The sequence below is a fragment of the Pseudomonas sp. LBUM1673 genome (assembly GCF_059695645.1).
Genome location: NZ_CP166780.1, coordinates 2,170,441 through 2,631,813 on the forward strand (window position 1 = coordinate 2,170,441; position 461,373 = coordinate 2,631,813).

388 protein-coding genes, 12 tRNA genes and 16 pseudogenes (1 of these 416 only partly in view) are annotated in these 461,373 nt (G+C 59.1%); 217 read left to right on the forward strand and 199 right to left on the reverse strand.

Annotated features, from left to right (window positions below; translation table 11 throughout):
* Both mrdA and ACA044_RS09925 read left to right on the forward strand, forming a co-directional pair.
* Positions 1–1,540 carry the 3' portion of a penicillin-binding protein 2 gene (mrdA, locus tag ACA044_RS09920; RefSeq protein ID WP_497446194.1) on the forward strand. The gene continues 353 nt to the left of window position 1, outside the view, so only the last 1,540 of its 1,893 coding nucleotides appear in the window; the start codon falls outside the window, past its left edge; the stop codon is at positions 1,538–1,540.
* A 261-nt stretch (positions 1,541–1,801) separates the two neighbouring features.
* Positions 1,802–2,056, forward strand: coding sequence for a DUF1652 domain-containing protein (locus ACA044_RS09925; protein ID WP_030131459.1), 255 nt, complete (start codon positions 1,802–1,804; stop codon positions 2,054–2,056).
* Between the two features lie 293 nt (positions 2,057–2,349).
* Here ACA044_RS09925 and ACA044_RS09930 read toward each other — a convergent pair whose 3' ends face one another.
* The 3 genes from ACA044_RS09930 to ACA044_RS09940 form a co-directional block, all read right to left on the reverse strand.
* Positions 2,350–2,751 carry a lysozyme inhibitor LprI family protein gene (locus ACA044_RS09930; protein ID WP_497446195.1) on the reverse strand — a complete coding sequence of 134 codons (402 nt, stop codon included), beginning with the start codon at positions 2,749–2,751 and terminating at the stop codon, positions 2,350–2,352.
* Between the two features lie 95 nt (positions 2,752–2,846).
* Entirely contained in the window at positions 2,847–3,245 is a 399-nt protein-coding gene (locus tag ACA044_RS09935) for a GFA family protein (RefSeq protein WP_497446196.1), read from the reverse strand.
* Complete coding sequence (locus ACA044_RS09940; RefSeq protein ID WP_497446197.1) at positions 3,238–4,185, reverse strand: ADP-ribosylglycohydrolase family protein; 948 nt, start codon at positions 4,183–4,185, stop codon at positions 3,238–3,240. The genes ACA044_RS09935 and ACA044_RS09940 overlap by 8 nt, the downstream gene beginning before the upstream one ends.
* Positions 4,186–4,381: 196 nt before the next feature.
* On the opposite strand from ACA044_RS09940, the gene ACA044_RS09945 reads away from it, so the two are divergent.
* Positions 4,382–4,867, forward strand: a complete 486-nt coding sequence (locus ACA044_RS09945) for an SRPBCC family protein (RefSeq protein WP_497446198.1) — start codon at positions 4,382–4,384, stop codon at positions 4,865–4,867.
* 873 nt (positions 4,868–5,740) lie between these two features.
* On the opposite strand, the gene inhA is transcribed toward ACA044_RS09945, so the two are convergent.
* Entirely contained in the window at positions 5,741–6,427 is a 687-nt protein-coding gene (gene inhA, locus ACA044_RS09950) for an isonitrile hydratase (protein ID WP_497446199.1), read from the reverse strand.
* 91 nt (positions 6,428–6,518) lie between these two features.
* Between inhA and ACA044_RS09955 the strand changes: the two genes are divergently transcribed.
* A complete protein-coding gene (locus ACA044_RS09955; RefSeq protein ID WP_497446200.1) occupies positions 6,519–7,511 on the forward strand; it encodes a GlxA family transcriptional regulator in 993 nt (330 codons plus the stop codon).
* On the opposite strand, the gene ACA044_RS09960 is transcribed toward ACA044_RS09955, so the two are convergent.
* The 3 genes from ACA044_RS09960 to ACA044_RS09970 form a co-directional block, all read right to left on the reverse strand.
* Positions 7,480–8,382 carry an alpha/beta fold hydrolase gene (locus tag ACA044_RS09960; RefSeq protein ID WP_497446201.1) on the reverse strand — a complete coding sequence of 301 codons (903 nt, stop codon included), beginning with the start codon at positions 8,380–8,382 and terminating at the stop codon, positions 7,480–7,482. The genes ACA044_RS09955 and ACA044_RS09960 overlap by 32 nt on opposite strands.
* Before the next feature lie 59 nt (positions 8,383–8,441).
* Entirely contained in the window at positions 8,442–8,831 is a 390-nt protein-coding gene (locus ACA044_RS09965; protein ID WP_123497975.1) for a hypothetical protein, read from the reverse strand.
* 521 nt (positions 8,832–9,352) lie between these two features.
* Positions 9,353–11,176, reverse strand: a complete 1,824-nt coding sequence (locus ACA044_RS09970; protein WP_497446202.1) for a glycoside hydrolase family 15 protein — start codon at positions 11,174–11,176, stop codon at positions 9,353–9,355.
* A 164-nt stretch (positions 11,177–11,340) separates the two neighbouring features.
* On the opposite strand from ACA044_RS09970, the gene ACA044_RS09975 reads away from it, so the two are divergent.
* Complete coding sequence (locus ACA044_RS09975; RefSeq protein WP_497446203.1) at positions 11,341–12,513, forward strand: MFS transporter; 1,173 nt, start codon at positions 11,341–11,343, stop codon at positions 12,511–12,513.
* Positions 12,514–12,694: 181 nt separating this feature from the next.
* Here ACA044_RS09975 and ACA044_RS09980 read toward each other — a convergent pair.
* A pseudogene (locus ACA044_RS09980) lies at positions 12,695–13,825 on the reverse strand (cupin-like domain-containing protein).
* 141 nt (positions 13,826–13,966) lie between these two features.
* Between ACA044_RS09980 and ACA044_RS09985 the strand changes: the two are divergent.
* From ACA044_RS09985 to ACA044_RS10005, 5 genes are all read left to right on the forward strand, one after another.
* The gene (locus tag ACA044_RS09985) at positions 13,967–14,704 is read left to right on the forward strand and encodes a thioesterase II family protein (RefSeq protein ID WP_497447196.1); all 738 of its coding nucleotides are present in this window, start codon (positions 13,967–13,969) and stop codon (positions 14,702–14,704) included.
* Between the two features lie 297 nt (positions 14,705–15,001).
* The gene (locus ACA044_RS09990; protein WP_497446204.1) at positions 15,002–27,394 is read left to right on the forward strand and encodes a non-ribosomal peptide synthase/polyketide synthase; all 12,393 of its coding nucleotides are present in this window, start codon (positions 15,002–15,004) and stop codon (positions 27,392–27,394) included.
* Positions 27,394–40,923: a non-ribosomal peptide synthase/polyketide synthase gene (locus tag ACA044_RS09995; protein ID WP_497446205.1), complete on the forward strand. Its 13,530-nt coding sequence runs from the start codon at positions 27,394–27,396 to the stop codon at positions 40,921–40,923. The genes ACA044_RS09990 and ACA044_RS09995 overlap by 1 nt, the downstream gene beginning before the upstream one ends.
* The gene (locus ACA044_RS10000; protein ID WP_497446206.1) at positions 40,920–44,150 is read left to right on the forward strand and encodes a non-ribosomal peptide synthetase; all 3,231 of its coding nucleotides are present in this window, start codon (positions 40,920–40,922) and stop codon (positions 44,148–44,150) included. The genes ACA044_RS09995 and ACA044_RS10000 overlap by 4 nt, the downstream gene beginning before the upstream one ends.
* A 343-nt stretch (positions 44,151–44,493) precedes the next feature.
* On the forward strand, positions 44,494–46,980 hold the full coding sequence (locus tag ACA044_RS10005) for a TonB-dependent siderophore receptor (protein ID WP_497446207.1): 2,487 nt from the start codon (positions 44,494–44,496) through the stop codon (positions 46,978–46,980).
* Between the two features lie 442 nt (positions 46,981–47,422).
* Here ACA044_RS10005 and ACA044_RS10010 read toward each other — a convergent pair whose 3' ends face one another.
* The 5 genes from ACA044_RS10010 to pvdM all read right to left on the reverse strand — a co-directional run bounded on the left by ACA044_RS10010 (position 47,423) and on the right by pvdM (position 57,023).
* On the reverse strand, positions 47,423–51,568 hold the full coding sequence (locus tag ACA044_RS10010; protein ID WP_497446208.1) for an amino acid adenylation domain-containing protein: 4,146 nt from the start codon (positions 51,566–51,568) through the stop codon (positions 47,423–47,425).
* A 38-nt stretch (positions 51,569–51,606) separates the two neighbouring features.
* A complete protein-coding gene (locus ACA044_RS10015; protein ID WP_497446209.1) occupies positions 51,607–53,265 on the reverse strand; it encodes a cyclic peptide export ABC transporter in 1,659 nt (552 codons plus the stop codon).
* Positions 53,266–53,331: 66 nt separating this feature from the next.
* A complete protein-coding gene (gene pvdO, locus ACA044_RS10020; RefSeq protein WP_497447197.1) occupies positions 53,332–54,219 on the reverse strand; it encodes a dihydropyoverdine dehydrogenase in 888 nt (295 codons plus the stop codon).
* 156 nt (positions 54,220–54,375) lie between these two features.
* Positions 54,376–55,656 carry a pyoverdine-tailoring periplasmic protein PvdN gene (pvdN, locus tag ACA044_RS10025; protein WP_497446210.1) on the reverse strand — a complete coding sequence of 427 codons (1,281 nt, stop codon included), beginning with the start codon at positions 55,654–55,656 and terminating at the stop codon, positions 54,376–54,378.
* On the reverse strand, positions 55,653–57,023 hold the full coding sequence (gene pvdM, locus ACA044_RS10030; RefSeq protein ID WP_497446211.1) for a pyoverdine-tailoring dipeptidase-like protein PvdM: 1,371 nt from the start codon (positions 57,021–57,023) through the stop codon (positions 55,653–55,655). The genes pvdN and pvdM overlap by 4 nt, the downstream gene beginning before the upstream one ends.
* A 326-nt stretch (positions 57,024–57,349) precedes the next feature.
* On the opposite strand from pvdM, the gene pvdP reads away from it, so the two are divergent.
* A complete protein-coding gene (pvdP, locus tag ACA044_RS10035; protein ID WP_497446212.1) occupies positions 57,350–58,978 on the forward strand; it encodes a pyoverdine maturation tyrosinase PvdP in 1,629 nt (542 codons plus the stop codon).
* 187 nt (positions 58,979–59,165) lie between these two features.
* Here pvdP and ACA044_RS10040 read toward each other — a convergent pair whose 3' ends face one another.
* The 3 genes from ACA044_RS10040 to ACA044_RS10050 are packed head-to-tail and all read right to left on the reverse strand — an operon-like array spanning position 59,166 to position 63,714.
* The gene (locus ACA044_RS10040; RefSeq protein WP_497446213.1) at positions 59,166–60,560 is read right to left on the reverse strand and encodes an efflux transporter outer membrane subunit; all 1,395 of its coding nucleotides are present in this window, start codon (positions 60,558–60,560) and stop codon (positions 59,166–59,168) included.
* A 7-nt stretch (positions 60,561–60,567) separates the two neighbouring features.
* On the reverse strand, positions 60,568–62,541 hold the full coding sequence (locus ACA044_RS10045) for a MacB family efflux pump subunit (protein ID WP_497446214.1): 1,974 nt from the start codon (positions 62,539–62,541) through the stop codon (positions 60,568–60,570).
* Entirely contained in the window at positions 62,542–63,714 is a 1,173-nt protein-coding gene (locus ACA044_RS10050) for an efflux RND transporter periplasmic adaptor subunit (protein WP_497446215.1), read from the reverse strand.
* A 333-nt stretch (positions 63,715–64,047) separates the two neighbouring features.
* Here ACA044_RS10050 and ACA044_RS10055 point away from each other — a divergent pair, with 333 nt between their 5' ends.
* The 4 genes from ACA044_RS10055 (at position 64,048) to ACA044_RS10070 (ending at position 69,764) form a co-directional block, all read left to right on the forward strand.
* Positions 64,048–64,530 (forward strand): sigma-70 family RNA polymerase sigma factor, encoded by a 483-nt coding sequence (locus ACA044_RS10055; protein ID WP_497446216.1) that lies wholly within the window; start codon positions 64,048–64,050, stop codon positions 64,528–64,530.
* A 146-nt stretch (positions 64,531–64,676) separates the two neighbouring features.
* Positions 64,677–66,014, forward strand: coding sequence for a lysine N(6)-hydroxylase/L-ornithine N(5)-oxygenase family protein (locus ACA044_RS10060; protein WP_497446217.1), 1,338 nt, complete (start codon positions 64,677–64,679; stop codon positions 66,012–66,014).
* A 499-nt stretch (positions 66,015–66,513) separates the two neighbouring features.
* Positions 66,514–69,231: a magnesium-translocating P-type ATPase gene (gene mgtA / locus ACA044_RS10065; RefSeq protein ID WP_497446218.1), complete on the forward strand. Its 2,718-nt coding sequence runs from the start codon at positions 66,514–66,516 to the stop codon at positions 69,229–69,231.
* 155 nt (positions 69,232–69,386) lie between these two features.
* A complete protein-coding gene (locus ACA044_RS10070) occupies positions 69,387–69,764 on the forward strand; it encodes a response regulator (protein WP_497446219.1) in 378 nt (125 codons plus the stop codon).
* Between the two features lie 629 nt (positions 69,765–70,393).
* Here the strand turns inward: ACA044_RS10070 and ACA044_RS10075 are convergent.
* The gene (locus ACA044_RS10075; RefSeq protein WP_497446220.1) at positions 70,394–70,942 is read right to left on the reverse strand and encodes a recombinase family protein; all 549 of its coding nucleotides are present in this window, start codon (positions 70,940–70,942) and stop codon (positions 70,394–70,396) included.
* A 676-nt stretch (positions 70,943–71,618) separates the two neighbouring features.
* Between ACA044_RS10075 and ACA044_RS10080 the strand changes: the two genes are divergently transcribed.
* The 8 genes from ACA044_RS10080 to ACA044_RS10115 all read left to right on the forward strand — a co-directional run bounded on the left by ACA044_RS10080 (position 71,619) and on the right by ACA044_RS10115 (position 78,844).
* On the forward strand, positions 71,619–72,071 hold the full coding sequence (locus ACA044_RS10080) for a hypothetical protein (protein WP_497446135.1): 453 nt from the start codon (positions 71,619–71,621) through the stop codon (positions 72,069–72,071).
* Entirely contained in the window at positions 72,068–72,310 is a 243-nt protein-coding gene (locus tag ACA044_RS10085) for a hypothetical protein (protein WP_497446221.1), read from the forward strand. Before ACA044_RS10080 ends, ACA044_RS10085 begins: the two co-directional genes overlap by 4 nt.
* A 31-nt stretch (positions 72,311–72,341) precedes the next feature.
* The gene (locus tag ACA044_RS10090) at positions 72,342–73,265 is read left to right on the forward strand and encodes a hypothetical protein (RefSeq protein ID WP_497446222.1); all 924 of its coding nucleotides are present in this window, start codon (positions 72,342–72,344) and stop codon (positions 73,263–73,265) included.
* A 72-nt stretch (positions 73,266–73,337) separates the two neighbouring features.
* Positions 73,338–76,751 carry a hypothetical protein gene (locus ACA044_RS10095; protein ID WP_497446223.1) on the forward strand — a complete coding sequence of 1,138 codons (3,414 nt, stop codon included), beginning with the start codon at positions 73,338–73,340 and terminating at the stop codon, positions 76,749–76,751.
* The gene (locus tag ACA044_RS10100) at positions 76,748–76,996 is read left to right on the forward strand and encodes a hypothetical protein (RefSeq protein WP_497446131.1); all 249 of its coding nucleotides are present in this window, start codon (positions 76,748–76,750) and stop codon (positions 76,994–76,996) included. Before ACA044_RS10095 ends, ACA044_RS10100 begins: the two co-directional genes overlap by 4 nt.
* Entirely contained in the window at positions 76,989–77,558 is a 570-nt protein-coding gene (locus tag ACA044_RS10105) for a hypothetical protein (RefSeq protein ID WP_497446130.1), read from the forward strand. The genes ACA044_RS10100 and ACA044_RS10105 overlap by 8 nt, the downstream gene beginning before the upstream one ends.
* Complete coding sequence (locus tag ACA044_RS10110; protein WP_497446224.1) at positions 77,558–78,514, forward strand: hypothetical protein; 957 nt, start codon at positions 77,558–77,560, stop codon at positions 78,512–78,514. Before ACA044_RS10105 ends, ACA044_RS10110 begins: the two co-directional genes overlap by 1 nt.
* 12 nt (positions 78,515–78,526) lie before the next feature.
* Entirely contained in the window at positions 78,527–78,844 is a 318-nt protein-coding gene (locus tag ACA044_RS10115; protein ID WP_497446225.1) for a hypothetical protein, read from the forward strand.
* A gap of 175 nt (positions 78,845–79,019) precedes the next feature.
* Here ACA044_RS10115 and ACA044_RS10120 read toward each other — a convergent pair whose 3' ends face one another.
* The 6 genes from ACA044_RS10120 to ACA044_RS10145 all read right to left on the reverse strand — a co-directional run bounded on the left by ACA044_RS10120 (position 79,020) and on the right by ACA044_RS10145 (position 83,999).
* Positions 79,020–79,238: a hypothetical protein gene (locus ACA044_RS10120; protein WP_497446127.1), complete on the reverse strand. Its 219-nt coding sequence runs from the start codon at positions 79,236–79,238 to the stop codon at positions 79,020–79,022.
* A gap of 436 nt (positions 79,239–79,674) precedes the next feature.
* Positions 79,675–79,908 carry a hypothetical protein gene (locus tag ACA044_RS10125; RefSeq protein ID WP_497446226.1) on the reverse strand — a complete coding sequence of 78 codons (234 nt, stop codon included), beginning with the start codon at positions 79,906–79,908 and terminating at the stop codon, positions 79,675–79,677.
* A gap of 21 nt (positions 79,909–79,929) precedes the next feature.
* The gene (locus tag ACA044_RS10130; protein WP_497446227.1) at positions 79,930–80,166 is read right to left on the reverse strand and encodes a hypothetical protein; all 237 of its coding nucleotides are present in this window, start codon (positions 80,164–80,166) and stop codon (positions 79,930–79,932) included.
* A gap of 210 nt (positions 80,167–80,376) precedes the next feature.
* The gene (locus ACA044_RS10135) at positions 80,377–82,332 is read right to left on the reverse strand and encodes a primase-helicase family protein (protein WP_497446228.1); all 1,956 of its coding nucleotides are present in this window, start codon (positions 82,330–82,332) and stop codon (positions 80,377–80,379) included.
* Between the two features lie 64 nt (positions 82,333–82,396).
* Entirely contained in the window at positions 82,397–82,681 is a 285-nt protein-coding gene (locus ACA044_RS10140; RefSeq protein WP_497446229.1) for a helix-turn-helix transcriptional regulator, read from the reverse strand.
* 109 nt (positions 82,682–82,790) lie between these two features.
* Complete coding sequence (locus ACA044_RS10145) at positions 82,791–83,999, reverse strand: tyrosine-type recombinase/integrase (protein WP_497446230.1); 1,209 nt, start codon at positions 83,997–83,999, stop codon at positions 82,791–82,793.
* A 181-nt stretch (positions 84,000–84,180) separates the two neighbouring features.
* Here ACA044_RS10145 and ACA044_RS10150 point away from each other — a divergent pair, with 181 nt between their 5' ends.
* Both ACA044_RS10150 and ACA044_RS10155 read left to right on the forward strand, forming a co-directional pair.
* Positions 84,181–84,783 carry a response regulator gene (locus tag ACA044_RS10150; protein ID WP_497446231.1) on the forward strand — a complete coding sequence of 201 codons (603 nt, stop codon included), beginning with the start codon at positions 84,181–84,183 and terminating at the stop codon, positions 84,781–84,783.
* A complete protein-coding gene (locus tag ACA044_RS10155; RefSeq protein ID WP_497446232.1) occupies positions 84,784–88,014 on the forward strand; it encodes a transporter substrate-binding domain-containing protein in 3,231 nt (1,076 codons plus the stop codon).
* A 159-nt stretch (positions 88,015–88,173) separates the two neighbouring features.
* Here the strand turns inward: ACA044_RS10155 and ACA044_RS10160 are convergent, their stop codons facing one another.
* The gene (locus ACA044_RS10160) at positions 88,174–89,082 is read right to left on the reverse strand and encodes a LysR substrate-binding domain-containing protein (protein WP_497446233.1); all 909 of its coding nucleotides are present in this window, start codon (positions 89,080–89,082) and stop codon (positions 88,174–88,176) included.
* A 105-nt stretch (positions 89,083–89,187) separates the two neighbouring features.
* Between ACA044_RS10160 and ACA044_RS10165 the strand changes: the two genes are divergently transcribed.
* The 7 genes from ACA044_RS10165 (at position 89,188) to ACA044_RS10195 (ending at position 99,142) form a co-directional block, all read left to right on the forward strand.
* Positions 89,188–90,054: a pirin family protein gene (locus ACA044_RS10165; protein ID WP_497446234.1), complete on the forward strand. Its 867-nt coding sequence runs from the start codon at positions 89,188–89,190 to the stop codon at positions 90,052–90,054.
* A gap of 127 nt (positions 90,055–90,181) precedes the next feature.
* Positions 90,182–90,808, forward strand: coding sequence for an isochorismate family cysteine hydrolase YcaC (gene ycaC, locus ACA044_RS10170; RefSeq protein WP_052963111.1), 627 nt, complete (start codon positions 90,182–90,184; stop codon positions 90,806–90,808).
* 192 nt (positions 90,809–91,000) lie between these two features.
* On the forward strand, positions 91,001–92,446 hold the full coding sequence (locus tag ACA044_RS10175) for a mechanosensitive ion channel domain-containing protein (RefSeq protein WP_497446235.1): 1,446 nt from the start codon (positions 91,001–91,003) through the stop codon (positions 92,444–92,446).
* A 244-nt stretch (positions 92,447–92,690) separates the two neighbouring features.
* Positions 92,691–93,131: a carboxymuconolactone decarboxylase family protein gene (locus tag ACA044_RS10180; RefSeq protein ID WP_497446236.1), complete on the forward strand. Its 441-nt coding sequence runs from the start codon at positions 92,691–92,693 to the stop codon at positions 93,129–93,131.
* Between the two features lie 299 nt (positions 93,132–93,430).
* Positions 93,431–98,098 (forward strand): RHS repeat-associated core domain-containing protein, encoded by a 4,668-nt coding sequence (locus tag ACA044_RS10185; RefSeq protein ID WP_497446237.1) that lies wholly within the window; start codon positions 93,431–93,433, stop codon positions 98,096–98,098.
* Positions 98,091–98,465, forward strand: coding sequence for a UCP019853 family protein (locus tag ACA044_RS10190; protein ID WP_497446238.1), 375 nt, complete (start codon positions 98,091–98,093; stop codon positions 98,463–98,465). Before ACA044_RS10185 ends, ACA044_RS10190 begins: the two co-directional genes overlap by 8 nt.
* A gap of 347 nt (positions 98,466–98,812) precedes the next feature.
* Positions 98,813–99,142 (forward strand): hypothetical protein, encoded by a 330-nt coding sequence (locus ACA044_RS10195; protein ID WP_497446239.1) that lies wholly within the window; start codon positions 98,813–98,815, stop codon positions 99,140–99,142.
* A 157-nt stretch (positions 99,143–99,299) separates the two neighbouring features.
* On the opposite strand, the gene ACA044_RS10200 is transcribed toward ACA044_RS10195, so the two are convergent.
* The 3 genes from ACA044_RS10200 to ACA044_RS10210 all read right to left on the reverse strand — a co-directional run bounded on the left by ACA044_RS10200 (position 99,300) and on the right by ACA044_RS10210 (position 103,753).
* Entirely contained in the window at positions 99,300–100,892 is a 1,593-nt protein-coding gene (locus tag ACA044_RS10200) for a DHA2 family efflux MFS transporter permease subunit (protein ID WP_497446240.1), read from the reverse strand.
* Positions 100,889–102,010, reverse strand: a complete 1,122-nt coding sequence (locus ACA044_RS10205; protein ID WP_497446241.1) for an HlyD family secretion protein — start codon at positions 102,008–102,010, stop codon at positions 100,889–100,891. Before ACA044_RS10205 ends, ACA044_RS10200 begins: the two co-directional genes overlap by 4 nt.
* 591 nt (positions 102,011–102,601) lie before the next feature.
* A complete protein-coding gene (locus ACA044_RS10210; protein ID WP_497446242.1) occupies positions 102,602–103,753 on the reverse strand; it encodes an MFS transporter in 1,152 nt (383 codons plus the stop codon).
* A gap of 169 nt (positions 103,754–103,922) precedes the next feature.
* On the opposite strand from ACA044_RS10210, the gene ACA044_RS10215 reads away from it, so the two are divergent.
* Positions 103,923–104,915, forward strand: a complete 993-nt coding sequence (locus ACA044_RS10215; protein ID WP_497446243.1) for a diaminopimelate epimerase — start codon at positions 103,923–103,925, stop codon at positions 104,913–104,915.
* 127 nt (positions 104,916–105,042) lie between these two features.
* Here the strand turns inward: ACA044_RS10215 and codA are convergent, their stop codons facing one another.
* The 5 genes from codA to ACA044_RS10240 form a co-directional block, all read right to left on the reverse strand.
* On the reverse strand, positions 105,043–106,287 hold the full coding sequence (gene codA, locus ACA044_RS10220; RefSeq protein WP_497446244.1) for a cytosine deaminase: 1,245 nt from the start codon (positions 106,285–106,287) through the stop codon (positions 105,043–105,045).
* Between the two features lie 13 nt (positions 106,288–106,300).
* Positions 106,301–107,572 carry a cytosine permease gene (gene codB, locus ACA044_RS10225; protein ID WP_497446245.1) on the reverse strand — a complete coding sequence of 424 codons (1,272 nt, stop codon included), beginning with the start codon at positions 107,570–107,572 and terminating at the stop codon, positions 106,301–106,303.
* Between the two features lie 249 nt (positions 107,573–107,821).
* Positions 107,822–108,652 carry an alpha/beta fold hydrolase gene (locus tag ACA044_RS10230; protein WP_497446246.1) on the reverse strand — a complete coding sequence of 277 codons (831 nt, stop codon included), beginning with the start codon at positions 108,650–108,652 and terminating at the stop codon, positions 107,822–107,824.
* A 235-nt stretch (positions 108,653–108,887) separates the two neighbouring features.
* A complete protein-coding gene (gene queD, locus ACA044_RS10235; protein WP_003173033.1) occupies positions 108,888–109,244 on the reverse strand; it encodes a 6-carboxytetrahydropterin synthase QueD in 357 nt (118 codons plus the stop codon).
* A 255-nt stretch (positions 109,245–109,499) separates the two neighbouring features.
* Complete coding sequence (locus ACA044_RS10240; protein ID WP_497446247.1) at positions 109,500–110,579, reverse strand: patatin-like phospholipase family protein; 1,080 nt, start codon at positions 110,577–110,579, stop codon at positions 109,500–109,502.
* Positions 110,580–110,829: 250 nt separating this feature from the next.
* Here ACA044_RS10240 and ACA044_RS10245 point away from each other — a divergent pair, with 250 nt between their 5' ends.
* The 7 genes from ACA044_RS10245 (at position 110,830) to ACA044_RS10275 (ending at position 117,580) form a co-directional block, all read left to right on the forward strand.
* Positions 110,830–111,138, forward strand: coding sequence for a PepSY domain-containing protein (locus ACA044_RS10245; RefSeq protein ID WP_497446248.1), 309 nt, complete (start codon positions 110,830–110,832; stop codon positions 111,136–111,138).
* Positions 111,138–111,458: a PepSY domain-containing protein gene (locus ACA044_RS10250; RefSeq protein ID WP_497446249.1), complete on the forward strand. Its 321-nt coding sequence runs from the start codon at positions 111,138–111,140 to the stop codon at positions 111,456–111,458. Before ACA044_RS10245 ends, ACA044_RS10250 begins: the two co-directional genes overlap by 1 nt.
* Before the next feature lie 3 nt (positions 111,459–111,461).
* Entirely contained in the window at positions 111,462–112,130 is a 669-nt protein-coding gene (locus ACA044_RS10255) for a response regulator transcription factor (RefSeq protein ID WP_253544753.1), read from the forward strand.
* Positions 112,127–113,440: a sensor histidine kinase gene (locus ACA044_RS10260; protein WP_497446250.1), complete on the forward strand. Its 1,314-nt coding sequence runs from the start codon at positions 112,127–112,129 to the stop codon at positions 113,438–113,440. The genes ACA044_RS10255 and ACA044_RS10260 overlap by 4 nt, the downstream gene beginning before the upstream one ends.
* Before the next feature lie 469 nt (positions 113,441–113,909).
* Positions 113,910–115,226, forward strand: a complete 1,317-nt coding sequence (locus ACA044_RS10265; protein ID WP_497447198.1) for a Na+/H+ antiporter family protein — start codon at positions 113,910–113,912, stop codon at positions 115,224–115,226.
* Positions 115,227–115,372: 146 nt separating this feature from the next.
* Positions 115,373–117,049, forward strand: a complete 1,677-nt coding sequence (gene ctpM, locus ACA044_RS10270; RefSeq protein ID WP_497447199.1) for a methyl-accepting chemotaxis protein CtpM — start codon at positions 115,373–115,375, stop codon at positions 117,047–117,049.
* Between the two features lie 366 nt (positions 117,050–117,415).
* Positions 117,416–117,580, forward strand: coding sequence for a metallothionein (locus ACA044_RS10275; protein WP_129437072.1), 165 nt, complete (start codon positions 117,416–117,418; stop codon positions 117,578–117,580).
* Between the two features lie 47 nt (positions 117,581–117,627).
* Here ACA044_RS10275 and ACA044_RS10280 read toward each other — a convergent pair whose 3' ends face one another.
* The 3 genes from ACA044_RS10280 to ACA044_RS10290 form a co-directional block, all read right to left on the reverse strand.
* Positions 117,628–117,855, reverse strand: coding sequence for a DUF6555 family protein (locus ACA044_RS10280; RefSeq protein WP_497446251.1), 228 nt, complete (start codon positions 117,853–117,855; stop codon positions 117,628–117,630).
* Between the two features lie 300 nt (positions 117,856–118,155).
* Positions 118,156–119,202 carry a purine-nucleoside phosphorylase gene (locus ACA044_RS10285; RefSeq protein WP_497446252.1) on the reverse strand — a complete coding sequence of 349 codons (1,047 nt, stop codon included), beginning with the start codon at positions 119,200–119,202 and terminating at the stop codon, positions 118,156–118,158.
* Positions 119,203–119,226: 24 nt separating this feature from the next.
* The gene (locus ACA044_RS10290; RefSeq protein ID WP_497446253.1) at positions 119,227–120,183 is read right to left on the reverse strand and encodes a nucleoside-specific channel-forming protein Tsx; all 957 of its coding nucleotides are present in this window, start codon (positions 120,181–120,183) and stop codon (positions 119,227–119,229) included.
* A 477-nt stretch (positions 120,184–120,660) separates the two neighbouring features.
* Between ACA044_RS10290 and selD the strand changes: the two genes are divergently transcribed.
* Positions 120,661–121,695, forward strand: a complete 1,035-nt coding sequence (gene selD / locus ACA044_RS10295; protein ID WP_497446254.1) for a selenide, water dikinase SelD — start codon at positions 120,661–120,663, stop codon at positions 121,693–121,695.
* On the forward strand, positions 121,695–122,798 hold the full coding sequence (gene mnmH / locus ACA044_RS10300; protein ID WP_497446255.1) for a tRNA 2-selenouridine(34) synthase MnmH: 1,104 nt from the start codon (positions 121,695–121,697) through the stop codon (positions 122,796–122,798). The genes selD and mnmH overlap by 1 nt, the downstream gene beginning before the upstream one ends.
* A 138-nt stretch (positions 122,799–122,936) precedes the next feature.
* Here the strand turns inward: mnmH and ACA044_RS10305 are convergent, their stop codons facing one another.
* The gene (locus ACA044_RS10305; protein WP_497447200.1) at positions 122,937–123,608 is read right to left on the reverse strand and encodes a histidine phosphatase family protein; all 672 of its coding nucleotides are present in this window, start codon (positions 123,606–123,608) and stop codon (positions 122,937–122,939) included.
* Between the two features lie 319 nt (positions 123,609–123,927).
* Here ACA044_RS10305 and ACA044_RS10310 point away from each other — a divergent pair, with 319 nt between their 5' ends.
* The 3 genes from ACA044_RS10310 (at position 123,928) to hemB (ending at position 126,708) form a co-directional block, all read left to right on the forward strand.
* Entirely contained in the window at positions 123,928–124,635 is a 708-nt protein-coding gene (locus tag ACA044_RS10310; RefSeq protein WP_497446256.1) for a glutathione binding-like protein, read from the forward strand.
* Between the two features lie 23 nt (positions 124,636–124,658).
* A complete protein-coding gene (locus ACA044_RS10315; RefSeq protein ID WP_497446257.1) occupies positions 124,659–125,501 on the forward strand; it encodes a PhzF family phenazine biosynthesis protein in 843 nt (280 codons plus the stop codon).
* Positions 125,502–125,733: 232 nt separating this feature from the next.
* On the forward strand, positions 125,734–126,708 hold the full coding sequence (gene hemB / locus ACA044_RS10320) for a porphobilinogen synthase (RefSeq protein WP_497446258.1): 975 nt from the start codon (positions 125,734–125,736) through the stop codon (positions 126,706–126,708).
* Between the two features lie 72 nt (positions 126,709–126,780).
* Here the strand turns inward: hemB and ACA044_RS10325 are convergent, their stop codons facing one another.
* Positions 126,781–128,310, reverse strand: coding sequence for an FAD-dependent oxidoreductase (locus ACA044_RS10325; RefSeq protein WP_497446259.1), 1,530 nt, complete (start codon positions 128,308–128,310; stop codon positions 126,781–126,783).
* 114 nt (positions 128,311–128,424) lie between these two features.
* A complete protein-coding gene (locus ACA044_RS10330; protein WP_497446260.1) occupies positions 128,425–129,300 on the reverse strand; it encodes a LysR family transcriptional regulator in 876 nt (291 codons plus the stop codon).
* A gap of 203 nt (positions 129,301–129,503) precedes the next feature.
* Between ACA044_RS10330 and ACA044_RS10335 the strand changes: the two genes are divergently transcribed.
* The 4 genes from ACA044_RS10335 (at position 129,504) to ACA044_RS10350 (ending at position 132,829) form a co-directional block, all read left to right on the forward strand.
* The gene (locus tag ACA044_RS10335) at positions 129,504–130,421 is read left to right on the forward strand and encodes an NAD-dependent epimerase/dehydratase family protein (protein WP_497446261.1); all 918 of its coding nucleotides are present in this window, start codon (positions 129,504–129,506) and stop codon (positions 130,419–130,421) included.
* Positions 130,422–130,447: 26 nt separating this feature from the next.
* On the forward strand, positions 130,448–131,638 hold the full coding sequence (locus tag ACA044_RS10340; RefSeq protein WP_497446262.1) for an MFS transporter: 1,191 nt from the start codon (positions 130,448–130,450) through the stop codon (positions 131,636–131,638).
* Between the two features lie 160 nt (positions 131,639–131,798).
* Entirely contained in the window at positions 131,799–132,422 is a 624-nt protein-coding gene (locus ACA044_RS10345; RefSeq protein ID WP_497446263.1) for an NUDIX hydrolase, read from the forward strand.
* A complete protein-coding gene (locus tag ACA044_RS10350) occupies positions 132,419–132,829 on the forward strand; it encodes a MerR family transcriptional regulator (RefSeq protein WP_305422374.1) in 411 nt (136 codons plus the stop codon). Before ACA044_RS10345 ends, ACA044_RS10350 begins: the two co-directional genes overlap by 4 nt.
* 2 nt (positions 132,830–132,831) lie before the next feature.
* Here ACA044_RS10350 and ACA044_RS10355 read toward each other — a convergent pair whose 3' ends face one another.
* The gene (locus ACA044_RS10355) at positions 132,832–133,218 is read right to left on the reverse strand and encodes an acyltransferase family protein (RefSeq protein ID WP_497447344.1); all 387 of its coding nucleotides are present in this window, start codon (positions 133,216–133,218) and stop codon (positions 132,832–132,834) included.
* Positions 133,219–133,240: 22 nt separating this feature from the next.
* A pseudogene (locus ACA044_RS10360) lies at positions 133,241–133,792 on the reverse strand (Gfo/Idh/MocA family oxidoreductase); the annotation flags it as partial.
* Positions 133,793–133,993: 201 nt separating this feature from the next.
* Between ACA044_RS10360 and ACA044_RS10365 the strand changes: the two are divergent.
* Positions 133,994–135,088, forward strand: coding sequence for a DUF1615 domain-containing protein (locus ACA044_RS10365; protein ID WP_497446264.1), 1,095 nt, complete (start codon positions 133,994–133,996; stop codon positions 135,086–135,088).
* Positions 135,089–135,301: 213 nt separating this feature from the next.
* Here ACA044_RS10365 and ACA044_RS10370 read toward each other — a convergent pair.
* Positions 135,302–135,763, reverse strand: a pseudogene (locus ACA044_RS10370) (phage infection protein); the annotation flags it as partial.
* Positions 135,764–136,126: 363 nt separating this feature from the next.
* Between ACA044_RS10370 and ACA044_RS10375 the strand changes: the two are divergent.
* Positions 136,127–136,747: a glutathione S-transferase gene (locus ACA044_RS10375; protein WP_497446265.1), complete on the forward strand. Its 621-nt coding sequence runs from the start codon at positions 136,127–136,129 to the stop codon at positions 136,745–136,747.
* Between the two features lie 128 nt (positions 136,748–136,875).
* Here the strand turns inward: ACA044_RS10375 and ACA044_RS10380 are convergent, their stop codons facing one another.
* Positions 136,876–137,316 (reverse strand): CBS domain-containing protein, encoded by a 441-nt coding sequence (locus tag ACA044_RS10380; protein WP_305502617.1) that lies wholly within the window; start codon positions 137,314–137,316, stop codon positions 136,876–136,878.
* 358 nt (positions 137,317–137,674) lie between these two features.
* Here ACA044_RS10380 and ACA044_RS10385 point away from each other — a divergent pair, with 358 nt between their 5' ends.
* The gene (locus ACA044_RS10385; RefSeq protein ID WP_497447201.1) at positions 137,675–140,035 is read left to right on the forward strand and encodes a DNA polymerase II; all 2,361 of its coding nucleotides are present in this window, start codon (positions 137,675–137,677) and stop codon (positions 140,033–140,035) included.
* Here ACA044_RS10385 and ACA044_RS10390 read toward each other — a convergent pair.
* The 3 genes from ACA044_RS10390 to ACA044_RS10400 all read right to left on the reverse strand — a co-directional run bounded on the left by ACA044_RS10390 (position 140,000) and on the right by ACA044_RS10400 (position 142,581).
* Positions 140,000–140,470 carry a DUF1810 domain-containing protein gene (locus tag ACA044_RS10390; protein ID WP_497446266.1) on the reverse strand — a complete coding sequence of 157 codons (471 nt, stop codon included), beginning with the start codon at positions 140,468–140,470 and terminating at the stop codon, positions 140,000–140,002. The two genes, ACA044_RS10385 and ACA044_RS10390, sit on opposite strands and share 36 nt — an antisense overlap.
* Positions 140,471–140,500: 30 nt before the next feature.
* Entirely contained in the window at positions 140,501–141,322 is an 822-nt protein-coding gene (locus tag ACA044_RS10395; protein WP_497446267.1) for an aldo/keto reductase, read from the reverse strand.
* 110 nt (positions 141,323–141,432) lie between these two features.
* Positions 141,433–142,581, reverse strand: coding sequence for an aldose epimerase family protein (locus ACA044_RS10400; RefSeq protein WP_497446268.1), 1,149 nt, complete (start codon positions 142,579–142,581; stop codon positions 141,433–141,435).
* Positions 142,582–142,830: 249 nt separating this feature from the next.
* Between ACA044_RS10400 and ACA044_RS10405 the strand changes: the two genes are divergently transcribed.
* The 3 genes from ACA044_RS10405 (at position 142,831) to ACA044_RS10415 (ending at position 145,979) form a co-directional block, all read left to right on the forward strand.
* Positions 142,831–143,580 carry a hypothetical protein gene (locus ACA044_RS10405; RefSeq protein WP_497446269.1) on the forward strand — a complete coding sequence of 250 codons (750 nt, stop codon included), beginning with the start codon at positions 142,831–142,833 and terminating at the stop codon, positions 143,578–143,580.
* 161 nt (positions 143,581–143,741) lie between these two features.
* Positions 143,742–144,527, forward strand: coding sequence for a sulfite exporter TauE/SafE family protein (locus ACA044_RS10410; protein WP_497446270.1), 786 nt, complete (start codon positions 143,742–143,744; stop codon positions 144,525–144,527).
* A 93-nt stretch (positions 144,528–144,620) separates the two neighbouring features.
* Complete coding sequence (locus ACA044_RS10415) at positions 144,621–145,979, forward strand: erythromycin esterase family protein (protein WP_497446271.1); 1,359 nt, start codon at positions 144,621–144,623, stop codon at positions 145,977–145,979.
* Between the two features lie 7 nt (positions 145,980–145,986).
* On the opposite strand, the gene ACA044_RS10420 is transcribed toward ACA044_RS10415, so the two are convergent.
* Positions 145,987–146,355 (reverse strand): VOC family protein, encoded by a 369-nt coding sequence (locus ACA044_RS10420; RefSeq protein ID WP_497446272.1) that lies wholly within the window; start codon positions 146,353–146,355, stop codon positions 145,987–145,989.
* A 180-nt stretch (positions 146,356–146,535) separates the two neighbouring features.
* Between ACA044_RS10420 and ACA044_RS10425 the strand changes: the two genes are divergently transcribed.
* Complete coding sequence (locus ACA044_RS10425) at positions 146,536–147,072, forward strand: DUF4174 domain-containing protein (protein ID WP_497446273.1); 537 nt, start codon at positions 146,536–146,538, stop codon at positions 147,070–147,072.
* 396 nt (positions 147,073–147,468) lie between these two features.
* Here the strand turns inward: ACA044_RS10425 and ampC are convergent, their stop codons facing one another.
* Positions 147,469–148,623: a class C beta-lactamase gene (gene ampC, locus ACA044_RS10430; protein WP_497446274.1), complete on the reverse strand. Its 1,155-nt coding sequence runs from the start codon at positions 148,621–148,623 to the stop codon at positions 147,469–147,471.
* 160 nt (positions 148,624–148,783) lie between these two features.
* Here ampC and ACA044_RS10435 point away from each other — a divergent pair, with 160 nt between their 5' ends.
* The gene (locus ACA044_RS10435; protein ID WP_497446275.1) at positions 148,784–149,656 is read left to right on the forward strand and encodes a LysR family transcriptional regulator; all 873 of its coding nucleotides are present in this window, start codon (positions 148,784–148,786) and stop codon (positions 149,654–149,656) included.
* Between the two features lie 195 nt (positions 149,657–149,851).
* Here ACA044_RS10435 and gudD read toward each other — a convergent pair whose 3' ends face one another.
* Positions 149,852–151,195, reverse strand: coding sequence for a glucarate dehydratase (gudD, locus tag ACA044_RS10440; RefSeq protein ID WP_497446276.1), 1,344 nt, complete (start codon positions 151,193–151,195; stop codon positions 149,852–149,854).
* Between the two features lie 24 nt (positions 151,196–151,219).
* Positions 151,220–152,566, reverse strand: coding sequence for an MFS transporter (locus ACA044_RS10445; RefSeq protein WP_497446277.1), 1,347 nt, complete (start codon positions 152,564–152,566; stop codon positions 151,220–151,222).
* 366 nt (positions 152,567–152,932) lie between these two features.
* Here ACA044_RS10445 and ACA044_RS10450 point away from each other — a divergent pair, with 366 nt between their 5' ends.
* The 3 genes from ACA044_RS10450 (at position 152,933) to ACA044_RS10460 (ending at position 155,325) form a co-directional block, all read left to right on the forward strand.
* Positions 152,933–153,646 carry a FadR/GntR family transcriptional regulator gene (locus ACA044_RS10450; protein WP_497446278.1) on the forward strand — a complete coding sequence of 238 codons (714 nt, stop codon included), beginning with the start codon at positions 152,933–152,935 and terminating at the stop codon, positions 153,644–153,646.
* A gap of 92 nt (positions 153,647–153,738) precedes the next feature.
* Positions 153,739–153,945, forward strand: coding sequence for a hypothetical protein (locus tag ACA044_RS10455; protein WP_497446279.1), 207 nt, complete (start codon positions 153,739–153,741; stop codon positions 153,943–153,945).
* A gap of 318 nt (positions 153,946–154,263) precedes the next feature.
* Positions 154,264–155,325, forward strand: a complete 1,062-nt coding sequence (locus ACA044_RS10460; protein WP_497446280.1) for an AI-2E family transporter — start codon at positions 154,264–154,266, stop codon at positions 155,323–155,325.
* On the opposite strand, the gene ACA044_RS10465 is transcribed toward ACA044_RS10460, so the two are convergent.
* From ACA044_RS10465 to ACA044_RS10475, 3 genes are all read right to left on the reverse strand, one after another.
* Complete coding sequence (locus tag ACA044_RS10465; RefSeq protein ID WP_497446281.1) at positions 155,322–155,504, reverse strand: hypothetical protein; 183 nt, start codon at positions 155,502–155,504, stop codon at positions 155,322–155,324. The genes ACA044_RS10460 and ACA044_RS10465 overlap by 4 nt on opposite strands.
* A 100-nt stretch (positions 155,505–155,604) precedes the next feature.
* Entirely contained in the window at positions 155,605–155,799 is a 195-nt protein-coding gene (locus ACA044_RS10470; protein ID WP_018925407.1) for a hypothetical protein, read from the reverse strand.
* Between the two features lie 246 nt (positions 155,800–156,045).
* Positions 156,046–156,414 carry a hypothetical protein gene (locus tag ACA044_RS10475; RefSeq protein WP_497446282.1) on the reverse strand — a complete coding sequence of 123 codons (369 nt, stop codon included), beginning with the start codon at positions 156,412–156,414 and terminating at the stop codon, positions 156,046–156,048.
* A 240-nt stretch (positions 156,415–156,654) separates the two neighbouring features.
* Here ACA044_RS10475 and ACA044_RS10480 point away from each other — a divergent pair, with 240 nt between their 5' ends.
* Together ACA044_RS10480 and ACA044_RS10485 are read left to right on the forward strand one after the other, a co-directional pair.
* Positions 156,655–157,473, forward strand: a complete 819-nt coding sequence (locus tag ACA044_RS10480; protein ID WP_497446283.1) for a shikimate 5-dehydrogenase — start codon at positions 156,655–156,657, stop codon at positions 157,471–157,473.
* Positions 157,474–157,680: 207 nt separating this feature from the next.
* Positions 157,681–158,199, forward strand: coding sequence for a cupin domain-containing protein (locus ACA044_RS10485; RefSeq protein ID WP_497446284.1), 519 nt, complete (start codon positions 157,681–157,683; stop codon positions 158,197–158,199).
* Between the two features lie 83 nt (positions 158,200–158,282).
* Here ACA044_RS10485 and ACA044_RS10490 read toward each other — a convergent pair whose 3' ends face one another.
* Positions 158,283–158,930, reverse strand: a complete 648-nt coding sequence (locus tag ACA044_RS10490) for a YceH family protein (protein ID WP_223488110.1) — start codon at positions 158,928–158,930, stop codon at positions 158,283–158,285.
* A gap of 140 nt (positions 158,931–159,070) precedes the next feature.
* Between ACA044_RS10490 and ACA044_RS10495 the strand changes: the two genes are divergently transcribed.
* Positions 159,071–159,580 carry a DUF1993 domain-containing protein gene (locus ACA044_RS10495; RefSeq protein WP_497446285.1) on the forward strand — a complete coding sequence of 170 codons (510 nt, stop codon included), beginning with the start codon at positions 159,071–159,073 and terminating at the stop codon, positions 159,578–159,580.
* A gap of 189 nt (positions 159,581–159,769) precedes the next feature.
* Here ACA044_RS10495 and sstT read toward each other — a convergent pair whose 3' ends face one another.
* The gene (sstT, locus tag ACA044_RS10500; protein WP_497446286.1) at positions 159,770–161,020 is read right to left on the reverse strand and encodes a serine/threonine transporter SstT; all 1,251 of its coding nucleotides are present in this window, start codon (positions 161,018–161,020) and stop codon (positions 159,770–159,772) included.
* Positions 161,021–161,353: 333 nt separating this feature from the next.
* Here sstT and ACA044_RS10505 point away from each other — a divergent pair, with 333 nt between their 5' ends.
* Positions 161,354–162,508, forward strand: a complete 1,155-nt coding sequence (locus tag ACA044_RS10505; RefSeq protein WP_497446287.1) for an MFS transporter — start codon at positions 161,354–161,356, stop codon at positions 162,506–162,508.
* A 4-nt stretch (positions 162,509–162,512) separates the two neighbouring features.
* Here the strand turns inward: ACA044_RS10505 and nhaR are convergent, their stop codons facing one another.
* The gene (gene nhaR, locus ACA044_RS10510; protein ID WP_497446288.1) at positions 162,513–163,412 is read right to left on the reverse strand and encodes a transcriptional activator NhaR; all 900 of its coding nucleotides are present in this window, start codon (positions 163,410–163,412) and stop codon (positions 162,513–162,515) included.
* 272 nt (positions 163,413–163,684) lie between these two features.
* Between nhaR and ACA044_RS10515 the strand changes: the two genes are divergently transcribed.
* Both ACA044_RS10515 and ACA044_RS10520 read left to right on the forward strand, forming a co-directional pair.
* Complete coding sequence (locus tag ACA044_RS10515) at positions 163,685–163,927, forward strand: hypothetical protein (RefSeq protein WP_497446289.1); 243 nt, start codon at positions 163,685–163,687, stop codon at positions 163,925–163,927.
* A gap of 28 nt (positions 163,928–163,955) precedes the next feature.
* Positions 163,956–164,705, forward strand: a complete 750-nt coding sequence (locus ACA044_RS10520; RefSeq protein WP_497446290.1) for a TerC family protein — start codon at positions 163,956–163,958, stop codon at positions 164,703–164,705.
* Between the two features lie 138 nt (positions 164,706–164,843).
* On the opposite strand, the gene ACA044_RS10525 is transcribed toward ACA044_RS10520, so the two are convergent.
* The gene (locus tag ACA044_RS10525; protein ID WP_497446291.1) at positions 164,844–165,014 is read right to left on the reverse strand and encodes a hypothetical protein; all 171 of its coding nucleotides are present in this window, start codon (positions 165,012–165,014) and stop codon (positions 164,844–164,846) included.
* Between the two features lie 171 nt (positions 165,015–165,185).
* On the opposite strand from ACA044_RS10525, the gene ACA044_RS10530 reads away from it, so the two are divergent.
* The 3 genes from ACA044_RS10530 to ACA044_RS10540 all read left to right on the forward strand — a co-directional run bounded on the left by ACA044_RS10530 (position 165,186) and on the right by ACA044_RS10540 (position 166,460).
* Positions 165,186–165,914 carry a cysteine peptidase family C39 domain-containing protein gene (locus ACA044_RS10530; protein WP_497446292.1) on the forward strand — a complete coding sequence of 243 codons (729 nt, stop codon included), beginning with the start codon at positions 165,186–165,188 and terminating at the stop codon, positions 165,912–165,914.
* Between the two features lie 93 nt (positions 165,915–166,007).
* Positions 166,008–166,223, forward strand: a complete 216-nt coding sequence (locus ACA044_RS10535) for a DUF6021 family protein (protein WP_497446293.1) — start codon at positions 166,008–166,010, stop codon at positions 166,221–166,223.
* Between the two features lie 12 nt (positions 166,224–166,235).
* A complete protein-coding gene (locus tag ACA044_RS10540; RefSeq protein WP_497446294.1) occupies positions 166,236–166,460 on the forward strand; it encodes a hypothetical protein in 225 nt (74 codons plus the stop codon).
* Positions 166,461–166,516: 56 nt separating this feature from the next.
* Here the strand turns inward: ACA044_RS10540 and pbpG are convergent, their stop codons facing one another.
* Complete coding sequence (gene pbpG, locus ACA044_RS10545; protein ID WP_497446295.1) at positions 166,517–167,455, reverse strand: D-alanyl-D-alanine endopeptidase; 939 nt, start codon at positions 167,453–167,455, stop codon at positions 166,517–166,519.
* 228 nt (positions 167,456–167,683) lie between these two features.
* Entirely contained in the window at positions 167,684–168,538 is an 855-nt protein-coding gene (gene folD, locus ACA044_RS10550) for a bifunctional methylenetetrahydrofolate dehydrogenase/methenyltetrahydrofolate cyclohydrolase FolD (RefSeq protein WP_497446296.1), read from the reverse strand.
* A gap of 279 nt (positions 168,539–168,817) precedes the next feature.
* Between folD and ACA044_RS10555 the strand changes: the two genes are divergently transcribed.
* The 3 genes from ACA044_RS10555 to ACA044_RS10565 all read left to right on the forward strand — a co-directional run bounded on the left by ACA044_RS10555 (position 168,818) and on the right by ACA044_RS10565 (position 169,152).
* Positions 168,818–168,894: transfer RNA gene (locus tag ACA044_RS10555), tRNA-Arg, on the forward strand.
* 41 nt (positions 168,895–168,935) lie between these two features.
* A tRNA-His gene (locus ACA044_RS10560) sits at positions 168,936–169,011 on the forward strand.
* Between the two features lie 56 nt (positions 169,012–169,067).
* A tRNA-Leu gene (locus ACA044_RS10565) sits at positions 169,068–169,152 on the forward strand.
* A gap of 9 nt (positions 169,153–169,161) precedes the next feature.
* Here ACA044_RS10565 and ACA044_RS10570 read toward each other — a convergent pair.
* Positions 169,162–169,314, reverse strand: a complete 153-nt coding sequence (locus ACA044_RS10570; protein ID WP_497446297.1) for a hypothetical protein — start codon at positions 169,312–169,314, stop codon at positions 169,162–169,164.
* Positions 169,315–169,575: 261 nt separating this feature from the next.
* Between ACA044_RS10570 and tig the strand changes: the two genes are divergently transcribed.
* The 8 genes from tig (at position 169,576) to ACA044_RS10610 (ending at position 179,288) form a co-directional block, all read left to right on the forward strand.
* Complete coding sequence (gene tig / locus ACA044_RS10575) at positions 169,576–170,886, forward strand: trigger factor (RefSeq protein WP_052967287.1); 1,311 nt, start codon at positions 169,576–169,578, stop codon at positions 170,884–170,886.
* A 93-nt stretch (positions 170,887–170,979) separates the two neighbouring features.
* Positions 170,980–171,615 carry an ATP-dependent Clp endopeptidase proteolytic subunit ClpP gene (gene clpP / locus ACA044_RS10580; RefSeq protein WP_008062468.1) on the forward strand — a complete coding sequence of 212 codons (636 nt, stop codon included), beginning with the start codon at positions 170,980–170,982 and terminating at the stop codon, positions 171,613–171,615.
* Between the two features lie 112 nt (positions 171,616–171,727).
* Positions 171,728–173,011, forward strand: coding sequence for an ATP-dependent Clp protease ATP-binding subunit ClpX (gene clpX, locus ACA044_RS10585; protein WP_007901798.1), 1,284 nt, complete (start codon positions 171,728–171,730; stop codon positions 173,009–173,011).
* A gap of 263 nt (positions 173,012–173,274) precedes the next feature.
* Positions 173,275–175,671: an endopeptidase La gene (lon, locus tag ACA044_RS10590; RefSeq protein WP_497446298.1), complete on the forward strand. Its 2,397-nt coding sequence runs from the start codon at positions 173,275–173,277 to the stop codon at positions 175,669–175,671.
* 149 nt (positions 175,672–175,820) lie between these two features.
* Positions 175,821–176,093, forward strand: coding sequence for an HU family DNA-binding protein (locus ACA044_RS10595; protein ID WP_002552737.1), 273 nt, complete (start codon positions 175,821–175,823; stop codon positions 176,091–176,093).
* Between the two features lie 53 nt (positions 176,094–176,146).
* Positions 176,147–176,223: transfer RNA gene (locus tag ACA044_RS10600), tRNA-Asp, on the forward strand.
* 102 nt (positions 176,224–176,325) lie between these two features.
* Positions 176,326–178,197 (forward strand): SurA N-terminal domain-containing protein, encoded by a 1,872-nt coding sequence (locus tag ACA044_RS10605; protein ID WP_497446299.1) that lies wholly within the window; start codon positions 176,326–176,328, stop codon positions 178,195–178,197.
* Positions 178,198–178,427: 230 nt separating this feature from the next.
* Positions 178,428–179,288: a DUF2242 domain-containing protein gene (locus tag ACA044_RS10610; protein ID WP_497446300.1), complete on the forward strand. Its 861-nt coding sequence runs from the start codon at positions 178,428–178,430 to the stop codon at positions 179,286–179,288.
* 347 nt (positions 179,289–179,635) lie between these two features.
* Here ACA044_RS10610 and ACA044_RS10615 read toward each other — a convergent pair whose 3' ends face one another.
* Positions 179,636–180,676 carry an AraC family transcriptional regulator gene (locus ACA044_RS10615; protein WP_497446301.1) on the reverse strand — a complete coding sequence of 347 codons (1,041 nt, stop codon included), beginning with the start codon at positions 180,674–180,676 and terminating at the stop codon, positions 179,636–179,638.
* 3 nt (positions 180,677–180,679) lie between these two features.
* Entirely contained in the window at positions 180,680–181,810 is a 1,131-nt protein-coding gene (locus ACA044_RS10620) for a carbon-nitrogen hydrolase family protein (protein ID WP_497446302.1), read from the reverse strand.
* Between the two features lie 209 nt (positions 181,811–182,019).
* On the opposite strand from ACA044_RS10620, the gene ACA044_RS10625 reads away from it, so the two are divergent.
* Together ACA044_RS10625 and ACA044_RS10630 are read left to right on the forward strand one after the other, a co-directional pair.
* On the forward strand, positions 182,020–184,059 hold the full coding sequence (locus ACA044_RS10625; RefSeq protein WP_497446303.1) for an oxidoreductase: 2,040 nt from the start codon (positions 182,020–182,022) through the stop codon (positions 184,057–184,059).
* A gap of 202 nt (positions 184,060–184,261) precedes the next feature.
* A complete protein-coding gene (locus tag ACA044_RS10630) occupies positions 184,262–185,239 on the forward strand; it encodes a 1-aminocyclopropane-1-carboxylate deaminase/D-cysteine desulfhydrase (RefSeq protein ID WP_497446304.1) in 978 nt (325 codons plus the stop codon).
* A 108-nt stretch (positions 185,240–185,347) separates the two neighbouring features.
* Here ACA044_RS10630 and ACA044_RS10635 read toward each other — a convergent pair whose 3' ends face one another.
* Positions 185,348–185,896, reverse strand: coding sequence for a cytochrome b (locus tag ACA044_RS10635; RefSeq protein WP_497446305.1), 549 nt, complete (start codon positions 185,894–185,896; stop codon positions 185,348–185,350).
* A gap of 274 nt (positions 185,897–186,170) precedes the next feature.
* Complete coding sequence (locus ACA044_RS10640) at positions 186,171–187,595, reverse strand: type VI secretion system Vgr family protein (RefSeq protein WP_497446306.1); 1,425 nt, start codon at positions 187,593–187,595, stop codon at positions 186,171–186,173.
* A 231-nt stretch (positions 187,596–187,826) separates the two neighbouring features.
* Here ACA044_RS10640 and ACA044_RS10645 point away from each other — a divergent pair, with 231 nt between their 5' ends.
* A complete protein-coding gene (locus tag ACA044_RS10645) occupies positions 187,827–188,531 on the forward strand; it encodes a YebC/PmpR family DNA-binding transcriptional regulator (protein WP_497446307.1) in 705 nt (234 codons plus the stop codon).
* 136 nt (positions 188,532–188,667) lie between these two features.
* On the opposite strand, the gene ACA044_RS10650 is transcribed toward ACA044_RS10645, so the two are convergent.
* From ACA044_RS10650 to ACA044_RS10665, 4 genes and pseudogenes are all read right to left on the reverse strand, one after another.
* Complete coding sequence (locus ACA044_RS10650; RefSeq protein WP_497446308.1) at positions 188,668–189,972, reverse strand: leucine-rich repeat-containing protein kinase family protein; 1,305 nt, start codon at positions 189,970–189,972, stop codon at positions 188,668–188,670.
* 197 nt (positions 189,973–190,169) lie between these two features.
* The gene (gene zapE, locus ACA044_RS10655) at positions 190,170–191,306 is read right to left on the reverse strand and encodes a cell division protein ZapE (RefSeq protein ID WP_497446309.1); all 1,137 of its coding nucleotides are present in this window, start codon (positions 191,304–191,306) and stop codon (positions 190,170–190,172) included.
* 267 nt (positions 191,307–191,573) lie between these two features.
* Positions 191,574–191,717, reverse strand: a pseudogene (locus ACA044_RS10660) (anti-sigma factor); the annotation flags it as partial.
* Positions 191,692–191,883 (reverse strand): annotated as a pseudogene (locus ACA044_RS10665) (hypothetical protein); the annotation flags it as partial. The pseudogenes ACA044_RS10660 and ACA044_RS10665, both read right to left, overlap by 26 nt.
* Positions 191,884–192,009: 126 nt before the next feature.
* Between ACA044_RS10665 and ACA044_RS10670 the strand changes: the two are divergent.
* From ACA044_RS10670 to ACA044_RS10690, 5 genes are all read left to right on the forward strand, one after another.
* Positions 192,010–193,611: an amino acid adenylation domain-containing protein gene (locus tag ACA044_RS10670; RefSeq protein WP_497446310.1), complete on the forward strand. Its 1,602-nt coding sequence runs from the start codon at positions 192,010–192,012 to the stop codon at positions 193,609–193,611.
* Complete coding sequence (locus ACA044_RS10675; protein ID WP_497446311.1) at positions 193,608–194,942, forward strand: FNR domain-containing protein; 1,335 nt, start codon at positions 193,608–193,610, stop codon at positions 194,940–194,942. The genes ACA044_RS10670 and ACA044_RS10675 overlap by 4 nt, the downstream gene beginning before the upstream one ends.
* A 57-nt stretch (positions 194,943–194,999) precedes the next feature.
* Positions 195,000–195,764, forward strand: a complete 765-nt coding sequence (locus ACA044_RS10680; RefSeq protein ID WP_497446312.1) for an enoyl-CoA hydratase-related protein — start codon at positions 195,000–195,002, stop codon at positions 195,762–195,764.
* Positions 195,765–195,886: 122 nt separating this feature from the next.
* A complete protein-coding gene (locus ACA044_RS10685) occupies positions 195,887–196,978 on the forward strand; it encodes a catalase family peroxidase (RefSeq protein WP_497446313.1) in 1,092 nt (363 codons plus the stop codon).
* Positions 196,975–197,523 (forward strand): cytochrome b, encoded by a 549-nt coding sequence (locus tag ACA044_RS10690; protein ID WP_497446314.1) that lies wholly within the window; start codon positions 196,975–196,977, stop codon positions 197,521–197,523. The genes ACA044_RS10685 and ACA044_RS10690 overlap by 4 nt, the downstream gene beginning before the upstream one ends.
* A gap of 189 nt (positions 197,524–197,712) precedes the next feature.
* Here ACA044_RS10690 and ACA044_RS10695 read toward each other — a convergent pair whose 3' ends face one another.
* The gene (locus tag ACA044_RS10695; RefSeq protein ID WP_497446315.1) at positions 197,713–198,864 is read right to left on the reverse strand and encodes a M14 family metallopeptidase; all 1,152 of its coding nucleotides are present in this window, start codon (positions 198,862–198,864) and stop codon (positions 197,713–197,715) included.
* A gap of 483 nt (positions 198,865–199,347) precedes the next feature.
* Positions 199,348–199,689: a DUF6124 family protein gene (locus ACA044_RS10700; RefSeq protein WP_497446316.1), complete on the reverse strand. Its 342-nt coding sequence runs from the start codon at positions 199,687–199,689 to the stop codon at positions 199,348–199,350.
* Between the two features lie 129 nt (positions 199,690–199,818).
* Between ACA044_RS10700 and ACA044_RS10705 the strand changes: the two genes are divergently transcribed.
* Positions 199,819–200,484, forward strand: a complete 666-nt coding sequence (locus ACA044_RS10705) for a LexA family protein (RefSeq protein WP_497446317.1) — start codon at positions 199,819–199,821, stop codon at positions 200,482–200,484.
* A 39-nt stretch (positions 200,485–200,523) separates the two neighbouring features.
* Here the strand turns inward: ACA044_RS10705 and ACA044_RS10710 are convergent, their stop codons facing one another.
* The 4 genes from ACA044_RS10710 to ACA044_RS10725 form a co-directional block, all read right to left on the reverse strand.
* A complete protein-coding gene (locus ACA044_RS10710) occupies positions 200,524–202,479 on the reverse strand; it encodes an acetyl/propionyl/methylcrotonyl-CoA carboxylase subunit alpha (protein WP_497446318.1) in 1,956 nt (651 codons plus the stop codon).
* The gene (locus tag ACA044_RS10715) at positions 202,479–203,294 is read right to left on the reverse strand and encodes a gamma-carboxygeranoyl-CoA hydratase (protein WP_497446319.1); all 816 of its coding nucleotides are present in this window, start codon (positions 203,292–203,294) and stop codon (positions 202,479–202,481) included. Before ACA044_RS10715 ends, ACA044_RS10710 begins: the two co-directional genes overlap by 1 nt.
* Before the next feature lie 138 nt (positions 203,295–203,432).
* Complete coding sequence (locus tag ACA044_RS10720) at positions 203,433–205,040, reverse strand: carboxyl transferase domain-containing protein (RefSeq protein ID WP_497446320.1); 1,608 nt, start codon at positions 205,038–205,040, stop codon at positions 203,433–203,435.
* A gap of 12 nt (positions 205,041–205,052) precedes the next feature.
* A complete protein-coding gene (locus ACA044_RS10725) occupies positions 205,053–206,216 on the reverse strand; it encodes an isovaleryl-CoA dehydrogenase (RefSeq protein WP_497446321.1) in 1,164 nt (387 codons plus the stop codon).
* Positions 206,217–206,527: 311 nt separating this feature from the next.
* Here ACA044_RS10725 and ACA044_RS10730 point away from each other — a divergent pair, with 311 nt between their 5' ends.
* The 3 genes from ACA044_RS10730 to ACA044_RS10740 all read left to right on the forward strand — a co-directional run bounded on the left by ACA044_RS10730 (position 206,528) and on the right by ACA044_RS10740 (position 211,452).
* Positions 206,528–208,234, forward strand: coding sequence for an AMP-binding protein (locus ACA044_RS10730; protein WP_497446322.1), 1,707 nt, complete (start codon positions 206,528–206,530; stop codon positions 208,232–208,234).
* A gap of 172 nt (positions 208,235–208,406) precedes the next feature.
* On the forward strand, positions 208,407–209,336 hold the full coding sequence (locus tag ACA044_RS10735; protein ID WP_497446323.1) for a LysR family transcriptional regulator: 930 nt from the start codon (positions 208,407–208,409) through the stop codon (positions 209,334–209,336).
* Between the two features lie 226 nt (positions 209,337–209,562).
* A complete protein-coding gene (locus ACA044_RS10740; RefSeq protein WP_497446324.1) occupies positions 209,563–211,452 on the forward strand; it encodes a methyl-accepting chemotaxis protein in 1,890 nt (629 codons plus the stop codon).
* 624 nt (positions 211,453–212,076) lie between these two features.
* Here ACA044_RS10740 and ACA044_RS10745 read toward each other — a convergent pair.
* The 3 genes from ACA044_RS10745 to ACA044_RS10755 form a co-directional block, all read right to left on the reverse strand.
* A complete protein-coding gene (locus tag ACA044_RS10745; protein ID WP_497446325.1) occupies positions 212,077–212,976 on the reverse strand; it encodes a hydroxymethylglutaryl-CoA lyase in 900 nt (299 codons plus the stop codon).
* Between the two features lie 147 nt (positions 212,977–213,123).
* Positions 213,124–213,525, reverse strand: a complete 402-nt coding sequence (locus ACA044_RS10750; RefSeq protein WP_497446326.1) for a MerR family transcriptional regulator — start codon at positions 213,523–213,525, stop codon at positions 213,124–213,126.
* A 220-nt stretch (positions 213,526–213,745) separates the two neighbouring features.
* Positions 213,746–214,675, reverse strand: coding sequence for a LysR family transcriptional regulator (locus ACA044_RS10755; protein WP_497446327.1), 930 nt, complete (start codon positions 214,673–214,675; stop codon positions 213,746–213,748).
* 175 nt (positions 214,676–214,850) lie between these two features.
* Between ACA044_RS10755 and ACA044_RS10760 the strand changes: the two genes are divergently transcribed.
* Positions 214,851–216,080 carry an acyl-CoA dehydrogenase gene (locus ACA044_RS10760; protein ID WP_030130892.1) on the forward strand — a complete coding sequence of 410 codons (1,230 nt, stop codon included), beginning with the start codon at positions 214,851–214,853 and terminating at the stop codon, positions 216,078–216,080.
* Positions 216,081–216,244: 164 nt separating this feature from the next.
* Here the strand turns inward: ACA044_RS10760 and ACA044_RS10765 are convergent, their stop codons facing one another.
* Both ACA044_RS10765 and xthA read right to left on the reverse strand, forming a co-directional pair.
* Positions 216,245–217,585, reverse strand: coding sequence for a substrate-binding domain-containing protein (locus ACA044_RS10765; RefSeq protein WP_497446328.1), 1,341 nt, complete (start codon positions 217,583–217,585; stop codon positions 216,245–216,247).
* A gap of 190 nt (positions 217,586–217,775) precedes the next feature.
* The gene (xthA, locus tag ACA044_RS10770) at positions 217,776–218,588 is read right to left on the reverse strand and encodes an exodeoxyribonuclease III (protein ID WP_497446329.1); all 813 of its coding nucleotides are present in this window, start codon (positions 218,586–218,588) and stop codon (positions 217,776–217,778) included.
* Between the two features lie 287 nt (positions 218,589–218,875).
* Here xthA and ACA044_RS10775 point away from each other — a divergent pair, with 287 nt between their 5' ends.
* The 12 genes from ACA044_RS10775 (at position 218,876) to ACA044_RS10830 (ending at position 234,310) form a co-directional block, all read left to right on the forward strand.
* Positions 218,876–219,526 carry a GNAT family N-acetyltransferase gene (locus tag ACA044_RS10775; protein ID WP_497446330.1) on the forward strand — a complete coding sequence of 217 codons (651 nt, stop codon included), beginning with the start codon at positions 218,876–218,878 and terminating at the stop codon, positions 219,524–219,526.
* Between the two features lie 65 nt (positions 219,527–219,591).
* Complete coding sequence (locus ACA044_RS10780; RefSeq protein WP_497446331.1) at positions 219,592–221,319, forward strand: autotransporter assembly complex protein TamA; 1,728 nt, start codon at positions 219,592–219,594, stop codon at positions 221,317–221,319.
* On the forward strand, positions 221,316–224,990 hold the full coding sequence (locus ACA044_RS10785; protein WP_497446332.1) for a translocation/assembly module TamB domain-containing protein: 3,675 nt from the start codon (positions 221,316–221,318) through the stop codon (positions 224,988–224,990). Before ACA044_RS10780 ends, ACA044_RS10785 begins: the two co-directional genes overlap by 4 nt.
* Before the next feature lie 442 nt (positions 224,991–225,432).
* Positions 225,433–225,603 (forward strand): hypothetical protein, encoded by a 171-nt coding sequence (locus ACA044_RS10790; protein WP_497446333.1) that lies wholly within the window; start codon positions 225,433–225,435, stop codon positions 225,601–225,603.
* Positions 225,604–225,694: 91 nt separating this feature from the next.
* Positions 225,695–226,948 (forward strand): JmjC domain-containing protein, encoded by a 1,254-nt coding sequence (locus ACA044_RS10795; protein ID WP_497446334.1) that lies wholly within the window; start codon positions 225,695–225,697, stop codon positions 226,946–226,948.
* 25 nt (positions 226,949–226,973) lie between these two features.
* Complete coding sequence (locus tag ACA044_RS10800; RefSeq protein ID WP_497446335.1) at positions 226,974–227,834, forward strand: DUF3865 domain-containing protein; 861 nt, start codon at positions 226,974–226,976, stop codon at positions 227,832–227,834.
* A 21-nt stretch (positions 227,835–227,855) separates the two neighbouring features.
* Positions 227,856–228,260 (forward strand): GFA family protein, encoded by a 405-nt coding sequence (locus ACA044_RS10805; RefSeq protein ID WP_497446336.1) that lies wholly within the window; start codon positions 227,856–227,858, stop codon positions 228,258–228,260.
* A gap of 174 nt (positions 228,261–228,434) precedes the next feature.
* Positions 228,435–229,322, forward strand: a complete 888-nt coding sequence (locus ACA044_RS10810; RefSeq protein ID WP_497446337.1) for an amino acid--tRNA ligase-related protein — start codon at positions 228,435–228,437, stop codon at positions 229,320–229,322.
* A gap of 68 nt (positions 229,323–229,390) precedes the next feature.
* The gene (locus ACA044_RS10815) at positions 229,391–230,047 is read left to right on the forward strand and encodes a LysE family translocator (RefSeq protein WP_497446338.1); all 657 of its coding nucleotides are present in this window, start codon (positions 229,391–229,393) and stop codon (positions 230,045–230,047) included.
* Between the two features lie 88 nt (positions 230,048–230,135).
* On the forward strand, positions 230,136–231,170 hold the full coding sequence (locus ACA044_RS10820; protein ID WP_497446339.1) for an extracellular solute-binding protein: 1,035 nt from the start codon (positions 230,136–230,138) through the stop codon (positions 231,168–231,170).
* Between the two features lie 109 nt (positions 231,171–231,279).
* Entirely contained in the window at positions 231,280–232,779 is a 1,500-nt protein-coding gene (locus tag ACA044_RS10825) for an MFS transporter (RefSeq protein ID WP_497446340.1), read from the forward strand.
* Between the two features lie 25 nt (positions 232,780–232,804).
* Positions 232,805–234,310, forward strand: a complete 1,506-nt coding sequence (locus ACA044_RS10830) for a pyridoxal phosphate-dependent decarboxylase family protein (protein ID WP_497446341.1) — start codon at positions 232,805–232,807, stop codon at positions 234,308–234,310.
* 52 nt (positions 234,311–234,362) lie between these two features.
* Here ACA044_RS10830 and ACA044_RS10835 read toward each other — a convergent pair whose 3' ends face one another.
* A complete protein-coding gene (locus ACA044_RS10835; protein ID WP_497446342.1) occupies positions 234,363–235,091 on the reverse strand; it encodes a UDP-2,3-diacylglucosamine diphosphatase in 729 nt (242 codons plus the stop codon).
* Positions 235,088–235,591 carry a peptidylprolyl isomerase gene (locus ACA044_RS10840; protein ID WP_038982475.1) on the reverse strand — a complete coding sequence of 168 codons (504 nt, stop codon included), beginning with the start codon at positions 235,589–235,591 and terminating at the stop codon, positions 235,088–235,090. The genes ACA044_RS10835 and ACA044_RS10840 overlap by 4 nt, the downstream gene beginning before the upstream one ends.
* Positions 235,592–235,853: 262 nt before the next feature.
* Here ACA044_RS10840 and ACA044_RS10845 point away from each other — a divergent pair, with 262 nt between their 5' ends.
* Together ACA044_RS10845 and cysS are read left to right on the forward strand one after the other, a co-directional pair.
* A complete protein-coding gene (locus ACA044_RS10845) occupies positions 235,854–237,551 on the forward strand; it encodes a glutamine--tRNA ligase/YqeY domain fusion protein (RefSeq protein WP_497446343.1) in 1,698 nt (565 codons plus the stop codon).
* Between the two features lie 24 nt (positions 237,552–237,575).
* Complete coding sequence (cysS, locus tag ACA044_RS10850) at positions 237,576–238,958, forward strand: cysteine--tRNA ligase (protein WP_497446344.1); 1,383 nt, start codon at positions 237,576–237,578, stop codon at positions 238,956–238,958.
* 216 nt (positions 238,959–239,174) lie between these two features.
* Here the strand turns inward: cysS and ACA044_RS10855 are convergent, their stop codons facing one another.
* Positions 239,175–241,052, reverse strand: a complete 1,878-nt coding sequence (locus ACA044_RS10855; protein WP_497446345.1) for a sigma-54-dependent Fis family transcriptional regulator — start codon at positions 241,050–241,052, stop codon at positions 239,175–239,177.
* 366 nt (positions 241,053–241,418) lie between these two features.
* On the opposite strand from ACA044_RS10855, the gene ACA044_RS10860 reads away from it, so the two are divergent.
* From ACA044_RS10860 to ACA044_RS10885, 6 genes are all read left to right on the forward strand, one after another.
* The gene (locus tag ACA044_RS10860; protein ID WP_497446346.1) at positions 241,419–242,513 is read left to right on the forward strand and encodes an ABC transporter ATP-binding protein; all 1,095 of its coding nucleotides are present in this window, start codon (positions 241,419–241,421) and stop codon (positions 242,511–242,513) included.
* On the forward strand, positions 242,513–243,610 hold the full coding sequence (locus tag ACA044_RS10865; protein WP_497446347.1) for an ABC transporter ATP-binding protein: 1,098 nt from the start codon (positions 242,513–242,515) through the stop codon (positions 243,608–243,610). The genes ACA044_RS10860 and ACA044_RS10865 overlap by 1 nt, the downstream gene beginning before the upstream one ends.
* On the forward strand, positions 243,607–244,473 hold the full coding sequence (locus ACA044_RS10870; protein ID WP_074878246.1) for a carbohydrate ABC transporter permease: 867 nt from the start codon (positions 243,607–243,609) through the stop codon (positions 244,471–244,473). The genes ACA044_RS10865 and ACA044_RS10870 overlap by 4 nt, the downstream gene beginning before the upstream one ends.
* A gap of 8 nt (positions 244,474–244,481) precedes the next feature.
* The gene (locus tag ACA044_RS10875) at positions 244,482–245,282 is read left to right on the forward strand and encodes a carbohydrate ABC transporter permease (protein WP_007896138.1); all 801 of its coding nucleotides are present in this window, start codon (positions 244,482–244,484) and stop codon (positions 245,280–245,282) included.
* A 10-nt stretch (positions 245,283–245,292) separates the two neighbouring features.
* Positions 245,293–245,565, forward strand: a complete 273-nt coding sequence (locus ACA044_RS10880; RefSeq protein ID WP_497447202.1) for a DUF2160 domain-containing protein — start codon at positions 245,293–245,295, stop codon at positions 245,563–245,565.
* A 72-nt stretch (positions 245,566–245,637) separates the two neighbouring features.
* Positions 245,638–247,380, forward strand: coding sequence for an ABC transporter substrate-binding protein (locus ACA044_RS10885; RefSeq protein WP_497446348.1), 1,743 nt, complete (start codon positions 245,638–245,640; stop codon positions 247,378–247,380).
* A gap of 187 nt (positions 247,381–247,567) precedes the next feature.
* On the opposite strand, the gene ACA044_RS10890 is transcribed toward ACA044_RS10885, so the two are convergent.
* Together ACA044_RS10890 and ACA044_RS10895 are read right to left on the reverse strand one after the other, a co-directional pair.
* A complete protein-coding gene (locus ACA044_RS10890; RefSeq protein ID WP_429547330.1) occupies positions 247,568–247,882 on the reverse strand; it encodes a helix-turn-helix domain-containing protein in 315 nt (104 codons plus the stop codon).
* The gene (locus ACA044_RS10895) at positions 247,872–248,222 is read right to left on the reverse strand and encodes a toxin (RefSeq protein WP_497447203.1); all 351 of its coding nucleotides are present in this window, start codon (positions 248,220–248,222) and stop codon (positions 247,872–247,874) included. The genes ACA044_RS10890 and ACA044_RS10895 overlap by 11 nt, the downstream gene beginning before the upstream one ends.
* A 653-nt stretch (positions 248,223–248,875) precedes the next feature.
* Between ACA044_RS10895 and ACA044_RS10900 the strand changes: the two genes are divergently transcribed.
* Entirely contained in the window at positions 248,876–249,250 is a 375-nt protein-coding gene (locus tag ACA044_RS10900; protein ID WP_497446349.1) for a DUF6124 family protein, read from the forward strand.
* Positions 249,251–249,455: 205 nt separating this feature from the next.
* Here the strand turns inward: ACA044_RS10900 and ACA044_RS10905 are convergent, their stop codons facing one another.
* The gene (locus tag ACA044_RS10905; RefSeq protein ID WP_497446350.1) at positions 249,456–249,938 is read right to left on the reverse strand and encodes a type VI secretion system amidase immunity protein Tai4; all 483 of its coding nucleotides are present in this window, start codon (positions 249,936–249,938) and stop codon (positions 249,456–249,458) included.
* A 452-nt stretch (positions 249,939–250,390) separates the two neighbouring features.
* Here ACA044_RS10905 and ACA044_RS10910 point away from each other — a divergent pair, with 452 nt between their 5' ends.
* Positions 250,391–250,858 carry a GNAT family N-acetyltransferase gene (locus ACA044_RS10910; protein ID WP_310658799.1) on the forward strand — a complete coding sequence of 156 codons (468 nt, stop codon included), beginning with the start codon at positions 250,391–250,393 and terminating at the stop codon, positions 250,856–250,858.
* A 141-nt stretch (positions 250,859–250,999) separates the two neighbouring features.
* Here the strand turns inward: ACA044_RS10910 and nuoN are convergent, their stop codons facing one another.
* The 21 genes from nuoN to ACA044_RS11015 all read right to left on the reverse strand — a co-directional run bounded on the left by nuoN (position 251,000) and on the right by ACA044_RS11015 (position 274,737).
* Positions 251,000–252,463: an NADH-quinone oxidoreductase subunit NuoN gene (nuoN, locus tag ACA044_RS10915; protein ID WP_008014910.1), complete on the reverse strand. Its 1,464-nt coding sequence runs from the start codon at positions 252,461–252,463 to the stop codon at positions 251,000–251,002.
* Between the two features lie 7 nt (positions 252,464–252,470).
* The gene (gene nuoM / locus ACA044_RS10920; RefSeq protein ID WP_497446351.1) at positions 252,471–254,003 is read right to left on the reverse strand and encodes an NADH-quinone oxidoreductase subunit M; all 1,533 of its coding nucleotides are present in this window, start codon (positions 254,001–254,003) and stop codon (positions 252,471–252,473) included.
* A 39-nt stretch (positions 254,004–254,042) separates the two neighbouring features.
* On the reverse strand, positions 254,043–255,896 hold the full coding sequence (gene nuoL / locus ACA044_RS10925; protein WP_497446352.1) for an NADH-quinone oxidoreductase subunit L: 1,854 nt from the start codon (positions 255,894–255,896) through the stop codon (positions 254,043–254,045).
* On the reverse strand, positions 255,893–256,201 hold the full coding sequence (gene nuoK, locus ACA044_RS10930; RefSeq protein WP_007946416.1) for an NADH-quinone oxidoreductase subunit NuoK: 309 nt from the start codon (positions 256,199–256,201) through the stop codon (positions 255,893–255,895). Before nuoK ends, nuoL begins: the two co-directional genes overlap by 4 nt.
* A gap of 2 nt (positions 256,202–256,203) precedes the next feature.
* The gene (nuoJ, locus tag ACA044_RS10935; RefSeq protein WP_027925107.1) at positions 256,204–256,707 is read right to left on the reverse strand and encodes an NADH-quinone oxidoreductase subunit J; all 504 of its coding nucleotides are present in this window, start codon (positions 256,705–256,707) and stop codon (positions 256,204–256,206) included.
* Between the two features lie 9 nt (positions 256,708–256,716).
* Positions 256,717–257,262 (reverse strand): NADH-quinone oxidoreductase subunit NuoI, encoded by a 546-nt coding sequence (gene nuoI, locus ACA044_RS10940; protein ID WP_262117291.1) that lies wholly within the window; start codon positions 257,260–257,262, stop codon positions 256,717–256,719.
* Positions 257,263–257,274: 12 nt separating this feature from the next.
* Positions 257,275–258,282: an NADH-quinone oxidoreductase subunit NuoH gene (gene nuoH / locus ACA044_RS10945; RefSeq protein ID WP_497446353.1), complete on the reverse strand. Its 1,008-nt coding sequence runs from the start codon at positions 258,280–258,282 to the stop codon at positions 257,275–257,277.
* Complete coding sequence (gene nuoG / locus ACA044_RS10950) at positions 258,279–260,993, reverse strand: NADH-quinone oxidoreductase subunit NuoG (RefSeq protein WP_497446354.1); 2,715 nt, start codon at positions 260,991–260,993, stop codon at positions 258,279–258,281. Before nuoG ends, nuoH begins: the two co-directional genes overlap by 4 nt.
* A gap of 137 nt (positions 260,994–261,130) precedes the next feature.
* Positions 261,131–262,486, reverse strand: coding sequence for an NADH-quinone oxidoreductase subunit NuoF (nuoF, locus tag ACA044_RS10955; RefSeq protein WP_497446355.1), 1,356 nt, complete (start codon positions 262,484–262,486; stop codon positions 261,131–261,133).
* Entirely contained in the window at positions 262,483–262,980 is a 498-nt protein-coding gene (nuoE, locus tag ACA044_RS10960) for an NADH-quinone oxidoreductase subunit NuoE (protein WP_007940871.1), read from the reverse strand. Before nuoE ends, nuoF begins: the two co-directional genes overlap by 4 nt.
* 2 nt (positions 262,981–262,982) lie before the next feature.
* A complete protein-coding gene (gene nuoC / locus ACA044_RS10965) occupies positions 262,983–264,767 on the reverse strand; it encodes an NADH-quinone oxidoreductase subunit C/D (protein ID WP_497446356.1) in 1,785 nt (594 codons plus the stop codon).
* Positions 264,768–264,839: 72 nt separating this feature from the next.
* Positions 264,840–265,514, reverse strand: coding sequence for a NuoB/complex I 20 kDa subunit family protein (locus ACA044_RS10970; RefSeq protein ID WP_007940869.1), 675 nt, complete (start codon positions 265,512–265,514; stop codon positions 264,840–264,842).
* Positions 265,515–265,524: 10 nt separating this feature from the next.
* The gene (locus tag ACA044_RS10975; protein WP_007905050.1) at positions 265,525–265,938 is read right to left on the reverse strand and encodes an NADH-quinone oxidoreductase subunit A; all 414 of its coding nucleotides are present in this window, start codon (positions 265,936–265,938) and stop codon (positions 265,525–265,527) included.
* Between the two features lie 624 nt (positions 265,939–266,562).
* A complete protein-coding gene (gene aceA / locus ACA044_RS10980; protein WP_007905048.1) occupies positions 266,563–267,888 on the reverse strand; it encodes an isocitrate lyase in 1,326 nt (441 codons plus the stop codon).
* Between the two features lie 512 nt (positions 267,889–268,400).
* Entirely contained in the window at positions 268,401–269,162 is a 762-nt protein-coding gene (locus tag ACA044_RS10985; RefSeq protein WP_497446357.1) for a secretin N-terminal domain-containing protein, read from the reverse strand.
* Between the two features lie 143 nt (positions 269,163–269,305).
* The gene (locus ACA044_RS10990) at positions 269,306–269,731 is read right to left on the reverse strand and encodes a GNAT family N-acetyltransferase (protein WP_497446358.1); all 426 of its coding nucleotides are present in this window, start codon (positions 269,729–269,731) and stop codon (positions 269,306–269,308) included.
* Positions 269,724–270,893 (reverse strand): ribosomal protein uL16 3-hydroxylase, encoded by a 1,170-nt coding sequence (locus ACA044_RS10995; protein ID WP_497446359.1) that lies wholly within the window; start codon positions 270,891–270,893, stop codon positions 269,724–269,726. Before ACA044_RS10995 ends, ACA044_RS10990 begins: the two co-directional genes overlap by 8 nt.
* 86 nt (positions 270,894–270,979) lie before the next feature.
* On the reverse strand, positions 270,980–272,350 hold the full coding sequence (purB, locus tag ACA044_RS11000) for an adenylosuccinate lyase (protein ID WP_497446360.1): 1,371 nt from the start codon (positions 272,348–272,350) through the stop codon (positions 270,980–270,982).
* 127 nt (positions 272,351–272,477) lie between these two features.
* Entirely contained in the window at positions 272,478–273,101 is a 624-nt protein-coding gene (hflD, locus tag ACA044_RS11005; RefSeq protein WP_008014886.1) for a high frequency lysogenization protein HflD, read from the reverse strand.
* Positions 273,098–274,231 carry a tRNA 2-thiouridine(34) synthase MnmA gene (gene mnmA, locus ACA044_RS11010; RefSeq protein ID WP_201060924.1) on the reverse strand — a complete coding sequence of 378 codons (1,134 nt, stop codon included), beginning with the start codon at positions 274,229–274,231 and terminating at the stop codon, positions 273,098–273,100. The genes hflD and mnmA overlap by 4 nt, the downstream gene beginning before the upstream one ends.
* A 59-nt stretch (positions 274,232–274,290) precedes the next feature.
* Positions 274,291–274,737, reverse strand: a complete 447-nt coding sequence (locus tag ACA044_RS11015) for an NUDIX hydrolase (protein WP_497446361.1) — start codon at positions 274,735–274,737, stop codon at positions 274,291–274,293.
* A 186-nt stretch (positions 274,738–274,923) separates the two neighbouring features.
* Between ACA044_RS11015 and gltX the strand changes: the two genes are divergently transcribed.
* From gltX to ACA044_RS11065, 10 genes are all read left to right on the forward strand, one after another.
* Entirely contained in the window at positions 274,924–276,405 is a 1,482-nt protein-coding gene (gltX, locus tag ACA044_RS11020) for a glutamate--tRNA ligase (protein ID WP_497446362.1), read from the forward strand.
* A gap of 284 nt (positions 276,406–276,689) precedes the next feature.
* Positions 276,690–276,765, forward strand: a tRNA-Ala gene (locus ACA044_RS11025).
* A 79-nt stretch (positions 276,766–276,844) separates the two neighbouring features.
* Positions 276,845–276,920: transfer RNA gene (locus tag ACA044_RS11030), tRNA-Glu, on the forward strand.
* Positions 276,921–276,973: 53 nt separating this feature from the next.
* Positions 276,974–277,049: transfer RNA gene (locus ACA044_RS11035), tRNA-Ala, on the forward strand.
* An 80-nt stretch (positions 277,050–277,129) separates the two neighbouring features.
* Positions 277,130–277,205: transfer RNA gene (locus tag ACA044_RS11040), tRNA-Glu, on the forward strand.
* A gap of 183 nt (positions 277,206–277,388) precedes the next feature.
* The gene (locus ACA044_RS11045; protein WP_490134887.1) at positions 277,389–277,928 is read left to right on the forward strand and encodes a TetR family transcriptional regulator; all 540 of its coding nucleotides are present in this window, start codon (positions 277,389–277,391) and stop codon (positions 277,926–277,928) included.
* Between the two features lie 30 nt (positions 277,929–277,958).
* The gene (locus ACA044_RS11050) at positions 277,959–278,792 is read left to right on the forward strand and encodes an alpha/beta fold hydrolase (RefSeq protein ID WP_497446363.1); all 834 of its coding nucleotides are present in this window, start codon (positions 277,959–277,961) and stop codon (positions 278,790–278,792) included.
* A gap of 47 nt (positions 278,793–278,839) precedes the next feature.
* Positions 278,840–279,277 (forward strand): acyl-CoA thioesterase, encoded by a 438-nt coding sequence (locus ACA044_RS11055; RefSeq protein WP_497446364.1) that lies wholly within the window; start codon positions 278,840–278,842, stop codon positions 279,275–279,277.
* A 183-nt stretch (positions 279,278–279,460) separates the two neighbouring features.
* Positions 279,461–280,420 (forward strand): tRNA dihydrouridine synthase, encoded by a 960-nt coding sequence (locus ACA044_RS11060; protein WP_497446365.1) that lies wholly within the window; start codon positions 279,461–279,463, stop codon positions 280,418–280,420.
* A gap of 130 nt (positions 280,421–280,550) precedes the next feature.
* On the forward strand, positions 280,551–280,997 hold the full coding sequence (locus ACA044_RS11065) for an Hsp20 family protein (protein ID WP_497446366.1): 447 nt from the start codon (positions 280,551–280,553) through the stop codon (positions 280,995–280,997).
* Between the two features lie 203 nt (positions 280,998–281,200).
* Here the strand turns inward: ACA044_RS11065 and ACA044_RS11070 are convergent, their stop codons facing one another.
* Positions 281,201–284,479, reverse strand: coding sequence for a PAS domain S-box protein (locus ACA044_RS11070; protein WP_497446367.1), 3,279 nt, complete (start codon positions 284,477–284,479; stop codon positions 281,201–281,203).
* A gap of 83 nt (positions 284,480–284,562) precedes the next feature.
* Positions 284,563–285,453 carry a LysR family transcriptional regulator gene (locus ACA044_RS11075; protein ID WP_497446368.1) on the reverse strand — a complete coding sequence of 297 codons (891 nt, stop codon included), beginning with the start codon at positions 285,451–285,453 and terminating at the stop codon, positions 284,563–284,565.
* Between the two features lie 157 nt (positions 285,454–285,610).
* Between ACA044_RS11075 and leuC the strand changes: the two genes are divergently transcribed.
* From leuC to ACA044_RS11185, 22 genes are all read left to right on the forward strand, one after another.
* Positions 285,611–287,029 carry a 3-isopropylmalate dehydratase large subunit gene (gene leuC, locus ACA044_RS11080; RefSeq protein ID WP_497446369.1) on the forward strand — a complete coding sequence of 473 codons (1,419 nt, stop codon included), beginning with the start codon at positions 285,611–285,613 and terminating at the stop codon, positions 287,027–287,029.
* An 11-nt stretch (positions 287,030–287,040) separates the two neighbouring features.
* Positions 287,041–287,685: a 3-isopropylmalate dehydratase small subunit gene (gene leuD, locus ACA044_RS11085; RefSeq protein ID WP_497446370.1), complete on the forward strand. Its 645-nt coding sequence runs from the start codon at positions 287,041–287,043 to the stop codon at positions 287,683–287,685.
* Positions 287,686–287,842: 157 nt separating this feature from the next.
* Entirely contained in the window at positions 287,843–288,610 is a 768-nt protein-coding gene (locus tag ACA044_RS11090) for a class I SAM-dependent methyltransferase (protein WP_497446371.1), read from the forward strand.
* A gap of 79 nt (positions 288,611–288,689) precedes the next feature.
* Positions 288,690–289,772, forward strand: coding sequence for a 3-isopropylmalate dehydrogenase (gene leuB / locus ACA044_RS11095; RefSeq protein WP_497446372.1), 1,083 nt, complete (start codon positions 288,690–288,692; stop codon positions 289,770–289,772).
* 69 nt (positions 289,773–289,841) lie between these two features.
* Complete coding sequence (gene asd, locus ACA044_RS11100; protein ID WP_497446373.1) at positions 289,842–290,954, forward strand: aspartate-semialdehyde dehydrogenase; 1,113 nt, start codon at positions 289,842–289,844, stop codon at positions 290,952–290,954.
* Between the two features lie 265 nt (positions 290,955–291,219).
* Positions 291,220–292,230, forward strand: coding sequence for an aspartate-semialdehyde dehydrogenase (locus tag ACA044_RS11105; protein WP_497446374.1), 1,011 nt, complete (start codon positions 291,220–291,222; stop codon positions 292,228–292,230).
* Between the two features lie 208 nt (positions 292,231–292,438).
* The gene (locus ACA044_RS11110) at positions 292,439–295,048 is read left to right on the forward strand and encodes a FimV/HubP family polar landmark protein (protein ID WP_497446375.1); all 2,610 of its coding nucleotides are present in this window, start codon (positions 292,439–292,441) and stop codon (positions 295,046–295,048) included.
* 338 nt (positions 295,049–295,386) lie between these two features.
* Positions 295,387–296,211 (forward strand): tRNA pseudouridine(38-40) synthase TruA, encoded by an 825-nt coding sequence (gene truA, locus ACA044_RS11115; RefSeq protein ID WP_497447204.1) that lies wholly within the window; start codon positions 295,387–295,389, stop codon positions 296,209–296,211.
* 63 nt (positions 296,212–296,274) lie between these two features.
* On the forward strand, positions 296,275–296,895 hold the full coding sequence (locus ACA044_RS11120; RefSeq protein ID WP_497446376.1) for a phosphoribosylanthranilate isomerase: 621 nt from the start codon (positions 296,275–296,277) through the stop codon (positions 296,893–296,895).
* A gap of 177 nt (positions 296,896–297,072) precedes the next feature.
* Positions 297,073–297,993, forward strand: a complete 921-nt coding sequence (gene accD / locus ACA044_RS11125) for an acetyl-CoA carboxylase, carboxyltransferase subunit beta (protein WP_497446377.1) — start codon at positions 297,073–297,075, stop codon at positions 297,991–297,993.
* On the forward strand, positions 297,990–299,297 hold the full coding sequence (gene folC, locus ACA044_RS11130; protein WP_497446378.1) for a bifunctional tetrahydrofolate synthase/dihydrofolate synthase: 1,308 nt from the start codon (positions 297,990–297,992) through the stop codon (positions 299,295–299,297). Before accD ends, folC begins: the two co-directional genes overlap by 4 nt.
* The gene (locus ACA044_RS11135) at positions 299,281–299,943 is read left to right on the forward strand and encodes an SPOR domain-containing protein (RefSeq protein WP_497446379.1); all 663 of its coding nucleotides are present in this window, start codon (positions 299,281–299,283) and stop codon (positions 299,941–299,943) included. The genes folC and ACA044_RS11135 overlap by 17 nt, the downstream gene beginning before the upstream one ends.
* Positions 299,944–300,215: 272 nt before the next feature.
* On the forward strand, positions 300,216–300,776 hold the full coding sequence (locus tag ACA044_RS11140) for a CvpA family protein (RefSeq protein ID WP_497446380.1): 561 nt from the start codon (positions 300,216–300,218) through the stop codon (positions 300,774–300,776).
* A gap of 41 nt (positions 300,777–300,817) precedes the next feature.
* Positions 300,818–302,323, forward strand: coding sequence for an amidophosphoribosyltransferase (gene purF, locus ACA044_RS11145; RefSeq protein WP_497446381.1), 1,506 nt, complete (start codon positions 300,818–300,820; stop codon positions 302,321–302,323).
* 63 nt (positions 302,324–302,386) lie between these two features.
* Positions 302,387–303,598 carry an O-succinylhomoserine sulfhydrylase gene (locus tag ACA044_RS11150; protein WP_497446382.1) on the forward strand — a complete coding sequence of 404 codons (1,212 nt, stop codon included), beginning with the start codon at positions 302,387–302,389 and terminating at the stop codon, positions 303,596–303,598.
* Between the two features lie 11 nt (positions 303,599–303,609).
* Positions 303,610–304,371, forward strand: a complete 762-nt coding sequence (locus ACA044_RS11155; RefSeq protein ID WP_497446383.1) for an SDR family oxidoreductase — start codon at positions 303,610–303,612, stop codon at positions 304,369–304,371.
* Positions 304,372–304,615: 244 nt separating this feature from the next.
* Positions 304,616–304,691: transfer RNA gene (locus tag ACA044_RS11160), tRNA-Val, on the forward strand.
* Between the two features lie 54 nt (positions 304,692–304,745).
* Positions 304,746–304,822 (forward strand) — tRNA-Asp (locus tag ACA044_RS11165).
* A gap of 92 nt (positions 304,823–304,914) precedes the next feature.
* Positions 304,915–304,991: transfer RNA gene (locus tag ACA044_RS11170), tRNA-Asp, on the forward strand.
* 259 nt (positions 304,992–305,250) lie between these two features.
* The gene (locus ACA044_RS11175; RefSeq protein WP_497446384.1) at positions 305,251–305,760 is read left to right on the forward strand and encodes a sigma-70 family RNA polymerase sigma factor; all 510 of its coding nucleotides are present in this window, start codon (positions 305,251–305,253) and stop codon (positions 305,758–305,760) included.
* Positions 305,757–306,701 (forward strand): FecR domain-containing protein, encoded by a 945-nt coding sequence (locus tag ACA044_RS11180; protein ID WP_497446385.1) that lies wholly within the window; start codon positions 305,757–305,759, stop codon positions 306,699–306,701. The genes ACA044_RS11175 and ACA044_RS11180 overlap by 4 nt, the downstream gene beginning before the upstream one ends.
* Before the next feature lie 67 nt (positions 306,702–306,768).
* On the forward strand, positions 306,769–309,192 hold the full coding sequence (locus ACA044_RS11185; RefSeq protein WP_497446386.1) for a TonB-dependent siderophore receptor: 2,424 nt from the start codon (positions 306,769–306,771) through the stop codon (positions 309,190–309,192).
* 249 nt (positions 309,193–309,441) lie between these two features.
* Here ACA044_RS11185 and ACA044_RS11190 read toward each other — a convergent pair whose 3' ends face one another.
* Entirely contained in the window at positions 309,442–310,725 is a 1,284-nt protein-coding gene (locus ACA044_RS11190; protein ID WP_497446387.1) for an NAD(P)/FAD-dependent oxidoreductase, read from the reverse strand.
* A gap of 183 nt (positions 310,726–310,908) precedes the next feature.
* Between ACA044_RS11190 and ACA044_RS11195 the strand changes: the two genes are divergently transcribed.
* Positions 310,909–310,985: transfer RNA gene (locus ACA044_RS11195), tRNA-Val, on the forward strand.
* Positions 310,986–311,097: 112 nt separating this feature from the next.
* On the opposite strand, the gene ACA044_RS11200 is transcribed toward ACA044_RS11195, so the two are convergent.
* On the reverse strand, positions 311,098–312,312 hold the full coding sequence (locus ACA044_RS11200; RefSeq protein ID WP_497446388.1) for a DUF1367 family protein: 1,215 nt from the start codon (positions 312,310–312,312) through the stop codon (positions 311,098–311,100).
* Here ACA044_RS11200 and ACA044_RS11205 point away from each other — a divergent pair.
* From ACA044_RS11205 to ACA044_RS11215, 3 genes and pseudogenes are all read left to right on the forward strand, one after another.
* Complete coding sequence (locus ACA044_RS11205; RefSeq protein ID WP_497446389.1) at positions 312,312–312,752, forward strand: hypothetical protein; 441 nt, start codon at positions 312,312–312,314, stop codon at positions 312,750–312,752. The genes ACA044_RS11200 and ACA044_RS11205 overlap by 1 nt on opposite strands.
* Before the next feature lie 59 nt (positions 312,753–312,811).
* Positions 312,812–313,237, forward strand: coding sequence for a cell wall hydrolase (locus ACA044_RS11210; RefSeq protein WP_497446390.1), 426 nt, complete (start codon positions 312,812–312,814; stop codon positions 313,235–313,237).
* Positions 313,234–313,750, forward strand: a pseudogene (locus tag ACA044_RS11215) (lysis system spanin subunit). Before ACA044_RS11210 ends, ACA044_RS11215 begins: the two are co-directional and overlap by 4 nt.
* A gap of 131 nt (positions 313,751–313,881) precedes the next feature.
* Here ACA044_RS11215 and ACA044_RS11220 read toward each other — a convergent pair.
* The gene (locus ACA044_RS11220; protein ID WP_497446391.1) at positions 313,882–314,295 is read right to left on the reverse strand and encodes an aegerolysin family protein; all 414 of its coding nucleotides are present in this window, start codon (positions 314,293–314,295) and stop codon (positions 313,882–313,884) included.
* 288 nt (positions 314,296–314,583) lie between these two features.
* Complete coding sequence (locus ACA044_RS11225) at positions 314,584–314,859, reverse strand: hypothetical protein (RefSeq protein WP_497446392.1); 276 nt, start codon at positions 314,857–314,859, stop codon at positions 314,584–314,586.
* Positions 314,860–315,695: 836 nt separating this feature from the next.
* Here ACA044_RS11225 and ACA044_RS11230 point away from each other — a divergent pair.
* Positions 315,696–315,992, forward strand: coding sequence for a cupin domain-containing protein (locus ACA044_RS11230; RefSeq protein WP_497446393.1), 297 nt, complete (start codon positions 315,696–315,698; stop codon positions 315,990–315,992).
* Positions 315,993–316,205: 213 nt separating this feature from the next.
* Here the strand turns inward: ACA044_RS11230 and ACA044_RS11235 are convergent, their stop codons facing one another.
* Positions 316,206–316,430, reverse strand: a complete 225-nt coding sequence (locus ACA044_RS11235) for a hypothetical protein (RefSeq protein ID WP_497446394.1) — start codon at positions 316,428–316,430, stop codon at positions 316,206–316,208.
* Positions 316,431–317,375: 945 nt separating this feature from the next.
* Here ACA044_RS11235 and dapF point away from each other — a divergent pair.
* From dapF to ACA044_RS11255, 4 genes are all read left to right on the forward strand, one after another.
* Positions 317,376–318,185, forward strand: coding sequence for a diaminopimelate epimerase (gene dapF, locus ACA044_RS11240; protein WP_497446395.1), 810 nt, complete (start codon positions 317,376–317,378; stop codon positions 318,183–318,185).
* 238 nt (positions 318,186–318,423) lie between these two features.
* Positions 318,424–318,741 carry a hypothetical protein gene (locus ACA044_RS11245; protein ID WP_497447205.1) on the forward strand — a complete coding sequence of 106 codons (318 nt, stop codon included), beginning with the start codon at positions 318,424–318,426 and terminating at the stop codon, positions 318,739–318,741.
* Positions 318,742–318,912: 171 nt separating this feature from the next.
* On the forward strand, positions 318,913–319,380 hold the full coding sequence (locus ACA044_RS11250) for an anti-virulence regulator CigR family protein (RefSeq protein ID WP_497446396.1): 468 nt from the start codon (positions 318,913–318,915) through the stop codon (positions 319,378–319,380).
* Between the two features lie 144 nt (positions 319,381–319,524).
* Complete coding sequence (locus tag ACA044_RS11255; protein ID WP_497446397.1) at positions 319,525–319,998, forward strand: hypothetical protein; 474 nt, start codon at positions 319,525–319,527, stop codon at positions 319,996–319,998.
* Between the two features lie 54 nt (positions 319,999–320,052).
* On the opposite strand, the gene ACA044_RS11260 is transcribed toward ACA044_RS11255, so the two are convergent.
* Positions 320,053–321,270 (reverse strand): MFS transporter, encoded by a 1,218-nt coding sequence (locus ACA044_RS11260; RefSeq protein ID WP_497446398.1) that lies wholly within the window; start codon positions 321,268–321,270, stop codon positions 320,053–320,055.
* 126 nt (positions 321,271–321,396) lie between these two features.
* On the opposite strand from ACA044_RS11260, the gene ACA044_RS11265 reads away from it, so the two are divergent.
* On the forward strand, positions 321,397–321,852 hold the full coding sequence (locus ACA044_RS11265) for a DUF2214 family protein (protein WP_497446399.1): 456 nt from the start codon (positions 321,397–321,399) through the stop codon (positions 321,850–321,852).
* A gap of 195 nt (positions 321,853–322,047) precedes the next feature.
* Here ACA044_RS11265 and csrA read toward each other — a convergent pair whose 3' ends face one another.
* On the reverse strand, positions 322,048–322,242 hold the full coding sequence (gene csrA, locus ACA044_RS11270; protein ID WP_007938114.1) for a carbon storage regulator CsrA: 195 nt from the start codon (positions 322,240–322,242) through the stop codon (positions 322,048–322,050).
* Positions 322,243–322,491: 249 nt separating this feature from the next.
* Here csrA and ACA044_RS11275 point away from each other — a divergent pair, with 249 nt between their 5' ends.
* Positions 322,492–322,857: an SPOR domain-containing protein gene (locus tag ACA044_RS11275; RefSeq protein WP_497446400.1), complete on the forward strand. Its 366-nt coding sequence runs from the start codon at positions 322,492–322,494 to the stop codon at positions 322,855–322,857.
* A gap of 82 nt (positions 322,858–322,939) precedes the next feature.
* Here the strand turns inward: ACA044_RS11275 and ACA044_RS11280 are convergent, their stop codons facing one another.
* From ACA044_RS11280 to ftrA, 5 genes are all read right to left on the reverse strand, one after another.
* Positions 322,940–324,403, reverse strand: coding sequence for a GDL motif peptide-associated radical SAM/SPASM maturase (locus tag ACA044_RS11280; protein WP_497446401.1), 1,464 nt, complete (start codon positions 324,401–324,403; stop codon positions 322,940–322,942).
* 257 nt (positions 324,404–324,660) lie between these two features.
* Entirely contained in the window at positions 324,661–325,242 is a 582-nt protein-coding gene (locus ACA044_RS11285) for a DUF1842 domain-containing protein (RefSeq protein WP_497446402.1), read from the reverse strand.
* 54 nt (positions 325,243–325,296) lie between these two features.
* A complete protein-coding gene (locus ACA044_RS11290; protein WP_497446403.1) occupies positions 325,297–325,941 on the reverse strand; it encodes a DUF1842 domain-containing protein in 645 nt (214 codons plus the stop codon).
* Between the two features lie 36 nt (positions 325,942–325,977).
* Positions 325,978–326,166, reverse strand: coding sequence for a DUF1843 domain-containing protein (locus ACA044_RS11295; RefSeq protein WP_497446404.1), 189 nt, complete (start codon positions 326,164–326,166; stop codon positions 325,978–325,980).
* A 313-nt stretch (positions 326,167–326,479) separates the two neighbouring features.
* Positions 326,480–327,448, reverse strand: coding sequence for a transcriptional regulator FtrA (ftrA, locus tag ACA044_RS11300; RefSeq protein ID WP_497446405.1), 969 nt, complete (start codon positions 327,446–327,448; stop codon positions 326,480–326,482).
* A 101-nt stretch (positions 327,449–327,549) separates the two neighbouring features.
* Here ftrA and ACA044_RS11305 point away from each other — a divergent pair, with 101 nt between their 5' ends.
* The gene (locus ACA044_RS11305; protein WP_497446406.1) at positions 327,550–327,984 is read left to right on the forward strand and encodes a rhodanese-like domain-containing protein; all 435 of its coding nucleotides are present in this window, start codon (positions 327,550–327,552) and stop codon (positions 327,982–327,984) included.
* A 122-nt stretch (positions 327,985–328,106) separates the two neighbouring features.
* Here the strand turns inward: ACA044_RS11305 and ACA044_RS11310 are convergent, their stop codons facing one another.
* The gene (locus tag ACA044_RS11310) at positions 328,107–328,751 is read right to left on the reverse strand and encodes a type 1 glutamine amidotransferase (RefSeq protein ID WP_497446407.1); all 645 of its coding nucleotides are present in this window, start codon (positions 328,749–328,751) and stop codon (positions 328,107–328,109) included.
* Between the two features lie 229 nt (positions 328,752–328,980).
* Between ACA044_RS11310 and ACA044_RS11315 the strand changes: the two genes are divergently transcribed.
* Positions 328,981–329,697: an alpha/beta hydrolase gene (locus ACA044_RS11315; protein ID WP_497446408.1), complete on the forward strand. Its 717-nt coding sequence runs from the start codon at positions 328,981–328,983 to the stop codon at positions 329,695–329,697.
* An 11-nt stretch (positions 329,698–329,708) separates the two neighbouring features.
* Here the strand turns inward: ACA044_RS11315 and ACA044_RS11320 are convergent, their stop codons facing one another.
* From ACA044_RS11320 to ACA044_RS11340, 5 genes are all read right to left on the reverse strand, one after another.
* Positions 329,709–330,296, reverse strand: coding sequence for a DcrB/PsbP domain-containing protein (locus tag ACA044_RS11320; RefSeq protein WP_497446409.1), 588 nt, complete (start codon positions 330,294–330,296; stop codon positions 329,709–329,711).
* Between the two features lie 265 nt (positions 330,297–330,561).
* Positions 330,562–331,344: a hypothetical protein gene (locus tag ACA044_RS11325; RefSeq protein WP_497446410.1), complete on the reverse strand. Its 783-nt coding sequence runs from the start codon at positions 331,342–331,344 to the stop codon at positions 330,562–330,564.
* Between the two features lie 274 nt (positions 331,345–331,618).
* On the reverse strand, positions 331,619–332,800 hold the full coding sequence (locus ACA044_RS11330; RefSeq protein ID WP_497446411.1) for an acetyl-CoA C-acetyltransferase: 1,182 nt from the start codon (positions 332,798–332,800) through the stop codon (positions 331,619–331,621).
* 11 nt (positions 332,801–332,811) lie between these two features.
* Positions 332,812–333,477, reverse strand: a complete 666-nt coding sequence (locus tag ACA044_RS11335; RefSeq protein ID WP_497446412.1) for a CoA transferase subunit B — start codon at positions 333,475–333,477, stop codon at positions 332,812–332,814.
* A gap of 36 nt (positions 333,478–333,513) precedes the next feature.
* On the reverse strand, positions 333,514–334,212 hold the full coding sequence (locus tag ACA044_RS11340; protein WP_497446413.1) for a CoA transferase subunit A: 699 nt from the start codon (positions 334,210–334,212) through the stop codon (positions 333,514–333,516).
* A 152-nt stretch (positions 334,213–334,364) separates the two neighbouring features.
* On the opposite strand from ACA044_RS11340, the gene ACA044_RS11345 reads away from it, so the two are divergent.
* On the forward strand, positions 334,365–335,258 hold the full coding sequence (locus ACA044_RS11345) for a LysR family transcriptional regulator (protein ID WP_497446414.1): 894 nt from the start codon (positions 334,365–334,367) through the stop codon (positions 335,256–335,258).
* 218 nt (positions 335,259–335,476) lie between these two features.
* Here ACA044_RS11345 and ACA044_RS11350 read toward each other — a convergent pair whose 3' ends face one another.
* Positions 335,477–336,523 carry a class I SAM-dependent methyltransferase gene (locus tag ACA044_RS11350; protein ID WP_497447206.1) on the reverse strand — a complete coding sequence of 349 codons (1,047 nt, stop codon included), beginning with the start codon at positions 336,521–336,523 and terminating at the stop codon, positions 335,477–335,479.
* 787 nt (positions 336,524–337,310) lie between these two features.
* On the opposite strand from ACA044_RS11350, the gene ACA044_RS11355 reads away from it, so the two are divergent.
* Both ACA044_RS11355 and ACA044_RS11360 read left to right on the forward strand, forming a co-directional pair.
* On the forward strand, positions 337,311–337,583 hold the full coding sequence (locus ACA044_RS11355) for a DUF4242 domain-containing protein (protein WP_497446415.1): 273 nt from the start codon (positions 337,311–337,313) through the stop codon (positions 337,581–337,583).
* A gap of 37 nt (positions 337,584–337,620) precedes the next feature.
* Positions 337,621–338,433 (forward strand): class I SAM-dependent methyltransferase, encoded by an 813-nt coding sequence (locus ACA044_RS11360; protein WP_497446416.1) that lies wholly within the window; start codon positions 337,621–337,623, stop codon positions 338,431–338,433.
* Between the two features lie 196 nt (positions 338,434–338,629).
* Here ACA044_RS11360 and ACA044_RS11365 read toward each other — a convergent pair whose 3' ends face one another.
* Together ACA044_RS11365 and ACA044_RS11370 are read right to left on the reverse strand one after the other, a co-directional pair.
* A complete protein-coding gene (locus tag ACA044_RS11365) occupies positions 338,630–339,556 on the reverse strand; it encodes a universal stress protein (RefSeq protein ID WP_497446417.1) in 927 nt (308 codons plus the stop codon).
* A gap of 330 nt (positions 339,557–339,886) precedes the next feature.
* Positions 339,887–340,810, reverse strand: a complete 924-nt coding sequence (locus ACA044_RS11370) for a LysR substrate-binding domain-containing protein (RefSeq protein WP_497446418.1) — start codon at positions 340,808–340,810, stop codon at positions 339,887–339,889.
* A gap of 234 nt (positions 340,811–341,044) precedes the next feature.
* Between ACA044_RS11370 and ACA044_RS11375 the strand changes: the two genes are divergently transcribed.
* Entirely contained in the window at positions 341,045–342,337 is a 1,293-nt protein-coding gene (locus tag ACA044_RS11375; RefSeq protein WP_497446419.1) for a dicarboxylate/amino acid:cation symporter, read from the forward strand.
* 11 nt (positions 342,338–342,348) lie between these two features.
* On the forward strand, positions 342,349–343,926 hold the full coding sequence (gene cuyB, locus ACA044_RS11380) for a cysteate racemase (protein ID WP_497446420.1): 1,578 nt from the start codon (positions 342,349–342,351) through the stop codon (positions 343,924–343,926).
* Positions 343,927–344,115: 189 nt separating this feature from the next.
* Here cuyB and ACA044_RS11385 read toward each other — a convergent pair whose 3' ends face one another.
* The 3 genes from ACA044_RS11385 to ACA044_RS11395 all read right to left on the reverse strand — a co-directional run bounded on the left by ACA044_RS11385 (position 344,116) and on the right by ACA044_RS11395 (position 345,806).
* Positions 344,116–344,502 (reverse strand): DUF488 domain-containing protein, encoded by a 387-nt coding sequence (locus ACA044_RS11385; RefSeq protein ID WP_497446421.1) that lies wholly within the window; start codon positions 344,500–344,502, stop codon positions 344,116–344,118.
* Between the two features lie 11 nt (positions 344,503–344,513).
* Complete coding sequence (pcsA, locus tag ACA044_RS11390) at positions 344,514–345,236, reverse strand: phosphatidylcholine synthase (protein ID WP_497447207.1); 723 nt, start codon at positions 345,234–345,236, stop codon at positions 344,514–344,516.
* Positions 345,237–345,434: 198 nt separating this feature from the next.
* A complete protein-coding gene (locus ACA044_RS11395; RefSeq protein WP_497446422.1) occupies positions 345,435–345,806 on the reverse strand; it encodes a VOC family protein in 372 nt (123 codons plus the stop codon).
* Between the two features lie 264 nt (positions 345,807–346,070).
* Here ACA044_RS11395 and ACA044_RS11400 point away from each other — a divergent pair, with 264 nt between their 5' ends.
* Together ACA044_RS11400 and ACA044_RS11405 are read left to right on the forward strand one after the other, a co-directional pair.
* Entirely contained in the window at positions 346,071–347,012 is a 942-nt protein-coding gene (locus tag ACA044_RS11400) for a class I SAM-dependent methyltransferase (protein ID WP_497446423.1), read from the forward strand.
* A 248-nt stretch (positions 347,013–347,260) separates the two neighbouring features.
* A complete protein-coding gene (locus ACA044_RS11405; RefSeq protein ID WP_497446424.1) occupies positions 347,261–347,983 on the forward strand; it encodes a tellurite resistance TerB family protein in 723 nt (240 codons plus the stop codon).
* A gap of 8 nt (positions 347,984–347,991) precedes the next feature.
* Here the strand turns inward: ACA044_RS11405 and ACA044_RS11410 are convergent, their stop codons facing one another.
* Positions 347,992–348,444: a cupin domain-containing protein gene (locus ACA044_RS11410; protein WP_497446425.1), complete on the reverse strand. Its 453-nt coding sequence runs from the start codon at positions 348,442–348,444 to the stop codon at positions 347,992–347,994.
* A gap of 627 nt (positions 348,445–349,071) precedes the next feature.
* Between ACA044_RS11410 and ACA044_RS11415 the strand changes: the two genes are divergently transcribed.
* The 9 genes from ACA044_RS11415 (at position 349,072) to ligD (ending at position 362,216) form a co-directional block, all read left to right on the forward strand.
* A complete protein-coding gene (locus ACA044_RS11415; RefSeq protein WP_497446426.1) occupies positions 349,072–350,121 on the forward strand; it encodes a hypothetical protein in 1,050 nt (349 codons plus the stop codon).
* Between the two features lie 177 nt (positions 350,122–350,298).
* Positions 350,299–352,344, forward strand: a complete 2,046-nt coding sequence (locus tag ACA044_RS11420) for an iron-containing redox enzyme family protein (RefSeq protein WP_497446427.1) — start codon at positions 350,299–350,301, stop codon at positions 352,342–352,344.
* Complete coding sequence (locus ACA044_RS11425; protein ID WP_497446428.1) at positions 352,341–354,182, forward strand: carbamoyltransferase family protein; 1,842 nt, start codon at positions 352,341–352,343, stop codon at positions 354,180–354,182. The genes ACA044_RS11420 and ACA044_RS11425 overlap by 4 nt, the downstream gene beginning before the upstream one ends.
* Before the next feature lie 141 nt (positions 354,183–354,323).
* A complete protein-coding gene (locus tag ACA044_RS11430; protein WP_497446429.1) occupies positions 354,324–355,280 on the forward strand; it encodes a TauD/TfdA family dioxygenase in 957 nt (318 codons plus the stop codon).
* 43 nt (positions 355,281–355,323) lie between these two features.
* Positions 355,324–356,580 carry an ATP-grasp domain-containing protein gene (locus ACA044_RS11435; RefSeq protein WP_497446430.1) on the forward strand — a complete coding sequence of 419 codons (1,257 nt, stop codon included), beginning with the start codon at positions 355,324–355,326 and terminating at the stop codon, positions 356,578–356,580.
* Complete coding sequence (locus ACA044_RS11440) at positions 356,577–357,773, forward strand: ATP-grasp domain-containing protein (protein ID WP_497446431.1); 1,197 nt, start codon at positions 356,577–356,579, stop codon at positions 357,771–357,773. The genes ACA044_RS11435 and ACA044_RS11440 overlap by 4 nt, the downstream gene beginning before the upstream one ends.
* Complete coding sequence (locus ACA044_RS11445; protein ID WP_497446432.1) at positions 357,770–358,552, forward strand: SDR family NAD(P)-dependent oxidoreductase; 783 nt, start codon at positions 357,770–357,772, stop codon at positions 358,550–358,552. The genes ACA044_RS11440 and ACA044_RS11445 overlap by 4 nt, the downstream gene beginning before the upstream one ends.
* A complete protein-coding gene (locus ACA044_RS11450; protein ID WP_497446433.1) occupies positions 358,552–359,187 on the forward strand; it encodes a LysE family translocator in 636 nt (211 codons plus the stop codon). Before ACA044_RS11445 ends, ACA044_RS11450 begins: the two co-directional genes overlap by 1 nt.
* A gap of 461 nt (positions 359,188–359,648) precedes the next feature.
* A complete protein-coding gene (gene ligD / locus ACA044_RS11455) occupies positions 359,649–362,216 on the forward strand; it encodes a DNA ligase D (protein WP_497446434.1) in 2,568 nt (855 codons plus the stop codon).
* A 145-nt stretch (positions 362,217–362,361) separates the two neighbouring features.
* Here the strand turns inward: ligD and ACA044_RS11460 are convergent, their stop codons facing one another.
* The 4 genes from ACA044_RS11460 to ACA044_RS11475 all read right to left on the reverse strand — a co-directional run bounded on the left by ACA044_RS11460 (position 362,362) and on the right by ACA044_RS11475 (position 365,020).
* Positions 362,362–362,643, reverse strand: a complete 282-nt coding sequence (locus ACA044_RS11460) for a DUF3303 domain-containing protein (protein WP_497446435.1) — start codon at positions 362,641–362,643, stop codon at positions 362,362–362,364.
* 212 nt (positions 362,644–362,855) lie between these two features.
* Entirely contained in the window at positions 362,856–363,257 is a 402-nt protein-coding gene (locus ACA044_RS11465; RefSeq protein ID WP_497446436.1) for a hypothetical protein, read from the reverse strand.
* Between the two features lie 91 nt (positions 363,258–363,348).
* The gene (locus ACA044_RS11470) at positions 363,349–364,089 is read right to left on the reverse strand and encodes a Mut7-C RNAse domain-containing protein (RefSeq protein ID WP_497446437.1); all 741 of its coding nucleotides are present in this window, start codon (positions 364,087–364,089) and stop codon (positions 363,349–363,351) included.
* A gap of 115 nt (positions 364,090–364,204) precedes the next feature.
* A complete protein-coding gene (locus ACA044_RS11475; protein ID WP_497446438.1) occupies positions 364,205–365,020 on the reverse strand; it encodes an AraC family transcriptional regulator in 816 nt (271 codons plus the stop codon).
* Between the two features lie 44 nt (positions 365,021–365,064).
* Between ACA044_RS11475 and ACA044_RS11480 the strand changes: the two genes are divergently transcribed.
* Both ACA044_RS11480 and yiaY read left to right on the forward strand, forming a co-directional pair.
* A complete protein-coding gene (locus tag ACA044_RS11480) occupies positions 365,065–366,222 on the forward strand; it encodes a trans-sulfuration enzyme family protein (RefSeq protein ID WP_497446439.1) in 1,158 nt (385 codons plus the stop codon).
* A 535-nt stretch (positions 366,223–366,757) separates the two neighbouring features.
* Positions 366,758–367,906 carry an L-threonine dehydrogenase gene (gene yiaY / locus ACA044_RS11485; protein WP_497446440.1) on the forward strand — a complete coding sequence of 383 codons (1,149 nt, stop codon included), beginning with the start codon at positions 366,758–366,760 and terminating at the stop codon, positions 367,904–367,906.
* A gap of 213 nt (positions 367,907–368,119) precedes the next feature.
* On the opposite strand, the gene ACA044_RS11490 is transcribed toward yiaY, so the two are convergent.
* From ACA044_RS11490 to ACA044_RS11500, 3 genes are all read right to left on the reverse strand, one after another.
* A complete protein-coding gene (locus ACA044_RS11490) occupies positions 368,120–368,623 on the reverse strand; it encodes an SPOR domain-containing protein (protein WP_497446441.1) in 504 nt (167 codons plus the stop codon).
* A gap of 130 nt (positions 368,624–368,753) precedes the next feature.
* Positions 368,754–369,197, reverse strand: a complete 444-nt coding sequence (locus ACA044_RS11495; protein ID WP_497446442.1) for a GNAT family acetyltransferase — start codon at positions 369,195–369,197, stop codon at positions 368,754–368,756.
* A gap of 177 nt (positions 369,198–369,374) precedes the next feature.
* On the reverse strand, positions 369,375–369,956 hold the full coding sequence (locus ACA044_RS11500) for a TetR/AcrR family transcriptional regulator (protein WP_497446443.1): 582 nt from the start codon (positions 369,954–369,956) through the stop codon (positions 369,375–369,377).
* A gap of 147 nt (positions 369,957–370,103) precedes the next feature.
* On the opposite strand from ACA044_RS11500, the gene ACA044_RS11505 reads away from it, so the two are divergent.
* From ACA044_RS11505 to ACA044_RS11520, 4 genes are all read left to right on the forward strand, one after another.
* On the forward strand, positions 370,104–371,204 hold the full coding sequence (locus tag ACA044_RS11505) for an alkene reductase (protein WP_497446444.1): 1,101 nt from the start codon (positions 370,104–370,106) through the stop codon (positions 371,202–371,204).
* 66 nt (positions 371,205–371,270) lie between these two features.
* The gene (locus ACA044_RS11510) at positions 371,271–372,059 is read left to right on the forward strand and encodes an SDR family NAD(P)-dependent oxidoreductase (protein WP_497446445.1); all 789 of its coding nucleotides are present in this window, start codon (positions 371,271–371,273) and stop codon (positions 372,057–372,059) included.
* Between the two features lie 45 nt (positions 372,060–372,104).
* Positions 372,105–372,974 carry an alpha/beta fold hydrolase gene (locus ACA044_RS11515; protein WP_497446446.1) on the forward strand — a complete coding sequence of 290 codons (870 nt, stop codon included), beginning with the start codon at positions 372,105–372,107 and terminating at the stop codon, positions 372,972–372,974.
* Positions 372,975–373,052: 78 nt separating this feature from the next.
* Entirely contained in the window at positions 373,053–374,051 is a 999-nt protein-coding gene (locus ACA044_RS11520) for an NADP-dependent oxidoreductase (RefSeq protein WP_497446447.1), read from the forward strand.
* A 447-nt stretch (positions 374,052–374,498) separates the two neighbouring features.
* Here the strand turns inward: ACA044_RS11520 and ACA044_RS11525 are convergent, their stop codons facing one another.
* Positions 374,499–375,929 carry an IS1182 family transposase gene (locus ACA044_RS11525; protein ID WP_497446448.1) on the reverse strand — a complete coding sequence of 477 codons (1,431 nt, stop codon included), beginning with the start codon at positions 375,927–375,929 and terminating at the stop codon, positions 374,499–374,501.
* A gap of 308 nt (positions 375,930–376,237) precedes the next feature.
* Between ACA044_RS11525 and ACA044_RS11530 the strand changes: the two genes are divergently transcribed.
* Positions 376,238–376,936 (forward strand): tRNA (adenine(22)-N(1))-methyltransferase, encoded by a 699-nt coding sequence (locus ACA044_RS11530; RefSeq protein ID WP_497447208.1) that lies wholly within the window; start codon positions 376,238–376,240, stop codon positions 376,934–376,936.
* Between the two features lie 19 nt (positions 376,937–376,955).
* Here ACA044_RS11530 and ACA044_RS11535 read toward each other — a convergent pair whose 3' ends face one another.
* On the reverse strand, positions 376,956–377,675 hold the full coding sequence (locus ACA044_RS11535; RefSeq protein WP_497446449.1) for a LysR substrate-binding domain-containing protein: 720 nt from the start codon (positions 377,673–377,675) through the stop codon (positions 376,956–376,958).
* Here ACA044_RS11535 and ACA044_RS11540 point away from each other — a divergent pair.
* The 3 pseudogenes from ACA044_RS11540 to ACA044_RS11550 form a co-directional block, all read left to right on the forward strand.
* Positions 377,590–377,868: pseudogene (locus ACA044_RS11540) on the forward strand (AzlC family ABC transporter permease); the annotation flags it as partial. The gene ACA044_RS11535 and the pseudogene ACA044_RS11540 sit on opposite strands and share 86 nt — an antisense overlap.
* Positions 377,865–378,190, forward strand: a pseudogene (locus ACA044_RS11545) (AzlD domain-containing protein). The pseudogenes ACA044_RS11540 and ACA044_RS11545, both read left to right, overlap by 4 nt.
* Positions 378,147–378,452, forward strand: a pseudogene (locus tag ACA044_RS11550) (KUP/HAK/KT family potassium transporter); the annotation flags it as partial. The pseudogenes ACA044_RS11545 and ACA044_RS11550, both read left to right, overlap by 44 nt.
* Before the next feature lie 70 nt (positions 378,453–378,522).
* On the opposite strand, the gene ACA044_RS11555 reads toward ACA044_RS11550, so the two are convergent.
* Together ACA044_RS11555 and ACA044_RS11560 are read right to left on the reverse strand one after the other, a co-directional pair.
* Positions 378,523–379,473, reverse strand: coding sequence for a magnesium transporter CorA family protein (locus ACA044_RS11555; RefSeq protein ID WP_497446450.1), 951 nt, complete (start codon positions 379,471–379,473; stop codon positions 378,523–378,525).
* A 66-nt stretch (positions 379,474–379,539) separates the two neighbouring features.
* On the reverse strand, positions 379,540–381,126 hold the full coding sequence (locus ACA044_RS11560; protein ID WP_497447209.1) for a RimK family ATP-grasp domain-containing protein: 1,587 nt from the start codon (positions 381,124–381,126) through the stop codon (positions 379,540–379,542).
* A 92-nt stretch (positions 381,127–381,218) separates the two neighbouring features.
* Here ACA044_RS11560 and ACA044_RS11565 point away from each other — a divergent pair, with 92 nt between their 5' ends.
* Positions 381,219–382,382, forward strand: coding sequence for a peptidase C39 family protein (locus ACA044_RS11565; protein WP_497446451.1), 1,164 nt, complete (start codon positions 381,219–381,221; stop codon positions 382,380–382,382).
* A gap of 32 nt (positions 382,383–382,414) precedes the next feature.
* Here ACA044_RS11565 and kdpE read toward each other — a convergent pair whose 3' ends face one another.
* The 4 genes and pseudogenes from kdpE to kdpF all read right to left on the reverse strand — a co-directional run bounded on the left by kdpE (position 382,415) and on the right by kdpF (position 384,712).
* Entirely contained in the window at positions 382,415–383,104 is a 690-nt protein-coding gene (gene kdpE, locus ACA044_RS11570) for a two-component system response regulator KdpE (protein WP_497446452.1), read from the reverse strand.
* Positions 383,101–383,511 (reverse strand): ATP-binding protein, encoded by a 411-nt coding sequence (locus ACA044_RS11575; protein ID WP_497446453.1) that lies wholly within the window; start codon positions 383,509–383,511, stop codon positions 383,101–383,103. The genes kdpE and ACA044_RS11575 overlap by 4 nt, the downstream gene beginning before the upstream one ends.
* A gap of 23 nt (positions 383,512–383,534) precedes the next feature.
* Positions 383,535–384,548 (reverse strand): annotated as a pseudogene (locus ACA044_RS11580) (potassium-transporting ATPase subunit KdpA); the annotation flags it as partial.
* Positions 384,549–384,619: 71 nt separating this feature from the next.
* A complete protein-coding gene (gene kdpF, locus ACA044_RS11585) occupies positions 384,620–384,712 on the reverse strand; it encodes a K(+)-transporting ATPase subunit F (protein ID WP_349294113.1) in 93 nt (30 codons plus the stop codon).
* Between the two features lie 1,186 nt (positions 384,713–385,898).
* Between kdpF and ACA044_RS11590 the strand changes: the two genes are divergently transcribed.
* Entirely contained in the window at positions 385,899–386,465 is a 567-nt protein-coding gene (locus tag ACA044_RS11590; protein ID WP_497446454.1) for a hypothetical protein, read from the forward strand.
* A 58-nt stretch (positions 386,466–386,523) separates the two neighbouring features.
* Here the strand turns inward: ACA044_RS11590 and ACA044_RS11595 are convergent, their stop codons facing one another.
* The 8 genes from ACA044_RS11595 to ACA044_RS11630 form a co-directional block, all read right to left on the reverse strand.
* Positions 386,524–386,823, reverse strand: coding sequence for a hypothetical protein (locus tag ACA044_RS11595; RefSeq protein WP_497446455.1), 300 nt, complete (start codon positions 386,821–386,823; stop codon positions 386,524–386,526).
* A gap of 234 nt (positions 386,824–387,057) precedes the next feature.
* Complete coding sequence (locus ACA044_RS11600) at positions 387,058–387,708, reverse strand: LysE family translocator (RefSeq protein WP_497446456.1); 651 nt, start codon at positions 387,706–387,708, stop codon at positions 387,058–387,060.
* A gap of 50 nt (positions 387,709–387,758) precedes the next feature.
* Positions 387,759–388,682, reverse strand: coding sequence for a phytanoyl-CoA dioxygenase family protein (locus ACA044_RS11605; RefSeq protein WP_497446457.1), 924 nt, complete (start codon positions 388,680–388,682; stop codon positions 387,759–387,761).
* 522 nt (positions 388,683–389,204) lie between these two features.
* Positions 389,205–389,864 (reverse strand): aspartate/glutamate racemase family protein, encoded by a 660-nt coding sequence (locus ACA044_RS11610; RefSeq protein WP_497446458.1) that lies wholly within the window; start codon positions 389,862–389,864, stop codon positions 389,205–389,207.
* Between the two features lie 138 nt (positions 389,865–390,002).
* On the reverse strand, positions 390,003–390,770 hold the full coding sequence (phnE, locus tag ACA044_RS11615; RefSeq protein ID WP_497446459.1) for a phosphonate ABC transporter, permease protein PhnE: 768 nt from the start codon (positions 390,768–390,770) through the stop codon (positions 390,003–390,005).
* Positions 390,767–391,594 (reverse strand): PhnE/PtxC family ABC transporter permease, encoded by an 828-nt coding sequence (locus ACA044_RS11620; protein ID WP_497446460.1) that lies wholly within the window; start codon positions 391,592–391,594, stop codon positions 390,767–390,769. Before ACA044_RS11620 ends, phnE begins: the two co-directional genes overlap by 4 nt.
* Positions 391,588–392,385 carry a phosphonate ABC transporter ATP-binding protein gene (locus ACA044_RS11625; RefSeq protein ID WP_497446461.1) on the reverse strand — a complete coding sequence of 266 codons (798 nt, stop codon included), beginning with the start codon at positions 392,383–392,385 and terminating at the stop codon, positions 391,588–391,590. Before ACA044_RS11625 ends, ACA044_RS11620 begins: the two co-directional genes overlap by 7 nt.
* Positions 392,382–393,233 (reverse strand): putative selenate ABC transporter substrate-binding protein, encoded by an 852-nt coding sequence (locus tag ACA044_RS11630; RefSeq protein WP_497446462.1) that lies wholly within the window; start codon positions 393,231–393,233, stop codon positions 392,382–392,384. The genes ACA044_RS11625 and ACA044_RS11630 overlap by 4 nt, the downstream gene beginning before the upstream one ends.
* Positions 393,234–393,664: 431 nt before the next feature.
* Between ACA044_RS11630 and ACA044_RS11635 the strand changes: the two genes are divergently transcribed.
* From ACA044_RS11635 to ACA044_RS11655, 5 genes and pseudogenes are all read left to right on the forward strand, one after another.
* Positions 393,665–393,943, forward strand: a complete 279-nt coding sequence (locus ACA044_RS11635) for a PA2433 domain-containing protein (protein WP_497446463.1) — start codon at positions 393,665–393,667, stop codon at positions 393,941–393,943.
* Positions 393,944–394,207: 264 nt separating this feature from the next.
* Complete coding sequence (locus ACA044_RS11640) at positions 394,208–394,537, forward strand: DHCW motif cupin fold protein (RefSeq protein ID WP_497446464.1); 330 nt, start codon at positions 394,208–394,210, stop codon at positions 394,535–394,537.
* Positions 394,538–394,600: 63 nt separating this feature from the next.
* Positions 394,601–395,095, forward strand: coding sequence for a VOC family protein (locus tag ACA044_RS11645; RefSeq protein ID WP_497446465.1), 495 nt, complete (start codon positions 394,601–394,603; stop codon positions 395,093–395,095).
* A 110-nt stretch (positions 395,096–395,205) separates the two neighbouring features.
* Positions 395,206–395,547 (forward strand): annotated as a pseudogene (locus tag ACA044_RS11650) (CadC-family transcriptional regulator); the annotation flags it as partial.
* Between the two features lie 44 nt (positions 395,548–395,591).
* A complete protein-coding gene (locus ACA044_RS11655; RefSeq protein ID WP_497446466.1) occupies positions 395,592–395,984 on the forward strand; it encodes a GFA family protein in 393 nt (130 codons plus the stop codon).
* Positions 395,985–396,132: 148 nt separating this feature from the next.
* On the opposite strand, the gene ACA044_RS11660 is transcribed toward ACA044_RS11655, so the two are convergent.
* From ACA044_RS11660 to ACA044_RS11685, 6 genes are all read right to left on the reverse strand, one after another.
* A complete protein-coding gene (locus ACA044_RS11660; protein ID WP_497446467.1) occupies positions 396,133–396,720 on the reverse strand; it encodes a hypothetical protein in 588 nt (195 codons plus the stop codon).
* Between the two features lie 16 nt (positions 396,721–396,736).
* Positions 396,737–397,300: a hypothetical protein gene (locus tag ACA044_RS11665; RefSeq protein ID WP_497447210.1), complete on the reverse strand. Its 564-nt coding sequence runs from the start codon at positions 397,298–397,300 to the stop codon at positions 396,737–396,739.
* A 399-nt stretch (positions 397,301–397,699) separates the two neighbouring features.
* Positions 397,700–398,260, reverse strand: a complete 561-nt coding sequence (locus tag ACA044_RS11670) for a lipid-binding SYLF domain-containing protein (protein ID WP_497446468.1) — start codon at positions 398,258–398,260, stop codon at positions 397,700–397,702.
* A gap of 220 nt (positions 398,261–398,480) precedes the next feature.
* Entirely contained in the window at positions 398,481–399,020 is a 540-nt protein-coding gene (locus ACA044_RS11675; protein ID WP_497446469.1) for a histidine phosphatase family protein, read from the reverse strand.
* A 13-nt stretch (positions 399,021–399,033) separates the two neighbouring features.
* Positions 399,034–400,122 carry an SDR family oxidoreductase gene (locus ACA044_RS11680; protein ID WP_497446470.1) on the reverse strand — a complete coding sequence of 363 codons (1,089 nt, stop codon included), beginning with the start codon at positions 400,120–400,122 and terminating at the stop codon, positions 399,034–399,036.
* A gap of 10 nt (positions 400,123–400,132) precedes the next feature.
* Positions 400,133–400,549 (reverse strand): ester cyclase, encoded by a 417-nt coding sequence (locus ACA044_RS11685; RefSeq protein ID WP_497446471.1) that lies wholly within the window; start codon positions 400,547–400,549, stop codon positions 400,133–400,135.
* Between the two features lie 121 nt (positions 400,550–400,670).
* Between ACA044_RS11685 and ACA044_RS11690 the strand changes: the two genes are divergently transcribed.
* A complete protein-coding gene (locus ACA044_RS11690) occupies positions 400,671–401,576 on the forward strand; it encodes a LysR family transcriptional regulator (protein WP_497446472.1) in 906 nt (301 codons plus the stop codon).
* On the opposite strand, the gene ACA044_RS11695 is transcribed toward ACA044_RS11690, so the two are convergent.
* Positions 401,542–402,342, reverse strand: a complete 801-nt coding sequence (locus tag ACA044_RS11695) for a DUF6630 family protein (protein WP_497446473.1) — start codon at positions 402,340–402,342, stop codon at positions 401,542–401,544. The genes ACA044_RS11690 and ACA044_RS11695 overlap by 35 nt on opposite strands.
* A gap of 160 nt (positions 402,343–402,502) precedes the next feature.
* The gene (locus ACA044_RS11700) at positions 402,503–403,174 is read right to left on the reverse strand and encodes a class I SAM-dependent methyltransferase (RefSeq protein ID WP_497446474.1); all 672 of its coding nucleotides are present in this window, start codon (positions 403,172–403,174) and stop codon (positions 402,503–402,505) included.
* A gap of 212 nt (positions 403,175–403,386) precedes the next feature.
* Between ACA044_RS11700 and ACA044_RS11705 the strand changes: the two genes are divergently transcribed.
* Positions 403,387–403,983 carry an eCIS core domain-containing protein gene (locus ACA044_RS11705; RefSeq protein WP_497446475.1) on the forward strand — a complete coding sequence of 199 codons (597 nt, stop codon included), beginning with the start codon at positions 403,387–403,389 and terminating at the stop codon, positions 403,981–403,983.
* Positions 403,984–404,106: 123 nt separating this feature from the next.
* Here ACA044_RS11705 and ACA044_RS11710 read toward each other — a convergent pair whose 3' ends face one another.
* The 4 genes from ACA044_RS11710 to ACA044_RS11725 form a co-directional block, all read right to left on the reverse strand.
* The gene (locus tag ACA044_RS11710) at positions 404,107–404,511 is read right to left on the reverse strand and encodes a nuclear transport factor 2 family protein (protein WP_497446476.1); all 405 of its coding nucleotides are present in this window, start codon (positions 404,509–404,511) and stop codon (positions 404,107–404,109) included.
* Positions 404,501–404,872: a Rid family hydrolase gene (locus tag ACA044_RS11715; protein WP_497446477.1), complete on the reverse strand. Its 372-nt coding sequence runs from the start codon at positions 404,870–404,872 to the stop codon at positions 404,501–404,503. Before ACA044_RS11715 ends, ACA044_RS11710 begins: the two co-directional genes overlap by 11 nt.
* A gap of 64 nt (positions 404,873–404,936) precedes the next feature.
* On the reverse strand, positions 404,937–405,548 hold the full coding sequence (gstA, locus tag ACA044_RS11720; protein ID WP_497446478.1) for a glutathione transferase GstA: 612 nt from the start codon (positions 405,546–405,548) through the stop codon (positions 404,937–404,939).
* A gap of 155 nt (positions 405,549–405,703) precedes the next feature.
* Positions 405,704–405,874 carry a hypothetical protein gene (locus tag ACA044_RS11725; protein ID WP_497446479.1) on the reverse strand — a complete coding sequence of 57 codons (171 nt, stop codon included), beginning with the start codon at positions 405,872–405,874 and terminating at the stop codon, positions 405,704–405,706.
* Positions 405,875–406,150: 276 nt separating this feature from the next.
* Here ACA044_RS11725 and ACA044_RS11730 point away from each other — a divergent pair, with 276 nt between their 5' ends.
* Complete coding sequence (locus tag ACA044_RS11730; protein ID WP_497446480.1) at positions 406,151–407,077, forward strand: transcriptional regulator GcvA; 927 nt, start codon at positions 406,151–406,153, stop codon at positions 407,075–407,077.
* A 15-nt stretch (positions 407,078–407,092) separates the two neighbouring features.
* On the opposite strand, the gene ACA044_RS11735 is transcribed toward ACA044_RS11730, so the two are convergent.
* A complete protein-coding gene (locus tag ACA044_RS11735) occupies positions 407,093–408,310 on the reverse strand; it encodes a patatin-like phospholipase family protein (protein ID WP_497446481.1) in 1,218 nt (405 codons plus the stop codon).
* 401 nt (positions 408,311–408,711) lie between these two features.
* On the opposite strand from ACA044_RS11735, the gene ACA044_RS11740 reads away from it, so the two are divergent.
* Entirely contained in the window at positions 408,712–409,872 is a 1,161-nt protein-coding gene (locus ACA044_RS11740) for a PDZ domain-containing protein (protein WP_497446482.1), read from the forward strand.
* 228 nt (positions 409,873–410,100) lie between these two features.
* Here the strand turns inward: ACA044_RS11740 and ACA044_RS11745 are convergent, their stop codons facing one another.
* Positions 410,101–410,478, reverse strand: coding sequence for a c-type cytochrome (locus ACA044_RS11745; protein ID WP_497446483.1), 378 nt, complete (start codon positions 410,476–410,478; stop codon positions 410,101–410,103).
* A 252-nt stretch (positions 410,479–410,730) separates the two neighbouring features.
* Between ACA044_RS11745 and ACA044_RS11750 the strand changes: the two are divergent.
* Positions 410,731–410,895 (forward strand): annotated as a pseudogene (locus ACA044_RS11750) (TolC family protein); the annotation flags it as partial.
* A gap of 29 nt (positions 410,896–410,924) precedes the next feature.
* On the opposite strand, the gene ACA044_RS11755 reads toward ACA044_RS11750, so the two are convergent.
* From ACA044_RS11755 to ACA044_RS11795, 9 genes are all read right to left on the reverse strand, one after another.
* Positions 410,925–411,944: a helix-turn-helix domain-containing protein gene (locus ACA044_RS11755; RefSeq protein WP_497446484.1), complete on the reverse strand. Its 1,020-nt coding sequence runs from the start codon at positions 411,942–411,944 to the stop codon at positions 410,925–410,927.
* A gap of 87 nt (positions 411,945–412,031) precedes the next feature.
* Positions 412,032–413,510: an aldehyde dehydrogenase family protein gene (locus ACA044_RS11760; protein ID WP_497446485.1), complete on the reverse strand. Its 1,479-nt coding sequence runs from the start codon at positions 413,508–413,510 to the stop codon at positions 412,032–412,034.
* A gap of 51 nt (positions 413,511–413,561) precedes the next feature.
* Positions 413,562–414,410, reverse strand: coding sequence for a VOC family protein (locus ACA044_RS11765; protein WP_497446486.1), 849 nt, complete (start codon positions 414,408–414,410; stop codon positions 413,562–413,564).
* Between the two features lie 24 nt (positions 414,411–414,434).
* Complete coding sequence (locus ACA044_RS11770; RefSeq protein WP_497446487.1) at positions 414,435–416,081, reverse strand: bifunctional 3-(3-hydroxy-phenyl)propionate/3-hydroxycinnamic acid hydroxylase; 1,647 nt, start codon at positions 416,079–416,081, stop codon at positions 414,435–414,437.
* 21 nt (positions 416,082–416,102) lie between these two features.
* Positions 416,103–416,924 carry an IclR family transcriptional regulator gene (locus ACA044_RS11775; RefSeq protein WP_497446488.1) on the reverse strand — a complete coding sequence of 274 codons (822 nt, stop codon included), beginning with the start codon at positions 416,922–416,924 and terminating at the stop codon, positions 416,103–416,105.
* Between the two features lie 3 nt (positions 416,925–416,927).
* Positions 416,928–417,779 (reverse strand): fumarylacetoacetate hydrolase family protein, encoded by an 852-nt coding sequence (locus ACA044_RS11780; RefSeq protein WP_497446489.1) that lies wholly within the window; start codon positions 417,777–417,779, stop codon positions 416,928–416,930.
* Between the two features lie 309 nt (positions 417,780–418,088).
* Complete coding sequence (locus tag ACA044_RS11785) at positions 418,089–419,534, reverse strand: carotenoid oxygenase family protein (RefSeq protein WP_497446490.1); 1,446 nt, start codon at positions 419,532–419,534, stop codon at positions 418,089–418,091.
* A 47-nt stretch (positions 419,535–419,581) separates the two neighbouring features.
* Entirely contained in the window at positions 419,582–420,763 is a 1,182-nt protein-coding gene (locus ACA044_RS11790; protein ID WP_497446491.1) for an MFS transporter, read from the reverse strand.
* A gap of 59 nt (positions 420,764–420,822) precedes the next feature.
* Positions 420,823–421,815, reverse strand: coding sequence for a SphA family protein (locus ACA044_RS11795; protein WP_497446492.1), 993 nt, complete (start codon positions 421,813–421,815; stop codon positions 420,823–420,825).
* 270 nt (positions 421,816–422,085) lie between these two features.
* Here ACA044_RS11795 and ACA044_RS11800 point away from each other — a divergent pair, with 270 nt between their 5' ends.
* Complete coding sequence (locus ACA044_RS11800; RefSeq protein ID WP_497446493.1) at positions 422,086–422,712, forward strand: LysE family translocator; 627 nt, start codon at positions 422,086–422,088, stop codon at positions 422,710–422,712.
* 52 nt (positions 422,713–422,764) lie between these two features.
* Here the strand turns inward: ACA044_RS11800 and ACA044_RS11805 are convergent, their stop codons facing one another.
* Positions 422,765–423,064 (reverse strand): chorismate mutase, encoded by a 300-nt coding sequence (locus ACA044_RS11805; RefSeq protein ID WP_497446494.1) that lies wholly within the window; start codon positions 423,062–423,064, stop codon positions 422,765–422,767.
* 187 nt (positions 423,065–423,251) lie between these two features.
* Between ACA044_RS11805 and ACA044_RS11810 the strand changes: the two genes are divergently transcribed.
* Positions 423,252–423,479, forward strand: coding sequence for a hypothetical protein (locus ACA044_RS11810; protein ID WP_497446495.1), 228 nt, complete (start codon positions 423,252–423,254; stop codon positions 423,477–423,479).
* Positions 423,480–423,623: 144 nt separating this feature from the next.
* Here the strand turns inward: ACA044_RS11810 and ACA044_RS11815 are convergent, their stop codons facing one another.
* From ACA044_RS11815 to ACA044_RS11825, 3 genes are all read right to left on the reverse strand, one after another.
* On the reverse strand, positions 423,624–424,256 hold the full coding sequence (locus tag ACA044_RS11815; RefSeq protein WP_497446496.1) for an SPFH domain-containing protein: 633 nt from the start codon (positions 424,254–424,256) through the stop codon (positions 423,624–423,626).
* Between the two features lie 87 nt (positions 424,257–424,343).
* Complete coding sequence (locus ACA044_RS11820; RefSeq protein ID WP_497446497.1) at positions 424,344–424,886, reverse strand: SPFH domain-containing protein; 543 nt, start codon at positions 424,884–424,886, stop codon at positions 424,344–424,346.
* 75 nt (positions 424,887–424,961) lie between these two features.
* Positions 424,962–425,855 carry a LysR family transcriptional regulator gene (locus ACA044_RS11825; RefSeq protein WP_497446498.1) on the reverse strand — a complete coding sequence of 298 codons (894 nt, stop codon included), beginning with the start codon at positions 425,853–425,855 and terminating at the stop codon, positions 424,962–424,964.
* A 139-nt stretch (positions 425,856–425,994) separates the two neighbouring features.
* Between ACA044_RS11825 and ACA044_RS11830 the strand changes: the two genes are divergently transcribed.
* Together ACA044_RS11830 and fabV are read left to right on the forward strand one after the other, a co-directional pair.
* Entirely contained in the window at positions 425,995–426,375 is a 381-nt protein-coding gene (locus ACA044_RS11830; RefSeq protein WP_497446499.1) for a YybH family protein, read from the forward strand.
* Positions 426,376–426,602: 227 nt separating this feature from the next.
* Positions 426,603–427,799 carry an enoyl-ACP reductase FabV gene (gene fabV / locus ACA044_RS11835; RefSeq protein WP_497446500.1) on the forward strand — a complete coding sequence of 399 codons (1,197 nt, stop codon included), beginning with the start codon at positions 426,603–426,605 and terminating at the stop codon, positions 427,797–427,799.
* 140 nt (positions 427,800–427,939) lie between these two features.
* Here fabV and ACA044_RS11840 read toward each other — a convergent pair whose 3' ends face one another.
* From ACA044_RS11840 to ACA044_RS11850, 3 genes are all read right to left on the reverse strand, one after another.
* Complete coding sequence (locus ACA044_RS11840) at positions 427,940–428,866, reverse strand: sugar ABC transporter substrate-binding protein (protein ID WP_497446501.1); 927 nt, start codon at positions 428,864–428,866, stop codon at positions 427,940–427,942.
* A gap of 101 nt (positions 428,867–428,967) precedes the next feature.
* Complete coding sequence (locus tag ACA044_RS11845; protein WP_497446502.1) at positions 428,968–429,756, reverse strand: TIM barrel protein; 789 nt, start codon at positions 429,754–429,756, stop codon at positions 428,968–428,970.
* Positions 429,753–430,775 carry a Gfo/Idh/MocA family oxidoreductase gene (locus ACA044_RS11850; RefSeq protein WP_497446503.1) on the reverse strand — a complete coding sequence of 341 codons (1,023 nt, stop codon included), beginning with the start codon at positions 430,773–430,775 and terminating at the stop codon, positions 429,753–429,755. The genes ACA044_RS11845 and ACA044_RS11850 overlap by 4 nt, the downstream gene beginning before the upstream one ends.
* Positions 430,776–430,973: 198 nt before the next feature.
* Here ACA044_RS11850 and ACA044_RS11855 point away from each other — a divergent pair, with 198 nt between their 5' ends.
* Positions 430,974–432,995 carry a sigma-54 interaction domain-containing protein gene (locus ACA044_RS11855; RefSeq protein WP_497447211.1) on the forward strand — a complete coding sequence of 674 codons (2,022 nt, stop codon included), beginning with the start codon at positions 430,974–430,976 and terminating at the stop codon, positions 432,993–432,995.
* Between the two features lie 202 nt (positions 432,996–433,197).
* On the opposite strand, the gene ACA044_RS11860 is transcribed toward ACA044_RS11855, so the two are convergent.
* Entirely contained in the window at positions 433,198–434,247 is a 1,050-nt protein-coding gene (locus ACA044_RS11860) for a LacI family DNA-binding transcriptional regulator (RefSeq protein ID WP_497446504.1), read from the reverse strand.
* 182 nt (positions 434,248–434,429) lie between these two features.
* On the opposite strand from ACA044_RS11860, the gene ACA044_RS11865 reads away from it, so the two are divergent.
* From ACA044_RS11865 to ACA044_RS11880, 4 genes are read left to right on the forward strand one after another with little or no spacing between them, the layout of a single operon-like run.
* Complete coding sequence (locus ACA044_RS11865; protein ID WP_497446505.1) at positions 434,430–435,542, forward strand: fatty acid desaturase family protein; 1,113 nt, start codon at positions 434,430–434,432, stop codon at positions 435,540–435,542.
* Positions 435,543–435,578: 36 nt separating this feature from the next.
* Positions 435,579–435,899 carry a MocE family 2Fe-2S type ferredoxin gene (locus ACA044_RS11870; protein ID WP_497446506.1) on the forward strand — a complete coding sequence of 107 codons (321 nt, stop codon included), beginning with the start codon at positions 435,579–435,581 and terminating at the stop codon, positions 435,897–435,899.
* An 18-nt stretch (positions 435,900–435,917) separates the two neighbouring features.
* Entirely contained in the window at positions 435,918–437,159 is a 1,242-nt protein-coding gene (locus ACA044_RS11875; RefSeq protein WP_497446507.1) for an NAD(P)/FAD-dependent oxidoreductase, read from the forward strand.
* A 1-nt stretch (position 437,160) separates the two neighbouring features.
* Complete coding sequence (locus ACA044_RS11880; protein WP_497446508.1) at positions 437,161–438,006, forward strand: sugar phosphate isomerase/epimerase family protein; 846 nt, start codon at positions 437,161–437,163, stop codon at positions 438,004–438,006.
* A gap of 102 nt (positions 438,007–438,108) precedes the next feature.
* On the opposite strand, the gene ACA044_RS11885 is transcribed toward ACA044_RS11880, so the two are convergent.
* Positions 438,109–438,279, reverse strand: coding sequence for a hypothetical protein (locus tag ACA044_RS11885; protein WP_497446509.1), 171 nt, complete (start codon positions 438,277–438,279; stop codon positions 438,109–438,111).
* A gap of 232 nt (positions 438,280–438,511) precedes the next feature.
* Between ACA044_RS11885 and ACA044_RS11890 the strand changes: the two genes are divergently transcribed.
* Both ACA044_RS11890 and ACA044_RS11895 read left to right on the forward strand, forming a co-directional pair.
* Positions 438,512–439,495 (forward strand): GlxA family transcriptional regulator, encoded by a 984-nt coding sequence (locus tag ACA044_RS11890; RefSeq protein WP_497446510.1) that lies wholly within the window; start codon positions 438,512–438,514, stop codon positions 439,493–439,495.
* Between the two features lie 71 nt (positions 439,496–439,566).
* Complete coding sequence (locus ACA044_RS11895) at positions 439,567–440,532, forward strand: bifunctional helix-turn-helix transcriptional regulator/GNAT family N-acetyltransferase (RefSeq protein ID WP_497446511.1); 966 nt, start codon at positions 439,567–439,569, stop codon at positions 440,530–440,532.
* Positions 440,533–440,583: 51 nt separating this feature from the next.
* On the opposite strand, the gene ACA044_RS11900 is transcribed toward ACA044_RS11895, so the two are convergent.
* From ACA044_RS11900 to ACA044_RS11930, 7 genes are all read right to left on the reverse strand, one after another.
* Positions 440,584–440,904, reverse strand: coding sequence for an isochorismate lyase (locus tag ACA044_RS11900; protein WP_497446512.1), 321 nt, complete (start codon positions 440,902–440,904; stop codon positions 440,584–440,586).
* Between the two features lie 88 nt (positions 440,905–440,992).
* Positions 440,993–442,507, reverse strand: coding sequence for an ABC transporter substrate-binding protein (locus ACA044_RS11905; protein WP_497446513.1), 1,515 nt, complete (start codon positions 442,505–442,507; stop codon positions 440,993–440,995).
* A gap of 31 nt (positions 442,508–442,538) precedes the next feature.
* Entirely contained in the window at positions 442,539–443,510 is a 972-nt protein-coding gene (locus tag ACA044_RS11910; RefSeq protein ID WP_497446514.1) for an ABC transporter ATP-binding protein, read from the reverse strand.
* Positions 443,507–444,493: an ABC transporter ATP-binding protein gene (locus ACA044_RS11915; RefSeq protein WP_497446515.1), complete on the reverse strand. Its 987-nt coding sequence runs from the start codon at positions 444,491–444,493 to the stop codon at positions 443,507–443,509. Before ACA044_RS11915 ends, ACA044_RS11910 begins: the two co-directional genes overlap by 4 nt.
* The gene (locus ACA044_RS11920; RefSeq protein ID WP_497446516.1) at positions 444,490–445,344 is read right to left on the reverse strand and encodes an ABC transporter permease; all 855 of its coding nucleotides are present in this window, start codon (positions 445,342–445,344) and stop codon (positions 444,490–444,492) included. Before ACA044_RS11920 ends, ACA044_RS11915 begins: the two co-directional genes overlap by 4 nt.
* A complete protein-coding gene (locus ACA044_RS11925) occupies positions 445,341–446,288 on the reverse strand; it encodes an ABC transporter permease (protein WP_497446517.1) in 948 nt (315 codons plus the stop codon). Before ACA044_RS11925 ends, ACA044_RS11920 begins: the two co-directional genes overlap by 4 nt.
* A 3-nt stretch (positions 446,289–446,291) precedes the next feature.
* Entirely contained in the window at positions 446,292–447,179 is an 888-nt protein-coding gene (locus ACA044_RS11930) for a proline iminopeptidase-family hydrolase (protein WP_497446518.1), read from the reverse strand.
* A gap of 181 nt (positions 447,180–447,360) precedes the next feature.
* On the opposite strand from ACA044_RS11930, the gene ACA044_RS11935 reads away from it, so the two are divergent.
* Complete coding sequence (locus ACA044_RS11935; protein WP_497446519.1) at positions 447,361–448,122, forward strand: LuxR family transcriptional regulator; 762 nt, start codon at positions 447,361–447,363, stop codon at positions 448,120–448,122.
* A 93-nt stretch (positions 448,123–448,215) separates the two neighbouring features.
* Positions 448,216–449,157 carry a proline iminopeptidase-family hydrolase gene (locus tag ACA044_RS11940; RefSeq protein ID WP_497446520.1) on the forward strand — a complete coding sequence of 314 codons (942 nt, stop codon included), beginning with the start codon at positions 448,216–448,218 and terminating at the stop codon, positions 449,155–449,157.
* A 52-nt stretch (positions 449,158–449,209) separates the two neighbouring features.
* Here the strand turns inward: ACA044_RS11940 and ACA044_RS11945 are convergent, their stop codons facing one another.
* Both ACA044_RS11945 and ACA044_RS11950 read right to left on the reverse strand, forming a co-directional pair.
* Complete coding sequence (locus ACA044_RS11945; protein WP_497446521.1) at positions 449,210–450,925, reverse strand: amidase; 1,716 nt, start codon at positions 450,923–450,925, stop codon at positions 449,210–449,212.
* Between the two features lie 204 nt (positions 450,926–451,129).
* Positions 451,130–451,489 (reverse strand): GrpB family protein, encoded by a 360-nt coding sequence (locus ACA044_RS11950; protein WP_497446522.1) that lies wholly within the window; start codon positions 451,487–451,489, stop codon positions 451,130–451,132.
* Between the two features lie 410 nt (positions 451,490–451,899).
* On the opposite strand from ACA044_RS11950, the gene lgt reads away from it, so the two are divergent.
* Complete coding sequence (lgt, locus tag ACA044_RS11955) at positions 451,900–452,706, forward strand: prolipoprotein diacylglyceryl transferase (protein WP_497446523.1); 807 nt, start codon at positions 451,900–451,902, stop codon at positions 452,704–452,706.
* 49 nt (positions 452,707–452,755) lie between these two features.
* A pseudogene (locus tag ACA044_RS11960) lies at positions 452,756–453,208 on the forward strand (thymidylate synthase); the annotation flags it as partial.
* A gap of 491 nt (positions 453,209–453,699) precedes the next feature.
* Here ACA044_RS11960 and ACA044_RS11965 read toward each other — a convergent pair.
* Positions 453,700–454,497: an alpha/beta fold hydrolase gene (locus ACA044_RS11965; protein ID WP_497446524.1), complete on the reverse strand. Its 798-nt coding sequence runs from the start codon at positions 454,495–454,497 to the stop codon at positions 453,700–453,702.
* A 341-nt stretch (positions 454,498–454,838) separates the two neighbouring features.
* Between ACA044_RS11965 and tnpC the strand changes: the two are divergent.
* A pseudogene (tnpC, locus tag ACA044_RS11970) lies at positions 454,839–455,543 on the forward strand (IS66 family transposase); the annotation flags it as partial.
* Between the two features lie 32 nt (positions 455,544–455,575).
* A pseudogene (locus ACA044_RS11975) lies at positions 455,576–456,010 on the forward strand (IS30 family transposase); the annotation flags it as partial.
* A 75-nt stretch (positions 456,011–456,085) separates the two neighbouring features.
* Here ACA044_RS11975 and ACA044_RS11980 read toward each other — a convergent pair.
* Positions 456,086–457,831, reverse strand: coding sequence for a carboxylesterase/lipase family protein (locus ACA044_RS11980; protein WP_497446525.1), 1,746 nt, complete (start codon positions 457,829–457,831; stop codon positions 456,086–456,088).
* A 113-nt stretch (positions 457,832–457,944) separates the two neighbouring features.
* Between ACA044_RS11980 and ACA044_RS11985 the strand changes: the two genes are divergently transcribed.
* Positions 457,945–459,106 (forward strand): IS3 family transposase gene (locus ACA044_RS11985; RefSeq protein WP_497446526.1). Its coding sequence is split into 2 segments (ribosomal slippage): positions 457,945–458,204 and positions 458,203–459,106, totalling 1,164 coding nucleotides; the frame shifts between segments, so codons are not numbered across the junction.
* A 9-nt stretch (positions 459,107–459,115) separates the two neighbouring features.
* Here ACA044_RS11985 and ACA044_RS11990 read toward each other — a convergent pair.
* A pseudogene (locus ACA044_RS11990) lies at positions 459,116–460,168 on the reverse strand (IS30 family transposase); the annotation flags it as partial.
* A gap of 236 nt (positions 460,169–460,404) precedes the next feature.
* Between ACA044_RS11990 and ACA044_RS11995 the strand changes: the two are divergent.
* Positions 460,405–460,860 carry an SMI1/KNR4 family protein gene (locus ACA044_RS11995; RefSeq protein ID WP_497446527.1) on the forward strand — a complete coding sequence of 152 codons (456 nt, stop codon included), beginning with the start codon at positions 460,405–460,407 and terminating at the stop codon, positions 460,858–460,860.
* Positions 460,861–461,373: the final 513 nt, after the last annotated feature.

A 461,373-nucleotide genomic window follows, 5' to 3' on the forward strand; every position in this document is an offset into this window, starting at 1 on the left:
GTTCGACAAGGCGATGAAGCAGGCTCGACACCCCTTCGTGCCAGTCACCTTGTTCTATGAACTCAGCGAAGAACAGATCGCGGTGTTGGCAGTCAACGAGTTTCGTTTGCCAGGGATCGACGTAGAGCCACAGTTCGTTCGCCATTACCCGATGGGCGCACACTTTGCGCATTCGATCGGTTACGTCGGCCGCATCAACGAGAAAGAATCCAAAGCCCTGGATACGGTGGAATACCGTGGAACCCAATCCATCGGCAAGACCGGCATCGAGAAATTCTACGAGTCCGAGTTGCACGGCCATGTGGGTTATGAAGAAGTCGAAACCAACGCCCAGGGCCGCGTGCTGCGGGTGCTCAAGCACACCGATCCGGTTCCTGGTAAAAATATTGTACTGAGCCTCGACGTCAAACTTCAGGAGGCTGCAGAAGCCGCGCTGAGCGATCGCCGCGGTTCAGTGGTCGCTCTCGACCCGTCGACCGGCGAAGTGCTGGCCATGGTCAGTAAGCCAAGCTTCGACCCGAACATGTTCGTGACGGGCATCAGCTTCAAGGAATACGCGGCACTGCACGATTCCATCGACCGGCCACTGTTCAATCGTGTGCTGCGCGGACTCTACGCGCCGGGCTCGACCATCAAGCCGGAAGTGGCGATTGCCGGCCTCGACGCCGGAGTGGTTACCCCGCAGACCCGCGTCTTCGATCCGGGTTATTACCAGCTACCGGATTTTGATCATAAATACCGCAACTGGAACCACAGTGGCGATGGCTGGGTGGACATGGACGCGGCGATCATGCGCTCCAACGACACCTACTTCTACGATCTGGCCCACAAGCTGGGCATCGACCGTTTGCACGACTACATGGCGATGTTCGGCCTTGGCGAGAAGGTCTCGCTGGACATGTTCGAAGAGTCTCCCGGCTTGATGCCGTCTCAGACCTGGAAACGCGCTACGCGCCGGCAGCCGTGGTTCCCCGGTGAGACCGTGATCCTCGGCATCGGCCAGGGCTACATGCAGGTTACCCCGCTGCAACTGGCCCAGGCCACCGCACTGATTGCCAACAAAGGTGTATGGAACCGGCCGCACCTGGCCAAAACGGTGGATGGCGTAGCGCCGGTGGACGAGCACCCGATGCCGAACATCCTGCTCAAGGATCCGCGTGACTGGGAACAGGTCAACCACGGTATGCAGATGGTGATGCACGACGCCCGCGGGATTGCCCGGGCGGCAGCGGCGGGGGCTCAGTACCGCATCGCCGGCAAAAGTGGTACCGCGCAAGTGGTGGCGATCAAACAGGGTGAGCGCTACAACCGGGCGAAAACTCTGGAGCGCAACCGCGACAACGCTTTGTTCGTCGGTTTTGCCCCGGCCGAACATCCGAAGATTGTCATCTCGGTGATGATCGAAAACGGCGAGGCCGGTGGTCGCGTCGCCGGCCCTGTGGTGCGGCAGATCATGGATGCCTGGTTGCTCGATCGGGACGGTCACCTGAAGCCGCAGTACGCGGCGCCGAGCAAAGCTCCGGGCGACCCTCACGTCTAAGGATCAAGGCTTCACAGTTGCCCGCAGGGCGACAATCTCGGGCGCGGCCTGTGGCTCACGGACAGCCCTTTGTCGGCGGGTTTTGTATGATGCAAGGGGAAGGGCACCCCCAGATTTTGTCGCAAATCGCGACAGCCAATGAGACGACGAGCAACTTGTTACGGTCTTGAGACACTTGCTATTGAGGATTAGAATTTTCGGGCTAATGGGTGAATGAGGGTGCATTTGCCCGGCCACACATCTGGCGTGAGGGAGGTAGCGATGTTCCTTTCAACCCTGGAAATTCAAAACATCATTGAACATAGTTTTTTGCCCGCCGTGTGCACTTGCAGCATGGAGGCGGACCAGTCCCTGACGATTCGGGTCTGCGATTGCATGACCGGGAAAGTGGATCTGGTGGCCACCCATGTTCCGGTATGGACACTGGATAGCCCCCACGCGATCGCGTCGCTAGTGGCTGATATGCGGCAAGAAATCGAGGCGCACAAAGGCATTCACCCTCCGTTTTACCGCTGAACCTGCGTCACGCCGCACCACGTTGGCGGTGCGGCGTGCACCCCGAAGCCAATAGCATCCGGCCACCGCCGAGTACCTCTACGGGCTGTTCAGCATCGATCTGAAAACCGGCAGACACATGGCGATTACCACGGCGCAGATATTTGTTCGGTAATCGCGGCGCCTGAGCGGACGCTTTCGCGAGCAAGCCCGCTCCCACATTGGTTCTCGGTCGTACACAAGATATGTGTTCACTGAAAATCTAATGTGGGAGCGGGCTTGCCCGCGAAGAGGCCCTCAGGAACACCGCAGCATCAAGCCCCAGGCACCGGACAACTCAAATCCCCTTCCTGACACTTCAAGTAGTTCTTGAACGCTTCGACCCGCGCCTTGGTCAGCTCGGTGGTGCAATTGCTATAGATCAGCGGATACACACTGCCACCCTCCACCCCGGACGCCGAGAACTTGCACTCGGTATCGCGAAACGCAATCCATGAGCGCTGCGCGCCGACCAGCAGCTTTTTGGTGTCAGGGCTGTCCTTCAACCGCGCGGTGATCTGCTGATAAAGCGCATTCAGCTCCTTGTCGGCCGCCTTGTTCTGCTGCGCCGCGCATTGATTCATCGTCCCCTGGTCGGTGGCATTGTCGCAGTCGATGGCCTGCGCAAGGGGGGTGAACAGTAGCGGCGTCAACGCAAGGAGAAAACGTGGGGGCATGGGGGGCTCACTGTGATGATGGAAAGTAGGTGCAGTGTAGCGGGGCGTCGCCAGCCTACAAATCAGCAGACTGATGCAGCCGCATGTCCGGGAAACTATGTGGACCACTCAGGACATTCTTCTATCGATTCATATTCAAGCCAGGACACGTCATGGGAGGTCCATATGTGAGTCTGAGGTGTCATTTTCGGATCATCATCGAGAGTCGCCACACGAACGATTACATGGGGTTGGGCCAAGCGCTCCGCCATCAGATGCGATCCGCAGATCGAACAGAAATGCCGAAGCTTGCCCGGCGACGACTCAAAGGTGCTTAGCCGGTCCTGTCCTTTTATCCAGCGAAAATGCTCACGCATGACCCCTGCCGTCGAAGCGAACGCCGCTGCGTGTGCCTTGCGGCAGGTGTGGCAGTGGCAGTGACTGATGGGCATGTCGAGGCTATCAAGTTGGTATTCGATGGTTTTGCACAAGCAGCTGCCATGCAAGTTATTCATAGGGTTTCCCTGGTTGTGTGGCTGAGATGGCGGCAGCGGTGGCTGCCCGAAGCAGGGCGTCAGCCGTGGCTTCGATGTCTTCGCGCTGATGCAATTTCGCAAGCCAGCCATCAGGGATGGCCTGCACACCGTAGTGGGCTCCGGCCAACTGGCCGACGATGGCGGCAGTGGTATCGGCGTCATCGCCCAGGTTCGCCGCTTCGAGGATGGGGGCTTCAAAACTGTCAGTGTGGTGAAAGCACCACAAGGCTGCTTCCAGTGATGCAACGCAGTAACCGCTACCGCGAATATCGTCTTTGGATTTTTCGAGGTAATCGCCTCGGGCGATGCTCGCTACCTTTGGTTCCAGAAGCGTCGTCTCTGGCAGGCTCTGCAAATCCGGCTTGGGCGCTCCTTGCAATGCCTTGCGGATCAGCTCAGCAAGCAACTGACAGCATTCAAGTGCCTCCGGCGCCGCATGGGTAGTGCGCGAGCTTTCTGCGGAAAACGTCCTGATCCGGTCGGGGTCGGGAAAGTAGTACAACACTATTGGCGCTAACCGCATCAGCGAGCCGTTACCGGCTGTGTAGGGATCGGTGGATCCCGAGAATGGCTGACCGGTTTCCTGATAACGAGCCAACGCTTCACGTACGGTCATGCCGATGTCGAAGCATTCGCCGGTCGAACTCAGGTAACCCCATTGCCACCAGTTGAGGTAACGGCCCATTTGGTCGGCCGCGTCAAAACCTTTTTTGTTCAGCAAGCTTTCTGCCAGGCAAAGTGCCATGGAAGTGTCATCGGTCCATTGCCCTGGCTTCAGATTGAACGGGCCGCCCCCAACCATATCGGTCAGAGGGGCGAACGAGCCGCGCGGCTGGAATTCGGCACGGGTGCCAACGGCATCCCCACAAGCAAGCCCCAGTAGGGTTGCGCGATAACGTTCCGTGAGTGAAGGCTGCATGAATCTTCCTTGTAAGGTTCCACGTCGCCGCAAACGTTAGCAGTTTCTGCCCGCTGACTCCCCCTCAAACCAGAACTTATGGCCAAAACCGAGGCCGAATATTTCAGGCACGCTTGATCGCGGCACTCGTTTGATACAACTTTTAGGGTGGTCTTATGGTCTTTACGGGCCTACTGTTCAATACAGGAGGTGACTTATGAACCCAGCATCAGATCGCATCGAAAGGAAGATCCTGCTCAAGGTGCCGCGCTCGCAGGTCTGGCGCGTGCTGGCCAATGCCGAAGCCTTCGGGCAATGGTTCGGCGTGGCGCTCGAAGGTAAGCGCTTTGTCGCCGGCGAGTGGACCCAGGGGCAGATTACTTACCCTGGTTATGAGCACTTGTTGTGGAATGTCCTGGTGGAGCGGGTCGAGCCGGAGCGGGTGTTTTCGTTTCGCTGGCACCCGTATGCAGTGGAACCGGAAGTCGATTACTCCCAGGAGCCCACCACTCTGGTGAAGTTCGAACTCCAGGACATGGACGAAGGCACGTTGTTGACGGTCGTCGAGTCCGGTTTCGATCACATCCCTCAGTCGCGCAGGCTCAAGGCATTCCGCATGGACAGCCGTGGCTGGGATGAGCAGATGAACAACATCGAACAATTTCTGGCAAACACCAAGGCCCACGAGCGTCAGGGCGGCTGATAGCTGCAGGCCGTGAAATTCGTGGCCTCAGCGTTTGATGGCTGACACACCTAAGGGTTTTCGGAAGGGCGGCTATGGCGAATGTCTTACGCGCGGTAGTAGCTATGTCGTCTATTGCAGATTGGATCCCAAGCGTAATCTAGCCTCATCAACTGAAGCACAGGAAGTGCTTCAGGGTCACGGATGATCGACCATAGCAAGGATCGCTGCCGACAGGGAGTCGATATGGTCTTGGGAAAAACCCGCTTCGGCGGGTTTTTTTTCGTCTTCAGAAAACTGCAGCCCGGTTCCTTGTAGCAGCTGCCGAAGGCTGCGTTCGACTGCAAAGCAGTCGCAGAATCAGACGCCGCGGTTTTCGGTTTTACCGTGCTTGTAGGGTTTACGACTGCTGCGCAGCCGAACGCAGCCTTCGGCAGCTGCTACAAGGGCAGGCTTTCAGGCGCTGAATGGTCAATGGCTTACACGTAGTCGATGGTATGTCGTCTTTTGATGCTTCACCGATGCGTCTAATCTGGATCCATCAACTGAAGCACAGGATGTGCTCAGGATCATGGATGATCGACCATACGCCAGGATGGCTGCCGACAGGATGTCGCAATGGTCTTGAGAAACCCGCTTCGGCGGGTTTTTTTTCGTCTTCAGAAAACTGAAACCCGATCCCCCGTAGCAGCTGCCGAAGGCTGCGTTCGACTGCAAAGCAGTCGCAGAATCAGACGCCGCGGTTTTTCAGTTTTACCGTGTTTGTAGGGTTTACGACTGCTGCGCAGCCGAACGCTGCCTCGCTGGGGCTCGACAGCTGCTACAGCTGAACGCAGCCTTCGGCAGCTGCTACAAGGGCAGGTTTTCAGTCGTTGGGTGGTCAATGGCTTACTTTCACTGGCGGGCGAGTTTCGCCGCTGCGCGTTCGGTGATTTCCGAGCGCAATTTCAACGACGCGGCAGCGCGTTTGCGGGCGTCCTCCAGCACGCTGACCGGCGCAGTCTCGGGACTGCCCGAAGCAAACGGCGGCGTCGGAGCGTATTCCAACTGCAACTGCACCAGTTGCGCCGTGTCCTTATCGAACAACTCAGCAGCCAACGTCAGGGCAAAATCGATCCCCGCGGTGATCCCGCCACCGGTCAGCAGATTGCCGTCGCGCACCACCCGATCGTTCACCGGGATCGCCCCCAAACGCCCAAGCAATTCGTGATACGCCCAATGCGTGGTGGCACGTTTTCCCTTGAGCAACCCCGCCGCCCCGAGCACCAGCGCGCCGGTGCAAACCGAGGTGACATACCGCGCCTCGGCGGCCTGTGCCTTGATAAAGGCCAGGGTTTCCTCATCCTCCATCAACGGCCCGACGCCGCTGCCGCCAGGAATACAGATCACATCCAGTGGCGGGCAATCGTCGAAGGTGATGGTCGGTTTCAGCACCAGCCCGGTACTCGCGGTGATCGGGAGCAGGTCCTTCCAGATCAGATGCACCTTCACGTCCGGCAGCGAGGCCAGCACGTCATAAGGGCCGGTCAGGTCCAGTTGTTGAAGCTGTGGAAACAACAGAAAACCGATCTGCAAAGTCATGGCGTTTTTTCTCCTGGTTGGGGTGGACGACTTCACTGTAGGCTCGTAGGATCTGGCGTATACGCCAATAACCCCACGAATTACGCCAAACATGCCGAACAACCCGAAAACCATTCATGTGCTGGCCTTTGCCAACGTGCAACTGCTCGACGTCACCGGACCGTTGCAGGTGTTTGCCTCGGCCAACGACATTGCTCGCCAGCAAGGTCTGCCGCCGCCCTATGCACCGTCGGTGATTGCCAGCGGTGGCGGGGCGGTGATGTCGTCGGCGGGGTTGGCGCTGTTGGCGGAGCCGCTGCCGGATCAGGGCAGTGACACCTTGATCATTGCCGGTGGCTGGGGCGTTTACGCGGCGGCGCAAGACGAGTCGCTGGTGGCTTGGGTGCGTGAGCACGCGACGGGGTGTCGGCGGGTGTCGTCGGTGTGCACCGGGGCGTTTTTGCTGGCGGCCAGCGGTTGGCTCGATGGCAGGCGGGTGGTGACGCACTGGACCCGTTGCGAGCAATTGGCGCACCAGCATCCCAAACTACAGGTCGAACCCAACCCGATCTTCATCAACGACGGCCCGGTCTGGACCTCGGCCGGGGTCACCGCGGGCATTGACCTGGCCCTGGCGATGGTCGAGGAAGATCTCGGCCGAACCATGGCTCTGGACGTCGCCCGGCAACTGGTGGTGTTTCTCAAGCGTCCGGGGGGCCAGTCACAATTCAGCGTGACCCTGTCCCTGCAAAAGGAAGGCAACCGCTTCGACGACCTTCACGCCTGGATCAGCGAAAACCTCACCAAGGACCTCGGCATCCCGACCCTGGCCTTGCAGGCCGGCATGAGCGAGCGCAGCTTCGTCCGTCACTACCGCGCCGACACCGGCCAGACCCCGGCGCGAGCCATCGAACTGATTCGGGTCGAGACCGCGCGACGGCTACTCAGCGACACCGGTGTGCCGATCAAACGGGTCGCGGTGCAATGCGGGTTTGGCAGCGAAGAAACCTTGCGCCGCAGTTTTCTGCGGGCCATGGGCGTGACGCCGCAGGCGTATCGCGAGCGGTTTTCCGTCAGCGCTCCAGCAGATCCAGTAATGCCTTGAGGATCGCCTCGGGCGCTTCTTCGGCAATGTTATGCCCGACGCCTGCCAATACCCGGCGTTCGTAAGGGCCGGTAAAACGCTCGGCGTCTTCGTCGATGTCAGGTGCGGGGCCCACACCGTCATCGGCACCGCACAGGGAAATCGTCGGCACGCTGATCACCGGTTGTTGGGTCAGCGCTTCTTCCATCCACTCCAGCGCCGGATCGCCGGGCGCGTACATGAACCGGTGCCGGTACGAGTGAATCACCACTTCGACGAAATCCGGGTTATCGAAGGCTGGCGCACTCAAGGGATAACGTTCGGCATTTTTGGCCCAGGTCGGCGACCACAAATTCCAGAGCAGTTCGCACAGTGCCCGGCGGTTTTGGGTCAAGCCTTCAACACCACGCGGGGTGTGGAAGTAGTACTGGTACCAGAGACGATGTTCGGTCTGCGGATCCAGAGGCTGGGTGGAGTGGGGAATGTTCTGAAGGTTGTACCCGTCCCCGGTCACCAGGCAGCGCACCCGCTCCGGCCACAGCGCCGCGACAATGCACGCCGCCCGACCGCCCCAGTCGTAACCGCACAGGGCGGCTTGTTGAATGGAGAGGGCGTCCATCAGCTCCAGCAAGTCCTGGGCGAGGGCCGCTTGCTGGCCGGAGCGTAGAGTGTCGGGAGAATTGAAGCGGGTCGGGCCGTAGCCGCGCAGGTAGGGGACGATCACGCTATAGCCCTTGGCGGCGAGGGTCGGGGCGATTTCGTCGTAGGCTCGGGGGGAATAGGGAAAGCCGTGGAGCAGAATGACCGGGTCGCCGCTGCTAGGGCCGTGTGCTTCATAGGCAAGAGTGAGGCTGGGCGTCAGTGCAAAGTGGATCAGCGCGTCATTGTTCATTCGACATTCCAGAGTGGCTGTTTTGAGCTGGCTGATACAAATCGACCCGGGTCTTCTCCTCAGGCTTCCACGTCCGCCACCTGATTGAAGTACTTCGACCGATCCGGCGTAAACGTCACCACCATTTTGGTCCTGGAACAGGTCAACGCCCGTTCTGCGCTCAGATCAATATCCAGGTCCTCCCCGCGCAACCCCTGCCATTGGGCGAGGTATTTGAGGGATCCGTACTTTTCGAGTTTCTTCAGGCTGCGGCTGACGCCACCTTTCCAGCCCAGCACCGGGAGTTCGCCGGTAAGGCATTGTCGGGCGAGGTCGGGGAAGCGGGCGGCGCGCTGGCGGCCGATTTCCCAGCATTTGATCAGGCCTTTGTCGTGGCCTTCCCACAGTTCATCCCGGTTCAGGCCTGATCGGAGTGGGGTGTCGATGCTGCGATGGATACGCTGGGTCATTCTGGTTCCTTGAATTCGGGTTTTGTTGGACAGCTCCGCTGTGCCCGTTGAGCGTGGATGGTAGGGATGGATGTAAGCGCTGGCAACAAGGTATTTCCGGATGTAGGAATGAGTGACAGCGTGTTGATTGGGCTGGTTTGTTTAGTATTTGTAGGTGTGTGGCCTACACGATCCTGTGGTGAGGGGGCTGCCCCCGTTCGGCTGCGCAACGGCCGCAAAGCCAGCAAATGCGGTGTTTCTGGAGGGGTGTGGTTGCAGATTTCAGGGGCGGTGAGCGCCCCAACGGGGGCAAACCCCCGCGCCACGGGAGGTCTGTCGTGTCAGAGGGAGCGAGTTTTTGTTTGTTGCGGGCAAGCCTTGTTCCTACAAAAAATGCGGTGAAAGCGGACATTTCCGACGGGGTTTGACGGCAGTAAGCCTTGTGTCGGGGCTGATGGCTCTTTCGCGGGCAAGCCTCGCTCCTACAAATTCACGCTGAATCTGTAGGAGCGAGGCTTGCCCGCGAAGAAGGCGACGCGGTCTCAAGGCTGCCAGAAATTCTTCTCCCCACTCAACTTCCGATCCAGAAAACTCGCCGCACTGATCAGCGCCAGATGCGTCAGCGCTTGCGGTGTGTTGCCCAGATGCCGGGCATGGCTGTCGAACTCTTCGGCGTACAGCCCCAGCGGGTTGGCATACTTCAGAAGTTGTTCGAACTCCAGATGCGCCTTTTCCACCTGGCCGGCCCGGGCCAGGCATTCGACGTACCAGAACGAGCACGCGGCGAAGGCGCCTTCGGTGCCGGGCAGGCCGTCGATCTGGCTGTCGTCGTTGCGGTAGCGGTAGACCATGCCCGCGCGCACCAGGGTTTTCTCGATGGCTTGGAGGGTCGCGATCCAGCGCGGATCCTTGGCGCTGACGAAGCGCACCAGTGGCATCAGCAGCATCGAGCCGTCGAGGTCAGTGCCGCCGATGTGCTGGACGAAATGTCCGCGTTCTTCATTCCAGAAGTTGCTCCAGATGTCAGCGTAGATCGCTTGACGGGTCTGGTCCCAGCGTGCGAACGGGGCGGGCAGCGAGCGTTTGGAGGCCAGTCGGATGGCCCGGTCCAGGGCCACCCAGCACATCAGTCGCGAGTGCAGGAAATGATACTGCTCGCCGCGCATTTCCCAAATGCCAACGTCCTTTTGCTGCCAGGTTTCGCAGACCTGATCGACCACTTCCACGGTGTGTTTCCAGCCTTCGTGGGAGATGGCATCACCGTACTTGTTGACCAGGTACACCGCGTCCATCAGCTCGCCGAAGATGTCGAGCTGGATTTGATCCCAAGCCTGATTGCCTATGCGTACCGGTGTCGCGCCGCCGTGGCCGGACAAGTGTGCAAGTTCGACTTCCGGCAGTTCCTGACGGCCATCGATGGCATAGAGGATGTTGAGCTTCATCGGTTTGCCGCGACAATCGCTGACCCTGCCGCGCAGCCAGCGCATGTAGGCGTTGGCTTCCTCGGCGAAGCCCAGACGCATGAAGGCGTAGACGGTGAACGAGGCGTCGCGGATCCAGGTGTAGCGGTAGTCCCAGTTGCGTTCGCCGCCGGGCGTTTCCGGCAGGCCGAAGGTGGCGGCAGCGAGGATGGCGCCGTGTTTGCGCGAGGTCAGCAGCTTCAGGGTCAGGGCCGAGCGGCTGACCATTTCCCGCCAGCGACCGTGATAATTGGACTGGCCGATCCAGTCGCGCCAGAACTTCAGGGTACGCTCCAGGCACAGTGCGGCGGCCCCTTCCTTAAAGCGCGGATCGTCAACGCCGCCGAGCAAAAATTCGGCGCTCTGGCCCTGTTCGAGGGTGAACTCGGCAACCGCTGCATTGCCCTCGACACGCAAGGACTGATCCGAACACAGCTGCATGGGCGGCTGACCGGGCGCCTCGAAGCACACACTCCGCTCGCGTATCCGGGCCTTGGTGCGAGCCCGGGCATAGTCATGACGCAGGTTGCAGAGCATATGTATCGTCGCTTGACCGCTGACCACCCGCACCCGGCGCATCAACATCGGCAAATCATCTTCGCTGTCGCCGATGGGCAGCAGGTCGGTGACTTCGACCACTGTGTGATCGTTGAGCCAGCGGGTTTGCAGGACGTTGGTGTCGGGCAGGTAAATCTGCTCGCGACGGGCGTCGGGCAGGTTCGGGGCCAGTTGGAAAATGCCGGCTTCGGGGCTGTCCAGCAGTGAACAGAAAATCGACGGACTGTCGAATTCCGGCCAGCAGAAAAAGTCCACGCTGCCCTTATCGTTGACCAGCGCGGCGCTGCGCATGTCGCCAATGATGCCGTGGGCGTCGATGGCGCTTTGTCGTTCGGAATGATCAGCCATTGCTTGCAGAGCTCCGGGAACCGAGGGTCTAACCAGCTGACCGGTTTGAACCGCAGAGAGTTCATTTGCCGGCAAACCGCCGTTCACACTCAACCAACCATTCGACGCTTTCCCCGGGGCAGACGTTTGTGGCAAGTTGCAAGCCCTTGTTGAGGCCCGATCCCATGGCAAATCCCTACCGCGAGCTGTTCCACGCCCCAGGCGCACGTGCCTTTGTGCTGGCCGGCATGGTCGCGCGCATGCCGATTTCCATGACCGGCATCGGCCTGATCACCATGCTCTCGCAGCTCAAGGGCGGTTACGGATTGGCCGGCTCCATCGCGGCAACCTTTGCCCTGGCCACGGCGTTTTGTGCGCCGCAGGTTTCGCGGTGGGTGGACCGTTTTGGTCAACGCCGGGTCTTGCCGGTGTCGGCACTGGTCGGTGGCGGGGCGCTGTTGATGCTGTTGCTCTGTACCCGCTTGCAGGCGCCGCACTGGACGTTGTTTGCGTTTGCCGCGCTGGCCGGTTGCATGCCGAGCATGTCGGCGATGGTGCGGGCGCGCTGGACCGAGTTGTATCGCGGCCGCCCCGAGTTGCAAACCGCTTATGCACTGGAATCGGTGCTGGACGAGGTCAGCTTTATCGTCGGGCCGCCGCTGTCGGTGGGGTTATGCGTGGTGGCGTTCCCCGAGGCGGGGCCGTTGGCGGCGTTGCTGATGCTGGCGATCGGGGTTACGGCGTTTGTGTTGCAGCGCGGCACCGAACCGCCGGTACATCCTCATGAAGCACACCATCAGGGCTCGATCATCCGCTCGAGCGAAATTCAGTTGTTGATGCTGTTGATGGTCGCCATGGGCGCCATCGTTGGTGTGGTGGAGGTGGTCAGCGTCGCCTTCGCCGAGCAGCAGGGCCAACCGGCGGCGGCGAGCATTGTGTTGTCGGTGTATGCCATCGGCTCATGCCTGGCCGGTTTGGTGTTCGGGGCGTTGCGCTCGAAACTGCCCCTGCCTCTCTTGTTCCTCTACGGCGGGATGGCGACCGCGGTGACCACGTTGCCGTTGCTGCTGGCGACCAACATTTTCGGGATGTCGTTGGCGGTGTTCGTCGCCGGGTTGTTCTTTGCTCCGACTCTGATTGTGGCCATGGCGCTGGTGGAGCGCATCGTGCCGCCGGCCAAGCTCACCGAAGGCCTGACCTGGCTGGTCACCGGTGTGAGCATCGGCGTGGCGATCGGCGCGGCCAGTTCGGGCTGGCTGGTGGATGCGTTCGGTGCGCGCAGCGGGTTCTGGGTGGCGATTGCCGCCGGTGTCGTGGTGTTGGGCTCGGCAGTGCAGGGTTTCCGCCTTTTGAAATAGCCCGGCGCAATGCAATTCAAAATGTGGGAGCGAGCCTGCTCGCGATAGCGGTCAGACAGGCGGTATTGATGTTGAAGGTGATGGCCTCATCGCGAGCAGGCTCGCTCCCACAGTGGGGTTATGTGTCGGGCTAAATAACCGGGGCAATGCAAATCCAGGTGCAAGCAAGCCTGCTCCTGGATTACCAGCCTCTTCCTGAGTTCACCCAGAAATTCACCGACAACGATGTCGACACCGATTCCACCTGATGGAACCAGCCTTCGGGCAGAAACAGCAGGTCGCCGGCCTCCAGGGTCACTCGCAGAAACGTCACGGCCTGCGCGCCGGGAAAGCGTTGATAATCCGGCGCATCCGGATTGAAATCACAACCGTCGAGCCCGCCCTGAGGCGCCGTGGACCAGGTTCCAAGGGCTTCGCGGTGATGAGGCGCGGCGAGGGTGAAGGTTTTCTGGCCCCAGACTTGAGCGAACAGATTATCGGTGTCATCGCGATGCAGCGGTGTCAGCGTGCCTTTGGGGCCGATCCAGATGCGTGGCGGGATGAACAGCGCTTGATCGAAGTAGGGCGGGTACTTGATCTGCTCCATCAATTACGCGGGCAGGATGTTGTTGCCCATATACGCCGGTGGTTCGCCATCGGCGCTTTTGACCGCTGGAGTGTCCAGCGAGGCGATGAACGCGGCCATGGAGGTGGAGCGGAAATCCCGTTCCGTGGAGAAGGTTTTCTTCACGTAATCGCCGTGGCGGGTGATGCCTTGCAGTTCAGCGAAATGCACCAGCGATTCTTCGCGGCTGATCTTGAACAGGGGCCAGTCTTGCAGGGCATCGCTGATCACCAGGGGAATACCGTGGGGCAGGTAGCGCGTCTCGACCAATACCGACAGCTCGCTGCGTGGCCGGCGCTCCATCGAATATTGGGTCGGCAGGCTCGCGGAAACCTTTTCACTGAAACGCGGCGGGGTCGGGTAGCGCTTGTTCATGTCGACTTTTTCCACCACGCGGCCCCCATGGCGAGCGTGATCGATGATCTGCGGCAGCATCGTCGCCAGGCCCATGTTGCCGCCGATTTTCAAGCGGCCGCTGGCGAACAGCTCCTCGACGTTGGCCATGCCGCCCATGATCCCGAGAAAGTCCTTTTCCGCGACTTCGATGGTCACATCGGGGCTGGCATGTCGGCCGGCTTCGGTGCGGCTGCTGGCCTTGACCTCGGACCAGTACGCCTGATGCGGGCCGAACACGAATTGAAAAACCCCTTCGATGCCGACGGCACCGGCATTGGCGAACAGTTTGCCCAGGATGGTCTGCAGGTCCACGGCGATGCCCCTTGTTGGTTTTGGTCTGAGCTGGTTTTATCTGAACAAGGGACGATAACCTGCAGCGGAAATTTAACCGGTGCTGACTAATTTGCGCCGCGTCTGGACCGTCCTTCTTACAGATGACTTTTTGAGGTGAACGTGGTGACCAAGCTGACCCTGCTGTGCCTGCCGTATTCTGGCGCCAGTGCCATGGTCTACAGCCGCTGGCGGCGCAAGTTGCCGCAGTGGCTGCAGTTGCAGCCAGTAGAGCTGCCGGGGCGGGGCGCACGGTTCGGCGAACCGCTGCACACCGACATGCGCGCACTGGCGATGCAATTGGCCAGGGAGCTGCGTTCGACGCTCAAGGCGCCCTACGCTTTGTTTGGTCATAGTCTGGGCGCCTTGCTGGCCTGCGAGATGGCCCACGCCTTTCGTGAGCTGGGGTGCCCGGAACCGGTGGCCCTGTTTGCCTCGGGAACGGCGGCACCCACGATGCGGGCCGACTACGACCGCGGCTTTGCCGAGCCGAAAACCGATGCGCAGTTGATCGAGCAGCTACGAACGCTCAATGGCACCAGCGAAGAGGTGCTGGCCAATGAAGAACTGATGAGCCTGACACTGCCGATTCTGCGCGCGGACTTTCTGCTGTGCGGACGTTTTCAGCCGGTGCAGCGGCCATTGCTCAAGTGCCCGGTGCATGTGCTGGGAGGCAAGTCCGACAAGGCCACCACTGAACAGTTGATCGGCTGGAGCAAGGAAACCCATGGCAGCTTTTCGGTGGACATGCTGGCCGGCGGACACTTCTTCATTCATGAGCACGAAGCCAAGGTGCTACGGGTGATCAAGGATCAGCTGGACGTTCATCATCGGCGGGGTGCCATGGTTGCCATGGCCTGAATTCCACCCTGTTTCACCTTGTGGGAGCGAGCCTGTGTGGCGAGGGGGCTTGCCCCCGTTGGGGTGCGAAGCGCCCCCGGCATTTCAAAGTCAAACCGCATACATAGGGTTTACGACTGCTTCGCAGCCGAACGGGGGCAAGCCCCCTCGCCACACAAGGGCTACGACCATCTGTGTTTCCTCGCTCGACCTCCCTTCCTGATACTTGTTCTCAAACGCTAATTTTTCCGGTCTGCATTCGTTTTATAGGGACGACGTGCCTTTGTGCTTCCTGCCTACTGATCCGGATGCTAAGAAATGAATGCTGAAGACTCCTTGAAACTTGCTCGCCGGTTTATCGGGTTGCCCCTGGAAAAGCGCCAGATGTTCCTTGCGGCCTTGCACAAGGAGGGCGTGGAGTTCGCCCGTTTTCCGATTCCGCAAGGGGTCGAGGCCGAGGACCGGCAAGCGCTGTCCTACGCTCAGCAGCGCATGTGGTTTCTCTGGCAACTGGACCCGCACAGCGGCGCCTACAACTTGCCGGGCGCGGTGCGCCTGACCGGGCGGTTGAACCTGCCGGCCCTGGAGCAGGCGTTCGCCAGCCTGGTGGGGCGTCATGAAACCCTGCGCACGGTGTTCCAGCGTCAGGCCGACGAGTCCCTGCAACAAACTCTACAACAAGCGCCGACCAGTGCGCCGCTGGTGATCGAGCAGGTCGATTTCAGCGCGTTGCCGACCCTTGAGCGCGAGCAGGCCGTGGCCGAGGCCGCCCAGCAGCAATCGTTGCTGCCGTTCGACCTTGCCGTCGGGCCGCTGCTGCGGGTCAAGCTGCTCAAGCTCGCTGAGCAGGAGCACGTGCTGCTGCTGACCCTGCACCACATCGTTTCCGATGGCTGGTCGATGAATGTGTTGATCGACGAATTCATCCGCTGCTACGACGCCCATGATGCGGGCGCGCAACCGCAGCTCGCACCGTTGCCGATTCAGTACAGCGACTACGCCTTGTGGCAACGCCGCTGGCTGGAAGCCGGGGAGCAGGCGCGGCAACTGGAATACTGGCAAGCCCAATTGGGCTTTGATCATCCGGTACTGGAACTGCCCACCGATCATCCGCGCCCGGCGATGCCCAGCTATCGCGGCACGCGCTATGAGTTCGGCGTCGAAGGTCAACTGGCCGAGCAACTGCGTGCCACCGCGCAGAAACACAACATCACCTTGTTCATGCTGTTGCTCGGTGCGTTCAACGCGTTGCTGCACCGTTACACCGGGCAGACCGACATCCGCGTCGGCGTGCCGATCGCCAACCGCAACCGCGGTGAAATCGAAGGCCTGATCGGTTTCTTCGTCAACACCCAAGTGCTGCGCACCCGGCTCGACGGCCAGACCCGTGTGGCGGATTTGCTCAGTGACATCAAGGAAACCGCCCTCGGCGCCCAGGCCCATCAAGACTTGCCGTTCGAGCGGCTGGTGGAAGCGTTGAAGCTGGAGCGCAGCCTCAGTCACACGCCGTTGTTCCAGGTGATGTACAACCATCAGCCACAAGTGGCGGACATTTCCACGGTGACCACCGCGTCGGGCCTGGAACTGGGCGTGATCGAATGGGAAGGGCGCACCACCCAGTTCGACCTGACCCTGGATACCTATGAAAAGGCCGGCACACTGCACGCCGCGCTGACCTACGCCAATGACCTGTTCGATGCGGCGACCATCGCCCGCATGGCACGGCACTGGACCCATCTGTTGCACGGTATGGTCAGCGACAGCCAGCAGCGCATCAGCGATTTGCCGCTGCTTGAAACTGCGGAATACCAGCGCATCGTCCATGACTGGAACCGCGCCGACGAAGGTTTCGCCGACAATCTGTGCATCCATGAACTGATCGCCAGGCAAGTTACGGCCATGCCGGACGCGCTGGCGGTGACCTTCGCGGCCAAACAACTGACCTACGCCGAACTCGACGCTCAGGCCAACCGTCTGGCCCATAAACTGATCGAGTTGGGCGTGGGCCCTGAAGTGCGGGTCGGCGTGGCGATGCAGCGCTCCGACAGCTTGCTGGTGGCGCTGCTCGCGGTGCTCAAGGCCGGTGGCGCCTATGTGCCGCTGGACCCGGATTACCCGGCCGAACGAGTGGCCTACATGCTCGACGACAGCCGCGCGCGGGTATTGCTGACCGAGCAGGCTGTTGCTGCAACATTGAGCGTAACGGCGGGCACCCAAGTGCTGCTGATGGACACCGCCGAGCCGTGGCTGGGCGCTTACCCGAGCAGCGCGCCGGTGACCCGCGTCACGCCGGATAACCTGGCGTATGTGATCTACACCTCCGGCTCCACCGGTAAACCCAAAGGCGTGGCCATCGCCCATCGCAACGTGTTGGCGCTGATCGACTGGTCGCAGTCGGTGTACAGCCGCGACGACATTCAAGGTGTGCTGGCGTCGACCTCGGTGTGTTTCGACCTGTCGGTGTGGGAGCTGTTTGTCACCCTGGCCAACGGTGGTTCGGTGATCATCGCCCGCAACGCCCTGGAACTGCCGCAACTGCCAGCCCGGGATCAGGTGCGCCTGATCAACACCGTACCCTCGGCGATCAATGCGCTGCAGCGCGACGGACAGATTCCACCGAGCGTGCGCATCATCAACCTCGCCGGTGAGCCGCTGAAGCAGAGCCTGGTGGACGCGTTGTATCAGCAGCCGACCCTCGAGCACGTCTACGACCTCTACGGTCCATCGGAAGACACCACCTATTCCACCTGGACTCGCCGCCAGGCCGGCGGCATCGCCAACATCGGTCGACCGCTCAAGCACACCGCCAGCTATTTGCTGGACGCCGATCTGCAACCGGTGCCTCAGGGTGTATCGGCCGAGCTGTACCTGGCCGGCGCAGGCATCACCCGCGGTTACCTGGGCCGGCCGGGCATGACCGCCGAGAAGTACGTGCCGAACCCGTTCGCCAGCAATGGCGAGCGTCTGTATCGCACCGGTGACTTGACTCGTTATCAGGCCGACGGCGCGCTGCAATACGTCGGTCGCATCGACCATCAGGTCAAGGTCCGTGGTTTCCGGATCGAACTGGGTGAGATCGAAGCGCGGCTGTTGCAGCAGGACGCGGTACGCGAACTGGCGGTGTTGGCTCAGGACGGCGTCAGCGGTCAGCAACTGATCGCCTATATCGTGCCAACCGATGCCGCAGTGTTAGCGGGTGATGCCGATCTTCAAGCGAGCCTGCGTGAAACCCTGAAAGCCGCCCTGCGCCAACATTTGCCGGACTACATGGTCCCGGCGTATCTGCTGTTCCTCGAACAATTGCCGTTGACGCCCAACGGCAAACTCGACCGCAAAGCCTTGCCTGCGGTCGACGGCAGCCAGCAACAACGCGAACACGTGGCGCCACGCACGGCGCTGGAAAAGTCCCTGGCAGCGATCTGGCAGGACGTCCTGGCCATCGACAACGTCGGCCTGGAAGACAACTTCTTCGAACTGGGCGGTGACTCCATTGTGTCGATGCAGGTGGTCAGCCGCGCGCGTCAGGCGGGCATCGTGTTGAGCCCCAAAGACTTGTTTCAGTACCAGACCATTCGCAGCCTGGCGCAAGTGGCCCGCAGCGGTGAGCAGAACCTGATCGATCAAGGCCCGGCCGTTGGCGCGGTGGCCCTGGCGCCGGTGCAGCACTGGTTCTTCGAGCAAGCCATACCTGAGCGTCATCACTGGAACCAGTCGTTGTTGCTGGTCCCACGCGAAACGCTGGATGCCGGGGCGCTGGATCAAGCGTTGGCGCAGTTGCTCAAGCATCACGACGGTTTGCGTCTGCGTTATGAAAGGACCGACGTCGGTTGGCAGCAGGCCTATGGCGCGGCGTCCAGCGAGTCGGTGTTGTGGCAACGCTCGGCGCAATCGGTCGAAGCACTGAATGCCTTGTGCGACGAAGCCCAGCGCAGTCTTGATCTGAGTCACGGCCCATTGCTGCGAGCGTTGTTGGTTGACATGGCTGACGGTACGCAACGGCTGCTCTTGGCTATTCATCACTTGGCGGTGGACGGTGTTTCGTGGCGGGTGTTGCTGGAGGATCTTCAGCAGTTCTACAGTCAGGTACGCGACGGCTCGACGCTGGCCGCTGCGGCGAAAACCAGTTCCTACCAACGCTGGGTGGCGCGCCTGCAAAGCCATCTGCCCACGTTCCAGAACAGTGTCGATTACTGGCAGGCCCAACTGCGTGATGCACCGCAAAACGACTTGCCGTGCGAGCGCCCTGACGGCGCACTGCAAAACCGTTTCGAGCAGAAAGTCGAACTCACCTTCGACACCGAGCAAACCCGCAAACTGCTGCAACAGGCGCCGGCGGCGTATCGCACGCAGGTCAATGACCTGCTGTTGACCGCGCTGGCGCGGGCCGTATGCCGCTGGACCGGGCAGGGCAGCACGCTGATCCAGCTCGAAGGGCATGGCCGCGAAGACCTGTTCGACGACATCGATTTGACCCGCACCGTCGGCTGGTTCACCAGCCTGTTTCCGGTCAACCTGACCCCGGCCGGCGATCTCGGTACATCGATCAAAACGGTCAAGGAGCAACTGCGCGCGGTACCGGACAAAGGTCTGGGCTACGGCGTGCTGCGCTACCTGGCCGATCCGCAAATTGGCGCCGCACTGGCGGCCCTGCCGCAACCGCGCATCACCTTCAACTACCTGGGGCAGTTCGACCGTCAGTTCGACGAGGCGGCGCTGTTTGTGCCGTCCAGCGAAGGCAGTGGCGCGGCCCAGGATCCGTCGGCGCCGTTGGCCAACTGGCTAACGGTTGAAGGCCAGGTGTACGGCGGTGAGCTGTCGATGAGCTGGGGCTTCAGTCGCCAGATGTTCGACACTGCGACCATCCAGCAGTTGGTCGATCAATACGCCGCAGAACTCAACGGGTTGATCGAACATTGCTGCACCCTCGAGGCTCCACAGGCCACGCCGTCGGACTTCCCGCTGGCGCGCATCACCCAGGCGCAACTCGATGTATTGCCGGTGGCCGTCGGGCAACTCGACGACCTCTATCCGTTGTCGCCGATGCAGCAGGGGCTGTTGTTCCACACCCTGTACGAGCAGGCGGCGGGTGAGTACATCAATCAGCTGCGGGTGGATGTACAAGGCATCGAACCCGAGCGTTTCCGCGCGGCCTGGCAGGCCACTGTCGATGCTCAAGACATCCTGCGCACAGGCTTTGTGTGGCAGGGCGAATTGGAGCAACCGGTCCAGATTGTCCACAGACAGGTTCAGCTGCCGTTCACCGTGCTGGACTGGCGTGAGCGTGGCGATCAGGTTCAGGCCCTGAGTGAACGGGCCGATGCCGAACGCCAACAAGGGTTCGACCTGAGCCAGGCACCGTTGCTGCGACTGGTGCTGGTGCAAACCGCGGCCGATAGCTGGCACCTGATTTACACCCATCACCACATCCTGATGGACGGCTGGAGCAACTCGCAGTTGCTCGGCGAAGTCTTGCAGCGTTACAGCGGTCGCGCGCCGGTGTCCTCCGTCGGGCGCTATCGCGATTACATCGGTTGGTTGCAGCGTCAGGATGCGCAATTGAGCCAGGACTTCTGGAGCGGGCCGTTGGCCTCCTTGCAAGAGCCGACCCGGCTGGCCCGGGTGGTGTCCGGCAACGAAACCCTGAGCGGGCACGGCGATCACTTCCAGACCCTGGAGGTCAGTCGCACTCAAGGCCTTGAAGCGTTTGCCCGGCAACAGAAAGTCACCCTCAACTCCCTGGTGCAGGCCGCGTGGCTGCTGTTGCTGCAACGCTACACCGGTCACGAAACCGTGGCCTTCGGTGCCACAGTGGCTGGTCGCCCGGCGGATCTTCCTGGCATCGAGCAAGCTGTCGGCTTGTTCATCAATACCTTGCCGGTGATCGGCGCACCGCGTCCGGACCAGAGCGTCGGCCACTGGTTGCAAGCCGTACAGGCGCAAAACCTCAGCCTGCGCGAGTTTGAGCACACACCGCTGGCAGACATTCAGCGTTGGGCCGGGCGGGGTGGCGAGGCACTGTTCGACAACATTCTGGTGTTCGAGAACTACCCGATTGCCCAGGCGCTGCAACAGGGCGCGGAGCAAGGCGTGGTGTTCGGCGACGTCGCCAACCTTGAGCAAACCCATTATCCGTTGAGCGTTGCCGTGACGCTGGGCCAGACCCTGGCGCTGCATTACAGCTTCGACCGGGCGCATTTCTCCACGCCGGCGATCGAGCGCATCAGTGCGCACCTGCTGCAACTGCTGGAGCAATTTGCCGAGTCGGCCGAGCGCAATCTCGGTGAAATCGCCCTGGCCAGCGCCGCCGAACTGGCGCAGCAACAGGCCAATAACCAGCCGCAACCGTACCCGGTGAACATCGCCGTTCACCAACGTATCGCCGAACTCGCCGCCCAGCGCCCGGAGCGCACGGCGGTGATCTTCGCCGGCCAGCGTTTCAGCTATGGCGACATCGACCGACGCGCCAATCAGTTGGCCCACGCCCTGATCGCGCGGGGTGTCGGCCCGGAAAGCCGGGTTGGCGTGGCCTTGCCGCGTAGCGAAGGGGTGATCGTCGCGTTGCTGGCGGTGCTCAAGGCCGGCGGTGCCTACGTGCCGCTGGACACCAGCTACCCGCGTGAACGCCTGGCCTATCTGATTGAGGATTCGGGGCTGGCGTTGTTGCTGACCGATTCTGCTGTTTCTGCGCAGTTGCCGGTGGAGGATTCGGTCCCGGTGCTGGAGCTCGACCGTCTCGGCCTCCGTGGCCAATCCCTCAATGCGCCCAAGGTGCAGCTCGATCCGCAGAACCTCGCTTACGTCATTTACACCTCCGGTTCCACCGGTAACCCCAAAGGCGTGAGCGTCGCCCATGGCCCGCTGGCGATGCATTGCCAGGCCATCGGTGAACGCTATGAAATGCGTGACAGCGACTGCGAATTCCACTTCATGTCCTTCGCGTTCGACGGTGCCCACGAGCGTTGGCTGACCAGCCTGACCCACGGCGCCTCGCTGCTGATTCGCGACGACAGCCTCTGGACTCCGGAACAGACCTACAACGCCATGCGCGAACACGGCGTGACGGTGGTGGCGTTCCCGCCGGTTTATCTGCAACAACTGGCCGAACATGCCGAGCGTGAAGGCAACCCGCCGAAGGTGCGGATCTACTGCTTCGGCGGCGATGCCGTGCCCAACGCCAGTTTCGAGCGGGTCAAGCGTGCGCTCGATCCGGACTACATCATCAACGGCTACGGTCCGACCGAAACCGTGGTCACGCCGTTGATCTGGAAGGCCGGGCGCGAGGAGCCGTGCGGCGCGGCCTATGCGCCGATCGGCAGTCGCATTGGTGACCGCAGCGCTTACGTGCTGGACGCCGACCTGAACCTGCTGCCCCAAGGCATGGCCGGTGAGCTGTACCTGGGCGGCACCGGCCTGGCCCGCGGTTACCTGAACCGTCCGGGGCTGACGGCGGAACGCTTTGTCGCCGATCCATTCAGCGCTGTCGGTGGCCTGCTGTACCGCACCGGCGACCTGGTGCGTCAGCGGGCCGATGGCACTTTCGACTATCTGGATCGCATCGACAATCAGGTGAAAATTCGCGGTTTCCGCATCGAACTGGGAGAAATCGAAGCGCGCCTGCAAGCCCTCGAAGGTGTGCGCGAAGCCGTGGTGGTCGCCCAGGAAGGCACTGCCGGCAGCGGCAAGCGCCTGGTGGCTTATGTGGTGGCCGACGCGCTCAATGCCGAGCGCGTCGATTTCGCCGAAAGCCTGCGCGAACAACTCAAAGTCGCGCTGCCGGCGCACATGGTGCCGGCTTATTTGCTGCTGCTTGAGCGCCTGCCGCTGACCCCCAACGGCAAACTCGACCGCAAGAACCTGCCCAAACCGGACGTCAGTCAATTGCAGCAAGCCTATGTGGCGCCGCAAAGCGCACTGGAGCAACAACTGGCGACGATCTGGCAGGACGTGCTGAAACTCGATCAGGTCGGTTTGAGCGACAACTTCTTCGAGCTGGGCGGCGATTCGATCATCTCGATTCAAGTGGTCAGCCGCGCCCGTCAGGCCGGCATCCGCTTCACACCGAAAGACCTGTTCCAGCACCAGACCATTCAGGCTCTGGCCACGGTGGCGCGGCTTGGCGAACAGGCCCAGGTCATCGATCAGGGGCCGGTGACGGGCGAACTGGCGTTGTTGCCGGTGCAGCAGGTGTTCTTCACACAGGCCATCCCCGAGCGTCAACACTGGAACCAGGCGGTGATGCTCAAGCCGACGCAACCCCTCGACGCTGCGCTGCTTGAGCAGGCGTTGGGCGCACTGGTTGCGCACCACGATGGTTTGCGTTTGAGCTTCGTCGAACAGGCCGAGGGCTGGCAGGCGCGGTATCGCCCGCTGGACAGCCGGGCCGACACGATGGTCTGGGCGGTCGACGTCGCCGACGCCACGGCACTGGAAGCGGTGGCCAACGAAGCGCAACGCAGCCTGAACCTGCAAGACGGGCCGCTGATGCGCGCGGTGCTGGCGAACCTCGATGACGGCAGTCAGCGACTGTTGCTGGCGATCCACCATTTGGTGGTGGACGGCGTATCGTGGCGGATTCTGTTTGACGATCTGCAAACTGCCTACCGTCAACTGTTGACCGGCGAAACCCTGCAATTACCAGCCAAAACCAGTGCGTCCAAGGTCTGGGCCGAGCACCTGCAAACCTATGCCCGCCGTGCTGAGCTGCGCAGCGAACTGGCCTGGTGGCAACAGCAGTTGCAGGGCGCCGACGTGGCGTTGCCGGCGGATAATCCCCAGGGCGGGCAACAGAACCGGCACGCATTGACGGTGCGCACGCAACTGAACAAGGAACTGACCCGGCAACTGCTGCAAGATGCCCCAGCGACCTATCGCACCCAGGTCAACGACTTGCTGCTGACCGCACTGGCCCGCGTCATGGTGCGCTGGACCGGTACCGACAGCGCGTTGATCCAGCTCGAAGGCCATGGCCGTGAAGAGCTGTTCGACGGCGTCGACCTGACCCGCACCGTTGGCTGGTTCACCAGCCTGTACCCGGCGAAACTGACGCCGGTCGCTGACCTTGGCGGCTCGCTGAAACAGATCAAGGAACAGCTGCGCGCGATCCCGAACAAGGGCATCGGTTTTGGTGCGCTGGCCCATCTGGGTGACGACGCGGCACGTGAAACCCTCAGCCAATTGCTGGTGCCGCGCCTGACCTTCAACTACCTGGGCCAGTTCGACGGCAGCTTCACCGAAGCCGACGGCGCGTTGTTCGTACCGTCCAGCGAAGCGGCGGGTGATGAACTCGATGCCAACGCTCCATTGGCTAACCAACTGGCCCTTAACGGTCAGGTGTATGGCGGCGAACTGAACCTGGGCTGGACCTTCAGCCGTGAAATGTTCAATGAGGCGACCATTCAAGCTCTGGCCGACGATTACGCGCAGGAACTGCAAGCGCTGATCGCCCATTGCTGCCAGGCCGGGCAGCACGGTGTGACTCCGTCGGACTTCCCCCTGGCGCGCTTGAGCCAGGCACAACTGGACGGCTTGCCGCTGACGCCGCAGTCGATCGAAGACCTGTATCCGCTGTCGCCGATGCAGCAGGGCATGTTGTTCCATGCCGTGTACGAAGAAACCACCGGCGATTACATCAACCAGATACGCCTGGACGTCGAAGGGCTCGACCCCGAGCGTTTCCATCAGGCCTGGCGAGCGGCCGTGGATGCCCACGACATTCTGCGCACACGATTTGTCTGGCAGGGCGAGCTGGAAAACCCGGTGCAAGTGGTTAGCAAACACGCGCAGATGCCTTACAGCCTGCATGATTTGCGTGCGCATCCACAACACGATCAGGCGTTGCAGACGCTCGCCGACACTGAGCGCCAACACCTGAACTTGAGTGCGCCGACCTTGTTGCGCCTGGTGATTGCGCGCATCGACGACAACCGTCATCACCTGATCTACACCAACCATCACATCCTGATGGATGGCTGGAGCAACTCGCAGTTGCTCGGCGAAGTGCTGCAGCGTTACAGCGGTCAATTCAACGCCACCCACAGCGGACGTTATCGCGATTACATCGCCTGGCTGCAACACCAGGACACGGCGGCCAGCGAAGCGTTCTGGACCCCGGCGCTGCACGCGCTGGACGAGCCGACGCGCCTGGCCCAGACCGTCGCGAAGCCACAAGTGTCTATCGAAACCCAAGGTTATGGCGATCATTTCCAGGTGTTGGATGCCGAGCAGACCCGGCGTCTGGGCGAGTTTGCCCGGGCCTCGAAAGTCACCGTCAACACCTTGGTGCAGGCGGCCTGGTTACTGCTGCTGCAACGCTACACCGGTAAAAACACCGTGGCCTTCGGCGCGACGGTCGCCGGTCGTCCGGCCGACTTGCCGGGTGTCGAGCAACAGATCGGTCTGTTCATCAACACCTTGCCGGTGATCGCAAGCCCTCGGGCCGAGCAATCGCTCAACAGCTGGCTGCAAGCGGTGCAGGCGCAAAACCTGGCATTGCGTGAGTTCGAACACACTGCGCTGTTCGACATTCAGCGCTGGGCCGGGCAGGGTGGTGACGCGCTGTTCGACAACATCTTGGTGTTCGAGAACTACCCGATTGCCCAGGCCCTGGAGCAGGGCGCCCCGCAAGGGCTGCGCTTTGGTCCGGTGGCAAGTGTCGAGCAGACCAACTATCCGCTGACCCTGCTGGTGAGCCTCGACATTCAGCTGTCGGTGCATTTCAGCTATCAGCGCGGCAGTTTTGCGTCAGGGACTGTGGCGCAATTGGCGGCTCATTTGCAGCACCTGTTGAGCCAGATGATCGACGCCGGCGAACGCTGCCTCGGTGAGCTGGTGCTGCTGGATGAAGCCGAACAGCAACAGGTCTTGCTGGACTGGAACCGTAGCGATGAAGGTTTCGCCCAGGACCTGTGCATTCACCAGTTGATCGACCGCCAAGTCGCCGCCCAACCGGACGCGCTGGCGGTGACCTTCGCCACTCAACAGCTGACTTACGCCGAGCTCGATGGCCGCGCCAACCGTCTCGCCCACAAGCTGATCGAATTGGGCGTGGGGCCGGAAGTGCGGGTCGGCGTGGCGATGCAGCGCTCGGACAACCTGCTGGTAGCGCTGCTCGCGGTGCTCAAGGCTGGCGGTGCCTACGTGCCGTTGGACCCGGATTACCCGGTCGACCGCGTGGCCTACATGCTCGAAGACAGTCGCGCCCTGGTGCTGTTGACCGAACGGGCATTGGCCGCGACGCTGCCCGTGACTGCGCAAACCCAAGTGCTGCTGATGGACCGGATCGAGCCGCAACTGGCGGATTATCCGCGCAGCGCCCCGGTCACCCGTGTCACGCCGGATAACCTGGCCTACGTGATCTACACCTCCGGCTCCACCGGCAAACCCAAAGGCGTGGCCATCGCCCATCGCAACGTGCTGGCGCTGATCGACTGGTCGCAATCGGTGTACAGCCGCGACGAGATTCAAGGGGTGCTGGCCTCGACGTCGGTGTGCTTCGACCTGTCGGTGTGGGAGTTGTTTGTCACCCTGGCCAACGGCGGTTCGCTGATTATCGCCCGCAACGCCATGGAGTTGCCGCAATTGCCGGCCCGGGATCAGGTGCGCCTGATCAACACCGTGCCATCGGCGATCAATGCGTTGCAGAGCGCCGGGCAGATTCCGCCGGGCGTGCGCATCATCAACCTCGCTGGTGAGCCGCTGAAGCAGTCGCTGGTCGACGCGCTTTATGGGCAACAGACCGTGGAGCATGTCTACGACCTTTACGGCCCGTCGGAAGACACCACCTATTCCACCTGGACCCGTCGTGAGGCGGGTGGCATGGCGAACATTGGCCGGCCGCTCAAGCACACCGCCAGTTACCTGCTGGATGCGGACCTGCAACCGGTGCCCCTGGGCGTGTCGGCCGAGCTGTATCTGGCCGGCGCCGGCATCACCCGGGGTTACCTGGGCCGGCCGGGCATGACGGCCGAGAAGTACGTGCCGAACCCGTTCGCCAGCAATGGCGAGCGCCTGTACCGCACCGGCGATTTGACCCGTTATCAGGCCGATGGCGTGCTCGAGTACCGAGGGCGGATCGACCACCAGGTGAAGATCCGCGGTTTCCGCATCGAACTGGGTGAAATCGAAACGCGCCTGCTGGAGCAACCGGTGGTCCGCGAAGTGGCGGTGTTGGCTCAGGAAGCCTTGGGCAGTCAGCAACTGGTGGCCTACGTGGTCGCGCCGCAACTGAATCTCAATGCCGCCGACGATCAGCAGTCTCTGCGCGACGAACTCAAGGCGCGACTCAGGGAATCCCTGCCGGAATTCATGGTCCCGGCGCACCTGTTGTTCCTCGCCAGCCTGCCGCTGACGCCCAACGGCAAACTCGACCGCAAGGCGTTGCCGACGGTGGAGGCCAGCCAGTTGCAGGTGCGTTATGTCGCCCCGCAGAGCGAGCGGGAGCAGCAGGTTGCAGCGATCTGGCAGCACGTACTGCAAATCGAGCAGGTCGGCTTGCTGGATAACTTTTTCGAACTGGGCGGCCACTCGTTGTTGGCCGTCAATGTGGTTTCACGCCTGCAGCTGGAACTGGGCCTGAAACTGACCCCACAACTGATTTTTCAACACCCCGTACTCACGGATTTCGTCAGCAGTCTGGCAACCGCAGGTGAGCAGGTCGATACGTTGAAACTGAGCAAGCTGGACGCTCTGCTTGACGAAATGGAGGAAGCTTGATGGATACCAATGTCGCTTTGAAGATCGCCCGGCGCTTCATTACTTTGCCGCTCGACAAGCGCAGGGTCTATCTGCAGAAGATGCTCGAGGAGGGTGTTTCGCCGGCGAACCTGCCGATTCCCGAAACGCAGTCGCAGTTCGATCCGGTGCCGCTGTCCTTCGCTCAGGAACGCCAGTGGTTTCTCTGGCAGATGGACCCCGACAGCGCCGCCTACAACATCCCCAGTGCCATGCAGTTGCAGGGCGAACTCGACGTGTCGGCGCTCGAGCGCGGTTTCAATACCCTGATTGCGCGTCATCAAAGCCTGCGCACCACATTCCAGCAACAGGATGAGCGGGCGGTGCAGGTGATTCATCCGCACATGCGCCTGACCGTCGCCGTGCACGAACTGGATAAAACCCCCGATGCCCTGTCGCCAGAGGCGCAAACTCAGGCATTCGTGGCTGAACAGACCGGGCAGCCTTTCGATCTGGTCAACGGACCGCTGTTGCGCGTCAGCCTGTTGCGCCTTGGCGCGCAGGAGCACGTGCTGACCTTGACCCAGCATCACATCGCCTCGGATGGCGGGTCGATGCGGGTCATGGTCGATGAGCTGTTGCAACTGTATGACGCCTACCGCCAGGGCTACGAACTCACTTTGCCGGAGTTGTCGATTCAGTACGCCGACTATGGCATCTGGCAACGGCACTGGATGGAAGCCGGGGAGCGCGAGCGGCAACTGGGCTACTGGCAGGCGCACTTGGGCTGCGAGCATCCGGTGCTGGAACTGCCCACCGATTACCCGCGTCCGGCGGTTCAGAGCCTGCGTGGCGCCCGTCATGAACTGGCGTTGCCGCCGGCACTGGGCGAGCGCCTGAGAGCCTTGGCCAAAAGCGAAAACGTCACGCTGTTCATGTTGTTGCTGGCGTCGTTCCAGACCTTGTTGCATCGCTACAGTGGCCAGGCCGACATCCGCGTCGGCGTGCCGACCGCTAACCGCAACCGGGTCGAGACCGAGCGGCTGATTGGCTTCTTCGTCAACACCCAGGTGCTCAAGACCGAGTTCGATGCACAGGCCACGTTCAGCGCGCTATTGGCCCAGGTCAAGCACACGGCGATGGCCGCCCAGGCGCATCAGGATCTGCCTTTCGAACAACTGGTCGAGGCCTTGCAGCCGGAGCGCAGCCTGAGTTACAGCCCGCTGTTCCAGGTGATGTACAACCACCAGAGCACCGGCGCCACCCAAAGCCGGCAGGGCACGGGCGAGTCAGCGTTGACGATCCGCCACTTGCATCAGGAGTCGCGCACCGCACAATTCGACCTGACCCTGGAAACGTTCGACGGCCCCGAGGGCCTCGGCGCACAGCTGACCTACGCCACCGACCTGTTTGATGGCGCGACCATCGAGCGTCTGGCACGGCATTGGCAAAACCTGCTGGGTAGCATCGTTGCCAATCCGCAGCAGCGGGTGGGCGAACTGGCCCTGCTCGACGAAGCCGAACAACAGCAGGTGCTGGTGGACTGGAACCGCAGCGCCGCCGAATACCCGACCGACCACTGCATCCATCAGCTGATCGAAGCCCAGGCCCTGCGCACGCCACAGGCCACCGCGCTGGTGTTCGCCGGGCAATCGTTGAGTTATGCACAGCTCAATCGACAGGCCAACCAACTGGCGCATCGGCTGATCGAACTGGGTGTCGGCCCGGATCAATTGGTTGGTATCGCCATCGACCGCAGCCTGGAAATGCTCGTTGGTCTGTTGGCGATTCTCAAGGCGGGCGGTGCCTACGTGCCGCTGGACCCGCAGTACCCTGAAGACCGTCTGGCGCACATGATCGAAGACAGCGGTCTGCAACTGCTGCTGACCCAGGCACATTTGATCGGGCAGTTGCCGATTCCGGCTGGCGTGCAGACCCTGTTGCTCGACCCGCAAGGCGAGCACGCTCGCGGTTACAGCGAAACCGATCCGCAGGTAGCGATCAGCGGTGAACACCTGGCGTATGCGATTTACACCTCCGGTTCCACCGGCAAGCCCAAAGGGGTGATGGTGCGCCATCAGGCGCTGGTGAACTTTGTGGTGAGCATGGTCAAGGAGCCGGGCATTGATGCCCGGGACCGCATGCTGTCGCTGACCACGTTCTCGTTCGATATTTTCGGCCTGGAAATCTATGGCCCGCTGCTCAGTGGCGCCCGTGTGGTGCTGGTGGACAAGCAGACCGCCCAGGATCCACAAGCGCTGCTGGAGATGATCCGGCAACAGGCGGTCACGGTGGTGCAGGCCACGCCGTCGACCTGGCGCATGTTGCTCGACCACGAACAGGCTCCCATCCTCCAGGGCTGTAAATTCCTCTGCGGCGGCGAAGCGCTGGCCGATGATCTGGCCCTGCGCATGCTGGGCCTGGCGGGGCAGGTCTGGAACCTTTATGGCCCGACCGAAACCACGATCTGGTCGGCGGCCTGGCAGCTGACCCGCGAGCAGCGCCAGCCGTACCTCGGCAAACCGATTGCCAACACCACGCTGTACATTTTGGGCGACGATCTGGCGCCGAACCCGGCGGGTTCCATTGGCGAGTTGCTGATCGGTGGTGACGGCCTGGCCCGTGGGTATCACGACCGTGCGGCGATGACCGCCGAACGCTTCCTGCCCGACCCGTTCGGCAACGGTGCGCGGCTGTACCGCACCGGCGACCTGGCGCGCCATCGTCACGACGGCGTGCTCGAATACTTGGGGCGCATCGACCACCAAGTGAAGATCCGCGGTTTCCGCATGGAACTGGGTGAAATCGAAGCGCGTTTGCTGGAGCAACCAGCGGTTCGCGAAGTGGCGGTGCTGGCGCAGGAAGCCCTGGGCAGCCAGCAACTGGTGGCTTATGTCGTTGCGCCGCAACTGGACCTTGATGCCATCGACGATCAGCAGTCTCTGCGCGATGAACTCAAGGCGCGGCTCAAGGAATGCCTGCCGGAATTCATGGTCCCGGCGCATGTGCTGTTCCTCGCCAGTCTGCCGCTGACGCCTAACGGCAAGCTCAATCGCAAGGCGTTGCCGGCGGTGGATGCGAGCCAGTTGCAGGCGCGTTATGTCGCCCCGCAGAGCGAACGGCAGCAGCAGGTCGCCGCGATCTGGCAAGACGTGCTGAAGCTGGATCGCGTGGGCCTGACCGACAACTTCTTCGAGCTGGGCGGGCATTCCCTGCTGGTGACCCAAGTGGTGTCGCGGGTGCGTCGGGTGCTGGACATCCAGGTGCCGTTGCGCAGCCTGTTCGAGCACAGCACCTTGCAGGATTTCGTCCAGGCACTGGGCGCCGAACCCGGCGAGCAGTCGCCGGCGATGACCAGGGTCGATCGTGACCAACCGCTGGCGCTGTCCTTTGCCCAGGAGCGTCAATGGTTCCTGTGGAAAATGGACCCCGACAGCGCCGCCTACAACATCCCGACCGCGCTGCGGATGCGTGGCGAGCTGGACAAAAACGCACTGCAACAAAGCTTCCAGGCGCTGGTGGAGCGCCACGAAAGCCTGCGTACGGCGTTTGTCGAAGAAGATGGCCGGACCTGGCAGGTGATCCGCCCGCAAGGTCGCGTGAGCTTTGTCGAACAGCGGCTGGCCGTCAGCGATGAGGCGAGCATCAAGGTTTTCGTCGAGCAGGAGACGCAACGTCCGTTCGATGTGCTCGACGGCTCGTTGGTGCGCTTCGTCCTGCTGCAGGTTGGCGAACAGGATCATGTGCTGGTGCTGACCCTGCACCACATCGTCTCCGACGCCTGGTCGTTGCAGGTGATGATCGATGACCTTATGAGTCTGTATTCGGCGATCAGCCAGGGCCGGCCAGCCGAACTGCCGGCGTTGCCGCTGCAGTACGCCGACTACGCAGTCTGGCAGCGTCAATGGATGGCCGCCGGCGAGCGGGATCGGCAATTGGCGTACTGGACCGAAAAGCTGGGCAGCGAACAGCCGCTGCTGGAGTTGCCACTGGATCATCCGCGCCCGGCGCAGCAAAGTTTCCGCGGGGCACGTCTGCCGATCACCCTCGACGAATCCCTGAGCAATGGCCTGAAGGCACTGGCCCGGCGCGAAAACGTCACCCTGTTCATGCTGTTGCTCGGCTCGTTCCAGACCTTGCTGCATCGCTACAGTGGCCAGGCCGATATCCGCGTTGGTGTGCCGATTGCCAACCGCAACCGCCTGGAAACCGAGCGTCTGATCGGTTTCTTCGTCAACACCCAGGTGCTGCGCGCCGAGTTCGACGGCCAGCTGACGGGCGCGCAATTGCTGCAACAGGTGAAGCAGACGGCCATGGCGGCGCAGATGCATCAGGACCTGCCGTTCGAGCAGTTGGTCGACGCCTTGCAACCGCAACGTAACCTGAGCCACAGCCCGCTGTTCCAGGCGATGTTCAACCATCGCAGTGAATCGGCGTCAACCCTGGCCGAATCCTTGCCGGGCATCGAGATTGAAAACCTCAGTTGGGAACACCACTCCGCGCAGTTCGACTTGACCCTGGATACCAGTGATAACCCGCAAGGCCTGCACGCATCGCTGACCTACGCCACCGATGTGTTCGATCCATCGACCATCGAGCGCATGGGCCGGCACTGGCTGACTCTGTTGCAGGGCCTGGTCGAGGACATCAACCGTCCGGTCAGGCAATTGGCATTGCTCGATGACCAGGAGCAGCAACTGACGGTGGTCGACTGGAACGCCACCGCCGTCGACTACCCGTTGCACCGCAGCGTGCATGGGCTGATTGAAGAACAGGTCGGTAAAACCCCGGATGCCTGTGCATTGGTGTTTGCCGAACAACGCTTGAGCTACGCCGAGCTCAATGGCCGAGCCAACCAACTGGCTCATGCGCTGATCGAGCAGGGCGTCGGCCCGGATGTGCTGGTGGGCATCGCGGTCGAGCGCTCCGTGGAAATGGTCGTGGGCTTGTTGGCGATTCTCAAGGCTGGCGGTGCCTATCTGCCGCTGGACCCGGAATACCCGCAGGAACGCCTGGCCTACATGTTTGAAGACAGCGGCATTCAGCTGTTGCTGACCCAGAGCCACTTGCTTGAGCAATTGCCGATCCCGGCAGGCATTTGCAGCCTGGTGCTGGATCAGGACGGCGATTGGCTGGAAGGGCGCAGCGATGCCAACCCGGGCATCGACCTGGATGGGGAAAACCTGGCCTATGTGATCTACACCTCGGGCTCCACCGGCAAACCGAAAGGGGCGGGCAACCGTCATTCGGCGCTGGTCAATCGCCTGTGCTGGATGCAACAGGCCTACCGACTCGACGTCACGGACAGTGTGCTGCAAAAAACGCCGTTCAGTTTCGACGTGTCTGTCTGGGAGTTCTTCTGGCCGCTGTTGACCGGCTCGACACTGGTGGTGGCCACGCCGGGTATTCATCGTGATCCGGCGCAGTTGATCGAACTGATCACCGCGCAACACATCACCACGCTGCACTTCGTGCCGTCGATGTTGCAGGCGTTCCTGCAAGACCCTTCGGTGGGTGATTGCACCAGCCTGACCCGGATCGTCTGCAGTGGCGAAGCCCTGCAAGTGGATGCGCAGCAGCAAGTGTTTGCCAAGCTGCCCAATGCCGGGCTGTACAACCTCTACGGCCCGACCGAAGCGGCCATCGACGTCACGCACTGGACGTGCATCGACGAAGGTCGCGACAGCGTGCCGATTGGCCAGCCGATTGCCAATCTGGGCACTTACATTCTCGATCACGAGCTGTCGCCGGTACCGGTGGGCGTGATCGGCGAGTTGTATTTGGGTGGCGAAGGTCTGGCCCGTGGTTATCACCGCCGTGCAGCGCTGACCGCCGAGCGGTTTGTCACCAGTGCCTTCGGTGACGGCCAGCGTCTGTACCGCACCGGCGACCTGGCGCGTTACCGCGCCGACGGGGTGATCGAATACGCCGGGCGCATGGACCATCAGGTGAAAATCCGTGGCCTGCGCATCGAATTGGGCGAGATCGAAGCGCGCCTGGCCGAACACGACGAAGTCCGTGAAACGGTGGTCATCGCCCAGGACGGCACGCTGTTGGTGGCGTATGTGGTGCCGGCCCGCGACGCACTGCTGCAGGCCGACGATGACGTTCGCAACGCCGTGCAGCGCCGCCTCAAGGAACACTTGGGCCAGACATTGCCGGACTACATGGTCCCGCAGCATTGGCTGTGGCTGGAAAAAATGCCGGTCAGCCCCAACGGCAAACTGGAACGCAAGGCGTTGCCAAAGGCCGACACAACGGCCAGCAGCAAGGCTTACACCGCCCCGACCACTGCCACCGAACAGGCGCTGGTGGAGATCTGGCAAAGCGTGCTGGGTCGGCCGCAGGTGGGTATCAGCGACAATTTCTTCGAACTGGGCGGCGATTCGATCATCTCGATTCAGGTGGTCAGCCGGGCGCGCCAGGCGGGGATCCATTTCAGCCCCAAAGATCTGTTCCTGCACCAGAACGTGCAAAGCCTCGCGGCGGTGGCGACTGTCGGTGACAGCGGGTTGCGCATCGATCAGGGCCCGGTCACCGGCGATACACCGTTGCTGCCATTCCAGCAGTTGTTCTTTGAGCGCGACATGGCCGAGCCGCACCACTGGAACCAGTCGGTGCTGCTCAAGTCCGCCAAACCGTTGCACGCCCAACACCTGGAGCGTGCGTTGCAGGCACTGGTCAGCCATCACGATGCGTTGCGCCTGGCCTTCACCCGTCAGGGCGACAACTGGACCGCGCAGCATCGTTCCCTGACCGAGCAACAGGCGCTCTGGCAACAGTCGCCGTTGCTGTGGACCGCCGAGGTCGCCGATGCGGCGGCGCTCGAACAATTAGGCGAGCAGGCCCAGCGCAGCCTCGAACTGGCGAGCGGCAATCTGCTGCGCGCCGTGCTGGCGAACATGGCCGATGGCAGTCAGCGTCTGTTGCTGGTGATCCATCACCTGGTCGTCGACGGCGTGTCCTGGCGCATTCTGCTCGAAGACCTGCAACAGGCCTACCAGCAGTTGCAGGCCGGCGAGACGCTCAAATTGCAGGCCAAGACCAGCGCCACCCAGGCCTGGGCGCGACGCTTGCAACAACATGCCGACAGCACGGCGATGCAGGCTCAGCTGACGTTCTGGCAAGGGCAATTGCAGGACTCACGCAATGACTTGCCCTGCGATCGACCACAGGGCGAGTTGCACAACCGCCACGCCTTGCATGTGCAGACCCGCCTGGACAAAAAGCAGACCCGCCAACTGTTGCAAGAGGCGCCAGCGGCCTATCGCACGCAGGTCAACGATCTGTTGCTGACGGCGCTGGCGCGGGTGATCGCGGACTGGACGGGCGACGCATCGACCCTGATCCAGCTCGAGGGCCATGGCCGCGAGGCGCTGTTCGAAGAACTCGACCTGAGCCGCAGCGTGGGCTGGTTCACCAGTCTGTTCCCGGTCAGGCTGACCCCGGCGTCCACCCCGCAGGACTCGATCAAGACGATCAAAGAGCAACTGCGTGCGATCCCCGATAAGGGCCTGGGCTTTGGCGCGCTGCGCTATCTGGGCAATGACAGCACCCGGCAAGCGCTGCAAGCCTTGCCCGTGCCGCGCATTACCTTCAACTACCTGGGCCAGTTCGATGCCGGGTTCGGCGACGAGGCGGGCGCACTGTTCACCCCGGCCAGCGAATCGGCGGGCGCCGAACAAAGTCCGTTGGCGCCTCTGGACAATTGGCTGACCCTCAATGGTCGGGTGTATGGCGGCGAACTGAGTATCGGCTGGACGTTCAGCGGGCAGATGTTCGAACAATCGACTATCGCGCGATTGGCGGAGGCTTATGCCCGGGAACTGGGGATCTTGATCGAGCACTGCTGCCAGGCTCGGCATCAGGGGCTGACACCGTCGGACTTCCCGCTGGCCGGGTTGACGCAACTCCAGCTCGATGCGTTGCCCGTGACGCCATGTCAGGTCGAAGACATCTACCCGCTGTCACCGATGCAGCAAGGCATGCTGTTCCACACCCTCTATGAGCAGCAGGCCGGCGATTACATCAATCAGCTGTGCGTGGACGTCGAAGGTTTGCAGGTCGAGCGCTTCCGCGACGCCTGGCAAGCGGCGCTGGATGCGCACGATGTGCTGCGCAGCAGTTTTGTCTGGGACGGTGAATTCAAGCGTCCACTGCAAGTGGTCCACAAACACTTGCGCGTTCCGTTCACCTTCCATGACTGGCGCGGGCAGAGCGATCTGCCCCAGGCGCTCGAAGCCCTCACGGTCGGGCAGCGGCAACAGGGTTTCGAACTCGATACCGCGCCGTTGCTGCGCCTGGTGGTGGTGCGCGTCGCCGACGACCGCTATCACCTGATCTATACCAGCCACCACATCCTGATGGACGGCTGGAGTAACTCGCAGTTGCTGGGCGAAGTGTTGCAGCACTACAGCGGGCAGGCACCGGCCCGCCAGCCTGGTCGCTTCCGCGATTACATCGACTGGTTGTCCGTTCAGGACACCCAGGCCAATGAGCAATTCTGGATCGCTCAATTGGCTGAACTGGATGAGCCGACTTACCTGGCGGGCGCGTTTACCCGGGACAGCGACGACAGCGAAACCCAGGGGCATGGCGAACATGAACGCGTGCTCGACGAGGCCTGCACCCGGCGCCTCAATGCCTTTGCCCGTGAGCAGAAAGTCACGGTCAACACCGTGCTGCAAGCGGCCTGGCTGTTGCTGTTGCAGCGCTGCACCGGGCAGCAGACGGTGGCTTTCGGCGCTACCGTGGCCGGACGTCCGGCGCAGTTGGCCGGGGTGGAACAGCAGATCGGTCTGTTCATCAACACCCTGCCGGTGATCGGCAGTCCGCGTCCCGAGCAGTCGGTGGGGCAGTGGTTGCAAGCGGTGCAGGCGCAGAACCTGGGCCTGCGTGAACACGAACACACGCCGTTGTTCGACATCCAGCGCTGGGCCGGGCAGGGCGGTGAGTCGTTGTTCGATTCCATCCTGGTGTTCGAAAACTACCCGATCTCTCAGGCGTTGCAGCAAGGCGCGCCGCAGACGCTGCGTTTCGGCGCGGTGGCCAATCACGAGCAGACCAACTACCCATTGACCCTGGCCGTGAACCTGGGTGAAACCCTGTCGTTATTGTTGAGCTACAGCTGCGCCAGTTTTGCGCACCGGCAAATCGAGCTCATCGGCGCGCACCTGCAACAACTGTTGGAGCAGATGATGTTGGCCGGGGATCAGTGCCTGGGTCAGCTACAACTGTTGAGTGCCGAGCAACTGCAGCAACAGTCGGGCTGGAACGCCACCGCCATCGATTACCCGTTGAACCGCAGCGTGCATGCGCTGATTGAAGAGCAGGCAGGCAGAACCCCGAATGCCTGCGCCCTGGTGTTTGGTGAGCAACGCTTGAGTTACGCCGAACTCAACGCCCGGGCCAACCAACTGGCTCACGCATTGATCGAGCTGGGCGTCGGCCCGGATGTGCTGGTGGGCATCGCGGTCGAGCGTTCGGTGGACATGGTCCTGGGCCTGTTGGCCATTCTCAAGGCCGGTGGTGCCTATGTGCCGCTGGACCCGGAATACCCACAGGAACGTCTGGCCTACATGTTTGAAGACAGTGGCATCCAGTTGCTGCTGACCCAGGGCCATTTGCTGGCGCAATTGCCGATCCCGGACGGCATTCGCAGCTTGGTGCTGGATCAGGATGGCGACTGGCTGGAAGGGCGCAGCGATGCCAACCCAAGCCTGGAACTCGACGGCGAAAACCTTGCGTACGTGATCTACACCTCGGGCTCCACCGGTAAGCCCAAAGGCGCGGCCAACCGTCATTCGGCGCTGGTCAATCGCCTGTGCTGGATGCAACAGGCTTATCACCTCGATGCCACGGACACCGTGCTGCAAAAGACCCCGTTCAGCTTCGATGTGTCGGTGTGGGAATTCTTCTGGCCGTTGCTGACCGGCGCGAAACTGGTGGTCGCGGCACCCGGGGCGCACCGCGACCCGGCACAGTTGATCGAGCTGATTACCGCGCAACAGATCACCACGCTGCACTTCGTGCCGTCGATGTTGCAGGTGTTCCTGCAGGATCCGGCGGTGGGCGACTGCCGCAGCCTGAAGCGGATCGTTTGCAGCGGTGAAGCCCTGCAAGTGGATGCGCAGCAACAGGTGTTTGCCAGGTTGCCGAACGCCGGGTTGTACAACTTGTACGGTCCGACCGAAGCGGCCATCGATGTCACCCATTGGACCTGTATCGACGAAGGCCATGACGTGGTGCCGATCGGTCAGCCGATTGCCAATCTGGGCACGTACATCCTCGACGCTAACCTGGTGCCGCTGCCGGTGGGGGTGACCGGTGAGCTGTATCTGGGCGGTGAAGGCCTGGCCCGTGGTTATCACCGTCGCCCTTCGCTCACGGCAGAGCGATTCGTGACCAGCCCGTTCGGTGATGGGCAGCGCCTGTACCGCACTGGCGACCTGGCCCGCTACCGCGCCGACGGGGTGATCGAGTACGCCGGACGCATTGACCATCAGGTGAAAATTCGCGGTTTGCGTATCGAACTGGGCGAGATCGAAGCGCGCCTGGCCGAACACGACGAGGTCCGCGAAACCGTGGTGATCGCCCAGGACGGCGCGCTGTTGGTGGCTTATGTGGTGCCACAGCGTCAGGTTCTGTTGAGCGCCGACGAGGCTGCTTGCAACGAACTGCACCAGGCGTTGAAGGTACACCTGAGCCAAAGCCTGCCGGAGTACATGGTGCCGCAGCATTGGGTACTGCTCGAGCGCATGCCGGTGAGTCCGAACGGTAAGCTGGAGCGCAAGGCGCTGCCGGCCTTCGATGCTCGTCAGCCACAGCTCGGCTTCGTGGTCCCGGAGGGGGAACTGGAGCAGCAGATTGCCGCGGTCTGGCAAGAAGTGTTGGAGCTGGAGCAGGTCGGTCGCAACGATCACTTCTTCGAGCGTGGCGGTCATTCGTTGCTGGCGACCCAGGCAGTTTCGCGCTTGCGCAAACTTTCGGCGCATCCGCTGAGCCTGCGTGACCTGTTTAGCCATCCACGGCTCAAGGATCTGGCGGCCTGGATGCGCCAGCAGCAGGACGCGCCAACGACAGGGGCAGGCGCTGGTTCCGTGGCGCTCAAGGCCCATGGCACCAGGCACAGCGCACCGTTGTCGTTGGTGCAACGCCGCTTGTGGATCGCCGAACAACTGTCCGGCGGCTCCTCCGCTTATGGCATGCCGATGGCCCTGCGCCTGCGCGGCGAGCTGTCGGTCGAGCGACTGTTGAACAGCTTTGCCGAAGTGGTGCGCCGCCACGAAGTGTTGCGCACCGCCTATACCCAGGACGACGAGGGCGACCCGATTGCACTGATCGCCGAACAGGTCGAGCTGGAATTCCCGGTGATCGACTTGTCCGGTCTGTCGCGCAGTGCTCAGGAAGAGCAAGTGGCGCAAGCGGCGCTGGATAACGCCCGCACACCGATCGACCTGGAACAGGCGCCGTTGTTGCGTGGGCGGATCCTGCACCTGGGGCCGACCGAGCATGTGTTGCTGTACGCCATGCACCACATCATTTCCGACGGTTGGTCGATGGGGGTTTTGATTAACGAACTGGTGCAGATTTATGACCGTGCCCAGGACGGCGACCTGACGCCACTGCCGGCGCTGGAGGTGCAATATTCCGACTTCGCGTTGTGGCAGCAGGCGCTCGAGCAGCAAGGTGTTCTGGGGCAACAGGCCGAGTACTGGAAAGACCGGCTCGTCGGTTACAGCGGGCAGCTGATGTTGCCACTGGATAACCCGCGCGGCCTGACGCCGTCCTATGAGGGTGACGCGGTGCAGTTCCGGCTCACCAGCGGTTTGACGGGCGCACTGCGCAAGCTGTCGATGGACGCGGGTGTCACGTTGTACAGCACGCTGCTGGCATCGTTCCAGGTGCTGCTGCACCAGGTCAGTGGTGGCGCCGATGTGCTGGTCGGCGCTGACGTCGCCGGACGCGAACAGCCAGAGCTTGAGCGGCTGATCGGTTTCTTCGTCAACGTTCTGCCGCTGCGTTCGCGGTTCGAGGCCGGTACCGCGTTCTCGAACTTCCTCGCGCAGACCCAGGAAACCCTGCTCAGCGCCCTGGAGCATCAGGACCTGCCGTTCGACATGATCGTCGATGCCTCGGGCGTACCGCGACACAAGGGCATGAACCCGTTGGTGCAGGTGTTGTTCGTGATGAACAACCTGCCGGGACGCGTCCAGGCCATGGGCGGTTTGAGCGTGGAAGCGCTGCCGGCGCTCGAGACCCATTCTAAATTCGACATGGCGTTGTTCGTTGACGATGAAGAAGGGCAATTGCTGGCTACTTGGCAGTTCGCCACAACCTTGTTCGGACACGAGCGCATTCAGTACCTGGTCAAGGCCTGGATAGCCCTGTTGGAACAGATCGTCGCTGATCAGGACATTCAATTGGGAGCTATCAGCATGCCAGTCGACAACCGCGCGGTGGCCGCCATGCCCGCCACCGCCCCGGGACCCAAGGCCGACAAACTCGGCAAGTTCCTCAAGCGTTCCCAGGCTCCGGTCGCCAAGGTCCGGTCTCTGCCTGTGCGTGAATCCCTGCTGGTTGCACCGCAGCGGTTTCCGTTGCTGCTGGAGCCGAACGAACCGCACCTGGACGTGATCGAGTGGATCAACCACAACCGGCCACTGATCGAACAGAAACTGGCCGAGCACGCCGGCATTCTGTTCCGCGGCTTCGCACTGGACGGTATTCAGGGCTTTGAAGCCTTTGCCGAAGCGATCCAGCCGGGGCTCTATGGCCAGTACGGCGACCTGCCGAAGAAGGAGGGCGGCAAGAACACCTACCGCTCCACGCCGTACCCGGAACGCAAGATGATTTTGTTCCACAACGAGAGTTCTCATCAGGACCGCTGGCCGCGCAAGCAGATGTTCTATTGCGAGCAGGCGGCGCCCGTGGGCGGTGCGACACCGGTGGTCGATTGCCGGTTGATGTACGAAAAACTGCCGGCGGATCTGCGTGAAAAGTTCGAAAACAAGGGCTTGCTCTATGTGCGTACGTTCACCGACAAGCTCGACGTGTCCTGGCAGCATTTCTTCAAGACCGAGGATCGCGCCGAGGTCGAGGCGCGTTGCCGGGCCGGTGGCATCGAATGGCGCTGGCTCGACAATGATGAGTTGCAGACCCGTACTCCGGGGCCGGCGATCATCAGCCACCCGATCACCGGGGCCAAGTCGTTCTTCAATCAGGTGCAGCTGCACCACATCTATTGGCTGGAGCCGGATGTGCGTGAAGACCTGCTGTCGATGTTCGGCCTGGAACGCATGCCGCGTCATGTCTATTACGGTGATGGCTCGCCGATCGAAGACGAGGTGATGCAGCGCATCGGTGAGTTGTACGAGGAATGTGCGGTGCGTTTCGACTGGCAAAAAGGCGATGCAATCCTGCTGGACAACATGCTCGTGGCTCACGCCCGTGACCCGTTCGAAGGCCCGCGCAAAATCGTCGTGGCCATGGGCGACATGTTCGACCGCAGCGCCCTGGAAAGTGCACAGACCGCCCAAGGCACCATGAGCACCGAGGAAACCGGAGCATGAACGAAGTATCGATGGACGCGCAGGACCTGGGTTACGCCTTGACTCCCGAGCAGCAAGGGTTGCTCGATCAGTTACCCCAGGCCCCGGCCTGCAGTGATGCGCTGCATTGGCTGGAAGTAAAAATGACCGGTGCGCTTGACCCGCAACGCCTGCAAGCGGCGCTGGATGCGCTGTTGGCGCAGCAACCCATGCTGGTGCCGCGCCTGGCCAAGGCGCCGGGCTTCCATGGTCTGCGCCAGTTCGTCGGGGGCGCCGGGCGCTTCCCGCTGACGGTGCAGACACGCCTGGAAACGGCGGCCGAAATCCAGGCTCAAGTCGCCGAATGGGCGGCACGATCGTTTGTCGTCGGTGAGTCGGAGAACGCTCAGGCGATGCTCTATCGCCTGGCGGACAATCACTGGACACTGGTGCTCGGCGTTGCCCGGCACTGCGTCGATGAAAGCGGCTTGCGGCTGATTTATCAGCAACTGTTGCGGGCGTATGAGCAGGGTCTGGCCGAGGCCGATGACGAGACCGGGGAGTTCACCCAGTACCTGGAATGGCGCAGCGAAGTGGTGCTCGACGAGGATGCGGCCAGTGCCCGGACCTACTGGCAGCAGCATTTGCAAGGCGCGGATGTCGACCTGTCCAGCCCATGGTTGGGCTACCGCGCTGCAACCGCCCAGACGTCGTCCGCGACAGCGCTATTGACGACCACGCTTGAGCCCACGCTGGGCACCGCGCTGCAGCAGTTGGCAGGCTCGCTGGCGCAACCGCTGGGCGTCGTGATGCAAGCCGCCTGGTGGCTGCTGTTGGCGCGTCTGGGGGGAAATGAACAGCTGCTGGTCGGGGTGCGGCACGACAGTCGCGACGACTACGAGTATTTCGCCGATGCCGTGGGCGTGTTCGAGAAAACCCTGCCGCTGCATGTGTCGCTGGCGGCGAGTACCTCGTTCAGCGCCTGGGTCAGTGAGCTGGCGGCGCGCCTGGATGAGCACCGCACCTGGCAGGAGTACTGGTCGCCGGAACTCGCACCCGCAGCGGCCAGACCGGCTTACGGTTTCGCGATCTGGCGTGCACCGCAGCCCCAGACTTCAAGCACGCTGCAGTGGACACCCGTGCAGCGTCCCATCGCTCGGGACGCTCAATTTGAATTGATGCTACAGCTCGAACAGGGCGAGTCGGGCCATCTGCATCTTCATTACGCCGCGCAGTGCTACTCGACTCAAGCGGTCGAAGGGCTGATGACGCAATTCAGCGTATTGCTGGCGAACATCGTGGCTAATCCTCAGGCCGAGCCGGGTCAGTTGGCATTACTGGGGGCCGCCGAGCAACAACGCTTGCTGGCAATCAACCCGCCACCCCGGCCGCTGGTGGATGGCCGATACCTGCCACAGCGCATTGCCGATCGGGCTCATGCCACACCGGACACCGTCGCGCTGACCGACGCGCAGCAACACCTGAGTTACGGGCAATTGCAGGCCAATGTCGAGGTATTGGCCAAGGCCTTGAAAGCCAGGGGCCTGGCCCGTGGTTCGATCGTCGCGTTGGCGTTGCCGCGCTCGGCCGATCTGGTGGTGGTGATGCTGGCGGCCTGGCGTGTCGGTGCGGCGTATCTGCCGCTGGACCCGCAATGGCCGGTGGCGCGTCAGGTGTTGATGCTGGAGCAGGCCGGGGCCGCTTTGCTGCTGGTGGATGCCGCGCAAATTGATCAGTGGCACGGTCATTCGCTGAGCGTCTGCACGCTGAGTCAATTGCGCCAATCGGCGGACCTGTCGGCACCGGCCATCGAATTCGATACCCAGGGCAGCGATGCGGCCTATGTGCTGTTCACCTCAGGCTCCACCGGTGTGCCCAAAGGCGTGGTGATCGAGCATCGACAATTGCTTAATTACACGGCCCATGCCAGTCAGGCCCTGGGGCTGGATCAGTGCCAACACGTTGGCTTCACGTCTACCGTGGTGGCGGACCTGGGTAACACCGCATTGTTTGGCGCCTTGTTCAACGGTACGACGCTGCATGTGGCCAGCGACGAACAGATGCAGGACGGCCGGTTGTTCGCCGACTACCTGAAACAACAGGCTATCGATTGCCTGAAGATCGTTCCGTCGCACCTTGCCGCGCTGCTCGACAGCGACAGCTCGCAACTGCCGTCTACGCTGATTCTCGGCGGCGAACCGATCGCCCCTGCGCTGCTCGAGCGTATCGCTCGGTTACGCAGCGATTGCCGGGTGTTCAATCACTACGGCCCGACGGAGGCGACGGTGGGTGTGCTGGTCCATCCGTTGTTGCTGGACGGTGGAATTCAAGAGACTGCCGCCCTTAGCCAGGTGTTGGGTAACAATCAGGTGTATGTGCTTGACGATCGCCTGCAACTGGCCCCGGTCGGGGTGTTGGGCGAACTGTACCTGGGCGGCGCGCAATTATGCCGTGGTTACATCAATGCCGAGGTCGATGCGCAGGTGTTCATTCAGAGCCCGTTCAATCGTCAGGAGCGTCTGTATCGCACCGGAGATCTGGCGCGCTATCGTCCAGATTTGGCGATTCAGCTACACGGTCGGCTCGATCAGCAAATCAAGGTACGTGGGTTCCGAATCGAACTGGCGGAGATCGAGGCCCAATTGCTGAGCCTGCCTCAGGTCGCTGAAGCACTGGTGTTGCCAGGGGCGACGGCTGAGCAGGGGATGCAGGCCTTCGTCGTGCCTCATCAGCCACCGTCGCCGGCCTTGCTTGAGACGGTTCGCAGCGAACTGGCCCAGCGTTTGCCCGCCGTGATGCTGCCGCAGCACGTGCAGTTCATCGAGCGTTTTCCACGGCTGGCCAATGGCAAGATCGACCGCAAGGCGTTACAGCAACTCAGCGCAAGCCTGGCTGGTGATGAAGGTCTGGCGCCACGGGATGCGCTGGAGCAATTGCTCGCGGCACGCATGGCGCAGCTGCTGGGCGTTGAGCGCCTGGGCATTGATCGGGATTTCTTCGCCGCCGGTGGCCATTCGTTGTTGGTGATCAAACTGGTGGCCGGCATTCGTAAGTTGTTGCAGTGCGAAATCCATCCCGGCGTGGTGTTTGATCATCCGACCGTGGCTGGTTTGGCATTGGCATTGCGATCTCGGGAAAGCAGCCCCGGTCAACTGGAGAAACTGGCCCAGGTGCGGTTGCGTCTGGACAGCATGAGCCCGGAAGAAAAAGCCTTGTTGACGGAAAAAGCCCGGCAACTGCAAAACGCCAAGGCTGCACAGAACAGCTGAGAACCCCGGAAATAAAAGGCCGACGCCCAACGCGCCGGCTTTTTTTTAAATGTGTCGTTAATGATAAATAAACTCATTCCGGTTTCTGCGCGGTGCTACGTCTTACTAAGGTATGCAGACAATTCGGGTCGGGCAGGGTAGCCCCAGGGTTCGGGTTTGTAGGGCAGAACACGATTTTGCCGTTGTCCAGACAGATGACCTGTGCCCGGGGAGGGGCCGGGTCGACCGCCCGCTGACGTGCTGCCCCTGAGGTGGTCGACAGCGCGGTTTACGTGTCCAGGCAGCGTCGGGCACTTGGTGGCCCATCGGTCTTATCCACTTCTAACGAATAATAGAGAGCACGATGTCAGCAATTCATGAGTTGAAACCTCTGTTCAAGGCTTTGGTCATTTCCCGTACGCTTCGTTCGCGTCACTCGCTGGCCGGTCTGGGCATGGTCTGTCTGATGCCGTTCAGCGCGCAGGTCTGCGCCGAAGAGATTGCCGTCAACATTGCCGCGCAGCCCTTGCCCCAGGCGTTGCAAGCGTTTGGCGAGCAAACCAACCGGCAGGTGATCTACAACGCCGCCGACATGGCCGGCCTGCGCAGCAACCGCGTCAGCGGCAAACTGAGTGCCGAAGCGGCCATTGCCGAACTGCTCAAGGGCACCGGAGTGCGTTACAGCTTTGAAGGCAACACGCTGATGCTGGTGCGCGGCAGTTCGACCCAAGGGCTGGAACTGGGTGCCACCACCATCAATGGGCAACAGATGGAGGCAACCACTGAAGGTTCCAATTCCTACACGTCCAATGCCGTGACCATCGGTAAGGGCACCCACACCCTCAAGGAAATTCCGCAGTCGATCACCGTGATGACGCGTAAGCAGATGGATGACCAGAACCTGGTCGATCTCAAGGACGCCGTCAACCAGACCACCGGCATAGTCGGCCTGCAGGGCGTCGGCGAAGGCATGATCCTGTCGTCGCGCGGTTTCCAGATCGACGACTGGCAGTACGACGGTGTGCCGATCCCGCGTAACACCTATTCGCTGGGCAACTGGGCGACCCAGGACCTGATTTTCTATGACCGCCTGGAAATCCTGCGCGGCGCCTCCGGTCTGCTGCAAGGCACTGGCAGCCCCGGTGGTGCCATCAACCTGGTGCGCAAGCGTGGCCAGAGCGCACCGACCGTGACCCTGACCGGCAAGGCCGGCTCTTGGGATCACTACGGTCTGCAAGTGGACGCCGGCGGCCCGCTGAACCAGGCCGGCAACATCCGCGGCCGCATCGTCGCCGACGAAGACCAGAGCAACTCGTTCATCGACCACGCGTGGAGCAAGACCCACTCGCTGTACGGCGCGCTGGACATTGACCTGAGCGAAGACACCACCCTGGGTTTCGCGGTCAGCCAATCCAACGGCGAATCGCGCGGCAACATCCGCGGCCTGCCACGCTACGCCGACGGGTCGATGCCGGACGTTTCGCGTTCGACCTACACCGGCTCGCGCTGGAACCGTTCCGAAATCGACGTCACCACCCTCTACGCCGATCTCGAGCACCGCTTCAACGACGATTGGGCCTTCAAGGTCGGCGCCGTGCACATGACCGAAGACAATCAGGCGAAAAACCAGCGAGTGCAAACTCCCGGTAACGGTCTCGCGGCTGATGGCAGTAGCGTGCAATATGGCGACTTCGTGACCGATTTCCAGTCCACGAAGGGCGGTATCGACATGAACCTGAGCGGCAAGTTCGAAGCCTTGTCGATGCAGCAGGAAGTCATTCTGGGCGGCAACTTCTCTCAGTTGGAGACGGATGATAAATACGCCCGTACCTTCAACAACAGCAGCACCGACACGATCTTCGACCTGAACAACGACCGACCGGACATCAGCTACGAGGGCCTGATCAACAGCCCGGGCGGGCGGGGCACCCTCAGCAAATACGATATCCGCCAGAAAGGCCTGTACGGCACCTGGCGCGTCAAGCCGGTCGACGATCTGACGCTGGTGCTGGGTTCCCGTGTCAGCTGGTACGACTACAGCTACAAGTCGAAAACCGAAACCGCAGCCAGCGGTATTACAACCAACGCTCCAAGCACCGGAAATGAAACCGGAGAGGTCACGCCCTACGCCGGTATCGTCTATGACCTGAGCCGTGAATGGGCCGTGTACGCCAGCTACACTGACGTGTTCCAGCCGCAAACCAACCGCGATACCGGCGGTAAGGTGCTCAAACCCATCGTCGGCACCAACTACGAAATCGGCCTCAAGGGTGAGCTGATGGACGGTCGGGTCAATACCTCCCTGGCCATCTTCCGTTACGACCAGGAAAACCGTGCCGTCAACGACATCGCCGGTGGTATGGAGTGTGATGGCTGGTACTGCTCGGTAGCCTCGGGGAAAGTTCGTAGCCAGGGTATCGACGCGGAAATCAGTGGTGAAGTGACGGACAACCTGCAGCTGTTCGCGGGCTACACCTACAACACCACAAAATACCTGGAAGACCTGACCAACGAAGGCAGCGTCTACAGTACCTGGACGCCGAAACACATGCTGCGCGTGTGGGGCAACTACCAGTTCACCGGCGACTGGAACCGTGTCAGCACCGGTCTGGGCTTCACCACCCAAAACCACACACTGGGTTACGAGGGTACCTATGAAATCCCGGGTTACACCGTGTGGGATGCTCGTGTCGCTTACCAGCTGACGCCGGAGATCGGTTTGGCGGTCAACGCCAACAACCTGTTCGACAAGACGTACATAACGTCCGCTTACAACCAGCTCAATGGCAACAACAACTTTGGTGATCCGCGCAACCTGATGTTCAGCGTGAAGTACACCCCGCAGTTCTGATTGCAAGCAACAAACCCTGAGCCCGGCCCGCCATTTGCGGGCCGGGCTTTTTATTTGCCTGCGATTTGGTGGCGGACATATAACCCCCTGTGGGAGCGAGCCTGCTCGCGATAGCGGTCTGGCAGGCGACATTGATGTTGAAGGTGATGGCCTCATCGCGGGCAAGCCCGCTCACACAGGGGGGTGTGTCGAGCCCAAGTAACCGGGGCAATCGTTCAAAAAATGTGGGAGCGAGCCTGCTCGCGATAGCAGTCTGGCAGGCGACATTGATGTTGAAGGTGATGGCCTCATCGCGAGCAGGCTCGCTCCCACAAGGGTTTTGCAGTGCCTGATTTTCCGAATGCGGCCCAGACCGAATGCAGGCTGCTACGGACCGCATGACGGCTTATCTGACTGGCAACCCGCCGCAGCCTGCCGGCGGGTTGTGATGGGGCGGGGGAGATCAGTGAGGGGCGGTGGTGGACAGGAAGGCTTCGATCAGTGAGTCGATCAGTGCGTCATCAAAGATCATGCTGCGGTGCAACAGCGGTGAGCGCACCGAGCATTTCAGCTCACCCGACGGGCTGTAACGCCGGATCAATGCCTCGCAGAACGCCAGTTCTTGCGTGGTTTTTTCCGGCACGGCCCACCAGCAACTGGGCCGGACCTGCACAGGTTTGAAGGTAAAGGCCTTGAAGGCCTCCAGCAGACGGTCATGCACAGAGAACGCCTGGGCATTCATGACTTCGTTCTTGACGCTTTGCACGATCGACAACAAGTCGCCTTGGCCCGGTTCGACCAGGCTTGCTGCCCAGTCATAGAATTGCTTGACCGAGCTGTGTGGCGAGTCTTTCAAATATGCCGCCGTACGGTCTGTCAGGGTCGGGAACAGCAGATCGAAATAGTGAATGGCATCGAGGATTTCTTCCGAGGCCTCGCTGCTCTGTTCGCTACTTGGCAAGCGTCGATAACGGGGCAAATCCTCGGGGTACAGGTGGTCCGGGATGGTGCTGTCCACCAGGCCGAGAAAGGCCACCTGATGACCCAGGCCTTCCAGTGTGGTGGCGATATCCAGCGCTATCGCGCCCCCCAACGACCAGCCCATCAAGTGGTAGGGGCCTTGAGGTTGTGCCTTGACGATTGCTTGGCTGTAATCGGCCACCATCTCGTCCCAGCTTTGGCTGCCATCGCTGAAACCGCGATGCATGACGCCACAGACCGAAGCCTGGGCCTTGAGTTTCTTCGCCAGCGGCTGGTAACAGAACACGATTCCGCCGCTGGGGTGCAGGCAGAACAGGGTCGGTGCGCTGGCTGGGGCCGCATTCAACCCGACCACGCACTGAGTCTGTTCCCGATGCTTGCGCGAAATAAACGCCGCCAGTTCGCCGATGCTCGGATGGGCCAGTAACTCTTGCAGGCGCAGTTCGATGTTCAGACGTGTCTTGAGGGTGGAGATGAACTGAATGGCCAGAATCGAATGCCCACCCAATTCAAAGAAGTTGTCGGTCACACCCACGCGCTCGATGCCCAGCGATTGCTGCCAGAGCTGGGCGAGTGCCTCTTCCAGTGGGTTGCCCGGCGCAACGTAGGCTTGCTGCCACAGACTGACATCCGGCTCGGGCAGGGCTTTGCGGTCGAGCTTGCCGTTGGCGTTGAGCGGGAAGTGATCGATAAACAGCAGATGGCTGGGCACCATGTAGTCCGGCAACTGCGCCTTGAGGTCGCTCAGTAGCTGTTCGCGCAGCTCGGTGCTGGCCGGTTCGCTGGCGATCACATAACCGACCAGTTGCAGGCCGCTTGGGCCCTCGTGGGTCAGGACCACACAATCCTGCACGGCTGGCAGGCTCTGCAGGCGTGCCTGGATTTCCCCCAGTTCGATACGGAAACCACGAATTTTTACCTGATGGTCGATGCGTCCGACGTACTCGATGCTGCCATCGACGCCGTAGCGCGCCAGATCGCCGGTGCGATACAGGCGCCCGCCGGGTAGCGGGTCGAACGGATCGGGAACGAAGCGGGTGGCGGTCAGGTCGGTGCGTTTCAGATACCCACGCGCCAGGCCGGCGCGGCCGATATACAACTCACCGATGCAACCTTTGGGCACCGGGTTCAGATGAGGGTCGAGCAGGTACCACGACAGGTCGACAATCGGCTCGCCGAGGGGGCTGGCCGCGTCCGAGTTCAGATCGTTCAGTGACAAGGGCCGGTAGGTCACGTGCACGGTGGTTTCGGTGATGCCATACATGTTGATTAACTGCGGCGCGCGATCGCCGAAGCGTTCGAACCATGGACGCAGGCTTTGCACATCAATCGCTTCGCCGCCAAAAATCACATAACGCAGGTGTTGTGTCAGCGACTGCCCGGGTTCGCAGGCGACCTGCATCAGCTGTTTGAAAGCCGACGGCGTCTGGTTGAGCACGCTGACGTGTTCCTGGCAAAGCAGTGCGTAGACGTCCTGTGGCGAACGGCTGACCGCGTGCGGCACGATCACCAGCCGGCCGCCGTGCAACAGGGCGCCGAAAATTTCCCACACGGAGAAGTCGAATGCATACGAGTGAAACAGGCTCCAGACATCGTCCTGGTTGAAGTTGAACCAGTTCGCGGTCGCCTGAAACAGCCGCATCACGTTGTGGTGCGGCAACAGCGCGCCTTTGGGCTTGCCGGTAGAGCCCGAGGTGTAAATCACATACGCCAGGTTGTCCGAGTGCACCGCCACCTCGGGATTGTGCTCATCCTGCGGGTTGCTGGACGACGGCTGGTCGAGTAACAGGCATTGAACCTCGGCCGGCAGCGGCAACTGTTCGCGCAGATGCGTCTGCGTCAGCACCCGTGCGATACCGCTGTCCGCGATCATGTAGGCCAGGCGTTCAGCCGGGTAGGCCGGGTCCAGCGGCACGTAGGCGCCCCCGGCCTTGAGGATCGCCAACACGCCGATGATCATGTCTGGCGTACGCTCGACGGCGATGCCCACCAACACATCCGGGCCGACACCCTCGCTGATCAGCCGATGGGCTAGCCGATTGGCCTGGCGATTGAGCTCGGCGTAACTCATGTGCTGCTCGCCAAAACTCAGGGCGATGGCCTCACCGGCCTTGCTGGCATGGGCTTCGATCAAGTGATGCAGGCAGTGTTCGCGAGGGAGGCGGGTGGGCTGGCGATTCCAGTCGGCCAGGGTTTGTTGACGTTCGTCCGGGGCCAGCAGTTGCAGTTCGCCGAGGGCGCGCTCAGGGGCTTCGATGAGGCTCTGCAACAGGTTCTGCCAATGCCCGGCCATGCGTTCGATGGTCGCCGGGCTGTAGAGGTCGCGGCTGTACTCGAAGGTGGCGACAAGGCCTTGATGCGAGTAGTCGATGTCCAGTGAGAGATCGAATTTGGCCTGGTTCTCCCCTGAATCGAGAAACTCCAGTGCCAGCCCACCCCAGTCCATGGCAGGTGGCTCGGCGGTGCCGGTGCGCCAGTTGAACAACACCTGGAACAATGGATTGGAAGTCTGGCCGCCCGGTCGTTGCAGTTGATCGAACATCAGCTCCAGCGGGTAATCGGCATGCTCGAGTGCCGCCAGGGATTGCCCGCGCAGGTCGTGCAAAAAATCCACGGCGTTGTGGGTGGAGTCGATTCGCGCCCGGTACACCTGACTGCCGACGAAAAAGCCCACCAGTTCCTGGCTCTCACCACGATTGCGGTTGGCGTTGGGCACGCCGACGGTGAAGTCGTGCTGGTTGCTGTAGCGGCCGAGCAGCAATTGCCAGGCGCCCAGGGCCAGCACAAACGGCGTCAGCCCCTGGCGCTGGCAGAAGGCGTTGAGCGCTTGGGACAGTGAGGTGGGAATACTCAATGACCGGCGCCCGGCGAGATGTTGTTGACCGGCTGCGCGGGCAAAATCCTGGGGCAGTTCGAGCACGGGCAGCTCGCTGCCCAGGTACTGGCGCCAGTATTCGCCGCTGCGGGCGCAGGCGGCACTGTCGAGGTATTCACCGCGTTGCCAGGTGGCATGGTCGGCGTATTGCATCGCCAGTGGCGGCAGTTGCGCGGTGTCGCCGAGGCGAGCCTGGCTGTAGGCGCGGGACAGGTCTTGCATGAGAATCGCATTGGACCAGGCATCGGAGACGATGTGGTGCATGTTCAGCAGCAACACATGCTCCCGGGTGTCGAGCTTGAGCAACGTGGCGCGGATCAGCGGCGCTCGACTCAGGTCGAACGGGCGCAGCGCCTGGTTCTGGATACGCTGCGTCAGCTCATCGGCGCGGGCCTGGCGGTCGAGCGCCGAGAGGTCTTGCTTGTGCAGGGTCAGACGGGCGTGACGCTCAACGACCTGGATCGGTACGCCGTCGATTTCCTTGAATGCGCTACGCAAAATGTCGTGTCGATCAATGACCCGATCAAGCGCCACTTCCAGCGCCCGGGTATCCAAATCGCCCGTCAGCCGCAAGGCGCGTGGCAGGTTGTAGGCCGAGCTGGTCGGGGCCAATTGCTGCTCCAGCCACAGTCGTTGCTGGGCAAACGACAGCGGGGCTCGATCCAGGCGGCTGCGGGGCGACAAGGCTTGTACATCGTCTGCGGCATCGGCCAGCAGCAGCGCCAGCAGATCATCATCAAGAAGTTCGTTCATGGGGTTCTCGCAAAAGGCGGCAATGCGTCGGGCCGGGCTCAGGCCGTGGCGGCCGGGGCTTTTTCACTGATGACCTGACCCGCTTCCATGCGCACCAGTTGGTCGGCGACATCGAAGTAACGGTCGTCGTGGGAAATGACGATGATGGTCTTGCCCAGATACTTCAGTTCCGGCAGCAGTTCGGTGTAGAAAATTCGCCGGAAGACCGGATCCTGATCGGCCGCCCACTCGTCGAACACCAGCACCGGGCGTTCCTCCAGCCAGGCGTTCAACAGCGCCAGGCGCTTGCGCTGGCCGGTGGACAGATCGGTGGTGCTGAATGCGCCATCGCGGATGCTGACTTTGTGGGCGATTTCCAGGCGTTCCAGGTAACGGTTGGCGTCTTCGGGAACCTGCTGGTCGCCTTGCACCAGTTCGTCGAACAGGTAGTAGTCGGCAAAAATCGTGGTGAACAACTGACGATAATCGTCCCGGCTGCTGGCCAGTACCGGCGCGCCGTTGAGGATGATTTCACCGCCCTGTGGCGCGTAGAGGCCCAGCAGCAACTTGATCAGCGTGGTCTTGCCGCCGCCGTTCTCGCCGACGATGAAGACGATGTCGCCCTGGGCGATGGAGAGGTTGACCGGCCCGAGGATGAAGGGCTTGCTGCCGTCCACCGGAGGGAACGCGTAATGCACGTCTCGCAGTTCCAGGTGTTCGACGACCGTTTTGGGGGTGTTCTTGTCACTGAGCAGCAAGTGCGGCTCGGGCGAGGAAAACTGTTCGGCAAGGTCGGCAATGCGCTTGAAGGCGATGTTGGCGCGGCTGACCACCGGCAGGGTGATGACCAGGTATTCCAGCGGGCCTTTCATGTACAGCAACACCAGCACGAAACCGCTGAGGACCGCTTTATCGGTGCCCAGCCAGAACGATTGCAGCGCCAGTGCCAGGCCGATGACCACGAAAAACAGCATCGAACCGAAGGTCTTGGCCACCACGAACGTGTTGATCGAGCTGATGTGGGTATTGCAGATGTAGTCGGCGGTGCCTTCGATGCGCTGGCTGAACATGCGCTGGCGACGCGGGCGATGGATGCGCAGTTCCTTGGCGCCGGCCGCAATCGCGCTGTAGTGTTTTTGCAGTTCGTCTTCAGCCTCGCGAGCGGCTTCGAAGCCCTTGATGCCCTTGGCCCGGGCCGCATATTGCACCACGGTGCCGATCACCAGCGCCACCAGCAACAGGGCAAACATCGGTAACGACAGATAAGCCAGGTAGCTCAGACAACCCAGGGTCACGGTGAAGGCGATGGCCAGCGGCGCAAAGGAGAAGGCGAAGCTGCTGACGGTGTCGACATCGTGGGTCAGGACCGGAATGAGCCGATGGCTGCGATACCGCTCGATCTGTTCGATCGGAGCCAACAGGACTTTCTCGCCCAGGGATTTACGCAGCCCGGCAATGATGCGCTGCCCGACATGATTGGTGCCGATATCCGACAGAATCGACGCCATCAGGGCCAGCACACACAGGCCGACAAACGTCACCAGCACACTGGCGGGTGGGCTGCCTTCGCCGTTCAGGGCGTCGTTGATGGTCGCAAGCAGAGCGGTAATGCTGAGTCCACCCAGCATGCCGAGCATGATCGACAGCACCACGACGACCCGGTAAGGCTTGAGCAGGCTGAGGACTTCACTGATGGCTCCGCGGGAATTCGAGGTCATGGGGGGTTCCGCTTCAAGTGCCGTTAAGGGCAAAGGTTCAAGAATTGAGCTGTTCGTGGGCGTGCATCAAAGGTCCCGCGCGACGCGAAAACCGATCCAGTCGCCACGGGTATCGGGGTAGGTGGCATTCCGGTTGCCCGAACGCGAGAACACCGGTGCTTCACCCCAGTCATTGCCACGAATGCGCCGGGCCTTGCAGTCACCGGTCAACCACGCGCCGCCATCGCTTGGTGCACCGGTGTAGTTCTCGTTGTAGCAATCGGCGGTCCACTCATAGACGTTGCCGTGCATGTCGTACACGCCGAAGGCGTTGGCCGGGAAACTGCCCGCCGGTGAGGTGAAGTTGTAGCCATCGGCGGCGCCGTAGGTGTTGGCGTGTTTGGCGATGCTGTATTCCTTGCCTTCATCGAACGGGAAGGGGAACGGGCCGCTGCTGCCCGCGCGAGCGGCGTACTCACGCAGCGATTCGCTAACCAGTCGATAGTGTTTGCCGGTCTTTTTCGAGAGCCAGGCCACGTAGGCATTGACCTCGGGGAAGTCCATGCACACCGCCGGATGCCTGGCCGTGCGTTCATAGCGGGGCACGCCGGCCTTGCACTCGCGGCCCGGCCGGGTGTCGCCGTCGGGCATGACGTAACCGCTGTCGCGCAGGTAGGCGTCCCACTCGCCGGCCAACACCTGAAAACGGCTGATGGCCAAAGGTTTGGCGAAGGTCACCGGGTGCAACGGGCCTTCGTCGGGCTCGCGGCCGACCTCATTGTCCGGGGTGCCCATGGTGAAGGTCCCGGTGGGCAGCACCACCATCTCCGGGCAGTCCTTGCAGTCCTTGAAGACTTTCCCGGGCGGGGCGGGCGCGGCGGCCTGAGCAGTGCCCGGCATCAGGCTTGCAACCACGGCGGCGAAGGCCAGTGTGGGGAGCGTCTTCAAGGAAAAGCTACGCAGCTCACTGTTCATCATTGCTCTCGATAAAAAGTTAAAAGGAATCTAATGCCAGCAAAGGAGGTGGGAGCGGGCTTGCTCGCGAAAGCGGTGTGTCAGGCGACATCGATGTTGACTGTGCCGCCGTCTTCGCGAGCAAGCCCGCTCCCACATTCATCATGGGGCTGGTGATCAGAGCTGTTTGTCGAGCAGCGCCATGAAACGGTCGACTTCAGCTTCGGTGTTGAGCAGCCCCGGCGCCGTGCGGATCACCGGGCCTACGTCGCGCTCCACGGCATCGGCGATCACGCGGTTTTGCATCAGCCAGGCGGCGATCATGTCGCTGCTCTGGCCCTTGATCCGGAAGAAGCTGAAGCCCGACGACAGCTCGGGACTCAGGGGCGTGACCAGTTCGATCTGCGGGTGCGCTTGCAGGCGTTTTTTCATATAGCTGTTCAAGGCATGGATACGCGCCTGAACATCGGCCTTGCCCAATTGCAAATGCAGTTTGAAGGCTTCGTTCAGCGCCCAGCGGTACTCGAACGAGTGGTAGCCGCCCGGTGTCAGGGTGGTGGAGAATGCCGTGGCTTCGGAGAAGGTCGGGATGATTGGCGTGACGTATTTGACCTCTTCACTGCGGCTGCAAACGATGCCCGTGCCACGAGGGCCGAACATCCATTTGTGTGTGCCGGCGATGAAGAAGTCGCAGTTCATCGCTGGAAAACTCAGGTCCTCGACCCCAAAACCGTGCACGCCGTCGACCAGGTAAATAATCCGGTCCTGGTCGGTACGGTGACGGTTGTGCTTGTCCACCAGGGCGCCGATGTCGGCGATCGGCAGTTTTACGCCGCTGCCAGAGTGCACCCAGGTCATGCCCAATACGCGGGTTTCGGGTTTGATGTTCTGGTCGATCGAGGCAAGGATCTCGGCTTTGGAGGCCGTCTGCGGATCCTTGAACAGCCTGATCTTGCGCACCCGGGTGCCATCCCGCTGGGTACGCAGATCGAGAATCGTGTGGGTTGCGTAATGCTCGTGGGCGGTGGTGAGGATTTCCTGGTCCGGGCGCACATGAACGCCGCCGTAAATCATCGCCAGGCCTTCGGTGGTGCTGCCGGTCAACGCGATCTGTTTGGCATTGGCTTGCAGGTAACGACCCGCCCAGACGCGCACCTCTTCTTCACGCTGCTCGATAACCCCCAGGTCCCAGTCCATGGCCAGCCCGGGGTTTTTATCGAGGGCGGCACGGTGCATCTCGATCGCTTCACGCACCGGTTTGGGGTGCGAGGTGATCAGGAAGTTGGAGAAGTGCAGGTAATCCGGATCCTGGTCGAACAGCTGCCGCAGTTGCGCCCATTTGTCCCCTGACAGCGAGGGCTGTGGCGTGGCGCTGGCGACGTTGTGCAGGCCGGCCGTCAAGGGCAGGCCGGCGGCGAGGATCCCGGCCTGTTTCAGAAAGGTTCGACGATCGCTCATGGTTTGCTCGTGCCTTGATGTGAAATCAGCGCCGGCTTGGCGGCTTTCTGTACCTGATCCCAGACCCGCAGGAAGTTGCCGCCCCAGAGCTTGGCGATGTCAGCTTCGGAGTAGCCGCGCGAGATCAGTTCCGCCGTGACGTTGCGAATTTCACCGACGTTGTTCCAACCCTTGACCCCGCCACCTTCGTTGAAGTCGGAGCTGATGCCGACATGATCGATGCCGATTTTTCGCACCGTATAATCGATGGCGTCACCGAGGTCCTTGAGGGTGGCTTTGGGTTCTTCTTCAAGAATCGCGTAGAGGCGGCTGGCGTACTGGCCGAATTTTGTCTCGGACCAGGCGGCGATGACCGGATCACCCGGCATCAGAGCCATTGAGAGGTTCGGCAGGGGCGGCAGGTCGAACTGTTTGCGCAGTTCGTTGAGTTTGTCCTGGGTGGTCTGGGTCAGCGGTCGCAGGTATTGGGAGAAACCGACCACCTGCACCACGCCGCCGCTGTGCTTGATCAGCTGCAATTCCTTGTCGCTGAGATTGCGCGGGATATCGACCATCGCCCGTGGCGCCGAGTGCGAAGCCACCATCGGCGTGCGGCTCAATTGCGCGACCTGCTCCAGGGCCTTGGTCGACATTTGCGACACGTCGATGATCACGCCCAGGTCATTCAAGCGATGCACGGCTTGCTTGCCCAGGTCCGAGAGGCCGTCGAGGGCATCTGGCGAATCGTTGAAAAACGGCAAGGGGCGCGACGAGTCGGCCCAGTCGTTATTGCCGATGTAGCTGAAACCGAACATGCGCATGCCGCGTGCCGTCCACAGGTCCAGCAGGCTCAGGTCATGGCCCAGTGGATAAGCATTGAGCATGCTGATGAAAATTGCGAACTTGCCTTCACCGTGCAATCGACGGAAGTCGTCGGGGGTGTAGGCAATGGCAACCTGATTGGGAAAGTCGCGGACCATGCCGGAAATAATCTTGTAGCGGATCTCCTGCTGGTTGCGTGCCTCTTCGACGAAACCGGCGGTGGGCCTGTGCGGCGCGTTGGCGCCATTCCACAGTTCAGGCCAGCCGAAAATCGTCAGGGCCGCACCGGACAGATGTCCGCGGTTAGCCTTGACCAGGTCGAACTGGCCTTTGCCATCCTTGTCAGCCTCGTTGCCCCGCGTGCCGAAGTTCTGCATCAGGCTGATGTGGCTGTCGAAGGAGAGCATGCGCTCGTGCAACTCGTCGGCCTGTTTCATCACCTTGATCGGGTAACCGAGGTTGTCCTTGAACCCGTAATACCAGACCGCGAAGCCTGCACCGGCGCTGATCGCCAGGGCCAGCGGCAGGCCGATGTAAAGCGCCTTTTTCGAACGTGGTTTTGTCATTGCCATCTCAGTCAGGTTCGCCGCCCCGGTACAGGTGCAGGGGCCTTTGCTATCTGGGAGGAACGAGTGGCTGGCAGAAAAAATTAGGGCCTTGTGCGATACCTTGTGGCGAGGGAGCTTGCTCCCGCTGGAGCGCGGAGCGGTCCCAAAACCTGCCGCCGCGGTATGACTGAAAACCACGCTGACAGATTTTACGTCTGCTTCGCAGCCGAGCGGGAACAAGCTCCCTCGGCACAGGGGATTGTGTTTGGCACGCTTAAATTTCCCCACCCAACAAACGTTCTAGCTTGGATAAAGCCTGCTTCATGGCTGACACAGGTAGGGCAATGACGATTTCTCGACGATGGTTCATGGCAGGCCTGGCGCTGACCGGCGCTGCCGTGCCTGCGGCTTTTTATGGGCATCGCGAATGGAAGAAGCCAGACCCGACGATCACCCCGGGCGAAGCGACCGTCGACCTGGCGGACACCGCGGGTCAGCAGTTGGCCAACTCGCTGCGAGGCATCTGGGATATCCACTTCGAAGATTCCCGCGCGGGCCTCGACGGTTTACCGCAGCGCGGGCTGGAACTGTTTCTCGACATCGCCCAGCGTGGCCGCGGCCTGCGTGGCTGCCTCGATATCGCGCAGCAGTTACGCAGCGAAGCCGAGCCGCGTTACCGGGTGATCGGCGATCTGGTTCCGCCTGACGCCAGCCAGTTGTACTGGCGCCTGGTCGATACGCAATCGGCCAACGGCGCACCGGCCTATGAACTGGCGGTGGTGCTCGATGAGGTCTGGGCTGATTTCGGCAATGCCGGCAGTGGCACCCTCAGCGGGCGGATTCTGCGTCTGGATCGCCCGCTTGGCTTGCCGGAACTGGACAATCGATTTGTCGCGCGCAAACGACTGTTTCCCGAAGCCCGCGAGCGTGTCGGTCTGAATCCGCCGTTGCTGGCGTGGCTGATTTCCCCCGAGCACCGCTTGTTCCACCAGCTCTGGCACGCCACGCGGGACAAATGGCACAAACTCTCCGAAGACCAGCGCGGTGCCTTGCGCGGCATCGGTTGGCAGCCGGGCCCGCGGGGCGAGGAGCGCGATGCCCGTGGGCCGCGTAAAGACCGTAATGGCTCGGGGGTCGACTTTTTCTTCATGCACCGGCACATGCTCGGCACTGCGCGTTCGATGCAGGACCTGCTGTCCTGGCCGAGCTTCCCGATGCCGCAGCCGGAGCTTGAACGCGACCGTCAGGGCTTCGCCCGCTATTTCGACAATCACGATGGCACGGCGCTGCCGCCCACCTGGCTGGCCGCCGAAGACACCGAGTACACGCGGTGGGTCAGCGACATCAAGACCGCCGAGACCTATCACAGCAATTTTCAGGTGTGGGAATCGCGCTACCGTGATCCGCGTTATCTGTCGAAGTTGACCCTGGGGCAGTTCGGCTCAGAGGTTGAACTAGGCCTGCACGACTGGCTGCACATGCGCTGGGCCTCGGTGCCGCGCGATCCATCCAACGGCCAGCCGGTGCCCTTTGCCCGGGATCCGGCGGACTTTTCCGCGCGTTGGTATGCGCCGGAAAACGACTTCCTCGGTGATCCGTTTTCATCCCACGTGAACCCGGTGTTCTGGCACTTCCACGGCTGGATCGACGATCGTCTGGAAGACTGGTTCCGCGCTCACGAGCGCTTCCATCCGGGGGAGGTCAGCCGGCTCGAGGTCAATGGCGTGCCCTGGTTCGCCCCCGGTCGCTGGGTTGAAGTCGATGATCCGTGGCTCGGCCCGAGTACCCACGGTTGCAGCACCACGCCGGGATTGCAGGTCGGCAAGTCGGTGGAAATGGACCCGGAAACCATGAAGCTGGCGCTGCGCATCACCTTCGGCACTGACGACAAGAAACTCGCCGGGCTGTTTCGCCGCGTGCCGCAACGGCCGTGGTATGCGCGGAATCTGAAGGTCAAGCCGCTGCAATCGTAAGTCAGGCACTTGTGGCGGGGGAGCTTGCTCCCGCTGGGGCGCGAAGCGGCCCTAAAACCTGCGATCACATACTGTCAGGCACACCGCATTCACAGGTTTTGCGACTGCTGCGCAGTCGAGCGGGAGCAAGCTCCCTCGCCACATAGGTAGTGTTCGGTTCAAGGTTTTTGGTGACAGACAACCTCGATCAAAGCGCCTGCCACCCCCCACCCAACGCTTTGTACAGCGCAATACTGGCCTGCAACCTCGACAACCGCAGTTGCACATTCGAATCCTGCGCGGCATACAGCGTGCGCTGTGTTTCCAGCACCGTCAGCAAATCCTCGGCCCCGGCCTGATAACGGCTTTGAGCGATGTTGAACGCGGTCTGCGCCTGGTTCAATTCTTCGCGTTGCCACTCCCGCTGTTCATCCAGGCCGCGAATGCTGTTGAGGGTTTTTTCGACGTCGGCAAAACCGTTGATGATCGCGCCTCGATAGGTTTCCAGCAGTTCTTGTTGACGGGCCGTGGCCTTGTCGCGCTCGGCGCCGAGGCGGCCGTTGTTGAAGATTGGCGCGACCAGCCCGGTGGTCAGGTTGTAGAACGGGCTGCGCAGAATATCGTTGGCCGTGTTGGCGCCCGAACCGAGGCTGGCGCTCAGGGTCACGGCGGGCAGCATGGCGGCGCGAGCGACAGTGACGTCGGCCTGGGCAGCGGCCAGTTGCGCTTCGGCGCGGGTGATGTCCGGGCGGCGGCTGAGCAGTTCGCTGGGCAGCCCGGCGCCGATGGCTGGCCACTGCAGTTGATCGAAGGACTCCTGGCTGGGCGGCAGTTGCTGGACCGGCCGGCCCAGGAGGGCGGCGAGGCTGATCAGTGCATCCTGGGCTTGCTGGCGAATCAGCGGCAGTTGCCGTTGTTGCGCCGCCACCAGGCTTTTCTGTTGCGCCAGTTCCAGTGCGGTGGCCGAGCCTGAATCGAAACGGGTCTGCACCAGTTTCAGGACATTCTGTGCATTGGCCAGGTTCAGCTCGGCAATGCGACTCTGTTCCCCCAGCGACAAGGCTTGCGCGTAGCTGTTGGCAACCCCGCTGAGCAAGGTCAACTCAACCGTGGCCTGATCGAACTCGCTGGCTCGCAAACCATGCTGCGCACTGTCTCGGGACGCGCGTTTGCCGCCCCAGAAGTCGAGTTCGTAACTGGCGCTGAAGTTGGCGTCGAAAAAGTCCACGGCCTTGTCGTTGCTATCGACATCGAGTTGACTGTAGCCCTTGCCATGCAGCAGTTTCTGGCGGTTGGCGTTCATGCCGGCCTTGACCTCAGGCAGCTGCGAGCCGCCGGCAATCACCGTGTCGGCCTGAGCCTGGCGCACTCGAGCGATGGCGGCGGCCAGGTCATGACTGCCGACGCGGGCCTGTTCGATCAGGCGATCAAGCTGCGGGCTGCCAAACTGCGTCCACCATTGCCGACTGGTCTGGGAAGCACTTTCGCGGTGTGGCGATTGCCAGGCCGGCGGGGGTTGAATGCCGCTGTCCGGGCGCGGAGCGGGGTGGCTGCACGCGCCGAGTAACAGGCAAAGGGTCAACAGGCTCAGTTGCGGTTTCATAGATCGATCATTCACTGGTAAGGGCCGTGACCGGGTCGAGCCGGGCAGCTTTGCGGGCCGGCATGAAGCCGAAGACAACGCCGGTGATCAGTGCGCAGGCGAAGGCGCCGATGACGGCTGCCAGCGAAAAGGCGACCGCGACTGCGCTGAGCACCAATACGCCGCCGACGATCAGCGCCAGGGCGATTCCGGCGATCCCGCCGACCACCGATAGCATCACCGCTTCAGTGAGGAACTGGCGCAGGATGTCGCGCTGACGGGCACCGGTGGCCATGCGGATACCGATCTCCCGGGTCCGTTCGCGCACGGTCATGAGCATGATGTTCATCACCCCGATCCCGCCCACCAGCAGCGAAATCGCCGCAATCGAACCGAGCATCAGCGACAGCGTATTCTGTGTACGGGCTTCGGCTTGAATCATCGCGGCATTGTTGGTGAGTTCGAAATCGTGTTTGCCGTTGTGCAGGCGCAGCATCAACTGTTCGATGGCTTTTTCGGTCTCTTTGACCTTGCGCGCATCGGCTGCGGCAATGGCCACGTATTCGGGGTTGTGGGTGCCGAACAGCCGGACACTGGCCGCCGAGTAGGGCACGGCAATCCGGTTGTCGCTGTCGGAATCGCCGGAACTGGCGCCTTTTTCAGCGAGCACACCGACGACCTGAAAGGGCACGTTTTCGATCAGGATGTATTGGCCGATGGGGTTGGCGACATCCTTGAGCAACTTGGTGCGCACCTTATGGCCGATCACTGCGACCGCCGCCGCGTTGTGTTCATCGGCCTCGGTGAAGTAGCTGCCCTGGACCACCGGCCAGTTGAAAATCACCGGAAAGTTCGTGTCATTGCCACCGACATAACTCAGGTGGTCGACGTTGCCGAACCGTACCCCGGCCTCCGCGCCATTGACTGGCATGATCCGCATGACCTGCGGCAGGCTGGCCAGCGCCGCGACGTCATCCAGAGTCACGATGCCCGGCGGTGTGCGCGGGTTGGGGGCCGAGCCGCTGAGATAAATGATGTTCGAACCGAAGGCGCCCATCTGCGCCATCACCTGACGCTTGCTGCCTTCGCCGACGGCCAGCATCACCACCACCGAGGCGACGCCGATGATGATCCCCAGCAGCGTCAGGGCGGTGCGGAAGCGATTGATCCACATCACCCGCCAGGCCGCGTGTACGGCATCGACCAGCTCGCCTTTCCAGGCGCCGGTGGCCTCGGCGCCTTCGGTCAGCCGCTTGCGCAAATCCACCGCTTGCAGCGCACCGGGATTGGCCGAGGTCTGGGCGGCGGGGTTGTCGCGGGCGCTGTCGCTGATGATCAGGCCGTCACGGATTTCGATGACGCGTTTGGCCCGCGCCGCCACGTCGCGGTCGTGGGTGATGAGGATCACCACGTGGCCCTGGCTCGCCAGTTCGTCGAGCAGCGCCATGACCTCGGCACCGCTGTGGCTGTCGAGCGCGCCGGTGGGCTCATCGGCGAGAATGATATGGCCGCCGTTCATCAACGCACGTGCAATGGACACCCGTTGCTGCTGGCCGCCGGAGAGTTGGTGCGGACGATTGCCGGTGCGCTCGGCCAGGCCCAGGCGATCGAGCAGGGCGGCGGCGCGAGCGTGACGTTCAGCCGCTGGGGTGCCGGCGTAGATCGCCGGCATCTCAACGTTTTCCTGGGCCGAGCCGGACGGGATCAGGTGGTAACCCTGAAACACGAAACCGAACGCTTCGCGGCGCAGCCAGGCCAATGCATCGCTGTCGAGTCGGGCGACATTTTCGCCAGCGAACAGATACTCGCCGGACGTCGGCCGGTCGAGGCAGCCGAGGATATTCATCAGTGTCGATTTGCCGGAACCGGAAGCGCCGACGATCGCCACAAACTCCCCGGCGTGGATCGACAGGTCGATGCCGCGCAATACGTGAACTTCGGGCGCGTCGCCGCCACCGTAGGATTTGCGAATGTCCTGCAGGTCGATCAGGGGCGTTTGCATTCAGCCTCCGCTGCCGTCGGCAGGACCGATCAATAAGTGATCGCCTTCGTCCAGCCCGTCGAGGATCTGCACCTTCAGGCGATCGCTGATGCCGGTACGCACCGTTCGTTGCTCGATGTCACCGTTTTGGGCGACGACTCGAGCCGATTGACTGTCCGCTTGCGGGCCGCCCTGCAAGGCCGCGACCGGCGCGGTAAGGACATTTTTGGCCTGATTGGAGACGAAGAATACTTGGGTGGTCATTTCCGCCATCAGCGCGTTGTCGGCGTTGTCGACGTCCAGCAGCACCGTGTACAGCACCACGCGGGCAGTGCCGCTTTTATTGGAACTGGCCGGGCTGCCGCCGCCCCGGCTGGTCTGATCCAGCGGTTTGGGCGGTATCGGCAAAATCTGCCGCACCGTGCTGCTCCAGCGCCGGTTGCCGCCGCTGAGCGTGGTGAACCAGGCGGTCATGCCGGGTTTGACGTGTCCGATATCAGCCTCCGAGACCTCGGCCCAGACCGTCATGGGCGACAGTTTGGCGATGCGCAGGATCAGCGGCGTTTGTTGCTGGGCGTTGAGGGTCTGGCCTTCCCGGGCATCGAGGGCGACGACCGTTCCGCTCATCGGTGCGTAAATGCGCGTATAGCCGAGTTCGGCCTGATCGCTGCGCAGGCTGGCCTGGGCCTGGCGGATCTGCGCCTCAAACATGTCGATGCGCGCCTGGGTTGTGCGCAGTTCGGCCTGGGCCGTTTGCACATCCTCGTCCCGTGTGGCGCCGCCGGCGGCGAGGTTTTGTTGGCGTTGATATTTCTGCCGGGCCAGGTCGTGTTGTGCCCGTTGCTCCTGAAGCTGCGCCTTGAGGTTGTCGATGGAAAAACGCCCGGCGTCGAGTTTGGCCTGTTGGGTGGAAGGGTCTATTTCCACCAGCAACTGGCCTTCCTTGACCACGTCGCCGACCTCCACATGAATCTTGTGAATCTGCCCCGAGGCCTGGGCGCCGACATCGACATAACGCCGCGGTTGCAGGGTCCCCAATGCCGTGACGCTACTTTCAATGTCGCCGCGAGCGACCTGGACCGTGGCGAACCGATCTCGACCGGGAGGCAGAACCTGCCAGGCCGCGACGGCGATAAGGGGGATCAGACAAAGGGCTACAAGCAGGGCGCGTCGGGTGTGACGGGGACGTTTCATGCAGGGTTCCGGCCAATAGGAATCGGCCCGTCGTTCAGCTGGGGCGCACAATCTGCCGACAGCCGAACGCTGTCGGAGGGCCGACAGACACGGGGAGCTGTCCTGTAAACGATAAGGTAGGCGGGGAATTTAAGCGTGGACACATAGAGTTACAGGCAAGGGTTACAGGTATAGGACAGCACTATTTATCAGGCAAATAGAAACAGCGCTTTAAATCTATATGAGAATTACTATAAATTACACGCTCGAAACTGCCACCATCGTGCCACTGCCTACCTGGCGGTCGCGGATCTGGCTCAAGGATAGAAACCGCACCCTGTGCGGCCGGGAGTCATGTTGGAAAACTACTATCGCGAGCTGGTGTGTTTCCTGAACGCCAAGCTAGGCAACCGTCAGGTGGCCGAAGATGTGGTGCATGACGCTTATCTGCGGGTGCTGGAGCGTTCCAGCGACACGCCGATCGAGCAACCCCGGGCGTTTCTTTATCGCACCGCGCTCAACCTGGTGATCGACGACCACCGCCGCAATGCCTTGCGTCAGGTCGAATCCCTGGACGTGCTCGATAGCGAAGAGCGCTACTTCATCCCGTCGCCCCACAACAGCCTCGATCACGGTCAGCGCCTGGACATGCTTCAGCGTGCGCTGGCGGAGTTGCCACGGCTGTGTCGCGAGAGTTTCCTGCTGCGCAAGCTCGAAGGCTTGTCGCACCCGGAAATCGCCGAGCACTTGGGTATTTCCCGGGCGCTGGTGGAAAAGCACATCGTCAATGCCATGAAGCATTGCCGGGTGCGGATGCGCCAGTGGGATGCCCATTGATCGACGCGATTTAATCAGACCTCGTTAAATTTTTTTTCATTGTCCTCGTTCCTATTCAACAGACGATCTGCGGTCCTGCACATGGCCGGTCAGGTCACCCAGGCTTTATCCCCGCTGCTCCGGGGTTCATCCAGAGGACACTGGAAATGACACAGGCAATTGCATCGCCCATCGTTCACGACCTGATCGGCGTCGGTTTCGGCCCTTCGAACCTGGCCCTGGCCATTGCCCTGCAAGAGCGCGGGCCGAGCCAGGGCGAGCTGGATGTGCTGTTTCTCGACAAGCAAGCGGACTACCGCTGGCATGGCAACACCCTGGTCACCCAGAGCGAACTGCAGATCTCCTTCCTCAAGGATCTGGTGACGCTGCGCAACCCGACCAGCCCGTATTCCTTCGTCAATTACCTCAAGCACCACGGTCGTCTGGTGGACTTCATCAACCTCGGCACCTTCTATCCGTGCCGCATGGAGTACAACGACTACCTGCGCTGGGTCGCCGGGCAATTTACCGAGCAGAGCCGCTATGGCGAGGAAGTGCTGACCATCGAGCCGGTGCTGCACAACCAGCAGGTCGAGGCACTGCGGGTGATTTCTCGCGATACCCAGGGTTTGCAGCATGTGCGCACCACCCGTTCGGTGGTGGTCAGCGCCGGCGGTACACCGCGCATTCCTGAAGCGTTCAAGGCGCTCAAGGATGACGGTCGGGTGTTCCACCACTCCCAGTACCTGGAGCGCATGGCCAAGCAGCCGTGCGTGAACAACCAACCGATGAGCATTGCGATCATCGGCGGCGGGCAGAGCGCGGCGGAAGCCTTCATCGACTTGAACGACAGCTTCCCGTCGGTGCAGGTAGACATGATCCTGCGGGGCTCGGCCCTGAAACCTGCCGATGACAGCCCCTTCGTCAACGAAGTGTTTTCACCAGAGTTCACCGACCTGGTGTTCCAGCAGGCCAGCAGCGAACGCGAGCGTCTGGTCAACGAGTACCACAACACCAACTATTCGGTGGTGGACATCGACCTGATCGAGCGCATCTACGGCATCTTCTATCGGCAGAAGGTCTCGGGCATTGCGCGCCATGCATTCCGTACCCTGACCACTATCGAAAAAGCCACCGCCACCGAGCGTGGTATCGAGCTGGCGGTACGCAACAACGCCACCGGTGAAGTCATGGTTCGCCATTACGACGCTGTGGTGCTGGCCACCGGTTACGAGCGTCAGATGCACCGCAAACTGCTGGCGCCTCTGGAACAGTACCTGGGCGATTTCGAGGTCGATCGCAACTACAAGCTGATCACCGACGAGCGTTGCAAGGCCGGCATCTACATGCAGGGCTTCTGTCAGGCCAGCCATGGGTTGAGCGACACCTTGCTGTCGATCCTGCCGATCCGCGCCGATGAAATTGCCGGCTCGTTGTATGACCATGGCAAATCCCGTGGGCATGGCCGGTCGGTGATGGACGTGTTGTTGGCCACGGCCAGCTGAGATTTGTTGCGGCTGTAAGGCCGCCATCGCGAGCAGGCTCGCTCCCACATTGGCCCTGCGAACACAGGTCCATTGTGGGAGCGAGCCTGCTCGCGATAGGGCCCTAAAAGGCACCACAGAAGCTCAAATCTGAACCCTTCCTGAAGAACCCCACGATTCCCCCCGTCATACGCCTTTGCAGCGTTTACTCTGCAGAAACCCCGGCGTAAGCTTCGCGCGTTTTCATCAATAGCGGAGACCCTCAGTGGGTACTTGTTCGAGTGACAGTTGTCGGCCGGTCTCGGTAACCGGCATCTTCTCGGCAAGATAACGCGCAGCCTTTTGTGCCGTTGTCTCGCCGAAAAGCGAGCAGCGGCATCCCGATCGTGGCCGGTTTCGGCCCGACTCCCGACGTCCCTCTCATCGACGCACAGCGTGTGATGTTCGACCCCCTGTCGACTTCGCAGCGCCTCGACACGCCTGCTCGAAGGTTTCCCGGCTGACCCTGGGGGGCACTGCCATGAACCTTACCTTGCTGAAAGAATTCTTCGCCGGATTCCTGCGTACCCGCCACATCGCCCGGCACTTTCGCCGACTGGCGTTGCTGGAAAACTTCACTGACACCACGGTCAGTCGTGAGGTCCCGCCGACGCTCGCGCAAACCCTGGTCGTCGCCGCCAACAGCGACACCGGCCCACTGCTGGATAACCTCGGCAGCCACAACGACGGCCTGAGTGAGTCCGAAGCCGATGCGCTGCGCGGGCAATATGGCCTCAACGAAGTCGAGCACGAGCAACCGCTGCCGTGGTGGACGCACCTGTGGCACTGCTACAAAAATCCGTTCAACCTGCTGCTGACCTTACTGGCGGTGATCTCCTGGCTGACTGAAGACCTGAAAGCCGCCATCGTGATTTTCTCCATGGTGGTGCTCTCGACCTTGTTGCGTTTCTGGCAGGAAACCAAATCCAACCAGGCTGCCGACGCCCTCAAGGCGATGGTCAGCAACACCGCCACGGTGATGCGTCGAGAGATGGCAGATAGCGGTGCGCAACGCATTGAACTGCCGATCAAACAACTGGTGCCGGGTGACCTGATCGTGCTCTCGGCCGGCGACATGATCCCCGCCGATTGCCGGGTGCTCAACGCCAAGGACCTGTTCGTCAGCCAGGCCGCGATGACCGGTGAATCGATGCCGGTGGAGAAGTTTCCTCGTCAGCAGGACAACGACACCCACAACCCGCTGGACCTCGACAACATCCTGTTCATGGGCACCAACGTGGTGTCCGGCACGGCGATGGCGGTGATTCTCACCACCGGCAACAACACTTATTTCGGCGCGCTGGCGCAACGGGTCGGTGCCACCGATCGTGCACCGACCTCGTTCCAGGCCGGGGTCAACAAAGTCAGCTGGTTGCTGATCCGCTTCATGTTCGTCATGGCGCCACTGGTGTTGTTCATCAACGGTTTCACCAAGGGTGACTGGACCGAAGCGTTGCTGTTCGCGCTGTCGATCGCCGTGGGCCTGACCCCGGAAATGCTGCCGATGATTGTCACCTCGACCCTGGCCAAGGGTGCGGTGTTTCTGTCGCGCAAAAAAGTCATCGTCAAACGCCTCGACGCGATCCAGAACTTCGGCGCCATGGACGTGCTGTGCACCGACAAGACCGGCACGCTGACCCAGGACAAAATCTTCCTCGCGCGCAACGTCGATGTCTGGGGCAACAATTGCGATGATGTGCTGGAAATGGCCTACCTCAACAGCTACTACCAGACCGGCCTGAAAAACCTGTTGGACGTGGCGGTGCTGGAACACGTTGAAGTGCACCGTGAACTGAAAGTCGGCACGGCGTTTCGCAAGGTCGACGAGATCCCGTTCGACTTCACCCGTCGGCGCATGTCGGTGGTGGTGGCCGAGCGTGATCAGCCGCATCTGCTGATCTGCAAAGGCGCGGTGGAAGAAGTGCTGGCGGTGTGCACTCGGGTGCGCCATGGCGTTGCCGACGAGGCGCTGAGCGATGAATTGCTGGCGCGGATTCGCCAGGTCACCGCCACCTTCAATGCCGAAGGCCTGCGGGTGGTGGCGGTCGCGGCGCGGCCGATGATCGAAGGGCGCGACAGTTACAGCTTGGCCGATGAGCGGGCCCTGACACTGATCGGCTACGTGGCTTTCCTCGATCCACCGAAGGAAAGTACCGCGCCAGCGCTCAAGGCCCTGGCCGCTCACGGGGTGGCGGTGAAAGTGCTGACCGGCGACAACGAACTGGTGACCGCGAAAATCTGCCGCGAAGTCGGGCTGGAACAGCAAGGCCTGCTGATGGGCAACGACATCGAACGCATGAGCGACGCCGAACTGGCGGTGGCGGTGGAGACCACCAATGTCTTCGCCAAACTCACGCCATCGCACAAGGAGCGCATCGTTCGTCTGCTCAAGGGCAACGGCCATGTGGTCGGTTTCATGGGTGACGGCATCAACGACGCACCGGCACTGCGCACCGCCGACATCGGTATTTCGGTGGACAGCGCGGTGGACATCGCCAAGGAAGCAGCGGACATCATCCTTCTGGAGAAGAGCCTGATGGTGCTTGAGGAGGGCGTGCTCGAAGGGCGGCGGACCTTCGCCAACATGCTCAAGTACATCAAAATGACCGCCAGCTCGAACTTCGGCAACGTGTTCTCGGTGCTGGTGGCCAGTGCGTTCATTCCGTTCCTGCCGATGCTGCCGATGCACCTGCTGGTGCAGAACCTGCTCTACGACATTTCGCAGATCGCCATTCCATTCGATAACGTCGACGATGACATGCTGAAAAAACCACAACGCTGGCAGCCGGCGGATGTCGGGCGTTTCATGCTGTTTTTTGGCCCGATCAGTTCGATCTTCGACATCAGCACCTTTGCCTTGATGTGGTACGTGTTCGATGCCAACACCCCGGACCACCAGACCCTGTTCCAGTCCGGCTGGTTCGTGGTCGGGCTGCTGACCCAGACGCTGATCGTGCACATGATCCGCACGCCGAAGGTCCCGTTCCTGCAAAGCCGCGCCGCCACGCCGCTGCTGATCATGACCGGCGTGATCATGGCCGTGGGGATTTTCCTGCCGATGGGGCCGCTGGCGCATTACTTCAAGCTGCAGGCGCTGCCGTCGCTGTATTTCGTGTTCTTGCCGGTGATTCTGCTGGCGTACATGGCGCTGACCCAGGCGGTGAAAGGCTTCTACATCCGCAGGTTTGGTTGGCAGTAATGCTGCCAAATCGCAGGCGCTGCCGAAGGCTGCGGTCTTTTGATATTTACGTCGGATACAGGCACGTACTTTTAAGAAAAGTCCTACAGAAGGCGCGACAAGTCTTCCGTAGCCTTGCTCCACCACGAATCTGTCACCCTCCAGGGGGACCTGTTTTGCCGAATAAAGCCTTACGTATCCTGATCGCCGACGAGCAGCATTTTCATCGAATGAAAACCGAGCGGTTGTTCAATCAGCTCGGTTATTACCGGGTGGCACCGGTGCAAAGCCTTGTGGAGATGCTGACTCTGGTTGAGTACGGTTGCGAGCCGTTCGATCTGGTGGTCATCAATGCCTTGTTGGCGGGTGGGGCGTTGGACCTGCCTGAGTTCTTCCTCGATAACCGCCAGGTTCATTACTCGTTGATCTACGATGGCCACGCCGCGCTGCCTGATCTTGTGGCCATTCAACGACTGATGGCGCTCATCGACCCGCCTGTGTGTGAAGCTGCACCGTCCCAGGATCATGAGTGGAATCGACAACGGATCGGTTGATTCCGGGGATACCGTTCGTCGGTACTATCATTTCTGACAGGTACATTCTTCCTGCCCCTCATGCGAAAGTCGTTGCGTCCGGTCCGTCGTCGTCCGGAGCGCATTCGTGCGCAATCGTCGGGTCTTTGCACAGGGAGTTGTCATGAAGTCAGTGCTGATTGTGGACGATCATCCGAGGCTTAAGGCTTGGTAGGCTCTAATTTGGGCATCTAGCGGAATGAGCTTAGGCACATGCCCCCAGCAATGCCCCTTGCCGATGCCGGTGCTGAGCACTTGGCGGGGAGGGCACAGGTGTTGTTGGGTTGCTGGGTTTGATGAATCCTAGCAACCAACCCAGCAACATGAAAGCACCGCTCTAGACCGGGGCTTGCACAGTAGTTGTTGCTATGTTGCTAGGTTTTTTATGTTCTTAGAGAGAAATAAAAAGAGGCTGTAAATAGTATGACTATATATGTGCTGTGTAGTGTGTATAGACGTGTATGGTTACGGAATAGGGGAAAACCTAGCAACACCTGACAACATTCCCTGTCGATTTCGCTGAAACCCTTGTGCTAGAGCGGCGCGTTGGTGTTGCTGGGTTGTTGCTGGGTTCGGGTGTGTTGCTAGGTTCAACCCTGCAACATGCGCATTTAACTCTCCTGTGACCCCCGCATCGCCCGTTGCACTGTACTAAGGGAAACCCCTAAGTGCTTAGCCGTATCCCGATAGGACATCCCATTCTCTACCGCCAGCCGTATCGCCGAGTCATCGACGGCCTTAGCCCTCCCTTTGTAGGCGCCGGCTTCCTTGGCCTTGGCGATGCCTTCCCGCTGTCGTTCCCGGATCATGCTCCGCTCGAACTGTGCCACGCTGCCGAGCAGGGAGAGCATGAGTTGCTGCATAGGGTTGGGCTCGCCCGCAAACAGCAGCTGCTCCTTGTGAAACTGAACAGCCACGCCCTTGGCTGTCAGCCCCTCGACCAGCGCCAGAAGGTCCGCCAGAGAGCGCGCCAGGCGGTCGATAGAGTGGACGTGTAGGGTATCGCCACCTCGAACAGATCGCAGCATGGCTTGCAGCTCTGGCCTGTCCACTGTGCTGCCGCTGACCTTGTCAGTGAACACTTGGTCTAGATGCACACCATCCAATTGCCTGACTGTGTTCTGGTCCGCCGAGCTGACCCGAATATAACCAATGTCCATCGCATCACCTGTATTCATTAGGTTCTAGACATAGCCATTCTGGTAAGCAATGAGCGAGAACGCAAGGCTGGAAGTCACGTAGCTGTATTCATCCGACGTGCGGTCAATAGAGTGTACCCAATTGAATACGAGCAAAGCCCCAGGCAAACAGGGCATCCCTCCCGAATCATTACCCCTCGCCAGCACACAATCAGATCGTTGATAGCTCGACTCGATGACGGAGGGAGGAAGGGCGGAGGGCTGCGGGCTGGACTGCCAGGGGAGCGGGCAGCGGCTGGAATGGTCGGGGTGGGTAGGTGGGGTACCGTTTTTCTCGTTCGCGTCACATACGTAATACACACCAGAGCCCTCAACACTAATTTTTAAAATCCTGCCTAATTTTCCAAAAAATCCCCCGCAAAATTTTAGCCGTTATCCAGCTAAGACCCCCCGTGCTAAAGCAGTCCGCGCTTAATTATCAGTCCCTAAATCCCCTCTCTAATTTTATAAAGCTGTCTATTTAAGCACCCGTCCCAGGTCAATCGCTTAAACGCTTAGCACAGCTAGCCTAACCCCGCCAATGCCGCCTGTCGGATTAATCTCTAATACAACAAAAACAACTATAAGTCCAATACCCAAAAGGAATAACTAGGCGTATATTCTAGATTCACAAAAACCTCTGGGGGGAGGTTCGGAAATGAAGACCACCGCCATCACCACGCAGCAACTGGCCGATCTGGCCGACCTGTCCCCGTCGTTTTTCACCCTGCACCGCGACGACCTGCCGCAAGCCTTCGATGTGCCATCCGCCAGTCCAAAAGGTGGAAGGCCTGCCAAGGGCTACGACCTTGAACAGCTAGCCGACTTCATCCTCACCAAAACTTCTTTCCTGACTGACGTCGAGTGCCGCTTGCGCGTGGCGTTGATGCCCGGTATCCGCGACCAGGAGAACGTCGCCATGAGAGTCAATGCCCGCCTGATTGATGACGACGCCGGTCGCCACTTCGTGTTTGAACAACTCGACGACCTGCCGCCAGAGCTGCGCGTCAAGGCCCAGGCCATGCTCGACGCCGAACTCGCCGCGCTTCGTACCCGTCGCTGTGCCAACCGCCAACCCCACCGCACCCCTTCAGAAGGAAGCCAGCCGTGAGCAAAATCGTACCGATTACCAAAAACCACAGCGTCCTCGTATCGGCGTTGATCGAAGCCACGTATCTGGAGCCGTCCGCCGACCTACCGAGTTACGGCCTGTTCGGTGCTGCCGCGCCGCAAGCTCAGCCGGCATGGATGTCTGCACCTGCCGTGTATGTGCCGCTGTTCGACGCGCACGAACACCTCATCACCGAGGCCGTTGCCGAAAAGGCCGCGACTCAACCCACTTTGCATTGATCGCCGGCCTGCTGCCGGAGGAGTTACCAAAATGGCCACAATCGTGGAAATGTTGAATCAAGGCATCGGTGGGATGAATACCCCACTGGGTCAGCTTGGTATGCAATTAATGCTCGCCAGCGGCCCGCAGCAAGGCAACCCTGGTGGCGGTGCCCGTATGGGCCAGGCGCTCGCGGGCATGCAACAGCAGCAGGCCCAGCAGCAGCAGGCCGCTTATCAGCAAGCGATGGCGCAAAACGCACTCGCCTCGAGTAAGTCCCGTGCCGAGGCTGCGCAGCGCAAACAGGAAATGGCTGCCCGGATGGAGCAGTTGTCAGCCGACCCTGAGTTCCTCAGTAAACTTGACCCGCTCAGTCGTCAGTTGGCGGCAGCCGGCTTGCCGCTCGACGACACCTTAAAGGCCTATGGCCAAAGCAGTTTGGAAGCGCACCGTCAGCAACAGGCCGAACAATGGCAGCAATCGCAAGAGCGCATGGCGCAGCAGTTCCAGCAAAGCCAGGGTCAGTCCGCCAGCCAGTTTCAGCAGAGCCAGGCCCGCATGGCTGCCGACTCTGCGCGGCAGAGAACGCCGGCCCCTCGGCAGACGTTGGACGAACCTCTGGGCGGTCCCGACAATCTGGTCCAGCGCCATATTTTCGACGCGTCCACGAATTCTTACCGCCCGTACGGGCAGCCCTTCAAGCGTAGCGCGTCCACTGACGAGCTCGCCGCGCTGCTGGGTGGGGCCACGCCAGACGAAAGCGCTGGTCAAGGTCCAGCGGTGCCGGGGGCTAACGCAACCGGCGCACCGCCAGCCCGCCAAGGTGCCGAGTTGCTCATGCATGGTAGTGGTAGCAACCCGACGGCACGCGGACCCGCCACGCCGAAGACCAAGGCCGACTATGACGCACTGCCAGCGGGCAGCCAGTACATCGACCCGGCGACCGGTCGTGTCGCCACGAAGCAGGGGCGGTAATGGATCATGACCACTAGCGCGTTTGGTGATCCAATCGACGACGGCGGACCCGCAGCTTTGCCGAGCCCCCCTGTGCCAAAAGCGCAGGCCACGTCAGCCTTCGGCGATCCGCTCAGCTCGTTCGGCGATCCGCTTGAGGTCGATCCGCCAGCGCCAGTCGGTGGCATGGCCGGCGCGCTCATGGCCGCACAACCGCAGGGACAAACCGATTTGCCCGACCGCACAGCCGGTCAATGGGTGACAGACATCGGCGGAAGCGTCGGTCGCAGTGCCTATAACGCGTTCGATGCAGGCGCTGGTCTGGGCGACATCCTCACCGGGGGCGCGGTTACGCCGTGGCTTGTTCAGCATGGCCTGGATTCAAAGGCGGCGCGTCAGGTACTGGAAGACGAAATGTCGCCGCAGGCCAAAGCGCAGAGGGATGAAGTAGCGAACGCCAAGGGCTTCGGTCCGACGATCGCTGCGATGCTGCAAAACCCGGCGTATACCGGCGGCCAGATTATCGAGGCCGTCCCGACGATGGTCGTCGGCGGTGTCGCTGGCAAAGGCGCCGCGCTCGGTGCCAGAGCGCTCGGTGCTGCACCAGGCATGGCCGGGGCGATCGGGGCAGGTACAGGCGAAGGCTTGTTCGCAGCGGGCCAACAGGCCTCACAAATTACCCAACAGACAGGTGATCTTACTGCCGGTCAAACTGGCCTTGCCCTGCTGTCAGGCGGTTTGACCGGACTGCTCGGCGCCGCTGGTGCACGCATCGGACGCAAGTTAGGCGTGCTCGACATCGATGCACAGCTGGCCGGCGCCAACGGCGTGGATGTGGCCAAAGGCATCGTCAACCGTGCGCTGACTGGTGCGGGCATTGAATCCTTGGAAGAGCTTTCCCAGAGCGCGCAGCAACAAGTCCTGACCAACCTGGCCACCGACCGACCAGCAATGGAAGGCGTCGGCAATGCTGCCGGCCAAGGCGCGGTATTGGGTGGCCTCATGGGCGGCGCTGCCAGCCTTCGCCGTCCGAACATGACCGCCCCTGTGCCAATGCAACAACCCGCGCAGCAGTCCCAAGGTCAGCCAGTATTCAACCCGCAGGCCATGCCGACGCCAGGCACTGCACCCAGCGCCGCCCCAATCGCACCACAGGGCTTGCACGCCCAAGTCATGGCTGCCACGCAAGGCAATCAGCAGACGCCCGCAACTCTGGCACCCACTCCATTCGCAGGCAGTGTCGATATAAATGCGACGCTCGACAATCTCGGCCTGCAGGGTGAGCGCCGAACCCAAGCGCTCGACCTGTTACGACCGGCGGAACCCGACGTAGAAGCGCGACGTCGTGGTGTCGTCACCAACGCAGAACAGACCCAGTTAGCCAACCTGATCGGCCTTGATGGTGCCCAGGCATTGCTCCATGGCCGCAAGCTTGGGCAGACATTCAACGCCGAGGAATTCCGCGCCGTTAATTCTGCCGTACAAACCCAGATGACTAACGTCCTGGACTTACAGCAACGCATCGCCAAGGGACAGGCCACTGATTTAGAGAAGGCTCAGTTCGTCACCGACCTTGCGGGGATGCGTCACGCTTCGGGTGAATTGCTCGGCGCGAAGGCCGAAGCCGGTCGGGCCATGGCTGCATTGCGTCGTACAACGCTCGATCATAAACAAGCGCTGGCGATCCTTGAAAGCGTAGGCGGCGTATCCGGCGCAGACGATCTGGCGAAAGCCATCGGCGCGGCGATCCAGTCGGGCGGACTCCAGAACGCAGCGAAAGTGATTCGTAAGGGCAATCACATCACCGACTACATCAAGGCCGGGTGGCTCTACGATTACACAACGCACATCGCCAACATGAGCGGCAACTTGGGGATGGTCGGCCTGAACACCGTAGATCGGATGAACGCCGCTGTGCTGGCGGGCGGTAAACGCCTGTTCGGCCTCAAGGGCGAGACCATGTGGTCGGAGCCGCTCGCTCTGCTTTCCGGTGCGATCCGTGGGCGGATGAAAGCAATTGGCGCAGCTGGGCGGGCGTTCGCCACGGGCGAATCGCCGATGCTCGGCGCCGGTAAGTTGGAACAATCCAGCCTCCCGCAGCGCACCATGCCTGGAAAACTCGGCACGGCAAAACTGGCGGCCGAAAACGCGGCGTTGTTGCCGTTCCGCGCCCTTGGTGCTGAAGATGCTTTCTTCGCAACGACCAACTACGAAGCGCAGGTTAGGGCACTGGCGCACCGTGCCGCCTTTGCTGAGAAGAAAGCCGGCAGTCTCCCGCAAGGCATGACCGTCAGCAAACGGATAGACCAGCTCGCCAACGATCCAACCCCGCAGATGATCGAAGACGCGGGCGACTATGCACGAGAGTCAACTTTCAACCAGGCCGCTGGCCCAATCGCTGCGAAAGTGCTCGCTGCGAAAGCCGCTGTTCCCTGGTTGAACGTAATCGTCCCCTTCGTCCGCACGCCGATGAACGTGATCAGTCGAGTTATCAAAGGCTCGCCAGCTGGTCTCGCGTACCCAAGCGTGTGGCGCGACCTCAAGGCAGGCGGTGCCAAACAGGAAATGGCACTCGCCAAGATGATGTCCGGTACACAGGCCATGATCGGTGCAGGCTTGCTGGCACAAGCGGGTTACTTAACCGGTGCAGGCCCCAGCGATAACAAAGAGCGCGATGCCTGGCTCGCCGCAGGTAATCAGCCTTGGTCGGTAAAGATCAACGGTACATGGCATGGCTACAACCGCCTCGACCCCTTCGCAGCGTGGGCGGGCCTCGCGTCCGACATGGTGAACATGAAAATCAAGGATCAGGACGCCGAGAAAGTAGCGCTCAAGCTGATCGCTTCGTTCGCCGAAAACATCGTCTCCAAGACCTGGATGCAGGGCGTCGAGGGTCTCTCTCAAGCGCTCTCGGACCCGGATCGCTATGCGGGCAGTTTCCTCAGCCGCACGGCTGCGTCGGTGCTGCAACCCAACGCACTGCTCAGTGGGATCGCCTCGCGCCAGGACGAATACGCCCGCAAACCTGACTCGTTCATGGACGCCATGAAGGCCCGCCTACCAGGGCTTCGGGAGTCTGTGCCAGTGCGTCAGGACGCATGGGGCCAGCCACTCGCCAACAACCGCTACGCTGACAATGCCTTCAACGCGATAGCGCCAATGACCCACTCCAAGGAAAGCACCGACCCTGTGCGCCTGGAAGCGGCCCGCATTGGCTGGGCGCCGGGTGATGCCCCGACGCACATCACGCGCAGGGGTAAAGAGTTCCCTTTGTCCGCAGAGCAGCAAGCCGAGTTCAACGAACTGGTCGGGGCACTGGTCCACAAGGGCGCCAAACAGTTGATTCGCTCGAAAGCTTGGCGGCTGATGGACGACGACCAGAAGCGTGAAACCCTGGACAAGCTTTCGACCAAAGCCCGTACCACTGTGCGGATGGCTTTCACCTCCTATGTGGCGATAGGCAAACGGGCGCCCGTCGATAACCTACGCAAGAGGATCAACCGATGACCGCTAACCGAGAAACACTACAAGCCGCTGTGCTAGAAGCCCAGGCCGCGCTCGACAAACTGCTCGAGATCGAAAAGCTACTCGAGACGCAACTGCCAGCTGCCCGCGCTGTGCTACAGGCCGCAGAGAAGGCGCTCCGCGCAGCGACCAAGCCAACCGGTGCAGCGATTCGTAAAGCTGAGCTGGAAATCCTAAATCGCAAGATCACCGCCGCCAGGCAAACAGAGGCCTCCCAAAATGAGTGAGAGAAATGTAGTCGTGTTCGACGCTGGCGAACTGCGAAACCTGCGTCGCGAAGCCGAGCTAAACAGCGTCGACTTTTCGCGTGCGCGGATCGTCCAGGCCAGGACCGGGGGCTACGTCGTCGAGCTGGACCCACCGCTGTTCCCGCTGGGTGATGTGCTGGCTGATGCGCCGAGTAGCATCGATGCACGCACCGCTGCGATGGCCGAAGGCGAAATGCTGACGTGGCTGATGCGTATCCAGCGGGCCGAACGTACCCGCCTGCGTTCGGGCCGAGCGTTCGGGCTGAGCAGCGACCAGTTGGTGCGCCGACCTTTGACCTCTCAGGAGGTCAGCGAATTCATCGCCCACACCGCACATCAGCGTGAAGTGAAGCGCCTCCAGAACGAGCTTCGTTCGGTGCTCGAGGACAACGCCAAGGCCGCTGCCGCCAGCGCTGGTACTGCTGACCTCGCCGCTCGTTACCACGTGGCGCCAAGCAAGGCCGAACCAGAGCCAGCACCGCGCACTGCGGCAGGTGCCGCCAAACTTAAACGTGCACCATCCCGTGGAGCGAAAGCCTAATGAGCGACTTTAACGAAAACGAAGACCTTAGCCAGGGGCTCGCCGCCGAACTTACCGGCAGCACCGGGATGGATGACATCGGCAACGATATGCCTGAGGCTTTGGCCGCCGATCTCGAACAGCAGGAACAACACCTCGCCGAAAAGGATATCCGCCTTTCCAATGACGTGGAGGATACCCAGCAGGGCGCGCTCGGTCGCGAAGCAGAGCAAGACCAAGCGCAACAAAGCAAGCGCAAGGTACCGCTCGCGGCGTTGCATGAGGAACGCACCAAACGCCAAGCGCTGGAACTCCAGCTGCATGCTCAGACTCAGCAGATGCAGCAGCTCCAGGCTCAGTGGGCGGCGGCACAGCAGGCGCAGTTACAACAGCAGTCTGAGGCGGAAATCCCTGACCCGGAAATCGATCCGATCGGATTTATCAGGGCCAAGGAGATCCAGCTCAATCAGGCGCTCGAGCAGCTGAAGAACGGCGGCCAGCAGCAAGTCGAAGATGTGCAGGTGCAATTCCAGCGCGGGGTTGCAGAGGTTACGCCTGTGCTGATCGAATCCGAACGTCGTGCGATGCAGCAGTGGGCCGACTACTCAGAAGCAGCGACCTTCCTGCAGCAGACTGTCGCGCAAAATATCCGCCAGCAGCACCCCAACGCCACGCCTGAGCAGCTCCAGAATGTGCAGACCGCTGCGTTGATCCAGTACACGCGTATGTGCCAGGCACAGGGTGTTGATCCGGCCGAACACACGTACGCGCGTGCGCAGCAGCTTGGCTTCAAGTCCGCCAGCCGCGCCGCCAAACGCGAGCCACCGACGAGCCTGTCCAACCTCGGCGGGGCTGCGCGGGCACCAGATGAACGCGGCGCTATTTCCGCAGCTGACATCGCGGACATGAGCGAGGCCGAGTTCGACAAATACTGGTCGTCGCTGAAAAGCGGCAGCGCTGTTAAGCCGGCGTTCTAAGGGTGTTGTGCTATGCCGAGCGAACACGCACTCAAGTACAGGAAACGGCCACAGCCTAAGCTGACGGCGGCAAACCTCGAAGCGCTGTTGCGGAGCCTGCAAAACGACATCGAGGCCTGTCGCACCAGCGAAGCCGTGAAGCAGCGTCGCCGGCAATTGCTCAAGGGGTTCCGTGCAGCGCTGTGGACGATGGCCGACAAGCCGAGGCTGGGAGAAATTGCCCAGGTACTGCGCGCTGAGCTGTTCGGGCACACGGTCGAACTGCTGGTGGGCAGAGAAAACAAACTGTGCCATTCCGGCGCTGACGATGAGGTAGAGAGCGATGATTGATAAACGCGAAGGTACGACCAAGAAGCCCCAACCCAGCCAGGAACGGTTCCCCGGTCAGGCGCCATTGAAAGCGCCGAGGGGCGAGGCTGGGAAGGGCGAGAAGAAAGGCAAATGACCGGTGTGCAGCACAGATGACAAGGGCGCCATGGAGAGCGCCCTTTGTTTTACCCGCTGATCAATCACGGTGCTGGAGCGTCAGCTTGGCCAGGCCTTGCTTGATGTGCCCAGCGTTCTCAGCGATCGTCTCGAGAGCACCGCGTATATTTCCACCGATCTCCGCATTGCCTTGCTGCTCAGTCAACAGCGTCAGCTCCATCAGCGCGGCCTCAAGGGCCTGCTGGTTTTCGTGCATACGTTCAAGGACGTCAGGGAGAGAGTATTCAGGTGCTGGCATTGCTTCGACTCCGCTCGAGAAAACCGGAAGAGTAGCAGCGTGTGCGGCATGTCGCGGCAGATATCCAGCTAAGCTTCTTTTCTGGTGCATAGGTGTCGACCATTCAACCTTCCGTACATGGAGTAAGGACGCATGAAATTGAATCTCGCTCTACTAGGCATCACGTTAGCGCTCAATGGCTGCGCCATGTCCTCTAAAACCTACACCCCTGACGGTCGCGAGGGGTTCAGCATTGACTGCTCTGGGAGTGCACTGAGTTGGGGTAAATGCCTCGAAAAAGCTGGGTCTTTGTGTGGTACACGCGGGTATGAGGTTTTGGAAAGATCTGGCGACGAAGGGGGCGTGGTCGGGGGTAGCCAATACGGCCTGTACGGCGGATCGGTCATAACCAGGACCATGCTCATCGCGTGTAAGTAGGCCCTGGCTTCGGTGTGGTTCAATCTCCAGCGTAGTAGTCGTGCTGGTCGCAGACATCGCTCACTGCCTTCCTAGCGCTCTTGAGTTCCATTGATCGCGGTGCCCGCGCCTCGAGGACTTCCACGTGTGACAGCGCCACGTCGCACAGAGCTTCCTGTTTCCGGCTCGCCTCGGCAGACCATTGATCGAGCGTATACAGCCCGCCGAAAATCACCGCAATGGTGATGATGCCGCCCACCCAATTGTCATTCATGATGCTGACTCCTTGCTGGCGCTAGTGGCCAAGCATTTCGCTCACTTTGCCGAGAAGCATTTCGACCATCCGTCCATCAACTTCTTCATCCGTCATACCTTCAGCCCACACCTCAGCACGGGGCATCCTGTCCGTGATCGCAGCGCAGATTGCAGCTTCCGTAAGGTCATCAAGGTATTCGTCGTCGAGCTCGCTGCTACTATGTGTTCGGGCGTCGAAAATGCTGTTATCGATCTCATCCTCGGCCAGTTCGTACACCAACTGATCAGCAACCCCACGGGCGTAATCAACCCTCAGCGCGGCGGTATCCGGCCCCAGGTTTCCCAGTGTTCGGCGGGGGCAGCGGCCGCTACCCTGTCAATGATGGTGTCGGGGTCAAGGTGCACGCGGTAAAGAACAGTCAACCAAATGTGCTCAGGATCCGGACCTAGCGGTCCACCCGTGGTGATGTCGTGAACGTTCGATTTCTTACTCATGATCGGATACCTCAGTCTTAGGGTTGTCGTCGGGCGCTTGCACGGCAAACAGCCGAACGCCTGTGTTCAGGTGCTCGCCACGCTGCGCGGGTGTGGCCTTCTCCCACTGCTTAGCATTGCGTTGCAGGTAAACCCGTATGACCGGGGGAGTCTCTCCCTTCTTGAGGGTTTTCCCGTGCAGTCCCTCGATCCTCATAGGTACGCGCTCGCCGTACATGCGCTTCAACACGCCGCCGACCGTGGTGGTGTTGATCTTGCCCGCCCATAATTTTTCGTACTTGGTGATCAGCGCATTGGCGACGTCGGCGACCACCAGAATGTCCTTGTCGAATGGATCGGCGCCGGCTTCGATCAACTCGGCGACGTTGTTGTACAAGTCACCTTGAGCCGCTCGTTGCATGGCTTTGGCTGCGTCGGTTTGTGGTACTGGCGCATAGGCGTCCCAGTCTTTAGGGAATACCCACGTCGCCAGTATCTGTGCGAGTGCCCCGGCCCCAGGCCCGTCGATCCACTCCACCAGCCGTTTGTAGTAGGCGTCCGGCTGGCGCTCGACCAGGCAACGCAATACTGCGATACGCCCATCCTTTTCCATCAGCGGCAGCGCGTCTTCGTGGTTGGTGGTGATGACAAAGTGCGCAATGTTGCGGATTTCCTTGGAAGCGCGCCCCTTGCCCTCGAACTGGATGAACTCTTCGGACACTTGGCTTTTGAAGTGTTCATATCCGTCGGCCTTTTCCGACCGGGCCATTTCATTGATGAATACAAGGCGCTTGTGCTCGATGGCATCGTCGAAGTTCTTCTGCAGCATTTTGCCGGTGCACCCTGCCACCAACGGCTGGCCAAACACACGGGTCAACAGCCGCTGCATCAGGTTCTTACCCACACGTCCGTTCTTTGAATAGAGCAGGACTGCTGTGGGCATTTTGATTTCTGGCGTCTGGTACAACTGCGCCAACCAGCACAGGAAGAATGTCACCCCGGCCACGTCGCCATCCGACAGGTACATCAGGTGGTTGGTCAAGATCGCAATGTCATCAGCCATGGCAGTCGTGTCACGCTCGGCCATGGTGTGCTTGAGCACATGCCAACGGTTGAATACTTCCGGGTTATCGTCCAGCTCCGGCTTGCTTGTCGGTTCCATCACGATGCGACGGACCACACGACGAAGTTCGTTTTTCCAACTCCACCATACCTCACCTGCAGACGCTCGCTTCGGCTCTATCGGGTTACCGTCCTTGTCGGGCGGCATGAGGATCAAGACGTCGTGGTAGTGCTTATCACAGTACTGAATGAATCCCTCTCTCCCCAGCTCGTCGCCACTCGCGATGTGATACGCCACCAGCTTGGAGCCGCTCGCGAGCATCACAAAATCCTCTGATATGTACTTGAGGGTTTCGCGGGATTCTCTATCGATGCTAAGGCCGCCGGATGCAGCCGTGGGGGCCTTGGGCTTGGCGACGGGCGCCTGCTGGTCAGTGCTGGCTGACAGCAAAGGCAGTGCGGTCGAGCCTGTGCCGAAAGGAACCTCGACGTTTGGCACCAGGGACTGCTGTGTCCGGCGTCTGGCTGCGGCCTCTTCTACGGCTTGTATTGCTTCGGCAGCGCGGGCGTGAACCGCCCGGAACAGATGGCCGTTATCTGCCGCGTCCGCGAGCTTCTCGGCTCGCGCAGCGCGGGCCTTTAGATCCTCGATCCGGGGCTCGTCCTTCTCCTCTGCGGCAGCTTCCCATTCGGTGATGAATTCAGTACTGCCCCAATACAAGAGTTCGTTGGCGGCGGAAGCCGAAATTGAGTGTGTGGTTTTCGGTGTGCCTGACGGCTGCACCGTGGCCCCAACTAAACCAGCGTCTGGCTTGTTTCTATGGCCAACCAGGTGCTTGGCAGCGAGTTCGAAAATCGTCGGCGGCAGGCGGTGACTCGCAGACGCGGTCGAGCTATAATTGCTCATCGGAAATACCCCTTAACCCCTTCGAGTTCGCGCTCCTTGGGGTTTTCTTTTGTCCGTAGGAAATTCAGGCGGGCTGCTGATTGTTGTTCGAGTTCTTCGACCGCGCCTTCGCGACCAGATCACGCACGTAGGCTGTGACTTCAGACTCCAGCCAGGCCACCCGAGCAGGGCGTCCGTTTGCACGGATCTGGCCGATAGCAATCCGCTTTGGGAAATTGGGGTCGGTCTTTTCCAGCTCATCTATTCGCGTCTTGCCAAGCCCGCCAAGCCGTGCCGAAACAACCTCGAATTCGAGCAGCGCGTCGGCACTTCCGGTGATGAGTGTCAGTGGTTGATTGGCTTCGTTCATGGCGGTGTTCCTCAGCGAACATTGGCGGGTAGCAACGAGTAGCTGAGGCCCATGATAATTGGGAATTCCGACGGTAAAGACGAGATATGAATTTAGTGACTACCGTTCGTCATGCCCTGCGCAAGGCTTCCAATTTCAGGCCATCGAGATAGTCGGCCCACAGCTGTGCAGCGGCGCGGCGTTTATCCAACAGTTGCGCCCGTGCGTAGGTATCGCCCAGCACACCGGGCATCTTGTGCCCTAAAGCCAGCTCCAGAACAATCGGGTCAATGCCGAGTTCTTCCTCTCCTAGCGTCCGGTATGTGGCACGGAAGCCATGCGCCGAGATCGATCCACGCTCACAGCCGAGGCTGTGAATCAGTCCAGCCAGCAGGCTGTCGCGGGCGATGTGCCGAGCCGCATGCATAGGGGAGGGGAAGACCCAATCGGTAAGGCTTTCTGCCTTCAGGGTGCGCAGGATGTCGAGCGCCTGGGTCTGCAACGGAACCACCAACACTTTCCCGGTCTTCGAGACTTCGTACACCCACTTCGCATCGTCGAGGTTCACGTCCTGCCAGCGCATGCACACCAACTCAACCGGACGCACAGGTAGCAGGGTCAGCAGACGCAGTGCCGACAGCACGCTGATGCCGTTGCGCTTCGGGTATTCATCGAGCAGGCACAGGAAGTTGCCGAGGTCGACCGGATCTTCCAGCGCCTTGCGGCTGGTCTTTTTATGCTTCGGCAGTTTGATGCGCCGACCGGCCAACACGTTGCCTTCAACGAAGCGTCCCTCGGCATGGTCCAGCACCATCTTCAGCAGGCTCAGCACATGCTTGACCATCGCTGTCGAATCGCTGAGACGGTCGACCAGGGTCAGCGCGTGGCCGTAGTTCACGTTGGCTATCGGCAGACTGCCAATCAGGGGATAGATATGGTTTTCCAGACCGCCGCGATAGCCGGCCAAGGTCTTCGCTGCCAGCTTCGACTTGGTCAGCAGGAATTTTTCGGCGACTGCTTTGAAGGTGTGCGTCTCCTTCAGTTTCTGCGCTTCGACCTTGGCCGTCTTGGCTTTCAGTGGGGCGATGCCGTTGGCTACGGACGTGCGTGCCCCCTGCGCCAGTTCGCGAGCTCTGGCGAGGGTGATGTCTGGATAGGCACCGATGGCGTAGCGGTTCTCCTTGCCATGCAGTCGGTACTTCAGGCGCCATAACTTCGAGCCAGGTTTTCCATCTTTGCGCGGCTCGCTCACTTCCAGGTAAAGGCCTGGCACCGTACCGTCGGTGTGCCTGCCCGGTTCGCTCAAAGATCTGACCTTGGTATCGCTAAGCGCTTTCATCTGGGGGCATCCTGTTCGGCTGTTGGGTGTTATGCCGCTAATTGTGCCCCCTATGCCCCCAGCAAGCAACGGATAGCAATGGGCAGCAATGGGCAACCTATAGAGAACAAAGGCCTTTGTTTTATGGGATTTAAGCGTTTAATGGCCTGCATTTACTATACGCTTTTACTGGCTTCGAACAATGGACGATCATCCGGTGGTACGCGCCGCAGTCAAAATCGTGCTGGAGAAGGAGAGGTTCAAACAGATTTACGAGGCGTCCAACGGTAGCGAGGCGTTGTCGATGCTCCGTGAGCATTCACCCACGCTGGTGGTGCTGGATCTGGTCATGCCCGAAGGTGACGGGCTGGATGTGCTGGAACGGATCAAGGCCAGTGACTTGCCGTGCCTGGTGCTGGTGTTCACATCGCTGGACCCGCAGTATTTTCAGGATCGTTGCATGCGCGCCGGGGCCATGGCGTATGTCGCCAAGAGCAACGTCCTGAGTCAATTGCAAAAAGCCGTGCATGCGGTGATGACCGGTTACACCTTTTTCGCCCGGCTGCCTTCTGGATCGCAAGACCCCCTGCAATGCAGCGAAAAACAGATGATCGACAAACTCTCCAACCGTGAGCTGACCATCCTGCGGGATTTGGCCCTGGGCATACCCAACAAGACCATCGCCGAGCATAGGCATTTGAGTGTCAAGACCGTCAGTACCTACAAACACCGATTGATCGAAAAACTAGGGCTGAGCGCACCAGTGCACCTGCGGGATTTCGCCAAGCGCAATTGTTTGATCTGAGTGAGTCCGACCGTGCGCATCTTTCTGATGGCTTTGATGCTGTGCCTTGTGGCGCAGGTTCCGCCGGCGCTGGCCGACGAGCCGCAGCGGCTGTATCTGCTGGGGCGCTCCGCAGCGGAGGGCTTTGAGGTCAAGCTCGATGAAAAGGATTGGCAATGGCTACGTGAAAAACGAGCCCTGCGCCTCGGGGTGACGGGGCCGGACTACCCACCGTTCGAGGTGACGCGCCACCGCGATGAGCTGGAGGGCATTACGGCTGATTACGCCGAGCTGCTGGGGCAACTGCTGCACGTCAAGATCGAGGTGCTGCGGTATGCCACTCGTGAAGCCGCCATGGATGCCCTCAAACGCCATGAGCTGGATCTGCTCGGGACATCGAACAACTTCGAGGCGGCCGACCCCGCGCTGACCAGGTCCCGAGCCTATGCCGAAGATCAGCCGATGCTGGTCACCCGACTGGGCGAGCGAATGCCCATCGACCTTGCCGGCAAACGTATCGCCATGCCCGATGACTATTTGCAGGCACAGACCGTTGAAGATTTTTATCCCGATGCAAGCGTGCAGCGTTATCCCTCGGCCCTCGACGCGCTCGGGGCGGTGGCGTTCGGGCAGGACGATGTGTACCTGGGCGACTTCATCAGCGCCAATTACCTGATCAACAATAACTACCTCAATAACGTGCATCTGGCAGGGCCTTCCGGTCTGGATGCCCATTCGTTTGGCTTCGCCCTGGCGTTGGACAATCCGCGCCTTAAAGACATCATCGACAAAGCGCTGGCGGCGATTCCCATGGACCAGCGCGCGGTCATCGAGTTGCGCTGGAGAGCGGGCAGGGCCAATACGGCGGGTCAACAGCAGGTGAGTTTGAGCGCCAGTGAACAACGCTGGCTGGACCGGCATCCGACGGTCACTGTCGGCGCGATCGACAACTTTGCCCCGCTGACGTTCTACGATGCCCAAGGTCGGCTCAGCGGGTTGACGGCGCAGTTGCTGACGCTGATCAGCCAGCGCAGCGGTTTGACCTTTCAGGTGCAACGCGGTCACTCACAGGATCGGCAAATCGAGCAACTTCAGGACGGCGAGATCGACCTGTTGCCTGTGGTCACCCCCAGTACCGAACGTGAAGACGCATTGCTCTTCACCCGCGCCTACCTAAGTAACCCCTTCGTGCTGGTCAGTGCAACGACAACGGGCAGCCCCAGGACACTGGACGATCTGGCCGGTAAACGCCTGGCGATTTATCGCGGTCATCCGTTGTTCGGGTTCATGCAGGCCCGGGCGCCGCAGGTGCGTCTGGTCGAGGTGCAAAGCCCGGCCGAGGGCATGGAATGGGTGATCAAGGGTCAGGCTGATGCAACGCTCAGTTCATTGATCGTCGCCCGTTACCTGATTGCCCGGCAGTATCACGATCATCTGCGCGTCAGCAGCACCGTGGGCGATCAACCCGCCCGTATCGCCTTGGCCACCGCCCGCGGCGCGCTGGAGTTGCACTCGATTCTGAACAAGGCGTTGCTGAGCATTTCGCCTCAGGAACTGGACGACCTGGTGGCCCGCTGGAGCAATGATGTGGTGCTCGATGACAGCTATTGGCTGCGCCATCGTCGGGGTATTTTTCAGGCCTTTGCCGTGGCTGGCGCCTTGCTGTTGCTTGCTCTGGGCTGGATCGCCTGGCAGCGCCGGCAGATCAGCCTGCGCCAGCAGTGGTTGCAGCAATTGCAGGACGCCAAGGATGTGGCGGACGATGCCAACCGCGCCAAAACCACCTTTCTGGCGACCATGAGTCATGAGATCCGCACCCCGATGAACGCTCTGATCGGTATGCTCGAGCTGGCCCTCAAGCAAGCGGACGAGGGCGTCACCGACCGTTTCGCCATTGAGGTGGCGTCCAGTGCCGCACAACAATTGCTGGCGCTGATCGGCGACATTCTGGATATCGCGCGTATCGAGTCCGGGCATTTATCCCTGACCCCTGAACGGGCCAATCTGCGGGCGCTGGTGGCGTCGGTGTGTCGGGTTTTCGAAGGACTTGCACGGCAGAAAGAGCTGGCATGGCGAATCGATCTGGACGAACACAGCGACCGCGATGTGTTGATCGACCCCACACGCTTCAAGCAGGTGCTGTCCAATCTGCTGAGCAACGCCATCAAGTTCACCCGCGAGGGTGAGGTGAGCCTGACGCTACGTGTGGTGCCCCTTACGTCGGGGCATCTGGCGGTCAGCGTACGCATTGAAGACACCGGGATTGGCATCAGCGCCGTCGACCGGCAACGGTTGTTCAGCCCCTTCGTTCAGGTCGATAACGGTCGACAATCAGCTCGAAGCGGTTCTGGGCTGGGGTTGGTGATCAGCCGCACCCTATGCGAAATGATGGGCGGCGGGTTGCAACTCGACAGCGTCGCTGGACAAGGCACGCAGGTCGACATCGACCTTGAGCTGATCGCATTGCAACCGTTGCTTTCCAGTGTGGAGGCCAATAGTGGGTTGCTGACGCCGATGCGGCCACTGACGATTCTGGTGGTCGATGATCACCCGGCCAATCGATTGTTGCTTTCACGGCAACTGAGCCACCTGGGGCATCGTGTTCTGGAGGCCGAAGAGGGCGCGCGGGGGCTTGAGCTGTGGCGCGGACATGAGTTCGATCTGGTCGTTACCGACTGCAATATGCCGAGGCTCAGTGGTTATGAGCTGACGGGTGCAATACGCGATGAAGAGCGCGCCCAGGGATTGCCGCCGACACTGATTCTGGGGTTTACCGCCAATGCGCAGCCCGAGGAAAGGGTCCGCTGCCTGGAGGCGGGCATGGATGACTGCCTGTTCAAACCCATCCTGCTGGCGGATTTGAACGTTTGGCTGGCGTCCAGGTTTGCGAGCGAAGCGCCAGCGCGTATCGACGAGTCGTCAACGCCCGAGATAGACCTGAGTGGTCTTGAGCAATACATCGGTGCGGATCGTACGCTGCTCGATCGTCTGGTGCGCGAACTGGCGGCAACCAACCAGGAGGATCGGGATAATCTGCTCCAGGCGCACGCCAGTGGCAATCGCGATGTCCTGCAAGACCTGGCGCACCGCATCAAGGGCGGTGCGCGCATGGTTCGGGCACAGCGCTTGATCGAGTGTTGCGAGCAACTGGAACATGCCTGCCGCGAGGGCCGTGTGGGGTTGATCGACAAAGCCGTCGATCGGTTGCAGCACGCCATGTCATCGCTGGACAAGCATTTGAACCAAGGTTGAAGCTCAGGCCGGGGATATTTCAGTGGTATTGAGGGTGTTTGGTCTGACGCCTTCGCGAGCAAGCCCGCTCCCACATTGGATCTGCGTACACCACAAATCCCCTGTGGGAGCGGGCTTGCTCGCGAAAGGCGCAACTCGGTGTCGGAATTCAACCCCGCCCTAAGCAATATCGCTATGGCTGAACTCCTCCCCCAGAAAGTCGATCAAGGTCCGTACCGACGGCAGCAGTCCGCGTCGTGAAGGGAAGATCGCGTGCACGATCCCGCACTTGGGTGTCCAGCCCGGCACCAGTTCCACCAGTCGGCCGGCGGCAATGTCATCACGCACCACCACACTGGGCAGGTGGGCGATGCCGATGCCGGCGAGCACCGCATGACGCAGGGCCAGCAAGTCGTCGGTGACCATCCGTGGCGTATGACGAATCAGCGCGCTGGCACCGTCGGCGCCGAACAGTTCCCACTGATATTCACGCTGCGCACCCCCCCAATGCACGCTCGGCAGGCCACTGAGATCAGCCGGCGTGGCCGGTGACGACAAGCGCTGCACAAACGCCGGGATGCCCACCAGGCACTGGGTGCTGTTGCCCAGTACTTTCATCACCATGTCGGTGTTTTCCAGCGGTGGAAAGCGCACCCGCAGGGCGATGTCGAACCCCTCGTGAATCAGGTCGACCCGGCGGTTGGTGCTTTCGATGAACAGCTCCACCAACGGGTATTTGAGCATGTAGCGGGTGAGCATCGGCCCGACCCAGGTGTTCAGCAGCGCGGTAGGGCAACTGATGCGCACCAGGCCCTGGGGTTCGGAGCGGTTGCGTTCGATCAGTTCGGCGGCGCTTTCGGCTTCCACCCGCATGGCCAGGCAACGCTGGTAATAGGCCTGGCCGATTTCGGTCAACGAGCAATGCCGACTGGAGCGGTGCAGCAGGCGCACGCCGAGGCGCTCTTCGAGCTCGGCAATGCGTCGGCTGAGCTTGGATTTAGGCATGTCCAGTGCGCGCCCGGCCGGGGCGAAACCGCGGTGTTCCACCACTTGGGTGAAGTAGTAGAGGGTGTTGAGGTCTTCCACCATCGTTCTCCAAATAGAACGCTAAGGCTAATTTTTGCAGTTTAGCGCACCAAAGCCCCCGGTTTTAAGCTTTGTCCATCGCGTCACACAACAGATTTGGAGGAATAGATGAAAAATATCATCGGTATCTACACCAGCCCACGACCTCACTGGGTCGGCGACGGTTTTCCGGTTCGCACACTGTTCTCCTACGACAACCTGGGCAAACACATCAGCCCGTTTCTGCTGCTGGATCACGCAAGTCCCACCGAATTCACCCCGACCACCGAGCGTCGTGGCGTGGGTCAGCATCCGCACCGCGGTTTCGAAACCGTGACGATCGTCTACAAGGGCGAACTGGAGCACCGCGACTCCACCGGCAGCGGCGGCAAGATCGGCCCGGGTGATGTGCAATGGATGACCGCAGCCTCGGGGATTGTCCATGAAGAGTTCCACTCCGAAGGTTTCGCCAAGAGCGGCGGCACCCTGGAAATGGTGCAGCTGTGGGTCAACCTGCCGGCCAGGGACAAGATGGCCGCCCCCGGTTACCAGACGATTCTCGACGGTGACATCCCGAGCATCCCGCTCAAGAACAACACGGGCAGCCTGCGCTTGATCGCCGGTGAGTTCGAAGGCCATCGCGGCCCGGCGCGCACCTTCACGCCGATCGACGTATGGGACGTTCGCTTGAACGCTGGCAAGTCACTGACTCTGGATCTGCACAAAGGGCGCAACACCGCACTGGTGGTACTGCGCGGCACGGTTCAGGTCAACGGTCTGGAACGGGTGCAAGAAGGGCAGTTGGCGTTGTTCGAGCGCAATGGTAATCAGCTCAGTCTGGAAGCCAATAACGATGCCGTGGTGCTGCTGCTCAGCGGCGAGCCGATCGACGAACCCATCGTCGGCCACGGCCCGTTCGTGATGAACACCGAGCAAGAGATTCACCAGGCCTTTGCCGACTTCCAGTCGGGCCGGTTCGGCCGGATGAGTGATTGAAATCATTGTTGTAGCGCTGTGGCGTGCCGGGCTTGGCTGACTACGCTTGCCTGGCCACGTTGAAACGAAAAAACAGAGTTCACTTACGCCGGCCCGTTCGGCATCGATAAAAAGCGAGGATTACCCCATGACTACTTCCTACAAACGTCTCGACAAGGATAACGCCGCCGTTCTGCTGGTCGATCACCAGGCGGGTCTGCTTTCTCTGGTGCGCGACATCGATCCGGACCGTTTCAAGAACAACGTGTTGGCCCTGGCCGACCTGGCCAAGTACTTCAAGTTGCCAACGATTCTGACCACCAGTTTCGAAACTGGCCCCAATGGTCCTCTGGTGCCGGAACTCAAGGCGCTGTTCCCGGACGCGCCGTACATCGCTCGCCCTGGCCAGATCAACGCCTGGGACAACGAAGACTTCGTCAAGGCGATCAAGGCCACCGGCAAGAAACAACTGATTATCGCGGGTGTGGTGACTGAGGTTTGCGTGGCGTTCCCGGCGCTGTCGGCCCTGGCCGAAGGCTTTGAGGTGTTCGTGGTGACCGACGCTTCCGGTACGTTCAACGAACTGACCCGTCAATCGGCCTGGGATCGCATGTCTTCCTCCGGCGCCCAGCTGATGACCTGGTTCGGCCTGGCCTGTGAACTGCATCGCGACTGGCGCAACGACGTGGAAGGTCTGGCGACTTTGTTCTCCAACCACATCCCGGACTACCGCAACCTGATGACCAGCTACAACACCCTGACTAACGCCAAGTAACACTGATCCACTGTGGGAGCGAGCCTGCTCGCGATAGCGGTCTGACAGTCACTGCAAATGTGTCTGTTCTACCGCCATCGCGAGCAGGCTCGCTCCCACAGTGTTTTGCATTGTTCTCAGGCCATCAATTGCTCCTACACTGTGCCCAATCTGTGAGATCTTCGCGCCATTGGCCTTTGCCGGAGTTGTTTGATGCTGTCACTGCTCACCGATCATCCATTGCTCTGCGCGCTGATCCTGATCCTGATCGATCTGGTGTTGTGGCGTTTGCTGACGGCCAGCGGCAGCAACTGGAAACTGGCGGCGCGGCTGGTGATTTTCTCGCTGTTCAGCATGCTGCTGTTCAACGAAGGCTTGAACCCCATGGAGACGGCGCCCTGGGTCGACAACGTACCGATGCACCTGGCGGCAACCGGTTTGCAGATCGGCTGGTGGCTGTTTGGCGCGCGCACCCTGACGGTGTTGCTCGGCGCGGTGATGATGCAACGGGTCGGGCACACCGGGCGCTTGTTGCAGGATTTGCTCGGCGCGTTGATTTTCCTGATCGCGATTATCGCGGCGTTGGCGTACGTACTCGATCTGCCGGTCAAAGGTGTGCTGGCAACGTCCGGGGCGTTGGCGATCATCGTCGGTCTGGCCTTGCAAAGCACCCTCAGCGACGTGTTCTCCGGGATCGTCCTGAACACCACCAAGCCCTATCAACTGGATGACTGGATCTCCATCGACGGCACCGAAGGTCGGGTCATCGACATTGACTGGCGCGCGACGCGCCTGCAAACGGCCCAAGGCAGCATGGCGGTGATCCCCAACTCCCTGGCAGCCAAGGCAAAGATCATCAACTTCAGCCGGCCCAGTGACATTTTCGGCGTCTCCATCAGCTTGCAACTGAGCCCGCACGCACGTCCACAAACGGTGATCGACGCGCTGGAACGGGCGATGCAAGGATGCCGCTATCTGTTGAATAAACCGGCGCCGTGTGTCGCGTTGAAAGGCTCCAGCGCCACGGGCGTGGAATACGAAATCAGCGGCTTCGTGGTCTCGATGGACCAGAAACGCATGGTCCGCAATCTGCTGTTCGACTTGGCGTTCCGGCACTTGCAGGCCAGCGGTGTCAGCCTGTTGTCGAACGTCGAACTGAACGCACCTGCCAACCTGTCGCGGCCACGGGCATTGCTGGACGCCTCGAACATTTTCTCGACCCTGCGTCAGGAAGAGAAAGAAACCTTCAGTCAGAACATGACACTGCAAACTTTCCGCGCCGGTGAAATGATCCTGCCAGCGGGGGAGGTCAGCGATCATTTGTTCATCATCGAATCCGGCGTCGTGTCGGTGGAGCTGAGCCGCGGCGGGGTCAAGTTCGAAACCGGGCGCATGGGGCCGGGAGAGGTGATCGGCGAGGGCGGGATTTTGTCCGATACGGCGATGCCGGCAGACTTTAGTGCCAAGACGGTCTGCAGCTTGTACCGGATCGAGAGGGAATACCTCCAACCGTGCCTGGATGCGCGGCATGACATCAGCGAAGCAATGAAGGCCTTGCTGGATTTCCGTATGCATACGGCTCAGACGCTGATTCAGGAGGTGCCGAAGGTGGTGGCGAAGAAGGGGTTTTTGCAGTGGTTGCGCAGGCGTAGCGGCTGATGTGTTGGTTGCCTGTTCCGGCCCCTTCGCGAGCAGGCTCGCTCCCACATGGGATTTGTGCAGACATCAATTGTATGAACACCAAAGATCAAATGTGGGAGCGAGCCTGCTCGCGAAAGCGCCAGCACAGTCACTGAAAATCTTCTGGTCTATTGGCATCCTCAACTTCCCAATAATTGGCTATTTGTTCAACCCCAGGTCGGCATTAACGTAGCGCCAATCCCACCTGTGATTGGAGCTCACCATGCAACCCCGTATCGATTTCTACACTGCCTCCCCAGACGGCCTGAAAGCCATGATCGCCCTGGAATCCGCCGTCTCGAAACTGCCGCTGGAAAAGTCACTGATCGAACTGGTCAAGCTGCGCGCGTCGCAGATCAACGGCTGCGCCTTCTGCCTCGACATGCACACCGCCGATGCCCGCAAGGGTGGCGAAACCGAGCGGCGGCTGTACACCTTATCGGCATGGCGAGAAACACCATTCTTCACTCCCCGTGAACGGGCGGCCCTGGCCTGGACCGAGTCCCTGACGCAGCTGAGCCTGACCCACGCCCCGGACGAAGACTATGCACTGCTCAGCGCCGAGTTCAGCCCCAAGGAAATGGTCGACCTGACCGTGGCGATTTCCACCATCAACAGCTGGAATCGCCTGGCGGTGGGTTTTCGCAAAATGCCTCAGGCGTAACGCCTGGCTCTAATTTCAGTCAGTTAAGACGCAAAACCTGTGGGCTTGCTCGCGAAAGCGGCATGTCAGGCGACATCAATGTTGATTGTGCTGCCGTCTTCGCGAGCAAGCCCGTTCCCACCTGGATTACGCGTTATTGAGTCGCTGTTAATCAGCGAATCCCCCTACAGCTATTTCCACCTTTCCCGACTTCTTTCCTGATCGATCCCCCGCAAAGTCCCCGCGCCTAATTTTCTGCGCGAGGGATTGCTCATGTTCGACTCCTTTTATCCAGCAACTCCGTACTTCTCGGTGCGTTGATGGAGCACGTTACCCGCATCGAGGAGGAACTCGACAACTTTCCGCACACCCTCTCGCTCTATCGCGAACAGCTCAATCACTGGCTCAACCGAGCCGCCGACCAGGCCAGCCACGTGGCGGATCTGCCGTCGCTGATGGGCATGGAGCGGATCATCACATTCGGAAGCTCCAACACCGTTGTCAGCAGCGGTGACGACGAGTTTATCTCCACCGTCGTGCAGTGCCCGAAAAGCGGAAAGCTCGAAATCGAGAGCAAGTTCGAATCGGTTTACGACATTCCGCTGGGGAACATTCAGGTCGATGTGATTGCCATGGATGGGGGGAAGTCGACGCCGGTCACGCTCGATGGAAACGGCAAGGGAACGTTCCGAGGGGAAGAGGGCAAGTTCTACCGCGTTCATGTCCAGGATGAAGTTGCACCATCGAAAATCGATGACCTTTTTGATTCCTACAAAGGCCTGACCAACGAACTGGAGGGCTGGCTACGCAAGGAGTGGGAAGGATTTAAACCGCAGTGGTCGCAATCAACTTTTGCGGCCGCTGGTAACGGCATGCTGGCGGGCAGTTGGGCGGCGGTCATCGGTGTTTGGGACAGCCTCAGCCAGCTCTCGGACATTCTTCAGGATCCCCGCAAGTTCGTTGAGCGTTTGGGCAGCGGCGCCGATGAGTTGGCCAGGCTCGCGGAGACAGCGCCGGAGGTCATGGCCAAAGTCCAACTGCTGGCGAGTGACGAAGCGGCGCTCTGTTTACTGCTGCGTACCGCGAGTCTCTGGCTGGAAATGCTCCCACCCAGCGAGATCGCCGGCAACTCGGCGGAGGTGACCAGCCAAGTCATTGTTTCGGTGCTGATCGATATTCTGATTGCTTTGGCGTTGGCCTGGACGGGTGTCGGTATACCCGCCGCCAAGGCCTATCTCACACTTCGCGGGATTAAGTACGGGGCGTTGCTGGCTGGCCTTGCGATGCGCTTCGTCGAGGCCACTTTCAATATCCTCACCACCTTCATGAAGTACGTCGACCAGTACAAAGCCGTCGCCGCACGCGGTGTGGCAGCGGGTCTGAAGAAAGGTCGAATGCAACTGCGCTGGGATGCCAAACGCAACACCACGCTCAAGCAAAACGAACACCACGACAACGTCTCAAAACAAGCAACAAACCCCAACGGTGACAGTGCCGACTCCGCCAATAAAACCGCCACCAACAAATGCCCGGTGTCGATGGTCACCGGCGAAGAACTGCTGACCCTCACCGACGGTGCGCTGGACGGCATCCTGCCGTTCGACTTCACCCGGCTCTATCGCACCAGCGCCGTCGAGATCGACTGTGGATTGGGCTTCGGCTGGAGTCATTCGCTCGCCCATCGACTGGAAGTCGACGGCGACAGCGTCATCTGGATCGACCACGAAAACCGTCGCACGACGTTCCCGCTGCCGAATCGCGAACGCCCGGTCATCCACAACAGCCTCTCTCGCGCGGCGATTTATCTCGGTGAAGATCCCGAAGAACTGATCCTCGCCCAGGCTGGCGACGACGCACGTTTCTACCACTTCCACAACGGTCGGCTGACGGCGATCAGCGACGCGTACGACAACCGCCTGCGCATCACCCGCGACCGCCAGCAGCGCATTCAGCGCCTCGACAACAGCGCCGGCCGCGCTTTGCTGTTGCGCTATGACCGCGCTCATCTGATCGCCGTCGACTATCAGGTGTTTGTCCCGGCGCAGACCCTCGACGAAGCCTGGCACACCGAACAAACGCTGGTCAGTTACCGCTACGACGAATGCGCTCAACTGATTGAGGCGAGCAACGCCGCCGGGGAAAGCGAGCGTTACGACTACGACGATCAGCACGTCATCCTGCAGCGGCAACTGGCCGGTGGCGCGAGTTTCTTCTGGGCGTGGGAACGGTCCGGCAAGGCGGCGCGCTGCGTCCGGCACTGGGCGTCGTTTGCGCAGATGGAGGCGTGCTATGTCTGGGACGACCAGGGCAGCGTCACGGTTCAGAACATCGATGGCAGCCAAGAGGTTTACCTCCACGACGACCGCGCGCGGCTGGTGCGCAAGGTCGAGCTGAACGGTGGTGAACAGCTCAAGGCCTATGACGACAACGGCCGCTTGGTGGCTGAGCAGGATCCGCTCGGGGCCGTCACTGAATACCGTTACGACGACGTCGGACGGTTGGTGGCGCTGATTCCGCCGGAGGACGAACCAACGGCCTACGAATACCGCAACGGATTCCTGCACGCGCGCTATCGCGGCAAAGCGGTGTGGAAATATCAGCGCAATGCTCAGGGCGATGTCACCGAAGCGACCGATCCTGATGGCCAGTTCACCCACTATCACTACGACGAAAAAGGTCAGCTGCTGTCGATCCGCTACCCGGACGCCAGCCGCCATGTGTTCGTCTGGAATGCCTTGGGGCAGCTGGTCGAGGAAACGCTGCCGGATGGCGGGCAGCGACGCTTTTCCTACGATGCACTGGGCCGGCAGACGACCCGTCGGGACGAACACGGTACCGTCACTCGTTACCAATGGGACGCCGTCGGTCGACTGATTCAGACGACTTTGCCTACCGGCGCCAGCCGCGCCTTCAGTTACAACGCCTACGGCAAGATCACCGCCGAACGCGATGAACTGGGCCGCATCACCCGCTACGAATACGCCGACGACCTGCATCTGGTCAGCCGTCGGATCAACCCCGACGGCACCCAGCTCCAATACCGCTACGACAACGCACAGTTGCTGCTCACGGAAATCGAAAACGAATCCGGCGAGAAATATCAGCTGGACTACGCGCCCAGCGGCCTGATCCGACAGGAAACCGGCTTCGACGGCCGCCGTACCGCGTACGCCTACGATCTCAACGGGCACCTGCTGGAGAAAACCGAGGTCGGCGACGACGGCTCGCAGCTGATCACGGCTTATGAGCGGGACTCGGCCGGACGGTTGCTAACCAAAACCTTGCCTGACGGCATCCAGGTCGAATACCGCTACGACTCATTGGGTCGACTGACCAGCGTCGATGATGGTCACGATCACCCGCTGGAATTCGAGTACGACCAGCAGGACCGCCTGATCACCGAGCATCAGGGCTGGGGCACGTTGCGTTATGCCTACGATGCCTGTGGCCAGCTCAACCGTCTGCGCCTGCCGGACGGCAGCAAACTCGATTACCACCACGCCAAGGGCGGCGCGCTGACCGCCATCGACCTCAACGGCGCGCGGCTCACCACTCACCAATTTGCCTTCGGACGCGAACAAAACCGTCAGCAGGGTTTGCTGCTCAGCGAATACGCCTACGACGATCAAGGCCGTTTGAAGGCCCATGCCGTCAGCCAACAGCAAAAAAACCTCTACCGCCGCGACTATGCCTACAGCCTCAACGGCAATCTCGACCACATCGCCGACACCCGCCATGGCCAACGCAGCTACCAGTACGACCCCCTAAACCGCCTGACCCGCGTGCGCCATACCCGCGACGATCCACCGGAAAGCTTCGCCCACGATCTGGCCGGCAACCTGCTAATGCAGGACCGTCCCGGCCCGGCCGCCGTCAAAGGCAATCGCCTGTTGATGCAGGGCGACCGCCATTACGACTACGACGTCTTCGGCAACCTCATCCGCGAACGTTGTGGTGCCGCGCAGAAACTCGTCACCGAATATCGCTACGACTGCCAGCACCGGCTGATTGGCGTCACCACTGCGGACGGTCGCTGTTCAAGTTACCGCTATGACGCCTTCGGCCGCCGCATCAAAAAAACCGTCGACGGCAAAACCACCGAGTTTTTCTGGCAGGGCGACAACCTCGTCGCTGAAAGCAGCAAGGAACATTACCGCAGTTACGTCTATGAGCCGGACAGCTTCCGTCCGTTGGCGATGCTCGACGGCAAAGGCCCGAAAAACGCCTGCCCGTTCTACTACCAACTTGATCACCTCGGTACACCGCAGGAACTGACGGATTTCGGTGGCGACATCGTCTGGTCGGCGAAGTACAACGCCTATGGCAAGGTCACGCGTCTGGCGTTCGGTGGGGGGGAGCAGCTCGACCAACCTTTGCGTTTCCAGGGGCAGTACTTCGACGCCGAGAGCGGCCTGCACTACAACCGGCATCGCTACTATGATCCGGAGGTTGGTCGGTACCTGACGCGGGATCCGATCAAGTTGGCGGGTGGGCTGAACCAGTACCAGTACACGCCGAATCCGACGAGGTGGGTTGATCCGTTGGGGTTGAGCGGAAATTGTCCGCCGCCGAATAAGCCGGGATGTTCGGCGCCCGATGATACGGCCGGGGCTAAGGTTGATGAGGGTGAGCCCAATGTTTCAAAGCCGAAATCGCGTCCTCAAAATTTCGGTAGTGAAGAGCAGTTTATTGGGCATTATAAAAAACATGGCGTCGAATTCGGGGCTATGAGCAAAGAAGAGTACTTACAAATAGCTCGATACGTTGTGAATCAAGGCACCCGCGTGGAATATGAGTATAAGGGTGAAATTCGGGCAGGGTATTTACAGTTGATGGGTAATAATCGAAGAGGTGAAGCCAAATTTGCATTCGTCGGTACGAACAATAGCCAGGAGATTACGACGTTGCATACAAAAAGCGGAAAAGACTTCTGGAGGGCAATAAACGGTGATGCGCGAGATAAAATTGTGAGACCTGCTAATGACTAAAAAATACGAGGCGCTAGTGGTCGAAATCGACGAAGTCGTCGAGGATGCGGTTGTATTGCTTGTCAACGGCGTGGTTGTTAAATGCTTTGCGAGCTACTGTCCTTTTAAGATTGAACTGGGAAAACAATATGAAGTGGAATTCGATCTGGTCTTGCCTGATCGTGATTTTGTTGTCGTGGCACAAGAAACGAGTACGCTAGTCGAGATGATTGGAGAAGGTTTTTCATGCGCTCTTTACGGATATTTGGATGGAAGTGTTTTCCGATCTTTTGTTGACTTCGCGGATCAAGAGATCCACTACGAATACCCTCACCTCAATGAGCAGTATGTAAAAATCACGGTAGATCGAATTGACGCATCCTTCTGATGGATGCGGGGAAATTTCCGGGCGACGTCGTCGGAAGTTTCCTTCAACTCGTAGCGGTTTCCATGAACTGGTGCGAAATGAGCTCCATCGATAGTCTTTGGCAGTCACTGAGAATTCAGTGGCAGGGTGTAGGAACCCTTCAAGACCGATGGGATGCTCATAGCGTCAATGCTTGGTTTGCGGCCGTTAACATGCGTCCGTAAGATCATTTGCGGCGGCTATGCGCGGGCACGCTTTGGCGTGGTCGAGTTTTCCCAAAGGTCTCGATATTCCTACCTCGCGCATAGCTGCCACCCTAGCCTGTAGGAAGGCTGATGGCAGCTCCTATTCTTCTTTGGGAGTTTCTAATGACAACACTTACACCCGATCCACCCTACGAAAAACCAATCCCCCACCCCGAAAACCGCTTCATGGCGCTCACCAGCAATTGCACCGACATGCCCACCCTGTTCGTCGATACCCACGCGCCGCTCGATATCCTGACCGACGCTGCCAGCTACCGAATTCGTGCTGTCACCCAAGTGCTCGAGAACCTGTCCATGCGCGGCTCGGTCGAGTGCGACTCGATCATCCTCAGCGACTTTGCCTTGCTCTGTGCCATTCCTCTGAGGGACGGGTGTGATGTGCTTGATGTCATTGGGCGGCGGTTGCGGGCACGGCCTTTGGGCGATGTCTAGTGACGGATTAGTCCTGGGGATTTGCGGTGCTTGATCGGGCCTTTTCGCGGGCAAGCCTCGCTCCTACAGGTTTTGTGTCGTGTGTAATTATTGCGAACGACGCAAGACCCTGTAGGAGAGCTAGGCTTGCCGCTTCGCGACCCAACGGGGGCAAGCCTTAATGAGCATCAGCACTCGGCGCGGCCGGTGGTTGCACCTTGCGCATCAAGGGCACCATCGCCGTGGCGAGGATGAAGCAGACCATGATCATCAGGAACGCGTCGCCATAGGTTTGCGTCTGCGCTTCGCGATAGGTCAACAGCCACAGCTGACGCAGGCTGGCGGTGACGCCGATGTCGCCGCTCTGGCCGAGGGCGGCAAAGTTATTGCCGACCTGAGACAGCCACTGATTCAACGCTTCGTTGGTGCTGTTGAGGTTCTCCGCCAACCGGGTGAAGTGCAGGTTGGTACGGTCGTTGAGGATGGTCGCGCACGCGGCGATCCCCATCGCGCCGCCGAGGTTACGCATCAGGTTGAACAACCCCGAAGCATGTTTGAGCCGCGCCGGCGCCAACCCTCCAAGGGTCAGGGTCACCGCCGGTGGCACCGCCAGTTGCTGGGCAATCCCGCGCAAGGCTTGCGGCAGCATCAGTTCTTTAGCCCCCCAGTCGTGGGTGATCGGGCTGAAATCCCACATCGACAAGGCGAACAGCCCAAGGCCGGTCATCATGACCCAGCGCAGGTCGATGCGGTTGGCCAGAAAGGCGTACAGCGGAATTGCCAGAATCTGGAACACCCCGGTGGAAAAAACCGCCAGGCCAATGTCCAGCGCGCTGTAACCGCGCACCCGGCCGAGAAACAGCGGCGTCAGGTAAATGGTGGCGAACAGGCCGATCCCCGTCACGAATGAAAAGAAGCAGCCGAGGGCGAAGTTGCGGTCCTTCAAGGCGCGCAGATCGACGATCGGGTTGGCCACGTGCAAGGTTCGACCAATGAAGGCCAATCCAGACAGGCCGCTGATCCACGCTGTGGTCAGAATCGTGCTGTCGCTGAACCAGTTGAAGCGTGGGCCTTCTTCGAGGGTGTACTCCAGGCAGCCGAGAAACACCGCCATGAACAGCATGCTCAGGTAGTCGGCGCCCTTGAGCAGGGCCAGTTCCGGCTGGTCGATTTTCACCAGCATCGGCACCGCCACGGCGACGAAAATTCCCGGCACCAGGTTGATGTAGAACAGCCAGTGCCAGGACGAAATGTCGGTGATCCAGCCACCGATCACCGGCCCCAGCGTCGGTGCCAGTGAGGCTACGGCGCCGATGGTCGCGGCGGCGATCACCCGTTGTTTGCCAGTGAAGAAAAAGAACGCGGTGGTGAACACCAGCGGAATCATCGAGCCGCCGAGAAACCCTTGCAGGGCGCGGAAGGCGATCATGCTCTGGATGTTCCAGGCCGCGCCGCAGAGCAGGCTGGCCAGGGTGAAACCCACCGCCGAGGCGCAGAACAACCAACGGGTCGAGAACACTCGGGACAACCACCCCGACAGCGGGATCACGATGATTTCGGCGATCAGGTAACTGGTCTGTACCCAAGCGGTTTCGTCGGTGCCGGCCGAGAGCCCTCCGCCGATATCACGCAAGGACGCCGAGACGATCTGGATATCCAGCAGCGCGATGAACATGCCGATGCACATGGTGGCGAAGGCGAACACCTTGGTCGCCGTTGCCATGTTGGCGGCGTTGAACGGTTGCGCGGGAACGGCGAGGGCGCGGCTCATGGTGCACTGGCCACGGCTGGGGTTTCAGGCTCGGCGCGGGTGTCTACTTCAGCCGTCACCGACAGGCCGGGACGCAGATGACCGAGCACGCCGTCGGCCGGGTCGAGCAGGATCCGCACCGGCACCCGCTGAACGATTTTGGTGAAATTGCCGGTGGCGTTTTCCGGTGGCAGCACACTGAACTGCGAACCACTGGCCGGTGCGAGGCTGCCCAGATGACCGTGGAATTCACGCCCCTTGAGCACGTCCGCATGAACGATCACCCGTTGGCCTGGTGTCATCCGCGCCAGCTGATCTTCCTTGAAGTTGGCATCGACCCACAGCCCGCTGGCCGGAACCACCGACAACAGCTGCGAACCGGCCTGGGCGTAAGCGCCGGCCCGTGCCCGACGATTGCCGATCACGCCGTCGACGGGGGCTTTCAGTTCGGTGTAGCCGACGTTCAACTGTGCCAGATCACGCTCGGCCCGCGCCTGTATCAACGCGGCGCGGGCTTGCTGTTTCTGGGTTTCGATCACGTTCAATTGGCGTTGCGCGGCGAGCAGTTCGGCCTGGGCCCGGGCACTCTGTGCCTGGGCAGTCTTGAAGGTGGCGTCGGCCCGTTGCGCACTTTCCACCGAGACGGCGTTGCTGCTCACCAGGCGTTTGTAGCGGGCGTTGTCGTCCCGCGAGCGGGCGGTTTCGGCGCCCGCGGCATCGATACCGGCGCGGGCCTGGCCGATCACCGCGTGTTGCAGTTGTTCGGTGGCGTCGAGGTTGGCGAGCAACGCTTCTTCAGCAGCCACCGCGCCTTCGGCCTTGGCCAGGTGAGCGCGATAGTCACGAGCGTCGAGCCTGATCAGCACATCGCCGGCCTTGACCTTCTGGTTGTCGGTCACCAGCACTTCTTCGATATACCCCGCGACCTTTGGCCCAATCACCGTGACGTCGCCACCAATGTAGGCATCGTCGGTTTCTTCGATGAAACGCCCGGCGGTCCACCAATGGGTTGCGTACATCCCGATAAAAACCAGCGCCGCGATGGCCGCCGTCAGCAGCACCAGCCGTTTGAGCAGGGGAGGCTTGGGCGTGTTCACCGCGGCAGCAAGGTCGGGTTCAAGGCTGGGCATGCTGGTCATGGATCTCTACCTGTGAAAAATGGTGCTTTATTATCGATGTAATATGACGCAGGTAATATTTTCTGGCAGTGGGGTTTTGCTACCAGTCGTCTGGTGCCGGACGCTTCGACCGCTAGGGAGCCCTGCAAGAAAAACATCGAAGCCACACGCACATTCCCTGTGGAAGCGGGCTTGCTCGCGAAGACTGACCTCCAGTCGATAAAGCCGTCGCCAGACACAACGCTTTCGCGAGCAAGCCCGCTCCCACACTTGATCTGCGTCGTGCACAAACGCTGTGCTCGCTGAAGATTCCCTGTGGAAGCGGGCTTGCTCGCGAAGACTGACCTCCAGTCGATAAAGCCGTCGCCAGACACAACGCTTTCGCGAGCAAGCCCGCTCCCACACTTGATCTGCGTCGTGCACAAACGCTGTGCTCGCTGAAGATTCCTTGTGGGAGCGGGCTTGCCCGCGAAGACTGACCTCCAGTCGATAAAGCCGTTGCCTGGCACAACGCTTTCGCGAGCAAGCCCGCTCCCACACTTGATCTGCGTCGTGCACAAACGCTGTGCTCGCTGAAGATTCCTTGTGGGAGCGAGCCTGCTCGCGATGCTTTTAAACCTTCAACACCTTCCCGCCAATCGCCACGGCCAGCAGCAACACCGCCATCAACCCGAAGGCAAAACTCAAACTGCTGCCGTGGGCGATAAAGCCGATCACCGCAGGCCCGGCGAGAATCCCCGCGTAGCCCAATGTGGTAATGGCCGGCACGGCAATGCTCTCCGGCATGACGGTCTGTTTGCCCACCGCGGTATAGAGCACTGGCACAATGTTCGAACAGCCAACCCCCACCAGTGCATACCCCACCAGTGCCGTTTCCCAGCTCGGTGCAAACGTCGCCAGCGCCAGGCCCGTTGCGGCCGTCAGCCCTCCGAACACGATCACTTTTGTTGCGCCCAGACGCCGGACAATGGCATCACCGGTCAAACGCCCGACAGTCATGGTCAATGCAAACGCCGCATAACCCAGCCCAGCGTACGCCGTGTCGATCCCACGTTCCTGCGCCAGGAACACCGCGCTCCAGTCGAGCACTGCGCCTTCGGTGAGGAACACGATGAAACACATACCGCCGATGAACAGCACGATGCCATGAGGCACGGCGAATGCCGGGCCGGAGCTTTCGCTGCCATAGGGCAACAGATGAGGCGCAGCCTTGAGCAACGCCACCACCAGAAGCACGATCACCACCAGCGTCGCACCCAGCGGTGAAACGCCCAGGCCGAGCAGGGCGCTGACCCCCGCCGCGCCGACGATCCCGCCGAGACTGAACAGCCCATGGAAACCCGACATCATGGTCTTGCCGCTGGCTCGCTCGACGATCACCGCTTGCAGGTTCACCGTCGAATCCACCGTGCCCAGGCCAGCGCCGAACATGAACAACGCCGCAATCAAAGCCGGAATCGAAGACACCGTCGCCAACAGCGGCAGGGCCGCGCAGATCAACAAGGTTCCGCCGCTCAACACCCGGCGGCAGCCGAAACGCGTTGCCAGAATCCCGGCCATGGGCATCGCCAGAATCGAGCCCACCCCCAGGCACAACAGCAACAGCCCGAGGGTTCCTTCATCCAGCCCGGCCCGCGCCTTGGCGTAAGGCACCAGCGGCGCCCAGGCCGCGATGCCGAACCCGGCGATGAAAAAGGCAATGCGCGTGGACATCTGCTCCAGACGTCCGGGGACGAAGGTGGCTTGGGTGTTGAGGTTGGTCATATCGATCCTTGGCAAAAAACATCGCGTCCCCAAGCGACAGTGAACAACCGCAAAGGGTTCGATCACCACGTCCGGGCGGGGGCGCAGTCAGGCAGGCTGACATCCTTGCACAGCCGGCCGCTGTTTCGCGATATTGTCGACGCATCAATTGTTCATACAGAGGGGCGCCATGACGCGGATGTACGATGCTCGAGGCAATATCTACGCGGTCGTGGCGCCTGACGCCCTGCGCGGTAGCGGTATCGACCTGCCTGAGCAGGTCAGCCATGCCGCACAAACCCGTGAGGCCTGGGCATTGTCGGCCATCGAGGCCTTCTGTGGCTGGGCCCCGGGTACGCAACCGCCCGACAGCAAAGACCATCGCTGCGATGGTCTGCTGGTGGGGCCGTTTCAATCGTTGCCGCCTTTTGATCTGCTGATCGTCAACACCGACGGCACCCTGGCCGAGCGCAGTGGCAATGGCCTGACGATTTTTTCCCAGGCCCTGAGTGAACAAGGGTTGATGCCGAGGGAAGAGGCCTGTCTGCTGCGGGTTCATCACGACAAGAACGATGCGGTTTCGCCAGTGGAGACTTCAGTGAAACCCGCCGGGGTCGATGGCGTGCAAGGGTTCTGGCTGGACTTGGGGCAACCGTCGTTCGGGCCGCAAGCGGTGGGCGCGCAAGGGGTTGAACCCGTGACGTTGAATGGTAGAGACGTCAGCCATGTGCGACCGTTGTCGGCGCTCGACCCTGCCTGGAACCACAGCCAGTTCGTGCGCATCGGTAATCCCCATTGTGTGACGTTGGTAACAGGCGCCGATGCGTTGCCGAGTAACGTGCAGATGTGCGGGCCGGGGTTGTCTAGAGAATTGACCCGCATCGCTTATGCCATGCCAACCGGGGCAGGGCAGCCGTGTGCGGCAGGCGTGAATCTGCAATGGGCGATGCTTGAATCCGAGGGCCGAATCGTCGCGCGGGTGTTCGAGCGCGGCGAAGGGCCGACCGCGTCGTCGGGCACCAGCGCCAGTGCGGTGGCGTGTGCGGCGTGGCAAGTGGGTTGGGTGGCGGCAGGGGAGGTGAAGGTGGTCATGCCTGGCGGCACGGCGCCGATTTTGCTGGAAGAATTGGGTGGCGAGTTGAGACGGGTCAGGTTGTTTGGTACGGCGCGGTTGATGGGGTGATTTTGAAATTGCCTTCGCGGGCAAGCCTCGCTCCTACAGGTTTTGTGTCGTTCGCCGACAATGCGAACGGCTCAAATCCGTAGGAGCGAGGCTTGCCCGCGAAGAGGCCCATCCGGTCAGCGACTTTCTAAAGCTGATCCGCCCATTCCACCACCGGCATCTGCCGCTTCATCAACACCTTGCCCCCTCGCACCGAATACAACGGCAAACCCTGACTGCGGATCATCTCGTAATCGCTGTCCGCCGACAGAATCAGCAGATTCGCTGGCCGTCCTTGTTCCAGCCCATAGCGATCGCCCAGGTTCATGGCCTTGGCGCTATTGTCTGTGACCAGGTCCAGTGCGCTCTGCAGATTGCGATAACCGAGCATGTGGCAGATGTGCAAACCGGCCTCGAGTACCCGCAGGATGTTGCCATTGCCCAACGGATACCATGGATCGACGATCGAGTCCTGACCGAAACACACATTCATCCCCGCTTCGAGCAACTCATTCACCCGGGTCACGCCACGACGTTTCGGGAAGCTATCGAAGCGTCCTTGCAGGTGAATGCTTTCGGTGGGGCAGGAGACAAAACTGATCCCTGAATGCCCGAGCAGCCGAAAGAGTTTGGCGCAGTAGGCGTTGTCGTAGGAACCCATCGCCGTGGTGTGGCTGGCGGTGACGCGCGAACCCATGTCACGGCTGCGGGCCTCTTCGGCCAGCACTTCAAGGAAGCGTGAATGCGGGTCGTCGGTTTCGTCGCAATGCACGTCCACCAGACAACCGGTGCGTTCGGCCAGGTCCATGAGAAACTTCACCGAGCTTACGCCCTGATCCCGGGTGTACTCGAAATGCGGAATGCCCCCGACCACATCAGCACCCAGGCGGATCGCTTCTTCCATCAGCTCCCGACCGTTGCGATACGACTCGATGCCTTCCTGGGGGAACGCGACGATCTGCAGGTCGATCAGGTGGCGGCTTTCCTCGCGGACTTCGAGCATCGCCTTGAGCGCCGTCAGTTCCGGATCGGTGACATCGACGTGGGTGCGCACATGCTGAATGCCGTGGGCGGCGAGGGTCTGGATGGTCTTCCTGGCGCGGGCCTTGGTGTCTTCCTGGGTGATGGTCGCCTTGCGTTCGCCCCAGCACTCGATGCCTTCGAACAGCGTGCCGCTCATGTTCCAGCGCGGCTCGCCGGCGGTCAGGGTGGCGTCGAGGTGAATGTGCGGTTCGACGAACGGCGGCACCACCAGATTGCCGCCGGCATCCAGATCGTCAGCGCCCAGAGACGGGGCTTCGGTCTGACGGGCGATGCTGTGAATCAGGCCGTTTTCCAGGTGCAACTCATGCAGGCCTTCTTGGTTGCGCAGGCGGGCGTTGATGATGTGCATCAGGCGAATCCTTTTAGAGATCTTCTAGTGGTGCTTCGGCGGTACGGACACCCAGTACGCCGGTCAATACCACATACGTTAGCGCGGCAGCGGCAATCCCTACCAGCGGCGCGACCCACGGCGAGTTGAATGCCGCGATCGTGCCGACCGCATAGGCAGTCAGGCCAGACCCGTTGAACGCGGGCAATTGCGTATCCGCCAGGCGGGGATAGTGACCCCGATAACGGAAGAAAAAGTCGGCCATGATCACCCCGCCAATGGGCGGAATCACCGTGCCCAGCAGAATCAGGTAAGGCACCAGCATGTCGTACATGCCCAGCAGCGCCAGCAGCGTGCCGATCACCGCACCAGCCAGGGTCACGGTTTTGCGGCGGCCGGTGCGCAGCAGGTTGCAGCCGGCCACGGCGAAGTTGTAGATGGTGTTGTCCTGGGTGCTCCAGATGTTGAGCAGCAACATCGCCATCGCGGCCATGGCGAAACCTTGCAACAGCAGCACTTCGACCACGTCCGGTTGCTGGTAGACGATGGCGCCGTAGGCCCCGATCAACACCATCAGACCGTTGCCGATAAAAAAACCGATCAGGCTTGCCAGCACCGCGACGCGTGCCGAGCGGGAGAAGCGTGTCCAGTTGGTCGCCTGGGTCGCACCGCTGACGAACGTGCCGAACACCAGGGTAATGGCTGTCGACCAGTCCAGTGTTCCCGTCGGCACAACGGCGAGTAAACCCTCGAGCCCGCCGACCTTCACCGTCGCGACCCACATCGACAGCATCAGCAGCAACATCATGGCCGGCACCGCGATGTAGGACAGAATTTCCAGCCCGCGATAGCCGATGTATGCCGTGGCGCAGAAGCCCAGGCCGAACAACACCATCAGGCCCAGAACGGTGCCTTCGCTCAGTTCGAAATATTTGCCGAGTACGACGGCTGCGGTCGCGGTGCCCCAGGCATACCAGCCGATCTGCGTGAAGCCGAGGATCAGGTCGCAGAGCTTGCTGCCCACTTCACCGAAGCAGAAACGCCCCATCAGTACCGAGTTGAGGCCGCTCTTGAAGGCGATGTAGCCAAGCCCCGCGGCGTAGATTCCCAGCAGCAGATTGCCGACGATAATCACCGCCATCATCTCGGCGAAACTGAACGCCACACCGAGCTTGCCGCCGGCAAACATGGTCGCGGTGAAGAAGGTAAAACCGAGCAGCACCATGGCGGTGGAGGCGAGCCCCTTGCGGGCATGCATCGGGACTTCGCTTAAGGGGTAATCGTTGCCCGTATCGTTCTGCGTCATGTGGCGTTCCTTGCTCAATGGAGGATGCGGGGGTGTTGCAGTGCCCGTGCCAATGGCCCGAGGGTGTTGTTATTTATAGACGAGCAGGCGGATTTGGCCCGGGGAGGGGCACGAAAGCAGTGCACCTGAAGGAATACAGCACTCATGTGGGAGCGGGCTTGCTCGCGAAGGCTGTGTGTCAGTCGACATCAATGCTGCATGACACACCGCTTTCGCGAGCAGCCTGCTCCCACATTGGATTCGGTTTTTTCAGGGGGATTTGTGTTGCGGCAAAAACCTCAGCAGCGCCGCTACGATCGCCTCTGGCGCATCCTCCTGAACCAAATGCCCGGCGTTGGCGATGGCATGAAACTGCGACCCTGCAATCATCTGATGCAGTGCCCGCCCGCGTTCGATGGGAATCCACTGATCGTCTTCCCCCCAGAGAATCTGCACCGGGCAGCGAACCGTCGGGTACAGGTCTTCGACCTCGCGGGTATAACGTTCATCCATCTGTGCGATCTGCCGATAGAACGCCGCTTGCCCCGGGTCGCCCAGCCACGGCCGCACATAGGGCGCCAGTTCATGATCGGGAATCTCGCGCTTGATCGCGCCACGAATATAGGTCGGCACAATCGCCCGCTGGATGTAATCGGGCAGCCCGCTGAACGCCGCTTCATGCTGACGCACATGCTGCACGAACGGCGATCCCCAGGGCGACAGCGCCACCGGGTCGATCAGCGTCAGGCTGCGGTAATCCTTGCCATTGAGCAGATGCGCGCGCAACGCGGTGGCGCCACCGAAATCGTGGGCCACCACGTCTGGCCGTTCCAGCCCCCAGTGCTCCAGCAATTGCGCCAACAATTGGTTTTGTATACCCAGCGACACATCGCCATCCGGCTGTGCGGATAGCCCATAACCCAGCAGATCGAAATAGTGCACCCGGTGCGTGGTGATGAAGTGCGGCGCAATCCGGTGCCACACGTAAGAAGAGAAGGGCGTGCCATGCACGAACACCAGCGGCGGGCCATCGCCACGTACGGCGAAGCGAACGGAGTGCCCGTTGAAGCGATAGGTTTGAGCCAGCGGCCAGTCAGTCATGGAGTGTGTCCTCTTGGCGTGTGCGAGCCCAAAAGCATAGGCATAAAAAAACAGCCATTGAAGGCTGTTTTTCATATCACTGACGAAACGCAGTTCCCCTTGTGGGAGCCCTGTGGTGAGGGGGCTTGCCCCCGTTGGGCTGCGAAGCAGCCCCAAAATCTCTGATATACCAAAGATCTTGTGAGTGCTACGCACTCAAACGGGGGCAAGCCCCCTCGCCACAGTTTAGGGCGGTTTACTCGCCGCGATAGATGCAGCCGCTGGTGCAGGTCTCGTGGATGCGAATCGCGCTGAGTTCCGGCAGCAGGGGCTTCAATTCATTCCAGATCCACTTGGCCAGCACTTCGCTGGTCGGGTTTTCCAGGCCGGGAATGTCATTCAGGTAGTTGTGGTCCAGACGCTCATACAGCGGCTTGAAGATCGCCTTGATTTCCGAGAAGTCGCGGATCCAGCCAGTGTGCGGATCGAGATCGCCACTCAGATGAATCGCCACTTTGAACGAGTGACCGTGCAGGCGACCGCACTTGTGGCCATCCGGCACATGGGGCAAGCGGTGGGCGGATTCGAAGGTGAATTCTTTGAAGATTTCCACAGTGATGTTCAGCTCTGTCAGGTGGCGATCGCCGCGGCGATGTGGGCAGGCGGCGAGTTTAACAGTTTGTGTTTGGTGATGCGGGAAAACACTGACCAGTGTCCTGTGTCACCAATACGTTCCTCTTTTGGCGAGTGGCTGTTGTCGTCAGGCAAGGCGCCGCGACGAGTCATAGCCCGCTATGGCGAGGAGCGGCAACGCAGCATGACGGCAACAGACACCGCCAAAAAGGAACAGTATTGGCGAGACAGGACACTAAAGGGTCAGCAAGCGCTCGCCCAGGCGACCGTTGGCGGTCAGTTCCAGGAACTCATCACCGAGCCTGCGGCTTTCATCCATCGTCGCACGCCAGTATTTCTGCCGGCTCGGGGCGTCGCCCATGAAGCGCTTGAAGTCGTTACGGTCCGGCAGTTTGCCGTAGGGCAGGCGCGACAGGTATTGCTTCGACGGCGCCAGCAGCAGAACATCCTGCAAGCGCGCCGGGCAGGCACGGCGCCACGGCAGGGTCTTGTCGAACCAGCCTGGAATGACCCGGTCAGTGAAATGCGGATAAAGCACGATGTCGGTGCCGCTGTAGGGCAGGTCGAGGTGATAGTCCAGCAGACCGCCATCGCGGAACGTCCCCACGCCTGCGCCCGGCAGGTCGCGCACGCCTTGCATCACCATCGGAATCGAGCCTGACGCCAGCAAGGCCTGGCGCAGGTTGCCGGCATTGAGCGTAACGAAGCGCGACGGGAAATCATTCAGCGCATTGACCGGTGGCGCCAGGCGCGGGTCATGGATGATCAGCCGCTCGAAATGCCGCGACAGCCGCGCCCGCCCGCGCAGGTTGTCGGCGATCACCGACGACAGGCCCAGCCCCAGCCGGCCGCGATGATCGTCCGCCAGCAGGCCATGGCTTTTGACCACCATGATGTTCAGTCGGTAGTGGGCGTTGTCCAGAATCGACGCATCGCGGCCGTCGAGCAAGTCATCGAGCATGCGCCGGGAGCTCTGGCTGATCTGCGCCATGGTCACGCCCTTGGCGAAGTTCTGCTCGGTGTACAGATGACCGAGGCGGCGCAGGCCCTCGGCGGCATCCGGCAGGCAGGCGCTGGCGAACCGCCAGGAACCTACTGACGCGCCGATCAGCGAACGCTCCCGGGGCGCCGCCGGCAGCCACTCGCCGAACAGCGCCAGGTCCAGACCCTGAATCCCCAACGCTTTCGGGCCACCGGCGGCGCCTGGCAGCGTGCCCACATCAGCGGCGCTCAAGCCATTTGCACGGATGCGCGCCAGGGCACGTGGGCCGGCTTTGAGGGTCAGAGAAGGGAACTTGATGTGGATCGCGGTCATACCGGTCTCGATGTTTGGCAGGCGGGGGATTATAAGCGCGTGTCGGACAGCGCAGCGCACAATCTGTAGGAGCCAGGCTTGCCGGCGAAGGCGATTTCGAGGACGCCTTCGCCGGCAAGCCTGGCTCCTACAGGGATTTGTGTGTAAGTGATGTCGCATTGCAATCATTGATGATGGCAATTCAGTTTCAGTTAAGTTCGAATCGCTAAGGTAGTGCTCATCGCAACACATAAAAAATACGGAGACACCCATGAAAATCCTGACTGCCCTGTTCACCGCCTCCATCATCGGCCTGACCGCCAGCATCGCCCACGCGCGGGACCTGGGCCCAGACGAAGCCCTGAGACTGCGCGACGCTGGTACCATTGTGTCCTTCGAGAAGCTCAATGCCACGGCATTGGCCAAACATCCCGGTTCGACCGTCACCGAAACCGAGCTCGAAGAAGAGTACGGCAAGTACATCTATCAGGTGGAATTGCGCGACCCACAGGGTATTGAGTGGGACCTGGAATTGGATGCAGTCAACGGGCAGGTTCTCAAGGATCATCAGGATACGTAATGAAGGTGTTTTTTCTAAATCGGCGCGCCAGCAGTCGAATGGCGTTGGTGCTCCTGGCTTTTTGCTCGGTAGTCATGGCCCGCGACCTGGATCAGGACGAGGCCCTGCGCCTGCGCCAACAAGGTGTGATCCTGCCGCTGGAGCAGCTCTTGCAGAAAGCGCTGGACCTCTATCCCGGGGCCAAGCTGCTGGAAGCCGAGCTTGAGGAAAAGCACGATGTCTACATTTACGAGGTCGAGCTACTGACCACAGAAGGCGTGGTGCGCGAGCTGGACCTCGACGCCACCACCGGCCATTTACTGAAAGACAAGGAAGATTGACCGATGCGTTTGCTCCTGGTGGAAGACCACGTGCCGCTGGCCGACGAATTGATGGCCGGCCTCAACCGGCAGGGTTACGCCGTGGACTGGCTGGCCGACGGCCGCGATGCGGTGTACCAGGGCAGCAGCGAGCCCTATGACCTGATCATTCTCGACCTCGGCCTGCCGGGGTTGCCGGGGCTCGACGTGCTGGCGCAATGGCGGGCCGGCGGCTTGGCCACACCAGTGCTGATCCTCACCGCGCGCGGTTCCTGGGCCGAGCGGATCGAAGGCCTCAAGGCCGGTGCCGACGATTACCTGACCAAACCGTTTCACCCCGAAGAACTGCACTTGCGGGTCCAGGCGTTATTGCGCCGCTCCCACGGCCAAGCCAATCAGCCAACGCTCAAGGCTGCAGGTTTGCACCTGGACGAAGGGCGTCAGTGCGTGACCCGCGACGGCGCCGACATCCAGCTCACCGCCGCCGAGTTTCGCCTGCTGCGCTACTTCATGCTGCACCCCGAACAGATCCTTTCCAAAAGCCATCTCGCCGAACACCTCTACGACGGTGAAACCGAGCGTGATTCCAACGTGCTGGAAGTCCATGTCAATCACCTGCGACGCAAGCTCGGGCGCAGTGTGATCGAAACCCGTCGCGGTCAGGGTTACCTGTTCGGCGGGCAAGCCCAGTGAGGTCGATCCAGCGCCGCTTGAGCCTGGGCTTGATCAGCGTGATGGTGATCGTCGGCCTGGTGCTGGCGCAAACCAGCCTGTGGCTGTTCGAAATGGGGTTGCAGCGCTACCTCGAAGCCGGGCTGCGCAACGACAGCGAAAACCTGCTGGTGGCGCTGGTGCGTGGGCCGCAGGGGTTGCAACTGGATGAGCGGCACTTGTCGCCGGCCTATCAACGACCGTTTTCCGGACATTACTTCCGCATCGACTTCGCCGACAGCCATTGGCGCTCCCGCTCGTTATGGGATCAGGACATGCCGCGGCTCGAACACCCAGGCCTGCACAGCAACCTGCAATTGGGGCCGGAAGGGCAGCAGTTGCTGGTGTTGCGTTCGGATTATCGTCGGCTGGGCCAGGCGATCTCCATCAGCGTCGCCCAGGACTATACCCCGGTGCGCGAGAGCTTTCGGCGCATGCAGCAGATCGGCCTCGGGTTGGGGCTGGCGGGGCTGTTGCTGATTTTGCTATTGCAACGCATCACCGTGCGCCGCGCCTTGCGCCCGCTGGAAAAGGCCCGCGAGCAAATCGCCCAGCTGCAGCAGGGGCAGCGCTCGCAACTCGACGAAGAGGTGCCGGTGGAGCTGGAACCGCTGGTGGCGCAAATCAACCATTTGCTGGCCCACACCGAAGACAGCCTCAAGCGTTCGCGCAATGCCTTGGGCAACCTCGGCCATGCCTTGAAAACGCCGTTGGCGGTGCTGCTGAGCCTGGCTTCAAGCGAGAAATTCGACGCTCACCCGCAGCTGCGCAAGGTGATTGAGGCGCAACTGGAACAAGTCCAGCAGCGCCTCAATCGCGAACTCAACCGCGCCCGCTTGTCCGGCGATGCACTGCCGGGGGCATTGTTCGATTGCGATGCCGAGCTGCCGGGGTTGCTGGCCACGTTGAACATGATTCACGGCGAACACCTCGACCTGAGCTACCGCGCCCCGACCGGTTTGCAACTGCCGTGGGATCGCGAAGATTTGCTGGAGTTGCTGGGCAACTTGCTGGACAACGCCTGCAAATGGGCGGATGCCGAAGTGCGCTTGAGCGTGGCCGAAACGGCAGAACGGTTTGAGTTGAGCGTGGAAGACGATGGACCGGGGATTCCCGAAGACCAGCGCGCTCAGGTGTTCAGTCGCGGTACCCGGCTCGATGAACAGACCGATGGGCATGGGCTGGGGTTGGGCATCGTGCGCGACATCGTCGACACGTGGGGTGGGGTGTTGAGGCTGGAGGAAAGCGAGTGGGGCGGGTTGAAAGTGATGATCGAGTTGCCCAAACGCTAACACCACTCCGAAGGACGCTACTTAACCTGTGGGAGCGGGCTTGCTCGCGAAAGCGGCGGCCACAGTCAATAGTGTCGCCTGACACAACGCCTTCGCGAGCAAGCCCGCTCCCACAGTGGATCTTCAGTGGACGCAGAATCGGGGTCACACGCGAAACTGATTCATCAAGCTCTGCTGCTGATTCGCCAGGCTGTTAAGCGATCATTGCATACCTGCGTGGCGAGGGAGCTTGCTCCCGTTGGGTCGCGAAGCGGCCCCGGCATTTAGTCAGACAACCCGCATTGGCAGGTTTTGCGACTGCTTCGCAGCCGAACGGGGGCAAGCCCCCTCGCCACAGGGCCGTTCGCTTTGACAAGGGAACGATGCTGCGGCACAGTGCGCGCCCTCTAATAAAACCCTTTCTTTAATCCGCTGGCGGCTCATGCAGACTGCCGGCCGGACTCATTCCGTTTGCCTTGAGGTAACGATGATTAATGCAGTAATTGCCGCGGTCGGCATCATGCTGATACTCAGCCTGTCCCGTGTGCATGTGGTAATCGCGCTGATTGTGGGCGCGCTGGTGGGTGGTTTGACCGGTGGTCTGGGCATCGATGCGACTCTTAAAGCCTTCAACAACGGCCTCGGCGGCGGGGCGACTGTTGCTTTGTCCTATGCGTTGCTCGGCGCGTTCGCGGTGGCCATCGCCAAGTCTGGCCTGGCCCATGCGCTGGCCGACAAAGCCCTGGCCATGGTCGATCGCCAGCACGCCAATGGTGGCGGAAATGTCAAATGGCTGCTGATCGGTTTGCTGTGGGTGGTGGCCATCGCTTCCCAGAACATTTTGCCGATTCATATCGCCTTCATCCCGTTGCTGGTTCCGCCTCTTCTCTATGTGCTGACCAAGCTGCAACTGGACCGTCGATTGATCGCCTGCGTCATCACCTTCGGTCTGATCACGCCGTACATGTTCCTGCCCGTGGGCTTCGGCAACATCTTCCTGAATGAAATCCTGCTGGCCAACGTCGCCCGTAGTGGCGTGGACATCAGCGGTATCAACGTCACCCATGCCATGGGCATTCCGGCACTGGGCATGGTTTTTGGCCTCGCGGCAGCCTTCATCAGCTATCGCAAGAAACGTGTTTACGACCTGGAGAAGATCGAGCAGGTCGAACAGGTCGCGGTGCAGTACAACCCGTTGAGCCTGATGGTCGCCGGCCTGGCCATTGCCGCCGCGTTCATTATTCAGTTGCTGCTGGACTCGATGATTATCGGGGCGCTGGCGGGATTTCTGATTTTCTCGTTGTCGGGCATTGTGAAGTGGCGCGACACCGATGACCTGTTCACCGAGGGCATGAAGATGATGGCGATGATCGGCTTCATCATGATCGCCGCATCCGGGTTTGGCGAAGTGATCAAAGCCACCGGGCAAGTGCAGACACTGGTCGAAACCTCGGCCTCGTGGATCGGCCACAGCAAAGCCATCGGCGCTTTGCTGATGTTGCTGGTGGGCCTGTTAGTCACCATGGGCATCGGCTCGTCGTTTTCCACTGTACCGATTCTGGCGGTGATTTTCGTACCGTTGTGCGTGCAACTGGGCTTCAGCCCGATCGCGATCGTTTGCATTGTTGGCACTGCCGGCGCGTTGGGCGATGCCGGCTCACCCGCCTCGGACTCGACTCTGGGCCCGACCTCCGGTCTGAATATCGACGGCCAGCATCACCACATCTGGGACACCGTGGTCCCGACCTTCCTGCACTACAACCTGCCGTTGTTGGTGTTTGGCTGGGTAGCGGCGATGGTTCTTTGATTTTACTCCTGTAGGAGCCAGGCTTGCCGGCGAAGGCGTCCTCGAAATCGCCTTCGCCGGCAAGCCTGGCTCCTACAGTTTTACGTTGGCCTGCCGTTATAGCTTTTAACCACGCCAACACAATCATAAGAGTGAACGTCATGCGCATGAGCCTGAAGGCCAAAGTCCTGTCCCTTGCCGTCCTCCCGGTGCTGCTCTTTGCGCTGGTCATTAGCCTGACCACGCTGTTCATTCTGCAGGAGCAGGCCCGCAAGGAAGTCGAGGAAACCCGTCAGCGCCTGCTCAGCGATGCCAAGGCGACCTTGCAAAGTTACGTCGCCGTGGCCATGACCACGATCAAACCGCTCTACGACGCGGCCGCCCCCGGCGATGACGCGGCGCGGGCCCAAGTGATCAAGTTGCTGTCGAGCATCACCTACGGCAAGGACGGCTACTTCTTCGGCTACGACTCCAACATCGTGCGCCTGTTCAAGGCCAACAGCCCTGACGGCGTGGGCCAGATCTTCAAGGACAATCGCGACCCGAACGGTGTCTACGTCAACCGTGACCTGGTGAAAGTCGCCAAGGACGGTACCCACTACCTGCAATACAGCTCGCCGCTGCCTGGCAATACCCAAGTGCTGGTGCCCAAGCTCGGCTACACCGAATACCTGCCCAAGTGGGACATGGCGTTTGGTACGGCAGTCAACCTCGACGGCATCGAAGCTCAAGTCGCGTTGGTCGAAGCCAAGGTCCAGGAACGCATGCAAGGCGTGGTGCTAAGCATTGTCGGGATTGCCGTGGTGGTGCTGCTGGTGATCGCTGCCGCCGGGATGCTGCTGGCCAACACCATTTTGCGTCCGCTGAACCTGATGAAAGCCAACCTCGACGACATCGCGGCGGGCGAGGGCGACCTGACCCGGCGCCTGACCATCACCAGCCAGGATGAACTCGGTGAACTGGCCGGCTCGTTCAACCGTTTTGTCGACAAGATCCACGGCCTGGTGCGCCAGATCACTGAAATGACCTCGCAACTGACCGGGCTGGTGAATCAGGTGTCCGATCAGGCCCAGCGTTCGGATCAGGCCATGGAACGTCAGCGTCACGAGACCGATCAGGTGGCCACGGCGATCAACGAAATGTCGGCGGCGGCCCAGGAAGTGGCCAAAAGTGCGCAAAACGCGGCGGTCGCTGCCCAGCAGACTGATGAAGAAGGCCAGGCTGCCAAGCGCGTGGTGGCCGGCAGCATTGTGAAGATTCATGCGCTGGTGAACGACATTCGCAGCAGCGGTGTGTCCCTCGACAGCCTGCAAAAAGACGTGTCGTCGATTGTCAGCGTGCTCGGGGTGATCCGTTCGATTGCCGAACAGACCAACCTTCTGGCGCTCAACGCCGCCATTGAAGCGGCCCGCGCCGGTGAGGCCGGGCGTGGTTTTGCGGTGGTTGCCGACGAAGTGCGGGCACTGGCCAGTCGCACGCAAATCAGCACCCAGGAAATCCAGAGCATGATCGACCGCTTGCAGGCCGGTACCCAATCGGCGGTCGAGGCCATGCGCCGCTCCAGCGAGGCTGGCGACGGCACATCGGCCCAGGCCAACGAGGCGGGAGCGTCTCTGGACGCCATGGCCCAGCTGATCGGCACCATCAACTCGATGAACGCCCAGATCGCCAGCGCCGCCGAAGAGCAAACCGCTGTGGCCGAAGAGATCAACCGCAGCGTGCACCAGATCGCCGTGGCGGTAGACAGCGTCGCCGACGAAACCCAGCTCGGCGCCCAGACCTCGCGCAGCCTGGCTGACCTCGGTCAGCGCCTGGGGCATCTGGTCGGGCAATTCCGTATCTGATTGATATTGCTTTTGTGGCGAGGGGGCTTGTCCTGATTTAAGCCCTGATGCGATCTGTAGCAGCTGCCGAGCCCGCGAGGCTGCGTTCGGCTGCGAAGCAGTCGTAAAACCAGAGATTACGGTACCTCAGGCAGACCGCGTCAGCCGGATTCACGACTGCTGCGCAGCCGAACGCAGCCTCGCAGGCTCGGCAGCTGCTACAGCCGAGCGCAGAGCTGCTACGGGATGCAGCATCGCGACTACCCTCAATAGTAAGCGAACACCGTCCTAGCGTTTGTTTGAACCCGTTTGCGGAACGGGCGGTCATTTGCTTCAGGTGTCGCGCATCCGCGGTACCCGGACGACCATAACCCTGGAGTCAGACTCATGATCGACAGTGAAAGTATCTGCGACTGCCCCAAATGTTCCTGCAAACTGGGCGAACATCCGATCGCGCGCCACGGCAAGCACTATTGTTGTGAAGCCTGCGCCAAGCACCACGAACATGGTGAAGAATGTGCCAGCAAGGGCTGCAAGTGCGCCAAACGCTGACAGTTCATCCAAAAAAAAGTGGAGCCTGATCGGGCTCCACTTTCATTTCAGCTCGCCGGTCGCCAGGTAACGTTCTCGACGCCGAATTTTTCCGCCAGTGGTTTGCTGGTCTTTTGCACCCTCTCACGGCCAAAGCGCGGGATCCGGCCGACTCCGGCGTCGCAACTTGCCCAGTGCCAAGCCTCTGCATTGTCCATTTTCTCCAGGCGGATAATGAAAGACTTGGGCTTGCCATGAAGGGTGTATTCAATGACGAAAAGTTTTGCGTTGTTCATAAAGCCTGTATTCCTCCCTGTTGTAATAGAGGGATCGCGAGGCGCGCGAAAAATTCAGTCAGATTGCCGGAGGGTGACAGCCGGACGCCTCGCTACCATGGAGCCTTCCCGACCCCTCAATGATCCTAGCCTATGGCCCTGGCAGGCGCCGCCTGATTGGAGCATGCCTGGGGTGGTTGCCGTAGCCCAATCAAAGTGGGAGCGGGCTTGCTCGCGAAGGTGGTGGGTCAGTCGACATCAATGTTGAAAGATAGACCGCCTTCGCGAGCAAAGCCCGCTCCCACAGGGGGGAGTGTCAGATCAGGCTTCGGGAACACCTTTCTCCCACGCCGACCAATTCTTCAAAATATCCTGCACCAACGGATTCCCCGTGCGGTACAGGTTTTCCAGTGCCGGCACAAAACCGCCCTGATCGGCGTATTTGAGCAGGTTATCCACCTCACTCTGGCCCGGCGCCGGCCGGTCGAAGTCGGAACCGGCGCGCACCACCGCCAGGCGCCGGACATCCACCAGACCCTCGCGACTGGCCCGTAGCAGCGCCTCGTAGGTGGAGTTGTCTTCCTGCTGAGTGGTGCAATAGACCCCTTCGTTGTTGGTCAGCAGCCTGGTCCATACTTCTGCCCGCTCACTCAACCGCGTCCCTGAAAACCAGGTATTGCCCGCGAGCGTATCGCACTGGGTCACCACGGGCGGCTGATTGGCCGGGGCAGACGGATACTTCAAGCGCCATGCCGCCGATTCCTTACTCTCGCTCAGTTCCACCTTGTGGGTCAGGGCGAAGGCCTTGGCCTGCAACTTCGGGTTGAGTTCGAAGACTTCGGTCTTGTAATCCAGCGGCGGCTTTTCGTTCGGGCCTTTGGTGTTGATGCCCAGGTAACCGGTCGGCCAGTCTTTCGGCGCGTCCCGGGAATCCAGCTCCCACTGGGTGCCGAACTCCACCAGATAGTGCGCCCACGCGGTGGTGCCGATGGTGCCGTGGTGGGGGCTGATGCCGGCAATCCCGGCGATCAGGAAGTAACTTTTGCGCAGGTCGAATTTCGGTGACAGCGCCAGGGCCAGGGTCGAGGCTGCCGCGTTGGTCTGGCCCATGCCGGTGACCATCAGGCACACCTGTTGGGTGTTGCAGCGAATGTTCGGGTACTCGGCAGACAGTCCCGGTACGCGCACTTCTTGCTTGAGTTCCAGGCGATCGATCCAGTTTTGCGCCTCGGGGGCGAACATGGTGATCAGCATCACTTTCGGCTGGATCGGCGCTTCAGTCGCCCATGCAGTGGAAGAGAGCAGGGTGCCGCAGGCAAGGGACAGGGTTACGGACAGGGACAGAGAAAGACGCGTCATTGCTTTCATAAAACCTCCTGATTCAAATGAGCCTTAAAACTGATAACCGACACCGGCGTAGTAGCCCCAGCCGTTGGAACGGGCGCGGAAGTCACCGTCGCCGAAATTCAACTCACTGCCATCGTCCCAGTTACCGCCGTTGTGGAAATAACGGCCGACCAGGGTGAAACGCAAGTGGGTGAAGGCGTAGAGCAACACGTTGGTCGCCACGGTGGCGTTGGCGGTGCGGGCCGGGTTGTCCTTGTGCAGGTCCGAGCCGAAGTCGAAGTTGGTGAAACCGATGTAGGTCAACGAAGCGCCGTTGCTGAAACTGCTGATGGGCACGATGTATTTGAGCTGGGCGCGGTAACCGTCCCACGAATATTCATTGCTGGCGCCGTAGTTTTCCCACTGGTAGCGGCCATAGAAGTTGGCCGACAGATTGACTCGCGAATGGGTGTCGATGTCGGTGCCGAGGCCGCTGTACAGCGTATTGGCGCGGTTGGCGCTGTTGCTGCCGTGGTCGTAGATCCAGTCGAACGCCACGTACCATTCCTTGAACGGTCCGACAGCCAGGCTGCGGCCGGCCAGGTAGTCGATGGAGATGCGTGGTTCGTGCTCCATGAACACCGGCGAGCCGTGGTCCCAGACGCCTTTGTCATGGCTGTTGCCGATGTCGAAGATCTTCGGAATGTCGATGTAGCCGTACAACTCGAACGGCCCCTTGCGGCCGAAGTACTCGTACTCCAGGTAGATATCGTCGGCCGGTTGCGGGCCGAAGCTGATGTCTTTGCTGCCGATGACGGTCAGGTCCTGGTTGAACCAATCCGACAGATAGGCACCTTTTTTCGGCGGGTTGGTTTCAGGGCTGAGGACTTCGCCTTGGGCGGATTCTTCGGCGGTGGCCGGTTGGGCCAACACCTGGCTGCTGAGTAGTCCTGTAACGCTGGCCAGCAGCAAGGAAACAACAAACATGCGTGAGCAAGTCACGCGATTGGAGGTGCAATGCATTAAAAGTCCCTTTTCGTGCGGATCGAAAGCTCGGTGGTGCGGGCTTGCGCAGTTAGGTGGCGAACAGGCCGCTATCGGCGACTCGCAAACGTTTGCACAAGGCATACCAGTTTGTTCAATACGCTGAAAAATAGAGGGAATTGATGGTTTTGCTGTCCTTTCGGTCAAGGATTTCGGGGGGGATGAGCAGAAGGAGTGACATTCAGGGGGAAGGGGGATCTGGTGTGGATATGCACCAAAGTGGTGTCAACTGTCAGATGAGTAACCCGATCAGTGACCAAGGACGGGCAAAGGAGCTTTTGTGGCGAGGGGGCTTGCCCCCGTTCGGCTGCGCAGCAGTCGTAAACCATTCAACACGGTGCTGTGGGCAAACCGCTTTGTCTGGTTTGGGGCCGCTGCGCAGCCCAACGGGGGCAAGCCCCCTCGCCACAGGGTTGCTGTAGAATCTTCGGCACTCTCTTCACAAGGTGCACCCCCATGAGCGAGCCGATCCGTCTGACCCAGTACAGCCACGGCGCAGGGTGTGGCTGCAAGATTTCGCCCCAGGTGCTGGAGGTGATTCTGGCCGGCAGTGGGGCGCAGAATCTGGACCCGAAACTCTGGGTCGGGAACGCTTCGCGCGATGACGCGGCGGTGTATGCCATCGACGAAGAGCGCGGCGTGGTGTCGACCACCGACTTTTTCATGCCGATCGTCGATGACCCGTTCGATTTCGGCCGCATTGCCGCCACCAATGCTATCAGCGACATTTACGCCATGGGCGGCGATCCGTTGATGGCGATTGCGATCCTCGGCTGGCCGGTCAACGTGCTGGCGCCAGAGATTGCCCGGGAAGTGATTCGCGGCGGACGTTCGGTCTGCGATGAGGCAGGGATTGCTCTGGCCGGCGGCCATTCCATCGACGCACCGGAGCCGATCTTCGGCCTGGCCGTGACCGGGCTGGTGGAAAAACGCCACATGAAGCGCAACGACACCGCGACCGCCGGTTGTCTGCTCTATCTCACCAAGCCCTTGGGCATCGGCATCCTCACCACAGCCGAGAAGAAGGGCAAGTTGCGCCATGCCGACATCGGCCTGGCCCGCGACTGGATGTGCACCCTGAACAAACCCGGCAGCCGTTTCGGCAAACTCGATGGTGTGACCGCAATGACCGACGTCACCGGTTTCGGCCTGCTCGGGCACTTGGTGGAAATGGCCGACGGCAGCAAAGTGACCGCCCGCATCGGATACGACCGGGTGCCGCGCCTGCCGGGGGTCGAGTATTACCTCGATCAGGGCTGCGTGCCGGGCGGTACGCTGCGCAATTTCGACAGTTACGCCAGCAAGGTCGGCCGGCTCCAGGAGTTGCACAAACGTGTGCTCTGCGACCCGCAGACCAGCGGCGGTCTGCTGATTGCGGTCACCCCTGAAGGCAACGAACAATTCCTCAAAATAGCCGCCGAACTTGGTCTGGCCCTTGAGCCGATCGGCGAACTGGTCGAGCGACAGACCCACGCGGTTGAGGTGATTTGATGTCCAACGACAGCACCAATTACCGCGACATCTTCCTCAACGACCGGCCGCTGATGGATGTCCGCGCGCCGGTCGAATTCCTCAAGGGTTCATTCCCCGGCGTGGTCAACCTGCCGCTGATGAATGACCACGAGCGGCAACGGGTCGGCACTTGCTACAAGCAGCACGGTCAGCAAGCGGCCATTACGCTGGGGCATCAATTGGTGGCCGGCCAGATCAAGGCCGAACGCATCCAGGCCTGGGCCGATTTTGCCCGGGCGCATCCGGATGGGTATTTATATTGTTTTCGCGGCGGGCTGCGTTCGCAGATCGTCCAACAGTGGCTCAAGGATGAGGCGGGTATCGACTATCCGCGCGTCGGTGGCGGCTACAAGGCCATGCGCACCTTCTTGCTCGACACCCTCGACCAGGCCGTTGCCCAGTGCGATTTCGTCTTGCTGGGCGGCATGACCGGCACCGGCAAGACCGAGCTGCTCACGCAATTGAACAACGGGCTGGACCTTGAAGGGCACGCCCATCATCGCGGTTCCAGTTTCGGCAAACGCGCCACCGGGCAACCTTCCAACATCGACTTTGAAAACCGCCTGGCCGTGGACGTGCTGAAGAAGCGCGCCCGGGGTATCGAACAGTTCGTGCTGGAAGACGAGAGCCGCGCGATTGGCCGTTGCGCGCTGCCGTTGCCGCTGTATCAGGGCATGCAGCAGTTTCCGGTGGTCTGGTTGGAAGACAGCCTGGAAGGGCGGGTCGAGCGGATATTGCACGATTACGTGGTGGACTTGTGTGCCGAGTTCATCGATGTGCAGGGTGATGAAGGCTTCGCGCTGTTTTCCGAGCGGATGCTGGCGAGTCTGAATAATGTCCAGAAGCGCCTGGGTGGCGAACGTCATCGGCGGATGTTGACCTTGATGGAAGACGCGCTGGCGGAACACGCGAACAGCGGTGCCGTGGACTTGCACCGGGGCTGGATCGAAGGGTTGCTGCGCGAGTATTACGATCCGATGTATGCGTTTCAGCGGGAGAAGAAGGGCGCGCGGATCGAGTTTGTCGGGGAGCGGGGGGCTGTACTTGAGTACCTGCGGGAGCGGGGTAATCAGCGGGGGTGATGTTGTTTTAGCTAGCCTCCTCGCGGGCAAGCCTCGCTCCTACAGGGGATCCCAGTGACCACAGCATTTGTGTGCAACGAATATCCACTGTAGGAGCGAGGCTTGCCCGCGAAGAGGCCCTGACTGGCGCCCGGTCGCTTACGTCGGACAAGTCTCCTGACCGTTATCCAGCCCTTGCTTGTAGCTATGGCTCTGCAGGCTGGCCTTGCCGTTGTGCCAAGTCAGCGTTAACACGTACAGCGAGTCGTAGTCGCTGGATTCCCAATCATCGGTGATGTTCTGCTTCTTGCCGACGGCTTCCCCGGCGACCTTGTTGATCAGCTCGGGCAGGTAGCCGTGGGACCAGGCGGTATAGATGACTGAGTTGTGATACTTGTCGTGCAGTAGCTCATCCGCCAGGTCGCTGGTGTCGTTGGCCGAGAAGTTGATGTTGACCGGCAAGCCGAGCTTGATCGCGCTGGGACTGATGGTCATCAGGGGCCGAATGTAACTGTAGGAGTTATCCAGTTCGCCTTCCTCGACATTGCGCGTCGGGTTGGCGGCGAACACGTAGTTGGCCTTGCCGAATTTTTCCGGCAACAAGGTGGCCAGGTCGATGGCGCGGTTGAGTCCCTGACAATTGAGCTGACCCAGGCCGCCGTCCGGTTTTTCCGCGTGGCGCAAAAACACCAGCGTCTGGGTGCCGTCCGCCGGTTGGGCACGGCTTTCACTGGACTCCAGCGACAGGAACAACGCGCTGACCGCCAGCAGGGAGGGCAGGAAGACATACGCGCGATGCTTGAAGCGTTTGGCGAATTTCAATGGGTTCATCATCGAATAGGTCATCTTCAGCGCATTTCGGTTAAGGCTGACAAACCTTGACACCGCGAGCTCCCAGCATCGGGTGTTTTCCATGTCGTTGACCCGGTCTGCTTTCTACAGGGCATTGCTCAGAGTCCTCTGAAGCCCATTTGGTTCGATCCGAGCGAGGTGCCTGGCACTGTAGCGGCAACCTTGAACGGGTTGGGGAAAAGGTTATCGACTGGATGTTGCGGATTTAAGTAAGCCAGCGGTGGCGGTGAAAAGATCGCAACCATCGGTCGGTGATCCTGGATTATGCTCAACCCTTTCTTAGTACCGGATGCCCCTTATGACCGATTTGTCTGCATTCCCCATCACCCGAAAATGGCCGGCCCAGTACCCGGAGTGGATCCAGCTCTATTCCTTGCCAACGCCCAATGGCGTCAAGGTTTCGATCATGCTCGAAGAGATCGGGCTGCCCTACGAACCGCATCGTGTGGGCTTCGACACCAACGATCAGTTGTCTCCCGAATTTCTGTCGCTGAACCCCAATAACAAGATCCCGGCGATCCTCGACCCCCACGGTCCAGGGGATCAACCGTTGGCATTGTTTGAGTCTGGGGCGATTCTGATTTACCTCGCCGACAAGAGCGGGCAACTGCTGGCGCAGGAATCGGCGGCACGTTACGAGACCATTCAGTGGCTGATGTTTCAGATGGGCGGTATCGGGCCAATGTTCGGCCAACTCGGTTTTTTCAACAAATTCGCCGGCAAGGACTACGAAGACAAACGTCCTCGTGATCGCTACGTCGACGAAAGCAAGCGCTTGCTCCAAGTCCTCGATGGCCGTCTGCAAGGGCGCGACTGGATCATGGGCGAACGCTACACCATCGCCGACATCGCGACCTTTCCGTGGGTGCGCAACCTGATCGGCTTCTATGAGGCCGGCGACCTGGTCGGTATCCAGAATTTCCCCAACGTCACCCGCGTGCTGGAACGTTTTCTGGCAAGGCCGGCGGTGATTCGCGGGCTGGAAATCCCCAAGCAACCCCTTTGATTTCCTCATCACCAAGGTAGGCAATGAGCTCATTCGATTTCAAGCAAGTAGATGTCTTCAGCCACGTCGCGCTCAACGGCAACCCGTTGGCGGTGGTATTCGGCGCAGACAGGCTCAGCGATGAGCGCATGGCGGCATTCGCGTCCTGGACCAACCTCAGTGAAACCACTTTCGTGCTCGAACCCCGGGACCCTCGGGCCGACTATCGAGTACGCATCTTCACCACTCTTCAGGAGTTGCCGTTCGCCGGTCACCCGACGCTCGGTACCTGTCATGCCTGGCTGGAGGCCGGTGGGGTGCCCAAGGGCGAGGAGATCATTCAGGAGTGCGGCGTCGGCTTGGTGCGGGTGCGTCGGCAGGGCGCCGAGCTGGCGTTTCTCGCGCCACCGCTGCTCAGGTCCGGCCCGGTGGACACCGAACTGGTCGAGCGCGTACGGCGGGGCCTCGGATTGGCGCCGGGCGCGATTGTGCGAGCGCAATGGGTCGACAACGGTGCCGGCTGGCTGGCGGTGATGGTCGAGGATCGTCAGCAGGTACTGGACTTGCAGCCGGATCATTCGCAGATGCTTGGCCTCGCCGTCGGTGTCATCGCGCCGTGGTGCGTCGAGCGCGATGGCGCTGACGCGCAGTTCGAAGTGCGTGCGTTCATCTCCGGCGACGGCATGCCAGAAGACCCGGCCACCGGCAGCCTGAACGCCGGGATTGCCCAATGGTTGCTCAGCGAAGGGCTGGCCCCGGCGTGTTATGTCGTCAGTCAAGGCCTGACCATGGGCCGCGGCGGGCGGATTCAGGTCGAGCAGGTGGGGGATGAGATCTGGATTGGCGGCGCGGTGGTGACGTGTATTACAGGAATACTGGCGATTTAACCTGTGGGAGCGGGCTTGCTCGCGAAAGCGGTGGGTCAGTCGACATCAATGTTGAATGATAGGCCGCCTTCGCGAGCAAGCCCGCTTCCACAGGGTTCTGTGCTGGATGCGGGGATTGTTGCCGAACCGGTAACGCTTTGTTCCGCGTCTGAGGTTTGTGCCTCGCGCCTTGCAGGGCATAAGCTTCGCCCCCTACGACTTTTGTCTCATCCGCTGTTTTTCAGGAAGGCCCATGCCCAGTCAGTTCCCCGAAGCACGTCCACGCCGTCTGCGCCGCAATGCGAGCCTGCGCAGCCTGTTCCAGGAAACCGAGTTCAGCTTGAACGACCTGGTGCTGCCGATTTTCGTCGAGGAAGAAATCGACGATTTCGTGCCGATCAAGAGCATGCCCGGGGTGATGCGCATTCCCGAATCTAAGCTGGCTGGCGAGATCGAGCGATACGCTCGGGCCGGGATCAAGTCGGTGATGACGTTTGGCGTGTCCCATCATCTGGACAGCAATGGCAGCGATACCTGGAACGACAATGGTCTGGTGTCGCGCATGTCGCGCATCGCCAAGGACGCCGTGCCGGAAATGATCGTGATGTCCGACACCTGTTTCTGCGAGTACACCGACCACGGCCATTGTGGTGTGCTGCACCACCACGAAGTCGACAACGACCAGACCCTGATCAACCTCGGCAAACAAGCCGTGGCGGCCGCTCGAGCCGGCGCCGATGTGATCGCACCGTCGGCGGCCATGGACGGGCAGGTCCGGGCCATTCGCCGGGCGCTCGATGAAGCGGGTTTCAGCCAGACCGCGATCATGGCCTATTCGACCAAATTCGCCTCGGCGCTTTATGGCCCGTTCCGCGAGGCCGGCGGCAGTGCGCTGAAGGGCGACCGCAAAAGCTATCAGATGAACCCGATGAACCGCCGCGAAGCCGTGCGTGAATCGCTGATGGACGAACAGGAAGGCGCCGATGCGCTGATGGTCAAACCGGCCGGCGCGTACCTGGACATCATCCGCGACATCCGCGAAGCCTCGCGTTTGCCGCTGTCGGCGTATCAGGTGAGTGGCGAGTACGCGATGATCAAATTCGCCGCCCAGGCCGGGGCGATTGATGAAGACCGAGTGGTGCGTGAGAGCCTGGGGGCGATCAAACGGGCCGGGGCGGATTTGATCTTCACCTACTTCGCGATGGACCTGGCCCTGGCCGGGATCTAAAAAATCAAAAGATCGCAGCCAGGTGCACTCAATCTCATGTAGGAGCTGCCGCAGGCTGCGATCTTTTGATCTTCAGTCAAAGAAAGGCCGAATCCCACGGTCCCGGAAATACCGCTCGATCACCTTCGGATCGGCGCTGTAGTCGGCAATCGCTACGTAGGTATCCGGCCGTAGCAGGTAAAACCCGTTGCGCGCCAGCCCCACTGTTTCAAACGCCGGCCGCCAGTCGAACATCTGCAACGGCAGGTGATGCTCGGTGCACCAGGCAATCATTTCATCGCTGGTGTCGCCATACACATGCACCTGCCAGGTCGGATTTTTCAGTGACTCGAAATTGTCCCCTTCACCGTCGTGGGCCCAGGGCAGGCGATCACCGCCGTGAACATGACCTGCAACGCCCTCGCTCAACGGCATGCCGCGATAGTTGAGGGTGGTCTGCGACACCGTGCGAAACAGGAATTCCCGAGCGGCTTCCAGTGATGTCATTTTCGGGATCAAAAAGGGTGCCACGCGGGTGCGCAGCAAGTCGGCAATTGGCCCTTCGGCCGTGACGAAACTGAAGACCCGGTCAGTAGTCGCCACCAGTCGCCGGGCAAAGGCGATGCGTTCGGTTTCATAACTGTCGAGCAATTTGGCCGAGGCGCCACCACTCAACACCGCCGCGAGTTTCCAGGCCAGATTGATCGCGTCGCCAATCCCGGTGTTCATGCCCTGGCCACCCGCCGGGCTGTGGACATGGGCGGCATCACCCAACAGAAACGCGCGCCCCGTGCGAAAGTGATCCGCAACCCGGTGATGCACGCGGTAGGTCGAGAACCAGTTCACCTGATCGATCTGCACTTTTAGATGCTCGATGGCCCGGCTGCTGACGTCTTCAAACTGGAGGGTTTCGGCACGGTCGGCGCGTTCGTCGCGAACCGTGCCGATCAGGCGGGCGCGACCTTCGCCCGCCAAGGGGAATACGGCGAGAAAGTCGGCTTCATCAAGGTCCACATGCAGTTCACCGTTGAACGTGGGGCCGCGGGCCTGCACATCTGCTACATAGAAAATCTGCTGGTAGGTGCCTCCCGGAAAACCGGTGTCCAGAGTTTTGCGCACAATCGACCGGGCGCCGTCGCAGCCGGCGAGGTAACAGGCCTGGCAGGTTTCCTGCTGACCATTCGGCAAGCGCAGTGTCGCGGTGATGCCGTCGCCGGTTTCCTCGAAGCTTTGCAGCTCGGTGTTGCGCTCCACCGTAATACCGAAGGCCTCCAGGCGTTCGATCAGCAGGCGTTCATGCTCGTCTTGCGGATACATTTCCAGAAACGCGTAGGGCGTCAGACCCTCGCCGATGGTGCTCAGAGGCAGGCGCGCAACGGGTTCGCCCTTGACCCAGAAATTCGCTGCGCACACGCGATGGCCGTTCTGCACCACGGCGTCGCTGAGGTCGAGCTGGCGATACAGTTCAAGGGTTCGTGCCTGAACGGCCAGAGCCCTGGACGTGGTACCGGGGGCCGACGTCTTGTCGATGATGCGTACCTGCACGCCGAGCTTGCTCAGCCAAAGCGCCAGCACCAGGCCGGTGGGCCCTGCACCGATAATCAGAACGTCATTGCGGTTCATCTTGTCCCCCAGAGCAAAGGCAGGCGCCATGGGATCAGGCGGTGAACTTTAATTGAAGGCCATCGAGGGCGCCGGCGCCAGTAACAGGCTTTCGACGCGCCAGCCGATATGCCCTCAGAAATCGACGGACTTGATGAAATCGATGAAGGCTTTCTGGCGTGAAGTGTGCTGATGCGCGTGGGGCCAGAGTGCGTGGATCTTTGTCGAGTTGGCCGTGTGGTCCAGCAACATCGGTGTCAACAGCCCTTCACGCAACGGCTTGCGAATCGAGATATCGGGCAGGCAGGCGATGCCTAGGCCTTTGAGGGCGAAATCGATTCGGGTGTTGATGTCGTTGCAGATCATTGAAGTCGGCAGGTGCAGCTCACCGCAATCATTGAGTGGCCAGGGTTCGACCTTGCCCGAGTTCGGTGAGCGATAGTGCAGCAACTTGTGCTCGAGCAGTTGCTGAGGGCGGGTCGGCACCCCATGGCGAAGTAGGTAGGCGGGGGAGGCGACGATCAGCCGGCGGAAATCCCCCATGTGGTGCGCGCGCAAATTGCTGTCGGCACCGTCGCCGACGCGAATCGCCGCGTCGAAACCTTCCTGGATGATGTCAACGTTGCGCTCGGCGTAATCGAGTTCCAGCTCGATTTGCGGATAGCGTTCATTGAAGCGCGCCAGGTGATCGAGAAACACGTCACTGATGGGGGCGAGGCTGATCTTGAGTTTACCCTGTGGCAAGTCGGCGGCGCTGCTCAGTTCCGTCTGGATTTCTTCTATCTCATCCAGAATGCGTCGGCTGCGTTCCAGCAGCTTTTCACCTTCGGGGGTCAGGGAAATGCTGCGGGTGCTGCGCTGAAACAGCTGAACGCCCAGGCGCTCCTCCAGCCTTGAAATCCGTTTGCCGATGGCAGAAGCCGAGACGCCCATGGCGCGGCCGGCCGCCACGAAACTGCGCAGTTCGGCGACCTGGACAAACACGGAAAAAGCAGCAACGGACTCGAGCATGAAGGATCCTGGATTGCGGACGTTGACGGCCGTACAGACTGGAACGGTAACCTACTTTTTCCGCAATGCCTATCGCTCTAACCTTCACAGCAGCCGCAATTGCGCAGGACCTACCGGGCAGTAACGAGCGATACGGATATGACGGCGCTCAGGATGAGCAACGGCGCTTTTAACATTTTTTCAGAACGACAGGAGTCGACATTTTGAAGGCATTTGTGACGGGTGTTACGGGGTACATCGGTGGATCGATGGCCATGGCGCTGATCGACCGGGGGTATGAGGTCTATGGCCTGGTGCGCTCCGCTCATCAAGCATACGAGGTGGGGAAACTGGGGATCATCCCGGTGTTCGGGACGCTCTATGACACTGAGACGATCAAGAAGCAGGTACTGGCGGTGGACCTTATCGTCAACGCTGCCAACTCGGACAATGCCTATGTGGTCTCCACTTTGCTGCAGAGCTTGCGGGGTTCGGGCAAGACGTTGATTCACTACAGTGGCACCAGTGTCATTGGTGATCGCGCGGAGGGGGCAGGTTCCGATCAACAGTGGACCGAGCAGACCCAGCCTCGGCCAAGGTTGGAGAAAGTCGGTCGGGTGGCGATCGACAATGCCATCAGAATGGCCGGTCAGCAGGGCTTTAGAACGCTGGTGGTATGCCCGACGATGGTGTTTGGCGAAGGGCGAGCGCTGCACAAGGACTCGATTCAGATTCCGCTGCTGACACGACTGGCCCGTGAGCATGGGGTGGGTGTGTATGTCGGCAGTGGTGAAAATCGTACCGCTTTTGTGCACATCGATGACCTGGTCAGCCTGTCGCTTTTGATGCTGGATAAGGCCGAAAGTGGTGCTTACCTGTTCGCCGAGAACGGCGAGGTGTCGATGAAGGAGCTGGCACAGGTCATCAGCGAAAAGCTTGGGTTCGGTGGACGTATTCAGTCGGTACCCATGGAATACATTCTGCATGAATGCTGTGCACATGACCCGGAAGAAGCCGAGTACGGGCTGGGTTCGAACATTCGGGTCAGTGGCCAGAAGGCCCGTGACTTCGGCTGGGAACCGCAGCATTCGGATGTCATTTCCTGGATTCGGGACAGCCAGAGTCAGGGATTTTCAAAATGAGCATTGCGATGAATGGAAATATCCAGATGAGAGACGACCGCGTCATGAGTTGGCCGCTGTTCGCGTTGGCGATTGCGGCCTTTGCGATCGGCACCGCCGAGTTCATCATCATGGGCCTGTTGCCTCAGGTATCGGCCGACCTTGGCGTGTCGATCCCGTCTGCCGGTTATCTGGTGTCGGGTTATGCGTTGGGTGTGGTAGTAGGCGGGCCGTTGCTGGCGTTGCTCGTCGGCAAAATGGAAGAGAAACGCGCATTGTTGATCCTGATGGCGATTTTTACGGTGGGCAACATTGCCTGCATGATCGCTCCCGGATTCAATTCGCTGATCGTCGCCCGAGTGTTTACCGCGTTCAGTCATGCATCGTTCATCGGCATGGCGGCAGTTTTGGCGTCGCGTATCGCGCCTCCTGGCAAGGAAGGGCGGGCCATGACCCTGATGTTCACCGGCATGACCCTGGCCAACGTGCTGGGTGTTCCGGTCGGGTCGCTGGTGGGGCAAGTCTACGGTTGGCGCACCACGTTTCTGGGTGTGGTCGCGCTGGGCATTATTTCGCTGCTGATGGTCTGGTACCTGGTTCCGGCCAAGGCCAGCGCCAGCAAGAAAAACACACAAACCAATCTGCAAGGCATGAAGCGCCCGATCATCTGGCTGGGCCTGATGACCAGCGTCATGGCGTCGGCGAGCATGTTCGCGTTTTTCACCTACATCGTGCCGATCCTGCAGGATGTGACCCATGTCGAGCCGAAGTTCGCCAGCGTTGCGTTGCTGGTGTGCGGCCTGGGTATCACCGTCGGCGGCCTGCTGGGCGGCAGACTGGCTGACTGGAGCCTGACCCGTTCGCTGGTGCTGACACTGATGGCCCTGATCGCAGCGCTGGTCAGCTTCTACTGGACCAGTCATTTCGTGTATCCGGCGGTCATCAACATGGCGGTGTGGGGTTGCCTGTCGTTCTGCGTGGGGATGTTGCTGCAAGCGCTGATCATTCGTGTGGCCGGCGAATCCGCCAACTATGCGTCCACGCTCAACGTAGGTGCGTTCAATTTGGGCAACGCGATCGGTGCCTGGGTGGGTGGCCGCGTCATCGATGCCGGCATGCCGTTGAACTCCATCACACTGGTTGCTGCGACCATTTCCCTGGTGACGTTGGTCATGGTGCTCGGGATGTTCTTGAGTCGTGATCGCAGCTTGCTGAGTTATCCATCGGCGAATGCCTGAGTCTCGGCCAGCGAGGGGCTGCTGTCGGTTCCTCGTTGGCCGCGTGGCTCAAGCCCGGGCATTACACGCTGTATTGCCGGACTCGCCATGGGACAGTAATGTATCACCGCAGCCATGTGCCGAACGATGCACATCGGAAAAAACAGCACGGATGCTTTCAATGATTGATGAGCCGAACGACGCCACGTCAGCTGTCTGGCGGGTAACAGGGAAGACGGTTGTACATGAGAACCCATGGTTTTCAGTCGTGGATAATGCAGTGCAATTACCCGATGGCCAATCCATCGATTATTTTTGCGTCCACCATGAGCGCCCGGCGGTGGGCATCCTGGCCTGCCGCGAAGGCAAGATACTGCTCATCCATCAGTACCGGTTTCTGGTCGGTAAACGGGTCTGGGGACTGCCTTCGGGCAATGTCGATCCACACGAAAACCCGCTTGAGGCCGCTCGGCGAGAGCTGCTTGAAGAGACCGGTTACACGGCACGGGACTGGGCGCCGCTGATTTCATTTCACCCCACCTATGGCAGCAGTGATCAGCGCTTCGAGATCTATCAGGCGCACGATGTGCAGTGGGCGACGGATCGCTTCGATACCAACGAAGTCCTGCAGGTGCGCTGGTTCGCGCCAGCGGAAATTTTTCAGCTGATTGCCAGTGGCCAAATGACGGACGGGCTGTCCCTCGTACCTATTCTATTGAGCGTGTACCAACCCGCCGCAACGCTCGGTGGCGCAGGGCAATGCCCATCGATCTCCAGTCAATTTGAAGCAAGGACGCCCACATGAAGATCAATGAACTGTCGAAGAAGTCTGGTGTGAGTGCACGCATGCTCCGTTATTACGAGGAGCAAGGACTGATACGTCCGATGCGTCTGTCTTCGGGCTATCGCGACTATTGTCAGAATGACATTTCCATTCTCAAGAACATCAAGGCGCTTCAGGAAGCCGGACTGACGCTGAATGTCATTAGGGTGCTAATGCCCTGTATCATCAGTCAGCCGGTCAGGTTCGATCCTTGCCCGCTAATTGTCGCCACACTCAAGGATCAGCGGCTCAAGTTGCAGCAGACCATCGAAGATCAGTCACGGGCGCTGTCGATTCTCGAACAGTACCTGGATGAAACCGGTCAGATGGACATTCCCGAAGTACTGCCGAACTCGATGTGGGAGTCCGGCAGTGTGGCTTACGCCTGAGATCAGCCCGTCACCGACACTTCACGGGACAGCCGCGCTTTGCGCAGGTAGCGCATGGCCGGCTGCTCGATGAGGCGGTAGGTGAGGCGGGCGATCAGTATCGCCACACTCGCGAACACCGCGATCGAGACCGCAGTGGCGCCGTTAGTACCCAGCCCGGCCTGAGTCAGGGCGCGTGCCAGGTCATGCATGAAATAGTTGAGCTGGTTGTGCACCAGGTAAATGCTGTACGAAATCACCCCCAACCCATAAAACGGCTGCCCGCCGATGATCCGCGCCGGGAGGTTGTTGCCGGCCTGCAGTGCCAGAATCAGCAGGGGGAAGCAGGCGACGATGAGGATATCCGCGTGCTTGCTTTCCATGGGCGAAGGCATCCAGACAGATTTCATGGTGTGAGTCGTTTGGCGTAGCAATGTCCACCACGTCGATCGATGGATCGCGGGTCACGGTTTTCCAGTCGGTACCGTGTTCGGACCAGCCCCAGCGAGTTGCTTCACGTTCTGCGGCCTGGGCATCGGTGTCGACGATGCGCACCAGGTCGAAACGGTCGGCGGGATCTTCGGTGTAACCGGCCAGATTGTTCATTGAAAGGCTGTGCAGTTTCGCCATGTACCCGGCGCCGACCATACCTACTCGAAAAGACTTTGCTGCTTGCATGTTTCCTGGCTCCCTGTTGGACGTCATGTCTGGATGCCCGATGGGGGGCAGGTCACCGTGCGGTAACCTGCCCCTTTTTGTTTCAGGCGGCGCCATACCACCCTTGACAGTGGTGTGAAGGTCAACAAGATTTTTATTTTTTTCACGCAAGTGCAGCGTATGCATGGAACGCAGTATTACGCTGCTTGGGATGCATGGTTCTGAGAGCAGCAGGAGCCGGGTTTCACATGACTGGAAGGTTACAGCGGCGCGTATGGGTGAAGACATTGGGAACAAGCGGATCATGTAAAAAGGCCCTGCTGCCATTAAGCGTCCGCGTTATTTCAGGCAAACCGTATTCATCGAACTACGACTGCTTCGCAGCCGAACGCAGCCGAACGCAGCCGCGCAGGCTCGACAGCTGCTACGAGAGTTATGTGGGAACAGTCAGCAGCCGTCACAGTCATAGCCTGCGCCATGCCATTGATCGTATGGTTAACCCGGCTCAACGGACTTTGATGGAGCACCATGCAAGCCAATCGATTGATCATGAGCGTCGCGGCACTGTTGGTCCTGGCCGGTTGCGGTACCCAACGCACTCAGGAACCGCCGGCCCGCAAGCCTGCCGAGGTCAAGGCAGAGATCATGCGTCTGCTCCCGGCCAAGACAGCCGACCGCCAGGGCTGGGCCACGGACATCTACGCGGCATTTGCCGCGCAAAAGATTTCACCGACCACGCAAAACCTGTGTTCGGTACTCGCGGTCACTGAGCAGGAATCGACGTTTCAGGCTGATCCTCCGGTGCCGGGCCTGGGCAAGATCGCCCGGGACGAGATTGACCGCCGCGCTGCCAAAGCTCACATCCCCGGCTTGCTGGTCAGCGGTGCTTTGCAGGTGAGTTCATCCAATGGCAAAAGTTACAGCGACCGACTGAATGCCGCGCGCAGCGAAAGAGAACTCAGCGCGATTTTCGATGACTTCATCGGGATGGTGCCCATGGGCCGGACCTTGTTCGATGGCTTCAACCCGGTGCACACCGGTGGGCCGATGCAGGTCAGCATCGACTTTGCCGAGCAGCAGGCGCGGGATTATCCCTATCCAATGGACGGCTCGATTCGCCGCGAAGTGTTCACGCGTCGGGGTGGCCTGTATTTCGGTATCGCCCATTTGCTCGGTTATCCGGTGAGCTACAAGCAGCCGCTGTATCGCTTCGCCGACTTTAACGCCGGCTGGTACGCCAGCCGCAATGCGGCGTTTCAGAACGCGGTAAGTCGTGCGACTGGCATCCCGCAGGCGCTGGATGGCGATCTGGTGCGCTACGGCTCGATCATGCCCGGCACCACGGAATTGGCCGTGCGCACCCTCGGCAAGCAATTGGACATGCGCAACCTGACCATTCGGGATCAATTGGAGGAGGGTAAAGGTATTGAATTCGAGGACACCAAGCTCTATCGGCGAGTCTTCGCCCTGGCCGAACAGGCTGAAGGCCGGCCCTTACCCCGCGCAGTGTTGCCGGGGATCGTGCTGCAAAGCCCGAAAATCACTCGCAAACTCACCACGGCGTGGTTCGCCAAGCGGGTCGATGAGCGTTATCAGCGCTGCATGAAGCGCTCGGGGAGGTAACCGAGCCAGAAAATGGCTAAAAAAAACCCGGCTGATGAGGCCGGATTTTTCATTGAGTACCGCGGTAAAACCCTTCATTCAAGCAACGCGATTCTGGATCAGGCGATCCGAACCGCCTTCAGCCACACGATTCTCGATCAGACGATCGGAACCGCCTTCAGCCACACGATTCTCGATCAGACGATCGGAACCGCCTTCAGCCACACGATTCTGGATCAGACGATCGGAACCGCCTTCAGCCACACGATTCTCGATCAGACGATCGGAACCGCCTTCAGCCACACGATTCTGGATCAGACGATCGGAACCGCCTTCAGCCACACGATTCTCGATCAGACGATCGGAACCGCCTTCAGCCACACGATTCTGGATCAGACGATCGGAACCGCCTTCAGCCACACGATTCTGGATCAGGCGATCGGAGCCACCTTCAGCTACACGATTCTCGATCAAACGATCCGAACCGCCTTCAGCCACACGGCGTTCCAGCAGGCGATCCGCGCCACCTTCGGCGACACGATTGTGTTGAAGACGGTCGGAACCCCCTTCGGCCACACGACTTTCAATCAGACGATCCGAGCCGCCTTCAGCGACGACCGGGTGAGCAGAGGAAGCGGCGAAAGCGTTAACTGCAAAAACCGAGAAAGCGATGCTGAGGAGGATTTGGCGTTTCATGATGGTGTGCTCCGGGGTGTTATGGGTTGGGTATGGAGCGGATGTTACGCCGAGGATTTTTTATGAGAACTTCATTGACGTGATGGTGAACATCGACGCCGATGATGATTGCAAACGAGGCCCCTGTGGGAGCCGCTTTGATCTGGCGAGGGGGCTTGCCTGTGGCGAGGGAGCTTGCTCCCGTTGGGCTGCGAAGCGGCCCCAAAAAAGGAACTGCTGCGCAGTTCAACGGGAGCAAGCTCCCTCGCCACAACAGCCCCCTCGCCACAGCCCGCTCCCACATGAATTGCGCTTAACTGACTGGTATTCGAGCGCAATCTTCGGTAGCTGCTACAAAGAGAGAGTCGCAGAGGAGAATTAGTCATGTACCAGCTCTACGGACATCAGAACTCGGGTGCGGCCGCCATCGAAGCCGCCCTGGAACTGTGTGAGGTTCCTTATCGCTTCATCGATGTTTCATCGTCCCCGGAGGCGCTTCAGGCGTTGGAGAAACTCAACCCGCTCAAGCAGGTTCCCACCCTGCAGCTGCCCGATGGCGGCGTTCTCACCGAGAGCGCGGCCATCCTGATTCATCTGGGCCTCACGTTCCCGGAGTCGAACCTGCTGCCGGAAAACCCGCTCAAGCGTGATCAGGTTGTTCATGGCCTGGTGTACATCGTCAGCAATTGCTATGCAGCCATCGGCATCATCGATTATCCCGAGCGCTGGCTGGCCGAGGCCGACGAGTTATCCCGGAAAAACCTCATCGCCGGTGCCCGCCAGCGCCTGCATTGGAATTGGGAGGTGTTTGCCGATCAGTTCGCCGGCAAGTTGTATCTGGGGGATGGAACGCCGGGTGCGCTGGATATTCTGGCAGCGGTGGTGACGCGGTGGGCGGGCACTCGGGAGCACTTGCGTGTTGCGCGGCCGGGGTTCTTCGCCTGGCTCGAACGCTTCGACCGGCATCCTGCATTGGCACCGGTTTTCGCGCGGCATTGGCCATAGGTGCACCGCCAAACAAATGTGGGGGGCTTTTGTGGCGAGGGGGCTTGCCCCCGTTCGGCTGCGAAGCAGTCGCAAAGCTTTTGGGGCCGCTTCGCGACCCAACGGGGGCAAGCCCCCTCGCCACAGGATCACTCGCCGCGGATGTACTGCTCCAACTGCCGAATCAGTTCGGCCTGTTCGGCAATGGCTTCCTTGACCAGGTCGCCGATGGACAGCAAGCCTATCAACTCGCCGTTTTCCACCACCGGCAAATGCCGCAGGCGTTTTTCGGACATGATGCCCATGCAGGTTTCGACGGTTTGATGGGTGTCCACGGTGATGACCGGCGACACCATGATGTCGCTGACCGGTGTGCCGACGGAGGAGCGCCCCTTGAGCACCAGTTTGCGCGCATAGTCACGCTCGCTGATGATGCCGACGACCTTTCCCTCTTTCAGCACCGGTAACGCGCCGACGTTTTTTGCGGCCATCACCATCAGCGCTTCCAGCACCATTTGATGAGGCGCAATGGTGTGGACTTCCTGATTCTGTTGGGCCTTTAACTTGAGCAGTTGGGCGACGGTTTTCATGGCGGTTTCTCGGGTGTTGTCGTTGTTCTTGAAGAATCGTAGAGACACGCTCACAGAGCAAGGCATAAAGCGGCACATAACTGGCAAATAGCGTCATTCAGCGATTTTTCTTTATGAAAGTCCGTCCCTAATGCCGGTAAGTTAAGAAATTTGAGCGACGAAAATCCTGTGGGAGCGTGGCTTGCCCGCGAAGAGTGCACCGCGGTTTTTCAGGTACTACGCGTCATCGTTCTTCGCGGGCAAGCCACGCTCCCACAGGTTCTGCGTCTTAACTTACCGGCATTAGGGCAAGCCCCCTCGCCACGCCGGCGATCACGCGTAGAATTACCACTTGAGTCAGATCGTTGAGGTTGCAGTGGTGGATTTACAGCAGGGCTTCGTCCTGACCCGGCATTGGCGCGATACCCCGGCCGGCACGGAAGTCGAGTTCTGGCTGGCGACCGATGCCGGCCCCCGGCGCATCCGCCTGCCGCATCAACCGTCGGTCGCGTTCATTCCACAGGTGATGCGCGAGCAAGCCGAAGGGCTGTTGCGCGGCGAGAAGAACGTCGAGCTGCGGCCATTGGCCCTTCTGGACTTCGAGCACCGCCCGGTGCTCGGCCTGTATTGCCAGCAGCACGGTCAATTGATGCGCCTGGAAACCGCGCTGCGCAAAGCAGGCGTCGAGGTATTCGAAGCCGACATCCGCCCGCCGGAACGCTACATGATGGAGCGTTTCATCACCGCGCCCGTTTTGTTCAGCGGCACGCCCGGCGCCGAAGGCCTGCTGCTCGACGCGCAAATGAAACCCGCCCCCGGCTACCGACCGAACCTCAGGCTGGTCTCCCTGGACATCGAAACCACCGCCCAGGGCGAGTTGTATTCCATCGCCCTGGAAGGCTGCGGCGAGCGTCAGGTGTACATGCTCGGGCCGCCCAATGGCGATGATGCCGAGGTGGATTTCCAGCTCGAATACTGTGACTCGCGGACCCTGCTGCTGAAAAAACTCAACGAATGGTTCGCCCGGCACGACCCCGACGCCATCATCGGCTGGAACGTCGTGCAGTTCGATCTGCGCGTGCTGCACGAACATGCTCGTCGTTTGGCGGTGCCGCTGAAGCTGGGGCGTGGCGGCGAAGAAATGCAGTGGCGCGAACACGGCAGCCGTAATCATTACTTCGCTTCGGCGGCCGGCCGGTTGATCATTGATGGCATCGAGTCCTTGCGTTCGGCGACCTGGAGCTTCCCGTCGTTCAGCCTGGAAAACGTTGCGCAAACCTTGCTGGGCGAGGGCAAGTCCATCGACAACCCGTACCAGCGCATGGACGAAATCAACCGCATGTTCGCCGAGGACAAACCGGCCCTGGCCAAGTACAACCTCAAGGACTGCGAACTGGTGACGCGGATCTTCGCCAAGACCGAGTTGCTGACCTTCCTGCTGGAGCGCGCCAGCGTCACCGGTTTGCCGGCGGACCGCAGTGGCGGCTCGGTGGCGGCCTTCACTCACCTGTATATGCCGTTGATGCACCGTCAGGGCTTCGTCGCGCCGAACCTCGGCGGCAAACCACCGCAGGCCAGCCCCGGCGGTTTTGTCATGGACTCGCAACCGGGGCTGTACGAATCGGTGCTGGTGCTCGACTACAAAAGCCTCTATCCGTCGATCATCCGCACCTTTTTGATCGACCCGGTGGGCTTGATCGAAGGGCTCAAGCATCCCGACGACAGCGAATCAGTGCCAGGCTTTCGCGGTGCACGTTTCTCCCGTATCCGGCATTGTCTGCCGGCCATCGTCGCGCGGGTCGCCGAAAGCCGCGAAACCGCCAAGCGCGAACATAACGCGCCGCTGTCCCAGGCTCTGAAGATCATCATGAACGCGTTCTATGGCGTGCTCGGTTCCAGCGGTTGCCGCTTCTTCGATACACGGCTGGCCTCGTCCATTACCTTGCGCGGGCACGAAATCATGCTGCGTACCCGCCAGTTGATCGAAGCTCAGGGCCACGCGGTGATCTATGGCGACACCGACTCGACCTTCGTTTGGCTGCGCCGCCCCCATGGCCAGGCAGAGGCCGCACAGATCGGCCACGCGCTGGTGGACCACGTCAACCAGTGGTGGCGCGAGCATGTAAAACAGGAATACGGGCTGGAAAGTGCCCTGGAGTTGCAGTTCGAAACCCACTACAAACGCTTTCTGATGCCGACCATTCGCGGCGCCGAGGAGGGCAGCAAGAAGCGCTATGCCGGGCTGGTCACTCGCGCCGATGGCACCGATGAGATGGTCTACAAGGGCCTGGAAACCGTGCGCACCGACTGGTCGCCGCTGGCCCGGCAATTCCAGCAGGAGCTGTACCTGCGCATCTTCAATCGCAAACCCTATCAGGACTACGTTCGTGACTATGTGCGCAAGACGTTGGCCGGTGAGTTCGACGAACGTTTGATCTACCGCAAACGCCTGCGCCGTACCCTTGATGACTATCAACGCAACGTTCCGCCCCATGTGCGGGCCGCGCGAATCGCCGACGATTACAACGACCGGCAAGGTCGCCCGCGGCAATATCAGAACGGCGGCTGGATCAGTTACGTGATCACTGTCGCTGGCCCCGAGCCGCTGGAAATCCGCAGCGCACCCATCGACTACGACCATTACGTCACCCGGCAGCTGCAACCGGTGGCGGATGCGATCCTGCCGTTCGTGGATGACGATTTCTCAACGCTGATTGGGGGGCAACTGGGCCTGTTTTGAGTCCAGCAGCGACAGGGTCCAGTCATCCGGTATGCCGTGAAAGTATTGATCCAGTGCCCGATGAAACAGGCTGCCTTTTGGCGAAACCTGGGCGAACAGCGTCATCGATGAGTGAAATTTCAGGTTGTCGGGATGACCGAAAATTTTGGCGATCGAGCTTTGAGGAACGTCCAGGACCAATTGCGTGCAGGTGCGCAAACGTGGACCCAGTAACGGATGCTCCAGGTACGCCGTGGCTTCTTCACTGGAGCGAATGGCAAAGTAGCGGGACATTTCGCTGTCACCCAACCCGGCAAACTGCGGAAAGATGAACCACATCCAGTGCCGGCGCTTCTGACCGGCGCGCAGTTCCTCCTGAACCCACTCGAACACAGGGTCCTGCGCCTGGACGAAGCGTGGCAAATTGAAGGAGTCGAGCTGATCGGTGCTTCTCATGCCGATGCCCTCTGACAGAACTGCGATGGCTCAGACCATGGCCAACCGCTGCTTGCGTTGTGGCGCGCGAAAAGCTTGGTCCAGCGCCTCCAGATCCCCCGCTTCAAGGTGCAATTGCGCCGCTTGCGCGTTGAGCTGCACATGCTCGGGGCGGACCGCTTTGGGGATGGCGATCACGCCGTTCTGACGCAGAATCCATGCCAGTGCCACCTGCGCAGGCGTCACCCCGTGACGAATGGCAATCTGCTCGAGCGCCGGATTAGCCAGCATGTGCCCACCCTGGCCGATCGGACAGTAGGCCATCACCGGCATCCTTTGGTGTTGGCTCCAGGGGAGCAGATCGAATTCGATGCCGCGTTCTTCCAGGTTGTACAGCACCTGATTGGTGGCGCAGGCCGTTGAGGCCAGTTCGTCCAGATCGTCGAGGTCAAAATTGGACACGCCCCAACGGCCGATCTTGCCGTCTTCACGCAGGCGTTCGAAGGCGTCGACGGTTTCCTCAAGGGGATACTCGCCGCGCCAGTGCAACAGGTAGAGATCGATGTAATCGGTACTGAGCCGCCGCAGGCTGCGCTCGCAGGCCTGGGGGATGCCTTTGCGGCTGGCGTTGTAGGGGTAGACCTTGCTGACCAGAAAAACCTGGTCACGCCTACCTGCGATGGCTTCACCCACCACCTCTTCAGCGCCCCCTTCGGCGTACATTTCAGCGGTGTCGAGCAGGGTCATGCCCAACTCGATGCCCAAACGCAGCGCTGCAACTTCCTTTGTGTGTCGGGAGCGTTCTTCTCCCATGCGCCAGGTTCCTTGGCCGATGACCGGCACATGGCTGCCGGCCAGCTCAAGAGTACGCATGAATTCTTCTCTCTGAAGCCCGATCGATACTTCAGTTGGCAGCAAAATAGCCCGGTGGTTCCGTCGGACCCCAGAAAGGAGGTAACAGCAAACGCGTCAAAATCGCAGCGCTATTGGGCGGAAAACTTGAACACGGTGGTCTGGGTATACGTTTTGCCCGGATCCAGCCGTGTGGACGGGAAGTCCGGCTGGTTCGGCGAGTCCGGATAGTGCTGGGTTTCCAGAGTGAACGCACCCCAGTGCGGATAAATCTTGCCTGCCTTGCCCTTGACCGTGCCGTCGAGGAAGTTGCTGGTGTAGAACTGCACGCCCGGTTCAGTCGTGTAGAGCTGCAAGCGGCGGCCGGATTGCGGATCGCTGACATCGGCGGCGAGTTTGCCCAGGTCACCCTTGGCGTCCAGCACCCAGTTGAAGTCGAAACCACCTTGTTTCGGTTCGGCGAATTTCAATTGCGGGTGATCGGCCTTGATGTGTTGACCGATGGCGGTCGGTTGGGTGAAGTCCATCGGTGTGCCGGCGACCGGGGCCAGTTCACCGGTGGGGATCAGTTTGCCGGTGACGGGTGTGTAACGGGCCGCGTGCAAGGTCGCGAGCTGCTTCAGTACGTCGCCGTTGCCCGCGCCGGCCAGGTTGAAATAGCTGTGGTTGGTCAGGTTCAGCACGGTGGGCTTGTCGGTGCTGGCCTTATAGTCGATGCGCAGCTCATTGTTCTCCGTGAGGCTGTAGGTGACCTCTGTTTTCAGGTTGCCGGGAAAGCCCATTTCACCGTCCGCCGACAGATGCGTCAGGGTCACGCCCACCGAATCCTTGCCCTTGCTCGGTTCGGCTTTCCACACACGCTTGTCGAAACCCAGGGGCCCGCCGTGCAGAGAATTGCTGCCGTCATTGAGCGGCACCTGAAAGCGCTTGCCATCCAGCTCGAAGGCACCGTTGGCCAGGCGATTGCCGAAGCGGCCAATGGTGGCGCCGAAGTACGCCGTGCCGCTTTGATAGCCCTGCACGTCATCGAAGCCCAGCACCACGTCGTCTAGCTTGCCGTTTTTGTCCGGTACCTTCAGTGATTGAAGAATCCCGCCGTAGGTAATGACCGTGGCTTGCAGGCCATGGCTATTGCGCAAAATGTATTGCTCGACGGGGGTGCCGTCATTGGTTTTGCCAAAGGCTTTGTGTTCGCTGGACAAGCCAGCGGCGTGAGCGGGGAGGGTGGCGATCATCAGAGACAGTCCGAGTCCGGAGAGCAGGTGTCGGGATTGCAGCATGGTTGACTTCCTTTTTGTTGTTTTGGGAGAAGTAGTCATACTAATAGTCGGGTTTTAACGCGATCAAGGAAGGATTTATAGTCTATTTGCACAGATTTGCAATTATAAAGTATGACTAATGCTGGGTTGATCTCAGAATGACCGGGGCTTACGGACCACCGGCACTGCACTTTTTCAGCTTTCACGGTTCTATCCTTGGCCAGCCTGCGGCGATCCCCACCGCCGGCCCATGCCCAAGTTCAAGAACCCATGGCTCGAGTTTTACCCCGCTTAACCCAGCACATTCGCCGTCATTGCTCGCTGCTGATTAGCCTGTCGATGCTCTTCGCCAGTGGGTGCAGCCATCAGCCCGGCAACGATATCGTCAGCCAGTTTCGCAATGGCAAACCCCAGGAGTTCCTCCAGACCAGCGTCGACCGCATGGCGACCCTGACGATGCGCGACAACCTCGAAAGCCTTTACCTGCTGATGAACAAGCTCTACCTGCGCAATCCGGACGAGCTGAAAAAATCCGGCTTCCTCGATGTCGGCACCGCCGAAAAACAAGTGCGCATGGCCATCGAACAGCAACAGCCGCTTCCCACCCTCGGCGGCAAAAAAGACCTCGCCGCGCTGAGCTACGCCATGAGTCCGGAATTCCTCGGCGACCGGGTCGGTGCCTTCATCTATGCCATCGGCAGCATGCTGGTGACGGCCCACGGCAATCGGCTGGAGTTCTACATGACGGATGCGATCAACCCGACCTTCGTCAGCAATGCCGCGCGCAACATCGAGAAAGCCACCTGGATCTTGAGTCAGCGGCAAAACAAGCACGGCGAACCGTTGCTGTTTTCCAACGAAATCTCGGAAGAGGGCAGCAACCTGAGTTTTGCCGTGGAGTTCGGCAAGATCGTTGCGCGGCTGGACCTGCTGACCCAGATGCTGGATGAACGCTACCGGCGGATCGGCCTCAACTATGCCCAGAGTTTGCTGTTCCTGAATTTCTTGCCGGTGCAGTAATTCGAGAAGTGAACCCAATCCCTGTGGGAGCGGGTTGAGGGGGAGATCGTTGTTCCAGTCAATAAATTGATATAAATATAGATCGCATCGATATAAGTGGTTATAAGAAAAATCGCTATGCTGCGGACCGGTTTATTTCCTGCGATTGTCTGGGCGTATTAATGGAATTCGGTAATTTCGGGTTGGTCGTTGCAGGTCTGGTGGTCGGCTTTATTGTCGGCATGACCGGAGTCGGGGGCGGGTCGTTGATGACCCCCATTCTGTTGTGGTTTGGTGTCAACCCGGCCACAGCGGTGGGTACGGACTTGCTGTACGCGGCCATTACCAAATCCAGTGGTGTGCTGGTTCATCGCAAGAACAAGAACATCGACTGGGCGATTACCGGTTGGCTGACCCTCGGCAGTGTGCCGGCGGTGGCGCTGACGCTGTGGTTCCTGAGCAGTTTGCAGACCTCGCCCGATGCGATGAACGCCGTCATCAAACAGGCGCTGGGCTTCGTATTGTTTGCCACGGCGCTGGCGATTTTCTTCAAGAAGCGCTTGCTCGACTTCGCCCACAAACGGGCGGGCGGGCACTACAACCCCAGCGGCTCCCGGTTGAATGCACTGACCGTGATCACCGGTCTGATCCTCGGCACCATGGTGGCCCTGACTTCCATCGGCGCTGGCGCCCTGGGCACCGTTGCGCTGTTCATTCTGTATCCGCTGCTGCCCACTCGCCGCCTGGTCGGCACCGAAATTGCTCACGCGGTGCCCCTGACCCTGGTCGCCGGCCTGGGCCACGCGAGCATGGGCAACATGGATTGGCACGTCTTGGGTTACTTGCTGGTCGGTTCGTTGCCGGGGATTTACCTGGGCAGCCATTTGACCGGGCGTATCTCTGACGAACTGCTGCGTCCGTGCCTGGCCACGATGCTGGTGCTGATCGGCTACAAACTGGCGTTCTGATTCGGCACCGCATAGATCACTGAATTTGGCGGAATCATGCTCTCGCTGACGTAGTCAAAACTATGACCACGTTCAGATGAGGTCATGACGTCCATGAGCAGCCCCGTAAACGATCTTCTGCGACGGTTGCGCCGCCCCCGCGACGAGCCACCCGGCAACGCGGCCGAAGTGCTGCGCCGTCATGCCGAGCCGTTGCCTGCACTCGATTCGCCTGAATTCGGCGAACTGTTCGACCGCTTTGGCGATGCCAGCGTGGTGCTGATCGGCGAATCCAGTCATGGCACCCAGGACTTCTACCAGACCCGAGCGGCGATCACCCGTCGCCTGATCGAACAGCACGGCTTCGGCATCGTCGCGGTCGAAGCCGACTGGCCCGATGCCGGCCAGGTCGACCGATGTGTTCGTGACCTGGGCCGCTCCACCTGGAAAAAACAGGCCTTCGCCCGATTCCCCACCTGGATGTGGCGCAACACGGCCGTGCAGACCTTTACCCGCTGGCTGCACCACCATAACCGTGGGCTGACGCTGGATCAGCGGGTGGAGTTTCGGGGGCTGGATGTGTACAGCATGCGTCACTCCATCGACGAGGTGCTGGGCTATCTCGACAAGACTGACCCACAGCTGGCGAAAGAGGCCCGGCATCGCTACAGCTGCCTGACGCCGTGGCATGACGACCCGGCGCTGTACGGTCATTTCGCCGAGCGAGGCAACCTGGCCACTTGCGAGGATGCAGTGGTCGAGCAATTGAATGTGCTGCTGGGCGAACGGCTCGACCCTACGGTTACCGACGATGAGGCGTTTTTCAGCGCCACCCAGAACGCCCGCGTCGTGCGGGCCGCCGAGCAGTATTATCGCGCCATGTACCGCGGCTCAACTGCCTCGTGGAACCTGCGTGACCGGCACATGTTCGACACCTTGCAAACCCTGATGGAGCATCGTGGGGCGGGCGCCAAAGCGGTGGTGTGGGCGCATAACTCACACATCGGCAACGCCGCCGCCACGCAAATGGGTTGGGAGGGGCAGTTCAACATCGGCCAGTTGTGCCGCACGGCCTATGGCTCACAAGCGGTGCTGATCGGCATGGGCACCGACCACGGCACCGTCGCGGCCGCCGATGACTGGGATGAGCCGATGCAGGTCAAACAGGTGATCCCGGCATTGGCCGACAGCTGGGAACAACTGTTTCTCAAGGCCGGCGTCCCTGCGGCGCTGCTCGACTGGCGGACGTCGCCGAGCGAGGAATTGCTGGACGTATTGGCCGAGCCATTGCTCGAGCGCGCCATCGGCGTCATCTATCGACCCAGGACCGAGCGCCAGAGCCATTACTTTCAGGCGGTGCTGGCGGAGCAGTTCGACGCTTACGTCTGGATCGAAAAAACTCACGCGGTCTCGCCATTGCCGGCGCCTGAATTCATCGAGCATGAGGAAGACACTTTTCCGTTCGGCCTATGACGGGTATCTATTCCCGGGTGAAAATCTCCAGCAGGTGCCCGTCCGGGTCATCGAAATACACCCGCCTCCCACCGCCGTAATCATTGATCTCGTTCGGCCGTTGCTTGCCCGGATCGGCCCACCAGGGCTGCTTGAGCGCTTGCAGGCGAGCGAACGCCGCATCGAAGTCTTCGTCACCGATCAGAAACGCATAATGCTGCGAGGCAATCGGCGGATCGTTGTCGTAGAAATCCAGCGACACCCCGTTATCGAATTTGACCACCAGCATCGGCCCGAATGGCTCGGGATCGGGCAGGCCGAGGAGGTCGGTCAGGTAGCGGGCCGAGATCTGTTTGTCGCGGCACCAGACGATGGTGTGGTTCAACTGAGCGCTCATGCAAAGATCCTCACGGCGAATCAGGTCGTGCGTGTCGTGCTATGAGATTAGCCCAGGCTGTTGCGCAATGACCGCCCTGACCTAAGCTTGGGGCAAGGCGAATCACAATTGCGGTGCGTCACCCGGAACGATCGCCGCGATGCGCAATCATTAGAGCGTGGATATCAAAAGGAGATGCGCATGCTCATCAGGTCTTTGACCCTGGCTACTCTGCTGGCTTTCGTCGGTCCTCTGTTCGCCGCCGATGACGATTCACCTCTGGTTAAAGACGTGGGCAGGGCCCGTCCCCTGATTGTCATCGCGCCCAGTTCGGTCGACCCCACGTGGGTCAACCTGAAAAAATCGCTGGATGAACCCGCCAGCCGCAAGGGCTTCACCGAGCGAAACATGGTGCTGTACACCGTGATCAATACGATGGGCCAGCGCGACGGCAAAGACCTCGACCCGCAAGCTACGATGGCGTTGATTCGTTCACTCAAATTGGGCGCCGGTGGGAAGAGCAAAATCATTCTGGTCGGCAAGGACGGCGAAAAGAAGCTTGAACAATCGGGTGCAGTCGAGCTGAAAGAGATTTTCAGCACTATCGACCAGCTACCGGCGGCCGAGAAGGAAGCGACGGTACCGTTGCCAGCGCCGGTGGCTGAAGTTGCACCGGTCAAAGGTGCAAAAGGCAAACCGGCGAAACCCGCCAAACCGCCTGAAATGCCGGATGATTGAATTTCCTCCCCTGAACCCTTGTGGTGAAGGGGGAGCCCTAAGCGCAATTCCTGTGGGAGCGGGCTTGCTCGCGAATAGAGTGTGTCAGTCAACATTAATGTGCCTGGCATACCGCCTTCGCGAGCAAGCCCGCTCCCACAGATTTGCGCACCTTGACTGACTGGCATTGACCTCAAGAGATCGCCCATTTTGTTTGCCAACGGAAATCTGCAGTCTGGCGACCCATTGTGGCGAGGGAGCTTGCTCCCGCTCGGCTGCGAAGCAGCCGCAAAACAGACGCTTCGTTCTATCTGGATTTCTGCGGTGGCAGAGTTTGGGGGGGCGCTGCGCGCCCCAGCGGGGGCAAGCTCCCTCGCCACAGGTGCGCGGTTGTCCAGCCTTAATGGATTGTCGGGATTATTCGGCCAAAGCACTCAATATTGTGTGAGCAATTTTGACTCGCTCAGGATTCGGGTAGTTCTTGTTGGCCAGGATCACGATGCCGATGTCTTTCGCCGGAATAAAGGCTACGTAGGCGCCGAAGCCGCGGGTTGAGCCGGTTTTGTTGATCAGCACATCTTCTCGTTGAGGTTGCGGCGGGGTCAGCGGTTGGACTGCATGGGCCTCCATCGCCATCTGTGACGAGTTGCCCGCCAGCAATGCATCGAGCGTTACCGGATAGTTGTAGAACTCCCATCCCAACCCTTGAGTCATCTCGCCAACCTGGTAATAACCGGTGTGAGTGGTGGCGATGGCTTGCTGCAAGGGCTTTTCCAGCGAAGCGGGATTCATATTCGCCTCAACATAGCGAATAAGGTCCGAAGCGCTGGTTTTCACACCATACGCTTCGGAGTCCAATGCCCCCGGCTCGACTCGCACAGGTTTGTCGTCCTTGGAGTAACCCTGGGCGTAAAGCCCCATCTGATCCTGCGGCACCTTGAGGTAGCTGTGCTTGAGGCCCAGTTTCGGCAGCAAGGTTTTTTCCATAAGCTGATCGAACGGTGCACCCATGCTGTGGGCCGCCAGATAGCCGAACAACCCAAGGCTAGGATTTGAATACTGGCGATGAGTGCCGGCGGCGTAGGTCGGTTTCCACTGTTTGAAATAACCGAGCATCTTGTCCTGATGGTCTGCCTCACTGGGGAATTGCAGCGGCAGGCCACCGGCGCTGTAGGTGCCGAGTTGCAGCACGCTGATGCTGTCGAACGCGCTGCCACGCAATGTCGGCAGAACCTGACTGGCGTTGTCCGACAGGGCCAGTTTGCCGGTCGCCTGGGCGTAAGCGGCGAGGGTGGCGGTGAAGGTTTTGCTCACCGAACCGATCTCGAACAGGGTGTCTTCGGTGACGGCTTTGCCGTTTTCTTTCGAGGCCACGCCGTAATTAAAGTAATGCGGTTGGCCATTAACGGTGATCGCGACTGCGACACCGGGGATCTGCTGTTGCTGCATCACCGGTTCAAGGGTGGCCTTGACGATGGCTTCGATGCGGTCGTCAGCAAAGCTGTGACTGACGCCGAGGAGAAGTGCGAAAGCACTGTAGGACGCGAGTTTTTTCTGATTTCTTTTAGACATGATTGGGCCACTTTCCATGAGTTTCTGTTGCGTTAACCGCTACACTCCGAGCGGTTTTTCAAGCCGGTCCGTTGCTGGGCGAGCCAAATCTATGCAGTTTGGCGAAGACCGACAAACGACGATATCTCGGATGAGCCATTAGAAAATTTTGGGAGTGGGCATGATTCGACCTCATCTGCCGCTGAATGCGCTGCGCGCTTTCGAGGCTTCGGCACGCCATTTGAGTTTCACCCGGGCGGCGGTGGAGTTGTGTGTCACGCAGGCAGCGGTGAGTCATCAGGTCAAAAGCCTTGAAGCCCAGCTTAACGTGACCTTGTTCAAACGCCTGCCCCGAGGCCTGATGCTGACCAGCGAAGGTGAGACCCTGTTGCCGGTGTTGCGCGAATCCTTCGACCGGATCGCCGAGACCCTGGAGCGTTTCGAGGGTGGGCATTTTCGCGAGGTGTTGACGGTGGGAGCCGTGGGAACTTTCGCAGTCGGCTGGCTGTTACCGCGGCTGGCGGACTTTCAGGTGAAATATCCGTTCATAGATTTGCGCCTGTCGACCAACAACAACCGGGTGGATGTGGCCGCTGAAGGCCTGGATTACGCCATTCGTTTTGGCGCGGGGGCGTGGCATGGGATCGAAGCGGTAAGGTTGATCGAGGCGCCGCTGTCGGCGCTCTGCGCTCCCGAGATTGCGCGGCAGTTGCACGCACCGGCCGATCTGTTGCAGCAAACGCTGTTGCGTTCCTATCGCACGGATGAGTGGCCCGAATGGTTTCAGGCGACCGGTCTTTCGGCCCATGCCGCACTGCCCCGGAGCATCGTCTTCGACTCGTCGCTGGCGATGATGGAGGCTGCGCTGCAAGGGGCGGGAGTGGCATTGGCGCCGCCGCTGATGTTTGCCCGGCAACTGGCGGCGGGCGCAATCGAGCAACCGTTCGCCATCGGCATCACCACCGGCAGTTACTGGCTGACCCGTTTGCAGTCGCGCCACGAAACGTCGGCGATGGCCGCGTTCAAGGACTGGTTGCTGCAAGCTTCGCTTTAATACAAAAACCTGTGGGAGCGGGCTTGAGTGGCGAGGGGGCTTGCCCCCGTTCGGCCGCGCAGCAGTCGCAAAAGTGGCCAATCGGTTCTTTCAGACGAAACCCGGGTGATGGTATTGGGAGTGCTGCGCACTCCAACGGGGGCAAGCCCCCTCGCCACACAGGCTCTCCCACAGGATTGCGGTGCTTTCAGAAGCCTAGCGCACCAGACACGGCCGCTTGTTATCAAACTTCCACCCGGGCATCAGAAACTGCATCGCCACGCTGTCATCCCGCGCACCCAGTCCCATGCCTTGGTACAGCTCATGGGCCTTGGCCAGTTGATCCTCGTCCAGTTCAACCCCCAGGCCGGGTTTTTTCGGCACTTGCACGCAGCCGTTGACGATTTGCAGTGGCGCTTTGGTCAGGCGCTGGCCGTCCTGCCAGATCCAATGGGTGTCGATGGCGGTGATTTCACCCGGCGCAGCCGCCGCGACGTGGGTGAACATGGCCAGGGAAATATCGAAGTGGTTGTTGGAATGCGAACCCCAGGTCAGGCCCCATTCGTGGCACATCTGCGCCACCCGCACCGAACCCTGCATCGTCCAGAAGTGCGGGTCGGCCAAAGGAATGTCCACCGACTGCAACTGGATCGCGTGGCCCATCTCCCTCCAGTCGGTGGCGATCATGTTGGTCGCGGTTTTCAGCCCCGTGGCGCGGCGGAACTCGGCCATGACTTCGCGGCCGGAGTAACCGTTTTGCGCACCGCACGGGTCTTCGGCGTAAGCGAGAACGTGATGCTGATCCCGACACAGGCGGATCGCTTCCTTGAGCGACCAGGCGCCATTCGGATCAAGGGTGATGCGCGCATCCGGAAAGCGTTCGGCGAGGGCAGTGACCGCTTCGATTTCCTCGTCGCCACTTAATACGCCGCCCTTGAGTTTGAAATCCTTGAAGCCATAACTGGCGTGGGCCGCTTCCGCCAGGCGCACCACGGCGTCGGCGCTCATGGCTTTTTCGTGACGCACGCGGAACCAGTCGTTGTCGGCATCCGGTTCGCAACGGTAGGCGAGGTTAGTTTCTTTACGATCACCGACATAAAACAGATAGCCGAGCATCTTCACTTCGTCGCGTTGCTGGCCTTCGCCGAGCAGGGCGGCCACCGGCACATCCAGGTGCTGACCGAGCAAGTCGAGCAGGGCGGCTTCCAGGCCGGTGACCGCGTGAATGGTGATGCGCAGGTCGAAAGTCTGCAGGCCGCGACCGCCGGCATCGCGATCGGCAAAAGTCTGGCGCACTTGATTGAGGATCTTCTGGTAAGTGCCGATCGGGCTGCCGACCACCAGTGCGCGCGCGTCTTCGAGCGTCTGGCGAATACGCTCGCCACCCGGCACTTCGCCGACGCCGGCGTGGCCGGCGTTGTCCTTGAGGATCACGATATTGCGGGTGAAAAACGGGCCGTGGGCGCCGCTCAGGTTGAGCAGCATGCCATCGTGGCCGGCCACCGGCACAACCTGCATGCTGGTGATGATCGGGGCTTTTGCGGCTTCTTGTGGGTTCATTCTTTTTGTCCTTTCAACCAATGTTCAGGCGTGATTCGGCGCTGGTTTGCCTAGGGCAACGACAGGTGCGGGTTTCGGTTTATTACGCGCCGCGAAGACGATGATTGCGGCGATGATCGAGGTGGCGGCCAGGCCATACAGCCCGCCCTGAATCGAGCCGGTGTGCTCTTCCAGCAGACCGAAGGTGGTCGGCGCAACGAAGCCGCCGAGGTTGCCCACCGAGTTGATCAGCGCAATCACACCGGCAGCGATCCGAGCATCCAGGTACGCCTGGGGAATCGGCCAGAACAGCGACGATGCCGATTTGAAACCCAGCGCAGCGAAGCAGATGGCGACGAAGGCGAAGATCGGCCCGCCAGTGGTGGACATGAACATCCCGGCCGCGGCGATCAGCAGGGCCGTGGCAACCCAGGCTTGCTGGTGCTTCCATTTGGCCGACAGCGTGGCGAAGGCGTACATGCCGACGATCGACAGCAGCCACGGAATCGAGTTGAACAAGCCGACCTGAATGTCGCTCAGGTCGCCCATTTTCTTGATGATGCTCGGTAGCCAGAAGGTCGCGGCATAGATGGTCAACTGGATGAAGAAGTAGATCAGGCAGAACAGGATGATCTGGCGATCCTTCAGCAGTGTGCCCAGCGACGGTTTGATCGGCGTCGCGGCTTCGCGGGCCAGTTGTTCGTCATCGATGGCTTTGACCAGTGCGTCCTGCTCAGGAAGGGTCAGCCATTTGGCGTCGTGGGGTTTGGAGTCCAGCCAGAACCAGACGAACACGCACAGCCCGACCGAGAACATCCCTTCGATGAAGTACATCCACTGCCAGCCGTGCATGCCCAAACCACTGATTTGCAGGAGCAGGCCGGACAGCGGACCGGAGATCAGCGACGCAATGGCCGAACCGCTGAGAAAGATCGCAATCGCCTTGCCGCGTTCGACACCGGGCAGCCAGCGGGTGAAGTAATAAATCACCCCGGGAAAGAACCCGGCCTCGGCGACGCCAAGCAGAAAACGCAGGATGTAGAAGTGGGTTTCGTTCTGGATGAACGCCATGCAAGCGGCCACCAGACCCCAGGTCAGCATGATGCGGGTCAGCCAGATTCGCGCGCCGACTTTTTGCAGGAGGATGTTGGAGGGGACTTCGAACAGCGCGTAACCGATGAAAAACAGACCGGCACCGAGGCCATAGGCGGCGGCGCCAATGCCCAGGTCATGCTCCATGTGGGCGCGGACGAAGCCGATGTTCACACGGTCGATGTAGTTGACGATGAACATGATCACGAACAGCGGCAGGACGTGGCGTTTCACTTTCGAGATGGCGGATTGCAGGACCGAATCGGCGCCATCGTTCATCCCGGATATGGATGTATTCACTTCTTTTTCTCCCACTCGTTATTTTTATGCGGGGTGTGGCTGGGTGTTGCGTTTTAATAGACATCATACAACTAGGCTTTTTTGTCCTACAAGTGCTGCCTCTCAATAAAATGGCGCTAGGTGAGAGGGTTTTTATTCTATTTTTGGTTTTTTATGACGTATTTGTTGGGTTTTTTCGGGGTTTGTTCAGTCGCTATTCTTTTCTTTGTCGCGACAGAATACTTGGGTTCGATAGGTTTAAATCGACTATTGCGGTGTATTTGTTGAGTGTTGTCATACAAGTTTGGCGACGTTTTGTTGAGATTCCAGTCACCGAGAAGCGAGCGCAGTGCTACGATCCGGATACCCGCTTTACGGATAATCACCATGCAAGAAGACATCGACGCACCTGCCCGCAAGCGTGCCCACAACCTGGCCCACGACTTGGTGGCCAAGCTGACTCAGAGCATCCTGCTCGGCCAGATGCTGCCGGGGGACAAGCTGCCGTCGGAGAACTCGATTGTTCAGGAGCATGGGGTCAGTCGCACGGTAGTACGCGAGGCGATCTCGAAGTTGCAGGCTTCGGGGTTGGTGGAGACTCGGCACGGCATTGGCACTTTTGTCATTGAGCGTGCGCCGGAGCAGGGGTTGCGACTGAATGTCGATACCGCGTTGGGTGTGCGCAGTATTCTGGAGTTGCGCATGGGCCTGGAAACCCAAGCCGTCGCGCTGGCAGCGGTTCGTCGCACGGACCAGCAGTTGGCGCAGATGCGTGAAGCGCTGGACGACTATCAACGTTTACTCGCCAACAATGACAGCTGCGTCGAGGCAGACAAACGCTTCCACCTGCTGATCGCTGAAGCCACCGGCAACGTCTGCTTCACCGAGATCATGCAGCATCTGGGCAGCGCCATGATCCCCCGCACCCGCGTCAATGCCGCCGAGCGCGGGTCAGCGGATTTGAGCAAGCTGGGGCAGCTCGCCAACCTCGAACACGAGGCGATTCTCAACGCCATCAAACGCCAGGACCCGGATGCGGCGCGGGCGGCAATGTGGTTGCACCTGACTAACAGCCGCGACCGCTTTTCGGCCGATCGGTAGCCGCCGTTGGTCTACTCGACAGCACCCTGTTCACGGGCTCGTTTCCAACCTGTACGGCCCAGAGTTGCTGGACCTCATCAGTGAGGTGCGTCATGGCTAACGAGAACGACCCAGTCAGACCCATTCCCGATATGGACGATCCGTCGATGGATCACGACGTGCCACCGGGCATGGACCCTTTGCAAGACCCGGCCGATACGGACGTTGATCGTCCTGAAGACTGGAGGGATCCAGCTCTGGATGACGACGACATTCCAGCGCCGAATGAAGAAACGCCATTGTCCGATGACAGGCGCTAAGCGGAACCTGGCCAGTGCGCCTAATGCTCGTCAGTCAAGCGCAATCCATGTGGGAGCGGGCTTGCTCGCGAAGAGGCCGTGTCAGTCGACATTGATGTTATCTGATACACCGCCTTCGCGAGCAAGCCCGCTCCCACAATGACCCCATGAACATTGGATATCACCACGCAGGCTTCGCCACAGGTTGGGGTAAGCGCCCGCGGGTTTTATTGATCTGGATCTATGCTTGATGAACAAACGGATGGCACTTGCGCGAACCGTGGCGGACTAAGCATCAGGACGAGCAACGGCGCCCTTGTGCACTGACATGGATCGGACATGAACGAAACGAAGCTACAAAACACATCGCTGATGGTCTTGCTGACCCTGGTGAGTATCGCCTTCATCTGGATTCTGCTGCCGTTCTATGGCGCGGTGTTCTGGGCGGTCATCCTCGGCATTCTGTTTTCGCCCTTGCAGCATCAGTTCCTACAGAAGTTCGGTTGGTCACGCAACCTGACGGCCCTGTTCACCTTGAGTCTCTGTGTGGTGATCGCGATCCTGCCGGTGATCACCATCAGTACCTTGCTGGTTCAAGAAGGCGCGGTGCTGTACAACCGAATCGAAAGCGGCGAACTGGACATTGCCAGGTATGTATCGCAGTTCAAGCAAAGCCTGCCGCCGTACATTCAGTACTTGCTCGATCGTTTCGGCATGGGCGAGCTGAGCGGGCTTCGGGAAAAAATCATCAAGAGCACGATGCAAGGCAGCCAGTTTGTCGCAACCAAGGCGTTCAATTTTGGTCAGGGCACGTTCGAATTCGTGGTGAGCTTTTTCGTCATGCTGTATCTGCTGTTTTTCTTCCTGCGGGACGGTTCAGAACTGGCGCGCAAAGTACGTGCGGCGATACCGCTGGAAGATAACCAGAAGCGCCGCCTGCAACTCAAGTTCAATCGCGTGGTGCGGGCCACGGTGAAGGGCAACCTGCTGGTGGCAATCACGCAAGGGGCGTTGGGCGGTTTTATTTTCTGGTTTCTGGACATCTCGAGCGTGCTGCTCTGGGCGGTGTTGATGGCGTTTCTGTCGCTGTTGCCGGCGGTGGGCGCGGGTATCGTCTGGATACCGGTGGCGGTGTATTTCCTGTTCAGCGGCGCGATGTGGCAGGCCACGGTGCTCACCTTGTTCGGGGTGTTCGTGATCGGCCTGGTGGATAATGTTTTGCGACCGATCCTGGTGGGCAAGGACACCAAAATGCCGGACTACTTGATCCTCATCTCGACCCTGGGTGGCCTGGCGCTTTTCGGTCTGAACGGTTTTGTCATCGGGCCGTTGATCGCGGCGTTGTTCGTGTCGAGCTGGGCCATTTTCATCGATTCCAAGCCACGGGTTCAGCTGCCTTAAGCGCTGAGCTGGCATGAGCCGATACGTTGCGACAAGGCTTGGGCGGCGGGAAGTGAAGTGAGCGGACCGCTGATCGGTTCGCCGTCTTGCACCAAATACCAACAGGCAAGCAACCCCAGCGCTCTGAGTGGTGCGGGAACGGCGCTGCCGATAACGGACATGATCTGAACCTGAGCCATAAGTACCTCCATTAATCTATGGAGCTACCTTACGGATCGGACACTTGAACGGACAATCAACGCTTTCGATAGTCGTCATTGACGCCAATGAGTCCTGCCGTCAGTCCACCACTTGATCGAGCATATGCACCACTTCCTGCTCATTGAGCAGGCCTTTGCGTACCAGGTTCTCCGCCAGCAGCGAGAGAAACTTGGCGCTGCGATGGCCTTCCAGGTGTTTGAGTTCGGTCAGTGCGTTGTACACCTTGCTGGAAGTGCACAAGCCGACAATGCGGTGCGGATTTTGTGTGGGCATGAAGTCGTCCTTGTTGTTATCAACCTGTTGTTTGCGGACAGGCCCAAGCTTGCGGACCTGACATGACATAAATATGACCGTTTTCCCCAAAGCGGGGGACGGGCTGTCAGTTCAATCATGCCAACTTTACTTATCGGTATTGTCCCGACAGCGACCTTGGCGAGATTTATTCAGACTTCGTCCCAACCAGTGGTCACAAAAAAGGCCCCGCTTTTAAAGCGGGGCCTGATGAGCGGGAGGAGTCTGTTACCAGCGGTCGCCACGATAATGACCATGGGGAGGGCCGTAGTAGCCGCGCGGTGGACCGTAACCGCGTGGCGGCCCGTAGTAAACCGGTGCAGGGCGGTAGTAGATGGGTTGTTGCACGTACACCGGGGCTGGTTGGTAGTAGACCGGTGGCGGTTGCTGTATGTACACCGGCTGTGGCTGAACGTAAACCGGCTGCTCTACATACACCGGCCGGTCGCGGCCGATAATTGCCGAGCCGATGATTGCCGAGCCGACGATCGCACCAAACACAGCGGGACCTTCCCAGCCGCGACCACCTGCTTCTGCCTGCCCTGCGATAGCGAGAGCACCGATCAGCAAGGCTACTGTTGGGATTTTACGGATCATGATAAGTCCTCGGTTCTTCGACCCGGCGCTTGCGCCTGCAATAGACACAAGTTGTCGCGGGGATACTTCTAAGACAGCGTTTTTTTGAAAATCAGCACAGCCGTTGGGTAAATTTTGTGTAAGGTCTGTACCGGCTTCTTTACGGTGCTGCCCCTGGCCCAGACAGGCCTTTATGATCGATCAGAACCCGGTGGAATGGCTAATCCCGTCCATCTGAAAGTGCTATTGAAGGAGATTCGGATGCAGATGAACCCCAACAAAGACACCCAACTGTGCATGTCGCTCTCGGGGCGCCCCGGCAATTTCGGCTTGCGGTTTCACAATCATCTGTACGAACAACTGGGCCTGAATTTTTACTACAAGGCCTTTAGCAGCCAGGACCTGACGGGTGCTGTCAGTGGCATCCGCGCGTTGGGCATTCGGGGTTGTGGCGTGTCGATGCCGTTCAAGGAAGCCTGTATCGCGCTGGTCGATGAGCTGGATGCATCGGCTGAGGCCATTCAATCGATCAACACTATCGTCAACACCAGCGGTCACCTCAAAGCCTACAACACCGATTACATCGCCATTGCGCAATTGCTCGACACCCATCAGGTGCCCAAGGATTCTACCTTTGCCCTGCGTGGCAGCGGCGGCATGGCCAAGGCCGTGGCCAGTGCCTTGCGCGACGGCGGCTACAAAAACGGCCTGATCGTGGCCCGTAACGAGCGTGCTGGACGTGCCCTGGCCGAATCATTGGGTTACTCATGGCAAGCGGATCTGGGCGCCCAGCGTCTGCAGATGCTGATCAACGTCACGCCCATCGGCATGACCGGCGGGCCGGAAGCCGATCAACTGGCGTTCGCCCCGGAAGCCATCGCTGCTGCCGAAACTGTCTTCGATGTGGTAGCGATCCCCTCGGAAACACCGTTGATCGTGCGTGGTCGTGCCGAAGGCAAGCGGGTGATCACCGGGCTGGAAGTGATTGCGATCCAGGCACTGGAACAGTTCGTGTTGTACACCGGCGTGCGGCCGACGGATGAGCAGTTTCAGAAAGCGGTGGTGTTTGCCCGTAGCTGATCATCCCGATTATTTGTCGGCTGTACCGACCCCTTCGCGAGCAGGCTCGCTCCCACAAGGTCAGCGCTGAACCTGTGGGAGCGAGCCTGCTCGCGATTGCCGCGACTCGGTTTCCAGCCTGACCTGGCATTGCCCGCGAATATCCCCGCCTATACTGGTCGCCAGCAAGCGAAGACTTGCTCTCCAGTCACCGTGACCGAGGTTCTCATGCATCCTGCCATTCTCAACCTGGATCAGGCCGAACTTGTGCCGCTGCCCGAAAATTTCGCCCCCACCGGTGACGCTGCCGGCCGCTATCAGCAACGCCTGGCCCGCATCGGTCAGCAACTGGGCGCGCAGAAGCTGGGTTATCGGTTGTATGCCCTGGAGCCGGGCATGCGTGGCAGTCCGTTTCATAGCCATCGGGTCAACGAGGAGATGTTCTACATCGTGGCCGGGGAAGGGGAGGTTCGCCTTGGCGCCGAACGCTTTGCGATCCGTTCCGGTGACGTGATCGCCTGCCCGGCGGGCGGTCCTGAAACCGCGCACCAGATCATCAACAACAGCAACGGAGAATTGCGCTATCTGGCGGTCAGTAGCCAGCAATCACCGGACATTTGCGAATACCCGGACTCTGGCAAATACGTGGTGATGGACGCCTTCAAGGTCGATGCCGAGGGCAATGCATCAGGTTTCGTCGCCGTCGCCCGGCAGGCCGATGGCGTGGATTACTGGGACGGCGAGTAGTCATTCAGGCACAGCGCATTCTGTAGCAGCAGCCTCGCAAGCTCGGCAGCTGCTACAGCCTGAAGATCCGATGTGGGAGCGGTCTATTCAAGGCGTGCCAAGCGTTCTTCCAGTGCCGCAATCCGCGCTTCAAGCTCCTCGATTCGCTCAACCGATACACCGCCACTGGCGCCACGTTCCACCGGATTCTGCCGGGCAGCCAGGATGGCTTCGATATCCGCCGGATCGCCGAGCGCATGCATGTAACGGTCTTCGCGCTGGCCGGCCTGGCGCGGAATCAGCAGCGCCAGACCTCTGGCGATCAAACGCTCCAGTTGATGCACTACCTGCTCGGCATCTTCGAAGTCATGCATGCGGCCGCTGCGGGTCAGCAGTTCGTTGACTGTCTGCGGACCGCGCAGAAACAACAGCCCCGTCAAAATCACCTGGGCCGGCACCAGCTCCAGCGCCTTGTCGACCCGATGTTCCCAGCGGTCGGCACGGCTGCCCATCACCAGTCGGGTGAAGCCACGCCCTTCAAGGGCACGCAGGCTTTGGCCGACCTGGCCCTGGCTGAGGTTCATCACCGGTTCGCGGCTGGTTTTCTGGTTGCAGGCAATCACCAGTGCATTGAGGGTCAGCGGATAGGTTTCCGGGCTGGTGGCCTGTTTTTCGATCAACGAGCCCAGAATGCGAATTTCCGTGCTGTTAAGCCGCGGTTCGTCGAAGGTCGTTTCTTGCTCAGTGCTCATCGCGCTTTTCCCTATGCAGTCGAAGCATGCAGTCGAAGCCGCCTAGCCTAATCCTTGCAGGATAAAAGACAAGCCGCAGGGCGGTCGGGCATGGCTATAATCGCTCCACGTTTTTACTCCTGTCACCACACGAGACCATCATGACTATTTCCCTGTACGCCGCTTCCGTTCCGGTTTTCCAGCAAATGCTCAATGCACTGAGCAACAACCTGAGCAAGGCCGAAGCCCACGCTACCGCGAAAAACATTGATCCAAACGCGTTTCTGCAAGCCCGCCTGTACCCGGACATGTTCCCGCTGGTGCGTCAGGTGCAGATCACCGTTGATTTCGCCAAAGGCGTTTCGGCGCGTCTGGCTGAAGTCGAACTGCCCAAATACGACGACACCGAAACCACCTTCGCCGAGTTGCAAGCGTTGATCGCCAAGGTCCTGGCTTTCATCGGCGAGATCAAACCCGAGCAGATCGACGGCAAGGAAGGCATCGAGATCGTTACCCGTCCAGGCACCCCTAAAGAAAAACGCTTCACTGGCCAGGCTTACTTGCTGAGCTACGGTCTGCCGCAGTTCTTCTTCCACGTCACCACCGCTTACGCACTGCTGCGTCACAACGGTGTGGAAGTGGGCAAGCGCGATTACATGGGCGCGTTCTAAACCGCCCAGGTACAAAAAAGCCCGCCAAGGTTTACGCCTTGGCGGGCTTTTTCATTTTGCCTGTCTCGTCCTGAAATAGTTTTTGCATCTGGTTCAGGGCTAGGCAGTCTTCTGTAGGAGCCAGGCTTGCCGGCGAAGGCGTACTTGAGATCGCTTTCGCCGGCAAGCCTGGCTCCTACAAGTGCGTTGTTATGCCAGACGCTGGGCTTCCCGGGCTTTCTGGGTCTTCTGTTCCTCACCCTGGCACGCAGCCGCGGTGAACAGCACATCGGTGGAGGAGTTCAGCGCGGTTTCCGCCGAGTCCTGCAATACACCGATGATGAAACCGACCGCCACCACCTGCATGGCGATTTCGCTGGGGATGCCGAACAGGCTGCACGCCAGTGGAATCAGCAGCAACGAGCCGCCAGCCACGCCCGAAGCCCCACAGGCACAGATCGCCGCGACGATGCTGAGCAGAATGGCCGTCGGAATATCCACGGCGATGCCCAAGGTGTGCACAGCGGCCAGGGTCAGTACGGTGATGGTGATCGCGGCGCCGGCCATGTTGATGGTGGCGCCGAGCGGGATCGACACCGAGTAAGTGTCTTCATGCAGGCCCAGGCGCTTGCTCAACTCCAGGTTGACCGGAATGTTCGCCGCCGAGCTGCGGGTGAAGAAGGCAGTGATGCCACTCTCGCGCAGGCAGGTGAGTACCAGTGGATAAGGGTTGCGGCGCAGCTTCCAGAACACGATGGCCGGGTTCATCACCAGCGCCACGAATAGCATGCAGCCCAGCAATACGGCCAACAGATGCATGTAACCGATCAAGGCGCCGAAACCGGAGGTGGCGAGGGTCGAAGCCACCAGGCCGAAGATCCCCAGCGGCGCGAAGCGGATCACCAGACGCACGATCAAGGTCACGCCATTGGACAGATCGCCCAGCACCTCGCGCGTCGTCTCGCTGGCATGGCGAATCGCAACGCCCATGCCGATCGCCCACGCCAGAATGCCGATGAAGTTGGCGTTCATCAGCGCGCTGACCGGGTTGTCGACCACGCTGAGCAACAGACTTTGCAGCACTTCGCTGATGCCGCCCGGTGCGGTCACCGCCACATCCTGGGTAGCCAGCACCAGACTCGACGGAAACAGCGTACTGGCGATCACCGCCACCACAGCCGCCGCGAAGGTGCCCAACAAATACAGGAACAGAATCGGCCGGATATGGGTTTCCTGGCCATGCTTGTGGTTGGCAATCGAGGCCATGACCAGCACGAACACCAGAATCGGCGCGACAGCCTTGAGCGCCGACACGAACACTTTGCCAATGAAGGCGGTGGACTTGGCCAGCTCAGGCGCGAACAACGCCAAGGCAATCCCGGCGATCAGGCCGATGATGATTTGCGTGACCAGACTGCTGCGTTTCAGGCGTTGCAAGAGAGAAGGGGATGAAGCGGTCATAACGGCATCTCTGATTTTATTAGGGTGCAGGGTTCCTTGGCTCATGCAGCAAAAAGCCGGGCAGGCCGCATGGAGGGAACCGAAGGGTCGCTGCATCACTGCCAATGAATGGCCGATGAGCAAAGCGTAAGTACCGCAGGCCGCGGACTTTATCACAGCGTAGCCGTGATCCTTCAGACCTGTGACGATCTGCCACCCGATGGCTCAACGCGATTTGCAGGTTCGTGCAACCTCGTCCGGAAACACTCTGTTAAGCTTCGCCATCCTCATTTTCAAGTTCTGCCAGTGAGCCTTCGGGCTGTCGCTGGTGTCGTCGTTTTCCTGGAGTTCTGCATGCTGTTGCCCATTCTTCTGTTGTCCGCCGCCGGTTTTACGGTGCTGACAACGGAATTCATCATCGTCGGCCTGTTGCCGGCAATCGCCCGAGATCTGGATGTCAGCATCCCTCAAGCGGGTTTGCTGGTGACCCTGTTCGCCTTTACCGTGGCCGCTTTCGGGCCGTTCCTGACCGCGTACTTTGCAAGGTTTGAACGCCGGAAACTGTTTATCAGCGTGCTGATCATGTTCGGCCTGGCCAACACCCTGGCGGCGCTGGCGCCGAATATCTGGGTGATGGCCGTTGCCCGGTTGATTCCGGCTTTGGGGTTGCCAGTGTTCTGGGCGTTGGCCAGTGAAACAGCGGTGGACATCGTCGGGCCGGACTACGCCGGGCGGGCCATTGCCAAAATCGGTTTCGGCATTGTCTGTGCCACGGTGTTCGGCATTCCGGTGGGCACGCTGATTTCCGATGCGTTCGGCTGGCGCAGTGCTTTCGGCATTCTGGCGGTGATCGCGTTTGCCAAGGCGTTGCTGCTGTTTATCTACCTGCCGAAAACCAACCTGCACCAGCATCAGGTGAGCTTCCGTTCGCAGTTCAAAATCCTGCGCAGCCCGTTGATGCTGGGGCATGTGCTGTTATCGATCCTGGTGTTCAGCGGCATGTTCACCGCTTACACCTACCTGGCGGACATTCTTGAGCGGCTGGCCGGTTTCAACGGCACGGTGGTCGGCTGGTGCCTGATGGGCTTCGGCGCGGTCGGGCTGATCGGCAACTCGCTGGGTGGCCGCGCGGTGGATCGGCATCCGCTGATTGCTTCGGTGACGTTCTGCGCATTCATGATTGCCGGCATGGTGGCGCTGGTGCCGAATATTCATTCGCCGCTGGGTCTGGCGGCGGCGATGGGGATCTGGGGCGTGACACAGGCGGCATTGTTCCTGGTCAGCCATGTGCGCCTGATGAAGGCTGCGCCTGAGGCTCCGGCCTTTGCTGCATCGCTGAACATCGCCGGGGCGAACCTCGGAATCGGTTTGGGCGCCATGGTCGGTGGGCGGGTGATCGACAGTGTTGGCCTGGGCGGACTGGGTTTCGCAGCAGCCGGTTTTATCCTTGTCTCGATCCTGTTGGCGATGGCTCTGATGACCTTCAAACCCCGCGAAATCTGCGCCTGACGCCTCACATCTCGGTGAACAGTTCGCGTCGGGCACCTTCGGTAATGGCGACAATGCCGGGGTGCTTGACCTTGCGTTCCACCGAGATGGCGTAGAACGACTCGCGCACCGCGTCGGTCTGGCCGATCAACTCCACACCGCATTGGCGTTTCAATTCGTCGGCAATCACGCTCGGGCCGATGAAGATCCCGCTCCCGGATTGGCCGAAAGCCTGCATTAAGGCGCTATCGTCGAACTCGCCGACGATTTGTGGCTGGATCTGCTGTTCGGCAAACCAGCGTTGCAAGCGACTGCGCACCACGGTTTCCGGCCCGGGAATCAGCAGTGGGGCGCCGTGCAGGCTGCGGGGGAAGTCCTGGCCATATCGCGCCGCCAGCTCGGCGGTGGCGAAGAAGCTGATGCCGCATTCACCGAGTTTCTGGCTGTAGCCCTTGATGTCCAGATGCGAGGGCATCGGGCTGTCGGAGATCACCAGGTCCAGGCGTTGAATCGCCAGGTCGGCGAGCAAACGTTCCAGTTTGTCTTCGCGGCAGGTGATACGCAGGGGCTCGCTCAACTCCATGGTCGGCGCAATCAATCGATAGACGATGGATTTGGGCACCACGTCGGCGACGCCCACCCGAAACAAAATCTGTTGCTCATTGGGCTGCGCCCGCAGCATCAACTCCAGCTCGCCACCGAGTTGAAACATCTGCTCTGCGTAGGGCAGGGTCTGACGCCCGGCTTCGGTGAGTTCCAGCTGCCGGCCGACCCGGCGAAACAACTCGATGCCATAGGTTTGTTCGAGCAGGGAAATCTGCCCGCTGATGGTCTGTGGCGTCAGGTTCAACTGCTCGCAGGCGCGCACGATGCTGCCGGTCTTGGCCACCACCCAGAAGTAATGCAGCTGTCGATAATTAAGCATGTTGGTGAAACCCCTTGTTCACATCATCCGTAGGAGCTGTCGAGTGAAACGAGGCTGCGATCTTTTGTTTTTAACGAGCAAAGTCAAAAGATCGCAGCCTCGTTTCACTCGACAGCTCCTACAGGCGTACTACAAATACGATGTCTAAATTCGTTAAAACCGAAGTATAACCGCTAAAAATACGAATTTTCCTGAAGTGTTTGCTTCCTTAGAATGCCCCGCTATCGACGGATCGCCTTTTCGGTTCTGTCTGTTCTATCGAGGAAAGCATCATGAAGCTTAAAACCACGGCACTGCTGATTGCGTCTTTACTGGTGTTGGCCGGTTGCGACCAGGCCGAGAAAAGCGCTCAGCAATTGATGGGCAAGGCCGCCGAAACCGCCAAACAGGCGATTGACGATACCCACAAAGCGGCCGAGCAAGCGCTTAGCGATGCCACGAGCGGTTTGATCAGCAAGAAAGAACAACCGGCCAAAGAGACGGATAAAACCGAATCTTCGTCCCAGGAAATCTAAACCGTCTACAACGAGTCAGGACTGACCCATGGAATACCTTTTAGAACTTGCTGCAAGCCCCACTGCCTGGGTCGCCCTGGCCACGCTGGTGGTGATGGAGATCGTGCTCGGCATCGATAACCTGATCTTCATTTCGATCCTCACCAACAAACTACCCGAACAGCATCGCCAGAAGGCGCGGCGCATTGGTATTGGCATGGCGTTGATCCTGCGCCTGGTACTGTTGAGCACCATCGCATTCATCGTCCAGTTGACGGAGCCTGTGATCGAGATTCTCGGCCACGCGTTCTCCTGGAAGGACATGATCCTGATCGCTGGCGGCCTGTTCCTGTTGTGGAAAGCGACCACCGAGATCCATCACAGCATGGACCCGGCGCCGGATGATCCGATGTCGGCTACCTCGACCGTGACCCTGGGCTTTGCCGCCGCGATCGGCCAGATCCTGCTGCTGGACATGGTGTTCTCCATCGACAGCATCATTACCGCTGTCGGCATGACCGAGCATTTGCCGATCATGATCATCGCGGTGGTGGTGTCGGTGCTGGTGATGTTGCTGGCCGCTGACCCTCTGGCCAAGTTCATCAACGACAACCCGACGGTGGTGATGCTGGCGCTGGGCTTCCTGATCATGATCGGCATGACGCTGATCGCCGAAGGCTTCGGCGCCCACGTACCGAAAGGCTACGTCTACGCGGCCATGGCGTTCTCGGCCACGATCGAAGGCTTGAACATGCTGTCGCGTCGGGCCAGGCAGAAGCGCATCGCCGCTGAAGCTTAACCATCGTTAAACGAAACGGCCGCCTGAACTCGAAAGAGTCCAGGCGGCCAATGAACCGCTTTTCGTAGGAGCCAGGCTTGCCGGCGAAGGCGTTCTTGAGGGCGCCTTCGCCGGCAAGCCTGGCTCCTACATGTCCAGTCAGTGCGCGGTGGCGGGACGTGCAGCCGGCTGATCGGATTTCGCCACAGGCGCCGATTGAACCGGATGGTGATGGTGCCGGCGGGTAATACGCAAAACACCCCACAACATGGCTGCGGCCACGGCCAGCCAGCCAGAAATCAACATCACGATAGTCATTGTCAGGCTCATCAGTGCCTCCTCTTTGCCCTGCATCGGGCACACACTCTTCCTTGGTAAATGACATTCTAGCCGCTGCTGTGTTGCAGGCTATTGACCAAAGGTCGCCTGTCACCAACCAGTTCGCTCTATCGAGTGCAATCAACTGCCGGTTAAAGCTATACCGCTGCCGCGCGGCATCCTATGATCGACAGCCAAGCCGGGCGTGCGATCGTCTGGCGTCTGAACAAGAGAGTGATGATGGTGCGGGTATTTTCTCGAATTCGATCTTTGGTACTGATCGTTGGCTGCGTTGCCGGCCTGGCTGGCTGTGCGGGGAGCGTAGCGCCTGAGATCCAGCGTCTGCCGGAACGTGTCGAACTCAGCGGTACGTTCTACCGAGGGCAAAGTTATCAAAGTGGGCCCCAGGTGCTGGCCAGCCTGCTCTCCCAACAGGGCATCGTGATAACCCCGGGGTTGCTCGACAACCCCCTGCATTTGCCGGGTGCCGAAGACCGTTTGCAGCAGAACATGCAGAACCTCGCCCGCGAGTATGGGATGGTGGTCTATCCCCTCGACAGTAATTTGCCGGCGCTGCTGACCCAGGTTGCGGCCGGTTACCCGGTGATGGTGCGCTTCACCGAAGGCTCGGCGTTCTGGGCAGAGCCCCGATACGCCATTCTTGCCGGTTACAACCGTCAGAAGCGGACCGTATTGCTGCGCGCCGGGATGGATCGTCGGTTGCTGATGGGGTTCGGCTCCTTTGAATCGGCGTTCGAAAGTGCTGGGGGTTGGGCTGTATTGATCCAGAAGCCGAACCAGATTCCGGCCAATGTCGATCAGCAGCGCTGGCTGAAAGCGGCGAATGATCTTGCCCAGTCAGGTCAGGAGCAGGCGGCTGCCAGGGCGAAGAAAGCGCTGACCGCGCAGTAAGTTCCGTTCGTCATCTGTAGGGCACCACTGAGCGTTGTTGGCCTCTCATCTAAAGGGTCCGGATTCTCGCCGGGCCGTGACCAGGAGGCGTCCATGGCTCATTCCAACACACCCGTCGGCCCGCACTCGTCTGAGCATTCATCCGATAATGAGTTGGGGTTCGACCCCGATTCCCCGGACCTCGCCGATCCTCAGGTCGATCCCATCGGGCCTGCCAAGGCGCCCAGGGATATAAAGCCGGGTGAGGAGGGCAAGAAGCCGCCTGCGAAGCCTTACGACCCACTTGGCGATCTGAAACCCAAGTCCTAGTGAGAGGTGCATATGTCTACCGATTCGAGCTTCGACGACAAACGTCCAGACCCTCCAGACAGTGTTCCAACAACCGCCGAACCGGACCTGGACCCAGTGATGGATCCGGACAGCCCGTTAAGGGATCCCTTGGCCCGGCCGACGGTCGTGCCGACGAAGCATCCGCAGGGCTGGAGAGACCCAAGTGCCGGGGATGGAATTCCGGATGACGATCAGATGCCATTGCCGAATGATTGATGGCGGACAAAAAAAGCCCCGACTATTCGGGGCTTTCGTTTTCAGTCGTTTCGACTTTATTTCGAGGCTTCAACCACGCCGCTCTGGCGATGCTTGAGGTTTTTGTCGGACTTGTATTGCAGGGCCACGGACGGCACGTTAGCGCTCTTGCCGGTTTCGACCCAGCTGCGAATCCGGGTGGCGTCGGCAAAGTGCGTGTACTTGCCGAAGGCATCGAGAATCACCAGCGCAACCGGACGATTACCCATGCTGGTGACCAGCACCAGGCAGTGACCGGCCTCGTTGGTGAAACCGGTTTTCGTCAGTCTGATGTCCCAGTTCGGCTTATTGACCAAATGGTCGGTATTGCGGAAACCCAGGCTGTAATTGGGTTTACGGAACGAAACGGTTTTTTCCTTGGTAGTGCTCAGCTCAGTCAATATCGGGTGCTTGTGCGCGGCGATCAGCAGTTTGCTCAGGTCCCGGGCGGTGGACACATTGCGAGGGGAGAGGCCCGTCGGTTCGACAAAGTGGGTGCTGGTCATGCCCAGCGCTTTGGCTTTGGCGTTCATGGCCGCTATAAATGCGACATAACCGCCCGGATAGTGATGGGCCAGCGTTGCGGCAGCACGGTTTTCCGATGACATCAGGGCAATCAGCAGCATTTCCCGGCGTGGCAATTCGCTTTTGAGTTTGACTCGGGAAAACACGCCTTTCATTTCCGGGGTGTCGCTGATGTTGACGGAAAGGTATTCGTCCATGTTTTGCCGGGCTTCTACCACCACCAGGCCGGTCATCAGTTTGCTGACGGAAGCAATCGGCACCACAACATCCGGATTGTTGGCATAGATGACTTTGTTGGTTTGCAGATCCATCAGCAATGCGCTGCCGGAAGCGATCTTCAGTTGTGAAGTGTTTCGGGGCGCCTCGATGGTTTCGGCGGCATTAATTGCTGGCGTGGTGAAAGTCCCTGTAAATGCAAAAAACAAGCTCAGGATTGAAAGGCGGATTTTCACGCTGGCGGACTCATAAAGGGTGGATATACCGTTGTGTAACGGGCTGTTTCTTTAAAAAGCGACGCATTTTAGGAGTATGGCTGAAGAACTGTCGATGGTTGTTCGATGTTCAGGTGAAAGTGCGGGGAAACAGGGATTTTCCGGCGGATGGTCGAGCTTTTTCTATGGGCAAAAAGAACCCCGCGATGGGCGGGGTTCTTTTATGCGGCGCTGCAAGCAAGCGTGAACTCAGCCGTGCAGAGTTTCCGCGGCGTACAGCGTGTTTTCCAGCAGGCAGGCGCGGGTCATCGGGCCGACGCCGCCCGGTACCGGAGTGATCCAGCCGGCGCGGGGCAGGGCGGTTTCGTAGGTCACGTCACCCACCAGTTTGCCGTCTTCCTGACGGTTGATGCCGACGTCGATCACGATCGCGCCTTCCTTGATCCATTCACCCTTGACCAGGCCCGGCTTACCGGCGGCAACCACTACCAGATCGGCGCGGCCGACATGGCCCGCCAGATCCTTGGTGAAGCGGTGGGTGACGGTCACGGTGCAACCGGCCAGCAGCAGTTCCATTGCCATCGGACGGCCAACAATGTTGGAAGCCCCGACAATGACCGCGTCCATCCCGTATAGATCGGCACCGGTGCTTTCCAGCAAGGTCATGATGCCTTTAGGTGTGCACGGACGCAGCAGCGGAATGCGCTGGGCCAGGCGGCCGACGTTATAAGGGTGGAAACCGTCGACGTCCTTGTCAGGGCGAATGCGCTCCAGCAGTTTGGAGGCGTCCAGGTGTTCAGGTAAAGGCAGCTGAAGCAGAACGCCGTCAATTGCCGGGTCGTCGTTCAGGCGATCGATCAGCTCGGTCAGTGCTTCCTGAGTGGTTTCGGCAGGCAGGTCATAGGCTTGGGAAAGGAAGCCGACCTCTTCACAGTCTTTACGCTTGTGCGAGACATAAACCTGAGAGGCAGGATCGCTGCCGACCAGGATCACCGCGAGGCCGGGCGTGCGCAGGCCTTGCTGGCGACGCTCGGCGACTCGTTTGGCGATCTGCTGGCGCAGGCTGGCGGCGATCGATTTGCCGTCGATTAGTTGTGCAGTCATTGCGCGTGATTAACCATCGAGAGGGGAAAAAAAGAGAGCGCATTCTCGCATGTCGTGAGGTGAGGGCAAAGGCGCTTGGTCTGCAAATTCCCCTAACTCCTTTAATTAAATGAATTTTTTTTAAAAAAGAGTTGACGACCTTCAGGCTCGCCTATAACATTCGTCGCACTTGTCGGGCACAGCCTAGCACTGGTTAAGAAGGTCGATCAGAATTGATGTTTGATTCGGTGAGACTGAAAGCACTTAGTTTGTAATCGTCCAAGAATACAGATTAAAAAGGCGCCCGTAGCTCAGCTGGATAGAGCATCCGCCTTCTAAGCGGATGGTCGCAGGTTCGAGTCCTGCCGGGTGCGCCAATTAGGCAGCTTTGGCACAAGTAACGCAACATGGCAATATGGTGGGCGTAGCTCAGTTGGTAGAGCACGGGATTGTGACTCCCGTTGTCGAGGGTTCGATCCCCTTCGTCCACCCCATATTTAGAAAGGCGCCAGATTAATAATCTGGCGCCTTTGCTTTAAAAGCTTGATACGCGGATGTGGTGGAATTGGTAGACACACTGGATTTAGGTTCCAGCGCCGCAAGGTGTGAGAGTTCGAGTCTCTCCGTCCGCACCATACAAGTCGCTATTTAATAGCAGAAAACGGCGCAGCACCTGCAAAGGTCTGCGCCGTTTTTGTTTCAGAAGTCTGGATTTTCAAAACAGCTGCAGGTTTCGGGCTGGAAGGGCAGGTCGCTTCGTCGTATTTATGTTTCTCGATGATGCTCGATTTGCCCACCGATCCCTTCGCGGGGTTGGTTGTCAGGGATGGATTTGCCGATTCCTTCTATATATAGGAAGGTTGGTACAGAGCCCTGGCTTGATTGACTGTATTTGCTAACAGGGCGAGGCACAACCGTTTGTCCCCGCCTATAAATTGCCTGCTGCTTTTTTACCCGTTTTCAGTAGGGTGACTTCTTGAGTTTGACCCACTAGAATGCATGCCCTTGATTCTGGGGTCGGAAACGGCCGGCTAACGTCTGTGCAACGAGGAATATCCATGCAAGTTTCTGTTGAAAATACTTCTGCTCTTGAGCGCCGCATGAGCATCACCGTGCCGGCTGAGCGCATCGAGACTCAGGTCAACAAGCGTCTGCAGCAGACTGCCCAAAAGGCCAAGATCGCTGGCTTCCGTCCAGGCAAAGTGCCTATGAGTGAAATCAAGCGCCGTTTCGGTGCTGATGCACGTCAGGAAGCCGTGGGCGATGTGATCCAGTCTTCCTTCTACGAAGCTGTTGTCGAGCAGAAGCTGAACCCGGCTGGCGCTCCTTCGATCGAGCCTAAATCGATGGAAGCTGGCAAAGATCTGGAATACGTCGCAATCTTCGAAGTGTTCCCGGAATTCACCGTTGCCGGCTTCGAAGGTATCACTGTCGAGCGCCTGAGCGCTGACGTGGCTGATGCCGATCTGGACAAGATGCTGGAAATCCTGCGCAAGCAGAACACCCGGTTCGAAGTCGCCGATCGCGCGGCTCAGAACGAAGACCAACTGAACATCGATTTCGTCGGAAAAGTCGACGGTGAAGTGTTCGCTGGCGGTTCCGCCAAAGGCACCCAACTGGTGCTGGGTTCCGGTCGCATGATCCCTGGTTTCGAAGACGGTCTGGTCGGCGCTAAAGCTGGCGAAGAGCGCGTTCTGAACCTGACCTTCCCAGAGGACTATCAGAACCTCGACCTGGCAGGCAAAGCCGCTGAGTTCACCGTGACCGTGAACACCGTTTCCGAGCCTAAACTGCCAGAGCTGACCGAAGAGTTCTTCGCTCAATTCGGCATCAAGGAAACCGGTCTGGAAGGCTTCCGCACCGAAGTTCGCAAGAACATGGAGCGCGAACTGCGTCAGGCGATCAAATCCAAGGTCAAGAATCAGGTGATGGACGGTCTGCTGGCCACCAACCCGATCGAAGTGCCTAAGGCTCTGCTGTCCAACGAAGTCGACCGTCTGCGCGTGCAGGCTGTTCAGCAGTTCGGCGGCAACATCAAGCCTGACCAACTGCCGGCCGAGCTGTTCGAAGAGCAAGCCAAGCGCCGCGTTGTGCTGGGTCTGATCGTGGCTGAAGTGGTCAAGCAATTCGACCTCAAGCCTGACGAAGCCCGTGTGCGCGAGATGATTCAGGAAATGGCTTCGGCCTATCAAGAGCCTGAGCAGGTTGTGTCCTGGTACTACAAGAACGACCAGCAACTGAACGAAGTCCGTTCGGTTGTGCTGGAAGAGCAAGTTGTGGATACTGTTCTGCAGAAAGCTAGCGTGACCGACAAATCGGTCTCTTACGAAGAAGCGGTCAAGCCGGTAGAAGCTCCACAAGCCGACTGATTGTTTTTGCGGTAAGAAGTACACACCATAAGCCAGCCTTCGTGCTGGCTTATGCGTATTCAAGACATAACTATTTGGGAGTGACTGCAGAGCATGTTCCGTAATTCGTATATTCAGCAGAACTCTGATATCCAGGCCGCAGGCGGCCTGGTCCCGATGGTTGTCGAGCAGTCTGCTCGTGGCGAACGCGCCTATGACATCTACTCGCGTCTTCTCAAGGAGCGAGTGATCTTTCTGGTTGGTCCGGTAGAGGACTACATGGCCAACCTGATCTGTGCGCAACTGCTGTTCCTTGAAGCGGAAAACCCGGACAAGGACATCCATCTCTATATCAACTCGCCGGGCGGTTCGGTGACGGCGGGCATGTCGATCTATGACACCATGCAGTTCATCAAGCCAAACGTGTCGACCACCTGTATCGGTCAAGCGTGCAGCATGGGCGCGTTTCTACTGACGGCCGGTGCCAAAGGCAAGCGTTACTGCCTGCCGAACTCGCGTGTGATGATTCACCAGCCACTGGGCGGTTTCCAGGGCCAGGCCTCGGATATCGAAATCCATGCCAAGGAAATCCTCTTCATTCGTGAGCGCCTCAACACGCTGATGGCCAAGCATAGCGGGCGCACTCTTGAAGAAATCGAGCGCGATACCAACCGCGATAATTTCATGAGTGCAGAAGCAGCGCGTGAATACGGGTTGATCGATGAAGTGATCAACCAGCGCCCCGCTTAAAATAAGCAGCTCAAAATAGGGTTGGTCAGCTGGTCTGATCACCGGCGGGCTTGAAAAAGCCCGCAATAGCCTTCATCTTGTGTTGCAAGCCTATCGGATTTGGATCGAACGAATGACTGACACCCGCAACGGCGAGGACAACGGCAAGCTGCTCTATTGCTCCTTCTGTGGCAAAAGCCAGCATGAAGTACGCAAATTGATTGCCGGCCCCTCGGTCTTTATCTGCGACGAGTGCGTCGACCTGTGCAATGACATCATCCGTGAGGAGGTGCAGGAAGCCCAGGCCGAAAGCAGCGCGCATAAATTGCCTTCGCCTAAAGAAATCAGCGGCATCCTTGATCAGTACGTGATTGGTCAGGAACGTGCGAAAAAGGTTCTGGCCGTAGCGGTGTACAACCACTACAAGCGTTTGAACCAGCGTGACAAAAAGAATGACGACGTCGAACTCGGCAAAAGCAACATTTTGCTGATCGGCCCGACAGGCTCGGGTAAAACCCTGCTTGCCGAAACACTGGCCCGCTTGCTGAATGTTCCGTTCACCATCGCCGACGCAACCACCCTCACCGAGGCGGGTTATGTAGGTGAAGATGTCGAGAACATCATTCAGAAGCTGCTGCAGAAGTGCGATTACGATGTAGAAAAAGCCCAGATGGGCATTGTCTACATCGATGAGATCGACAAAATCTCGCGCAAGTCTGACAACCCGTCGATCACCCGGGATGTTTCCGGTGAAGGCGTGCAGCAGGCCCTGCTCAAGTTGATCGAAGGCACGGTCGCTTCCGTTCCACCTCAAGGTGGTCGCAAGCATCCGCAGCAGGAATTCCTTCAGGTCGACACCCGTAACATCCTGTTCATCTGCGGTGGTGCGTTCTCCGGTCTGGAAAAGGTTATTCAAAACCGTTCCACCAAGGGCGGCATCGGTTTCAACGCGGAAGTGCGCAGCAAGGAAGAAGGCAAGAAAGTCGGTGAGTCCCTGCGTGAAGTCGAACCTGACGATTTGGTCAAGTTCGGTCTGATCCCGGAGTTCGTCGGTCGTCTGCCGGTACTTGCCACGCTGGACGAGCTTGATGAGGCTGCGTTGATGCAGATTCTCACCGAGCCGAAAAATGCTCTGACCAAGCAGTATGCCAAGCTGTTCGAGATGGAAGGCGTGGACCTGGAATTCCGGGCCGACGCGCTGAAATCGGTCGCCAAACGTGCCCTGGAACGCAAAACCGGTGCCCGTGGACTGCGCTCGATTCTCGAAGGTGTATTGCTCGACACTATGTATGAAATCCCCTCGCAGTCCGAGGTGAGTAAAGTAGTGATCGATGAAAGCGTTATAGAAGGCAAGTCCAAGCCACTGTATATCTACGAAAACAGTGAGCCGACTGCCAAGGCAGCGCCGGACGCCTAAGCGTCACACTGCTGAAATAAAGAAGGGGCCTTCGGGCCCCTTTGCTATTGTGGGAGCTGGCTTGTCGGATCGCCGCACCGCTGTGAAGGCAGCATGACATCCGACCTTTTTGGATGTATCCGGACCCATGCAGGCGCTCCCGTAAGCGGCGATCTTTAAAGTGGTTCTTTTATCCGCTTGTTTTTTTTGAAAACAGCCCCCATCTTGGTTTCAAGCTTACTTCCATCTGTTTACGGCCTTATGGCCGCCGTAGAGGCGAAATCATGAAGACAACCATCGAATTGCCTCTCCTGCCATTGCGTGATGTCGTGGTTTATCCGCACATGGTTATCCCGCTGTTCGTGGGGCGCGAGAAATCCATCGAAGCCCTCGAGGCAGCGATGACGGGCGACAAGCAGATCCTTCTGCTGGCTCAGCGAAATCCTGCTGACGACGATCCCGGTGAAGAAGCACTTTATCGCGTAGGCACCATCGCTACCGTTCTGCAGCTGCTCAAGCTGCCTGACGGCACAGTCAAGGTTCTTGTCGAAGGCGAGCAGCGGGGCGCCGTGGAGCGCTTCAGCGAAGTCGACGGCCACTGCCGTGCCGAAGTCTCGCTGATCGACGAAGCCGATGCGCCTGAGCGCGAGTCGGAAGTGTTTGTCCGCAGCCTGCTGGCTCAGTTCGAACAATATGTACAGCTGGGCAAGAAAGTCCCCGCTGAAGTCCTGTCGTCGCTCAACAGCATTGACGAGCCAGGTCGCCTGGTCGACACCATGGCCGCTCACATGGCCCTGAAGATCGAGCAGAAGCAGGAAATCCTCGAAATCATCGATTTATCGGCCCGGGTCGAGCACGTTCTGGCATTGCTGGATGCCGAGATCGATCTGCTGCAAGTCGAGAAACGCATTCGCGGCCGCGTTAAAAAGCAAATGGAGCGCAGCCAGCGCGAGTACTACCTGAATGAGCAGATGAAGGCCATTCAGAAAGAGCTGGGCGATAGCGACGAAGGCCACAACGAAATCGAAGAGCTGAAAAAGCGTATCGATGCCGCTGGCCTGCCGAAAGATGCCTTGGCCAAAGCCCAGGGTGAACTGAACAAGTTAAAACAAATGTCGCCAATGTCCGCGGAAGCGACGGTGGTGCGTTCGTATATCGACTGGCTGGTTCAGGTGCCGTGGAAGGCTCAGAGCAAGGTGCGTCTGGACCTTGCCCGCGCCGAAGACATTCTCGATGCAGACCACTACGGTCTGGAAGAAGTCAAAGAGCGGATCCTCGAATACCTCGCCGTGCAGAAGCGCGTGAAGAAGATTCGTGGTCCGGTGCTGTGCCTGGTCGGTCCTCCTGGGGTGGGTAAAACCTCTCTGGCGGAGTCGATCGCTCACGCCACCAACCGCAAATTTGTCCGTATGGCCCTTGGTGGCGTGCGCGATGAGGCGGAAATTCGTGGTCATCGCCGGACTTATATCGGTTCGATGCCTGGAAGATTGATTCAAAAGATGACAAAGGTGGGTGTCCGCAACCCGCTGTTCCTGCTCGATGAAATCGACAAAATGGGCAGTGACATGCGTGGCGATCCGGCGTCGGCGTTGCTGGAAGTGCTCGACCCCGAGCAAAACCACAACTTCAACGATCACTATCTGGAAGTCGACTACGACCTGTCCGATGTGATGTTCCTGTGCACCTCCAACTCCATGAACATTCCACCGGCGCTGCTGGACCGGATGGAAGTGATTCGTCTGCCGGGTTACACCGAAGACGAGAAGATCAACATTGCCGTCAAATACCTTTCGCCGAAGCAGATTACGGCCAACGGCTTGAAGAAAGGCGAGCTGGAATTCGACGCCGAAGCGATTCGCGACATCATCCGCTACTACACCCGCGAAGCCGGTGTACGTGGGCTGGAGCGCCAGATTGCCAAGGTTTGCCGCAAGGCGGTCAAAGAGCATGCGATGGAAAAACGCTTCTCGGTGAAGGTGACGGCCGATATGCTGGAGCACTTCCTGGGCGTGCGTAAATTCCGCTACGGCCTGGCTGAGCAGCAGGATCAGATCGGCCAGGTAACCGGCCTGGCGTGGACTCAGGTGGGCGGCGAATTATTGACCATCGAAGCTGCAGTCGTGCCGGGTAAAGGCCAACTGATCAAGACCGGTTCGTTGGGTGACGTGATGGTCGAATCGATCACCGCAGCCCTGACCGTCGTCCGCAGCCGTGCGAAGAGCCTGGGGATTCCCCTGGACTTCCACGAGAAGCGCGACACGCATATCCACATGCCTGAAGGGGCGACGCCGAAGGACGGCCCTAGCGCCGGTGTAGGCATGTGCACGGCCCTGGTGTCGGCATTGACTGGCATTCCTGTACGCGCGGACGTCGCCATGACCGGCGAAATCACCTTGCGTGGCCAGGTGCTGGCGATCGGCGGCTTGAAGGAAAAACTGCTGGCTGCTCACCGTGGCGGAATCAAGACGGTGATCATTCCTGAAGAGAACGTACGCGATCTGAAGGAAATTCCTGACAATATCAAGCAAGATCTGCAGATTAAACCAGTTAAATGGATTGACGAGGTCCTGCAAATTGCGCTGCAATACGCGCCGGAGCCCTTGCCGGATGTGGTTCCGGAGATCGTTGCAAAGGATGAAAAACGCGAGTCTGACTCTAAGGAAAGAATTAGCACGCATTAGTACGCATTTGCCTGGCGGGCTTGTTGACAGTTTTTTAGAGCCCTTGTTATAAAGCGGCTCTTAAGTGTCTGTAGGCCATTCAGCACTCGTTTTTTTGCTTTCACCAAAAAACTTAGAATCAAACTCAAATAGATATAAGGGGACTTAGAGTGAACAAGTCGGAACTGATTGATGCTATCGCTGCATCCGCTGATATCCCGAAAGCTGCTGCTGGCCGTGCGCTGGACGCTGTAATCGAATCCGTCACTGGCGCTCTCAAGGCTGGCGACTCTGTTGTTCTGGTTGGTTTCGGTACCTTCTCCGTGACCGATCGTCCTGCTCGCATCGGTCGTAACCCACAGACCGGTAAGACGCTGGAAATCGCCGCCGCCAAAAAACCAGGTTTCAAAGCCGGTAAAGCACTGAAAGAAGCTGTCAACTAAGTTCGATTCAGGTTTTTGCCTATCCGGGTCGGGGTCATTCCTGACTTGGCAGCGGAGCGGTAGTTCAGTCGGTTAGAATACCGGCCTGTCACGCCGGGGGTCGCGGGTTCGAGTCCCGTCCGCTCCGCCAGTTACGAGAAGGCGCATCCTCGGATGCGCCTTTCTTCTATCCGGATTCTACCCACGCTCCACGGTTGCCTAATTTTGAAGTTCAACCGTTTCTGGGGGACGCATGCTGCAGAATATCAGGGACAATTCACAAGGCTGGATTGCCAAGACCATTATCGGGATCATCGTTGTACTGATGGCTTTCACCGGTATCGAGGCCATTTTTCAGGCGACGACCAACAGCCAGGATGCGGCCAAGGTCAATGGTGAAGAAATCAGTCAAAACGAGCTGAACCAGGCGGTCGATATGCAACGCCGTCAGCTTATGCAACAGCTGGGCAAGGATTTCGATGCTTCCTTGCTTGACGAAAAAATGCTGCGCGAATCGGCCCTCAAAGGCCTGATCGATCGCAAACTGCTGCTGCAAGGCGCAGAAAAATCGAAATTCGCTTTCTCCGAAGCGGCTTTGGATCAGGTGATCCTGCAAACGCCTGAATTCCAGGTGGATGGCAAGTTCAGCGCCGAGCGCTTCGACCAGGTGATCCGTCAACTGGGCTACAGCCGTCTGCAATTCCGTCAGATGCTTGCTCAGGAGATGCTGATCGGTCAGCTGCGTGCAGGCCTGGCAGGCAGCGGTTTCGTTACCGATGCACAGGTTCTGGCCTTCGCCCGTCTGGAAAAACAGACCCGCGATTTCGCCACCCTGAACGTCAAGGCAGATCCTGCGGCGGTGAAGCTCACCGACGATGAGGTCAAGGCCTATTACGACGAACACGCCAAGGAGTTCATGACGCCGGATCAGGTGGTCATCGACTACCTCGAATTGAAGAAGGCGTCTTTCTTTGATCAGGTCAGCGTCAAGGACGAAGACCTGCAAGCGGCGTATCAGAAAGAAACTGCGAACCTGTCCGAGCAACGCCGGGCTGCGCACATTCTGATCGAAGTGAACGACAAGGTGACCGAAGCGCAAGCCAAGGCCAAGATCGAAGAAGTGCAGGCGCGTCTGGCCAAAGGCGAGAAGTTCGAGGCCCTGGCCAAGGAGTTCTCCCAGGATCCAGGCTCGGCGAACAACGGCGGTGACCTCGGTTATGCAGGTCCAGGCGTCTACGACCCAGCGTTTGAAAAAGCCCTGTATTCGTTGGCCAAGGATCAGGTCTCGGAACCTGTTCGCACTGACTTCGGTTTCCACCTGATCAAGCTGTTGGGTGTTGAAGCCCCTGAAGTGCCGACATTTGCCAGCCTGAAAGACAAGCTGACCCGCGAGCTGAAAACCCAGCAGGTCGAGCAGCGTTTCGTCGAGGCGACCAAGCAATTGGAAGACTCCTCGTTCGAAGCCTCCGATCTGGCCCAGCCGGCACAAGACCTGAAGCTGACCGTCCACACCTCCGCGCCATTCGGCCGTGAAGGTGGCGAAGGTGTTGCGGCCAACCGTGCCGTGGTGACCGCTGCATTCAGTCCTGAAGTGCTGGATGAGGGTGCCAACAGCACCGCCATCGAGCTGGACCCGGAAACCGTGATCGTGCTGCGCGCCAAGGAGCACCGCAAGCCTGAGCAACTGCCGCTGGAAAGCGTGGCTGCCAGCATCCGTGCGCAGCTGACCAAGGAGCATGCCAGTGCTGCCGCCAAAACCAAGGCTGATCAACTGATTGTCAGCCTGCGCGATGGCAAGACTGCGCTGGACAAGGCAATCGATGGCCAGAACTGGAAAGTGACGCAAGCCGCGACTCGCGCTCAGGAAGGGGTCGACCCAACTGTGCTGCAAGCGCTGTTCCGCATGCCCAAGCCTGTCTCCCTAGACAAGCCGACCTTCAGCAGCGTGACCTTGGCCGATGGTAGCCTGGTGATCGTGCGTCTGAACGGCGTGAACGAAGCCGCGGCGCCGACCGAAGAAGAGAAGGCTCAATACCGTCGCTTCCTCGCCTCGCGCATTGGCCAGCAAGACTTTGCGGCCTACCGCAAACTGTTGGAAAGCGAGGCTGAGATCAAGCGTTTCTGATGCTTGATTGAGCTTTGCGCAACACAAGAGACCCCGGCCGAAAGGCTGGGGTTTTTTATGGGTGAAACAAAAGCGGCATGAGCTACCCGTCGCCTGCTTATTTACCGCGCGACTTTTTCCTGTCAATGACAGTCAGTAGACTTGTAACTGTTTCAAGACACTAAACGATGCGACGCTAAGCATCGATCTGTTGCACAATACGACCCGAACCGTTTTCCTCAGGATGTTCAATGTTTAGATCAATTCCCATGCGGGTTGTGGGGCTGGCCTTGGTGCTGGCCGTCGCTGCCGGTTGTTCATCGAAGAAAGCCGCCATCTACGAGCATGAGAACTTCGACGACTCCGGAACGTTTTCGCGCAATTACCCGGTGACCGATAAGCAGACCTGCGAGGCCGCCCGTCGGGCTTTGCTCAGCCAGGGTTACATCATCACCAGCAGCGATCCGAAGCTGGTCAGTGGTCACAAGAGCTTCCAGCAGACTGGCGAGACCCACATGGAGATCAGCTTCAGCGTGGTCTGTGCCGATGACGGTAGCGAAGGGCATCACGCAACAATGTTCGCCAACGCCCTGCAGGACCGTTATGCGCTGAAGAAGACCAACAACTCCGCCAGCCTCGGGGTCGGTGTGTTGGGCTCGGTATCGATGCCGATCGGCTCGTCTGACGATTCGATGGTCAAGGTCGCCAGTGAAACCGTATCCTCGGCCAAGTTCTACGAGCGTTTCTTTGCCTTGGTCGAGTTGTTCCTGCCACCGGAAGCGAAGAAGGCAGCGCACATCATCGAGAAGCCGAAGACTGATCTGGGTGTGCCTGAAACCAAGGCTGCGCCGGCTCAGCTGGCGCCGACCCCGACCCCGACCCCAGCGGCAGAACCTGCTCCAGCGCCGGCAGCTGCACCTGCACCTGCTCCTGCCGAAACTACTCCAGCCACCTCGGAGCCAGTTGCACCACCTGCTGAAACGGCGCCGATCACTCCAGAGCAGGGCAGCGAGCCGGCTTCGTCCACAGAAACGGTGACGCCACCGGCAGACTCAAGCACCATGCCCCCTCCGAGCGAGCCGATTTCGGCCATTCCTGTTTCCGGGCAGTAATCGGTTAATGTTACGGATCGGGTCACACGACTCCGATCCCGCAACACCTTCCAAGATTGATCCACATCAAACCGAGCCGTATTCCTACAGCTCGTATCGAAAAAATTCTGTGATAAATTCCTGACCACCTGCTACGTTTTATTCAGTAGCGATGTAGTGTCATGCCCGCGTCATTTTTCTTTCACGCAGGCACTTTATGCTCAGAGCGCTGGTCATTTATTCAGACGATTTTTTTCAACAAGCGATGGGGGTTAATAATGGACGATTATCAAGAAGAACTGCTTGAGTATCAGGCGTTTGAACTGGACCCACTGGAACCGGCCGAAGACGCTACCGAGTTGTAAACCTTACGCGGATTGGCGATGACTGCGGCGAAACTCGCCGGGGGGCTGGCCGTTCCAGCGTTTGAAGGCCCGTTGAAAGGCTTCGGCGGAGGCAAACCCCAGCAGGTAGGCGATTTCGCCGAACGCCAGTTCAGTGTCGCGAATGTAGGTCATGGCGAGGTCGCGGCGTGTGTCGTTGAGAATTGCACGAAATTGCGTGCCTTCCTCGGCGAGTTTGCGGCGCAAGGTCCAGGTCGGCAGCTTCAAGCGTGCCGCCACTTCTTCCAGGTCGGGTTCCCGACCACCATTGAGCAACGGCCCCAGTAACTGAGTGATGCGTTCACGCAGGCTGCGGGTGCGTGTCAGTTGCTCCAATTCCCGTTCACACAGTTGCAGCAGATGCCGCCAGGTGCTCGGGCAGTGCTCCGGGTTACGCTGGGCGAGGCTGTCCAGGCTCAGGCGCAGTTGATTTTGTTCGGCGCCAAACTGAATCGGACAATCCCCCAGCACGGCGTAGGCTTCACGATAATCCGGCGCTTGGAATTCGATCTCGATCCGTTCGGCGCGCAGCGGGGCAGGGCTTACGCTGGACAATTGCTGCAACCAGCCCGCGATGATCGAATCCACCACGAAGCGGTTGTAGGCGTTGTAAGGGCTGATGGAGTAAAACCGCAGCCAGGCGCCTTGGGCATCTTCGTGCAAGCTCGACTGGCCGCGATAGTTGGAGCCGTACAGCGCTTCGAAGCGAATCAGGCAGCGCGCCGCTTCGCGCACGGTGGGGGCCTGGGCGGCGGTGACTCCGGCCAGGCCGGCCTGGCTCAGGCGACTGAGCTGACCCATGCGCAAACCCAACGCCGGGTCGTCGGTCAGTTGTATGGCGCCGTGACCCAGGCGCATGTAGCGCGGGATCGAGAGACGGGCGCCGGCCTCGGCCAGTCGCGCGGCGTCGAGGCCGTACTGTTCGAGCAGTGGTTGAGGGTCCAGGCTATGGCTGCGCACGGCGTCGGCCAGGCTATGGACAAAACCTACCGACAGATCCCCAAGGCGCATCGGCTGTGGTTTCATCGTTTACAACCAGAGGTTCAGCAAACGCGCGCCCCGGGCATCGCCGTCGGCGAAATGCTGCCCGTTGCTGCTGAGGAAGCTTTGACCTGCGCTGCCCTTGTCCCAGAACTGACCGCGCAGGAACACGCTCATGCCGGCGATGGCCTGGCTGCCGGTTGGTTGGGCGATCAGTGTCAGTCGGTGCCAGGCCTGACCTTCACTGAGTTCGCCAGCCTTGAGGCTCACAGAGCTCGGCGGGGGTAAGCCTTTGTAGCCGCGCCACGGTTGATCCCAGGTCCCACGCCCGACGACGAACGCCGGGACCGCCACCAGTTGCGCGCCTTGATCGTCGAGTTTGCGATAATTATCCGGATACCAACTGTCGCTGCCGATCAGCACGCCCAAGCGTCCGGCCGGTGTATCGACGACGTTGATCGTGTGCTCGGAATGGGGTTCGACAGTGTCGCGCCCAGCGAAAGTCGGGTGTATTTGCCGCTGCGGCTGGCCGATCGGCAAACCGTCGCGACCGAACACTACGCTGCTGTTGTACAGCGCGCCGTGGCCGATGTTCAGGGTGCCGTTGCTGACGCTCGGTTCGGGCAACACGATGGAGCCGGCCACCAGGGTCACGTGGAAGTCTTTCGCCAGGCCGCCGAACAGCGCCTGGTAATCCCTGGCCATTTTTTTGGCTTTCATCCGCAAGTGCGCGTCGTCGAGGCGGCTGCCGCCCTCGGCACTGATCAGGGCGCGGATGAACTGCAACGGGTTGCTCACCGCCAGCCAGTTCATGGCTTCCTTGAGCGTAGTGGCCTGGTACAACTCGTCTTTTTCCCCGCAGATCATCAGCCAGGTGCCGACATGTTCGGGCAGTACGACGATGGTCTTTTCATTCAGCAGGCCCTGATCCTGAGCCTTCTGCAAGTAGGCCGCGAGCTTGCGGTGCAGGCGTTCGGGGCTTTGATAGTCGGTAGGGAACAACTCGGGCTGGATGCCTAGCAGATTGCCGCGATCGGCGGGGGTGCCCTGGTCGACCGCGAGACTGATGCGCAGGTCCGACAGGTAATGACCCACCGGACGGTCCGCGGCCCAGATGGCGTAGGTCGTGAGGGCGGCGATCAACGCCATGGAGAGAGTCAGGTACAAAAGTTTGCGCATGGGAAAACAGTCAACGGCCGTGTGCAGGGTTTGCAACTAGGGTAGGGCCCATGCCCGCGCTTGCCAAGGGGCGCTGCACATTTGGATCAATAAGTTGTCAGTTACGGTCATTGAGCGGCAGCTGTGCGACTCTTAGTCTGTCGAACATGACTGACGGGGGCCGAAGAGCTCCTGCATTTTTTCCGTGATCGCTCGTTGTGGAGTTACCGATGGCCGCCGCTCATTACCCGCACCTGTTGGCCCCGCTGGACCTGGGCTTTACCACGTTGCGCAACCGCACGCTGATGGGTTCGATGCACACGGGCCTTGAAGAGAAGCCCGGTGGTTTCGAGCGCATGGCGGCGTACTTTGCCGAGCGTGCCCGGGGCGGCGTTGGCCTGATGGTCACTGGCGGTATCGGCCCGAACGATGAGGGTGGCGTTTACTCTGGCGCGGCCAAGCTGACCACCGAGGAAGAAGCACTCAAACACCTGATCGTCACCCGTGCGGTGCACGAGGCGGGCGGCAAGATTTGCATGCAGATTCTTCATGCCGGGCGTTACGCTTACAGCCCGAAACAGGTGGCCCCGAGCGCGATTCAGGCGCCGATCAACCCGTTCAAGCCTAAAGAGCTGGACGAAGAGGGCATCGAGAAGCAGATCAGCGATTTCGTCACCTGCTCGACCCTGGCGCAAAAAGCCGAGTACGACGGCGTCGAGATCATGGGCTCCGAAGGTTATTTCATTAACCAGTTCCTCGCGGCCCATACCAACCATCGCACTGACCGCTGGGGCGGCGCTTACGAAAACCGCATGCGCCTGGCGGTCGAAATCGTCCGCCGGGTGCGCGAAGCGGTCGGCCCGAACTTCATCATTATCTTCCGCCTGTCGATGCTCGACCTGGTGGAAGGCGGCAGCACCTGGGAAGAAATCGTGCAATTGGCCAAGGCCATCGAGCAGGCCGGTGCGACGATCATCAACACCGGCATCGGCTGGCACGAAGCGCGGATTCCGACCATCGCCACCAAGGTGCCGCGTGCAGCGTTCAGCAAGGTCACGGCCAAGCTGCGTGGCTCGGTGGGCATTCCGCTGATCACCACCAACCGCATCAATACCCCGGAAGTCGCCGAGCAGATCCTGGCCGAAGGCGACGCCGACATGGTGTCCATGGCGCGGCCGTTCCTCGCCGATCCGGATTTCGTCAATAAGGCTGCGGCCGGCCGTGGCGATGAAATCAACACTTGCATCGGTTGCAACCAGGCCTGCCTGGATCACACGTTCGGCGGCAAGTTGACCAGTTGCCTGGTGAACCCGCGGGCCTGCCATGAAACCGAGCTCAACTACCTGCCGGTGCAGCAGATCAAGAAAATTGCCGTGGTTGGTGCCGGGCCTGCGGGGCTGTCCGCCGCGACCGTAGCCGCCGAACGTGGCCATCAGGTGACGCTGTTCGATTCGGCCAGCGAAATCGGCGGCCAGTTCAATATCGCCAAGCGCGTGCCGGGCAAGGAAGAGTTCTTCGAAACCCTGCGCTACTTCAACCGCAAGTTACAGACCACCCACGTCGAGCTGTGCCTGAACACCCGTGTGGACGTGGCGCAGTTGGTTGAGGGCTGTTATGACGAAATCATCCTGGCGACCGGCATTGCGCCGCGGGTGCCGGCGATTCCGGGCGTCGAGCACGCCAAGGTGTTGAGCTACCTGGACGTGATCCTCGAGCGTAAACCGGTGGGCAAGCGTGTTGCGGTGATCGGTGCGGGTGGTATCGGTTTCGATGTGTCGGAGTTCCTGGTTCACCAGGGCGTGGCCACCAGTCAGGACCGCGAAGCGTTCTGGAAGGAGTGGGGCATCGATACACACCTTGAAGCGCGCGGTGGTGTCGCGGGCATCAAGGCTGAGCCACATGCACCGGCCCGTGAGGTGTTCTTGCTGCAACGCAAGAAATCCAAGGTCGGCGACGGCCTGGGCAAGACCACTGGCTGGATTCACCGCACGGGTCTTAAGAACAAGCAGGTGCAGATGCTCAACAGCGTCGAGTATCTGAAGATCGATGACGAAGGTTTGCACATCCGCATTGGCGAAAGCGGCGAACCGCAGGTGCTGCCGGTGGATAACATCGTGATCTGCGCCGGGCAGGATCCATTGCGCGAGTTGCAGGACGGTCTGGTCGCGGCCGGGCAGAACGTGCACTTGATCGGTGGCGCGGACGTGGCGGCGGAGCTGGATGCCAAGCGCGCGATCAACCAGGGTTCGAGGTTGGCGGCTGAACTCTAACGTTCACAGCAATCCCTTGTAGCAGCTGGCGTAGCCTGCGTTCGGCTGCGCAGCAGTCGCAAAATCAGCCATCGCGGTATTTCAGTTAAACCGAGGTGTCAGGATTGACGACTGCTTCGCAGCCGAACGCAGCCTTCGGCAGCTGCTACGGGGATCGTGCTGGCTGATAGACTCCTGTTTTTCGCCAGAACGTAGCGCATCGATGCTTTTTCCTCTCAACGACTGGCTACCCCAAGCCCCCCTGGAACCCCTTCACCTCGACTGGCTCACCCCCTTCGGCATTGAGGTCGCGATCCTGCGTCTGGACCAGATCGACCCGCTGATCAGCGGCAACAAGTGGTTCAAACTCATCGAACACCTCAAAGCCGCCGACCAGAACGGCGCCAAAGGCATCATCAGCCTGGGCGGTGCCCATTCCAATCATCTGCATGCACTGGCGGCTGCGGGCGAACGCTTGGGTTTCACCACGGTCGGCCTGCTGCGTGGGCATCCGCAAGAAACACCGACGGTAAAGGACTTGCAGGCCTTCGGCATGCAGTTGCATTGGTTGGGTTATGGCGGTTATCGGGCGCGACATGAACCAGGCTTCTGGCAGCCATGGCGGGAGCAGTATCCCGAGCTGCAACCGGTGCCGGAAGGTGGCGGCGGTTTGCGCGGGGCGAAGGGCTGCGAGCGACTGGTGGCTCAGACCCGTGAGCAACTGAAGGGTCTGGGTTGGAGCCATTACGACGGCTGGTGGCTGGCCTGCGGAACGGGCACCACCCTGGCCGGTCTGGTACTGGCCGAGGCGGGCGAACACCCGGTGTATGGCGCGCTGGCGGTACCCGACGATCATGGCGTGGCGCAGCAGGTCGAATCGATTGTCCGCGAGGCAGGTTTACAGGGCCCGGCTTATGAACTATTCGACGCCAGCCGTGGCGGTTTTGCCAAAGTCGATCCGCAGTTGCTTGCGTTCATCGAGCAGACCGAACAGGCCAGCGGCATTCTTTTCGAACCGCTGTACACCGGCAAGGCGCTATTGGCGCTCAAGCAATACGTCGAAGTCGGGAAGTTTGCCCGGGGTACGCGGCTGATCTTCATCCACACCGGCGGCTTGCAGGGGCGTCGGGGGTTCAGTTCACAAACCTTTGTGGCGAGGGGGCTTGCCCCCGTTGGACTGCGCAGCAGTCCCAAAGCCTGAAAATGCGGTGTGTCAGGCTCGACACGGTCACAGATTATGGGGCCGCTTCGCAGCCCAACGGGGGCAAGCCCCCTCGCCACAGGGGATCAGTGTTTTCAGTAGCCTGGCTCATCCACGTTTGGGCATCATCCGCAGCAAGGTGTTATCGCGCACCACATAGTGGTGGTAAATCCCGGCCACGGCGTGCAGCCCGATCAGCCAATAGCCGATCGTCCCGCCTAGCACATGCCAGCCCTCAAGCTGCTTGGCCAGCGGTTTGTTCTCTTCGATCAGCAGCGGCAGGTCGATGCCATAGAGCATCACCTGATGGCCCTCGGCGCTGGTAATCAGCCAGCCCAGAATCGGCATGGTGATCATGAAAATATACAGCGCCCAGTGCATCAGTTTGGCGAGCAGGGTTTGCCAGCGAGGCGAGGCCGGGAAGATCTGCGGCGCCGACCCCAGGCTGCGGGCGAACAGCCGTAGCCAGACCAGCACGAACACCGTCAGGCCGAGCATGAAGTGCGCTTCCTTGATCAGCGTCCGGCCTCCACTGCCTTTGGGAAAGATCCCGCGCAATTCGATACAGGCGTAAACCAGTATTAACAGCACCAGCATCAACCAGTGCAGCGCGATCGATACGGTGCTGTAGCGTGATTCGGAATTTCTCCAGGGCATACGGTGTTCCTCACAGGTCCGGTCTGAAGTCACCGTTCTTGTTCGACGGCGTGGGTTAACTGTAATCCTGTTTCGCTGGGTTTGCCTGAGGCGAATCGGCTGTTCAATGCTCTGGATCAACTGATCGGCCACAAAAAAGCGCCAGAGGGAGCTGCTTTTGGTGGGAGCGGGCTTGCTCGCGAAGAGGCCGTACCTGCTTACACAAGACTCTCGCGAACCCTCTCCACAAACGTCGCCACCACCCACCGTGTGCAATGGGTAATCGACAACGGCGTCACGGCATGAGATCCGAGCGGTTGATCAGCCAATCGAGCAGCAGATGGGCATCGTGGCGTGGCTCGGGAGCGGGCCGGGAAGGCTGGAGATGGCCCATGCCGGCGCACAGCACCGGTCGGTCCGGGTCGCTGTCGAGAAAACTGATCAGCACGTCGGTGCCGGCCATCGGCAGCAGGGACGGATCGATTCGGCCGTCCGGCGTTGCGAGGGCGACCGGTAGCCAGAGGCCGGCGGACTCATCCGCCTCGAACGCCAGCGTCGGCCAAAGCCTGACCTGTATCCGACGCTGCTCATCGAGCGCTGCCGGTTGCCCGACGGGGCCTAGCACCCGGGCGGTCTGATAGCCCGGGATGCTCGGTCTGGCCTGTTTGAGCGCCGGTCTGAATACCGTTGACCAGGGAATGGCGGTGAACTGATTGCTGTAGCGCCGGGTAATACCGGGCTGGGCCTCGGCGAGAATCGACGGCTGCTGTCCCTGGTGCTGGATATCGGTGAGCAACCACTGATCGTTGAAGCTCGAGAGCGGGTGTTGCGCCACTTGTACGATTCGTCCACTGCGCAATTCACTCTGATTACTTTGGCCGTGGATCTGCCGGTGCTGGCAACGCAGGCGTTCCAGCAGGCGGCGGCTGAGCTGATCGCGATGACGCTGTTCGGCCCCGGGGCGTGCAGTCACCGGGCCCGTTCTGGCGAGCGGGTGGTTGGCCGCGCCGTCGCCGCTTATCTGCGTGCCGCGATTTCTGGCATCCCATTGTGCAGGGGTGGGGGTCGAGTCATGGCGTTGGAACAGTTCGCTGATCACCGGCAAAATGGGGTCGTTGAATGCGTCGTCATGGAACGGCATCAGCAGCGGCTCCTGCGGGAAACTCAGGCTGTCATCGGCCAGAACCAGTACGTGTCCGTCGTGCTGATGCTCGAAGTGATAGTGGATGCCTTCTTCTTCACACAGCCTCTGCATGAAGGCCAGATCGCTCTCATCGTACTGAATGCAAAAAGGCCGGGGCGGGTAGCTCCCGTTTGCCAGTTCGAAGCGGAAGCTGTGCTCGGGTAATTGATGCTCCTCCAGCAACTGGCGCACGATCGCGGGCACGCTGAGACGATGAAACACCCGACGCGAGCTGTGCAGGTGAAGTTGTTGAAGATGAGGCGTCAACACCAGGGAGTAGCCGACCCGGTGCGGGCCGCGATGTTCGCGACTGACGCTGTGGATCACGCCATGAATGCCCTGGTCACCCGCCAACCGCAAAAACGCCGGTTGTTGTAACCATTGGTCGAGGTGCATCGCCGGTGCGAGGCCGATCAGGTCGATGTCGAATCGATAGGGCTGGTTGAGACCTTCACGGCCACTGAACTGCAACACCTGCAAACTCAAACCGCAGTCGAGAAGTGTCAGGGTGAAGGGGCTTTCCTTGTCGTTGTGCATCGAACGCGCTTCTGCCAGGGAGGATGGGCGCAGAGGGTACGGAACCGCAGTCCTGAAGCGTCACCGCAAATCGACTTTTCAGAATCGCCCTACAAACACTGGTGAAGATGCCGATTCGATACGGGGTGAAGATCTTGGAATTTTTGGTCGATTGGCATCTTTAGGCCGTATAAACTTGCGCAATGCGTCGGCCAATAGATGTCTCGGCGCCACAGATCAAGAGAGTGAGTAATGGGCGCACAGTGGAAGGTTAAACACAAAGAAGCGGCATCTAACGCCAAGGGCAAGATCTTCGGCAAACTGGTGAAAGAAATCACCATCGCTGCCCGCAACGGTGCCGATACTGCCACCAACGCACACTTGCGTCTGGTGGTCGAGCAGGCCAAGAAAGCCTCGATGCCCAAGGAAACCCTGGATCGCGCGATCAAGAAAGGCGCGGGCCTGTTGGGCGAAACCGTGCAATACCATCGCGTGACGTATGAAGGGTTCGCACCGCATCAGGTGCCGCTGATCGTTGAATGCGTGACTGACAACATCAACCGCACCGTCGCTGAAATCCGCGTCGCGTTCCGTAAGGGCCAGTTGGGCGCTTCCGGTTCGGTGGCCTGGGACTTCAACCACGTCGGCATGATCGAGGCGTCTCCTGACAGCCCTGACGCCGATCCGGAAATGGCCGCGATCGAAGCCGGTGCCCAGGATTTCGAGCCGGGTGAAGACGGCGCGACGCTGTTCCTGACCGAACCTGCGGACCTGGACTCGGTACAGAAAGCGCTGCCGGATCAGGGTTTCACTGTGTTGTCGGCCAAGTTGGGTTACCAGCCGAAGAACCCGGTCAGCGGCCTGAGCGACGAGCAGATGGCGGAAGTCGAAGCCTTCCTCGAAGGCCTCGACAACCACGATGACGTGCAGGACATGTTTGTCGGGTTGGCGGGTTAAGCGGTTCCGACAGTTTGTGATCTGACTTGTGGCGAGGGGGCTTGCCCCCGTTCGGTTGCGCAGCAGCCGTCGCTTTTGGGGTCGCTTCGCAACCCAACGGGGGCAAGCCCCCTCGCCACAGGTTTTATATTTGCCGTTAGTTGAACGCAGCCAATTCCCGCACAACCTCGCTGAAACCCGGCCGCGCCAGCACATCCGGCTGACAGCAGCGCTGCTGCAACGCCTCTAGCTGCTCACGACCTTCATCGCTCAACCCCAAGTCGATGCGCTCCAGCAATTCCCCCAGCAACACCCCGAACGCCCGCACCTCGATCCGTTGCAGCGCGCGGCTTTCAAGGCTGTCCGAGGTGGCATGGAAAGACGCCGCGCCAAAGTCCCCCAACAGGCAATCGCCGTGCTCGTTCCACAGAATGTTGTGGCCGTAGAGGTCACCGTGGGTGATGCCTTGCCGGTGCAGATGCTCGGCCACCGAGGCAATGCCCGTGGCGAGGCGCACTGCCACGCCAGCGCTGAACCGGGTGTCATCGGCGTAGACGTCGCGGGTGCAGGACGCCAGGCTTGGCAGCCCGGCCAGGTTGCGGTAACTCGGGTCGATCAGTTGCATCACCAGCCCGGCCTTTGCCTGCGGATGTCCGACAATCCGCCCTTCGACCCGGATCAGGTTGGGGTGGATGCCAGCGGTGATGCAGGCGTTCATTTCGTGCAGCGGTGAGCCGTCGCTGGTCATTTCGCCTTTGTAGAGTTTTACCGCGACCTGTTTCGTCTGCTCCCACAACGCCTGATGAATGACCCCCGACGCGCCTTCGCCGAGTTTTTTCTCCAGGCTCAGTTGTGACCAGGGAATGCTCGCCGTGGCTTCGAGGGCCGCCGCATCGGCTTCGGTTTCCAGCGGGTTACCTGCGTACGCCAACCAGGTCAGGCTCGGCAGGGTCAGCAGCCACTCGGGAAGCTCGGTGAGCTGATTGGCGGCGATACGGATCAACTCGAGTCGATGGCAGTGGCTCAGGCTCTCGGGCAAATGCTGCAACCGGTTGCCGGCGAGCATGAGCTTTTGCAGGTGCGGGCGCTCACCCAGTTCGTACGGCAGATCCGTGATGCAGTTGTCGGTCAGGATCAGCCAGCGCAGCAGTGGCGGCAGGGCGGCGGCTGGCACGTTTTCGATGACGTTGGTCTTGAAGCCGATCATCGTCAGCGCCATGCACTGGCCGAGGCAGGCGGGCAGTTCGGTGAACTGATTGTCGGAGCAGAACAGCACGCGCAAACGGGTCAGGCGGTGCAGGTCGTCCGGCAGGCTGCGCAAGGCGTTGCCGCTGAGGTTGAGCACTTCCAGCGAGTCCGCCAGGTCGAAGATTTCCCGGGGGAACTCTGTCAGGCCGCAGGCCAGATCCAGGCGGGTGATGCCCGACAGTTGGCCGGCGCGCAGTTGTGCGAGGGTATCCATGGGCAGGTTCGCTATTGATCAGAAGGCGGGCGCAGGGCCCTGGAAATGGGCGACATGATAGCGGGAAAGTTGTGGTGGCTGTCAGGCCGCCTTCGCGAGCAAGCCCGCTCCCACAAGGGATTTGTGAACACCACAGATCCCATGTGGGAGCGGGCTTGCTCGCGAAGGGGCCGGCAGCCCAAACCCGATCTCCTCGGTCAAGCCAGATCCCTGACCTCCACCAACTGCCCCAACCGACTGCGTGTACGCGCCAGGTCGATGACATCGCCCCCCAGGCTTTCGCGCAATGACTGGTGGCCGAGCAGAATCAGGTGCTTGTCCTGGTCGTACAAGACGTCGATCAGGTTGATGAAGCGCTGCTGGGCGGCGATTGAGCAGTCGGCGAGGCTGGGCAGTTTGTCGATGATCCAGTGGTCGAACCGCCGGCACAGCTCCAGGTAGTCCATGACTGCGGTGGGGTGTTCGCACAGGTCGCTGAAGGTAAAGCCGATGGTTCGCCCTTCGCAGTACCGGGCTTGAAGGTGCCGTGTCCCGACAGGCAGTTGAATGGCCGGTGCGTCGTGTTCGAGCAGGCGCAGCGCTCGACGTTGCGTCACTGTAGCCGGCCAGACGTACTGGCCCTGGGTGAACAGCTGCTGTGCGTGGATTCGCGCCTGGCTGCGGTAATCGTGGGGGCCGCCGACTTCCATCACCTGCATGCGCGTATTGATCAGGTCGATCACCGGTTTGAAACGGACGTGGTAGAGCGGGTTGGGCAATAAACCTTCCGGCGGGTAATTGGAGGTCACCAGCAGCAGAATTCCACGGTGAAACAGCGCCTTGAATAGCCGCGTGATGAGCATCGCATCGCCGATGTCATGGACGTGAAACTCGTCGAAACACAGCACCCGGCAGTCTTGCAGCAGTTCGTCGAGGGTGATCGCCAGCGCATCGGGCTGATCGCGATGGCTGAACAAACCCTGGTGCAATTGCGCAAAAAATTCATGGAAGTGCAGGCGCTGTTTTTCCGCGAGAGGGATGGCCTGGAAAAAACCATCGAGCAACCAGCTCTTGCCGCGCCCGACTGCGCCATAGAGGTAAAGACCGGGGAGTGTTGGCACCGATGTGCCTACTAGCGCCGAAGCGTGCTGCGCCATGCAGTCGATTACTCGCTGCTGGCTGTGGCTGAGGGTGTAGCCCTGGGTATGGGCCTTGTGGTGGAAGTGGTCGTGGATCACCCGACCCTGCGCGCTGCCACTGGCCGGCGCCGGCGCCGCGAGTGCCTTGCCGAAGAAACGGCGAAGCGCGGGCCAGCGTGGTGTGAATCGCGGACGGTTGGGCGGTTGAACGGCCACTGTGATGTCACCCCGTAATCTTCAGGCCGGCTCCTCGAGTCGCGGCAGCGTAGTGTAACCAAAGGAAGAATTTTCCATCCACTGGTGTTGGCGAAGCTACTGTGGTGAGGGGGCTTGCCTTAAAGCCAGTCAATTAAGCGCAACCCCTGTGGGAGCGGGCTTGCTCGCGAAAGCGGTTTAACATTCAACGTTTATGTTGACTGACACACTGCCTTCGCGAGCAAGCCCGCTCTTACATTCGATTGGCGTTGTCCTCGTTTTCCGAGATCAGAACTTCAGCATCTGCGCCGCCGGCGTGTCACTCGGGCTGACCATCGCATAGTTGTACCCGGCACCCGACCAGTACTCGGCCTGCAGTTCGCCATCGTTGCGGCTGCCGCGGGGCAGCAGGGTGTTTTTCGGCCCGGTGGGCGTCGAGAAACTGCCGATAAAGAATCGAAAACAGCCAGGCACGCAAGTCGCCCTCGGGACGTTTGCCGCCCCAATTCGACAGCGCTCGCTCAAGGCAAGTTATTCCCTCGTCGGGGAAAACCGTTTCTCGCTTTTGTAGGAGGTTTCTGATGGATTTGTGATCCATGTAATGGCATCGAACTTCGTGGCTCAACCCATGCAGCAGCACAGGCAATCAGCCCAGCCTCTCACCAGGCTGTGCAGAGCCAGCCGTGCTTGAACGTTGATTTTGAGCCTGAAGAGACTTTCTGATATGCGAGAGTGCGAAATTTCCCTTGAGTCGGCACCGATTTGTTCGCTGCTTGCCACCGATGTCCAAGACGTATGGTCGCGATTCGGTCGTGGGCCAACGGTTCAGCCTGAGTTTCTCCTGATTCATCACGCCATCGAAGCACAAGTCGCGGTCAGACCCCAAGGCATTGCCGCCCATTATCTGGGAGAGACCATCAGCTACGGCGAATTAAACCGGCAGGCCAATCGCCTGGCCACGCTGTTGCGTCAGCAGGGCGTCATTCCGGGCGATCACGTGGCCTTGTTTGTGGAACGCTCGATCCCGATGCTGGTGGGAATGTTGGCAGCATTGAAAGTGGGCGCTGCCTACATACCTCAGCACGTAGGGATTACTCCCGCCGCGCAATTGCGCCACATCATGGAAGTGGCTTCGACGCGGGTGGTGCTGACGCTGTCGAGCCTTGAGTCGCGAATTCCCCTGACGTCGCAGCAACACAGCATTTGCCTTGATGAATTCATGAAGGTGGCGTCAACGCCAGCAGACGACCTTAATGAGGGCTGTTCGCTAACCGCGACACCGGATCCACTGTGTTTTGTTCTATTTACCTCCGGCACCACCGGCCTGCCCAATGGGGTTCGGGTGACCCAGCGCAATGTGTGCAATATTTTGCTGACAGCCCCTGGCAATCTCGGCATGCGGCCTGGGCTGAAGGTCGGACAGATACTTAACATCGCCTTTGACATGGCGGCCTGGGAAATACTCGGTTGTCTGGCTCATGGCGCGACCTTGATGATCCGTGGCAAGGACATCGACCAGATTGCCGAACAATGCGATGTGCTGATCGCCACACCCTCGATTCTCGGCACACTCGATCCATTACGATGTCAGCAAGTCAAGGTAGTGGCCCTTGCAGGAGAGCCATGCCCGCAACCCCTGGCTGATCGCTGGTCGTCGTTCTGCACTTTTTACAATGCCTGCGGCCCGACCGAAACCACCATCGTCAACACCATGCAGCGTTACAGGGGCGCAGGTGCATTGACGATCGGCAAACCCACGCCCAACAACACGGTGTACGTGCTGGATGAGGCGGGTCAGCTCTGTCAGGCGGGTGAGCAAGGCGAGATGTGGGCCGGTGGCGACTGTGTGACGGCCGGCTATTTGGGTAACCCGACGCTGACCGCCGAACGCTATCGGCCCGACCCGTTTCTGGGGCAGGGGCGGATGATGTTCCGCACACGTGATCTGGGGCGCTGGACAGCGAGCGGCGAACTTGAACACCTGGGACGCGTCGATGATCAGGTCAAGGTCAGAGGGTTTCGGGTGGAGCTCGACTCTGTTTCTGCGGCTCTGGAGTCATCTGATCGCTGCGAGCGGGCGGTCACATTGAAACTCGACGATCGCCATCTGGTGGCCTTCGTCTATCCCGTCACCACGGACATTGATGCCGCAAGACGTCGCTGTGAAGAACGGCTTGCCTACTATTGCGTCCCTTCGCTGATCCTCGCCGTGGAGCAAATTCCGCTGACATCACGGGGCAAGGTCGACAAACGCTTGTTGCTGGAGTGGGCGGTGGCGCATCAGGCCGACCTTGCCGCGGCAACCGGGCAAGGGGTGAGCGCATGACGGGGGTGAATGCGGATACCGCGCTGCCCGCCAAACGCGCGCTGTGGCGGCGATTGGGGGCATTGTCGATATTTTCTCACTACAACCGCCTGGTAGCCCTGGTGCTTGCACTCAATATTGCGGCGCTTGCGCATGGGCTGACCGCCGGGCAGTGGTGGGCATCCTCGGGGATTGTCCTTGAGGCGCTGTTGGGTTTGGTGGTGGCAAATCTGTCGATGGCGATTTTGATTCGCCAGCAATACATCATCAATCTGCTGTTCTGGCTGGCAACCCGGGCGCCCACTTGCTGGCCACTTGCGATTCGCCGCTCACTGGCCAAGGTTTACCACTTCGGCGGCTTGCACAGCGGCGGCGCGCTGGCGGCTATTGGCTGGTTCGCGGTGTTGAGTGGCTCCTTGAGCTGGCATTGGATTGAGGGCCTGGGTGGGGTTTCTCTGGCGTTGCTAGGGGTGAGTGCCGGGTTGCTGGGCATCTTGCTGTTGGTGGCGACCATGGCTCATCCACGGATTCGCGCACGTTTTCACAACGGCTTCGAGCGAATGCACCGCTTTGGTGGATGGACCGCACTCGCCCTGTTCTGGGTATGGACCGTTCTGTTTGCCCGGGACCAGAATCTGCAGATTCCCGTGCACGAGGCGCTGTCGACGTCGGTGGCATTCTGGATGCTGATTGTGCTGACGTTCAGTATTGCCTTGCCATGGTTTCGTCTGCGCAAAGTGCCGGTGCAACTGATCAGGCCTTCTTCTCATGCGGTAATAGCCCGTTTTGGCCATGTCACGCCGTTTGCCGGTTCGTCCAACGCCATCAGTCTCAACCCGCTTATGGAGTGGCACTCCTTTGCCAATATTCCCGCACCAGGTGAAGCGGGTTTTCGCCTGATCATTTCCCGGGCGGGTGACTGGACCGGCGAGTTCATCGAGCAAATGCCGACTCATGTCTGGGTCAAAGGCATTACCACTGCCGGCGTGGCACACATCGAAACCCTGTTCAAATCGGTGGTGTACATCGCCACGGGCAGCGGCATCGGACCGGTGTTGCCCCATTTGCTGGCCAAACAGGTACCGATACGTCTGGTCTGGTCGACCCGTAGCCCCCGAAAAACCTATGGTGACGAACTGGTGGAAGAGATCCTGCGGGTCAATCCTGAGGCCTTGATCTGGGACACTGACGTACTCGGCAAGCCAGACCTTGTGCAACTGGCCTGTGACGCGGTTCGAACGTTCGGTGCCGAGGCGGTGATTTGTATTTCGAACCAGACGCTCACTCAGCGAGTGGTTGAGGAAATGGAGGGGCGGGGCATTCCGGCTTATGGCGCGATCTGGGATTCCTGATGTTTACCAAAAGCATTTTTTCATTCAAACCTTTCACATGCATTCAATGAGGTCACCATGCACACACTGATCGAACGTCATGATCGAGTCGTATTGATTCGTCTCAATCGCCCGCAGGCCAGGAATGCTTTGAGCTCGGTGCTGATGCGCGAACTGCTGGACACATTGCAACGGCTGGACCGCGACCCCGGAGTCGGCTGTTTCGTGATCACCGGGACGGCGGATTTTTTTGCGGCTGGCGCCGACATCAAGGAAATGTACGAAAAGTCTTACCTGGACATGGTCCATGAGGACTATTTTGCTGAATGGGAGGCCTTTGCTGCGTTACGTACGCCCAAACTGGCCGCTGTAGCCGGTTATGCATACGGTGGCGGTTGTGAGTTGGCGATGATGTGCGATCTGATCTTTGCTGCGGATACCGCTCGCTTTGGCCAACCGGAAATCAGGTTGGGGGTGATGCCTGGTATGGGAGGAACCCAGCGTCTTACACGCCTGATCGGCAAGTCGAAAGCCATGGATATGATTCTGACCGGACGTTCGATGTCGGCCGAAGAGGCCGAGCGGGCAGGGCTGGTATCGCGTGTAATTGCTGCCTGCGATCTGCTGGAACAATCCTTGGCCACCGCGCAGATGATTGCCGGTTTCGCCAAAACCGCCACATTGGCTGCACGCGAAGCAGTGGACCGGGCGCTGGAGTCGGGGGTGCGCGATGGCCTTCTATATGAGCGAAGAGTGTTTCATGGTTTGTTTGCCACGGAGGGGCAAAAGGAAGGTATGCAGGCCTTTTTGGAGAAGCGTGAACCGTGTTTTAACCGTGTTTGAGGGGCCTTGAGGATCCGTCGCTCGCAGCGCTTTGAAAGAAACTACAGTTCAGAGGGAATAATCCTACGTGACGTTCGTCTCATAGCTCTTTTCCCCTGTGGCCCACGGTCCTGGAGACTTTCATGGTTGATCGCTCATCTACAACAGGGCCGTCTCGGCCACCACTGAGTACCGCGAGCCTGACGTTGCGCCTGACCGGCATTGCCGTAGTGGTCGCCGCACTGGCCGGGGCTTTTGCTTACGTCAACGGTACCCTCGACCCACAGCGCCTGACGCCGAAAGCGTTGATCAATGTGCTGGAAACCAACAACGGTGTGCATCCGGGGTTCCGTCGCAATCACGCCAAAGGGGTGTGTGTGATCGGGCATTTCGAGAGCAGCGGCCAGGCGCGGGAATATTCCAGCGCCCAAGTGTTCAGTGAAGCGCGGACCCCGGTGGTCGGACGTTTCGCACTGCCTGCCGGCAACCCTTACGCGCCGGACAACAGCGTGCCGATCCGCAGCCTGGCGTTGCGTTTCACCCAGGCCAACGGTCAGCAGTGGCGTACCGGAATGAACAGCATGCCGGTGTTCCCGGTGGGCACGCCCGAGGCGTTCTATCAGCTGCAACAAGCGCAATCACCGGACCCGGCGACCGGCAAACCGAACCCGGCGGCTGTTCCGGCGTTCTTCGGTTCTCATCCGGAAGCCGCGCCGTTTCTGGCCTGGATCAAAACCGCCAAACCTTCTGCCAGTTATGCGACGCAGACTTATAACAGCGTCAACGCGTTTTACCTGGTGAACGCGGCCGGTCAGCGGCAAGCGGTGCGTTGGAGCATGGCGCCGGTCGCTCAGGACGCGGAGGGTGCGACGGCTCCTGAGGGCGCTGACTTCCTGGAGAAAGATTTGGTGCAGCGCTTGTCCGCCGGACCGCTGCGTTGGCAGTTGAACATCACCCTGGCGAACCCCGAGGACCCGGTCAATGACGCGAGCAAGGCCTGGCCCGACGGCCGAAAAGTGCTGAATGCCGGCACGCTGGTGCTCGAAAGCACCCAGCCGCAACTCAATGGCGAGTGCCGTGACATCAACTACGACCCACTGGTATTGCCCAGCGGTATCGAAGGCTCCAACGACCCACTGCTGGCTGCTCGTTCAGCGGGTTATGCCCGTTCCTACCTGCGCCGCACCAGCGAAGTGAAGCAGTTGCCCAACGCCAAACAGGAGTCTCAACAATGAGCGCTCAACCGAACCATTTCGCGCCGTTGGCTCGACTGCTGCACTGGCTGATGGCGTTGATGATCATCGCGATGCTGTTTATCGGCGCGGGCATGGTGGCCTCGGTGTCGGAGCGTCATGAGTGGCTGATCCACCTGCACAAACCTTTGGGCATCGCGATTCTGCTGCTGGTGGTCGTGCGCCTGGCGGTGCGTTTTTCCACTCGACAGCCTCCACTGCCGGCGGACCTGCCGGGTTGGCAAGCGCTCGCGGCCAAGGCTTCGCATATCTTGTTGTACGCCTTGATGCTGATTTTGCCATTGCTGGGCTGGGCGATGATTTCGGCGGCTGGCGATCCGGTGATGCTTAGCAGTTCGCTGCAGTTGCCGTCGATCCTGCCGGCGAATGCGCAGGTGTTTGCGTTCCTGCGCAAGGCGCATGGGTATCTGGCGTATCTGCTGTTCCTGACCGTGCTGCTGCATTTGGCGGCGGCGTTGTTTCACGGTTGGGTGCGCCGGGATGACGTGCTGGACAGCATGTTGCGGGGTAAGGATCGCGATTTGTAGCAGCTGGCGAAGCCTGCGTTCGGCTGCGAAGCAGTCGTAAAATCAAACACCACGGTCTTACTGAACAACTGTGGAGAATGGATTTACGACTGCTTCGCAGCCGAACGCAGGCTTCGGCAGCTGCTATAGGTCAGTGTGAAGCTGCTTCCACAGGTTGGTCCTTCGTGGTCAACGTCATCCACCAATAGATCAGCGCAGGGTATCGACCATGTCGGCGATGGTCGTCAGCACGTCCTTGCCCAACTGCTTCGAGCGTTTTCCGGACCAGCCGGTCAGCGGGTTCGGTGCGTCGTTGTGGTCTTTGAAGGGCATTTCCAGGGTCAGCGACAGGCAGTCGAACTTCTGACCGACGCTGTTGCAGGCCAGCGTCATGTTGGCTTTGCCAGGCTCGTCGCGGGTGTAACCGTGTTTGATCTGGAAGTCTTTGGTCAGGTGCTTCAGATGGCTGCGAAAGTGCTCTTCAAGTTTTTCGATCCGCGGCGTATAGCCCGGGTTGCCTTCGCAACCGGCGGTGAACACGTGGGGGATTTCTTCATCGCCATGGATGTCGAGGAACAGGTCGACGCCATACTTTTCCATTTGCTGCTGAACGAACAGCACTTCAGGGCTGATTTCCTGACTGGCACTCTGCCAGGCGCGGTTCAGATCCTGGCCCGTGGCGTTGGTGCGCAAGTGACCGTGGAAGGCGCCGTCCGGGTTCATGTTCGGCACCAGGTACAGGTCGGCGCTGGCCAGGAGTTTTTTCAGCGCGGGGTCGTCGTGTTTTTCCAGGCGCTCGATCACGCCTTCTATGAACCACTCGGCCATGTGTTCGCCAGGGTGTTGCTGGGCGATGATCCAGACCTTGCGCTGACCTTCGGTACCCGTACCTTTGCGCAACAGCTGGATGTCACGGCCTTCAACACTCTTGCCGGTGGCCAGCAGTTCGGTGTCGGCTTTGGTCAGGGCCTGTTCGATCAGCCAGTCATGACGACCACGGCTGTAGGGTTCGAAATAGGCGAACCAGGCATGAGTGGCCGTGGCTTCGAGGCTGAAACGCAAGCAGTCGCCTTCAAAAATGGTCGGCACCCGGAACCAGTTGACGTGGTCATAGGACGCCACCGCCTGATAGCCATCCCAGGCTTTGTTATACGAGGATTTGCTGGCGTTGTTCAGGCGAAACCAATGCTCCTGGCCGACGTGCAGACCGCTGGCCTTGAAGTGGAACCACTGGAAATGCTGGCTGCGGGTGTCTGGCCTGATAGCCAGCAGCGCTTGCAGAGGATTGCTGATGTCCAGCACTTCTATGTTGCCGCTATCGAAGTTTGCGCTGATATCGAAAGAAGATTTAGCCACGGCCATAGTCGGTACCTGAATATGATTTTTATGGCTGCTACTTTACACGCAAGGGAGGGAGAAACCGGGGGGAAATTGAGGGGCTGAAAAGGGGGGCGTCCTCCTTGACGCCGATGCAGCTTAGAGACTGTGCAATTGATTCTCAAGTGCTATTTTCATTAGTTTGGACCAATGCTGCCGGGCCTCTCTTGCCAACAGATATTCTTTTGATATCATCCGCGCTAATCGAATTTGCAGCACCCCCAGACTTCATTAGCCTGAAGCCAAAGCCAGATTAACTGGCAAAAAAAGACCCGGCAAAAAGCCGGGTCAAAAACCGTGATTAGCCTGATGAGGAGATAGTCCAGGAGACCGACCTAAGGTCTCTTGGTCCATCGACTGATCTCGCGACCAGCTACGTGCAATAATAATCATTATCATTTGCAAGTCAAATGTTTTTATCTGCGCGATTGGAAAATTCTTTCCTTTCTTCCTCCAACGCTATTCGTCTCATTCATGCTGAGTTCCCTCCAGGGATCGATCGACCATCGCCTTGGCCATGTCGATCATGTGCACCGTCGAAAACGCCAGATCCCGGCTTGCGCCCTGCAGCTGGTTGGCTGACTCATGGGCGGTGGCGGCGGCGCACCGCAGCAGATCCGAAGCATGGACCAACGCCTCTTCGCTGCTGATGTTACGGTTCACATCAAAGAAACGTGCTTCGCTGGCCTCTTCCGACACAGCTGGTTTCAAGTAATAGTCCAACGCTCGCTGCGCGGCGGCAGAGCCTTTGGGCGAGGTGAGAGTAGTGTCGAATTGCATGTCTGGCAGGGTAATGCTGGGGATGGTCATGAAGGTGGCAAGCTCCGTGATAGATTCAAATCCGTGAGCCCAGCTTAGTACTTAATGTATTTGTATCTTGAATTTAAATACTACAATTTGTGTTTTGACGGTCGGAGTACCCCACGTATCGTGCCGCACATGGATAAATGGATTGAATTGGTCAAGGCCAAAATGAGTGAACTCAAAGTCACTCAAGAAATACTCGCCGAGCGCATCGGAATGTCCCAGGGCGGCGTTGGCCACTGGCTGAATAAACGTCGTCAGCCCGGCATTCAGGACATGAATCGTGTCTTGCAGGCGCTGGGGATGGACTATCTGGAAGTGGCGATGGTGATCAGGGAGCCGCACACCTCACAGGATGAGCAGGTACCTCTGGCGCAAAAGTACAACCCGTACTTTCGCTACCCGGTCAGTGACTGGCGAGAAACAGGGGAGGTGCGCGACGGAGAACTATCGGCCTACGGCCCTTCATCGGCTGTCAGCAAACCGCGCTTCGAGCTGTCCGATTACCACGCACAAGGCGCAGCGTTCTGGCTGGTGGTGGTCGGCGATGCGATGACTGCACCCTCGGGTGTGAGCATTGCCGAGGACATGTTGATTCTGGTGGACCCGGCCATCGTTCCGGAGCCTGGCAAACTGGTGATTGCCCAATGGCCCGGCAGCGCCGAGGCGGTTTTTCGCAAGCTGATCGAAGAGGGCGGGCAGCGTTATCTGGTCCCGCTCAATCCGACGTATCCGAAAGCCCTTTACACCGAAGAATGCCGAATCATCGGCGTGGTGGTTCAGGCGACTGCCAAATTCTAATCAGATCGGTCCTCGCAACGCGTAGGACCGATCTTCATTTCACGCTTGTTCCAATTCCACTAACGCACTGCCTTCGCTGACCATTTCACCTTCCTGGCAGTACAGCGCCTTGATCACTCCAGCTTGGGGCGCGCGAATGCTGTGCTCCATTTTCATCGCTTCCAGCACCACCAGTTGCGCCCCGGCTTCGACCGTTTGCCCGGCCTCCACCAGCACCCGCACGATGCTGCCGTTCATGGGCGCAGTGAGCCCGCCCTGATGGCTGTGACTGGCTTCGACAGCGCCGATCGGGTCATACGACTCGATGTGGCGCAGCTCACCGTCCCATTGCAGATACAGCGTATCGCCACGACGAATTGCCCGGTGCCGGCGGCGCAAACCGTCGTGTTCGGTCAGCAATTGCTCACCCTTGAGTTGCGCTGTGTGGGCATCAGCGTCGCCCAATGTCAGCGCACGGTCCTGGCCCTCGCAACTCAAATGCAGAGTGATTTCGGTCGGCAGACCGACACGCAATCCATTGCCCTTGGCCCAAGGAGAACTCAGGTCATCAGTGCGCGGTGAACTCGGCTGGCTTTGCGCAAACGCCTGGGCCGCCGCTTGCCAGAACTCATCACTCAGCTGCGCAGGTTCTGGCAGCAGTTGATCCTGATAACGCGGTATGAACCCGGTATCCAGTTCGGCTGCGGCAAACGCCGGGTGGCCGATGATCCGCCGCAGGAAGTTGATGTTGGTCTTCAGCCCGCCAATGGCAAACTCATCGAGCATGCTCAGCAAGCGCAGCCGCGCCTGCTCACGGTCTTCACCCCAGGCAATCAGCTTGCCGAGCATCGGGTCGTAGAACGGCGAAATCTCGTCGCCTTCTTCGACGCCACTGTCCACGCGACGCCCTGGTCCTTCGGCGGATTCGCGGTACAACACCAAACGGCCAGTGGCCGGCAGAAAATCATGGCCCGGGTCTTCGGCATACAGCCGCACTTCGATGGCATGACCGATCAGTGGCACCTGCTCTTGAGTCATCGGCAGCGCTTCACCGCGAGCCACGCGAATTTGCCAGGCCACCAGATCAAGGCCGGTGATCGCTTCAGTGACCGGGTGTTCGACCTGCAGGCGGGTGTTCATCTCCATGAAGAAGAACTCACCGCGTGCATCCAGTAAAAACTCCACGGTGCCGGCACCGACGTAACCGATGGCCTGTGCCGAGCGCACGGCCGCCTCGCCCATGGCCCGACGCAGTTCCGGGCTCAGACCCGGTGCCGGTGCTTCTTCGACGACTTTCTGATGCCGACGCTGGATCGAGCAATCACGTTCGTTGAGGTACAGACAGTTGCCATGCTGGTCGGCAAACACCTGGATTTCCACGTGACGCGGCTTGAGCAAATATTTCTCCACCAGCATCCGCGAGTCGCCGAACGACGACTGCGCCTCACGTTGCGCCGAGGCCAGGGCTTCGGCCAACTGGCTGACATCCTCGACCACTTTCATGCCTTTGCCGCCGCCACCCGCCGTGGCCTTGAGCAGCACCGGATAACCGATGCGTTCGCAGGCGTCGCGGAAGGTGTCGAGGTCCTGGGCTTCGCCGTGATAACCGGGCACCAGCGGCACGCCTGCGGTTTCCATCAAGGCTTTGGCCGCGGACTTGCTGCCCATGGCGTCAATGGCCGAGGCGGGCGGGCCGAGGAAGATCAGGCCGGCGGCTTCGATCGCGCGGGCGAACCCGGCGTTTTCCGAGAGAAAGCCATAACCGGGATGAATCGCCTGAGCGCCGCTGGCTTTCGCGGCGGCGATCAGTTTGTCGATTTGCAGGTAACTGTCGGCGGCTTTGCTGCCGCCCAGATCTATGCGTATATCGGCTTCGCGGCTGTGCCGGGCGTCACGGTCTGTGGCGCTGTGCACGGCCACGGTGGTCAGGCCCAGAGCCTTGGCGGTGCGCATTACCCGGCAAGCGATTTCGCCGCGGTTGGCCACCAGCAGGGTGGTGAGAACAGGTGCGCTCATCAACGCGGCTCCTTGAGGGTATGTTCGGCTTGCCAATTCGGCGAACGTTTTTGCAGGAAGGCGCGCAGGCCTTCCTGGCCTTCGGGGCTGACGCGGATGCGGGCGATGGCGTTCTCGGTGTAGCGCCGCAGCGCCGGGGTCAGCGCGCCGTGGCCGACTTCACGCAGCAAATCCTTGCTGGCGCGCATGGCCGCCGGACTGTTGAGCAGCAGATTGTCGATCCACTGTTCGACTCTTTGTTCTAACTCGGCTGCTGGATAGCTTTCCGACAACAGGCCGATTTCCCGAGCCCGTTGCCCGCCGAAACGTTCGGCGGTCAAGGTATAGCGCCGTGCCGCGCGTTCGCCGATGGCTTGCACCACGAACGGGCTGATGACCGCCGGGGCCAGGCCGATGCGCACTTCCGACAGACAGAACTGTGCATCGTCGGCGCCGATGGCCATGTCGCAGCAACTGATCAAGCCCAGTGCACCGCCATAGGCCGCGCCTTGCACCACCGCCACGGTCGGGATTTTCAGCTTGGCCAGGTTGTACATCAGCTCCGCCAGTTCCCGGGCGTCGTCGAGGTTGGTGTGGTAATCGAGTTCGGCCGATTGCTGCATCCAGGCCAGATCGGCCCCGGCGCTGAAATGTTTGCCGCGCCCGCGGATCAACAGAAAACGCAGGCTGGCGTCGCCCGACACCTTGTCCAGCGCGAGGATCAGTTCGCGGATCATTTCGGCGTTGAAGGCATTGTTCTTTTGCTCGCGGCTGAGCCACAAGGTGGCGAAACCCCGCGGGTCGGTCAGCAGTTCGAGGGTGTTGAAGTCGCTCATGTGTTTCGTCTCCACAACTCTATTCTGTAGGAGCGAGGCTTGCCCGCGAAGGCGTCGGTACATCCAATATTGATGTGACTGACAAACCGCTTTCGCGGGCAAGTCGGAACGCCGCCCGCTCGCTCCTACAAGGTCGGATCACATCCGGAACACGCCGAAGCGGCTCGGTTCGATAGGCGCGTTCAGCGACGCGGACAAGGCCAGGGCCAACACGTCGCGGGTCTGCGCCGGGTCGATGACACCGTCGTCCCACAGCCGGGCGCTGGAGTAGTAGGGGTGACCCTGTTCTTCGTACTGATCGAGAATAGGTTGCTTGATCTGCGCTTCCTGTTCGGCGCTGAAACCATGACCACTGCGCTCGGCCTGCTCACGCTTGACCTGTACCAGCACGCCCGCCGCCTGTTCGGCACCCATCACGCCGATCCGCGCGTTCGGCCACATCCACAGGAACCGTGGATCGTACGCCCGCCCGCACATGCCGTAGTTACCGGCGCCGAAGCTGCCGCCGATGATCACAGTGAATTTCGGCACCTTGGCACAGGCCACGGCCGTCACCAGTTTCGCGCCGTGCTTGGCGATGCCGCCGGCCTCGTATTTCTGGCCGACCATGAAACCGGTGATGTTTTGCAGAAACAGCAGCGCAATGCCGCGCTGACAGGCCAACTCGATAAAGTGCGCGCCTTTCTGCGCGGCTTCGGCGAACAGAATGCCGTTGTTGGCGAGGATCGCGATCGGATAACCGTGCAGGTGGGCAAAGCCGCACACCAGTGTCGTGCCGAACAATGCCTTGAACTCATCGAACACCGAGCCGTCCACCAGTCGGGCGATCACTTCGCGCACGTCGAACGGTTGCTTGGCATCGGCCGACACCACGCCATACAACTCGTCGCTGCTGTACAGCGGCGCGATCGGTGTGCGTTGCTGCACCTCGCCGAGCTTGCGCCAATTGAGGTTGGCGACGCTGCGTCGGGCCAATGCGAGGGCGTGTTCATCGCTTTCGGCGTAGTGGTCGGCGACACCGGAAATCTTGCAGTGCACATCGGCCCCGCCGAGGTCTTCGGCGCTGACCACTTCACCCGTCGCGGCTTTCACCAGCGGTGGGCCGGCGAGGAAAATCGTTGCCTGCTGACGGACCATGATCGCCTCGTCGGCCATCGCGGGTACATAAGCGCCACCAGCGGTGCATGAACCCATGACCACCGCAATTTGCGGGATGCCCATGGCGCTCATGTTGGCCTGGTTGAAAAAGATCCGCCCGAAGTGTTCACGGTCCGGAAACACTTCATCCTGACGCGGCAAGTTGGCGCCACCGGAGTCCACCAGGTAAATGCAGGGCAGGCGATTCTGCTGGGCGATGGTTTGCGCGCGCAGGTGTTTTTTCACGGTCAGCGGGTAGTACGAGCCGCCTTTCACAGTGGCATCGTTGGCGACGATCATGCACTCGACGCCTTCCACCCGACCGATACCGGCAATCACGCCAGCAGCGGGAACGTCTTCGCCATAAACTCCGTAGGCCGCCAGTTGGCTGATCTCGAGGAACGGCGAACCCGGATCGAGCAGGCGATTGATTCGTTCACGGGGCAGCAATTTGCCCCGTGAGGTGTGGCGTTCTTGAGCCTTCGGGCCGCCACCTTGCTGCACTTGCGCGAGCAGAGTATGCAGGGCGTCGACCTGTTTGAGCATCGCCGCGCTGTTGGCCGCGAACTCCGCAGAACGAGGGTTGAGCTGGGTATGCAGGATAGCCATGGACAGCTCCGTTTAGCGGGTTTCGTTGAACAGTTCGCGACCGATGAGCATGCGACGGATTTCACTGGTGCCGGCGCCGATTTCATACAGCTTGGCGTCACGCAGCAAACGACCGGCGGGGAATTCGTTGATGTAGCCGTTGCCGCCGAGAATCTGGATCGCGTCGAGGGCCATTCGGGTCGCGCATTCGGCGCTGTAGAGGATCACGCCGGCGGCGTCCTTGCGGGCGGTTTCGCCGCGCTCGCAGGCTTGGGCCACCGCATAAAGGTAGGCGCGGCTGGCATTGAGCTGGGTGTACATGTCGGCGACTTTGCCCTGGATCAGCTGGAATTCGCCGATGCTCTGGCCGAACTGTTTGCGGTCGTGGATGTACGGAACGATCAGGTCCATGCAGGCCTGCATGATCCCGGTCGGGCCGCCGGACAGCACCACGCGTTCGTAGTCGAGGCCGCTCATCAGCACTTTCACACCGCCGTTGAGCACGCCGAGGATGTTTTCTTCCGGCACTTCGACGTCATCGAAAAACAGCTCGCAGGTGTTCGAACCGCGCATGCCGAGCTTGTCGAATTTGTTGCTGCGGCTGAAGCCTTTCCAGTCACGCTCGACGATGAACGCAGTGATGCCGTGCGGGCCTTTTTCCAGGTCGGTTTTGGCGTAGATCACGTAGGTGTTAGCGTCGGGGCCGTTGGTGATCCAGGTCTTGCTGCCGTTGAGCACGTAATGGTCGCCGCGTTTTTCGGCGCGCAGCTTCATCGAGACTACGTCGGAACCGGCATTCGGTTCGCTCATGGCCAGGGCACCGATGTGCTCGCCGCTGATCAGTTTGGGCAGGTATTTGGTTTTTTGTTCGTGATTGCCGTTGCGGTTGATCTGGTTGACGCACAGGTTGGAATGGGCGCCGTAGGACAGGGCGACCGAGGCCGAACCGCGGCTGATTTCTTCCATGACGACGACGTGCGCCAGATAACCCAGGCCCGCGCCGCCGTACTCTTCCGGCACGGTGATGCCCAGCAGGCCCATGTCGCCGAATTTGCGCCACAGGTCGGCGGGGAACAGGTTGTCGATGTCGATTTGAGCGGCGCGCGGGGCGATCTCCTTGGCGACGAAGGACTGAACCTGATCGCGCAGCATGTCGATGGTTTCACCGAGGGCGAAGTTCAGGGATGGGTAGCTCATGGGGCACCTTTTGGCTTTTTTGTAGGGTCGGGAGGGCAGTGATTCGGCTCTCGCCTTTACGTTAACGTAAGCCTGTGACGAATGGCTGTCAATCACCCTTTACGTTAACGTCAACTTGAGCGAGAGTAGAACCAGTTCTGAAAGACTGTGGCGAGGGAGCTTGCTCCCGCTCGAGCGCGAAGCGGTCGCAAAATCAGAGGTGTGTCAGGCAGCACCTGATTGCTGATTTCACGACTGCTTCGCAGCCGAGCGGGAGCAAGCTCCCTCGCCACACAAGCCTTGCTCTTACAATAAAGACAATAGGGGTCGTCATGGATCAACCCAGTGCAAGTCCACAGCGCAGCTATACCCGTGGTTCCCAGGGCAAAGCCTTGTTGGCGATGACCATCGGCCAGGCGTTCGATAACACGGTCGCGCAGTACCCGAATGGAGAGGCGCTGGTCGTGCGCCATCAGCCGCTGCGCTACACCTGGCAGCAGTTGGCAGAGGCCGTCGACTTGCACGCCAGAGCATTTTTGGCGTTGGGAATGCAAACCGGTGACCGGCTCGGTATCTGGGCACCGAACTGCGCTCAGTGGTGCATCAGTCAGTTCGCCAGCGCGAAAATCGGCGTGATTCTGGTCAACATCAATCCGGCTTACCGCAGTTCCGAACTCGAATACGTGTTGAAGCAATCCGGTTGCCAATGGCTGGTCTGTGCCGGGGCCTTCAAGACTTCCGACTATCACGGCATGTTGCAAGGGTTGCTACCGGAATTGGCGGAGCAATCCATCGGCCAGTTGCAGAGCGAACGCCTGCCGCAATTGCGTGGTGTCATCAGCCTGGATGCGCAGCCACCCTCGGGTTTCCTGCCGTGGTCGCAACTGGCCGACCTGGCGGCCAGCGTGTCAGTCGAGCAATTGCGCGAACGCCAAGACAGCCTGCATTTCGATCAGGCGGTGAACATCCAGTACACCTCCGGCACCACCGGTTTCCCCAAGGGCGCGACCCTCAGTCACTACAACATTCTCAACAACGGTTACATGGTCGGCGAAAGCCTTGGGCTGACCGCCCGTGATCGGCTGGTGATTCCGGTGCCGCTGTATCACTGCTTCGGCATGGTCATGGGCAACCTCGGCTGCGTTACCCACGGCAGCACCATGATTTACCCCAACGATGCCTTCGACCCCCTGTTGACCCTGGCCACGGTCGCCGAAGAAAAGGCCACCGCACTCTACGGCGTGCCGACCATGTTCATCGCCATGCTCGATCAACCCAAGCGTGCCGAGTTTGATTTGTCGAGCCTGCGCACCGGGATCATGGCCGGGGCGACTTGTCCGATCGAGGTGATGCGCCGGGTTATCAGTGAAATGCACATGAGCGAAGTGCAGATTGCCTACGGCATGACGGAAACCAGCCCCGTGTCGTTGCAGACCGGTCCGTCAGACGACCTGGAATTGCGCGTTACCACGGTCGGCCGTACCCAGCCGCGACTGGAAAGCAAGATCATCGACGAGGCGGGCAACCTTGTGCCGCGCGGCACCATTGGCGAGCTGTGCACTCGGGGCTACAGCGTGATGCTCGGCTACTGGAACAACCCGCAAGGCACCGCGCAGGCCATCGATCAGGCAGGCTGGATGCACACCGGCGATCTGGCGAGCATGAACGACGAAGGCTACGTGTGCATCGCCGGTCGTAACAAGGACATGATCATTCGCGGCGGTGAGAATATTTACCCACGGGAGCTGGAAGAGTTCTTCTTCACTCACCCAGCGGTAGCGGATGTGCAGGTGATCGGCATTCCTTGCCCTCGGTACGGCGAAGAGATCGTCGCCTGGATCAAATTCCACCCCGGCCACAGCGCCACCGAGCAGGAGCTGCAAGCCTGGTGCAAGGAGCGCATCGCGCATTTCAAGACGCCGCGTTACTTCAAGTTCGTCGAGGAGTTTCCGATGACCGTGACCGGCAAGATTCAGAAGTTTCGGATGCGCGAGATCAGTATTGAGGAATTGGCCGCAACCGATCGCCACGAGCTTTGACCATAGCCCGACTGTTCGCGTCCAACGGGAAAAAACCGCTATGTCTCATAAGATTTTCTGTATCGGTGATGGCACATAACCTGCAATTTCGGGGGGTATTCATGACGCCGTCCTACCCTGAATTTCGGGCGTAAGATGGTCGTCAGCCCCTCAACTTCAAGGAGCCGACCCGGTGAACCTCAAATTTCTGGAAACCTTCGTCTGGGTAGCCCGCCTGAAAAGTTTTCGTCTCACAGCGGAGAAGCTATTCAGCACTCAGGCCTCCATTTCCAGCCGGATCGCGGCTCTGGAAGAGGAAATGGGGGTGCGCCTGTTCGTGCGCGATTCCAAGGGGGTATCGCTGACGCCCGAAGGGCAGCGGGTGCTGGAATATGCCGAACACATCATGGACACCATGCAAAGCATGAAGGCGGTGATCAAGGATCCTCGACAGGTGCGTGGCCGGATCCGCATCGGAGTGATGGATACGGTGATACACACCTGGCTCAGCCCGTTGGTAACACGCTTGATGAAGTGTTACCCGGCGCTGGAGATCGAGCTGACCGCCGACACCGCGAACAACCTGTGTTCACAACTGGAAAAAGGTTATCAGGACATCATTTTCCAGACCGACATGCTGCGCTTCGACACCGTGCGCAATGCGGTTCTGACCCGTTATCCGATGCATTGGGTGGTACCGACCGGTTCCGTTTATGACCGGCGTTATACATCGCTGGAGGACTTGTCCCTGGAGCGCATCGTGACTTTTTCGCGCAACTCGCGGCCGCACCAGGACATTCTCAACATGCTGCACACGGCCAACATCATCTCGCCGCGCATCAACTGCGTGAACTCGGCGTCGGCCATCACCCGCCTGGTCCGCGATGGTTTTGGTATCGGCGCCATGCCTGCGGCACTGGTGCGTGGCGAACTGGCCCAGGGCACTTTGACGCTGCTCGACGACGTACCGCTGCCACCGGTGATGGACATCATCGCCAGCTGGCGCACCGGTGCGGGGATGGAACTGGTGGAAGACATTGTCAGCCTGACCCGGGACGTGGTCAGCGAGTTCGATGCAGAACTGCCGGCGGGGTTCAGGGTGGATGTGCTGGATGCGAAGTAAGGTCCAAAACTTCGTCGCCTGAATCATCCGTTTTCCTGAAAAAAAACGCACCAAAACAGCTGGCTATTAATAGAGGAGCGCCATTCATGCCTCTTTAATGCCCACAACAATTTCCACGACTGCCCATCATTTTTTCCAGTTCGACAAAACCTGCCCGCTCGTTAAATCTGCGATCAGCCCTGTGCCTGCGGGGACTTCATAAAAAATGATCAGACGAGGGTTCCCCATGGGCATCAATCTGAAATTCGGTCACAAGATTCTTCTCGGCGCCTGCGTCATTGTGGTGGCCGTATTCCTGTCGTTCGCGCTGTTCAACGACTCCCGGCAGACAGCAAGCACCGACGAGGCATTGCACAGCAACTTGCAGAACCTGGGCCAGGTGCTCGGCGCCAACATCGACAGCTGGCTGGCCGGGCGCATCCTGTTGATTGAGGGCATCGCTGAAACCATCGCCGCCAACCCCACGCCGGACACTCTCGGCAAAACCCTCGCCCAAGACATCATGACTTCGACCTTCATCGCCAGCTATGTCGGGCTTGAAGACGGTCGCTTCGTGATCCGCCCCGAGCGGGTGATGCCCGATGGCTACGATGCTCGCCAGCGTGCTTGGTACAAAGAGGCGGTTCGCACCCTCAAGCCAGTGCTGACCGAACCCTACATAGGTGCTGGCATTGATTATCTGATAATGACCGAGGCGGTGCCGATCAAGGTCAATGGCAAAGCCGTCGGCGTACTGGGGGCGAGCCTGAACCTGGAAAAACTCGCGAAGATCATCAATGCCGTGGACCTTAACGGCATTGGCTATGCCTTTCTGGTCAGCGCCGACGGCAAAATCCTGGTGCACCCGGACAAGGCATTGGTGACCAAGACACTGGCCGAAGCGTTCCCCAAGGGCGCGCCAGCCATCAACAGTGACTTGAATGAAGCGCAGGAAAACGGCAGCACACGGATCGTGACATTTACGCCGATCGCTGGTCTGCCTTCGGTGAACTGGTCCATCGGGCTGTCAGTGGATAAAGACAAAGCCTACGCCGCACTCCACGAATTTCGCACCTCGGCGCTGATTGCCACGCTGATCGCCGTGCTGATCACCGTCGGCTTGCTCGGCCTGTTAATCAACGCTCTGCTGCGACCGCTACGACGCATGGGCACGGCCATGCAATCCATTGCCGATGGCGAAGGTGACCTGACGCAACGCTTGCACAGCCTGTCACGGGACGAGTTCGGCATGATGGCGGGCGGTTTCAACCGTTTCGTCGAACGCATTCAGCAGTCAATCCGCGAAGTCCTGACCTCGAGCATCCAACTCACCGAATTGGCGGCACGGGTCAGTCAGGCGTCGCATTCATCCCTGAAAAGTTCCGACACGCAAGCGGCCTTGACCCATAACGTCGCCACGGCCATCAACGAGTTGGGGGCCGCCGCCCAGGAAATCGCCCGCAGCGCCGCTCATGCTTCAAGCCGCGCCTCTGATGCCAGGGATCAGACCCAGGAAGGTCGGCATGTGGTGGAGCGCAGCATCAGCGCCATGTCGCAGCTCTCGTCGCAAGTGGTCACCACCCGCCAGGACATCGAAAGCCTGAATGAAAAGACGTTGAAGATCGGACGCATCCTCGACGTGATCAAGGGTATTTCCGACCAGACCAACCTGCTGGCCCTCAATGCTGCCATCGAGGCTGCCCGGGCCGGGGATGCCGGCCGCGGTTTTGCGGTGGTCTCCGACGAGGTGCGCACGCTCGCCCATCGCACCCAACAATCGGCGCAGGAAATCCACAGCATGATCGAGGAACTGCAAGCCGGTGCCGGCAGCGCCGTGAACGCCATGCTCGAAAGCCAGCGTCACAGCGACGACAACGTCAGGGCCGCCAACCTCGCCGGTGAGCGCCTCAACAGTGTGTTGCTGGGCATCGGCGAGATCGACGAGATCAACCTGTCCATGGCCACCGCCACCGAAGAGCAAACCTGCGTGGTGGACAATCTGGATCGCGACATCAGCCACATCAATGGTCTGAATCAGGAAATGGTCGGCAACCTGCAATCCACCTTGCAGGCCTGTACTGAACTGGAAAACCAGTCGCACCGGCTGCAACAAATGGTCAATACCTTCAAAATCTGAGCGTCCGCTCCCACCGTTCTGGTCAAGAGAGACGCAATTTTGCGCAATTTTGCATACACGGGGGGGAGGGGAGCAGAAAGCACAAAGGGGAGCCGAAGCTCCCCTTTAATTTTGTCGTTACGTGCTCTTTTTTTATTATTGAGGGGCGGTCTGTTGTTGTTTTTGGCAACCGTGGCCCTTTACCGCTGTTTTTGTCGATCCCCATCCGGGATCAAGAGCAAACGTATTTTTTTGAGCGCTGATCTACTTTTTCGCTAAGCGATCCAACCAGTTCGGGAGCTACCTGAGGGTAGTTTTATTGTTCTCTGCCCGGTTGCGGGTTACTTCGAAAAGCACCCTGAAAAGCACACCTTCTCCAAAAAAATCTGTTAGCTGCGTCTCTGCCGTGTTGTTCTTGTTATGTCAGAGTCGTTACGTCTTATTTTTATTGGTTTGCAGCTTTTTATTCTTGTTATGCCATAGAGATAGCAGAAGCCATGCCAACTTTTATAAATCCTTTAAATTCAATGGCTTGAATTTTATGTCGGATTTTTCATCCGGCCCAAACCTGACAATTTGTTTCCGTGTTACTCGTTTCTGCCCACGAGCCAGAGCGCGCGGTAACACCCGGACACATCCACGCCGTCACTGTGCGCTGCGGGCCTTGGCCACGCGTGAACCGGTAGGACGCCCCAGCACTGCGCAAATTTGCTGGCCGGCCCGAATCAAGGCGTCCAGGTCGATTCCGGTCTCGATGCCCAGGCCGTTGAGCAGGTAGACCACGTCTTCGGTCGCGACATTACCGCTGGCGCCCTTGGCGTACGGACAGCCGCCGAGGCCAGCGATGGAGCTGTCGAACACCGCGATGCCTTCCAGCAGGCTGGCGTAGATATTGGCCATGGCCTGGCCATAGGTATCGTGGAAATGCCCGGCCAGTTTTTCACGTGGTACGTCGGCCGAAACCACTTCGAACATCTTGCGGGTCGCGCCAGCGGTGCCGGTGCCGATGGTGTCACCCAACGACACTTCATAGCAGCCCATCGCGTAGAGCTCGCGAGCGACCAAGGCCACTTGCGCAGGCGCGACATCACCTTCGTAAGGGCAGCCCAGCACGCAGGACACATAACCGCGCACGCTCACGCCATGTTGCTTGGCGGCGTCCATGATCGGCACGAAGCGCTCCAGGCTCTCGCTGATCGAGCAATTGATGTTGCGCTGAGAAAACGCTTCGGACGCTGCGGCGAATACCGCGACTTCCTTGACCCCGGCGGCGATGGCGTCTTCAAAACCCCGCAGATTGGGGGCGAGGGCGCCATAGATCACGCCCGACTTGCGTTGTATTTGCGCGAAGACCTCGGCGGAACCGGCCATTTGCGGCACCCATTTGGGCGAGACGAAACTGCCGACTTCTATATAGCCCAGGCCGGCGGCGGACAGCGCGTCGACCAGTTGCACCTTGTCCGCAACGCTGATGGGCTGGGCTTCGTTTTGCAGACCGTCGCGGGGGCCGACTTCGACCAGGCGTACGTGGGTGGGTAGGGACATGGGAATCGACCTGTGGTGATTGTCTGAATGCTGAGAGAAACCTGTGGGAGCGGGCTTGCCCGCGATGGCGGTGGGTCAGCCAGCATCAATGTTGAATGTCATGCCCTCATCGCGGGCAAGCCCGCTCCCACAGGGAATTGTGTAGATCTACTGGACTGATTCCTGACTCTTGAGCGTTTGCTCCAGGGCCTGGGTGCAGCGCTCTTCGGCCGTGTCGAGCTCCAGTTTCATCTGTTCGATGTCCAGCAGTTGCTGTTCGAGTTGTTCCCGGCGCTCGGCGATTTTCGCCAGCATGCTGTGCAGTTGCTTGGTGTTCCCGCTGGAAGGGTCATAGAGTTCGATCAGCTCGCGGCATTCGGCCAGGGAAAAACCAATGCGCTTGCCCCGCAGGATCAGCTTCAGGCTGACCTTGTCACGGGGCGAATAAATCCGTTCCTGGCCGCGGCGCTCGGGGCTGAGCAGGCCTTGCTCTTCATAGAAGCGAATGGCCCGTGTGGTGATGTCGAGCTCGCGGGCGAGGTCGGAAATACTATAGGTCTGGCTGCTCATGGAAGCGCTCGAAAAAGGTCATGGCGCTAAGCTAATGTCAGGTTGACGTTTACGTCAAGGGGCATGGATCTTCATTGGTATTACTGACCTCTTCGCGGGCAAGCCTCGCTCCTACAAGGTTCGCGTCGAGCCACGATTAAATGATCGACACCAAACCTGTAGGAGCGAGCGGTGCGGCGATCCGACTTGCCCGCGAAGAACGATGACGCGGATTAACGTCCTACACCTTATCGAGCTTCTTCTCATGCGCCGTGACCTGCTGGCACAACTCGATCATCTGCTCACGCATCCAGCGGTTGGCCGGGTCCTGGTCGGTGCTTTCGTGCCAGTAGAGGTGGGTTTCCACCGGTGGTACGTCGTTGACCGGCAGGTTCACCGAATACAAGTCATGGCGACGGGCGAAGCGTTCCGGCACGGTCATGACCATGTCGGTCTGTTGCAACACTTGCGATGCCATCAGGTAATGCTGGGAGCGCAGGGCAATCTTGCGCTGGATGCCAATTTTGCCCAGGGCCAGGTCGACATAGCCCAAGCCGCTGCGGCGGCTGGAGATATGGATGTGGGTCAGGGACAGATAATCATCGAGGGTGAATTTGTCTTTGCCTGCCAGTGGATGACCCTTGCGCATGGCACACACATAACGGTCCTCCATCAACTTGACGTGACGCACCTGCGGGTCGGTGTTGAGCGGCGCATCCACCGCGAAATCGAGACGCCCGGCCGCCAGTTCCTTGGTGGTCTCGCGACGTTTGGACAGGAAACTCTCGATGATTACCGTCGGTGCCAGACGTCGAAGGCGCTGGAACAGTGGCGGCAAGATCACTGCTTCAGTGAGGTCGGTCATGCTGATGCGGTAGGTCTTGACCGCCTGTAGCGGGTTGAAAATTCGGCTTTCCTGCACTGACACCCGCAGCAAGGAGAGGGCGTTACGCACGGGGCCGATAATGTTCTGCGCCATTGGCGTGGGCACCATGCCCTGGGCAGTGCGCACGAAAAGCGGATCGTTGAAGGTCTCGCGCAGGCGGGCCAGAGCGTTCGAGACCGCCGGTTGAGTAATGCCGACAATCTGCCCGGCGCGGGTCAGGTTGGCTTCGGTGTAGATCGCGTCGAAGACGATGAAAAGGTTGAGGTCGACCTTGCTCAGATTCATGGCGCTGCGCTCTCTGCTCTTGTTATAGGAAGGTGGCTCGATCAGTCGATCATATATCGGTGATGAATGTTAATACACGCCGAGAATAGGCTAGGTAAATTATCAACGCTGTTCTAGCATCGATTCATGACCTGAACAACTCCTCTGAACCCTCTGTTAAAAAGGTAGAGCTGCCATGGATTTCGCTTATTCGCCCAAGGTCCAGGAACTGCGTGAGCGCGTGACCGCGTTCATGGACACCTACGTTTATCCCGCTGAAGCGGTGTTCGAACGCCAGGTCGCCGAGGGCGATCGCTGGCAACCGACGGCGATCATGGAAGAACTCAAACTCAAGGCCAAGGCAGAAGGCCTGTGGAATTTGTTTCTGCCGGAATCCGAACTCGGCGCCGGCCTGACCAACCTGGAATATGCGCCATTGGCGGAAATCATGGGGCGCTCGCTGCTGGGTCCTGAACCGTTCAACTGCTCGGCGCCGGACACCGGCAACATGGAAGTGCTGGTGCGTTACGCCAATGAAGAACAGAAGCAACGCTGGCTCGAACCGCTGCTGCGCGGCGAGATCCGCTCGGCGTTCGCCATGACCGAACCGGACGTGGCCTCATCCGACGCCACCAACATGGCCGCCCGCGCTGTACGTGATGGCGACGAGTGGGTGATCAACGGCAAGAAATGGTGGACCTCCGGTGCCTGCGATCCGCGCTGCAAGATCCTGATCTTCATGGGCTTGAGCAACCCGGATGCACCGCGCCATGCGCAGCACTCGATGATTCTGGTGCCGGTAGATACCCCCGGCGTGAAGATTGTGCGTCCGCTGCCGGTGTTCGGTTACGACGACGCGCCTCACGGCCACGCCGAAGTGCTGTTCGAAAACGTCCGGGTGCCGTACGAAAACGTCCTGTTGGGCGAAGGACGCGGCTTCGAAATTGCCCAGGGTCGCCTCGGCCCGGGCCGGATTCACCACTGCATGCGTTCGATCGGCATGGCTGAGCGTGCGTTGGAGCTGATGTGCAAACGTGCGGTCAACCGCACTGCGTTCGGCAAACCCCTGGCGCGTCTGGGCGGCAACATCGACAAAATCGCCGATTCGCGGATGGAGATCGACATGGCGCGACTGCTGACATTGAAAGCGGCGTACATGATGGACACCGTCGGTAACAAGGTGGCGAAGAGCGAGATCGCACAGATCAAAGTGGTTGCACCGAACGTGGCGTTGCGGGTGATCGACCGGGCGATCCAGATTCATGGCGGAGCAGGGGTTTCCAACGATTTCCCGCTGGCCTATATGTACGCCATGCAACGCACCCTGCGCCTGGCCGACGGCCCGGATGAAGTGCACCGCGCGGCGATCGGCAAGTTTGAGATCGGCAAATATGTGCCGAAAGAGATGATGCGTAGCGGTCAGTAATACTGGTGGGCTTTTGTGGCGAGGGAGCTTGCTCCCGCTGGGGTGCGAAGCGGCCCTAAAATACGGCAACCCGGTTGTTTCAGATGTACCGGGTTGTCTGGTTTCGCGACTGCTTCGCAGCCGAGCGGGAGCAAGCTCCCTCGCCACAATGTTCGGTGCTTGCTTCAATACACCCAAACCTCAACCCGCCGATTCTTGATCCGCCCCTCATCCCCACTGTTGGCCGCCACCGGCATCTCGGCGCCGAAACCGCGAATCTCGCGAAACACCACACCGCTTTTCACCAGTTCTCGCCGCACCGCCATGGCCCGCAGTTTCGACAGCAGGTCGGCCCGCGCCGGATCGCTCTTGGCATCGCCAAACCCCACCAGTGTCACCTGCCGATTGGTTTTGTCGTGCTGCTTTATATAGTCGAGCACCCGTGACAAGTCTTGTCGGGCCTTGTTGTCCAGCGTCGCGCTGCCTTCTTCAAAACGAAAATTCACCGTCAGCCGCTGGGCATGGCGACTGAGTGCCAGATAACCCTCAGGCATCAACGCATTCGGCGTGACGGCCATGGCCTGAACGGTCTGCGCGATAAAACCATTGGCTGCAACGATTGCCTGGCCTTTGCTGCTTTGGGCAAACGTCACCAAGGCCTTGGCCCAGGGATTTTTCCCATTCGGCGGCAGGTAAAAGAACAGCCGACGGGTCAGAGGGTAGTCTTCCGTCGCGATCAGGCTATTGAGCGGCAGCATGGCCTGGGAGTCGCCATCGACAATGGCCACGGCTTTGGCCTGGCGCACATAAGGCAAACCGATGAAGCCAATGGCTTGCGGGTCCAGACTCACCGCGTCGGACAACTGCTCGCTGGATTCGAACCGTTTCGTGTTGCCGCTCAGGGTTTTCCCACGCGGGCTGAGGACCAGTTCCTTGAACGTGTCGTAGGTGCCCGATTGGTCATCCCGCGAATAGAGATGAATCGTCCCACCGGTGCCGCCGAGTTCTTCCCAGGTTTTCGCTTCGCCACTGAAGATTCGCGCCAGTTGTTCGGTGTTGAGTTGCTTCAGCGGATTGTGCGGATGAAGGATGATCGCCAGCCCATCGATGGCGATGACTTGCTCGGCAACCGGGCTTTTCAGGTCGCCCAGCGATACGAGGTCCACCCGTTCACTGTCCTTGATCGGGCGCGACGAGGCCGCGAGATCGGCGGATGCGTTTTTCAGGGCTTTGAACCCGGTGCTGGAACCATGGGCCGCGACCTCCACCTCGACTCGGTGTCCCTGAATGGTTTCGCCGACGATGCGTTGTTCGTTGGCTTTGTCCGGGGTTTCGCGGTGAACCTTGAGCAGGCCTTGTTCGCGCATCATCCCTTCGACCAGCGCCGGGCCCAATGCCGCGCCAATCGTATTGGAGCCCTGGATGCGCAGTACCGGGCCACGTTCGGGCGTCGGTAAATCGCCGGCCGATACCGTCAACGGCAGCACGGCGGCGAGCATCGACAGAAACAACACGCGCAGCGTCATGCCGGCACCTTATAAGCCTAAGAAAGTGTCGGGAGAATAAGTCAGTAAGGTTTCTGAACGATGACAGTTACCCAATGTGGGAGCGGGCTTGCTCGCGAAGGCGTTGGGTCAGTCGACATCGATGTTGAATGATCGACCGCTTTCGCGAGCAAGCCCGCTCCCACATTAGTTTTGTGTGGATTTTGTAGGATCAGCTCAATTCAAGCCAGATCGGCGCATGATCGGAGGGTTTTTCCATCCCGCGCAGATCGTAATCCACGCCGGCAGCCTTCACTCGCGGCAACAACCCATGGGACGCCATGATCAGGTCAATCCGCAGCCCGCGCTTGGGCTCATCTTCAAAACCGCGGCTGCGGTAGTCGAACCAGCTGAAACGGTCGGCGACGTCCGGGTTCAGGTGGCGGAAGCTGTCCACCAGACCCCAGTTTTTCAGGCGGGCCATCCATTCGCGCTCTTCGGGCAGGAAACTGCATTTGCCGGTTTTCAGCCAGCGCTTCATGTTGTCCGGGCCGATGCCGATGTCGCAGTCTTCCGGGGAAATGTTCACATCGCCCATCACCACAATCGGCTGGTCGTTGCTGAACTGGCTTTCAAGCAATTGCTGCAAATCGCTGTAGAAACGTTCCTTGGCCGGGAACTTGGTGGGGTGATCGCGACTTTCGCCCTGTGGGAAGTAGCCGTTCATGATGGTCACCGGCACGCCATTGGCGTCGGCGAAAGTGCCCCAGATGAAACGCCGCTGAGCGTCTTCTTCATCGGTGGCGAAACCTTTGTACAGCGCAATCGGTTCCTGGCGTGAGAGCAGGGCCACGCCGTAGTGACTCTTTTGCCCGTGGAAATACACGTGATAACCCAGCGCCTGAACCTCGGCCAGGGGGAATTGGTCGTCATGGACCTTGGTTTCCTGCAACCCGATCACGTCCGGTTGATGCTTTTCAATCAGCGCCGCCAGCTGATGCGGGCGAGCGCGCAGCCCGTTGATGTTGAAGGAGACGATCTTCATGGTCGGCAGTCCTGGCAAAAGTGCGATGCTAGCTGACATGTAGGAATGGGGCCAGCCTTGGGGTGAGGGGATTCGTTGTGTTCTGTCAGAGATGTGTTGGCAGATCGGGCCTCTTCGCGGGCAAGCCTCGCTCCTACAGGAGCGAGGCTTGCCCGCGAAGGCGTCAGCCCAGTCGATGAAGATCCTGGCTTGGTCTATACCTGTCTGGGGAACTGTGAAGCCACCCAAAGGTTCGTACCAAATAAGAGCGCGACCATTTGAGTCGCGCCTCAGGGAGATCGACCGATATGCCCGAAACCTCGACCGTCATCGCCGATATTCACATGCTCGACAGCGGCTATTCCCCCGAAGCACGCTCGCTGTTGTACCAGGCGTACCGGCACGAGCCGACGTTCGGCTACCTGTTCGAAGCCGAGCGCCCTGGTTATGAACAGCGGGTACGGGCAACGGTACGCGAACTGGTCAAACAGCACTTTTTGCAGGATTTACCGGCCATCGGCCTGCTGGTGAATGACCGCTTGATCGGCATCGCTCTGATCGCACCGCCGCAACGCCGCCTGGGTATTACCGAAAGCTGGGCCTGGCGCCTGCGGATGGTGCTCAGCACCGGGTTTCGCTGTACCCGACGCTACCTCGATTACCACGCCGCCGTGATGGCGTGCGTGCCGTCCGACTCGGTGCACGTCCTGCCGTTGCTGGGGGTTCATCCGCAATTCCAGGGCAAGCACTTCGGCGAACAATTGCTGCAAGCGGTGCACAACTGGTGCGCGGTCGATGAACACTCCCAAGGCGTGATTCTCGACACCGGGAATCCTCGTTATCTGGAGTTCTATAAGCGTCAGGGCTACGAGGAAATCGGCGAAGTGGCCGTAGGACCGATTCGTGAACATGTATTTTTCCACGCCAACCCGCAGGTGTTACAAACAGCAACGGGATAAAGGTAGAACTTTCAGCGCACGCCAGGCTCTATCACGCTCCCAAGCTCGTGATAGCATCCGCGCCTATGAAGTTTCCTGGAAGATTTACCAGTGGCGTGCTGATGCTGATCTCCAGCTGCGCGGCGCTGGCGCAAAGTGAATTGGATGTGCGGATCAAACCGTCCAACGATGAACTGAAGGCCAATATAGAAGGCTATATCGGTAGCCTCGGCGATCGCGATGAAGAAGCCTTGCTGCGCTTCAGTCGCGGTGCCGAAGAACAGGCACGCAAGGCTGCCCAGGCCTTGGGTTACTACCAGCCACAGATTGAAAGCGATGTGAAGGGCGGCAAGACACCGCGCCTGGTGCTGAACATCGACCCTGGCGAGCCGATCCATTTGCGCAACGTCACGGTGCGCATCGACGGCCTTGCCGCCTCCCTCAAATCCTTTCGTGTGCCCCAAAGCGACCTGTTGAAACCCGGTGCGGTGTTGAACCATGGCCGTTACGAAGACGCCAAGCGGCTGATCCAGAACCAGGCCTCGCGCTACGGCTTTTTCAGTGGGCGCTTCACCCGTCAGAAACTGTTGGTGGACCCGCGGGCCGGCGTCGCGGACATCGAATTGATCTACGACAGCGGCCCACGCTATGCGCTGGGCAAAGTCAGTTTTGAAGGCGACACGCCGTTCGATGAAGACCTGCTGCAACGCATGGTGCCGTTCAAGGCCGGTGCGCCCTATGACTCCGAACTGATTGCTGAACTCAATCAGAACCTGCAATCGAGCGGTTACTTCGAAGGCGTGCGCGTGGACGCGGCGCCGACCGCGTCCAAGGACGACGTGATCCCGGTGGCGGTCAAACTCGAAACCCGCAAGCCACGGACCATGGGGCTGGGCCTGGGTTTTTCCACCGACGTCGGCCCACGGGCCAAAGCCAACTGGACCCGCCATTGGGTTAACCCCCAGGGGCACAGTTATGGCTGGGAGACCGAGATTTCGGCGCCAAGGCAGAACGTCGGGCTGTTTTACGACATTCCGCTGGACCCACCATTGACCGACAAACTGCGCTTTGCCGGTGGCTATCAGAGTGAAGAAATCGCCGATAAGGACAGCCTGAGCAAGTTGCTCACCGTCGGCCCCGAGTGGCACAGCAAGTTGCCCAGCGGCTGGCAGCGGGTGGTATCGCTCAAGTGGCAGCGCGAGGAATACAGGCTCGGCGACGACTCGGGCCTAAGTACTTTGCTGATGCCGGGTGTCAGCTATTCGTACCTGAAAAGCGACAACCGCATCGATCCGCACAACGGTTACCGCCTGCAATTCGAAACCAAAGTCGCCAAGGAGGGGTTGGGTTCAGACACCAACCTGATCTACGGCACGGCGCTGGTCAAAGGCCTGACCACGGTCTTTGATAAACATCGTTTCCTCGGTCGGGTACAGGTCGGCGGCAGTGCCACCAACGGCTACAAATCCGTTCCGCCGTCCCTGCGATTCTTCGCCGGTGGCGATCAGAGCGTGCGCGGTTACGACTACCAGAGCCTGTCCCCGGAGAACTCCGAGGGCGACCGTATCGGTGGCCGTTACATGGTGGCCGGCAGCGTCGAGTATCAATACTCCATCGCCGAGAAATGGCGGGTCGCAACCTTCATCGACCAAGGCAACTCCTTCAACACGCTTGAACTGCCGAACCTCAAGACCGGTGTCGGTGTCGGCATCCGCTGGGTCTCGCCGGTGGGGCCGATTCGCCTCGACCTGGCCCATGCGATGGACGACGACGGCGGCATTCGACTGCACTTTTCCATGGGGCCTGAGCTGTGAAGCGTGGTTTGAAAATAACGCTGCTGGCGATTGCGGCGCTGCTGATGCTGATCGTGCTGACGCTCGCCACCGTGCTGGGCACTCAACCGGGCAGTCGTTGGACGCTCGGGTTTGTGCCGGGTTTGACCGTGGAGAATTTCCAGGGGCGTTTGGGTGGGCAGTGGAGCGCCGATCATCTGGTGTGGCAGCAGGAAAGCAGCCGGGTTGAGCTGAACAAAGCAATTTTCGCTTGGTCGCCGCTGTGCCTGACGCGCATGACGTTGTGCATCGAGCAATTGCAGGCCGAGCAAGTCAGCCTGCAGTTCCCGCCGGGCGTGGAAGAGGAAAGCAGCGGCCCGATCAGTCTTCCGGACTTGAAATTGCCGCTGGCCATAGAGTTGGGCGACGTTAAGATCGGTCGTCTGCTGTTTAACGGCAGCGAAGAACTCAAAGGCCTGCAACTGGCGGCGCACTGGACCGCCAAAGGTTTGCAGATCGACTCGGTGCACTTGCAGCGTGATGAACTGAGCCTGAACTTGTCTGGCCTGTTGCAACCGAGCGGCAACTGGCCGCTGACCGCCGAAGGCAAACTGACGTTGCCGGCGCCGGGCACCGAGCCATGGGCACTGGCGTTGAAGGTCGACGGCGATTTGCTGAAAACCCTGAAGCTGAAAGCCGACAGCAGCGGTTACCTGAACGGGCAGCTCACGGGTGAACTGCAACCGCTGGTGGAAAACCTGCCGGCCAAAGTGCGCGTCACCGCCGACGGCTTCAAACCCAGTGCCGAGTTGCCGGATACCCTGCAACTCAATCAACTGGAACTCACCGGCGACGGCGACTTGAAAAATGGTTACCAGTTGCTCGGTAAAGCCACGTTACCTGCCGAGCAAGGCCCGGTTGCGCTGTTGCTGCAAGGCAAGGTCGACGCCAAGGGCGCGCAGATCGCCGGCCTTGACCTGACGGCCAACGACAAACAAAGCCTCAAGCTCACCGGACAAATGAACTGGAGTAAAGGCCTGAGCGCTGATGCAAAAATCGACTGGCTGGATTTCCCGTGGCACCGTCTCTATCCGCTGATCGACGAGCCGCAAGTGGCGCTGCGCAGCTTCAACGGTGAAGTCTCCTACACCGACGGCAACTACATCGGTAACTTCAAGGCTGCACTGGATGGCCCGGCCGGGTCGTTCAGTCTGAACAGCCCGTTCAGCGGCGACCTGACCAAAATCCATCTGCCGCAATTCAAGCTCGAAGCCGGGCAGGGCAAGGCCGAAGGGCACTTGAACCTGCAGTTTTCCGACGGCATCGCCTGGGATACGGCGCTGGACCTCTCGGCAATCAACCCGGCTTACTGGCTCGCGGAGTTGCCAGGCACCTTGGCCGGCCCGTTGCGCAGCAAAGGCGAGATGAAGAATGAAAAACTCAGCCTGACCGCCGACCTGGACCTGAAAGGCAAGCTGCGCGGGCAACCGGCCGTATTGCAAGCCAAAGCCGATGGCGGCGGCGAGCAGTGGAACCTCAGCGCGTTGCAGATTCGCCTCGGTGACAACAGCATCAACGGCCAGGGCAGCCTGCAACAGAAACTCGCCGGCCGGATCGACATCAAGCTGCCGCGTCTGGCCCAGCTCTGGCCGCAACTGCGCGGTCAGCTCAATGGCCGGGTCGATGTCGCCGGCACGCTCAAGGCGCCACAAGGCAAGCTCGGCCTGCAAGGCACGCAACTGGCCTTCGAAGACAATCGCCTGCAAAGCCTCAATCTGGATACCACCCTCGACAGCGCCCAGCGGGCGAAGATCGACCTCAAGGGCAGTGGCATTCAGACCGGCGACACGTCACTGGGCACGTTGACCGCCAGCGGTCAGGGCGACATCAAAAACCAGAAACTCGCCCTCGATCTGCAAGGACCGAAACTGAAACTGGCGCTCGGTCTCGATGGCACGCTGGACAAGGGCAACTGGCGCGGGCGTCTGGCCAGTGGCGATATCCAGGCCGGCGGTCAGGACTGGAAGCTGCAAAGTCCGGCGAAGCTCGAACGACTGGCGGACGGCAAAATCAACTTCGGCGCCCATTGCTGGATGTCCGGCCCGGCCAGCCTGTGCGGCGAAGACCAGCGCTTGATGCCCGAGCCGAAGCTGCGTTATCACCTCAAGCAATTCCCGATCGACAGTTTGGCGCAATGGTTGCCGAAGGATTTTGCTTGGAAGGGCAAGCTCAACGCCGACCTGCAACTGGACTTGCCGGCCAGCGGCCCGAACGGCCTGGTCAGCATCGACGCCAGCGGCGGCACCTTGCGTATGCGCGAGAAGGAGCAATGGCTGGACTTCCCATACCAGACCCTGAAACTCACCAGCAGGCTCACGCCCAAACGCATCGACACCGACCTCAACTTTGTCGGCGGCAAACTCGGCGAATTGATGGTTCAGGCGCAGATCAACCCGTTGCCGAAGAACAAACCACTGACCGGCTCGTTCCGTCTCAGTGGTCTGGACTTGTCGGTGGCGCGGCCGTTTGTGCCGATGGTCGAGAAACTCACCGGACATTTGAGCGGCAGCGGCACCCTGTCCGGCGGGTTGCTGGCGCCGCTGGTCAACGGCAACCTTGAGCTGCGCGACGGTGAAATCTCCGGGCCTGAACTGCCGATGGCGCTCGAAGCCTTGCAATTTCAAGCGGTGATTGCCGGCGAAACCGTGCAATTGAACGGCGGCTGGAAAAGCGGCAAGAGCGGGCAGGGCAGCCTCAATGGCAACATCGCCTGGGGCCAGGCGCTGGTCGTGGATCTGGCGCTCAAGGGCTCGCAGTTGCCGGTCACCGTCGAACCCTACGCCGCGCTGGAAGTCGCGCCGGACCTGAAAATCTCCATGAAGGACGACAAACTGGCGATCGTCGGCAAGGTGCTGGTGCCCAAGGGCGAGATCACCGTGCGCGAACTGCCGCCGTCGACGGTCAAGGTCTCCGATGACACGGTGATCGTCGGTCAGCAGACCGAAGAGGGTAAACCGCCGATGGTCATGGCGATGGACATTGATGTGGTGGTCGGGCAGGACAAACTCAGCTTTGCCGGATTCGGCCTGACCGCCAACCTGCAAGGCCAGGTGCACATCGGCGACAACATGGACACCCGTGGCGAACTCTGGCTCAACGACGGGCGTTATCGCGCCTACGGGCAGCGACTGACGGTACGCCGTGCGCGCCTGTTGTTTGCCGGTCCCATCGATCAGCCGTATCTGGACATCGAAGCGATTCGCCAGACCGACGACGTCATCGCCGGCATTCGCCTGAGTGGCAGTGCCGAGCAGCCGACCACGCAGATCTTTTCCGAACCGGCCATGAGTCAGGAGCAGGCGTTGTCCTATCTGGTGCTGGGCCGTCCATTGAGCACCACCGGTGAGGACAACAACATGCTCGCCCAGGCCGCCCTCGGGTTGGGCTTGATGGGCAGTTCCGGGGTGACCAGCGGGTTGGCCAAGGACTTGGGCATTCAGGACTTCCAGCTCGATACCCAAGGCAGCGGCGCCAGCACCGCCGTGGTGGCCAGCGGCAACATCTCGGAAAAACTCAGCCTGCGTTATGGGGTAGGGGTGTTCGAACCGGCCAACACCATCGCCTTGCGTTACAAGCTGAGCAAGAAGGTTTATCTCGAAGCCGCTGGCGGCGTGGCCAGTTCGCTGGACATCTTCTACAAGCGGGATTTCTGACTCCGCCCCCGATTAAGGGCTGCTCCCTGTGGCGAGGGGGCTTGCCCCATAGGCGCCACAATGATGGCGCAAGTCGCCGTTCCAGTGAATCAGCACTCTCCCTTCCAAGTATCAAACGTTCATAAACCCTTCGCCCTAAAACCCGTCTCTCGCTTGCGGTTGTTTGTTTAACGGCGTCTGCAACAATCCTCTAACAATCAGAAACAAATACTCAAGGCGCGAATTTAAAACCCGCCTATCTTCAATCCCGCACCTCGCCTGTTGTAGCCTTTTTCTGTAGGTTGTCAGGCGTATTCAAGTGCACCCCATAAATCAGGATCCTCGGCGTTAAACGTTGAAGGCATGCTTGTGGCTGAAGTAGATGCTCTAAGCAAGACCGTTAAAGGTGCCTGTTTTTTGCAATATCACGATGCGTTAACTCAACAACTAAAAAGGAAGCAATATGAACAGTGGAACTTGTTTGATGAAGGCGGGTGTTCGTCCTGACGCGATGAAAACAGGCGTTCGTCCGGATGCAATGAAAGCAGGCGTTCGTCCGGATGCAATGAAAACGGGTGTTCGTCCCGATGCGATGAAAACAGGCGTGCGCCCTGATGCGATGAGCCTGATCTGATCGTAAGCCGGCTGCTGCGCAGGTTGGGCAGCCGGCTTGCCTCGACGGTGTCACACATTGTTCAGTGATGGTGGGTAGAGGAAGGTCATTCATGTTTGAAAAAGAAGTATGGGAAGGCTTCGAGGAAAAAACCAAATCAGGACGGGAACCCTTCCTCTTTGAGTCGCTACTTCCACTTGCCTCTGGCTTTGCCACTGCCCAGACAGTGGAGTCCGCTTTTTATGCGTTGCGTGACCGGAACTTGCGTGAAACGCTGGACTGCCGCATTCGGGTTTACGACGGAGAAAGTCGCCGGGACGATTTGATTGATGACGCATTCTCTCAAAACACCCAGGCAGATGAAGCGCTCATGGGATACATGCAGCGCCTTACTGGCAAAGAGCGATTCAGCCTGGTCATAAACAATCTCGAACAGGCCAGTCCAAAACTGGCGGCTGACTTTGGCCGATTGATTCAATCGTTTTTCGACTACAAAGGATTTCCCATTGGCGGGGTGGAGCAAGCCGCCTTTTGTGGCAACTACTCGGACACTGCCTTTGGTATTCATGAGGGCTTCGAACATGCTTTTCTCTGTCATCTTGGTCCCGGAGTAAAAGATTTTTACTGTTGGTCGAGGGAACTCTATGTCGAGATGGTGGGGCACCGGGCGCCCACTTTTGCTGATTCCGAGGCCTATGAGCGACTGCTGGAAACAGCGACTTTGCATGTCCTTAAACCGGGCGACGTACTGTACTTGCCGGCTTCCGTTTATCACATTGGGCGCCAGGAACAATACTCTGTTTCTGTCGCGCTGCCGTTCTACACTTATCCGCTCAAGCGGTTTCTGTCAGGAAAAGTGATTCCGGCCCTCAGTGACTTGACGCTGCCTTTCGATGAAGAAGGCATGTCGGCACTCGTGCCGTTGAAAAATGATAACCCGCTGTTGAGTCCGGTGACCGAACTGTTGGAGTCGACCATTCGATCCTGGGTCGATTATGAACTCCCTCACTACCTCAATTATTACTGGCATAGGTTGCGCAGCAATGGCGGCTGGGAGTTGCCTAGAGCCATCAGCGAAAATCTGCTGCTGGATACTCAACTGTCTACACCTGTGCGCGTGCAGCTGGGTTCGGTAGTGTCACTACGCCAACCTTGCCTGGCCTCGTATGAGGCAGGTCTGGACTGCGGTAGTGATGAGGTTCGGGTGTTTATCGGGGCCAAAAGTATCGTCTTGCCTGATCCGCACGGACGTCTCGTCAATCTGCTGGAACGGCTCAACCAGCGAGAGTCTGTCAGTGTGGACTCCGATGAGTTGATTGACCTGCTGCGCGAAATGTCCCGTACGGGCGGGCTCCACTGCCATTAATCGATCGTTCAAGGAGGATAAGCCGATGTACAGAAACTTTCCCAGTCTGGTTGACGGTTATCTCAGCCACTGTGCCGAAACCGATGCGCTGATCAATAAAATCATACGAGACGGCAAAGCAGTGGTTTCGGGTCGTGAACTGGTTGCCGGACATCTGGATCCGATGATCGACAGTATCTACCAAAAGATCCATGACCTGGTTGATCCCAAGAGCCTCTCGAAAGAAGAAGCACAGTTGTACATTGCCGAACTGTCTGTGTTCGCTCGTTACAACTCCACCATGCTGTTACGGGCCGCCGAGACCGTCAGAGGCTTCTGCCCCGAACTGGCTCAGGAGTTAACACGCAATTTCCTGGAGGAGGGGGGTGAGAGAGGAAAACTGCCTGCCCACTATGTAGTTTTCAGTGGTGCGCTGATTGAGGATCTTGGCTTCAGGGTCAATGGCTGGATGCCCCGTGCCGACTCGACACGCTCGCTCATCTCATTGATTGATGTCCTGACCTGGTCGCATTGCCCCTCCACAATACTGGGCATGTACTACGCAACCGAAGCCGTTGCTATTGCTGAGACCCGGTTGCTGCGGGATATCACCGACAGGCTGGGCATTGTCCTGGGGTTGGGTTCGGGCCGCTCGCTCAAGCGTCTTGATTTCTACTACCGGATGCACCTGGATGATGATCACGTTGCGGCCACAGGCAATGTTGCGGTCGAGCAGGGGCACCAGGATGGCATCGCCAGGTTCATTCATGAAGCAGAACTCTTCAACTTCCTTCAACCGCAGATAGTTGATGGGTTCCTGCAGATGATCAATCCGTTCGTCGACCAGTGGGTCGAGATTCATAGTCTGGTGCAGGAAGGTCGCGCATCCAGATACAAAGCCGCTTAATCACAAGGACGAGATCTGCACATGAGTACTAAAAAATATGAGGGTGGATGCCTTTGCGGGCACATCCGATTCCTTGCCATCGGTGAGCCCCAAAACCCTCATACCTGCTCGTGCGGGATGTGTCAGCGGCACTCGGGGGGGCTGACCCTGTGCTGGGTGGAGTTCTCAAAGGACGAAGTGCAGTGGGTTGGCGAAGGCGGGATGCCGACGCTGTACCGATCTTCAGAGTATTCCAGCCGGGCCTTTTGCCCTCGCTGCGGTAGCACGCTGGGCGCCATTGATGATGCACCCACGGTCGCGCTGGTGCTCGGCAGTTTCGACTCCAAGGGGCAAAGTGCGCTGCGTCCCACAGCGCACTCCTTTACGTCCGCTCGCCCACGTTGGTGGAAAATCGACGTTGGGCTGAAAGGAAAATCTGCGGCCTAGGCTGAAGGTTTTTTCGCCCTGGAAAAAGCCACGACCCCCTGAGGTTTGCCCACTTAAGCAAACGCTACGAGCCAAATGCATGACGGGCGCGATGTGCTCTGACATGGCATCCAGGCTTGGTAGGGGGGCGTGGCTGTTGAACGCTCTACTTCCCAATAAGGATATTAAGCAGCCATGCCTATTGAGCCGGTTATTTACAAATCAACCATGATGCGCCGCATCCGTAATCTACTGGATGACGAAGGTTACTTCGAAATCATGACGCCGATACTGCGCAAGTTTCCTGGCGATGCAGACCGTCCCAGACTGCAATTGACGGATGGCCGCTGGCTCCGTGAGTCTTCAGCCTTTGCCTTGCGCTACAACTTGCAGTTCACGCCAGCGGTTTATGAAATGGGCGCCAGTTTCCGTCCGGATGAATTGGATGCAACGCACTTGCCTGAATTCACCATGCTCGATCTCTATAAACGCGACGCCACAATAGATGAAATGCTGGAACTGGCGAAACGCATCGTCAGTGAATTTTATCCTGGGCCGATAGAGGTTTTGTCTTTCGGGGAGTTGATTCGCAAGGATCTGGGAATAGATCTGTTCTCGGACGAACACTCTGCCATGAAGTTGGTGGGCGCCTTTCAGGAGATGTACAACGATTATGAAATTTCTCCGCTGTGGTTGATCGACCGCTACATCACCGAGAATGTCGAACCGCTCTCCAAAAACCGTTGTGTGGTGGTCACGGACTTTCCGTTGCTACCCGAAGTGCGGGCCAAAAGAAGACCTAAAACGGCGGCGATAGTTGATCGTTTCGAGATCCTTATCGATGCGATCGAAGTGGTCCATGGTTACACGGATGAAGATGATGCCGATCGGTTTGAGGCACAGGCCAGGCGCCTCAACAGCTTTGGCCCCGAGGACCAGCTCATGTGTGAACTGATGAGGTCCAACACCGTTCCCGCAGCGAGTTCCGGGTTTGGTATCGGCATCGAGCGGCTCTGTCGGACAGCTTTGGGTCTGGACACGATCGAGGTCTTTCGCACCGCGCGTCCGTTTTCCCTGAGTTAATTGCGCAACAACCCGGGCTCGACACGCCGCCACCTTACACCGTTTGGGACACTGAGCCCGGAGGTTCTATGCCTGTCTTTTATGAACTGCTCATGATGTCGTTCTACGCCTCGCTTATTCTGATAGTACCGGGGCCGACCAATACGCTGCTGTTTTCTTCAGGGCTCAAGGTCGGGCTACGCAGAACGCTTCCTTTGGTAATGGCAGAGGCCATGGGTTATGCCCTGGCTATTTTGACCTGGGGCTTTTTCCTGCTGTCTTTTGCCGCGAGCCGGCCTTGGCTGTTCGATGGCATCAAGTTGCTCTGTGCGGGATACTTGTTGTGGCTGGCGTTCAAATTATGGCGAAACAGCCATGTGCTCCATGACGCTCTACGCAGACCCGCCAACTTTATCGAAGTGTTTTTTGCAACGTTGTTGAATCCCAAGGCGTTCCTTTTCGCCAGCACTGTCTTTCCGTTAAGTGCTTTCCAGTCCACTGAGCACTTCGCCTGGGCCCTGGGTGTGTTTCTGATCGCACTCGGGCCCATAGGAATACTGTGGGCGTCCCTGGGTAAGATTCTGACTTCCCGCCAGTCCTGGTCGAATCATACGGCGACTTTCCAGCGATCAGCCTCCGTGCTGCTGGGCGTGTTTTCGGTGTCGATCGCTTACTCGGCCATGGCCCTCCAGGACGACCTTCCACAGCGGGTAGCCCACCTGAGAGTTCTGCTGCCAATGGCTTAGATTCTGGTATCGGGGTTATCGGTCATTCTCATTACTCACTGTCACTGACAGGTTTTAGCACTCGCCGCGAGGCTTCGGAGTCAGCTCAATGCAGTTAAAATTTTCCAGAATAGGTATCGCCCTGGCCTTCAGTTGCGCGCTTGGCACCGTCAAGGCCGAGGGAACGCTCAAACTCTACAATTGGGAAAGTTACACCAGCCCGCAGATGATCGAAAAATTCGAGAAAGAGCACAACGTAGCAGTTGAGTTGGTTGAGTACGAATCCAGTGACACTGCGCTCGCCAAGGTTCGAGACCAGTCAGTTGCAGCGGATGTAGCGGTGGTGGCAGGCAATTATTTGCCCTTGTGGATAGCCGAGGATCTGGTGTTGGCGGCCTATCCGTCTCAACTGGAAAACTTCCGCAACCTCGCTGCGCAATGGGTCGATCCGCCCTTTGATCCAGGGCGCAAATTTTCGGTTCCATGGGCTTGGGGTGTGGTGGGCGTTGCCATTCATACCGACGTCTACAAAGGGGATATCGACACCTGGTCTGTGGTGATTGATCCGCCCAAGGAACTGCAAGGGACGATTAACATTGGCGCGGACATGAACGAAGTCATCTACGCAGCCGTGCGTTATCACGGCGGCAAGATGTGTGAAGCTGATCCGCAATTGTTGCACAAGGTGCGCAATACCCTGGTCAAGGCTCGACCGACGTGGGCTTCCATGGAGTACGGCAGCGTACAAAAAATGGCCTCTGGACATTTCAAGGCCAGCATCGACTGGAATGGTGCAGCCTTGCGCCAGCGCATGATCAACCCGACGATCCGCTTCGGCCTTCCAAGGGAGGGCACGCAAATATTCAGTGACAACGTGGTTATCCTGAAGCGTTCCAGAAACGTGGCGAATGCCAAGCTGTTTATGAACTTCATCATGGAACCGAGGAATGCAGCGTTGAACTCAGCCTTCCATGGTTATGCCAGTGCTGTGGCCGGCGCCGAACAGTTCATGCCCGCGTCCATGCGGGAAGCACCGGAGTTGAGTATCCCGGCAGAGGTTTTGCGTAAGGCGCAGTTCACCTTTGCCTGCCCGGCGAAGGTGCAAGAGCAGTACGCGGCAATCTGGACAGAACTTTCGCAGTAGGTTTGCGGTTCGCGAGCAAGGTTCGGGCTGTGCCCGAGTCGGCTGGCGCCTTGGCTGGTTTCTTCCCGAAGGAAGGCACTCCCATTCGCCTTGATCAGGGTCGATCACAATGTCGAATCCACCACCGCCACATAGCCGACGCTGGCTGATCCTCGCTTTGGTCTCCATTGCGTTGCTGTTGATTTCAATCGATGGAACCGTTCTTTACGCGGCGCTTCCCCTGTTGACCCGGGATTTGCAGGCGAACGCTAACGAGAAACTGTGGATTCTGAACATCTACCCCTTGCTCGTTGCCGGTCTGTTGCCGGGGCTGGGCGCGGCGGGTGACCGCCTGGGGAGCAAGCAATTGTTCGTCAGCGGCCTTTGTGTGTTTGCGCTGGCTTCGCTGATGTCGGCCTTTGCCACCAGCCCGCAATGGCTGATCCTGGGGCGGGCGGTACTGGGCGTGGGGGCCGCGATGATGATGCCCGCGACCTTGTCGATCATCCGCCAGACCTTTGTCGATGAGCGCGAACGCTCCCTCGCCATTGGTGTGTGGGCCTCGGCGGCGGCCGGCGCGGCTGCACTGGGGCCGATTCTGGGGGGCATCGTATTGGAGTTTTATGGATGGGGGGCAGTGTTCCTGATCAACCTGCCGATCATTCTTCTCGCCTTGCCTTGCGCGCTCTATTTCATCCCGAGTCAACCCGTTCAGAAAGGCAAGGCGTGGGATTTTTCCGGCTCGCTACAGATCATGTTCGGCCTGGTGGGTGTGGTGTATGCCATCAAGGAGTTCGGTCGCCCCCAGCCTGACCTGTTTGTCGCAGCTTGTGCCCTGGCTGTCGGTTTATCGCTGTTGATTGTGTTCGTTCGGCGCCAGCAGCGCGCGATGCATCCGCTTATAGATTTCCATCTGTTTCGCGACCCGGTCTTCAGCGCCGGCATTGCCGCAGCGTTTTGCGCTTCGTTGGCGTTGCTTGGCCTGGAGTTGGTGTTGACCCAGTATTTGCAACTGGTGCAGAACCTGACACCGTTGAAGGCGGCCCTCGTCATCCTGCCACTCCCCCTCACGGCGTTCTTCGCCGGGCCCTTGACCGGCTGGTTCCTGCCCACATTCGGTAGCACGCCGGTGCTGACGGTCGCGTTGCTGATTTCAGGGCTCAGCATAGGCGCGCTGATGGTCTCGAACATGCCGTCAGCCTTTGCGCTGATGGGGTTGGGGGCGGGAGTGGGGGCCGCGATGACGGCAGCGTCGAGCATCATCATGCAGCGGGCACCTGCCACCCAGGCTGGAATGGTTGCCTCGGTGGAAGAAGTCTCTTTCGAGTTGGGCGGGGCCTTGGGTGTTACGTTACTGGGAAGCCTGGCGGGCGGAATCTACAGCCGTTTTGTCGCATTACCCGAAGCGGCCGGATCCTTCGATCAGGCGGTGGACAGTCTGGATGGCGCGCTTATTGTGGCCGCGAAGGTATCACCGGAAGTCGGGCAGCAGTTGATTTCAGCGGCCAAAACAGCCTATCAAATGGCTTATGGCTCTGTTCTAGGTGCGGCGGCTGCGCTGCTGTTAGTCAGCGCGCTCAGTATCTACCTGCTCCTGCGCGCGCCCACCACAGGTGCTGCCACTCAATGAGCCTGTATCCCTGGAGCATTCGAACATGCCACTGAATAATGCCAACAGTCTTGAACAACTGACCCGAGGCATGACCACTGCTGATCCGGCCGGGGCGCAAACTTACCGCCGCTTGATGAGGCAGGCCGTCGATATCGCGAGTCGCTGGTTGGAAACAGGCAAGCTGTTTGACGGAACGCGGCCAGCTGTACAACGAAAAGCGTTGTCCGATCTGGAGGTTTTCCTCCCGCAAGGGGTGGGCGACGAACAGGCACTGGCCGATGCCGCCGCCTGTTTTCTCGACCACGCTCTGCAAGTCCACCACCCCCTTTGCATTGCCCATTTGCACTGCCCGACAACGCTGGCCAGCCAACTTGCCGAAGTCCTGATCAACATCGCCAATCAGTCGCTGGACTCCTGGGACCAGAGCCCCTCCGCGACCTTTCTTGAACAGCATCTGGTGAGTGCGCTCCGTGCATGGACAGGCTACCCGGACGGCGACGCCGGCGTGTTTACCAGCGGGGGGACACAAAGCAATTTAATGGGCCTGTTGCTCGCCCGTGATCATCATGCCTTGCTTCGCTGGGGGGTGGACGTCAAGGACGAGGGGCTTCCTGCGTGCGCGCAAGGGATGGTCGCCGTGTGTTCGCGTCAGGCGCATTTTTCGGTACAGCAGTCGCTGTCTTTGCTGGGCCTTGGGAAAAACTCAGCGATACCTGTGTCCTGTGACCGTGACGGAAGAATGTCTGCTGACGACCTCAAGTACACGCTCGCAAGGCTCGCGAGTGAATCGCGAACGCCCTTCGTGATAGTTGCTACAGCGGGCACCACGGATACGGGCGCAATCGATCCGCTCGAAACCCTCGCTGACATCGCGCAGGCCCACGGGCTGTGGTTGCATGTTGACGCTGCATGGGGCGGTGCCTTGTTGTTATCACACAGGTATCGCCATCGTCTGCGCGGTCTTGACCGGGCCGATTCAATTACGCTGGACTTCCATAAACAGTTTTTCCAGACCATCAGTTGCGGTGCGTTTCTGCTGCGTGACGAAGCGCATTTCGAACTCATGCGCACCCACGCAGATTACCTGAACCCACCAGAGGATGATCAGGACGGCTTGCCGAACCTGGTGACAAAATCGTTGCAAACCACCCGCCGCTTCGACGCGCTGAAGCTGTGGATGAGCCTGCGCAGTATCGGAACCCATCAGTACGCGGCAATGATTGACCAGTGTATTGACCTGGCAGCCGAGGTCGCCAAGGCGATCGACGCCTCGTCAGCCTTCGAGCTGGTCAGTTGCGGGCAATTGACCAGCGTTCTGTTTCGGGTTTGCAGTCCCTTGCACGCAGCCGAGGATCGGGACGCACTGCACCGTCATATCGCCCAGGCATTGTTTGACCAGGGAATCGCCAATCTGGGAGTCACCCGCTATGCCGGTTTGATCACCTTGAAGATGACCTTGTTGAACCCCAGGACCACATTGGCGGATATCAACGTGTTACTCACTACTATTGCCTCTCTGGCCGAAGGCGGTCTACCCGGAAAGTCATGAGCAGGATGTGCTGCCGCCTCAGTCCGCAGGGGTCAACAGTGTCTGTAAATTTTCAGGGCGCCACGAGCTTAAACGGCGCCAGCGAAAACCCTTGCTCATCCACCTGCAACGCCCAGCCCTGACGATCCCAATCCCCCAGCACAATGCGTTTGGCCGCCTGCTCGCCAATCTGCAACTTGTGGATGGCGGGGCGATGGGTGTGCCCGTGGATCAAGGTTTTCACGCCATATTGCTGCATGATCCGCGGCACTTCTTCAGGCGTGACGTCGACGATGTCATTGGCCTTCATCCGCACTTGCGCACGGCTTTCATTGCGCAGCTTGCGCGCCAGTTTATGCCGGGTGCTCAAGGGCAGGTGCCGCAGGATGAACAGGGTAATCGGGTTGCGCAGGTAACGTCGCAGCTTCATATAGCCGACGTCGCGGGTGCAGAGGCTGTCGCCGTGCATCAACAGCACCGGCTCGCCGTTGATCTGCACGACACTCGGGTCTTTGAGCAAAGTGCAGCCAGCTGCTTTGCAGAAGGCCTTGCCAAGCATGAAGTCGCGATTGCCGTGCATCAGAAAAATGGCCGTGCCGCTGTCGCTTAAATTCCGCAGGGCCTGGCAGATGGAACGCTGGAACGGCGTCATGGCATCGTCGCCAATCCACGCCTCGAAAAAGTCGCCCAGAATGTACAACGCACTCGCTGAGCGGGCGCGTCCAGCGAGCAAATCCAGAAACGCCCGGGTAATGTCCGGGCGCTCCTCTTCCAGATGCAAGTCTGAAATCAGCAGTATCACTCAATGATCTCGGCTTTCTCGATGATCACGTCTTCTGCTGGTACGTCCTGATGGCCGGCTTTGGAAGTGGTGGCCACGCCTTTGATCTTGTCCACCACGTCAGTGCCTTCGACCACTTTGGCGAATACGGCGTAGCCCCAACCCTGAGCGGTTTTGCCGCTGTGGTTCAGGAAGCTGTTGTCAGCCACGTTGATGAAGAACTGGGCGGAAGCCGAATGCGGCTCCATGGTGCGGGCCATGGCCACGCTGTACTTCACGTTCGGCAGGCCGTTGTCGGCTTCGTTCTGGATGCTTGGGCGCTTGTCTTTCTTTTCTTTCATGCCTGGCTCGAAACCGCCGCCCTGGATCATGAAGTTGCCGATGACACGGTGGAAAACGGTGTTTTCGTAGTGACCGGCTTTGACGTACTCGACGAAGTTGGCAACGGTGATCGGTGCTTTTTCGGCGTTCAGTTCCAGGACGATGTCGCCATGGTTGGTGGTCAGTTTGACTTGGGTCATGATCGGTACTCTTTCAAGAAATTCATGGGTTTCGGGGCGCTTTGGCCCTCAACCGGTCTGGCCAGTGTCGGCCAAGGCACGCAGTTTAGCGTGCCGGGCGCGAATTTCGAGGCTGTTTTTCATTGGCAGCCGATTAAATGCAACCGATTGCCGACCTGCTCTGTCAGCGACTTGACAGCATCGGCTATGATAAGCCCCTTTGATTGATAACAGCCGCTTTGATTTGGCCAACTGGCCGCGCACTTGTACGTTCAAGGATCCTATGAGCAAGCCCACTGTCGACCCTACCTCGAATTCCAAGACCGGCCCTGCCGTGCCGGTCAATTTCCTGCGCCCGATCATCCAGGCGGACCTGGACTCGGGTAAGCACACGCAGATCGTCACCCGTTTCCCGCCTGAGCCCAACGGCTACCTGCACATCGGTCACGCCAAGTCGATCTGTGTGAACTTCGGTCTGGCCCAGGAATTTGGCGGTGTCACGCACCTGCGTTTCGACGACACCAACCCGGCCAAGGAAGACCAGGAATACATCGACGCGATCGAAAGTGACATCAAATGGCTGGGCTTCGAATGGTCTGGTGAAGTGCGCTATGCCTCGCAGTATTTCGACCAGTTGCACGACTGGGCGGTAGAACTGATCAAGGCCGGCAAGGCTTACGTCGACGACCTGACCCCTGAGCAAGCCAAGGAATACCGTGGCAGTCTGACCGAGCCGGGCCGCAACAGCCCGTTCCGTGATCGCAGCGTGGAAGAAAACCTGGACTGGTTCGCCCGCATGAAGGCCGGCGAATTCCCGGACGGCGCACGCGTGCTGCGGGCCAAGATCGACATGGCCTCGCCGAACATGAACCTGCGCGACCCGATCATGTATCGCATCCGTCACGCGCATCACCACCAGACCGGTGACAAGTGGTGCATCTACCCGAACTACGACTTCACCCACGGTCAGTCGGACGCCATCGAAGGCATCACCCACTCGATCTGCACCCTGGAGTTCGAAAGCCACCGTCCGCTGTACGAGTGGTTCCTCGAGAACCTGCCAGTACCGGCGAACCCGCGTCAGTACGAGTTCAGCCGTCTGAACCTGAACTACACCATCACCAGCAAGCGCAAGCTCAAGCAACTGGTCGATGAAAAGCACGTGCATGGCTGGGACGACCCACGCATGTCCACGCTGTCGGGCTTCCGCCGCCGTGGCTACACACCGAAATCGATCCGCAACTTCTGCGAAATGATCGGCACCAACCGTTCCGACGGCGTGGTTGACTTTGGCATGCTTGAATTCAGCATCCGTGATGACCTCGACCACAGTGCCCCACGCGCCATGTGCGTGTTGCGTCCGCTGAAAGTCGTGATCACCAACTACCCGCAAGGCCAGGTCGAAAACCTCGAATTGGCGTGCCACCCGAAAGAAGACATGGGCGTGCGCGTTCTGCCGTTTGCCCGTGAGCTCTACATCGACCGTGAAGACTTCATGGAAGAGCCGCCAAAAGGCTACAAGCGCCTGGAGCCGAACGGCGAAGTGCGTCTGCGCGGCAGCTACGTGATCCGTGCCGACGAAGCGATCAAGGACGCCGATGGCAACATCGTCGAACTGCGTTGCTCTTACGATCCGGAAACCCTGGGCAAGAACCCTGAAGGCCGCAAGGTCAAAGGCGTGGTGCATTGGGTGCCGGCGGCGGCCAGCGTCGAATGCGAAGTGCGTCTGTACGATCGTCTGTTCCGTTCGGCCAACCCGGAGAAAGCCGAAGATAGCGCCAGTTTCCTGGACAACATCAACCCTGACTCGCTGCAAGTCCTCACCGGTTGTCGTGCCGAGCCTTCGCTTGGCAATGCACAGCCGGAAGACCGTTTCCAGTTCGAGCGCGAAGGTTACTTCGTCGCGGATATCAAGGACTCGAAACCTGGTCATCCGGTGTTCAACCGTACCGTGACCCTGCGCGATTCGTGGGGCCAGTGATTCAGCGTTAAGGAAGGAGCATTCGTGCTTACGATCTACAACACGCTCACCAAGAGCAAAGAAGTCTTCAAGCCTCTGGATGGCAACAAGGTGCGCATGTACGTCTGCGGGATGACCGTGTACGACTACTGCCACCTGGGCCATGGCCGCAGCATGGTCGCGTTCGACCTGGTGACCCGCTGGTTGCGGTTCAGCGGTTACGACCTGACCTACGTGCGCAACATCACCGACATCGACGACAAGATCATCAATCGCGCCCGTGAAAACGGTGAGTCGTTCGAAGCGCTGACCGAGCGCATGATCGCGGCGATGCACGAAGACGAAGCGCGCCTGAACATCCAGAAACCGGACATGGAACCGCGCGCCACCGGCCATATTGCCGGCATGCACGCGATGATCCAGACCCTGATCGACAAGGGCTATGCCTACGCACCGGGCAACGGCGACGTGTACTACCGCGTCGCCAAGTTCATGGGCTATGGCAAACTGTCGCGCAAGAAAATCGAAGACCTGCGCATCGGCGCACGCATCGAAGTCGACGAGTCCAAGCAGGACCCGCTGGACTTCGTGCTGTGGAAAGGCGCCAAGCCGGGCGAGCCGAGCTGGTCTTCGCCGTGGGGCGACGGTCGTCCAGGCTGGCACATCGAGTGCTCGGTGATGTCCACCTGCTGCCTCGGCGAGACTTTCGATATTCATGGCGGTGGCAGCGACCTCGAGTTCCCGCACCACGAAAACGAAATCGCCCAGAGCGAAGCGGCCACCGGCAAGACTTACGCCAACGCGTGGATGCACTGCGGCATGATTCGCATCAATGGCGAGAAGATGTCCAAGTCCTTGAACAACTTCTTCACCATTCGCGACGTGCTCGACAAGTACCACCCGGAAGTCGTGCGTTACCTGCTGGTGTCGAGCCACTACCGCAGCGCGATCAACTATTCGGAAGACAACCTCAAGGACGCCAAGGGCGCACTCGAGCGTTTCTACCATGCGTTGAAAGGCCTGCCGAACGTGGCACCTGCTGGCGGCGAAGCCTTTGTCGAGCGTTTCACCCAGGTGATGAACGACGACTTCGGCACGCCGGAAGCCTGCGCGGTGCTGTTCGAAATGGTTCGCGAGATCAACCGTCTGCGCGAGAGCGATCTCAATGCCGCGGCCGGTCTGGCGGCACGCTTGAAGGAACTGGCCAGCGTGTTGGGTGTGTTGCAGCTTGAAGCTGATGACTTCCTGCAGGCCGGTGCTGAAGGGCGGGTCGATGCGGCGCAAGTCGATTCACTGATCCAGGCGCGCCTGACCGCTCGCGCGAACAAGGACTGGGCCGAATCCGACCGCATCCGCGACCAGCTCACCGCCATGGGTGTGGTGCTGGAAGACGGCAAGGGCGGGACGACCTGGCGTCTGGCTGACTGATTGCTGTATTGGCTACAAACAAAACCCGCCTTGTGCGGGTTTTTGTTTGTGGGTTGAGCGTAAGTGAGGCGGTGTCTGGGCCGACGTCTTCGCGGGCAAGCCTCGCTCCTACAGGGACCGCGTCATTCACGATATTGGCGAACGGCGCGGTCCCTGTAGGAGCGAGGCTTGCCCGCGAATGGTCTCAAGCCGAACGCCGCTATTGCGGCTCACTCGTCACTCGACCTGGCGCAATCGTTTGTAAAGGGTATTGCGGCTCACCCCAAGCCGCCGCGCCAAGTGCGAAATATTCCCCCCAGCCGCCTGCAACTGCCGATTCAATTCCTCGGCATCATTCAAATCAACCGCTACCGGCTCTGGCGTATCCACCGGTTCCATCTCCAGATCGACAAAAAAATCATCCGGCAAATGCTCCGGCCGCACCGGTTGTTCCTCGGCCATCGCCAGCGCCACCTGCATCACACTGCTGACCTGGCGCAAATTCCCCGGCCATGGATGACGGCTGAACAATTCCATCACCTCACGACTCAACCCGGCCCACTGCGACGGCTCACGGTGTTGCTCCCACAAGCGCTTGAACAGTGCTTGTTTATCGCTACGCTCCCTTAGCGGCGGCAACTCCAGGGTCAAACCACCAATCCGGTAATAGAGATCCTCACGAAACCGCCCCAGCTGAACCTGCTCGCGCAAGGAGCGGTTGGTCGCCGAAATGATCCGGATGTCCACCGGGAACAGCTCACTGCTGCCCACCGGTTGCACGCAACGCTCCTGTAATACCCGCAGCAGGCGGGCCTGGGTCGGCAGTGGCATGTCGCCGATTTCATCGAGGAACAGCGTGCCTTTGTCGGCTTTGCGGATCAGCCCGATGCTGCCTTTCTGGTTGGCACCGGTGAAGGCACCTTTCTCATAGCCAAACAGCTCGGACTCCACCAGTTCGGCGGGGATCGCTGCACAGTTGACGGCAATGAACGGTTGTTTGCTGCGCGAGCTGGCGTGGTGCAGGGCTTTGACGAAGACTTCCTTGCCGACCCCGGTTTCACCGTGGATCAGCAGTGGAATGTCCTTTTCCAGCAACCGCTCGGCCTGGCGCACGGCTTTTTCCACGCGGCTGTCGCCAAAATGCAGGGTATTGAGGCTGATCGCGGCGGGCGTTAGCGTCGAGGGTTCAGCGCTCTTGGGTTCAGTGCTCTTTGTTTCAGAACTCTTTATTTCAGAAAACAGCCGCGCCTGAATCGGCGCTTGTTTTGGCCGTTTCAGCAGGCATTGAAAACGGTTGCGACCCGAGGCTTGCAAGGCAAACGGCAGACCGTCCGGCTGGTTCAGCAGTTCCAGCAAAGAGACCTTGAACAGGCTTTCGACACTGACCCGCGACAGGCTGATGCCCAGCAGATTGTCGGCCCGGCGATTGGCCGACAGCACCTGACCGGTTTCATCGAAGATCAGCAACCCGGCCCATTGGCTGTCGAGGTTGTTCAGCCCGGTGTTGAAGGTCAGCTGGAAATGCTCGCCATGGAACAGGTTGAGGATCAGCCGGTTCTCTACGGTCTGGCTCATCATCTTGACCATGCCCAGGGTGTGGGACGGTGGCAGGTAGCTGTCGCTGGACACGTCCAGTACCGCGATCACCTTGCGTTCGGCATCGAAAATCGGCGCGGCGGAACCGGTCATGAAACGGTTGGCCTTGAGAAAATGTTCATCGTGCTCGATGTGCACCGCCTGCTCACAAGCCAACGCGGTGCCGATCGCATTGGTGCCGCTGCAACGCTCCATCCAGCTGGCGCCGGCGCTGAAACCGCGGGTCAGGCTCGGCTCGATGAAACGCTGGGTGCCCCAGGACGTCAGCACCTGACCCTGATTGTCGGCAAGCATGATCAGGCAATTGGAGTTACTGAGAATGTTCTCGTAATACGGCAGGACTTCCTGATGGGTGGTCTGCACCAGTGAATGCTGGCTCTCCAGTAACCGGGCGATGCCGTCGGCGGGTAGCTGATCGAACGCTGGCGCGCTCTGATGGTTGAGGCCGAACGCACGGCAACGGGACCAGGAGTCCTGGATGATGGTGTCGTGGGAGAGCGGCAGGGCAGGTGCGGCCATGGCAGTCGATCTCTGAGCAAGCTTTTATTGTTTTTATGGGTTTTGCATCACGTTTAAACGCTACATAACTGTAGGAGCCAGCCTTGCCGGCGAAGGCGATTTCAAAGGCGCCTTCGCCGGCAAGCCTGGCTCCTACGGGGCAATGTGTGGCTGAAAAGTGTTTATAGAGTGTTGTTCACTATTGTTCATTGTCAACCGGTGGACTGTTCAATTGTTCAGTCGTGGTTGTTCATTTCTGTTCAGCAACGAAAGCGGTTTTGCCGCTGTTTTGAAGATTTTCAAGCTGGATCAAAGGCTTGCAGTTTCTGGCACGAAAGTCGCTCTACAGCTCCGGTCGCTTGACTCCAATAATAAAAAGGCCGAGCCATGTCACTAATCCTGGAGCACGTCAGCCGCACCATCGAGGGCCAGACCTGGATCGACGATGCGTGCCTTAATTTCGAACCCGGATCCTTCAACGTTTTGCTCGGTCGCACGCTGTCCGGCAAAACCAGCCTCATGCGCCTGATGGCAGGTCTGGACAAGCCTGACAGCGGCCGCATCCTGATGAACGGCGTCGACGTTACCCAACGCCCAGTGCGTTTGCGCAACGTGTCGATGGTCTATCAGCAGTTCATCAATTACCCGACCATGACGGTGTTCGAGAACATCGCCTCGCCGTTGCGTCAGGGCGGCGTCTCCAATGAGCTGATTCAGAGCAAAGTGCTGGAAACCGCGAAGATGCTGCGCATCGAGAAATTCCTCCAGCGCTATCCCCTCGAACTCTCCGGCGGCCAGCAACAGCGCACGGCCATGGCCCGGGCGCTGGTCAAGGACGCTGAACTGATTCTGTTCGACGAGCCGCTGGTCAACCTCGACTACAAACTGCGCGAAGAGCTGCGCCAGGAAATGCGTGAGCTGTTCAAGGCCCGCAATACCATCGCGATTTACGCCACCACCGAACCCAACGAAGCCTTGGCGCTGGGTGGCACCACCACCATTCTTCACGAAGGTCGGGTGATTCAGAGCGGCAAGTCCTCCGAGGTTTATCACCAGCCGCAAACCGTGCTGGCGGCGGAGCTGTTCTCCGAGCCACCGATCAACTTGATGCCGGGACGAATTGCCGGCAACGAAGTCAGCTTCGCCAATTTCGTGCACTTCCCGTTGAACGTCGATCTGCGACCGGTGGGCGAGGGCGAGTTCCGTTTCGGCGTGCGCCCCAGCCACATTTCGCTGGTGCCGAGTAACGACGATGACCTCGAACTGGCAGTGACCGTCGAGGTCGCCGAGATCAGCGGCTCGGAAACCTTCCTCCACGTGCGCAATGAGTATTTCCTGCTGGTGCTGCACTTGCCGGGTGTTCACGAATACGACGTCGATGCGCCGATTCGCATCTATATCCCGACCCATAAACTGTTTGTGTTCGATATGCAGGGGCGGCTGGTTCAGGCGCCTGGTCGCCGCATTGCGAGGGTTGCCTGATGGCCGAAATCCGTTTGCAGAACCTTGCCCACAGCTACACCCCTACACCGACCAGTCCTGAGGATTACGCGATCCGCGAGATGGATCATGTCTGGGAGCAGGGCGGTGCTTATGCGCTGCTCGGGCCTTCGGGGTGCGGCAAGTCGACCTTGCTCAACATCATCTCCGGGTTGCTCAGCCCGTCCCAGGGCCAGGTGCTGTTCGACAGTAAAGTGGTCAACGAACTGACCCCGGAAAAGCGCAACATCGCCCAGGTTTTCCAGTTTCCGGTGGTCTACGACACCATGACGGTGTTCGATAACCTGGCCTTTCCATTACGCAATCAGGGCATGGACGAGGCGAAAATTTACAGCAAGGTGCATGAAATCGCCGAAGTCCTCGACCTTCAGGCGTTGCTGCACAAGAAGGCACGCAACCTCACCGCCGATGAAAAACAAAAAGTCTCCATGGGCCGTGGGCTGGTGCGTGATGACGTATCCGCGATCCTCTTCGATGAACCGCTGACGGTGATCGACCCGCACCTGAAGTGGAAGTTGCGACGCAAGCTCAAGCAGATCCACGAGCAGTTCAACATCACCATGGTCTATGTCACTCACGATCAGCTCGAAGCCTCGACCTTCGCTGACAAGATCGCGGTGATGTACGGCGGCCAGATTGTGCAGTTCGGTACGCCGCGGGAATTGTTCGAACGGCCGAGCCACACCTTTGTCGGCTATTTCATCGGCAGCCCGGGGATGAACCTGATCGAGGTCCAGTCGCAAGCCGGCGGTGTCGGTTTTGCCGGGACCCACTTGCCGTTGTCTGACGCGATGCAGAGACGCATCGCCGAGTCCGAATGGAAAACCCTGAAAGTCGGCATCCGTCCGGAGTTCGTTCATGTGTGGGAAGAACCCTTTGATGACGCGATGCAAGCACAGGTCGTACATATCGAAGACCTGGGCACCTACAAGATCATGACGCTTAACCTCGACGGCGCGCCGCTGAAAGTACGCCTGGCCGAAGACAAACCGGTGCCTGAAGGCACGGCGTACATCAGTTTTCCGGCGCAATGGTTGATGGTCTATGCCGATGATTACCTGCTGGAGGTGCTGCCATGAACAAGGTGCAGAACAACAAGGCCTGGTGGCTGGTGTTGCCGGTGTTTCTGCTGGTGGCATTCAGTGCGGTGATCCCGATGATGACCGTGGTCAACTACTCGGTGCAGGACATCTTCGACCAGTCCAGCCGCTACTTCGTCGGCGCCGACTGGTACAGGCAGGTGCTGCTCGACCCACGGTTGCATGACTCGCTGCTACGCCAGTTCATTTACTCCGGCTGCGTGTTGCTGATCGAAATCCCGTTGGGCATCGCCATCGCCCTGACCATGCCGACCAAGGGCCGCTGGTCGTCGCTGGTGCTGATCATTCTGGCGATTCCCTTGCTGATTCCGTGGAACGTGGTCGGCACCATCTGGCAGATCTTCGGTCGGGCGGACATCGGTCTGCTGGGGGCGAGCCTCAAGGCCATGGGGATCAACTACAACTATGCGGCGAATACCATGGACGCCTGGGTCACCGTGCTGGTGATGGATGTCTGGCACTGGACGTCGCTGGTGGCACTGTTGTGTTTCTCCGGGTTGCGGGCGATTCCGGACGTGTACTACCAGGCGGCGCGGATTGATCGGGCATCGGCCTGGGCAGTTTTCCGACACATCCAGTTGCCCAAGCTCAAGAGCGTGCTGCTGATCGCGGTGATGCTGCGGTTCATGGACAGTTTCATGATCTACACCGAGCCGTTCGTGCTGACCGGTGGCGGTCCGGGCAATGCCACGACCTTCCTGAGTCAGACGCTGACCCAAATGGCCATCGGGCAATTCGACCTCGGCCCGGCGGCCGCTTTCTCGCTGGTGTACTTCCTGATCATCCTGTTGGTGTCGTGGCTGTTCTACACCGCCATGACTCACTCTGACGCCAATCGGTGAGGCCTGCCATGAGCAAGAGAAAGCTTATCCCGTTGCTGATCTACATCCTGTTCCTGCTGGTGCCGATCTACTGGCTGCTGAACATGTCCTTCAAGAGCAACACCGAAATCCTCGGCGGCCTGACGCTGTTTCCCCAGGATTTCACCTTCGCCAACTACAAGGTGATCTTCACCGACCCGAGCTGGTACACCGGTTATCTCAACTCGTTGTACTACGTGAGCCTGAACACGGTGATTTCCCTGAGCGTGGCCCTGCCGGCGGCATATGCGTTTTCACGCTATCGTTTCCTCGGCGACAAGCACCTGTTTTTCTGGCTGCTGACCAACCGCATGGCACCACCGGCGGTGTTCCTGCTGCCGTTTTTCCAGCTGTACTCCTCGATCGGGTTATTCGATACCCACATCGCGGTGGCGTTGGCTCACTGTCTGTTCAATGTGCCGTTGGCGGTGTGGATTCTTGAAGGTTTCATGTCTGGCGTTCCCAAGGAAATCGACGAAACCGCCTACATTGACGGCTACAGTTTCCCTAAGTTCTTCGTGAAGATTTTCGTCCCGTTGATTGGCTCCGGGATCGGCGTTACGGCGTTTTTCTGCTTCATGTTTTCCTGGGTCGAGCTGTTGCTGGCGCGAACCCTGACCTCGGTGAACGCCAAACCCATCGCGGCGGTGATGACCCGCACGGTCTCGGCGTCCGGCATCGACTGGGGCGTATTGGCGGCGGCGGGGGTGCTGACCATCCTGCCGGGCATGCTGGTGATCTGGTTTGTTCGCAACCATGTGGCCAAGGGCTTTGCCCTGGGCCGGGTATGAGGAACTGATGATGGAATGGATGAGTTGGACCGGCCCCACGGCGGCGTTCTTCAGCGTCATCGCCTTGATCCTGACGGGCATGACGACCTGGGAGTTGCGTTCGCCGAGTGTCCCTCGACGTGGTTTTTTGCCGATTTCCACCACCCGTGGCGATCGGCTGTTTATCGGTCTTCTCGGCAGCGCCTACCTGCATTTGCTGGTAATCGGCGTAACCGACTGGAGCATCTGGGTAGCGTCCGCGTTGTCCCTGGTGTGGCTGTTGGCTGTGATGCGTTGGGGATAGGGTCTGTACGAGAACTCGCCGCGCAGGCAGTTCTCGTACAGAGCCTGCTCCGAAACCCAAACAGGAGGTCTTATGTTCGACAAAAACAATAAGCTGCGACATAGCATTTCATTGGCAGCCATGCTGGCACTCAGCGGTTTGAGCGCTTCGGCCTGGGCCGATGCCTATGAAGACGCCGCGAAGAAATGGATCGGCAGTGAGTTCAAGCCGTCCACCCTGACAGCGGATCAACAACTCGAAGAGCTGAAGTGGTTCATCAAGGCGGCGGAGCCGTTTCGCGGGATGAGCATCAAGGTGGTATCGGAAACCATCGCTACCCACGAATACGAGTCCAAGGTACTGGCCAAGGCCTTCACCGAGATCACCGGGATCAAGCTGACCCACGACCTGCTGCAGGAAGGCGACGTAGTGGAAAAACTGCAGACCCAGATGCAATCGGACAAGAACATCTATGACGGTTGGGTCAACGACTCGGACCTGATCGGTACGCACTTTCGCTACGGCAAGACCGAATCGATCACCGACCTGATGGCCAACGAAGGCAAGGCCTACACCTCGCCGACCCTCGACATCAAAGACTTCATTGGCATTTCCTTCACCACCGCGCCGGACGGCAAGATCTATCAACTGCCCGACCAGCAGTTCGCCAACCTCTACTGGTTCCGCGCCGACTGGTTCGAGCGGGCGGATTTGAAAGCCAAATTCAAAGAGAAGTACGGCTACGAGTTGGGCGTACCGGTGAACTGGTCGGCCTATGAAGACATCGCCAAGTTCTTCAGCGAAGACGTCAAGGAGATCGACGGCAAGCGCGTCTACGGTCACATGGACTACGGCAAGAAAGACCCGTCCCTCGGCTGGCGCTTCACCGATGCCTGGTTCTCCATGGCCGGTGCTGGCGATAAAGGCATTCCTAACGGCTTGCCGGTGGACGAGTGGGGCATTCGTGTCGAAGACTGCCATCCGGTCGGTTCCAGCGTGACCCGCGGCGGCGACACCAACGGCCCGGCAGCGGTCTATGCAACCACCAAGTACGTCGATTGGCTGAAGAAATACGCACCGCCGGAAGCGGCGGGCATGACCTTCTCCGAGTCCGGCCCGGTGCCGTCCCAGGGCAACATCGCCCAACAGATCTTCTGGTACACCGCGTTTACCGCCGACATGACCAAACCGGGCCTGCCGGTGATGAACGCCGACGGCACGCCAAAATGGCGCATGGCACCGTCGCCGAAAGGTCCGTACTGGGAGGAGGGTATGAAGCTCGGTTATCAGGACGCCGGTTCCTGGACCTTCCTCAAATCCACGCCTGAAAAGCAAAAACTCGCGGCCTGGCTGTACGCGCAGTTCGTGACGTCGAAAACCATATCGCTGAAGAAAACCATCGTCGGCCTGACCCCGATCCGCGAGTCGGACATCAACTCGCAAGCCATGACCGACCTGGCACCGAAACTCGGTGGTCTGGTGGAGTTCTATCGCAGCCCGGCTCGCGTGCAATGGACCCCGACCGGGACTAACGTGCCGGACTATCCTCGCTTGGCGCAACTGTGGTGGAGCCACATCGCCGAAGCCGCCAGTGGCGAGAAAACGCCGCAACAGGCACTGGACGGTCTGGCCAAGGATCAGGACGCCATCATGACGCGTCTGGAACGCTCGAAGGCGCAAGCCACGTGCGCACCGAAAATGAACCCCGAGCGTGATGCGCAGTACTGGTTAGACCAACCGGGGGCACCGAAGCCTAAACTGGCGAATGAGAAGCCCAAGGGTGAAACCGTGAACTATGCCGAACTGCTGAAATCGTGGGAAGCGGCGCGTAAGTAATCGTCTGTAACGTGAAACGCGAACGGCACCGTAAGGTGCCGTTTGCGTTTGTGCCTGTGCCGCCGCCTTCGCGAGCAAGCCCGCTCCCACAGTGGATCTCCTGTGAACGCACCACTTGTGAACACCTTCAATAAACTGTGGGAGCGGGCTTGCTCGCGAAGGCGTCATTGAAAACGCCGCGGACACTTCAGGTCAGCGCCGCCAATTGCTCCACCGTTTCCGGAAAACGCTCGACCAGCCGGATCAAGGTGGTGGCTTGAGCATTGGGTTTGGCACGCCCTTGTTCCCAGTTCTCCAAAGTACGGGTATTGGTGCGCAGGTACATGGCGAACACCGGCCTGGAAAGATTCAATTGCTGGCGTATGCCAACCACTTCCTCTGCCGTAATCGGAGCCAGTTTGGCCAGTTTTACTTTGTGTGTGCGCAGTGTGACTTTACCTTGGCGCTCATCGGCCAAGGCTTCAAACCCCTCTACCAGCTCGGAAAAAATGTCACGTTTCATCGCTTGTTCTCGCTTTGATTTCTCGATAAAGCATTTCTTTAAGCAGTTTTTTCTGTTGTGGCGTCAGATCGTCCTGCTCGTTCTTGCCATACAAGGTAAAGAGCCAGAATTGGTCGAAGCCGGACCACCAGTAATAAATCACCCTCAGTCCGCCGCGTTTGCCCTTGTTTCGCCGCTCATCCACCACTCGGATTTTGCGCAGACCTCCGGCGCCTTCGACGACATCTCCCGCTTCCGGGTTTTTCAGCAATTCCTGTTGGAAAGCATGAAACAGAACGTCGTCCAGATAGTCGTCTCTGTGCTTCTGAAATACGGGTAATTCAATAAAAAGAGCATCCATGTTCTGTACGTTACCTGCGTATATTTCTATCACAAGAATCGAATAGGTCAAGACTTCTGTTCCTGCCAATTCGGTCAAGTCATTACGTTAAAGTCGAAGGCAGGATCAGGATGTAGGACGCGGCTGATTCACCCGCGAGACGATTCTGGATATCCGGGAGGAGAGGGGGCAATCAAGATCAAAAGATCGCAGCCTGCGGCAGCTCCAGGGAAACGCGAAACCGTGTAGGAGCTGCAGGCTATGATCCTTTGACTTTTTAATCTTGAAGCTCAAACGCAAAAACGACACCCGAAGCTTCGGCAGTTACACATGCGTATTTCAACTCGAAATGTTTAAAGGTTGTGCTTGGAATACAGAACCTTCCCACAATGTTTTCAGGTTGTCCGTCGGACGTCCGGTCTCTAGCCTGTGTTCGTCGCTGCCAATTCAGCGACCGGGACTGGAAACCCCGATCAGCAACAGTGGCGCCAACACGCCCTTCATGACGTATCCTTGCGCACCTTGAATGTGTGCACTCCGTTATGGCGGCTGTGCGTGGGAGACCTTCGGGTCGACCGGGTCGCCGCTGCCCGGGTTTCCAACCTGCGTACAGCTGCCACCTCTTCGTCCGGAAACCGAATGGGGCAGCTCCAACTTTTCAGTGGAGTTTCACCATGAAAAAACCAACACCAAACCCTCCAGTAGCAGAAACAGAAACCGACCCAACATCCCCCTACGCCTCCATCGATGCCCAAAAACTCCACGAAGCCGCCGAACGTGCGCTCGATTACTACCTGAACCCTACCGCCCACATCATGGCCACGCCCTACACCCCCAATCAGATGTTTTTCGCCAACTCCAAAGCCGACACCGAATCCCTGCTGGCCAATGCCAGCGAGTCATTGTCCTCGGCTACGGTCATGCTCGGTGACTTCGCCGCGCTGCTGGAAGGCACGCATCGCAAGACTCTGTTGGGTATTGCGCAAGTGGTCATGTTGGGAGAGTTGGCGGTGAATCAGGCGCTGGATAACGTCGAACCAGCGGAGTAGCTGCCGGATCCTGTGGCGAGTGCGCGTGTCCCTCGCCACAGTGTTGGCTCACCGGTCTTTTGCATCTGCCACTCGAATGAGTCCTACCCAAATACTGCCCATTTGCGCCCCGACATTTGCGAACGGACGTGGTCATTCACCGGGACTTTGGCGAAGTCGAATGGCCGAACGGTTACTCATTGTCAATCGCGGTGCAGGGTCAATCCTATTTGGGTCGTGGCGGGTTGTCCTGACGATAGGTATGTTGGGGATTGATGACCAATTGCCTGACCTGGCTGTCCAACTCTTTGCTGTGATACAGATCCAGGCATTTGAGCAGCTCAAAGCGAACGCCTTGACGCTCTGATTCGACCAGTGGATTGTGATAATCACGAGCCAGAAACTGGTTAACCAGAGGTCTACCGGCTTGAGGTGCTTGTTCCAGATCGAAATAGGTCCAGTCCATAAGCGCACTGGCACTGCTTCCGGCGTCCTGGGCGGCTTTAGGTTCGTTCTTGTAGGCTGTAGCGATGCAGTCTGCCAGCACCATATCCTTGTAATTTTGCGCGTAGGTGCGCCCGCCTGCCTGTGGGGAGTTGGTCGGATCATCCTTGGACCAACTGTTGGAAGGTGCGGCTGCCCAAGCCAGTACCAAGACCGCAGTCAAATACTTCCTCGTCCACGCGCTAGAAAATGAGGGTCGAATCATGTTTCATCCTTGATTTTAGGAAGCAGAAAATCGCAGCAGTTTAATCCTTCATGTTTGAGGTGACGATGGTGGCACCCGCCGCTCAACAGGACCTCATACTTCGGGTCCTTGACGTTGCGACCCGCAATCGATTGACGTGTGGTCCCCGCTGCATCGCCATTCGTTCGGTAGCTGCTACGGGTACTCAAAAGCTTGCAGGAACATGCGCACGGCAGCCTTTGCCAAAAGCGCAGGTTCCGCAAAGCCGCTTCGAGATTGACTTGTCTGGCCATCCACAGCACTATCCGCCCATGATTTACATACGCCGAATGAACATGATGTGTTCCTCTATGACCGCCTCTGGCGGGCCATGAGGTCATGCGTGCTTAGAATTTGACGTGTTACCCCAAGCCCCGCCAGAGATGGACGGGGCTTTTTAGTTCTCCGTCCGAACATGGCTGACGGAGAGTGAAATGTTCGAGATTAGACGAGCCAGCCACAGCGATTCCCAGACAGCATTCGACATTCGCCTTTTAGCGATCCGGCATCAATGCATCGGCGCCTATACCGAGACGCAGCTAATGGCCTGGACGGCTGGTGCGGCCGAGGATGGCTATTACACACTGATGGAGAAGCACTTCTATCTGGGCTGTATTGACGGAGAGCCGGTGGCGACAGGAATGCTTGACCTGGAGAACAGCGAAATCGGCGCGATCTTTGTGCATCCTGGCTTTATGCAGCGGGGTATCGGCAGGAGAGTCCTGGACCACCTCGAATGCCTGGCGCGAGAGTTGGGCCTGGAAGAAGTCAAGCTTGATGCTACTTTGAATGCGGCTGACTTTTACCGACGCTACGGTTTCGTGGGTGAGGAGCCTGCGATTTACCATTCCCCTTCGGGGCTTCAACTGGCGTGTGTTCCTATGGTGAAGGGGCTTTTATAGTGCAGGTTTGATTTGATCGCTCAGGAGCTGGAGCAAGAAAAAGGCTGCGATCACGGGGTTCTGAAAATCCATCATCCCCCAAACGCAAAAACGGCACCCGAAGGTGCCGTTTTTGTTTGTTACCGAGAATGGCTTACGCGATCAACCCGCCAACCCCGACTGTTGAACCAGGTTCAACAACGGCTGCGGATACAGCCCAAGGAAGAACGCCAGTACGGCAATCGCCAGCAGCATCACGCCGCCTGCACGTTGTTCCCAGTGCAGCTGGGCATCGTGGCGACGCAGGTTCGGTTCCATCAGGTACAGGGTGACCATCACGCGCAGGTAGTAGAAGACGCCGATGGCGCTGCCCAGTACCAGGGAGCCGACCAGCCACCATTGGTGCGATTCGACACCGGTAGCGATGATGTAGAACTTGCCGATGAAGCCCGCGGTCAGCGGGATACCGGCCAGGGACAGCATCATCACGGTCAGGACGGCGGTCAGGTACGGACGGCGCCAGAACAGGCCGCGGTATTCGTACAGGGCATCCGCGTCACGGCCGTTGTACGGCGAGGACATCAGGGTGATCACACCGAACGCGCCGAGGCTGGTGATCACGTAGGTGACCAGGTACACGCCGATGGCTTCCACGGCCAGACCCTTGCTCGCCACCAGGGCAATCAGCAGGTAACCGAAGTGAGCGATGGACGAGTAACCCAGCAGACGCTTGAGGTTGCTCTGGGTCAGTGCCAGCAGGTTACCGAACAGGATCGACGCGATGGCGATGATGGTCAGTACATCGCTCAGCACGCCACTGCTTGCCGCTGGCGAGATCTGGAACAGACGCACCATCACTGCGAACACAGCGACTTTCGACGCGGTGGCCAGGAACGCTGCCACCGGTGCCGGAGCACCTTCGTAAACGTCCGGGGTCCAGAGGTGGAACGGTACCAGCGACAACTTGAATGCCAGGCCGATCAGCATCATGCCCAGGCCCAGTTGAGCCAGAGAACTTGGCAGACCGGTGGCCGCCAGGGCCTGACCGATGCCGTTGAAGCTCAGGCTGCCAGCGTCGGCGTAGAGCAGGGCCATACCGAACAACAGGAACGCGGAACCGGCAGCCGACAGCACCATGTACTTGATACCGGCTTCCAGCGAACGTTTGTTGAAGAAGGCATAAGCCACCAGACCGTAGACCGGTACCGAGAGCAGTTCCAGACCGACGAACAAGCCAGCCAGGTGCTGCGCGCTGACCAGTACCAGGCCGCCGGCGGCGGCCATCAGGATCAGCAGGTAAAGTTCTTCACGGTTGCCCGGGTAGCCCGAGCCGCCATCGCCCAGGTAGGCGTGGGCGAGGGTCACACAGGCGAGGGTGGCGACCAGGATCAGCGCCATGTACAGGCAGGCGAAGGTGTCGATCTGCAGCAGTGGCGTCACGGCCAGCGGCGCGACTTTCAGGGCTGGCAGGATCGACAGCAGAGCCAGGTTCAGACCTGCCACCGACAGCAGGAAGGTCTGTGAGTGGTTGCGGCGCCATGCGATAGCCAGCATCACCACGATGATCGTGGCGCTGGTGATCAACAACGGCGCAAGCGCGATAAAGTGTTGAGTCGTGAATTCCATAGCGCTCTTACCGGGCCGAAGCGAGTTGAGTGAAGGCGGTGCCGAGCCACTGCTGCACGCCATGCATCGTCGCGGCAGAGGTATCGAGGAACGGTTGCGGGTACACGCCGATGTAGATCAGCAGCGCCGCAAGTCCAACCACCATGATCAGTTCGCGACCGTCCATACCATGCAGCACCGCGTCCGATTTCGACGGGCCGAAGAAGGCACGGTGGACCATGATCAGCGAGTAGACCGAACCGAACACCAGGCCGGACGTCGCAATCACAGTGATCCATGGGGCGCTGGCGAAGGTGCCGATCAGGATCAGGAACTCACCGACAAAGTTACCGGTCGCCGGCAAGCCCAGCGACGCGGCGGCGAAGAACAGGCTGAGGGCCGGCAGGTAGGCAATCTTCGACCACAGGCCACCCATCTCACGCATATCGCGGGTGTGGGTACGCTCGTACAGCTGACCGGAGAGGATAAAGAGTGCCGCGGCCGACAGACCGTGCGCCAGCATCTGCATCACCGCTCCCTGCAGCGCCAATTGGCTGCCGGAGTAGATGCCGATCAGTACGAAGCCCATGTGGGAAACGGACGAGAAGGCGATCAGACGCTTGATGTCGGTTTGCGCGAAGGCCAGGAACGCCCCGTAGAAAATCCCGATCAGACCCAGGGTCATGGCGAACGGCGCGAACTCGGCCGAGGCATTCGGGAACAGCGGCAGGGCGAAACGCAGCAGGCCATACGCCGCAGTCTTCAACAAGATACCGGCCAGGTCCACGGAACCCGCGGTCGGTGCCTGGGCGTGAGCGTCAGGCAGCCAGGAGTGGAACGGCACCACTGGCAGCTTGACCGCGAAGGCGATGAAGAAGCCGAGCATCAGGATGTACTCGGTGGTCATCGACATCTTGGTCTTCAACAGGTCGGCGTAGTTGAAGGTAATCACGCCGGTGTCGTTGAAGTTGACCAGTACCAGACCCAGGATCGCCACCAACATGATCAGGCCGGAAGCCTGAGTGAAGATGAAGAACTTGGTCGCCGCGTAGATCCGGGTTTTCTTGCCGTCCGAAGAACTGTGACCCCAGAGCGCGATGAGGAAGTACATCGGCACCAGCATCATTTCCCAGAAGAAGAAGAACATGAACAGGTCGAGGGCGAGGAACACGCCGACGACACCGCCCAGGATCCACATCAGGTTCAGGTGGAAGAAGCCCACGTGACGCTGGATCTCTTTCCACGAGCAGAGTACCGAGAGGACACCCAGCAGGCCGGTCAGCAGGATCATCAACAGCGACAGGCCGTCGAGGGCCAAGTGCACGTTGATGCCGAAGCGCTGGATCCAGACGTGTTTGAACTCAATCACCCAGGTCGGATCGGCGCCAGGTGCCGGAGCAAATGAATAGTCGCCATGGGCCCACAGCCAGAGGCCGAGAGCGAGTTCCAGGGACATGGTCAACAGCGCAATCCAGCGGGGGAGGGTAGCGCCGAAGCGCTCACCCATCCAGCACAGCAGGCCGCCGATGAAGGGGATCAGGATTAGCCAAGGCAGAATCATGACGGGCTCGTTTCCTTTCGCAAGTTCGCAAGGTTCATATCAGACCGCTACCAGCACGACGGCGCCGATAACCAGCACGGCACCAGCAGCCATCGAGGCGGCATACCAACGCAATTGACCGGTCTCGGTGCGGCTCAGGGCGGTGTGACCGCCTTTGGCCATACGCGGGATCAGACCGATAGTCTGGTCGAGCGGGTCTTTGCGCAGTACATGGCTGATCGCAAGGTAAGGCTTGACGAACAGTTTGTCGTAGATCCAGTCGAAGCCCCAGGCAGCGAACCACCAGGCCGAAAGGAAGCGGCCGACGCCGCTGTTGGCGATAGCGGTGACGAAGCGACGCTTGCCGAGGAACAGCAGCGCGGCCAGCAGGATACCGGCCAGGGCGATGGCGCCCGAGGCGATTTCCAGACTGTGCTTGGCTTCGCCGCCGGCATGGCCGACGCTTTCTGGCAGCACACCATGCAGCGGCGGAACGATCATCGCGCCGACGAACGTCGACAGTACGATCAGCACCGACAGTGGCAACCAGTGAGCGATACCGTGACCAGCATGCGCCTCGGTCTTCGCTTCACCGTGGAACGCGATGAAAATCAGGCGGAAGGTGTACAGCGAGGTCATAAAGGCACCGACCAGACCTGCATAAAGCAGACCCTGGTTACCGCTGGCGAACGCTTCCCAGAGGATTTCATCCTTGGAGTAGAAGCCCGCGGTCACCAGAGGCAAGGCCGCCAGGGCCGCGCCGCCGACGATGAAGCTGGCGTAGGCCAGTGGCAGTTTCTTCCACAGACCGCCCATCTTGAAGATGTTCTGCTCGTGGTGGCAGGCAACGATCACCGCACCGGATGCAAGGAACAACAGCGCCTTGAAGAAGGCGTGGGTCATCAGGTGGAAGATCGCGCCGTCCCACGCGCCTACGCCCAGGGCCAGGAACATGTAGCCGATCTGGCTCATGGTCGAGTAGGCGAGGATACGTTTGATGTCGGTCTGCACCAGTGCGGCAAAACCTGCCAGCACCAGCGTCACGCCACCGACAACACCCACCAGGTGCAGGATATCCGGCGCCAGGGCGAACAGACCGTGGGTACGGGCGATCAGGTAGACACCGGCGGTTACCATGGTCGCGGCGTGGATCAGTGCCGAAACCGGAGTAGGGCCGGCCATCGCATCCGCCAGCCAGGTTTGCAGCGGCAGTTGCGCGGATTTCCCGACAGCGCCGCCCAGCAGCATCAGGGTCGCCAGAACGATCCAGAAGTCACCGGCCTTGAAGTGCTCAGGCGCCTTGACCAGCAGTTCCTGAATGTTCAGCGTGCCCAACTGTTGGAACAGGATGAACAGGCCGATGGCCATGAACACGTCGCCGACCCGGGTCACGATGAAGGCTTTGAGTGCCGCGTTACCGTTGTTGCGGTTGCTGTAGTAGAAACCGATCAACAGGTACGAGCACAGGCCCACGCCTTCCCAGCCGAAGTACACGAACAGCAGGTTATCGGCCAGGACCAGAAACAGCATGCTGGCGATAAACAGGTTGGTGTAGGCGAAGAAGCGCGAGTAACCGGCTTCACCGCGCATGTACCAGGACGCGAACAGGTGGATCAGAAAGCCCACGCCCACCACCACACCGAGCATGGTCAATGACAGACCATCCAGGTACAGCGCGAAGTTAGGTGTGAAGCCTTCCACCGCCATCCACTGCCACAACACTTGGGTGTAGTGACCGCCTTCAGGTGGCGCAACGTTGAACTGCCAGATTATGTAAGCAGTGACGATTGCCGACAGGCCAATGGAGCCGACGCCGATCAGCGCCGAAAGGTTTTCCGACAAGCGACCGCGTGAGAACGCCAGCAGCAGGAAACCTATGAGAGGGAATACGAAAGTCAGATAGAGAAGGTTCATCCGCGCATCTCGCTGGCAGCGTCGATATCGAGAGTGTGGAAGCGGCGATACAGCTGCAACAGAATCGCCAGGCCGATACTGGCCTCGGCGGCTGCCAGGCTGATCACCAGGATGAACATGATCTGTCCATCCGGCTGCGCCCAGCGGCTACCGGCAACGATGAACGCCAACGCGGAGGCATTCATCATGACCTCCAGGCTCATCAGCACGAAAAGAATGTTGCGCCGGACCATCAGGCCGACCAGACCGAGGCAGAACAGGATGCCGGCAACCGCCAGACCATGCTCCATAGGGATAGCAGGCATCGTCATTGCTCCTTGGCTTCGTTGCGGCCCAAGTGGAACGCCGTGACGGCTGCGGCGAGCAGCAGCATCGAGGCGAGTTCGACCACCAGCAGGTAAGGACCGAACAGGCTAATGCCCACGGCCTTGGCGTCTACGGTGGTGTGGCCGATGGCCTGACCGCTGGAATGGCTGAACAGCACGTACAGCAGTTCAACCAGCAGCAGGGTGCCGAGTGCAACCGGGCCGAGCCAGATACCGGGCTTGAGCCAGACGCGCTCTTGCTGAACCGAGGCGGGGCCCAGGTTCAGCATCATCACCACGAACACGAATAGCACCATGATGGCGCCGGCGTAGGCGATCACTTCCAGCACACCGGCGAACGGTGCACCGAGGGCGAAAAAGGTCATGGCCACGGCGATCAGCGAAATGATCAGGTAGAGCAGGGCGTGCACGGGGTTGGTGTTGGTGATCACGCGAAGCGTGGACACAACAGCGATACCCGATGCGAAATAGAAAGCGAATTCCATCTTTCTTCCTTAAGGCAGCAAGCTCTTCACGTTGATCGGCTGGGCTTCATTTTGCGCGGCGCCCTTGGGCTTACCGGCAATCGCCATACCTGCAACACGATAGAAGTTGTAATCAGGGTTTTTGCCGGGGCCGGAGATCAGCAGATCTTCTTTCTCGTAAACCAGGTCCTGACGTTTGAACTCGGCCATTTCGAAATCCGGTGTCAGCTGGATCGCGGTGGTCGGGCAGGCTTCCTCGCAGAGGCCACAGAAAATGCAGCGCGAGAAGTTGATGCGGAAAAACTCCGGGTACCAGCGACCGTCTTCGGTTTCAGCTTTCTGCAGCGAGATGCAACCCACCGGGCACGCCACGGCGCACAGGTTGCAGGCTACACAACGCTCTTCGCCGTCAGGGTCGCGGGTCAGCACGATACGCCCACGAAAGCGCGGCGGCAGGTACACGGCTTCTTCCGGGTACTGCAGCGTGTCGCGCTTGCGGAAGGCATGGCCGAAGATCATCACCAGGCTGCGAAGCTGGGTGAAGAAGCCATGCACGATGTCAAAAATGTACTTCATGATTCTCTATCCTCACTGAGCCGCGACGGCGGGCGTGTTGAGCAACACGACCGCAGCGGTCACCAGCATGTTGACGAGGGTCAGCGGCAGGCAGAACTTCCAGCTGAAATCCATCACTTGGTCATACCGTGGGCGCGGAATCGAGGCGCGCAGCAGGATGAAGAACATGATGAAGAACGCGGTTTTCAGTGCGAACCAGATGAACGGGATCTGCGGCAGAATGCCGAACGGACCGTGCCAGCCGCCGAAGAACAAGGTCACCAGCAGCGCCGAAATCAACACGATGCCGATGTACTCGCCGACGAAGAACATGCCCCATTTCATGCCGGCGTATTCAATGTGGTAACCGTCGGCCAGTTCCTGTTCCGCTTCCGGCTGGTCGAACGGGTGACGGTGAGTCACGGCGACGCCAGCGATGAAGAAGGTCAGGAAACCGAAGATCTGCGGAATGACGAACCACAGGTTCTGCGCTTGATACTCGACGATGTCGCGCATGTTGAACGAGCCGACCTGGATCACGATGCCCATCAGCGACAGGCCCATGAACACTTCGTACGACACGGTTTGTGCCGAGGCCCGCAAGCTGCCCAACAGGGCGAACTTGTTGTTACTCGACCAGCCGGCGAACAGCACCGCGTAAACCGACAGACCGGCCATGGCGAAGAAGAACAGGATGCCGATGTTGATATCCGCCACGCCCCAGGTCGGGGTGATCGGGATGATTGCGAAGGCAATCAGCAAGGAGCTCATGGCCACGACTGGCGCCAGCGTGAAGATCACTTTGTCGGCGAACGGCGGGGTCCAGTCTTCCTTGAAAAACATCTTGATCATGTCGGCCGCAATCTGGAACGCGCCGAACGGGCCGACGCGGTTCGGACCGTAACGGTCCTGCCAGAGGGCGAGCAGGCGACGCTCGACCCAGCTCAGCAGCGCGCCGCACACCACCACGGCGAGCAGAATCACGATGGCCTTGAGGACCGCGATGATCACGTCAATCACTTCAGGCGTGAACAAGGTCATAGTGCTGCCTCCTGCAGACCGTCAACGGATTTGCCAAAGATCGCGGGCGGAATGCCGGCGATACCGGCCGGCAATGCGACCAGACCGGCACCCAGCTCTTCGTTGATGCGCAGCGGCAGACGCAAGGTCTGGCCGGCCACGTTCAGGCTCAGCAGGGCACCGTCATTGACACCCAGACGATCGGCTTCGGACTTGGCCAGCGACACGTAAGCGGCGGGAATGCGTTCCTGAACCGGTGCGGCTTTGGAAGAGTTCTCTTCGCTGCCGAACAGGTGGAAGAACGGCACGACCTGCCAGGTACCCGGAGCGGGGTTGAATGCGCGCGGAACACTGGCGAACCAGTTCAGCGAGTCACCGGTGCTTTCGATCAGGCGAGTGCCCGGGTCGCCAGCGCGAATGTGACCACCGACTTCGTCCTGGAACTTGTTCCAGGCTTGCGGCGAGTTCCAGCCTGGAGACCAGGCGAATGGCACTTGCTGACGCGGTTCGACCGAGCCCGAGTAACCTTCCATCGAGAACGAGAACGCGGTGTCGTTGTCCTGGGAAGTACGCGGTTCGTGCACGCTGATGTCGGCGCGCATGGCGGTACGACCGGAGTAACGCAGCGGTTCGCGCGCCAGTTTCAGGCCTTTGATGCGGAACGCGGCGGACGGTGCGGCATCGACGATGCGCGCCAGTTGCGGTTTGCTCGCAGCAACGGCAGCGGTGACGTGGTCCAGTTGGGTCCAGTCGATCGGCTGGTTCAGCAGGGTCGAACGCAGGGCATGCAGCCAGCGCCAGCCTTCGTGAACCAGGATGCTTGCGTCGAGGTAAGTCGGGTCGAAGACCTGGAAGAAACGCTGGGCGCGGCCTTCCTGGCTGACCAGCGTACCGTCGCCTTCAGCGAAGCTGGCAGCTGGCAGAACCAGGTGCGCGCGATCGCTGGTGGCGGTCTTCTGATGGTCCGCCACGATCACCACTTTGGCGGCGTTCAGGGCAGCATCGACACGGGCTTTGTCGGTACGGGTGTACAGATCGTTTTCCAGCACCACGATGGCGTCGGCACGACCGTCGATCACCGCTTGCAGGGCTGCGTCGACCGAATCACCACCGAGCATGGCTAGGCCGAGGCTGTTGGCCTCTGGCACGATCAGGCTGATGGAACCGTTCTTCTCGCGCAGCTTCAGGGCCTTGGCGATGTTCGCCGCGGCTTCGATCAGCGCCTTGGAACCCAGCGAGGTACCGGCAATGATCAATGGACGCTTGGCAGCGAGCAGGGCGTTGGCGATGCGCTGAGCCAGTTCAAGGGCTTCAGCGTCCAGGCCTTCAACGGCCGGCGCGCTGGCATCGAGGGCGTGAGCCACGGCGAAACCGATGCGGGCCAGGTCGTCTGGAGCTGCGTGAACGCATTCTTCAGCCACGTCGTCGAGCTTGGTTTCAGCCAGGCTGGCGATGAACAGCGGGTTCAGCGCGTTCTGACCGATGTTCTTCACCGCGGCATCGAGCCACGGCTGAACGCGCATGGCGTCGGCCATGTCTTCGGCCTTGCCCTTGACCGATTGACGCAGGGCCAGGGCCATGCGCGCAGCGGTCTGGGTCAGGTCTTCGCCGAGGACGAAAATCGCATCGTGATCTTCGATGTCGCGCATGTTCGGAATTGGCAGCGGGCTGTCTTTGAGCACCTGCACCACCAGTCGAATGCGTTCCAGCTCAGCGGCTTCGATACCGGAGTAGAAGTGCTCGGCGCCGACCAGTTCCAGCAACGCGTAGTTGCTTTCGAGGCTGGCGCGCGGCGAACCGATACCGACGATATTGCGACCGCGCAGCAGGTCAGCGGCTTTATCCAGCGCTTCATCGAGGCCCAGCTTGGCGCCGTTGGCCAGCAATGGCTGACGTGGGCGATCTTCGCGGTTGACGTAGCCATAGCCGAAACGGCCACGGTCGCACAGGAAGTACTGGTTCACCGAACCGTTGAAACGGTTTTCGATGCGACGCAGTTCGCCGTAACGCTCACCCGGGGAAATGTTGCAACCGCTGGAGCAGCCATGGCAGATGCTCGGCGAGAACTGCATGTCCCACTTACGGTTGTAGCGCTCGGAGTGAGTCTTGTCGGTGAACACACCGGTCGGGCAGACCTCGGTGAGGTTGCCGGAGAACTCGCTTTCCAGGGTGCCATCTTCAACGCGACCGAAGTACACGTTGTCGTGGGCGCCGAACACGCCGAGGTCAGTGCCGCCAGCGTAGTCTTTATAGAAACGCACGCAGCGATAGCAAGCGATGCAGCGGTTCATTTCGTGGGAAATGAACGGGCCCAGTTGCTGGTTCTGGTGAGTACGCTTGGTGAAGCGATAACGGCGTTCGTTGTGGCCGGTCATCACGGTCATGTCTTGCAGGTGGCAGTGACCGCCTTCCTCACAGACCGGGCAGTCGTGAGGGTGGTTGGTCATCAGCCATTCGACGACGCTGGCGCGAAACACTTTCGCTTCTTCGTCGTCGATGGAGATCCAGCTGCCGTCGGTGGCGGGGGTCATGCAGGACATGACGATCCGACCACGCTTGTCGTTCTCGTCGGTGTACTGCTTGACCGCGCACTGGCGGCAAGCGCCAACACTGCCAAGGGCTGGGTGCCAGCAGAAATAAGGGATATCGAGGCCTAGCGACAGACACGCCTGTAACAGGTTGTCTGCCCCATCGACTTCGAGCTCTTTGCCGTCTACGTGGATAGTGGCCATGGTTCAAAGTTCTTCGTTGGCCCGGTGTCAGCGGGCGTGGCTAATGGAATCTTGTTATTCGCGTGAATCAACACAGCCGCTTGCGGCGTCATCACACGACAAAGCGAAGGGCACGGACCCTTCGCTTTTTTAAGCGTTTACGCGCCGACTACGATCGGCCTTGCCAGAGGCGGGACGACGGCGCTGGTAGGCGCGATGCCGGCTTCGAACTCATGGCGGAAGTATTTGATTGCGCTGCCCAACGGCTCCACGGCGCCCGGTGCGTGAGCACAGAAGGTCTTGCCCGGGCCGAGGAAACCGACCAGACCCAGCAGGGTCTCGATATCGCCGGCTTGCCCTTCACCGTTCTCGATCGCGCGCAGAAGCTTGACGCTCCACGGCAAACCGTCACGGCACGGGGTGCAGAAGCCGCAGGATTCGCGGGAGAAGAACTCTTCCATGTTGCGCAGCAAGGACACCATGTTGACGCTGTCGTCCACCGCCATGGCCAGGCCGGTCCCCATACGGGTGCCCACTTTGGCGATGCCGCCGGCGTACATTTGTGCGTCCAGGTGTTCCGGCAACAGGAAACCGGTACCGGCGCCGCCTGGCTGCCAGCACTTGAGCTTGTAACCGTCGCGCATGCCGCCGGCGTAGTCTTCAAACAACTCGCGACCGGTGACGCCGAATGGCAATTCCCACAGGCCGGGGTTCTTGACCTTGCCGGAGAAGCCCATGAGCTTGGTGCCCATGTCTTCACTGCCTTCGCGCGCCAACGATTTGTACCAGTCCACGCCGTCGGCAATGATCGCCGGCACGTTGCACAGGGTTTCAACGTTGTTCACGCACGTCGGCTTGCCCCACACGCCAACGGCGGCAGGGAAGGGCGGCTTGGAACGCGGGTTGGCGCGGCGGCCTTCGAGGGAGTTGATCAGTGCGGTTTCTTCACCGCAGATGTAACGCCCGGCGCCGGTGTGGACTAACAACTCGAAATCGAAGCCGCTGCCCAGGATGTTTTTACCCAGCAGGCCTGCTGCCTTGGCTTCTTCCACGGCGCGGTTGAGGTGCTTGGCGGCGGTGGTGTATTCGCCACGCAGGAAGATGTAGCCACGGTAGGTTTTCAGCGCGCGAGCACTGATCAGCATGCCTTCGATCAGCAGATGGGGCAGTTGCTCCATCAGCATGCGGTCTTTCCAGGTGTTCGGCTCCATTTCATCCGCGTTGCACAGCAGGTAGCGGATGTTGATGGATTCGTCCTTGGGCATCAGGCCCCACTTCACGCCCGTGGGGAAGCCTGCACCGCCGCGGCCCTTGAGGCCGGAGTCTTTCACGGTCTGGACGATGTCGTCCTGGGCCATGTCGGCGAAGGCCTTGCGCGCAGCGGCGTAACCGTTCTTGGCCTGGTACTCGTCGAGCCAGACGGCTTCGCCGTCGTCACGCAGACGCCAGGTGAGCGGGTGAGTCTCTGCGACACGCTTGATGCGGTTGGCAGGACCGAAGGAAGTCAGGGTCATACGTAGCCCTCGAGCAATTTGGCAACGCCGGCAGGCTGCACATCACCGAAGGTGTCGTCGTCGATCATCAACGCCGGCGCCTTGTCGCAGTTGCCGAGGCAGCAGACCGGCAGCAGGGTGAAACGACCGTCGGCGGTGGTCTGACCCAGGCCGATGCCCAGCTTGCTCTGGATTTCGCTGACCACCGACTCGTGGCCGCCGATGTAGCAGACCATGCTGTCGCAGACGCGGATGATGTGACGGCCGACCGGTTGACGGAAGATTTGGCTATAGAAAGTAGCCACCCCTTCAACGTCGCTGGCCGGGATGCCGAGGATCTCGCCGATGGCGTAGAGCGCGCCGTCAGGCACCCAGCCACGTTCCTTCTGGACGATCTTCAGGGCTTCGATCGACGCCGCGCGCGGGTCTTCGTAGTGATGCAACTCGTGCTCGATGGCCGAGCGCTCGGTTTCGCTCAGGGCGAAACGGTCTGTCTGGATAAGCGGGCTGTTCATGCTTAGCGGTCCACGTCGGCCATAACGAAATCGATACTACCCAGGTACGCGATCAAGTCCGCGACCATGCTGCCTTTGATCACCGAAGGGATCTGCTGCAAGTGCGGGAAGCTTGGGGTACGAATCCGGGTGCGGTAGCTCATGGTGCCGCCATCGCTCGTCAGGTAATAACTGTTGATGCCCTTGGTCGCTTCGATCATCTGGAAGGATTCGTTGGCCGGCATGACCGGGCCCCACGAAACTTGCAGGAAGTGGGTGATCAGGGTCTCGATGTGCTGCAGCGTGCGCTCTTTCGGCGGCGGCGTGGTCAGCGGGTGATCCGCCTTGTACGGGCCTTCCGGCATGTTGCGCATGCACTGCTCGATGATCTTGATGCTCTGGCGCATTTCTTCGACGCGAACGATGCAACGGTCGTAGGCATCGCCATTGGCCGCCAGCGGGACTTCGAATTCGAAGTTCTCGTAGCCGGAGTAGGGGCGAGCTTTACGCAGGTCGAAATCGCAACCGGTCGAACGCAGGCCGGCACCGGTGACGCCCCATTCGAAGGCCTCTTTGGTGTTGTAGGCGGCGACGCCGATGGTCCGGCCACGCAGGATGCTGTTGTCCAGTGCAGCTTTCTGGTATTCATCCAGACGCTTTGGCATCCACTCGACGAAATCCTTGACCAGTTTTTCCCAGCCGCGCGGCAAGTCGTGGGCGACGCCACCGATGCGGTACCAGGCCGGGTGCAGACGGAAACCGGTGATGGCTTCGATCACCGTGTACGCCTTCTGGCGGTCGGTGAAGGTGAAGAACACCGGGGTCATGGCGCCGACGTCCTGGATGTAAGTCCCCAGGAACAGCAGGTGGCTGGTGATCCGGAAGAACTCGGCCATCATGATGCGGATGACGTCGACCTTCTCGGGCACTTTGATGCCGGCCAGCTTCTCGACCGAGAGCACATACGGCAGGTTGTTCATCACGCCGCCGAGGTAGTCGATACGGTCGGTGTACGGAATGAAGCTGTGCCAGGACTGACGCTCGGCCATTTTCTCGGCACCACGGTGGTGGTAACCGACGTCCGGCACGCAGTCGACGATCTCTTCGCCGTCCAGCTGCAGAATGATGCGGAATGCACCGTGCGCGGAAGGGTGGTTGGGACCCAGGTTGAGGAACATGTAGTCCTCGTTCGGCCCGGAACGCTTCATGCCCCAGTCTTCAGGCTTGAAGCGCGCGGCTTCTTCCTCAAGCTGTTGCTTGGCCAGGGTCAGGCTGAACGGGTCGAACTCGGTGGCACGGGCCGGGAAGTCCTTGCGCAGCGGGTGACCTTCCCAGGTCGGCGGCATCATGATGCGGGTCAGGTGCGGGTGGCCGGCAAAGTTGATGCCGTACATGTCCCACACTTCACGCTCGTACCAGTTGGCGTTCGGCCAGAGACCGGTAACGGTCGGCACGCTGAGGTCGCTCTCGGACAAGGCGACCTTGATCATTACGTCACTATTACGTTCGATCGACATCAAGTGATAGAACACAGTGAAGTCGGCACCGCTTGGCAGCCCTTGACGCTTGGTGCGCAGACGTTCGTCCACACCGTGCAGGTCATAGAGCATGACGTACGGCTTGGGCAGGTTGCGCAGGAAGGTCAGGACTTCGACGAGTTTGGCGCGGGCAACCCAAAGCACCGGCATGCCGGTGCGGGTAGGCTGGGCGGTGAACGCCTCCGGGCCAAAACGGTTGTTCAGTTCGACGACCACATCCTGGTCGTCTGCCTTATAAGGCGGGATGTACAGAGCGCTGCCTGTAGTCATGGTTATTTATCGCTTTCGGTCAACGTAAAGAATGAAGCCAGTGTCTCGTTTCTTTGTAAGAACAGATCTGGATCAGACTTCGTCGGGGCTGCGCAGGTTGGTTACCTGAATACGCTGTTCGCGGCGCTGTTCCTTTTGCGAAGGCATCTCGGCGCGGTAAACGCCTTGATCGCCAACGACCCAGGAAAGTGGGCGACGCTCCTGGCCAATCGACTCCTGCAACAGCATCAAGCCTTGCAGAAAAGCTTCAGGGCGGGGGGGGCAGCCAGGCACGTAGACGTCCACGGGCAGGAACTTGTCCACCCCTTGAACGACGGAGTAGATGTCGTACATGCCACCGGAGTTGGCGCACGAACCCATGGAGATGACCCATTTAGGCTCGAGCATTTGCTCGTAGAGACGCTGAATGATCGGCGCCATCTTGATGAAGCAGGTACCGGCGATAACCATGAAATCCGCCTGGCGCGGCGATGCCCGGATAACCTCGGCGCCAAAGCGCGCGATGTCGTGGGGCGCCGTGAAGGCGGTGGTCATTTCCACGTAGCAGCACGAAAGACCAAAGTTATACGGCCACAGGGAGTTCTTGCGCCCCCAGTTGATCGTGCCGTTGAGCACGTCTTCGAGCTTGCCCATGAAAATGTTTTTGTGGACTTGATCTTCTAACGGATCGGAAACGGTTTCCCGTTGGCCAATCGGATACTGCTCGTTAGGAGCATCGGGGTCGATCCTGGTGAGATTGTATTGCATTGCCAAAGCCTCATTGTTTCAGCTTCGCTTGCCGCTTACGACGAGCTTCCGGAGCCCAGTCAAGGGCGCCCACTCGGAATAGGTAGACAAGGCCTGCCAACAGAATTGCTATGAAAACGAGAGCTTCGACGAATCCGGTCCAGCCGCTTTCGCGGACGGACACAGACCAGGCAAAGAGAAAAAGGGCTTCGATATCGAAGATCACGAAGAGCATCGCGACCAGATAGAATTTGGCTGAGAGCCGCAAGCGGGCGCCACCGGTAGGTAGCATGCCGGACTCGAACGGTTCGTTTTTGCTGCGGCCCCAGGCTTTTGACCCGAGGAGGCTGGAGACGCCGAGCATGAAGGCGCAAAGGCCGCCGACACCCAGAAGGAAAATGGCAAAGCCCCAGTTGTGGGCCATGAGTCCGGTCGCTTCGGGCATGCTGGTAATCCTTAACAGAGAGCAAAGGTCTCTGAGCTTGAAAAGAAACAAAGCAGTGACGATATGTCGCAGCAATCAATCGCGGTGATTTTATGGCTAAACACCGAGCAAGTAAAATTCCGATAGCGAAATTATTTACAAGAATAAGGACATAGCGCGCCTCCAAAGCCCTGTAGCCCATGCGGTTCGGGCATTAGCGGGGGTTTTGTCAAATATGTCTTGTAGGGAATGTAACGAACATAGTTGTCGCTAAATGATAATCAATATTATTTGACGCGGTTTTCAAACTGTTTAACAGGTGAGTGGCTGGGAAGTTGTCTTATATGTGCGTTACTGCAAGTAGCAGGCGCCCCCGTTTTACCCTCTTTTTCTGATCGCGATACCGCTCTGGATCAATGTTTTTGTCTGCCTGAGTCTGTAGGAGCGAGGCTTGCCCGCGAAGAACGAAGACGCGGTATGCCTGAAAGACCGCAGCGCATTCTTCGCGGGCAAGCCTCGCTCCTACAGGGGGGAGAAAAATCCCAGGCAAAAAAAACGCCCCGAACCAGTCGGGGCGTCAGATGGGCGGCTTTGCGGTTAGCTTTTTATTCGGTCCGCAAGGGCCGTTTGCTTAAACGAAGCAGATCAGTGGAACTGTTCTTCTTCGGTCGAACCGGTCAGCGCGGTTACCGAAGACGTGCCACCTTGAATCACGGTGGTCATGTCGTCGAAGTAGCCGGTGCCCACTTCCTGCTGGTGAGCCACGAAGGTGTAACCCTTGGCAGCGTCAGCGAACTCTTGCTCTTGCAGCTTCACGTAGGCAGTCATGTCGTTGCGGGCGTAGTCGTGCGCCAGGTTGAACATGCTGTGCCACATGTTGTGAATGCCGGCCAGGGTGATGAACTGGTGCTTGTAACCCATGGCGGACAGTTCGCGCTGGAACTTGGCGATGGTCGCGTCGTCCAGGTTTTTCTTCCAGTTGAAGGAAGGCGAGCAGTTGTACGACAGCAGTTGGTCCGGGTATTCCTTTTTGATCGCTTCAGCGAAGCGACGAGCCTCGTCCAGATCCGGCTTGGCGGTTTCGCACCAGATCAGGTCGGCGAACGGTGCGTAGGCCAGGCCGCGAGCGATGGCCTGGTCGAGACCGGCGCGCACTTTGTAGAAGCCTTCCTGGGTGCGTTCGCCAGTCACGAATGGCTGGTCGTACGGGTCGCAGTCGGACGTCAGCAAGTCAGCCGCGTTAGCGTCGGTGCGGGCCAGGATGATGGTCGGTGTACCGGCAACGTCAGCTGCCAGACGAGCAGCGGTCAGCTTCTGTACGGCTTCCTGGGTAGGAACCAGTACCTTGCCGCCCATGTGGCCGCATTTTTTAACGGAAGCCAGTTGGTCTTCGAAGTGAACGCCGGCGGCGCCTGCTTCGATCATGCTCTTCATCAGCTCGTAAGCGTTCAGGACGCCACCGAAACCGGCTTCGGCGTCAGCCACGATCGGAGCGAAGTAGTCGATGTAACCTTCGTCGCCCGGGTTCTTGCCGGCTTTCCACTGGATCTGGTCAGCGCGACGGAACGAGTTGTTGATGCGCTTGACCACGGTTGGAACCGAATCCACCGGGTATAGCGACTGGTCCGGGTACATCGATTCGGCGGAGTTGTTGTCCGCAGCCACTTGCCAGCCCGACAGGTAGATCGCCTGGATACCAGCTTTGACTTGTTGTACAGCCTGGCCGCCGGTCAGGGCGCCCATGCAGTTGACGAAATCTTTCTCAGGACGGAAGGATGGCTTGGCACCCTGGGTGACCAGGTTCCAGAGCTTGTCGGCGCCCATTTTTGCAAAGGTGTGCTCAGGTTGAACCGAGCCACGCAGACGGACGACGTCAGCAGCGGAGTAATTGCGTGTCACGCCTTTCCAGCGCGGGTTTTCAGCCCAATCTTTTTCGAGGGCTGCAATTTGCTGTTCGCGTGTCAGTGCCATGGAGATAAACCTCGTCGCGTCTTTAACCGAAAGTGGTTCTGGGTGGACAATTCCTGCGTGCCAAGTACGCCATTCAAAGGGGACGTAAAAGGCTGCTCGCTGACCAGAAGCTTAGGTGGTCAAGTCGGATTCGGCGGGGATGGCGACGGGATGAACGATGGGCTCGAGGGGAAAGTGAGCAGGTAAGGGCGAACTGGCGAGCGCATTCGGGCGTCGTGGGCCTTGGTGCGAACTTCAGTGTGGAGCCGGGTTACCTAATTACGCTTCCGTCCCTCGGGACAACTTCGTTCCAGTCGGCAACCTCGTCAAACACACCTTGTGGGCGGTACAGACACGAATCGGCTCGCGGGGTAGGTGCGAACAGCGACTCGAAAGCCCTTGCCAGGGCCTCTGATTAGCGGGAGCGAGGCCATCATGCCTTTGCTTTTTTGGCTCGTCAAACGTTTTGTAGTGCTTTTTTTAAAGCACTACATCTTTAGTCTAATACGACTAATCAGTCAGTTCTTGGTGCTTTAGTCCAACGTATCGACTTTCACCCGCAGAGTCATGTCATCCCGGCCCTGAGTCGAGTAGCTGCGGGTCAGGCCCTGTTTGTCGGCCTGAGTCTGGCGATTCACGCCGGCCAGGGTGATCCATTCGCCCAGTCGACCGCTGACAGTTGTGTCGGTACTTTGCACGTTCACTACATCGGGACGTTCCTGGCTCATCCGGTCACGGTTGGTACTGATTGCCAGATGAACGATATCGCCGGTGACGCTGGCGGTGACATAGAACCCTTGGGTGACATTGCGGTATTCGGTCTGGCTGCGCAGGTCGCCGTAGGAGTCTGTCTGAGTGCTGGTCAGCGGTACGCTCTGGCCGACCTGGATCAGTGCTGGCGCCCCTTCGCTGGCCTGGATCTGCTGAATCCCGCCGTCACGGCTGTCGGTGCTGCGATTGATGATGCGGGTCTGATTGGGTTTGGCGCCATTCACCGAGTAACCCTGATCGCCCTGGAAGTTGTTTTCGTTGGTGTCGACGGTGATCAGCAAGCGCTTGGCAGCCATGTCGAGTTGGCTGATCAAGGCCTTAAGTTCGTCGATCTTGCGCTGTTCTGCGTTGACGATCAGCTGATTACCATAGGCGCTGACTTGGCCGTCCTTGCCGATGAAGTTCTGCGCCACCGGTAGCAGATCGGCGCTGGTGCGATAATTCAGGGGCACGATCTCGGTGGCGGCCATGACCGAAAAACTGCAGGTCAGCAGCAGCGTGGTGAGCAGGGTGCGTAGGGACATATCCGTTATCTCCGCCTTCAAAGTCTTGATATTGCCAGTTTGTCGGCTCGCGGTGGGGCAAGTTGAATCGTAGACAGCAAAACGCCCCGGCATCCGGGGATGGCGGGGCGTTTTGTGGTGTTCTTCAAGGCCTCACCTCGGTCTCAAGCCGAATCCCGCACCATGTCCACATGCGGAATCCCGGCTTCCAGGAACTCCTCACTGATCATGTTGAAACCCAAGCGCTCATAGAACGCCGTGGCCTGTACCTGAGCACTCAGCATCTGCTGCTTCAGCCCGCGCTTCTCGGCTTCACCGATCAACGCTTGCATCAACGCATCGCCGACTTTCAAGCCGCGCCAGTCTTTGAGCACCGAAACCCGGCCAATATGCCCGTCGGGCAGCAGGCGGGCGGTGCCGATCGGAAAGTCGCCTTCGAGTGCGAGAAAATGCACCGCGTCCTCGTCATCGGCATCCCATTCCAGTTCGGGCGGAACGGATTGCTCGGCGACGAATACCGCCTCACGAATGCGCCGGATCTCGGCGTTATCCTTTTGCCAGTCTGCGACACGTACGTGAATCTTATTCATCGGCAAACCCCAGGCTTCCCTGTTTGATCAGTTCGCACAGCAAGCCGCGGCCGTCTTCGTCGCTGAGCCAGTCGCCGAGATTGTCGACGTGCAGCGCATCGGCGGCGCAAATCATCTTCAGCAGCTCGCGCAGTTTGCCTGGCAGATAACGGCTCTGACCGCTGGCGAACAGCAGCAGGTCGTCATCGACTTCCGACCAGGCCAGGCGCGCGCTCGGGTTGCGGATCAGCACCGCGCCTTGCTCGAGGCTGGCGAGCAGGTCGTCTTCTTCGACTTCTTCCGGGCCCACCACCAGCTCCGGGTAGCGCGGCTCGGTCATGAACTGGCCGAACCAGGTCAGCAGCAGGCGCTCGTCGCTCATGTGCTCGGCCAGCAGGCCCTTCAAGCGATCGAGGGCGTCGTGCTGGATCTGATGAGGATCGACGGCCGGCAGGGCGTCGGCGTCGGTGTAACGCTCTTCGTCCGGCAGGAACTGGCTGAGGAAGTCGGTGAAGTGGGTCAGTACTTCAGCGGCGCTCGGTGCACGGAAACCGACCGAGTAGGTCATGCAGTCGTCGACGGCCACACCGCAGTGAGCCAAGCGCGGCGGCAGGTAGAGCATGTCGCCCGGTTCCAGCACCCATTCGTCGGTGGCATCGAAGTCGGCGAGGATGCGCAAATCGGCGTGTTGCAGCAGCGGGCTCTCGGAATCGCACATCTGGCCGATTTTCCAGCTGCGCTTGCCGTGGCCTTGCAGCAGGAACACGTCGTAGTTATCGAAGTGCGGACCTACGCTGCCACCCGGGGCGGCGAAGCTGATCATCACGTCGTCGATGCGCCAGCTCGGCAGAAAACGGAAGTTCTCCAGCAGCTCGGCGACTTCCGGTACGAATTGGTCGACGGCTTGCACCAGCAGCGTCCACTCGCGTTCCGGCAGTTTGCTGAATTCGTCTTCGGCGAACGGGCCGCGGCGCAATTCCCAAGGGCGCTCGCCGTGCTCGATGATCAGGCGCGATTCGACTTCTTCTTCCAGCGCCAGACCAGCCAGTTCGTCGGCGTCGATCGGGCTTTCGAAATCAGGAATCGCCTGGCGGATCAGCAGTGGTTTTTTCTGCCAGTAATCGCGCAGGAATTCCCGTGCCGTGATGCCGCCCAGAAGTTGAAGAGGAGTATCAGAATTCATGTGTAACCTATTGAAAAAAAGCACTTTTCAGACTGGAATAAAAACGCCCGGCGCTGCCGGGCGTCTCAAACGGGTAGAGCGGTCGATCAGATGCGTTTGGCTTGCGCCACAGCGTTGCCGATGTAGTTGGCCGGGGTAAGCAGTTTCAGCTCGGCCTTGGCTTGCGCTGGCATGTCCAGGCCGTCGATGAAGGTTTGCAGCGCTTCAGGGCTGATGCCCTTGCCGCGAGTCAACTCTTTGAGCTTCTCGTACGGGTTTTCGATGTTGTAGCGACGCATCACGGTCTGGATCGGCTCGGCCAATACTTCCCAGCAGGCATCCAGGTCAGCGGCAATCTTTTGCTCGTTGAGCTCCAGTTTGCTGATGCCCTTGAGGCTGGCTTCGTACGCGATCACGCTGTGGGCGAAGCCGACACCGAGGTTGCGCAGTACGGTGGAGTCGGTCAGGTCACGCTGCCAGCGGGAGATCGGCAGCTTGCTCGCCAGGTGCTGGAACAGTGCGTTGGCGATCCCCAGGTTGCCTTCGGAGTTTTCGAAGTCGATCGGGTTGACCTTGTGCGGCATGGTCGACGAACCGATTTCGCCAGCGATGGTGCGCTGTTTGAAATAACCCAGGGAGATGTAGCCCCAGATGTCGCGGTCGAAGTCGATCAGGATGGTGTTGAAGCGCGCAATCGCGTCGAACAGCTCGGCGATGTAGTCGTGCGGTTCGATCTGAGTGGTGTATGGGTTGAAGCCTAGGCCCAGCTCGTCTTCGATGAAGGCGCGGGCGTTGGCTTCCCAGTCGATCTCAGGGTAGGCCGACAGGTGAGCGTTGTAGTTGCCAACAGCGCCGTTGATCTTGCCCAGCAGCGGAACCGCGGCGACTTGAGCGATCTGACGCTCCAGACGGTAAACCACGTTCGCCAGCTCTTTGCCCAGGGTGGTCGGCGACGCCGGTTGACCGTGGGTGCGCGACAGCATCGGCACGTCAGCGAAACGGATGGCCAGTTCGCGGATGGCGTCGCTGGTTTGGCGCATCAGCGGCAGCATCACGTCATCACGGCCTTCGCGCAGCATCAGGGCGTGGGACAGGTTGTTGATGTCCTCGCTGGTGCAGGCAAAGTGGATGAATTCGCTGACGGCAGCCAGTTCTGGCAACTTGGCCGCTTGCTCTTTGAGCAGGTACTCGATGGCTTTGACGTCGTGGTTGGTGGTGCGCTCGATCTCTTTGACGCGCTCGGCGTGCTCCAGAGAGAAGTTTTCCGCCAAGGTGTTCAATACCGCGTTGGCTTCGGCGGAGAACGCCGGGACTTCGCTGATGGCAGGGTGAGCGGCCAGGCGCTGGAGCCAGCGCACTTCAACCAGAACGCGAGCACGGATCAGGCCGTATTCGCTGAAAATTGGGCGCAGGGCCTGGGTTTTGCCGGCGTAGCGGCCGTCAACAGGGGAAACCGCAGTGAGCGAAGAGAGCTGCATGGGGTGTTCTCGGACAGTCGGGCAACGAAATGGGGCGCGTATCATACATGAAAAAATCCGCCGGTCCGTTGCCAACTGACCGGCGTATTACGCGTTACTGACTACAAAGCGGTATTGCGGGCGCGGTTCAGCTGCTGCGCATCAGCGGGTAAAGCTCTTTAAGCAACTTGCGACGGCTGATCACCAACTGCCAGCGATGACCGCCCAACTGCCGCCACAGGCGTGCCGAACGGATCCCGGCCAGCAACAGCGCGCGGATTTTCGAGGCATTGCTCGGTTGCTGCAGGTTGCGCATATCGCCGTGCACCTGAATCCGTTGGCGCAGGGTGCTCAGGGTGTCCTGATACAACGCACCGCAGGCGGCGATCACGTTTTCGTGAGCCGGGCCGAAGTGTTCGACCTGAGACTGAATCTGCGGCAGACGCTTGCCGATCACTTCCAGCATGTCGTCGCGTTTGGCCAGCTGACGCTCCAGCCCCAGCATCGCCAGGGCGTAGCGCAGCGGTTCGCGCTGAAGAGTGCTGGGGTCGCGTTCCAGTGCGCCGATCAGGGCGCGGTAACCGTCACGCAGGTTGATGTCGTCACCGCCATAGACTTCGAGTGTGTCCTTAGGGTCGCGAATCAACAGACTGCCGAGCATGCAGGTCAGGCCTGCTTCGTTGGTCTGGCCGCTCTTGGCGATCTTGTCGACCAGCACTGCGGCGAGAAACACACCGCCCAGGGCTGTCAGTTGCTCCTGAGTCGGGCTCATGAACGCTGGCCCTTGCTCGTCCAGGGTTCGGCCACTTCGATCACACCGCCGCCGAGGCAGATTTCACCGTCGTAGAACACCACGGACTGGCCCGGAGTGACCGCGCGTTGCGGGTCATCGAAGGTGGCGCGGTAGCCGGTGGCGGTCTTTTCCAGCGTGCAAGGCTGGTCGCTCTGGCGATAACGCACTTTGGCGGTCAGTTTGCGCGGCTCAGTCAAGTCGATCGGGTTGACCCAATAGATGTCCGAGGCGAGCAGGGCGCGGGAGAACAAATAAGGGTGATCATTGCCCTGGCCAACGATCAGTTCGTTGTGTTCCAGGTCTTTGATCAGCACATACCATGGTTCGTCACCGGCGTCTTTCAAGCCGCCGATGCCCAGGCCCTGGCGTTGGCCGATGGTGTGGTACATCAAACCGTGATGACGGCCGATGACTTCGCCTTCGGTGGTTTTGATCTCGCCGGGCTGGGCTGGCAGGTATTGCTTGAGGAAGTCGCTGAAGCGGCGTTCGCCGATAAAGCAGATCCCGGTGGAGTCCTTTTTCTTTGCGGTGGCCAGGTCGTGTTTCTCGGCAATCGCGCGGACTTCGGGTTTTTCCAGCTCGCCGACCGGGAACAGGGTCTTGGCGATCTGTTCACCGCCGACGGCGTGCAGGAAGTAGCTCTGATCCTTGTTCGGATCCAGGCCTTTGAGTAATTCGGTGCGCCCATCGATGTCGCGGCGGCGCACGTAGTGGCCGGTGGCGATCAGGTCGGCGCCAAGCATCATGGCGTAATCGAGGAACGCCTTGAACTTGATCTCGCGGTTGCACAGGATGTCGGGGTTTGGCGTGCGACCGGCCTTGTATTCAGCCAGGAAGTGCTCGAATACGTTGTCCCAGTACTCGGCGGCGAAGTTGGCGGTGTGCAGCTTGATGCCAATTTTGTCGCACACGGCCTGAGCGTCCGCCAGGTCATCCATGGCAGTGCAATATTCCGTTCCATCGTCTTCTTCCCAGTTCTTCATGAACAGGCCTTCCACCTCATAACCCTGCTCGATCAGCAGGAGAGCGGAAACGGAAGAGTCCACGCCGCCGGACATACCGACAATGACGCGCTTCTTTTGTGTGTCAGAAGGGGCTGGATCACGCATAGGGATTCAATGAGTGTCTTGAAAAAGGACGCGATTCTAGCAGGCTGGAGCCCGCAAGGCTAAAGAGAAGGGCGGATCAGCTCGAGGCTGAAGTGTTTGCCGTCCAGATAATCATCGATACAGCGGATGATCAGCTCACTGCGCCAGTTTGCGCGCTGTTGCAGCAGTTCGTCACGTGTCAGCCATTTTGCGCCGACGATGCCGTCGTCCAGTGGGTAATCCGGGTGATGTTGGACCGTTTTTGCACTGAAGCAGACCCGTTGGTAAGTCACGCCGTTGCTGGGCGCGGTGTAGAGGTAAATGCCTGTTACGCCGGTCAGCTCGACGTCCCAGCCGGTTTCTTCGAGGGTTTCACGCACGGCGGCCTCGATCAGGGTTTCGTTCGGGTCCAGATGGCCCGCGGGCTGGTTGAGCACCGTTCGTCCGCCCTTGAGTTCTTCGACCATCAGGAAGCGACCGTGGTCTTCGACGATGGTTGCAACGGTGATGTGGGGTAGCCAATCCATGAAGCTTTCTCGATTTGGAGTATGGCGAGATTGTAATATTGAAACAGGGCTGATGTGGGGACGGTTTACGGGCGTTATAGAAGCCATCTTGGCTTAAATACCCTGCTCACTGGAGCCGGGCAGCTATCGCCTGTTACCATTCGCCTCTTGTTTGATCTTCGCTTTTTATTCTTTTCGAGACATGCCATGACCACCGTCCGCACTCGCATCGCGCCATCGCCTACCGGGGATCCCCACGTAGGTACCGCTTACATCGCTTTGTTCAACTACTGCTTTGCCAAGCAGCATGGCGGTGAGTTCATCCTGCGGATTGAAGACACCGATCAATTGCGTTCGACCCGCGAGTCCGAACAGCAGATTTTCGACGCCCTGCGCTGGTTGGGTATCGACTGGAGCGAAGGCCCTGATGTCGGCGGCCCGCACGGTCCTTACCGTCAGAGCGAGCGCGGCGACATCTATCAGAAGTACTGCCAGCAACTGGTCGACCTGGGTCATGCCTTCCCGTGCTTCTGCACTGCCGAAGAGCTGGACCAGATGCGCGCCGAGCAAATGGCTCGTGGCGAAACCCCGCGTTATGACGGTCGTGCGCTGTTGCTGTCCAAGGAAGAAGTGGCGCGCCGTCTGGCCGCAGGCGAGCCGCACGTCATCCGCATGAAAGTGCCGACCGAAGGTGTGTGCGTGGTGCCGGACATGTTGCGTGGCGATGTCGAGATTCCGTGGGATCGCATGGACATGCAAGTGCTGATGAAGACTGACGGCTTGCCAACCTACTTCCTGGCCAACGTAGTCGATGACCACCTGATGGGCATCACTCATGTACTGCGTGGTGAAGAGTGGCTGCCCTCGGCGCCGAAACTGATCCTTTTGTACGAATACTTTGGTTGGGAACAGCCAGAGCTGTGCTACATGCCGCTGCTGCGTAACCCGGACAAGAGCAAGCTGTCCAAGCGCAAGAACCCGACCTCGGTGACCTTCTACGAGCGCATGGGCTTCATGCCGGAAGCGATGCTCAACTACCTGGGCCGCATGGGCTGGTCCATGCCGGACGAGCGCGAAAAGTTCTCCCTGCAGGAGATGGTCGACCACTTCGATTTGAAGCGTGTCTCCCTCGGCGGGCCGATTTTCGACATCGAAAAGCTGTCGTGGCTCAACGGCCAGTGGTTGCGTGACCTGCCGGTGGAAGAGTTTGCCGCTCGCGTGCAGAAGTGGGCGCTGAACCCTGAGTACATGATGAAGATCGCACCGCACGTGCAGGGCCGGGTTGAAACCTTCAGCCAGGTCGCACCGTTGGCCGGCTTCTTCTTCGCCGGTGGCGTGAACCCGGACGCCAAGCTGTTCGAATCCAAGAAGCTCTCGGGCGATCAGGTTCGTCAGTTGATGCAGTTGATTTTGTGGAAGCTGGAAAGCCTGCGTCAGTGGGAGAAGGAGAGCATTACTGCAACCATCCAGGCAGTGGTCGAATCCCTGGAGCTGAAGCTGCGTGACGCCATGCCGCTGATGTTCGCCGCGATCACCGGCCAGGCCAGTTCGGTGTCCGTGCTCGATGCAATGGAAATCCTCGGTCCGGACCTGACCCGTTTCCGTCTGCGCCAGGCCATTGACCTGCTGGGCGGCGTGTCGAAGAAGGAAAACAAGGAGTGGGAAAAACTCTTGGGCAATATCGCCTGACACTCCCGCACCCCTGTAGCAGCTGGCGAAGGCTGCGTCGGGCTGCGAAGCAGTCCTAAATGGCCGCCACACAATCTGTCTGAAAGGGCAGGGCGCCAGGATTGCGAGCGCTGCGCACTCGAACGCAGCCTGCGGCAGCTGCTACATGGAACGGATACACCCCCGGATTTACGGGGGTGGGCGGTAAGTGATTGTTATGTGGGCAAAAAATTTTGAAAATTGTTAAAAATAAGTTTGACAGCTTTCTGATACGCCCTTAAGATTCGCCCCGTCCTCAGCGATGAGGGGCTATAGCTCAGCTGGGAGAGCGCTTGCATGGCATGCAAGAGGTCGACGGTTCGATCCCGTCTAGCTCCACCAATTTACACTTCAAGGCTTGGCCACACTGGCCTTGAAGCGATCAGCACTCAGCGTTGATCAGTTGTATAGAAGGGTTTGCGTCCCCTTCGTCTAGTGGCCTAGGACACCGCCCTTTCACGGCGGTAACAGGGGTTCGAGTCCCCTAGGGGACGCCAGTTTTACAGAAGCGATATTGCAAGATGTCGCTCCGCCGCGAGGCGAAAAATCCGGGGCTATAGCTCAGCTGGGAGAGCGCTTGCATGGCATGCAAGAGGTCGACGGTTCGATCCCGTCTAGCTCCACCAATTTTACAGTTCAAGGTCTGGCCACACCGGCCTTGAATCGATCAGCTCTCAGCACTGATCAGTTGTATAGAAGGTTTTGTGTCCCCTTCGTCTAGTGGCCTAGGACACCGCCCTTTCACGGCGGTAACAGGGGTTCGAGTCCCCTAGGGGACGCCACGATTACCCGCTCTGCGGGATTTTTAAGGGTCATTCAATTATTGAATGGCCCTTTTGTTTGTCTGGCGTTTGGCCAAATTCCCTTTTTTCCTCAAAACTGTTCTTCAGACCAGCGGTCACATCCACGACTTGCGGAAAATTATTATGAGAATAATATTCTAGTCGTAATATTCGGAGGCAACGATGAACGATAAAAAAGCTCAAACCCGCGAACGCATCCTCAAGGCTGCCAGTGCAGCGCTGATCCAGCGTGGCCCGGCCGAGCCGAGCGTGGGTGAAGTGATGGGCGCGGCCGGCCTGACGGTCGGTGGCTTCTACGCGCACTTCGAAAGCAAGGATGCATTGATGCTTGAGGCATTCAAGCAGCTGCTCAGCCATCGTCGTGGCTTGATCGCCGATATGGACGCCGAGTTGACCGGCGAAGAGCGTCGCGCGTTGGTCGCGGCGTTCTACCTGTCGCGCAAACACCGTGATTCCACCGAGCAGGCATGCCCGATTCCGGCGTCGGTCGGCGAGCTGGGCCGTCTGCCGGACGAATTTCGTGTGGCGTTGAATGAGCATGTTGAGTTGATGGTCGCGCAGTTGGCGGCCAGCCCGGAAGACACCGACAAAGTCTTGGCCGACATTGCCTTGATGGTCGGTGGTTTGGCTCTGGCGCGGGCGCTGGGGCCGGGAGAGTTGTCCGATCGATTGCTGCGCGCCGCCAAATCGGCGGTGCTGTGACCTAAAGGCGTCAGCCTGAGGAGATGGGCGATGAACACGTTGAGCTGGGTTCGTGGCGTTAATGGCACCTTGGGCTGGTTCGCGCCGAAGCTGGTGGCGAGCAAGATGCGCCTGGCATTCATGACCCCGAGGGCATTGCCGCCGCGTGATTGGGAGTTGCCGCTGCTGGCGAAGTCCGAACGAATCACCTTGCGCTTCGGCCTCTCGGCATTGCGCTGGGGGCAAGGGCCGGCGGTGTTGTTGATGCACGGCTGGGAAGGCCGGTCAACACAGTTTGCCGCCCTGATCACCGCGCTGGTCGATGCCGGTTACACCGTGGTTGCCCTGGACGGCCCGGCTCACGGTCGTTCGCCTGGCCGCGAGGCCAATGTGGTGCTGTTCGCCCGAGCCATACTCGAAGCGGCTACTGAATTGCCGCCGCTGCAAGCGGTGATCGGCCACTCCATGGGTGGCGCCAGCGCCATGCTCGCGGTTCAGTTGGGGTTGCGCACCGAAACCCTGGTCTCGATCGCCGCACCGGCGAGGATTCTTGGGGTGCTGCGCGGTTTCGCACGCTATGTGCGTCTGCCGCCCAAAGCCCGCTCGGCGTTCATTCGCCAGGTCGAGAAAGACGTCGGCATGCGCGCCGCTGCGCTGGATGTCGCGCACTATCAGCTCGACATGCCGGGGCTGATCGTCCATGCCGATGACGACCGCTTTGTCCCGGTCAAGGAATCCCAATTGATCCACGAGGCCTGGTTCGACAGCCGTCTGTTGCGCCTGGAGGAGGGCGGTCATCAGCGGGTCCTGGCCGATCCGCGGGTGATCGACGGCGTTCTCTCGCTGCTGGCCGGTCGAAGCCTGCAATCGCGCCAATCGGCCTGAGCTTCCGTTACACTCCCTCGGTCGAAATAATCTGACCGGGAGTGGGCATGGGCTGGGATCGGGCAACGCCGTTTATCATTGATCTGGAAGTGGACGCCGAGGACATCGACGGGCTGGGCCACGCGAACAACGCGGTATATGTGACCTGGCTCGAGCGCTGCGCCTGGCGCCACTCGCAACGGCTGGGCCTGGACCTGGTCGAGTACCGGCGGCTGGATCGGGCGATGGCGGTGGTACGGCACGAGATCGATTACCTGGCGGCAGCCTATGAAGGCGACGAACTGCAATTGGCGACCTGGATCGTCGACTGGGATCAGCGCCTGAAAATGACTCGACACTTCCAGTTGAAGCGTCCCAGCGACAACGCAACGTTGTTGCGGGCGCAGACCACTTTCGTGTGCATCGAACTGTCGACCGGCAAGCCCAAACGCATGCCGGCGGAGTTCATAGAAGGCTACGGCCCGGCGTTGCAAGTTCCAAGCTGACACGATCCTGTGGCGAGGGGGCTTGCCCCCGTTGGGTCGCGTAGCGACCCCAAGACCCTTTGATGATTTTACGACTGCTGCGCAGCCGAACGGGGGCAAGCCCCCTCGCCACAGAGGTGTGCGCAAGTCTTTCATTAGATAATCCAGTAAACTGCCGCACGTTTTTCGTTGAGTGTGTTTTTCATGCAAATTGCTTTGGCGCCCATGGAGGGGTTGGTCGACAACATCCTGCGGGACGTGCTGACCCGTGTGGGCGGTATCGATTGGTGCGTGACCGAGTTCATTCGGATCAACGACCAGCTGCTCACGCCTGCCTATTACCATAAGTTCGGCCCGGAACTGCTGACCGGCGCCCGGACCGCGGCCGGCGTGCCGCTGCGAGTGCAGTTGCTCGGCTCCGATCCGGTGTGCCTGGCGGAAAACGCCGCCCTGGCCTGCGAGTTGGGTTCCGAAGTCATTGACCTGAACTTCGGCTGTCCGGCCAAGACCGTCAACAAGTCCCGTGGCGGCGCGGTGCTGCTCAAAGAACCTGAACTGCTCAACCAAATCGTCGAACACGTCCGTCGTGCCGTACCCGCACACATCCCGGTGACCGCCAAGATGCGCCTCGGTTTCGATAGCCCGGACGGTGCGCTGGTTTGCGCTACAGCCTTGGCCGAAGGCGGTGCGGCGCACATCGTGGTTCATGCGCGGACCAAGACCGATGGCTACAAGCCGCCCGCTCACTGGGAGTGGATCCCGCGGGTGCAGGACGTGGTCAAGGTGCCGGTGTTCGCCAATGGCGACATCTGGAGCGTTGAAGACTGGCGCCGTTGCCGCGAAATCAGCGGCGTCGAAGACATCATGCTCGGTCGCGGCCTGGTATCGCGCCCGGACCTGGCTCGGCAAATCGCCGCCGCCCGCGCCGGTGAGGACGTCGTCGAGATGACCTGGGCCGAGCTGCTGCCGCTGATTCAGGACTTCTGGCTGCAAGCCAAGGCGCAGATGACGCCACGCCAATCACCGGGCCGCCTGAAGCAGTGGCTGGCGATGCTGACCCGCAATTATCCCGAAGCCGTAGCGTTGTTCACCGTCCTGCGTCGAGAAACCGAACTGGATAATGTCTCGCGTTTACTGGGGCTGCAGGTGTCTGAAGCCGCCTGAATCTGCTTGAAAAAAACAGAAAAAAATCTCTTGAAAAGCAATCAGCGATCCTTATCTAAGGATTACGCGATGCCGAATTCGGGTCGCGGAGACAAAAAAACTTGCTGATTATGTTCAGGAGATTTGAATCATGAGTACTTCATTTTCCCTGGCTCCACTGTTCCGTTCTTCGGTAGGTTTCGACCGTTTCAACGACCTGTTCGAAACCGCCCTGCGCAATGAGCCGGGCAGCACCTATCCACCCTACAACGTTGAGAAATACGGTGATGATCAATACCGCATTGTCGTAGCGGCCGCCGGTTTCCAGGAAGAAGACCTGGACCTGCAAGTGGAAAAAGGTGTGCTGACCATCAGTGGCGGCAAACGTGACGCGGACGAGAACGTCACTTATCTGTATCAAGGCATCGCTCAGCGCGCTTTCAAACTGTCGTTCCGTCTGGCGGACCACATCGAAATCAAGGGCGCTGACCTGTGCAACGGTTTGTTGAATATCGACCTGTTGCGCGTGATCCCGGAAGAGGCGAAAGCCAAACGTATCCCGATCAATGGGGCGGAAAAACCGGCTCTGCAACACTGAGTCGGGCAACGAAAAGGGCACCATCCACCGGCTAATGCTGGTCAGTTAAGGAGCGGAACCTGTGGGAGCGGGTTTGCTCGCGAAAGCGGAGTGTCAGTCGACATCAATGTTGACTGTGCCTCCGTCTTCGCGAGCAAGTCGGATCGCCGCACCGCCGCTCCCACATGGATTGCGCTTAACTGACTGGCATTACCGTTGTCGACTCATTTCAGTAGCTTCTGAAACTCCTCCACCGGCAACGGTCGGCTGTGCAAATACCCCTGATACAAATGGCAATCCAGCCCCTGCAAAAACTCCAGCTGCTCCAATGTTTCCACCCCTTCGGCGATTACCTTCAACTCCAGGCTGCGAGCCATGGCGACGATGGCGCGAATGATTTCGGCATCGTTGGGGTCGGTGGTGGCGTCGCGGATGAACGACTGGTCGATTTTCAGGGTGTCTACCGGCAGGCGTTTGAGGTAGGTCAACGAGGAATAACCGGTACCGAAATCGTCCATGGCAAAGCTCACGCCGAGTTTTTTCAGGCGACGCATTTTGCTGATGGTGTCGTCCAGGTTCTGGATGACGATGCCTTCGGTGATTTCCAGTTTCAACAACGAGCAGGGCAGGCCGTGGCTGCCGAGGCTGTGTTCGATGCGTTCGACGAAATCGTTCTGACGGAATTGCCGAGGGCTGATGTTCACGCACAGGCTGAAGTCGAACGGGTCGATCAGGCCGTTGGCGATCAGGTGTTTGAAGGCCTCGCAGGCTTCGTCGAGGATCCACGTGCCGACTTCCAGAATCAATCCGCTGTCTTCCAGCACCTTGATGAACTCGGTGGGCGATTGCGCGCCAAATTCAGGGTGGTGCCAGCGCACCAGGGCTTCAGCGCCGGTAATGCGGTTGTCTCGGGCATCCACTTGAGGTTGATACTGCACGCTGAATTCACCCCGGGAAAGAGCCAGGCGCAGGTCGGTTTCCAGGCGCAGGCGTTCGCTGGCGGCCTTCTGCATGGTGTTGTGATACATCTGCGTGGTGTTGCGGCCCGAGTCCTTGGCGCGATAGAGGGCGATATCGGCGCGTTTGAGCAGGTCGGTCGGGGTCGAGCCGTGGTCGGGAATCAGCGCGATGCCGATGCTCGGTGTCACTTGCAGGCGCTGTCCGTCGAGGAACATCGGCTCGGACAGCAGTTCGCGCAAGGTGTCCGCCAGCTTCCGGACCTGAGCGCTGACGTTGCTGCGCGAGCCTTCCAGGCCGCTGAGCAGCACCACGAATTCATCACCGCCCAGGCGTGCGACGGTGTCTTCCATGCGCACGCTGGCTTCAAGGCGCGCGGTGATGATTTTCAGCACTGTATCGCCCACCGGGTGGCCGAGGGAGTCGTTGATGTGCTTGAAATGGTCGAGATCGAGGAACATCAGGGCGCCGCGCAGGCTGTGGCGCTTGAGCAGGGCGATTTGCTGGCTCAGGCGATCCATCAGCAGGGCGCGGTTGGGCAGGTTGGTCAACGGGTCGTGGTAGGCCAGGTGACGGATCTGCGCTTCGGCATTTTTCAGCAGGCTGACGTCCCGGGCGGTCAGCAGCAGGCAGGCGGTTTCGTTGAGGGTAATCGGTTCCACCGACACTTCGACGGTCAGCAACTCGCCGCGTTTGTTGCGCCCGAGCATTTCCTGATGGTGAACCCGGCCCTTGATCTGTAGCTCCGACAGCAGCGCCGAGCGTTGTTTCTCTTCGGCCCAGATGCCCACCTGATACACCGTGCGGCCGATCACTTCATCGGCGCGGTAGCCAGTCAGACGACAGAAACCATCGTTGACCTCCAGGTAGCGCCCGGTGTCGCGCTCGGTAATGGTGATGGCGTCGGGGCTCGAGTGGAAGGCCTTGGCGAACTTCTCCTCGCTGGCCTTGAGCGCCGCTTCGGAGCGTTGTTGCTGGGTGATGTCGCGCAGGGTGGTGACGATACACGGCTGGTCGCCGACGCTGATCTGCCGGCTGGAAATCACGCAGGTCAGGGACTGCCCGTCCTTGTGCTGAACGATGATCGCCACGTTGTTCAGGCCCTGTTCGCGGATGACCCGCTCGATCCTTTGCAGACTTTTCGCCGACGCGTCCCACAGGCCGATCTCGTCGGCGCTGCGACCAATCACGTCGGTGGTGTTCCAGCCGAATGTCTGAGTGAAACTGGAGTTGATCTCGATGAAGTGACCGGTGTCCTGGCGCGTGACGCAAATCGGGTCCGGGCTGACCTGGAACAAGGTGGCGAATTTCTCTTCTGATGCCACCAGTTGCTGTTCGCGCTCCACCTGATCGGTGATGTCCAGCAGCGTGCCGGCCATGCGCAGCGGATTGCCGTGGTCATCGCGGTAGAGCCTGGCGCGGCTTTCCAGGTAGCGCGAACTGCCGTCCGGCAGTTGCACGCGGTACGTCAGCTGATAATTGCCGGCCGGGCCTTCGCGCAAGCTGCGGTAGGCGTCTCGCATGGTGTCGCGTTCATCGCCAGGCACGCCTTCGAAAAACGCCTCGAAGGATTCATGGAAGGGCTTGGGCTCCAGCCCGTGCAACTGGGCCGCCCGCGCCGAACCGTAAAGCATGCCGCTGGGAATGTGCCAGTCCCAGGTGCCGAGTTGTGCTGAGTCCAGGGCCAGGTCGAGGCGTTCCTGGCTGTCTTTGAGGGCGTGCTCGGCGATTTTGCGTTCGGTGGTGTCGAGGAACGTGCTCAGCAGATAAGGCTGGCCTTCGAGTTCGACCTTTTGTGCGCTGAGGATGCCATCATGAACCTGGCCATTGCTGGCGCGAAACTGCACCTCCATGTTGATCAGCTCGCCTTTGGCCTTGGTGGCCTTGACCAGTTGCACCCGTTGTTCCGGGTTGACCCAAAGGCCCAGTTCCAGCGTGGTTCGGCCGATAGCGTCTTGCACCGGCCAGCCGAACAGGCTTTCGAAATACTGGTTGGCTTCACTGATCAGCCCGTCTTCCTGGCGGGTCAGCAGCACCATGTTCGGGCATAGATGAAACAGCGTGGCGAAGCGTTTTTCCGAGCTGCTCAGCGCCTGTTCACGCTGGCGCTGATGGGTGATTTCACGAATGACACCGATCATTCGCGGCCGACCGTTTTTATCCGGCAGCAGACTGCCGTTGATTTCCAGCCAGTGCAGGCTGCCGTCGGGCCAGCGGATGCGGTGGTGCATCGCCTGTTCCAGCGGGGCGCCGGCGATCACTGCGTTGAAAGCGCGGATGGTTTTCGCCCGATCCTCCTGGGGTAGCAGGTCGAGGTATTCCAGGTCCTCGGGCAGCGGTTGCCGGGGATCGAAGCCGAACAACGCCTGAGTGCCCCGGGACCAGCTGATTTGCCCCCGCTCGATGTCCCAATACCAGGCGCCCAGCCGGGCTCCATTGAGGGCCGCCAGCAACTGCGGGGCGCTTTCCCAGCTCTGCTCGGACCGTTTTGGGTCAAGTGCCTGGATTCGCGGCATCGGCGGCGTACGTTCAACAGATTTGGGCATGGATAACAGGCCTTGGGCTGAATTGGGCGTTAGGCACAGGGTTTTGGGGCTCTATAGGACTAGCACAATAGAAGTAGCACAGCTTAGCCGCGAGTCCCTGGCTGATCGATTTGTGCATCCAGCAGGGCCATAAAGGCCCGTGCCGCGTTCGACAGCGTCCGTTCGGTGTGCAGGATATAGCCTAGCTGGCGAGTGAGCTGTATGCCCGGCAAAGGTATGCGCGCCACTTGATCGTCCAGCATGGTGCGCGGCAAAACGCTCCAGGCCAGGCCAATCGAGACCATCATCTTTATGGTTTCCAGATAATTCGTGCTCATGGCGATGTTCGGCGTCAGGCCCTGGGCCTCGAACAGGCGCCGCACGATGTGGTGGGTAAACGTGTTGCCGCCGGGGAACACTGCGGGGTGCAAGGCAATATCCGCCAGGCTGACCGGACCGTTAGCGATCAGCGAATGCTCCGGGGCCACCACGAAATCCAGCGGGTCGTCCCACACGGGCGTGGCCTTGACCAGTGCGTGGGGTTCCGGTGCAAGAGTGATTACCGCCAGTTCGGCGCGGCCATGGAGGATTTCTTCGTAAGCCACTTCCGAATCGAGGAACTGAATATCCAGCGCCACTTGTGGGTAGCGTCGGGTGAACTCCCGCAATAAGGGCGGCAAACGGTGCAGGCCAATGTGATGACTGGTGGCCAATGTCAGCCGGCCGGTCACTTCGCCGGTCAGGTTGGTCAGGGCGCGGCGAGTGTCATCCAGCACATTGAGGATCTGATAGGCGCGCGGCAGCAGGGCGCGACCGGCTTCGGTCAGGCCGACTTCCCGACCCAGTCGATCGAACAGCCGCACCTTCAATTGCTGCTCAAGGCCAGCGATGCGCTTGCTAATGGCGGGTTGTGTCAGGTGCAGCCGTTCGCCGGCGCCGGAGAAGCTTCCGGTCTCGGCAATCGCGATAAAAGCGTTGAGGTTGGCGAGGTCCATGATGATGTCTCGGTGGTATTCCAGTCTGTTATGCAAAGCATAAAAAATATGAATTTGAGTTATTTAATGTAACCCCCTAGGATCGACCTCACAAGCCAAAGGGTTATTGAACTATTCAAACCCGGGGCATAGAAACAAGCTGATGAGGAACCGTCTGATGGCCGGCAAAACGCTCTACGACAAGCTCTGGGATTCGCATTTGGTCAAGCAGCGCGACGATGGCTCGGCGCTGATCTACATCGATCGTCACATCATCCACGAAGTGACCTCGCCGCAAGCCTTCGAAGGCTTGCGCCTGGCCGGGCGCAAGCCTTGGCGCATCGATGCCAACATCGCGACCCCGGACCACAACGTTCCGACCACCCCGGAGCGCAAGGGCGGCATCGAAGCGATTGTCGACCAGGTCTCGCGTTTGCAGATTCAGACGCTCGACGATAACTGTGACGAATACGGCATCGTCGAATTCAAGATGAATGACGTGCGCCAAGGCATCGTCCACGTGATCGGCCCGGAGCAGGGCGCGACCTTGCCGGGCATGACTGTGGTCTGCGGCGACTCCCACACCTCGACTCACGGCGCGTTCGGTGCCCTGGCTCACGGTATCGGCACTTCCGAGGTCGAGCACGTGCTCGCCACGCAGTGTCTGGTCGCGAAAAAGATGAAGAACATGCAGGTCGTAGTCGAAGGCCAATTGCCGTTCGGCGTGACGGCCAAGGACATCGTCCTCGCCGTGATCGGCAAGATCGGCACCGCTGGCGGTAACGGCCATGCCATCGAGTTCGCCGGTAGTGCGATTCGCGACCTGTCGGTCGAAGGCCGCATGACCATCTGCAACATGTCCATCGAGGCCGGCGCCCGTGTAGGTCTGGTGGCCGCTGACGAAAAAACCGTGGCTTACGTAAAAGGCCGTCCATTCGCTCCGAAAGGCGCGGAGTGGGATTTGGCTGTCGAAGCCTGGAAAGACCTGGTTTCCGACGCGGATGCCAAATTCGACACCATCGTCGAACTCGACGCCACTCAGATCAAACCGCAAGTCAGCTGGGGCACGTCGCCCGAGATGGTGTTGGCCGTGGATCAGAACGTTCCCGATCCTGCGAAGGAAATGGACCTGGTCAAGCGCGACTCCATCGAGCGCGCCTTGAAATACATGGGTTTGACCGCCAATCAGGCGATCACCGACATTCAGCTGGATCGCGTATTCATTGGTTCCTGCACCAACTCGCGGATCGAAGACCTGCGCGCCGCCGCCGTGATCGCCAAGGGTCGCAAAGTGGCTTCGACCATCAAGCAGGCCATCGTGGTGCCGGGTTCGGGGTTGGTGAAGGCTCAGGCCGAATCCGAAGGCCTGGACAAGATTTTCCTCGAGGCCGGTTTCGAATGGCGTGAGCCGGGTTGCTCGATGTGTCTGGCGATGAACCCGGACCGTTTGGAGTCGGGCGAGCATTGCGCGTCGACCTCCAACCGTAACTTCGAAGGCCGTCAGGGCGCCGGTGGCCGTACGCACCTCGTGAGCCCGGCCATGGCCGCCGCCGCCGCGGTGAACGGTCGTTTCGTCGACGTCCGTGAATTGATCTAAAGGAGCGCAGCATGAAAGCTTTTACCCAGCACACTGGTCTTGTCGCGCCTTTGGATCGTGCCAACGTCGACACCGATCAGATCATTCCGAAGCAGTTCTTGAAGTCGATCAAGCGCACCGGTTTCGGCCCGAACCTGTTCGATGAATGGCGTTATCTGGATGTCGGGCAGCCGTATCAGGACAACTCCAAGCGCCCGTTGAACAAAGACTTCGTCCTCAACGCCGAACGTTATCAAGGTGCGAGCGTGTTGCTGGCCCGCGAGAACTTCGGTTGCGGCTCCAGCCGCGAACACGCGCCGTGGGCGCTGGAAGAGTACGGTTTCCGCAGCATTATCGCGCCGAGCTATGCCGACATCTTCTTCAACAACAGTTTCAAGAACGGCTTGCTGCCGATCATCTTGAGCGACGCTGAAGTCGATGAGCTGTTCAAGCAGGTTGAAGCTGCTCCTGGCTATGAGTTGCAGGTCGATCTGCAAGCCCAGACTGTGACCCGTCCGGACGGCAAGGTGCTCCGCTTCGAAATTGACGCGTTCCGTAAGCATTGTCTGCTCAACGGTCTGGACGATATCGGTCTGACCTTGCAGGACCACGAGGCGATCGCGACGTTTGAAGCCAAGCATCGTGCGAGCCAGCCGTGGTTGTTTCGCGATGCGTGATTTTGCGTAAGGCGTAATGACGCCTTCGCGGGCAAGCCTCGCTCCTACAGGGTTTAGAACCCACCATCGCGGATCGACTCGGTCCTGTAGGAGCGAGGCTTGCTCGCGAAGACGGCGGCACAAACACCACAAGACTCATCCCCAAAAGGAAGTCCACATGACCAGCAACGCCCAGCACAGTCAGGTAGTACAAAAACAATTCGGTGAACAGGCCTCGGCCTATCTGAGCAGCGCTGTACACGCTCAAGGCACTGAATTCGCGCTGCTACAGGCTGAACTGGCGGGGCAGGGTGATGCTCGCGTGCTCGACCTCGGTTGCGGCGCCGGTCATGTGAGTTTTCACGTGGCTTCGCTGGTCAAGGAAGTGGTGGCTTACGACCTGTCCCAACAGATGCTCGACGTGGTGGCCGCTGCTGCCGTCGATCGGGGCTTGAGCAACGTGTCCACCGTGCTCGGTGCCGCCGAACGTCTGCCGTTCGCCGATGGCGAGTTCGATTTCGTCTTCAGCCGGTATTCGGCGCACCATTGGAGCGATCTCGGACTGGCCTTGCGCGAAGTTCGCCGGGTGCTGAAGCCGGGTGGGGTGGCGGCGTTCATCGATGTGTTGTCGCCAGGCAGCCCGTTGTTCGACACTTACCTGCAAAGCGTCGAAGTGCTGCGCGACACCAGCCACGTGCGCGATTATTCTGCCGGTGAGTGGTTGCGTCAGGTCAGCGAAGCGGGGTTGCATGCCCGCAGCACTACGCGCCAACGGCTGCGTCTGGAGTACACCTCATGGGTCGAGCGGATGCGCACGCCGCAGGTAATGCGCGCGGCGATCCGCGAGTTGCAGCAATCGATGGGCAATGAAGTTCGCGAATATTTTGAGATTGAGGCCGATGGTTCGTTCAGTACAGATGTGCTGGTGCTGATGGCTGAACGATAAGCTCTGAAACATAAGCGCCGAGCGATAGAATTTTTCCGGGCGTGCCCAAGGGCGTGCCGACTGATGACATGAGGAAAGCATGAGCAAGCAGATTCTGATTCTCCCGGGTGACGGTATTGGCCCGGAAATCATGGCCGAAGCGGTCAAGGTGCTGGAGCTGGCGAACGACAAGTACAGCCTGGGCTTCGAACTGAGTCATGACGTGATCGGTGGCGCCGCCATCGACAAGCATGGCGTACCGCTGGCCGACGAAACCCTGGCCCGCGCCCGTGCCGCCGATGCGGTTTTGCTGGGCGCTGTGGGCGGTCCGAAATGGGACACTATTGAACGTGACATCCGCCCTGAGCGCGGCCTGCTGAAAATCCGTGCGCAACTGGGCCTGTTCGGTAACCTGCGTCCGGCGATCCTGTACCCGCAACTGGCCGAGGCTTCCAGCCTGAAGGCAGAAATCGTGGCCGGTCTGGACATCCTGATCGTCCGTGAACTGACCGGCGGCATCTACTTCGGCGCGCCACGTGGCGTGCGCGAACTGGAAAATGGTGAGCGTCAGGCCTACGACACCCTGCCATACAGCGAAACTGAAATCCGCCGTATCGCCCGTGTTGGTTTCGACATGGCGCGCGTGCGCGGCAAGAAGCTCTGCTCGGTAGACAAGGCCAACGTGCTGGCCTCCAGCCAACTGTGGCGTGAAATCGTCGAGCAAGTGGCCAAAGACTACCCGGACGTCGAGCTGAGCCATATGTACGTCGACAACGCCGCCATGCAACTGGTGCGTGCACCGAAGCAATTCGACGTGATCGTCACCGACAACCTGTTCGGCGACATTCTTTCCGACGAAGCGTCGATGCTCACCGGCTCCATCGGCATGCTGCCGTCGGCGTCGCTGGATGCCAACAACAAAGGCATGTACGAGCCGTGCCACGGTTCGGCGCCGGACATCGCTGGCAAGGGCATTGCCAACCCGTTGGCGACCATTCTGTCGGTGTCGATGATGTTGCGTTACAGCTTCAATCTGCAGGATGCGGCCGATTCCATCGAGAAGGCCGTGAGCCTGGTGTTGGATCAGGGCCTGCGCACGGGCGACATCTGGTCGGCCGGTTGCACCAAGGTCGGTACGCAGGAAATGGGCGACGCAGTAGTCGCCGCGCTGCGGAATCTGTAATCTCTCTGGCCCGCTGCAATTTTCAACCTTGAAAGCAGCGGCCCACTTTTTCAAGAAGGTGTAGTTGCGATGAAACGTGTAGGTCTGATCGGTTGGCGCGGTATGGTCGGTTCCGTGCTCATGCAGCGGATGCTGGAAGAGCAGGATTTCGATCTTATCGAGCCGGTGTTTTTCACCACTTCCAATGTCGGTGGCCAAGGCCCGTCCGTGGGCAAGGACATTGCTCCGCTCAAGGACGCTTACAGCATTGAAGAGCTGAAAACCCTCGACGTGATTCTGACCTGCCAGGGTGGCGACTACACCAGCGAAGTCTTCCCGAAACTGCGTGAAGCCGGTTGGCAGGGTTACTGGATCGACGCCGCTTCCAGCCTGCGCATGCAGGATGACGCGGTCATCGTGCTGGACCCGGTGAACCGCAAGGTCATCGACCAGCAGCTCGATGCGGGCACCAAGAACTACATCGGCGGCAACTGCACCGTCAGCCTGATGCTGATGGGCCTGGGTGGCCTGTTTGAAGCCGGTCTGGTGGAGTGGATGAGCGCCATGACCTATCAGGCGGCCTCCGGTGGCGGTGCGCAGCACATGCGTGAACTGATCAAGCAAATGGGTGTGACCCACGGCGCTGTCGCCGATCAACTGGCCGACCCGGCCAGCGCCATCCTCGACATCGACCGTCGTGTCGCCGAAGCCATGCGCAGCGACGCGTACCCGACCGAAAACTTCGGCGTACCGTTGGCCGGCAGCCTGATCCCGTGGATCGACAAGGAACTGCCGAACGGCCAGAGCCGCGAAGAGTGGAAGGCCCAGGCCGAGACCAACAAGATCCTCGGTCGCTTCAAGAGCCCGATCCCGGTGGACGGTATCTGCGTGCGCATTGGCGCCATGCGTTGCCACAGCCAGGCGCTGACCATCAAGCTGAACAAAGACGTGCCGATCGCCGACATCGAAGGGTTGATCAGCCAGCACAACCCATGGGTCAAGCTGGTGCCGAACAGTCGTGAGATCAGCATGCAGGAACTGAGCCCGACGAAAGTCACCGGCACCCTGAACGTACCGGTCGGCCGTCTGCGCAAACTGAACATGGGGTCGCAGTTCGTTGGTGCCTTCACCGTCGGCGACCAACTGCTGTGGGGCGCGGCCGAACCGCTGCGTCGCATGCTGCGGATTCTGCTTGAGCGTTGATCGATTGAAGTAATGAAGAACCCGCGCCTTGAAATAGGTGCGGGTTTTTTTATGGCGGGTTGTCTGGGGTTTGTCCTGTGCCTGGCGGGCCGCCTTCGCGAGCAAGCCCGCTCCCACATTGATTGTGTGAACACTGGAGATCAAATGTGGGAGCGGGCTTGCTCGCGAAGAGGCCGGTACAGCCAGCACAAATCCCCTGTCGAATTGCCTCACTGCCAACCACCCGGTAAAGTGCCGCTCCCCCCGTTTCGCCAGAGGTAGAACCATGAGCCAGTCCATCGATATTGCCGTGATCGGCGCCACCGGTACTGTCGGCGAAACACTCGTCCAGATTCTCGAAGAGCGGGATTTCCCGGTCGGTAACCTGCACCTGCTGGCGAGCAGTGAGTCGGCCGGGCATTCGGTGCCGTTTCGCGGCAAGAACGTGCGGGTGCGGGAAGTCGATGAGTTCGACTTCAGTAAAGTACAGCTGGTGTTCTTCGCCGCCGGACCGGCGGTGACCCTCAGTTTCGCCCCGCGCGCCACGGCCGCCGGTTGCTCGCTGATCGACCTGTCCGGCGCCTTGCCGGCCGATCAGGCGCCGCAAGTGGTGCCCGAAGCCAATGCCCAAATCCTGGAGGGTCTTAAGAAACCCTTCCAGGTCAGCAGCCCAAGCCCTTCGGCCGCGACGCTGGCGGTGGTGCTGGCGCCGTTGCTCGATGTGCTCGACCTGCAACGCATCAGCCTGACGGCGTGTCTGGCGGTATCTGCCCAAGGCCGCGAAGCCGTCACCGAGTTGGCCCGGCAAACCGCCGAGCTGCTCAATGTGCGTCCGCTGGAGCCGGCTTTCTTTGATCGGCAGATGGCTTTCAATCTGCTGGCGCAAGTCGGTATGCCTGATGAACAGGGTCATACGCTGCTGGAAAAACGCCTGGTGCGCGAGCTGCGTCAGGTCATGGCGCTACCTCTATTAAAGATTTCCGTCACTTGCATTCAAGCCCCGGTGTTTTTTGGCGATAGCTTTAGCGTGACCTTGCAGTCATCGAGCGTGGTCGACCTGGCGAAAGTCAACGCGGCACTGGAAGCAGCGTCCGGTATCGAACTGGTCGAGGCGGGCGATTACCCGACCCCGGTAGGCGATGCGGTAGGGCAGGACGTGGTTTACGTTGGTCGGGTTCGCAGCGGGATCGACGACCCGGCGGAACTTAATATGTGGCTGACGTCAGATAACGTACGCAAAGGCGCCGCGCTCAATGCTGTGCAGGTGGCTGAATTGTTGATAAAAGACCTGCTGTAAAAGATACTTGGCAACAATTTATCGAATGATTCTAGTCGAGCGCTATGCTGGGCTGGAATGCTTAAGGTGAGCCACCCCGCAGGGCTTCCCGTCGCATGAATGAAATGATCGCGCGCGACGACCCTTCGTCGCCGCGCGCAATGCCTTACGGCAGCGGTTATCAACACCTTCTCGCTGGCCGAGGAATGTTCAAACAAAGGATGAGGCTATGGTTCAAGTTCGCAAACTGGTGTTAGCAATAGCGGCCGCCTCGGCGCTGTCCTCCGGTATGGCGCATGCCCTCGGGCTCGGGGAATTGACCCTGAAGTCGACGCTGAACCAGCCTTTGGTGGCGGAAATCGAGTTGCTCGACGTCAAGGACCTCACGGCTGCCGAAGTGGTGCCGAGCCTGGCTTCGCCCGAAGATTTCGCCAAGGCCGGTGTCGACCGTCAGGCGTTTCTCAACGACCTGACCTTCACCCCGGTACTTAATGCCAGCGGCAAAAGCATCCTGCGCGTCACGTCCAGCAAGCCGCTCTCCGAGCCGATGGTGAAATTCCTGGTTCAGGTGATGTGGCCCAACGGTCGCCTGCTGCGTGATTACAGCGTGCTGCTCGATCCGTCCAAATTCTCGCCGCAGACCGCCGATGCCGCCGCGCAACCGGCGCCAGCCCAAGCGGTGACCGCGTCGGTTACCGGCGCAACCAAACCGTCGCAACACACCACCACGCCGCGAGATACCCTGTGGGAAATCGCCGCGAAGGCGCGTAATGGTGGTTCGATCCAGCAGACGATGCTGGCCATCCAGGCGCTGAACCCGGATGCGTTCATCGATGGCAACATCAACCGACTGAAAACCGGTCAGGTGCTGCGTCTGCCTGATCAGGTGCAGAGCACCAGCCTGGCGCAACCCAAGGCCATCGCTGAAGTCGCGGCGCAGAACACCGCGTGGCGCCAGGGCCGTCGCTATGTGGCGAAACCCGGGACCGGGCAGCAGCAACTCGATGCCACCAAGCGCGCTCGCGGTGAAGGTGCTTCGCCGCAAGCAGCCGCAGACAAGCTGAGCCTGGTCTCTGCCGACACCAGCAAGGGTGGCAAAGGTGCCGCAGGTGATGCGAAAGTCTTGAGTAGCAAGCTGGCGGTGACCCAGGAAAGCCTCGACACGGCTCGTCGTGACAACGCTGAGCTGAAAAGCCGTATGAACGATCTGCAAAGTCAGCTGGACAAGCTGCAGCGCCTGATCGAACTGAAAAACAATCAATTGGCCAAGCTGCAGGCCGAAGGTGGGGCAGGCGCACCGGCAGCTACGACTGCGCCGGCAATATCAGCTGAGCTGGCGGCCAGCCCTGCGACAACACCTGTGGACACGGCCCCGGCGCCTGAAGTGGTTCCGGCAGCGGTCGAGACACCCATCGAGCCGACGCCTGCGACGTCCGATGAGCAGAAATTCAACGAGCTGCTGACCAATCCAATACTGCTGGGTCTGGTGGGCGGCGGTGCGGTGGTTCTGCTGCTGTTGCTGTTGTTGCTGGCCCGTCGCCGCAAAGCTCAACAAGAGGCCGAAAAGCATCTGCGCATGGCCCGTGCCTTGGCTGAGGAACAAGAGTTTTCCACCGACCACGACCTGCCGGAAAGCAGCTTTGAAGGTCTGGAAGTTCCGCCGCCGAGTGTGAAGCTCACGACTGCACCAACACCTGCACCAGCCCCGGCCCCGGTGATTGCTCCGGTTGTAGTGACGCCGCCGATCGCTGCGCCACTGGTATCGCCTGCCGCCGAGCGTTCTGACGACGTACTGGCTCAGGTGCAGTCGCACATTGCAGGCGGTCGTCTGAATCAGGCCGCCGCATTGCTGGAAGACGCGATCAAGCAAGAGCCGCAACGCAGTGACCTGCGCTTGAAACTGATGGAAGTCTACGGTCAGCAGGGCGACCGCGATGCGTTCGTCGCTCAGGAACGTCAACTGGTGGCCAATGGCGACAACTTTGCCCAGGTCGAACAGCTGAAAAGCCGCTTCCCGGCAATGGCAGTCGTCGTTGCGAGTGGTTTGGCCGCCGCGGCGATCGCCGCCGAGCTGGATGCGCAGTACGTCAAGGAGCTGCTGCTGGACGAGCCGCAAGCCCCGGAACCGGCATTGGATGATGACTTCGACAGTGCCTTCGATCTGAGCCTGGATGATCTGGAGGCGGCTGCTCCTGTCGCGCCTGCCGTTGCGTCTGAACCTGCGCCAGAGCCAGAGCCTCTGGCTGAGTTGGACGATTTCCCGCTGGACGATGACCTGAGCTTTGAATCGGTGTTGCAGCAACAGACCGACATCAAGGAAAACCTCGACGACCTGTCGGACTTCGACCTGGACATGGACCTGGGTGGCGATACCTCGCCGGCTACCCTGGCCGAAGACGACTTCCTGCTGAGTCTGGATGACGACCTCAAGGACTTGCCGGCTGCCGAAACGCCGACCGTGACTGAGGCGCCGCTCGACGATCTGGAGTTGCCCGCAGACTTCGACCTGTCGCTGGCCGATGAAATGGATGCCGCCCCGGATCAGCCGGATGCCTTCGAAAGTGAGCTCAACGATGTCAATGCCGAGCTGGATCGTCTGTCCCAGAGCCTCGGTGAGCCGAGCTTCACCGCGGAAGATGCTTTGGCCTCTGCAGCTGATGAGCCGGACTTCGACTTCCTCTCCGGCACCGACGAAGTCGCCACCAAACTCGATCTGGCCCAAGCCTACATTGACATGGGCGATAACGACGGCGCTCGGGACATCCTCAATGAGGTGGTGACCGAAGGCGATGCCGGGCAGAAGAGCGAAGCCAAGGAAATGCTCTCGCGTCTGGCGTGAGTCATCGGTAAGGCGTAAACAAAACGGCAGCCCATTGGGGCTGCCGTTTTTGTTTTAGGGTTAATGCGATGCGCCAGTTGGATCGCCTTCGCGAGCAAGCCCGCTTTGATCGAGGGTGTCCGCATCATTTGATGCCTGGTACCAATCCCCCTGTGGGAGCGGGCTTGCTCGCGAAGGGGGTATCTCATTCAGCATCAATGTCGGCAGTAGCACCGGTCGGGTAGGGCGCAGAAAGCACGCAGCTCTGGCATCCCGGTCCAGCGGCCTTATAATGCCTGCCTTTGCGTAGATCAGCAGGCTGTCACCCCTTGGCAAATATAGATAATCCGGCCGCCGAAATGGCGGCCGACGGCTTTTTCCGGATCGCGTTGGGCGTTGAATACAAAGGTTCGCGTTATCGCGGCTGGCAGCGTCAGGCCTCCGGTGTGGCCACGGTGCAGGAAATCCTCGAAAAGGCCTTGTCCAAAGTCGCCGACTCGCCCGTGTCGCTGCATTGCGCCGGGCGTACCGACGCCGGTGTGCATGCTTGCGGCCAAGTGGTGCATTTCGACACCCAGGTCGAGCGTTCGATGAAGGCCTGGGTCATGGGCGCCAACATCAACTTGCCTCACGACATCAGCGTCAGCTGGGCCAAGGTCATGCCGGCGCATTTCCATGCGCGGTTCAAGGCCATTGCCCGTCGCTATCGCTACGTGATTTATAACGATCAGATCCGCCCGGCGCATCTGAATGAAGAAATTACCTGGAACCACCGTCCACTGGACGTCGAGCGCATGTCCGAGGCTGCGCAGTATCTGGTCGGCACTCACGACTTCAGCGCATTCCGTGCCGGCCAGTGCCAGGCCAAGTCGCCCGTCAAGGAGCTGCATCACCTGCGCGTCACCCGTCACGGTAAAATGATCGTGCTGGATATCCGCGCCAGCGCGTTCCTGCACCACATGGTGCGCAACATCGCCGGGGTGCTGATGACCATCGGTGCTGGCGAGCGTCCCGTGGAGTGGATGAAGGAAGTCCTGGAGAGTCGCGTTCGTCGTTCCGGCGGGGTGACGGCCCATCCGTTCGGCCTGTATCTGGTGCAAGTCGAGTATCGCGACGAGTTCGAATTGCCCGAGCGTTACATCGGCCCGCACTTCCTCACCGGTTTCTCGGAACTTGACGGCTGACGCCCTCGAACGCTTTTGTTACCATCCGGGACTTTCCCGGATTTGCCCTGAGGTTCTATCGACATGTCGGTCGTTCGCAGCAAAATTTGTGGGATTACCCGCATAGAAGATGCGTTGGCGGCGGTTGAGGCCGGGGCCGATGCCATCGGATTTGTGTTCTACGCCAAAAGCCCACGGGCCGTGACGTTTCAGCAGGCGCGCTCGATCATCAATGCACTGCCGCCGTTCGTGACCACCGTGGGTTTGTTTGTCAACGCCAGCCGCTGCGAGTTGGGGGAGATCCTCGACGCCGTGCCGCTGGACCTGTTGCAGTTCCATGGCGACGAAACCGCGGCCGACTGCGAAGGCTGGCACCGGCCGTACATCAAAGCGTTGCGGGTCAAGGCCGGTGATGACATTGCGGCGGGTTGCGATGCCTACGCAAGCGCCAGCGGGATCTTGCTCGACACCTATGTCGAAGGCGTGCCGGGCGGAACCGGTGAAGCGTTCGACTGGTCTCTGATACCGCAAGGTTTGAGCAAGCCGATCATCCTCGCTGGTGGTTTGACACCGGACAACGTCGCCGAGGCGATTGCCCGGGTCCGGCCTTACGCGGTGGACGTCAGCGGTGGGGTAGAGGCAAGCAAGGGCATCAAGGATCACGCAAAGATTCAGGCATTCATCAAAGCGGTACGCAGGATGTGACGGCTGGCACACTGCCGCCGTCCACAGGCATGGCTGAGGATTTTTGGGTTGTACGCAGGTCGCGTTTAGCTGATCCGGCAACCAATCGATCATCGCCGCACACATGAATTTAGCTCAAGGGCATACGCGGGGCTGCGAACCAGAGCGTTCGGGCCGCCGGTACTGGAGAAAGAAAGCATGAGCAACTGGTTAGTAGACAAACTGATCCCTTCGATCATGCGTTCCGAGGTCAAGAAGAGCTCGGTGCCTGAAGGTCTGTGGCACAAGTGCCCGTCTTGCGAGGCGGTGCTGTATCGTCCCGAGCTGGAAAAGACCCTGGACGTTTGCCCCAAGTGCAACCACCACATGCGTATCGGCGCCCGCGCCCGTATCGACATCTTCCTCGACGCTGACGGCCGTGCCGAACTGGGCGTGGACCTGGAGCCGGTTGACCGTCTGAAGTTCCGCGACGGCAAGAAGTACAAGGATCGCCTGAGCGCTGCACAAAAGCAGACCGGCGAAAAAGATGCACTGATCTCCATGAGCGGCACCTTGCTGGGCATGCCGGTGGTGGTGTCGGCCTTCGAATTCTCCTTCATGGGTGGCTCGATGGGCGCCATCGTCGGTGAGCGCTTCGTGCGCGCTGCCAACTACGCCCTGGAAAACCGTTGCCCGATGATCTGCTTCTCCGCCTCCGGTGGTGCGCGGATGCAGGAAGCGCTGATCTCCCTGATGCAAATGGCCAAGACCTCCGCGGTGCTGGCGCGTCTGCGTGAAGAAGGCATTCCGTTCATCTCGGTACTGACCGACCCGGTCTACGGTGGTGTTTCCGCCAGTCTGGCGATGCTCGGCGACGTGATCGTCGGTGAGCCGAAAGCCCTGGTCGGTTTCGCCGGTCCGCGCGTGATCGAGCAAACCGTTCGCGAAAAGCTGCCGGAAGGCTTCCAGCGCAGTGAGTTCCTGTTGGAGCACGGCGCGATCGACATGATCATTCATCGTCAGGAACTGCGTCCGCGTCTGGGCAACCTGCTGGCACAAATGATGGGCCTGCCGACGCCAAAATTCGTCGCCGCACCGATCGAGCCGATCGTGGTTCCGCCGGTACCTACGAACATATGACCGAGCGCACCCTCGGCGAGTGGCTCGCCTACCTTGAGCAGTTGCATCCTTCGGCCATCGACATGGGGCTGGAGCGTTCGCAACAGGTAGCGTCCCGCATGGGACTGGGCAAGCCGGCGCCTCGGGTGATCACGGTCACTGGCACCAACGGCAAGGGTTCTACTTGCGCATTCGTGGCTTCGTTGCTGCGGGCGCAGGGCCTGAACGTGGGTGTCTACAATTCTCCGCACCTGCTGCGTTACAACGAGCGGGTGCAGGTCAATGGTGTCGAAGCCACTGACGCCCAGTTGTGCGAAGCCTTCGCAACGGTCGAGGCGGGTCGGGGCGACACTTCCCTGACTTACTTCGAAATGGGCACCCTGGCGGCATTCTGGCTGTTTCAACAGGCAGGGCTTGATGCGGTGGTGCTGGAAGTCGGCCTGGGCGGGCGTCTGGACACGGTCAACGTGGTGGATGCCGATATCGCGCTGGTGACCAGCATTGGTGTCGATCATGCAGATTACCTGGGCGATACCCGCGAATCCGTGGCCTTCGAAAAGGCCGGCATTTTCCGCCAGGGCGCGCCTGCGCTCTGCGGCGACCTGAATCCTCCACAACCGTTGCTGGATAAAGCGCGCGAGCTCAATTGCCCGTTTTTCCTGCGTGGGCGCGATTTCGACCTGGGTATCACCGATCACAACTGGCAATGGCGCGGCGTTGATGCGCAAGGGCGTGCAGTCGAGTTGCATGATCTGCCATTGCTCGATCTGCCGATGGAAAACGCCGCACTGGCATTACAGGCTTACCTGCTGCTCGGCTTGCCTTGGTTGGATGCGCAGATTATTGATGCCCTGAAAGCGACACGCGTGGTTGGTCGTCTTGATCGCCGTCAGTTCGACTGGCAGGGCAAGCGTCTGAATTTGTTGCTGGACGTGGGGCACAACCCTCATGCGGCAGAATATCTGGCCCGTCGTCTGGCCAGTCGACCACTGGCCGGCAAGCGTCTGGCGGTGTTCGGGTTGCTGGCGGACAAGGATCTGGATGGTGTTGTCGGTGAATTGAATGCTAGTGTCCAGCATTGGGCTGTCGCCCCGCTGGATTCGCCGCGGGCGCGGCCCGTTGCGCAGTTGCACGCGGCGTTGCAGGGCCTTGGTGCCTCGGTAACGTCTTATGACTGCGTGGCTGCCGCGCTGGAAGGGCAGTGCGCGCAGGCGACGAGCGACGATGAGATTCTGTTGTTCGGATCATTTTATTGTGTCGCCGAGGCCCTTCAATGGCTGGCCCGGCACTCCACGGAGGAAGCGGCAAATGGCTTTGCTGGATAAGGCGTACAAGCAGCGCATGGTTGGTGCCCTGGTGCTGGTGGCGCTGGCGGTGATTTTCCTGCCGATGCTGTTTTCCCGTCAGGACGAGCAGCGTCAGGTGACGGTCGACGCGCCTGCGGCACCGCACGCGCCCGCAATGCCGCAAGTGCAGGTCGAGCCGGTGGTGGTGCCTGAACCGCAGGCGTTGCCGCAGGAACCCGTGCCCAGCGACGACGAAATTGCCGAGCAGCAAGCGCCATCGGCACCGATTACGCCAAGCGCCCCCGTGGCGCCAGCGCTGCCGACTGCCAAACCGGTTGCACCGCCTGCGGCGCCAGTCGCCAAGCCAGTGCCGGCACCTGCCCAGCCAATCGCTGTTGCGCCGACCAAGCCGGTCACCACCCCGAGCCGCGTCGATGCCAATGGCCTGTCGGTCAGCTGGTCGGTGCAACTGGCCAGCCTGTCGAGCCGTGAGAGCGCTGAAAGTCTGCAGAAAACCCTGCGCAGCCAAGGCTATAACGCCTATATTCGCTCCGCCGATGGCAAGAATCGGGTGTTCGTCGGACCGCTGATCGAGCGTGCGGAGGCCGACCGTCTGCGTGACTTGTTGAGTCGCCAGCAGAACCTCAAGGGTTTTGTGGTGCGTTTCCAGCCTGAGCGCGGTTAACGCCGACGTCTCTTTGTAGCAGCTGCCGAGGCTGCGTTCGGCCGCGAAGCAGTCGTAAACCCGGTTTTTATGGTGTATCTGATACACCGCAGCGTCTGATTCTGCGACTGCTGCGCAGCCGAACGCAGGCTTCGCCAGCTGCTACACGGGGCGGGCGCAGCCTCGGCAGGGCAAAACTATCGTCCCGATTTGAAAAGCACCGACAATCTCAGCTTACCGACAGCCATGGGCTCTGCTAAAATGCGCCGCCTTATCTGTCTGTAGGCTGCACTGTGCCATTTACCTGGGTTGACTGGGCGATCGTTGCAATCATCGCCATCTCCGCTTTGATCAGTCTGAGCCGTGGCTTCGTCAAAGAAGCACTCTCGCTGCTGACCTGGATCATCGCAGGAGCCGTTGCCTGGATGTTCGGTGGCTCATTGTCCGAGTACCTCGGCGGATACATCGAAACACCGTCGGCTCGCGTGATCGCGGGCTGTGCCATCATGTTTGTCGCCACTTTAATCGTAGGCGCAATGATCAATTATCTTATCGGCGAATTGGTTCGCGTCACCGGGCTATCCGGGACCGATCGATTCCTCGGCATGGCCTTTGGCGCAGCGCGTGGCGTGTTGCTGGTGGTCGTGGCAGTCGGGCTGTTGAGCCTGGGGCCGGTACAGCAGGACGGGTGGTGGCAAGAATCACAGCTCGTGCCAAAATTTCTATTGGTCGCAGACTGGTCCAAAAACCTGATCCTCGGGTGGAGCAGTCAGTGGCTTGCCAGCGGAATCAGCGTACCCGCTGATATACCGTTCAAGGAACACCTCGTGCCGATGGCCAAAACGCCTCAGTGAGTTGTGTTCAGTTCAGATCCATTAAGTAGGGGTTGCGTCGCATGTGTGGCATCGTCGGTATCGTCGGTAAGTCGAACGTCAATCAGGCGCTGTATGACGCGCTAACCGTCCTCCAGCACCGCGGCCAGGACGCTGCCGGTATCGTGACCAGTCATGATGGCCGGTTATTCCTGCGCAAGGACAATGGCCTGGTGCGTGACGTGTTCCATCAGCGTCACATGCAGCGCCTGGTCGGCCACATGGGTATTGGCCATGTGCGTTACCCGACCGCGGGCAGCTCGACCTCGGCCGAAGCTCAACCGTTTTACGTCAACTCGCCGTACGGCATCACCCTGGCGCACAACGGTAACCTGACCAACGTTGAACAACTGGCCAAGGAGATTTACGAATCTGACCTGCGCCACGTCAACACCAATTCCGATTCGGAAGTGCTGCTCAACGTGTTCGCACACGAGCTGGCCCAGCGCGGCAAGTTGCAGCCGACCGAAGAAGACGTGTTCGCTGCCGTCACCGACGTGCACAACCGTTGCGTCGGTGGTTACTCGGTCGTTGCGATGGTGACCGGTTACGGTATCGTCGGTTTCCGCGATCCGCATGGCATCCGTCCGATCGTCTTCGGTCAGCGTCACACCGACGAAGGCGTCGAGTACATGATCGCCTCCGAAAGCGTTTCGCTGGATGTACTCGGTTTCACCCTGATTCGCGATCTGGCACCGGGCGAGGCGGTCTACATCACTGAAGACGGCAAGTTGCACACACGTCAGTGCGCGACCAACCCGTCGTTGACTCCGTGCATTTTCGAACACGTTTACCTGGCGCGTCCGGACTCGATCATGGACGGCGTTTCGGTTTACAAGGCCCGTCTGCGCATGGGCGAGAAGCTCGCCGAGAAGATCCTGCGCGAGCGTCCGGATCACGACATCGACGTGGTTATCCCGATTCCGGACACCAGCCGCACCGCGGCCCTGGAGCTGGCGAACCACCTGGGCGTCAAATTCCGCGAAGGCTTCGTGAAGAACCGCTACATCGGCCGGACCTTCATCATGCCGGGGCAGGCTGCCCGGAAAAAATCCGTACGCCAGAAGCTCAACGCCATCGAGCTGGAATTCCGCGGCAAGAACGTGATGCTGGTGGATGACTCCATCGTTCGCGGCACCACCTGCAAGCAGATCATCCAGATGGCTCGCGAAGCCGGCGCCAAAAACGTCTATTTCTGCTCCGCGGCACCGGCGGTGCGTTACCCGAACGTCTACGGCATCGACATGCCGAGCGCTCACGAACTGATCGCTCACAACCGTTCGACTCAGGACGTTGCCGATCTGATCGGCGCTGACTGGTTGATCTATCAGGACCTGCCTGACTTGATCGAAGCGGTCGGTGGCGGCAAGATCAAGATCGAGAAATTCGATTGCGCGGTGTTCGACGGCAAGTACGTGACCGGTGACGTCGACGAGGCTTACCTGGCCAAGATCGAGCAGGCGCGAAACGATGCCTCCAAGGTCAAGACCCAGGCAGTCAGTGCGATCATCGATCTGTACAACAACTGAGTAACTACCGGCCCTGAGGGGCCGGTTTTGTATCTATTAAAGAGCAAGGCAAGGAGTGACAGCATGAGTCAGGATTGGGATGCCGGTCGGCTGGACAGCGACCTCGATGGCGTAGCGTTCGATACCCTGGCCGTACGCGCCGGTCAACACCGCACGCCGGAAGGCGAACACGGTGATCCGATGTTCTTCACTTCCAGCTACGTATTCCGTACTGCCGCCGACGCGGCTGCTCGCTTTGCCGGGGAAGTGCCGGGCAACGTTTACTCACGCTACACCAATCCGACCGTGCGTGCGTTCGAAGAGCGTATTGCCGCGCTGGAAAGCGCTGAGCAAGCCGTGGCCACTGCCACCGGCATGGCCGCGATCATGGCGGTAGTGATGAGCCTGTGCAGCGCCGGCGATCATGTGCTGGTTTCGCGGAGCGTGTTCGGCTCGACCATCAGCCTGTTCGAAAAGTACTTCAAGCGCTTCGGCATCGAAGTTGATTACGTACCTCTGGCTGACTTGTCTGGCTGGGATGCGGCGATCAAGGCCAACACCAGGTTACTGTTCGTCGAGTCGCCCTCCAACCCGCTGGCCGAGTTGGTAGACATCAAAGCGCTGTCGGAAATTGCTCACGCCAAAGGTGCGATGCTGGTGGTCGACAACTGCTTCTGCACCCCTGCATTGCAGCAACCGCTGAAGATGGGCGCGGACATCGTCGTGCACTCGGCGACCAAGTTCATTGACGGCCAGGGCCGTTGCATGGGCGGCGTTGTCGCCGGCCGCAGCGAGCAGATGAAAGAAGTCGTTGGTTTCCTGCGCACCGCCGGGCCAACCCTGAGCCCGTTCAACGCCTGGATCTTCCTCAAGGGCCTGGAAACGCTGAGCCTGCGCATGAAGGCGCACTGCGCCAATGCCCAGCAATTGGCGCAATGGCTGGAGCAACAGGACGGCATCGAGAAAGTCCATTACGCCGGCCTCAAGAGCCATCCGCAGCACGAACTGGCCCAGCGTCAGCAGAAGGGATTCGGTGCGGTCGTGAGTTTCGAGGTCAAGGGCGGCAAAGAGGGTGCCTGGCGCTTTATCGATGCGACTCGCCTGATCTCCATCACCGCCAACCTGGGCGACAGCAAAACCACCATCACTCATCCGAGCACCACCTCTCACGGCCGTCTCGCGCCGCAAGAGCGTGAAGCGGCGGGGATCCGGGACAGCCTGATCCGCATTGCGGTCGGTCTGGAAGATGTGGCAGACCTGCAAGCCGATCTGGCACGCGGGTTGGCCGCCCTGTGATCGAGTTGTCCATGCCGACCACGGGCACCCATGGCCGCGTCGCGCTGGTCACCGGTGCTGCGCGCGGCATTGGCCTGGGCATTGCGGCCTGGTTGATCTGCGAAGGCTGGCAAGTGGTGCTGACCGATCTGGATCGGGAGCGCGGTTCGAAAGTGGCGAAGGTGCTTGGCGAGAACGCCTGGTTCATCGCCATGGACGTCGCGAATGAAGCCCAGGTGGCACTGGGTGTGGCCGAGGTGCTGGGGCAGTTCGGACGTCTGGATGCGCTGGTGTGCAATGCAGCGGTGGCCGATCCGCACAACATCACCCTGGAAAGCCTCGATCTGGCCTACTGGAACCGGGTGCTGGCGGTAAACCTCAGCGGGCCGATGCTGTTGGCCAAGCACTGCGCGCCGTACCTGCGCGCTCACAGTGGCGCCATCGTCAACCTGGCCTCGACCCGTGCCGCGCAGTCAGAGCCCGACACAGAGGCCTATGCGGCGAGCAAGGGCGGCCTGTTGGCCCTGACTCACGCCTTGGCCATCAGTTTAGGGCCGGAGATTCGCGTCAACGCGGTCAGCCCGGGCTGGATCGATGCACGAGACCCGGCGGCACGACGTGCCGAGCCGCTGACCGACGCCGATCATGCACAGCATCCGGCGGGCAGGGTAGGGACGGTCGAGGATGTGGCGGCGATGGTGGCTTGGTTGCTGTCGAAGAATGCCGGTTTTGTCACGGGCCAGGAGTTCGTGGTCGATGGTGGCATGACCAAGAAGATGATTTACAGCGAGTAACCCTGACAGACGTAGCCTGCATTGATGTTGAATGTGCTGCCGTCTTCGCGAGCAAGCCCGCACACAGTTGATTTTCGTCGAGCACAGAACTGATGTTCACTGCAGAACCCCTGTGGGAGCGGGCTTGCTCGCGAAAGCGGTCTGACGGTGTATGACATGATTTTGTCTTTTTCAGAAAAACTTCAAGCGGGGTATTGACTTAGCTTCGGTACCTGCGTAAATTTCGCGGCCTCAGAGAAGCAAAGGGTGATTAGCTCAGCTGGGAGAGCGTCTGCCTTACAAGCAGAATGTCGGCGGTTCGATCCCGTCATCACCCACCACTTCTTGAGACTCTTGCGTAAGCAAGAGGGAAGCTGAAAAGCCTCCACCGACGCGCAGCGGTAGTTCAGTCGGTTAGAATACCGGCCTGTCACGCCGGGGGTCGCGGGTTCGAGTCCCGTCCGCTGCGCCATATTTTCCGAGTCAGGTTTGCCTGGCTCGAGATTGAAAAGCCTCGAAGCTTTCAATCAGACAAGTTACTTGAGCGTCAGCTCAAAGCGATACGCAGCGGTAGTTCAGTCGGTTAGAATACCGGCCTGTCACGCCGGGGGTCGCGGGTTCGAGTCCCGTCCGCTGCGCCATATCTGCCTCAAGGCCCACTGAACGCCTTGAAGCTACGAAGCAAACTACTGGTAGAGCCAGTGTTTACTTCGAGTCGATAGCAAAGACCCTGGTCGAAAGACCGGGGTTTTTTGTGTCTGCGATTTGGTTATTTCTCTCTGATGTTCTTCCCGCCAAACCTTTCTGCGCACCAATTGCATAAAGGACTTGGTTCATAGCTCCGACATTAATTAGAATCACTCTCATTTACGATAACTCCTTGGCACAGGGCTTCTTGAGATGAGTGATGCAGCGATGCCGAAGGAGCAAACCTTCCACGACCTGTACCGCGATCACCGTGGCTGGCTGGAAGGCTGGTTGAGAAGACGCATGGGTAATGGCTGTGATGCGGCGGACCTGAGCCAGGATACGTTTCTGCGTTTACTCGCCAGCTCTCAACGAATTGCCGATCTGCAGGAGCCCCGTGCCTATCTGCTGACTGTGGGCAAACGGCTGCTGAGTAATTTCTATAAGCGTCGAAGCCTCGAGCAGGCTTATCTGACGGCGCTGGCGGCGTTGCCGGAAGACTGTGTGCCATCGCCCGAGCAGCGCTGGTTGTTGCTCGAAACCCTGCAAGCCCTGGATGAGCTGCTCGATGGATTGCCAGTGGCAGTGCGCAGGGCGTTTCTCTGGAGTCAGCTGGAAGGCTTGAACTATCAGCAAATCGCCGAGCGCCTGCGGGTGTCGGAACGCACGATCAAACGCTACATGGCGCACGCCTACGAGCATTGCCTGTTGGTGGAACTGTGAACAGTCCGGTGCCCGATGCCCGTCAGGTCGTGCGAGCTGCCGCGCAGTGGCTCGCATTGCTGCAATCTGGAAGTTTCAGTGAGCAGGATCGTGCGAATCTGCAGCGTTGGCGCGACAGCTGCGTCAGTCATGAGCAGGCCTGGCAGAAGGCTCAAGCCTTGCGACAGCGGTTTGCCGATCTGCCTTCAGCGTTGGCGCTGCAAAGCCTGGATCGCCCCGAGCCGGGGCGGCGAGTCGTGCTCAAGCGCGCATTGGGTACGGTGGCGTTGGTGCCGGCGGCTTGGCTGATCAGCCGACAATTGCCTCTGGATGTCTGGCGAGCCGATCTGCATACGGTTACCGGGGAGCGCAAACAGGTGCAGCTCGCTGATGGCAGTTCCTTGCGGCTCAACACGGCCAGTGCCGTCGATGTGGATTTGCAGAGCCGTCGCTTGAAGTTGATTGAGGGCGAGCTGTCGCTGAAGGTACCGAGCGCGTCGCCGCTGACGATCCAAACGAAGTTTGGGCAGATCATCGTCAGCCAAAGCGAAGTCTGTGTTCGTCAGGATGCGCGCGGTTGCCGCGTGTCGGTGTACAGCGGCGCCGTGCAATTGCAGCCTTTGCAGGGGTCAGCGTTGGCTTTGCACAGTGGTCAACAAGTCAGTCTTCAGGCCGCCGGTGTCGGGCCGATCAGCCCCTTCGATGTGCTTGCGCCAGGTTGGCGAGAAGGGGTGCTGATGGCGAAAAACCAGCCGCTGGGGGATTTCCTGCGTGAACTCGGCACTTATCGACCGGGTGTGCTGCGCTGGGAACCGGAGCTTGAAGCGTTGTGTGTCACCGGCAGTTTTCGCCTGGACGACACCGATCGCGTCCTCGCGTTGCTCGCGGCCAGTCTGCCGCTGGAGGTGCATTCGCGTACGCGATATTGGGTTACGTTGCTGCCGCGTAAAAATAGTGTGTGAAGCCTGTCCCCTTTTTTCGACTCGCTTGTCATTCAAGGCATGTGAACGAATCAAGAGAACTATTTCAATGCCCGCAGTCATACCTTGCTGTCCGCGTCCGGCTTCTTCCCGCCTGCGTCCGTTGCTGCACTTGAGCCTGTTGTTGGGCCTGAGTGCCAGTCCGTTGTTCATCACTGCCAGTTGGGCCGAAGACAGTACCCGGCGCAATTATCAGGTGCCTGCCGGCAGCCTGAGCGATGCGCTGACCCGCTTCGCCGGTCTGTCTGGCGTCAATCTTTCGGTCGACCCGGCACTGGTGGGCGGTCGCACCAGCCCCGGTCTTTCCGGCGAATACGCAGTCGAGGAGGGCTTTGCCCGGTTGTTGCAGGGTTCCGGTCTGCAACTGCAGCCCGTGGGCGAACAGGCCTACATCCTGACCCCGGCGCCAGAAGGCAGCAGCCTGCAACTGGCCCCCACCTCGATTCTCGGTGCCACGGGCGAGACGGGCGGCGAGGTGTATGCCGGTGGCCAGGTCGCGCGCCGTGGTTCGCAAGGCTTGCTAGGCTCGAAAGACTTCATGGAAACGCCGTTCAGCATGACCACCTACACCAGCGAGGTGGTCAAAAACCAGCAGGCTCGTACCTTGGGCGACCTGATCGCCAGCGATCCCTCGGTCCGTGCCACCAACCCGGCGGGCGGGCGTTATGAGCAGTTCACCATTCGTGGGCTCAGCCTGTTCAACAGTGATGTCGCCTACAACGGCCTGTACGGCGTCCTGCCGACCTATACGATCGACATGGAGATGGCCGATCGCGTCGACATTCTCAAAGGCCCGAGCCAGCTCATCAACGGCATCTCGCCGCGGGGCAGCGTGGGTGGCGGAATCAACGTGGTGCCCAAGCGCGCGACCGACAAGCCCATCACTTCGTTTACCGGGAGCTACGCTTCCGACAACCAGGTCGGCGGTGCCGTGGATGTCGGCCGGCGCTTTGGTGAAGACAACAAGTTCGGTATTCGTTTCAACGGCGTGAAGCAGTCCGGCGACACCGAATGGGATCACCAGAGTGTCGACCGCGAGATGGCCGTGCTGGGTCTGGATTTTCGCGGTGAACGCCTGCGACTCTCGACGGACCTGGGGCGCACCGAACGTGATACCGACGCCCCGCAGGAACGCGTGCAGGTCGGCGCCAATGCGAAAGTTCCAAATGCGAACGATGTCCGCCACAACTATGCGCAGCCCTGGAGCAAGGCGAGTACCAACGACACCTTCGGGACGGTGAACGGCGAATTCGATGTCAGCGATTCCGTCATGCTGTACGGCGGTGTGGGCGCGCGTAAAAGCAATCATGACTTTCTCCGGCATGCCGTTGCGGTCACCAACGATGCCGGCGATTTCAGCGTTCAGCCGCGTGACTTCACCCGTGACGAAAATGTCCGGACGGCCACGGCAGGGGTGCGCAACTGGTTTCATACCGGCCCGGTGAGCCATGAAGTCAACCTGGCCGCCAGCTATTTCTACATGGACTTCGAAAATGGCGGAGCCCGTTATGCCGCGGCCCCCAGCAACCTCTACGACCCCGCGGAAACACCAACACCTGGCAGGCCCACTCGACTCGATTCGAAGGTCTACACCGAGAACCGCTTTAGCGGCGTGGCGTTGTCCGACACGCTGGGTTTCTTCGATGACCGGCTGCTGCTGACCCTCGGCGCCCGCTGGCAGCGCGTGAAGGTTGACGACTGGGCGGATGATGTCAAAGGCGCTACGGCCTACGATGAGGAAAAGGTTTCGCCGTCGGGCGGCATCCTGTTCAAGGCAACCGATAAGCTGTCGTTGTATGCCAACTACATGGAAGGCCTGAGCCAGGGCAAGATCGCGCCGTCGACCTCTGTGAACGAGGACGAGATCTTTCCGCCGTTCATCAGCCGCCAGGTCGAGGTCGGCGCCAAGTATGACGCGGGTGCGTTCGCCGTGACCGCCGCGGTGTTCCGGATCAAGCAACCGGCCTATGAGACCAACGCCACGACGCGAGTTTTTGGCCCGAACGGCAAGCGTGAGAACACGGGTGTGGAACTGAGTGTGTTCGGTGAACCGCTCAAAGGTTTCCGCCTGCTCGGTGGCGTCATGTACATCGACAGCGAGTTGAGCAACACCACCAATGGCACCTTCGACGGCAACCGGGCGCCGGCCACGCCGAAATACAACGTCAACCTGGGCGCCGAATGGGATGTGCCGACCGTACGGGGCCTGACCCTGACCAGCCGCGGCCTCTATTCCAGCTCGCAGTATCTGGACCAGTCCAATAATAAGGAAATCGACTCCTGGGAGCGTTTCGACGTAGGTGCACGCTACGCGTTCAAGATCGACGAAAAGAACATCACCCTGCGTGCCAATGTCGAGAACGTGGCGGACAAACGCTACTGGAGTTCGGCCGGGGCCTCGGATGACAGCGAGCCCGGCTTGACGCTCTCGACCCCACGAACCTACCTCCTTTCGGCGACGGTCGACTTCTGAATCAATCCAGCCATGCCTGCGCCACAGGGAAGGGCGTTGCCGTGTGGTGTCATGCGCTCGCGGGTGGACGTGGCAAGATCGGGGAAAGCGCAATCCATGTGGGAGCGGGCTTGCTCGCGAAGACGGAGGCACAGCCAACATTGATGTCGCCTGATTCACCGCTTTCGCGAGCAAGCCCGCTCCCACAGGTTCCCGCACTTTAACTGACTGGCATTGGCCGCATTCAGCGACCCTTTTCACCTCTAACGGTCAGTATCCGAACTTGTCCCGCAATCCGTAGTACCAGGCACCCAACGCCGCGAACGGTGTACGCAGCAATTGTCCGCCGGGGAACGGGTAGTGGGGCAGGTCGGCAAAGGCGTCGAAGCGTTCGGCCTGACCGCGCAAGGCTTCGGCCAGCACTTTGCCCGCCAGGTGTGTGTACGTCACGCCATGACCACTGCAGCCCTGCGAATAGTAGATGTTGTCGCCCAGTCGCCCGACTTGGGGAAGGCGCGACAGGGTCAGCAGGAAATTGCCGGTCCAGGCGTAATCGATTTTCACGTCCTTGAGCTGCGGGAAGGCCTTGAGCATCTTCGGTCGAATGATCGCCTCGATATTCGCCGGGTCCCGCGCGCCATACACCACGCCGCCACCAAAAATCAGGCGTTTGTCAGCGCTCAGGCGGTAGTAGTCGAGCAGGTAGTTACAGTCTTCGACGCAGTAGTCCTGGGGCAACAGGCGCTTGGCCATTTCATCGCCCAAGGGTTCGGTGGTGATCACTTGAGTCCCGCAAGGCATCGACTTGGCCGCCAGCTCCGGCACCAGATTGCCGATGTAAGCGTTGCCAGCGACGATGATGAATTTGGCCCTGACCTTGCCCTGGGGCGTATGCACCACCGGATTGGCGCCGCGTTCGATGCGCACTGCCGGCGATTGCTCATAGATAGTGCCACCCAGCGACTCTACGGCCGCCGCTTCGCCCAGTGCCAGATTAAGCGGATGAATGTGCCCGCCGCTCATGTCGAGCATGCCGCCGACGTATTGATCGCAAGCCACCACTTCACGGATGCGACGTTGATCCATCAGCTCAAGCTGCGTGTGACCGAAACGCTCCCACAGACGCTTTTGGGATTCCAGGTGGCCCATCTGTTTGGCGGTGATGGCGGCGAACACACCGCCGTCCTTCAGGTCGCACTGGATGTTGTATTTGGCCACCCGCTCACGAATGATCCGTGCGCCCTCGAATGCCATTTGCCCCAGCAGCTGAGCTTGCTTGGGACCGACATTGCGCTCGATCACGTCGATATCACGGCTGTAGCTGTTGACGATCTGGCCACCGTTGCGCCCCGATGCGCCAAAACCAACCTTGGCCGCTTCCAGGACCGTTACCCGAAAACCGTTTTCCAGCAGAAACAGGGCAGAGGACAGGCCGGTGTAACCGGCGCCGATGACACAGACATCAGTATCTACATCATCCTGCAAGGCCGGGCGCGGTGGCGCCGCATTGGCCGACGCGGCGTAATAGGACTCTGGGTAGGGGGTGTTCGCCATCCTGCAGCCTCTGTTTAATATATTTTACGAGTGCATCGATCCTACCCGAGTTAAAAATCGACCGCCAGCCACCGGAAAATCTTCTTTGCCACAGCAAAATTAAATATTTTGCATATTCATAGGGTTAGGTGAAAAAAAGGTGTTGACACCCCTCCGGAATTCCGTAGAATGCCGCCTCACAGCAGGCACGTAGCTCAGTTGGTTAGAGCACCACCTTGACATGGTGGGGGTCGTTGGTTCGAGTCCAATCGCGCCTACCAAACAAAATCCGCTCTGCTGGGCGGTCTAGAAGGGCTCACCGAAAGGTGGGCCCTTTTTTGTTGTCTGGTCTTTGGGCAAACTTTGGGAATATTTTGGGCAAACGACTACTGGTTACACCTTCAGGTCGGCGCTCACCTTCATGTACACCACTGCGTCATCGCCATGACCAGCCTGGTAGTGTTCAGTCATTTTGACATCCGCGTGCCCCATCAGCCCCTGGATGTATTCCTGCGGGAAACCCTGTTGCTCATACAGCCACGCACCCAGTGCCCGGATCTCGTGAAAGGTGGGGCGCTCGCCGGCCGGCATGTTGTCGTAGGCCTTCGAATCGTCCCGCGCCTGGGCGAATGACTTGGTCAAATAGTCAGGCGTCACCGCGTTCCAGTGAAGCTTGGCGTCGAGCTGTGTACGCTTGCGGGCCTTCGGCGAGTAGTGGATGAGATACGGGCGAATGACTGGCGATCGCATGCACTCTGCCACGACTTCCCGCAGCGCTGGCCCCATAGCAATCTCCAGGTGCACAGGCTTCCCATAATTCTGCGTCTTCCCGGGCGACACCCTGATGGTGTTCTGTTCGAGGTCAACGGCCGACTTTGGCCACATCACGATATCTTCCCGCCGCTGAAGACTCAGCAACCCCAGCCGGATGGCGCGCTTCAGCCATATCGGCGTGCCCACGTATTCCAAAATCGTGTTCAAGCCCTCGACGGTGTGGCGCTGGCGCTTCTTCTCGGCTTCCTTCTTGACCAGGGTTAGCTCGGCCGAGTTGCGCTCGCACAGGCCCTTGGCCACGGCGAAGGCGAAAATCTGAACGAGCAGCCCGCGGTGTTTGGTGTAGGCGTTGTTCTCGAAACCGTCCAGATATTCAGCCACGGTCAGCACGCCCAGTTGCCCCATCATAAAATCGCCCAGGTCTTCCCGGTACCGTGCCAGCTTGAACTTGATCTCCTTCAGCGTCCGCTCGGCGTAGTTCCGGGTGCCCAGCCATTCCTTTTCAAAGCGCTCAAGGCAGCCGCTGAACTTTGGTGCGGCCTCACCGGTGAGCATGGCCAGCAGTGCGCCGTCGTCAGCCAGAAGAGGAAGCAGCTTTGCGTTGGCGGCGTTGGCCAGCTTGATGGCCTCCGCCATCTCCTGGCGCGGGATCAGTCCGCCGACCGGCTCCCAGCATTCCCACGCCAGATCGAGCATCGAGAAAAACTTGCCGTGAAGTTTGCCGTTGCGCATGCGGGTGAACTTGCCGTGAATGATCTGGCCAGCCTTCCACTTCTGGACAGTTTCACGGTCAGCTTCGGTGGCCGGTACCAAACCTTGGGCGGTGCGGATCAATGCGAGCTCAGCCACGCCAGCATGAGGTCGTGTTTGCTGCCATGGGCGAGGACAAGGAGGAACGCATTCTGGCCACCCGGCAGCGGATCAGCATCAGCGAGACTCGCCGCAAACCAATCGGCCGATCCACCAACCGGGCCGCGCACCTTGTCACGATGGGGAAGATCCAGGCCGCTATTGAAACGCTTCCATTCCAGGTGCAGCAGCTCGGCCACTTCCTGTATCACCCGTACGGCATCGCCGCCGGCGAAGCGACAGCCGAGGATGAAGCCAAACAGTCTGCTTTGATTGTCAACCTGAAGGCATGGAAGGCTTACAAATTCGGACTGGGGAAAGTCTCTGCACAGCCTACATGGCCAACTGCGCCTGTTTGGCCTTCAGAGCCTGCGGTGCCTGTAATGGTCACTGACTCAGAAATCAGCACCGCCGAAACGATTTAACCGGCCTCACATGAATCAACCCGCCATCGAGCGGGTATTTTTATGCCTGGAGAAAAGCAATGACCGCAACCGAAAAAGATCGCGACATCCTCGCCCGCACATTGTGGGGCGAGGCGCGTGGCGAATCGCTGCCCGGCCAAATCGCCGTGGCCTGGACGATTCGCAATCGTGTAAACGATGGCAAGGCCAAGTCGTGGTGGGGGGAGGGTTACGCCGGGGTCTGCCAGAAGCCGTACCAGTTCAGTTGCTGGAATTCGAACGACCCGAACTTCGCCTACCTGAGCGGCGTGAAGCCAATCCCGGCCGGACAATTCACCCAAGCGCAGAGGGCTGCCGATCTGGTGATGTCCGGTGCCGAGCCAGATCCCACCAGCGGCGCCACGCACTACTACGCGACCACCATGCCGAGGGCTCCAGCCTGGACTGTGGGAGCGAAGCAGACGCTGAAGCTCGGGCACCACATCTTCTTCAAGTATGTGCCATGAGTCCTGCGGCGTGGAAGTTGGCCGGAGTGCTGGCGCTGCTGCTGGTCACGACCGGCGGGGTCTGGCACGTACAGGATTGGCGCTACGGCAAGCAGCTCGCCGAACAGGCTGGCCTGCATCAGGACGATCTTGACGTCATCAGCAACGCGGCCGCCGCCCAGGTGCGCGCCGATCAGGACAAGCGCCTGGCGCTCGAGCAGCGGCTGTCGGCCAGCGAACAAACTCACTACAGGAAATTGAGCGATGCACAAAAAAGACCAGGCTCGCCTGCGCGATCGCCTTGCCACTTCTGATCTGCGGCTGTCAGTCCTTCTCGACGCCACGGATCCAGCCAGTGGCTGTTCAGTGTCAGCCACCACCGAAACCGGCAGCGTGGTTCATGGAGGAGTGCGCGCCCGACTTGACCCGGCGCATGCTCAACGAATTATCGGAATCACCGGTGATGGCGATCAAGGATTGATCGCTCTGGCGGCGTGCCAAGCCCATGTAAAAGAAGTGTCCGCGACAAAGTAAAAAAAGCGGCCAGCCTAGGTGCGTCAACATCCATGCTGGCCACCGAACGACAAACTATCCCTGGAAGCCCAGCAAAGTTGATCTCTGCATATAGTAGAGGGCTATAATCCATTGATAGTTTGTCATAATCATTACTCTTCTATTTCATACCCGAATTTCATTATTACTGATAAAGTTGTGCCGCCGCCGGCTGTAGGTGTTTGTGGTTGCCAAACAATATTCCCATCTGGGTTGTCTTGCTGATTATCATCGCTTGTACTAGGGACGCACGTATTTTCCTTTCCTGCTGCCCAAGGTACATCCCATGATGCTTGTACCCATCTGTCATTTTGGCCATAAATGGAATAACTAATAGAACCCTCCGTACCAGAGGATGCATTATCCCTGCCTTGAGCGACTAAGACTTGAATTGTTGTTTTTGGCGGGACTTGAGCTACAGGGCCAGATTCTACTCTTCCCCAGTCGAAGCTTATGTCTTTATAAATGAGGGTTTTAGTTTTGGAATCATTAACAATGGTTAGGTAGAACTTTTCAGATGCGCCCATGATAAAAATCTCCAATTGCATTAGAGTGAATTGCTGTTGTTTTCTATTGCGCGCTGCCAAGAAATGCCAATGGTTACGAAGTCATGATAGGTTTCTCCTCCCTGGAGATAATATTTAATGATAGTGCTGCAACCCATTTGCTCTCATAACAACAGCTATCATTTTTCCTTGGGCAAATAACAACCTATTGCGCTGCCTGAGGAATTGCATTTTGTAGGCGTATGCCTCTGGTTCTGACGGCAATACTTTAAATTTAAGAACGTAATTCAAATTGTGTTGGAAGACTAATTAATTGTATTTCGGGTAATTGATGGTCAATAAAGCCATCCCTGAAACCGTGGAAGGCGTCTGCTTGCGTTGGTTCTTGTTTGGAGGTTGTTGTGTGAGCAGGAGGTCAAAATAGCAGCCAAGGATAATGACAATGCGCTTAAGGCGAATTTTCTTGCGAAAGACATATTCTTGCTCCTTTTGATAGGCGTTTGGCTTATGGTGAAAATCCACAACGGGGTGACTAACCAGCTTCGTTGTTTTTTGTAACCATCCAAACTTTGCCAGTAACTCCATTTTATTTACGCTACATCCTGGGTTTTTCAACAGGCCTCGGTGAACTATAGATCCGAATAATTGACTGTCAAAGCTGGCGGGTTGAAGCTGGGGAGGGATAAGACGAACGGTAGGATAGTCCTGTCTGGGGGATGATGAGCCAGAACTGAACCTCCAGGCTTGATCAGTTGTGAAGACGTCTTGTGTTTGAGGGGATTGTGTTCGGTCGGCAGAACGCCGGAGAAAGGGTGAACTACTGTAGGAATATACAACGCTAAGTTATTGATTTTTATAGGATGATGTGGCTGTTTTGTATCTCGTTAAAAACGATAGTTTTTCCTTTAATATCAATAGCTTGCATAGGTCTAGGGGTCACCTTGACATGGTGGGGGTCGTTGGTTCGAGTCCAATCGCGCCTACCAAACAAAATCCGCTCTGCTGGGCGGTCTAGAAGGGCTTACCGAAAGGTGGGCCCTTTTTTGTTGGGCGGCGTTTGGAAGAGCGTTGGAAACATTTTGGGCAAACGACCACCGCGCTACATCTTCAGGTCAGCTTTAACCTTCATGTAAATCACCTGCCTGGTAGCGCTCAGTCATCTTCACCTCGGCGTGGCCAGACTGGTGTGCCCACGTAAGTCAGAATCTTGTTCAAGCCCGCGACGGTATGGCGCTGGGGCTTTTTCTCGGCGTCCTTCTTGACTCGCGTCGTCTTTGCGGAGTATTCAAATCGTGACCTGATCCAAAACCACTCGGCTGCATGCATTCGTTCCGCTGGTTGCCGTTGGGCGCGGAGGGGAGTGCAAGCGGGTGGTGTCGGAGGGAATAAATGGGAATACGGTTTTGAATAAGGATGTTTCTATGTCGTTGCTGGATTTCGATTTGATCTCCAAGGCTTTACCGAGTGCCTGGAAGTCCACTGTAGTTGGGCGGGTAGGAGGCTCAAACATCAAAGTTTTACGTATGGATGAAATGCCCTCTGCGGTAGAGGTTCATGACTATACCGAGGGTTTGTTAGTCATCTCGGGGCAGCTGATGCTGGGCGTTCAGGGCGAGGTCATCAGTATTGGGGAAGGGCAAATGTATCTGGTTGAATCCGGCGTTCCCCACGCGGTGTTACCAGGAAGTCACGGGATCTTGGTCATCATCGATAGTTAAGTTCTTTGCCATTCCGTTGTTTCCGCTTCCAATCAAGTAGCTGATTAGGCACACCAGAAAATCAGGGGGTGGCAAAGGGCTGGTTGGTTCCGCAGTTTTTGTTTTCTGTCGCTGGGCTTTGATCACCGCAAGATAGGGCTGTGCATTCGCAACAGAAAGCCGATCTATTAGAGCACCGGCTCTTGAAACTCGAAAACGCTTTTGGATTAAGCGCTATTTGTGACCATTGAAGAACTCAGTGATCGCCTTAACATCCGGTGCGACGCCGTTAGCGGCTGGATACACTTTAGCGACCTCCAGTGCAAAAGCCTGAGCGGCATCGATAGCTGGCGTGCCTTGCCCAGCTTTTAATTGGCTGGTAAGCCCTGAAATTATGCAGTTCAGGGTAAGAAGCGACGATCCGGTGTATTTCAGAGCCTCTTGTACGTCATTGCTCATTTCACTCTCCTTGAGTTATCCGCGCCAACATTGCGCAGGCCCAATCCTTGGGATTGTAAGCAAAGGACTGGGGGATATCCGTTGCGTGGAGGCAATAGGCTACTATTTGGCGGGCGCGGGGTGTTACTGGGGATTCGTACAGGTGGATGTTTGATTGTCTCTCATGACTGTTCGAGCTGCTAGGAGCGCCTGCCATAGAAAAGATGACATCCATACATAGAATCCGTAGTTGTAGCCAGTTATGGTTATTCTTCCGTCGCCATCATTCCATATGCTCGTATATAGGTATGACGAAAGACCTAGGAGTGTGGCGCACAGGGAGCAAAAAAGACTCTGTCTTGCGCTCTTTTGTGAAAAGAATGCCGCGATTAAAAAGATGTTGGCCAGCCACGCAGCGCTACCATCCAGTAGCGCTAGAAATCCGACACAGACGACGTCATAGCCGTAGGTAACGCTTTCACGATCCCATACCTCATTTCGCGTGTTGATGGCCGGCAGCATGAGACTGAAAGTAAAGAGAGCCAGGCTCAAATCTCGCGGTTCTAAACGGAATGGGCGTAATTTCATCAGCTCTCCCTGCTGTAAAAAACTATCGAATAACACTGGCGATTGGCGAGACGATTTCCGAGGTGAACTTTCTCACTTTGGTCAGCCCAATGCTACAGTCTCCGCTTTCGGGGGAGGACAAATCATGCGGATTTTGGTGCCGGGGCGGCGAGCGTCCGAAATTGATAACTTTGACGACTGATAGGGTCATCCTGTTCAGACGCAGAATCAGAGGTTCAAGCGCGGAGTGTTTGCTTTTCCATTCTTCTTTCGTGATGCGTAAGTGTCTGCCAAACACATCTGCTCTCGAGCTTTCACCGGCTTGCAAACGTTATGCGAATGGGGCTAGATCGCCTTTAAACGTCAATTCACCCCATGTCTTGCCGCCAGGATCTATTTATGCCGCTGAGCTTTCATAAAATGCACGCCAATGGCGATGACTTCGTTATTGTGGACTCGCGAAACTCGGCCAATCCAATGACAAGTACCATGGCTCGGCGAATGGGTGATCGGAACCGAGGCGTCGGATTCAATCAGCTCGCGGTGGTGCTCGATTGCGATGATGCAGTTGCGCGCTTGATGTTTTGGAATGCCGATGGCTCCACGCTGGATGTGTGTGGCAGCGCAACGCGGGGTGCCGCGGATATGCTGATGCGCGAATCAAATATTACTTCGATAGCGCTCCGAACCAACCGTGGTCTACTAACTTGCGAACGAACCTCAACCGGCGCAATTTCTGTCAACATGGGGCAGCCGCTTTTCGGCTGGTCGGATATACCCTTGGCTCTGGAACTGGATACTGTTGTTTTGCCACTTGCTGGTGGCCCAACAGCTTGCAGCATGGGAAATCCGCACTGCACCTATTTTGTGGATGATCTAACAGCCGTTGATATAGCGACAATCGGACCGACCATTGAAACCAACCCCCTATTTCCCCTCAGAACGAACGTGCATTTCGTCCAGATCATTAACCGAAAGCACATTCGGTTGCGCATTTGGGAGCGCTGGGGTGGTATTCCGCTCGGTTCAGGTTCCTGCTCTTGTGGCGCCGCTGTTAGCGGGATGCGTCGTGGCTTGTTAGACAATTGCGTTGAGGTTGAATGTGATGGCGGAACCGTAACGGTTCAATGGGATGGCGTGGGGCCTGTCTTTCTCATCGGACCGGTAGAGACAACTTTTTCGGGAATAATCCCGGATAGCTTGTTATAAGTTTTTAGCGGCTATATCGTGATAAACAGGAACATGAAAGTGAGAAACAACCCCCAAAGAAGGAAATGAGCATGGAAAAGCACTTCGGTAATTCAGGTCTATTCAAGACTGCTTCGTATCACTGCAACGGATCATCAGGCAGCGACATTGCTGGCTGGGAGCTGAAAAATCTTGCTCTGAATACGAAGGAATTTTTGATATGTCCAAAGAACTACTCGGAGTTTCTGCTCTAGGATTGATGGTTTTGGGTGAGTTTTTCGCAATCTACAGTGAGGTGGTAACCGCCAGGCTTGCCCAAACAGGTAATAATTCATGGGAGGCATTCATGCTTCCCGTCGTGCTGATGAGCTTTGCCGGTTTTTGCCTGCTAGGGGCCTATTGGCTGGGCTATGTTGCTGTCGGTGATATCTGGATTGTTACGGTGATTTCAGTCACGTCGCTATTGCTCCTTGAGCCGATAGTGGTTTGGTACTTGTTTCATGAAGCACCTGGACGTGGCGCACTAATCGGGTTTTGCCTGGGGGCTTTAGGCATGCTCTCAACCGTAGTGCTGTAGTTGCTTCATCTGGCCCAGCTATCAACTAACTGGGCCCGCTCTGCTCTCCATTCGTTGTTCGATTTGCCCTGTCACCACATCCAGCCCCACCTCCGGTGAGCACAGTTTCTGAACTGACACAGCCATAACCGTCTACATTGCAGAGGGCACCCCCTTTCTGAGAGAACGGATATGTTTAGATCTCGCTCGTTGATTGCCGCCATGACGTGTCTTGTCCTGGTGTCTGGTTCAGTGACTGCAGTGGCCGACCCGGGGAACGGGAAGGGCCAGGGAAGCGGCAAGGGAAATCCACAAAACAGCCAGGACCATGGCAACCCCGGTCATGGAAACAAAGGGAAAGGTTCAGGGGGGGACGATTGGAGTCACGGCCCGAGCATCAACCGCGGTAGCGTCCTTGGAATCGTTGGCGGTTATCGCGATTACTGGAGTCCCGGTCCCGCCTTGCCGCCTGGCATTCAGAAAAACCTCGCACGCGGAAAACCTCTGCCGCCGGGGATCGCCAAAAAACTCGATGGCCGATTGCTCGGCAGGCTTCCCCACTATGATGGCTACGAGTGGCGGCAGGCTGGCACTGATTTGATATTGGTGGCCATCGCTACCGGGATCATCTATGAGGTTCTCAATGGCGCGTTCGATTGACGTGAAAGCGACCCACAAAATCACGGCAAGCAGTGTGCATGTTCGATAGCTGCACATTTCCTGTCCGCTGGTCGTCAGCCTTTGAACTGTGTAGGGTCGAAGTAGTCAATTACTCCGTGCAATATCAACCTCACGGAACCCACCATGTTATTAAAAAACAAGAGTCTTGCTGCTGTCATGTCATGCGTGATGATGCTTGCAGCCGCCCCGTTATTGCCCGCTGATCTGTCCATCATGAACTCCGCCTACGCGAAGGGTGGTGGTGGTGGTGGTGGTGGTGGTGGTGGCAACGGGGGTGGTCATGGCGGCGGTAACGGTGGCAGCGGGGGCCATGGTGGTGCGGGTCATTCTGGCGGTGTCGGCAGCAATGGTCGTGGCACAGGCCTGAGTAGCGATCATGCAGGCAAAGCTGTCCGCGATCATGGCATCAGTGGCAACCACTACGGCAGCGATCGTAACAGTGACCGCGGCCATGGTTCAGTCACTTCGGGCATTGCGCATTCCAAGGACACGCGAGGGGTGACGAAAGCCTCTGCCATTTCGACTTCTACGCCTGGCGATCACAACACGAAAGGGTTGAGTAAGGCTCGCACTTCGGTTTCCAAAAAAATAGATTAAGTCCAAGACTCTCAAAGCCGGGTATCCATCAGGAGCCCGGCTTTTTTGCGCCCACTATTTGCCAATAGAGTCGGACGCTGAGACAGCAGGCACACGGCTGGCTCTGGCGAAAAGGGCCACGACACCCCCTCCGATCAAGCCGGTGATTACCGCCAGTAGCAGAATCACTTTCTGTGCCCCCAGAGGGGCGGCCAACAGGGCGACCAGCAACCCGGCCAGTGGCTGAGAAAGGTTGTTCAGCAACGTAATAACGCCCACGGTCTTGCCGAAGTCTTTGGGTGGAATCACCCGCTGGCGGGTGCTGCGTATGTACACGTTGAACATTTTGTCGAAACCGACGATCAGCAGGAAGCCGATGACATATCCCCAGGCGTTCGGGCTGAAGGCAGTGATCAGTGCGCCGATGGCAATCATCGTATAAGAAACGACTCCCAGCACCTTCAACGGCAGGGTCACCCGTGCCAGGAAGAACAGAATGACGATGGTGGTCACCGCGCCTGCGGCCTGCAGCCCTGCATAAAAATCTTTGCCGGCGCTGTATTGGCCGATCACCATGGCCGCCGACGTGGCCAGGGTGATGCCGATGATCAGGTTCACGCCTACCGCCAGGCTGATCACCTTCTGCAGTTCCGCCAGATCGCGAATATGCCCGAACGCAATGCGTAGCGGTTGCAGCCAGATGTCCTGATGTTGCTCGAAGGTCTCCAGAGTGATCGAGCTGGTGCGTTGCCAGATCAGCATCGCCAGATCAGCCAGCAGAAACAGCCCGGCAATCCCCATCACCACCCAGTGCCACGGCCAGACTTCCAGCATCAGTGCCGCGACCAGAGGGCCGAGTACCAGCCCGGTCTGATCGGCGATCTGCGAATAGGAAAGGGTCTTGGTGTAGGTGTACTGCTTGAAAATGTAGGGCATGACCACTTCGCGGGCCATGATGCCCTGCGTGGTCAACACGCCGCACAGCGCGGACAGAATCACGATCCAGTAGATGCCATCAAACACGCCATACAGTGCCACGGCCGCAACGCAGGCCACGGCACGGTAGACCTGACTGATGTGCAGGATGCGAATAGGTGAAAACTTGTCGCACAGTGCACCGCATACCGGAAATGACAGAAAGCGAGGCAACGACTCGGCAAAAAAGGCCAGGCCGGCCAAAGACACACTGTCGGTGGTTTGAAAGACGATCAGCGGAACGATGAACAGCAGAATCTGGTCAGCCAGCCGGGACAGGAACAGCGAGATAAAAAAAGCCAGGTAATCCTTACGCATGGTGACCCCGTGTCGATGGCGAGTGGCAATGTATTAACATTCAGCGCAGCCACATGTGTGGGCAAATCCCCCCTGATGGACTACTACTGTAGGGCTGATTCAACTTCGTCTGTTAGGAGTATATCGATGCTGGTCCACTGGTTTCTGGCGGCTATTCACCTCTTGGCTTTTGCGCTGGGCTTCTGGGCAGTACTGACACGCGGCACGGCTTTGCGTCGTCTGGCTGCCGGGGCGGGGGAGGCGCGCAGCGTTTTGATGGCGGATAATCTGTGGGGAATCTCTGCAGTCATTCTGCTGATCGCGGGTGGAATTCGAGCCTTTGGCGGATACGAAAAAGGCACTGATTACTATCTTCACCAACCGCTGTTTCATCTCAAAATGACACTCTTCGTCTTCATCCTGTTGCTTGAAATTGCGCCGATGGTGGCGCTGATCAAATGGCGGATTGCGCTGGGACGTGGGGCGGCTATCGATACCGGGCGCGCAACGCTGTTTGCCCGTATCAGTCATATCGAAGCGCTGCTGCTGGTGCTGATGGTCGTGGCTGCCGTGGGCATGGCGCGTGGGATAACGTTTGGTTAGCCCGGAAAGGAGAAAGCCCTTTCTCGCAACAAATCCGAAACGTCTGACAGTCATGATGTGGGGCTGGGCAGTAGTATCGGCTCCACGTTGCGATTGCATCGCAAAGAGAGGCTGAGCGGAGCGCGATGCGGTGCTTGAATCTTTAGCCAGCCTTTATTCGAGGCTGAACGGGCTGGCTACTGACTGCAGCAGGATTCAGGGGGTTTGCGGCTTGTCTGGGGCGGTCAGGCCAGCCTGAATGCGTTGGTAGATTTCTTCGCGATGCACCGCAACGTCTTTCGGGGCGTTGATGCCAATCCTGACTTGCTGGCCGCTAACGCCCAGAATGGTGATCGTAATGTCATCACCGATGTTTATGCTTTCACCGACTTTGCGGGTGAGTATCAGCATGGTTTTCTCCTTGATTGCTTTGTAGGGCACCTGATTCGGACAGTGCAGAGGTCGGTATTACGTATAGATTAGTGCTAAGTCTCACAGTTTGGGTGCCTCTTTCTGACGCGCAGATGCTGCATTAATTCCCAAGGCGTAACTATACAGAGGCGGCAACCATCATTCTCGTTGTTTTGCGCCCATTTTGCGGCACTCGGGAAGGATCCATGGGTGTTAAAATCGCCGCTTTAAGCATTAGAGGGACGCGTTGTGCGCAAAATGGTCTTGGTAATCGCAATACTGACGTTGGCCGGCTGCGGTGAGGATAAGGGTGTTGACGCTCAAAAGCCGCAACCGACAGTCGCTTCCGTACCTGGGGCGACAACAGGCCCGCAATGGGACGTTGAGGTGCGAGGCGAAACACCCCAGGCGGTCAGCGACCTGAGTGGCTGGTTGATTGAGCACAGCTTTGTTTCCAACGTCGTCAGGGAGAACGGAAAGGTTCGTATTCTGGTCGGGCCGTTCAATTCGAAAGCCGAGGCCGAGGCCAGGCAAGCTGAATTGACAGCGGCGCTCACCCGGGCAAAAAAAAGGAACATCGAATCGCTGATTGTTGAACACCCGACGGCTCAGTGACTTTCCTTCTCGCAGTAGCCGTTCGGCAGGGGAGCGACCTATAAAGGTCGTTCCCCCTCGTGATGTATCGGCAAAATGATCGCTATACCGAGGTATTTTGCGGCAACCCCAGCAGGCCGGTCAGGGTCTTGATAATTGCTTGTTGCCGGGCACGGTCTGTCTGGTGCACGGCTTCTGCGGCGGCGACATCGGCGTCACAGTGTGGGCAAGTCACTTCGTGTGCATGGATGTACTGCAGGCAGCCACGACACAGCGCCAGTTGCGGTGGAATACGTCCTTCGTCCGGCGATTTCTGGCCCTGGTTCGCCCAGGCCAATTTGATCACCTGGCCGCTGTCGCTGACGCTGTTCACCTTCTCGCCGGTATCGATGCGTTCGGTAATCAGGTCAAAACGTCCGACGGCGAAGGACGTTTTTGCGGCGTCCTCGAGTTTGACAATTCGCTCGCGCAGCCCACGTTTTTGCAGGTCCAGCGCGCGGTAATGGCAGTAGGGGTTGTTGCCGGGTTTGCCGAGCAGGGAGTGCGATGTCCAGGTGCAGCCACCACGGCAGACGTCGTTGTAGTAACAGCTTCGGCAGTAGCCCCACAGGTCGTCGACGCCGCGCAGGCGGCCAAAGTGCATGCCTTCGCTGTAGTGCCAGATATCGTGCAGGCTCATGGTGCGCACGTTGCCGCCCGAAAACCCCACCGTTGCCAATGACGGGCAACCCTTGACGGTGCCGTCGGCTTCCAGAGCCAGCACAGTCTGGCCGGCGGCGCAGCCGCTCCAGTGCACGCGCTCGTCACCGAAACCACGCCACATGTGCTCATAGGGGCCGTAGTAACCAATGTTGTTGCCCACGTTCATCAGTAGGCCGCGGTCGACCCCCTCACGGTAGAGACGCGCCAGCAACGGCATCACTTCCAGCAGTTGATAGGGCTGCAACAACAGCTCTGGGTGATCGACGGCATTACCCATGGCGACCGTCAATTGGATCTGCCAGTGAGTGGCGCCGAGGCCGATGATAAGGTCCATCAGCTCGGGCAGATCGGGCAACGTGGCCGCGCCGATTTGAGTGTTGACGCTCACCGCAAGCCCGGACTGTTTGGCGCGTCGCAGGGTATCCACCGCTTTGTCGAACGAGCCCGGAACATTGCGTACCGCGTCATGCAGGGGGGCCAGCCCATCCAGTGACACACCGACGCCATTAAGCCCGGCATCCACCGCGGCCTGCATTTTCGCGGGCGTCAGGTTGCGCCCACCGGTTTGTATGGCGCAATACATGCCATGGTCGTGGATGGCCTGGATCAGTTGGGTCCAGTCTTTGCGTAAATAGGCTTCACCGCCGATCAGGGTGATTTCGCGGGTGCCGAGGGCCGCCAGGGAATCGATGACGTCCAGGCATTCCCGGGTGTTCAGTTCATCGGGGCGTCGATGGCCGGCGCGTGAGCCGCAATGCAGGCATTTGAGATCGCAGGCCAGGGTGATTTCCCAGACCACATGCACCGGCACATAGCGTTTGAGATCGGTTTCACTGAGGTAGCGGGCGGGGCGACGGTCTGACATGGGAAATCCTTGCGCACAACGAGTGCGCGGCACGAATCCATCGAAGTGTTCGCGCCTTCCCTGTGTCAGTGGCGCGACCGGATTTACCTTTTATTGCTGAAAAGAGCCGGGGCTCTGGGCGCGAACCCTGTGGGAGCGGGCTTGCTCGCGAAGACGGCGGCACAGTCAATGTTGATGTCACCTGACACACCGCCTTCGCGAGCAAGTCGGATCGCCGCACCGCCGCTCCCACATGGATTGCGATTACCCGGTGCGGGTTAGCGGGCCTCCAGACGTGCGATTTCAACATTCAATTGGTCCAGCGCGTTGCGCAGGGCACCGCTGTGGGCCAGTTGCTGTTCACCTTGGCTCACCACGGCCTTCAGTTGCGCCAGATTACCGCTGGCTTGCGCTTGCTGTACCGCGACGGCGTAGAGCGGCACCGCATGGTGCGGATGCTCTGGGCGCACAATAACGGGAGCCTGGCTGACAGCTGCGTGTTTCACGTAATGCCAATGGCCCTGTTCCTGGTACTTGTAGTCGGCATAACCGCTTGCCCAATCGCCGCCTAAAATGCCCTTCAAACCGAAGGTCTGGGCAATCTGGCTGAGAGGGCCGCTTGGGCTGCCGGCCAGAGTGAGGATGATGTGGCTCTCCGCCGTCGGCACCAGTTTGGCCTCGGAGTACTCACCCCATACACGGGCACGGAAGTTGAGGGGTGGGTAGGTGCTTTGGAAAATACTCGCAACCCCGCTGACTTTTTTCTTTACGGTGTCCACTAGCAGATCCAGGGTTAAAACCGGTGCACCCAGCAGGTGATTGCTGACATTGAGGCGGGTATGAAAAAGTCCGATTGACATGGTGCTACTCCCTTATTTGTATTCAAGACAAGTCGGGCATGTTTCGTGGTCGAGTCAGCGGCGTTCCTGCCTGCTGATTTCGTCCTTGGCCGTTTCAAGCGCACTCTGCAGTTGGGGTTGCTGATCCAGTTGTTGTTGGGCCAGGCGTGCCAGGTTTTTCATCTGGGCCAGGTCACCGCTGGCCATTGCACTTTGAATCGGTGCGGCGTAGAGCGGCATGATTGGCGGATACGGTGACTCCGGAGGAATAACCGGACCGGGCTCCAATGGCAACGGGGAGACATGGGACGGCACCGCATCAATAAGATGGGCGGGAGCATTGTTGACCTCGACCCACCGTTGACCATCAAAGTATTGATAGTTGGCGACACCTTCTTTCCAGTCAGTACCCACCACCAGTTGCAACTTGAAATTCACGATGGAATTCGAGCCTGGGCCGCCATGGTTGCCTTGGGCCGAGATCAGGATTTTGCTGATACCGGGTGACATAACGGTCAGGTAGGTGTATTCGCCCCACACATCGGACTGCACATCCAGTGGCGGGTTGGTTGCCTGAGTAATTGCAGCTGTACCGTTTACCGTTTCATCAGGGGTAAAGACCAGGAGATTGAGTGCCAGGCTTTGTGCGCCCGGCGCCGAAGTGCCAATTCGGTAGCCGAGTGGGAACAAGCCAACAGGTTGCTGAATAGAACCAGACATAATGATTGCCTCCATTGCAATAAGGGGGAAACAGCGCTAGCGCTTTTCCTGGCGAGTAACTTCCTTAGCCAACTTTTCGTAAGCGGTCTGTAGCTCTTTGGCTTCAGGTTTGGATGCGTCGCGTTGTTTCAATAGCGTCTTCATTTGTTGCAGATCGCCTTCCGTGATCGCGTCATGGATGGCGGCCCCATAGGGGGGGATGGGGTGAGAAGGTGAACGGCTCATAACGACTCCTTCCGTGGTAGTTGCGGACACTGCTGTCATCAGCAGTTTTTGCAGTTAAGCAGGCGCGGATAAATATGCAATGGGCAACGGAAGAGTAATTTTTAATATTATTTGATTAATAGCAATGCGTTAGGGGGTGGGTTGTTCAATATTAAGATTGGCGATAAACAAAGATGTGTTCAGTGGTTTTCTCATAAGCGATGAGTGTCCTTATCGCCATTCATAATGATTTCCTGTCGGGTTGTTTCGGCAGAGGTGAAACAACTGCTCTCAGTTAAAGGGGGCACATGAATTGTTGATCCCGGGAGATTCATCATTCATCCAGGGATCGCCCAAACCGCTCCCGATACACCGAAGGCGGTACCCCGATCACACCGCGAAACGCCACCCGAAAACTTTCCACCGAACGATAACCACAGTGCTGGGCAATCTGATCAGTGTTTTGGCTGGTGCTCTCCAGCAGCTCCCGCGCCCGGGCCAGGCGCTCATGCTGCAACCACGCTTTGGGCGACATGCCGTTGGCTTCGGTAAACCGACGCAGGAATGTCCGTTCACTCATGGCGGCTTCGCTGGCGAGGTCGCGAACTTCCAGCGGTTCGTGCAGACGTTCCCGCGCCCACTGCATAACCCGAGACAGATCGCTGCGCGGTGTCGGGCTGACCGGTGACGGAATGAACTGCGCCTGGCCGCCGGTGCGTTGCGGCGACATCACCAACCGCCGCGCCACCGAGTTGGCCACCTGAGTGCCGAAATCCCGCGCGACCAAATGCAGGCAGGCATCGATGCCGGCGGCGCTGCCGGCCGAGGTAATCAACTGACCCGAATCGACATAGAGCACGTCGGGGTCCACCAGAATGTTCGGGAAATGCTCGGCCAGTTCAGCGCTGTAGCGCCAATGTGTCGTGGCGCCGTGACCGTCCAGCAAACCGCTGGCCGCCAGTACAAACACCCCGGAACAGATCGACAGTAACCGCGCTCCCCGGGCATGGGCCTGGCGCAGGGCGACGAGCAAGGGTTCGGGCACCGGCGTGCTGCGGTCGCGCCAGCCCGGAATGATGATGGTTCGGGCGCGCTCAAGCAGTTCCATCCCACCATCAGCCAGCACCTGAATGCCGCCCATGGCGCGCATCGGTCCTTGGTCGACGGCGACGATGCGGTGTTCATACCAAGGGAAATCGAACTCCGGCCGCACTTGGCCGAAGATCTCCACGGCGATGCCGAATTCGAATGTACAGAGGCCGTCGTAGGCCAGAATTGCGACCAATTCAGGAGTGGGCTGCATTTGGCGGAAAGTTCCCAGTTAGTGTCTTGTACGCCACTGTAGCGGCAAGCGCGGGGCAGATAAAGTCTTCTCAAACCGACCGACACTTTGGAGTACAACCCATGACCAGCCTGGTTCGCGAGATTCCTGCCGCCCCCTGCGCCATTGCCCTGATGCATTTCAGCAGCCGTCTGACCTTTGAGACTGACTGTTCCGACGTCTACGGCAGCCAACAGGCCGGCGAGGTGGATTTTGTCCTGGCGGATGTGCGTGGGCCGTTGGCGTTCGAACGCGGCCATTTGCCGGGCGCGATCAACATTCCGAGCCGACTGATCACGGCCGGCGGCCTGGCGGCCTACCCGAGCTCCACCTTGTTCGTGGTTTATTGCGCCGGGCCCCACTGCAACGGTGCCAACAAGGCCGCGGTGAAACTGGCGGCGCTGGGTTACCCGGTCAAGGAGATGATCGGCGGGGTGACCGGGTGGCTGGATGAAGGGTTTGCATTGAGTGTGGCGGTGCAACCCGCTGTTGCGATGCCCATAAGTTGTGAATGCTGACCCAGTGTGGCGAGGGCGCTTGCTCCCGTTGGGTCGCGAAGCGGCCCTGAAAACGGCTAACCAAGTCTCAGTATTTACGACTGCTTCGCAGCCGAGCGGGAGCAAGCTCCCTCGCCACAGATTCAGCGATTATCTGATGAAGCCTCCCACCACCCATCCAGCGCCGCCTGCAACCAGTCAAACACGGCTGTGTAAGCGGCGCTGTCCTGTGGCGCCCGGGGCAGCGGTGACTCCTCGGCAAAGTGCTCGTTGAGGATCGCCACCGATTCGGCATTCCATTCCGGGTGGAACTGCAACCCCACCCGCGTCACACCGACGCGATACATCTGCTGCTCACAAACGTCACTGCTGGCCAGCAACTGGGCATCCGCCGGTAGATCGATCGCATCTTCGTGCCATTCCAGCACCTTCAGCGTCTGGCCGTGCGCAAAGGTCACCGTGGTCCAGCCAGTTTCGGGGCGAGCCATCCGCCGCACATTCCCGCCCAGGCTCAGCGCCAGTAACTGGGCTCCCAGGCAAATCGCAAACACCGCCGCGCCCTGTCCCAGACTGCCCGCCAGCCACTGACGCTCCGCTTCCAGCCATGCGGGCCCGGCGTTGGATTCATAAGGCCCGCCCAACAGGATCACGGGTGCCGCGCTCACGGGCGGCAACTGGCCGAGGTCGGCGCGAAACACGTTCAGCGCTATGCCTCGGGACCGGGCCCATTCGGCGATGGCGCCAGGACCTTCGGCGCGATGGTGCTGGATCAGGTTCAACGCGGGCATCACGCTTCTCTTTTTTGGGGGGGGCGGGGTCAATGTGCCGCAAAAAAATGTTCATCGCCAGTGCGACTCTTCAATCGGATGCTCTTCAATCAGGCCGCGATTTAATGTGGAAACGGGCATGTGCGCGAAGACGGCCTTAGAAGCGGCGAAGATGCCTGGGCCATCATCGACATCCCACCTCACAGTGTTAGGCTCTGCCCCGAATCCAGCGCGCTGTGAAGGAAGGTTTATGTTGAAGTTGCTCGCTCTGCTCACGCTGCTGGCGTCCACCGCCGTCCACGCTCAAACCCCGCTGCACACCGATCTGCCGCTCAAATACCTGGAACAGGCCAACGCTGTATCCCGCCACCAACCCCTGGTGATTTTCCTGCACGGTTACGGCAGTGACGAGCAGGACCTGTTCGACATCAAGAATGAATTGCCGCCGCAGTACAACTACCTCTCGGTGCGAGCGCCGATGACGTTGGAGGAGGGCAGTTACCAGTGGTTTCGCCAGAAGGGCGAGGGCGCCTATAACGGCGAGACGGACGACCTGAAGGCCAGCGGCCAGGTGCTGCTGGATTTTGTCGCACAAGCGGCGAAGAAATATCACACCGAAGCGGACAAGGTATTCCTGGTGGGTTTCAGCCAAGGCGCGATGATGTCCTACGAGGTCGCGTTGCGTCATCCTGACGCAGTGGGCGGAATTGCGGCGTTGAGCGGGCGCATCCTGCCAGTGCTCAAGTCCGAGCTCAAACCGGATGAAAAACGCCAGCAGCTGGCGATTTTCATCGGTCATGGCACCGCCGACAAACTCCTGCCCTACAACGATGGCACCGAGGCCGACAGCCTGTTGCAGCGCCTGTCACTCAAGCCTGAGTTTCATGCCTACCAAGGTGTCGGCCACAGCATCAGCGCCACCGAGATGCAGGATTTGAGCGCCTGGTTGCAGCGCCTCAATCCCTGAGTTGGTCGGGTTTATTGGCCAGTGACAATCTGTTTGACCAGCGTTTCGTGGCCGGTTTTGTCATTGGGACGGGAAATGATCTGAACGATGGCCATGCGCGTACCAGAAGCGGCCATCAACGTGGTGTCGAGGGTCATGCCGCCGCCCTGGGTGGCGGTGCTGTCGATCTGCCGAAGGCCCAGGCCCGTGCCTTTCTGGGTCAGGCTTTTTTCGCTCGTTTTGTTGAAATCCGGCAAGGCGTTGCGTTGCTCGGTGGCGAACGCAGACACGGTGGCGTCAAGGAACTCGCCGTCGTTGTCCTTGACGTTGGCGCCGCCGGGAATGGTGTTTTCAGCGGCGATCACCACGGTTCTGGTGGTTTGATTGGTGTACATCGTGCCTGTCGCCCCGGCGGTGCCGGTGGTCGCGTCGCCAGCCGGCAGCGGGTTGGCGATGAAACCCTTGGGCAGGGTGAAGATGAACTTGCCGCCGAGCATCGAGACCTTCTGGGTCGGCGCTTTGTCGCTGGCAGTAGCCTTGGCCGCCTGCGCATTCAGGGCCCCGAGACTGGCAGCCGCCATCAGCAGCAGAACAACGGCTTTTTTACTCAACAATGACATTCAAACTCTCCATGGGATGATCCGCGCTTTGACGGCGATCATCCCACGGATCGCGATCTTGTAGCAGCTGCCGAGCCTGCGAGGCTGCGTTCGGCTGCGAAGCAGGCGTGAATCCGGCTAGCACAGTCTGCCTGACGCACCGCAGTTTCTGAGTTTACGACTGCTTTGCAGCCGAACGCAGCCTCGCTGGGGCTCGACAGCTGCTACAGAGCCGAATGCAGCGGCTACACAGGGTGCGTTCTCACCTTGTGGCGCGGTGCGGTGATCATCGTTGCCGTTCGTCGAAACGATAAGGGATTGGATGCAATACCCGCTGTTTAGTCATTAGCAGCACCCCCAACGACACGCCTATCCCTAAGACAAACCCCAGCCATCCAAACGTTGGTAACGCCAACGCCAGCACCAGACAAAACGCCGCAAACGAATACATCCCGGTAGCCGTCGCCCTGAGCAACGCCGCCGTAAAAGCCGGACCACGAGTCTGCTGGGAAAACACCGCCATCACACTGCCCAGCACCGGAAATACCGCGAGCAGACCACTCCAGCGTTCGCCCACCGTGCTGGCCAATAATGTCACGGCCAAGGTGAGCAGGGCGCCGGCGATCATGCGCAGCAGCAGTTTGTCGGACTTCGGCGCCGGGCCTGACACGATGGGCTGTACCGAGGGAAACAGGTGTGGCGCGACCAGCAACGCGATGGCGGCCGCGATCACCGAGAACACCAGCGACGGTGGGATCAGCGACAGCACAGCAGCCGCCACCGCCCAGACCAGCAGCGCAATCGTCAGCGTCCACGGCCAGCTCAAGCGTTGTGCAACCTGGGCGTAGGTCACGCAGAAGGCAATCATCGCAAACATTGCCGATAACGCCGCCGTCGCTGCCTGAGCGGCGAACACCTGGCCTTGCTCAATGGCGAGGAAGAACAGAATTGGCCCGACCACCACCGGCAACCCCGACAGCCACCCGGCCACGCTTGGGCCCCAGCGTTTTCCGGCCAGGGAAATCAGCAAGAGAAATCCTGGAATCACCAGCAGTTTGAGCATCAGCACGCACGCGTCTCCGATCGGTGAGAGCCGGTCACGTTAGCATTGCGGGCGATGGATTGCTCAGGACTGCCGACGCGGGTGCTGGCGTGGGGGCTGTTTACGGTGATCAGCGGGGCGAACAGCTGGTTGATTTTGCAGTTTGTGGTCTGGGTCGGGAGGTGTGTTGCCGGGCCGGGCCTTTTCGCGAGCAAGCCCGCTCCCACAGTTGATCTTCAGTGAACACAAAAACTGTGCCTCACCTGAATCCCCTGTGGGAGCGGGCTTGCTCGCGAAGCTTTTAAGCTCTTTCGATCGCCAATGCCACGCCTTGCCCACCACCGATGCACAGGGTGGCCAGACCTTTCTTGGCATCGCGCTTGATCATTTCGTGCAGCAAGCTCACCAGCACCCGGCAACCCGAGGCACCGATCGGATGGCCCAAGGCAATGGCGCCGCCATTGACGTTGACCTTGTCCAGGTCCCACTCCAGATCCTTGGCCACCGCCAAAGATTGCGCGGCGAAGGCTTCGTTGGCTTCGATCAGGTCCAGTTGGTCGATGGACCAACCGGCCTTGTCCAGGCAACGACGGGTGGCGCTGACCGGGCCGATGCCCATGATCGCCGGGTCGACGCCCGCGTTGGCATAAGCGGCGATCTTCGCCAGCACTGGCAACCCCAGCGCTTTGGCTTTCTCCGCACTCATCAGGATCACCGCCGCGGCGCCGTCGTTCAGCGAAGATGCGTTGCCTGCGGTCACTGAACCGTCCTTCTTGAAGGCCGGTTTCAGTTTGCCCAGGGAGTCGGCGGTGGTGCCGGCCCGAGGCTGTTCATCGGTGGCGAAGGACAGCGGATCGCCCTTGCGCTGCGGGATCAGGATCGGCGTGATCTCATCGGCAAACCGCCCGGCTTCGATGGCGGCCACGGCTTTGTGCTGCGAGGCGGCAGCGAACGCGTCCTGTTGCTCACGGGGCAGGCTGTATTTCTCGGCCAGATTCTCAGCGGTGATGCCCATGTGGTAATCGTTGAACGCATCCCACAAACCGTCGCTGATCATGGTGTCGACGATCTGGCTGTGGCCCATGCGCAGACCGGTGCGGGCACCGGGCAGCACGTAATTGGCCAGGCTCATGTTTTCCTGGCCGCCGGCAATGATCACCTCGGCATCGCCGCAGCGAATCGCCTGCGCCGCCAGATGCAGCGCTTTCAGGCCAGAGCCGCAGACCTTGTTCAGGGTCATGGCCGGCACGGCGAAGGGCAGGCCGGCCTTGATCGCGGCCTGGCGCGCAGGGTTTTGCCCGGCGCCGGCGGTCAATACCTGGCCCATGATCACTTCATCGACCTGCGCCGGGTCCAGGTCGGTTTGCGCCAGCAATTGGCGGATCACCGCGGCACCGAGGTCAACCGCGGACACATTGGCCAGCGAGCCCTGGAAGCTACCGATGGCAGTGCGAGTGGCAGCAACAATCACGACTTCTTGCATGGAAGGATTCCTCACTGGGCAGCGAACTGCATTTGCGGGACGTGGTCAGGCACGATCAGTTTACCAGCGGTCTTGGCGACGATTTCTTCGACGCTGACGCCCGGCGCGCGCTCCTTGAGCACGAACGCGCCGTCCTGGATTTCCAGGTAGGCCAGGTCGGTCAGCACGCGTTTGATGCAACCGGCGCCGGTCAGCGGCAGGCTGCAACGAGGCAGCAGTTTCGACTCTCCGTCCTTGGAGGCGTGGGTCATGGTGACGATGATGTTGTCCGCACCGGCCACCAGGTCCATCGCGCCGCCCATGCCCTTGACCAGTTTGCCGGGGATCATCCAGGAGGCGATGTTGCCTTCGACGTCCACTTCGAATGCGCCCAGCACGGTCAGGTCGATGTGGCCGCCGCGAATCATCGCGAAGGATTCGGAGGACGAGAAAATCGACGCGCCGATTCGCGCGGTCACGGTTTGCTTGCCGGCGTTGATCATGTCGGCGTCGACTTCGGTGTCGGTCGGAAAGGCGCCCATGCCGAGCAGGCCGTTTTCCGATTGCAGCATGACTTCCATGCCTTCAGGGATGTAGTTGGCGACCAGGGTCGGAATGCCGATGCCGAGGTTCACGTAGTAGCCGTCCTGCATTTCGCGGGCGACGCGCTGAGCCATTTGTTCGCGGGAAAGTGCCATTGTTGTTATTCCTTCATTCGGGCTGGGGGCAGGGGATCACTTACGCACGGTGCGCTGTTCTATGCGCTTTTCGAACGTGCCGCAAATGACCCGGTCGACGTAGATGCCAGGGGTGTGGATCTGCGACGGGTCCAGCTCGCCGGGTTCGACGATTTCTTCGACTTCGACCACGGTGATCTTGCCGGCAGTGGCGGCCAGCGGGTTGAAGTTCTGGGCAGTGTGGCGATAGATCACGTTACCGAAATGGTCGGCTTTCCAGCCTTTGACGATGGCGAAGTCCCCGGTGATGGATTCCTCCATCAGGTACTTGCGGCCCTTGAACTCACGGACTTCCTTGCCTTCGGCCACCGGAGTGCCGACGCCAGTGGCGGTGAAGAACGCCGGGATGCCGGCACCACCTGCACGCATTTTCTCGGCGAGGGTGCCTTGAGGGGTCAGGTCGACTTCGATTTCGCCGCTCAGCAGTTGCTTCTCGAACAAGGCGTTTTCGCCAACGTAGGAGGCCACCACCTTGCGGATCTGCCGGTCTACCAGCAGTACACCGAGGCCGAAACCGTCGACGCCGCAGTTGTTGGACACCACGGTGAGATCACGTGTGCCTCGGTGCTTGATCTCGGCGATGAGGTTTTCCGGAATCCCGCACAGGCCGAAGCCGCCGGAGATCACGGTCATGCCGTCTTCAAGACCTGCCATCGCTTCCTCATAGGAATACACGCGCTTGTCGAACCCTGCCATATGCACCTCTTTTATTCTTTGTGGGCGGCTGGCTAGCCGGATGGGGAGGGAGTGTCTCGCCGGAGGATTTATTTGTTAAGTTGATTTTTAAGGTTGATTGATAGATAAAACTCACTAATTGTAGAAGCTGCTTACCGTTGGAGACAGTGGCCATGACCGTCAAACAGATCCGCGCATTTCTGGCCGTGGCCCAGAGTTTGAGTTTTGCCGTGGCGTGCGAGCGGCTGCACCTGTCCCAGTCGGCGTTGAGCCTGACCATCAAGGCGCTGGAGGAGGGCCTGGGCGGGCGTCTGTTCACGCGCAATACCCGCAACGTCGCACTGACCGCAGAAGGCGAATCGCTGTTGCCACTGGCCCGTCGGTTGATCGCGGACTGGGACAATGCCGAGGATGAACTGCGGCAACGCTTCACCCTCCAGCGTGGCCGCGTAACCCTGGCGGCGATGCCGTCGTTTGCCGGCAACCTGCTGCCGCCGATCCTCAGGACTTTTCGCGCGCGTTATCCCAAGGTCAACGTCACGGTGAACGACGTGATCAACGAGCAGGTGCTGGAAATGGTTCGCGACCGCCAGGTGGAATTGGGCGTGGCGTTTGAACCGACCCAGAGTTCGTCGCTGGAATTTACCCCGTTGTACATCGACCGGTTTGTGGCGGTGGTGCCGTTTGATTCACCGCTGGCGGACCTGGACGATATCGATTGGCAGACCTTGCTCAGGGAACCGTTCATTACCTTGCAGCGACCGTCCACGGTGCGGGTGATGCTCGAAGAGCACTTGCAGGCGCGGGGCATGAAACTGCCGGTGGAGTTTGAAAGTCATCAGTTGGCGACAGTCGGGCGGATGGTGGCCAGCGGACTGGGAGTGAGCGCGGTGCCGGCGTTGTGCGCCGGGCAGATGCGCGAGTTGGGCGCGCGTTGCATTACCCTGCGGGACCCGGTGGTGGAACGGGCGATCGGGGTGTTGACGACGGGGCATGAACTGTCGGCGGCAGCGCAGGCGTTGTTCGATATTCTCAAGGCCGAAAACCTCGGCGATCGCCTCAACTGATCACGGTCTCCTGTGGGAGCGGGCTTTTGTGGCGAGGGGGCTTGCCCCCGTTCGACTGCGAAGCAGTCGTAAAACCAGTCACCGCTTTCTAACTCAAGATCGCAGACACTGGTTTTAGGGGGGCTTCGCTCCCCAACGGGGGCAAGCCCCCTCGCCACAAAAGCCCGCTCCCACAGGATCCGGTTTCGTCTGTTGCATCCGGGCAAACCAGCCTGCCCTTATTTACGCGCCTCCAGTATCAGGTTGAACGGCGTTTCCGTGGCCCGCCGGAACTGCGTGAACCCAGCTTCGGTGAACACCTTGCGCAACCGTGCCTCGCCCGCCTGGGCACCGAGCCCGAGGCCGACCTCCTGGGACAGCGAGTTGGGTGTGCAGATAAAGGTCGAGGCGGCGTAGAACAGCCGTCCCACCGGGGTGGTGTTGGCGTCGAGCGTGTCGTTGGCGAAGGGCTCTACCAGCAGCACCGAGCCATCGGGTTTGAGCGATTCATAGGCATGCTTTGCGGCACCGACCGGATCACCCATATCGTGCAGGCAGTCGAAGTAGCAGACCAAGTCATAGTCGTCGCCCGGATAGCTCTTGGCGGTGCCCTGGAAGAACCGCGCCCGGCCGGACACGCCACCTTCTTCGGCGCGCTGGGTGGCGACAGTGACCGAAGGCGCGTGGTAGTCGAAACCGACGAACCGCGAATTCGGAAACGCCTGCGCCAAGATCACGGTCGAGGCGCCGTGGCCGCAGCCGATGTCCGCTACCTTGGCGCCGCTTTCCAGTTTGGCGACCACACCGTCGAGGGCCGGTAGCCATTCGCTGACCAAATGCGCCTTGTACCCTGGGCGGAAGAACCGCTCGGTGCCGCTGAACATGCACGGATGGTGATCGCCCCAGGGCAGGGCGCCGTTGCCGCGCATGGCGTTGACCAGTTTGTCCTTGTCATGGAAAAACGACGCCACTACCCCGATACCGCCGGCCACATAGACCGGTGAATCTTCGATCCCCAGCGCCAGGGCTTGCTCTTCGGGCAGGCGGAACTGGCCGTCGTGGTGTTCCATATAGCCTGAGGCAGCGTGGGCGCTGAGCCATTCACGCAGCAGGCGGGTATTGCAGCCGGTTTTCTCGGCGAGTGTTTCGGGGGTTACTGGCTGGCTGTCGGCCATGGCCCGGTACAGGCCGAGCTCGTCGCCGAGGATGACGTTGGCGAGCATCGCTGCGCCGCCCATGTCGTTCACCAGTTTGCCCATGAAATCATTGAGTTTGGCCTCGTCCATCATGTGTGCTCCTTCAACAGGATCACGGCCCGCAGGCATTGTTGGTCGAGGCATGCACCTCTGGGCGGTGATCGTGGGAATGAACAGGACGATGACCGCGTCCTGGTTCCCCTACGGGGGAATCAATAAGTCTAGTTCGTGTATCCCACTGTATCGGGCTGCCTGTCCGATACAGTGCCCTGAGAATAGGGGCGGTTGCGAACACAGACCCGACACACCGCAGCGCTTGACTGGGCCTGTCGGCCGGCACTGAGCTTTCAGACGCTGGAGACCGGATCCCGGAATGAGATCGACACCATGCAGACTCCCCTCACAGCAGCGCAGCACGTCGCTGCCCGAATTCGTCAGTCATAGGACATTCTCGGGCGGCGCCTGGCGGTGGAAAACGTCTCTTAACTGCTGGAAGAGGCCAAAGCGTCTATGCCAGTCAGTTAAGCGAGTAAACCGCTTTTCGTAGGAGCCAGCGGTGCGACGATCCGACTTGCTGGCGAAGGCGTCCTTAAAAGCGCCTTCGCCGGCAAGTCGGATCGTCGCACCGCTGGCTCCTACATGTCCGATTTGTCCTTAACTGACAGGCATTAGCCAAGACGCCTGCCGTGTAACCCGTTTTCGGCGAAGCAAGGCTATCTGTTAATGCCGCGTTACAGATAGGTGACCATGCATCGGAGAATGCCATATTTCGTGAACTCTCCGGACGATCGGCAGGACGCCGACGTATACGGGAGCGATAGTTTGTAGACGGGGTCACTACCGACTCTATCATCACGATCAAGAATGGGAGGTTGCCATGCCTAGGTACATTATTGAACGCGAGCTGCCGGGTGCCGGTGCACTGCCGCAAACGGAGCTCAAAGCGATCTCGCAGAAATCCTGCGATGTATTGCGCGAGATGGGGCCGGAAGTGCAATGGCTGCAAAGTTACATCACCGGCGACAAGATCTACTGCGTATACATCGCGCCAAACGAGGAACTCATCAGGGAGCACGCCAAACAGGGCGGTTTTCCCATCAACAGCGTTTCCCAAGTCGTGAGCATCATCGACCCCATCACGGCGGAGTAAGCCGGGACGTGTTCCAACCTGCAATGGAGTTGACTTTATGAGCACACCCATTGACCTCACAGCCCTGAAAAACCGTCAGATGGCCACATGGGCCAGCGGCGACTATGCCGTGATCGGCACCACCTTACAGATCGTCGGCGAACAACTGGCCGAGGCCTGCGACCTGCTCTGCGATGAGCGCGTGCTGGACGTCGCCGCCGGCAACGGTAACGCAACGCTCGCCGCCGCGCGCCGGGGCTGCAAGGTCACGTCCACCGACTACGTGGCCAAGTTGCTTGAACGCGGCGAAGACCGCGCACGGGCGGAACACCTGGACGTGACCTTTCAGGTGGCCGATGCCGAGGACTTGCCGTTCGAGGACGCCAGTTTCGATGCCGTGCTCTCGACCTTCGGTGTGATGTTTACGCCGGATCAGCCCAAGGCCGCCGCGGAACTGGCGCGGGTGTGTCGCCCGGGAGGCCGGATCGGGCTCGCCAACTGGACGCCTGAAGGCTACATCGGCCAGATGTTCAAGATCCTGGGCCGCCACATGCCGCCACCACCAGGAGCGCAACCACCTTCGAACTGGGGTACCGAAGCCTGGTTAAACTCGCACTTCGACCAGCGCGACTTCCAGCTCCAGGTGACACGGCGGTTGTTCAACTTTCGCTATCGTTCGGCCGCGCACTACATCGACACCTTCCGCACCTGGTATGGCCCGGTTCACAAGGCCTTTGCGACCCTGCCACCTGAAGGGGGCGCAGCCCTGGAAAAAGACCTGACTGAACTGCTGAATCGGCTCAACCGAGCGGGGGAGCGGTCGCTGGTGGTGCCGAGTGAATACCTGGAGGTGGTGATCACCCGGCGTTGAAACGACAACACAAAACCCCTGTGGAAGCGGGCCCTGTGGGAGTGGGCTTCTGTGGTGAGGGGGCTTGCCCCCGTTCGGCTGCGAAGCAGTCGCAAAGCTTTTAGGGCCGCTTCGCGACCCAACGGGGGCAAGCCCCCTCGCCACAGGGCCCGCTCCCACAGGGGTATGTGCAGAATTGACTATTTGAGCCGCCCGATCACTCATCCAGCCGCTCGGTGTACACCACCCACACACTGCACGGCATTTTGTACAGCAGATGCTCCACCGTGCTGCCGATCAGTCGGCCCATGCCGCGATGGCCGACCCGGCCCATGACAATCACGTCGACGTCATAGGTATCGGCATAACGGGTCAGCACCTTGCTCGGGCTGCCCATGATCATGTGCCGTTGCTCCGGCGCAATGCCGTTGCGCGCGGCCAGTTCGTTGAAGGCATCCTCCTGGAAGTCGAACAGGGTCTTGGCCTTGCCCGAAGCGAAAAACGCCGAACCGTTCTCGAAGCTGAACTCGTCCGAGCTGATGGACGAAAGGTCATAGGCGTAGACCACGTCGAGCTGGGCATTGCAGGCGCTCGCCAGTTTTGACGCTTCGTGCAGAATCCGGTCGTTGAAGCTTTTGTATTGATCATCATTATGGAAGGGGTCGACCGCCGCGACGATCTTGCGCGGCAACGCATGTTTGGCATGGCTGACGAAATGCAGCGGCACCGGGCATTCGCGCAGTAAATGCACGTCGAGGGGGGTAAACACCAGCCGCGACAGCCGCGATGGGTGTTCCAGCGCCTTGATCAGCACGTCCATCGGCTGCTCTTTGAGGTGGGTCAGGATCTCCTCCAGCGGGCGTTCGACCCAGGCCACCTCAGTGGTGACGTGTACACCAATCTTGCGCAAGGGACGGGCTTGTTCCTCAAGCCACTGGCGGTGGCGCTCGACGTACCCCAGACGCATCTGCTCCAGAGCCTTTTCGTTGACCATGCTGGCGGTTGCCAGGCCTTCCAGATAGTCGAAGGCCACGATGTGCAAGGCCGCATCCTCGGCCTTGGCCAGCGCCGCGGCCCGGTCGAAGGCGGGGCTGTGTTCCATCAGGGGCGAGGCGACCAGCATGAAACGTGCTTGACCAGACATGACAAACCTCCCGTGGGTAAACGAGCAGACGGCGGTCCCCCTGGAGCTGCGATGGGAGAGCGACTGGGCGCCCGACGTGTGGTCATTCGATAGCCATTCAATCCTCTAAGTATTGACCATGATCAACCTTTCGTCCGTAAGCACATCAGCGGGGTCACGCCCTGAGCCTTTCCTCAACACGCCGACGTTCCAAATAATGTGGGAGCGGGCTTGAACGCGAAGGCGGTGGGTCAGGCAACATGGATGCTGAATGGGCTGGCCCCTTCGCGAGCAAGCCCGCTCCCACAAGGGGTTGGCGGTGCTCATGCGATGGGGTGTCACGCCGACGTTCTAATGGGTGAGCGAGCTTGCTCGCGATGTGGCCTCGAGCGTCTTCCAAAGGTCGCGCATCGTGGGGTTTTGATTGGCGATTGAACAATATGAGCGTATCTCCAGGCGAGTCCTCCACTCATCGCCGCCGGCCAGCACCAATTGCCCTTGCTCCAGTTCATCAGTCACCGCGCTCAGGGGCAACCAGGCTACGCCATATCCCTCTATCGCCATCCTCATCAGCAGCATTGCCATGTCGGCTTCAAAGCAACGATCAAGAACGCAAGCAGTGGGTGCATTCTTGATGACGATATCGGCCACGCGCCCCAAAAAGGTGGTCGCGGTATAAGCCAGGTGCGGTACTGGCTTACCTGCCGCCCCCGGTAACCGATGTAAGGGTTTTCCGTTCTTGTCAGGTGCGCACAGTGGAACAAACAAATCATGCCCCAGGGTCAAACTCCCGAACTTCTCGGGGTCGAGCTGGATCGGGGCGAGGGGATGATGGTAGACGATCATCAAGTCGCAGCCACCTTCCTCCATTGCAACGACGGCATCGTGGATGTTCGCGGCCACAACGCGAGCATTGAAGGGCTCATTCTGCCGTTGAAACTGGGTGAGCCATTTAGGCAGAAATGTCATTGAAAGACTGTGCCCGGCGGTGACCTGAATGGAGCGGCCAGGCATCCTTTCTCCTTCACGAAGGGCCAATCGCAATTGCAGCAACGCCGCTAGCGCCTCGCGACCCTCCTCGCAAAAACTGCGGCCAGCTTGAGTCAGCTGAACAGGATAAGTACCGCGATCTACCAGTTCGGCTCCCACCCATTCCTCAAGTGAGCGAATGCGCCGAGACAGCGCGGACTGCGTGACGCAGCGGACTTCTGCGGCTCGAGAAAAATTCTTCCATTCGGCAATTGCCAGAAGATCGTCCAACCATTTGGTTTGCATGTTGGCTCCTCATTGCGCCTCTGATGAAGAGTTTACTGCGCAGGGATGGAGCCATTGAGGGTATTTCGCAAACTATTCCAAAAACGCATCGCCCTATGGTGATTACTCATCATCCTGCGCCAATGGCGTCCTTAAAATCGGTGCTACAGCCCCGCTGCCGCAGAGCACGGGGTCACTTCAACCTTGTCTCCTGCCAAGTAAAAAAATCTACAACACCACTTGAGGAAAAGCACCGTGAAAAAAAATAAATTACCGCGCCAGATTGCGATTGGCATCGTCTTGGGCGTCCTTGTCGGGTGGGCTTGCCATCATTTTTCAGCGGATGAGAAAGCCGCAAAGGAGATCGCCTCGTATTTCTCAATGGTGACGGACATTTTCCTGCGGTTGATCAAGATGATCATTGCACCCTTGGTTTTCGCCACACTGGTCGGTGGTATTGCCAGCATGGGCAATTCCCGATCAGTAGGGCGGATCGGTGCAAGGGCTATGGTCTGGTTCGTCTCGGCGTCAGTCATTTCCCTATTCATTGGCATGTTACTGGTGAATGTTTTCCAGCCAGGCGCGGGTCTGGATCTTCAGGTGGCTCAGGGCGGCGGCGCACCGGCAGTGGTGAACACGGGTGACTTCAGCCTCAAGGTGTTCATAAGCCACGTTTTCCCGCGAAGCATTGCTGAAGCCATGGCCAATAATGAAATCCTACAAATCGTGGTGTTTTCCTTGTTTTTCGGTTTTGCGCTGGCAGGTGTCAAACGCGCTGGCTACACGAAGATTACCGATAGCATTGAAGAGCTTGGAAAGGTGATGTTCAAGATCACCGACTATGTCATGGCATTTGCACCGATCGGTGTCTTTGCCGCCATCGCCTCTGCAATCACCACCCAGGGTCTGGGCTTGCTAGTTGATTACGGAAAACTGATTGCCGAGTTCTACCTGGGCATTGTGATTCTGTGGGGCATGTTGTTCGCTGCCGGTTACCTGTTTCTGGGGCGTTCGGTATTTACCCTGGGCAAGCTGATTCGTGAACCCATTCTGTTGGCATTCTCGACGGCCAGTAGTGAGTCCGCGTATCCAAAAACCATGGAAGCACTGGAGAAATTCGGTGCGCCCAAGCGCGTATCCAGCTTCGTACTTCCATTGGGGTACTCATTCAACCTTGATGGTTCGATGATGTATCAAGCGTTCGCCATCATGTTCATTGCTCAGGCCTACAACATTGATTTGAGCTTTACGCAGCAGCTTCTCATCTTGCTGACGCTGATGATTACCAGCAAGGGAATGGCAGGTGTAGCCCGAGCTTCGGTGGTTGTCGTAGCGGCGACGTTACCCATGTTCAATCTGCCAGAGGCCGGCATTTTGCTGATCATCGGTATTGATCAGTTCCTCGATATGGCCAGGACTGCCACCAACGTTGTGGGCAATAGCATCGCAACGGCTGTGATTGCTAAATCAGAGCCGCACGAGGAGTCGGACGACGTACCTCAAACCGAGGTATCCCCATTCCCTGATCGCACCGTAGCCACCGCCTGAGAGCTATCACCATGAAAAGTAAATCAAAGCCGTCCCGTGCGTCGTCGTTGGTACGCAAACTAGGCATCGTTGGCGGGCTTGGCTCTCTGGCCGGCGGCGATCTTTTCTACAAGTTGGTAAAGTCCAGGGCTGTGCTGGAGGATCAAGGCCGCTATCACTTCCTGTTCGAGCAACATCCGTTCAAAGATGTCCTGATGCCCCTGGACCGGGACGCGAGCATGACGTCCAGAAAGTTCTATGTTTTTCAGGTCTGTCAGACATTCGAAGCAAGTGAAGTCAACGCTGTCTTGCTGCCTTGTTTTGCCAGCCATACCTTCCGGGAAGAGATTCAGACGGAGATGGGTATACCTGTTCTGGATATGATGGCCGCGCTACGCAAGCACATTGACCATATCGCTGAACCCGGCGCTGTATTGGGCATCATTGCGTCAGATTATGTTTGTCACTCCGGCTTGTTTGAGCGCTATTTCGGCAGCGACTTCAAGCTCGTATATCCAGCTGATGATGAACAGTCAGGGTTGATGGAGGCCATGTATGGTGTCAACGGTATCAAGGATGGATACCTTGACGGCGTCCCCCTGGAGTGTGTGTATCAGGCCTGCCTTTCGCTTCAGCAACAGGGGGCGACGATCGTCTTGCCTGGCATGACCGAGCTCTCGTTGATTTGTGGTGACTTGCAGCGTCGGGGCATCACGGTTCTGGATATCAACGAGATTTATGCCGGCTTCGCGACCCAGGAGAAAGGTCAGTCGAATCGCCCTCCATTCAAGCTGGGGATAGTGGGCGGGGTGGGGCCTGCTGCCACGGTCGACTTCATGGGCAAGGTCGTCGCGCATACACCGGCAGGCCGCGATCAGGAACACATCAAAATGGTGGTCGAACAAAACCCCCAGATTCCAGATCGCACAGCCAACCTGCTGTATGACGAAACCGATCCGACGATGGCGATGTATGCCACCTGCAAGCGGCTTGAAAGCGCTGGAGCCAATGCTATTGCGATTCCATGCAACACCGCTCACGCGTTTGTCGAGCGTATTCAGGCACACCTGCGTGTACCCATTGTGAACATGCTGACCGAGACGGTAGAGGCGATCGCTGCGCAGTACGGCGCTGGAAAAACAGTTGGGCTGCTGGCGACGTCGGGCACTATAAAAAGTCAGGTCTACCACGAAGCTGCCCGGCGAGCCGGGCTGCAAATAGTCGCCCCCGGTGTGGACTACCAAGCGTTGGTCATGGATGCGATTTATGGGGAGCTGGGCATCAAGGCCGGGTTCACCGAGGGCCTTTGTAAGGACCAGCTCCTGATCGCCGCAGAGCACTTGTGTGAACTGGGCGCCGATGTGCTCATCCTGGGATGTACGGAGTTGCCTCTGGTGCTGGCGCATAGGGAGAGCTTCATGATCAAAGGTCATACAGTGGCATTGATCGACCCGACAACCATTCTGGCAATGAAGTGTGTTCAGCTCGCCCGTGAAAATCCGCGGGAACGATCAGATTCGCAAATGCCCGGGAAATCGCCATCGCGAGCAGGCTCGCTCCCACAAGGGATCGGCGGTGCTCATGCGATGGGTGTCACGCCGACGCTTTAATGTGGGAGCGGGCTTGTGTGGCGAGGGGGCTTGCCCCCGTTGGGGTGCGAAGCGCCCCCCAAACCAGTCGCCGCGATCTTGAATTAGAGAAGTGGTGACAGATTTACGATTGCTTCGCAATCGAACGGGGGCAAGCCCCCTCACCACACAAGCCCGCTCCCACAGGGGGATTTGTGGTGTTTTCTTTATCTAGACAACTTTTGCGCCTCGTGCCTCCAGCAACTCCCGTAATACGGAGCGGTGGCAGTGTGCTTCTTCCTCGCAATAGCACCCCACAGCCAGCGACGTTTGATGGGAGAGGGCGGCCAGCAGATCCAGCAGCTGACTGGGCGCAGGATGGTTCATCTCGGCCTTGAACTTGCGTTTGAAGGCCTCCCAGGCTTTGGCATCTTCAGCCGCTTTGGCTTCGGCCACCAACTCGGGGCTGGGGGACAGCAGCGGCTGCCACACATCATAAAAATCCCGGCTGGCAAATTCGGCCTTCGGCACGCCCCGGGGCGGGCGGCGGACCGTACCCAGGCGCAGGCCTTCATTCGCGGTGCGGGGTGAGCCGAGTTGGACGATGTGGATGGGCATGATCGCAGTGCCTATTTCAGCCGCGAGCCATCGAACCACTCCAGCGCCGTGCGCCAGAAGCAGATCCCCAGGAAGTACGCCGACATCAGCAGCCACAGGCTCATCACCAGCGGGTTGATGACCGGGTGGTTGACCACCAGCGACAGGCTGCACAGCAACCAGATGGCTGTCACGGCAATGTTGATCGGCATGAATCGGCGCACGCGGAACGGGTGCAGAAACTTCATTCGGGTCACGGTCAACAGCGCCAGGCCGATGACGGTGAGAAAGGTGATCCATGGCGACGGATCGATGATGTACAGGCACAGCGCGACCACGTTCCACGCGGCGGGGAAGCCCTGGAAGTAGTTGTCCTTGCTCTTCATGTTGACGTTACAGAAGCAAAACAGCGACGACACCAGAATCAGCGACACGGCCAGCAGCAGGGTGTAGTCCGGCAACGGGATGTAACGGTAGATGAACAGCGCCGGGATAAACACATAGGTCAGGTAGTCGATCACCAGATCGAGGATCGAGCCGTCGAAACTTGGCAGCACCGACTGCACATTGACCTTGCGCGCCAGCGCGCCGTCCAGACCGTCGACGATCAGCGCCACGCCCAGCCACAGCAGGCAATTGGTGGGCTGGTTCTCCAGCAAGGCGAGGGTCGCGAGGAAGGCAGTGACCACGCCAGTGGCGGTAAAACCATGGGCGCCCCATGCTTTGAGCCTGGCAATGTGTACGGTGGATATCACGGGGGCGTTCTCCAGAAAGTGAAGCAAGCCAGTCATCACCCTCCTGTTGAGGGCGTCGGCAAACCGGGTCGGGTTGCAGGTATCGACCGGATTTTCGCGAATAAGGTTCACCACCCTTGAATCTTAGACCCCGCACAAAAAAATACCCCGGAAATATCCGGGGCACGTATTGAGCGTTGACCGATGTCGAGACGGGCGTCAGCTCAGCGAGGGGTAGAACACGCGCAGCCGATGGTTATCCGGGTCAAGCGCGACGAAAGTGCGACCGAAGTCGAGTTCTGTCGGCGTTTGCGCCATGGTCAACCCAAGAGCGCTCCAATCGGCAAACAGTGCATCGACCTGTTCGGCGGATTCCACCGGGAACGCCAGCTCGGTCCCACCGCCCGTTGCACCCGCCGCAGGTTCGGCGGTGTACCGTGACCAGAGCCCCAGTTTGTAGCCGCCGTCCAGGACAAACAGCGCGAAAGTCGGCGACTCTTCCACGGGCTTGCGCTCCAGCAGAAACTCGTAGAACCGTGCACTGACGGCGGGGTTTTCCACGAAAAGCAAAATATAACGGGGAGTGATCATTGGGCTGCTCCATATAAGGTGGGGGGCAGCATAAAAGGAGGCGGTGTCAGTTTCTGTCAGGAGTGTGAACGGGCAGGGCAACACTGACGATGTCGGCCGGACGTTGCGCTGCTGTGGTAACGCTGCCAGTCGTCAACAAAGCATCAAGTGCGGCAAGGAGGTTGAGATCTAGAGAGTTCATTGTGTGCATGACGTTCAAAACAATGCGCTTTACAGAATGCTTATGGAGTTGGAGACTGCGCCTTCCTGATTCCCGGAGACCGCATGAACCCACTGGACGCCAGCCGCACAGCCCTCGCCACGTCGCTGATGCGCGCGCTGCATTCGCGCCATGACCCAGCCCCTCTGCTTGATGACGATTGGGGCGATCGACTGGTTCCAGATACTGTTCGCGCGGCGCTATGCCAACGCGTTCTCGACAGCATGCCCCCGACTGCGCGAGCCAACGCGGCGGGGGCCCCTGACGCAGTCCTCGGCCAGTCGTTGCGTGCGAATGCCGCCTACGCCGACGTGATTACCCGCACTCGCTATGCGGAGGATGCGCTAGAGGCAGCTGTCGAACGAGGGGTAACGCAGTACGTGATCATCGGCGCCGGCTTCGACAGCTTTGCGTATCGACGACCAACCTGGTCCGCGGAACTTACCGTCTTTGAGATCGACCATCCTGCTACGCAAGCGATGAAGCGACAACGCTTGGCGGCGTGCGCCGTCGATGAGTCGACATCGGTCGAATTTGTCGCCGCCGACCTTTCGGTCGAGACTTTGGGGGCGGCCCTGGCACGTTCTTCATTCCAACCCACCCGCCCCACATTCTTCTCATGGCTCGGCGTGACGATGTACCTTACTCAGGAGGCAAATCTCTCTGCCCTTCGGGCGATTGCCTCATGCGCGCCGGCGGGAAGCGAACTGGTCTTCAACTACGTTGACCAGAGGGTTTTTGATCCAGGAGCTCTTGTGGCAGAAGCGTTCCGCAAGCTGAAGACTGAGGTGTCTTCGGCGGGCGAGGCATTTTTGTCTGGCTTCGACCCGGAAATGCTTGGGGAGCAACTGCGAGCTGCAGGCTTGTTGCTCCTTGAGGACTTGAACGGTGATCAAGCAGTTGCTCGATATGACGCGTCCGGTGTGAACGGTCTGCGATCCGCTACAGCAGCTCACATTGCACACGCCCGCGTTGTTGGCCCTTCTCCGTCACCGATGTCAGATTGATCTACACCTGAATCAGGCGTCAGGACGATTACTCGCCCCTCCGTCAGAGTCGGCTCTATTTCTGCATTTTCTGAAGCTATGGCAGTCATTCGACGTAGCAGTTCGGGGAATGGTAGGGGAGGCTTTACCCCCCCCCCGCTTCCCGACGCCTCGCGGGCGGCTGCACCGGTGAGTACTAATATGGCGGAGGTGTCCGGCGAGGGCTATCGTTGCCTGACTGAGTCTTTGCCATTAATGAGGACGCCGTCATGAACACCAGCGATCTGCTCGAACAATTACTGCGGGCCGGCCAAGGCTCGTCGTCGCAACAAGGTGGTGGTGCGGCGTCAGCTCAAGGAGGGTTGGGCGATCTTGGCGGGTTGCTGGGTGGCCTGTTAGGACGCGGCTCGGGTGCCGGTGCGGGCGGCGGAGGCTTGGGTGGTTTACTCGGTGGTCTGCTGGGTGGCGGATCACCCATGGGCGGTTCGACCCAGACACGTTCGGGCGGCACCAATTACGCGGCGTTGGCTTCTTTGGGGATGATGGCGTTCCAGGCGTATCAGGCGTGGCAACGCAGCCAGGCGTCGGCACCACAACAGGCGCCGCGCACCGTTGACCTGTTGTCAGGTCCGGAAGTCGAAGACCACAGCCACGCCATCCTCCGTGCCTTGATCGCTGCCGCCAAGGCCGACGGCCGAATCGATGATGCCGAGAAACACATGATCAGTACCGAAATCGGCCGCCATACCGACGATCCGCAACTGCAGCAATGGCTCGATGACGAAGTCGCCCGGCCACTGGATGCTGCTGATGTGGCGCAGTCCGCCCAGGACCCGGGCATGGCCGCCGAGATGTACCTGGCCAGCGTGATGTTGGTGGACGACCAACAAGACGCGGAGCGCAACTATCTGGATGAATTGGCCGCTGCGCTGAAGATCGATCCAGAGTTGCAGCTGCACCTGGAGCAACAGGCCAAGGGCGGCGCTGCCTGAACGTTCCCCTACACGTGTTCTGGTGATTTGGGCAGCAGAAATGTAAGGCCGAAATTCTCGGCTATCTCCAATATCCGAGGCAGGTCTTCGGGCACTTTGAGTTGATCCAGTGCTGCAAAGAGCTGACCGCCTCGTGGGTCGGAAACCACGCCGATGATTTTCGCGGTGGGGCTGATGTTCTTGTAGGCATGGATCGACCCGGCGGGGATATGCACGTAGCCCCCGGTCGAGACAGTGGTGGATTGGCCCTCGACGGTCACTTCAACCTGCCCGTCGATGACATAGAACGCTTCGTCCCAAGGGTGAAAGTGAGGTGGCGGCCCGCCACCTTGCACGCCTTCCTGGATATGCACTTCAAAGGGTTTGGTCAGATCGCCGCCGGCAAGAATAGTGATTGCCTCTCCAACAACCTTGACCGGCGCGGGCGTTTTCCCGGCTTCGATGACGTGAACCGTGCGCATGATTGCTCTCCGAGGCATGAATCCCCATCCGCTGAATATATTCACTGCGCCGCCAGTAAGTGCTGCAACATCGGTCCGTCTGTCCGGGTAATTTCAGCGTCAATATAAAGGCTGTCATTTCATTGGCGTGAGTGGCTGGGCATTCATAGGGTTTGTTGATTGGCTCGCCCTTTTCATGAATATTCTTCCCCATAAAAAAATATAGGTACTTCATTTGACATCCCGGATCCAATGTCTACACTCGATCGAACGAGTCCTCTCTGAGGGGCTGAAAAGTATAAAGGTAAAGGGACGATACAATGCATGGAAGCTCTGCGCATCACAGTATTGCAGTATGCAATACCGTCATATTGCACCTCGCAACAGCCATAACTGAATTTTCCGCCTCGTCGCATCGCGATGTGAGTTTTATTGCTCGCATACGCTTTTAGTTAATTTCGACCTTCCTGCATCTAACGGTTTGGGTTAGTAATAGCCAAAACTTATGAAGCTTGGCTTGCCATGGGTCGTTAATGGCAAATTCGCACTTTCGATATTAAGAATTCGAAATGGGTGGCGTCATTCGCCCCGAAAAAAATTTGGCTGGTCAAATGGAATTCTGATTCTCGTTAAAGGAGTGGCTTGGCCATGTTTAAAAGACGCAAGCGCATTGCACTGGATGACTCCAGTCTTGAGCGTGTGAAGTTGACACCTCAGATGCTTACCTATGATCAATTCGCCAGTCGCAGTCGTTCCCAGTACTTGCCTTATGTGATGGGTTTCAATGCCGCCGACTACCGTTCGGAATCGATCAATACCGATCGGCTCGGATTTCGCCTGGCCCATGATGCGCAAGGCCGGCCGATCAGTGTCGGCACCCTGGAGGCCAGCGCGCTGTCAGAGGTAAATTTGCTGGTCGGGGCCTCGTCAGCCTTGGGTTACGGGGCTTCCAGTGATGCTGCTTCGGTAGCGAGCCGCCTGTCCACGCATGACCCCGACGGTACGCCATGGCTGAATTTTGCTGGACATACCTTTAATTCGACCCAGGAATTGATGCTATTTGTGCTGCATGCCCATCGGCTGCCCAAAGTGCGACGGATCGTGATCATGGGAGGCTTCAATACTCTGGTCATGGCGCGTCTTCCTGAGTTCATTCGAGGTGATCTGCCGCCGTTCTACTTCTGCGGTGACTATTACGAAAAGTTTGATGAAATTGCTGAGGAGAATGGCGCAGAACTGCCGCCTGAAAAACTTCCAAAGTGGCCAGCCGAAACGACCGAGGTGCCGCCGGTTTCGCAAACTCTGGCACGCGCCATACAAGACACCCTAAATTGTCTGACTACTTGGAAACGACTCGCTGATTCTTTGGGCGCGGAACTTACGTTTGTTCTCCAGCCCTTGGCGACTTGGGTAAGAACGCCGTGCGCCGAAGAGCAGAAACTGTTCGACGAGCTTGATCGAATTTCCCGGTTTGGCACTTGGCAGTATTTGTATGGCGACATATCCGCCCCCACCGTCGCGGAATATTACGCTGATAGCCTGGCCAATGGATGTCATGACTTGGGTGTTCGATTTGCCTGTCTGATAGATGATTTTAGAGAGCGTCCGGGCGATGAATGGTTATTCGTTGATCGCGCGCACTTTACCGACCTTGGCAGTGATGTCGTAGCACGCGCCATTCATCGATACCTGCAGTGAAAGTTTAGGAGGCTCTATGTTCAAGCGAATTCGCAAGGCACTTGGCTCTTTGTTCAAGAGAAAGAAAAAATCCAAGAAGAAAAACAATTCCTCCATATATCCAATGCACTGATGAAGACTAATAGGCAAATCTTTTCCAGTTTCCTCGGGGCCGAGACCGGGGGAGAGGCCAGGCGCATGTTCACGCCGGTCACCCTGCGCACTTGCCTGGATGCGGTACATGGGACGGACTTGGCAGGCGTCGATTTCACCTGCGCGACGGCTTTGGCGGGGCTGGCGAGCGTTGCATGCGAACGGCTCAGACCATTGCGCGACGGATTCGGAAGGTTGGCACAGGCAATCGAGACGAACGAAGCGGATGCCCAGGCGCTGGGTGCCAAGGCGGCGCTGGAGTCGGCTCCCTTTCTGATTGGCAGCCAGCACCTGATTCATGGGGTGTGTGGCAGCTGGAATAATGAAGCGCACCATGCCATGGCAGCGCTGAGTATCCATGCGGCGGATGTGGGTGCCGGTCAGCCGGGCGCCAGTCGTATCCAGCGCTACCAGGAATTACTGCGTCAGCATGCGCTGGCAGATGCTGGCGAAGATCTCCTGCGAGCGGTGGCCGACCCAAGGATCTCGGACGGAGCCTTCAACTTTGCCTCGACCCTGGTCGTACTGGGGCATTTCCCGGAGTCGCTGACGGCCCAGATATTGGGGGTCAACCTTTACCTGCGCCATTGCGGGCTGCTGCCCTCGTTCGAGTTCATCGCCCGTAATGAGCCGTCCGCCCGCCAATTTCTCGATCTGGGTCGCGACCCCACCGGTAGTACCGACGATCTCGCTGTGCTCGCTGAAATGGCAGTCCGGGAATTTCTCGTGCAAATGGGCGCGGCCGAAAACGATGGGGTACGCCAAGGCTACCTGTGGGCGCGCTGGCAGGTCGAGGAGATGAACGAAGCGCTGCTCAATGTGCTTGAGCGCTGGCTCGATCCGAGAGAGGCGGCACGCCACCTGATCAGCCGACGTCGGCTGGATGCTTGCCAATACCATGACAAGACACGGCTGAATAAGGTGCCGATGAAGCCCTTGCTCGAGGTCGACGACTCCTTGAAGTTCCTCGACCATCTTGCCGCCAGCGCCTACGTGCGGGCGGGCAAACCGGAATCGAGTCCACTGCTCACCAGCCTGATTTCGCCGCGGGGCAAGATGTTCCGAATCTTCAGTCGCGACGATATTGCCATTCTTCACCGCTGGGTCTCCAGCTTGCCTTACTCCGATGCGCCCATGCAGCCCCCGGCTTTCCAGGTATGGAAAGACGACGGGATACTCGCCGGGAGTCTTCGCGAGGACGCTGAAACCCAAGCGTTGGTCGAAAGATTCAGTCCACGAGAGGCCTACCCGCGCATGTTGCGCATGGAGCTCACGCCGTCGGAGGAATCCTATGCCGGTCACTACGTGAAGAGCTGGCTGGCCAGGGCCGCCCGTGGCGTCGCCAAGGGGCATTGCTCGTTGCCAGAGCATTGGGCTCCCGGCGTCCTGCAGCAGTGGTTGCAGGGCCAGCATGAAGCTTCCAACCAGGCACTGGAGCAGAACGAAGAGCTGCCGTCTCGCGATGAGGTGGTCGCCGATATCCTGTCCCTGGCGCCGCTGACAATGATCGACGGGGCTTGGCTGGCCGGGTTCGCCCACCCGGCGGTCGCCTCCACGGCGTACGGCAGCCGACTGTTTGAAACGCTTTTCGATGAGTTGGGCAACGGAATCGAGGCGCAGAACCATCCCGTCATCTACCGCCATCTGCTCAAGGCAGTACATGGCGAGTTGCCAGCCACCGCCGACCCTGGATACGCCAACGCAGCTTGCTTCAACGACGAAGACTTCGAGCTGCCCGTGTTCTGGTTGTCGATCGGACGATATCCCCAAACCTACTGCCCGGAGATTCTCGGGCTGAACCTGGCGATGGAGCTATCCGGTGTCGGTGGCGGTTATCGGCGTACCCACAAGGCGTTGGTCGCCTACGGCTATCCGACGATGTTCGTCGATCTGCACAACTCCATCGACAACATCTCCACCGGGCATACGGCATGGGCTGCTGCGAGTCTGGACACCTACCTTTGCGCATTTTCTCGAAGTGACCGTGATGAACTTTGGAGGCGCGTCCGTAATGGATTCGTCGCGCTCAATCCACCCAGGGAGCAAACAATGCTGGATAAGTTTCGCGAAAAAGTGAGGTCGCTGCTATGACGGTTACGCTTGGCATTTCTGCCTTTTATCACGACAGCGCGGCCACTCTGGTGGTGGACGGCAAGATCGTCGCCGCGGCCCAGGAAGAGCGTTTCAGTCGGATCCGACATGACCCGGGTTTTCCACGCAGGGCCATTGAGTACGTCCTGAAGAACGCAGGTATAAACCTGGCCGATGTCGACCATGTCGCCTATTACGAAGACCCGGCGCTCAAGTTCCGTCGGGTGCTCTCGACGGCAGCCGTGGCTGGGTTTTCGGCAGCGCGCACCTATGCACCGGTGCTTGGCGAATGGCTATCAACCAAGCGCCGAATGGACCGTGAGGTCGTGCGTCATCTCAGAACGATGGGAGACCGGGACGGTCGCCAAATCGAAGTGCATGGCCACCACGAGTCCCACGCTGCATCGGCGTTCTTCCCTAGTCCGTTCCAGAGCGCTGCGATCCTGTGTATCGACAGTGTCGGCGAATGGGCGACGACCACTCTCTGGCACGGTAAGCCAGAAGGCATCGAGCTGGTCGCAGAGTTGTCCTTCCCCCATTCGTTGGGTCTGCTTTACTCGGCCTTCACCTATTTCTGCGGCTTCAAGGTGGACTCCGGCGAATACAAACTCATGGGACTTGCGCCTTATGGCAAGCCTCTCTACGTCGACACGATCCTCTCGCATCTGATCGATGTGAAGCCCGATGGCAGCTTCAGACTCGACTGGACCAAGTTCGAGTTCATCAAGGGCCAAGTCATGACGGGCGATGCTTTTGAGCAGCTATTCGGTGGCCCCCGGCGCTTGCCCGAGGCCCCCCTTACCGATCGCGAGTTCGATTTGGCAGCATCGGTGCAGAAAGTCACAGAGATCGTCGTTTCGCGTCTGGCCAAGACCGCCCATGAGCTCACTGGCGAGACATCGCTATGCATGGCTGGGGGCGTTGCCCTTAACTGCGTAGCCAACGGCGTGATCTCACGTGAGCGAACGTTCGACCGACTGTGGGTGCAACCGGCAGCTGGCGATGCGGGTGGCTCGCTGGGCGCCGCGCTGCTGACTGATCGCAAGCATCGCAGGGTAGCAAGCCGCGAACTACCGGCTGGCGTCCGTGATGGCATGAGCGGAGCATTGCTTGGGCCGGAGTACAGCGAGGAGCAGATCAGGGACGAACTGGAAGCCTGCGGCGCTGTTTTTCACAGGCTTTCGCAGGAAGAACTCGACCAGCGGGTGATCACCAGCATAGAGGAGGGCGGGGTCATCGGCTGGTTCCAGGGTCGAATGGAGTTCGGTCCACGATCACTTGGCAGCCGTTCGATCCTGGGTGATCCGCGCCGCTCGGACACTCAGTCAAACATGAACCTGCGCATCAAGTTTCGCGAGTCCTTCCGCCCCTTCGCTCCCGTGGTGCTTGAGGAAAAAGCGGCAGACTACTTCGACATCGTAGAGGAAAGCCCCTACATGCTTGTGGTCTCGCCAATTGCAAAGGTCATTCGCAAGACGATCCCACAGGAGAGTGCGCGGCTTACCGGCATCGACTTGCTCAAGTTGGTGCGTAGCGATCTGCCAGCAATCACCCACGTGGACTTCTCGGCAAGGGTGCAGACCGTGGACCGGGAGCGCAACCCGCGGTTCCGGGCGTTGCTCGAACACTTCTACCAGCGTTCAGGGTGTCCTGTACTGGTCAACACCTCGTTCAACGTGCGCGGTGAGCCCATTGTGAACACGCCGTTCGAAGCTTATCGCTGCTTCATGCGTACCCATATGGATGTGCTGGCGATTGGCGATTTCTACCTTGATAAGTCGCAGCAGCCTCAGTTTGAGGAAGCGGTCGACTGGCGCGAGACAGTACCGCTGGATTAACTATTTCAGACACTAGGGAAGGTGCACTATGGATTATGTTCTGCTCTACCTGATCCTGCCGCTGGGGGTGTTTATCCGGCGAACTAAAGCGTTCGCCCATCGGCCGGACCCCAAGGTCACCTCATACCTGAACCGCAAATTATGAGCGTCATGGCCATAGATGTTCAGGAGGCGTCGTTGGTACAGGTGATGACCGTCAATGATCCCGACCTGACCGGGCTGGAGGGCTGTCGCGTGAGGTTGGCCGAAACGCCGCACTGTGCTGACAGTGTGGGCGCAGTTGGCGGGGACTGGCTCGGCACCGTGTTGGGCCGGGATATCGTCGAGGCGATTCGCGCATTTCCTGCCAGCCCGAACAAAGCGCTGCTGATCAGAGGCATTTCGATCTCTACGGACGTCGCGACGCCGCTCAATGGCTTCCTGCCCAATGCCGAGTGCGTTCTTGACTTTGATCTGCTGCACTTTGGCATGCTGCGGCTGCTGGATGTCAGGCCGCATGCAGTCGAGTATGAAAACTTCGGCAAGCTGGTCAGAAACGTCGTTCCGGTCCCGGAGGCCGCGGGCACCACGAGCTCGTGGGGGGCCGATGTGGAGTTTTTCTGGCACACCGACAACCCCAATTGGCCCTTCGCCGATCAAAGCCGAAATGTCGCGACTTCCGTGCCGAATTTCCTGGCCTTCACCGCCGTGCGTAACTTTGAAGGTGCCTCCACCGACATTGTTTGTGTGGATCATGTCCTTTCACAGCTGCCCACCTGGGCGATCGCCCAGTTGCAGAAGGCTGCCTACACCTTTGGTGCCCCCGCTTCCAACGAGGGCTTCGATGGCCAGCCGAGGGTGCTGCCGGTGCTGGAGCAGGACGATGGCGGTTATCGCCTGCGCTTTGACGATGGCATCGTGGCCGCGCTCGACCTGGACAGCGAAAAGGCTCTTGCGCTCCTGCGCCAGTGCCTGCGTGATGCCCAGGGTATAGAGGTGGTGCTGCAGCCAGGCGACTTCTTCATTTTCAAAAATGCCCGCGTGCTGCACCGACGCAAGGCGTTCCAGCCCCTGCTCAACGGCAAGGCGCGCTGGTTGCGCAGGGTGTACGGCAGTTGAGCCTTTTCTTCAAAAACCATCACGATAGACATGGAGTTCATGCATGAACAAGCGTATCGCAGTAGTCGGTGGCCGCCCCGCGCCTATTCACGGTGCCAAAGAACTGGGCATCGACGTAGTACTGGTGCATCAAGAGGGTGACTACGAGCAGGAGATCCTCGCCCATTGCGAGCAGGTGGTGCATGCCAGGCTTGACGACGCCGAGGCCATTATCAAGGTCCTCGAGCCCCTGCACCGCGACCGTCCGTTCGATCGCATCATTACCACCACCGAAGTGGCGGGCGAGTCAACGGGCAAGGTGGTCGATCACTTCGGCCTCACCGGGGTTTCCTATAAGACTGCGCGCCTGCTCAAGGACAAAGTGGCCATGCGCGAGTTGCTGGTCGAGCACAACCTGAGTCCGGTAGCCTATTGCCATGTCACCAGTGCGCAGGATGCCATCGCGTTCGTCAAAGAGCATGGCAAGTCGGTTCTCAAACCAGCCGAAGGCGTAGCCAGCCTGCATATCCATCCCTGCGATGACGAAGCCTCCGCTTCCAAGGCCTGGCAAGCGCTTCAGGATGCCGACGTCAAGCACATTATCATCGAGGAGTACCTGGAAGGGCCGGTCGTCAGCGTCGACTCCTTCTCGTTCAAGGGGCGCCACCTTCCGATTGGTTACTCCCAGTACCGCATGAACGACAAATACGTTGAGTGGGAGGTCAGCACGCCGAGCACTGATGCCAAGAAATGGCTGAGCGAGCTGAAGGAAATGACCTGCCGCCTGCTCGACGCCGTAGAGCTGGAGGAAGGTCCTTCCCACAGCGAGTTCGTGCTGACCCCGAAAGGTCCTCGTGTACTCGAATCCCACGCTCGCCTGGCGGGCTCGGGTGCCCCGGAACTGGTGCGGCGTGCGTTCGGCCTGGACCTGAACCGCATGTTCCTGACTGTGCCACTGGGTATCGACACCCTGCCGGATGTGTCGCCCGAGCCGATAGCGGGTGCCGCGATCCAGTTCTTCGTACCGACGCCTGGCAAGGTAAGAAAGGTCGAGCTCGATCTCAAGCCTGACGTCGATGTGCGCCATACCAAGCCAGGCGAGACTCCACTGGTGTTCCTGCCGTTCCTGTTCGAACTGGGCGCAGCCGAGCGTGCCGTAGTCATCCAGAAGCATGAGGGCGACAAGATTCCGCCGCTCGACACCGTTGCCGACTGCGTTTCAGGGTATGTCCTGGCAACAGGCTCCTCGCGCGAGGACGCCGTTCGGCTCGGCGACGAACTGGTGGCGGCGGTCCACTTCATCGTGGACCCCACGGCATGAGATATGTCCTGTGCTTGCACCGTTGGGTAGGCTGCCAAGCGCTCTATGACCAATACGAACTGCCTGCAGGCATGCAAATTCGGGCGATCTGCACGCCTGAATCCCTTGCGTCCCTGCCGAGCGAGCGTCTGGCGTCAAGCTCGACGCTCGCCTCACTGGACGATGCCGAGGCGGTCATGGTCGAGGTTGAGCACTTGGTCGAGCAACATGGCGTTCCAGCGCTGGTGGTTGCCCTCAATGAGGGCGACCTGCTCAATGCTGCTTCTATCCGCGAGCGATGGCAGATACCGGGAGATCTTGTCGCCTGGACCGAGCGGTTCCGCGACAAGCTCACTATGCTGGAGGTCGCTGGCCGGCAAACGTCGATCGGCGTGCTGCCTGCCTCGCCCGCCGATTCCCGCGAAGCGGTGGAGCGACTGGCGGCCGAACACGGCTATCCGCTGGTGCTCAAGCCGCGCTATGGCACGGCGAGTCGCGGCGTAAAGTTTCTTCGCGGCCCAGGGGATCTTGATCAGATCCGGCAGGCAACGGAGCCGATGATGGTCCAGGCTTACTGCGCGGCCCCCATCCTGCACGTAGACGGCTGGTGGGATGGGCAACGGATTGTGGTCGTCACGGCGTCGCGTTATGTGAATAGCTGTGCCGATTTCGGTCCGGACAGCCCGCTGGGTAGCATCGAACTCGAGGAGGGCGACGACGAACAGCGGATTGCGGGGCGCGTCGAGCAACTGCTGGCAGTTTTCGCGCCTGAGCGAGAAATCGTCTTTCACCTCGAACTGTTCGACCTGGATGACAAATGGCTGTTCCTGGAAATCGGTGCCCGAGTCGGTGGAGCCGAAATCCCGTTCCTCTGGCGAGAGGTAAGGGATATCGACCTGCTGGGGATCGCTTGGGAACTCCAGACAGGGGCGTCTACCCGCTACAGGGACCTTGCGCGCAGCCTTAGCAAGGAGGGCAGGCCATTGCACCGCGAGCGGGGTGCATGGGTGATCGCCCGCCGCAACAGCTCGCCGCGCGATGGCTTGGGTACCCTGTACTGGACTCAGCCGCAGAACCTGGATCGCTTCGCCAGCGGTGTTTATGAGGGCGCTGGCACCCGCCTTCGCCTGCGTAGCTTCGATCGTCACGCGTTGGTACGTGACGTGGGGAAGATCTTCGAACAGTTATCCGAGCCATGGGGAGCTCAATCTTGAAAACAGCAGTTATTACAGGTGCCAGCAGTGGCATTGGTGAGGCATGCAGCCGTACCTTGGCCAGTCGTGGCTGGCGGGTATTCCTTGTGGCGCGCAGGGGTGATCGGCTTGAGCAAATTGCTGGTGAAATCGGCGGACACGCCATTGCGCTGGATGTGACACAAGCGCGAGAAGAGGACTTGGTGCAGATTTTTGAGTGCGATCTTCTCGTGAACTGTGCGGGCGGTGCGATCGGCCTGGATGCGGTAGACCGGGCCAGTGCCGAGGATTGGACGAACATGTTCAACAGCAACGTACTGGGGACTTTGCGGATGACCCAACTGATATTGCCCCGGCTCATTGCATCCCAAGGGTGTATCGTCAATATTACCTCTACGGCTGCGCTGGCCGGTTATGAGGGGGGAGGCGGCTATTGCGCGGCCAAGAGTGCTCAGCGCGCGCTGACCCATTCCTTGCGACTGGAGATGAAGGGCGTACCGGTGCGCATCACCGAGGTGCTCCCCGGCATGGTGCATACGCCAGAGTTTTCCTTGAATCGTTTTCGCGGCGACGCCGAACGGGTCAGTGCCATCTACGAGGGTGTCGACCGGCCTTTGAGCGCGGACGATGTCGCCCAAGTCGCGGCCTGGGTTGCCGATCAGCCCGCCCATGTTAATGTCGACGAAATCGTGGTTCGGCCAGTGGCACAGCGCGCTCAGCATGCGCTGTTCCGCGGCAGTCTCGGCTGGCTCGAGCAGCCGCAGGCGGACAAATCCCCTTTGAACGAAGGAGCACGCTAATGATGGCGCTGGAAAACCTGGCCGGTGTGGCCATCATCTCCTTGGGCATGGTTCTGACACCTGGTCCCAACATGGTCTACCTGACCTCGCGGGCGATTTCCCAAGGGCGGCTGGCCGGGATGATTTCGCTGGCGGGTGTGGCGCTAGGCTTCGTGTGCTACCTGCTGGCTGCGGGACTGGGATTGGCGGCCTTGTTCAAGGCGGTGCCAGTAGCCTACGACGTCGTCAGGATCGCAGGCGCATTCTATCTGGGCTACCTGGCCTGGAACATGCTGAAGCCCAGGGGGACTTCCCCCTTCGAGGCGCGCGAACTGCCACCTCACTCGCCGAGACGGCTGTTCACCATGGGGCTGGTGACGAACCTGCTGAATCCGAAGATTGCGCTGATGTATTCCGCGCTGATTCCCCAGTTCATCGACCCTTCCGCAGGGTCTACCTTCCAGCAATTCATCCAGATGGGGCTGGTACAGATCACCATTGCCGTGACAGTGAACGGCATGATCGTCCTCGCCGCCTCCCGGGTCAGCGGATTCCTGGCCAAGCGACCCTCTGCCATGCGCACCCAACGCTGGGTGTCCGGGACTGTTCTGGGCGTCTTCGCGGTCGATATCCTGCTGCGCAAACCGCTCACCTGATAAAAGACCGAGTGTTTCGCAAGCCCTGCAACGACGAGGCCCGACCAATAGCGGCAATGCTGTTCACTTAAGCGCGACTCTTCAGTCATGCCTACCTTTGTGGCGAGCGAGCTTGCTCGCGTTGGGCTGCGTAGCGGCCCCAAAAATCTGATAACAATCGCCGATTTTTGTGAGTGCTACGCACTCAAGCGCGAGCAAGCTCCCTCGCCACAGGTTACTCACTGACTCAAGACGCTCTTAAGTGAACAGCATTGCGGCCAATGGCGGGCCTTGTCATTTGGCGGAGCCACGGGGGATTTAATTCAAAAAACTTTTCCCTGCTCAATCAGCACCTCGATTCGCCATTCGATCTATATCCCTACGCCTCCTCCAGTGGTTGATTTCCTTGAACCTTCGCGCACTCATCCGGGGTCTGATGACAATAACGGTTTGATTCAGTCATAAACCCTGTGGAGGGCGCCATGGGCAAGCCGCTCGAAAAGTACAACAACATGAGGGACTTCGGAAAAAGTCCCGAGCCTGCCGGTGTTTCCAAACCCGCTAAAGGCAGACGACAAGGCAAAGCGCATGCGCTGCAGTTCTGCATTCAGAAACATGACGCCTCGCACCTGCATTATGACTTTCGCCTGGAACTCGATGGCGCGCTGAAAAGTTGGGCGGTGCCGAAAGGGCCGTCGCTGGACCCCAAGCTCAAGCGCCTGGCAATCCACGTCGAAGACCATCCGCTGGATTACGCCACGTTTGAGGGCACCATTCCCGAAGGGCATTACGGTGCCGGAGACGTGATCGTCTGGGACCGCGGGGTGTGGATTCCCCAGGACGATCCGGCCAAGGCGTACACCAAGGGCCGACTGAAATTCGAGCTGCAAGGGGAAAAGCTCGGCGGCCTGTGGAACCTCGTGCGCACCCACATGCCGGGCAAGCAGGAGCAATGGTTTCTGATCAAACATCAGGACAGCGCCGCCAGACCCGATAGCGAATACGACGTGGTCGCCGCCGAGCCCGACAGCGTGCTCAGCGAGCGCACTATCGTGGAAAAAAAGCATGGCGCTGAAAAGCCTAAACCGATCAAAAAAGCCCCGGCCAAGGCACGCAGGGAAAAGTCGCCACAACTGACGGGCGCCCGCAAGGCCAAGTTGCCGGAATTGCTCAAGCCTGAACTGGCGACGCTGGTCGAATCCGCTCCGAGTGGCGAATGGAGCTATGAGATCAAATTCGACGGCTACCGGGTCATGACGCGCATTGACCACGACGAGGTCAAACTCTTCACCCGCAATGGCCACGACTGGACCCACAAATTGCCCGGGCAAGCCGAGGCGTTAGCGGCGCTGGGCCTGGAATCGGCCTGGCTCGACGGCGAAATGGTGGTGGCCAACGAGCAGGGCGTTCCGGATTTTCAGGCGCTGCAAAATGCGTTCGATGCCGGCCGTAGCGCCAGCATCGTTTACTACCTGTTCGATGTGCCCTACCTCAATGGCGTGGACCTGCGTGAAGTGCCCGTCGAAGAGCGCAGGGCGGCACTGGCGACTGTGCTCAAACTCAATGAAAACCCGCTGTTGCGATTCTCCGACGCGTTCGGCGAGTCCCCGGAGGCCTTGCTCAACAGCGCCTGCGAAATGCAGATGGAAGGTTTGATCGGCAAGCGTCTGGGGTCGCCTTACGTGTCCCGGCGCACCAGCGACTGGATCAAGCTCAAGTGCAAACATCGGCAGGAATTCATCGTGGTCGGCTTCACCGACCCCAAAGGCGCGCGCAGTGCCTTTGGCGCGTTGCTGCTGGGGTTGCACGACCGCGACAGCGGTGAGTTGCGCTATGCCGGCAAGGTCGGCACCGGGTTCAACGAGGCGACCCTCAAGCGTATTTATGAACAACTGAAACCGCTGCAGACGAAAAAACCGTCGGTGGTCAATCCGCCTAGCGGTTTTGAAGCCAAGGGTGTGCATTGGCTCAAACCCACTGTGCTGGCGGAAGTGGCCTTTGCCGAAATGACCAAGGACGGCTCGGTGCGCCACGCCGTGTTCCATGGTCTGCGTGACGACAAGCCTGCCGAAGGAATCACAGAGGAGCTGCCGAAAACCGTGAAAATCTCAGCGACTAAAAAGAAAACCACCCAAGCCGCACCCGCACCGTCACAAGTCGGCCTTGCCAGCGGCAAAGTGCGCATCACGCACCCGGACCGGGTGATCGATGCCAGCAGCGGCACCACCAAGATGCAACTGGCGGAGTACTACGCCAGCGTCGCCGAGTGGATCCTGCCGCAACTCAAGGACCGGCCGGTGGCGCTGGTGCGCGCGCCGGACGGCATCGCCGGCGAACTGTTCTTTCAGAAAAACGCAGAGAGTCTGGCCATTCCCGGAATCGCCATCCTGGACAAGGCACTGACGGGCCAACCGATGATGGTCATTAACAACGCCAAAGCCCTGATCGGCGCGGTGCAGATGAGCACAGTGGAACTGCACACCTGGAATGCCACGTCAGTCGATCTGGACAAACCCGACCGTTTTGTCCTCGATCTGGACCCGGACCCGGCGCTGCCCTGGAAGAGCATGGTCGAAGCGACCCGGTTGACCCTCACGGTGCTCGATGAACTGGGGCTCAAGGCGTTTCTCAAAACCAGCGGCGGCAAGGGAATTCACTTGGTCGTACCGCTGACCCGCAAACACGGCTGGGACGAGGTCAAGGATTTCAGCCACGCGATCGTCAGCCACATGGCCAAGCTGTTGCCGGAGCGGTTTTCCGCGGTGTCCGGACCGAAAAACCGTGTCGGGCGCATCTTCATCGATTACCTGCGCAATGGTCTGGGTGCCACCACTATTTGTGCTTATGCCGTGCGCACCCGCGAAGGGCTGCCGGTGTCGGTGCCGATCTTTCGGGAAGAGGTCGCCGAGCTCAAGGGCGCCAATCAATGGAACCTGCACACCGTGCATGAGCGCTTGGCCGAGGTGGGCGATGAACCCTGGGCCGACCTGAAGAAAACCCGGCAGACGATTACCGCCGACATGCGGCGGCGGGTCGGGATGAAAAAGTAGTGAATCAAGAAGGAAGGTGGCGAGGGGGCTTGCCCCCGTTTGAGTGCGTAGCACTCACAAGATCTTTGGTACATCAGAGATTTTGGGGCCGCTTCGCAGCCCAACGGGGGCAAGCCCCCTCACCACAGGCTCGCCGCCTGGAGGACTATTGTTTGCCGACCGCAGCGGCCAGCAGCGGCGCCACCTGTTCATCGGTCAATGCCGCGTGGACTTCCATGCTCATGAGGTCGCTCCATTCCAGCACCCACTTCTGTATCGCCACCGGATCACTGGCCTCGGCAATGCCAAAACCGCTCGAACCGCCGACGGCATGCCAGCGCCCCAGCATGCTGACGCCTGCGGGTGGCGCGCCACCGGTCTTGAGAAAACGTTCGATCGCGCTGTTGCGATGTTGCGGACTGATGGACCAACTGACCATGAATAACATTTGCCACCTCCTGCTACGGATTGGCACCTTTTATCTTCGCGCACCTGGCTGGCGCCGGGGCCACGGTCACGCCTGTGTTTGCAGCTCCATCCTGGCTGGCCTGAAACCCGTTCTCCCATGAGAAGGCATAGCAGCGGCTCGCGTTGCGCGTATGACCGCTGATCCTGTTTCAGGGCATTCGAACGAACGTATCGGGATAACGGAGTAAACCATCAGGCATCACGCAACAAGTCGTTGGCATTGAGCAGCTCGTAGGCAACTTCCGGGTGCTTCTCCAGCCCTCGGCGAATTGCCGCCGGGATCGACTGACGGGTTTTGCGGCACAGGCCCGGCAGTTCTCCCAAGGTGATATTGATACCGCGCATGGTGCGCACTTCATTGAAACCCGGGACGATCTCAACGCGCAGACCCAACTGCTCATACATCCGCCGTTGCAGACGCTCCAGGTCGCTCAGGCTCTGAAGGTTTTCCAGACGTTCGATCAGGCGCTTCTCTTCTGATTGGGTCAGGCTCAGGATGCGCAGGTCCATGCCGGGAGTTTCCAACAGCTGCTCACGCTCGCAGATGCAGGCACCGGGCGGGCAGGGTTGGCGGATCGGAAGAGAGGTCGTCATGGGGTTCAATCATAGAGCGCTCTGATCGGGTTTGCCCATGGGGTTGTTGTGCCAGTTATCCCCGGCAACGCATCCGGCCCGATGCGCTCGGTTATCGGTCCAGCAGAGGTGCCAGCAGTGCACACATGCCGCGCCAGTGCGAACCCTCCCAGTAAACCCGTTGGCAGGCGTCGCAGCGCAGGAAGTGCGAATAGAGGGCGCCAACGCGTGGCGGCACCTGCGGCCGAGCCAGTTCCGGGCTGATCTCGTGCAGCGGCAGGTTGCAATGAAGGCAGAGGCTGAAGGGCCGCGCGCTACGCGCCAGGTCGAGGCGCTCGTACAATTCGCGCAGCTGCAGCGACGGTTTCAGGGCATGCACGTAACAGCCGTGGCTGATGATCCGCCGCTTGAGCAGTTCGCGGTCGCGGGTTAGCACGATGCGTCCTTGCTGCGCAGCGATCTCGGCGATTTCGCCATCCTCGAAGCCATTGTCGTAGAGGGTGTCGAAGCCGCTCATGCGCAGCAGGCTGGCCAGCCCGCCTAGGTGCGCATCAGCGACGAAGCGCAGCACCCGTAAAGGTTGCGCACGAATCTTCAGCAGCGGGCTGATGTCCAGCGCTTCGAACTTGGGATACACCGCCAGCCGGTCACTGTCGAAAATCACCCGCTCGAAGCCCGCCGACTCGCCGTTGAGCAGCACCAGCTCGACCTCGGTGTGCGGTATCCCGAGCGCCTCGATCATGTGCTTGACCGTCGCCCCTCGTGCGCACGCGCAGGTAAAGGACTGCCGCCGCCGTTCGGCCGGCAGGAAATCGTTGAGCTCCTCGTAGAAGCGGAAGGTAGCACTGGTCATGCTGAACAGTATGGCAGGGCTGCCGGATGAGTCGCTTTGAAGGCGCAAGAATCGTCCGCTTTTGGCCGACTACTGCCTGTCGTCAGGGGCTGTAATCGACCCAAAGTGTCGTTACCTACTTTACTGAGGCGTGGTGTCGTGTTGAATCCGTGGATTGAAATGCACGTGGCGTACTGTCTGTTATTTTTCGAAACGCCGCCACATAAGCCGCGGCGCTCGCAAACTTTAAAATGTGCGCAACCGATTTGACGGATCGATTCGATGCCAGTAGATCCAGTGAGGCGACGATACGTGCCCGTTGATGCCAGGTGCGATAGCTCAAGCCTACTTCTGCGGTAAAGCGCCGCGTAAAAGTGCGTTCAGACATGGCTGCACGATACGCAATTTCAGAGATTGGCCAATGCCACTGATTGCCTGAAATCAGTTCCATCAATGCCGCGCGCAGCCTGTCGTCAGTCGGCATCGGTAAGTGCGTCGGTAGGCAGGCCGATTCGCACAATGCATGCAGTAGTAGATTCACCATCAGATCGCGCATTTCACCCTCGCGCGGCTGCTCGAACAAGCCCAGTACCAACTCCTTGATCAAGGTGGATGCCACAACCGCATGCACCTCGTTGCAATGCGCAAAGCCGGCAATGTTGGCAAAGAACGCCGGTTGGAAATACACCGTTCGCATCTCGACATCCGACAGGATCTGAATGGCATGCGGTTGATGCGCAGGTATCCACAGCGCGCGTTGCGGCGGTACCGTCCAGCGACTCAGGGGGGTCTCAACCAACATCGTGCCGCTCAACGCAAACACCAGTTGCCCATTCTGGTGCTCGTGCGAAGGCAACACAGCACCACGCTCATACCGCTTCGCCAATAGGCGAAATTGAACGGGGTCGTTATGGCGCTTCGACGATGTATTTTGGCTGATGGAGTCTGACATGCCAAACATACTATAGGACTCTGACTACTTGAATCGAGGCCATCATGCATCGTGATTCTGATCTTGTTCACCTGGGACGTACCAGCGCCGCAGCGGTTCACGCTGTCAATCCGCCCTTGGTGCGTGCGTCAACGGTGGTGTTTGACACCCTGGAGGAATACCGGCAGTCGTATCAGGGCAGGGTTTTTGAATCTTCACGTTATGGGCGCTCGGGCACGGTCACCACGTTTGAGTTACAAGAGGCCATGGCGCGCCTTGAGAAAGCCGAAAGCTGCATCGCGACCTCCAGCGGATTGAGCGCTATCGCGGCAGTACTAGGCGCACATGCGGGGCCGGGAAAACATATTCTGGTCTACAGCGGTGTGTATGGCCCGACCCGCGCATTCTGCGAGCAATCGCTGACAGCACTCGGCACGACGATCAGCTTCTTCAATGACAGCGCCGAAGTGAGCCAACTGATCAATGACGATACGAGCCTTGTCTTCGTCGAAATTCCTTCGTCATTGACGATGCAGATGTCGGACATCACGCAAATTTGCGTGGCGGCGCATGAACGAGGCATACCGGTTGCCTGCGACTCAACTTGGGGTTCACCGGTGTATTTCAACGCGCATGCATTGGGGATCGATATTTCGATTCATGCGGCCACCAAGTTCATCAATGGCCACTCAGACGTCATTCTCGGTCTGATTACCGGCGCTTACTCGACATTGGACACTGCGCGCAAATGGTGTGACCGCTACGGCTCACATGCTTCCCCAGACTCTTGCTGGCTCACCTTGCGCGGATTGAGAACACTGGCCGTGCGCATGCCCCGGCATCAAGCCAACGCAATCGAGGTCGCTGAATGGCTGTGCAAGCATTCGAAGGTCAAGCGCGTGATGTTTCCAGTGTTGGCCTCAGATCCTGGGCACGAACTTTGGAAGAAGCAGTTTTCCGGTGGCGCCGGCCCCTTTACCTTCGAATTGCAATCCTGCAACGAAGCCGCGTTTGAACGCTTTATCAATGCGCTGAACTTGTTTGGTCTGGGTACCAGTTGGGGCGGTTTTGAGAGTTTAGTGATGCCCGCAATCCCATACGAACTGCGCACGGTTAAGACTCTGCCGGACGAAGGGCGGCTCGTTCGCCTGCACATCGGGCTCGAACACGCGCCAGATCTGTGTGCAGATCTGGCTCACGCGTTTGATCAAATGGGCGAATGAACCTGGGCAACTGAATCGAATCAGGTTCCATAGTCATACGGCCAAATTATCTACCCAGTCTCGCAAAGCCAAGACATGGTGTGCACTTAAAATTTAAGTGGGCACCAGTTCTAGCCTTTTAGGCAGAATCAACTGAGAAGCCCGAACTATGTATTCCTCATTGGGGGGAATAGTCATTGAGTGGGTTTTTTTAAGGCCGCTGTGCGCCCCAGCGGGAGCACGCCCCTCGCCACATGTCTCGCGCCGGCCTTGTCGGGGCGCATTACCTCCCAGTACTAAAGGAGGTGCCAATGAAAGCTAAAGGACCATTCCAGTCTGGCGTCATAGGCTTAGGCTCAATCCCATGATCAAAAGATACCGGCTGCGATGGCCCATCCACCTCTGCATCTTAAACACTGTTCGCCTGAACACTTGATGCTGCACCGTCTCCCGCTGAACTTCGTCAATGATGACCATCAGACGAGCCTCACAACCTGCGATATGAGTACAAGACCTCACCTGATTTCCGGGTTTCCAGAATAAAAGAGGATTTATCATGAGCAGCACCTTCTTCATTCCATCCGTGAACATGATGGGCATTGGCAGTCTCGACGAAGCAATGCTCGCAATCCGCAAATATGGTTTCCGTAAAGCCTTGATCGTCACTGATGCAGGCCTGGCCAAAGCCGGCGTGGCCGCCAAGGTAGCCAGCCTTCTGGCTCAGCAGGACATCAACTCCACCCTGTTTGATGGCGCCAAACCGAATCCGACGGTCAGCAATGTCGAGAAAGGCCTTGAGCTGCTTGGTCGCAGCGACTGTGATTTCATTATTTCCCTGGGCGGCGGTTCACCCCATGACTGCGCCAAGGGCATTGCCCTGTGCGCCGCCAACGGCGGGCACATCAGTGATTATGAAGGCATGGATCAATCCGCCAAGCCACAGATGCCGTTGATCGCGATCAATACCACCGCCGGAACGGCGAGTGAAATGACCCGTTTCTGCATCATTACCAATGAAGTCCGGCACGTGAAAATGGCCATCGTCGACCGTAACGTCACCCCTCTGTTGTCGGTCAACGATCCTTCGTTGATGGCAGACATGCCCAAAGGCCTGACCGCCGCCACCGGCATGGACGCGCTGACCCACGCTATCGAAGCCTATGTGTCGACTGCGGCAACGCCGATCACTGATGCCTGTGCACTCAAGGCCGTGGAATTGATCTCGGCCAACCTGCGCACTGCCGTTGCCCAGGGTGACGACATGACCGCCCGGGAAAATATGGCCTACGCGCAATTTCTTGCCGGCATGGCCTTCAACAATGCTTCGCTGGGCTATGTCCACGCCATGGCGCACCAACTGGGAGGGTTCTACGACCTGCCCCACGGCGTCTGTAATGCGATCCTGCTGCCCCATGTCGCCAGCTTCAACGCCAGCGTATGCCCGGCCCGGTTTAAAGACATCGCCAACGCAATGGGTGTCGACACCCGGCATCTGGATGCGGAAAAAGGCGCCGCCGCGGCCATCACCGCCATCCGTAAACTGTCTTCGGATGTCGGTATTCCGAGCGGTCTCGCCGAACTGGGCGCCAAGGCCGACGATATCCCGATCCTGGCAACCAACGCCATGAAGGATGCCTGCGGCTTTACCAATCCGCGTCCTGCCAATCAGGACGAGATCGAGCAGATTTTCCATACCGCGATGTAACCGATGTGAAGTGACGCCAGCCAGATCAAAAGCCCCGCCTTCGGTTGAAGTGCGGGGCTTTTTTTGGTTCTTCACGGGTTACTCGACTTTGAATCCCGGCAAGCCCTGAGTAGCTCGCCATTCCTTGAGTGTGCGGGTGATGCCTATGCGTGTTGCGGTTTCCATGTAAGCAAAGTATGCAGACAGGCCAGGCGCGATGATGGGAGTGTCTTGTTACCTGGTTACTGACCGCCACGTCACCAGTCCATCCAGGTCATGGCTGGACTTCAGGTATCTGAGCATGTTTTGCGCCTCGGCCTTTTCTTCAAACGGGCCTGCGAAAACGTGGGGCGCTTCATCGAGTATTGTTGGTATGTCGATTAGCATCATCTGTGCAGCCATCCGTTCAAATTCTTCATCGGTATGGGCAGTAATGCGTGCTACCCAGCCGCTGCGATTCCTCAGGGCGATAGGCTCCACTTCGGCTCCGCAGCGCTTACATCGTGAGGCTGCAGCTTTGATGGCTTGGGTGCAGGCAGGGCAGGGGCGCAGATCTTCGTGCACTAGGGCGTCAACACCGGTTTTTGCCAACCGTGGCATTAACAACACGGCGATCAGGGCTACGCCGGGAAGGAAAAGCCCGATTGCAAACCATCTTGGCCCTGATCGTCCGCGTGTACTCGCAACGTAAGCGGTCACGCTCGTGAGAATGAGCCAGAGGGGGAGTGGGATGCCCATTGCACTTCCTTGTTTGAAACTTGAGTGAGAACCCCGCTGACCGGGCTCATCAAAATATCTACTCTTTGTCAGCAACGCCACAAATAGAGAACAAAGGTTGCAATCGACTCCTGGCGGACACTCCTCAGGACTACCTTCCAGGCATCACGATATTCGATTCGATTTTTTTCCCCATGCTAATACGTGGTTCGATCGAGTAGCCCAGTGACTCGTAGAAGGTTTTGACGTTTTCATTTGCGCTGACAATTTGCAGGTTGATTTTCATGCACCCCCGGGCGGTCAAGGCGCCCTCAGCATGACGGATCAGGTTTGCTCCTATGCCTTTTCTACGATGTGAAGGATGCACCGCAACCGAGTACAACCATCCACGATGGCCGTCGTACCCTACCAGAACGGTGCCAACAACTTCATTTCCCGCTAGAGCAACAAAAAAGAGGCCATCCGATAGGGCCAGCTTCTTGTCGATAGCAAGGCTGGGGGTGTTATGCGCGGTTTCGTAACCGAATACGGTTTCCCATAGTTCCATGACGGAAAGTCGATGGTGTTCGTTTGAATAGTCGGCAATAGCATCCATGGCACAGTCCTCGAATTGAAAGGGCTGACGCTATCCCCCTGTTGAGGGTACTGTCTACTGTCTTCTTTTGGGCTGATTGCTGCCTGTCGCGAAGGGCCGATTGCGGACATTCGAGCGTGCATCCAACGTCGCGGTGAAAGCGAGGCAGCACGCTCTGTGAGACGTTCGTCCCTACGACTAAATCTGCGACTGGACAGGCAATGAGGCAGTCATCTGAGCGTGGCAAACCTCAAGTATTTCATCGGCCAGCGATGAGTCATCCGGACAGGCGCGCGACAACATGATCGCGCCGACAGCATGCGCCAGCATGGCGATCATCTTCACTCTCCCTTCCCCCGGCGGCGTGTCTGGCCCCGATGGATACTTTTCCCCCAGTGTTTGCAACGTGCGCTCTATCCCTTCGGCAAACGCCGCTTTCAACTCGTCGGACTGGCGCGCTGCGTCGCCACACAAAGCAGCCATGGTGCAACCGCTGCCGCGGCCGTCCCGGTGATCTCTCGACACATACACATCGATAAACCCCTGAACGTCGAGTGCTTCGGCGCCAGCCAGTGATCGGGAAAGACTGTTGGCGGAGGCCTCGGCCATCAGGTCAGCCTTTGAGCCGAAGTGTTTGTAGAAACCACCATGGGTGAATCCGGCGGCCGCCATCAGGTCGGCCACACCTACACCGTCAAAACCTCGCTCGCGAAACACCACAGAAGCCGTCTCGACGATGTGTTGCCGATTTGCCTGGGCTTGGGCCTTGGTCACTCTCATGTGCAACACCTCATGTGCGCCAAAAATCATGCGCCAATGATACATAGATGTTGGACGTAATCAAAATCGTTGACAGCTTAGATTTCGATCATCATCATAATCGAAAGCAACATGACTACTTATCAACGAGCACGGAACAAAGATCACATGAGCGACCAGAATCTGTTTACCGCTTACACGCTTGGCTCTCTGACGCTGTCGAACCGAATCGTTCTCGCCCCTCTGACGCGAAACCGCGCAGGCGAGGGCTTCGTGCCGAGTGAGTTTGCACCTGTCTATTACAGCCAGCGCGCCACCGCAGGCCTGCTGATTTCCGAAGCCTCGCAGATCTCCCGACAGGGGCAGGGCTATCAGGACACCCCCGGCATTTACACTCAGGCGCAAATTGAGGGCTGGCGTAAGGTGACCGATGCCGTCCACGCAAAGGGCGGGAAAATTTTCCTGCAGCTGTGGCATGTGGGCCGCGTTTCACACGTTGACCTGCAAGAAAACGGTGCTGCTCCGGTAGCCCCCTCAGCGCTTCGCCCCGCGACCAAAGTGTTCGTCAACAATAGTTTTCAGGACGTTTCCGAGCCGCGAGCGCTGGATATCAGCGAGCTGCCCGGCATCGTCAACGATTTCCGCCAAGCGGCGACGAACGCTATTGCGGCAGGCTTTGATGGTGTGGAAATCCATGGTGCGAATGGTTATCTGCTGGATCAATTCATCAAGGACGGCGCCAACGTGCGTACCGATGCCTATGGTGGCTCAATCGAAAACCGTGCGCGCCTGTTGCTGGAAGTGACCGCAGCGGTCATCAGCGAAATCGGTGCTGATCGCACTGGCGTTCGCCTCTCGCCCGTCTCGCCGGCCAATGGTGTTTCAAGCAGCAATCCACAGGCGCAGTTCGATTACATCGTCGATCAACTCAATGCCTTGGAGGTCGTTTACCTGCACGTGGTCGAAGGGGCGACTGGCGGGCCTCGCGAAGTGGCGCCCTTCGATTTCGAAGCCTTGCGCCGGCGCTTCAAGAACACCTACATCGCCAACAACGGCTATGACTTGGACTTGGCCACATCGCGACTCGCTGAAGACAAGGCCGACCTGATCGCTTTTGGCCGCCCCTTTATCGGCAACCCTGATCTGGTGGAGCGACTCAAGACCGGCGCTCCAATGTCCGCCTTCAATCCAGCCACTCTCTATGGCGGCGGTGCGGCGGGATACATCGACTACCCGACAATTGCAGAGTCGAGCGCTGCTGCGAGCTGAACACAATGTGATTGCGCTTGCTTTGCGCATCAACCCTTATCGACGTACCTGAAAAGAGATGAAGCCATGAACACTCGTCCCACCGTTCTGATCACTGGCGCCTCCACCGGCATCGGCGCTGTTTATGCCGAGCGTTTCGCTCAACGCGGGCACAATCTGATCTTGGTCGCTCGCGACCATGTGCGTCTGCAAATACTTGCAACCAAGTTGCGCAGCGAACACAAAGTTGCCATCGACGTCCTTCAAGCGGACTTGACCCAGCTCAGCGATTTGGCGAACGTCGAAGCGCGCCTGCGCGATGACGCCAGCATTGGCATCCTCATCAATAACGCCGGCGCCGCGCAGTCGGGCAACTTCATCGAACAAAGCACCGACAGCGTCGGGCATCTGGTAGCGCTCAATACGACCGCATTGGTACGTCTCGCCAGTGCCATCGCTCCACGTCTGGCCAAAGCGGGGAATGGTGCGATTATCAACATTGGCTCGGTGGTCGGTCTGGCTCCCGAGTTTGGCATGTCGGTCTACGGGGCGACCAAGGCGTTTGTGCTGTTCCTTTCCCAGGGCCTTAGCCTGGAGCTCTCACCCCAAGGTGTTTACGTGCAAGCCGTTCTGCCGGCCGCCACCCGCACAGAGATCTGGGATCGCGCCGGTATCGACATCAATACTTTAAGCGACATCATGGAAGTGGGTGACCTGGTCGATGCCGCGCTGGTCGGTTTCGACCGTCGCGAGCCGGTGACTATCCCACCGCTGCAAGAAGGTGAATGCTGGGATGCCCTGCAAACAGCGCGTCAGGGCCTGCTTTCGCAGATCAAACAGTCCGTTGTTGCGCAACGATACCAAGGCCCTGCCTGATTTTTTAGAGCATGCCGGCCTCGCCTCGCAATCGGACGGAAAAAAATGAGCCTCACGTGTACAGAAAACCACTCTGGATTGCAGATGCCGTTCATCAAGGCAGCTAACCAATCGATAACGGTTGACGGGATACCCTTCGTCTACCGTGACTTGGGGCCCAGGAATGCGGTACCTCTCGTTCTGTTTAATCATTGGGGGGCGGTGCTGGACAACTTCGATCCACGGATCATAGATGGATTGGCAACCACACGACGTGTCATCGCCGCCGACTACCGCGGCATCGGTGGCTCGGGTGGAATTGCGCCACTGACCGTTGGTGAAATGGCTGACGATGGGATAGGTCTGATTCGCGCGCTGGGTTTTGATCAGGTCGACCTGCTCGGTTTTTCACTCGGCGGCTTTGTTGCTCAAGATATCGCCCTGAAGGCTCCCGAACGGGTGCGCAGACTGATCCTCACAGGGACCGGACCTGCCGGTGGCGCAGGCATCGATAAGGTCGGTTCGGTAGCGTGGCCGTTGATTGTCAAAGGCTTGCTGACGTTGCGAGACCCCAAGTTCTACCTGTTCTTTACCTCGACGGCCAACGGACGCCGCGCCGCGTCTGAGTTTTTGAAGAGGCTGAAGGAACGCCAGAAAGATCGGGACAAAGGTCCAGCACCCCGGGCTTTTCTACGGCAGTTGAAAGCCATCACTGCGTGGGGCAAACAGGCGCCGCAAGACCTTGCTCTCCTGCGAGTTCCGACACTGATAGCCAACGGAGATAGCGACATCATGGTGCCCACAGTGAACTCGATTGCACTGTCGAACCGCATTCCCGACGCACAGTTGATCATTTACGAAGACGCCGGGCACGGCGGGATTTTCCAGCACCATGCTGATTTCGTGGCGAAGGCGTTGGCGTTCCTTGATGCCTGACAGCATCGAGTCTTATCGCATCAATATTGTAAGGGCCACTGCCACATCCTCATTCGAACTGACGAGAGCAGCATCATCATGAAGGCATTTTTTATCGACGGCTATGGCAAGCAGAACGGGCGTATCGGCGAAGTGCCCGACCCTGCACCAGGTGCCCACGATGTTCTGGTTCAAGTGCATGCCACGAGCGTGAACCAGTTGGATTCGAAGATCAGAACGGGCGAATTCAAGCTGATCCTGCCTTATTCATTTCCATTGATATTAGGCAATGACCTGGCCGGGACAGTGGTTCGCACAGGCTCGGCGGTAAAGCTATTCAAGCCAGGAGACGAGGTCTATGCACGCCCTCCTGAGAGTCGGATCGGGACGTTTGCGCAACTGATAGCCGTGAACGAGGACGCGCTCGCACTGAAGCCCTCCAATATCAACATGGCCGAAGCTGCTTCCATCCCCTTAGTCGCTCTGACGGCCTGGCAGGCGCTGGTGGAAACTGCCCAATTGAAAAAGGGCCAGAAGGTACTGATTCACGCCGGTTCCGGCGGTGTCGGCACCATCGCTATCCAGCTTGCGAAACACCTTGGAGCCTTTGTTGCGACCACCACCAGTACGCCGAATGTCGAGTGGGTAAAGGCGCTCGGAGCGGACGTAATCATCGATTACAAAAAGCAAAATTTTGAAACCGAATTGCACGACTATGACGTGGTGTTGAACAGCCTGGGCGCCGATGTACTGGAGAAATCACTCAAGGTTCTCAAGCCTGGCGGCCAGCTCATTTCCATTTCGGGGCCGCCGACGGCGCAGTTCGCCCAACAGCAACGCTTGTCCTGGGGGTTGCGGCAAGTGATGCGCCTGCTGAGCAGCGGTATCCGAAGAAAGGCTCGCAAGCACGGTGTCAGCTACACATTTTTGTTTATGCGTGCAAACGGCGCTCAACTGAAAGAAATCACCACGCTCATCGAGGCTGGAGTCATCAAACCGGTCATCGACCGTTCCTTCTCCTTTCAATCGACGTCGGATGCCTTGAGCTATGTCGAGCTGGGCAGATCAAAAGGAAAAGTGACCATAACGATCAAATAAGTACCCTACAAAAATATCAGCAAATAACGCGCCTCCTGCCGAGGATCAGACTCCGGCACCTGAACCAGCGGAACCACCTCCACACAACAGGCAAACACAGGAGCAGTTGCCACAGGAACACTCGCCTGTGAAACCGCCGATGATCATTTGGCGTAGCTTGATGCTTGTGCAGTAGTGAGGAATGGTTCATTCCACTCTTTTACGTACGGCGCCTCTCTTCAGCTATTTCAATTGAGATTTAATTTCATAGTCTGGAGCGAGCACACAACTCTCTGATTGTCTGCTTTTGGCCCAGAGTGTGTAAAAACGCTAGATCCCGTTTCGATCTTCAAGGCTGAGCGGCTGTCCGGCTTCGTAGCCTGATCAAGGCACGATGTCCCTTCCTGATGAGCTAAACCACCCCAGCAACGCGCCAGATCATCGGGACACGTAAGAACAGGCCGGTTTTTAGGCCGTTAGCGCCTTCATCAAGTGATGGGTACCGATGATTTTCATGACCCGTTTCAAGTTGTAGGCGAGCACATTCAAGCTCATCTCCGTACTCACCCCGGCCAGCTTTCGCGTCAGGAAGTGCGTCGCACCCATCCATTGTTTGAGCGTCCCGAAGGGATGCTCAACCGTCCGTTTTCGGACTCGCATCATCTCCGGTGCTTTGCTCAGCCGAAGCTGCATTTCCTCCAATACGGCTTCATGCTCCCAGCGTCGAACTCGTCGTTCCGTGCTCGGTGTGCACTGCAATTTCAACGCGCAGCCCTGGCATTTCGAACTCCAGTAACGATGCAGCTTCAGGCCTTTTTCAACATAGGAATAGTGCCAGATCAGCGCCTCTCCAGCCGGGCAAATGTATTCGTTTTTTGCCGCGTCATAGACAAAGGCATCGTTATTGAAACGTCCGTCAGCCTTGGCTCCAGAGGTCATCGGCTTGGGCACATAGGCGGTGATGCCGGCATCGTGACAAGCCAGGATTTGTTCGCTTTTGAAGTAACCTCGATCAGCCACCACCGAAAACGTATCTGACGCCATCGCCTCGCGGGCCTGCTTGGCCATCGAGCTGAGTTGATCGCGGTCGGAACCGACGTTGGTCACCTCGTGCGCAACGATCAAATGGTGCTGAGTATCGACCGCTGTCTGCACGTTGTAGCCGACGATTCCCGTGCCGCGCGTCATCATGGAGCGGGCGTCTGGGTCGGTCAGTGAGACCTGTTTATCCGGCGATTCATTGAGCTGAATTTCGATCGCTTGAAGCTCCTTCATTTGAGTTTTGAGCTTGGCGATTTTCTCTTCCAGCCGCACGGCGCTGGGCTCGGAAGCTGTTGGTTCTTGCCGATCGGCAGCATCGAGTGCCGCCAGGTAACGATTGATACTCGATTCAATTTCTTCCATGCGCCGTTTCAGTTTGGCGCTGGTGAAATTACGGTCGCGGTTGTTGACTGCTTTGAATTTACTGCCATCGATGGCGACCAGATTTTCTCCAAACAATCCCAACTGCTGACACAGCACAACGAACTGGCGACAGACGCCTCGGATGGCCTTGCTGTTGTCTTTTCGGAAGTTGGCGATGGTCTTGAAGTCCGGCATCAAACGCCCGGTCAACCACATCAGTTCGACGTTTCGCTGGGCTTCTCGCTCCAAACGTCGGCTCGACTGGATACGGTTGAGATAGCCGTAGATGTAGATCTTTAGCAAGATCGCGGGGTGGTAAGCAGGCCGGCCAGTATCGGCTGGAATGGCACCTTCAAAACCCAGATTGACCAGGTCGAGTTCGTCGACAAAGACGTCGACTACGCGCACCGGATTGGTATCGCTGACGTAGTCGTCGAGGCTCTCGGGAAGTAAGGTGCTTTGGCCTCGATGCTCACCTTGGATAAAGCGCTTCATGGGCGATCCTTGCGATGAAATCCTCAGAAATCATAGCAAGTGTTTGCGAAGGCGTTTTTACACACTCTGGGCCGATAGCTGCCTGTCACGACTGACCAAAATCGACCCATTGCAACCTCTCAGGCTCCGCAAAGGTCGGCCAAAAACGGCCCATAACCAGGGTTCGCTTTGGGCCGATATGCGAGCGGCAGGTACGGGTCGAGCCATGGCCCTTGTCACATAAATTTGAAATGCTCGGCGTTGCTCGACAGAATCTCGCCCCGATCCGGCCAAAGGTGCCGGACGTTCGTGGTGAAAAGGGGCTGCAGTTGAACGAACAGACATTGTCCATGCGCCTGGAGCGCGTGGCGGCGCATGTGCCAGCAGGTGCGCGCCTGGCCGATATCGGCTCGGATCACGGCTACCTGCCGGTGGCGTTGATGCGCCGTGGCGCCATCGCGGCGGCGGTGGCCGGCGAGGTGGCATTGACGCCGTTCTGCTCGGCCGAACGCGCCGTGCGCGAGAACGGCCTGGACCTGCGGATCACCGTGCGCCTGGCCAATGGCCTGACGGCAATCGAGCCGGGAGACGGGATCACGGCGATCAGCATCTGTGGCATGGGCGGCGAGACGATCCGCGACATTCTCGACAGCGGCAAGGCGCAACTGAGTGGGCAGGAGCGGTTGATCCTGCAACCCAACGGCGGCGAGCAGCCACTGCGCCAATGGCTGATGGAAAATGGCTACCGCATCCTCTGCGAGGAAGTGCTGCGGGAAAACCGCTTCGACTACGAAATCATCGTCGCCGAGTGCGCCGGGCCGGTGATGTACACCGCTGAGGAGCTGTACTTCGGCCCGCTGCAGATGCAGGCACGCAGCCCGGCGTTCCTGGCCAAGTGGCAGCGCATGCTGCGCCAGAAGCAGAAGACCCTGACCAATTTCGCCCGGGCGCGGCAGGCCGTGCCCGAGGAGAAGGTGCAGGGCGTCGCCCGGCAGGCCCGGTGGATCACCGAGTTGCTGGCTAAATAGGCGCGCGTTATTCCCCACCTCACTTGAACTGAGCAACCAGCCAATCCTTCAAGCGACGACACGCCGGATCCTCTGACTTTTTCTCATTGATCATCAGATACTGAACCGCCTCCCTGAGCGTCAGTTCCTCCGTAACAGGCCGAACCAGGCGCCCCTGCTGTACCAGATGTCTCACCAGGTGATCCCAGCCCAAAGCGAGACCTTGATCATCCAGCGCCGTTTGCACAAGAAGGCTGTAGTCATTACTGCTGAAGTAGTGCGGGCTTTCTGAGGCCGGGATCTGTAGATCGTGGGACTGGAGAGCGAACCACACATTCCAGTCGACCTGCTCTGACAGCTGGGAACGGCCATAAGGGTTCAGGTCCAGCAGTACGCTGTTGCGCATGTCCTCCAAGGTGCTCAGTTCTGGATGAGCCTCCAGATAACGAGGAGTGCACACGGGATAGACGACTTCATGGAACAAGGGTATTCGCAGATAGCCGGGGCGTAGATCACTTGTCTGGGTAATGAAGATGTCTGGGTTTATCCCAGGCACCATGACAAGAAAATGCTGAGTGGTGATGACATTCAGGTCGACATCGGGATTGGCGCTGAAGAAGTCTTTCAGTCTGTGGGATAGCCAAAGAGCCGATAAGGCGGGTGAGCAGCATAGGGTCAGAGTGGGCGCAAGCATCCCCGAGACCTGGTCTTTAAGCTTTGCCATACCGCTTTCCTTTCTGGCGCTTCTCGTTCCCGGCATACGTAGCGCGGCGAGTCTGGGCGCCGCCTTGGTCGGCGGGTTGCTTGCCGTGTTTGCGGTCGATATGCCCTATAACCTTGGGCGGGTAACCGCTTCCATCGGCGGTGTCATGGCAGGTCTGTTGATTGAGAACGTTCGCAAAAGCCCCTTGAACGATGCGCTGACCCATGACGTCGAGAGGGAGACACGATGAGTGATTTGGCCTTGTGGGGGCTGTTCCTGGCGGTCGGTCTGGGAACGTTCGCCATGCGTCTTTCCTTTGTCGAACTGTATGGCCGGTTGCGAATCCCGGCGCTGCTGAGTCGGGCCTTGCTTTACGTACCGGCGAGTGTGCTGGCGCCCTTGTACTACCCGCCGTGGTGTACCCCAATGGGCAGGGTGAATTCGTGTTGTATAACCCTCAGATACCCGCCGCCATTATTGCTGCCTGGGTCGCTTGGCAGACTCGAAATACTGTCCTGACGCTGGCGGTTGGGATGGGGGCGCTGTGGCTATTCAAGTTATTGGATTTGTAATGCGTCTAGGTGGCGATTCCTGGGTGCTGTCGTGTTTGCCTTGACCGGTGCTGAGGCTCTGTATGCCGACATGGGTCACTTTGGTCGAAAACCGATTTCTCGTGCCTGGTTCATTCTCGTGTTGCCCGGTTTGGTGCTCAACTACTTTGGCCAAGGCGCCTTGATCCTGGGAAACCCGGAGACTGTGCGCAAACCGTTCTATCTGCTCGCGCCTGAATGGGCACTGTTACCGATGGTCGCGCGCTCCACGCTGGCCACCATCCAGGGGGCTCATGGGGCGGCGGTGCGAGGAGGTCGAAGCTGCCGCACTGCCTGTGCAGTACCTCAAGAGTTCAATGCGGGCCATTCATGCTGGATGAACCACGCGTCAGACGTTTGAGCGCGATGACCATCAGGCCCCCGGCAACCAGCATTCCCGTGAGAAAAAGCGGATAGGCAACCCACCAGGGGACGGCCGAGGTCATCATGCTGAACTCGGACATGCCACCAATGCTGGCGATCAGGTTGAGAGGCAGAAAGACCACATTGATCAGTGTCAGTTTGCGTAGCAGGTTGTTCATGGTGTTGTTCATCAAATTGCCGCGTGCATCGATCAAGCCGGCAAATACCCTGGAGTAGATTTCCGCCTGTTTGTTGCACTGGGTGTTCTCGATGATCAGATCGTCGATAAGCGCGATCGCCTCGACGCTGAAGTGCTCTTTTTCTGCATGGTTGCGCAGCCGGGTCAGGACAGCACCATTGCTGTGAATCGCGTTGATGTAATAGATCAGGCTTTCGCTGAGGTTAAACATCTGGATCAGATGTCGATTCTCCATCGAGGAGTTGAACTTCTGCTGCAACTCGCGAGCCACCATCTTGATCACCTTGAGGTGGCCCAGGTAGTGGTGGAGGTTGTTGAACAGCATGTCCAGCAGCACATCCAGCGGTGTATGCAAGGGGTGCCGCTCCCCCAGTCCGCTCAACTGGGAATCGTCGGTCGCGATGACCAGCAAGCGTGTTTTAGAGAACAGTAAGCCGAACGACGACACCTCAAACGCCAGGCTTTCTCCGCCCGAGTAACTTTCCGGACGCTTCCAGATCAAGAACAGATTATCCGGGTGGAATTCGATGCGTGAGACTTCGTCAGGATCCAGTGCCGAAGCCAGCGCGTGATCGTCCAGTTTGAAATCGTTGCGCAGCAGATCCCGTTCTGCGATATCGGGATTGCTGAACAACATCAGATCGGCATTGAGGTGTTCAACCGGTACCAACGCCCCATTGGCGAGTTGAAAACTCTTGATCACATCTGACCTCTGGCGTTATCGACTGAGGAAGCCAGTGTCTTGCAGGATGCGTGTCGGATCAAGCGTTCACCAGGCCTGGCCGCGACGTTTGAGTTCCAGGCGTCGGACGAATTCTTCCAGCACCAGTGAATACAAATCGTCCTGCAAGTAAGCGTCTTCGATGCCGGCGTCCATGTTCGGGTTGTCGTTGACCTCGATCACCACCACCTTATCGCCGGACTGCTTGAGGTCGACGCCATAGAGGCCGTCGCCGATGAGGTTCGCGGTCTTCACCGCGAGTTCGACCACCGCTCGCGGTGCCTCGTGGACTGCCAGGGTCCGGCATTCGCCATTAATGTCCTGGCCCTTGGCTTTGTGGTTGTAAATCTGCCAGTGACCTTTGGACATGAAGTACTGGCAGGCGAAAATCGGCTTGCGGTTGAGCACGCCGATGCGCCAGTCGTACTCGGTGTAAAAGAACTCCTGAGCCAGCAACAGCACCGAGTGTTCGAATAGCTCAGAGGTGGCTTCCAGCAGTGCTTGTTGGCTTTCGACCTTGATCACGCCACGGGAAAAACAACCATCGGGAATCTTCAGTACTAATGGAAAGCCCAGGCGTTCACCGACTCGCTCGAAGTCTTCCGGTCGTTCCTTGTAGAGAATCTCGGTTGCCGGCATACCCAATTGATGGCTTTTGAGCAGATCCGTCAGGTACACCTTGTTGGTACAGCGCAGGATTGAAGTGGGATCGTCCATCACCACCAGGCCTTCGCTTTCCGCCTTCTTGGCGAAGCGGTAGGTATGGTTATCCACGCTGGTGGTTTCGCGAATCAACAGGGCGTCATACTCGGCGATTCGTGAATAGTCTTTCTTTTCGATCAGATCGACATCAATACCCAAGCTTTTGCCGACCCGGATAAAATTTTCGAGTGCCTTTGCGTTGGAAGGTGGCAGCGCTTCTTGCGGGTCATGCAAAATGGCCAGGTCGTAGCGGGCCACGCGTGGTGAGCGCGGCATTCGCCATATCTTGCGGCTGAAACTGTCCAGCGAGTTGGCAAACTGATCCTCTTGGTCTTCGCGTAACTTTTGCAAGACGCCAGACTTTATTCCCTCGATGCGCCAACTATTACTTTTACGGAACTCTACCAAGAGGATCGGGCAAGGGAATATCTCGAAAATTTGCCGCGCCAGTTCTTGCAAGGGTTCAAGGTTGGTTTTACCAAAGTATAGAGTGAGCGTGAATCCTTCGGTATTACTATAAAGGTGGTTGTTCAGTGCTTTGTCGAGAGCCTTGTCCAGATCCTCCAGTGCCAGGCCATACAGTGACTTTCGGGTCAGCTCGCTAATGGTTCGCACAGACGGAATAACTTTATGGCCGCGTGCTTCCGCCAGTAATGAACAGTAATACCCGTGTCCCAGGTACTTGTAGCTCCGACACAGATTAATAACCTGGACACGCTTGCCGGCTTCGCTTTCAAGGGGCTGTTCCAGATACTCCTGTGCACTCATCACATCCTCTGAGGGGAAATAAGAGGCCCAGTCTTCTTTTCGCTCAACAATAATAACCACCTGGCTGGAGCTTCTAGGTGCGCCCGGTAAATAAGTAAGGCTTGATATTGCTGTTAACCGATTTTGCTCTGATACTTCACGCAAATCACCCTGTACCGCTGACATATGAAAAGGTCCGTTGGAGAACAAGTCCTTATCTATTAAGCACGATCTTTTAAGAAAGTCTCGTTTCGTTACGCAACTTTTACGGCGGCTATATGAACCTGGTATTTCGCAAAGCTACACAAGATGATCTTAAGTCTCTGTTGGAATTGGAAAATCAGTGCTTTACCTGTGATCGGCTGACTCCGCGCAGTTTTCAGTGGATGATCAGCCGAGCCCATGCCAGCCTGATCGTCGCAGAAGCCGGGAGCCAACTGATGGGCTACTGTCTGGTCCTGTTTCACCGTGGCACCTCCCTGGCGCGTCTGTACTCAATCGCCATCGCCACCCACAGTCGTGGCCTCGGCCTTGGAAAACAGCTATTGGATCAGGCGGAAGATTGTGCTCGCGCACACGACTGCGCCTACCTGCGACTGGAAGTCCGACCGGATAATCCCGTCGCTATCAGTCTTTATGAACGCAATGGATACCGACGCTTCGCCGTGGTTAACGACTACTACGAAGACCATGTGCATGCGCTGCGTTTGGAGAAGCGCATTCTGCAACATCGGGAAAGCCGGGAATTCCAAGTGCCTTATTACCAACAGACCACTGAATTTACCTGCGGCCCGGCTTGCCTCTTGATGGCCATGAAGGCATTGCAACCCGATCGTTTAATCGAGCGTAGGGACGAACTGCAAATCTGGCGTGAAGCCACGACGGTGTTCATGACTTCGGGGCACGGCGGTTGCAGTCCCCAAGGGTTGGCACTGGCGGCCTGGCGCCGAGGGTTTCGAGTACGCCTGCAAGTGAGTATCGCAGGTCCGCTATTTCTCGACGGCGTGCGCGACGAACATAAAAAGGAGGTTATTCGCCTGGTACACGAAGAGTTCTGCACGGAACTTCAGCAGAGTGATGTGGAGCAGGTCAGCAGCAACCTACTGGATCTGGCTCTCACGCTGAAGGCCGGCGGTCAACCCTTGGTGCTGATCAGTAGCTACCGTCTGACGCGCTCGAAAGCCCCGCACTGGGTCATTGTCACTGACTACGATGAAGACTTCGTCTACCTGCATGACCCGGACATTGATCACAGTCAGCACCGTCAGGCACTCGACTGCCAGCATCTTCCCGTCAATCACAAGGCGTTCGATAAGATGTGTGCTTTCGGCGGCAACAAGCTGCGCGCCTCAGTGACGCTTTACGCACGCGAGCAGTCCAGCAGCGGAGTGCCAATTGCCTCCAGCACAGAAGCTTTGTTAATGGAACCTCGTATGCCGTGACTTTAAAGATTTTTACCTCCCTAAATCTATGCTCAAGGAATGAAGCGATACCCAACACCCGTTTCGGTGATGAGGTGTCGCGGCTGGGAAGGGTCTGCTTCGACTTTTTTACGCAGGCCTCCCATGAATACACGAAGGTAGGGCGTATCGGTGGTGTGCGATGGGCCCCACACAGCCTTGAGCAGTTGCTGATGCGTCAGGACGCGGTTCGGGTGTGAGCAAAGATGGGCCAGCAGGCGATACTCCAGCGGTGTCAAATGCAGTGGGGCGCCGGAGCGTTCCACGATACGACGTTCCATATCAATTCGGACGTCGCCAAAGGCCAGGACCGCATGGTTCTCGGTATCTTTTACGTGTCTGCGTAGCATTGCGCGGACGCGAGCCAGCAGTTCTCCGGTGCCAAAAGGTTTCACCAGATAGTCATCTGCGCCCGTGTCCAGGGCCAGGATCTTGTCCGACTCCGCGCCACGGGCAGACAACACAATGATCGGCACCTCTGACCAACTCCGTACGTCCCGGATAAGGTCAACACCGTCGCCGTCGGGCAGTCCAAGGTCGAGCACGATCAGGTCCGGATGGCGTGTCCCTGCATCGATCAGGCCTCGGTGAAAGGTATCGGCTTCGTGAACTTCCAAGCCTTCAGCTTGCAGAGCCATTCGTACGAAACGTCGTATTTCCTTCTCGTCTTCAATGATCAGGACGTGCAACACCGATTCGGTCATGGTTGCTCCTCGCCTGTTTGCTCAGCAAAGGGTTCGATGACTGGAGGCTCCTCACGGGGTAGGCGCAACGTGAAGCGCGCACCGCCCTCTGGGCGTGTAACACCCAAAATGGTTCCTCCATGAGCCTGTGCGATGGCTCGACAGATGGCCTGGCCCAGCCCGACGCCGGGTATCGAGCTTTCCTTCTTGCCGCGCATGAATTTGCTGAAAATTGCCTCTTCGTGACCGTGCGGTAACCCTGGTCCTTCGTCGGCGACCCACAGTTCGATGTTGTCAGGCGTGGCCCTGGCGCCCAGGCCAATGGCGGTGCCTGCCGGCGTGTACTTGACGGCGTTCTCGATCAGGTTGATGAGGACGCGTTCGATCAGTACCGCGTCGATTTGTACGGGAGGTAAATCATCGTCCAAGGCGACCTGCACCGAACGCCCGCTCAGAATCGGTTGGATGGCTCGCAGAGCGCTGCCCACCACGTCTTGCCCGCCGCCGTATCGATGCCCAGCGCTGAAAATTGCGGGTTACCGATTTGTTCGTAATGGGTGACAGCCACCACCGCGATCAAGAAGATGATCGTCATCGTCGCCAGCAGCGCCCAGCCTTGGCGTATGTCGCCGACGACATGGCCAAACACGAAACACAGCGCCGTTGGAATCAGGACAATCGCGATCAACTGCAAGAAGTTGGTAATGGCGGTGGGGTTTTCGTAGGGGTGGGCCGAGTTGGCGTTGAAGAAACCACCACCGTTAGTGCCCAGCATCTTGATGGCCTCTTGTGACGCCACCGGCCCCATGGCAATGGTCTGCTTGTCACTGCTGATGCTTTTCAATGCGGGATTACCTTGCGCATCAAGGGTCGGCTGACCGGCGTCATTGAGCGCTGGAACCTGGTACTGCATGACCTCCATCGTCGTGACTTCCTTATAGGGGTCAAGATTCTGGATCACGCCTTGGCTCACGAAGAACAACGCGAAAATCAGCGACAGTGGTAACAGCACCCACAAGGTGATGCGCGTGAGGTCGGTCCAGGCATTGCCGATGCTGTCCGCGCTGTGGCGCGCGAATCCGCGAATCAGGGCAATTGCCACTACGATACCGGTGGCGGCGGACAGGAAGTTCTGCACTGTCAGCGCGAGCATCTGGGTCAGGTAGCTCATCGTTGCTTCGCCGCTGTAGGCTTGCCAGTTGGTGTTGGTGACGAAACTGGCGGCGGTATTGAACGAGGAGTCGGGAGTCACAGCGCCAAATCCCTGCGGGTTGAAGGGCAGAACACCTTGCAGTCGTTGCAATGCATAAACGGCAAGCAAACCCAGCGCATTGAATACGATCAAGGCGAGTGCGTATTGAAGCCAACTCATCTGGGTTTCAGGTTTGACCCCGGCAAGGCGATACAGCGGCGACTCAATGCGCGAACCGAAGGTAAACCGGCCTTCCATCACGGTGGTCAGCCAAAGGCCAAGAGGCTAGGCCAGAATGCCGAGCGTCAGAAGAAAAGCCCCAAGCAGGACCCAGGCTTGAATAGTCACAGGAAGTCCTCCGGAAACAGCAGCGCGCAGACGAGATAAACCAGCAACCCGGCCGCTATCAGGCTGCCGAATAGATAGAAGCCCGTCATGACCGCCTCCTGTTAAGCGCCGCACAGCCGCGCGCCAGTCCCACCAGGCTGATAAAAAACAGCGCTCCGAGTACTAAAAAGATGAAGTCCATGGCATTTCCTCCAGCAATGAAGGAAGCCTAGTTTGACGTCTAGTAAATTGTTAAAAGGATTGGGGGCGAAAGAATAAAGATCTTATAAAGATCCAAGACAGTGCGGCTGGATCAGGGATGGTTGTTTAATAATGGGCATTTTTCTTTGGTAGGTCTTCTCTTTGTTGCTTTTCTATGGGGCGTCTCTGCCTTTTGATTTTGGTTGAGCGGTTGCTGCTCAAATACTCAAAAACAAAAGATGCAAATCCGAACAATCCAATAATTGAAATGATCATAATGCCCAAGTCCGAGCTGCTCATAATATTCTCCCGTCGAAATTTGTTCTGGAGGATAAAATATCTATTGCGGAACTCAAGGCGATCTACGAATTCTTTACGGTTCGTTTGGGACGAAGCTATACGGCTGTGGAAGCGCGACGCTCGACTTGGGAACAGCGATAGCGTAGGCCGAGGACATTTTTGATGTACGCAAGCATTCGTAGGATTGAACCAAGTAGATGACCGCTTCTGGCCGATTTCGCCTGTCACAACTGGCCGGAATCGCCCCCAGGCGGACGTTCAGGGAAAATGAATCCGTCCCGTCCGAGCCTATGTGTGTTCCGAATGGAATTGCGAGCAAAGGTGCAGTACCTTGTATTTGTAACACCTTCGTGTCGCAGTCCTGTCCAGGTTGAGAGGTGGGTTTCATGAACAACATCATCTACATCGTCGGGGTCGTAGTGATCGTCGTGGTTATCTTGTCGTTCCTCGGGTTTGCATAGCTTCGAAGACGGTCTTCATTCATCGTTTGTGATCGATTTTTCCTGACGTGGACGTCCGCCTCATTACCGCTCCTTCGATGGTGGCACGGGCGTCACCCGCCACATGACGATGTCGATATCGATATCGTCCGCAATCTGCTGCCAGTTGTACATTGCCTTGGCATTTCTTTAACGCCACAACAATTTCCACGACTGCCCATCTTTTTTTCTAGTTCGACAAAGCCCGGCCGCTCGTTAAATCTGCGCGTTGTAAATGCGTGCGGGCTCGCGTGTATAGTAACGTGAGCCTCGGATTAGGCTGTTCTCAACCTGATATGGATGCGACGGACAAACAATGAACACTGCTCAACAATCGATTCGACAGTACATAAAAGCCAAGGACGGTAACCGTCCACATTTGTTACACCAGGCCTTTGTGCCAGACGCGATACTGGACATGGTCGTGCACACCGGGTCTATCTCGTTTCCACCCCACGTTGAAGGCCTTGGACCTATCGGCGATGTGCTGGTCAGGCGATTCGGCCAGACCTTCGAAAACGTCTATACCTTTTGCCTGGGACGCCCACCTGAACCGCAGGCTCAAACATTCCAGTGCAAATGGCTGGTCGGCATGTCCGACAAAAACTCCGGCGAAGCCCGAGTCGGTTGTGGTCTGTATGAATGGCAGTTCAGCCCCGAGTCGGGACTTGTCGAGAGGCTCACTATCACCATTGAGCACATGAAAACCCTGCCGGCGACTGATCTGCATTGCATCATGGAGTGGCTATCGCCTCTGGATTACCCATGGTGCTGCTCGGAAGAGCTAGTGAGCAATGCTCCAGATATAGATACGCTTGAAGAGGTGATCCAGTACGTTACGGCCAATACTCCAAGGTGCCCCTCGCAGGTGTGCGGTCGATAGCCGTCTTGCGGCAAGGGTCGGCGACCTCGGTAGAGCCTCGTTGCTCGACCCAATGGGATTAATCTTTGCACTTGGCCAACACCACTTGGCAGGTATTCGGCGTGCCACCGGATCGGCCGGCATAGCGTATGCAATTATCCAGGGATTTCTGGCGAGCCATGTCCAGGGTGGAGCCCCAAGCCAGGCCGCCCTCGCCGGCAGTGGGCAGTGCTTTTGCATAGCAGCTTGAGCCTATGCTTGAGGCCGAATAGCGAGCCGTGGCAGCTTTGCTTGCACATCCCGCTGTCAGCGCCAGGTTGATGGCGAGCAGGGAGGATAGGACCCATGACCCGCATTGGCGCGCTGTTTTTCCGTTCATCCCATTTCCCCTGTATCAAGAGGCTAGAGGTGTGTTTGTGGTCGTGCTCTACTCAGATTAGACGGTGTTGCGCCTGCCCTTGGGGCGGTACAGAAAAACCTGGTACGCAGTGAATGCCGTAACCAGGTGATATAAACGCGCTTGCTCTGATCTGTTGCTCTGGCACGAGATAAACAAAGTCACCTCAATGAGATCAGGAGTTCATGTTTTCGGAGCAGATGAAACCTGAAAATGTCACACGCTGTTGATCATTGAGTGAAAATTGATGGAGAAAATCAAAGCTGCGGAGAAACAGATAAATACAACGCCCCCAATTTTATTGATGATTGAAAAACCTCTTCCCAAAGACACTTTTTGTCGTGCTGAGGTGGCGATATATCCATAGGTGAAGTGAATCAAGAACACCAAAACGCAAAACGTGGACGCCAACAGCGTGAATTGGGGGACGAACGGTTGGTCTGCCTTTATGAATTGCGGAAACAGGGCCATGAAGAAAACGATTGGCTTAGGATTAAGCATCGAAATGAAAAAACCCTGCCTGAATCGGGCTACCACACTGGGAGTATATTCAGAGTGCGTTATTTCATTGAGATTATTCTGAAATTTTGGCTTGGACCGTAGCAGTTTTAATCCAAGGTAGATCAGGTATGCCGCACCCAATAGTTTAACGACATTCATCATCCAGGCAGAGCTGGAAATGATCGCTCCCACGCTGCTCGCCGCAATGATAGCGATTCCCCCCATGCCGAGGGTCACTCCAAGGATTCCAGGCAAAGCGTTCTTCAGCCCATAGGTGAGTGAGTTTGTTAATGTCAGTAACACCCCAGGACCCGGACTGGCGATCGTCAAGCATGATATCGTCACGTAAAAAAGATATTCTTCCACTGTTTATCTCCACGCAAAAACAAAAGAAGGGCATAAGCCCTCCTGATTATTCAATTTGCTTTTGAAATTCTTAACGAGCGGTACTCTTGGCCTTCGAAGAACGGGCTGTCAACAAGAAGTTCGCCATGTTCCTTTGCGACTTCCAGGTGAAAACGCGTCGGACCAGAATATTTGAAATGCTCGCGAGGAATTTCAAGGTCATGAGCGCGACGATAGTCATAGGTACTGGTGTCGCAGAAGAAGCGCATGACAAACGCTGCGCGCGAGTCTACGGGGCCTTCCTCCAGCATGATGCTTCGGTGAATCACATTCTTGTCGAAAATAAGCGCATCACCCACCTCGAATTCGTCCTCGACAGCAAAGTGATCCAGTAATTTTTTAATCGCTGGGTCATTCAACGGGCCATCACGGAGGTGCACGAACTCATCAATGGTGGTCTCCTCGCCCCGCTCAATACGTTCTGACAGGAGTTGAAAAATTGAAGGGTCCACGTGTTCATACATGAACGCACCCGATACGGAGTCTTTAGGGACATACGCCATACCGCCTCGTTGTCCTTTGGGATCGATATTGACCAAGGGAGCCCAGATTGTGCAGCCATAGTCTTCCGCTTGGTGATAACCGAAACTTTGCGTACCGATATGCCAAGGGAAACCCTTGTTTTTCATCTTTTCAAGCTCGAAGGAAAGAGCCTGGGCGAAAAACATGGTTTTACCCGTCAACGTTTCCATGACCTGTTTGAAATGGTCATCCTGGATAATGCTGGCAATCATCGGATCGCCATCATACATATCAAATGCCAAACGGCTAAAGCCGCTCTGGTACTTGTCAGTAGGCGTGGAGATACGTTCACCAATAGTTGACGTCAAATAACCAATTATGTCTCTGTTGTAAAAGTCCTTTAGAAAAAGAAAGCCCTGTCTACGAAACTTCATCACCTGATCTTCAGTTACTTGAAACTTTTCATTGATCATTTACAGCTCCATGTTTTTATTGGCTGATGCGTTTCGTGTGTGAGACATTTTCGTGTGCTATTAAATTATCCTGGCTTCTCCACGCTCCGGGCGTCGCGCGCTGCAAAGCGCCCGTTATGGATAAGGGAGATAGAGAGTCAGGTGGAGGATTTTATTGCCCGAATTCTAGAATGTTTGAATAACGGCAATTAGCAGATGAGATGTCATTCCTTTCACTGATGCAGCTCCTTTAAGGAGAAGATCCTCTTCTCACTTCGAAAAAGTCTAATATGCCGAAAATATTCTGTAAACATTTTCTTGAATATAAAATTCACCAGCAATTCGCAAACCAATCTGCGCTTAAGCTAAAAAAACGTTCACCGCCCGATTGCCCCCAACACGCCAAATTTCGACATCGTAAGCGCGAGCAACCCTGCGGTGAAAAGCAATTAACGCAAAATCATCCCGACATTGCCCGGCACCGACTCTTGCGAAGAGCAAGGCCACGACCAATGCCTTGGACGTTGCACGGGAACGCAAGCATCACGCTTGCAGAAGACTACGAAGTTTCAAGATGGCACTGTCGGGCGTGGTCAGAACGGGGAGGCCGCTCGCCTGACTTGCCTGTTGCGCAGCACTGGTCATGGAAAATTGCGCGAAGCACAGCAGTTCGCCGTTTGTTACCGTACGAGCCATATCCGTAATCAATTGGTCATGACGATCGGCGTTACCCTTGCGCAGCTCGTCGAATGCCTCAGGGCAGACATGTGCAGAGAGTTCGATCTCCACGCGTTGCTGGCGCGCAAAGCTTTGAAACTCCTCGGTCATTGATGTGATTGCCAGAGGGAATGTCGACAGAATGGAGATCTTTTGGTTTCGTTGAACTGCCTCCTCGATCATGGCTTCGTTCGGCTTGAGGACAGGGATACTCAGGGAACGCTTACACAGATCAATGGCGTCGCCGAATGCCGAGCAGGTAAACAAAATGGCGTCTGCGCCTGACTCTGCGGCATAAGTGGCGAGCTTCAAAAAACGTTGGCTCATCGCCGGAGTGAGTTCACCGGCGTCTGCCAGATCGCGGGACAGAGAGTCTTCCAACAGATTCGCCAATCTGGCCTCAGGCCAAAGCCGAGTGAAGGCCTCCGTTATCGGTGCGATAGACAATGGCGTGGCATGGATCAAATAGATGAGCGGTGCAGTCATGGCGCTTCCCTGGATTGTATGGGAGTGATTGATAACGGGTGGAGTCGCTGCGTCGGATGGGGATCAGGTGTTCAACCTGGCCTCTGCCACTGAACGACTACCGGGCGCCTTGCAGATACATCCGTTCTGCGAAAGCAGTCAAGCCTTGACCCAGCGTTGACGGCTCCAGCTGCTCAATGTATCGACGGCCAATACCAGTAACAACATGGCCAGTATCACCGTGCTGGCTTGAGCTTCCTGGAACAGACTGAGGCTGACATAGAGCATTTGCCCCAAACCACCGGCGCCGACGAAGCCGAGCACACTGGCCATGCGGATATTGTTTTCCCAGCGGTACAGGATGTAGGCCAGTAGCTGTGGCAACAGGTTGGGCAGTGTGCCATAACAGAAAGCCCATACGGCATTACTGCCCTGCAAGCGGATTGCGTCGGCGGGTTCTGGTGGGGTGTTTTCCAGCGCTTCGGCGAACAGCCGGCCGAGCACGCCGGTGGTGTGCAGGGCTAGTGCCAGGGTGCCCGCATTGGGGCCGAGCCCGGCGGCAAGGACCATCAGCGCGGCCCACACCAGTTCCGGCACCGCGCGCAAGGCGTTGAGCACCAGGCGCGACGCGCTCTGCAGTGGCCAGCCGAAGCGTCCGGCCGCAGGCAATGCCAATAGCAGACCGAATACCGCCGCGAGCAGGGTGCCAAGGGCAGACATGGCAATGGTTTCCAGGGCGCTGTGGCCGATGGCTTGCAGATGGCCGGAGCTCAGGTCCGGGCTGAGAAAGCGCTGCGCATAGGCGCCCATCTGCTTCAGATTGCCGGTGCCACCCAGCTCGCCGAGGTCGATGCCCAGGTAGATGAACGAGGCGACTACCGCTGCGCCGATGCAGAGCAGCAGTGCCAGGTTGATCAGGCGATTCATGCCAACCTCCAGCGCAACAGGCGGCTGAGTTGATCGGCGAGCAGCACCAGCACGAGGAACGTCAGTAACAAACTGGCCACTTCACCGCCGGCGAACATGCGTAACGACAGATCCATTTGCTGGCCCAGACCGCCGGCACCGACAAAGCCCATCACCACCGAGGCGCGGATTGCGCACTCCCAGCGGTACACCGTGTACGACAGCAGCTCCGCAGCGACATTGGGCAGGATCCCGTAGCAAAAGGCTGCGAGCCGACCGCTGCCCGATTGCAGTAGCGCGTGGGCCGGACGCTGTTCGACCGACTCGAAAATTTCCGCATAGACCTTGCCCAACATGCCGCTGTAGGTAATGGCAATGGCCAGCACCCCGGCCGTTGGGCCGAGGCCGACGGCGCGTACGAACAGCAGGGCCCAGACGATTTCCGGCACGCTGCGCAGAAAAATCAGTAGACCGCGTATGGGCCAACGCAGCAGTTGGCCCCAGTAACTCGGGTGGCCGGCCCGGGAGGCAGCAGACAGCGACAGAGCACGACTGGCCAACAGGCTGGCGGGGACTGCCAACAGCAACGCCAGGGCCATGCCGGCCGTGGCGATGGCCAGGGTCTGCAGGGTGGCTTGTAACAACAGCTCAATGAACGCCTCGCCATGGGCCGGTGGCCAGAAGGCGGATACAAACCGGCCCATCTCGCTCTGACTGTCACTCGCCACCAGCACACTGAGGTCCAACTCGCTGAAGTGGATGCCCGGCCATAGCAAGGCAAGGGCCAGCAAGGTGAGCAGCAGGCGGGGCCGGGTGGCCGGATCTCGGGTATCACGGGTCAGCATCGGGGAATCTGCACACTCAAGGGCGTCGGAGCAATCGGTGGGGATTCCAGTTGTTCGTTGGCGTAGAGCTTGTCGAGCAACTCACGGTCGACTTCGTTGGCCGCAAGGTCGAACAGGATCTGTCCATCACGCAAGCCGATGATGCGCGAAAAATGCGCCAGGGCCAGCTCCACCGCATGCAGGCTGGCGACCAGGGTGACGTTGTGCTGCCGGGCATGGCGGCAGAGCACCGAAAGCGTGTGCTGGGCCAACACCGGGTCCATGGCCGATACCGGCTCATCGGCCAGCAACACCTCGGGCGCTTGGTACAACACGCGGGCAATGCCCACGCGCTGTAGCTGCCCACCGGACAGTTGCTGGCATTGCGCGAACAACTTGTCACTCAGGTCCAGTCTGGCCAATGCCGCGCGTGCGCCCGGAATATCCAGTGGATGCAGCAGGTTCAGCAGGCTCTTGCCCAGGCCCCACTGACCCAGCTTTCCGGCCAGAACCGCGGTGATCACGCGCTGGCGCGGTGGCAGGGGAGGCGACTGATGTATCAGGCCGATGCGCGCGCGCAGACGCTGACGCTGACGGGCAGAAAGCTGCCAGGCTCGCTCGCCGAGCACCTGCAGTTCGCCGTTGTCCGGTCGCAGGGCGGTGGCCAGCAGGTTGAGCAGGCTCGACTTGCCCGCGCCGGACGGGCCGATGATGGCGACCTGTTCGCTTGCACTGATGTGCAGGTCCACGCCACGCAGCGCCTGGACGCCGTTGGCGTGGGTAAGGCTGACCCGGTTCAGATGCAACGTCATTTGAGCAGTTCGGCGGCGCGTGCGGCTTCCTCGATACCCTTGTAGTTCTCAGGCTTGGTTTCGATGAATCGGCTGGCGGCCTGCAGATCCAGAATCTCCTTGTCCTTGGGGTTCGCCGGATCGAGCGCAAGGAAGGCTGCCTTTATCTTGGCCGCCAGCGCTGGGTCGAGGGTCCCGCGCACGGTCCAGTTGTAGTCGTAGTAGGCCGGAGTGGTCGCAAACACTCTGACCTTGGCGGTGTCGACCTTGCCGGCGGCAACCAGTTTTTCCCACACGCTGGCGTTAAGTACCCCGGCGTCCACCTTGCCAGCCTGGACCCAGGCGACGGTGGCGTCATGGGCGCCGGAGTAGCCCACGCGACTGAAGTAGCTTTCCGGCTTGATACCGTCCTGGAGCATGAAATAACGCGGCATAAGACTGCCCGAGGTGGAGGACACCGAACCAAATGCAAAGGTCTTGCCCTTGAGATCGGCGAGGGATTTGACGGCTGGGTCGGCGGTGATGAACTTGCTGGTAAATTGGGCGTCCTGTTCGCGCTGTACCAGTGGAATGGCATTGCCGGTTTTCAGGCGTGCCTGCACGAACGTGAAGCCGCCCAGCCAGGCCAGGTCGATTCGGTTGGTGGCCAGCGCCTCGACCACGGCCGGATAGTCACTCACGGGCACGAACTCGACCTTCATGCCCAATTGTTGTTCCAGATAGGCACCAAGCGGCTTGAACTTGCGCAGCAGTTCGGTAGGAGCTTCATCGGGAATCGCGCTGACTTTCAAGGTGTCGGCGGCCTGCGTCAACAGGGTGTAAAAAGACAGGGTCAAGCCGACGGCCAATGCCAGGGTACGCTTGAACATGGAAGATCTCCGGTGAATTTAACGGAAGAATGTCGAGGCGCCTGGCACAAGCTGATTGCTCTTGGCGCTTTGTGAGGGTAGACGAATTGACTGCTTTTGGCCGAAGGGCGCAGATCGAAAAACAGCGAGCATCATTTCTAACTACTGCGGGCTAAGTGGGCCGTTGTGTGAGCGCATATTGAAAGAACAAAAGGAAGCAGTGATTGATGATTGAAGAGCGTGCCAGGAGCGAAATCCTCAGAGGTGCCAAAGATGCATTTCCGATTCTTTTTGCCGACGGATAAGCCCGGACGTCAGTGGTTCAGAAAATACTGAATTACTGTGTGCGGCTGTAGTCATTTAATGAGTAACGAGGCCCTTTGAAGGGTTTATAACCACCTCGGCAAGCGCCCCATCGGCGGCACCGAGTCCTCATGCGCAAGGAGATACCCATGAAGCATTCTGCAATTGCTGGATTGTTCATTACTGCTGCAATGTTGGCCTCACCGGTGTTTGCTGCGGACAAAGATCTTTGTACGTCAAACATAGACAAAATCAAGGAAGTGCTGGCCAGCGCACCCGCGACATCAGAGAGCGCCATGGACAACATCAAAGCGTCGCTCAAACGTGCACAAGAGGCCCAGCAAGCTGGCGATGACAAGAAGTGCATCAGTGAAACAACCGGCACGCTGGAAAAAATCCAGACCCGAAATCCTGCCAACAAGGGCTGACGCGCTGACAGGCCTTTGGGTTGGCCCATGACCCGCATTGGCGTTACGACACCCGCTTGCTGCTCGAATTGACTCACCGAGCAGTAAGTCCGGGGCCGTTCAGGATTCGATGCCGCGTTTTTACACCCTCGGGACCGGAAGCAGTCCCTGGCTATCGTGCTTTTCATGCGCGTCTGTATCCAGTAAATGCAGGTCGTCTGTGTCTATCGAGAGCACCCCTGCATAGGTAGTGTTTACAGAGGCTCTTTTATCGATGAGGCAACGATGGATCTGACGGCAATTCCCTTTGGTACGACCGATTGGTCTACTGTCGAATCGGTCAAGCATGCTGGACAAACGGGTACAGCCTATTGGCGGACCTGCCAGTTTGGTTCGACCCGGGTGCGAATGGTTGAATACAGTCCCGGATATCTGGCCGATCACTGGTGCTGGAGAGGCCATATTCTGTTGTGCCTGGAAGGCGAGTTGCATACGGAGCTGGAGGATGGTCGCCAATTCACCCTGACCCCCGGGATGAGCTATCAGGTGGGCAACGACGCTGAGGGACATCGCTCGTTCACCACCAGCGGTGCGAAGCTGTTTGTTGTGGATTAAGAAATAGTCAGGTTGCCTGCGCTGCTAGAATCCACGTATCAGTCCCGTTTGTGGAGAGCCAAGATGATCAGCAAGAACACGATTTGTCTCTGGTACGACGGCACCGCGTTGGACGCTGCGAAGTTCTACGCCGAGACGTTCCCGGACAGCGCTGTGGGAGCTGTCCTTCGCGCGCCTGGCGATTATCCGGCGGGCAAGCAGGGCGACGTCTTGACGGTCGAGTTCACGGTGATGGGCATCCCTTGTCTGGGGCTGAACGGGGGCTCGGCGTTCAAGCACACCGAGGCTTTCTCGTTCCAGGTGGCGACCGACGACCAAGCCGAAACGGACCGTTTGTGGAACGCGATTGTCGGAAACGGCGGCCAGGAAAGCGCATGCGGCTGGTGCAAGGACAAGTGGGGACTGTCGTGGCAGATTACACCGCGCGTTCTCACGGCCGCGATCGCCGATCCTGATCGAGCGGCGGCCAAGCGCGCGTTCGAAGCCATGATGGGGATGAGAAAGATCGACATCGCTGCGATCGAAGCGGCGAGGCTCTGCGACCCGAAGGACGCGTAGGGAGAATCTGATCCAGTGCTCGTTGGCATGGGCTGTCTCACGTTATGGTCGCGTAGCGTGCACTTTCGCGTATCGCGAGAATCCAATCTTGATGCCGACCAGGATGGCATTTGACCCATGCCGTTCGCTTGAGTCCGCTGGATCCGGAAATGTTCAGAATGCAGGTTGGTATGGCACTCGCGCATTTCTTCGGCGGGCGCTTCGACGACGCTTCCTGCTGGGCGGAAAAGGCGCTGGGGAACCTGCACAGCCTCCTGGTGCCCGTTGCTCTGGTAGCGGCCAGTCATGCGCTCAGCGGACGAATGGACAAAGCGAAGCAGGCGATGCAGCGCCTGCGCGAACTGGATTCCACTTTGCGCGTCTCCAGCCTGCAAGACTGGCTGCCAATTCAGCGGCCCGAAGATCTCACACGCTTTGCGGATGGACTGCGGCTGGCCGGGTTGCCTGAGTGACCACGGCCTGGACGACGACCGTTTGATTTTAGAGGAGATGCAGCATGGACCGATTCACCGGCGGTTGCCTGTGCGGCAATGTCCGAATTGAGGCGTCGGGGCTCCCATACCGGGTCGGCCTTTGTCACTGTCTCGACTGCCGCAAGCATCATGGGGCCCTTTTTCACGCTTCGGCGGTGTTCCCTCAGGATGCGGTGACGATCGATGGCGAAACACGCGAATACGCCGGGCGGTTTTTCTGTCCCCGCTGCGGCTCGTCAATTTTCGCACGCACCGCCGACGAAATCGAAGTGAACCTGGGATCCCTGGATGCCCCTGACCAACTGATGCCAACCTACGAAAGCTGGATCGTCCGTCGCGAGTCTTGGTTGCCGCTGTTTCCGCTCATGAGACGATACGAGCGCGATCGTGACGCCACGGGTCGCTTTGAGGCGTAGGTCGCACGAACGGTGCGAAGGCATCGTTACGAGTGGCCGGAATGTGACAACGCGCCAAGCGTACGGTATCACCCAGACTGAGGCGTCCGGTAAGGCAGGCGCAATCCGCGCGCCTGCCTTACCGGGAGCAATGCGTCTCCCGCACCGATTACAGAAGCTGGCGCTGTACGGCTTCGTCCAGGGTGCTGCGGGCCAGCTCTTGCGCCACGTCGCGGGTGTCTTGCTGGAAGGGGATGGCGACGATCAGCAGCAACTGCATCCAGGTACGTACCGACTCGCTTTTGCGAATACGCCCCAGCTCTTTACCATCCTTGTCCTTGAACACGGTCTCCAACGTGAACGTGTTCTTGGCCGTGGAGGGCACGACGAAGAACGTCACGCCAGTAATGATGGCCGAGGCCATGCTGAACTGTTCGTTGTTGTACAAGGTAGCGTCGACATAGATGTCCGATTCGACTTTATCGGTACTGACTCGCGTAAAGCGACCGGACTGGTGGAATGCATCGGTAACCGCAGCTTCCCAAGCGGCAGCAGGAGCGCCGGCGGAGGCAACGGCCGGTCCACCATTGACTTGGTTCATCGCGGTGGTGCGCACGAATACCGTCGGCTTTTGCAGTGGCGCATCTGCTGTCAGCGGCCAGGTTTTTACAGGGGGTAGTTCGTGTTGCGAGTACGACACGCAGCCGGTCAGCAGAACAGCAGTGAGCACCAGAATGTGCTTGATCAAACCAAACATGTATTGCTCCTTGGACTTACTGTTTCGCCAGCTGTGCAGTGGCGGTATCGAGTAGTTGCGAAACCAGTTCGCTTAGTTGTTTGGCGCCCATCGTGGATGCCCAGTATTCGCGCCCGTACAGGCCGACATTGCGCTCGACCTGGACCTGCTCCTTCGCTCTGGCGAGTTCTTTGCCGTCACGATCGACGACCACCAGATCACCTGCCACGTCGTAGCTGTCCACGTAGATAGGCCCATTGACCCAGATCCACAGGGTCAAGGTCAGCAACGCTCCAGGGATGTAAGCTGGATGCGGGCCGCGATGGCCTTTGAGCGAGGTCATGTTGAATTTGAGCAATACATCGTTCTCGGCCAGGCGCGTCGGGTATTGGCTGAGCTGCTTGAAGTACCCGCCTTCCTGGACATACGGGTTGAGCTGAGAGGTGAGCGAGCGGCTGATGGCTGTCCGTGTCGCTTCGTCGATACCGGGTGCGGAGATGACCACATCGCAAAGCTGTGCGGTACGGGAACTGCTGATGGGAGCGGGGTGGAGCGGGGCGCCTAACGGGCCGGTGACGTTGTAGGAAACACAGCCTGTCATCGACAGTGTGGCGATGACGGCCGCAGCCTTGAAGAGTGTTCTCAACACAAAATATCCTTATTCGTTAACAATCAGTCAGCCAGCCTTTCGACCCATCGCCTCGATACTTTAGGTAAACCTCAAAGTTAATGGCTTGCCGCTTGTTTCAGGAATGATTCTTTATAAGTCGCGTGAGGCTATGGCAAGGAGTACCCGGTTGCCGATGATGCGACGGCTCATTCACGTCAATTGAATCGCCGTGTTGAAGTGATCATTTCCAACGGCTCGGCAGCAGTCGATAGACGCGGCTGAGTGCAAGCTTAACAGGCCGCCCAGCCAGTTTGGTTGGGCGGCCTGATTATTTTCAAGGCACAAAGAGCGGCGACAATTCTCATCAGTCCTTGCCGCCAAACGACCGGTTTAGCGCTTTATCAGGGAAATCTTGGTTCCTTCGATGCTGATCCCAGCCATTAACCCCTGCTGGTCGAAAATGAACGCGTAGGCATCGTCCTTCAGCGTCGTGCTGGACAGATTCTTCGACACCCCTTCATCAACCATAACAACAGTGGGCCCTACGCCGATTTCCCAACCCTTGGTTTCACGTAAATAGTTCACGGCTTTGTCGGTCATCAGGAAAACCACATAGCCATACGACTGGGCGCCTGCCTGCAGCCCCCATGACCCGGTTACGGAGTTGTAATACCCCTCTACTTTCTTGCCCTTCAACAATTCGCCTTCGCCATAGCTGCCGCCAAACACAAGGCCCGCCTTGATGATTTTCGGGAAGACAAGAATCGCTTTGGCGTTGTGTGAAATGGTTTCGGCAAATGGCGTGGCCTTGTAGAGCGTTTGCAACGCTTGCCGAGAATCGACATCCAGATCCTCGGCGGTTGCCGCACCTGCAGTATTCAGGAAACTCGCCGATGCCAGTGAGGCTGTCGCAAGGACGATCGATAGGAAGAACCGCATTGACTGAGTCATTTTTGTTCTCCGATACGGGAGCATTGGATGCGAACAGCAGCCGGCACCTGCCCTCGGCAGAATCCGAGCCTGCTGAAATTATCCGGCGCACCCTGAAGTGTGTGAGCTACTGGCTTCGCCCTTGAATGAAGCAGGCCAGAGGCCTTTGATCAGTGGCGATGTCATCACTGGTTTTGACATCTGTGTAGGGGCTGGGTTCGTCGTCAGAGACGGCGATGGCCTAAGGTAGATAGTGATACACCGTCGCACTCCAGTACCGGCTGCCGTTACGTTTTTGGCGAATCCATCCATCTGCCATCAGTTGTTTGGCGATCATTCGATTCATAAAGCCATGACCGAGCAGCAGAACCGGTCCTTCGCTGGCAAGGGACTGCAGTCGTTGAGCTGCCGTGCGGGCGCGCATCTTCGCGGTGCCGGCGGATTCGACTCTGCGTGAGTAACCGCACAACCATAAGATTCGAAGGATAAATGCCCAGGTAAACGGCGATAGCCGTGGCAGTTTCCAGTGACCGTAAGGCAGTTGTGCTTCACAGAAAAGCGCGTCGACGAGGGCGGGCTTCAGGCCAAGAGCCTGGACGGAGGTCAGCGCACGAGGCGCGCTGCTTGAAACAATCACCGTGGCGGTTGCGGCGAGCTGCAGGCTGGCATCCGGGACGGGATGGTCGGTAATTTCGGACCGGTTGTAGTGTTCGATCCAGTCTTTCATATCGAGCGCTGACATTTTGTTGGTTGCGACCAGCTTTGGCTGGCCGTGACGCATCAGGATTATTTCCTTACTCACAGTTGCTTACGTCCTTGTCCTGGTGGGTGGTGAGACGTGCGTTTTCCTGGGGCACAGGCGCACTGTAGTTTTCAAACCAATCGTGATCACGGTACCACGCCACAGTGTCGGTGATTGTCAGCTCTAGCGCTCGGAAACTCAGGCCAAGCTCTTGTTCACTCTTGCGGTGGTTGAAAAAGGTGCGGTCCTTCTCTCGTACCAACAGGCGTAACGTGGCCATGCTCAGCAGTATGGGCTTGCCGGTAATACGCGCATAGACTTCCTGCACAGCCGCCAAGGTGTATAGAAAAGGCAGCGGCAGTTGTCGAGCGGGTGTCTTGACGCCCGCTATACGCCCAAGAACAGGCACCAGCTCACGCATTGTCATATGCCGGCCCGCCGCGAGATAGCGCTCACCTCGTCGGCCATGTCTGGCTGCGGCAATCTGCGCCAATGCCACATCGCGGGCATCGACCACGGAGAAGCTACCTGGGATCAGTCCGGGCAATTTGCCGTGCACGACATCGTTGACCAACTGTCCCGAGGAGGTTGGGCCAATGTCGGCAGGGCCCCACATCCAACCAGGCAGGACCATGCAGGCATGCATCTCGGGATGGCGTTCCAGGAACGACAAGACGACACGGTCGGCGAGGATCTTGCTACGGTAGTAGTCATCCGCGTCGGCGTCGGCCCGCAGACATGTCTCATCGATGGACGTGCCAGGTGCGCCGTCGAGCACGGCAATGGATGACGTATGGATGAACCGTCGTATACCGGCGCGGTAGGCCTGGTCAAGTAGGTGCCGCGTACCCGACACGTTAATCTTTTCGAGTTCCTTCCAGTGGCTGCCGCCCTTGTAGTTGTCGCGAAAGAACGCCGCGGTGTGAAACACCGTATCGCAGCCTCGCAGCGACGTTGCGAATGCATCGACATCGGCCATGTCCCCAACGATCAGTTCCACTCCCGGCAACTGGTTGAACTGCTGTTCACCTTTGGCTCTTGAACGGACCAGGGCTTTGACCGCGTAGCCACGAGAGACCAATTCACGCACCAGGTTGTTGCCCAACAAGCCGGTTGCGCCAGTAACGAATACGCTGTGCATCGCTTAACCCTCAGCCTGAACGGCTAAAAAATGACATCAACACCGCACTGTCGAAGAAGGCCTCTTCACGGATGGCCAGCCCGTCTTTGAAGGTGAAGTGCGCGGCGTAGTACATGGCAATGTGGCGGCCATGGGGTCGAATCACCCGGTCCGGCATCACTAATGGTGCGGTGAAGGTGCCGGTCAGGAAGGCGGTCAGTGCTAAACGATCGTCACCGACGGCAAATGGGCTGAAGCTCACCTGGGCATCGGGGAACGCTTCGAACAATGCGGTCTCTCGTTTGCGCATGGATTCGCGACCGGTTTGCATCCCCATCCCATCGAAGTAGATGAAGTCTTCGCAAACCAGCGCAAGCATCGCCTCCACATCACGGCGATTGAAGGCGCTGGCGGCGCGTTCCGCAAAGTCGTTGGGGCCAGTAGTCATACAGTCCGTTCCATTCCATTCGTTTCGAGGGCCTGTAGATATACCTTTGAGGCCTCTGCCGAAAAACAGCGACTACTGCATAATGGCTTTGCATATATGCAGATCAGGGAGGATATGAAGCATGGCGTTGCAAGCAAATTGGGACGATCTTCGTCTGCTGTTGGCCGTCTCGCGGCGTGGCAGCTTTCTTCAAGCTGGCCAGTTGCTGGGTATCGCGGCGTCTACCGTGTCTCGCCGGTTGACCCAACTTGAGGGCGCCCTGGGCGAGCCACTCGTCGAGCGGGGCGTTGAAGGATGCTGGTTGACCTCGCGGGGCCAATCCCTTGTGGAAGTTGCCCTGGCTGCGGAAGCGGGCTTGAGGCGTCAAACCGTTGCTGGCATGTCCGGGCTACACACAGAGCTATTTGGCAGTGTCCTGGTCAGTGCAGGAGAGGGATTCTCGTCATGCGTGCTGGAGGCCGCGAGTCGCTTCACCTCACTCCACCCGCGTTGCTCGGTGGAGTTGCTGGTAACAGCCGACTTCCACAAGATCGTCCGCGGTGTGGCAGACATTGCAGTACGCACAGCTCATCTGGGCGAGCCGTCGCTGATTTATCGACCCATAGGCAGGCTAGCCTACGGGGTCTTCGCCGATGCAGGTTATCTGAAGCGGTTTCCAGGGGTGACTCCGGCCACTGCGGTCAGTATTGCCTTGCTTCCTCCGCTGGACATGTTGCCGCAAATGCGTGCGGCAAGGGCTGCGGGTCTGGAACGCGCGCAGATCAGCGTGAACTCGTTCGCGGCTCAGCTTGAATCGGTGAGGCGAGGTATGGGTGTGGCAGTACTGCCCCGTATTCTGGCGAAGGACCTGATCGGGTTGTTCCCGGATCTCCAACTTCCAGATATGGAGGTCTATCTGGTGACCCGGCCTCAGGCATTGAAACAGGCCCACATCAAATGTTTTTTCGCCATTCTGGAGCAGGTGCTGCTTGAAGCCTTTCCCATAGAAAATGTCAATATTTGTAGACAAAGCCCAGCTTACCCATGATCTCCAGCGCATTGACCAGGCTCAACCCCTTCATGGGCAGGCAAGCAAAGGCTTGGTATTCATCGAAATGAGTGCCAATGGCCAGCAACTTTAAATCATGCGCCTCCAGCTGTGCGTTGAAATACTGGAGCAGCGCTCGCTCCCAATCGTTGGCGCCGTTAATGGCATCGATGGTTTTACTCTCAGGCGCAGAGATGTCAATGCCCAATTGCCGTAGCGGTGCAAGAGCATTTACAGCATTGACCCCGTAGGACGACCACTCCTTCCATTCGAATTGAGCCAACTGATTGGCCTCGGCGAGCGCTGACGCGACTTGAGTCCAAGCCCAATCCCACTGCGCTGTAGGGGGCGGAATGTTTTGAATGAGCGCTTGCGCGTGCGCCTCATCGAAGAGGCAATCAAACAGGTCGGCCAGCGTATCGGCCAAATCGAGCCGTGGCCCTTGCCTCTGGGTGTCCAGGTCCCGGCTCAAGCGCTGCCACAGGGCGCCTAACTCACTCCAGTCCTCTTCATCCATCTCATCATCGATCACTTGTGCCTTATGGCCGCAGTGGTAGTTATCCAGCCGCGTCTTGCGCACACGAATACCGCCCTCGGCGACATCGACCTCATAGCTGCGGTAATCCAGATAGTTGGTCTGGAAAACAATGCGGTCAGGAAACACATCATGAACGATGCTTTCTTCCGCATCGAAATACGCCGCACCCTCGGGCTTGCCATGGGTAGTGGTGATGCATTGAAGCGACGGTGGGTCGATAGGGTTCATGTTTGATATCCGATTTTGCGCTGATCGTACATCAAGGTGGAGTGGTTGCTAAGGGGAGGGATGAGCGCTTTGGCTGTAGATTCAACTGTCATCTACTGCCTGTCGTGACAGGCTTCCAACAACCCAGGCGAGCAGTCGTTGCCCGACTTATCGATTGCACTCATCCCCTTGGCTCAGCCACCAACAGCAATGACTGCGGCACAGGACTTTGCGGGTGTTGCGGCTCCTGCAGGCCGGCCAGCCGAAAACCGGCCATGTCCAGCGCATTGAGCCAACTGGACAAGGTGCGAAAGTACCACGGCATGGGTTGCCACTGCCCCTTGAACCCGGCGAAGGTCTCTTCCCGCCAACCATCCTGATAGTCGCCCGCCGCCGCGGTCCACGGATGCAGCGTCTGAATCACCAGCGCGCCGCCAGGGGCGAGCAGGGCGTTCATGGCGGCGAGCAGAGGGATGATGTCCTGGTGCAACAGGGCGAAGTTGGCGCAGATCAGGTCGTAGTTGCTGCCGATGTCCACCTTCGTCTCCACCAACTCTTCATAGCTCGCCAAATGCACCCGCGAAGAGCCCGTCGCCCGCGCCGCCTCGACCAGCGTCGCATCGCCATCCACACCAACTGCCTCAATGGCCCGTTCAGCCAGCGCACGCAACAGCCAGCCCTCGCCGCAGCCCAGGTCGAGCACGCGCTCGGGTTGGCGGCCTGATACCGCCAGCAGGATTGCCTGGTCGGTGACCTTCAGACGGCTTTCGATGGTGCCGGTGCGGATGGCTTCGATCCAGGATTGGGCGTTGTGGTGCCAGCTCTGGAGGAGGGGGGATTCGGGTGCGGGCATTTCGATGTCCGGAGTTATTGGTTGGATGGAAGGATAGGACAAAGTCATAGTCCTGGCGTGGGTTGAAGAAGAGGGGGATTCGCAGGAAAGGTGGGTTTGTCGCTTCCTGCGATTATCTTGGGGGCGCTTGGTTCGGGACTACGCTAAACCTATGCGGATCGTCGATCAATTGTGACCCACTGTTCGCACTGCGTCCGTCCCTGGAGCGCCCAATGTCACCCATCCCCACGCGCCTCGTGGCGCTGTTTGTTCTTTGCCTGACGCTTGACGTGCCAGCCCAGACCAACGCCTGCCCGGCTGGCGAGAAACAAGTGTGCCTGGACGGCTGCATCTGCCTGCCAGACGTGGGACAGCTGCTCGGCCCCCTGCCTGATGGCATTTACCAGATCGCGGCACCTGCCCTGGCGCTGTGGCTGACCCAAGCCCGCGCTGAAGCAGCCAACGCCGGCATCCAGCCCATTCCACCGCATATCCGGGAGCAACTGCTGCGCTGGTACGACCCCAGCGTCCTCGATACCGCGCGCTATAAAGTGAGCGACAACAGCCAATTCAGCGCCGCCACTGCCATGTTGCAAAACCCCGATGTCGGTGCCGTGACGCTGATCGACATCATCCTCTTCCGGGACGCTCAAACCGCAGAACAGAACGTTGCGCTCTGGGCTCACGAATTAAAGCATGTGCAGCAGTATCAGGAATGGGGGGTAGAAGGATTTGCCCAGCGGTATACACAGGATTTCAATGCTGTGGAGGCGCCGGCTTATGCCATACAGGCTGAGGTCAGACAGTGGGTGCGGAAAGGGACTTACTGAAGAGTAGCGAAGCTGCCGGTCACTGAGGGGAGCTATCGACATCCTCAAAAGAAATCAGCCCTGCACGCCAGATGCGTGCAGGGCTTTTTTTACGCGATTGAATGCTGGCGCACGCCGAATCGCTCACGTTGCCTCGAGCACCTCGGCCGGCTTGAGCGGCGTCGCTTGATAGACCAGCAGTTGCCATTGCTCATCGGTTTTCTGCCACGCCGTGAGCGTTCGGTTGTGCAGATGTTTTCGCACGCCCCCGGAGGTGACGTTGGTGACCATCTCGCCAAACGCGATCGCCAGTTCACCCACTCGGGTCACTTTGTCGATTTGATGGTTGAGGGTGTGATGGATGAACTCCCGGGAGCGGCATTTCTCAAGGTGGCTCTTGAGATTGTCGACCACACCGCTGGAGTGGATGTAGGTCAGGTCCGGGTGGAACAGGTAGCTGAAGATATCCAGATGACCGCCGAGCATGGCGGCACTGCGTTGTGCTTCGCAGGTGCGGATCACCAGGTCGATCTGATCGTTATGCGTCATCAGCCGTTCCTCGCGCCGCCGTGACGATGATTTCGATCAGCAGTTTGCCGCCCAAGTCGACGCCGTAACAGGCGCGCTGGGGCCAGTGCTGCGGGTTGTCGCCGATCCACCGGGCCCAGATTTCATCGACCACGGGTTTGCTGCCCATGTCTGCCAGCAGCACCTGAGCCGACAGCATGCGCGAGGCGTGAGAGCCAAGGCCTTCGAGGCTGGTGCTCAACGCGGCCAGGGCCTGGTGAGTCTGGCCGACGATGTCCAGTGAGGTGTCCGCAGAGGTTGCCACGGGATAAACGATGTTGGCGTAGGCGCAGGAACGGCTACGTCCTGCGTGGTCGCTTGGAACGCGTTCAATTGTCTGCATAGGGGTCTTCATCCAGGTTGAAGTGAGGCAGAAGCCAGCATCCACCAGCTTCTGTCATCCGTGATTAAACCGGCTGCGTTGCCTCTTCCGCGGCAATGGCGGCCTGCACGCTTGGGCGTGCTTCGATGCGCTCCATGAACGACGCCAGTTCCGGCCAGTCCTTGACATCGATATTGAAGAACGGGAGCCACTTGAGCACGGTGAACAGGTAGGCATCGGCCAGGCCGAAGGTGCCCAGCAGGTAGTCTTTTTTCACCAGGCCCTTGTTCAGGTAGTCCAGGCGCTTGAACAGTTTCTGCCGGAAAATTTCTTTGGTGGACTCAGGGATATCAGCATTGAACAACGGCGCGCTGCCGCCATGGATTTCCGAGGTGATGAAGTTCAGCAGTTCCTGCAGACGAGTGCGCTCCCAGGTGCCGTTGGCCGGTGCCAGGGAATTGCCCGGAACCTGATCTGCCAGGTACTGGATGATGGCCGGACCTTCGGTCAGCACCTGGTCGTTATCCAGCACCAGTGCGGCCACGTACCCCTTTGGGTTGATGTCGCGGAAGTCACGGCCGTCGGCCGTGGCCTTGGTCTTGTTGTTGACTCGGACCAGTTCGAAAGGCAGGCCCAGTTCACGCAGCACGATGTGCGGCGACAGGGAGCAGGTCATAGGGGCAAAGTACAGTTTCATGGGTGTCTCCTTATAAGCGGGCAACGCGTACCCGAACGTGTTGCCGTTCCAGGCCTGAAACGGCTGTGAACCGCGTTCCAGACATATTGGTGTCATGTCATCGAACGGTAAAATTACGATCTTATGCGCCCATCATTAGGTGCTCTTATGTCCATTCAGGCGACTTTCGCTTCAGTACTGCGAACCGTCATCGGGATGTCGCTGCCGAGGGTCGACTTGCGGATTTCATTGAGAAACGCCTGGGCAGAAGGCGTGCGTTCGCCGGCGGGTGAGCAAACCAGGCCGAACTCGCGATAGATCGGTTTGCTCAATTCGAAGACCCGCATTCCCCGGCGATCAACCGGCAGTGTCGAGGCCGGTCGAAATGCGGGCGGCTGATTTCAGCCATTCTCGATGCGTTGCGAGCCTTCAGTTGTGGAGCTTTTTCGTCCGGGCTGCTGTTGATTTCAACTGTTTTATTCACGGCGATCTCATCCTTGAGGGGTCGTTTTCAAGCCGTCGTGGCTTGAGAACGACGCTAGAATCACGACCGCTGAAACAATTCGCAAAGGACTTCTTGAGTGCTACCTTATGACAAAATCTCATGAGCATTACGGACTCTTATGGTTGCCAGAATTCCTTCTCTCAATGGATTGAAAGCGTTTGAATCTGCTGCTCGCCATATGAGTTTTACCAAGGCCGCCGAGGAGCTCAATGTCACGCAGACGGCCATCAGCCATCAGATCCGCCGACTTGAAGATGAACTGGGCGTTCGCCTGTTTCTGCGGCTCAAGGATGGTCTGGCGCTGAGCACCGAAGGCCATGCGTATTTGCCTGGCATTCGCTCGGCGTTTCATGAGTTGCGCTATTCCACGGAAATGTTGCTTGAGTCGACCAACAACAGCGCATTGACCATCAGTACCCTGGTTTCCCTGGCGTCCAAATGGCTGTTGCCGCGCCTGGCATCCTTTCAGGATGCATTTCCCAATATTGATGTGCGGGTCACCGCATCGACCGAACTGGTCGACTTCCGCAAGGGCGGCATCGACGCCGCGATCCGCTACGGTTTCGGCGACTGGAAGGGCTTGCGGGCGGACTGGCTCATGTCCGACGAGATCTTTCCTGTGTGCAGCCCCAAACTGCTGACCGGCCCCAAAGCCTTGAAAAGCCCGGTCGATCTGGCCAATCACACGCTGTTGCAGGTCAGCGGCATGACCAGCAACGACTGGAACATGTGGTTGAGCGCGGCAGGGCAACCGAAGAAGCTCGCCGAAGGCACGCGGCTGACCTTCGATCTGGCTATGATGGCGGTGCAGGCTGCCATCGACGGATTGGGGGTGTGCATCGGTCGCTCCACCTACGTCGATGACGATTTGAAGGCCGGGAAACTGGTGGCGCCGTTCAACCTCAAGTTGAAGTCCGATCTGGGTTTCTACCTGGTGACACCGCTGGAAGTCGCCAACTCGAAAAAAGTCGTGGCATTCCGCACCTGGCTGATCGATCTGGTGCAGAACGCCGAATTTGCCTCAGCTTCCGAAATCCTTAAATAAGCTACAAAGGGGAACTTATTTCCCCGTTGCTGTTGCACCTGGAGGAGCGAATCCGGGCGGCACCTTGAGCCACGGGAAGCCCTGCAATGCCATGTCATAACCGGTGTCGTAGAGCTTGCGCATGTACTCGTTGTCGAACTCTTCCTTGTGTGGGAAGTTGAAGCTCGCCGGTATGAATCCGAGGTTGAAGTCCACACTGTCGCGCTGGGTGGTGGCATAGATCCGGTAGAGGTCGCCGATGCCCTGGCTGTGGATCAACGAGGCGATCGAGCGCCCAGCGATGCTCATGGTGCTGCGCTCGACATCCGCCCAGTCCGGATCGAGTCGCGCGTTGCGTATCACGTAGAGTTTACGCTCGCGGGTGAATCCTGCTTTTTTCGCCTCCTCATTGACACGGATCCCGGCCGGATAAGCGAATACCTGCGCCATGATGCCGCCGTCCACGTGCATTTCCTGATAGGTTTTACCGTCGACTTCCACATCGATCATCATTGGCGGAAACCCTCCCGGAATCGAGGCGGATGCGATCATGATCTTCACGAAAAGATCCAATGCCTCAGGACCACCATAGGTCGCGATTTTCCCCATGTCCCAGATAATCGGGCGTCGCGCGTCGAGGTCCGCGGTGGCGACCAACAGAAAGCGGCCTTTCGCGTACTCGGCGGCGATCTCCTTGAGCATGTCCTCGGTCACCGATTTGCGCGTCAGCTTCAACAGCGGTGCGTTGTCCGACATCGCATCGCCCAAAACGCCTGCGACAAAGCTGCGTGGCACAAGGACGTCTTTCGGCGATAAGGTGGTATAGACCCTCTTCAGCGTCGCGTCGTACTTGGGCCCAAGAAAGGCGAAAGGCGCAATCAGCGCACCGGTGCTGATGCCAGTAACGAGTTTGAATTCAGGGCGCTTTCCGGTAGCCGTCCAGCCGTTCAACAATCCCGCGGTGAACGCGCCATTGTCACCACCGCCCGAAATTGCCAGATATATCGCTGGCGGCAGGGGGCCCTTGTGCCCCTGCTTCACGAGGTAAGCCTGTTCACGCCGCAGCGCTTCCAGCCCGACTCGGCTCAGCTCTGTCATGTCGCCGCCACCGACATAACGCACCCCGGTCATTCCCGGGATCTGCGCTCGCGCCGTCAACTCGGACGGCACCGCGGCCAGGCGAGGTGGTGCCCAGGCGCAGCCTTGCATCAGTACCAACAGCGCCACAATCAGACTGGTGATTTTCATAGTCATGATCACTCGAAAATTTTCGATTCGCCTGCCCGTGGCGTCATTCCATCATGGATAGCATCCAATGCGTCTGCTGACTTGATCAACGATCGTGTACAGGTGTCGACGGCGTCGAAGCGACTGTTCTCTTGGAAGTCGAGTAGTCATTCCGTCTGCGTCCTGATCGCTTGTGATAGATGGAACGATAGCAGTGCTGCGCCGCTTCGTTATTGCGCAACTGATCTGAACAAGAAACTGGCCAAGGATAAAAAGCTGGATGAGGATCTGATCGAGATGCTGAAATCTCGCGCCCACTGCGATTGGACGAGTGGTATCCGGCCAGACCTATCGTTCGATATACAACGTAACGGCACTTTGCCATTATGCGGCACGATCCGTTAGAACTCATCACACTGGGAAGCGAAATGCTTGCACATGCCCTCAAGTCAGGCACCTGCTTTGCCTTTGCATTGTCTCTCACCGGCCTGGCGGGTTGCGCCGCCGATGGTGGACTGGGCGATGCTGCATTGTTCGGCGCGATGCTTCTGCCCATGCCTGCTGGAGTGGACACCAGCCTGATGACCACTGCCGTTGGCGTCGCGGCCGGTGCCTATGTCGTTTCCTCGGTTGCCAGCGCGGACTCCGACAGCGTATCGCCTGCGACCTCCACGGTTGCTGCGCCACAAGGCATGCCACCGATTGACCTGCAAAAACTGGTCACCCGGGAAACGCCTGACCGCTATCGCTCCAAGTCGTGCGAGTACATAGAGATGGCCCTGAGCGAGGTGCCGATGTATCAGGCGAGCGCTGAGCCAGTGATGAAGCAGGTCGGCACTGCGCGAAAAGAAGCGGCCAGCCCGGTATGGCTTGAGAAGCGCTGCCAGCCCGGCAACTTGCCTCGCGGCAAGGTCGGCATCAGCATGGACACCATCGATCCGCAACGGGCGATGGCCTTGTCACAGCCCCCGGCCGGCGTGGTGGTGCTGGCGACCGTTCCGGGCAGCGGTGCCCGGCAGGCAGGCATATTGCCTCAGGACGTGATCGTGGCCGTCGACAATAAGCCGATCGGTGATTCAATCGATTTCAGGGTCGAACTCGCCAAAGTCGCAATCGGCTCGCGGGCCAATCTAAAGGTCTGGCGGGGCAACGCGTTTAGCATCGTGCCTGTTGTCGTAGGCCCTGGAGGAACCCAGGTATCAGTGACGCCGGTGCCAGCGAACGGTGCAACGGCTGCGCCATCGGCAGGCGCACTGTATTGCACCGCAGTCTTGTCCACTCAGCATACTTACGGCGCTTCCGTCAGCCCGGTCAAAATGATCGCCGGGGCAGCGAACGACATGCAACCCTCGCTCAAGAGCTACATCGCTAAAGTGAAACAGGACCAGCCCGGCGTCTGGGGCGATTTCAAACTCAACCCCGCCGTTTGCGCACCGGGTGCAGTGGTTTGCATGGCCGAGGCCAAAGGGCCGACGGGCAAAACTCAGAACGCCTTCGAGTTCTGTCACCCGACGCAAGCCAAGGCGGACGCTCAATTGAGCGAAATGCATCAGGGAGACCCACAAGCGGTTGTCGTTGACTGGCCTTGAGCGTTTGGGGCTGCAGCTTTGATCGAAGTCCGCTTTTGGCCGTTACTTGCCTGTCACGACCGCAGCCGACTGCTGCTGGATGCGAAGAGCCGCCCGAGCTTGTATTAATCCGAGATTGTTCATTAGCGATGTGCCCGCGAGAGGTCGACTGGCTCACCGGCATTGCCCCACAAGCCCTCAAACCTGAAATGGCTTTTAGATTTCTGTGCCTGCCTCTTATCTCAAAAATCATCGATTTTTTGAAATCATACCACCCATGTATTGATTTAAATCGCGCAGATCTTTAATACTCCATGAGTGCGGCGATAGCTTTACACCATTCTCTCGCAAAGTTTTTGGAATCAAGTCTCCATTTGGACGAAGTATGATCGATGATACAATTACGCCCGGATAATCATTTAATCGTTTTTTGAAAGCGGATGTTGTTAGATCAGGTGTAGGAGGATTGCTTTTATTAGCCAATGGTCCTGTTGCTTTGAGATCTATTCCGTGGCACATAGTGCATCGCTGTAAATAGAGATTTTTTCCATTAACATTATCCGCTAAGGATAGTGATGTTTGAACTAACGATAAAATTCCTAGCGAAGCGATGAATAATATTTTCATTGTTTCTATCTTCCTTGATGGGATCAGCGTCGACTGGACGCGATTTGGTGCGCGGGAAAGATATCAGCCATCGTATCGGCACACACAGTATTTCTGATGCCCATTGAATCAACTCGTTTTCCAGGCGCATCCCGGTGACCGCTTCTGGCCGATTGCACCCAGTGGTGAATGACTGAAACCGAACCAAACACACTGTTCGCAGGAAGAAAGTGCGGTGACGTGCTTGTCAGGGCGACTGGCCGAAAGCAAGACATCGGCGCGGCGGCCAATGCCGGTTCCTCGAGCTCGGCTTTGTCGGGTCTGTTCAAGTCTGGCAGCGGCGCCTGGACATTTGCCCCGAGCATAAGCCTGCCAATCTTTGACGCTGGCAGTAACCGCGCGACGCTCGACGCGGCCAAGACCGAGCGCGAGATTCAGTGTCGGGTGGCGGCTGGAATTAACGGCCGCTATCCATAATTGCAGCGGTCGTGTGTGTTGTCGGCGTTCATGCTGCTGTCGCTCGCGGTATCACGGAAGAGCCGAGGTGACATGCCGAACGTCGATTTGAAATGCCGGCTGAAGTGAGAGCTGCTGCCATACCCCCAGGCATAGGCGATCTCGGTGAGCGAGCGATGGGCATGTTCCCGGTTGCGCAGGTCTTCGGCGCAGCGCGACAAACGGCGTTGCCAGATGTATTCGCTAACGCTGCACCCCAGCTCATCCTGAAACGCTCGATGCAAGCTGCGCACCGAGCACTGTTCGGCGTTGGCGATGCGTTCGATGGTCAGGTCGCGGTCGGCCAGGTGGCGCTCGATATACGCCTTGAGACGGTTCTGCTTGAAGAAGCGGAAGTCGTGTGCGAGTTGCTTTTCTTCCTGTTTATTCTTCAGGGCGTTATCCAGAAGCCCGGCGATACTGTCGCCGATCAGCCCGGCCGAGTTGCTGTTGAGCAAGGGGTATTGGTTGTAGGCATCACTGATCAGATGCATCAGCATCCTGCCCAGTCCGTTGCGACCGTTGAGGTGCACATCGCCTGTTTGCGCGAGCTGTCCGGGTGTCCCCTGGAAAAGCAGGATGAAGTGTTCGCAGCCCTGGGTACTGGTGACGCTGAAAGGCTGGCCGCAGTCGACCAGTAGCATTTCGTCAGGCGCTAACGCGTTGTTGCGCCGACCCTGTTCGAAATGACTGACGCCAGCAATCTGCAGGATCAACATGCGTGGGGTGTCGAGGGAGTCGACCGCTTTGCTCAGATGGCGTGAGTAGCGATGGGCACTGGCGGTCATTCGACAAAAACGCAGTTGGCCCAGGTCTCCGTACTCCAGCCGCCCCTGAAAGTTGCTGTCGTGCAACGGCTCGATGAAGGTCGACTCCAGGCGCTTTATGTACTCCGGCGTGCGGCCCAGGTGGTCACTCATGAACTCTTTCCACTTCATCAGTCGATCGGAGCGTACGACTTGATCGGTGGATGCACAGGCTAGATTGTTCATTTTTTGCCTCTGTTTTTATTGTTTTTACTGATCGGGCAAAGGGGTCAACCGGTGCCCGATCCTGGCAGAGTCAGTTTCGGTAAATGATCAGAACGGGTAGTGGTGGCCGCCCGGTTGCCAGGTCACCCAATGGGCACGGGTGAACTCATCGAGGGCATAGTGACCATTGAAGCGTCCGAGGCCGGAGTTCTTTTCGCCGCCGAAGGGCGCATTAGGTTGGTCATCGACCGTGATGTCGTTGATATGGGTCATGCCAGCCACGATGCCCTGGGCAAAACTCAAACCCCGGGCCATGTCCCGGGTGAATACCGCGCTGGACAGGCCATACTCGCTGGCGTTAGCCAATTCCAGGGCATGGGCTTCGTTTTCTGCGATCAGCAGCGGCAGCAAGGGCCCGAAGGTTTCATCGCGCGCCAGTTCCTGATCGGCCCCAACCTCACCGTAGACATGGGCAGGCAGCACCAGCCCGGAGGCCTGGCCTCCACAAAGCCGTTTGAGGCCGGCGTTTTCGGCGGCATCGATTTTGCGCAACAGGCCATCGAGCTGGCTCTGATTGACCACCGGTCCAATCACAGTGTCTGCCTTGGCCGGGTCGCCGGTCTTGAGCTTGCGCACGCGTTCCACGACCAGCGCCGCGAAGTCCGCATAAAGCGAGCGGTCGACGATCACCCGATTGACGCTCATGCAGATCTGGCCCTGGTGCAGGAAGCGCCCGACCACCGCGGCGTGGGCCGCTATCTCAATATCTGCATCATCCAGAACCACCAGCGGAGCGTTGCCGCCCAGCTCCAGCGCGACGCGTTTGATATGTTTGCCGCCGGTTGCAATGCGGCCGACATTGCGACCCACATCCGTTGAGCCGGTGAAGGAAATCAGGCTCGGCACCGGGTGTTCGACGAAGGCATCGCCGATCTCCGAGCCTGCGCCGACCACGACATTGAGCGAACCGTTGGGGAAGCCAGCCTCTTCGAACAGGTGGGCGATCAGCAGGCCGCCAGTCACCGCCGTGTCGCTGGCAGGTTTGAGCACGATCGTATTGCCCAGCGCGAGCGCCGGTACCACCGAACGCATGCTCAGATACAGAGGAAAGTTCCACGGGCTGATCACACCGACCACACCCAAGGGTTCACGAAAGACAAAGCTCTGTTCGCCAGGCTTGTAGCTCGTCAGGATCCGTCCCTCAACCTGCATCGGCATTGAGGCGCACTCACGAACCAGGTTCAGCGTGAACTGCCATTCCATGCTCGCTTTGATGCGGGTACTGCCGGACTCACGGATCAGCCAGTCGATGATTTCTTCGCCGCGGTTCTGGATGACGCGCGCCAGTTTTTCAAGTTGTGCGCTGCGCTGTGTCGGGTGCAGTTGTGCCCATCCGGTTTGCGCACGAAGGGCAGCCTGATAGGCATCGTCCAGATCGGCAATCGAAGCCAGCGGCATCTCCAGCAGTTGTTCGCCATTGAAGGGGTTGCGGTCGTCCAGTCGCCGTGAAGAGCGACCTGCACGCCAGGTGCCGTTGATGTACTGGTCGCCATTGATGGCGTAGGGGGCGTAATGTTGAGTCGTCATAGTCTTACCTTTGGAGGCAGGTGGCCGCGTCGATTGTGTGTAAAAAAGTATTCAACTCCTGATCCAGGCGCGTCCCCAGGAATTGAGCGTGTACTCCTCCTGTGGCCAGACACCGGGCTGGTGGGTGGCATCGGTTTTTTCGAGCTCGGCCGAGAACTCCAGGCGGTTGCGATCGGCATCGACCACCATGAAGAACAGGTTGTTGCCCGGCCCATGTCGGCCGGGGCCGAAGAAGAGGGTGATACGTTCCTTGGCGAAGCGATCACCCCAGTCGCGAATGTCATTCCATTCGTTGGTTTCGTAACAGTGGTGGTCCCATTCGTTTTTCGAGCCGCGGAAAAACGCCAGTGAATGATGCTCATCGTCCGAGCGCAGGAAACACGTCATGAGCTGGCCGGTCTGCTCGTCGACGACGTTGTCCGATACGGTGAACCCGACCGTGTTGACGTAGAAATCGATCATGGCTTGCAGCTCAGTGGTCTGGAATACCACGTGCTGCAGGCGGCCGGGCATGCCTGGCCGATCAGCATCGGGATCGACGGGAGACACACCGAATATCGTTTGCCGACCTTGAGGGTCTCGAATCAGGAAGGCGCCCGGTTCGAGCAGCGGTGAGTCGATCTCTTCGACGGCACAGTCGTGCTCGATCAGGCGCGTGCGCAGTTCTGCCAGTCGGGTTTGAGTCCCCAGGTCATAGGCTGCCGCGAGCAGACCGTTATGGTCGGCAGGAGACACGAGCATGGCGCGTTGCGGACCGCTCAGCATCCAGCTGCCATCGACCTGCGCCTGGCTGTCCATATCCAGCATGCGCCGATAGAAGTCGATTTGCCGTTGCGGTTCCTTGCTCGCCAGGTGCAGGTAGCACAGGCGTGCAGGGGTGGAAGTCTGGAGTGTTTGCATAAACACCTCTGTGGCATGAACGGTTCAGTGAAAGACGGGGGCGATGCCCGATTCGATTTCGCTGCTTCTGGCCATGGCGATGCCGAACAGCGACTGCAGCGATTCGGCAGTCTTTGTCTCTGCGGCCTTGTCGAAGATGGCGGCGATATAACGATCAGGGCGCAGTAGCAAAAACCTGTTTGAATCGCCCAGCAGTCCTTTGAGCAACCCCTCACGGTCCTGGAGCACCGTGCAGCCAGGCATCGAAGGCATGGCCTTGACGTGCCCGGGAAGAATCAGGATGCGTTTGACTTCAAGAAGGTGCCAGAGGCCATGCTTGAGTTCATCGATGCGCTGGCGGGTAGGGACGCCGTATTGAATCAAGGCGAAGCCGGCGCCAATGGTTTCGTCGAGCAGACGTTCGTGGCCATGGGGATCGGTGAGCATTGGTTGAGGAAACATTTGTCCGCAGGACAGTTTTCCAGCTTCGCCTTCGCTCAGTACCAGCCCTTTGGTGAACCTGGGTTTTGGCTTGAAGCGCATCTGCAGGAAATAATCGCGCAACGGCGGCAACAGGCCGATCAGGGCGAATGCACCGCTGATCAAGCGAGCGCGCAGGACGGTTGCCGGTGCCATGACCACACCGAGGTTCAAGGCCAGTTTGATCAATGCCCACGCATGATCGCGACGTTCGCTTTCGTAAGACAGCAGGGCGCTTTCAGCCATTTTTCCTTTTAGCACGCCGATCAGTTTCCAGCTCAGGTTATGGGCATCACGTACACCGCTGTTCATGCCCTGACCGGCATACGGCGGGGTCAGGTGTGCGGCATCTCCGGCGAGAAACACACGGCCCACCTGCCACCGCTCGGCGACCCGGGCGTGAAAGGTGTAAACCGTCTTGCGCACGATGGAAACCGGGGCGTCCCCCTTGAATGGACGAAGTAAGGCCTGCAGGCAAGTGTCGCTGAGCACTTGCTCATCCGTTTCGTCCGGCTTGAGGAGAAATTCGAATCGACGAGTACGGTGGGGGCCAGGCACCTCAACAATGGGCCGTCTTGCGTCGCAATACACGCGTGTTTGCCAGAACGGGTCGTCATCCTGATCGGTATCGACCACCAGCCAGCGCGAGGAAAAGCTCGAGCCCACCATCTCAATCCCCAGTTGCTTGCGTACCGGGCTGCGGCCACCGTCGCAGGCCACCAGGTACGCCGCGGTGACTTCTATCATCTGGCCCTCGGCGTCCCGAATCAGCGCGCGCACGCCAGGGTGGTCTTGACTGAATTCCAGAAGCTCATGGCTGAACCGTGCCTTCAGGTTGGCAAAGCGTTTGAGGCCGGTCTTGAGGGTGGCCTCCAACAGCGGTTGGCGAAAGGCATTGCGCTTGGGGAACCCATACAACTTGCCGGTCGGCTCGACTTTACCGAAGCAGCGACCGCCGGGCCGGGTGAAGTAGTGCACGCCGTAACCGGGAACCACATCGTTAAGCACGGCCTGGTCCAGACCGATGGCCTGCATGGTGCGCAAGGACTCGTCATCGATCGAAACAGCCCGAGGCTCGGTCACGGTGCCGGGCTTGCGATCGATGATCAATGTGTCCACGCCAGCCTGGCCAAGCAGGTTGGCTAGCGTCAGTCCCGTAGGACCGGCTCCGATGATCAGGACATCTGTGTTGATAGTGTTGAGGGTTGTCATTGTTATTCCCTTGCCGATGGCTCAGTCCAATTGCTTGGGACGGTTGGCGAGCTCCACCATGAGCTGCGACAGTTCCTGTGCCAGGGCAAGGATCTGCTGCCCTTGTCTCTCTTCCAGGGCACTGTCACGTTCTTGAATCGGGCGAACGCAGCTGATGCTGCCCACGACCTTGCCATCACCGTCGAAGATCGGTGCTGCGAGGCCATAGACGCCCGCGTCGACTTCGCCTGCGCTGGCAACGTATCCCTGACGCCGCAATTGCTGTAGCGAGCGACGAAACTGTTCCCAGGTCTGACCAAGATTGCTGGCGCGTACCTCGTCGGGATTCTCCAGGAAGAGTTGGCTGTGCTGACGCGAGTTCATATTGGCGAGGATCGCCTTGGAGGTCGCACCCAGGAACAAGGGCCTTGGTGAGCCGCGTGAATAACTGACCTTGCTGAACAAATCGCCGTGCTGATGAATACAGACGACCTGATCCTTGAACAGCCGGCAGATCAGCCAGACTTGCTGCTCGCTCCACTGTGGGAAGCTCGGCTCCAGGGATTGTGCGGCGCGCACGAGGGGGTCGCTTAACCGCAACTGGCGGTCCCAGGTAATGATCCGGGCACCCAGCGCATAACGCCCGGCTTCGACCTGGAACAACAGATTCGCCTCGGCCAGTTCGCGCACATAGCGGTAGATGGTCGAACGGGTAAAGCCCAATGCACCGCCCATGTCGTCGACAGCCCAGATCGGGTTCTCTTCGGTGAACAGATCGAGTACCCGCAGCATGCGCTCCAGGCTCGAGCCTTTGGTGTCGGTATCCGGCTCTGACAGATGTTCCGATTCAGGTAATTGGCTCATGGCTTACTGCTCGTCAACGATGCTGTTGCGCAGGACGCCGATTCGAGAAATCTCGATCTCGATTTCATCGCCCGGCTTCATCCATACTGGCGGCTCACGGAACGCACCGACGCCACCGGTGGTGCCACTGACAATCACGTCACCGGGAGCCAGCTCGGTGAAAGTGGAGCAGTATTCGATCAGCTTGCGCACATCGAAAATCATGTCGTTGGTGCTGGTGTGCTGCATCACTTCGCCATTCAGGCGAGTGGTCAGTTCCAGATCCTGTGGGTCACCGATCTCGTCGCGGGTAACCAGCCAAGGGCCGAAGGCGCCAGTGTTCGGGAAGTTCTTGCCCGGTATGAACTGAATGGTGTGCTTCTGCCAGTCGCGGACACTGCCGTCGTTGTAGCAGGCGTAGCCGGCCACGTAGTCCAGCGCGTCGGCGTGCTTGATGTGGCGCGCCGTTTTGCCGATTACCACCGCCAGCTCACCTTCAAAATCGAGCTTGTGCGAGGCCTTTGGGCGAACGATGGGCTGCAGGTGGGCGGTCTGGCTGTCGGCGAAGCGGGTAAAAATCATGGGGTAGGTCGGCATCTCACGCCCGGTTTCCCGCACATGGGTGGCGTAGTTGATGCCAATGCACAGCACCTTGCCCGGGTTCTGAATGACGGGCAGGAACTTCACTTCAGACAGCGGGATGCGCGGCAGGCTCGCCAGGACGGCGCTGTTCAGTTCGCCCAGGCGGTTGTTGACGATGGCTTGCTTGAGATCGGTGCCGAAGGTGGGTTTGACCGATTCCAGGTCAATCACTTGATCGCCCTCGACAACGCCGTAGGTGCTACGACCTTGCACAACAAAGCTCGCGAGTTTCATGGAGTCTCCTTGGTAGAGAGTGGGTGCATGGGCACGGGATGCAATGAGGATCAATCTATGCGCTCAAATAAATCCTGTAAAGTGGGATATTTGCATAAATCCTATAATGTAGAATTTTGTATTGATTGGTTTTTGCCCCGTTGCTGGATTGACGGATAAAGAGGTACGGCGTGCCATCCGCACGGTGTGCGGATGGCAACGAGGCAGGAAGGGGGGGGCGCGGGCTAATACCGGTCAGCCAAGCCTTGATGGTGCCTGCAGCAGCAGATAGAACCCGCATTCGGCAACGGCGATACAGGATGCGCCCATTCAGCTCGATGCCCAGCAGCCATGCAGCGACATGCGCATCCGGAATGGGACCTTGATTCGTGCAATGGGGCCATGCTCCATGTCACGCGAATCCAGCACCACGAGCTCACTACGGCCCTCAGCGATGAGATTGAGCAGGGCAACGACATAGCCATCCGCTTCCTGCGCATCCGGGGAGCGCGGAATGAAGATGGGCTCCTGGAAGCAACCGCTGTCACCGGGAAACCAGGATTCGGTGGTTCCTGTTTTCAGGTTCACGTGAGCCAGCAGGTTGAAAAACTGAAACGGCATCGGTCCGTTCGCAGGGTTGTAGGGGCGCTCTGGATCAAAGGCGAGCAGGAAACCGTGCTCGTACTTTCGACCGATGTAGCGGTCGTCACACCTTGGAAACTCGCAGGGGTAATCAGTCAGTGGCTGCGGTTGGATGTTCTCCTGCGATCCGTTCAGGTCAAAGGTCCACCGCATCAGGCTTGCCGCCAGTGTTTCAGGCGGCGGGACATGACCGTCCGCCTGTGGAAAGAAGTAGAAGATGTTCCCGCCGGTGACCGGCATATCGACGTAAACCTTTCCCTCCTCATCGAATGCATTGAGCGTATGCCCTTGGAAGCCGTCCTTGGGACCCTTGAACCAACGAACGTCTTCCGCGCGCCCGTTGCGTGGCACCACGGCGAAAAGCTGAGGCAGATCGGGCTGCCATTGAAAATGCGGGCCGCCGTTTTTCATGCGATCGACGTCAACCGTCAACGGTATCAGCGGGAACACGACGTACCGCTCGGTCACCGCGAAATCATGAACCATGGCGGCATAAGGAGCCTGGAACCAGATTTCATGCAGCAGTTTTCCGTCCGGAGAAAGTTCGAAGTAGGCCAGGTCGGGCGTGCCATCTCCTTTGGCTTCATAACTGAATGCCAGGAGGTTTCCTGTGGCCGGGTCAAGCTTGGGGTGGGCGGTGAACGTCGCTGATTTGATCTGCCCGTTAAAATTCCATTCGCCGAGGGTCTCCAGCGTTTCGAGGTCCATCGCCCAGGGCATGGCATCTTCCTTGAGCGCAAGCAGGACGCCGTTGTGTGGCATGACGGTCGTGTTGGCAGTGGTGTTGTTCTTCGCCGCGAGCGGATCATTGGTGTAGACGTTTCGATAGACACCATTGAGCGAGCGACCTTCCCGGCGCTGAGCCAGCAAACGATCGGTCTTCACGTAGCGGCGACGCATCGATACCTTGCCGTTGGCAAAATAGAAGCCGCTGACCATGCCGTCGCCGTTGAAAAAGATATCGGTGCCCAGCAACGGTGGGTACTGCGGGTCTGGTGCGACTTGATAGAAAGCCCCACGGATCGAAGCGGGAAGGGTGCCTTCAATCTCAAGGTCGAACACCTCGGCTTCTACGCGGCTGGGCGTATAAAGAGCACCGGAAAATTCAGGGGTTTGAGGAAATGGAATCGTCATCGGGCAATCTCATTGATGTGCGTTTCGTTCATGTTCAGAGTGAGCATTCAGGCCGATTGAGGGGACATTGTCGCCCCGCAAGGTTTCACGCCTCGACGAAAGCGTGCAACGACCAGGCACGAGATAATCAAGGCTAGCAAATAGGCTGAGGCGGCCAGCCATCCGACCGCCCGGAAGTGTCCCTCGCCGACGACCAGTGCTGCACCAAAGGGGCCGAGCCCCTGGCCGATAAAAATCGCGGCATTACCCAGGCCTGCCAGTCGGCCGGAAGGGTCCAGTTCGGCCGCCATGGAAAGCAGGTAAGGCAGGCTGAAAAACCACACCATATGGATCAGGCAGGCCGTGGCGACAAACGCAGCGGGACTGTCGCCATAGACCATGATCAAGGTCGCCAACAACGCCGTGCCGAAGCTCAATAGTTGCGGAAACAGCAAACCCAGGCGACGTCCGATCAGCCCGGCCAGACCTGCCCCCAGGGCGCCGGCAAGGATGCTTGCGCCGAGAATTGCACCAATCTGCTGCGGCTCCAGGCCAATGCTTTTACCGATGCGCTCCTGGTAAACCCATAGCGCGGAGTGTCCGAAAAACAGCAGCGCAAAAAGCATGATCAACAGGATGGACGTGAGACCGAATGGCCGGGTCGAGTCACTGGCCGAGCGATGTGTTTCAGGGTAGCGCTCGGGTACTCTCCAGCAACCCGCCGCCGCGAGCGCACTGGTGATAGCCAGCAGGGAAAACGCACCATTGACGCCGAATGATTTCAGGATCAGGGGCATGGAGGTCACCAGCAGCATGCCCCAGAGAAGGTTGCCGATATTGATGACTGCGAACGTCGCATCTTTAGACGTGCGCAGCGCTGCCGTGGCGTAGACCACCGCCATGACAGCGCCACCGCTTGCGCCGCAGACCATCCTGGAAATGAGCAGCCCGGTCTGGCTGTGGAGCTGAGTGCTGGCCAGATTACCCAGTGCCAGGATCAACAAGGCCAACAGGGCAAAGCGGCGCCGGTCGACGCTTGCCATGAACAGGGCGCAAACGCCGCAAGCGATGGACATCGCAATAAGTTCCGCGGCGAAAACGGCGCCTATTGCATTGAGCGGCAAGCCTAGCTGGTCGATCAAAGCGCCACCCAGAATAGGCTGGATTTGCAGCGTCCCTAAGGAAATGACCATCATCAGGCAGATCGCGCCCAATGATTTTTTGCTGTCGATGGAGTCGAGCGCGTTCATGAAACATCACCTTGGGTAAAGGGGCCCGCTCCTCATGCAGGAGCGGGCCCACACGTCAGTCAGAACTTGTGGGCGTAACGAACCTGCACTGCGTAATCCGTTCGAGAGCGGTTTTCGACGCCGGTCTCTTTATAGGTGTTCAGCCAGAAGCCCTGGCCATCGCTGATTTTCCAGAACAGGCCTGGGCCAATGCCCAATACCTTTTCCCGAGAGTTGCTCAGCCTGCCTCCGTTGACCTCGTCATCCGATATCTGCCTGAAGTAGTACCCGTTGATGCCGACCGACACATTGGGGATCACTTCATACGAGGCAGTGAAGTTGGCCCACGCCGACTGTCCTGCCTGGGTGTCGCGCACGGCTTGGCCTTCGAAGAATTGCGTCGAACTGCTGGCAGGGTCGTCGTTCTTGAAGTTGTACAGGTAGTGCAGCCTCCAGCTCACCTCCCAACGAGGCGCTGGCATCCAGGTCGCTGCCCAGTAGGGGTTCAGAGAGAAGAAGTTGGAACCTGGGTTCAGGTCTTTATGTTTGTCGTATTTGCCCGTCGGCAGGATGGTGTCGAAGGCCACACGCTGCACAAACACCGGCCGGCCGTGGGCGTCGACGATCGGATCGAACTGGATCTGCGGCCCAACCGTGATATCACCCAGGCCGGTGGCGTTATCCTGGAGTTTGGCACCGTTGTCACCGAAGTCTCCGTCCAGGGAGACGATGGGCACCAATAAACTCCAACCCAGGTGCGCACCACCTCCGATGGTGTCGGGGGAGTAATAGCTCAGTTGATTGATCAGCGTGATGACGTTGATCTTCGGATTATCAAAAGCGCCATTATCCTTGCCTGAGTTGTCCCTGATGCTGCTTGCGGTGCTGAACTTCAGATAGGTCAGATGAGATAAACCGGGCGGTCCCGCGAAACCGTCGTAAAAGCTGGTGCCGCCCAGGTTGATACTGCTGGGCTGACTCACCGAAGGTGGTGGAGGGCCGTCTGCTGCATGGCCGGCAAACGATGCGAAGCTGAGCGCCAGGCAGGCTGGCAGGGATTTTGTCAGGTTCATCGGAGTGGCTCTATTATTGGAATTGTGAGCGGGGGTAGCTTCCCCTGGCGCTTCGACTTTAATTCCTGAATGTTCGTGATGCTTGAGCACAACGGCCAGAGTTGACTGAGAGCGCCATGATGCAGGAGGGGCGACATGGTTGATCGCTCGGCGCTGCCAGAACGGCAAGAGGGGCGTTGCCGCGCACAGGTTTGCCTTTGAAAGAGAGGAAGGGCTACAGTTTGCGCTACGTGAGGCGGGATGCCTCGATCACACTCAGGGAGAAATATCGTGTTTCCAATGGATATCTGGCTTGCCTACACCGCTGCATGCCTGCTTCTGGTACTCGCACCAGGTCCGGACAATCTGCTGGCCGTGGGCCGCGGGCTCAGCCAGGGGAAAACAGCAGCGGTATTATCGGGACTGGCATCCGGCGCAGGAATACTCTTTCATGTGACAGCCGCTTCGTTAGGGCTGACGCTACTGATGCAGACCTCCGCAGCAACGTTCTGGATCGTCAAGCTTATCGGTGCCGGCTACTTGCTCTGGCTAGGTATCAAGGTGCTGCGCTCTCGCAGCCTGCTTAGCTTTCATCCGGCAACTCGACAATCCCTGCCGAGCATTTTCCTGACAGGCTTCTGCTCCGCAGCACTGAACCCCAAGCCGGGCTTTTTCGTGTTGGCATTCATCCCGCAGTTTGTCGACCCGCACCGCGGCTCAGTGAGTATCCAGATGCTGGTGTACGGCGTGTGGTTTGCTGTACTTACGGCAGCTGGATTCGCACTGATGGGTGTCTTTGCCACTGCACTTTCCGGTTTTTTGCGCCAGCGGCCTCGACTCGTGAATGGTCTGAACGTGGGAGCAGGGCTGACGTTTGTGGCATCGGGGGTATCGATCGCGGCGCTCAGCCAAAAATAGAACATGGGGCGCGGGGCAAGGACTCGCCCCGCTGAACAAACAACGGGATACCCTACGACTTATTCGCCAGGGTTGCGTGAGTTTTCAGCTCTTCGTCAATGAAGGCGGCGATCATGGCTCGGTATACCCGTTCCACCACGTCAGGCGAGATATCCGAATCGCTGGCAAGGCCGCGCACCTTGGCGATTACCTGCTCGACCCGCGCCGGAGCGCGGACATCGTCAGTGGTTTTTTTGAACGCGGCGGCTTGGGTGACCAGGTTGCCACGTTGAGCGAGCAGTGAAACCACGTCGCGATCGATGTGATCGATGCGTTCCCGAACCTCCTCGATCGATGAGCAGCGTACTTCCATGTGAAAATCTCCTTTTAAGTGACGGGGGTGGTTGGTTTTTCCAGTACGGGACATTAGCGAGGAGCACGGTATAAGTCCAACTCGTGGAATCCAGCTGATGAAGCGTGGAGGCCGCGAGCAGTTGAAGCTAAAAATGGACTGACTAGCCAGGATGGACAGCTGCACTTCCTATTATGAGGATCCCACCATGCCCAACTACACCCTGGAATACCTGTTCAACGGCGAGCCCCGCACATACATATTCGAATTCGAGCAGCCTCAATTGCCTGTCCATGAGGCGGCGATGCACCTGCTACAGCTGCATTATGGGGACGGTGAGAACAGCCTGATCATGCCCACTGCGGACGCGCTGCCGGCGCAGATTTTAGAGCAGGCTGAGCGGGTAGGGCTGACGCAGATAAAGGTCGTCGATTAACCCGGTTGATGCGAGGTGCTGCGGCCAGCAACGCGCACCTCGGACTGCTGTTGGCCGATAGTTGCCCGTGGCGTTGGGGTGCCATATTTTCTTCCTTGGGGAGAATGTTGGCTTGAATGCCGCTTAAAACCGAAACGCAAAGAATTACCGCTTATAATCGCCATATGATCCGACCGTTGCTGCGGGCTCGTATGGCTTGTCAAAGTCTGCGAGATTGATTTTATCAAAGCTTATGCTGTCAATGACTACTCGTTCACCTACTGCGGTTTTTATTGCTGCTGTGGCTTCTTCTATGAATGCGTAAGGGTTTTCGTATATTTTAATGGCTTTATAGCGCGACATAATAAGCCCGATGTTTTCAGTGGCTTCGGGCTTTATGAGTGCTAGCTCGACCGATTGAAGGTCGTTGTATTTGGTGTATATGTCCTTGATTTTGTTCGGCGTCACATGCCAGGCAACTGATACATCAAAGTTGAACTCAACAAGATCCGAGGTGTAGTTGTGGTTTTTTGTAATGTGAAGAATATTACTCTGGCTTGAGAATGTAAGCACTTTATCAGCAATTGGAAGTTTCCAATTTAGCCCGGGTCCTGCTTCAGAAAGGATCTTGCCATTACGTAAAACCAGGCCTAGCTCTCCTTCGTTGATAGTATAAAAAGAGAGGCTTGTAAAAATAGACACTGCAGCCAGTGCACCTAACCACAAACATCTCAAGAAAACCGTACGGCGCATGATAGTAGCCTCTTGATTTTTGTTGTTGGGGTTTTCATAGCGCATTGATCAATGGCGCCATTGATCATGGCTGGATCAACGATCATCTGCGAAAAACTCAATACCGCATTAAAATTAAGCACCCACGACATCCTATTCAATAGAGATACTTTGCATGTGCACGTTTCCAATGTGGATGCTTTCAATTATGATCGGGCCATCAATAGCAGCCCTGATTGCATTAGAAAAGCTATCCATGAGCTCCTTCCGATTTTTCAGCGCCCGCTCTGTTTCGTAATGGGATAATGTCAGCCTGATCTGCTCTGTTACCTTAGGTATAAGCAAAACATTTTCGACCGCTTCCAGGGTGGTATATTTTTTATACATTTTGGACACTTCGCTTGGCGCTATGCGCCAAATAATAGAAACCTCCAGCGCCATCAAATCACTTTGAGTTCTTGCTTGTAAAGCCCTCCAATAGAGGAGGTTGTTTTGCATTGAAATACTGATCACTTCATCCGCAATTGGGAGCTTCCAACCAACCCCGGGTTGTGCCTCGGTAAAAATCTTGCCGTTACGCAGGACGACGCCGCGATCTTGTACATTGATGTTATAAAACGACCCGCTGGCGACAAGACATACAACTAAAGCCCCAAAAAGGTAAAAGACGAGTTGCTTGGAGTAACGAACTTTCATAGCCACCTCTTGCGCGGCACTCAGGTGATATTTAATTGACTCTTGCCAGCCTCTGCGAGGTGTTTTTGAGTCGCGTCATGCGGGCCGAAGGCTAAAGGCTTCGACGCAGAAGTCCAGAAAACTGCGCAGCTTGGGAGTTATGCGTCGGTCCGGGGCATACAGCATGTTGACCGGTGGTGACGGGGCCGGGAAATCCATCAGTACGCGTACAAGCGTACCCTGATCCAACGCCTCCCTGACCAGTTCCGAGGGCTGCAATATCAGCCCGAGCCCCGCCAACGCGGCGCGCAGCAAGGGTTCGCTCTGATTGACCATGAATCGGCTGCTAATCGGTACATTGATACGCCCCTGTGGCCCTTCGAACGTCCATTCGGTGCGTCCATCCGAATAGGCGAAACCCAGGCACTCGTGCTGTTGCAGATCCCAAGGCGTACAAATCGGCGGGCGCGGTGCCAGGTAGGCCGGCGACGCACAAAGCACCAGCTCGTAAGGGCCCAGGTAACGTGCCTTGAGCCCGCTGTCGCCCAGTTCGCCAATGCGGAACACCACATCGTAGCCTTCCTCCACCAGGTCCGTCAGCCGGTTGGAAAGTGTGAAATGCACAGAAACCCTGGGGTACTTCGCCATGTACTCCAGCAAGCGCGGCGCCAGGGTGCGCTCACCGAAAGTGACAGAAGCATTGATGCGCAATCGGCCACTAGGAACAGCGCGGGTCTCGGCTGCCAGCCCTTCGGCCTCTTCAACTTCAGCAAGGATGACCTTCGCGCGGTCGTAAAAGTGGTGACCAAAATCGGTCAGACTCTGCTTACGCGTCGTGCGGGTTAACAACCGCACGCCCAAGTGCTGTTCAAGCGCCTTTACCTGCTTGCCAACCAATTGGGCGGAAAGGTTGAGATCATCCGCAGCGGCGCTGAAGGATCCTAGCTCCACGGCCTTGACGAAGGTTGCCATGCTGGTCAATCGGTCCATTGAAAACATTCTGTTTGGAGTGTGGCGCCATGCTAGCCCTTTATTCATGTGTCCCCAATGCCTAACTTGCAGCGAGCCCGTCTCCAACGCTTGTCGCCGAGGCACGGGTTTCTCCCCACTACTGCATAGGAAAAACATCATGGCCGCGCTCAAACCTGAAGACTGCGATCTGCTTATCTTTCAAGCTATCAGAAACAAGGACCTGGAATCGGCAGTCGCTCTCTACGAGCCCAATGCAACCTTCATTGTCGACTCGGGCGAGGCCGTGATCGGCCAGGCGGCCATTCGCGAAACCCTGCGCGGTTGGATGGATCTGGAAGCGCCGACCTTCACCACCGAACTCACGGCATTTCTCAACGCCGAACAGGACCTGGCGCTGGTGCGTGGGAGCTGGTCGGCCATCGCCAAAGATGCCGATGGTCATCCGCTGAAGATCGAGGGCAAGAACATTGAAGTGGTACGCCGCCAGGCAGATGGCACCTGGAAGTTCGTGATCGATCATCCACGCGGTGCCGATTAACCTTGGTAAAGTCATAGTCGCTGTCTGATGCCCAGGCTGGTAAAACTCGACCGGGCAGCCATCACCGCCTTGGCCATGTTCGTCCATGCGCTAAAGTGTGTGGCTAGCGCACCATCAACAGTCAGCCACCGCAACAGATCATTCACCGTGACGCTTCAGCTTTTCAGGCGTCTATGACTTTTATAGCCAGTGTTGGCTCTCTACATCTTGGAAGAGGGAGATCTTTTATGATCATCAAACCGCGCGTTCGCGGCTTTGTCTGTGTGACGACCCACCCCACAGGCTGTGAAGCCAACGTCAAGAATCAGATCGACTACGTTACCTCAGAAGGATTGATCTCCGGAGGGCCAAAGAACGTACTCGTGATTGGTGCATCGACCGGCTACGGACTTGCTGCGCGGATAACGGCAGCTTTTGGCTGTGGCGCCAAGACGCTCGGTGTGTTTTTCGAACGTGAAGGTGATGAGGGCAAGCTCGGCACCGCCGGCTGGTACAACACCGCGGCCTTTCACACGTTTGCCGAGTCAGAAGGCCTCTACGCCAAGAGCATCAATGGCGATGCTTTTTCCGATGAAATCAAACAGAAGACCATCGACGTTATCAAGCGCGACTTGGGGAAGGTCGACCTGGTTGTTTACAGCCTTGCCGCACCGCGCCGGACACACCCCAAGACGGGTGAAGTATTCAGTTCTACCCTCAAGCCGCTCGACAAGGCCGTGACCTTGCGGGGCCTGGATACTGATAAGGAAGTGGTCAAGGACACCACGCTACAGCCTGCGACCCAAACCGAAATCGATGGCACGGTGGCCGTGATGGGCGGCGAAGACTGGCAGATGTGGATCGATGCCCTGCACGAAGCGGGTGTTCTGGCTGATGGGGCGAAAACGACCGCATTCACTTACCTGGGCGAAAAGCTGACTCACGACATCTACTGGAATGGCTCCATTGGTGCGGCCAAGAAGGATCTGGATCAGAAAGTCCTGGGTATCCGTGAGCGGTTGGCTGTTCTGGGGGGCGATGCGCGGGTCTCGGTATTGAAGGCGGTCGTTACCCAGGCAAGTTCAGCTATCCCGATCATGCCGCTGTATCTGTCATTGTTGTTCAAGGTCATGAAGGCGCAGGGCACACACGAAGGGTGCATCGAGCAGGTCTACGCGCTCTACAAAGACAGCTTGTACAGCCAGACGCCCGTTATGGATGAAGAAGGTCGCCTGCGCGCGGACTACAAGGAGCTGGCTCCCGAAGTCCAGGACCGCGTCAAGCAGCTCTGGGATCAGGTCAGCAATGACAACCTTTATGAACTGACTGATTTTGCCGGTTACAAGGCGGAGTTCCTGCGTCTCTTCGGTTTTGGGATCGAAGGGGTGGACTACGAGGCTGACGTCGATCCGGACGTCAAGATCTCCAACCTGGTCCAGGGTTAAGTCGCAAGTTCGATTGCTGCCCGTCTCCAAGGGCAGCAATCGAACGGCTTGAATGTGCATTGCGACATCAATTCAGCCAGCATTCAGTCAATCAGCAGGCTCAAATAAACACGCTCGATTAACCGTGCTGCCCTTTGACGCTATTTGTAGCGTTGCTCAAACATCGCCACCTGCTCCGGCGTGATCAGCTCAAAGGGCACCCAGACATCTGCGTCGACCGGTTCCCCTTTGATCATTTTGATGGCCGATAGCATGGCGCTGGTCGCTTGTGCTTTGGGATCTTGAAATACCGAGGCGACCAGCATTCCGCGCTTGATGGCCGCCAGGCCGTCAGGCAGGCCGTCGATGCCGACAATTGCAATCTCGCCCTTGGCTTTGCCGGCTTGCTGCAGTGCCATGGCGGCGCCGATGGCCATTTCGTCATTGTTGGCAACGATGGCATCAAAGCCGGTGCCGGCCAGGAGCCAGTTGCTGGTCAGGTCCATCCCTTTGTTGCGCTGCCACTCGGCACTTTGTTGTTCAACGATCTTGATCCCGGGGTAGTCCTTGAGTATCTGTTTGACGCCTTCGGTACGGTCGTGCGTGGAGTTTTGCGCCAGGTCGCCCATGATGATCGCGATGTTACCTTTACCCCCCATCTTGTCGGCCAGGTAGCGCATCTGCAGTTGCCCGGCCTCAATGTCATTGGACGCCACCGTGACCACGCCTTTGGGCAAGACGCGTTCGTCCGGATGGCGATTGACGTAGACCAGCGGTATTTTCGCTTCGACGGCGGCGCGGGTGATGTTGGCGGTGGCGGCGGTGTCCACGGGCAGGACGATGACGGCGTCTACCTTCTGGCCGAGAAAGCCCTGAATCTGATTGAGCTGGCGAACCACATCGCCCTGGGCATCCTCGAACTGGATCTGGATGTTCTCCTTCTTGGCGGCGGCTTCTAGGCCGCTGCGCACATAGGTCATGAAGTTGTCGTCAACCCTGGCAATGCTCACGCCGATGCGATAGCTGGCGGCGGCCCATTGGCTGGAGAGTAATAACAGCGTGGCAAAAAGAAGTGTGCAGCGACGCATGATGGTTTTTCCTTTTGTTGTTATGAGTTGAAATTCATCAAGATCAAAAAACGTGGGGGCTGGCGCTCTCTGAACCAAACCCGCCGAGAGCGCCAGCGTCCTCAATCAAGCGTGAAGGCTAGTCGAAAGCGTTCAAGTGCCGCTTCGCTGTCGCCGCTGGCCCAGCCCTCGAGCCCGACGACACCGGTGTATCCCATGCGGTACAAGGCGTTGGCAATGGCTGGATAATGGATTTCGCCGGTGCCGGGTTCCATGCGGCCGGGAACATCGGCGACCTGGATTTCCCCGATGGCGTTGCCGGCGCGCAGGATCAGTTCGATCAGGTTTCCTTCGCCGATCTGGGCATGGTAAAGGTCCAAGTTCATCTTCAAGTGAGGGCTGCCCACGGCCTCGATCAGCGCCAGGGTATCGTCGGCACGAGCGAAGGGCGTGCCGGGGTGGTCCACCTCGGTATTGAGGTTTTCCAGCAAGAATACCCGACCTGCGTCTTCGCCCAGGCGAGCGATTTTTTCCAGGGTCTTGCAGGCGCTCAACCACATGCGTCCCGTGGTGTGGGCCACGGGTTTGACCGGCAAACCTTTGTCGCCCAGACCAGTGCCATGCAAGTTGAGGCTCGGGCAATTCAGTTGTGCGGCGACGGCCAGGGATTCCCGTGCGCTGTCGAGCAGGTGCTGGATGTCTTCGGGGTCGGTCAGGTTGCCCGAGATATAGCCGGTCATGGAGGTGAAGTCAGCGCCGGTGGCGACAAGGGCCGGAATGTCTTTCTTCGTCCAGTCCCAGAGTTCGGCGCTGAAGCCCAGCGCGTGAATCCGTTTGACGCGTTCGGTGAACGGCAGATCGAGGAAGACCATCTCGGCACTGATCGCCAGTTTGAACGGTGTGAAACTCATGAAAGGGCTCCTTGCACGCGCACGGCTATACCTTGCTGGAAGGACTCGATACAGGCGAGGGCAATGGCCAGTGCAACCCGGGCATCCTCGCCGCTGGCCAGTGGTTTTTCGCCGGTGCGCAGGCAGTCGACAAAGTGATTGAGCTCGGCCACGTAGGCATCACGCAGCAGGTCGGTGTCCATGCGCTGGGTGTCGGCCTGGATGCCATTGGCCAAGTAGCGAACCAGGTCAGAGTCATTGAGGCTGCCCATGGTCAGCATGCCGGCGCTGCCGAAGACTTCCCCTCGAACATCGTAGCCATACACGGCCTGGAAATTGGCCTCGGCGGTGGCGATGGCACCGTTGTCGAAACGGATCGTGACCACGGCGGTGTCCAGGAAGCCCTTGTCCTTGTAGTCCGGTGCGATCAGGGCATCGGCCATGACAAAAACCTCAACCGCTTCGGCGCCGGGATTGAGGTAGCGCAGGGTATCGAAGTCGTGGATCAGGGTTTCGAGGAAAATCACCCACTGTGGCGAGGCGGCCGGATTGTTCAACGCCGGATCGCGGGTCAGCGAGCGCAGCAGTTGCGGCGTACCGATACGGCCTGCGACCACGTCCAGGTGGGCAGTCCGGAAGCTTTTGGCAAAGCGGCGGTTGAAGCCGACCTGCAACGGCACGCGTGCGTCGGCGGCTGCGGCGATGGCGCGGTCGGCCTCGTCCAGGGTGATGGCCATGGGTTTTTCACAAAACACCCCTTTGCCGGCCCGGGCTGCACTGATCACCAGTTCGGCATGGCTGCGGGCGGGGGCGGCGATCAAGACTGCGTCTATTTCCGGATCATCGAGCAGTTGCTGTGGATCGGTATAGACCTTCTGTACACCCAACTCTGCCGCCAGGCGGGCGGCTTGGCCGGGGGTAGGGTCAGCGATGGCGGCCAGGCAGGCGCCGGGAATGTGTGTGGCGGCAGTCAGGCCGTGAAAGCTGCCCATGCGGCCGGCACCGATGAGACCCAGGCGGATGATTTTGGACGTACTCATGAATGACTCCCTTTTATTGTTGTTCAATGACTCGCAGCAGGAATGTCCTCGCTGGCGTTAACCCAGGAGCAAGGGCTGTGCCAATATTTAAGTCATTGATATTTAAGGAGTTAATTAATACTTATTGAAAGATGTGTTCATTCAAATGACATGTCTACACTGACATGTCTAAAACATGAACATAGAAGCGGATCGATGATGGTGAACCCACAGCTAGCGGCCTTCAGCGCGCAAGACCTCGATTACATCACTGCTCTCGGTCCTGCGTTGTTGAACGAAGGGCCGATCGCCGAGCTGGACCAGGCTTGGCTGGCTTGCCTGAACGGTTGCACCGATCGACCTGCCGGGGTCAGGCAGATTATCTGGGATTCCTGGCTGCGCAGCGTCAGTGCCGGCCTCGATCCTGAGGATGGCGAATACCGTTTTGTCGACCCCGCCGTGCTGGCCGCAACGCTGGTGGCCAATCGCGCCTTGATCACAGCGGCAGCGGAGGTCATGAGAGGGTTGCTGGCTTACAACCCCAGGGGCCATATCAATCTGACCGATGCCGAAGGCACGACCCTGTATTTCTGCGGCCTGGACCTCACGCCTGTGGGCAGCCGGCTGCTGGAGTCGGTGCAGGGCACCAACTGCACGGGGCTGGCGATTGCCGAAGACCGCTTGGTGTATGTGCTGGCCGAGGAAAACTTCGGGGTCGGCCTGCGTCGGCGGCGCATGCATTGTGCCGCCGCGCCGATCCGGGATGCGCAGGGCAGGACACTGGCCATGCTGACCCTGACCGCAGAGCCGGGCTGGTTTCATTTCCATACGCTGGGCACCGTCCAGGCGGCGGCCGAAGCGGTCTCGCGGCAGATGGCGCTGCAGACACTGCTGGAAGAACAACAAACCGTCCTTGAAGTGCTCAACGAGGGACTGGTGGTGCTGGATGAGCGGGGTTGTATCAAGGCGCTCAACCGTTATGCCCGCCAATTGTTTCGCGTGGGCCGGGACCTGCTGGGCAGCCCGTTCCAGCGTCTGGGCCAGAGCGAGCTGACCGATGAGATTCTGCTGCGCGGCGGGAAAGGGCTGCAGGGTGAGGGGCTACGGGATCTGGATTGCACGTTTGAGCTGCATGATCGCAGTCACTTGGCTTGCCTGGTGTCCGTGTGCTCGCTGGAGCACGGTGGGCGCATTGTTTCGTTGCGCGAGAACCGGCGTATCCGGGAAATTACTCGCCGGATCATAGGCACTCAAGCCAGCTACACCTTCGAGACCATTCAGGGCAGTTCGCGAGCCATACAGGACGCGTTGCACCTGGGGCGGATTGCCAGTCGCAGTGACTCGACCACGCTGATTCTGGGGGAGAGCGGTACCGGCAAGGAACTGTTCGCCCAGGCGATCCATAACGCCAGCGACCGTTGCAGCGGTCCTTTTGTGGCCGTCAATTGCGGGGCCATTCCGCGAGATCTGGTGCAGAGCGAACTGTTTGGTCATGTCGAGGGCGCCTTCACCGGATCGGCCCGTGGAGGGTCTGCCGGGAAGTTCGAATTGGCCGATGGTGGAACGATCTTCCTCGACGAAATCGGCGACATGTCTTTTGATGCCCAAGTCAGCCTGCTGCGCGTCTTGCAAGAAGGCGAGGTGACTCGTGTGGGCGCGAAAAAATCGCAGCAGGTGAATGTACGCATCATCGCCGCCACCCACCGCAACTTGAGTCAGGCCGTTGCCGAGGGTGCCTTCCGCGAGGATCTTTACTACCGGCTCAACGTCCTGAACCTGACGGTTCCGCCGCTGCGGATGCGTCGGGAAGATGTGCCATTGCTGGCGCGACATTTTCTCAGTCGTTGCGCCCGGTCGCTGCGCAAATCGGTGCAGGGCATCTCACCGGAGGCACTGGATCTTCTTTCGGCCTACAGCTGGCCGGGGAATGTTCGCGAGTTGGAAAACACCATTGAACGCGCGACCAATCTAGCGATGACCGAACTGATCCAGCCGGGTGATCTACCGCTTGAAATCAAGCAAAGGTTGCGGTCGTCGGCGCCGGGAAGTGTGCCCGAACCCCGGGCTGCCCTGGACCTTGGCACCCATGAAATGAATGCGATCATCGCCGCCCTCAAGGATACCCGCGGCAACATCCGCCTGGCCGCGAAGCAGCTGAATGTTTCTCGTGGCGGGTTGTACAACAAGATGAATCGGTTCGGGCTGAGTGCCGATGCTTTTCGTTCGGAGCCCAATCTCTGACAGGCTGAAAACGATCTTGTGGCGAGGGAGCTTGCTCCCGCTGGGTTGCGCAGCGACCCCAATAGGGCTTGTCTCAGTCTTTCAGAAGAAACTCAGTGATTGGTTTTGGGGCTGCTACGCAGCCCAGCGGGAGCAAGCTCCCTCGCCACAGATTTAGTGTGTCTGCGAAAGTGTGTGGATATTCTCGGTACCACTCACAGGTTCAGTGTCGGGCATTCTCTGAGGTGATGATCTGAAGTGGAATATGGATTCGATGCCGTATCGGGTCGAAGTCCGGCGTGGTCTGCAGTTCAACCAGCAAGTCGACCACCGCTGCCGCCAGCAATCGCGGCTGGGAATCGATGACCAGGCTGATCAATCCCTGATCCAGGGCTTGTCGCGACAGCTCGGTCGACTCCTGCAGGATGCAGCACAGCGACGGCCGCTTCGGCAGCTGCGACAGGGCATTGATGACCCCGTCGCCGCCACCGCCGACCACGCACAAACCGCGCAAGTCGTCATGCCGCGCCAGCAGGTCCAGCGTCGCCTCTTCGGTAATGTCGCAATTGTCCAGATTGATCACCGCTTCGAGTAGCCGCAACCCCGATGCGTGCTCCGCCAGGTAGCTGCGCAACCCCTCGACCCGCGCCTGATGGCCAAGAAAACGGTGGCCGCCGAGTAACACCCCGACGCTGCCTTTGCGAGCGCCACACGTGTGAGCCATCAGCCAGCCCATGGTACGTCCGACCTCGTGATTATCCTGGCCGACGTAAGGCTCATTCGCCGTCTCATGAATGTCGGACAGCAGCGCGATCACCGGCACGCCGGCCTCTCTGATCTGCGCGATGGCGGCATTGATCTGCGGATGCGCGAAGATGACCACCGCCAGGCCATCGCACTGCACCGCCAGTTGTTCGATCTGGGCAATGATCGCGCTGGGCGTGCGATCGAAGACGTACTCGAATTGAATGCTCAGGTTGGCGCCAGCCTGACGCTGCGCCGCCTCGGTAATGGCAGCGGCAACGTTGCCATAGAACGCCTGGGCGGTACCGAGCAGCAAGATGCCAAAACGATAGGTGGGGCGCCGTTCGCGGATCCGCTGGCCGATCAGCCGGGCGGCGAAATAACCCACCGCTTCGGCGGCCTGGAATACCTGCTCGGCGGTGTCCGGATTGACGGGGGCTCTGGCGTTGAGCACCCGGTCCACGGTAGCGACACTCAAGCCAGCGTGCTCGGCAACGGTGGCGATGGTTGGGCGTTTAGTGTTGTTCATGGCGGCCCCCGCAAGCGATTTGATAGAAAACTATCAAGCTTCAATGGGCCTGGATGATAGCTTGATAGGGAATGTATTCAAGGGCTTGAGGGTGATTTCTACGCTCTCTATATTTTCCCCAGCGATGTGATCCCGCATCGAAGCAAGTGCCTAAAACAATCAAGCTTGCGGAGAACAATAAAATGCCTGAACAAAACGCAGCCTTTGAAAACCCCGATAAACCCATGCCTCGGGATTATCGATTGACCGGCCCCGAAGCTGCCAGAGCGGCGCAAAGAGGCTTGGTATCGGCAAGCTGGTACCAATCCCCCATTTCTCGTAAACGCATGAAGGAATTGATGCAGCGCCGCGATGGCCCGGCCTTGCTTGATACCGCGATATGGCTGTCGGCGATGGTCGTGACCGGCTTCGGCGGTTACTGGTTCTGGGGCTCCTGGGCCTGCGTTCCGTTTTTCTTCGTCTATGGGCTGCTCTACGGCACGGCGTCCAATGCCCGTTGGCACGAAGCGGGTCACGGTACGGCGTTCAAGACCCGCTGGATGAATGATGCGGTCTACCAGCTGTCGAGCTTCATGTTCATGTTCGAACCCCAAGTCTGGCGCTGGAGCCACGCACGGCACCACACCGACACCGTTATCGTCGGCCGCGATCCGGAGATCGTCGAGCCACGTCCGCCAAGCCTGATAAATATGGTGCTGAGCCTGTTCAGAATGCCTTACGCGTTGAAGACGATGGGGTCAGTCTGCAAGCATGCGGTAGGGCGGATGGGTGAAGAAGAACAGACGTTCATCCCCGAATCCGAATGGCTCAAGGTGGTGCGGGACGCACGCGTCTGGCTAGTGATTTATGGGTTTACCGTGGGCGCTGCGCTGTACATGCAGAGCTGGTTGCCACTGATGTTTATCGGCCTGCCGACACTCTATGGCGGTTGGCTGTCTTACCTGTTCGGCCTTTCGCAGCATGTCGGCCTGGCTGAGGACGTACTCGATCACCGCAGCAACTGCCGCACGATTTACATGAACCCGGTGCTGCGCTTCATGTACCTCAACATGAACTATCACCTCGAGCACCACATGTATCCGATGGTGCCTTTTCACGCGCTGGCACAACTTCACGAGGAGATCCGTCGTGACTGCCCGCCGCCTTACACCAGCCTGTTCGAGGCCTTCAAGGAAATCATCCCGACCATCTGGAAGCAGCGCAAAGACCCGACTTATTTCGTCAGTCGCCCATTGCCACAACGCGTAGCGCCGGCCGCCAACGTCCAGGCAGAACCTGAAGTAACGCCGGCCTGACACCTTCCTGTCTGTACCACTACAAGAGAAAACGCCATGACCGATCAATGGATCGATGTATGTGCCGTGGACGATATCGACGACGAAGATGTCATTCGTTTCGACCATGGCCAGCACACCTATGCCGTCTACCGCTCCGCTAACAGCGAGTTTTTCGCCACCGCGGGCCTGTGCACCCACGAGTCCATCCACTTGGCTGATGGTTTGGTGATGGATCATGTCGTCGAGTGCCCCAAGCACAACGGGCGTTTCGATTACCGCTCCGGCAAAGCCCTTGGCGCGCCAGTGTGCGTCAACCTCAAGACCTATGAAGTCCGGGTCGAGGGGGGGCGTGTGCTGCTCGCCATTACGGTTTAACTGCACGGAGTCTGTGCCATGAATCCTGCCAATGCTCCACTGGTCATCGTCGGCGCCGGGCATGCGGGTGGCCGCGCGGCCCTGACCCTGCGCGGCGAAGGTTATCGCGGTCGCCTGATTCTGATAGGCGACGAGTCCCACGCGCCCTATGAACGTCCGCCGCTGTCCAAGGGGTTGTTGCAGGGCACAGTCGATCTGGCGGGTTACAGCCTGTGCGACACCGCTCAGCTCGCCGATCTGGACATCGAACACCTGGCCGGCAACTCGGTGAAATGCCTGGATCCGCCGCAGCATCGTCTGCAGTTGTCCGACGGCAGCTGGCTGCACTACGCCCGTTTACTGCTGGCGACGGGAGGGCGCTCGCGCAGGCTGGCCTCTGTGCCTGAGCATCTGCTCAATGTGCTTTATCTGCGCACCCATGACGAAGCGCTGGCACTGCGCGCTTCGTTGCAGCCTGACGCCCGAGTGGTGATCATCGGCGGCGGTTTCATCGGACTCGAAGTCGCCGCCACCGCCCGTGCCTTGGGCTGCACGGTGACCTTACTCGAGGCCGGACCGCGTCTGGCGGGGCGGGTATTACCGGAGCGGCTGTCCAGCGTCCTGCTGGACCTGCATCGCAGCCAGGGTGTGGATGTCCGGCTGAACGTGGCCGTTGAGTCGGTGCAGGGCACTACTCACGTTGAATCCGTGCAACTGGTCGACGGCCAGTTGCTGCCCTGCGACTTGGTGGTGGTGGGCATCGGCATGCAACCCAACACTGAGTTGGCCATGGCCGCCGGGCTTGAGGTCGGCCAGGGCATCCGCGTCGATGCCCAACTGCGCACCAGCGCGCCGGACATCTTTGCGGCGGGCGATGTCTGTGAGTTTCGGCTGCACCCGCAAGGGGTTTTCCAGCGTCAGGAAACCTGGCGCAACGCCGAGAATCAGGGCCGTCACGCCGCCCTGAATCTGTTGGGCGGCGAGCTGCCCTTCGAGGTCATTCCCGGTTTTTGGTCCGATCAATACGACTGGGGGCTGCAGACCGTGGGCGTGATCACCAACACAGAACCCTCGGCGAGCCGGGCAACCCCGGGTGGCGGTTTCCTGTTGTTCTACCTCGATGGTGAGCAACGTTTGCAAGGCGCTTGCGGCTGGGGCCAGGGGAATAGCATCGCCAAGGACATCAAGTTGTGCGAACGACTGATCGCTCACCATAACCTCCTTTCGGTGGACGCTCTGGCCGACGCCGATGTACCGCTCAAACAACTGCTGAGGAACTGACATGCGTGAATTCCTGGTCTTTCAGTCCCTTTGGGCGATGCAAGATCACCGCGGCCAATGTGATCTTCCCCTCGAAGCGCAGTTGGAGAAGATCGCCGCCGCCGGCTTCGACGGGATCACCGACCATTTCTGGGTCGCGCAACATGCCGAACGCCTGCATGCCGCCGCCAAGGCGCAGGGCCTGCAAATCGAAGGGCAGGTGTTTCCCCGCACCGTGGATGATCTGGCGGCGGCGATCGATGTCGCTTCGCGCTATGGCTGCCACCATCTCACGCTGCAAGCAGACGTCAGGCCGCGCACACTGGCGCAAGCTATCGAGTTGATCGAAGGCTGGCAGCGTCTGGCCGAGCAGGTGGACTTCCCGATTCTGCTGGAAACCCACCGTTATCGCCTCACCAGTGACTTGTTGTTCACCCTCGACATTCTTGCGCAAATGCCCGATCTCAAGCTGTTGGCCGACTTGTCCCACTATGTCGTGGGCCGCGAACTGCCAGAGCCGGCCGCCGCCGAGGACGACGAACAGATCCATACCATCCTGCGCCACAGTTGGGGTTTTCATGGTCGTGTCGCCAACGGCGAACAGGTCCAGGTGCCCCTGAGCTTCGCCCAGCATCAACTCTGGCTGGAGCGTTTCCAGGGCTGGTGGCGCTATGGGATCGAGGATTGGCTGGCCCGACCGAACACGCCCGCCAGCCTGTCCTTCACCTGTGAACTCGGCCCGCCACCCTATGCCATCACGGGTGCCGATGGACGCGACATCACCGATCGCTGGGCTGAAGCGCTAATGCTTAAGGATTTGATACGCGAGGTCTGGAACGACTGCCAGGCACTTCACAATGGCCACTGATCCAACCCGACCGATCGTGTACGGGTGAGGCGCTCCCGACGGCGCTGATCTGCCGTCGGGAAGGTGTAGTTGCAGCACCAGGCCGTTCCTTGCGGCATTCTTCTAGTTACCATCCGCCACTTTCCGTTCTATCTCAGCTATTTTTCGACTGAGCTCCTCAGCCTCCTGCTCCTGGGTTTGAGTCGGAGAGGGCGTATCGGTTTGATCTGCCTCTTTGGCGTCACTATCGCTGTCCTCACGATCTGTTTCGACCACATCATCATCGTTGTTCATATCGCTTACCTCCGTTGACCTACACATTGGATACAGCGGTATGGATTGGAGTTCGAGATTTCTTCGATGATAAAGACCCGCTTCGTTACGGCTTTCAACTCGCCTGATCAGCGCTAGGGCTTTTTGAGTTTCTGGAGGTAGCATGACGCTTTATCAGCGCACCAAACGACTGGGTCGTTAACCTAACCGAGTGGGTCGAACATTGATCGAGCGACGTCAATTCAGTGGAGGCATGAAGGGAAAGAACCTCCGCTATCTGAATGAAAACCCCAACGAGCCTGCTCAAATGGTACGGGCAGGCTTTTTGCTGCTTGAGCACTTCTCGCTGCCCGCGTTCACGCAAGCGCTGGATACGATTGTCACCGCGAACCTTCTGCGACCCAAGTCATTCTCTTCCCGAACGTTCGGCTTGAATGACGGGGAGGTCGTCAGCGACCTGGGCCTGGTCATTCGGCCGGATGCACGTATCGATTCGTCAGCCATCCAACACCTGGATCTGCTGGTCATTTGCGGCGGCTACCGGACAGAGCTGAAGGCGACTGATGAGTTCATCAGCCTGTTGCGAGCGGCGGCAGACCAGGGTGTCAGTCTGGCCGGGTTGTGGAATGGCGCATGGTTCCTGGGTAGCGCCGGCTTGCTCGATGGATATCGATGCGCCATTCACCCCGAACATCGTCCCGCACTGGCGGAAATCTCCAAGGCAACGCACGTCACCAGTGAGCCCTATGTCATTGATCGAGACCGGCTCACCGCTTCCAGTCCCTCGGGGGCATTCCATATGGCGTTGGACTGGATCAAGGGACTACACGATAAAGCACTCGTCGAGGGTATCGAGGACATTCTGGCTTTCGAGGAGTCTCGCTACCGGCGCATCAAACCGGCTGAAAATATCTGTGTGAGCGCGCCGTTAAGAGAGGTGGTCAAGCTGATGGATGCCAACCTCGAAGAGCCGCTGGAGTTGGAGCAACTGGCGGTCTACGCCGGCCGTTCACGGCGACAACTCGAACGTTTGTTCAAGGAACAGCTCGGGACAACGCCGCAGCGATATTACATGGAGTTGCGGATCACCGAAGCGCGCCGACTGCTCCAGCACACAGAGCTATCCCAGGTAGACGTGCTGGTTGCCTGTGGTTTTGTGTCGCCCAGTCACTTCAGCAAGTGCTACAGCTCGTACTTCGGATACCGGCCTTCCAAGGAAAAGCGACTCGTCAAATAAGAGTCTCCTCAATTGACGGATATTTGGTTGTTCTATACAACTAAATAATCGTTTCGTTCGAGGTGCTCTCCATGCTCCATTCCCAATCAGACCTGATTAACCAAGTCCGTTCGGCGTCGCGTCTCATGGTGCGAGAGTTGGGGTTCATGCAAGCCACGCTGGCGGCGACGGACTATCCGCCTTCGTCCGTTCACACAATCGTGGAGATTGGGGATCGGGATTCGCTGACGGCAGGGGAGCTTGTGGTGCTTCTGGGCCTGGAAAAGTCCAGCGTGAGCCGAATGGTGCGCAAGCTCATTGAGGCCGGCGAGATCGAAGAAGTTGCACACGAGGACGATGCGCGCTCCAAGAAACTGCGACTCACGGGGCAGGGCAAGAAGACCCTGCGAGCCATTGATTCATTCGCCAGGGAACAGGTGGGTGCGGCGATGACTTATTTGACGAATGAGCAACAGCGGGCGGTGAGTGAGGGTATCGCCAACTATGCCGTTGCCCTGCAAGCCTATCGACTCGGTACCGAGCAGCGGCCCCCGGCGCAGCTGGACATTGCTCGGGGCTACCGACCCGGAATAATCGGCCGCATTGTGCAAATGCATGCGGACTACTACGCAAGACATTCGAACTTCGGCCAGCCGTTCGAAAGTCTGATTGCATCAGACATGGCGGAGTTGATGGGGCGTTTGCACAATCCACGCAATGAGGTTTGGGCGGCTCTGGACGGCCAGCGAATGGTAGGTTCCATCGCAATAGACGGTGAAGGAGAGGGCGGCGAAGCGATTCTGCGCTGTTTCATTCTTGATGACTCAGCGCGAGGTCAAGGGGCAGGCAAACGCTTGTTGGCTGAAGCGATAAAGTTCTGTGACGAACGCGGCTTTTGCGCGACGCGGCTTTGGACGTTCAAAGGCCTTGATGTGGCTCGTAAACTGTATGAAGACTTTGGTTTTAAATTGGAGCAGGAGCAAGAGGGGCAGCAGTGGGGGGCAACGGTTACCGAGCAGTGTTTTGTACGACCCGGCCCGGTGGCTGCGCAAACTTGAGCCGGAGTAGGAATACTCTGCGAAGTCAGTCGTGCAGCCCGGACACCGGACTCAGGTTTCAGATTGATGAGCCGCCCAGTGCTTCATCTCTTCGGCAATGAAGTGGTTCACAAGATCGCTGTACATCTTCTCGATTGCATCCGGGCTCAGGCCTTCGGCTTCGGCCCACTCGCGACGTGCCGCCAGCATGGCCTTGAAGCGCTCCGGAGCACGCACCGAGGTCACCGAAGTCTTGAACTTCGAGGCAGCCAGCACGTAGTGAAAACGCTTGCCCAACAGTTTTATAACGGTTTGATCAAGGGCATCGATCTCGCGCCGGATGTCCTCCATGCCTGCACACTCTGCCGGCTGCAACTGATTGACGACTTCCATGTAGGTGACTCCGTTTGCTGAAAAAGATCGTGAGCTCGAATGGGTAATCACTGATTGCGCTGGAGCTCTAGCTCCAGCGCAACGCTCCTTAGTTCTTTACTGTCTCCTCAAGAGAGAAACGCCCCAGTGGATTTTGCTGGAAGTTTTCTATGTTCTTGCGCGAAATGTTGATGTACGGGCTGTAGTAAAGGTCGATCCAGTTGACGTCCAGTTTGGCGACCTTCTGCAAGTCGACGTACATCTGTTCACGCTTGGCCGGATCCGCTTCAACCCGGGCCGCCGACACCAGATTTTTGACCTTGTCATTCTTGTAGCGGGTCATGTAGTTCATGTTGGTGTCGTGGCCCAGAACGAACGTGGTCTTCTGGTCCGGGTCGAGGATGTCGTTGGTCCAGTACATCACGGACAGGTCGTAATCGCCGTCGACCAGCATCTGCCAGCTCTGGGTTGGGTCGACCTTTTGCAGGGTGGCGGTCACTCCGACGGCCGCCAGTTGCTGCTGAACCAGCACGGCGATCTGCTCATCAGCTTCGTTACCGGCATTGACCACGTAGTTCAGCTTCATGCCCGCTGCGCCGGCATCAGCCAGCATCTGCTTGGCTTTGACCGGGTCAAACGGACGCTTCAGGTTGTCGGCGTAATGGTAAAGCGAGTCTTTGGGTATGTAGGAGTAAGCCTCCTGACCATGGCCGAAGGTGACAGTGTCAACCACCGACTTCTTGTTGATAGCCATGTCCAGTGCCTGACGTACTTCAGGTTTGGCCAGCAATCCGTGTTCATGGTTGATCAGCAGGTGATCTTCCCGAGTGGAAGGGTCGGAGTGGATGGTCAGGTTGGGATCCTTGCGCAGCGCATCGACTCGCGAAAACGGTACGAAAATCGCCGAGTCCAGCTCGCCTGCCTGCACCTTGAGCATCCGGGTATTGTCGTCCGGAATGGAAATCCACTCCACGCCATCCAGGCTGACTTTGTCGGCCTGCCAGAAATGCGGGTTCTTCTCCAGCTTCACGCGATCGCCGCGCAGCCACTCCTTGACAAAAAATGCCCCTGACACCACAGGTTCCTGAGCATAGGCATCCTCGCCCATGCGGGTCATGGCCTTTTGCGAGAGAACCGACACGGTCGGCGAGGCCAGCTGCGAGAGGAACGGCACCGACGGGGTGGTCAGGGTGACCACCAGAGTCTGCGGATCGGCGGCTTTCGCCGTGTCGATCAGCTTGTAGGCATCGCTCCACAGTGAGGCCTTGTTATCACGAGTACGCAGCAGGCTGAATGCTGCATCATCGGCCGTGATCGGCGAGCCGTCGGAGAATTTCGCCGAGCGCAGTTTGAACGTGTAGGTCAGGCCGTCGTCGGAGACTTTCCAGCTTTCAGCCAGGCCGGGCTCCATCTTGCTGCCGGCCTTGTTGACCCGGATCAGTGTGTCGTAGACATTGGAAAACACCCAGGTATCGCGGTTTTGTGCGCTCTTGATCGGGTCGAATGTGGTGCTTTCTTCACGGCAACCGATGGTGAGTACACCAGCCGCCTGAGCAATACCGCTGGCTAGGGTGCAAGCGGTCAACGTGGCTGCGGCGAGCAATTTCAAATGCCTGGATATCATGGTCAAACTCCTTCTTGATGAGTGCGTTTTTTTAAAGCAGCGGCTCCTCGAGCACGCAGTCGTAACGGCGAGCTTCGAGTTGACGTGTAGGGGGCGCCACCTGGCTACAGGTGGGACGAACGTAGCGACAGCGCGGGTGAAAGGCGCATCCGGATGGCAGCTGCAAAGGGCTGGGCGGTTCACCGGGCAAAGGGTCAATGGGTAGCGCCCGGGCCGGGTCGATTTGCGGAATCGACTGGATCAGTGCGGCGGTATAAGGATGCCGCGGGGAGCGGAATACGTCCTCCACGGGGCCTTCTTCGACGATCTTGCCCAGGTACATCACCACCACCCGATCGCAGAGCCGGCGAACGATCGCCAGATCATGGGCGATGAACACAATCGCCAGGTTCATGCGCTGGCGCAGCTCCAGCAGCAGGTTGATGATCTGCCCCTGGATGGACACGTCCAGCGCGGCCACGCATTCATCGGCGACGATCAGGCGCGGCTCCACGGCCAGTGCGCGGGCGATCCCGACACGCTGGCATTGGCCGCCGCTCAAGGCGTGCGGTTTGCGGGCAGCCAACTCGGGGCGCAGACCGACCAGGGTCAGCAGTTCATCGACTCGGGCGGCAATCAGTGGTTCCGGCACTTTGCGTTGTACCCGGAGCACTTCTGCCAGGGTCTGGCCGATGCTCAGGCGTGGGTTGAGGGCGGCGTAAGGGTCTTGAAAAACCATCGCCGTCTCATGACGCAGCCTCTCGATGTCGATCTTTGCGGCGTGGGCCATGTCGACGCCATCGAACAGCACCTGCCCGGCGTAAATCTCGTTAAGGTGCAGGATCGCCCGCCCCAGGCTGCTTTTGCCGCTGCCCGACTCGCCGACCAGCCCGAGGGTTTCTCCGGCCGAGAGGGTCAGCGAAACGCCGTTGACCGCTGTCAGCCATTGCCGGTTCATGCCCAGCAGACCAGTGCCAGGCGCGGCGAAGCGCACATGCAGATCCTTGACCTTGAGCAGGGTCATGAGCGACCTCCCGCGGCCAAGGGGTAATGGCAAGCGATGCGGTGTCCATTGCTGACGGGCTGCAAACTCGGCATCAATGATGTGCATAGGTTGCCGGTTTGCTGGCAGCGCGGATTGAAGCGACACCCCTGGGGCAGGGCATCGAGCAGGGGCGGTTGCCCGGCAATGGTTTTGAGCAATGCATGGCCGTGACTGGTGGCCGGCTGACAGTCGATCAATCCAGCGGTGTAAGGGTGGCGTGGATGGGCCAGCACCTCGTGTTTGTTGCCGTGTTCGCACAAGCGTCCGGCGTACATCACTGCAATCGAGTCGCAGGTCTGGGCAACGACCCCCAGGTCATGGGTGATCATGATGATTGACAGACCACGCTGGTCACGCAGATCGAGCAGCAGGCGCAGGATCTGCGCTTGCACCGTGACGTCGAGGGCCGTGGTCGGTTCGTCGGCGATCAGCACCTTCGGGTTGCAACCCAGCGCCACGGCGATCATCGCTCGCTGGCGCATGCCGCCGGAAAATTCGTGAGGGTAACTGTCGACTCGCCGCTGCGGGTCGGGAATACCCACTTGCCGAAGTACGTCGATGGCCTGGGCGCGGGCTTCGCGTTTGCTGGCGCCTTGGTGCAGACGAATACCTTCGCCGATCTGCTCGCCGATGCGCATCAACGGGTCGAGATGGCTGCTGGGGTTCTGGAAAATCATTCCCAGCTGACGCCCACGCATGCGGCGCATGCCAGCCTCGTCCAGGTGCAACAGATTTTCTCCGGCCAACTGCACGGTTGTGCCTTCGACTCGCAGGTTTGGCGACGGCAGCAGACGCATCAAACCGCGACAAGCCATGGTCTTGCCGGAGCCGCTTTCCCCCACCAGTCCGAGTACTTCACCCTCGGCCAGGTCAAAGGACAAGCGATCCACCAGGGTCACCTCGTGCTCACCCTTACGGGCGATGACGCTGAGCTCTTCGACCTTCAGCACAGGCGCACTCATGAGCGTTCACCCAAGTGTTCGGCAACAGCGTCGGCCAGCAGGCTGAAGCCCATGGCCAGGGTGACGATCGCCAACCCCGGGAAGGTGCAGATCCACCAGGCGGAGGTAATGAAACTCTGGCCTTCGGCGACCATCGTGCCCCATTCGGCCGTCGGTGGTTGGACCCCGAGCCCGAGGTAGCTGACCGCCGCGCCGTTGAGCAGTACCAGCACCGCATCGGACATGGAAAACACGATCGAACCGAACATTGCGTTCGGCAGCAGGTGCCGAAACAGAATGCGCCCATGACCGAAGCCGAGGCTTTTGGCGGCCAGGGCAAAATCGCTTTCCTTGAGTATCAGGATCTGCGAGCGGATCAAGCGTGCGTAAGACACCCAGCCCACCAGAGCCATGGCGATATAGAAACTCATCAGGCCGGGACCGAGAATAGCCATGATGGCCAGCATCAACACCAGAAACGGGAAGGCCAGGATGATATCGATCAGGCGCATGCAGAACGTGTCGAAGCGCCCGCCGATATAGCCAGACAAGGCCCCGACACAGGTGCCGATCAGAAACGGGAAAATCACCCCGATCACTGCCAGCTGCAAGTCGATGCGGGCCGACCAGATCACTCGAGACAAGACATCGCGGCCAAAATTGTCGGTGCCGAACGGGTGGGCCAGATGGGGCGCCAGCAGGCGAATATCAGTGTTCTGGGCGATTGGATCGAAGGGGGCGAACCAGGGTGCGAAGATCGCCAGCAACAGCCAGCCGAGCAGGATTACCAAACCCAATCCCATGGCCAATCGAGGGCTGCGCAAACCCAGGCGCAGGTTCAGTCGAGGGGCAGCCGTTGCCTGACTGCTCATCGGGTTTTCACTCGGGGATCGATGGCTACGGTGATCACATCAGCGAGGAAGTTTACCGCCACGGTGGCGCAGGCCAGCACCATCGCCACGCCCTGGACCACCATGTAGTCACGGGTGAAGATGCCACGGACCAGTAACTGGCCGATTCCGGGAATGGCGAACAGGCTCTCGATGACCACCGTGCCGCTGATCAGCCAGCCGATGTTCACCGCCAGCAAGTTGACCGCGGGTACCAGCGAGTTGGGCAGCACGTGTCGACGAAACACCGCGTCTTCAGGCAGGCCGCGAGCTCGGGCCGCCGTGACGTGGTCGGCTTGCAGCTCCATCAGCATGCTCGCCCGCAGATTGCGTACCAACACCGCCGATAACGCCAGGGCAATGGTCAGGCAGGGCAGAACCATATGGTGCAGTTTGTCCGGCCAGGAGCGGCCGTAGCCGGAAACCGGGAACCAGCCCAGTTGCACGCTGAACAGCAGGATCAACATGATCCCCAGCCAGAACGCCGGCATGCCGAGGCCTGCAGTGGTGAACAGGCGGATCAGGTTGTCGCCCCAGCCGCCCTTGTTACGGGCCGCAACGGTGGCCAGCGGCACCGCGATCAAGATTGCCGGCAGCACACTGCCAAGCACCAGAAACAGCGTGGGCTCGATTCGCGTGCTGATCAGCTTCAAGGCGTCGACCTTGTACAGCAACGACTGGCCGAGATCGCCCTTGAACAGGTTTTTCAGGAAGTAGAAGTACTGCATCCACAGCGGCTGATCGAGGCCGAACTGAGCGCGAATCCTGATCAGCCCCTCCGGCGTACTGCGCGAGCCGAGCAGGGCACGTGCCGGGTCGCCCGGAATCGAGCGCACCAGCACAAACGTGATGAGACTGATGCCGAACAGCACCGGTAGCAGTTGCAGGGGCCGTGACAGGATGAAACGGTAACGCGACAGATTCATCGACTAACCTCGGTGCCGCTGGAGGAAATCCAGCAACACCGGAAAGTAGGCGTGAGGTTCTTCGTAGAAGGGCATATGGCTGCTGTTGGGGAACACATGCAGGGCAGCATCCTTGAGCGCCATTTTCATGCGCATTGCACAGGCCGGCGTCAGTTCGTCGTGCTGGCCGGTGGTAATCAACACCGGCATGGTGAAATCGGCCATTTCCTGGAGACGGTTCCAGTTTTTCAGGTTACCGATGTAGAGAAACTCATTCGGCCCCTGCATGGTTGTGTAGGGCCCCATGTTCCAGTCGCCCAAAGAGCGCGTGACCGGCGCGGGCCACTCGTCCAGGCGGCAGACGTGGCGGTAGTTGAGGAGGGTGATAGCGGCTTGGTATTGCGGGTGATCGAGGGTGCCCATGGCTTCATGGCGTTGCATCATGGCCACGGTTTCGCTACCCAGAGCGCCACGCAGACGCTCCAGTTCCTGAGACAGGTGCGGGATATCGCCTACCGTGTTTTCCAGAATCAGGGTTTTGAGTGCGTGAGGGTGGTAAATGGCATATTCGATCGCCAGCCAGCCGCCCCAGGAGTGCCCCATCAAATGCACCCGGCCCAGGTCGAGGGCTTGGCGGACGGTTTCCACCTCGGCGACATAACGGGTGATGTCCCAGAGGGACGGGTCTTGGGGTCTGTCAGATGCTCCGGTGCCGAGCTGGTCGAAGGCGACAACTCGCAAGCCCTTGTCCTTGAGCCAGCCATGGGCGTCACGCAGATAATCGCAGGGAAGCCCCGGGCCGCCATTGAGGCACAGCAGGACTTCATCGCCCTCGCCAAAGCTGTAGACCACCAGATTGTGGCCGTCGACTTCTACGTTATATCGCTGGTCCGGTTCGACTTCACGCCACATCGCAACTCTCCCTTTATGATGCTGACCGGTTCGGACTCTGGCCAAATGGCTCAACCTTACTGAGTAAGTCATGTGTCCAAAAGCTAGTATTTGTTATAGGTTTTGTCTGGCAGTCCCTCGCCGAGGCGTGGCATTCTACGTGCTGAATTTCAGGATTGAAATTAATTAGGGAGCGCAATGGATGCAGAGCAAGCTATCAGATCTCAATCCCCGTCTGTTGTCGGGCAAGAGCCTGGATGAGCAGATGGACAGCGCCTTGCTATTGGCCGAGGAGCTGGGCTTTGATGCTTTGGTGTACGACTACAGCCCGGTGCCGCTGGACCATGAAGGCAAGTTGATCACGCCCTCGGTGCTCAAACTGCGCAACACGCCAGCCGATTGGCATGCGCGTTGGTGTACCGAGGGTTACTACCAGATCGACCCTGTTCAGCAGGTGGCACTCAATTGCGTTTCACCCTTTGTCTGGTCCTACAAGCCCGGGACTGACACCCTGCTGGAGCCGGTCATCGGTCAGAGTCATGCGCCCGTGGTGAGTTATCTGGAAGACACGCAGTTGACCTGCGGGGTATCGGTCCCGATTCATCTGCCCAGAGGCGGTTTTGCCTCCTTGACGGGTCTGCGTAGTGGCAGCAGCCCCAGTGTCCTGCGCGATGCCCGGCAGACCCTGGCGGATTTCAGCCTGATTTCCCACGCCTTGCAGGAAGCGGCCTATCCGTTGCTTGGCAAGGAGGCTCACTCGCCTCCCATTCACCTGACCAAGCGTGAACGCGAGTGCCTTAAATGGGCGGCAGAGGGCCTGACCGGCGCAGAGATTGCCGACCAACTGAATCGCTCATTGGCCACTATCACCCTTCATCTAACCTCGGCCATGCATAAACTCGGTGCCAAGAATCGGGTCCAGGCCGTGGTTCGGGCCACCCACTATCGGTTGCTCGATAGCTGAAATAGGGCAAAAACCTATCTATTCTTCTAGTTATTTCGAAGGCCTGATCCCGCTATCGTGTGCCATACGGTTTCTCAGGGACGGCACGAAGAAATGGAATCTATCGGAATACGCGAAGGCTTCGCCCCTTTTGGTCTTTATCAGACCTGGTATCGCGTCACGGGTCACTTCGACGGTAAAAACACGCCGCTGGTGATTCTGCATGGCGGTCCGGGCTGCACGCATGATTACGTCGACGCTTTCAAGGACATCGCCGCGAGTGGGTATCCGGTGGTTCATTACGATCAACTGGGTAACGGCCGCTCGACCCATTTACCGGAAAAAGACCCCTCATTCTGGAACGTAGAGCTGTTTCTCGATGAGCTGGACAACCTGCTGGATCATCTCGGCATGAGCGACAATTACGCGCTCCTGGGGCAATCCTGGGGCGGCATGCTCGCCAGTGAACACGCCGTACGGCAACCTGCGGGGCTACGGGCCTTGATCGCCGCCAATTCCCCTTCGGATATGCGCGTCTGGGTTCAGGAAGCCAACCGTTTACGTAAACTACTGCCTGCCGGCGTGCATGAAACATTGCTGGAGCACGAACGGGCCGGGACTTTTCAAGCGGCCGCCTATCAGGAAGCTTCAAGGGTTTTTTACGACAACCATGTATGTCGCGTCATTCCCTGGCCCGATGAGGTGGCGCGTACTTTTGCCCAGGTCGATGCCGATCCCACCGTTTACCACGCCATGAGCGGGCCGACGGAGTTTCATGTGATAGGCAGCTTGAAAGACTGGACCATTGTCGACCGCTTGCGGCACATCAATGTGCCGACGCTGGTGATCTCCGGTCGCTACGATGAAGCAACACCGACGGTGGTCAAACCCTATCTGGAGCAGATCCCGAACGTGCGTTGGGCGTTGTTCGAGAACTCCAGCCATATGCCTCATGTCGAGGAGCGGGTCGGCTGTATGGGGACGGTGGTGAGGTTCCTGGATGAGTGCTTGTGGAGGGATGGTTGGCAAACACCGGTTGCCGCCGCCCGGTTCTAGCTTGCCGTTACCGAGCGGGATTGGAGCGTGTGCTGCCCCAATCCCGCCATTTCTATTGTTTGTCACCCGACAATGGCGGGGTTCGAGGCGGGATCAATCGTTTCGTCCCCGTCGACTCAAACGCCGAAGCCAGGCGAAGCAGCGTCGAATCGTCATAGGCGCGGCCGGCAAAGGTCAGCCCGACGGGCATGCCGATATCCGGCATAACGCCCATCGGCACAGTGACCGTGGGAACACCCAGGTGCCGGATGGCGAGATTGCCGTTGGCGACCCAGACGCCGTTACTCCACGCGATATCCGCAGACTTCGGATCGACATCGGCATTCGCCGGCCCAACGTCGGCCACCGTCGGGAAGATCACCGCGTGGAGCCCCAACCGATCCATCCAGTCCTCAAGATCGATTCGGCGCGTCTGTTCAAGGCCGCGTAGCCCGTCAGGCAGCGTGGTGATCTGGTCCCAAGGGGTGATGCCGCGTTCGGCCATCCGCACATACTCGTCCATGCCAGCGGCAAGGTCGCCCTCCCGGTTGGGCAGCGTCCCCGGGTCGTGCGGGAAAATCAGAGGTCCGTCCACGTCCACCAGGCGATTCAGTTTTGGATCGCCATTGGCCCGAAGAAAATCATCGAACGCCCAGGCCGTCAGATCCCACAACTCATGGTGAAGGAACTCTTTGGAAACCATACCCCGGTTAAACACCGTCGGTGCACCAGGGCGATCACCCTCGCAATTGGAGACCAGCGGGAAATCGACTTCGACCACTTCGGCGCCGGCAGCTTCGAATGCCTTGCGAGCCTCTTCCCAAAGCCCGATCACCGAGGGACGGGTGTTGATTCGCTGCCCCGTCGGACCACCGATGCCAGGTGCATCGCTGGTGCCCGCATCGGGATCGGCGTTGATGTACATGCGCGGAACGCCCAAGCGCTTTCCAGCGAGTGCATCGGTACTGGCGGCAAGCGACCCATAGGAAGCGGGACGCACCGAGGCGACGCTCGGAATGGGCACCCAAGGTTGCATCCGCCACAGATCGCCTCGCGTGTCGGGATCATTCGCCACCACCACGTCGAGTACCTCCAGCAAGTCTGCCATCGTTCTGGCAAACGGCACGACAACGTCCATCGTCGGCGTCAACGGCCAGTTCCCGCGCACCGAAATCACCCCGCGCGAAGGCGTATAGGCACACAAACCATTGTTCGAGGCAGGGCCCCGTCCGCTCGACCAGGTTTCTTCAGCGAGGCCGAAGGCCGCGAAACTGGCGGCGGTTGCAGTACCTGCGCCGTTCGATGAGCCCGATGCAAAAGGGGCGGTGAGATAGTCAGCGTTGTAGGGGCTCTCTGCTCGTCCGTATACCCCGCGTTGCATGCCGCCATTGGCCATGGGCGGCATATTGGTTTTGCCCAGGCAAATCGCACCAGCGGCGCGAAGCCGTTCAATCGTGAACGCATCGCGATAAGCAATCAGGTTGGCGAAGGCGGGACTTCCAGACGCAGCAGTCAGCCCCTTCACCAGATAACTGTCCTTGGCCGTATAGGGGATGCCATCGAGCGGACCCAGCGTCTCGCCCTTGGCCCGACGGGCATCGGACGCTTGCGCCTCCTTGAGCGCATCGGGGTTGCGAACCACGACCGCATTGAGGGCGGTGGGGGTGTCGGGTCCGTCGTAGGCATCGATCCTGACGAGATAGGCCTGCACAAGCTCAACCGCCGTGGTCTGGCCCGATTCGAGCGCAGCACGCAGTTGGGCAATGGAAACCTCGGTGACCTCGATCATGCTGTTACCGCCGGCTGCTGATGGGGGATGCGGTGAATGTTTCCATCACGCTGGAACTGGGGCTCAGGGGCATCACTTATCTCAAAATGGGTTCTCATATCGGTCAGCGCCTCGAAAATTGTTCACCGGTGAGAAGAATAACTGAAGTCCGCTTCTGCCACGGAGTCTTGACTTTGTCCCGCTGCGGGGACTCGGGGTTTCATTTCAACTTTGTCGATGTACGGGATGTTGCCCTGGGAATGATTCTGGCGGCAGATGCTCGGCATCACCACCGGCTGCATCGCTGTGAGTGGATGTCGAGGCCGCCCCCATAAGCCCGTCGATAAAGGGGGCCTTCTGTGCCAGGTATTCACCAATGCCGCCGGTGTTGCTTGCTTCCAGTTCAAGTTTCAAGTCTTGATACCGCTGGCAGATCACAGGGTCGCCCCTGAGCAGATCACGAAAGCGGAGCATCCTTTCGATTTGACCGTGGCCGGTGATACAAACGTGGGCCTTATGTGTTTTTCCAATGCTGTCGTCAGTGCGATTGCATTCGTATATCTGGCCGGTGTTGAGCTTGCTCACCCTGGTTACAGTGTTCGCGCAACAGGAACCAGTCGTTCATGGACGATGGCTGGTAGCTGCCAGCAGTGAACGACCGTAAAGGGTCGTTTTCAGCCGCTCACGACAGGCAGAAATCGGCCAATAGCGGTCGTTACTCAAACGTCATAAACAGGGGAATTGATCTGTTAGCTTTCATTACGTAATTCATCTGCAAGCCACTCAATCAGCGCGCGCACCTCAATCCGGTCTTCCCCACCCTCCAGTCTGAAAACTGATATCGCATCAGGTAAATGGACAGAATCCGGGTTAACACGGTAGATAGCTAAGCTTTGAATTTCCTGCTCTGACAGCGCGTCGCAATATTGGCTTAATCCAGGTCTGACAGGGTCCGGCCTGGAATTTCGAGTTTGCTGATCTAACGAGGAGTCGCAATGCTGCCTTACCCGCAGATTGACCCGGTGGCCCTGGCCATTGGCCCACTGAAAATCCACTGGTACGGCCTGATGTACCTGGTCGGTATCGGTGGTGCCTGGCTGCTGGCGTCGCGCCGGATGAACCGTTTCGACCCGACCTGGACCAAGGAGAAACTCTCCGACATGATCTTCTGGATGTCGATGGGGGTTATTCTCGGCGGTCGACTGGGTTATGTGCTGTTCTACGATTTGCATACCTATCTGGCCAATCCGACCCTGATCCTCGAAGTGTGGAAAAGGGGTATGTCGTTCCACGGCGGCTTTATCGGGGTCATGCTGGCGGCCTGGTGGTTCGGCAAGCGCAACGGCAAGTCGTTCTTCGAGCTGATGGACTTCGTCGCGCCGATGGTGCCGATTGGCCTGGGTGCCGGGCGTATTGGCAACTTCATCAATGCCGAGCTGTGGGGCAAGGCGACTGACGTGCCTTGGGCGATGGTTTTCCCAACCGATGAGTTGCAACTGGCGCGTCACCCGTCGCAGCTGTACCAGTTCGCACTGGAAGGCGTCGCGCTGTTCGCTATCCTCTGGCTATTCTCGCGCAAACCGCGGCCGACCATGGCGGTGTCCGGGATGTTCGCGTTGTTCTACGGAATCTTCCGCTTCATCGTCGAGTTCGTCCGGGTACCCGACGCCCAGCTCGGCTATCTGGCGTGGAACTGGCTGACCATGGGTCAGGTGCTGTGCCTGCCGATGATCATCGGCGGCCTGGTCTTGATCTGGCTGGCGTATAACCGCGCTCCGGCGAGCAAAAGCGCCGCGCTTTAAATTCGAATGGCAGGGCTCGCACCCTGCATTCAAAGGACACAGGTAACTCATGAAGCAATATCTCGAGCTGGTCGCCCACATCATCAAGAACGGCACCAAGCAGGCCAACCGTACTGGCGTGAACACCATCAGTTTTCCCGGCGCCATGCTGCGCTTTGATCTGAAGGAAGGTTTCCCGGCGATGACCACCCGCAAAATGGTCTTCAAATCGGCCATCGGCGAGATGGTCGCTTTCCTTCGTGGCGTGAACAACGCTGCTGAATTCCGTGCCCTGGGCTGCAAGATCTGGGACCAGAACGCCAACGAAAACGCCCAGTGGCTGGCTAACCCGTTCCGCTAGGGTGACGACGATCTGGGCGAGATCTACGGGGTGCAATGGCGCAAATGGCCGGCGTACAAGCAGATCCAGGTCAGCAATCAGGCAGCCATTGAGCAGACGCTGAGCCAGGGCTACCGGCAGATCGCCGAAGGCGAAGAGGACGGCCAGGCCTATGTGGTGCTGGAATTAGATAATAAAGTCTATTGGGGTAACTGAGAGACTACGGGGAGCCCGCCAAGCGATTCACGGATTGGTGCCGCCTTGACGGGGGTGACAGTTGAGTCAGGTTACGAGAAGACGCTCAAGGGCCATCTGGATAATTGCATAGACTTGGCCACCCGTTTGTATTCGCCCTCACCAGACATTTGCATCGAACTTGACGTACACGCTACGTGGTCACGACCGGCGACCCATAGTTGCCCGTCAGCAATGGCTGAAATTGGCCCAGAGTGTGTAAAAACGTTTTAGAGCAAGTTTGACAGTCAGAGTCGAAACGAAAGTCGCGTTCCTACGCAAATTTCAGGTCTGGCTGACTAATCAAACGCTGGCAGATTTTACGTAGCAACGCAGACTTCAAAACGGTGCATGCGTTTTCACACAGCCTGGACCCGTTGCGGACAATCCGGGCCTGGGCCCGAATATGTCCGCGTGCAGCTTGGCTTCCGCCATTCAGGTCAACCGGTGTTGCGTTTCAGGAAACCCTCGATAACGGTTGCGAAATAAGGCGGGCACTCCTGCATCGGGTAATGACCGCAGTTGGGGATAACGTGCAGTTCTGCGTTCGGATGCCACGCCAGAAAGGTGCGCGCCATAGCCGCGGAATCAAGTCCGGGATCCTTGTCGCCGACAATAACCAAATACGGTGTTTCAAGGCCTCGAACGTCATCAACAAAATTTGCTGTGATCAGCATTTCGAGGTACCTCGCCCGGCAGGCAGGTGAGACCGTGTCGCGGCTTTGTTGGACCTTGAGATCAACCCACCCATCGGAGAGACCTCCGGTCACGAATTTGAACAGACGCCGAAGGGCCTCGTCGTCTTCTATCGTGCTGGCAAAGAACGCCAGAGCCTCTGGACTCAACCGATTGCCAGCGGCAGAAACGGGACACACCGCTATCGCGCTCGCGACGCGAGACGGGGCGTCCGCAGCAATACGTTGCGTGATCATCCCGGTCATCGAATGGCCGACCACGTGGAAGCGCGTCCAACCGAGCTGGTCGGCGAGCATGAGGCAATCGGAGGAAATCTCCTCTACCGTAAATTCGCCAGCCAATTCAATGGATTGCCCGTAGCCACGCACATCAACGAAAACATAGGTAAACGCGTGGCCGTCAAGACAGGGCATGACGGCGTCGTAGCTGGAGTGGTCGCCCAGCCAGTCATGCATGACCAGCACGTGAGTGGGGCCATTGCCGTACTGCACATACCCTAAGGTGGTGTCAGCTCCGAAGCTGATTTCAACGGGTGCTTTCATTTCATGGTTCCTTTGTGGTTGGGGGAACCAAAACGAAAACGCCCTCCCGGCGAACCGGGAGGGCGTTTTGAAAGAGAGGCAACCCTATCAATCTCTTGAATCAGGGTCAATAGGCGAGCGCGCCGACGGGCGTATGGCCGAAATGCGGACATCAAACGCCGCCCCGTCAACCGCATTGACCCTTGGTCGAACGATCGCTTCTGGCCGTTTTCTGCCTGTTACGACTGGCCGAAATCGACCCTAAGCGGTCGTTGTTGGCTGCAATCGATCTCTCGCACACAAAGCGCCAAACATCGGTTACCGCCGATGATCTGGCTAAAGCCTCAGGTCTACGGAAGGACAGCCAGTTCTGCGAAACGGCAGCGGTCGTTTACGACTTCAGCCCCAGCCGCGCCGGTGAGCATGCTCGCAACTTCCTGCAAGACTGGAAAGGCAAGCTGGTCTGTGATGATTTTGGCGGTTACAAGGCCAGCTTCGAACTCGGCGTGACCGAGATCGGTTGCATGGCACATGCCCGGCGCAAGTTCTTCGAACTGCACGCCACCAACAAGAGCATGCTCGCCGAGCAGGCGCTGCGCTATATCCAACTGCTGTACGAAATCGAAAGTGAGATCCGCGACCTGGAGCCGGATTTACGACGCCGAATACGGCAGGAAAAAGCCGTACCGGTGATGGATGCGCTGCATGCCTGGATGATCGCCCAGCGCGATCTCGTGCCTGAAGGCTCGGCTATTAGTAGAGCGCTGGATTACAGCCTGAAACGCTGGGCAGCGCTGTCGCGCTACCTTGATGACGGGGCCGTTCCCATTGACAATAATTGGTGCGAGAACCAAACCCGACCGTGGGCGTTGGGGCGCAAGAACTGGCTCTTTGCTGGTTCGCTGCGCAGCGGCAAACGGGCGGCGGCGATCATGAGTTTGATCCAGTCGGCGCGACTGAATGGTCATGATCCGTATGCCTATCTGAAGGATGTTCTCACGCGCCTGCCGACGCAACGGGCGAGTGATATTGCGGAGCTGCTGCCGCATAAGTGGCAACCGGTTTAGTTACGCAAGGCGTGATGGCCGGACGCATACCGACCATCAGCCGGGAGCTGCGCCGCAATCGAGATGCCTGCGGTGGCTACTCGGCCCGCGTAGCCCAGCAGCAGATGCACGCCCGCCGCCAGGTTTGTCGACCGATGTGAAAGCTGTTGCCGGGTAGCGAGCGCTTCGAGTTGGTGGCCCATATGCTGCGTGAGCGTTTGTCTCCCGAGCAGATTGCCGGCAAGCTGCGCAGCATGAACATTCCCAGCCTCAGAGATGCCTACGTCTGTCGCGAGACGATCTATAACGCGATCTATGCCTTGCCGGTCGGCGAGCTGCGTAAGGAGCTGATCATCTGCCTGCGCCAAAGCAAGACGACGCGCAGACCGCGTTCTGGCGGCGTGGATCGGCGCGGCCAGATTCCCTAGATGGTCAGCATCCACGTGCGCCCGCCGGAGATTGAAGACCGTCTGATGCCGGGGCATTGGTGTCGATTGTTCTCCCCGATTGTTCAAAAACGGAGCCCAACGGGCTCCGTCTACTGCGCGCGCTCGCGCCTAGGGTTAGTTGGCATCCTCCAGCCGCACTTGCCGATTTTCCAGGAATTCCAGCACCTTCTGCCGATCATCGGTGCCGAGCTGATCCAGCGCCGCGTTGACGTCCGACAACCAGAGGTTGTGCAAGCTGCTGCGGACGCCGTTATCCAGAATCAGGCGCTTCTGGTAGAGCCAGAAATTCGACCAGTCGGGCCAGTCGGGCAAGCCGTCAGACGCCTTGTTGGGGTTGCCGGTGCGCATGAACTGGGCCAGGTACTGGGTGAACTTGTCGGACAGCGCCGTGCGCTGACTCTGGGTGGCGCTGCTGCTCATAAAGCGCATCAGGTCCTGCTGCGGCGCCAGCGGGAAGTTGCCGAACATAAAGGGGATGTCCATGCCATGCACCGCGCCGAAGGCCTCCTTCCAGGGTGCCGGGGCATCGTCCCAGTCGAAGTTGTAGCGGTAGATATTGCCCTGCAGCAGGCGCAGATAGCGGCAGATATTGTCCACCGTCAGGTCTATACCCAGGCTGAGGGCGCGGTGCACCGGGCGGTAGCTCGGGTAGAGCTCCGGTTTGACCACATCGGTGATGCTCAGGTTGGCCGGGTTCTGGTTGTTGACCATATCCCACATCTGCGCGTGATTCGGCTTGAAGTAGCCCAGCAGTTCACCGGCGAAATAGCTGCCCTCATCCTTGGTGGTGCCCAGAATCATCGGCACCTGGTTGTAGCCGCCGGTGATCAGGTCGGCGTAACCGGCCCAGGGGATCACCGTGCCGTCGGTAAAGTGGCCCATCACCACCGGCGACGGCGTGTGCCGCACTATGTCTGCCGCCGGCAGGCCGCGCAGAAAGGCGCGAATCCAGCTGGCACTCTGCTTCTGGCGAAACGCGGCCGCCTGCAGCTTGTCGCCGGCGTAGCCCTTCTCGATCAGCAACTGGTCGAGCATGGCGTTGGACTGCAGCTGGCCCAGTGAGGTCGGGTAGGCATTGGGCAGGCCCGACATGCAGATCATGCGGTCAACCAAGGCCTCCGCCAGCGGCGACTGCAACAGGCCCCAGGCGTTGATGCAACCGGCCGACTGCCCAGCGATGGTGACGCTATTGGGGTTGCCGCCAAACTGGCCGATATTGTCGCGCACCCACTCCAGGCCCTTGATCAGGTCCAGGGTGAGGAAGTTGCCGGAATTATCCAGGGCATCGCCATCCTGCAGGGCGCTGTTGTACAGCCAGCCCAGACTGCCGACCCGGTAGTTAACCGACACCACGATGGCGTTGGCGTTACGGGCGAAATTGGCGCCGTTATACAGCAACTCGGAAGCGGCGCCCTTGAGGTTGGAGCCGCCGTGAATCCAGAACAGCACCGGCAGGTTGCTTTCCGTGCTCTTCGGCCGCCAGACGTTGAGGTACAGGCAATCCTCCGAGCCGATGGGCTGACCGAAGGTGGCGGGATTCGGCGCGCCGAAGAAGCTGCCCAATTGCGAACAGATGCTGGAGAACTGGCTGGCGTCGCGGACGCCGCTCCAGCCCGCCGGGTCGCGCGGTGCACGCCAGCGCAGATCATCCAGCGGCGGCGCCGCATAAGGAATGGCGCGCCAGGATTGGGTGTTGTTGACATCGGCCACTCCTTGCACCTGGGCGCCCATCAGGGAGTTAATGGCGCGGGTCAGCGACTGGCTGTCGGCAGCCTGCACGCCGCCGGCCAGGGCAGCCAGCAACATCAGGGTGCTGCCACGCAGGCAGCCGCGAATAAGCGCTATCGATATCCTTTTCATGCCTGTTGCCTAGGTCTGGGCCGCTGCTGATCAGCGGAGTTAGGGGCAGTGTAGTGGTCTAATGAAACCGGACACCCATTTAGGCGAGAATGCTCGCCAGATCGAGGTGTCAGATGACCAAACAACGCCGTTCCTTTTCTGCTGAATTCAAACGCGAGGCTGCCGACCTCGTGCTCAAGCAAAACTACAGCTACATCGAAGCCAGCCGTTCACTCGGCGTCGGCGAGTCGGCGCTACGCCGCTGGGTTGAGCAGGTTCAGAAGGAACGCCAAGGCGTCACCCTGCAAAGCAAAGCGCTGACCCCGGAACAGCAAAAAATTCAGGAGTTGGAAGCCCGGATCGCCCGCCTTGAACGGGAAAAATCGATATTAAAAAGGCTACCGCGCTCTTGATGTCGGAAGATCACGAGCGTACGCGCTGATCAAACAGCTTAGTGTCCATGAGCCGATTGATTGGCTGTGCAAAGTGTTTGAGATCAATCGATCAAGTTATTACGCCCACCGCCTCAAGCGCCGAATGCCTGATGTCGAACGGCTTCGGCTGCGCAGTCGGGTGAGCGAGTTGTTTTCACAAAGTCGCAGCGCTGCCGGCAGCCGTAGCATTCTCTCGTTGATGCGTGACGATGGTGAGCAACTCGGTCGGTTCAAAGTGCGCAGCTTGATGCGTGAGCTTGAGCTCGTGAGCAAACAGCCAGGTTCTCATGCCTATAAACGAGCGACAGTCGAACGGTTGGATATCCCGAACATCTTGAATCGGGAGTTCGATGTCCCGGCAGCCAACCAGGTGTGGTGCGGCGACATCACCTACATTTGGGCCCAGGGGAAATGGCACTATCTGGCGGTCGTGCTGGATCTTTGCGCGCGCCGGGTGGTGGGCTGGGCGTTGTCGGAGAAGCCGGACGCCGAGCTGGTTATCAAGGCGCTGGATATGGCTTACGAGCAACGAGGAAGGCCTCAGGGTCTGCTGTTTCACTCGGATCAAGGGTCGCAGTATGCGAGTCGTTTATTTCGCCAGCGATTGTGGCGTTATCGCATGCGCCAGAGCATGAGTCGCCGGGGGAATTGCTGGGACAACGCGCCAATGGAGCGCGTGTTCCGCAGCTTGAAAACGGAATGGATACCGGCCACGGGTTACAGAACGGCTCAAGAAGCCCAGCGCGATATCAGCCACTTCTTGATGCATCGGTACAACTGGGTTCGCCCCCATCAATTCAACGGCGGGCTGGCGCCAGCTCGGGCCGAAGAAAAACTTAACGTCGTGTCCGGGATTAGTTGACCACTACACTTGCGAGTGATCCGCAAGGTCGGTTCCTTTCGGGAAGTACTGCCTTAACAACCCGTTGGTGTTCTCATTCGATCCCCGTTGCCAAGGACGATGGGGATCGCAGAAGTAGACCTTTATGTCGGTAGCCACCGTAAAGCGCTTATGGTCAGCCATCTCTTTGCCGCGATCCCACGTCAGCGATTTGTAGAGTTCTTGGGGTAAGTTACGGGCGTTTTCGATCAGGGCGCTGATGACTGTCTCGCTATCCTTACCGTCCAATTTCACCAGCATTACCTAGCGGGTATGACGCTCAACAAGAGTGGCAATTTGGCTGTTCCTGCTACCGCACAGCAGGTCGCCTTCCCAGTGACCTGGCACCGCCCGATCCTTCGCCGCGGCCGGGCGTTCGCGGATCGATACCGCGTCAGTGATTCGACCGTGATTTTCTTTCTTTTGCGTGTGATGGCGCGAGCGACGCATGGCCCGCGTGCGCCGTAAATGCTCAAGCAACTCCTTCTTCAGAGCCCCGCGAGCCTGTATGAAGAGCGTGCGATAGATCGTCTCGTGTGACACCTGATAGCTCGTATCGTCCGGGTAGGTACGCTTCAACCAACCGGCAATTTGTTCCGGTGACCACTGCAATTGAAGCTTGTCTGCAACAATTTGCGCCACCGTTCGGTTCTCAACAAGTTTGCAGACCTTAGGTCGATGTGCGCGATCCCAGGCAGCCTGATCAGCTCGATTAGCCCGGTAGCATCCTTGGCCACCGTTGCGTCTGATCTCACGACTGATCGTAGAGGCTGCTCGCCCTAGCAGCGCGGCCATGGAACGGATCGAGTTACCTGCCACCACTGCACGCGAAATCTCTTCGCGCTCAGCCAACGTCAGCGCCAATCTGGACCTGCGGCGTACAGCGGGTCTGATACCGCCTGTTTCCGCCAAGATGCGCTGTATCGATGAATGGTTTCGATCAAATAGTTGGGCGATGTGCTGGAGAGAGTCGCCTTTCTGCCAGTGATCCCACATCAGTTTTTTCTGGCTTTCGGTGTAATAGATCCGAGGTCTCTGCTTCATCTGCAACACTCCTTCTGCTTCACAGAATTTAGTTGTGTTGCATCGACCGGTTGAATCCACAGTTGATTTCCGTCAGTCGTGACAGGCAGAAATCGGCCAGAAGCGGTCATTCAAAAATGATTGAACATCGCTCTGAATGTTATGCAACAAAAGGTATATTTAGTGTGAATATGAAAGTGTTGGCAATATGCTTCACTGGTAATGTCGCCCGATAATAGTTAAAAGGAGGTTCGCTGATGGAGTGGGATGTTTATTCAGGTGATCATGAGCCGTTGTCCGATGATTTGATTGCTGGCATCGAAAAAGTTATCCGTTTCACGCTGCCTAAAGATTACGTTGAGTGCGTAAAACGCTATCATGGTGGACAGCCGAAAGACCGAAAACTGGATATTGAGGTTGGTGGAAAAACATGGGGTATCGGCTTCGGCATGCTTTTGACTCTTGACCCTTTACACAGTGCTGAGAATATCGTTACAGCTCTATTTTCGTTGCGAAATTACCATCAGCTACCAAATTACTATCTGCCTATTGTCGTGGGCGGCGGCGGCGATTACCTGTGTTTTGATTACTCTGAAAACCCCCTATCCCCCAAAGTGGTTTTCTATTTTCATGAGTTAGAAGTGCAAGAGGGAATATTTTATGTGGCTGACTCGTTTTCAGACTTGCTTTCTATGTTGAAGGAAGAAACCTAAAAGAATAACCAATGAAAAGATGACTCCTCTGATTCGCATCGTTACCCATTCAGATAATGCAGTATTCGGCTGCTTATAGTCGCTGTGATGAAAGGCAGCAGCCGACCCAAACCAACCGGTCGCGACAGGAAGAGATCGGCCAGAAAAAGACATTCGCTTGTCAATTTTATGCCCAGCTTCGGATTTTACTGGATTTCCTTATATGGACGATCATTCAATTAGTTCGCATCGCTGACCGTACTCGGTTGCAGTAGCGACCAAAATTAATTTTCATATTTATGAGGTTGTATGCAAGCCAAGACGTAGCTTCCAGGCATGTGTGATATCACACGTAGTGAATGCTTATATATAAAAACAACACAAAACATCACGAATGGATAGCAATCTAATTAAAGGCTGATAAGTTATTTTTATTTCAAATTTGCCATTCGTCGTCATGCCGAAAAAAAATTCGACTTTTTCAAAAGCGGAGGACTCCCACTAGTACACCCATCAAGGCGGTGTGTAACATTT

What these genes read in the sequence shown, in the direction of transcription:
- ACA044_RS09925 (WP_030131459.1), top strand. Translation starts at nt 1,802, where the DNA reads ATGTTCCTTTCAACCCTGGAAATTCAAAACATCATTGAACATAGTTTT.
- ACA044_RS09930 (WP_497446195.1), bottom strand. Translation starts at nt 2,751, where the DNA reads ATGCCCCCACGTTTTCTCCTTGCGTTGACGCCGCTACTGTTCACCCCC.
- ACA044_RS09935 (WP_497446196.1), bottom strand. Translation starts at nt 3,245, where the DNA reads ATGAATAACTTGCATGGCAGCTGCTTGTGCAAAACCATCGAATACCAA.
- ACA044_RS09940 (WP_497446197.1), bottom strand. Translation starts at nt 4,185, where the DNA reads ATGCAGCCTTCACTCACGGAACGTTATCGCGCAACCCTACTGGGGCTT.
- ACA044_RS09945 (WP_497446198.1), top strand. Translation starts at nt 4,382, where the DNA reads ATGAACCCAGCATCAGATCGCATCGAAAGGAAGATCCTGCTCAAGGTG.
- inhA (WP_497446199.1), bottom strand. Translation starts at nt 6,427, where the DNA reads ATGACTTTGCAGATCGGTTTTCTGTTGTTTCCACAGCTTCAACAACTG.
- ACA044_RS09955 (WP_497446200.1), top strand. Translation starts at nt 6,519, where the DNA reads ATGCCGAACAACCCGAAAACCATTCATGTGCTGGCCTTTGCCAACGTG.
- ACA044_RS09960 (WP_497446201.1), bottom strand. Translation starts at nt 8,382, where the DNA reads ATGAACAATGACGCGCTGATCCACTTTGCACTGACGCCCAGCCTCACT.
- ACA044_RS09965 (WP_123497975.1), bottom strand. Translation starts at nt 8,831, where the DNA reads ATGACCCAGCGTATCCATCGCAGCATCGACACCCCACTCCGATCAGGC.
- ACA044_RS09970 (WP_497446202.1), bottom strand. Translation starts at nt 11,176, where the DNA reads ATGGCTGATCATTCCGAACGACAAAGCGCCATCGACGCCCACGGCATC.
- ACA044_RS09975 (WP_497446203.1), top strand. Translation starts at nt 11,341, where the DNA reads ATGGCAAATCCCTACCGCGAGCTGTTCCACGCCCCAGGCGCACGTGCC.
- ACA044_RS09990 (WP_497446204.1), top strand. Translation starts at nt 15,002, where the DNA reads ATGAATGCTGAAGACTCCTTGAAACTTGCTCGCCGGTTTATCGGGTTG.
- ACA044_RS09995 (WP_497446205.1), top strand. Translation starts at nt 27,394, where the DNA reads ATGGATACCAATGTCGCTTTGAAGATCGCCCGGCGCTTCATTACTTTG.
- ACA044_RS10000 (WP_497446206.1), top strand. Translation starts at nt 40,920, where the DNA reads ATGAACGAAGTATCGATGGACGCGCAGGACCTGGGTTACGCCTTGACT.
- ACA044_RS10005 (WP_497446207.1), top strand. Translation starts at nt 44,494, where the DNA reads ATGTCAGCAATTCATGAGTTGAAACCTCTGTTCAAGGCTTTGGTCATT.
- ACA044_RS10010 (WP_497446208.1), bottom strand. Translation starts at nt 51,568, where the DNA reads ATGAACGAACTTCTTGATGATGATCTGCTGGCGCTGCTGCTGGCCGAT.
- ACA044_RS10015 (WP_497446209.1), bottom strand. Translation starts at nt 53,265, where the DNA reads ATGACCTCGAATTCCCGCGGAGCCATCAGTGAAGTCCTCAGCCTGCTC.
- pvdO (WP_497447197.1), bottom strand. Translation starts at nt 54,219, where the DNA reads ATGAACAGTGAGCTGCGTAGCTTTTCCTTGAAGACGCTCCCCACACTG.
- pvdN (WP_497446210.1), bottom strand. Translation starts at nt 55,656, where the DNA reads ATGAGCGATCGTCGAACCTTTCTGAAACAGGCCGGGATCCTCGCCGCC.
- pvdM (WP_497446211.1), bottom strand. Translation starts at nt 57,023, where the DNA reads ATGACAAAACCACGTTCGAAAAAGGCGCTTTACATCGGCCTGCCGCTG.
- pvdP (WP_497446212.1), top strand. Translation starts at nt 57,350, where the DNA reads ATGACGATTTCTCGACGATGGTTCATGGCAGGCCTGGCGCTGACCGGC.
- ACA044_RS10040 (WP_497446213.1), bottom strand. Translation starts at nt 60,560, where the DNA reads ATGAAACCGCAACTGAGCCTGTTGACCCTTTGCCTGTTACTCGGCGCG.
- ACA044_RS10045 (WP_497446214.1), bottom strand. Translation starts at nt 62,541, where the DNA reads ATGCAAACGCCCCTGATCGACCTGCAGGACATTCGCAAATCCTACGGT.
- ACA044_RS10050 (WP_497446215.1), bottom strand. Translation starts at nt 63,714, where the DNA reads ATGAAACGTCCCCGTCACACCCGACGCGCCCTGCTTGTAGCCCTTTGT.
- ACA044_RS10055 (WP_497446216.1), top strand. Translation starts at nt 64,048, where the DNA reads ATGTTGGAAAACTACTATCGCGAGCTGGTGTGTTTCCTGAACGCCAAG.
- ACA044_RS10060 (WP_497446217.1), top strand. Translation starts at nt 64,677, where the DNA reads ATGACACAGGCAATTGCATCGCCCATCGTTCACGACCTGATCGGCGTC.
- mgtA (WP_497446218.1), top strand. Translation starts at nt 66,514, where the DNA reads ATGAACCTTACCTTGCTGAAAGAATTCTTCGCCGGATTCCTGCGTACC.
- ACA044_RS10075 (WP_497446220.1), bottom strand. Translation starts at nt 70,942, where the DNA reads ATGGACATTGGTTATATTCGGGTCAGCTCGGCGGACCAGAACACAGTC.
- ACA044_RS10080 (WP_497446135.1), top strand. Translation starts at nt 71,619, where the DNA reads ATGAAGACCACCGCCATCACCACGCAGCAACTGGCCGATCTGGCCGAC.
- ACA044_RS10090 (WP_497446222.1), top strand. Translation starts at nt 72,342, where the DNA reads ATGGCCACAATCGTGGAAATGTTGAATCAAGGCATCGGTGGGATGAAT.
- ACA044_RS10100 (WP_497446131.1), top strand. Translation starts at nt 76,748, where the DNA reads ATGACCGCTAACCGAGAAACACTACAAGCCGCTGTGCTAGAAGCCCAG.
- ACA044_RS10105 (WP_497446130.1), top strand. Translation starts at nt 76,989, where the DNA reads ATGAGTGAGAGAAATGTAGTCGTGTTCGACGCTGGCGAACTGCGAAAC.
- ACA044_RS10110 (WP_497446224.1), top strand. Translation starts at nt 77,558, where the DNA reads ATGAGCGACTTTAACGAAAACGAAGACCTTAGCCAGGGGCTCGCCGCC.
- ACA044_RS10115 (WP_497446225.1), top strand. Translation starts at nt 78,527, where the DNA reads ATGCCGAGCGAACACGCACTCAAGTACAGGAAACGGCCACAGCCTAAG.
- ACA044_RS10120 (WP_497446127.1), bottom strand. Translation starts at nt 79,238, where the DNA reads ATGCCAGCACCTGAATACTCTCTCCCTGACGTCCTTGAACGTATGCAC.
- ACA044_RS10125 (WP_497446226.1), bottom strand. Translation starts at nt 79,908, where the DNA reads ATGAATGACAATTGGGTGGGCGGCATCATCACCATTGCGGTGATTTTC.
- ACA044_RS10135 (WP_497446228.1), bottom strand. Translation starts at nt 82,332, where the DNA reads ATGAGCAATTATAGCTCGACCGCGTCTGCGAGTCACCGCCTGCCGCCG.
- ACA044_RS10140 (WP_497446229.1), bottom strand. Translation starts at nt 82,681, where the DNA reads ATGAACGAAGCCAATCAACCACTGACACTCATCACCGGAAGTGCCGAC.
- ACA044_RS10145 (WP_497446230.1), bottom strand. Translation starts at nt 83,999, where the DNA reads ATGAAAGCGCTTAGCGATACCAAGGTCAGATCTTTGAGCGAACCGGGC.
- ACA044_RS10150 (WP_497446231.1), top strand. Translation starts at nt 84,181, where the DNA reads ATGGACGATCATCCGGTGGTACGCGCCGCAGTCAAAATCGTGCTGGAG.
- ACA044_RS10160 (WP_497446233.1), bottom strand. Translation starts at nt 89,082, where the DNA reads ATGGTGGAAGACCTCAACACCCTCTACTACTTCACCCAAGTGGTGGAA.
- ACA044_RS10165 (WP_497446234.1), top strand. Translation starts at nt 89,188, where the DNA reads ATGAAAAATATCATCGGTATCTACACCAGCCCACGACCTCACTGGGTC.
- ycaC (WP_052963111.1), top strand. Translation starts at nt 90,182, where the DNA reads ATGACTACTTCCTACAAACGTCTCGACAAGGATAACGCCGCCGTTCTG.
- ACA044_RS10175 (WP_497446235.1), top strand. Translation starts at nt 91,001, where the DNA reads ATGCTGTCACTGCTCACCGATCATCCATTGCTCTGCGCGCTGATCCTG.
- ACA044_RS10180 (WP_497446236.1), top strand. Translation starts at nt 92,691, where the DNA reads ATGCAACCCCGTATCGATTTCTACACTGCCTCCCCAGACGGCCTGAAA.
- ACA044_RS10185 (WP_497446237.1), top strand. Translation starts at nt 93,431, where the DNA reads ATGGAGCACGTTACCCGCATCGAGGAGGAACTCGACAACTTTCCGCAC.
- ACA044_RS10190 (WP_497446238.1), top strand. Translation starts at nt 98,091, where the DNA reads ATGACTAAAAAATACGAGGCGCTAGTGGTCGAAATCGACGAAGTCGTC.
- ACA044_RS10195 (WP_497446239.1), top strand. Translation starts at nt 98,813, where the DNA reads ATGACAACACTTACACCCGATCCACCCTACGAAAAACCAATCCCCCAC.
- ACA044_RS10200 (WP_497446240.1), bottom strand. Translation starts at nt 100,892, where the DNA reads ATGAGCCGCGCCCTCGCCGTTCCCGCGCAACCGTTCAACGCCGCCAAC.
- ACA044_RS10205 (WP_497446241.1), bottom strand. Translation starts at nt 102,010, where the DNA reads ATGACCAGCATGCCCAGCCTTGAACCCGACCTTGCTGCCGCGGTGAAC.
- ACA044_RS10210 (WP_497446242.1), bottom strand. Translation starts at nt 103,753, where the DNA reads ATGACCAACCTCAACACCCAAGCCACCTTCGTCCCCGGACGTCTGGAG.
- ACA044_RS10215 (WP_497446243.1), top strand. Translation starts at nt 103,923, where the DNA reads ATGACGCGGATGTACGATGCTCGAGGCAATATCTACGCGGTCGTGGCG.
- codA (WP_497446244.1), bottom strand. Translation starts at nt 106,287, where the DNA reads ATGCACATCATCAACGCCCGCCTGCGCAACCAAGAAGGCCTGCATGAG.
- codB (WP_497446245.1), bottom strand. Translation starts at nt 107,572, where the DNA reads ATGACGCAGAACGATACGGGCAACGATTACCCCTTAAGCGAAGTCCCG.
- ACA044_RS10230 (WP_497446246.1), bottom strand. Translation starts at nt 108,652, where the DNA reads ATGACTGACTGGCCGCTGGCTCAAACCTATCGCTTCAACGGGCACTCC.
- ACA044_RS10240 (WP_497446247.1), bottom strand. Translation starts at nt 110,579, where the DNA reads ATGACCGCGATCCACATCAAGTTCCCTTCTCTGACCCTCAAAGCCGGC.
- ACA044_RS10245 (WP_497446248.1), top strand. Translation starts at nt 110,830, where the DNA reads ATGAAAATCCTGACTGCCCTGTTCACCGCCTCCATCATCGGCCTGACC.
- ACA044_RS10250 (WP_497446249.1), top strand. Translation starts at nt 111,138, where the DNA reads ATGAAGGTGTTTTTTCTAAATCGGCGCGCCAGCAGTCGAATGGCGTTG.
- ACA044_RS10255 (WP_253544753.1), top strand. Translation starts at nt 111,462, where the DNA reads ATGCGTTTGCTCCTGGTGGAAGACCACGTGCCGCTGGCCGACGAATTG.
- ctpM (WP_497447199.1), top strand. Translation starts at nt 115,373, where the DNA reads ATGAGCCTGAAGGCCAAAGTCCTGTCCCTTGCCGTCCTCCCGGTGCTG.
- ACA044_RS10275 (WP_129437072.1), top strand. Translation starts at nt 117,416, where the DNA reads ATGATCGACAGTGAAAGTATCTGCGACTGCCCCAAATGTTCCTGCAAA.
- ACA044_RS10280 (WP_497446251.1), bottom strand. Translation starts at nt 117,855, where the DNA reads ATGAACAACGCAAAACTTTTCGTCATTGAATACACCCTTCATGGCAAG.
- ACA044_RS10285 (WP_497446252.1), bottom strand. Translation starts at nt 119,202, where the DNA reads ATGAAAGCAATGACGCGTCTTTCTCTGTCCCTGTCCGTAACCCTGTCC.
- ACA044_RS10290 (WP_497446253.1), bottom strand. Translation starts at nt 120,183, where the DNA reads ATGCATTGCACCTCCAATCGCGTGACTTGCTCACGCATGTTTGTTGTT.
- selD (WP_497446254.1), top strand. Translation starts at nt 120,661, where the DNA reads ATGAGCGAGCCGATCCGTCTGACCCAGTACAGCCACGGCGCAGGGTGT.
- mnmH (WP_497446255.1), top strand. Translation starts at nt 121,695, where the DNA reads ATGTCCAACGACAGCACCAATTACCGCGACATCTTCCTCAACGACCGG.
- ACA044_RS10305 (WP_497447200.1), bottom strand. Translation starts at nt 123,608, where the DNA reads ATGAACCCATTGAAATTCGCCAAACGCTTCAAGCATCGCGCGTATGTC.
- ACA044_RS10310 (WP_497446256.1), top strand. Translation starts at nt 123,928, where the DNA reads ATGACCGATTTGTCTGCATTCCCCATCACCCGAAAATGGCCGGCCCAG.
- ACA044_RS10315 (WP_497446257.1), top strand. Translation starts at nt 124,659, where the DNA reads ATGAGCTCATTCGATTTCAAGCAAGTAGATGTCTTCAGCCACGTCGCG.
- hemB (WP_497446258.1), top strand. Translation starts at nt 125,734, where the DNA reads ATGCCCAGTCAGTTCCCCGAAGCACGTCCACGCCGTCTGCGCCGCAAT.
- ACA044_RS10325 (WP_497446259.1), bottom strand. Translation starts at nt 128,310, where the DNA reads ATGAACCGCAATGACGTTCTGATTATCGGTGCAGGGCCCACCGGCCTG.
- ACA044_RS10330 (WP_497446260.1), bottom strand. Translation starts at nt 129,300, where the DNA reads ATGCTCGAGTCCGTTGCTGCTTTTTCCGTGTTTGTCCAGGTCGCCGAA.
- ACA044_RS10340 (WP_497446262.1), top strand. Translation starts at nt 130,448, where the DNA reads ATGAGAGACGACCGCGTCATGAGTTGGCCGCTGTTCGCGTTGGCGATT.
- ACA044_RS10345 (WP_497446263.1), top strand. Translation starts at nt 131,799, where the DNA reads ATGATTGATGAGCCGAACGACGCCACGTCAGCTGTCTGGCGGGTAACA.
- ACA044_RS10350 (WP_305422374.1), top strand. Translation starts at nt 132,419, where the DNA reads ATGAAGATCAATGAACTGTCGAAGAAGTCTGGTGTGAGTGCACGCATG.
- ACA044_RS10355 (WP_497447344.1), bottom strand. Translation starts at nt 133,218, where the DNA reads ATGAAATCTGTCTGGATGCCTTCGCCCATGGAAAGCAAGCACGCGGAT.
- ACA044_RS10365 (WP_497446264.1), top strand. Translation starts at nt 133,994, where the DNA reads ATGCAAGCCAATCGATTGATCATGAGCGTCGCGGCACTGTTGGTCCTG.
- ACA044_RS10375 (WP_497446265.1), top strand. Translation starts at nt 136,127, where the DNA reads ATGTACCAGCTCTACGGACATCAGAACTCGGGTGCGGCCGCCATCGAA.
- ACA044_RS10380 (WP_305502617.1), bottom strand. Translation starts at nt 137,316, where the DNA reads ATGAAAACCGTCGCCCAACTGCTCAAGTTAAAGGCCCAACAGAATCAG.
- ACA044_RS10390 (WP_497446266.1), bottom strand. Translation starts at nt 140,470, where the DNA reads ATGAGAAGCACCGATCAGCTCGACTCCTTCAATTTGCCACGCTTCGTC.
- ACA044_RS10395 (WP_497446267.1), bottom strand. Translation starts at nt 141,322, where the DNA reads ATGCGTACTCTTGAGCTGGCCGGCAGCCATGTGCCGGTCATCGGCCAA.
- ACA044_RS10400 (WP_497446268.1), bottom strand. Translation starts at nt 142,581, where the DNA reads ATGCTGCAATCCCGACACCTGCTCTCCGGACTCGGACTGTCTCTGATG.
- ACA044_RS10405 (WP_497446269.1), top strand. Translation starts at nt 142,831, where the DNA reads ATGGCTCGAGTTTTACCCCGCTTAACCCAGCACATTCGCCGTCATTGC.
- ACA044_RS10410 (WP_497446270.1), top strand. Translation starts at nt 143,742, where the DNA reads ATGGAATTCGGTAATTTCGGGTTGGTCGTTGCAGGTCTGGTGGTCGGC.
- ACA044_RS10415 (WP_497446271.1), top strand. Translation starts at nt 144,621, where the DNA reads ATGAGCAGCCCCGTAAACGATCTTCTGCGACGGTTGCGCCGCCCCCGC.
- ACA044_RS10420 (WP_497446272.1), bottom strand. Translation starts at nt 146,355, where the DNA reads ATGAGCGCTCAGTTGAACCACACCATCGTCTGGTGCCGCGACAAACAG.
- ACA044_RS10425 (WP_497446273.1), top strand. Translation starts at nt 146,536, where the DNA reads ATGCTCATCAGGTCTTTGACCCTGGCTACTCTGCTGGCTTTCGTCGGT.
- ampC (WP_497446274.1), bottom strand. Translation starts at nt 148,623, where the DNA reads ATGTCTAAAAGAAATCAGAAAAAACTCGCGTCCTACAGTGCTTTCGCA.
- ACA044_RS10435 (WP_497446275.1), top strand. Translation starts at nt 148,784, where the DNA reads ATGATTCGACCTCATCTGCCGCTGAATGCGCTGCGCGCTTTCGAGGCT.
- gudD (WP_497446276.1), bottom strand. Translation starts at nt 151,195, where the DNA reads ATGAACCCACAAGAAGCCGCAAAAGCCCCGATCATCACCAGCATGCAG.
- ACA044_RS10450 (WP_497446278.1), top strand. Translation starts at nt 152,933, where the DNA reads ATGCAAGAAGACATCGACGCACCTGCCCGCAAGCGTGCCCACAACCTG.
- ACA044_RS10455 (WP_497446279.1), top strand. Translation starts at nt 153,739, where the DNA reads ATGGCTAACGAGAACGACCCAGTCAGACCCATTCCCGATATGGACGAT.
- ACA044_RS10460 (WP_497446280.1), top strand. Translation starts at nt 154,264, where the DNA reads ATGAACGAAACGAAGCTACAAAACACATCGCTGATGGTCTTGCTGACC.
- ACA044_RS10465 (WP_497446281.1), bottom strand. Translation starts at nt 155,504, where the DNA reads ATGGCTCAGGTTCAGATCATGTCCGTTATCGGCAGCGCCGTTCCCGCA.
- ACA044_RS10470 (WP_018925407.1), bottom strand. Translation starts at nt 155,799, where the DNA reads ATGCCCACACAAAATCCGCACCGCATTGTCGGCTTGTGCACTTCCAGC.
- ACA044_RS10475 (WP_497446282.1), bottom strand. Translation starts at nt 156,414, where the DNA reads ATGATCCGTAAAATCCCAACAGTAGCCTTGCTGATCGGTGCTCTCGCT.
- ACA044_RS10480 (WP_497446283.1), top strand. Translation starts at nt 156,655, where the DNA reads ATGCAGATGAACCCCAACAAAGACACCCAACTGTGCATGTCGCTCTCG.
- ACA044_RS10485 (WP_497446284.1), top strand. Translation starts at nt 157,681, where the DNA reads ATGCATCCTGCCATTCTCAACCTGGATCAGGCCGAACTTGTGCCGCTG.
- ACA044_RS10490 (WP_223488110.1), bottom strand. Translation starts at nt 158,930, where the DNA reads ATGAGCACTGAGCAAGAAACGACCTTCGACGAACCGCGGCTTAACAGC.
- ACA044_RS10495 (WP_497446285.1), top strand. Translation starts at nt 159,071, where the DNA reads ATGACTATTTCCCTGTACGCCGCTTCCGTTCCGGTTTTCCAGCAAATG.
- sstT (WP_497446286.1), bottom strand. Translation starts at nt 161,020, where the DNA reads ATGACCGCTTCATCCCCTTCTCTCTTGCAACGCCTGAAACGCAGCAGT.
- ACA044_RS10505 (WP_497446287.1), top strand. Translation starts at nt 161,354, where the DNA reads ATGCTGTTGCCCATTCTTCTGTTGTCCGCCGCCGGTTTTACGGTGCTG.
- nhaR (WP_497446288.1), bottom strand. Translation starts at nt 163,412, where the DNA reads ATGCTTAATTATCGACAGCTGCATTACTTCTGGGTGGTGGCCAAGACC.
- ACA044_RS10515 (WP_497446289.1), top strand. Translation starts at nt 163,685, where the DNA reads ATGAAGCTTAAAACCACGGCACTGCTGATTGCGTCTTTACTGGTGTTG.
- ACA044_RS10520 (WP_497446290.1), top strand. Translation starts at nt 163,956, where the DNA reads ATGGAATACCTTTTAGAACTTGCTGCAAGCCCCACTGCCTGGGTCGCC.
- ACA044_RS10525 (WP_497446291.1), bottom strand. Translation starts at nt 165,014, where the DNA reads ATGAGCCTGACAATGACTATCGTGATGTTGATTTCTGGCTGGCTGGCC.
- ACA044_RS10530 (WP_497446292.1), top strand. Translation starts at nt 165,186, where the DNA reads ATGATCGACAGCCAAGCCGGGCGTGCGATCGTCTGGCGTCTGAACAAG.
- ACA044_RS10535 (WP_497446293.1), top strand. Translation starts at nt 166,008, where the DNA reads ATGGCTCATTCCAACACACCCGTCGGCCCGCACTCGTCTGAGCATTCA.
- ACA044_RS10540 (WP_497446294.1), top strand. Translation starts at nt 166,236, where the DNA reads ATGTCTACCGATTCGAGCTTCGACGACAAACGTCCAGACCCTCCAGAC.
- folD (WP_497446296.1), bottom strand. Translation starts at nt 168,538, where the DNA reads ATGACTGCACAACTAATCGACGGCAAATCGATCGCCGCCAGCCTGCGC.
- tig (WP_052967287.1), top strand. Translation starts at nt 169,576, where the DNA reads ATGCAAGTTTCTGTTGAAAATACTTCTGCTCTTGAGCGCCGCATGAGC.
- clpP (WP_008062468.1), top strand. Translation starts at nt 170,980, where the DNA reads ATGTTCCGTAATTCGTATATTCAGCAGAACTCTGATATCCAGGCCGCA.
- clpX (WP_007901798.1), top strand. Translation starts at nt 171,728, where the DNA reads ATGACTGACACCCGCAACGGCGAGGACAACGGCAAGCTGCTCTATTGC.
- lon (WP_497446298.1), top strand. Translation starts at nt 173,275, where the DNA reads ATGAAGACAACCATCGAATTGCCTCTCCTGCCATTGCGTGATGTCGTG.
- ACA044_RS10605 (WP_497446299.1), top strand. Translation starts at nt 176,326, where the DNA reads ATGCTGCAGAATATCAGGGACAATTCACAAGGCTGGATTGCCAAGACC.
- ACA044_RS10610 (WP_497446300.1), top strand. Translation starts at nt 178,428, where the DNA reads ATGTTTAGATCAATTCCCATGCGGGTTGTGGGGCTGGCCTTGGTGCTG.
- ACA044_RS10615 (WP_497446301.1), bottom strand. Translation starts at nt 180,676, where the DNA reads ATGAAACCACAGCCGATGCGCCTTGGGGATCTGTCGGTAGGTTTTGTC.
- ACA044_RS10620 (WP_497446302.1), bottom strand. Translation starts at nt 181,810, where the DNA reads ATGCGCAAACTTTTGTACCTGACTCTCTCCATGGCGTTGATCGCCGCC.
- ACA044_RS10625 (WP_497446303.1), top strand. Translation starts at nt 182,020, where the DNA reads ATGGCCGCCGCTCATTACCCGCACCTGTTGGCCCCGCTGGACCTGGGC.
- ACA044_RS10630 (WP_497446304.1), top strand. Translation starts at nt 184,262, where the DNA reads ATGCTTTTTCCTCTCAACGACTGGCTACCCCAAGCCCCCCTGGAACCC.
- ACA044_RS10635 (WP_497446305.1), bottom strand. Translation starts at nt 185,896, where the DNA reads ATGCCCTGGAGAAATTCCGAATCACGCTACAGCACCGTATCGATCGCG.
- ACA044_RS10640 (WP_497446306.1), bottom strand. Translation starts at nt 187,595, where the DNA reads ATGCACAACGACAAGGAAAGCCCCTTCACCCTGACACTTCTCGACTGC.
- ACA044_RS10645 (WP_497446307.1), top strand. Translation starts at nt 187,827, where the DNA reads ATGGGCGCACAGTGGAAGGTTAAACACAAAGAAGCGGCATCTAACGCC.
- ACA044_RS10650 (WP_497446308.1), bottom strand. Translation starts at nt 189,972, where the DNA reads ATGGATACCCTCGCACAACTGCGCGCCGGCCAACTGTCGGGCATCACC.
- ACA044_RS10670 (WP_497446310.1), top strand. Translation starts at nt 192,010, where the DNA reads ATGCGAGAGTGCGAAATTTCCCTTGAGTCGGCACCGATTTGTTCGCTG.
- ACA044_RS10675 (WP_497446311.1), top strand. Translation starts at nt 193,608, where the DNA reads ATGACGGGGGTGAATGCGGATACCGCGCTGCCCGCCAAACGCGCGCTG.
- ACA044_RS10680 (WP_497446312.1), top strand. Translation starts at nt 195,000, where the DNA reads ATGCACACACTGATCGAACGTCATGATCGAGTCGTATTGATTCGTCTC.
- ACA044_RS10685 (WP_497446313.1), top strand. Translation starts at nt 195,887, where the DNA reads ATGGTTGATCGCTCATCTACAACAGGGCCGTCTCGGCCACCACTGAGT.
- ACA044_RS10690 (WP_497446314.1), top strand. Translation starts at nt 196,975, where the DNA reads ATGAGCGCTCAACCGAACCATTTCGCGCCGTTGGCTCGACTGCTGCAC.
- ACA044_RS10695 (WP_497446315.1), bottom strand. Translation starts at nt 198,864, where the DNA reads ATGGCCGTGGCTAAATCTTCTTTCGATATCAGCGCAAACTTCGATAGC.
- ACA044_RS10700 (WP_497446316.1), bottom strand. Translation starts at nt 199,689, where the DNA reads ATGACCATCCCCAGCATTACCCTGCCAGACATGCAATTCGACACTACT.
- ACA044_RS10705 (WP_497446317.1), top strand. Translation starts at nt 199,819, where the DNA reads ATGGATAAATGGATTGAATTGGTCAAGGCCAAAATGAGTGAACTCAAA.
- ACA044_RS10710 (WP_497446318.1), bottom strand. Translation starts at nt 202,479, where the DNA reads ATGAGCGCACCTGTTCTCACCACCCTGCTGGTGGCCAACCGCGGCGAA.
- ACA044_RS10715 (WP_497446319.1), bottom strand. Translation starts at nt 203,294, where the DNA reads ATGAGCGACTTCAACACCCTCGAACTGCTGACCGACCCGCGGGGTTTC.
- ACA044_RS10720 (WP_497446320.1), bottom strand. Translation starts at nt 205,040, where the DNA reads ATGGCTATCCTGCATACCCAGCTCAACCCTCGTTCTGCGGAGTTCGCG.
- ACA044_RS10725 (WP_497446321.1), bottom strand. Translation starts at nt 206,216, where the DNA reads ATGAGCTACCCATCCCTGAACTTCGCCCTCGGTGAAACCATCGACATG.
- ACA044_RS10730 (WP_497446322.1), top strand. Translation starts at nt 206,528, where the DNA reads ATGGATCAACCCAGTGCAAGTCCACAGCGCAGCTATACCCGTGGTTCC.
- ACA044_RS10740 (WP_497446324.1), top strand. Translation starts at nt 209,563, where the DNA reads ATGGGCATCAATCTGAAATTCGGTCACAAGATTCTTCTCGGCGCCTGC.
- ACA044_RS10745 (WP_497446325.1), bottom strand. Translation starts at nt 212,976, where the DNA reads ATGTCCCTACCCACCCACGTACGCCTGGTCGAAGTCGGCCCCCGCGAC.
- ACA044_RS10750 (WP_497446326.1), bottom strand. Translation starts at nt 213,525, where the DNA reads ATGAGCAGCCAGACCTATAGTATTTCCGACCTCGCCCGCGAGCTCGAC.
- ACA044_RS10755 (WP_497446327.1), bottom strand. Translation starts at nt 214,675, where the DNA reads ATGAATCTGAGCAAGGTCGACCTCAACCTTTTCATCGTCTTCGACGCG.
- ACA044_RS10760 (WP_030130892.1), top strand. Translation starts at nt 214,851, where the DNA reads ATGGATTTCGCTTATTCGCCCAAGGTCCAGGAACTGCGTGAGCGCGTG.
- ACA044_RS10765 (WP_497446328.1), bottom strand. Translation starts at nt 217,585, where the DNA reads ATGACGCTGCGCGTGTTGTTTCTGTCGATGCTCGCCGCCGTGCTGCCG.
- xthA (WP_497446329.1), bottom strand. Translation starts at nt 218,588, where the DNA reads ATGAAGATCGTCTCCTTCAACATCAACGGGCTGCGCGCTCGCCCGCAT.
- ACA044_RS10775 (WP_497446330.1), top strand. Translation starts at nt 218,876, where the DNA reads ATGCCCGAAACCTCGACCGTCATCGCCGATATTCACATGCTCGACAGC.
- ACA044_RS10780 (WP_497446331.1), top strand. Translation starts at nt 219,592, where the DNA reads ATGAAGTTTCCTGGAAGATTTACCAGTGGCGTGCTGATGCTGATCTCC.
- ACA044_RS10790 (WP_497446333.1), top strand. Translation starts at nt 225,433, where the DNA reads ATGAACAGTGGAACTTGTTTGATGAAGGCGGGTGTTCGTCCTGACGCG.
- ACA044_RS10795 (WP_497446334.1), top strand. Translation starts at nt 225,695, where the DNA reads ATGTTTGAAAAAGAAGTATGGGAAGGCTTCGAGGAAAAAACCAAATCA.
- ACA044_RS10800 (WP_497446335.1), top strand. Translation starts at nt 226,974, where the DNA reads ATGTACAGAAACTTTCCCAGTCTGGTTGACGGTTATCTCAGCCACTGT.
- ACA044_RS10805 (WP_497446336.1), top strand. Translation starts at nt 227,856, where the DNA reads ATGAGTACTAAAAAATATGAGGGTGGATGCCTTTGCGGGCACATCCGA.
- ACA044_RS10810 (WP_497446337.1), top strand. Translation starts at nt 228,435, where the DNA reads ATGCCTATTGAGCCGGTTATTTACAAATCAACCATGATGCGCCGCATC.
- ACA044_RS10815 (WP_497446338.1), top strand. Translation starts at nt 229,391, where the DNA reads ATGCCTGTCTTTTATGAACTGCTCATGATGTCGTTCTACGCCTCGCTT.
- ACA044_RS10820 (WP_497446339.1), top strand. Translation starts at nt 230,136, where the DNA reads ATGCAGTTAAAATTTTCCAGAATAGGTATCGCCCTGGCCTTCAGTTGC.
- ACA044_RS10825 (WP_497446340.1), top strand. Translation starts at nt 231,280, where the DNA reads ATGTCGAATCCACCACCGCCACATAGCCGACGCTGGCTGATCCTCGCT.
- ACA044_RS10830 (WP_497446341.1), top strand. Translation starts at nt 232,805, where the DNA reads ATGCCACTGAATAATGCCAACAGTCTTGAACAACTGACCCGAGGCATG.
- ACA044_RS10840 (WP_038982475.1), bottom strand. Translation starts at nt 235,591, where the DNA reads ATGACCCAAGTCAAACTGACCACCAACCATGGCGACATCGTCCTGGAA.
- ACA044_RS10845 (WP_497446343.1), top strand. Translation starts at nt 235,854, where the DNA reads ATGAGCAAGCCCACTGTCGACCCTACCTCGAATTCCAAGACCGGCCCT.
- ACA044_RS10855 (WP_497446345.1), bottom strand. Translation starts at nt 241,052, where the DNA reads ATGGCCGCACCTGCCCTGCCGCTCTCCCACGACACCATCATCCAGGAC.
- ACA044_RS10860 (WP_497446346.1), top strand. Translation starts at nt 241,419, where the DNA reads ATGTCACTAATCCTGGAGCACGTCAGCCGCACCATCGAGGGCCAGACC.
- ACA044_RS10865 (WP_497446347.1), top strand. Translation starts at nt 242,513, where the DNA reads ATGGCCGAAATCCGTTTGCAGAACCTTGCCCACAGCTACACCCCTACA.
- ACA044_RS10870 (WP_074878246.1), top strand. Translation starts at nt 243,607, where the DNA reads ATGAACAAGGTGCAGAACAACAAGGCCTGGTGGCTGGTGTTGCCGGTG.
- ACA044_RS10875 (WP_007896138.1), top strand. Translation starts at nt 244,482, where the DNA reads ATGAGCAAGAGAAAGCTTATCCCGTTGCTGATCTACATCCTGTTCCTG.
- ACA044_RS10880 (WP_497447202.1), top strand. Translation starts at nt 245,293, where the DNA reads ATGGAATGGATGAGTTGGACCGGCCCCACGGCGGCGTTCTTCAGCGTC.
- ACA044_RS10885 (WP_497446348.1), top strand. Translation starts at nt 245,638, where the DNA reads ATGTTCGACAAAAACAATAAGCTGCGACATAGCATTTCATTGGCAGCC.
- ACA044_RS10890 (WP_429547330.1), bottom strand. Translation starts at nt 247,882, where the DNA reads ATGAAACGTGACATTTTTTCCGAGCTGGTAGAGGGGTTTGAAGCCTTG.
- ACA044_RS10895 (WP_497447203.1), bottom strand. Translation starts at nt 248,222, where the DNA reads ATGGATGCTCTTTTTATTGAATTACCCGTATTTCAGAAGCACAGAGAC.
- ACA044_RS10900 (WP_497446349.1), top strand. Translation starts at nt 248,876, where the DNA reads ATGAAAAAACCAACACCAAACCCTCCAGTAGCAGAAACAGAAACCGAC.
- ACA044_RS10905 (WP_497446350.1), bottom strand. Translation starts at nt 249,938, where the DNA reads ATGATTCGACCCTCATTTTCTAGCGCGTGGACGAGGAAGTATTTGACT.
- ACA044_RS10910 (WP_310658799.1), top strand. Translation starts at nt 250,391, where the DNA reads ATGTTCGAGATTAGACGAGCCAGCCACAGCGATTCCCAGACAGCATTC.
- nuoN (WP_008014910.1), bottom strand. Translation starts at nt 252,463, where the DNA reads ATGGAATTCACGACTCAACACTTTATCGCGCTTGCGCCGTTGTTGATC.
- nuoM (WP_497446351.1), bottom strand. Translation starts at nt 254,003, where the DNA reads ATGATTCTGCCTTGGCTAATCCTGATCCCCTTCATCGGCGGCCTGCTG.
- nuoL (WP_497446352.1), bottom strand. Translation starts at nt 255,896, where the DNA reads ATGAACCTTCTCTATCTGACTTTCGTATTCCCTCTCATAGGTTTCCTG.
- nuoK (WP_007946416.1), bottom strand. Translation starts at nt 256,201, where the DNA reads ATGCCTGCTATCCCTATGGAGCATGGTCTGGCGGTTGCCGGCATCCTG.
- nuoJ (WP_027925107.1), bottom strand. Translation starts at nt 256,707, where the DNA reads ATGGAATTCGCTTTCTATTTCGCATCGGGTATCGCTGTTGTGTCCACG.
- nuoI (WP_262117291.1), bottom strand. Translation starts at nt 257,262, where the DNA reads ATGAAGTACATTTTTGACATCGTGCATGGCTTCTTCACCCAGCTTCGC.
- nuoH (WP_497446353.1), bottom strand. Translation starts at nt 258,282, where the DNA reads ATGACCTTGTTCACGCCTGAAGTGATTGACGTGATCATCGCGGTCCTC.
- nuoG (WP_497446354.1), bottom strand. Translation starts at nt 260,993, where the DNA reads ATGGCCACTATCCACGTAGACGGCAAAGAGCTCGAAGTCGATGGGGCA.
- nuoF (WP_497446355.1), bottom strand. Translation starts at nt 262,486, where the DNA reads ATGACCCTGACTTCCTTCGGTCCTGCCAACCGCATCAAGCGTGTCGCA.
- nuoE (WP_007940871.1), bottom strand. Translation starts at nt 262,980, where the DNA reads ATGAACAGCCCGCTTATCCAGACAGACCGTTTCGCCCTGAGCGAAACC.
- nuoC (WP_497446356.1), bottom strand. Translation starts at nt 264,767, where the DNA reads ATGACTACAGGCAGCGCTCTGTACATCCCGCCTTATAAGGCAGACGAC.
- ACA044_RS10970 (WP_007940869.1), bottom strand. Translation starts at nt 265,514, where the DNA reads ATGCAATACAATCTCACCAGGATCGACCCCGATGCTCCTAACGAGCAG.
- ACA044_RS10975 (WP_007905050.1), bottom strand. Translation starts at nt 265,938, where the DNA reads ATGCCCGAAGCGACCGGACTCATGGCCCACAACTGGGGCTTTGCCATT.
- aceA (WP_007905048.1), bottom strand. Translation starts at nt 267,888, where the DNA reads ATGGCACTGACACGCGAACAGCAAATTGCAGCCCTCGAAAAAGATTGG.
- ACA044_RS10985 (WP_497446357.1), bottom strand. Translation starts at nt 269,162, where the DNA reads ATGTCCCTACGCACCCTGCTCACCACGCTGCTGCTGACCTGCAGTTTT.
- ACA044_RS10990 (WP_497446358.1), bottom strand. Translation starts at nt 269,731, where the DNA reads ATGAATAAGATTCACGTACGTGTCGCAGACTGGCAAAAGGATAACGCC.
- ACA044_RS10995 (WP_497446359.1), bottom strand. Translation starts at nt 270,893, where the DNA reads ATGAATTCTGATACTCCTCTTCAACTTCTGGGCGGCATCACGGCACGG.
- purB (WP_497446360.1), bottom strand. Translation starts at nt 272,350, where the DNA reads ATGCAGCTCTCTTCGCTCACTGCGGTTTCCCCTGTTGACGGCCGCTAC.
- hflD (WP_008014886.1), bottom strand. Translation starts at nt 273,101, where the DNA reads ATGAGCCCGACTCAGGAGCAACTGACAGCCCTGGGCGGTGTGTTTCTC.
- mnmA (WP_201060924.1), bottom strand. Translation starts at nt 274,231, where the DNA reads ATGCGTGATCCAGCCCCTTCTGACACACAAAAGAAGCGCGTCATTGTC.
- ACA044_RS11015 (WP_497446361.1), bottom strand. Translation starts at nt 274,737, where the DNA reads ATGGATTGGCTACCCCACATCACCGTTGCAACCATCGTCGAAGACCAC.
- gltX (WP_497446362.1), top strand. Translation starts at nt 274,924, where the DNA reads ATGACCACCGTCCGCACTCGCATCGCGCCATCGCCTACCGGGGATCCC.
- ACA044_RS11045 (WP_490134887.1), top strand. Translation starts at nt 277,389, where the DNA reads ATGAACGATAAAAAAGCTCAAACCCGCGAACGCATCCTCAAGGCTGCC.
- ACA044_RS11050 (WP_497446363.1), top strand. Translation starts at nt 277,959, where the DNA reads ATGAACACGTTGAGCTGGGTTCGTGGCGTTAATGGCACCTTGGGCTGG.
- ACA044_RS11055 (WP_497446364.1), top strand. Translation starts at nt 278,840, where the DNA reads ATGGGCTGGGATCGGGCAACGCCGTTTATCATTGATCTGGAAGTGGAC.
- ACA044_RS11060 (WP_497446365.1), top strand. Translation starts at nt 279,461, where the DNA reads ATGCAAATTGCTTTGGCGCCCATGGAGGGGTTGGTCGACAACATCCTG.
- ACA044_RS11065 (WP_497446366.1), top strand. Translation starts at nt 280,551, where the DNA reads ATGAGTACTTCATTTTCCCTGGCTCCACTGTTCCGTTCTTCGGTAGGT.
- ACA044_RS11070 (WP_497446367.1), bottom strand. Translation starts at nt 284,479, where the DNA reads ATGCCCAAATCTGTTGAACGTACGCCGCCGATGCCGCGAATCCAGGCA.
- ACA044_RS11075 (WP_497446368.1), bottom strand. Translation starts at nt 285,453, where the DNA reads ATGGACCTCGCCAACCTCAACGCTTTTATCGCGATTGCCGAGACCGGA.
- leuC (WP_497446369.1), top strand. Translation starts at nt 285,611, where the DNA reads ATGGCCGGCAAAACGCTCTACGACAAGCTCTGGGATTCGCATTTGGTC.
- leuD (WP_497446370.1), top strand. Translation starts at nt 287,041, where the DNA reads ATGAAAGCTTTTACCCAGCACACTGGTCTTGTCGCGCCTTTGGATCGT.
- ACA044_RS11090 (WP_497446371.1), top strand. Translation starts at nt 287,843, where the DNA reads ATGACCAGCAACGCCCAGCACAGTCAGGTAGTACAAAAACAATTCGGT.
- leuB (WP_497446372.1), top strand. Translation starts at nt 288,690, where the DNA reads ATGAGCAAGCAGATTCTGATTCTCCCGGGTGACGGTATTGGCCCGGAA.
- asd (WP_497446373.1), top strand. Translation starts at nt 289,842, where the DNA reads ATGAAACGTGTAGGTCTGATCGGTTGGCGCGGTATGGTCGGTTCCGTG.
- ACA044_RS11105 (WP_497446374.1), top strand. Translation starts at nt 291,220, where the DNA reads ATGAGCCAGTCCATCGATATTGCCGTGATCGGCGCCACCGGTACTGTC.
- ACA044_RS11110 (WP_497446375.1), top strand. Translation starts at nt 292,439, where the DNA reads ATGGTTCAAGTTCGCAAACTGGTGTTAGCAATAGCGGCCGCCTCGGCG.
- truA (WP_497447204.1), top strand. Translation starts at nt 295,387, where the DNA reads ATGGCGGCCGACGGCTTTTTCCGGATCGCGTTGGGCGTTGAATACAAA.
- ACA044_RS11120 (WP_497446376.1), top strand. Translation starts at nt 296,275, where the DNA reads ATGTCGGTCGTTCGCAGCAAAATTTGTGGGATTACCCGCATAGAAGAT.
- accD (WP_497446377.1), top strand. Translation starts at nt 297,073, where the DNA reads ATGAGCAACTGGTTAGTAGACAAACTGATCCCTTCGATCATGCGTTCC.
- folC (WP_497446378.1), top strand. Translation starts at nt 297,990, where the DNA reads ATGACCGAGCGCACCCTCGGCGAGTGGCTCGCCTACCTTGAGCAGTTG.
- ACA044_RS11135 (WP_497446379.1), top strand. Translation starts at nt 299,281, where the DNA reads ATGGCTTTGCTGGATAAGGCGTACAAGCAGCGCATGGTTGGTGCCCTG.
- purF (WP_497446381.1), top strand. Translation starts at nt 300,818, where the DNA reads ATGTGTGGCATCGTCGGTATCGTCGGTAAGTCGAACGTCAATCAGGCG.
- ACA044_RS11150 (WP_497446382.1), top strand. Translation starts at nt 302,387, where the DNA reads ATGAGTCAGGATTGGGATGCCGGTCGGCTGGACAGCGACCTCGATGGC.
- ACA044_RS11155 (WP_497446383.1), top strand. Translation starts at nt 303,610, where the DNA reads ATGCCGACCACGGGCACCCATGGCCGCGTCGCGCTGGTCACCGGTGCT.
- ACA044_RS11175 (WP_497446384.1), top strand. Translation starts at nt 305,251, where the DNA reads ATGAGTGATGCAGCGATGCCGAAGGAGCAAACCTTCCACGACCTGTAC.
- ACA044_RS11185 (WP_497446386.1), top strand. Translation starts at nt 306,769, where the DNA reads ATGCCCGCAGTCATACCTTGCTGTCCGCGTCCGGCTTCTTCCCGCCTG.
- ACA044_RS11190 (WP_497446387.1), bottom strand. Translation starts at nt 310,725, where the DNA reads ATGGCGAACACCCCCTACCCAGAGTCCTATTACGCCGCGTCGGCCAAT.
- ACA044_RS11205 (WP_497446389.1), top strand. Translation starts at nt 312,312, where the DNA reads ATGCGAGCTCAGCCACGCCAGCATGAGGTCGTGTTTGCTGCCATGGGC.
- ACA044_RS11210 (WP_497446390.1), top strand. Translation starts at nt 312,812, where the DNA reads ATGACCGCAACCGAAAAAGATCGCGACATCCTCGCCCGCACATTGTGG.
- ACA044_RS11220 (WP_497446391.1), bottom strand. Translation starts at nt 314,295, where the DNA reads ATGGGCGCATCTGAAAAGTTCTACCTAACCATTGTTAATGATTCCAAA.
- ACA044_RS11225 (WP_497446392.1), bottom strand. Translation starts at nt 314,859, where the DNA reads ATGGAGTTACTGGCAAAGTTTGGATGGTTACAAAAAACAACGAAGCTG.
- ACA044_RS11230 (WP_497446393.1), top strand. Translation starts at nt 315,696, where the DNA reads ATGTCGTTGCTGGATTTCGATTTGATCTCCAAGGCTTTACCGAGTGCC.
- ACA044_RS11235 (WP_497446394.1), bottom strand. Translation starts at nt 316,430, where the DNA reads ATGAGCAATGACGTACAAGAGGCTCTGAAATACACCGGATCGTCGCTT.
- dapF (WP_497446395.1), top strand. Translation starts at nt 317,376, where the DNA reads ATGCCGCTGAGCTTTCATAAAATGCACGCCAATGGCGATGACTTCGTT.
- ACA044_RS11245 (WP_497447205.1), top strand. Translation starts at nt 318,424, where the DNA reads ATGGTTTTGGGTGAGTTTTTCGCAATCTACAGTGAGGTGGTAACCGCC.
- ACA044_RS11250 (WP_497446396.1), top strand. Translation starts at nt 318,913, where the DNA reads ATGTTTAGATCTCGCTCGTTGATTGCCGCCATGACGTGTCTTGTCCTG.
- ACA044_RS11255 (WP_497446397.1), top strand. Translation starts at nt 319,525, where the DNA reads ATGTTATTAAAAAACAAGAGTCTTGCTGCTGTCATGTCATGCGTGATG.
- ACA044_RS11260 (WP_497446398.1), bottom strand. Translation starts at nt 321,270, where the DNA reads ATGCGTAAGGATTACCTGGCTTTTTTTATCTCGCTGTTCCTGTCCCGG.
- ACA044_RS11265 (WP_497446399.1), top strand. Translation starts at nt 321,397, where the DNA reads ATGCTGGTCCACTGGTTTCTGGCGGCTATTCACCTCTTGGCTTTTGCG.
- csrA (WP_007938114.1), bottom strand. Translation starts at nt 322,242, where the DNA reads ATGCTGATACTCACCCGCAAAGTCGGTGAAAGCATAAACATCGGTGAT.
- ACA044_RS11280 (WP_497446401.1), bottom strand. Translation starts at nt 324,403, where the DNA reads ATGTCAGACCGTCGCCCCGCCCGCTACCTCAGTGAAACCGATCTCAAA.
- ACA044_RS11285 (WP_497446402.1), bottom strand. Translation starts at nt 325,242, where the DNA reads ATGTCAATCGGACTTTTTCATACCCGCCTCAATGTCAGCAATCACCTG.
- ACA044_RS11290 (WP_497446403.1), bottom strand. Translation starts at nt 325,941, where the DNA reads ATGTCTGGTTCTATTCAGCAACCTGTTGGCTTGTTCCCACTCGGCTAC.
- ACA044_RS11295 (WP_497446404.1), bottom strand. Translation starts at nt 326,166, where the DNA reads ATGAGCCGTTCACCTTCTCACCCCATCCCCCCCTATGGGGCCGCCATC.
- ftrA (WP_497446405.1), bottom strand. Translation starts at nt 327,448, where the DNA reads ATGCAGCCCACTCCTGAATTGGTCGCAATTCTGGCCTACGACGGCCTC.
- ACA044_RS11305 (WP_497446406.1), top strand. Translation starts at nt 327,550, where the DNA reads ATGACCAGCCTGGTTCGCGAGATTCCTGCCGCCCCCTGCGCCATTGCC.
- ACA044_RS11310 (WP_497446407.1), bottom strand. Translation starts at nt 328,751, where the DNA reads ATGCCCGCGTTGAACCTGATCCAGCACCATCGCGCCGAAGGTCCTGGC.
- ACA044_RS11315 (WP_497446408.1), top strand. Translation starts at nt 328,981, where the DNA reads ATGTTGAAGTTGCTCGCTCTGCTCACGCTGCTGGCGTCCACCGCCGTC.
- ACA044_RS11320 (WP_497446409.1), bottom strand. Translation starts at nt 330,296, where the DNA reads ATGTCATTGTTGAGTAAAAAAGCCGTTGTTCTGCTGCTGATGGCGGCT.
- ACA044_RS11330 (WP_497446411.1), bottom strand. Translation starts at nt 332,800, where the DNA reads ATGCAAGAAGTCGTGATTGTTGCTGCCACTCGCACTGCCATCGGTAGC.
- ACA044_RS11335 (WP_497446412.1), bottom strand. Translation starts at nt 333,477, where the DNA reads ATGGCACTTTCCCGCGAACAAATGGCTCAGCGCGTCGCCCGCGAAATG.
- ACA044_RS11340 (WP_497446413.1), bottom strand. Translation starts at nt 334,212, where the DNA reads ATGGCAGGGTTCGACAAGCGCGTGTATTCCTATGAGGAAGCGATGGCA.
- ACA044_RS11345 (WP_497446414.1), top strand. Translation starts at nt 334,365, where the DNA reads ATGACCGTCAAACAGATCCGCGCATTTCTGGCCGTGGCCCAGAGTTTG.
- ACA044_RS11350 (WP_497447206.1), bottom strand. Translation starts at nt 336,523, where the DNA reads ATGGACGAGGCCAAACTCAATGATTTCATGGGCAAACTGGTGAACGAC.
- ACA044_RS11355 (WP_497446415.1), top strand. Translation starts at nt 337,311, where the DNA reads ATGCCTAGGTACATTATTGAACGCGAGCTGCCGGGTGCCGGTGCACTG.
- ACA044_RS11360 (WP_497446416.1), top strand. Translation starts at nt 337,621, where the DNA reads ATGAGCACACCCATTGACCTCACAGCCCTGAAAAACCGTCAGATGGCC.
- ACA044_RS11365 (WP_497446417.1), bottom strand. Translation starts at nt 339,556, where the DNA reads ATGTCTGGTCAAGCACGTTTCATGCTGGTCGCCTCGCCCCTGATGGAA.
- ACA044_RS11370 (WP_497446418.1), bottom strand. Translation starts at nt 340,810, where the DNA reads ATGCAAACCAAATGGTTGGACGATCTTCTGGCAATTGCCGAATGGAAG.
- cuyB (WP_497446420.1), top strand. Translation starts at nt 342,349, where the DNA reads ATGAAAAGTAAATCAAAGCCGTCCCGTGCGTCGTCGTTGGTACGCAAA.
- ACA044_RS11385 (WP_497446421.1), bottom strand. Translation starts at nt 344,502, where the DNA reads ATGCCCATCCACATCGTCCAACTCGGCTCACCCCGCACCGCGAATGAA.
- ACA044_RS11395 (WP_497446422.1), bottom strand. Translation starts at nt 345,806, where the DNA reads ATGATCACTCCCCGTTATATTTTGCTTTTCGTGGAAAACCCCGCCGTC.
- ACA044_RS11400 (WP_497446423.1), top strand. Translation starts at nt 346,071, where the DNA reads ATGAACCCACTGGACGCCAGCCGCACAGCCCTCGCCACGTCGCTGATG.
- ACA044_RS11405 (WP_497446424.1), top strand. Translation starts at nt 347,261, where the DNA reads ATGAACACCAGCGATCTGCTCGAACAATTACTGCGGGCCGGCCAAGGC.
- ACA044_RS11410 (WP_497446425.1), bottom strand. Translation starts at nt 348,444, where the DNA reads ATGCGCACGGTTCACGTCATCGAAGCCGGGAAAACGCCCGCGCCGGTC.
- ACA044_RS11415 (WP_497446426.1), top strand. Translation starts at nt 349,072, where the DNA reads ATGTTTAAAAGACGCAAGCGCATTGCACTGGATGACTCCAGTCTTGAG.
- ACA044_RS11420 (WP_497446427.1), top strand. Translation starts at nt 350,299, where the DNA reads ATGTTCACGCCGGTCACCCTGCGCACTTGCCTGGATGCGGTACATGGG.
- ACA044_RS11425 (WP_497446428.1), top strand. Translation starts at nt 352,341, where the DNA reads ATGACGGTTACGCTTGGCATTTCTGCCTTTTATCACGACAGCGCGGCC.
- ACA044_RS11430 (WP_497446429.1), top strand. Translation starts at nt 354,324, where the DNA reads ATGAGCGTCATGGCCATAGATGTTCAGGAGGCGTCGTTGGTACAGGTG.
- ACA044_RS11435 (WP_497446430.1), top strand. Translation starts at nt 355,324, where the DNA reads ATGAACAAGCGTATCGCAGTAGTCGGTGGCCGCCCCGCGCCTATTCAC.
- ACA044_RS11440 (WP_497446431.1), top strand. Translation starts at nt 356,577, where the DNA reads ATGAGATATGTCCTGTGCTTGCACCGTTGGGTAGGCTGCCAAGCGCTC.
- ACA044_RS11450 (WP_497446433.1), top strand. Translation starts at nt 358,552, where the DNA reads ATGATGGCGCTGGAAAACCTGGCCGGTGTGGCCATCATCTCCTTGGGC.
- ligD (WP_497446434.1), top strand. Translation starts at nt 359,649, where the DNA reads ATGGGCAAGCCGCTCGAAAAGTACAACAACATGAGGGACTTCGGAAAA.
- ACA044_RS11460 (WP_497446435.1), bottom strand. Translation starts at nt 362,643, where the DNA reads ATGTTATTCATGGTCAGTTGGTCCATCAGTCCGCAACATCGCAACAGC.
- ACA044_RS11465 (WP_497446436.1), bottom strand. Translation starts at nt 363,257, where the DNA reads ATGACGACCTCTCTTCCGATCCGCCAACCCTGCCCGCCCGGTGCCTGC.
- ACA044_RS11470 (WP_497446437.1), bottom strand. Translation starts at nt 364,089, where the DNA reads ATGACCAGTGCTACCTTCCGCTTCTACGAGGAGCTCAACGATTTCCTG.
- ACA044_RS11475 (WP_497446438.1), bottom strand. Translation starts at nt 365,020, where the DNA reads ATGTCAGACTCCATCAGCCAAAATACATCGTCGAAGCGCCATAACGAC.
- ACA044_RS11480 (WP_497446439.1), top strand. Translation starts at nt 365,065, where the DNA reads ATGCATCGTGATTCTGATCTTGTTCACCTGGGACGTACCAGCGCCGCA.
- yiaY (WP_497446440.1), top strand. Translation starts at nt 366,758, where the DNA reads ATGAGCAGCACCTTCTTCATTCCATCCGTGAACATGATGGGCATTGGC.
- ACA044_RS11490 (WP_497446441.1), bottom strand. Translation starts at nt 368,623, where the DNA reads ATGGGCATCCCACTCCCCCTCTGGCTCATTCTCACGAGCGTGACCGCT.
- ACA044_RS11495 (WP_497446442.1), bottom strand. Translation starts at nt 369,197, where the DNA reads ATGGATGCTATTGCCGACTATTCAAACGAACACCATCGACTTTCCGTC.
- ACA044_RS11500 (WP_497446443.1), bottom strand. Translation starts at nt 369,956, where the DNA reads ATGAGAGTGACCAAGGCCCAAGCCCAGGCAAATCGGCAACACATCGTC.
- ACA044_RS11505 (WP_497446444.1), top strand. Translation starts at nt 370,104, where the DNA reads ATGAGCGACCAGAATCTGTTTACCGCTTACACGCTTGGCTCTCTGACG.
- ACA044_RS11510 (WP_497446445.1), top strand. Translation starts at nt 371,271, where the DNA reads ATGAACACTCGTCCCACCGTTCTGATCACTGGCGCCTCCACCGGCATC.
- ACA044_RS11515 (WP_497446446.1), top strand. Translation starts at nt 372,105, where the DNA reads ATGAGCCTCACGTGTACAGAAAACCACTCTGGATTGCAGATGCCGTTC.
- ACA044_RS11520 (WP_497446447.1), top strand. Translation starts at nt 373,053, where the DNA reads ATGAAGGCATTTTTTATCGACGGCTATGGCAAGCAGAACGGGCGTATC.
- ACA044_RS11525 (WP_497446448.1), bottom strand. Translation starts at nt 375,929, where the DNA reads ATGAAGCGCTTTATCCAAGGTGAGCATCGAGGCCAAAGCACCTTACTT.
- ACA044_RS11535 (WP_497446449.1), bottom strand. Translation starts at nt 377,675, where the DNA reads ATGCCGGGAACGAGAAGCGCCAGAAAGGAAAGCGGTATGGCAAAGCTT.
- ACA044_RS11560 (WP_497447209.1), bottom strand. Translation starts at nt 381,126, where the DNA reads ATGTCAGCGGTACAGGGTGATTTGCGTGAAGTATCAGAGCAAAATCGG.
- ACA044_RS11565 (WP_497446451.1), top strand. Translation starts at nt 381,219, where the DNA reads ATGAACCTGGTATTTCGCAAAGCTACACAAGATGATCTTAAGTCTCTG.
- kdpE (WP_497446452.1), bottom strand. Translation starts at nt 383,104, where the DNA reads ATGACCGAATCGGTGTTGCACGTCCTGATCATTGAAGACGAGAAGGAA.
- kdpF (WP_349294113.1), bottom strand. Translation starts at nt 384,712, where the DNA reads ATGACGGGCTTCTATCTATTCGGCAGCCTGATAGCGGCCGGGTTGCTG.
- ACA044_RS11590 (WP_497446454.1), top strand. Translation starts at nt 385,899, where the DNA reads ATGAACACTGCTCAACAATCGATTCGACAGTACATAAAAGCCAAGGAC.
- ACA044_RS11595 (WP_497446455.1), bottom strand. Translation starts at nt 386,823, where the DNA reads ATGAACGGAAAAACAGCGCGCCAATGCGGGTCATGGGTCCTATCCTCC.
- ACA044_RS11605 (WP_497446457.1), bottom strand. Translation starts at nt 388,682, where the DNA reads ATGATCAATGAAAAGTTTCAAGTAACTGAAGATCAGGTGATGAAGTTT.
- ACA044_RS11610 (WP_497446458.1), bottom strand. Translation starts at nt 389,864, where the DNA reads ATGACTGCACCGCTCATCTATTTGATCCATGCCACGCCATTGTCTATC.
- phnE (WP_497446459.1), bottom strand. Translation starts at nt 390,770, where the DNA reads ATGAATCGCCTGATCAACCTGGCACTGCTGCTCTGCATCGGCGCAGCG.
- ACA044_RS11620 (WP_497446460.1), bottom strand. Translation starts at nt 391,594, where the DNA reads ATGCTGACCCGTGATACCCGAGATCCGGCCACCCGGCCCCGCCTGCTG.
- ACA044_RS11625 (WP_497446461.1), bottom strand. Translation starts at nt 392,385, where the DNA reads ATGACGTTGCATCTGAACCGGGTCAGCCTTACCCACGCCAACGGCGTC.
- ACA044_RS11630 (WP_497446462.1), bottom strand. Translation starts at nt 393,233, where the DNA reads ATGTTCAAGCGTACCCTGGCATTGGCCGTCGGCTTGACCCTGTCTTTT.
- ACA044_RS11635 (WP_497446463.1), top strand. Translation starts at nt 393,665, where the DNA reads ATGAAGCATTCTGCAATTGCTGGATTGTTCATTACTGCTGCAATGTTG.
- ACA044_RS11640 (WP_497446464.1), top strand. Translation starts at nt 394,208, where the DNA reads ATGGATCTGACGGCAATTCCCTTTGGTACGACCGATTGGTCTACTGTC.
- ACA044_RS11645 (WP_497446465.1), top strand. Translation starts at nt 394,601, where the DNA reads ATGATCAGCAAGAACACGATTTGTCTCTGGTACGACGGCACCGCGTTG.
- ACA044_RS11655 (WP_497446466.1), top strand. Translation starts at nt 395,592, where the DNA reads ATGGACCGATTCACCGGCGGTTGCCTGTGCGGCAATGTCCGAATTGAG.
- ACA044_RS11660 (WP_497446467.1), bottom strand. Translation starts at nt 396,720, where the DNA reads ATGTTTGGTTTGATCAAGCACATTCTGGTGCTCACTGCTGTTCTGCTG.
- ACA044_RS11665 (WP_497447210.1), bottom strand. Translation starts at nt 397,300, where the DNA reads ATGACAGGCTGTGTTTCCTACAACGTCACCGGCCCGTTAGGCGCCCCG.
- ACA044_RS11670 (WP_497446468.1), bottom strand. Translation starts at nt 398,260, where the DNA reads ATGACTCAGTCAATGCGGTTCTTCCTATCGATCGTCCTTGCGACAGCC.
- ACA044_RS11675 (WP_497446469.1), bottom strand. Translation starts at nt 399,020, where the DNA reads ATGCGTCACGGCCAGCCAAAGCTGGTCGCAACCAACAAAATGTCAGCG.
- ACA044_RS11680 (WP_497446470.1), bottom strand. Translation starts at nt 400,122, where the DNA reads ATGCACAGCGTATTCGTTACTGGCGCAACCGGCTTGTTGGGCAACAAC.
- ACA044_RS11685 (WP_497446471.1), bottom strand. Translation starts at nt 400,549, where the DNA reads ATGACTACTGGCCCCAACGACTTTGCGGAACGCGCCGCCAGCGCCTTC.
- ACA044_RS11690 (WP_497446472.1), top strand. Translation starts at nt 400,671, where the DNA reads ATGGCGTTGCAAGCAAATTGGGACGATCTTCGTCTGCTGTTGGCCGTC.
- ACA044_RS11695 (WP_497446473.1), bottom strand. Translation starts at nt 402,342, where the DNA reads ATGAACCCTATCGACCCACCGTCGCTTCAATGCATCACCACTACCCAT.
- ACA044_RS11700 (WP_497446474.1), bottom strand. Translation starts at nt 403,174, where the DNA reads ATGCCCGCACCCGAATCCCCCCTCCTCCAGAGCTGGCACCACAACGCC.
- ACA044_RS11705 (WP_497446475.1), top strand. Translation starts at nt 403,387, where the DNA reads ATGTCACCCATCCCCACGCGCCTCGTGGCGCTGTTTGTTCTTTGCCTG.
- ACA044_RS11710 (WP_497446476.1), bottom strand. Translation starts at nt 404,511, where the DNA reads ATGACGCATAACGATCAGATCGACCTGGTGATCCGCACCTGCGAAGCA.
- ACA044_RS11715 (WP_497446477.1), bottom strand. Translation starts at nt 404,872, where the DNA reads ATGCAGACAATTGAACGCGTTCCAAGCGACCACGCAGGACGTAGCCGT.
- gstA (WP_497446478.1), bottom strand. Translation starts at nt 405,548, where the DNA reads ATGAAACTGTACTTTGCCCCTATGACCTGCTCCCTGTCGCCGCACATC.
- ACA044_RS11725 (WP_497446479.1), bottom strand. Translation starts at nt 405,874, where the DNA reads ATGCGGGTCTTCGAATTGAGCAAACCGATCTATCGCGAGTTCGGCCTG.
- ACA044_RS11730 (WP_497446480.1), top strand. Translation starts at nt 406,151, where the DNA reads ATGGTTGCCAGAATTCCTTCTCTCAATGGATTGAAAGCGTTTGAATCT.
- ACA044_RS11735 (WP_497446481.1), bottom strand. Translation starts at nt 408,310, where the DNA reads ATGACTATGAAAATCACCAGTCTGATTGTGGCGCTGTTGGTACTGATG.
- ACA044_RS11740 (WP_497446482.1), top strand. Translation starts at nt 408,712, where the DNA reads ATGCTTGCACATGCCCTCAAGTCAGGCACCTGCTTTGCCTTTGCATTG.
- ACA044_RS11745 (WP_497446483.1), bottom strand. Translation starts at nt 410,478, where the DNA reads ATGAAAATATTATTCATCGCTTCGCTAGGAATTTTATCGTTAGTTCAA.
- ACA044_RS11755 (WP_497446484.1), bottom strand. Translation starts at nt 411,944, where the DNA reads ATGAACAATCTAGCCTGTGCATCCACCGATCAAGTCGTACGCTCCGAT.
- ACA044_RS11760 (WP_497446485.1), bottom strand. Translation starts at nt 413,510, where the DNA reads ATGACGACTCAACATTACGCCCCCTACGCCATCAATGGCGACCAGTAC.
- ACA044_RS11765 (WP_497446486.1), bottom strand. Translation starts at nt 414,410, where the DNA reads ATGCAAACACTCCAGACTTCCACCCCTGCACGCCTGTGCTACCTGCAC.
- ACA044_RS11770 (WP_497446487.1), bottom strand. Translation starts at nt 416,081, where the DNA reads ATGACAACCCTCAACACTATCAACACAGATGTCCTGATCATCGGAGCC.
- ACA044_RS11775 (WP_497446488.1), bottom strand. Translation starts at nt 416,924, where the DNA reads ATGAGCCAATTACCTGAATCGGAACATCTGTCAGAGCCGGATACCGAC.
- ACA044_RS11780 (WP_497446489.1), bottom strand. Translation starts at nt 417,779, where the DNA reads ATGAAACTCGCGAGCTTTGTTGTGCAAGGTCGTAGCACCTACGGCGTT.
- ACA044_RS11785 (WP_497446490.1), bottom strand. Translation starts at nt 419,534, where the DNA reads ATGACGATTCCATTTCCTCAAACCCCTGAATTTTCCGGTGCTCTTTAT.
- ACA044_RS11790 (WP_497446491.1), bottom strand. Translation starts at nt 420,763, where the DNA reads ATGAACGCGCTCGACTCCATCGACAGCAAAAAATCATTGGGCGCGATC.
- ACA044_RS11795 (WP_497446492.1), bottom strand. Translation starts at nt 421,815, where the DNA reads ATGAACCTGACAAAATCCCTGCCAGCCTGCCTGGCGCTCAGCTTCGCA.
- ACA044_RS11805 (WP_497446494.1), bottom strand. Translation starts at nt 423,064, where the DNA reads ATGGAAGTACGCTGCTCATCGATCGAGGAGGTTCGGGAACGCATCGAT.
- ACA044_RS11810 (WP_497446495.1), top strand. Translation starts at nt 423,252, where the DNA reads ATGCCCAACTACACCCTGGAATACCTGTTCAACGGCGAGCCCCGCACA.
- ACA044_RS11815 (WP_497446496.1), bottom strand. Translation starts at nt 424,256, where the DNA reads ATGCGCTATGAAAACCCCAACAACAAAAATCAAGAGGCTACTATCATG.
- ACA044_RS11820 (WP_497446497.1), bottom strand. Translation starts at nt 424,886, where the DNA reads ATGAAAGTTCGTTACTCCAAGCAACTCGTCTTTTACCTTTTTGGGGCT.
- ACA044_RS11825 (WP_497446498.1), bottom strand. Translation starts at nt 425,855, where the DNA reads ATGGACCGATTGACCAGCATGGCAACCTTCGTCAAGGCCGTGGAGCTA.
- ACA044_RS11830 (WP_497446499.1), top strand. Translation starts at nt 425,995, where the DNA reads ATGGCCGCGCTCAAACCTGAAGACTGCGATCTGCTTATCTTTCAAGCT.
- fabV (WP_497446500.1), top strand. Translation starts at nt 426,603, where the DNA reads ATGATCATCAAACCGCGCGTTCGCGGCTTTGTCTGTGTGACGACCCAC.
- ACA044_RS11840 (WP_497446501.1), bottom strand. Translation starts at nt 428,866, where the DNA reads ATGCGTCGCTGCACACTTCTTTTTGCCACGCTGTTATTACTCTCCAGC.
- ACA044_RS11845 (WP_497446502.1), bottom strand. Translation starts at nt 429,756, where the DNA reads ATGAGTTTCACACCGTTCAAACTGGCGATCAGTGCCGAGATGGTCTTC.
- ACA044_RS11850 (WP_497446503.1), bottom strand. Translation starts at nt 430,775, where the DNA reads ATGAGTACGTCCAAAATCATCCGCCTGGGTCTCATCGGTGCCGGCCGC.
- ACA044_RS11855 (WP_497447211.1), top strand. Translation starts at nt 430,974, where the DNA reads ATGGTGAACCCACAGCTAGCGGCCTTCAGCGCGCAAGACCTCGATTAC.
- ACA044_RS11860 (WP_497446504.1), bottom strand. Translation starts at nt 434,247, where the DNA reads ATGAACAACACTAAACGCCCAACCATCGCCACCGTTGCCGAGCACGCT.
- ACA044_RS11865 (WP_497446505.1), top strand. Translation starts at nt 434,430, where the DNA reads ATGCCTGAACAAAACGCAGCCTTTGAAAACCCCGATAAACCCATGCCT.
- ACA044_RS11870 (WP_497446506.1), top strand. Translation starts at nt 435,579, where the DNA reads ATGACCGATCAATGGATCGATGTATGTGCCGTGGACGATATCGACGAC.
- ACA044_RS11875 (WP_497446507.1), top strand. Translation starts at nt 435,918, where the DNA reads ATGAATCCTGCCAATGCTCCACTGGTCATCGTCGGCGCCGGGCATGCG.
- ACA044_RS11880 (WP_497446508.1), top strand. Translation starts at nt 437,161, where the DNA reads ATGCGTGAATTCCTGGTCTTTCAGTCCCTTTGGGCGATGCAAGATCAC.
- ACA044_RS11885 (WP_497446509.1), bottom strand. Translation starts at nt 438,279, where the DNA reads ATGAACAACGATGATGATGTGGTCGAAACAGATCGTGAGGACAGCGAT.
- ACA044_RS11890 (WP_497446510.1), top strand. Translation starts at nt 438,512, where the DNA reads ATGAAGGGAAAGAACCTCCGCTATCTGAATGAAAACCCCAACGAGCCT.
- ACA044_RS11895 (WP_497446511.1), top strand. Translation starts at nt 439,567, where the DNA reads ATGCTCCATTCCCAATCAGACCTGATTAACCAAGTCCGTTCGGCGTCG.
- ACA044_RS11900 (WP_497446512.1), bottom strand. Translation starts at nt 440,904, where the DNA reads ATGGAAGTCGTCAATCAGTTGCAGCCGGCAGAGTGTGCAGGCATGGAG.
- ACA044_RS11905 (WP_497446513.1), bottom strand. Translation starts at nt 442,507, where the DNA reads ATGATATCCAGGCATTTGAAATTGCTCGCCGCAGCCACGTTGACCGCT.
- ACA044_RS11910 (WP_497446514.1), bottom strand. Translation starts at nt 443,510, where the DNA reads ATGACCCTGCTCAAGGTCAAGGATCTGCATGTGCGCTTCGCCGCGCCT.
- ACA044_RS11915 (WP_497446515.1), bottom strand. Translation starts at nt 444,493, where the DNA reads ATGAGTGCGCCTGTGCTGAAGGTCGAAGAGCTCAGCGTCATCGCCCGT.
- ACA044_RS11920 (WP_497446516.1), bottom strand. Translation starts at nt 445,344, where the DNA reads ATGAGCAGTCAGGCAACGGCTGCCCCTCGACTGAACCTGCGCCTGGGT.
- ACA044_RS11925 (WP_497446517.1), bottom strand. Translation starts at nt 446,288, where the DNA reads ATGAATCTGTCGCGTTACCGTTTCATCCTGTCACGGCCCCTGCAACTG.
- ACA044_RS11930 (WP_497446518.1), bottom strand. Translation starts at nt 447,179, where the DNA reads ATGTGGCGTGAAGTCGAACCGGACCAGCGATATAACGTAGAAGTCGAC.
- ACA044_RS11935 (WP_497446519.1), top strand. Translation starts at nt 447,361, where the DNA reads ATGCAGAGCAAGCTATCAGATCTCAATCCCCGTCTGTTGTCGGGCAAG.
- ACA044_RS11940 (WP_497446520.1), top strand. Translation starts at nt 448,216, where the DNA reads ATGGAATCTATCGGAATACGCGAAGGCTTCGCCCCTTTTGGTCTTTAT.
- ACA044_RS11945 (WP_497446521.1), bottom strand. Translation starts at nt 450,925, where the DNA reads ATGATCGAGGTCACCGAGGTTTCCATTGCCCAACTGCGTGCTGCGCTC.
- lgt (WP_497446523.1), top strand. Translation starts at nt 451,900, where the DNA reads ATGCTGCCTTACCCGCAGATTGACCCGGTGGCCCTGGCCATTGGCCCA.
- ACA044_RS11965 (WP_497446524.1), bottom strand. Translation starts at nt 454,497, where the DNA reads ATGAAAGCACCCGTTGAAATCAGCTTCGGAGCTGACACCACCTTAGGG.
- ACA044_RS11980 (WP_497446525.1), bottom strand. Translation starts at nt 457,831, where the DNA reads ATGAAAAGGATATCGATAGCGCTTATTCGCGGCTGCCTGCGTGGCAGC.
- ACA044_RS11995 (WP_497446527.1), top strand. Translation starts at nt 460,405, where the DNA reads ATGGAGTGGGATGTTTATTCAGGTGATCATGAGCCGTTGTCCGATGAT.